Source organism: Enterobacter sp. RHBSTW-00175 (assembly GCF_013927005.1).
Lineage (GTDB): Bacteria > Pseudomonadota > Gammaproteobacteria > Enterobacterales > Enterobacteriaceae > Enterobacter.
Genome location: NZ_CP055930.1, coordinates 2469475 through 2930847 on the forward strand (window position 1 = coordinate 2469475; position 461373 = coordinate 2930847).

General features: G+C 53.9%; 432 protein-coding genes, 8 tRNA genes, 14 pseudogenes and 1 other annotated feature (2 of these 455 cut by a window edge). Of the genes and pseudogenes, 258 read left to right on the forward strand and 196 right to left on the reverse strand.

Annotation, left to right across the window (positions count from 1 at the left end; translation table 11 throughout):
- Window positions 1-746 carry the 3' end of a Na+/H+ antiporter gene (locus HV107_RS11685; RefSeq protein WP_182063311.1) on the forward strand. Its footprint begins 901 nt before the window's first position, so 746 of the gene's 1647 nt are visible here — the last part of the coding sequence; the start codon falls outside the window, past its left edge; it ends in the stop codon at window positions 744-746.
- An 81-nt stretch (window positions 747-827) separates the two neighbouring features.
- Here the strand turns inward: HV107_RS11685 and HV107_RS11690 are convergent, their stop codons facing one another.
- Entirely contained in the window at window positions 828-1715 is an 888-nt protein-coding gene (locus HV107_RS11690) for a LysR family transcriptional regulator (protein WP_182063312.1), read from the reverse strand.
- A 102-nt stretch (window positions 1716-1817) separates the two neighbouring features.
- On the opposite strand from HV107_RS11690, the gene HV107_RS11695 reads away from it, so the two are divergent.
- Together HV107_RS11695 and HV107_RS11700 are read left to right on the forward strand one after the other, a co-directional pair.
- Complete coding sequence (locus tag HV107_RS11695) at window positions 1818-2228, forward strand: CidA/LrgA family protein (RefSeq protein ID WP_182063313.1); 411 nt, start codon at window positions 1818-1820, stop codon at window positions 2226-2228.
- Window positions 2221-2910, forward strand: a complete 690-nt coding sequence (locus HV107_RS11700) for an LrgB family protein (protein ID WP_014830302.1) — start codon at window positions 2221-2223, stop codon at window positions 2908-2910. Before HV107_RS11695 ends, HV107_RS11700 begins: the two co-directional genes overlap by 8 nt.
- Before the next feature lie 34 nt (window positions 2911-2944).
- Here the strand turns inward: HV107_RS11700 and actP are convergent, their stop codons facing one another.
- The 3 genes from actP to acs all read right to left on the reverse strand — a co-directional run bounded on the left by actP (window position 2945) and on the right by acs (window position 7055).
- Window positions 2945-4594: a cation/acetate symporter ActP gene (gene actP / locus HV107_RS11705; RefSeq protein WP_182063314.1), complete on the reverse strand. Its 1650-nt coding sequence runs from the start codon at window positions 4592-4594 to the stop codon at window positions 2945-2947.
- Window positions 4591-4905, reverse strand: a complete 315-nt coding sequence (locus HV107_RS11710) for a DUF485 domain-containing protein (RefSeq protein ID WP_182063315.1) — start codon at window positions 4903-4905, stop codon at window positions 4591-4593. Before HV107_RS11710 ends, actP begins: the two co-directional genes overlap by 4 nt.
- 191 nt (window positions 4906-5096) lie before the next feature.
- Window positions 5097-7055: an acetate--CoA ligase gene (acs, locus tag HV107_RS11715; RefSeq protein ID WP_182063316.1), complete on the reverse strand. Its 1959-nt coding sequence runs from the start codon at window positions 7053-7055 to the stop codon at window positions 5097-5099.
- Between the two features lie 423 nt (window positions 7056-7478).
- Here acs and gltP point away from each other — a divergent pair, with 423 nt between their 5' ends.
- Window positions 7479-8792: a glutamate/aspartate:proton symporter GltP gene (gene gltP / locus HV107_RS11720; RefSeq protein WP_182063317.1), complete on the forward strand. Its 1314-nt coding sequence runs from the start codon at window positions 7479-7481 to the stop codon at window positions 8790-8792.
- Window positions 8793-8846: 54 nt separating this feature from the next.
- Here gltP and HV107_RS11725 read toward each other — a convergent pair whose 3' ends face one another.
- The 4 genes and pseudogenes from HV107_RS11725 to fdhF form a co-directional block, all read right to left on the reverse strand.
- A complete protein-coding gene (locus tag HV107_RS11725; RefSeq protein WP_182063318.1) occupies window positions 8847-9521 on the reverse strand; it encodes a tetratricopeptide repeat protein in 675 nt (224 codons plus the stop codon).
- A gap of 124 nt (window positions 9522-9645) precedes the next feature.
- Window positions 9646-9795: pseudogene (locus HV107_RS11730) on the reverse strand (Hok/Gef family protein); the annotation flags it as partial.
- A gap of 387 nt (window positions 9796-10182) precedes the next feature.
- A protein-coding gene (locus tag HV107_RS11735; RefSeq protein WP_095033700.1) for an IS1-like element IS1B family transposase occupies window positions 10183-10880 on the reverse strand; the annotation gives its coding sequence in 2 pieces (ribosomal slippage) (window positions 10183-10631 and window positions 10631-10880; 699 coding nt in all).
- A gap of 28 nt (window positions 10881-10908) precedes the next feature.
- Window positions 10909-13041 (reverse strand): formate dehydrogenase subunit alpha, encoded by a 2133-nt coding sequence (gene fdhF, locus HV107_RS11740; protein WP_182063320.1) that lies wholly within the window; start codon window positions 13039-13041, stop codon window positions 10909-10911.
- A 257-nt stretch (window positions 13042-13298) separates the two neighbouring features.
- On the opposite strand from fdhF, the gene HV107_RS11745 reads away from it, so the two are divergent.
- The gene (locus HV107_RS11745; RefSeq protein WP_182063321.1) at window positions 13299-14030 is read left to right on the forward strand and encodes a response regulator; all 732 of its coding nucleotides are present in this window, start codon (window positions 13299-13301) and stop codon (window positions 14028-14030) included.
- Here HV107_RS11745 and HV107_RS11750 read toward each other — a convergent pair.
- From HV107_RS11750 to HV107_RS11775, 6 genes are all read right to left on the reverse strand, one after another.
- Window positions 14027-15034: a carbohydrate kinase family protein gene (locus tag HV107_RS11750; protein ID WP_182063512.1), complete on the reverse strand. Its 1008-nt coding sequence runs from the start codon at window positions 15032-15034 to the stop codon at window positions 14027-14029. The genes HV107_RS11745 and HV107_RS11750 overlap by 4 nt on opposite strands.
- Window positions 15031-15891: a ketose 1,6-bisphosphate aldolase gene (locus HV107_RS11755; RefSeq protein ID WP_182063513.1), complete on the reverse strand. Its 861-nt coding sequence runs from the start codon at window positions 15889-15891 to the stop codon at window positions 15031-15033. Before HV107_RS11755 ends, HV107_RS11750 begins: the two co-directional genes overlap by 4 nt.
- A 10-nt stretch (window positions 15892-15901) precedes the next feature.
- Window positions 15902-16588: a D-lyxose/D-mannose family sugar isomerase gene (locus HV107_RS11760; protein ID WP_182063322.1), complete on the reverse strand. Its 687-nt coding sequence runs from the start codon at window positions 16586-16588 to the stop codon at window positions 15902-15904.
- 72 nt (window positions 16589-16660) lie between these two features.
- The gene (locus HV107_RS11765) at window positions 16661-17602 is read right to left on the reverse strand and encodes an ABC transporter substrate-binding protein (protein WP_166718280.1); all 942 of its coding nucleotides are present in this window, start codon (window positions 17600-17602) and stop codon (window positions 16661-16663) included.
- Between the two features lie 30 nt (window positions 17603-17632).
- A complete protein-coding gene (locus HV107_RS11770; protein WP_182063323.1) occupies window positions 17633-18628 on the reverse strand; it encodes an ABC transporter permease subunit in 996 nt (331 codons plus the stop codon).
- A gap of 2 nt (window positions 18629-18630) precedes the next feature.
- Window positions 18631-20145: a sugar ABC transporter ATP-binding protein gene (locus HV107_RS11775; RefSeq protein ID WP_182063324.1), complete on the reverse strand. Its 1515-nt coding sequence runs from the start codon at window positions 20143-20145 to the stop codon at window positions 18631-18633.
- Between the two features lie 181 nt (window positions 20146-20326).
- Here HV107_RS11775 and HV107_RS11780 point away from each other — a divergent pair, with 181 nt between their 5' ends.
- Together HV107_RS11780 and yjdP are read left to right on the forward strand one after the other, a co-directional pair.
- Window positions 20327-22606: an ATP-binding protein gene (locus tag HV107_RS11780; protein ID WP_182063325.1), complete on the forward strand. Its 2280-nt coding sequence runs from the start codon at window positions 20327-20329 to the stop codon at window positions 22604-22606.
- Between the two features lie 83 nt (window positions 22607-22689).
- Window positions 22690-23022 carry a DDRRRQL repeat protein YjdP gene (yjdP, locus tag HV107_RS11785; RefSeq protein ID WP_182063326.1) on the forward strand — a complete coding sequence of 111 codons (333 nt, stop codon included), beginning with the start codon at window positions 22690-22692 and terminating at the stop codon, window positions 23020-23022.
- 52 nt (window positions 23023-23074) lie between these two features.
- Here yjdP and phnP read toward each other — a convergent pair whose 3' ends face one another.
- From phnP to HV107_RS11865, 16 genes are all read right to left on the reverse strand, one after another.
- Window positions 23075-23833, reverse strand: coding sequence for a phosphonate metabolism protein PhnP (gene phnP, locus HV107_RS11790; RefSeq protein WP_182063327.1), 759 nt, complete (start codon window positions 23831-23833; stop codon window positions 23075-23077).
- 9 nt (window positions 23834-23842) lie between these two features.
- A complete protein-coding gene (gene phnO / locus HV107_RS11795; protein ID WP_182063328.1) occupies window positions 23843-24277 on the reverse strand; it encodes an aminoalkylphosphonate N-acetyltransferase in 435 nt (144 codons plus the stop codon).
- Entirely contained in the window at window positions 24270-24821 is a 552-nt protein-coding gene (phnN, locus tag HV107_RS11800; protein ID WP_182063514.1) for a ribose 1,5-bisphosphokinase, read from the reverse strand. The genes phnO and phnN overlap by 8 nt, the downstream gene beginning before the upstream one ends.
- Entirely contained in the window at window positions 24818-25954 is a 1137-nt protein-coding gene (phnM, locus tag HV107_RS11805) for an alpha-D-ribose 1-methylphosphonate 5-triphosphate diphosphatase (protein WP_182063329.1), read from the reverse strand. The genes phnN and phnM overlap by 4 nt, the downstream gene beginning before the upstream one ends.
- The gene (phnL, locus tag HV107_RS11810; RefSeq protein ID WP_182063515.1) at window positions 25951-26631 is read right to left on the reverse strand and encodes a phosphonate C-P lyase system protein PhnL; all 681 of its coding nucleotides are present in this window, start codon (window positions 26629-26631) and stop codon (window positions 25951-25953) included. Before phnL ends, phnM begins: the two co-directional genes overlap by 4 nt.
- Before the next feature lie 107 nt (window positions 26632-26738).
- Window positions 26739-27494 carry a phosphonate C-P lyase system protein PhnK gene (phnK, locus tag HV107_RS11815; protein WP_182063330.1) on the reverse strand — a complete coding sequence of 252 codons (756 nt, stop codon included), beginning with the start codon at window positions 27492-27494 and terminating at the stop codon, window positions 26739-26741.
- The gene (phnJ, locus tag HV107_RS11820) at window positions 27491-28336 is read right to left on the reverse strand and encodes an alpha-D-ribose 1-methylphosphonate 5-phosphate C-P-lyase PhnJ (RefSeq protein WP_182063331.1); all 846 of its coding nucleotides are present in this window, start codon (window positions 28334-28336) and stop codon (window positions 27491-27493) included. The genes phnK and phnJ overlap by 4 nt, the downstream gene beginning before the upstream one ends.
- Complete coding sequence (locus tag HV107_RS11825) at window positions 28329-29393, reverse strand: carbon-phosphorus lyase complex subunit PhnI (protein WP_182063332.1); 1065 nt, start codon at window positions 29391-29393, stop codon at window positions 28329-28331. The genes phnJ and HV107_RS11825 overlap by 8 nt, the downstream gene beginning before the upstream one ends.
- Window positions 29393-29977, reverse strand: coding sequence for a phosphonate C-P lyase system protein PhnH (gene phnH / locus HV107_RS11830; RefSeq protein ID WP_182063333.1), 585 nt, complete (start codon window positions 29975-29977; stop codon window positions 29393-29395). The genes HV107_RS11825 and phnH overlap by 1 nt, the downstream gene beginning before the upstream one ends.
- Window positions 29974-30426, reverse strand: a complete 453-nt coding sequence (gene phnG, locus HV107_RS11835; RefSeq protein WP_182063334.1) for a phosphonate C-P lyase system protein PhnG — start codon at window positions 30424-30426, stop codon at window positions 29974-29976. The genes phnH and phnG overlap by 4 nt, the downstream gene beginning before the upstream one ends.
- Complete coding sequence (gene phnF, locus HV107_RS11840; RefSeq protein ID WP_182063335.1) at window positions 30427-31152, reverse strand: phosphonate metabolism transcriptional regulator PhnF; 726 nt, start codon at window positions 31150-31152, stop codon at window positions 30427-30429.
- 20 nt (window positions 31153-31172) lie between these two features.
- On the reverse strand, window positions 31173-31952 hold the full coding sequence (gene phnE, locus HV107_RS11845) for a phosphonate ABC transporter, permease protein PhnE (protein WP_182063336.1): 780 nt from the start codon (window positions 31950-31952) through the stop codon (window positions 31173-31175).
- Between the two features lie 51 nt (window positions 31953-32003).
- Entirely contained in the window at window positions 32004-33020 is a 1017-nt protein-coding gene (phnD, locus tag HV107_RS11850; RefSeq protein WP_182063337.1) for a phosphonate ABC transporter substrate-binding protein, read from the reverse strand.
- 24 nt (window positions 33021-33044) lie between these two features.
- On the reverse strand, window positions 33045-33833 hold the full coding sequence (phnC, locus tag HV107_RS11855; RefSeq protein ID WP_014068573.1) for a phosphonate ABC transporter ATP-binding protein: 789 nt from the start codon (window positions 33831-33833) through the stop codon (window positions 33045-33047).
- 171 nt (window positions 33834-34004) lie between these two features.
- Window positions 34005-34448: a VOC family metalloprotein YjdN gene (gene yjdN, locus HV107_RS11860; RefSeq protein ID WP_182063338.1), complete on the reverse strand. Its 444-nt coding sequence runs from the start codon at window positions 34446-34448 to the stop codon at window positions 34005-34007.
- Between the two features lie 135 nt (window positions 34449-34583).
- A complete protein-coding gene (locus HV107_RS11865; RefSeq protein WP_182063339.1) occupies window positions 34584-34919 on the reverse strand; it encodes a zinc ribbon domain-containing protein YjdM in 336 nt (111 codons plus the stop codon).
- Between the two features lie 598 nt (window positions 34920-35517).
- On the opposite strand from HV107_RS11865, the gene crfC reads away from it, so the two are divergent.
- Both crfC and HV107_RS11875 read left to right on the forward strand, forming a co-directional pair.
- The gene (gene crfC, locus HV107_RS11870; protein WP_182063340.1) at window positions 35518-37872 is read left to right on the forward strand and encodes a clamp-binding protein CrfC; all 2355 of its coding nucleotides are present in this window, start codon (window positions 35518-35520) and stop codon (window positions 37870-37872) included.
- A complete protein-coding gene (locus HV107_RS11875) occupies window positions 37869-38744 on the forward strand; it encodes a diguanylate cyclase regulator RdcB family protein (protein ID WP_182063341.1) in 876 nt (291 codons plus the stop codon). The genes crfC and HV107_RS11875 overlap by 4 nt, the downstream gene beginning before the upstream one ends.
- A 55-nt stretch (window positions 38745-38799) precedes the next feature.
- On the opposite strand, the gene kdgT is transcribed toward HV107_RS11875, so the two are convergent.
- Complete coding sequence (gene kdgT / locus HV107_RS11880) at window positions 38800-39792, reverse strand: 2-keto-3-deoxygluconate transporter (protein WP_182063342.1); 993 nt, start codon at window positions 39790-39792, stop codon at window positions 38800-38802.
- 651 nt (window positions 39793-40443) lie between these two features.
- Between kdgT and proP the strand changes: the two genes are divergently transcribed.
- Entirely contained in the window at window positions 40444-41946 is a 1503-nt protein-coding gene (gene proP, locus HV107_RS11885; RefSeq protein ID WP_182063343.1) for a glycine betaine/L-proline transporter ProP, read from the forward strand.
- A 31-nt stretch (window positions 41947-41977) separates the two neighbouring features.
- Here proP and HV107_RS11890 read toward each other — a convergent pair whose 3' ends face one another.
- A complete protein-coding gene (locus HV107_RS11890) occupies window positions 41978-43315 on the reverse strand; it encodes an IS4 family transposase (RefSeq protein WP_182063344.1) in 1338 nt (445 codons plus the stop codon).
- Between the two features lie 112 nt (window positions 43316-43427).
- A complete protein-coding gene (locus HV107_RS11895) occupies window positions 43428-44381 on the reverse strand; it encodes a nickel/cobalt transporter (RefSeq protein WP_182063345.1) in 954 nt (317 codons plus the stop codon).
- Window positions 44382-44630: 249 nt separating this feature from the next.
- Between HV107_RS11895 and HV107_RS11900 the strand changes: the two genes are divergently transcribed.
- The 7 genes from HV107_RS11900 (at window position 44631) to HV107_RS11930 (ending at window position 51449) form a co-directional block, all read left to right on the forward strand.
- On the forward strand, window positions 44631-45506 hold the full coding sequence (locus HV107_RS11900; RefSeq protein WP_016807981.1) for a ParA family protein: 876 nt from the start codon (window positions 44631-44633) through the stop codon (window positions 45504-45506).
- A complete protein-coding gene (dnaB-PI, locus tag HV107_RS11905) occupies window positions 45499-46869 on the forward strand; it encodes an SPI-7-type island replicative DNA helicase (RefSeq protein ID WP_004115579.1) in 1371 nt (456 codons plus the stop codon). The genes HV107_RS11900 and dnaB-PI overlap by 8 nt, the downstream gene beginning before the upstream one ends.
- Window positions 46866-48566, forward strand: coding sequence for a ParB family protein (locus tag HV107_RS11910; protein ID WP_016807980.1), 1701 nt, complete (start codon window positions 46866-46868; stop codon window positions 48564-48566). Before dnaB-PI ends, HV107_RS11910 begins: the two co-directional genes overlap by 4 nt.
- Entirely contained in the window at window positions 48559-49269 is a 711-nt protein-coding gene (locus HV107_RS11915; protein ID WP_016807979.1) for a DUF2786 domain-containing protein, read from the forward strand. Before HV107_RS11910 ends, HV107_RS11915 begins: the two co-directional genes overlap by 8 nt.
- Before the next feature lie 6 nt (window positions 49270-49275).
- The gene (locus HV107_RS11920) at window positions 49276-49866 is read left to right on the forward strand and encodes a DUF2857 domain-containing protein (RefSeq protein ID WP_006777722.1); all 591 of its coding nucleotides are present in this window, start codon (window positions 49276-49278) and stop codon (window positions 49864-49866) included.
- Window positions 49863-50111, forward strand: a complete 249-nt coding sequence (locus HV107_RS11925; RefSeq protein ID WP_004115572.1) for a hypothetical protein — start codon at window positions 49863-49865, stop codon at window positions 50109-50111. Before HV107_RS11920 ends, HV107_RS11925 begins: the two co-directional genes overlap by 4 nt.
- Window positions 50112-50210: 99 nt before the next feature.
- Window positions 50211-51449 carry an STY4528 family pathogenicity island replication protein gene (locus HV107_RS11930; RefSeq protein ID WP_016807978.1) on the forward strand — a complete coding sequence of 413 codons (1239 nt, stop codon included), beginning with the start codon at window positions 50211-50213 and terminating at the stop codon, window positions 51447-51449.
- Here HV107_RS11930 and HV107_RS11935 read toward each other — a convergent pair.
- Complete coding sequence (locus tag HV107_RS11935) at window positions 51436-51672, reverse strand: hypothetical protein (RefSeq protein ID WP_134892789.1); 237 nt, start codon at window positions 51670-51672, stop codon at window positions 51436-51438. The two genes, HV107_RS11930 and HV107_RS11935, sit on opposite strands and share 14 nt — an antisense overlap.
- Window positions 51673-51740: 68 nt before the next feature.
- Here HV107_RS11935 and HV107_RS11940 point away from each other — a divergent pair, with 68 nt between their 5' ends.
- From HV107_RS11940 to HV107_RS12015, 16 genes are all read left to right on the forward strand, one after another.
- The gene (locus HV107_RS11940; protein ID WP_016807977.1) at window positions 51741-52466 is read left to right on the forward strand and encodes a PFL_4669 family integrating conjugative element protein; all 726 of its coding nucleotides are present in this window, start codon (window positions 51741-51743) and stop codon (window positions 52464-52466) included.
- A 1-nt stretch (window position 52467) separates the two neighbouring features.
- Complete coding sequence (locus HV107_RS11945; RefSeq protein WP_016807976.1) at window positions 52468-53022, forward strand: hypothetical protein; 555 nt, start codon at window positions 52468-52470, stop codon at window positions 53020-53022.
- 15 nt (window positions 53023-53037) lie between these two features.
- Window positions 53038-55047: a DNA topoisomerase III gene (locus HV107_RS11950; RefSeq protein WP_016807975.1), complete on the forward strand. Its 2010-nt coding sequence runs from the start codon at window positions 53038-53040 to the stop codon at window positions 55045-55047.
- A gap of 635 nt (window positions 55048-55682) precedes the next feature.
- Complete coding sequence (locus HV107_RS11955; protein ID WP_016807974.1) at window positions 55683-56153, forward strand: STY4534 family ICE replication protein; 471 nt, start codon at window positions 55683-55685, stop codon at window positions 56151-56153.
- Window positions 56154-56213: 60 nt separating this feature from the next.
- Window positions 56214-56750: a single-stranded DNA-binding protein gene (locus HV107_RS11960; RefSeq protein ID WP_016807973.1), complete on the forward strand. Its 537-nt coding sequence runs from the start codon at window positions 56214-56216 to the stop codon at window positions 56748-56750.
- Between the two features lie 64 nt (window positions 56751-56814).
- A complete protein-coding gene (locus tag HV107_RS11965) occupies window positions 56815-57057 on the forward strand; it encodes a DUF4160 domain-containing protein (protein ID WP_016807972.1) in 243 nt (80 codons plus the stop codon).
- Window positions 57041-57289 carry a DUF2442 domain-containing protein gene (locus tag HV107_RS11970; protein ID WP_004115558.1) on the forward strand — a complete coding sequence of 83 codons (249 nt, stop codon included), beginning with the start codon at window positions 57041-57043 and terminating at the stop codon, window positions 57287-57289. The genes HV107_RS11965 and HV107_RS11970 overlap by 17 nt, the downstream gene beginning before the upstream one ends.
- 136 nt (window positions 57290-57425) lie before the next feature.
- Complete coding sequence (locus tag HV107_RS11975; RefSeq protein ID WP_016807971.1) at window positions 57426-58091, forward strand: PilL N-terminal domain-containing protein; 666 nt, start codon at window positions 57426-57428, stop codon at window positions 58089-58091.
- Window positions 58088-58846 carry a hypothetical protein gene (locus tag HV107_RS11980; RefSeq protein ID WP_016807970.1) on the forward strand — a complete coding sequence of 253 codons (759 nt, stop codon included), beginning with the start codon at window positions 58088-58090 and terminating at the stop codon, window positions 58844-58846. The genes HV107_RS11975 and HV107_RS11980 overlap by 4 nt, the downstream gene beginning before the upstream one ends.
- An 11-nt stretch (window positions 58847-58857) precedes the next feature.
- Window positions 58858-59580, forward strand: a complete 723-nt coding sequence (locus HV107_RS11985; RefSeq protein ID WP_016807969.1) for a TIGR03759 family integrating conjugative element protein — start codon at window positions 58858-58860, stop codon at window positions 59578-59580.
- Window positions 59559-60194, forward strand: coding sequence for a transglycosylase SLT domain-containing protein (locus HV107_RS11990; RefSeq protein ID WP_088221852.1), 636 nt, complete (start codon window positions 59559-59561; stop codon window positions 60192-60194). The genes HV107_RS11985 and HV107_RS11990 overlap by 22 nt, the downstream gene beginning before the upstream one ends.
- A gap of 5 nt (window positions 60195-60199) precedes the next feature.
- Entirely contained in the window at window positions 60200-60733 is a 534-nt protein-coding gene (locus tag HV107_RS11995) for an integrating conjugative element protein (RefSeq protein ID WP_016807967.1), read from the forward strand.
- On the forward strand, window positions 60733-61305 hold the full coding sequence (locus tag HV107_RS12000; protein ID WP_017145109.1) for a restriction endonuclease: 573 nt from the start codon (window positions 60733-60735) through the stop codon (window positions 61303-61305). The genes HV107_RS11995 and HV107_RS12000 overlap by 1 nt, the downstream gene beginning before the upstream one ends.
- 10 nt (window positions 61306-61315) lie before the next feature.
- A complete protein-coding gene (locus tag HV107_RS12005; RefSeq protein WP_016808264.1) occupies window positions 61316-61804 on the forward strand; it encodes a hypothetical protein in 489 nt (162 codons plus the stop codon).
- A complete protein-coding gene (traD, locus tag HV107_RS12010) occupies window positions 61797-63896 on the forward strand; it encodes a type IV conjugative transfer system coupling protein TraD (protein WP_016808263.1) in 2100 nt (699 codons plus the stop codon). The genes HV107_RS12005 and traD overlap by 8 nt, the downstream gene beginning before the upstream one ends.
- Window positions 63889-64647, forward strand: coding sequence for a TIGR03747 family integrating conjugative element membrane protein (locus HV107_RS12015; RefSeq protein WP_006785966.1), 759 nt, complete (start codon window positions 63889-63891; stop codon window positions 64645-64647). Before traD ends, HV107_RS12015 begins: the two co-directional genes overlap by 8 nt.
- Before the next feature lie 90 nt (window positions 64648-64737).
- Here HV107_RS12015 and HV107_RS12020 read toward each other — a convergent pair whose 3' ends face one another.
- Window positions 64738-65085 (reverse strand): FxLYD domain-containing protein, encoded by a 348-nt coding sequence (locus tag HV107_RS12020; protein WP_016808262.1) that lies wholly within the window; start codon window positions 65083-65085, stop codon window positions 64738-64740.
- A gap of 184 nt (window positions 65086-65269) precedes the next feature.
- Between HV107_RS12020 and HV107_RS12025 the strand changes: the two genes are divergently transcribed.
- The 22 genes from HV107_RS12025 to HV107_RS12130 all read left to right on the forward strand — a co-directional run bounded on the left by HV107_RS12025 (window position 65270) and on the right by HV107_RS12130 (window position 86457).
- Entirely contained in the window at window positions 65270-65617 is a 348-nt protein-coding gene (locus HV107_RS12025) for an RAQPRD family integrative conjugative element protein (protein WP_016808261.1), read from the forward strand.
- Window positions 65617-65859, forward strand: a complete 243-nt coding sequence (locus tag HV107_RS12030) for a TIGR03758 family integrating conjugative element protein (protein ID WP_003029734.1) — start codon at window positions 65617-65619, stop codon at window positions 65857-65859. The genes HV107_RS12025 and HV107_RS12030 overlap by 1 nt, the downstream gene beginning before the upstream one ends.
- A 34-nt stretch (window positions 65860-65893) precedes the next feature.
- Window positions 65894-66280, forward strand: coding sequence for a TIGR03745 family integrating conjugative element membrane protein (locus tag HV107_RS12035; protein ID WP_016808260.1), 387 nt, complete (start codon window positions 65894-65896; stop codon window positions 66278-66280).
- 12 nt (window positions 66281-66292) lie between these two features.
- The gene (locus tag HV107_RS12040) at window positions 66293-66649 is read left to right on the forward strand and encodes a TIGR03750 family conjugal transfer protein (protein WP_004115534.1); all 357 of its coding nucleotides are present in this window, start codon (window positions 66293-66295) and stop codon (window positions 66647-66649) included.
- Window positions 66646-67305: a PFL_4703 family integrating conjugative element protein gene (locus tag HV107_RS12045; RefSeq protein WP_016808259.1), complete on the forward strand. Its 660-nt coding sequence runs from the start codon at window positions 66646-66648 to the stop codon at window positions 67303-67305. The genes HV107_RS12040 and HV107_RS12045 overlap by 4 nt, the downstream gene beginning before the upstream one ends.
- Entirely contained in the window at window positions 67305-68255 is a 951-nt protein-coding gene (locus tag HV107_RS12050) for a TIGR03749 family integrating conjugative element protein (RefSeq protein WP_016808258.1), read from the forward strand. Before HV107_RS12045 ends, HV107_RS12050 begins: the two co-directional genes overlap by 1 nt.
- Window positions 68245-69747: a TIGR03752 family integrating conjugative element protein gene (locus HV107_RS12055; protein WP_016808257.1), complete on the forward strand. Its 1503-nt coding sequence runs from the start codon at window positions 68245-68247 to the stop codon at window positions 69745-69747. The genes HV107_RS12050 and HV107_RS12055 overlap by 11 nt, the downstream gene beginning before the upstream one ends.
- Window positions 69725-70126: a hypothetical protein gene (locus HV107_RS12060; protein ID WP_223479954.1), complete on the forward strand. Its 402-nt coding sequence runs from the start codon at window positions 69725-69727 to the stop codon at window positions 70124-70126. Before HV107_RS12055 ends, HV107_RS12060 begins: the two co-directional genes overlap by 23 nt.
- Window positions 70126-70536 (forward strand): TIGR03751 family conjugal transfer lipoprotein, encoded by a 411-nt coding sequence (locus HV107_RS12065; protein ID WP_016808256.1) that lies wholly within the window; start codon window positions 70126-70128, stop codon window positions 70534-70536. The genes HV107_RS12060 and HV107_RS12065 overlap by 1 nt, the downstream gene beginning before the upstream one ends.
- Window positions 70536-73394, forward strand: coding sequence for a conjugative transfer ATPase (locus HV107_RS12070; protein WP_016808255.1), 2859 nt, complete (start codon window positions 70536-70538; stop codon window positions 73392-73394). The genes HV107_RS12065 and HV107_RS12070 overlap by 1 nt, the downstream gene beginning before the upstream one ends.
- Window positions 73391-73768: a hypothetical protein gene (locus HV107_RS12075; protein WP_016808254.1), complete on the forward strand. Its 378-nt coding sequence runs from the start codon at window positions 73391-73393 to the stop codon at window positions 73766-73768. Before HV107_RS12070 ends, HV107_RS12075 begins: the two co-directional genes overlap by 4 nt.
- Window positions 73769-74223: 455 nt before the next feature.
- Window positions 74224-74463: a hypothetical protein gene (locus tag HV107_RS12080; RefSeq protein ID WP_016808253.1), complete on the forward strand. Its 240-nt coding sequence runs from the start codon at window positions 74224-74226 to the stop codon at window positions 74461-74463.
- Window positions 74460-75554 carry a DNA adenine methylase gene (locus HV107_RS12085; protein ID WP_016808252.1) on the forward strand — a complete coding sequence of 365 codons (1095 nt, stop codon included), beginning with the start codon at window positions 74460-74462 and terminating at the stop codon, window positions 75552-75554. Before HV107_RS12080 ends, HV107_RS12085 begins: the two co-directional genes overlap by 4 nt.
- Window positions 75551-77770 carry an Eco57I restriction-modification methylase domain-containing protein gene (locus HV107_RS12090; RefSeq protein ID WP_016808251.1) on the forward strand — a complete coding sequence of 740 codons (2220 nt, stop codon included), beginning with the start codon at window positions 75551-75553 and terminating at the stop codon, window positions 77768-77770. The genes HV107_RS12085 and HV107_RS12090 overlap by 4 nt, the downstream gene beginning before the upstream one ends.
- The gene (locus tag HV107_RS12095) at window positions 77763-78335 is read left to right on the forward strand and encodes a hypothetical protein (RefSeq protein ID WP_016808250.1); all 573 of its coding nucleotides are present in this window, start codon (window positions 77763-77765) and stop codon (window positions 78333-78335) included. The genes HV107_RS12090 and HV107_RS12095 overlap by 8 nt, the downstream gene beginning before the upstream one ends.
- The gene (locus tag HV107_RS12100; RefSeq protein WP_016808249.1) at window positions 78325-79464 is read left to right on the forward strand and encodes an AAA family ATPase; all 1140 of its coding nucleotides are present in this window, start codon (window positions 78325-78327) and stop codon (window positions 79462-79464) included. Before HV107_RS12095 ends, HV107_RS12100 begins: the two co-directional genes overlap by 11 nt.
- A gap of 3 nt (window positions 79465-79467) precedes the next feature.
- A complete protein-coding gene (locus HV107_RS12105; RefSeq protein ID WP_016808248.1) occupies window positions 79468-80772 on the forward strand; it encodes a 5-methylcytosine restriction system specificity protein McrC in 1305 nt (434 codons plus the stop codon).
- A gap of 962 nt (window positions 80773-81734) precedes the next feature.
- Window positions 81735-82133: a TIGR03757 family integrating conjugative element protein gene (locus tag HV107_RS12110; protein ID WP_016808247.1), complete on the forward strand. Its 399-nt coding sequence runs from the start codon at window positions 81735-81737 to the stop codon at window positions 82131-82133.
- Window positions 82130-83122 (forward strand): TIGR03756 family integrating conjugative element protein, encoded by a 993-nt coding sequence (locus HV107_RS12115; RefSeq protein ID WP_016808246.1) that lies wholly within the window; start codon window positions 82130-82132, stop codon window positions 83120-83122. The genes HV107_RS12110 and HV107_RS12115 overlap by 4 nt, the downstream gene beginning before the upstream one ends.
- Window positions 83122-84597, forward strand: a complete 1476-nt coding sequence (locus HV107_RS12120; RefSeq protein WP_016808245.1) for an integrating conjugative element protein — start codon at window positions 83122-83124, stop codon at window positions 84595-84597. The genes HV107_RS12115 and HV107_RS12120 overlap by 1 nt, the downstream gene beginning before the upstream one ends.
- A gap of 10 nt (window positions 84598-84607) precedes the next feature.
- Complete coding sequence (locus HV107_RS12125) at window positions 84608-84946, forward strand: hypothetical protein (protein ID WP_016808244.1); 339 nt, start codon at window positions 84608-84610, stop codon at window positions 84944-84946.
- Between the two features lie 2 nt (window positions 84947-84948).
- A complete protein-coding gene (locus HV107_RS12130; RefSeq protein ID WP_016808243.1) occupies window positions 84949-86457 on the forward strand; it encodes a conjugal transfer protein TraG N-terminal domain-containing protein in 1509 nt (502 codons plus the stop codon).
- A 31-nt stretch (window positions 86458-86488) separates the two neighbouring features.
- Here HV107_RS12130 and HV107_RS12135 read toward each other — a convergent pair whose 3' ends face one another.
- Window positions 86489-86866, reverse strand: coding sequence for a hypothetical protein (locus HV107_RS12135; protein ID WP_016808242.1), 378 nt, complete (start codon window positions 86864-86866; stop codon window positions 86489-86491).
- A gap of 351 nt (window positions 86867-87217) precedes the next feature.
- Window positions 87218-88326, reverse strand: a protein-coding gene (locus HV107_RS12140; RefSeq protein WP_100214960.1) for an IS3 family transposase whose coding sequence is annotated in 2 segments (ribosomal slippage) — window positions 87218-88065 and window positions 88065-88326 — 1110 coding nt in all. Because the reading frame shifts where the segments join, the coding sequence is not laid out codon by codon here.
- Between the two features lie 53 nt (window positions 88327-88379).
- Here HV107_RS12140 and HV107_RS27255 point away from each other — a divergent pair.
- The 3 genes from HV107_RS27255 to HV107_RS12150 all read left to right on the forward strand — a co-directional run bounded on the left by HV107_RS27255 (window position 88380) and on the right by HV107_RS12150 (window position 89960).
- On the forward strand, window positions 88380-88922 hold the full coding sequence (locus tag HV107_RS27255; RefSeq protein ID WP_050547113.1) for a hypothetical protein: 543 nt from the start codon (window positions 88380-88382) through the stop codon (window positions 88920-88922).
- Between the two features lie 38 nt (window positions 88923-88960).
- Window positions 88961-89200, forward strand: a complete 240-nt coding sequence (locus tag HV107_RS27515; RefSeq protein WP_326928816.1) for a DUF4113 domain-containing protein — start codon at window positions 88961-88963, stop codon at window positions 89198-89200.
- Window positions 89201-89411: 211 nt separating this feature from the next.
- Window positions 89412-89960, forward strand: coding sequence for a hypothetical protein (locus tag HV107_RS12150; protein WP_221891797.1), 549 nt, complete (start codon window positions 89412-89414; stop codon window positions 89958-89960).
- Window positions 89961-90010: 50 nt separating this feature from the next.
- Here the strand turns inward: HV107_RS12150 and HV107_RS12155 are convergent.
- Window positions 90011-90688, reverse strand: a pseudogene (locus HV107_RS12155) (IS630-like element ISEc33 family transposase); the annotation flags it as partial.
- Between the two features lie 1195 nt (window positions 90689-91883).
- Between HV107_RS12155 and HV107_RS12160 the strand changes: the two are divergent.
- A complete protein-coding gene (locus HV107_RS12160) occupies window positions 91884-92783 on the forward strand; it encodes an integrase domain-containing protein (protein ID WP_026056053.1) in 900 nt (299 codons plus the stop codon).
- 509 nt (window positions 92784-93292) lie between these two features.
- On the opposite strand, the gene HV107_RS12170 is transcribed toward HV107_RS12160, so the two are convergent.
- Window positions 93293-93499 (reverse strand): DUF1471 domain-containing protein, encoded by a 207-nt coding sequence (locus HV107_RS12170; protein ID WP_016809494.1) that lies wholly within the window; start codon window positions 93497-93499, stop codon window positions 93293-93295.
- A gap of 293 nt (window positions 93500-93792) precedes the next feature.
- Here HV107_RS12170 and lacI point away from each other — a divergent pair, with 293 nt between their 5' ends.
- The 4 genes and pseudogenes from lacI to HV107_RS12190 all read left to right on the forward strand — a co-directional run.
- A complete protein-coding gene (lacI, locus tag HV107_RS12175) occupies window positions 93793-94875 on the forward strand; it encodes a DNA-binding transcriptional repressor LacI (protein ID WP_024193489.1) in 1083 nt (360 codons plus the stop codon).
- Window positions 94876-94997: 122 nt separating this feature from the next.
- Complete coding sequence (gene lacZ / locus HV107_RS12180; protein WP_181250253.1) at window positions 94998-98072, forward strand: beta-galactosidase; 3075 nt, start codon at window positions 94998-95000, stop codon at window positions 98070-98072.
- A gap of 51 nt (window positions 98073-98123) precedes the next feature.
- The gene (gene lacY, locus HV107_RS12185) at window positions 98124-99359 is read left to right on the forward strand and encodes a lactose permease (RefSeq protein WP_064146656.1); all 1236 of its coding nucleotides are present in this window, start codon (window positions 98124-98126) and stop codon (window positions 99357-99359) included.
- Window positions 99360-99442: 83 nt separating this feature from the next.
- Window positions 99443-99583, forward strand: a pseudogene (locus HV107_RS12190) (maltose acetyltransferase domain-containing protein); the annotation flags it as partial.
- Between the two features lie 14 nt (window positions 99584-99597).
- Here the strand turns inward: HV107_RS12190 and HV107_RS27265 are convergent.
- From HV107_RS27265 to HV107_RS12205, 4 genes and pseudogenes are all read right to left on the reverse strand, one after another.
- Window positions 99598-100099, reverse strand: a pseudogene (locus tag HV107_RS27265) (IS1 family transposase).
- Window positions 100018-100293 (reverse strand): IS1-like element transposase, encoded by a 276-nt coding sequence (locus tag HV107_RS27270; protein WP_000179213.1) that lies wholly within the window; start codon window positions 100291-100293, stop codon window positions 100018-100020. Before HV107_RS27270 ends, HV107_RS27265 begins: the two are co-directional and overlap by 82 nt.
- 78 nt (window positions 100294-100371) lie before the next feature.
- Window positions 100372-101080: pseudogene (locus tag HV107_RS12200) on the reverse strand (IS1 family transposase).
- A gap of 28 nt (window positions 101081-101108) precedes the next feature.
- Complete coding sequence (locus HV107_RS12205; RefSeq protein WP_016807936.1) at window positions 101109-101411, reverse strand: PIN domain-containing protein; 303 nt, start codon at window positions 101409-101411, stop codon at window positions 101109-101111.
- 403 nt (window positions 101412-101814) lie between these two features.
- Between HV107_RS12205 and HV107_RS12210 the strand changes: the two genes are divergently transcribed.
- From HV107_RS12210 to HV107_RS12270, 13 genes are all read left to right on the forward strand, one after another.
- The gene (locus tag HV107_RS12210; RefSeq protein ID WP_045282254.1) at window positions 101815-102183 is read left to right on the forward strand and encodes a hypothetical protein; all 369 of its coding nucleotides are present in this window, start codon (window positions 101815-101817) and stop codon (window positions 102181-102183) included.
- On the forward strand, window positions 102176-102550 hold the full coding sequence (locus tag HV107_RS12215; protein WP_016807934.1) for a hypothetical protein: 375 nt from the start codon (window positions 102176-102178) through the stop codon (window positions 102548-102550). The genes HV107_RS12210 and HV107_RS12215 overlap by 8 nt, the downstream gene beginning before the upstream one ends.
- A gap of 78 nt (window positions 102551-102628) precedes the next feature.
- Window positions 102629-102994, forward strand: coding sequence for a hypothetical protein (locus HV107_RS12220; protein WP_016807933.1), 366 nt, complete (start codon window positions 102629-102631; stop codon window positions 102992-102994).
- Window positions 102995-103078: 84 nt separating this feature from the next.
- Window positions 103079-103726, forward strand: a complete 648-nt coding sequence (locus HV107_RS12225; protein WP_016807932.1) for a hypothetical protein — start codon at window positions 103079-103081, stop codon at window positions 103724-103726.
- Window positions 103727-103801: 75 nt separating this feature from the next.
- Entirely contained in the window at window positions 103802-104404 is a 603-nt protein-coding gene (locus HV107_RS12230; RefSeq protein WP_016807931.1) for a DUF3085 domain-containing protein, read from the forward strand.
- 67 nt (window positions 104405-104471) lie between these two features.
- On the forward strand, window positions 104472-104819 hold the full coding sequence (locus HV107_RS12235; protein WP_016807930.1) for a hypothetical protein: 348 nt from the start codon (window positions 104472-104474) through the stop codon (window positions 104817-104819).
- An 81-nt stretch (window positions 104820-104900) separates the two neighbouring features.
- A complete protein-coding gene (locus HV107_RS12240; protein WP_016807929.1) occupies window positions 104901-105887 on the forward strand; it encodes an ArdC family protein in 987 nt (328 codons plus the stop codon).
- A 105-nt stretch (window positions 105888-105992) separates the two neighbouring features.
- Window positions 105993-106925, forward strand: coding sequence for a DUF1281 domain-containing protein (locus HV107_RS12245; protein WP_016807928.1), 933 nt, complete (start codon window positions 105993-105995; stop codon window positions 106923-106925).
- Between the two features lie 338 nt (window positions 106926-107263).
- Window positions 107264-109822: an AAA family ATPase gene (locus HV107_RS12250; protein WP_016807927.1), complete on the forward strand. Its 2559-nt coding sequence runs from the start codon at window positions 107264-107266 to the stop codon at window positions 109820-109822.
- An 11-nt stretch (window positions 109823-109833) separates the two neighbouring features.
- Window positions 109834-111690: a DUF2357 domain-containing protein gene (locus tag HV107_RS12255; RefSeq protein ID WP_029591439.1), complete on the forward strand. Its 1857-nt coding sequence runs from the start codon at window positions 109834-109836 to the stop codon at window positions 111688-111690.
- 310 nt (window positions 111691-112000) lie between these two features.
- Window positions 112001-113509: a UvrD-helicase domain-containing protein gene (locus tag HV107_RS12260; protein ID WP_029591438.1), complete on the forward strand. Its 1509-nt coding sequence runs from the start codon at window positions 112001-112003 to the stop codon at window positions 113507-113509.
- A gap of 66 nt (window positions 113510-113575) precedes the next feature.
- On the forward strand, window positions 113576-115195 hold the full coding sequence (locus tag HV107_RS12265) for a TraI domain-containing protein (RefSeq protein WP_016807924.1): 1620 nt from the start codon (window positions 113576-113578) through the stop codon (window positions 115193-115195).
- A 60-nt stretch (window positions 115196-115255) separates the two neighbouring features.
- Window positions 115256-116287, forward strand: coding sequence for a site-specific integrase (locus HV107_RS12270; RefSeq protein WP_016807923.1), 1032 nt, complete (start codon window positions 115256-115258; stop codon window positions 116285-116287).
- Window positions 116288-116482: 195 nt separating this feature from the next.
- Here the strand turns inward: HV107_RS12270 and HV107_RS12275 are convergent.
- Window positions 116483-116558: transfer RNA gene (locus HV107_RS12275), tRNA-Phe, on the reverse strand.
- Window positions 116559-116727: 169 nt separating this feature from the next.
- Between HV107_RS12275 and HV107_RS12280 the strand changes: the two genes are divergently transcribed.
- Entirely contained in the window at window positions 116728-117573 is an 846-nt protein-coding gene (locus tag HV107_RS12280) for an AraC family transcriptional regulator (protein ID WP_182063346.1), read from the forward strand.
- A 36-nt stretch (window positions 117574-117609) separates the two neighbouring features.
- On the forward strand, window positions 117610-118200 hold the full coding sequence (locus tag HV107_RS12285) for a LysE family translocator (protein WP_182063347.1): 591 nt from the start codon (window positions 117610-117612) through the stop codon (window positions 118198-118200).
- Here the strand turns inward: HV107_RS12285 and HV107_RS12290 are convergent.
- From HV107_RS12290 to aspA, 5 genes are all read right to left on the reverse strand, one after another.
- Complete coding sequence (locus HV107_RS12290; protein WP_182063348.1) at window positions 118197-118772, reverse strand: transcriptional regulator; 576 nt, start codon at window positions 118770-118772, stop codon at window positions 118197-118199. The two genes, HV107_RS12285 and HV107_RS12290, sit on opposite strands and share 4 nt — an antisense overlap.
- Window positions 118773-118821: 49 nt before the next feature.
- Entirely contained in the window at window positions 118822-120519 is a 1698-nt protein-coding gene (locus HV107_RS12295; RefSeq protein ID WP_182063349.1) for a protein-disulfide reductase DsbD, read from the reverse strand.
- Window positions 120495-120818 (reverse strand): divalent cation tolerance protein CutA, encoded by a 324-nt coding sequence (gene cutA, locus HV107_RS12300; protein WP_014068585.1) that lies wholly within the window; start codon window positions 120816-120818, stop codon window positions 120495-120497. The genes HV107_RS12295 and cutA overlap by 25 nt, the downstream gene beginning before the upstream one ends.
- Before the next feature lie 113 nt (window positions 120819-120931).
- Window positions 120932-122233 (reverse strand): anaerobic C4-dicarboxylate transporter, encoded by a 1302-nt coding sequence (locus HV107_RS12305; RefSeq protein WP_182063350.1) that lies wholly within the window; start codon window positions 122231-122233, stop codon window positions 120932-120934.
- 117 nt (window positions 122234-122350) lie between these two features.
- Window positions 122351-123787 carry an aspartate ammonia-lyase gene (aspA, locus tag HV107_RS12310; RefSeq protein WP_182063351.1) on the reverse strand — a complete coding sequence of 479 codons (1437 nt, stop codon included), beginning with the start codon at window positions 123785-123787 and terminating at the stop codon, window positions 122351-122353.
- 334 nt (window positions 123788-124121) lie between these two features.
- On the opposite strand from aspA, the gene HV107_RS12315 reads away from it, so the two are divergent.
- Window positions 124122-124586 carry an FxsA family protein gene (locus HV107_RS12315; RefSeq protein WP_182063352.1) on the forward strand — a complete coding sequence of 155 codons (465 nt, stop codon included), beginning with the start codon at window positions 124122-124124 and terminating at the stop codon, window positions 124584-124586.
- 36 nt (window positions 124587-124622) lie between these two features.
- Here the strand turns inward: HV107_RS12315 and yjeH are convergent, their stop codons facing one another.
- Window positions 124623-125861, reverse strand: coding sequence for an L-methionine/branched-chain amino acid transporter (gene yjeH / locus HV107_RS12320; RefSeq protein WP_182063353.1), 1239 nt, complete (start codon window positions 125859-125861; stop codon window positions 124623-124625).
- Window positions 125862-126039: 178 nt separating this feature from the next.
- Between yjeH and HV107_RS12325 the strand changes: the two genes are divergently transcribed.
- The 3 genes from HV107_RS12325 to HV107_RS12335 all read left to right on the forward strand — a co-directional run bounded on the left by HV107_RS12325 (window position 126040) and on the right by HV107_RS12335 (window position 128495).
- The gene (locus tag HV107_RS12325; protein WP_003855929.1) at window positions 126040-126333 is read left to right on the forward strand and encodes a co-chaperone GroES; all 294 of its coding nucleotides are present in this window, start codon (window positions 126040-126042) and stop codon (window positions 126331-126333) included.
- Window positions 126334-126363: 30 nt separating this feature from the next.
- A complete protein-coding gene (gene groL, locus HV107_RS12330) occupies window positions 126364-128007 on the forward strand; it encodes a chaperonin GroEL (protein ID WP_182063354.1) in 1644 nt (547 codons plus the stop codon).
- A gap of 134 nt (window positions 128008-128141) precedes the next feature.
- Entirely contained in the window at window positions 128142-128495 is a 354-nt protein-coding gene (locus HV107_RS12335) for a DUF4156 domain-containing protein (RefSeq protein ID WP_182063355.1), read from the forward strand.
- Between the two features lie 36 nt (window positions 128496-128531).
- Here the strand turns inward: HV107_RS12335 and epmB are convergent, their stop codons facing one another.
- Window positions 128532-129560: an EF-P beta-lysylation protein EpmB gene (epmB, locus tag HV107_RS12340; protein ID WP_182063356.1), complete on the reverse strand. Its 1029-nt coding sequence runs from the start codon at window positions 129558-129560 to the stop codon at window positions 128532-128534.
- 40 nt (window positions 129561-129600) lie between these two features.
- Between epmB and efp the strand changes: the two genes are divergently transcribed.
- The 3 genes from efp (at window position 129601) to ecnB (ending at window position 130612) form a co-directional block, all read left to right on the forward strand.
- Window positions 129601-130167: an elongation factor P gene (efp, locus tag HV107_RS12345; RefSeq protein WP_182063357.1), complete on the forward strand. Its 567-nt coding sequence runs from the start codon at window positions 129601-129603 to the stop codon at window positions 130165-130167.
- Window positions 130168-130225: 58 nt separating this feature from the next.
- On the forward strand, window positions 130226-130357 hold the full coding sequence (locus HV107_RS12350; protein WP_041161986.1) for an entericidin A/B family lipoprotein: 132 nt from the start codon (window positions 130226-130228) through the stop codon (window positions 130355-130357).
- 108 nt (window positions 130358-130465) lie between these two features.
- Window positions 130466-130612, forward strand: coding sequence for a lipoprotein toxin entericidin B (gene ecnB, locus HV107_RS12355; RefSeq protein WP_014068593.1), 147 nt, complete (start codon window positions 130466-130468; stop codon window positions 130610-130612).
- Window positions 130613-130652: 40 nt separating this feature from the next.
- Here ecnB and HV107_RS12360 read toward each other — a convergent pair whose 3' ends face one another.
- The gene (locus HV107_RS12360) at window positions 130653-131252 is read right to left on the reverse strand and encodes a LuxR C-terminal-related transcriptional regulator (RefSeq protein WP_182063358.1); all 600 of its coding nucleotides are present in this window, start codon (window positions 131250-131252) and stop codon (window positions 130653-130655) included.
- Window positions 131253-131515: 263 nt separating this feature from the next.
- Between HV107_RS12360 and sugE the strand changes: the two genes are divergently transcribed.
- A complete protein-coding gene (gene sugE / locus HV107_RS12365; RefSeq protein ID WP_014068595.1) occupies window positions 131516-131833 on the forward strand; it encodes a quaternary ammonium compound efflux SMR transporter SugE in 318 nt (105 codons plus the stop codon).
- Here the strand turns inward: sugE and HV107_RS12370 are convergent.
- Together HV107_RS12370 and ampC are read right to left on the reverse strand one after the other, a co-directional pair.
- A complete protein-coding gene (locus HV107_RS12370) occupies window positions 131830-132360 on the reverse strand; it encodes a lipocalin family protein (RefSeq protein WP_182063359.1) in 531 nt (176 codons plus the stop codon). The two genes, sugE and HV107_RS12370, sit on opposite strands and share 4 nt — an antisense overlap.
- Before the next feature lie 106 nt (window positions 132361-132466).
- On the reverse strand, window positions 132467-133609 hold the full coding sequence (gene ampC, locus HV107_RS12375) for a CMY2/MIR/ACT/EC family class C beta-lactamase (RefSeq protein ID WP_409050278.1): 1143 nt from the start codon (window positions 133607-133609) through the stop codon (window positions 132467-132469).
- A gap of 132 nt (window positions 133610-133741) precedes the next feature.
- Between ampC and ampR the strand changes: the two genes are divergently transcribed.
- Window positions 133742-134617, forward strand: a complete 876-nt coding sequence (ampR, locus tag HV107_RS12380; RefSeq protein WP_182063361.1) for a LysR family transcriptional regulator AmpR — start codon at window positions 133742-133744, stop codon at window positions 134615-134617.
- 30 nt (window positions 134618-134647) lie between these two features.
- Here the strand turns inward: ampR and frdD are convergent, their stop codons facing one another.
- The 4 genes from frdD to frdA are packed head-to-tail and all read right to left on the reverse strand — an operon-like array spanning window position 134648 to window position 137941.
- Window positions 134648-135007 (reverse strand): fumarate reductase subunit FrdD, encoded by a 360-nt coding sequence (gene frdD, locus HV107_RS12385; RefSeq protein WP_182063362.1) that lies wholly within the window; start codon window positions 135005-135007, stop codon window positions 134648-134650.
- Between the two features lie 10 nt (window positions 135008-135017).
- Complete coding sequence (frdC, locus tag HV107_RS12390; protein ID WP_182063363.1) at window positions 135018-135413, reverse strand: fumarate reductase subunit FrdC; 396 nt, start codon at window positions 135411-135413, stop codon at window positions 135018-135020.
- Window positions 135414-135423: 10 nt separating this feature from the next.
- Entirely contained in the window at window positions 135424-136158 is a 735-nt protein-coding gene (locus tag HV107_RS12395) for a succinate dehydrogenase/fumarate reductase iron-sulfur subunit (protein ID WP_182063364.1), read from the reverse strand.
- Window positions 136151-137941, reverse strand: a complete 1791-nt coding sequence (gene frdA, locus HV107_RS12400) for a fumarate reductase (quinol) flavoprotein subunit (RefSeq protein WP_182063365.1) — start codon at window positions 137939-137941, stop codon at window positions 136151-136153. Before frdA ends, HV107_RS12395 begins: the two co-directional genes overlap by 8 nt.
- 310 nt (window positions 137942-138251) lie before the next feature.
- Between frdA and epmA the strand changes: the two genes are divergently transcribed.
- On the forward strand, window positions 138252-139229 hold the full coding sequence (gene epmA, locus HV107_RS12405) for an elongation factor P--(R)-beta-lysine ligase (protein WP_182063366.1): 978 nt from the start codon (window positions 138252-138254) through the stop codon (window positions 139227-139229).
- A gap of 44 nt (window positions 139230-139273) precedes the next feature.
- On the opposite strand, the gene mscM is transcribed toward epmA, so the two are convergent.
- The 3 genes from mscM to rsgA form a co-directional block, all read right to left on the reverse strand.
- Window positions 139274-142597 (reverse strand): miniconductance mechanosensitive channel MscM, encoded by a 3324-nt coding sequence (gene mscM, locus HV107_RS12410; protein ID WP_182063367.1) that lies wholly within the window; start codon window positions 142595-142597, stop codon window positions 139274-139276.
- A gap of 19 nt (window positions 142598-142616) precedes the next feature.
- Complete coding sequence (asd, locus tag HV107_RS12415; protein ID WP_182063368.1) at window positions 142617-143585, reverse strand: archaetidylserine decarboxylase; 969 nt, start codon at window positions 143583-143585, stop codon at window positions 142617-142619.
- 97 nt (window positions 143586-143682) lie between these two features.
- Complete coding sequence (gene rsgA / locus HV107_RS12420; RefSeq protein ID WP_182063369.1) at window positions 143683-144735, reverse strand: small ribosomal subunit biogenesis GTPase RsgA; 1053 nt, start codon at window positions 144733-144735, stop codon at window positions 143683-143685.
- 107 nt (window positions 144736-144842) lie between these two features.
- Between rsgA and orn the strand changes: the two genes are divergently transcribed.
- The 4 genes from orn to HV107_RS12440 all read left to right on the forward strand — a co-directional run bounded on the left by orn (window position 144843) and on the right by HV107_RS12440 (window position 145903).
- Window positions 144843-145388, forward strand: coding sequence for an oligoribonuclease (orn, locus tag HV107_RS12425; RefSeq protein WP_182063370.1), 546 nt, complete (start codon window positions 144843-144845; stop codon window positions 145386-145388).
- Window positions 145389-145586: 198 nt separating this feature from the next.
- Window positions 145587-145662, forward strand: a tRNA-Gly gene (locus HV107_RS12430).
- A gap of 44 nt (window positions 145663-145706) precedes the next feature.
- Window positions 145707-145782, forward strand: a tRNA-Gly gene (locus HV107_RS12435).
- Window positions 145783-145827: 45 nt separating this feature from the next.
- Window positions 145828-145903: transfer RNA gene (locus HV107_RS12440), tRNA-Gly, on the forward strand.
- A gap of 270 nt (window positions 145904-146173) precedes the next feature.
- On the opposite strand, the gene queG is transcribed toward HV107_RS12440, so the two are convergent.
- Window positions 146174-147313, reverse strand: a complete 1140-nt coding sequence (gene queG / locus HV107_RS12445) for a tRNA epoxyqueuosine(34) reductase QueG (RefSeq protein ID WP_182063371.1) — start codon at window positions 147311-147313, stop codon at window positions 146174-146176.
- Between queG and nnr the strand changes: the two genes are divergently transcribed.
- The 14 genes from nnr to rlmB all read left to right on the forward strand — a co-directional run bounded on the left by nnr (window position 147312) and on the right by rlmB (window position 163087).
- On the forward strand, window positions 147312-148835 hold the full coding sequence (nnr, locus tag HV107_RS12450) for a bifunctional ADP-dependent NAD(P)H-hydrate dehydratase/NAD(P)H-hydrate epimerase (RefSeq protein ID WP_182063372.1): 1524 nt from the start codon (window positions 147312-147314) through the stop codon (window positions 148833-148835). The two genes, queG and nnr, sit on opposite strands and share 2 nt — an antisense overlap.
- The gene (gene tsaE / locus HV107_RS12455) at window positions 148828-149289 is read left to right on the forward strand and encodes a tRNA (adenosine(37)-N6)-threonylcarbamoyltransferase complex ATPase subunit type 1 TsaE (RefSeq protein WP_014068611.1); all 462 of its coding nucleotides are present in this window, start codon (window positions 148828-148830) and stop codon (window positions 149287-149289) included. The genes nnr and tsaE overlap by 8 nt, the downstream gene beginning before the upstream one ends.
- 16 nt (window positions 149290-149305) lie before the next feature.
- On the forward strand, window positions 149306-150640 hold the full coding sequence (gene amiB / locus HV107_RS12460) for an N-acetylmuramoyl-L-alanine amidase AmiB (RefSeq protein WP_182063373.1): 1335 nt from the start codon (window positions 149306-149308) through the stop codon (window positions 150638-150640).
- Window positions 150641-150649: 9 nt separating this feature from the next.
- Window positions 150650-152494 carry a DNA mismatch repair endonuclease MutL gene (gene mutL, locus HV107_RS12465; protein ID WP_182063374.1) on the forward strand — a complete coding sequence of 615 codons (1845 nt, stop codon included), beginning with the start codon at window positions 150650-150652 and terminating at the stop codon, window positions 152492-152494.
- On the forward strand, window positions 152487-153437 hold the full coding sequence (gene miaA / locus HV107_RS12470) for a tRNA (adenosine(37)-N6)-dimethylallyltransferase MiaA (protein ID WP_182063375.1): 951 nt from the start codon (window positions 152487-152489) through the stop codon (window positions 153435-153437). Before mutL ends, miaA begins: the two co-directional genes overlap by 8 nt.
- Before the next feature lie 85 nt (window positions 153438-153522).
- A complete protein-coding gene (gene hfq / locus HV107_RS12475; protein WP_003855990.1) occupies window positions 153523-153834 on the forward strand; it encodes an RNA chaperone Hfq in 312 nt (103 codons plus the stop codon).
- A gap of 73 nt (window positions 153835-153907) precedes the next feature.
- Window positions 153908-155188: a ribosome rescue GTPase HflX gene (gene hflX / locus HV107_RS12480; RefSeq protein WP_023310136.1), complete on the forward strand. Its 1281-nt coding sequence runs from the start codon at window positions 153908-153910 to the stop codon at window positions 155186-155188.
- 56 nt (window positions 155189-155244) lie between these two features.
- On the forward strand, window positions 155245-156510 hold the full coding sequence (hflK, locus tag HV107_RS12485) for an FtsH protease activity modulator HflK (RefSeq protein WP_014068617.1): 1266 nt from the start codon (window positions 155245-155247) through the stop codon (window positions 156508-156510).
- 2 nt (window positions 156511-156512) lie between these two features.
- Entirely contained in the window at window positions 156513-157517 is a 1005-nt protein-coding gene (gene hflC, locus HV107_RS12490; RefSeq protein ID WP_182063376.1) for a protease modulator HflC, read from the forward strand.
- Window positions 157518-157588: 71 nt separating this feature from the next.
- The gene (locus HV107_RS12495; RefSeq protein ID WP_003855996.1) at window positions 157589-157786 is read left to right on the forward strand and encodes a DUF2065 domain-containing protein; all 198 of its coding nucleotides are present in this window, start codon (window positions 157589-157591) and stop codon (window positions 157784-157786) included.
- Between the two features lie 103 nt (window positions 157787-157889).
- Window positions 157890-159188 (forward strand): adenylosuccinate synthase, encoded by a 1299-nt coding sequence (locus tag HV107_RS12500; protein WP_182063377.1) that lies wholly within the window; start codon window positions 157890-157892, stop codon window positions 159186-159188.
- Window positions 159189-159381: 193 nt separating this feature from the next.
- Window positions 159382-159807, forward strand: a complete 426-nt coding sequence (nsrR, locus tag HV107_RS12505) for a nitric oxide-sensing transcriptional repressor NsrR (RefSeq protein ID WP_182063378.1) — start codon at window positions 159382-159384, stop codon at window positions 159805-159807.
- A 38-nt stretch (window positions 159808-159845) separates the two neighbouring features.
- Window positions 159846-162287: a ribonuclease R gene (rnr, locus tag HV107_RS12510; protein WP_182063379.1), complete on the forward strand. Its 2442-nt coding sequence runs from the start codon at window positions 159846-159848 to the stop codon at window positions 162285-162287.
- 68 nt (window positions 162288-162355) lie between these two features.
- On the forward strand, window positions 162356-163087 hold the full coding sequence (gene rlmB / locus HV107_RS12515; RefSeq protein ID WP_023334255.1) for a 23S rRNA (guanosine(2251)-2'-O)-methyltransferase RlmB: 732 nt from the start codon (window positions 162356-162358) through the stop codon (window positions 163085-163087).
- A gap of 91 nt (window positions 163088-163178) precedes the next feature.
- Here the strand turns inward: rlmB and HV107_RS12520 are convergent, their stop codons facing one another.
- Window positions 163179-164468: an MFS transporter gene (locus HV107_RS12520; protein ID WP_182063380.1), complete on the reverse strand. Its 1290-nt coding sequence runs from the start codon at window positions 164466-164468 to the stop codon at window positions 163179-163181.
- A 192-nt stretch (window positions 164469-164660) separates the two neighbouring features.
- On the opposite strand from HV107_RS12520, the gene HV107_RS12525 reads away from it, so the two are divergent.
- Window positions 164661-166283 carry an isovaleryl-CoA dehydrogenase gene (locus HV107_RS12525; protein ID WP_182063381.1) on the forward strand — a complete coding sequence of 541 codons (1623 nt, stop codon included), beginning with the start codon at window positions 164661-164663 and terminating at the stop codon, window positions 166281-166283.
- On the opposite strand, the gene HV107_RS12530 is transcribed toward HV107_RS12525, so the two are convergent.
- From HV107_RS12530 to bsmA, 3 genes are all read right to left on the reverse strand, one after another.
- Window positions 166280-168211 (reverse strand): methyl-accepting chemotaxis protein, encoded by a 1932-nt coding sequence (locus HV107_RS12530; protein ID WP_182063382.1) that lies wholly within the window; start codon window positions 168209-168211, stop codon window positions 166280-166282. The genes HV107_RS12525 and HV107_RS12530 overlap by 4 nt on opposite strands.
- A gap of 170 nt (window positions 168212-168381) precedes the next feature.
- Complete coding sequence (gene yjfN, locus HV107_RS12535) at window positions 168382-168669, reverse strand: DUF1471 family protease activator YjfN (protein WP_014068625.1); 288 nt, start codon at window positions 168667-168669, stop codon at window positions 168382-168384.
- A gap of 136 nt (window positions 168670-168805) precedes the next feature.
- The gene (gene bsmA, locus HV107_RS12540; protein WP_182063383.1) at window positions 168806-169135 is read right to left on the reverse strand and encodes a biofilm peroxide resistance protein BsmA; all 330 of its coding nucleotides are present in this window, start codon (window positions 169133-169135) and stop codon (window positions 168806-168808) included.
- Window positions 169136-169272: 137 nt separating this feature from the next.
- On the opposite strand from bsmA, the gene yjfP reads away from it, so the two are divergent.
- Complete coding sequence (yjfP, locus tag HV107_RS12545; protein ID WP_182063384.1) at window positions 169273-170004, forward strand: esterase; 732 nt, start codon at window positions 169273-169275, stop codon at window positions 170002-170004.
- Here yjfP and ulaR read toward each other — a convergent pair.
- Entirely contained in the window at window positions 170001-170756 is a 756-nt protein-coding gene (ulaR, locus tag HV107_RS12550; RefSeq protein ID WP_182063385.1) for an HTH-type transcriptional regulator UlaR, read from the reverse strand. The two genes, yjfP and ulaR, sit on opposite strands and share 4 nt — an antisense overlap.
- 111 nt (window positions 170757-170867) lie before the next feature.
- Window positions 170868-171932 (reverse strand): L-ascorbate 6-phosphate lactonase, encoded by a 1065-nt coding sequence (gene ulaG, locus HV107_RS12555; RefSeq protein WP_182063386.1) that lies wholly within the window; start codon window positions 171930-171932, stop codon window positions 170868-170870.
- Between the two features lie 358 nt (window positions 171933-172290).
- Between ulaG and ulaA the strand changes: the two genes are divergently transcribed.
- The 6 genes from ulaA to HV107_RS12585 are packed head-to-tail and all read left to right on the forward strand — an operon-like array spanning window position 172291 to window position 176698.
- On the forward strand, window positions 172291-173691 hold the full coding sequence (gene ulaA, locus HV107_RS12560; RefSeq protein ID WP_182063387.1) for a PTS ascorbate transporter subunit IIC: 1401 nt from the start codon (window positions 172291-172293) through the stop codon (window positions 173689-173691).
- A 12-nt stretch (window positions 173692-173703) separates the two neighbouring features.
- Window positions 173704-174009, forward strand: coding sequence for a PTS ascorbate transporter subunit IIB (gene ulaB, locus HV107_RS12565; protein ID WP_182063388.1), 306 nt, complete (start codon window positions 173704-173706; stop codon window positions 174007-174009).
- A 9-nt stretch (window positions 174010-174018) separates the two neighbouring features.
- Complete coding sequence (gene ulaC / locus HV107_RS12570; RefSeq protein ID WP_182063389.1) at window positions 174019-174486, forward strand: PTS ascorbate transporter subunit IIA; 468 nt, start codon at window positions 174019-174021, stop codon at window positions 174484-174486.
- 12 nt (window positions 174487-174498) lie between these two features.
- On the forward strand, window positions 174499-175149 hold the full coding sequence (gene ulaD, locus HV107_RS12575; RefSeq protein ID WP_008502901.1) for a 3-keto-L-gulonate-6-phosphate decarboxylase UlaD: 651 nt from the start codon (window positions 174499-174501) through the stop codon (window positions 175147-175149).
- A gap of 9 nt (window positions 175150-175158) precedes the next feature.
- Complete coding sequence (locus HV107_RS12580) at window positions 175159-176025, forward strand: L-ribulose-5-phosphate 3-epimerase (RefSeq protein ID WP_182063390.1); 867 nt, start codon at window positions 175159-175161, stop codon at window positions 176023-176025.
- On the forward strand, window positions 176012-176698 hold the full coding sequence (locus tag HV107_RS12585; RefSeq protein WP_182063391.1) for an L-ribulose-5-phosphate 4-epimerase: 687 nt from the start codon (window positions 176012-176014) through the stop codon (window positions 176696-176698). Before HV107_RS12580 ends, HV107_RS12585 begins: the two co-directional genes overlap by 14 nt.
- Before the next feature lie 139 nt (window positions 176699-176837).
- On the opposite strand, the gene yjfY is transcribed toward HV107_RS12585, so the two are convergent.
- Window positions 176838-177113, reverse strand: coding sequence for a DUF1471 family protein YjfY (gene yjfY, locus HV107_RS12590; protein ID WP_182063392.1), 276 nt, complete (start codon window positions 177111-177113; stop codon window positions 176838-176840).
- Window positions 177114-177456: 343 nt separating this feature from the next.
- Here yjfY and rpsF point away from each other — a divergent pair, with 343 nt between their 5' ends.
- From rpsF to HV107_RS12615, 5 genes are all read left to right on the forward strand, one after another.
- Window positions 177457-177852, forward strand: a complete 396-nt coding sequence (gene rpsF / locus HV107_RS12595; protein WP_182063393.1) for a 30S ribosomal protein S6 — start codon at window positions 177457-177459, stop codon at window positions 177850-177852.
- A gap of 6 nt (window positions 177853-177858) precedes the next feature.
- The gene (priB, locus tag HV107_RS12600; protein ID WP_014068638.1) at window positions 177859-178173 is read left to right on the forward strand and encodes a primosomal replication protein N; all 315 of its coding nucleotides are present in this window, start codon (window positions 177859-177861) and stop codon (window positions 178171-178173) included.
- Between the two features lie 4 nt (window positions 178174-178177).
- Window positions 178178-178405 carry a 30S ribosomal protein S18 gene (gene rpsR, locus HV107_RS12605; RefSeq protein WP_000135199.1) on the forward strand — a complete coding sequence of 76 codons (228 nt, stop codon included), beginning with the start codon at window positions 178178-178180 and terminating at the stop codon, window positions 178403-178405.
- Window positions 178406-178446: 41 nt separating this feature from the next.
- Complete coding sequence (gene rplI / locus HV107_RS12610) at window positions 178447-178896, forward strand: 50S ribosomal protein L9 (RefSeq protein WP_182063394.1); 450 nt, start codon at window positions 178447-178449, stop codon at window positions 178894-178896.
- A 151-nt stretch (window positions 178897-179047) separates the two neighbouring features.
- Complete coding sequence (locus HV107_RS12615) at window positions 179048-179977, forward strand: DMT family transporter (protein WP_182063395.1); 930 nt, start codon at window positions 179048-179050, stop codon at window positions 179975-179977.
- 44 nt (window positions 179978-180021) lie between these two features.
- On the opposite strand, the gene HV107_RS12620 is transcribed toward HV107_RS12615, so the two are convergent.
- A complete protein-coding gene (locus HV107_RS12620; RefSeq protein WP_182063396.1) occupies window positions 180022-180672 on the reverse strand; it encodes an OapA family protein in 651 nt (216 codons plus the stop codon).
- A 233-nt stretch (window positions 180673-180905) separates the two neighbouring features.
- Between HV107_RS12620 and fklB the strand changes: the two genes are divergently transcribed.
- Entirely contained in the window at window positions 180906-181526 is a 621-nt protein-coding gene (gene fklB / locus HV107_RS12625) for an FKBP-type peptidyl-prolyl cis-trans isomerase (protein ID WP_182063397.1), read from the forward strand.
- Window positions 181527-181839: 313 nt separating this feature from the next.
- A complete protein-coding gene (gene cycA, locus HV107_RS12630; protein WP_182063398.1) occupies window positions 181840-183249 on the forward strand; it encodes a D-serine/D-alanine/glycine transporter in 1410 nt (469 codons plus the stop codon).
- A 96-nt stretch (window positions 183250-183345) separates the two neighbouring features.
- Here the strand turns inward: cycA and ytfE are convergent, their stop codons facing one another.
- On the reverse strand, window positions 183346-184008 hold the full coding sequence (gene ytfE / locus HV107_RS12635; RefSeq protein WP_182063399.1) for an iron-sulfur cluster repair protein YtfE: 663 nt from the start codon (window positions 184006-184008) through the stop codon (window positions 183346-183348).
- Between the two features lie 247 nt (window positions 184009-184255).
- On the opposite strand from ytfE, the gene HV107_RS12640 reads away from it, so the two are divergent.
- Window positions 184256-185905, forward strand: coding sequence for a methyl-accepting chemotaxis protein (locus tag HV107_RS12640; protein ID WP_182063400.1), 1650 nt, complete (start codon window positions 184256-184258; stop codon window positions 185903-185905).
- 46 nt (window positions 185906-185951) lie between these two features.
- On the opposite strand, the gene HV107_RS12645 is transcribed toward HV107_RS12640, so the two are convergent.
- The 3 genes from HV107_RS12645 to HV107_RS12655 all read right to left on the reverse strand — a co-directional run bounded on the left by HV107_RS12645 (window position 185952) and on the right by HV107_RS12655 (window position 188747).
- The gene (locus HV107_RS12645) at window positions 185952-186917 is read right to left on the reverse strand and encodes a DMT family transporter (RefSeq protein WP_182063516.1); all 966 of its coding nucleotides are present in this window, start codon (window positions 186915-186917) and stop codon (window positions 185952-185954) included.
- 75 nt (window positions 186918-186992) lie between these two features.
- Window positions 186993-187817: an AraC family transcriptional regulator gene (locus HV107_RS12650; protein WP_182063401.1), complete on the reverse strand. Its 825-nt coding sequence runs from the start codon at window positions 187815-187817 to the stop codon at window positions 186993-186995.
- A gap of 81 nt (window positions 187818-187898) precedes the next feature.
- The gene (locus HV107_RS12655) at window positions 187899-188747 is read right to left on the reverse strand and encodes an SDR family oxidoreductase (RefSeq protein WP_182063402.1); all 849 of its coding nucleotides are present in this window, start codon (window positions 188745-188747) and stop codon (window positions 187899-187901) included.
- An 84-nt stretch (window positions 188748-188831) separates the two neighbouring features.
- On the opposite strand from HV107_RS12655, the gene HV107_RS12660 reads away from it, so the two are divergent.
- A complete protein-coding gene (locus HV107_RS12660; RefSeq protein ID WP_182063403.1) occupies window positions 188832-189215 on the forward strand; it encodes a helix-turn-helix domain-containing protein in 384 nt (127 codons plus the stop codon).
- Window positions 189216-189277: 62 nt separating this feature from the next.
- Here the strand turns inward: HV107_RS12660 and HV107_RS12665 are convergent, their stop codons facing one another.
- A complete protein-coding gene (locus HV107_RS12665) occupies window positions 189278-191221 on the reverse strand; it encodes a bifunctional 2',3'-cyclic-nucleotide 2'-phosphodiesterase/3'-nucleotidase (RefSeq protein ID WP_182063404.1) in 1944 nt (647 codons plus the stop codon).
- A 190-nt stretch (window positions 191222-191411) separates the two neighbouring features.
- Between HV107_RS12665 and cysQ the strand changes: the two genes are divergently transcribed.
- The gene (gene cysQ, locus HV107_RS12670; protein ID WP_182063405.1) at window positions 191412-192152 is read left to right on the forward strand and encodes a 3'(2'),5'-bisphosphate nucleotidase CysQ; all 741 of its coding nucleotides are present in this window, start codon (window positions 191412-191414) and stop codon (window positions 192150-192152) included.
- Here the strand turns inward: cysQ and HV107_RS12675 are convergent.
- Window positions 192146-192703 (reverse strand): YtfJ family protein, encoded by a 558-nt coding sequence (locus tag HV107_RS12675; RefSeq protein WP_182063406.1) that lies wholly within the window; start codon window positions 192701-192703, stop codon window positions 192146-192148. The two genes, cysQ and HV107_RS12675, sit on opposite strands and share 7 nt — an antisense overlap.
- Window positions 192704-193027: 324 nt before the next feature.
- On the opposite strand from HV107_RS12675, the gene HV107_RS12680 reads away from it, so the two are divergent.
- Window positions 193028-193234 carry a DUF1107 domain-containing protein gene (locus tag HV107_RS12680; protein WP_182063407.1) on the forward strand — a complete coding sequence of 69 codons (207 nt, stop codon included), beginning with the start codon at window positions 193028-193030 and terminating at the stop codon, window positions 193232-193234.
- A 70-nt stretch (window positions 193235-193304) separates the two neighbouring features.
- Here HV107_RS12680 and HV107_RS12685 read toward each other — a convergent pair whose 3' ends face one another.
- From HV107_RS12685 to HV107_RS12715, 7 genes are all read right to left on the reverse strand, one after another.
- On the reverse strand, window positions 193305-194642 hold the full coding sequence (locus HV107_RS12685; protein ID WP_182063408.1) for a hemolysin family protein: 1338 nt from the start codon (window positions 194640-194642) through the stop codon (window positions 193305-193307).
- A gap of 208 nt (window positions 194643-194850) precedes the next feature.
- Window positions 194851-195918, reverse strand: a complete 1068-nt coding sequence (locus HV107_RS12690) for a 1,4-beta-xylanase (protein ID WP_182063409.1) — start codon at window positions 195916-195918, stop codon at window positions 194851-194853.
- A gap of 9 nt (window positions 195919-195927) precedes the next feature.
- Window positions 195928-197475 carry an MFS transporter gene (locus tag HV107_RS12695; RefSeq protein ID WP_182063410.1) on the reverse strand — a complete coding sequence of 516 codons (1548 nt, stop codon included), beginning with the start codon at window positions 197473-197475 and terminating at the stop codon, window positions 195928-195930.
- 81 nt (window positions 197476-197556) lie between these two features.
- Window positions 197557-198579: a Gfo/Idh/MocA family protein gene (locus HV107_RS12700; protein ID WP_182063411.1), complete on the reverse strand. Its 1023-nt coding sequence runs from the start codon at window positions 198577-198579 to the stop codon at window positions 197557-197559.
- A gap of 12 nt (window positions 198580-198591) precedes the next feature.
- Window positions 198592-199659 carry a Gfo/Idh/MocA family protein gene (locus HV107_RS12705; RefSeq protein ID WP_182063412.1) on the reverse strand — a complete coding sequence of 356 codons (1068 nt, stop codon included), beginning with the start codon at window positions 199657-199659 and terminating at the stop codon, window positions 198592-198594.
- A gap of 2 nt (window positions 199660-199661) precedes the next feature.
- Window positions 199662-200840, reverse strand: coding sequence for a Gfo/Idh/MocA family protein (locus HV107_RS12710; protein WP_182063413.1), 1179 nt, complete (start codon window positions 200838-200840; stop codon window positions 199662-199664).
- Between the two features lie 16 nt (window positions 200841-200856).
- On the reverse strand, window positions 200857-202011 hold the full coding sequence (locus HV107_RS12715; RefSeq protein ID WP_182063414.1) for a Gfo/Idh/MocA family protein: 1155 nt from the start codon (window positions 202009-202011) through the stop codon (window positions 200857-200859).
- A gap of 192 nt (window positions 202012-202203) precedes the next feature.
- Between HV107_RS12715 and HV107_RS12720 the strand changes: the two genes are divergently transcribed.
- Window positions 202204-203262, forward strand: a complete 1059-nt coding sequence (locus HV107_RS12720; protein ID WP_182063415.1) for a LacI family DNA-binding transcriptional regulator — start codon at window positions 202204-202206, stop codon at window positions 203260-203262.
- Here HV107_RS12720 and msrA read toward each other — a convergent pair whose 3' ends face one another.
- Window positions 203263-203904 (reverse strand): peptide-methionine (S)-S-oxide reductase MsrA, encoded by a 642-nt coding sequence (gene msrA, locus HV107_RS12725; RefSeq protein ID WP_182063416.1) that lies wholly within the window; start codon window positions 203902-203904, stop codon window positions 203263-203265.
- Between the two features lie 224 nt (window positions 203905-204128).
- On the opposite strand from msrA, the gene tamA reads away from it, so the two are divergent.
- The 5 genes from tamA (at window position 204129) to HV107_RS12750 (ending at window position 210785) form a co-directional block, all read left to right on the forward strand.
- Window positions 204129-205862: an autotransporter assembly complex protein TamA gene (tamA, locus tag HV107_RS12730; protein WP_182063417.1), complete on the forward strand. Its 1734-nt coding sequence runs from the start codon at window positions 204129-204131 to the stop codon at window positions 205860-205862.
- Window positions 205859-209635 carry an autotransporter assembly complex protein TamB gene (tamB, locus tag HV107_RS12735; protein ID WP_182063418.1) on the forward strand — a complete coding sequence of 1259 codons (3777 nt, stop codon included), beginning with the start codon at window positions 205859-205861 and terminating at the stop codon, window positions 209633-209635. The genes tamA and tamB overlap by 4 nt, the downstream gene beginning before the upstream one ends.
- Window positions 209636-209637: 2 nt before the next feature.
- On the forward strand, window positions 209638-209982 hold the full coding sequence (locus HV107_RS12740) for a gamma-glutamylcyclotransferase (protein ID WP_119935791.1): 345 nt from the start codon (window positions 209638-209640) through the stop codon (window positions 209980-209982).
- A gap of 207 nt (window positions 209983-210189) precedes the next feature.
- Window positions 210190-210441, forward strand: a complete 252-nt coding sequence (locus tag HV107_RS12745; protein WP_182063419.1) for an AbrB/MazE/SpoVT family DNA-binding domain-containing protein — start codon at window positions 210190-210192, stop codon at window positions 210439-210441.
- Window positions 210435-210785, forward strand: coding sequence for a type II toxin-antitoxin system ChpB family toxin (locus HV107_RS12750; RefSeq protein ID WP_182063420.1), 351 nt, complete (start codon window positions 210435-210437; stop codon window positions 210783-210785). Before HV107_RS12745 ends, HV107_RS12750 begins: the two co-directional genes overlap by 7 nt.
- Before the next feature lie 61 nt (window positions 210786-210846).
- Here HV107_RS12750 and ppa read toward each other — a convergent pair whose 3' ends face one another.
- Entirely contained in the window at window positions 210847-211377 is a 531-nt protein-coding gene (ppa, locus tag HV107_RS12755) for an inorganic diphosphatase (RefSeq protein WP_010427397.1), read from the reverse strand.
- Window positions 211378-211686: 309 nt separating this feature from the next.
- On the opposite strand from ppa, the gene ytfQ reads away from it, so the two are divergent.
- The 6 genes from ytfQ to HV107_RS12785 all read left to right on the forward strand — a co-directional run bounded on the left by ytfQ (window position 211687) and on the right by HV107_RS12785 (window position 218868).
- Complete coding sequence (ytfQ, locus tag HV107_RS12760) at window positions 211687-212643, forward strand: galactofuranose ABC transporter substrate-binding protein YtfQ (protein ID WP_182063421.1); 957 nt, start codon at window positions 211687-211689, stop codon at window positions 212641-212643.
- 102 nt (window positions 212644-212745) lie between these two features.
- Window positions 212746-214248 (forward strand): galactofuranose ABC transporter, ATP-binding protein YtfR, encoded by a 1503-nt coding sequence (gene ytfR / locus HV107_RS12765; protein WP_182063422.1) that lies wholly within the window; start codon window positions 212746-212748, stop codon window positions 214246-214248.
- A 10-nt stretch (window positions 214249-214258) separates the two neighbouring features.
- Window positions 214259-215284 carry a galactofuranose ABC transporter, ATP-binding protein YtfT gene (gene ytfT / locus HV107_RS12770; protein WP_182063423.1) on the forward strand — a complete coding sequence of 342 codons (1026 nt, stop codon included), beginning with the start codon at window positions 214259-214261 and terminating at the stop codon, window positions 215282-215284.
- The gene (yjfF, locus tag HV107_RS12775; protein ID WP_182063424.1) at window positions 215271-216269 is read left to right on the forward strand and encodes a galactofuranose ABC transporter, permease protein YjfF; all 999 of its coding nucleotides are present in this window, start codon (window positions 215271-215273) and stop codon (window positions 216267-216269) included. Before ytfT ends, yjfF begins: the two co-directional genes overlap by 14 nt.
- A gap of 221 nt (window positions 216270-216490) precedes the next feature.
- Window positions 216491-218062, forward strand: a complete 1572-nt coding sequence (locus HV107_RS12780; protein ID WP_182063425.1) for a methyl-accepting chemotaxis protein — start codon at window positions 216491-216493, stop codon at window positions 218060-218062.
- A 108-nt stretch (window positions 218063-218170) separates the two neighbouring features.
- Window positions 218171-218868 (forward strand): IS1-like element IS1B family transposase gene (locus HV107_RS12785; protein ID WP_095033700.1). Its coding sequence is split into 2 segments (ribosomal slippage): window positions 218171-218420 and window positions 218420-218868, totalling 699 coding nucleotides; the frame shifts between segments, so codons are not numbered across the junction.
- A 10-nt stretch (window positions 218869-218878) separates the two neighbouring features.
- Here HV107_RS12785 and HV107_RS12790 read toward each other — a convergent pair.
- Window positions 218879-219163 carry a LysR family transcriptional regulator gene (locus tag HV107_RS12790; protein ID WP_182063426.1) on the reverse strand — a complete coding sequence of 95 codons (285 nt, stop codon included), beginning with the start codon at window positions 219161-219163 and terminating at the stop codon, window positions 218879-218881.
- 150 nt (window positions 219164-219313) lie between these two features.
- A complete protein-coding gene (fbp, locus tag HV107_RS12795) occupies window positions 219314-220312 on the reverse strand; it encodes a class 1 fructose-bisphosphatase (protein ID WP_182063427.1) in 999 nt (332 codons plus the stop codon).
- Between the two features lie 198 nt (window positions 220313-220510).
- On the opposite strand from fbp, the gene mpl reads away from it, so the two are divergent.
- From mpl to HV107_RS12845, 9 genes and pseudogenes are all read left to right on the forward strand, one after another.
- Window positions 220511-221878: a UDP-N-acetylmuramate:L-alanyl-gamma-D-glutamyl-meso-diaminopimelate ligase gene (mpl, locus tag HV107_RS12800; protein ID WP_182063428.1), complete on the forward strand. Its 1368-nt coding sequence runs from the start codon at window positions 220511-220513 to the stop codon at window positions 221876-221878.
- Between the two features lie 274 nt (window positions 221879-222152).
- Window positions 222153-222977 carry a hypothetical protein gene (locus HV107_RS27520; protein WP_182063605.1) on the forward strand — a complete coding sequence of 275 codons (825 nt, stop codon included), beginning with the start codon at window positions 222153-222155 and terminating at the stop codon, window positions 222975-222977.
- A 54-nt stretch (window positions 222978-223031) separates the two neighbouring features.
- Window positions 223032-224429, forward strand: a complete 1398-nt coding sequence (locus tag HV107_RS12810; protein ID WP_220458408.1) for a MotA/TolQ/ExbB proton channel family protein — start codon at window positions 223032-223034, stop codon at window positions 224427-224429.
- The gene (locus HV107_RS12815; RefSeq protein WP_182059369.1) at window positions 224426-225766 is read left to right on the forward strand and encodes a TolC family protein; all 1341 of its coding nucleotides are present in this window, start codon (window positions 224426-224428) and stop codon (window positions 225764-225766) included. Before HV107_RS12810 ends, HV107_RS12815 begins: the two co-directional genes overlap by 4 nt.
- Complete coding sequence (locus HV107_RS12820; protein WP_182059370.1) at window positions 225763-227031, forward strand: HlyD family type I secretion periplasmic adaptor subunit; 1269 nt, start codon at window positions 225763-225765, stop codon at window positions 227029-227031. The genes HV107_RS12815 and HV107_RS12820 overlap by 4 nt, the downstream gene beginning before the upstream one ends.
- Before the next feature lie 406 nt (window positions 227032-227437).
- Window positions 227438-239752: pseudogene (locus tag HV107_RS27280) on the forward strand (Ig-like domain-containing protein).
- A complete protein-coding gene (locus HV107_RS12835; RefSeq protein WP_259349706.1) occupies window positions 239753-241129 on the forward strand; it encodes an Ig-like domain-containing protein in 1377 nt (458 codons plus the stop codon). It abuts the pseudogene before it with no gap.
- A gap of 21 nt (window positions 241130-241150) precedes the next feature.
- Window positions 241151-243625 carry an Ig-like domain-containing protein gene (locus HV107_RS12840; protein ID WP_182059374.1) on the forward strand — a complete coding sequence of 825 codons (2475 nt, stop codon included), beginning with the start codon at window positions 241151-241153 and terminating at the stop codon, window positions 243623-243625.
- A gap of 49 nt (window positions 243626-243674) precedes the next feature.
- Complete coding sequence (locus tag HV107_RS12845; protein ID WP_182059375.1) at window positions 243675-245801, forward strand: peptidase domain-containing ABC transporter; 2127 nt, start codon at window positions 243675-243677, stop codon at window positions 245799-245801.
- Between the two features lie 40 nt (window positions 245802-245841).
- Here HV107_RS12845 and yjgA read toward each other — a convergent pair whose 3' ends face one another.
- Window positions 245842-246393, reverse strand: a complete 552-nt coding sequence (yjgA, locus tag HV107_RS12850; RefSeq protein ID WP_023334300.1) for a ribosome biogenesis factor YjgA — start codon at window positions 246391-246393, stop codon at window positions 245842-245844.
- A 95-nt stretch (window positions 246394-246488) separates the two neighbouring features.
- Here yjgA and pmbA point away from each other — a divergent pair, with 95 nt between their 5' ends.
- The 12 genes from pmbA to HV107_RS12910 all read left to right on the forward strand — a co-directional run bounded on the left by pmbA (window position 246489) and on the right by HV107_RS12910 (window position 257237).
- Complete coding sequence (gene pmbA / locus HV107_RS12855; RefSeq protein ID WP_182059376.1) at window positions 246489-247841, forward strand: metalloprotease PmbA; 1353 nt, start codon at window positions 246489-246491, stop codon at window positions 247839-247841.
- A gap of 41 nt (window positions 247842-247882) precedes the next feature.
- Window positions 247883-248269 (forward strand): cytochrome b562, encoded by a 387-nt coding sequence (gene cybC, locus HV107_RS12860; RefSeq protein ID WP_182059377.1) that lies wholly within the window; start codon window positions 247883-247885, stop codon window positions 248267-248269.
- 320 nt (window positions 248270-248589) lie between these two features.
- Window positions 248590-248928: a glycine dehydrogenase gene (locus HV107_RS12865; protein ID WP_182059378.1), complete on the forward strand. Its 339-nt coding sequence runs from the start codon at window positions 248590-248592 to the stop codon at window positions 248926-248928.
- A 10-nt stretch (window positions 248929-248938) separates the two neighbouring features.
- Window positions 248939-249301, forward strand: a complete 363-nt coding sequence (locus tag HV107_RS12870; protein WP_014068671.1) for an SFCGS family glycine-rich protein — start codon at window positions 248939-248941, stop codon at window positions 249299-249301.
- Window positions 249302-249303: 2 nt separating this feature from the next.
- Window positions 249304-249603, forward strand: a complete 300-nt coding sequence (locus HV107_RS12875) for a DUF4312 family protein (protein WP_006810338.1) — start codon at window positions 249304-249306, stop codon at window positions 249601-249603.
- Window positions 249604-249625: 22 nt separating this feature from the next.
- Window positions 249626-250402 (forward strand): DUF4311 domain-containing protein, encoded by a 777-nt coding sequence (locus HV107_RS12880; protein ID WP_182059379.1) that lies wholly within the window; start codon window positions 249626-249628, stop codon window positions 250400-250402.
- Between the two features lie 13 nt (window positions 250403-250415).
- Window positions 250416-251057, forward strand: coding sequence for a DUF4310 family protein (locus tag HV107_RS12885; protein WP_014068673.1), 642 nt, complete (start codon window positions 250416-250418; stop codon window positions 251055-251057).
- A 42-nt stretch (window positions 251058-251099) separates the two neighbouring features.
- Complete coding sequence (locus HV107_RS12890) at window positions 251100-252233, forward strand: amidohydrolase/deacetylase family metallohydrolase (RefSeq protein ID WP_182059380.1); 1134 nt, start codon at window positions 251100-251102, stop codon at window positions 252231-252233.
- Window positions 252217-253335: a DgaE family pyridoxal phosphate-dependent ammonia lyase gene (locus HV107_RS12895; RefSeq protein WP_182059381.1), complete on the forward strand. Its 1119-nt coding sequence runs from the start codon at window positions 252217-252219 to the stop codon at window positions 253333-253335. Before HV107_RS12890 ends, HV107_RS12895 begins: the two co-directional genes overlap by 17 nt.
- Window positions 253332-254072 (forward strand): 2-dehydro-3-deoxy-phosphogluconate aldolase, encoded by a 741-nt coding sequence (gene dagF, locus HV107_RS12900; RefSeq protein WP_166717730.1) that lies wholly within the window; start codon window positions 253332-253334, stop codon window positions 254070-254072. The genes HV107_RS12895 and dagF overlap by 4 nt, the downstream gene beginning before the upstream one ends.
- 92 nt (window positions 254073-254164) lie before the next feature.
- A complete protein-coding gene (locus tag HV107_RS12905) occupies window positions 254165-255307 on the forward strand; it encodes a lactonase family protein (protein ID WP_182059382.1) in 1143 nt (380 codons plus the stop codon).
- A gap of 19 nt (window positions 255308-255326) precedes the next feature.
- Entirely contained in the window at window positions 255327-257237 is a 1911-nt protein-coding gene (locus HV107_RS12910) for a transcription antiterminator (RefSeq protein ID WP_182059383.1), read from the forward strand.
- A gap of 32 nt (window positions 257238-257269) precedes the next feature.
- On the opposite strand, the gene nrdG is transcribed toward HV107_RS12910, so the two are convergent.
- From nrdG to treR, 5 genes are all read right to left on the reverse strand, one after another.
- Window positions 257270-257734, reverse strand: coding sequence for an anaerobic ribonucleoside-triphosphate reductase-activating protein (gene nrdG / locus HV107_RS12915; RefSeq protein WP_182059384.1), 465 nt, complete (start codon window positions 257732-257734; stop codon window positions 257270-257272).
- Window positions 257735-257875: 141 nt separating this feature from the next.
- Window positions 257876-260014, reverse strand: coding sequence for an anaerobic ribonucleoside-triphosphate reductase (gene nrdD / locus HV107_RS12920; RefSeq protein WP_182059385.1), 2139 nt, complete (start codon window positions 260012-260014; stop codon window positions 257876-257878).
- Window positions 260015-260388: 374 nt separating this feature from the next.
- Entirely contained in the window at window positions 260389-262047 is a 1659-nt protein-coding gene (gene treC / locus HV107_RS12925; RefSeq protein ID WP_182059386.1) for an alpha,alpha-phosphotrehalase, read from the reverse strand.
- A gap of 51 nt (window positions 262048-262098) precedes the next feature.
- A complete protein-coding gene (treB, locus tag HV107_RS12930) occupies window positions 262099-263517 on the reverse strand; it encodes a PTS trehalose transporter subunit IIBC (protein ID WP_182063517.1) in 1419 nt (472 codons plus the stop codon).
- A gap of 127 nt (window positions 263518-263644) precedes the next feature.
- Window positions 263645-264592 (reverse strand): trehalose operon repressor TreR, encoded by a 948-nt coding sequence (treR, locus tag HV107_RS12935; RefSeq protein ID WP_182059387.1) that lies wholly within the window; start codon window positions 264590-264592, stop codon window positions 263645-263647.
- Window positions 264593-264982: 390 nt separating this feature from the next.
- On the opposite strand from treR, the gene mgtA reads away from it, so the two are divergent.
- The 3 genes from mgtA (at window position 264983) to HV107_RS12950 (ending at window position 271540) form a co-directional block, all read left to right on the forward strand.
- Window positions 264983-267691, forward strand: coding sequence for a magnesium-translocating P-type ATPase (gene mgtA / locus HV107_RS12940; RefSeq protein ID WP_182059388.1), 2709 nt, complete (start codon window positions 264983-264985; stop codon window positions 267689-267691).
- A 198-nt stretch (window positions 267692-267889) separates the two neighbouring features.
- Window positions 267890-270274, forward strand: coding sequence for a beta-N-acetylhexosaminidase (locus HV107_RS12945; RefSeq protein WP_182059389.1), 2385 nt, complete (start codon window positions 267890-267892; stop codon window positions 270272-270274).
- Window positions 270275-270385: 111 nt separating this feature from the next.
- Entirely contained in the window at window positions 270386-271540 is a 1155-nt protein-coding gene (locus tag HV107_RS12950; protein WP_182059390.1) for an IS481 family transposase, read from the forward strand.
- An 87-nt stretch (window positions 271541-271627) separates the two neighbouring features.
- Here HV107_RS12950 and gbpA read toward each other — a convergent pair whose 3' ends face one another.
- The 5 genes from gbpA to HV107_RS12975 form a co-directional block, all read right to left on the reverse strand.
- Entirely contained in the window at window positions 271628-273079 is a 1452-nt protein-coding gene (gene gbpA / locus HV107_RS12955) for an N-acetylglucosamine-binding protein GbpA (RefSeq protein WP_182059391.1), read from the reverse strand.
- Window positions 273080-273209: 130 nt separating this feature from the next.
- Complete coding sequence (ridA, locus tag HV107_RS12960; protein WP_014068687.1) at window positions 273210-273596, reverse strand: 2-iminobutanoate/2-iminopropanoate deaminase; 387 nt, start codon at window positions 273594-273596, stop codon at window positions 273210-273212.
- 73 nt (window positions 273597-273669) lie between these two features.
- Complete coding sequence (gene pyrI, locus HV107_RS12965; RefSeq protein WP_182059392.1) at window positions 273670-274131, reverse strand: aspartate carbamoyltransferase regulatory subunit; 462 nt, start codon at window positions 274129-274131, stop codon at window positions 273670-273672.
- A 12-nt stretch (window positions 274132-274143) separates the two neighbouring features.
- Window positions 274144-275076, reverse strand: a complete 933-nt coding sequence (gene pyrB, locus HV107_RS12970; RefSeq protein WP_014068689.1) for an aspartate carbamoyltransferase — start codon at window positions 275074-275076, stop codon at window positions 274144-274146.
- Between the two features lie 34 nt (window positions 275077-275110).
- Window positions 275111-275215 carry a pyrBI operon leader peptide gene (locus HV107_RS12975; RefSeq protein WP_022646880.1) on the reverse strand — a complete coding sequence of 35 codons (105 nt, stop codon included), beginning with the start codon at window positions 275213-275215 and terminating at the stop codon, window positions 275111-275113.
- Here HV107_RS12975 and HV107_RS12980 point away from each other — a divergent pair.
- A pseudogene (locus HV107_RS12980) lies at window positions 275195-275312 on the forward strand (hypothetical protein). The gene HV107_RS12975 and the pseudogene HV107_RS12980 overlap by 21 nt on opposite strands.
- A gap of 3 nt (window positions 275313-275315) precedes the next feature.
- On the opposite strand, the gene HV107_RS12985 reads toward HV107_RS12980, so the two are convergent.
- From HV107_RS12985 to arcA (HV107_RS13005), 5 genes are all read right to left on the reverse strand, one after another.
- Entirely contained in the window at window positions 275316-275795 is a 480-nt protein-coding gene (locus HV107_RS12985) for an arginine repressor (protein ID WP_014068690.1), read from the reverse strand.
- A gap of 75 nt (window positions 275796-275870) precedes the next feature.
- Window positions 275871-277274 carry a YfcC family protein gene (locus HV107_RS12990; protein ID WP_182059393.1) on the reverse strand — a complete coding sequence of 468 codons (1404 nt, stop codon included), beginning with the start codon at window positions 277272-277274 and terminating at the stop codon, window positions 275871-275873.
- 47 nt (window positions 277275-277321) lie between these two features.
- On the reverse strand, window positions 277322-278326 hold the full coding sequence (gene argF, locus HV107_RS12995) for an ornithine carbamoyltransferase (RefSeq protein ID WP_182059394.1): 1005 nt from the start codon (window positions 278324-278326) through the stop codon (window positions 277322-277324).
- Between the two features lie 123 nt (window positions 278327-278449).
- Window positions 278450-279361: a carbamate kinase gene (locus tag HV107_RS13000; protein WP_182059395.1), complete on the reverse strand. Its 912-nt coding sequence runs from the start codon at window positions 279359-279361 to the stop codon at window positions 278450-278452.
- Window positions 279362-279371: 10 nt separating this feature from the next.
- Complete coding sequence (gene arcA, locus HV107_RS13005; protein WP_182059396.1) at window positions 279372-280592, reverse strand: arginine deiminase; 1221 nt, start codon at window positions 280590-280592, stop codon at window positions 279372-279374.
- Window positions 280593-281261: 669 nt separating this feature from the next.
- Here arcA (HV107_RS13005) and HV107_RS13010 point away from each other — a divergent pair.
- On the forward strand, window positions 281262-281714 hold the full coding sequence (locus tag HV107_RS13010; RefSeq protein ID WP_182059397.1) for a YhcH/YjgK/YiaL family protein: 453 nt from the start codon (window positions 281262-281264) through the stop codon (window positions 281712-281714).
- 188 nt (window positions 281715-281902) lie between these two features.
- Here HV107_RS13010 and argF (HV107_RS13015) read toward each other — a convergent pair whose 3' ends face one another.
- Entirely contained in the window at window positions 281903-282907 is a 1005-nt protein-coding gene (gene argF / locus HV107_RS13015; protein ID WP_182059398.1) for an ornithine carbamoyltransferase, read from the reverse strand.
- Window positions 282877-282972: a putative translational regulatory protein ArgL gene (argL, locus tag HV107_RS27110; protein WP_217188093.1), complete on the reverse strand. Its 96-nt coding sequence runs from the start codon at window positions 282970-282972 to the stop codon at window positions 282877-282879. Before argL ends, argF (HV107_RS13015) begins: the two co-directional genes overlap by 31 nt.
- Window positions 282973-283071: 99 nt before the next feature.
- Between argL and rraB the strand changes: the two genes are divergently transcribed.
- The 5 genes from rraB to HV107_RS13040 all read left to right on the forward strand — a co-directional run bounded on the left by rraB (window position 283072) and on the right by HV107_RS13040 (window position 287233).
- Window positions 283072-283494 (forward strand): ribonuclease E inhibitor RraB, encoded by a 423-nt coding sequence (gene rraB / locus HV107_RS13020; protein ID WP_182059399.1) that lies wholly within the window; start codon window positions 283072-283074, stop codon window positions 283492-283494.
- Window positions 283495-283536: 42 nt separating this feature from the next.
- On the forward strand, window positions 283537-284295 hold the full coding sequence (gene miaE / locus HV107_RS13025) for a tRNA isopentenyl-2-thiomethyl-A-37 hydroxylase MiaE (protein ID WP_182059400.1): 759 nt from the start codon (window positions 283537-283539) through the stop codon (window positions 284293-284295).
- A 30-nt stretch (window positions 284296-284325) separates the two neighbouring features.
- Window positions 284326-285057: a topoisomerase II gene (locus HV107_RS13030; protein ID WP_182059401.1), complete on the forward strand. Its 732-nt coding sequence runs from the start codon at window positions 284326-284328 to the stop codon at window positions 285055-285057.
- 105 nt (window positions 285058-285162) lie between these two features.
- A tRNA-Leu gene (locus HV107_RS13035) sits at window positions 285163-285247 on the forward strand.
- Between the two features lie 90 nt (window positions 285248-285337).
- Window positions 285338-287233 carry a site-specific integrase gene (locus HV107_RS13040; protein WP_182059402.1) on the forward strand — a complete coding sequence of 632 codons (1896 nt, stop codon included), beginning with the start codon at window positions 285338-285340 and terminating at the stop codon, window positions 287231-287233.
- Window positions 287234-287365: 132 nt separating this feature from the next.
- Here the strand turns inward: HV107_RS13040 and HV107_RS13045 are convergent, their stop codons facing one another.
- Window positions 287366-287650: an NIPSNAP family protein gene (locus HV107_RS13045; protein WP_085013932.1), complete on the reverse strand. Its 285-nt coding sequence runs from the start codon at window positions 287648-287650 to the stop codon at window positions 287366-287368.
- Between the two features lie 90 nt (window positions 287651-287740).
- Here HV107_RS13045 and HV107_RS13050 point away from each other — a divergent pair, with 90 nt between their 5' ends.
- Entirely contained in the window at window positions 287741-288271 is a 531-nt protein-coding gene (locus tag HV107_RS13050; RefSeq protein ID WP_047747920.1) for a hypothetical protein, read from the forward strand.
- A gap of 256 nt (window positions 288272-288527) precedes the next feature.
- Here the strand turns inward: HV107_RS13050 and HV107_RS13055 are convergent, their stop codons facing one another.
- From HV107_RS13055 to HV107_RS27290, 3 genes and pseudogenes are all read right to left on the reverse strand, one after another.
- Window positions 288528-289079 carry a DUF4468 domain-containing protein gene (locus tag HV107_RS13055; protein ID WP_050569043.1) on the reverse strand — a complete coding sequence of 184 codons (552 nt, stop codon included), beginning with the start codon at window positions 289077-289079 and terminating at the stop codon, window positions 288528-288530.
- Between the two features lie 102 nt (window positions 289080-289181).
- Window positions 289182-289754, reverse strand: coding sequence for a hypothetical protein (locus HV107_RS13060; RefSeq protein ID WP_038877467.1), 573 nt, complete (start codon window positions 289752-289754; stop codon window positions 289182-289184).
- 776 nt (window positions 289755-290530) lie between these two features.
- A pseudogene (locus HV107_RS27290) lies at window positions 290531-290616 on the reverse strand (hypothetical protein); the annotation flags it as partial.
- Window positions 290617-290812: 196 nt separating this feature from the next.
- Here HV107_RS27290 and HV107_RS13065 point away from each other — a divergent pair.
- The 4 genes from HV107_RS13065 to HV107_RS13080 all read left to right on the forward strand — a co-directional run bounded on the left by HV107_RS13065 (window position 290813) and on the right by HV107_RS13080 (window position 295119).
- The gene (locus tag HV107_RS13065) at window positions 290813-291313 is read left to right on the forward strand and encodes a hypothetical protein (RefSeq protein WP_038877464.1); all 501 of its coding nucleotides are present in this window, start codon (window positions 290813-290815) and stop codon (window positions 291311-291313) included.
- Window positions 291314-291522: 209 nt separating this feature from the next.
- A complete protein-coding gene (locus tag HV107_RS13070; RefSeq protein WP_000964075.1) occupies window positions 291523-292080 on the forward strand; it encodes a recombinase family protein in 558 nt (185 codons plus the stop codon).
- 42 nt (window positions 292081-292122) lie between these two features.
- The gene (locus HV107_RS27525; RefSeq protein WP_225627637.1) at window positions 292123-292326 is read left to right on the forward strand and encodes a recombinase family protein; all 204 of its coding nucleotides are present in this window, start codon (window positions 292123-292125) and stop codon (window positions 292324-292326) included.
- 276 nt (window positions 292327-292602) lie between these two features.
- Window positions 292603-295119, forward strand: a complete 2517-nt coding sequence (locus HV107_RS13080; RefSeq protein ID WP_259349624.1) for an AAA family ATPase — start codon at window positions 292603-292605, stop codon at window positions 295117-295119.
- 40 nt (window positions 295120-295159) lie between these two features.
- Here the strand turns inward: HV107_RS13080 and HV107_RS13085 are convergent, their stop codons facing one another.
- Entirely contained in the window at window positions 295160-295657 is a 498-nt protein-coding gene (locus HV107_RS13085; RefSeq protein WP_046883075.1) for a membrane protein, read from the reverse strand.
- A 240-nt stretch (window positions 295658-295897) separates the two neighbouring features.
- On the opposite strand from HV107_RS13085, the gene HV107_RS13090 reads away from it, so the two are divergent.
- The 3 genes from HV107_RS13090 (at window position 295898) to HV107_RS13100 (ending at window position 299219) form a co-directional block, all read left to right on the forward strand.
- On the forward strand, window positions 295898-296362 hold the full coding sequence (locus HV107_RS13090; RefSeq protein ID WP_024175294.1) for a helix-turn-helix domain-containing protein: 465 nt from the start codon (window positions 295898-295900) through the stop codon (window positions 296360-296362).
- A gap of 710 nt (window positions 296363-297072) precedes the next feature.
- A complete protein-coding gene (locus HV107_RS13095) occupies window positions 297073-298332 on the forward strand; it encodes an integrase arm-type DNA-binding domain-containing protein (protein WP_182059404.1) in 1260 nt (419 codons plus the stop codon).
- Between the two features lie 125 nt (window positions 298333-298457).
- Window positions 298458-299219 carry a hypothetical protein gene (locus tag HV107_RS13100; protein ID WP_045345930.1) on the forward strand — a complete coding sequence of 254 codons (762 nt, stop codon included), beginning with the start codon at window positions 298458-298460 and terminating at the stop codon, window positions 299217-299219.
- A gap of 194 nt (window positions 299220-299413) precedes the next feature.
- On the opposite strand, the gene HV107_RS13105 is transcribed toward HV107_RS13100, so the two are convergent.
- The 6 genes and pseudogenes from HV107_RS13105 to HV107_RS13125 form a co-directional block, all read right to left on the reverse strand.
- A protein-coding gene (locus HV107_RS13105) for an IS3 family transposase (protein ID WP_172747731.1) occupies window positions 299414-300561 on the reverse strand; the annotation gives its coding sequence in 2 pieces (ribosomal slippage) (window positions 299414-300324 and window positions 300324-300561; 1149 coding nt in all).
- Between the two features lie 975 nt (window positions 300562-301536).
- Window positions 301537-301761: a hypothetical protein gene (locus HV107_RS27295; RefSeq protein ID WP_259349625.1), complete on the reverse strand. Its 225-nt coding sequence runs from the start codon at window positions 301759-301761 to the stop codon at window positions 301537-301539.
- A 58-nt stretch (window positions 301762-301819) separates the two neighbouring features.
- Window positions 301820-302251 (reverse strand): annotated as a pseudogene (locus HV107_RS13115) (putative zinc ribbon protein).
- Window positions 302239-302659: pseudogene (locus tag HV107_RS27300) on the reverse strand (putative zinc ribbon protein). The pseudogenes HV107_RS13115 and HV107_RS27300 overlap by 13 nt, the downstream one beginning before the upstream one ends.
- Window positions 302660-302851: 192 nt before the next feature.
- The gene (locus HV107_RS13120) at window positions 302852-303019 is read right to left on the reverse strand and encodes an AlpA family transcriptional regulator (RefSeq protein ID WP_182059405.1); all 168 of its coding nucleotides are present in this window, start codon (window positions 303017-303019) and stop codon (window positions 302852-302854) included.
- A gap of 243 nt (window positions 303020-303262) precedes the next feature.
- Window positions 303263-303601, reverse strand: a pseudogene (locus HV107_RS13125) (hypothetical protein); the annotation flags it as partial.
- On the opposite strand from HV107_RS13125, the pseudogene HV107_RS13130 reads away from it, so the two are divergent.
- From HV107_RS13130 to HV107_RS13140, 3 genes and pseudogenes are all read left to right on the forward strand, one after another.
- A pseudogene (locus HV107_RS13130) lies at window positions 303588-304082 on the forward strand (tyrosine-type recombinase/integrase); the annotation flags it as partial. The pseudogenes HV107_RS13125 and HV107_RS13130 overlap by 14 nt on opposite strands.
- 94 nt (window positions 304083-304176) lie before the next feature.
- Complete coding sequence (locus tag HV107_RS13135; RefSeq protein ID WP_182059406.1) at window positions 304177-304620, forward strand: restriction endonuclease; 444 nt, start codon at window positions 304177-304179, stop codon at window positions 304618-304620.
- Between the two features lie 36 nt (window positions 304621-304656).
- Entirely contained in the window at window positions 304657-306888 is a 2232-nt protein-coding gene (locus HV107_RS13140) for an NACHT domain-containing NTPase (protein WP_182059407.1), read from the forward strand.
- 253 nt (window positions 306889-307141) lie between these two features.
- Here the strand turns inward: HV107_RS13140 and HV107_RS13145 are convergent.
- The 4 genes and pseudogenes from HV107_RS13145 to HV107_RS13160 all read right to left on the reverse strand — a co-directional run.
- Window positions 307142-307504 (reverse strand): annotated as a pseudogene (locus HV107_RS13145) (phage polarity suppression protein); the annotation flags it as partial.
- Window positions 307485-308213, reverse strand: coding sequence for a hypothetical protein (locus tag HV107_RS13150; protein WP_182059408.1), 729 nt, complete (start codon window positions 308211-308213; stop codon window positions 307485-307487). The gene HV107_RS13150 and the pseudogene HV107_RS13145, both read right to left, overlap by 20 nt.
- 200 nt (window positions 308214-308413) lie before the next feature.
- A complete protein-coding gene (locus HV107_RS13155) occupies window positions 308414-309001 on the reverse strand; it encodes a bifunctional 2-polyprenyl-6-hydroxyphenol methylase/3-demethylubiquinol 3-O-methyltransferase UbiG (RefSeq protein ID WP_182059409.1) in 588 nt (195 codons plus the stop codon).
- Entirely contained in the window at window positions 309001-310014 is a 1014-nt protein-coding gene (locus tag HV107_RS13160; protein WP_182059410.1) for an HNH endonuclease, read from the reverse strand. Before HV107_RS13160 ends, HV107_RS13155 begins: the two co-directional genes overlap by 1 nt.
- Window positions 310015-310452: 438 nt before the next feature.
- Here HV107_RS13160 and HV107_RS13165 point away from each other — a divergent pair, with 438 nt between their 5' ends.
- The gene (locus tag HV107_RS13165; RefSeq protein ID WP_182059411.1) at window positions 310453-310908 is read left to right on the forward strand and encodes a SymE family type I addiction module toxin; all 456 of its coding nucleotides are present in this window, start codon (window positions 310453-310455) and stop codon (window positions 310906-310908) included.
- Window positions 310909-310957: 49 nt separating this feature from the next.
- Here the strand turns inward: HV107_RS13165 and trpS are convergent, their stop codons facing one another.
- Window positions 310958-311956, reverse strand: coding sequence for a tryptophan--tRNA ligase (trpS, locus tag HV107_RS13170; RefSeq protein ID WP_182059412.1), 999 nt, complete (start codon window positions 311954-311956; stop codon window positions 310958-310960).
- Window positions 311957-312155: 199 nt separating this feature from the next.
- Here trpS and fosA point away from each other — a divergent pair, with 199 nt between their 5' ends.
- Complete coding sequence (gene fosA / locus HV107_RS13175) at window positions 312156-312578, forward strand: FosA/FosA2 family fosfomycin resistance glutathione transferase (RefSeq protein ID WP_182059413.1); 423 nt, start codon at window positions 312156-312158, stop codon at window positions 312576-312578.
- Here the strand turns inward: fosA and HV107_RS13180 are convergent.
- The 4 genes from HV107_RS13180 to HV107_RS13200 form a co-directional block, all read right to left on the reverse strand.
- A complete protein-coding gene (locus tag HV107_RS13180) occupies window positions 312575-313384 on the reverse strand; it encodes a GNAT family N-acetyltransferase (protein ID WP_182059414.1) in 810 nt (269 codons plus the stop codon). The two genes, fosA and HV107_RS13180, sit on opposite strands and share 4 nt — an antisense overlap.
- Window positions 313385-313442: 58 nt before the next feature.
- The gene (locus HV107_RS13185; protein ID WP_182059415.1) at window positions 313443-314312 is read right to left on the reverse strand and encodes a hypothetical protein; all 870 of its coding nucleotides are present in this window, start codon (window positions 314310-314312) and stop codon (window positions 313443-313445) included.
- A gap of 57 nt (window positions 314313-314369) precedes the next feature.
- The gene (locus HV107_RS13190; RefSeq protein WP_220458409.1) at window positions 314370-315071 is read right to left on the reverse strand and encodes a hypothetical protein; all 702 of its coding nucleotides are present in this window, start codon (window positions 315069-315071) and stop codon (window positions 314370-314372) included.
- 422 nt (window positions 315072-315493) lie between these two features.
- Window positions 315494-315673 (reverse strand): hypothetical protein, encoded by a 180-nt coding sequence (locus tag HV107_RS13200; protein WP_182059417.1) that lies wholly within the window; start codon window positions 315671-315673, stop codon window positions 315494-315496.
- Between the two features lie 96 nt (window positions 315674-315769).
- Here HV107_RS13200 and HV107_RS13205 point away from each other — a divergent pair, with 96 nt between their 5' ends.
- Both HV107_RS13205 and HV107_RS13210 read left to right on the forward strand, forming a co-directional pair.
- A complete protein-coding gene (locus tag HV107_RS13205) occupies window positions 315770-316540 on the forward strand; it encodes a DeoR/GlpR family DNA-binding transcription regulator (RefSeq protein WP_182059418.1) in 771 nt (256 codons plus the stop codon).
- 63 nt (window positions 316541-316603) lie between these two features.
- Window positions 316604-317209 (forward strand): ATP-dependent Clp protease proteolytic subunit, encoded by a 606-nt coding sequence (locus tag HV107_RS13210; protein ID WP_182059419.1) that lies wholly within the window; start codon window positions 316604-316606, stop codon window positions 317207-317209.
- A gap of 27 nt (window positions 317210-317236) precedes the next feature.
- On the opposite strand, the gene HV107_RS13215 is transcribed toward HV107_RS13210, so the two are convergent.
- Window positions 317237-317533 carry an SH3 domain-containing protein gene (locus tag HV107_RS13215; RefSeq protein WP_182059420.1) on the reverse strand — a complete coding sequence of 99 codons (297 nt, stop codon included), beginning with the start codon at window positions 317531-317533 and terminating at the stop codon, window positions 317237-317239.
- A 203-nt stretch (window positions 317534-317736) separates the two neighbouring features.
- On the opposite strand from HV107_RS13215, the gene HV107_RS13220 reads away from it, so the two are divergent.
- Window positions 317737-318858 carry a cupin domain-containing protein gene (locus tag HV107_RS13220; RefSeq protein ID WP_182059421.1) on the forward strand — a complete coding sequence of 374 codons (1122 nt, stop codon included), beginning with the start codon at window positions 317737-317739 and terminating at the stop codon, window positions 318856-318858.
- 90 nt (window positions 318859-318948) lie between these two features.
- Here HV107_RS13220 and HV107_RS13225 read toward each other — a convergent pair whose 3' ends face one another.
- Window positions 318949-320364, reverse strand: a complete 1416-nt coding sequence (locus HV107_RS13225; RefSeq protein ID WP_182059422.1) for a PLP-dependent aminotransferase family protein — start codon at window positions 320362-320364, stop codon at window positions 318949-318951.
- A 176-nt stretch (window positions 320365-320540) separates the two neighbouring features.
- On the opposite strand from HV107_RS13225, the gene HV107_RS13230 reads away from it, so the two are divergent.
- Window positions 320541-320702 (forward strand): DUF1127 domain-containing protein, encoded by a 162-nt coding sequence (locus HV107_RS13230; protein ID WP_182059423.1) that lies wholly within the window; start codon window positions 320541-320543, stop codon window positions 320700-320702.
- Between the two features lie 40 nt (window positions 320703-320742).
- Here HV107_RS13230 and HV107_RS13235 read toward each other — a convergent pair whose 3' ends face one another.
- Window positions 320743-322131: a PLP-dependent aminotransferase family protein gene (locus HV107_RS13235; RefSeq protein WP_182059424.1), complete on the reverse strand. Its 1389-nt coding sequence runs from the start codon at window positions 322129-322131 to the stop codon at window positions 320743-320745.
- 102 nt (window positions 322132-322233) lie between these two features.
- On the opposite strand from HV107_RS13235, the gene HV107_RS13240 reads away from it, so the two are divergent.
- A complete protein-coding gene (locus HV107_RS13240; protein ID WP_182059425.1) occupies window positions 322234-322713 on the forward strand; it encodes a carboxymuconolactone decarboxylase family protein in 480 nt (159 codons plus the stop codon).
- Here the strand turns inward: HV107_RS13240 and HV107_RS13245 are convergent.
- On the reverse strand, window positions 322700-323602 hold the full coding sequence (locus tag HV107_RS13245; protein ID WP_182059426.1) for a LysR family transcriptional regulator: 903 nt from the start codon (window positions 323600-323602) through the stop codon (window positions 322700-322702). The genes HV107_RS13240 and HV107_RS13245 overlap by 14 nt on opposite strands.
- Before the next feature lie 99 nt (window positions 323603-323701).
- On the opposite strand from HV107_RS13245, the gene HV107_RS13250 reads away from it, so the two are divergent.
- The 4 genes from HV107_RS13250 (at window position 323702) to HV107_RS13265 (ending at window position 326631) form a co-directional block, all read left to right on the forward strand.
- Complete coding sequence (locus HV107_RS13250; RefSeq protein WP_182059427.1) at window positions 323702-325117, forward strand: aldehyde dehydrogenase family protein; 1416 nt, start codon at window positions 323702-323704, stop codon at window positions 325115-325117.
- A gap of 132 nt (window positions 325118-325249) precedes the next feature.
- Entirely contained in the window at window positions 325250-325573 is a 324-nt protein-coding gene (locus tag HV107_RS13255) for an antibiotic biosynthesis monooxygenase (protein ID WP_182059428.1), read from the forward strand.
- Window positions 325566-325964, forward strand: coding sequence for an amino acid-binding protein (locus HV107_RS13260; protein ID WP_182059429.1), 399 nt, complete (start codon window positions 325566-325568; stop codon window positions 325962-325964). Before HV107_RS13255 ends, HV107_RS13260 begins: the two co-directional genes overlap by 8 nt.
- Window positions 325936-326631, forward strand: coding sequence for a helix-turn-helix transcriptional regulator (locus HV107_RS13265; RefSeq protein WP_182059430.1), 696 nt, complete (start codon window positions 325936-325938; stop codon window positions 326629-326631). Before HV107_RS13260 ends, HV107_RS13265 begins: the two co-directional genes overlap by 29 nt.
- A gap of 36 nt (window positions 326632-326667) precedes the next feature.
- Here HV107_RS13265 and HV107_RS13270 read toward each other — a convergent pair whose 3' ends face one another.
- Genes HV107_RS13270 through tssD form a run of 3 tightly spaced genes read right to left on the reverse strand, consistent with a single transcriptional unit; the run spans window position 326668 to window position 330022 of the window.
- A complete protein-coding gene (locus tag HV107_RS13270) occupies window positions 326668-327351 on the reverse strand; it encodes a DUF2931 family protein (RefSeq protein WP_182059431.1) in 684 nt (227 codons plus the stop codon).
- Between the two features lie 5 nt (window positions 327352-327356).
- The gene (locus tag HV107_RS13275; RefSeq protein WP_182059432.1) at window positions 327357-328040 is read right to left on the reverse strand and encodes a DUF2931 family protein; all 684 of its coding nucleotides are present in this window, start codon (window positions 328038-328040) and stop codon (window positions 327357-327359) included.
- Window positions 328037-330022 (reverse strand): type VI secretion system tube protein TssD, encoded by a 1986-nt coding sequence (tssD, locus tag HV107_RS13280; RefSeq protein ID WP_182059433.1) that lies wholly within the window; start codon window positions 330020-330022, stop codon window positions 328037-328039. The genes HV107_RS13275 and tssD overlap by 4 nt, the downstream gene beginning before the upstream one ends.
- Window positions 330023-330293: 271 nt before the next feature.
- Between tssD and HV107_RS13285 the strand changes: the two genes are divergently transcribed.
- From HV107_RS13285 to HV107_RS13310, 6 genes are all read left to right on the forward strand, one after another.
- On the forward strand, window positions 330294-330761 hold the full coding sequence (locus HV107_RS13285) for a MarR family winged helix-turn-helix transcriptional regulator (RefSeq protein ID WP_182059434.1): 468 nt from the start codon (window positions 330294-330296) through the stop codon (window positions 330759-330761).
- 2 nt (window positions 330762-330763) lie between these two features.
- Window positions 330764-331828, forward strand: coding sequence for an HlyD family secretion protein (locus HV107_RS13290; RefSeq protein WP_182059435.1), 1065 nt, complete (start codon window positions 330764-330766; stop codon window positions 331826-331828).
- Window positions 331818-332885: a DUF2955 domain-containing protein gene (locus HV107_RS13295; protein ID WP_182059436.1), complete on the forward strand. Its 1068-nt coding sequence runs from the start codon at window positions 331818-331820 to the stop codon at window positions 332883-332885. Before HV107_RS13290 ends, HV107_RS13295 begins: the two co-directional genes overlap by 11 nt.
- Window positions 332886-332954: 69 nt before the next feature.
- On the forward strand, window positions 332955-334628 hold the full coding sequence (locus tag HV107_RS13300; RefSeq protein WP_182059437.1) for a hypothetical protein: 1674 nt from the start codon (window positions 332955-332957) through the stop codon (window positions 334626-334628).
- Window positions 334629-334865: 237 nt separating this feature from the next.
- Window positions 334866-335873: a hypothetical protein gene (locus tag HV107_RS13305; protein ID WP_182059438.1), complete on the forward strand. Its 1008-nt coding sequence runs from the start codon at window positions 334866-334868 to the stop codon at window positions 335871-335873.
- On the forward strand, window positions 335870-336958 hold the full coding sequence (locus tag HV107_RS13310; RefSeq protein ID WP_182059439.1) for a glycoside hydrolase family 105 protein: 1089 nt from the start codon (window positions 335870-335872) through the stop codon (window positions 336956-336958). Before HV107_RS13305 ends, HV107_RS13310 begins: the two co-directional genes overlap by 4 nt.
- An 11-nt stretch (window positions 336959-336969) precedes the next feature.
- On the opposite strand, the gene HV107_RS13315 is transcribed toward HV107_RS13310, so the two are convergent.
- Window positions 336970-338241, reverse strand: coding sequence for a DUF445 domain-containing protein (locus HV107_RS13315; RefSeq protein ID WP_182059440.1), 1272 nt, complete (start codon window positions 338239-338241; stop codon window positions 336970-336972).
- A gap of 231 nt (window positions 338242-338472) precedes the next feature.
- Between HV107_RS13315 and HV107_RS13320 the strand changes: the two genes are divergently transcribed.
- Together HV107_RS13320 and HV107_RS13325 are read left to right on the forward strand one after the other, a co-directional pair.
- Complete coding sequence (locus tag HV107_RS13320) at window positions 338473-338700, forward strand: BrnT family toxin (RefSeq protein WP_259349707.1); 228 nt, start codon at window positions 338473-338475, stop codon at window positions 338698-338700.
- Window positions 338687-338989 carry a BrnA antitoxin family protein gene (locus tag HV107_RS13325; RefSeq protein ID WP_166717775.1) on the forward strand — a complete coding sequence of 101 codons (303 nt, stop codon included), beginning with the start codon at window positions 338687-338689 and terminating at the stop codon, window positions 338987-338989. The genes HV107_RS13320 and HV107_RS13325 overlap by 14 nt, the downstream gene beginning before the upstream one ends.
- A gap of 35 nt (window positions 338990-339024) precedes the next feature.
- Here HV107_RS13325 and HV107_RS13330 read toward each other — a convergent pair whose 3' ends face one another.
- From HV107_RS13330 to hpaG, 17 genes are all read right to left on the reverse strand, one after another.
- Window positions 339025-339663, reverse strand: a complete 639-nt coding sequence (locus HV107_RS13330; protein ID WP_182059441.1) for a LysE family translocator — start codon at window positions 339661-339663, stop codon at window positions 339025-339027.
- Between the two features lie 47 nt (window positions 339664-339710).
- Window positions 339711-340454, reverse strand: coding sequence for an AraC family transcriptional regulator (locus tag HV107_RS13335; RefSeq protein ID WP_182059442.1), 744 nt, complete (start codon window positions 340452-340454; stop codon window positions 339711-339713).
- Between the two features lie 179 nt (window positions 340455-340633).
- Window positions 340634-341179, reverse strand: a complete 546-nt coding sequence (locus tag HV107_RS13340) for a YfaZ family outer membrane protein (protein ID WP_182059443.1) — start codon at window positions 341177-341179, stop codon at window positions 340634-340636.
- Window positions 341180-341567: 388 nt separating this feature from the next.
- A complete protein-coding gene (gene yjiA / locus HV107_RS13345) occupies window positions 341568-342521 on the reverse strand; it encodes a GTPase (RefSeq protein ID WP_182059444.1) in 954 nt (317 codons plus the stop codon).
- A gap of 10 nt (window positions 342522-342531) precedes the next feature.
- Window positions 342532-342735 carry a YbdD/YjiX family protein gene (locus HV107_RS13350; protein WP_003856610.1) on the reverse strand — a complete coding sequence of 68 codons (204 nt, stop codon included), beginning with the start codon at window positions 342733-342735 and terminating at the stop codon, window positions 342532-342534.
- Window positions 342736-342833: 98 nt separating this feature from the next.
- Window positions 342834-344987, reverse strand: a complete 2154-nt coding sequence (locus tag HV107_RS13355) for a carbon starvation CstA family protein (protein WP_182059445.1) — start codon at window positions 344985-344987, stop codon at window positions 342834-342836.
- Between the two features lie 207 nt (window positions 344988-345194).
- Window positions 345195-346094, reverse strand: coding sequence for a YafY family protein (locus HV107_RS13360; protein ID WP_182059446.1), 900 nt, complete (start codon window positions 346092-346094; stop codon window positions 345195-345197).
- Between the two features lie 181 nt (window positions 346095-346275).
- Window positions 346276-346788, reverse strand: a complete 513-nt coding sequence (locus HV107_RS13365; protein ID WP_182059447.1) for a 4-hydroxyphenylacetate 3-monooxygenase reductase subunit — start codon at window positions 346786-346788, stop codon at window positions 346276-346278.
- A gap of 17 nt (window positions 346789-346805) precedes the next feature.
- Window positions 346806-348368, reverse strand: a complete 1563-nt coding sequence (gene hpaB, locus HV107_RS13370; protein ID WP_182059448.1) for a 4-hydroxyphenylacetate 3-monooxygenase, oxygenase component — start codon at window positions 348366-348368, stop codon at window positions 346806-346808.
- Between the two features lie 178 nt (window positions 348369-348546).
- On the reverse strand, window positions 348547-349479 hold the full coding sequence (gene hpaA, locus HV107_RS13375; protein ID WP_182059449.1) for a 4-hydroxyphenylacetate catabolism regulatory protein HpaA: 933 nt from the start codon (window positions 349477-349479) through the stop codon (window positions 348547-348549).
- Window positions 349480-349488: 9 nt separating this feature from the next.
- Window positions 349489-350835, reverse strand: a complete 1347-nt coding sequence (gene hpaX, locus HV107_RS13380; protein ID WP_182059450.1) for a 4-hydroxyphenylacetate permease — start codon at window positions 350833-350835, stop codon at window positions 349489-349491.
- A 21-nt stretch (window positions 350836-350856) separates the two neighbouring features.
- Window positions 350857-351654 (reverse strand): 4-hydroxy-2-oxoheptanedioate aldolase, encoded by a 798-nt coding sequence (gene hpaI, locus HV107_RS13385; RefSeq protein ID WP_182059451.1) that lies wholly within the window; start codon window positions 351652-351654, stop codon window positions 350857-350859.
- A 9-nt stretch (window positions 351655-351663) separates the two neighbouring features.
- Complete coding sequence (hpaH, locus tag HV107_RS13390) at window positions 351664-352467, reverse strand: 2-oxo-hept-4-ene-1,7-dioate hydratase (RefSeq protein WP_108089514.1); 804 nt, start codon at window positions 352465-352467, stop codon at window positions 351664-351666.
- Window positions 352468-352475: 8 nt separating this feature from the next.
- The gene (locus HV107_RS13395; RefSeq protein ID WP_182059452.1) at window positions 352476-352856 is read right to left on the reverse strand and encodes a 5-carboxymethyl-2-hydroxymuconate Delta-isomerase; all 381 of its coding nucleotides are present in this window, start codon (window positions 352854-352856) and stop codon (window positions 352476-352478) included.
- 9 nt (window positions 352857-352865) lie between these two features.
- Window positions 352866-353717 (reverse strand): 3,4-dihydroxyphenylacetate 2,3-dioxygenase, encoded by an 852-nt coding sequence (hpaD, locus tag HV107_RS13400; RefSeq protein ID WP_182059453.1) that lies wholly within the window; start codon window positions 353715-353717, stop codon window positions 352866-352868.
- Between the two features lies 1 nt (window position 353718).
- Complete coding sequence (gene hpaE, locus HV107_RS13405; protein WP_182059454.1) at window positions 353719-355185, reverse strand: 5-carboxymethyl-2-hydroxymuconate semialdehyde dehydrogenase; 1467 nt, start codon at window positions 355183-355185, stop codon at window positions 353719-353721.
- Entirely contained in the window at window positions 355182-356459 is a 1278-nt protein-coding gene (gene hpaG, locus HV107_RS13410; RefSeq protein WP_182059455.1) for a 4-hydroxyphenylacetate degradation bifunctional isomerase/decarboxylase, read from the reverse strand. The genes hpaE and hpaG overlap by 4 nt, the downstream gene beginning before the upstream one ends.
- Before the next feature lie 268 nt (window positions 356460-356727).
- Here hpaG and hpaR point away from each other — a divergent pair, with 268 nt between their 5' ends.
- Window positions 356728-357171 carry a homoprotocatechuate degradation operon regulator HpaR gene (gene hpaR / locus HV107_RS13415; protein ID WP_182059456.1) on the forward strand — a complete coding sequence of 148 codons (444 nt, stop codon included), beginning with the start codon at window positions 356728-356730 and terminating at the stop codon, window positions 357169-357171.
- Window position 357172: 1 nt separating this feature from the next.
- Here the strand turns inward: hpaR and HV107_RS13420 are convergent, their stop codons facing one another.
- From HV107_RS13420 to HV107_RS13435, 4 genes are read right to left on the reverse strand one after another with little or no spacing between them, the layout of a single operon-like run.
- Entirely contained in the window at window positions 357173-358429 is a 1257-nt protein-coding gene (locus HV107_RS13420) for an FAD/NAD(P)-binding oxidoreductase (protein WP_182059457.1), read from the reverse strand.
- Window positions 358416-358670 (reverse strand): (2Fe-2S)-binding protein, encoded by a 255-nt coding sequence (locus HV107_RS13425; protein WP_182059458.1) that lies wholly within the window; start codon window positions 358668-358670, stop codon window positions 358416-358418. The genes HV107_RS13420 and HV107_RS13425 overlap by 14 nt, the downstream gene beginning before the upstream one ends.
- Window positions 358667-359770 carry an FAD-binding oxidoreductase gene (locus HV107_RS13430; protein WP_182059459.1) on the reverse strand — a complete coding sequence of 368 codons (1104 nt, stop codon included), beginning with the start codon at window positions 359768-359770 and terminating at the stop codon, window positions 358667-358669. The genes HV107_RS13425 and HV107_RS13430 overlap by 4 nt, the downstream gene beginning before the upstream one ends.
- Complete coding sequence (locus HV107_RS13435) at window positions 359767-360708, reverse strand: 4-hydroxyproline epimerase (protein ID WP_182059460.1); 942 nt, start codon at window positions 360706-360708, stop codon at window positions 359767-359769. The genes HV107_RS13430 and HV107_RS13435 overlap by 4 nt, the downstream gene beginning before the upstream one ends.
- Before the next feature lie 308 nt (window positions 360709-361016).
- Here HV107_RS13435 and HV107_RS13440 point away from each other — a divergent pair, with 308 nt between their 5' ends.
- The 6 genes from HV107_RS13440 to tsr all read left to right on the forward strand — a co-directional run bounded on the left by HV107_RS13440 (window position 361017) and on the right by tsr (window position 368930).
- Complete coding sequence (locus tag HV107_RS13440) at window positions 361017-361832, forward strand: AraC family transcriptional regulator (RefSeq protein WP_182059461.1); 816 nt, start codon at window positions 361017-361019, stop codon at window positions 361830-361832.
- Window positions 361833-361970: 138 nt separating this feature from the next.
- Complete coding sequence (locus HV107_RS13445) at window positions 361971-362891, forward strand: dihydrodipicolinate synthase family protein (protein ID WP_182059462.1); 921 nt, start codon at window positions 361971-361973, stop codon at window positions 362889-362891.
- Window positions 362892-362905: 14 nt separating this feature from the next.
- A complete protein-coding gene (locus tag HV107_RS13450) occupies window positions 362906-364513 on the forward strand; it encodes an aldehyde dehydrogenase (NADP(+)) (protein WP_182059463.1) in 1608 nt (535 codons plus the stop codon).
- An 11-nt stretch (window positions 364514-364524) separates the two neighbouring features.
- Entirely contained in the window at window positions 364525-366126 is a 1602-nt protein-coding gene (locus tag HV107_RS13455) for an APC family permease (protein ID WP_182063519.1), read from the forward strand.
- Between the two features lie 11 nt (window positions 366127-366137).
- The gene (locus HV107_RS13460; RefSeq protein WP_182059464.1) at window positions 366138-367148 is read left to right on the forward strand and encodes an Ldh family oxidoreductase; all 1011 of its coding nucleotides are present in this window, start codon (window positions 366138-366140) and stop codon (window positions 367146-367148) included.
- A 117-nt stretch (window positions 367149-367265) separates the two neighbouring features.
- Window positions 367266-368930, forward strand: coding sequence for a methyl-accepting chemotaxis protein (gene tsr, locus HV107_RS13465; protein WP_182059465.1), 1665 nt, complete (start codon window positions 367266-367268; stop codon window positions 368928-368930).
- A gap of 66 nt (window positions 368931-368996) precedes the next feature.
- Here the strand turns inward: tsr and HV107_RS13470 are convergent, their stop codons facing one another.
- From HV107_RS13470 to HV107_RS13480, 3 genes are all read right to left on the reverse strand, one after another.
- The gene (locus tag HV107_RS13470; RefSeq protein WP_182059466.1) at window positions 368997-369506 is read right to left on the reverse strand and encodes a GNAT family N-acetyltransferase; all 510 of its coding nucleotides are present in this window, start codon (window positions 369504-369506) and stop codon (window positions 368997-368999) included.
- A gap of 30 nt (window positions 369507-369536) precedes the next feature.
- A complete protein-coding gene (locus HV107_RS13475) occupies window positions 369537-370898 on the reverse strand; it encodes an MFS transporter (protein ID WP_182059467.1) in 1362 nt (453 codons plus the stop codon).
- A 217-nt stretch (window positions 370899-371115) separates the two neighbouring features.
- Window positions 371116-372030 carry a GntR family transcriptional regulator gene (locus tag HV107_RS13480; protein ID WP_182059468.1) on the reverse strand — a complete coding sequence of 305 codons (915 nt, stop codon included), beginning with the start codon at window positions 372028-372030 and terminating at the stop codon, window positions 371116-371118.
- A gap of 139 nt (window positions 372031-372169) precedes the next feature.
- On the opposite strand from HV107_RS13480, the gene HV107_RS13485 reads away from it, so the two are divergent.
- Complete coding sequence (locus HV107_RS13485) at window positions 372170-373192, forward strand: zinc-binding alcohol dehydrogenase family protein (protein WP_182059469.1); 1023 nt, start codon at window positions 372170-372172, stop codon at window positions 373190-373192.
- Between the two features lie 63 nt (window positions 373193-373255).
- Here the strand turns inward: HV107_RS13485 and HV107_RS13490 are convergent, their stop codons facing one another.
- The 14 genes from HV107_RS13490 to HV107_RS13555 form a co-directional block, all read right to left on the reverse strand.
- Window positions 373256-373729, reverse strand: coding sequence for a hypothetical protein (locus tag HV107_RS13490; RefSeq protein WP_182059470.1), 474 nt, complete (start codon window positions 373727-373729; stop codon window positions 373256-373258).
- Between the two features lie 2 nt (window positions 373730-373731).
- Window positions 373732-374472, reverse strand: coding sequence for a helix-turn-helix domain-containing protein (locus tag HV107_RS13495; RefSeq protein WP_182059471.1), 741 nt, complete (start codon window positions 374470-374472; stop codon window positions 373732-373734).
- Window positions 374473-374724: 252 nt separating this feature from the next.
- Window positions 374725-375003, reverse strand: coding sequence for a spore coat protein U domain-containing protein (locus HV107_RS13500; RefSeq protein ID WP_259349627.1), 279 nt, complete (start codon window positions 375001-375003; stop codon window positions 374725-374727).
- Between the two features lie 12 nt (window positions 375004-375015).
- Entirely contained in the window at window positions 375016-375567 is a 552-nt protein-coding gene (locus HV107_RS13505; RefSeq protein WP_182059472.1) for a LuxR C-terminal-related transcriptional regulator, read from the reverse strand.
- A complete protein-coding gene (locus HV107_RS13510) occupies window positions 375568-375948 on the reverse strand; it encodes a hypothetical protein (RefSeq protein WP_182059473.1) in 381 nt (126 codons plus the stop codon).
- A 183-nt stretch (window positions 375949-376131) separates the two neighbouring features.
- Window positions 376132-378423: a phosphatidylglycerol--membrane-oligosaccharide glycerophosphotransferase gene (opgB, locus tag HV107_RS13515; RefSeq protein WP_182059474.1), complete on the reverse strand. Its 2292-nt coding sequence runs from the start codon at window positions 378421-378423 to the stop codon at window positions 376132-376134.
- A gap of 269 nt (window positions 378424-378692) precedes the next feature.
- Complete coding sequence (locus HV107_RS13520; RefSeq protein WP_182059475.1) at window positions 378693-379175, reverse strand: DUF2501 domain-containing protein; 483 nt, start codon at window positions 379173-379175, stop codon at window positions 378693-378695.
- Between the two features lie 86 nt (window positions 379176-379261).
- On the reverse strand, window positions 379262-379999 hold the full coding sequence (dnaC, locus tag HV107_RS13525) for a DNA replication protein DnaC (RefSeq protein WP_014068778.1): 738 nt from the start codon (window positions 379997-379999) through the stop codon (window positions 379262-379264).
- A complete protein-coding gene (dnaT, locus tag HV107_RS13530; RefSeq protein ID WP_182059476.1) occupies window positions 379996-380541 on the reverse strand; it encodes a primosomal protein DnaT in 546 nt (181 codons plus the stop codon). Before dnaT ends, dnaC begins: the two co-directional genes overlap by 4 nt.
- A 123-nt stretch (window positions 380542-380664) precedes the next feature.
- A complete protein-coding gene (locus HV107_RS13535; RefSeq protein ID WP_014068780.1) occupies window positions 380665-381093 on the reverse strand; it encodes an organic hydroperoxide resistance protein in 429 nt (142 codons plus the stop codon).
- Between the two features lie 84 nt (window positions 381094-381177).
- Window positions 381178-381630: a MarR family winged helix-turn-helix transcriptional regulator gene (locus HV107_RS13540; protein ID WP_182059477.1), complete on the reverse strand. Its 453-nt coding sequence runs from the start codon at window positions 381628-381630 to the stop codon at window positions 381178-381180.
- Window positions 381631-381671: 41 nt separating this feature from the next.
- Entirely contained in the window at window positions 381672-382310 is a 639-nt protein-coding gene (locus HV107_RS13545) for a TetR family transcriptional regulator (RefSeq protein ID WP_182059478.1), read from the reverse strand.
- A 65-nt stretch (window positions 382311-382375) separates the two neighbouring features.
- The gene (locus HV107_RS13550; protein ID WP_182059479.1) at window positions 382376-382849 is read right to left on the reverse strand and encodes a threonine/serine exporter; all 474 of its coding nucleotides are present in this window, start codon (window positions 382847-382849) and stop codon (window positions 382376-382378) included.
- Window positions 382840-383616, reverse strand: coding sequence for a threonine/serine exporter ThrE family protein (locus tag HV107_RS13555; RefSeq protein ID WP_182059480.1), 777 nt, complete (start codon window positions 383614-383616; stop codon window positions 382840-382842). Before HV107_RS13555 ends, HV107_RS13550 begins: the two co-directional genes overlap by 10 nt.
- 408 nt (window positions 383617-384024) lie before the next feature.
- Here HV107_RS13555 and HV107_RS13560 point away from each other — a divergent pair, with 408 nt between their 5' ends.
- On the forward strand, window positions 384025-384762 hold the full coding sequence (locus HV107_RS13560; RefSeq protein WP_182059481.1) for a LuxR C-terminal-related transcriptional regulator: 738 nt from the start codon (window positions 384025-384027) through the stop codon (window positions 384760-384762).
- On the forward strand, window positions 384759-385394 hold the full coding sequence (gene bglJ, locus HV107_RS13565) for a DNA-binding transcriptional activator BglJ (protein ID WP_182063520.1): 636 nt from the start codon (window positions 384759-384761) through the stop codon (window positions 385392-385394). Before HV107_RS13560 ends, bglJ begins: the two co-directional genes overlap by 4 nt.
- A gap of 37 nt (window positions 385395-385431) precedes the next feature.
- Here the strand turns inward: bglJ and HV107_RS13570 are convergent, their stop codons facing one another.
- Complete coding sequence (locus HV107_RS13570) at window positions 385432-385890, reverse strand: YbaK/EbsC family protein (RefSeq protein WP_182059482.1); 459 nt, start codon at window positions 385888-385890, stop codon at window positions 385432-385434.
- 328 nt (window positions 385891-386218) lie between these two features.
- Here HV107_RS13570 and HV107_RS13575 point away from each other — a divergent pair, with 328 nt between their 5' ends.
- The 3 genes from HV107_RS13575 to HV107_RS13585 all read left to right on the forward strand — a co-directional run bounded on the left by HV107_RS13575 (window position 386219) and on the right by HV107_RS13585 (window position 389234).
- Window positions 386219-387565 carry a PTS sugar transporter subunit IIC gene (locus HV107_RS13575; RefSeq protein WP_182059483.1) on the forward strand — a complete coding sequence of 449 codons (1347 nt, stop codon included), beginning with the start codon at window positions 386219-386221 and terminating at the stop codon, window positions 387563-387565.
- 139 nt (window positions 387566-387704) lie between these two features.
- A complete protein-coding gene (locus tag HV107_RS13580) occupies window positions 387705-387950 on the forward strand; it encodes a hypothetical protein (RefSeq protein WP_182059484.1) in 246 nt (81 codons plus the stop codon).
- Between the two features lie 129 nt (window positions 387951-388079).
- Entirely contained in the window at window positions 388080-389234 is a 1155-nt protein-coding gene (locus HV107_RS13585) for an IS481 family transposase (protein ID WP_182059485.1), read from the forward strand.
- 195 nt (window positions 389235-389429) lie between these two features.
- On the opposite strand, the gene fhuF is transcribed toward HV107_RS13585, so the two are convergent.
- Both fhuF and HV107_RS13595 read right to left on the reverse strand, forming a co-directional pair.
- A complete protein-coding gene (gene fhuF, locus HV107_RS13590; RefSeq protein ID WP_182059486.1) occupies window positions 389430-390218 on the reverse strand; it encodes a siderophore-iron reductase FhuF in 789 nt (262 codons plus the stop codon).
- Window positions 390219-390313: 95 nt separating this feature from the next.
- A complete protein-coding gene (locus tag HV107_RS13595; RefSeq protein ID WP_182059487.1) occupies window positions 390314-391378 on the reverse strand; it encodes a GGDEF domain-containing protein in 1065 nt (354 codons plus the stop codon).
- Window positions 391379-391593: 215 nt separating this feature from the next.
- Here HV107_RS13595 and HV107_RS13600 point away from each other — a divergent pair, with 215 nt between their 5' ends.
- On the forward strand, window positions 391594-391863 hold the full coding sequence (locus tag HV107_RS13600; protein ID WP_182063521.1) for a DUF1435 domain-containing protein: 270 nt from the start codon (window positions 391594-391596) through the stop codon (window positions 391861-391863).
- Between the two features lie 37 nt (window positions 391864-391900).
- Here HV107_RS13600 and HV107_RS13605 read toward each other — a convergent pair.
- The 4 genes from HV107_RS13605 to rsmC form a co-directional block, all read right to left on the reverse strand.
- Window positions 391901-391986 (reverse strand) — tRNA-Leu (locus HV107_RS13605).
- A 34-nt stretch (window positions 391987-392020) separates the two neighbouring features.
- Window positions 392021-392106, reverse strand: a tRNA-Leu gene (locus HV107_RS13610).
- A 28-nt stretch (window positions 392107-392134) separates the two neighbouring features.
- Window positions 392135-392220: transfer RNA gene (locus HV107_RS13615), tRNA-Leu, on the reverse strand.
- 172 nt (window positions 392221-392392) lie between these two features.
- Window positions 392393-393421 (reverse strand): 16S rRNA (guanine(1207)-N(2))-methyltransferase RsmC, encoded by a 1029-nt coding sequence (gene rsmC, locus HV107_RS13620; protein WP_182059488.1) that lies wholly within the window; start codon window positions 393419-393421, stop codon window positions 392393-392395.
- 102 nt (window positions 393422-393523) lie between these two features.
- On the opposite strand from rsmC, the gene HV107_RS13625 reads away from it, so the two are divergent.
- The 8 genes from HV107_RS13625 (at window position 393524) to HV107_RS13660 (ending at window position 399883) form a co-directional block, all read left to right on the forward strand.
- Entirely contained in the window at window positions 393524-393937 is a 414-nt protein-coding gene (locus HV107_RS13625; protein WP_014068793.1) for a DNA polymerase III subunit psi, read from the forward strand.
- Complete coding sequence (rimI, locus tag HV107_RS13630; RefSeq protein ID WP_014068794.1) at window positions 393906-394349, forward strand: ribosomal protein S18-alanine N-acetyltransferase; 444 nt, start codon at window positions 393906-393908, stop codon at window positions 394347-394349. The genes HV107_RS13625 and rimI overlap by 32 nt, the downstream gene beginning before the upstream one ends.
- A 19-nt stretch (window positions 394350-394368) precedes the next feature.
- Complete coding sequence (yjjG, locus tag HV107_RS13635; RefSeq protein WP_182059489.1) at window positions 394369-395046, forward strand: pyrimidine 5'-nucleotidase; 678 nt, start codon at window positions 394369-394371, stop codon at window positions 395044-395046.
- Between the two features lie 91 nt (window positions 395047-395137).
- Window positions 395138-396727, forward strand: coding sequence for a peptide chain release factor 3 (gene prfC, locus HV107_RS13640; RefSeq protein ID WP_182059490.1), 1590 nt, complete (start codon window positions 395138-395140; stop codon window positions 396725-396727).
- Window positions 396728-397031: 304 nt separating this feature from the next.
- Complete coding sequence (gene osmY, locus HV107_RS13645) at window positions 397032-397649, forward strand: molecular chaperone OsmY (protein ID WP_182059491.1); 618 nt, start codon at window positions 397032-397034, stop codon at window positions 397647-397649.
- 120 nt (window positions 397650-397769) lie between these two features.
- The gene (locus tag HV107_RS13650) at window positions 397770-397931 is read left to right on the forward strand and encodes a DUF1328 domain-containing protein (protein WP_002887716.1); all 162 of its coding nucleotides are present in this window, start codon (window positions 397770-397772) and stop codon (window positions 397929-397931) included.
- Window positions 397932-398051: 120 nt separating this feature from the next.
- Window positions 398052-399104, forward strand: a complete 1053-nt coding sequence (locus tag HV107_RS13655; protein WP_182059492.1) for a patatin family protein — start codon at window positions 398052-398054, stop codon at window positions 399102-399104.
- A complete protein-coding gene (locus tag HV107_RS13660) occupies window positions 399101-399883 on the forward strand; it encodes a TatD family hydrolase (protein ID WP_182059493.1) in 783 nt (260 codons plus the stop codon). The genes HV107_RS13655 and HV107_RS13660 overlap by 4 nt, the downstream gene beginning before the upstream one ends.
- On the opposite strand, the gene HV107_RS13665 is transcribed toward HV107_RS13660, so the two are convergent.
- Complete coding sequence (locus tag HV107_RS13665) at window positions 399878-400738, reverse strand: YjjW family glycine radical enzyme activase (RefSeq protein WP_182059494.1); 861 nt, start codon at window positions 400736-400738, stop codon at window positions 399878-399880. The genes HV107_RS13660 and HV107_RS13665 overlap by 6 nt on opposite strands.
- The gene (locus tag HV107_RS13670; RefSeq protein WP_182059495.1) at window positions 400713-402260 is read right to left on the reverse strand and encodes a YjjI family glycine radical enzyme; all 1548 of its coding nucleotides are present in this window, start codon (window positions 402258-402260) and stop codon (window positions 400713-400715) included. The genes HV107_RS13665 and HV107_RS13670 overlap by 26 nt, the downstream gene beginning before the upstream one ends.
- 263 nt (window positions 402261-402523) lie before the next feature.
- Between HV107_RS13670 and deoC the strand changes: the two genes are divergently transcribed.
- The 4 genes from deoC to deoD all read left to right on the forward strand — a co-directional run bounded on the left by deoC (window position 402524) and on the right by deoD (window position 406763).
- A complete protein-coding gene (deoC, locus tag HV107_RS13675) occupies window positions 402524-403303 on the forward strand; it encodes a deoxyribose-phosphate aldolase (protein ID WP_220458410.1) in 780 nt (259 codons plus the stop codon).
- Window positions 403304-403357: 54 nt separating this feature from the next.
- The gene (deoA, locus tag HV107_RS13680; RefSeq protein WP_182059497.1) at window positions 403358-404680 is read left to right on the forward strand and encodes a thymidine phosphorylase; all 1323 of its coding nucleotides are present in this window, start codon (window positions 403358-403360) and stop codon (window positions 404678-404680) included.
- Between the two features lie 53 nt (window positions 404681-404733).
- Entirely contained in the window at window positions 404734-405957 is a 1224-nt protein-coding gene (gene deoB, locus HV107_RS13685) for a phosphopentomutase (protein WP_182059498.1), read from the forward strand.
- Between the two features lie 83 nt (window positions 405958-406040).
- A complete protein-coding gene (deoD, locus tag HV107_RS13690; protein WP_014068806.1) occupies window positions 406041-406763 on the forward strand; it encodes a purine-nucleoside phosphorylase in 723 nt (240 codons plus the stop codon).
- A gap of 84 nt (window positions 406764-406847) precedes the next feature.
- Here the strand turns inward: deoD and lplA are convergent, their stop codons facing one another.
- Window positions 406848-407864 (reverse strand): lipoate--protein ligase LplA, encoded by a 1017-nt coding sequence (gene lplA, locus HV107_RS13695; protein ID WP_182059499.1) that lies wholly within the window; start codon window positions 407862-407864, stop codon window positions 406848-406850.
- 39 nt (window positions 407865-407903) lie between these two features.
- The gene (locus HV107_RS13700; protein ID WP_182059500.1) at window positions 407904-408548 is read right to left on the reverse strand and encodes a YtjB family periplasmic protein; all 645 of its coding nucleotides are present in this window, start codon (window positions 408546-408548) and stop codon (window positions 407904-407906) included.
- Window positions 408549-408665: 117 nt separating this feature from the next.
- Between HV107_RS13700 and serB the strand changes: the two genes are divergently transcribed.
- The 3 genes from serB (at window position 408666) to nadR (ending at window position 412424) form a co-directional block, all read left to right on the forward strand.
- Window positions 408666-409634, forward strand: a complete 969-nt coding sequence (gene serB, locus HV107_RS13705) for a phosphoserine phosphatase (RefSeq protein ID WP_182059501.1) — start codon at window positions 408666-408668, stop codon at window positions 409632-409634.
- A gap of 11 nt (window positions 409635-409645) precedes the next feature.
- Window positions 409646-411031 carry a DNA repair protein RadA gene (gene radA / locus HV107_RS13710; protein WP_182059502.1) on the forward strand — a complete coding sequence of 462 codons (1386 nt, stop codon included), beginning with the start codon at window positions 409646-409648 and terminating at the stop codon, window positions 411029-411031.
- 160 nt (window positions 411032-411191) lie between these two features.
- The gene (gene nadR / locus HV107_RS13715; RefSeq protein ID WP_182059503.1) at window positions 411192-412424 is read left to right on the forward strand and encodes a multifunctional transcriptional regulator/nicotinamide-nucleotide adenylyltransferase/ribosylnicotinamide kinase NadR; all 1233 of its coding nucleotides are present in this window, start codon (window positions 411192-411194) and stop codon (window positions 412422-412424) included.
- Between the two features lie 111 nt (window positions 412425-412535).
- Here the strand turns inward: nadR and HV107_RS13720 are convergent, their stop codons facing one another.
- Window positions 412536-413537 carry a zinc-binding alcohol dehydrogenase family protein gene (locus tag HV107_RS13720; RefSeq protein ID WP_182059504.1) on the reverse strand — a complete coding sequence of 334 codons (1002 nt, stop codon included), beginning with the start codon at window positions 413535-413537 and terminating at the stop codon, window positions 412536-412538.
- A 108-nt stretch (window positions 413538-413645) separates the two neighbouring features.
- Here HV107_RS13720 and HV107_RS13725 point away from each other — a divergent pair, with 108 nt between their 5' ends.
- On the forward strand, window positions 413646-414545 hold the full coding sequence (locus tag HV107_RS13725; protein ID WP_182059505.1) for a LysR family transcriptional regulator: 900 nt from the start codon (window positions 413646-413648) through the stop codon (window positions 414543-414545).
- A 91-nt stretch (window positions 414546-414636) separates the two neighbouring features.
- Here HV107_RS13725 and HV107_RS13730 read toward each other — a convergent pair whose 3' ends face one another.
- Window positions 414637-415791 (reverse strand): IS481 family transposase, encoded by a 1155-nt coding sequence (locus HV107_RS13730; protein WP_182059485.1) that lies wholly within the window; start codon window positions 415789-415791, stop codon window positions 414637-414639.
- A 134-nt stretch (window positions 415792-415925) separates the two neighbouring features.
- Window positions 415926-417593, reverse strand: coding sequence for an energy-dependent translational throttle protein EttA (gene ettA, locus HV107_RS13735; RefSeq protein WP_014068814.1), 1668 nt, complete (start codon window positions 417591-417593; stop codon window positions 415926-415928).
- Window positions 417594-417820: 227 nt separating this feature from the next.
- Between ettA and sltY the strand changes: the two genes are divergently transcribed.
- Both sltY and trpR read left to right on the forward strand, forming a co-directional pair.
- Complete coding sequence (sltY, locus tag HV107_RS13740; protein ID WP_182059506.1) at window positions 417821-419758, forward strand: murein transglycosylase; 1938 nt, start codon at window positions 417821-417823, stop codon at window positions 419756-419758.
- Between the two features lie 55 nt (window positions 419759-419813).
- Entirely contained in the window at window positions 419814-420143 is a 330-nt protein-coding gene (trpR, locus tag HV107_RS13745; protein WP_182059507.1) for a trp operon repressor, read from the forward strand.
- A gap of 25 nt (window positions 420144-420168) precedes the next feature.
- Here trpR and yjjX read toward each other — a convergent pair whose 3' ends face one another.
- Window positions 420169-420684 (reverse strand): inosine/xanthosine triphosphatase, encoded by a 516-nt coding sequence (gene yjjX, locus HV107_RS13750; protein WP_182059508.1) that lies wholly within the window; start codon window positions 420682-420684, stop codon window positions 420169-420171.
- A 49-nt stretch (window positions 420685-420733) separates the two neighbouring features.
- On the opposite strand from yjjX, the gene gpmB reads away from it, so the two are divergent.
- A complete protein-coding gene (gene gpmB, locus HV107_RS13755; protein ID WP_182059509.1) occupies window positions 420734-421381 on the forward strand; it encodes a 2,3-diphosphoglycerate-dependent phosphoglycerate mutase GpmB in 648 nt (215 codons plus the stop codon).
- On the opposite strand, the gene robA is transcribed toward gpmB, so the two are convergent.
- The gene (gene robA / locus HV107_RS13760; protein ID WP_182059510.1) at window positions 421378-422247 is read right to left on the reverse strand and encodes an MDR efflux pump AcrAB transcriptional activator RobA; all 870 of its coding nucleotides are present in this window, start codon (window positions 422245-422247) and stop codon (window positions 421378-421380) included. The genes gpmB and robA overlap by 4 nt on opposite strands.
- A 211-nt stretch (window positions 422248-422458) precedes the next feature.
- Here robA and creA point away from each other — a divergent pair, with 211 nt between their 5' ends.
- The 4 genes from creA to creD are packed head-to-tail and all read left to right on the forward strand — an operon-like array spanning window position 422459 to window position 426466.
- Window positions 422459-422929 carry a protein CreA gene (gene creA / locus HV107_RS13765; RefSeq protein WP_014068820.1) on the forward strand — a complete coding sequence of 157 codons (471 nt, stop codon included), beginning with the start codon at window positions 422459-422461 and terminating at the stop codon, window positions 422927-422929.
- A gap of 14 nt (window positions 422930-422943) precedes the next feature.
- Window positions 422944-423633: a two-component system response regulator CreB gene (gene creB / locus HV107_RS13770; protein WP_182059511.1), complete on the forward strand. Its 690-nt coding sequence runs from the start codon at window positions 422944-422946 to the stop codon at window positions 423631-423633.
- Complete coding sequence (creC, locus tag HV107_RS13775) at window positions 423633-425057, forward strand: two-component system sensor histidine kinase CreC (RefSeq protein ID WP_182059512.1); 1425 nt, start codon at window positions 423633-423635, stop codon at window positions 425055-425057. The genes creB and creC overlap by 1 nt, the downstream gene beginning before the upstream one ends.
- 56 nt (window positions 425058-425113) lie before the next feature.
- Entirely contained in the window at window positions 425114-426466 is a 1353-nt protein-coding gene (gene creD, locus HV107_RS13780) for a cell envelope integrity protein CreD (RefSeq protein ID WP_182059513.1), read from the forward strand.
- A 47-nt stretch (window positions 426467-426513) separates the two neighbouring features.
- Here the strand turns inward: creD and arcA (HV107_RS13785) are convergent, their stop codons facing one another.
- Window positions 426514-427230, reverse strand: a complete 717-nt coding sequence (gene arcA / locus HV107_RS13785) for a two-component system response regulator ArcA (protein ID WP_003856501.1) — start codon at window positions 427228-427230, stop codon at window positions 426514-426516.
- 95 nt (window positions 427231-427325) lie between these two features.
- On the opposite strand from arcA (HV107_RS13785), the gene yjjY reads away from it, so the two are divergent.
- The 7 genes from yjjY (at window position 427326) to HV107_RS13820 (ending at window position 434204) form a co-directional block, all read left to right on the forward strand.
- Entirely contained in the window at window positions 427326-427466 is a 141-nt protein-coding gene (gene yjjY, locus HV107_RS13790; RefSeq protein WP_001541509.1) for a protein YjjY, read from the forward strand.
- A gap of 399 nt (window positions 427467-427865) precedes the next feature.
- Window positions 427866-428552 (forward strand): tRNA/rRNA methyltransferase, encoded by a 687-nt coding sequence (locus HV107_RS13795; protein WP_182059514.1) that lies wholly within the window; start codon window positions 427866-427868, stop codon window positions 428550-428552.
- A gap of 211 nt (window positions 428553-428763) precedes the next feature.
- The gene (gene thrL, locus HV107_RS13800) at window positions 428764-428832 is read left to right on the forward strand and encodes a thr operon leader peptide (RefSeq protein WP_015572623.1); all 69 of its coding nucleotides are present in this window, start codon (window positions 428764-428766) and stop codon (window positions 428830-428832) included.
- Window positions 428771-428888: a sequence feature (Thr leader region), on the forward strand. (Overlaps the previous gene by 62 nt.)
- Window positions 428889-428912: 24 nt before the next feature.
- Window positions 428913-431375, forward strand: coding sequence for a bifunctional aspartate kinase/homoserine dehydrogenase I (gene thrA / locus HV107_RS13805; protein WP_182059515.1), 2463 nt, complete (start codon window positions 428913-428915; stop codon window positions 431373-431375).
- Between the two features lies 1 nt (window position 431376).
- Window positions 431377-432306, forward strand: coding sequence for a homoserine kinase (thrB, locus tag HV107_RS13810; protein ID WP_182059516.1), 930 nt, complete (start codon window positions 431377-431379; stop codon window positions 432304-432306).
- A 3-nt stretch (window positions 432307-432309) separates the two neighbouring features.
- Window positions 432310-433596: a threonine synthase gene (gene thrC, locus HV107_RS13815; RefSeq protein WP_182059517.1), complete on the forward strand. Its 1287-nt coding sequence runs from the start codon at window positions 432310-432312 to the stop codon at window positions 433594-433596.
- A 293-nt stretch (window positions 433597-433889) separates the two neighbouring features.
- On the forward strand, window positions 433890-434204 hold the full coding sequence (locus HV107_RS13820; RefSeq protein WP_182059518.1) for a DUF2502 domain-containing protein: 315 nt from the start codon (window positions 433890-433892) through the stop codon (window positions 434202-434204).
- A 34-nt stretch (window positions 434205-434238) separates the two neighbouring features.
- Here HV107_RS13820 and yaaA read toward each other — a convergent pair whose 3' ends face one another.
- Window positions 434239-435012: a peroxide stress protein YaaA gene (gene yaaA / locus HV107_RS13825; protein WP_182059519.1), complete on the reverse strand. Its 774-nt coding sequence runs from the start codon at window positions 435010-435012 to the stop codon at window positions 434239-434241.
- A gap of 66 nt (window positions 435013-435078) precedes the next feature.
- Window positions 435079-436509 (reverse strand): sodium:alanine symporter family protein, encoded by a 1431-nt coding sequence (locus HV107_RS13830; protein WP_182059520.1) that lies wholly within the window; start codon window positions 436507-436509, stop codon window positions 435079-435081.
- A 263-nt stretch (window positions 436510-436772) separates the two neighbouring features.
- Here HV107_RS13830 and tal point away from each other — a divergent pair, with 263 nt between their 5' ends.
- The 3 genes from tal (at window position 436773) to HV107_RS13845 (ending at window position 439848) form a co-directional block, all read left to right on the forward strand.
- The gene (gene tal / locus HV107_RS13835) at window positions 436773-437726 is read left to right on the forward strand and encodes a transaldolase (protein WP_182059521.1); all 954 of its coding nucleotides are present in this window, start codon (window positions 436773-436775) and stop codon (window positions 437724-437726) included.
- A gap of 110 nt (window positions 437727-437836) precedes the next feature.
- A complete protein-coding gene (gene mog / locus HV107_RS13840; RefSeq protein WP_182059522.1) occupies window positions 437837-438424 on the forward strand; it encodes a molybdopterin adenylyltransferase in 588 nt (195 codons plus the stop codon).
- Window positions 438425-438546: 122 nt separating this feature from the next.
- Window positions 438547-439848 (forward strand): MFS transporter, encoded by a 1302-nt coding sequence (locus HV107_RS13845; RefSeq protein ID WP_182059523.1) that lies wholly within the window; start codon window positions 438547-438549, stop codon window positions 439846-439848.
- On the opposite strand, the gene HV107_RS13850 is transcribed toward HV107_RS13845, so the two are convergent.
- The 5 genes from HV107_RS13850 to satP form a co-directional block, all read right to left on the reverse strand.
- Window positions 439835-440968, reverse strand: a complete 1134-nt coding sequence (locus HV107_RS13850) for an ABC transporter substrate-binding protein (protein WP_182059524.1) — start codon at window positions 440966-440968, stop codon at window positions 439835-439837. The two genes, HV107_RS13845 and HV107_RS13850, sit on opposite strands and share 14 nt — an antisense overlap.
- A 22-nt stretch (window positions 440969-440990) precedes the next feature.
- On the reverse strand, window positions 440991-441767 hold the full coding sequence (locus tag HV107_RS13855) for an ABC transporter ATP-binding protein (protein WP_182059525.1): 777 nt from the start codon (window positions 441765-441767) through the stop codon (window positions 440991-440993).
- Entirely contained in the window at window positions 441764-442837 is a 1074-nt protein-coding gene (locus HV107_RS13860; protein ID WP_182059526.1) for an iron ABC transporter permease, read from the reverse strand. Before HV107_RS13860 ends, HV107_RS13855 begins: the two co-directional genes overlap by 4 nt.
- A 181-nt stretch (window positions 442838-443018) precedes the next feature.
- Window positions 443019-444278: a chloride channel protein gene (locus HV107_RS13865; RefSeq protein WP_182059527.1), complete on the reverse strand. Its 1260-nt coding sequence runs from the start codon at window positions 444276-444278 to the stop codon at window positions 443019-443021.
- A 110-nt stretch (window positions 444279-444388) separates the two neighbouring features.
- Window positions 444389-444955, reverse strand: coding sequence for an acetate uptake transporter (satP, locus tag HV107_RS13870; protein WP_166717845.1), 567 nt, complete (start codon window positions 444953-444955; stop codon window positions 444389-444391).
- Window positions 444956-445251: 296 nt separating this feature from the next.
- On the opposite strand from satP, the gene dnaK reads away from it, so the two are divergent.
- From dnaK to nhaR, 4 genes are all read left to right on the forward strand, one after another.
- The gene (gene dnaK, locus HV107_RS13875; protein ID WP_182059528.1) at window positions 445252-447165 is read left to right on the forward strand and encodes a molecular chaperone DnaK; all 1914 of its coding nucleotides are present in this window, start codon (window positions 445252-445254) and stop codon (window positions 447163-447165) included.
- 85 nt (window positions 447166-447250) lie between these two features.
- Entirely contained in the window at window positions 447251-448396 is a 1146-nt protein-coding gene (gene dnaJ, locus HV107_RS13880) for a molecular chaperone DnaJ (protein WP_014068842.1), read from the forward strand.
- Window positions 448397-448570: 174 nt separating this feature from the next.
- The gene (gene nhaA / locus HV107_RS13885) at window positions 448571-449746 is read left to right on the forward strand and encodes a Na+/H+ antiporter NhaA (RefSeq protein ID WP_182059529.1); all 1176 of its coding nucleotides are present in this window, start codon (window positions 448571-448573) and stop codon (window positions 449744-449746) included.
- A gap of 58 nt (window positions 449747-449804) precedes the next feature.
- Window positions 449805-450704 carry a transcriptional activator NhaR gene (gene nhaR / locus HV107_RS13890; protein WP_182059530.1) on the forward strand — a complete coding sequence of 300 codons (900 nt, stop codon included), beginning with the start codon at window positions 449805-449807 and terminating at the stop codon, window positions 450702-450704.
- Window positions 450705-450761: 57 nt separating this feature from the next.
- On the opposite strand, the gene rpsT is transcribed toward nhaR, so the two are convergent.
- The gene (gene rpsT / locus HV107_RS13895; protein ID WP_003856458.1) at window positions 450762-451025 is read right to left on the reverse strand and encodes a 30S ribosomal protein S20; all 264 of its coding nucleotides are present in this window, start codon (window positions 451023-451025) and stop codon (window positions 450762-450764) included.
- A gap of 101 nt (window positions 451026-451126) precedes the next feature.
- Here rpsT and HV107_RS27310 point away from each other — a divergent pair.
- The 9 genes and pseudogenes from HV107_RS27310 to carB form a co-directional block, all read left to right on the forward strand.
- Window positions 451127-451345: pseudogene (locus tag HV107_RS27310) on the forward strand (DUF2575 domain-containing protein).
- A gap of 7 nt (window positions 451346-451352) precedes the next feature.
- Window positions 451353-452279: a bifunctional riboflavin kinase/FAD synthetase gene (gene ribF / locus HV107_RS13900; RefSeq protein ID WP_182059531.1), complete on the forward strand. Its 927-nt coding sequence runs from the start codon at window positions 451353-451355 to the stop codon at window positions 452277-452279.
- A gap of 45 nt (window positions 452280-452324) precedes the next feature.
- On the forward strand, window positions 452325-455141 hold the full coding sequence (ileS, locus tag HV107_RS13905; RefSeq protein ID WP_182059532.1) for an isoleucine--tRNA ligase: 2817 nt from the start codon (window positions 452325-452327) through the stop codon (window positions 455139-455141).
- Complete coding sequence (gene lspA, locus HV107_RS13910) at window positions 455141-455641, forward strand: signal peptidase II (protein ID WP_182059533.1); 501 nt, start codon at window positions 455141-455143, stop codon at window positions 455639-455641. Before ileS ends, lspA begins: the two co-directional genes overlap by 1 nt.
- 103 nt (window positions 455642-455744) lie before the next feature.
- A complete protein-coding gene (gene fkpB / locus HV107_RS13915) occupies window positions 455745-456194 on the forward strand; it encodes an FKBP-type peptidyl-prolyl cis-trans isomerase (protein WP_014068848.1) in 450 nt (149 codons plus the stop codon).
- Between the two features lies 1 nt (window position 456195).
- Window positions 456196-457146 (forward strand): 4-hydroxy-3-methylbut-2-enyl diphosphate reductase, encoded by a 951-nt coding sequence (gene ispH, locus HV107_RS13920; RefSeq protein WP_182059534.1) that lies wholly within the window; start codon window positions 456196-456198, stop codon window positions 457144-457146.
- Window positions 457147-457351: 205 nt separating this feature from the next.
- Window positions 457352-458173: a 4-hydroxy-tetrahydrodipicolinate reductase gene (gene dapB / locus HV107_RS13925; RefSeq protein ID WP_166717850.1), complete on the forward strand. Its 822-nt coding sequence runs from the start codon at window positions 457352-457354 to the stop codon at window positions 458171-458173.
- A gap of 454 nt (window positions 458174-458627) precedes the next feature.
- Window positions 458628-459776 carry a glutamine-hydrolyzing carbamoyl-phosphate synthase small subunit gene (carA, locus tag HV107_RS13930; RefSeq protein WP_182059535.1) on the forward strand — a complete coding sequence of 383 codons (1149 nt, stop codon included), beginning with the start codon at window positions 458628-458630 and terminating at the stop codon, window positions 459774-459776.
- An 18-nt stretch (window positions 459777-459794) separates the two neighbouring features.
- Window positions 459795-461373, forward strand: partial view of a carbamoyl-phosphate synthase large subunit gene (gene carB, locus HV107_RS13935; RefSeq protein ID WP_182059536.1) — the beginning only. The gene runs 1646 nt beyond the window's last position; only the first 1579 of its 3225 coding nucleotides appear in the window; it begins with the start codon at window positions 459795-459797; its stop codon lies beyond the right edge, outside the window.

Consider the following 461373-nt stretch of genomic DNA (forward strand, 5'->3'; position numbering starts at 1 on the left):
CACTGGTGGCGGCAGAAGCCGATCCCAACGTCGAAACCTGGATGCTGTTCACTGATATCGTGCTTATCTACCTTGCGCTGATGCTGGTCCGTTTTGGCTGGCTATGGACGATGAAGAAATTCAGCGTGCGCTTCCTGACGAAAAAACCGATGGAGTTCGGGTCGTGGACCACGCGTGAGCTGCTGATTGCCTCATTCGCCGGGGTGCGCGGGGCGATAACCCTTGCTGGTGTGCTCTCCATTCCGCTGTTGTTGCCGACTGGCGATGTCTTCCCGGCCCGTTACGAGCTGGTGTTCCTGTCGGCGGGCGTGATCCTGTTCTCGCTGTTTGTCGGCGTGGTCATGCTACCGATCCTGCTCCAGCATATCGACACGGGGGATTCGACTCAGCAGCATAAAGAGGAGCGTATTGCCCGCGCAGCAACGGCAGAAGTGGCGATTGTCGCGATCCAGAAAATGGAAGAACGACTGGCATCAGATGCCGAAGAGAACATCGACAACCAGCTGCTGACGGAAGTGAGTTCACGCGTTATCGGGAACCTGCGCCGCCGTGCCGACGGGCGAAATGATGTGGAAAGTTCGCTACAGGAAGAGAACCTGGAGCGCCGCTTCCGACTGGCGGCGTTGCGTTCAGAGCGTGCCGAACTTTATCACCTGCGCGCCACGCGTCAGATCAGTAATGAGACGCTGCAAAAACTGCTGCACGATCTGGATCTGCTGGAAGCGCTGTTGATAGAGAATCAGTAGCGCTGTTTTGCCGGGTGGCGGCTTCGCCTTACCGGGCCTACGGTTCGAACGTAGGCCCGGTAAGCGCAGCGCCACCGGGCACTATTCAGACCGCACCCAAAACCCCTCGCAGCACTTCAGCCACGCCTGCGCGCTGTGCGACAAATAGACCCCTTCGCGCCAAATCATTCCTAGCTGCCAGTGCAAATCACTTTCCAGCGGGATCCAGCGCAGGGTGTTTTTATCCAGCCGCTCGCAGATAGGCTGCGGCAAAATCGCAATCCCCACGCCTGCCTGAACCATTGCTGCCAGAAAGTCCCACTGACCGCTACGCACCGCAATACGCGGTTTCACATTGTGCTGGTTAAACAGCGCCATCAGCTGACGGCTTAGGGCAAAATCTTCGTTGTAAATAAGCAGCGGGTGCTCGCCCAACAGTTCGGGTTTTACCGAGTCTATCTTCAGCCAGTCGCCGGAGCGCGGCACCAGCACGCACAGTGGGTGGCTAAAGAGCGGCAGGGTTGCCAGTCCGCTCTCTTCTTCGACGGGGAGCGCGGTCATCGCCACGTCCAGTTCACCGTTGGTGACGGCCTGCTGCACGGTTAAACCGCCGAATTCGGAAATTTTCAGCTCCACGCCCGGGTAGCGCTGGCGGAACAGGCTGATCGGCCCGGCCATCATCATCCCCACCATGGGCGGGATGCCCAGACGCAGCAGACCGCTCGTCAGATGGTTGATATCACCAAGCTCCGCTTCCAGTTGGCGAAACTCCGCCAGGATAGCCAGCCCGCGCTCAAACACCACGCGTCCGGTATCGGTCAGCAGCAGCTTGCGGCCGTCGCGAATAAGCAGCGTACAATTCAGTTCATCTTCGAGGTTTTTCAGCATCTTGCTGATGGTAGGTTGGGTGACAAATAACTTCTCCGCTGCGCGGGTAAAACTTTGCTGACGAACCACTTCGACAAAATAGCGCAGCGTTCTTATGTCCATGATTATTCCTCGAAACTATACATTTGATGATTTTAATTCATTTCAGTCCATTACGTGTGGTCACTATACTGGCGCTTCATCTCATTTTTGAGGAAATCACCCATGGCCGTGGCGTTAAGTCGTGTTACGCCTGCCGTTGTGCAACGACTTCAGGTACCGGTTCAGGTACTGCTCTATGCCGCACTGTTTGTTTTCGCGGAATATCTTGTCGGCTGGCTGCATCTGCCGCTGCCTGCCAATCTGGTCGGTATGGTGCTGATGCTGACGCTCATTCTTTGCCGCGTTGTTCCCCTTAACTGGGTCCGCGCTGGCGCACGCTGGCTGCTGGCGGAAATGCTGCTGTTCTTTGTCCCGGCGGTAGTGGCGGTGGTGAACTACGCGCAACTGCTGATGGTTGACGGCTGGCGTATTTTTGCTGTTATCGCCCTGAGCACGTTGATGGTGCTGGGTGCGACGGCCTGGGTAGTGGATAAAGTCTATCGGTTTGAAATCAGCAGGCAGAAGCATGACTAACTTTCAGATAAGCGTGCTGTGCCTGATTGCCACCCTGGTTATCTACTTTGCCAACAAGCGTCTGTATCGGCGTTTTCACGCCCTGCCGCTGATGCCACTGGTGTTCACGCCGATCCTGCTGGTGCTCATGCTGGTGTTCGGGCACATCTCCTGGCAGAACTACATTGGTGAATCCCACTGGCTGCTGTGGCTGCTCGGCCCGGCGACTATCGCTTTTGCGGTGCCGGTGTACGACAACCTGGCGATCATCAAACGCCACTGGATGTCGCTGAGTGCGGGTGTGATTACCGCCACGGTGGTGGCGGTGTGCAGTTCGGTCTGGCTGGCGCGGCTGTTTACCCTGCCGGATGAAATTCAGCGCAGCCTGGCCGTGCGTTCGGTAACCACACCCTTTGCGCTGGCGGCAGCCAAACCGCTCGGTGGGCAGCCGGATCTGGTGGCGTTGTTTGTTGTCGTCACCGGGGTCTTCGGCATGGCGGTAGGCGATATGCTGTTTCTGCGCTTGTCTATCCGCGAAGGGATGGCAAAAGGGGCCGGGTTTGGCGCGGCTTCGCACGGTGCGGGAACGGCGCGTTCTTACGAACTCGGTCAGCAGGAGGGCGTGGTCGCAAGCCTGGTGATGATGCTTTCGGGTGTGGTGATGGTGCTGATTGCGCCGCTGGTGGCATGGGTGATGTTCTGACATCCCCGGCCAGATGGCCGGGGAAGAGAGCAGGTTAGTGCGCGCGGCCTTGTTCGACGCCCAGGCCGGTTTGGGAACGGATAAACTGGGCGCGGAATTTCTCGCGCTCCAGGTTGCCTTCCGGTGAATTATCGGTTGCGGAGAAGGCCCAGATACCGATAAACGCCACGGCGATAGAGAACAACGCCGGGTACTCATACGGGAAGATAGCTTTCTCGTGACCGAGGATCTGCACCCAAATCGTCGGGCCGAGGATCATCAGGATCACCGCCGTCAGCAGGCCCAGCCAGCCGCCAATCATCGCTCCACGGGTGGTCAGTTTTGACCAATACATAGAGAGCAGGATAATTGGGAAGTTGCAGCTTGCCGCAATCGAGAAGGCCAGCCCCACCATAAAGGCGATGTTCTGTTTCTCGAACAGAATGCCCAGCAGGATAGCCACCACGCCCAGTACCAGCACGGTAATTTTGGAGACTTTCAGTTCATCTCGCTCACTGGCCCCTCTACGGAACACGTTGGCATACAGGTCATGCGATACCGCCGAAGCACCTGCCAGCGTCAGCCCTGCAACTACCGCGAGGATGGTGGCAAAGGCCACGGCTGAGATAAAGCCGAGGAACAGGTTACCGCCTACCGCATCCGCCAGATGTACCGCTGCCATGTTGTTACCACCAATCAGCGCGCCCGCAGCATCTTTAAACGCCGGATTTGCCCCCACCAGCATGATGGCGCCAAAACCAATGATAAAGGTCAGAATGTAGAAATAACCCATAAAACCGGTGGCATAGAAGACACTCTTACGCGCTTCGCGGGCATCTGACACCGTGAAGAAACGCATCAGGATATGCGGCAAGCCCGCGGTACCAAACATCAGACCCAGACCGAGAGAGAGCGCCGATATCGGGTCTTTCACCAGCCCACCCGGGCTCATGATCGCTTCCCCTTTCGGGTGTACCGCCATCGCTTCTTTAAACAGGTTATTGAAGCTGAAACCGACGTGCTTCATGACCATAAAGGCCATAAAGCTTGCGCCGAACAGTAACAACACGGCTTTGATGATTTGTACCCAGGTGGTCGCGAGCATTCCGCCGAACAGCACATACATCACCATCAGCACGCCGACCAGCACCACCGCAACGTGGTAGTTCAGGCCGAACAACAGTTCGATAAGCTTGCCTGCACCCACCATCTGGGCAATCAGATACAGCGCTACAACCACCAGCGATCCGCAGGCAGAAAGGATACGAATCGGGCCTTGTTTCAGGCGATACGATGCCACATCAGCAAAGGTGAAACGTCCGAGGTTACGTAAGCGTTCGGCAATCAGGAACAGAATGATTGGCCAGCCCACGAGGAAGCCGAGGGAATAAATCAGACCGTCATAACCAGAGGTGTAAACCAGCGCCGAGATCCCAAGGAACGATGCGGCAGACATAAAGTCCCCGGCAATCGCCAGCCCGTTCTGGAAGCCTGTAATGTTGCCGCCCGCGGTGTAGTAATCATTACGGGAGCGTACGCGTTTTGACGCCCAGTAAGTGATATAGAGCGTCAACAGCACGAAAATCAGGAACATGATTATCGCCTGCCAGTTGGTCGGCTGGCGTTGTACTTCGCCGGTAATGGCATCGGCTGCGTTTGCCGCAAAGGGAAGTGTGGTGGCAAGCGCCGTCAGGACTCGCTTCATGATGCTTTTACCTCACGCAGTACTGCTTTATTAAGTCGATCAAACTCGCCGTTCGCGCGCCAGACGTACACGCCGGTCAGCACAAACGAAATCACAATCACGCCAATGCCAATAGGGATCCCGCGGGTGACGCTGGTACCCTCATGTAGCGGGGTGCCGAGCCAGTGCGGGGCAAAGGCGATAAGCAGAATAAAGCCGACGTAAATAATCAGCATGATGAGGGAAAGAAAGAAGGCAAACCGTTGCCGTTTATCGACGAGCTCCCTGTAGTGCGCACTATTCTCTATCTGCTGACAAATATCGTTATTCATCACAGAGTCTCCAGAGGTTCCCCTTCGTCTTTCACGCTGCAGGTGCGTTGGCCGCACTCGACCACCCCAGTCACATAGTGAACTATGCTCCTGGGGATGTTCTCGCTTGCCGCCTTCCTGCAACGCGAAATCCTTTGGGGAGGGTTGTTTTAATTCCCTCTCCCCTATGGGGAGAGGGCTAGGGTGAGGGGTTACGATGGCATTGCGATGGCCTGCTTCTCTTCGAGCAGTTTTTCCACCACGCCTGGATCGGCGAGCGTTGAAGTATCACCGAGGTTACTGGTGTCACCTGCCGCGATTTTGCGCAGAATACGGCGCATAATTTTGCCGGAGCGGGTTTTCGGCAGCGAGTCCGTCCAGTGCAGTACATCCGGTGTGGCAAGCGGGCCAATCTCTTTACGTACCCAGTTTCGCACCTCGGCATACAGCTCTGGCGACGGCTCTTCACCGTGGTTCAGCGTAACGTATGCGTAAATCGCCTGGCCTTTAATGTTATGTGGGATACCCACCACGGCGGCTTCGGCAATCTTCGGATGTGACACCAGCGCAGATTCAATCTCCGCCGTACCCAGACGGTGGCCGGAAACGTTCAGCACATCGTCCACGCGTCCGGTTATCCAGTAGTAACCATCTTCATCACGACGTGCGCCGTCGCCGCTGAAATACATGTTTTTAAAGGTGGAGAAATAGGTCTGCTCGAAGCGCTCGTGATCGCCGAACAAGGTACGTGCCTGACCAGGCCAGGAGTCGGTGATGACCAGGTTACCTTCGGTTGCTCCTTCAAGCGGATGGCCTTCGTTATCCACCAGCGCAGGTTGTACGCCGAAGAATGGGTTGGTTGCCGAACCCGCTTTCAACTGGGTCGCACCCGGCATCGGGGTGATCATGAAGCCGCCCGTTTCGGTCTGCCACCAGGTGTCCATCACCGGGCATTTCTCGTTACCGATTTTCTTCCAGTACCATTCCCAGGCTTCCGGGTTGATGGGCTCACCCACGGAACCGAGAATGCGCAGGGAAGAGCGGTCAGTACCTTCGATGGCTTTGTCGCCTTCCGCCATCAGCGCGCGGATCGCCGTTGGCGCGGTATAGAGGATGTTGACCTTGTGTTTGTCGACCACCTGGCACATACGCGCCGGGGTTGGCCAGTTCGGTACGCCTTCAAACATCAGGGTCGTGGCGCCGCAGGCCAGCGGGCCGTACAGCAGGTAGCTGTGCCCGGTGACCCAGCCCACATCAGCGGTACACCAGTAAATGTCACCCGGGTGGTAATCGAACACATATTTGAAGGTGGTTGCTGCATAAACCAGATAGCCGCCAGTGGTATGCAGCACGCCTTTTGGTTTACCGGTAGAGCCAGAGGTATAAAGGATAAACAGCGGGTCTTCCGCGTTCATCTCTTCTGGCTGGTGCTGGTCGCTCGCGTTTTCAATCAGATCGCTCCACCACAGGTCGCGACCCTCTTTCCAGTCGATCTTACCGCCGGTACGCTTAAGCACCACAACGTTGCTGACGCTTTTCACGTTAGGGTTTTTCAGCGCTTCGTCGACGTTTTTCTTCAGCGGAATACTGCGACCGGCGCGCACGCCTTCATCGGCAGTGATCACCAGTTTAGAATTTGAATCGACAATGCGACCGGCAACCGCTTCTGGCGAGAAGCCGCCGAAGATAACGGAGTGAATGGCACCGATGCGCGCACATGCCAGCATGGCCACCGCCGCTTCCGGCACCATCGGCATATAAATAGCCACGACGTCGCCTTTTTTAATGCCCTGCTCCAGCAGCACGTTAGCAAAGCGGCACACGTCGCGGTGCAACTCTTTATAAGTAATGTGTTTGCTCTGAGAGGCGTCATCGCCTTCCCAGATGATGGCCGTCTCGTTCCCACGTTCGGCCAGGTGGCGATCCAGACAGTTCGCCGCCAGGTTCAGCGTGCCATCTTCATACCATTTAATTGAGACATTACCTGGCGCAAAGGAGGTGTTTTTCACCTTCTGATAAGGTTTGATCCAGTCAAGGATATGACCCTGTTCACCCCAGAAGAGATCAGGGCTGGAGACGGATTGCTGATACTTCTCGTGGTACTGCTCCGGGGTGATCAGGCATCGGTCCGCAATGTTTGCGGGAATGTCGTGTTTATGTATTTGGCTCATGGCTTTTTTTCTCCTTGTAAGATGTTAATAATATGTCTCAAAAACGTTAATTGTAGGGGCTTTACAAGCTTTGTTTATTATTTGGGCGGCAGATCACGCATTGTTTGAATAGTGTGAAAAATGAGCGAATGAAACTTTGAAGGGAAATAATTTAGTTGAAGGATTATTCACATTTGTGCAGAAAAAAGCGTTTTTATAACAAAAGGTTATTTATAAGAATTATTACAAATTAGCGTCATAGCCCTTTTTTGTAGTGAAAAGCCTCGTTCTTTAAGGCTTGCGCAGGATGCCGTACAAATGATACTCATACGCCGCGTTAAAAAATCCCATAAACCAACGCAACACAATTCATACCCTTTCAGTATGTCTCCATATTCATGCAGTTTTGGTGAACTGGATGCTTCATTGAGGAAGTCTGTTTCTATGAAAAACGTTAAAGTCAGCCTGGCCTGGCAAATCTTGCTAGCCCTTGTGCTGGGTATCCTGCTGGGTAGTTACCTCCATTATCATAGCGAGAGCCGCGAGTGGCTGATTGCGAACCTGCTCTCTCCGGCAGGCGATATCTTTATTCATCTGATCAAGATGATTGTTGTACCTATTGTTATCTCTACGCTGGTAGTTGGCATTGCGGGCGTGGGCGATGCAAAACAGTTAGGCCGCATCGGCGCGAAAACCATCCTTTATTTCGAAGTGATCACGACGATAGCCATTATCCTGGGTATCACCATGGCGAATGTCTTCCAGCCGGGCTCCGGGATCGACATGTCGCAACTGGCGACCGTGGATATTTCGAAATACCAAAGTACGACCGCGGATGTGCAAAGCCATGCCCACGGGCTGATGGGGACTATCCTGTCGCTGGTGCCGACCAACATTGTGGCATCGATGGCGAAAGGTGAAATGCTGCCGATCATCTTCTTCTCTGTGCTGTTTGGGCTGGGGCTCTCTTCCCTGCCAGCGACGCACCGTGAACCGCTAGTGACGGTATTCCGCTCTATCTCTGAAACCATGTTCAAAGTCACCCACATGGTGATGCGCTATGCGCCGGTAGGGGTGTTCGCGCTCATCGCCGTCACGGTAGCGAACTTCGGTTTTGCATCACTGTGGCCGCTGGCGAAGCTGGTTATCCTGGTACACTTCGCGATCCTGTTCTTCGCGCTGGTGGTGCTCGGGATTGTGGCGCGTATCTGCGGGCTGAGTATCTGGATCCTGATCCGTATTCTGAAGGATGAGCTGATTCTGGCATACTCCACCGCCAGCTCTGAAAGCGTGCTGCCGCGTATTATCGAGAAGATGGAGGCTTACGGTGCGCCAGCTTCTATTACCAGCTTCGTGGTGCCGACCGGTTACTCCTTTAACCTGGATGGCTCAACGCTGTACCAGAGTATTGCCGCCATCTTTATTGCACAGCTGTACGGTATCGATCTCTCGCTGTGGCAGGAAATCGTACTGGTGCTGACCCTGATGGTGACCTCAAAAGGTATCGCAGGCGTGCCGGGTGTTTCATTTGTGGTGCTGCTGGCAACGCTGGGGAGCGTTGGTATTCCGCTGGAAGGCCTGGCGTTTATCGCCGGTGTTGACCGTATCCTCGACATGGCGCGTACGGCGCTGAATGTGGTGGGTAACGCGCTGGCGGTACTGGTTATTGCCAAGTGGGAACACAAATTCGACCGCAAAAAAGCGCTGGCGTATGAACGCGAGGTGCTGGGTCGTTTTGATAAGACGGCTGACCAGTAATATAACGTATTCTTCCCTCTCCCCTTTGGGGAGAGGGTTAGGGTGAGGGGAAAATTACTCCCCGCTCAACGCGTCAAACTCTTCACACCCCGTATCAAACCCTTCGGTACAGCTCAGGTTTAACCAGTAAAGCGCCTTCTGTTTATTCGGTGTGATAAAGCCTTTTTCGCCCTGCTGGAACAGCATTCCCGCCCAGTATTCGGCATAACCGGTGCGCGACAATGATGAACTGCGTTTGAACCAGGAGGCCGCTTTTACATCGTCCTGAGCCACTTCAACGCCGTTGGCATAAATCAGCCCCAGCAGCAGTTGGGCGTCGACTGCGGAGTCGTTATCAATATCTTCGGTGGCTGTTTGCAGCAATTTGATGGCCTGCGGGTAATCGGTTTTGCCCGCCTGGGTGTTCACCAGCACGCGCGCCAGCATAATTGCACCGCGCTTACTGCCCGCAATGGTGGCCTGCTGGGCCAGCGCTTTGGCATGCGCGTAATCGCCCTGGGTAAACTGGATTTGGGACAGTAACGCCATCGCATCGATATCCCCGCCTTTTGCCGCTTTCTCTGCCCAGAACGTGGCCTGCTTGCTATCGCCAGAACTGAAGTAAGTATCGGCCAGATAATACTGGGCATGGGCATCACCGGCCTCGGCTTGCTCTTTGTATTGGCTGCCAATTTCATCTGCGTAAGCGAATGACGTAATAAGGAACAACAACAGAAAAAGTGGTTTCATGGATCGTTATCATCTGGGTACATGGCGCGCAGTATAATCGTGCGCACAAAATAAAAAAACGGGTGCATTAAGACCTCAGCATCCGACAAGCCGGGCGGAGCAGATGTTCCGCCCGATGAGGCCTGCCTGCGAGGCAGGCTAATTTCGCCGCCACCTCCTGATGTTCACTCTTTATTGTCAGCTCGCACAACCTGCCGCGATTAATAAAGGTAAAAATCACTATGGTCAGGCAGATAATAAAGACAATGCCTAACACAGTTTTTAATGGCGTCATGCCTTTTACTCCTTGTGTAAAAAAGAATAAGAGGCTACTCTCAACCTGTTGGTTGTTGAGGGGTAGCCTCGGGTGAATGAAAATTTCCCGGGGCTTTCCACTTTCTGTCCCTCAACAATGCTCAAGACAGAAAGTCTTAAGCACCCGCCGCACATCTTATCTCTCTGAATCAAAATGCAAAGATGTAATTCTTTTTCGCGGAAATTACATTATTTCTGCGAAACGTATTCCGTAATGAATATTGATAAAATAAATATTTCTATTTGAAATAAAAAAGGGGTGAATAGATCACCCCTTTTATTCACCGATTAATTAACGGCTTCACCCCATAGCACTTTCACGCAGACGGGCTTTCAGCTTGTTATATTCGTCGGTAATGACTCCAACTTATTGATAGTGTTTTATGTTCAGATAATGCCCGATGACTTTGTCATGCAGCTCCACCGATTTTGAGAACGACAGCGACTTCCGTCCCAGCCGTGCCAGGTGCTGCCTCAGATTCAGGTTATGCCGCTCAATTCGCTGCGTATATCGCTTGCTGATTACGTGCAGCTTTCCCTTCAGGCGGGATTCATACAGCGGCCAGCCATCCGTCATCCATATCACCACGTCAAAGGGTGACAGCAGGCTCATAAGACGCCCCAGCGTCGCCATAGTGCGTTCACCGAATACGTGCGCAACAACCGTCTTCCGGAGCCTGTCATACGCGTAAAACAGCCAGCGCTGGCGCGATTTAGCCCCGACGTATCCCCACTGTTCGTCCATTTCCGCGCAGACGATGACGTCACTGCCCGGCTGTATGCGCGAGGTTACCGACTGCGGCCTGAGTTTTTTAAATGGCGGAAAATCGTGTTGAGGCCAACGCCCATAATGCGGGCGGTTGCCCGGCATCCAACGCCATTCATGGCCATATCAATGATTTTCTGGTGCGTACCGGGTTGAGAAGCGGTGTAAGTGAACTGCAGTTGCCATGTTTTACGGCAGTGAGAGCAGAGATAGCGCTGATGTCCGGCGGTGCTTTTGCCGTTACGCACCACCCCGTCAGTAGCTGAACAGGAGGGACAGCTGATAGAAACAGAAGCCACTGGAGCACCTCAAAAACACCATCATACACTAAATCAGTAAGTTGGCAGCATCACCATATTCGTCGATGACATACTGTTCGGCAGCATGTTGATCGACAATCGGCTCTACGCGTACGGCGCAGTATTTATACTCCGGCGTTTTGGTTATCGGACTTAAGTTTTCCGTCACCAGTTCGTTACAGGCACCGATCCACCACTGGTAGGTCATATAGACCGCCCCTTTGTTGGGTCGATCGCTGACCTGCGCGCGGGTGATGATGCGGCCTTTGCGTGAGTTCACCCACACCAGCGCTTCATCCTGAATGCCAAGACGTTCAGCGTCGGCGGTGTTGATCTGCGCATAGCCAGGTTCATCCGCCAGGGCGGCCAGAGCAGCACAGTTGCCGGTCATCGAACGACAGGAGTAGTGGCCCACTTCACGCACGGTGGAGAGCACCATCGGATACTCATCAGTGAGTTTATCGATTGGCGCGACCCAGTCGCAGGTGAAGAACTGTGCCAGCCCGTTCGGGGTATCGAATTTCTCCTGGAAGAGATACGACGTACCCTGATCGGCTTCTGACTCATCGCGGCATGGCCACTGGATATACCCCAGTTCACCCATTTTTTCATAGGTGGCCCCGTAGAAGTCCGGGCACAGATGACGCAACTCGTCCCAGATTTCCTGGGTGTTGTTGTAGTGCATCGGATACCCCATCCGGGTGGCGATTTCGCTGATAATCTGCCAGTCGGTTTTCAGGTCCCACTTCGGCTCTACCGCTTTAAAGAAGCGCTGGAAGCCACGGTCTGCCGCCGTATAGACACCTTCATGCTCGCCCCACGACGTAGACGGTAAAATCACATCCGCCGCCGCCGCGGTTTTGGTCATAAAGATATCCTGGACAATCACAAGCTCCAGATCCTCAAACCCTTTACGTACCGCAGACAGCTCGGCGTCGGTCTGGAGTGGATCTTCACCCATGATGTAGGCTGCACGCACTTCGCCATGCGCCGCACGGTGCGGCAGCTCGCTGATGCGATAGCCAGTGTGTTCAGGCAGGCTTTCCACACCCCAGGCCTTCGCAAACTTGGCGCGGTTTTCCGGGAACTTCACGTACTGATATCCCGGATAGGTATCCGGCAGCGCGCCCATATCACACGCACCCTGCACGTTATTCTGGCCACGCACCGGGTTCACGCCGACATGCGGCTTGCCAAGGTTGCCGGTCAGCATGGCGAGGCTCGTCAGGGAACGCACGGTTTCCACGCCCTGATAGAACTGGGTCACGCCCATTCCCCACAGAATGGCGGCGGTTTTTGCTGCCGCGTACATCCGTGCTGCCTGGCGGATCTCCTGCGCGCTGACGCCGGTTATCGCTTCGACCGACTCTGGCGTATAGCCTTCGACAATTTTACGATACTCTTCAAAGCCTTCCGTACGGTTGGCGACAAACGCCTTGTCGTACAGATTCTCCTCAATAATGACGTGGCCCATCGCATTCAACAGCGCGATATTCGAGCCGTTTTTCAGTGCGATGTGCATATCCGCAATGCGCGCAGTTTCAATTTTGCGCGGATCGCAGACGATGATTTTCGCCCCGTTGCGTTTCGCGTTAATCACGTGGTTCGCGACGATAGGGTGAGAATCCGCCGGGTTGTAGCCAAAAATAAACACCAGATCGGTGTTATCTATCTCGTTAATCGCATTACTCATTGCGCCGTTACCGACCGACTGGTGCAGACCTGCAACCGATGGGCCGTGTCAGACGCGAGCGCAGCAGTCGACGTTATTGGTACCAATAACGGCGCGCGCGAATTTTTGCATTACATAGTTGGTTTCATTACCGGTCCCGCGTGATGAGCCGGTAGTCTGAATCGCATCCGGGCCATACTTGGCTTTGATGGCGCTCAGGCGCGTGGCGACGTAATCCAGCGCTTCGCTCCAGGAGACGGATTCCAGCTTGCCACCGCGTTCGCGGCGGATCATCGGGGTTTTAAGGCGCGGGGTCAGGATCTGGGTATCGTTAATAAAATCCCAGCCGTAGTAGCCTTTCAGGCACAGCGTGCCCTGGTTGGTTTTCCCCTGTGCCGCCTCCGCCCGTACGATTTTACCGTTATCGACCACCAGGTGGATCTTGCAACCTGAGGCACAATAAGGGCAAACCGTGACGACTTTTTTCATCGCTTTTGCTCCAGTTAAACAGTTCTTTTGCACCTATTATGCAGCTTCTATGCCATGTTTTTATTGTGGGTATCCCCAGACTTTACGGCCTATTTCTGGACAAAACGCTGACGAAAAACAGGCAATCGTCAAAATTGACGTGTCGAAGGGGCGGGGGATGTGACCTGGATTGAAATTCCATCACGAAAAAATAGATTTGGCTGGAGCCGATTGCAGAATGGATCAGACTTAACTCTACACCTCTGATGGATGATGCGATGAAACCGGCGATTCTGGTGGTTGATGACGATACCGCAGTGTGCGAACTGCTACAGGACGTGCTTAACGAGCACGTCTTTACGGTGTTGGTTTGTCATAACGGCCAGGACGCCCTGAGCCTGGCGCAGCTTGAACCCAACATTGCGCTGGTATTGCTGGATATGATGTTGCCGGATATCAACGGCTTGCAGGTGTTATTGCAGCTACAGAAATTGCGCCCGGAGCTACCCGTCATCATGCTGACGGGGCTTGGCAGTGAATCCGATGTCGTGGTTGGCCTGGAGATGGGCGCTGACGATTACATCGGTAAGCCGTTTAATCCACGTGTGGTGGTTGCGCGCGTTAAAGCCGTGCTGCGCCGTACTGGCGTGTTGGCAACCGAAGCCGCCGCCCCGCGCGCGCCGGGGATCGCCTTTAATGGCTGGACGCTGGATACCACCCGTTGTGAGCTGAGCGATCCGCAACGCAATACCGTGTCGTTAACGCAGGGTGAGTATGGTCTGCTGCTGGCGCTGACGCAAAACGCCCGCCGGGTACTGAGCCGCGAACAACTTCTTGAGCTTACCCACAGCGAAAGTGCCGAGGTGTTTGACCGCACTATCGATGTGTTGATTATGCGTCTGCGGCGCAAAATCGAGGCCAACCCGCACCAGCCTGCGCTGATTAAAACTATTCGCGGGCTGGGATATGTCTTTGCCACCGATGTTTCTCACAACGAAAAAGCCGCTTAACGGTTCTCTTTAATAAACACCTGCAACTCTGTCAGCGTCTTTGCGCCATCAATGGCGTTGGCGGCCATCAGGCTTGCCCGCGCGCAGGCGTGGGCCAGATAAATACTCTCAGCCAGCGGCAGTGATTCATGGCAGCCGTATAAAAAGCCCGCGCAAAACGCATCGCCTGCACCCACGCTGCCAATAATCTCCTCTTGTTCCAGCATCCATGACGGGATCCAGCGACCCGCTTCACCCGGTACTTCTCCCCAGGCGCCTTCCGGGCAGTGGATCACCACGCGCTGCCTGACGCCAGCCGCCAGTAATTGCGCAGCCGCTTCGGCGATGTGGGCGATATCCGGGGCATCGTTGCTGTCGCGCATCTCCAGGCCACTAAACTCGCCGGCTTCAAGTTCGTTAATCACCAGATAGTCGAGATGGCGCAGGGCAGGGAGCACCAGAGGCTGATAGCGCGGGTCGCCCTTACGGGAGACGAGGTCGAGCGAGGTTTCATATCCCTGGTCGCGCATCTGTGCCAGCAGGCGTGCGCTGCGCGTGCCAAATTCATCGTCCGGCATATCCAGGCTGTCGAGCAGCAGCAGATACCCCAGATGGAAGATTTTCATCGTGCCATCAAGCCGGTCGAAAGCGGGGAGATCCAACAGACGGTTTGCCCCTGGCGAGTGAAAGAAGGTGCGCTGCCCGCTGGGGTCGGTCATCACCTGCGACATCGAGGTGGGGGCAAAAGTGGTGCGTTGTACGCGCTGGCGGTTGACATGATACTGGTCGAGCATCGCCAGAATATAATCCCCGTCGCCATCTTCGCCAATCAACCCCACCGCCTGTAAAGGCAGGCCGACATGCATTTTCGCCAGCGTCAGTAGAACGTTCAGCGGCGCGCCGCCGGTTGAGCGCTCGCTGTGGGTGATTTCCGCCAGCCAGCCGCGCTCCGGCCATTGCACTATCTGGTGAACATGATCCACCAGCATATTACCTGCGGCGATGATCCCTTTGCGTTCCATTATGCCTGCCCCGCGCTGCCGAAGATGCGCATCTGTTCGGCCACCGTGTCGGTTATCGCCTCTTCAATGCCCAGCAGCAGCTCGGCAAACTCGTCGTACAGCGGCTGACGGTGCGACATCCGGTGTTCCACCGACGCCAGTGCTGCCTGTGACATGCCGGTATAGAAATTGATTTTGTGGATCCCCAGTTCGATGGCGCGGCGGAAGTCGGCATCGCTAATGCCAGAGCCGCCGTGCAGTACCAGCGGCAGACCGGTTTGCTGGCGAATGGCATCCAGACGGGGAAAATCGAGTTTGGGCTCGCCTTTGTATTTGCCGTGCGCATTGCCAATAGCCACCGCCAGCGCGTCGATGCCGGTCAAATCGACAAATTCGCGCGCCAGGTGCGGATCGGTAAAGAAGGCTTCATCCGCATGGCCATACAAAGCTCCGCCTTCATCGCCCCCCACGGCACCCAGCTCCGCTTCAACGGAGACCCCCACCGCATGACACATCTTCACCACTTCCCGGGTCTGGCGGATGTTTTCTTCGTAGCTCAGCGTGGAGCCATCGAACATCACCGAGCTGAATCCTAAGCGCAGCGCACGCACTACTGCCTCATAATGCAGCCCGTGATCGAGGTTAAGCACCACGGGGATATCGTGTCTGGCGGCCTCGAATTTGACCGCTTCAACAAGCGAATCCAAAGACACATATTTAAAATGCACTTCCGCGATGTTGATGATAAAAGGCGACCGCTCCTGTTTTGCTGCGGCAAACAGCGCGCGCAGGAAGTGGGAGTCGAGAACGTTAAACGCACCCAGCGCGTAATGGTGTTCCCTGGCGTGCTCAAGACCGTCGGCAAGAGAAATTAATGGCATCATTCACTCCTTAAATCCGAAACAGGTTGTATTCGTTGCACAGCACCAGCACCGCCGGTTCGTCTTCTTCGATATTGTTGTAGCGGGCGACTGGCTGTAAAAAGTGATTGTCGTGTTCATCGTCATTGACCGACGACACTTCGCCGACCAGCACATCACCAAAGCCGCGCTCGCCCCAGAAACTGTGGTACAGGCCGGGCGTCAGGCAGATGCTCTCCCCTGGTGCCAGGCGCAGCTGGCTGCCGGGTGCGTGGGTCTGAAGGCAGCCATCGATTGTCACGGTAACGTCGGTGTTTTCCGTTTCTTCATGCGCGCCGGCGTTCCATAACTCAATAATCAGATTGCCACCGCCGCGATTAATGATGTCCTCGCGTTTACGCCAGTGAAAATGCATGGGTGTAACCTGGCCGTCGCGTACGTGCATGATTTTTTCGGCATAGCATTTTTCATACGGCACGCTGTTGGGGGAGCCGTTGCGCAGCGTAAACAGCGTTAACCCCTGAGCGGCAAAGTTGTTACCGCCAAACGCGGTTACATCCCAGCCGAGCTTGAGGTCGAACACTTCACGCCATGCGCCCTGGTCGAGCTGTTGCCATTGCGTTGGTGGGAAGCTGGCAAAGGGTGGCAGGTGAACATCGTGCATGGAAAAGAACTGCCGCGTATGGCCGAGGATTTCGTTGATTTCGGAGCGTTTCATGAGGACTCCTTGAAAACAGTTCCCTCTCCCGGTGGGAGAGGGTTAGGGTGAGGGCATCAGGCCGCACAACCGTTACTTAACTGTCCATCCCTTATACGTACCGACGTTCTTTTTATCGATCATCGTCACCGGGATCAGCACAGGCTCTTTCGGCGCAGGTTTGCCCTGTAGAATGTCATAGCCGATTTCTACCGCTTTTGCCGCCATCACCTGCGGATCTTGTGCCGGGGTCGCCACAAACAGGGAATTTTCCCGTTTCAGCGCCTCTTCACCATCTGGCGAGCCGTCCACGCCGACGATAAAGAACTCACTGCGTTGCGCCTGTTTCGCTGCCAGATCGGCCCCGATCGCCGTAGGATCGTTAATCGCGAACACGCCGTCGATCTTCGGATTGGCGGCCAGCAGGGAAGTCATTACCTCCAGCCCGCCTTCACGGCTGCCTTTGGCGTTCTGGTTGTCTGACAGCACTTTGATATCCGGGTGGCGCTTAAACTCGGTCTGGCAGCCTTCCACACGGTTTTGTACCGCAGAAACCGGTGGTCCGTTGATGATAACCACATTGCCTTTGCCTTTGAGGCGATCGGTGATGTACTTACAGGCCATTTCCCCCGCCTGGGTGTTATCGGAGGTGATCGTTGCATCTGCCCCTTCCGCCGCCACGTCAACCGCCACCACGACGATCCCGGCATCTTTCGCGCGTTTTACCGCCGGGCCGATCCCTTTAGAATCCGCCGCATTGAGGATGATCATGTCGACTTTTGCAGCGATAAAGTTATCAATCTGCGCCACCTGCTGACCCAGATCGTAACCGCTGGAAACCAGCGTCACTTTCACGTTATCACCTGCCAGTTTGCGCGCTTCCAGCTCGGCACCTTTGGTTATCTGCACGAAGAACGGGTTAGCCAGGTCACCCACCGTTACGCCGATGGATTTCAGGTCTTTTGCCTGCGCAAATGGAGCTGCGGCAAGCAGTGCGCCAGCACAGAGCGCGGTCACTAAGGGCTTCAATCTCATGCTGTATTCCTCACTCGTAGGGTTTTGTTGTTATGCACTTTGATGGTGTCGGGTACGGTATTTGTCGATCAGCACCGCAATGATGATCACCGCCCCTTTGATCACCAGTTGCCAGAAATAGGAGACGCCCATCAGCGTCATGCCGTTGTTAAGCGTCGCGATGATCAATGCGCCCACCAGCGTGCCGGTGATCGTACCGATCCCGCCGACAAAACTGGTGCCGCCGAGGATCACCGCGGCAATCGCGTCCAGCTCATAGCCCATGCCTAAGTTGCCGTTGGCGCTGTAGAGTCGCGATGCGCTCATCACCCCGCCTAAGCCCGAAAGCAGCCCGCTCATGCCATACACAAACAGCAGCACCATCCACACCTTGATACCGGTTAAGCGTGCCGCCTGCATGTTGCCGCCCACCGCGTAGATATGAACGCCCAGCGTGGTCCGGCGCAGGATGAACCAGCAAATCGCGATGACAGCCAGCGCGATCACCACCAGCCACGGCACGGGGCCGAGATAGTTATTGCCGATCCACTCAAAGCTGATGTTCGAGTTGATAACCGTTGTACCGTCTGCCAGCAGATAGGCTGCGCCGCGCAGGGCCGTGTAGGTTCCTAGAGTGACGATAAACGGCGGTAGCCCGGCAAAGGCCACCAGCGCACCGTTGAATAACCCAAGCACCATACCCAGCATCAGCGCCGCCGGAATCGACAGCATCGCGAACTCAGGGATAAGCGACACCACCATGGCCGCCACCGCCGTGGTGCCCAGAATCGACCCCACGGAGAGGTCAATCCCGCCGGTTAAAATGATGAAAGTCATCCCCGCCGCCAGCACAATGTTGATAGACGCCTGACGGGTAATGTTGAGCAGGTTACTTTCGGTGAAGAAGTTAGGCGCGATAACGCCAAATACCGCCACAATCAGAATTAATATCGGCAAAATACCGATCGTTTGCATCAGATCGCTCATCAGCATTTTTTTGGCGGAGGCGGATTTCGCCACCTGTTGCGGATTGGTTGAGTTGGTCATGATTACACCGCCTGATGATGAGAGTCGTTCACGCCGGTAGCCAGCGTCATAATATTTTCCTGGGTGATGTCGTGCCCGTGAAGCTCGCCTGCAATGCTGCCTTCGCGCATCACATAGACCCGGTCACTCATGCCCACCACTTCCGGCAGCTCGCTGGAGATCATCAAAATGGCCACCCCCTTGCGCGCCATCTGGTTCATGATGCGGTAGATTTCGCTTTTAGCGCCCACGTCCACGCCGCGCGTTGGCTCATCCAGAATCAGAATGCGTGGGCCAATCGCCACCCAGCGCGAGATCAGCAGCTTTTGCTGATTCCCGCCGGACAACCCTCCCGCCCGCACCTGGGAGTGGGGAACGCGAATATTGAGCAGGGCAATGGCGTCATCGGAGATGGACTGGGCTTTTTTACGATTCAACATGCCGAAGGTGGCGTCGCGTTCAAGCGTCGCCATGGTGATGTTCTCTTGCGCTGCCAGCTCCAGGAACAGCCCTTGCTCCTTGCGGTTTTCGGTCAGAAAACCGATGCCGTTATCAATGGCGACGCGCGGGGAGTGGATCACCACCGGTTCGCCGTCCACTTCGATCATCCCGCCTGTGGCTTTGCGCACGCCAAAAATCAGCTGCGCCAGCTCGGAACGCCCGGCGCCCACCAACCCGGCCAGGCCGACAATTTCGCCGGAACGGACCTGCACGCTACAGGGCTGCACTTTTTTGCCGTCGGTCAGGTGGTGCACGTTAAGGCGCGGGCTGCCGAGCGGGATGTCGCGTTCTTTGTTGAACAGATCGCTTAACGGGCGGCCGACCATCATCCTGACCAGCTCAGAGGCGTTGAGTTTGTCGCGCGTCAGGCTGCCGACGTACTGCCCGTCGCGCAGAACGCTGACGCGGTCGGAGAGTTCGTACACTTCCGCCATCCGGTGACTGATATAGATAATCGCCATCCCTTCATCACGCAGGCGCAAAATCAGCTCAAACAGACGATGGGTTTCGCGCGAGGAGAGGGCGGCGGTGGGTTCATCCATCACCAGAATGCGGCTTTTACGATGCAGCGCACGGGCGATCTCCACCTGCTGCTGTTCGGCGATGGTGAGTCTCATCACCAGGTCAGTCGCTTTAAAGTGCGCACCCAGGCGGTCAATGACGGCCTGAGCCTGGGCGGCCATCTCTTTACGCTGCACCAACCCGCCGCGCGACAGCTCGCTGCCAAGGAAGATGTTTTCGGCAACGGTCAGGTTGGGTGCGAGCTGCATCTCCTGATAAATCAGGGTAATGCCTGCGGCCAGCGCATCTTTTGGGCCTTTGATATGGAACGGCTGGCCGTCGATCAGGATCTCGCCGCTGGTGGCGGTATAAGCCCCGGCGAGGATCTTCATCAGTGTGCTTTTACCGGCGCCGTTTTCACCCATTAACGCGTGGATCTCACCGGGGAAAACCGTCAAATCCACACCCTTGAGCGCGTGGAAATTGCCAAACGTCTTGGCAATATTGCGCATCTCTAATACCGGGGTTCTGCTCATGGCGGATCTCCTGCAAATGTCGATATCCGCACTTCATCACAGGTTCGTAAATGCAAAATGTCAGAAGCTGTTCATATTTGTCATAGTTATGAATAGCTAATCGCCGTCACATTTTTCTTTTCCCTCTCCCCGTGGGAGAGGGCCAGGGTGAGGGCATCAGACCGCAAAGGAGCCTAAACAGATGCCATCACGCCGTCCTCCGTTCTTCGCCAGTGCCCGCGGACGCCTGCTGATTTTTAATCTGCTGGTGGTGGCGGTGACGTTAATGGTCAGCGGGGTGGCGGTGCTTGGCTTCCGTCATGCCAGCCAGATCCAGGAGCAGGTGCAGCAGCAAACGCTGGATGACATGACCGGCAGCATGAACCTTGCGCGCGATACGGCGAATGTGGCCACGGCGGCGGTGCGACTCTCTCAGGTGGTGGGGGCGCTGGAATACAAAGGGGAAGCCGACAGGCTGAAGCAAACGCAAATGGCGTTGCGTCATTCGCTGGAGCAACTTGCCGATGCGCCACTGGCCCAGCAGGAGCCAGCGCTGGTGGCGCGAATTATTCGCCGGAGTAATGAATTACAGCAGAGCGTGACGGGGATGCTGGAGCGTGGGCAGCGCCGACATCTTGAGCGTAACGCGCTGCTTAGCTCGCTCTACCAGAGCCAAAGTTATCTGCGCCATTTGCAGGACATTAATCGCCGCTTCGGCAGCAATGTGCCGGATGCGCAGCAGCTTACGGAAATGGACCGGCTTATCATCGCCGCCATCGACACGCCTTCGCCCCGCGCCACGGTTCAACAGCTGGATGCGGTGACGGCCACCTTGCCCCGCAGCGCCACGCAGTCGGTGGTGAACATGGTGCTGCCCGACTTTGACAATGAACTGCGCAAGCTTGCCCCGCTATCTAACCAGCTGGAAGAGAGCGATTTGTCTATCAGCTGGTATATGTTTCATATCAAGGCGCTGGTGGCTATTTTAAACAGCGACATCAATCAGTACGTTGAGCAGGTCGCGCAAGCCTCTACCCTGCGTACTGCCCAGAGCCATCAGGAGCTGCGCTCCATCAGCGTCTTTATCAGCGTGTTTGCTCTGCTGGCGCTGATTATCACCGGCTGCGCCTGCTGGTATATCTACCGCAATCTCGGGACTAACCTGACGGCGATTTCCAGAGCGATGTCGCGCCTTGCCCACGGGGAGCAGGATGTCTCGGTTCCCGCACTGCAACGGCGCGATGAGCTGGGTGAGCTGGCGCGCGCGTTTAGCGTTTTTGCCCGCAACACTGCGTCGCTTGAGCACACTACCCGGCTGCTGAAACAAAAAACCTCGCAGATGGAGATAGACCGCATAGAGCGTCAGGGGCTGGAAGAGGCGCTGCTGCACAGCCAGAAGATGAAGGCTGTCGGGCAGCTGACGGGCGGGCTGGCGCATGACTTTAACAACCTGCTGGCGGTGATTATCGGCAGCCTGGAATTAACCGACCCCGCCTCGCCGGATGCGCTGCGCATCAACCGGGCGCGCAAGGCGGCCGAGCGCGGGGCGCTGCTGACCCAGCGTTTGCTGGCATTTTCCCGCAAACAGTCCCTGAATCCACACGCGGTAGAGATGAAACCGCTGCTGGAAAACCTCGGCGAACTGATGTGCCACTCGCTGCCTGCCACCATCACGCTGGACATCGAAGCGCAGTCCCCGGCCTGGCCTGCGTGGATTGACGTTAGCCAGCTGGAAAACGCCATTATCAACCTGGTGATGAACGCCCGTGATGCCATGGAAGGGCAAACTGGGGTGATTAAGGTCCGCACCTGGAACCAGCGTGTCACCCGCAGTGACGGGCGCAGGCAGGACATGGTGGCGCTGGAGGTGATTGATCATGGCAGCGGGATGTCGCAGGAGGTGAAATCCCAGGTCTTCGAGCCGTTTTTCACCACCAAACAGACCGGTAGCGGCAGCGGACTGGGGCTGTCGATGGTTTACGGATTTGTGCGCCAGTCCGGGGGGCGCGTGGAGATAGAAAGTGCGCCAGGGCAGGGAACCACGGTGCGGCTACAGCTTCCGCGTTCAACGCTTGCGCCCGTTCCCCGGGATGAAACGCTGGCTGCTACCACCACGGCAGACAGCGATCGGCTGGTGCTGGTGCTGGAAGACGAGAGTGATGTTCGCCAGACCCTGTGCGAGCAACTTCACCAGCTAGGTTACCTGACGCTTGAAGCCGAAAGCGGCGAGCAGGCGCTGAAAATGCTGAATGCTTCGCCGGATATTGGATTGTTTATCAGTGACTTAATGTTACCGGGTGGCTTAAGTGGCGCAGAGGTGATTAACCAGGTGCGAACCCAGTTCCCGCAGCTATCGGTGTTGCTGATGAGCGGTCAGGATCTCCGTCCGGCGCATAACCCACAGTTGCCGGACGTGGCGTTATTACGCAAACCTTTTACCCGTGTACAGCTGGCGCAGGCGTTACGTAAGGTGACGGCATGAGCTACAAAATTTGAGATTCCTCCGCTACCTCATGTCCCGGCCGTTCAATACAGTAAAGCCAGCCCCCCTGCGAGACTGGCTTTATGAAACGTTACTCTACCGCTTTGTTATTGGGTTTGCTGTCCCTGACCAGCCAACTGGCACATGCCGATATCGTTGATGATGCCATTGGCAACATTCAGAAGGCGATTAATGACGCCTATAACCCCAGCAGCAGTAGCAGCGATCGCAGCAGTGATGACGACGATCGTTATGACACCAGTCGTTCCACGGACAGCCGTCAGTATGACGACCGTCGCAGGCAGCTCGAGGACCGACGTCGCCGTCTGGATGAACGTCAGCGCCAGCTTGATGATGACAGACGTCGTCTCGAAGATGATGAGCGGCGGTTAGAGGAAGATTACGATCGCGGATAAGTGCGGTCTGTTGCCCTCACCTTAACCCTCTCCCACGGGAGAGGGAGAAAGCCTAATCCAGCACCAAAACCATTCCGTCATACCCTGCTTCAATCCCCTCCGGCAGTGGGTTATCCATCATCCACACGTCAAACTGGTGGCTGATATGCGTCAGTATCACCTGCGGGCAGCCAATGACCTCGTTCAGGGCAATAACTGCGTTTAAATCGCTGTGATTACGTGGCGTCTCTTCACGCGGCGCGTGGCTACAGTCGATGATGATGACCTGCGGCTGGTTGTTGAGCAGAAACTTCACCGTTTTATCCGGCAACCCGGCGGTATCCGACAGCCACGCCACGCGGCTGTGCGCGCTTTCCAGCAGATAGCCGAAGGTCAGTTTTGAGTGATTGAGCGGCAGCGGCGTAACCCGTAATCCCTGAAGCTCAAACACCACGAACGGTGCCACGGTGTGATTAAAATCGAGCAGCCCCGGATGTTTGAAAAGATCGTCGCATCCTTCTTCATCCGGCGGGCCGTACACCGGAATGGTGGCTCCCACACCCCAGCGCAGCGGGAACAAGCCCTGGACGTGATCCATATGATAGTGGGTGAGTAAAAACTGCTGGAAGCTACCTGCCGGCCAGTCGTCCATCAGGTGCGGTATCCCCGCGTCCAGCAGCGTTACCGCATCATTGAATTTGACCACCGCGCTACAGGGGCGGCGGCGGTGTTCATCCTGCAAACGCGCCCGGCGACAGGCCGCGCAGTCACAACCAAACACCGGCACCAGCTGTGCCCCACCTGTTCCCGTCAGCGTGATCGTCAGACTCATAACGCACCTCTACAGCGGTTTAGTGAACCGGAAATGGCTCTGGGTATACCCTTCACGAACGTAAAAGCGGTGCGCACTGGTGCGCTTCACGCTGGTGGACAACTCGGTTAACTCGGCGCCCGCATGGCGAGCATAATCTTCCGCCCACGCCAGGAGCTGGCTGCCTATCCCCAGGCTTCGCGCCTGTGGCATCACCACCAGCTCCTGGATCTCACCAATCCATCTGGCGTGGTGCAGATGAAACTGCATATGCAGCCCAATCATGCCGATAATTGTTCCGTCGAGCACTGCCAGCTGATAGTGCATATTGCGGTCCTGAAGATTGGCGAGAAACCCGGCGTGAAACGCCTGATGATCGAACTCGCTTTGTTTCAGCTCGCAAATCAGGCTATAAACGGCGGAAGCATCATCAGGCGTGGCAGGGCGAAGCTGGCAGTCAGGCATGTTGTTTTTCCTTTTGGCGGATAAGTGAGAGGAAATTATTCACTGACTGTAACAAACTTCCATCGTTGTTGAGGATATGACATTGCGAAGGGGTATACCGTGCCGCACGCTCCAGCCGCAGGTCTATCTCCCGCGCGTTTTCACGCCCACGGCTTTGCAGCCGGTTTCGCAGAATATCTGGCGATACCTGTAAGCACACCGGAAGCAGCGCGGATTCGTATCTGTCGCGGGCCTGGGTCAGATGTGCGCGTGAACCGTTCACCAGCACGTCAAACCCCGCGTGAAGCCACAAATCTATCTCCACGCCAACGCCATAGTAAAAGCCGTTAGCATGCCAGCTCAGCGCCAGTAAATTCTTCCCGGCGCGGGTAAAAAACTCCTGCTCGCTCAGCGAGATATGATTCTCACTTCCGGCGTTTGCCGCGCGGGTAATGTAACGATGCGCGACCAGCAGTTGTGAATGCTCCCGCTGGCGTAACGCCGTCAGCAGGCTGTCTTTACCGGAGCCCGAAGGCCCCATTAACCAGATTAATCTTCCCATCAGAACACCCGTTTTCCCTGACGCCATACATGGTCGATATGGATGTGCTCGCCCTTACGATGCGCCAGCACCAGATCCGCTCGTTTACCTTCACCAATCACACCGCGATCCTGAAGGTGCAGCGCGTTGGCCGGGTTTTTCGTCACCAGACGGATCGCCTGCGGCAGGGTGAAGGTGTTGCTTTCGTCATCCGCCACCCGGAACGCCGCATCCAGCAGGCTGGCGGGGTAGTAATCAGAAGAGAGGATATCCAGCAGCCCGAGCGAAGCCAGTTTACTGGCGGCTACGTTGCCGGAGTGGGAGCCGCCGCGCACGATGTTTGGCGCGCCCATCAACACGTTCATGCCGTGCCTGCGCGAGGCCTCTGCGGCATCGAATGTGGTCGGGAATTCGGCGATCACACTGCCAAGCTGATGAGACTCAACCACATGCTCATGCGTGGCGTCGTCGTGGCTGGCAAGCGCGATATTACGGTCACGGCACATGGCCGCGATGGAGAGGCGGTTAGGCTGCGACCAGCGGGCAGCCAGGGCGAGTTGCTCTTCCTCGTAGCGCGCCATCTCGTCATTAGTAAGGGAGTATTTTCCCTGGTAGTACTCGCGATATTTTTCGATATTGGCAAACTGGCGCTGCCCCGGCGAGTGATCCATCAGCGACACCAGGGTGACGGGCTCGCGCCCGACCAGCTTCTCAAACAGCGGCAGCGTGGTGTGATGCGGCAGCTCGCAGCGCAGATGCAGACGATGCTCGGCACGGTTGAGGCCGCGTTTTTGCGTCTCTTCTACGGCGTTGATCATCTTTTCCAGATTCTCAAGGCGATCGCCGCCGTCGCGCACGTCACCAATTGCCACCGCGTCCAGTACGGTCGTGATCCCGCTGGCCACCATCAGCGCATCGTGACTGCTCATCGCCGAATGGGCGGGCCAGTCGACTTTTGGCCGTGGGGTAAAAAATTTGTCCAGATTATCGGTATGCAGTTCGATAAGCCCCGGCAGCAGCCAGCCGCCTTCGCCGTCCATCGCTTCAGGCGCGCGGCTTTGGGTTTCGGCAAACGCGCGGATCACCCCGTCCTGGATCTCAATCGAGCCGCCAACCACTTCATTTTCCAGCACCAGCTTTACGTTATTAACGATCATGCGTGGGTCCCCATCGGGTGCAATCTGTCAGCCACGCGCGAACGCACGGTTTCATCGTGGAAGATCCCCACGATCGCCGCGCCGCGTGCTTTGGCCTGTTCGATCAGCTCAACCACGGCTGTACAGTTTTTGCTGTCCAGCGAGGCGGTAGGTTCATCGAGCAGTAAAATCGGGTAATCGACGATAAACCCACGCGCAATGTTCACGCGCTGCTGTTCACCACCAGAAAACGTGGAAGGGGCGAGATGCCACAGGCGTTCCGGCACGTTGAGGCGCGTCAGCAGGCCTGCGGCTTTGGCGGCGCAGGTTTCACGCTGCACGCCCAGATCCAGCAGCGGCTGCATCACCACGTCCAGCGCGGAGATCCTGGGGATCACCCGCAGAAACTGGCTCACCCAGCCGATCGTTGACCGGCGGACTTCCAGCACCTTGCGTGCCGGGGCCTGCACCAGATCCACCCACTCGCCATTGTGGCGGATGTGAATGTGGCCTTCGTCCGGCAGATAGTTGGCATAAAGCGAGCGCAGCAGGGTGGATTTACCGCTGCCAGAATGGCCATGCAGCACCACACATTCGCCCTTGCTGACCTCAAGCGAGGCATTTTGCAGCACCGGCAGGCGCACGCCGTTTTGCTGGTGGAGCACAAAAGTCTTACTGACATTTTCAACGTGGATCATTTTGGCCTCGTGGCGTTTTCTTGCCGGGTGGCGGCTTCGCCTTACCCGGCCTACAGGTGCGGTGTTCGTAGGCCGGGTAAGCGCAGCGCCACCCGGCAACAGCAACATCAGTTCTGCAAAACAGACGACACCAGCAGCTGAGTGTACGGATGGTGCGGATCGTCCAGCACGCGGTCGGTTAAACCACTTTCCACCACCTGGCCCTGCTTCATCACCAACAGGCGGTCGGCCAGCAGGCGCGCAACACCCAGATCGTGGGTGACAATCACCACGGCAAGGTTCAGCTCTACCACCAGGCCGCGCAGCAGGTCGAGCAGGCGAGCCTGTACAGAAACGTCCAGCCCCCCGGTTGGCTCATCCATAAACACCAGCTTCGGGTGCGTGACCAGGTTGCGGGCGATTTGCAGACGTTGCTGCATCCCGCCGGAAAATGTCGTTGGCAGGTCGTCGATACGCGAGGCCGGGATTTCAACCTCTTCCAGCCAGTGTTGCGCAGTGGCGCGGATATGGCCGTAGTGGCGTGCACCGGTCGCCATCAGCCGCTCGCCGATATTTCCACCCGCCGATACCTGGCGGCGCAGGCCGTCCATTGGGTGTTGATGCACCACCCCCCATTCGGTGCGCAGCAGGCGACGGCGTTCGGCTTCGCTCATCCCGTACAGCGATTGGCCTTCATATAAAATGTCGCCATTTTGCGGCGTCAGGCGCGCAGAAATGGACTTCAGCAGAGTGGTTTTGCCCGAGCCGGACTCGCCGACAATCCCGAGCACTTCCCCCGGCCATAGCTCAAAGGAGACATCGCTGAAGCCTTTGCCAGGCGCATAAAGGTGGGTCAGATTGTTGACCGAAAGCAGCGGTTTCATTGGCCTTTCGCCTCGCTCTGTTGGCGGCAGAAATCGGTGTCGGAACAGACAAACATCCGTTTGCCGGTGTCATCCAGCACCACTTCATCCAGGTAGCTGTGTTTCGAGCCGCAGATGGCACATGGCTCATCCCACTCCTGCACCGTAAATGGGTGATCGTCGAAATCGAGGCTTTCCACACGGGTGTAAGGTGGCACAGCGTAAATACGCTTCTCGCGCCCTGCGCCGAATAGCTGGAGCGCAGGCATCATGTCCATTTTCGGGTTATCGAATTTTGGGATGGGCGACGGGTCCATCACGTAGCGCCCGTTGACCTTCACCGGGTAGGCGTAGGTGGTGGCAATATGGCCGAAGCGGGCGATATCTTCATACAGTTTCACCTGCATGATGCCGTACTCTTCCAGAGCGTGCATGGTGCGGGTTTCCGTTTCGCGCGGCTCGATAAAGCGCAGCGGCTCCGGGATAGGGACCTGGAAAATCAGGATCTGATCTTCAGTGAGCGGTGTTTCGGGAATGCGGTGGCGGGTCTGGATAAGCGTTGCGTCTTCCGTGCGCTCGGTGGTGTTTACGCCCGTTACGCGCTTAAAGAAGTTGCGAATCGACACGGCGTTGGTGGTGTCGTCCGCGCCCTGGTCGATGACTTTCAGCACGTCGGCTTCACCGATCACGCTGGCCGTGAGCTGAATACCGCCAGTGCCCCAGCCATAGGGCATCGGCATTTCCCGGCCGCCGAACGGCACCTGATACCCCGGGATCGCCACGGCTTTTAAAATGGCGCGGCGGATCATGCGTTTGGTTTGCTCATCCAGATAAGCGAAGTTGTAGCCGTTTAAGTTAGCCATGTGATCGCTCCCGTTGCAGGCGTTTCAGCAGTTCCAGTTCGGCCTGGAAATCAACGTAGTGCGGCAGCTTGAGGTGCGAGACAAAGCCTGCTGCTTCCACGTTATCGGCATGAGCCAGCACAAATTCCTCGTCCTGTGCCGGGCCGGAGATATGTTCACCGTAGTCGGGTGCCTGCAACGCGCGGTCGACCAGCGCCATGGCCATTGCCTTGCGTTCGCTCATGCCATACGCCAGGCCGTAACCGCGCGTGAAGTGCGGATCTTCGTCTTCCGGCGCCACAAAACCGTTGACCATTTCACACTCGGTCATCAGCAGTTCGCCGACGTTAACCGCAAAACCCAGCTCTTCTGGCACAATTTCTACATCGATATAGCCACTGCGAATTTCTGCGGCGAATGGGTGGTTACGCCCGTAACCGCGCTGCGTAGAGTAGGCGAGCGCCAGCAGATAACCTTCGTCGCCGCGCATCAGCTGTTGCAGGCGCGATGAGCGTGAGCAAGGGTAAACCGGGGGCGTGCGGGTGATGTCGTCCGGCGTGCTTCCGGTATCTTCTTCGGCTTTTGCCAGCCCCTGATGCGCCAACAGGCTAAACACGTGCGGGGAGGTATCTTGCTGCGGCCCGGCCGTACTCAGGGAGGGCGTTTCACCGTTTGCCAGCAGCGTGAAATCCAGCAGACGGTGGGTGTAATCGTAGGTCGGGCCAAGCAGCTGGCCGCCGGGGATATCTTTGTACACCGCCGATATTCGGCGCTCTAAGCGCATCTCAGCTGAATTAATCGGCTCGCTTACCGCCAGTCTGGCAAGGGTGGTGCGGTAGGCGCGCAGCAGGAAAATGGCTTCGATGTTATCACCGCTGGCCTGCTTGAGTGCCAGCGCGGCCAGCTCGCGATCGGCAATGCCGCCTTCGGTCATCACCCGGTCGACGGCCAGATTCAGCTGTTGTTCTATCTGGGCAACGCTCAGCTCGGGAAGCTGCTCATCACCCCGTCGTCTGTGCTCCTGCAACGAATGGGCGGCGGCAATCGCCTTTTCGCCCCCTTTAACGGCGACGTACATCAGCACACCTCCACATGAGTGGTTCGCGGTATCGCCAGCAGGCGTTCGCCGCAGGTCAGGATCAGGTCGATACCCAGCGGGAACGGGTGCGGGCGCTCGGTGAGTTCATGGATGATGCACTCCGGCAGCTGTGGCGCGATCATGCGCTCGTCGGCGATCCCCGCCCCGGTGAGGCGTAACATGCGCCCGCCACTCAGGCTGGATACCTGCAAAATCAGCGTGGCGCTGGTTTCCGGGGCCACGGCGCTGCCTTCGCTCAGGGCGTTGAGCTGTTCGTGGCTTATCTGCTCATCCGCCACCGCAAATATCGCCTGATGTGGCTGCTCTACCAGCGGGGCATTGGTGTGAAAACGCAGGTTCTGGCAGGCGATGTCGTTCGACATCCGGCCAGAAAGCCACACCGGGGTGTCGTTATCGGCAAGGGTCAGCAGCACGCTGGTGGTAGCCAGGTTTAGTGGCAGCCAGCCTTGTGAAAGCTGATGCAGCGATACAATAACGCCCGGCTCGCTCATGGCTTTCAGCAGGCGACGAAAACTGTGTTGGGCATCCTGGACGGCCAGGGTAAAAGCGGGTTGAAGCGTCATGCGTTGTCTCCGCGAACGAGCGTAAAGAAGTCGACCCGGCTGGTGTTTACTTCGGCCTGACGCGCGGCAAGGCGTGCGGCGCGGTCAGCTTCCAGCGGGGCAATGAGGGTTTCCATTAATGACTGGAAATGAGGTTGTTCCTGCAACAGGGCGTCGATGACCGCGCAGCGCTCTGCGTGCGCTTTATCGCGCCCTATCACGTAGCTATAGCCAAGCGTGCCGCTGTTCAGGCGAATGACGGCGCGGGTGAGCGTGGCATCTCCGGCAAAGAAGCGCTCGCCGGTTCCGCCCATGCGCGCCTGGATCTGCACCAGGCCAATCTCCGGCGTACGGATGGCTTCGTAATCTGGCGTCAGGCTGAGCGCATTCATGCGGCCATGCAGCGCGGCAGGCTGGCTATGAGCCAGCACACGCATCCAGCGCTGGCGGGTGGAGGTATCAAAGTGCATTCAATGCTCCATTGTGAATTCAATCATGTCGGCGCGGGTCAGGCTGACGGAGTATTCCGTTGCGTTGATCTCACCGTCACGGTGGTTAAGGGTGCGCACGCAGAGCAGCGGAGCCATGTTGGGGATCTCCAGCACTTTGCTCTCTTTGGCCTGCGCGCGGCGGGCGCTGATACGGGTCTGGGTGCGTTTGAGCGCAATACCTGTGGCATCACGCATGAAGTCGTGCAGCGACCCGCTGGAAAAGTTTTGCAGTACCGGCCAGAGGCCCAGGTCTGCGAAGTAGTGGTCTATCTGGCAGACCGCCACGCCGTTGACCCGGCGCAGCGTGCGCAGGTGCACCACGTTATCGCCCTCCTGAATGCCCAGTGCGTCAGCTACGTGGCTGGAGGCCGGACGCAGTACCGACAGCAGCTTTTCGCTGGTGGGGTGGCTACCCTGATCGAGCAGATTCTGGCTAAAGCGGGCCTGCGCGTTGAGCGGGTAGTCGAACGGGCGCTTCCGCACTAGCACGCCCACGCCCTGACGACGCTGTACCCATCCGCGCTCGACCAGCTGATCGATGGCGCGGCGCAAGGTATGACGATTCACTTCATAACGGTCGGCAAGCTGTTGTTCGGCAGGCAGGTAGTCTCCGCAGCGGTAGTGCGTGCGCAGTTCCACTTCAAGCTTTGCCGCGATCTCTTGCCAGCGGGTAGGGTAACTGGTCGGATGTCTGGATAAGTGCATATAAATCAAAGCCTCGCTTCTCAGATGAAGTGCTTACGCAAACGTTGAGAGAGGAAATCCAGCAGGCTGACGGTGATGATGATAAGCACCATCAGGGCGCAGGTTTGCTGGAACTGGAAACCGCGAATGGCTTCCCATAGCGTCACACCAATGCCGCCTGCACCCACCATGCCGACCACGGTGGCGGAACGGACGTTGGACTCGAAGCGGTACAGGGAGTAGGAGATGAGCAGCGGCATCACCTGCGGCAGCACGCCGTACAGAATTTCTTCGATTTTATTGGCACCGGTCGCGCGGATGCCTTCAACCGGGCCGGGCTCAATGGCTTCAACCGCTTCCGAAAGCAGCTTGGAGAGCACGCCGGTGGTGTGAATGAACAGCGCCATTACCCCGGCAAACGGGCCAAGTCCCACGGCGACCACGAAAAGCATCGCGAAGACCATTTCGTTGATGGCGCGGCAGGCGTCCATCAGGCGACGCATCGGCTGGTATACCCACCACGGCACGATGTTTTCGGCGCTCATCAGGCCAAACGGAATGGAGAGAATGACGGCAAGGGCGGTACCCCAGACGGCAATTTGCAGGGTGGTGGCCATCTCGCCGAGGTAATCCTGCCACTGGCTGAAGTCCGGCGGGAAGAAGTCGGCGGCGAAGGTTGCCATGTTGCCGGAGTCTTTGAAGAGCAGCAGCGGATCCATTTCCGCGCCCTTCCAGGAGATAACAAGCACCGCCAGCAGAATGGCCCAGCTAAATAGCGAGAACCAGCTGCGCTTTGGTGGCGGGACGGTGATGGTTTGCATGTGTGCTCCTTTATCTGTTCTCCCTCTCCCTCAAGGGAGAGGGGACTTGAGTTACTGAACCACTTTATTCACGCTGGTCATTGCGCTCAGCGCCGCAGTCAGGCGGTCAAGGTCTTCAAGCTGCGCCTGAAGCTCAGAGACTTTGCTGGTCTTCTCTTCATCCTTCAGACCTTTGTTGTCCTTCACGCCCTGCATCTGCTTAAACAGCGCCAACTGGCGAATCGGCACCAGTTGCAGGTCGCTTGAGGCACGGAACGGCGCCCAGCCCAGACGTTCCAGCACGGTTTTCTCTTCCGGCGTTTTGCCGTAGTTCATGAAGAAGTCGTACACCTTGTCCTTGGTGCTTTCGGAGAGGTTTTTGCGCCACACGATTGGGTCACCCGGGATCAACGGGGACTTCCAGATAACCTTCAGCTCTTTCAGCTTGTCCGGCGCGGAGGTCTTCAACTTGTCGAGGTTTTCGGTGTTGTTGGTGGCAACATCTACCTGCTTGTTCGCCACGGCCAGCGCGTTGGTTTCGTGGCTGGCGTTGACGGTGCGCTTAAAGTCACTGGCAGACGCATTGTTCTTGGCGAAGACGTAGTAGCCCGGGACCAGGAAGCCAGAGGTAGAGTTCGGGTCGCCGTTACCAAAGGTCAGATCTTTGCGTTTGGCGAGCATGTCGTTGAGGTTATTGATCGGGCTGTCTTTATTGACGATCAACACGCTCCAGTAACCCGGGGAGCCATCTGCCGCAACGGTCTGGGCAAAGACCTGGCCGTTCGCGCGATCGACCGCTTCCATCGCAGAGAGGTTGCCGTACCAGGCGATGTCCACTTTGTTAAAGCGCATTCCCTGGATGATGCCCGCGTAATCCGGAGCGAAGAAGGCGTTCACTTTGATCCCCAGTTTGGTTTCCATATCTTTCAGGAACGGTTCCCACTGAGGTTTGAGATTCTGCTGTGATTCCGTCGAAATAATGCCGAAGTTCAGTGCTTTTTCCTGCTCTTCCGCGTACGCAGGGCTTAACAGGGTGCTGATGCTGAACATGCTGGTGAAGGCCAGCGCGGCAACGGCTTTGTAGCTCATGTACTTTCCTCGGATCGGGTTGAGTTATGCAGCCTGCGCGTTCTCATCGACGCGATTAATGCTGCGGTAGAGATGGTCAAAACGGTCGTTATCAAACTGATGGCTTGCGCCATCAAAGAACACATGCCCCTGACGCAGCGCGACAATGCGTTCGCAGTAGCGCAGGGCGTAATCCACCTGATGCAGCGTCACCACCACGGTGATGCCGTCGTTCTGGTTAATGTCGCGCAGGGTTTCCATCACGATGCGGGCAGATTCCGGGTCGAGCGAGGCAATCGGCTCATCGGCCAGGATCACTTTGGCTTTTTGCATCAGCGCACGGGCAATCGCCACGCGCTGCTGCTGGCCACCGGACAGGGTGGACACGCGCTGGTGAGCAAAATGGGCCATGCCGACGCGGGTCAGCGCCTGCAACGCTTGTTGTTTCTGTGAAGGAGAGAACCAACGCAGGCAGGTACGCCAGAACGGGGTGCTGCCGAGTGCGCCAATCAGAACGTTCTCCAGCACCGTCAGGCGATTCACCAGGTTGAACTGCTGGAAGATGTAGCCTGTTTGCGCGCGGCTTTTGCGGATATCACGCGCCAGACGGCCCGCGCGTTGCACGGTGTTACCCAATAGCTCAACGTGGCTTTCGGGCGTTTTATCGCAGGTGATAAGCCCGCTCAAATGACGCAGAAGGGTGGATTTACCTGAACCGGAGGGGCCCAGCAGTGCCACCATTTCGCCCTGCTGGACGGTCAGATCAACGGCATGAAGAGCCTTATTGTGATGAAAGGTCTTGCTCAGTTTCTCGACGCGGATGACAGTTTGCATGTGCACAGGCCTCAGAATAAATGTGGCCTCATGCTGGCGCATCAATGTGACATTTGGGTTAAGTCCTGGTTGCGGGAATTTGAAGAGTTGAGGGGAAAACGATGACAATCACGGCAAGCCCGCCAACAGCGCCCGGTTGCACTGTTGGCGGATGCGTTGCGCTTATCCGGTCTACGACGTTTGTTGCTGTTTAACGACGTTAATCATCCACGGCACACCGTATTTGTCGGTGACTTTACCGAAACCGTGCGCCCAGAAGGTCTCCTGCCAGGCCATTTCAATGCTGCCGCCAGCGGCCAGATTATCGAACCAGCGTTTACCTTCCACTACGTCCTGGGTGTCGAGGACCAGGGTAAACCCGGCGTACTGTGCTTTAGTGCCGGGCGGTAACCCATCGCTCATCATGATATCGCTGCCCGCGATGCGGACATTCGAGTGAGCAATAGCGGAATCCGGGAATTTCATACCTGACGGACAGCCTTCTTCACTGTTGTCGTCTTTTGGCATTTCGCCGAAGGTGATTTTGTAGAGAACGTCTGCGCCGACGGCCTGCTGGTAGAAGGCGCTGGCCTCTGCACAGTTGCCGGCGAAAGAGATGTAGGGACTTAATGGCATAATCTTTACCTCAGGTAAAAGAAGCCCAATAAGTGTAGTTCTGTTTTTGTAGGCTGGATAAGCGCAGCGCATCCGGTAAAAGCGCCTGGCGGCGCTTCGTTTACCGGGCCTGCATGAGAGATAAAGGCAGGTAAATCAGTTCTTTTTCACGAATTCAGATTTCAACTTCATTGGGCCAAAACCGTCAATTTTGCAGTCAATATTATGGTCGCCTTCAACCAGACGGATATTCTTCACTTTGGTGCCAATCTTCAGCATTGAAGAGCTGCCTTTCACTTTCAGGTCTTTAACGACGGTAACACTGTCGCCATCGGCCAGCAGATTACCGTTAGCATCTTTAACGATCAGCGTATCGCTATCCGCAGAAGGTTCTGCATTGTTCCATTCGTGGGCGCATTCCGGGCAGATGAACATGCCATTATCTTCGTAAGTGTATTCAGAATTGCATTTCGGGCAGTGTGGGAGTTGCATGTCGGTATCCTCAAAAAAGTGCTTAACGGGCTGGAAAGTGCCAGCTAAATGACGGCATGGTGCCGAAAAAGGCGGCAAGTATAGCGCAAATCCACAACCTTGTCGGTGATATTACATAATAAAAAAAGTGCAAAATTTCTGCCGGGAATGACACTTCCTGTCAGTCAGATAAGCGATTCTTACAGCATTAAGACCGTGGAAAACGTTGATGTTAAATATATCGATTATTTTATTACATCAAATTGCTACGCTCCTTCATTTCGGATAAGGTTAAGCAGTAAGTTGTTATTTATCCACAGTCTCTACCGCCATGCAGCAAATGGCGGCGGTGAATTACCTCTCTTTTTAGGTGGGTAAATAATGATGATATATCCTGAAATTTCCTAAAAATGCGCTACGCTTTTTATCTTTTGGTTATCTGACCAAGGGGGGAGTTTTACACGCAATACAATGATAAGAATATAATTCTGATTATCATCAATCAGTTATATTTAAGTGACCATGTTTTCCACACGTGATCATATAAGCCAAAACAGCATAATTAAAACGAAGTGGCTTAATAAAAGTAATAAATTTGCGTTAAGGAAAGGCTTTTATCATGCACACACAGACCATTTTTGAATTAAGCCAGGAAGCGGAACGTTTGCTCCAGCTTGCTTTGCAGAATCTTGATACGTTGAAATCAATGCCAGTTGCGATGCTGGATAGTACGACTGCCGCTATATCTGGTGAAAATAACAACGTTTTACCTTTGCATTTCAGCGCGCGTGGCGTCGAATCTCAGCAAGCGATGCTGAATAATGAATTACGGAAAATAACCCGTCTTGAAATGGTATTGGCAATTGTTGGAACCATGAAAGCGGGTAAATCGACAACCATTAATGCAATTGTGGGCACGGAGGTCTTACCGAACCGCAACCGCCCAATGACAGCGCTGCCCACGCTTATCCGCCATACCCCTGGTCAGAAAGAGCCTGTGCTGCATTTCTCACATGTTTCGCCTATTGATGCCTTGATCCAGCAGCTTCAGCAAAAGCTGTGTAACTCTGACCGCGGCAAACTGACGCGTCGTCTTGAAATTGATAAAGATATGAATGCGCTACTGGAGCGTATCGAAAAAGGCGAAGCATTTGAAAAACACCATCTTGGTGCGCAACCTATATTTAATTGTTTGAAAAACCTGAACGATCTGGTGAGGTTATCTCAGGCGCTGGGTGTCGATTTTCCGTTTACAGAATATGTGTCCATTGAACATATTCCGGTAATTGAAGTGGAGTTTGTGCATCTTGCCGGAATGGATGCCCATCTTGGGCAATTGACCCTGCTGGACACCCCGGGGCCGAATGAGGCCGGGCAGCCACATCTGCAAAAAATGCTCAGTGAGCAACTGGCGCGCGCATCGGCGGTGCTGGCGGTGATGGATTACACCCAGCTTAAATCGATTTCCGATCAGGAGGTGCGCCAGGCGATTTCAGCCGTTGGGAAATCGGTGCCACTGTACGCCCTGGTTAATAAGTTCGATCAGAAAGACCGCAATAGCGATGATGAAGAACAAGTCAGGGCAATGATTTCCGGCACACTGATGAAAGGGAATATTTCGCCGGGGCAGATTTACCCGGTTTCTTCAATGTGGGCCTACCTTGCAAATCGTGCGCGTTTTGAGATGACAGTAAACGGCCGCCTGCCTAATCATCAGGAGCAGCGTTGGGTGCAGGATTTTGCCGAAGCGGCGCTTGGACGGCGCTGGCGTACGGCTGATTTGGACAATGTTGAACATCTTCGCCATGCGGCGGATCTGTTGTGGGAAGACTCGTTGTTTGAGCAGCCAATCCGTAAACTGATTTATGCCGCTTATGCTAACGCTTCACTCTTTGCCCTGCGCTCGGCCTCACATAAGTTGCTGAACTATGCGCAAAACGCCAGGGAGTACCTCGAGTTTCGCTATCAGGGTTTGACGGTTGCTTTTGAGGCGCTTGAACTTAACATTGCGCGCCTCGAAGAGGATATGGCGTTACTCCAGACCCGCCAGAATGCGGTAAGCGATGAAGTGGAACATGAGGTGGCACAGGCGCTGAGTACCACAGATTACGTTATTGCCCAGCAAAAACTCTGGCTGCAATCGTCGATTGAACATGTCTTCAGTAACGACAATATTCTTGATTTGGCTGGGATTGATTCGCGGGATTTACGCCACAACGCCCTGGAAGAGCTGCAACAGTTAGTGCTGGAAGATGAAGGCCAGGCCCAGATTGTCCTGAGCAAGATCCGCTCTTCCTGTGAACTGATTATGCTGGATGTGCAGAGTAAAATCAGCCGGGAGCTGGCGCTGCGCTTTGATCAGCTGGAGGTCACGCTGGCGCGTTCGCTCAATGAGGCGATGCGCCCTATCGAAACGCGTATTAAAGAACAACTGAGCCACGCCGGGTTCCGCGCGCGGATCAGCTTCCCGGCGTTTCAGGCAAATCAGCTGAATTTCAACACCCGCGCGCTGTTTAACGATGCGATCGCGATGGATAACCGCCCTACGGGGCAGCCTTCATGCGCGGGGAGCGTGCGCGAAACGGTTTCCCGCTGGCTGAACAATCCGGGTTGGGGCTGGGAAGATTACGTCGAGACACGCACACGATATGTTATTGATGTTGGCCAGCTTCATGACAAGTTTAAGCAACATATTGATCAGTTTTGTGAACAAATCCGTAAAGCTTTGGCCGCGCAGGTCGATGTCTCTGTTACGGCGGGTATGGCAACCTTCTTTGCAGAATTTTCGTTATGCCTGACCGGGTTACAGGAAAGCTTGCGTGATAGCCTCGCAGTACGGCAGCAAAATGAGCATTCGACCCGAGCGCTCAGTCAGCTGTTGAAGCACAGTATCACTACTGCGACGTGGATTCAGGAAGATACCCGACTGTTACGCGATGATATTCAAACTCTATTCGCGGCAGAGCAACCATGACAACACAACTACTGGACGGTCCCGGGCGGACGCTGGAGTGTATTCATCCTAAATTTATGGTCGATCTGGTTCAGGGGGTGGACGCTGTGCGTCATTCCCCTTTGGGGCCGCAACAGCTGCAATTTCGTGAGCGTTTGACTCAAGAGATCATGACGCACACCCGGCTGCGGCCCTGGGCAATGGCGGGAATGCTCAACGAAAATGCGGCATTGCGTCTGGGCCTGGCCGAGAAACTGGCGGGGATGCTCGACCCGGGGCACCTGGCGTTGACGCGGATGACGGAAAAACTGACCGCACTGCGCCAGCAGGCTAACCCGCGCGCGCCGCAGTCGCCGGCGCTAATGCAGCAATACGACGAACTTTCATCCCATTTTCAGCAGCGCGCAAACTATAAAGAAAAAGCGTTAACACAACGCGGCCTGACGGTGCAGGCGGGCGAGCACAGCGAACAGATTTTTACCCGCTGGCGGGCCGGGCATTACGACGGCTGGTCACTCGCCGGGCGGTGCTACATCGTGCTGGAGGAGCTGCGCTGGGGGCCGTTTGGCGATGCATGTCGGCTGGCAAATGAAGATGTGGCGGAGATGCTCAAAGATAACCTGCGCAGCATGGCAGCGAATTATCTTGCGCAGGGAATCAATGCATCCCCCGCGACCCGGCATTTTTATCATCAATGGCTGACGACGCCTGCCTCTCCGAGGCTGGTTGATCACAAAGATATGCTGGGCTGGCTTGGCGACTGGTGTCAGGCAGATAAACACCCGGTGAGCTGGTCGGTAACGCAGAACTGGCAAACCGTCGCCTTAGGGATGCCGAGACTCTGTTCAGCGAAACGGCTGGTGGATGCCATGGTAGAAGAGATTTTTGGCTGACGTTCTTGTTACGAACCCTCCCCACACAAGGAGAGGGTATCGTTAGCACGGCGTATTAGTGATGCAACTCTACCGCTTTTTGTTCCACTTTCTGAGCCGCTACACTCCCGAAGCGTTTGGCGTACAGCGCGGTAATGATCGGCACCAGAATGGCCGTCACAATCACGCTGGCTGCAACCAGCGCAGTCGCTGAGGCGGCAACAGGTTCGAAGGCCGGGTTAATCTGGGCAATAATGACCGGGTTTGCCACGGCGGCCCCCGCGGCTGACGAGGCGGCAACACCTGCGGTTCCGTTTCCTCCCCCAATCACACGGTCGGCAATAATCAGCGGGATCCCGGTGATGATGATAACCGCCACACCCAGCACAATACCCAGCAGGCCAGTATCGAGGATAACGTTCAGGTTAATGGTATTCCCGAGCGCAAAACCAAAGAACGGGATCAGCACCGGTGTTGCTTTGCTGAAGAAATCACGCAGATCGTGGTCCAGGTTACCCAGCGCAAACCCGATCAGGAATGGCAGGACTGCGCCAACAAAGTGATGCGGTTCAAACGTTGCCAGACCCGCAGAGCCGAGGATCAGCATGGTCATGAGTGGGCCGGATTCCAGAGACATCAGGACGAAGGCGCCGGATTCTTCTTTTGTGCCGTACTGGTTCATCAGGCTGGCATATAACCCGCCGTTGGTCATATCCATCGCCGAGACAATAGCCAGAACGGATAATCCGGCAAAGAAACCGGTCTGTACGCCATTCTCAGGAATAAACAGGGCACAGACCATTGCGACTACCCAGGCTACAGCGATTTTGGTGATAACCAGCGTCCCGGATTTACGCAATACCGTCCCTGTCGCGCGTAAATTAATAGAGGCACCAATACAAAAGAACCATACCGCCAGAATCGGGACTGTACCGGTGATCATCCCTTTCGTGAAACCGCCAAAATAAGCCCCGGTATTCGGTGCCAGAGTATTCAGGATCGCACCAAGCACTAGCGGGACCAGCATCATACCGCCAGGAATGCGTTCTATCGTGGCTTTAATTTTCATGTTTAACCCTCACATCTCACCCCGCGTGGTTGGCGAAAAAGGCGAAAAAAAATAATTCAATTAATTCAACGAATTGATGGTTTGTGACAGCCGTTAATTCGTTATCCATGCAATAAATTTAAATAAGTGACTTCCGCTTAACGTTCGAAGGAAGCACTCAAGGTGTGGTGTTCGGATTTATGATGCGATAATCGGAATGATGATTCAATGAAAATAAAACAGTGTTTTAGTTATCCAAATCACATATTTTGTGTAAACATTCGCATTGCCGGTTGATAATTAAAAATTCTGTAAATTTGATGTGAAAAAATGTGGATTGTTTTTTGTTAGGGGAAAAATAATAACGCCCGCAAGGATATTTATGGGGAGCCACTCTGAAAGAGTACGGAGGAGGGATAATTGACAAATCCTGAAGGCAGCTGACGAACAGGGCAAATATGTGTGAAGTTGATCACAAATATAAACGCTGGTAGGGTAAAGAAGTCATTAACTGCCCAGACAGGCGTCAACAGGTTCGGTTGTATAGGCGTAAAACGTCAATGTAAGTAAACCTGCTACGCTTGAAGAGGACATGCGCAAGAGGCGCTCACCTGGTCCACAGACCGCAGGAATTTCTGTGGTGCGGACAGGGCCAACTCTACGAGGATAGCAATGCTTAAAAGGAAAAAGGTAAAACCCATCACCCTTCGCGATGTCACCATTATTGATGACGCGAAACTGCGTAAAGCGATCACTGCCGCCTCGCTCGGTAATGCGATGGAATGGTTCGATTTCGGTGTCTACGGCTTTGTCGCCTATGCGTTAGGCAAAGTGTTCTTTCCGGGTGCCGACCCCAGCTTACAGATGATAGCCGCGCTGGGTACGTTCTCCGTGCCCTTCCTGATCCGCCCGCTTGGCGGTTTGTTCTTCGGGATGCTCGGCGATAAATACGGGCGTCAGAAAATACTCGCCATCACCATTGTGATTATGTCGATCAGTACGTTCTGTATCGGCTTGATACCGTCTTACGCCTCCATCGGCATCTGGGCACCTGTGCTGCTGCTGCTCTGTAAGATGGCGCAGGGCTTCTCTGTGGGCGGTGAATACACCGGTGCGTCAATCTTCGTTGCGGAGTACTCCCCGGACAGAAAACGCGGCTTTATGGGAAGCTGGCTGGATTTCGGCTCGATTGCCGGCTTTGTGATGGGTGCGGGGGTTGTTGTTCTGATCTCTACCGTCGTGGGCGAAGATAACTTCCTGGACTGGGGCTGGCGTATTCCTTTCTTCCTGGCGCTGCCTCTGGGGATTATCGGTCTGTACCTGCGTCATGCTCTTGAAGAGACGCCAGCGTTCCAGCAGCACGTCGAAAAGCTGGAACAGGGCGATCGTGAAAGCCTTCAGGAAGGCCCGAAAGTCTCGTTCAAAGAGATTGCGACCAAACACTGGCGCAGCCTGCTGGTCTGTATCGGGATGGTGATTTCCACCAACGTTACTTACTACATGCTGCTGACCTACATGCCGAGTTACCTGTCGCATAACCTGCACTACTCGGAAGATCACGGTGTACTGATTATCATCGCCATCATGGTGGGGATGCTGTTTGTTCAGCCGATTATGGGGCTGATGAGCGACCGTTTTGGCCGTCGACCTTTTATCATTCTGGGCAGTATTGCGCTGTTCCTGCTGGCGATCCCGGCCTTTATCCTGATTAACAGCGATGTGCTGGGGCTGATTTTTGCCGGGCTGCTGATGCTGGCCGTGATCCTCAACTGTTTCATCGGGGTGATGGCCTCTACGTTGCCTGCTATGTTCCCGACGCATATTCGCTACAGTGCACTGGCCGCTGCGTTTAACATTTCGGTGCTGATTGCCGGTCTGACGCCAACGCTTGCCGCTTCGCTGGTGGAAAGCACGCAGAACCTGATGATGCCTGCTTATTATCTGATGGTTATTGCGGTAATCGGCCTGATTACCGGCTTAACAATGAAAGAAACGGCGAATCTGCCGCTGAAAGGGGCTACGCCTGCGGCGTCTGACCTCCAGGAAGCGAAAGAGATCCTGCGCGAGCATCACGATAATATCGAGCAGAAGATTGAAGATATCGATGCCGAGATTGAGGCATTGCAGGCGAAGCGTTCGCGCCTGGTGGATCAGCATCCACGCATCAACGAGTAAGACAAAAAACCCGCCACTGGCGCAATGCCGTTCACTTAAGCGGAGCGGCACGGGAGTTCACCGGATAGCGGGTTTTTGACATCTTTACCGCCCTCGGCCCTGATGGTCGGGGGCGTTTTGTTATGAACACCGCGTCCAGATTTCCCCGCAGATGTTCCAGCCGTTTCGGGATAGTCCCCGGCGAGACCGTGTTCCCCAGCACTATCATTTCCGTGGCGATAAACTGGAACGCGAACTTAAAACTTATTTCTGAGGGCGCTTTTTTGTGTTTCTCCGCAGCCCTGGTCGCCTCGCGCCGTATCAGGTTATACGCCAGCAACATCCCCCAGACCTCCTGCTCCAGCAGCTCTGTCTTACGGCTTCTCAGCACCAGAGCATTATCCAGCAGGCTGCTCTTGAGGTTCCTGAACCCGACCTCGATTTCCCTCCGGGAGTGGTAAAGCTCCGCCACCTCTTTCGCTTTATAGCGGTCTGCCGGAAGTGACGTCAGGACCGTTTTTTCCACGCCGTTCACCTCGTAAGTGACCGCCCGGGCATACCAGAACTCCGGCAATGCAGGATTCTTTTTCCGCGCCTGCGGCGATACTTTCAGTTTCAGCAGCCTGTCGCCCGAACCGTAACTTTCTTCTGTTTCCGCCATCATATTCTTACGGGCCGGCAGCAGCCAGTGCCGGTTATTCCCCTGCTGATTCAGCGTCAGCAGCAGGTCTGCGCTATAAAACAGTTTGTCGAACAGTGTGACGGAGTTGTCCGGGATGGATGCCGTCAGCGACTGTGCCAGCAGGATTTCACTCCGCCGGTAGGGGGCTGTCACCGCATCCAGCAGAACATGACTGCCCAGGTTCATTAAGGCCACCAGACGCATAACCGGGTATGCACTCTGTCGCATGGTGGACGTGTTGGCTGAGCCGTAGTACTCGCGAAGTTCAGGTTCGTCGGGCGTGCGGAACTGGGCCCCGTCAACGGCAAAAAGCTGCAGACCCTGCCAGTCATCTTTACGGTAGCGTTCGGTTCCCCATGTCTGCGCAGTCTGGCGAAAGAGCCATTCAACCGGGGCCGCACCCACCCGCTGGCGGGCCTGGGTGACAGCGCTGCGGGCCAGCAGATTCATGCCCGCTTCGCCATCAGTACTCAGGTTCAGACGGCGGACCACATCGGTAATCGGCTCGTTGCGGAAAAAGGCCATCGCCACCACCATCCAGATAACCATATCACCCGGCAGACGGCGACGGCGAACAGTCGCGTGCTCAGAAAGGGTCAGGCAATGCTGTATCCACTCCGTGGGAAGATGCTCGGCAAACATCTGTGCCGAAGGCGGTGGCATAAGAGGATGGTCGCTGAAATCGAGCAGGTCATTGAGAAGTGGCATAAGAAAACGGCTCCCTGTAGTGGAAGCCGTTATAGTGCCGCAGTTTAAGGATCGGTCAACCGATCCTTAACTGATCGGCATTGCCGCCGAAGCGGGGTTTTTCTTTATGGGGTTAGCATCCTGCTGCGATGTAATCGCCATTGGCGCTGATGGGGATAACCGTCAGGAACAGAACCGTTGCAAACAGGATCAGTACAACCCCGCCGGTAATTTTAACCACCGGAACCAGCCAGCTCAGAGACGAATTCCCGCCAAAGTACGCGACCGTGCGCTCACGCGCATAACGCACCGCCAGTGACAGACCCATGATCGACAGTGCAGTGCCTAGCGCCATGGTCATTACCGCTGCAATTCCCCAGGTCACAATCCCCAGCGCATTAGAGAACATTAAAATCATAATGGCCCCGCTGCACGGGCGCGCGCCAATCGCCAGAATCACACCCAGGCGCGTTTTCCAGTCGCCCTGAGTCAGGTCTGCGCCTACACCGTGGTGGCCGCAGCCGCAATGTTCATCGTGCTGGTGCAGGGGCCTGAAGGCATTGATGGTCATTTTTCGCGGACGCAGGCTTTTCAGCGCCTGGTAAATGACAAAGGCGCCGAATGCGCCAATCAGCACCGCGCTGATTTTCTCCACATACCAGCGGCTGGTACTGAGATCGCCGGACGCCAGGTTAAACCCGACGGCGAGAATAAAGACAAACAGGATTGCGCTAACGCCCTGCATCAGGCTGCCGAGGAAGGGCACTATCCGTGCGGCAAGCTGGCTCTCTTTGTTGGTGCTGAGATAGGTAGTGACGATAAATTTGCCGTGCCCCGGGCCAATCGCGTGCAGCACGCCGTAAAAAAACGCCCCCGTGAGCAGCCATAACCCACCGCTGTACTGGTGGTTATTGAGTTGCAGCAGATACATAACAAGGTAGCGATGCAGCGTGATTTGTGTGGCGAGACACCACTGAATAAAGGCATTCCAGTGGGAATGCAGGGTAAAACCTGCGACCAGGAGAGCCAGCAACATCAACCCTGCGGTCGGGATGCGCCAGTCGTAGCTAAGGCGTTGAGTGGTCATGAGTTGGCCTGCAACGGGAGTGGACTCTGCGGGAAGTATAGCAAGTTAAGTGTGGGCAATCTCTGATGGAAGGTATCTGGGGTAGCGATTGCCAGAATTCCAAAAGCAAAAAACCCGCCATAGGCGGGTTCTTCTAAATAGTGGTGCCCGGACTCGGAATCGAACCAAGGACACGGGGATTTTCAATCCCTGAGTCAAAGTTAATAGTTTGTAAACAGGCGTATTTGCATACTGTAAAGAGTGTGCAAAATGAAAATACTTCCCGTTATCTCTCCCAAAGGTGGAGAAGGCAAATCCACGTTTGCTGCTTACCTTGCCGGTTTTCTTGCCGATGCCGGCCTGAACACCCTTCTTGTGGATGCAGACTATTCCCAGCCCACAGCCAGCAGTATCTTCGCGCTGGAGCATGAATCCCCTTTCGGTCTCTATGAATTGCTGATGCAGATGGTCAGTGACCATACGCAATGCATTTCGCAGACCGCCATAAAAAATCTCGATGTCATCTACTCTAACGACCCGGACGAACTGTTGCCGACCGCGATGCTCCACGCTGCAGACGGCCGTCTGCGCCTGCGTAACATACTTCAGCATCCTTTCTTTAACCGTTATGACGTCATTATTGTGGATTCGAAAGGCGCAACAGGCGTCATGACCGAGCTTTCCCTCCTTTCCTCTACCGGTAATGTGATGGGCGTTGTTAAACCCATCCTTCCGGATGTCCGTGAATTTATCCGCGGCTCCCTTCATATGCTTACCCGCCTGAAAACCTATGAAAATTACGGTATCCGCCTTCCTGATATTTCCATTCTCGTCAACTGTATCGAAAACACTCTGCTTGACCGTGAAGCAATGGACGGTCTTGCCGCCATCATTAACGAAAAACATTACGACGCCTCTGCGCTGGGCAACCGTGACGTTTATCGTTTACTCGATACCCGTATCGAGGCGCTGGATATTTTCAAACTGGGGCACGTCAAGCAGCAGCCCGTGCATCGTCTGGAATACAAAACACGCCGCAAAGGTCCGGCCGCAGCCGTCACCATGCACGACCTCGCGTCTGAACTGTTCCCCGAGTGGCAGAGCCATTTCAGTGACGTTCTGACCCGGGAGGTGCGTCATGTCTGAGATGATGATGCCCTGCTCTTATGAGGCTGAGCAGGCCGTACTGGGCGGACTGATGCTTGATAACGACCGGTGGGATGAGGTGATACTGCAAATCTCCCCGGAAGATTTGTTTTCCCGGCCGCACCGTATGGTCTTTCGCGTGATGGCCGAGCTGGCCGGAGAAGGGCTACCGCTCGATCTCATCACTATTACGGAACGGCTGGAGAACAGAGGCGACCTTGAACAGTGTGGCGGCTTTGCTTATCTGGCTGAAATGAGTAAAAACACGCCGTCTGCAGCCAATATCCTGGCATACGCCGGGGTGGTGGCGGAGAAAAGCCGCCTGCGGCAGCTGATGACTGTGGGTAACAGTCTTCTTTCCGATGTGCAAGCCCCGAAAGCCAGCTCGGCGGGCATTCTTGAGTCGGCCGAAGGTAAGTTGTTTAACATTGCCGAACAGGGAGCCATGCAGCTCAACAGTGAGACCGGTGTTAACGAGGCGCTGGATAAACTGCTGACGCAGCTGGAAAGCATGTCCGCCAGTGACGGCCTCACCGGGACACCGACAGGGTTCAGTGAACTGGACGCGATGACCTGTGGTCTCCAGCCCGGCGATCTGGCCCTGCTGGCCGCCCGTCCTTCCATGGGGAAAACGTCGCTGGCCATGGCCGCCTGCACAGCGGCCGTGAGCGCAAAACCTGACGATCACGTCTTTGTGTTCAGTCTTGAAATGCCCTCAGAGCAGCTGATGATGCGCCTGCTGGCGATGGAAGGCCGGGTGGAACTGTCCCGGCTTCGCAGCGGCAACATGGATGATGAAGACTGGGCTCGCGTGTCCGAGGCAACCGGTCGCATTATTGAGTGGAAAAACCGTCTGATCATTGATGATACCAGTTACCAGACCCCGGCCACACTGCGCGCCCGCGCCCGTCGCTATGTCCGCAAATACGGCAGACCCTCTCTCATCATGCTGGACTATCTGCAGCTTGTCCGCTCCCCCGAGCAGGAAAACCGCACGCAGGAAATAGCGGAAATTTCCCGCTCGCTTAAGGCGCTCGGTAAAGAGCTGGGCTGTCCGGTACTGGCGCTTTCCCAGCTCAACCGCCTGGTGGAGCAGCGGGCCGATAAACGCCCCAATAATGGTGACCTGCGTGACTCCGGTGCGCTGGAGCAGGATGCGGACCTCATCATGTTTATTTACCGGGATGAGGTTTATAACCCCGGCACCCCTGATGCCGGGGTGGCTGAGATCATTGTCGGCAAGCAGCGGCAGGGGCCAACCGGCACGGTAAAAGTCAAATTTGACGGGCGTTACACCCTCTTTTCGGAGTTTCAGGAAGGCAGCTATGACTTCGGTTACCGCAGCGGGAGGAAACAGGCATGAGCCGTAAAAGTTCTAATGTGGGGGCTGCCATGCTGCAGCCCGGACGCCAGTCGCAGGCGGCCGGCAATATCAGCGTCATGCCGGCGGCTGAAATGCCCATGGTCCTGACGCTCGACCAGTTAAGCCCGAATCCTGATAATCCGCGAACATCACGCAATCCGCGTTATGACGATATCAAGGCTTCCATCCGTTCGCGCGGGCTGGACACCGTGCCCAAAGTCACCCGTGACCCGGATGGTGAGCCCGATATGTACATCTTCAGCGACGGGGGTAATACACGTTATCAGATCCTGTCAGAACTGTGGCAGGAAACCGGAGAAGACCGGTTTTTCCGCGTCCATGTGTTGTTCAAGCCGTGGCCGGGACGGCTGCAGTGTGTTATTGGCCATCTGGCAGAGAATGAAGTGCGCGGGGAGCTGAGTTTTATTGAAAAAGCGCAGGGGATCCACAAAGCCCGCTCTATATATGAAGAGCAGATGGGAAAGACGGTTTCGTTGCGTCAGTTGTCAGAGCTACTGACCCGTGAAGGTTTGCCAGTCCATTACTCAACAGTCAGCCGTATGGAAGATGCGCTGAAATATCTTTATCCGTGGATCCCAGACCTGCTTGAGTCCGGGCTTGGCAGGCCACAAATAACGTCACTGCTGGCGCTCCGGCATGATGCGGAACGCGTGTGGGATGAGTTTTGCCTGATTTCAGACACAGGCGATAAATCCTTCAGCGACGTTTTTGGCCAGTGTTGTGGCCGTTTCAACTCCCCGGAACTGTGGTCTCTGGAGATGTTTCGCGATGAATTTATTGGTGATTTACTGCAGGCGTTACCCCATCCGGAACTGGACTATGACCGCTGGATGATGGAACTCGATCCTAAAGAACGCAACCGCAGACATCACTTTGGCGAGCCGGAGACGGTTGCCTTTCCCGCCGCAAACAAGTCTGTTAATGCTGATCACGCCCTGCATACCACAGGCTCAGATGAGAGTGAAGGCGTCCCGCTACCTGTCTCCAGTTCACGTCCTGAGGTCTCAGGAGGGGCTGTAACGCCCGTTCCGGGTAATGCGTCTTCTCCTTCTGAAACACCGATTAATGAGCCCCCTCGGCATGAGGTTCAGCCAGATATGTACGGTGCCGCGCCGGTTATTTCAGGTGAGAGTGGGGATGTTAGCGGGCTGGTTACCCTCTCCGATGGGTACGGAGAAGAGAATGGTGGAGAAGAGGACAATGGGGAGGATGGCCTGCTTTCTCTTTTAACACCAGAACCTGAAGTTGTCCTGCAGGATGACGCGCCGGTGAGTAATGACAGCATCTGGCATGTGCCGGCCCATCAGGACGATATCGAACACCTGCAGAATACCGCTTTTCGTCTGGCATGGGAGCTGGGTGAGGTCCTTGGCTGCGAAGATGAAATTCTTCCTCAACGCGACAAGGACATGTCTGCCGGTTACGTCGGGGCAGGTGAGGTGTGTTCTGAAGCCGCCGCATTTCTGCTGGGCCTGACCGGCGAAGCGCCTGTGCTGCATCCGGCGGCAGGGGTGTGTGGTCTGCCGGAGCTTTTCACCGGCGGCCCGGGTGAGGGGGAAGCACCTGCCCTGACAGATGAAGATGCTCTGAAACTGCTCCGCCTGATGCGCGTTATGCGCCGTCTCCGGGAGCTGCAACGCGGTCTGAAGTACGGGGAGGATAACAGTGATGAATAACTCACAGCGACAGTTGCGACTGCTGAATCTTGTCAGGAAACTGCTGAAGCTGGGCCGCAGCAACAGTAATGCCCATGAGGCAGGACTGGCCCTGCAGCGTGCCCAGAAGCTGATGGCCAGATACGGTATCAGCGAGCTTGATGCCGGCCTTACATCCGTGCGCGAAGCGTCTTCCCGCACGGCCCCTTCGGATGCTGAAAAAGTTCCGGAATGGATGGTGACCCTTGTCCGGGGCGTCTGTCATGCCTTTGGCTGCCAGGCTTATTACTCATGGCGTCAGACCTCTGCCGGGTATCGCCGTTCGGTAACCTTTTACGGATTCAGTGAAAAACCTGAGATAGCAGCCTATGCCTTTGATGTGCTGACGCGCCAGCTGAAAGATGCCACAAATTCTTATCTCAAAACCCAGAGTAAGCGGCTGAAACTGGCCACACGCCGGGCGAGAGCGGAGCAGTTCCGTGACGGCTGGGTATGTGGGGTGCGTGAGGTGATATCGGCAACTGACATCAGCAGCGAGGAGCAGCAGGTGATGAGTCACTGGCTGGAAAGCCGCAGTATGAAAACAGTCACAACCCGTGAACTGAAAGCCTGCCGCGGGGCGGATACAGCACGTTATCAGGGGTATGAAGCCGGACAAAATGCCCGTCTTCATCAGGGTGTCAGCGGCCGGGGTCCGGCAGCCATTGGTTACCGTCAGGATTAAGGGGGAATGATGAACAGTTTATCTCAGGCTGCAAACGGATTATTGATGCAGCTGGTTATGGATCTCAGAAGTGGCTATCTCCGCCGCTGCGAATCGCTGGGACTGAACCGCGAGGAAATGCAGATGCTGCAGGGGCTCTCGCTCGAAGAGCTTCACTACCTTTCCGGCAGTGAGGTGTCGATCATCAGTGTGGGCATCAATCACGGCAATCTGGTGCGCATGCTACAGCAGGCCCGGACGGAACAGAAACGACTCCAGCGTATCGATCGGGCGCTGGCGCTGGGCGGCTCCATTGAACTGATGGCCAATTACTTCGGGCTCTCCAGTACGGACGTGGCGGCCCGCCGTCGCATTGCCGGTATCGATGTCCGGCCGGGGCGCGGTAACGCACTGGGTGATGAGGAAAACGCCGCCCTGTGGCGTCAGTGGCAAAAGTCCGGCGTTGAAGACGCGGAAAGTGCTGACGGGCTGGACGTAATGATGCTGGCTGCAGAACAGATGAACGTCTCGCTGACGTCGGTCTGGCATGCCGTCCGCGGCTGGCACAAGACCCGGCAGCCTTCTCCGGCCCGAACGCCGGTAAGGAAGACGGCATGAAATACAGAATGGTTGCGCCGGGCCTGCGGGCTCCCCATGGTACGCCGCCGCAATGCTGTCAAAAGGCGTTACGTCAGGTTCGCCGTTTCCGGCAGGGGGCGCGTAATTACACCCGGCTCGATGAGAAAGGCTGCGGTTACTACAAAATCGATCTCGGCCCGTTCTGGCGTCTGCTGAGTCGCAACGAAGGCCGGACATGGCTTCTTCTCAGCCACGAACGCTATAACAGCGCCATACGGAAATAGCAGCATGACAGCCTGTTTACCCTGCACCCGTACGCGGGTGCAGTACTAAGCATACTGACAGTTCAGAACGGCCGTGATGGCGGCCGAAAAGGAAAAATAATGAGTCTGCCTGCAGAAAGCCTGATTGCTTATACGCTGGATAAAATGAATGCCCGCCTTGCGGCCAGTCCCCGGCGGGATGATGGCAGGATACGTAACGGCCTGCTGTTTACTGGAAATGTGCATGATTCCATTCCCCGCCGGCTGTTGCTCGACACGCGGTTGTCACCACTGGACAAGATGGGCTGGATGATGATCCGGCTGTATGCACAAAATAATGAGGGGGCGGTTTTCCCCAGCTATGACGAACTGCAGCTGCAGCTTGCCTCACCCGGAAAGGGGAAAGCCTCAAGGGAAACGGTAAGCCGCGTCCTGCTTATGCTGCGAATAACCGGCTGGCTCAGCCTCTGTAAACGCGTGCGGGATGATAAAGGGCGGGTGCGGGGGAATATCTATGCTCAGCACGATGAGCCCCTGACGTTCAGCGATGCGGAAATGCTCGACCCCCGCTTCCTTGATACGGTGGCGGATGCCTGCCTGAGTAAAAACCGGACTATCAGCCAGACCGCCCGCGAAGTGCTCGACGATATAAAAAACGACCCCACCATGCGCCATTATCGCAGCCATCTTGCGCTGATCGAATCGCGTCTGGACCGCCCACAGACGCCCAGCCAGATGGCGAAACATCATCACCGAATACCCTGTCCCGCACCGGGTTCGGAAACCGAACTCAGTCATAAACGGCCAGGAATCGCCGCTAAAAAACAGGGTTCGGATACCGAACTCAGTCCAGAAAGGCATAACAACTCACTAAGTTCGGAATCCGTACTGCCAGTAAAAACAGTCAGTTATGGCCGGGTTCGGAAACCGAACCATTACGTACGTAGTATCACACACAGTGTGAATAAAAATACGTACGTACCGGGTAAACCTGTGCTTCCCGACAGTCTGCATGAACTTGTTCCGGCAGAAGATATTGCCATGCTGACCGCACAGCTGCAGGCGTTGCCTGAGGAGCAGGCACAACTTGTGCTGCTCAGCCTGCAAAAGGTGATGGCACGCCAGCAGCTCAGCAACCCGGTAGGCTGGTTGCTGGCCGTGATGAAGAAAGCGCGTGAGGGCAGGTTATACGCGCCCCGTCAGGGTGGCGATATATCTGACAGTGTCGGGCAAAAAACAGTTCAGCGTCCCGAACAGCAACAATGGAAACCCGAACCACGCGCCTCTGCCCGCCCGGTATCGGAGGAAAATATCAGGGATCTGGTGAAGAAAATTCGGGAAAAAATCATAAATTCATGAGATTGCAGATTTTTACAGGCAGCGGCGCATGAAGTCTTGCACTTTTGTCAGCAAAAATGCTGGCTAAAAAGTGAGCGCTGTTGCCAGTGGCAACACTGACTAAAAAGTAAGCACTGTTGCCAGTGGCAACAGTGCTTAAAAGCCAGGCAATATTTCTTCGCCATAAAAGAGATGAAGGTCCTGCAAATTTGTAATGGTGACGATCTGATTTTAAGTTGTTCATATACCCCTCTCGCCCGGACTATCTCAAGCGTGTCAAAACTCATTACCCACTAAAGAGAGGCGTTAGACATGTCTGATGGTAAAACAAAGGGCGGAACGACCGCTTCACGAGCGGGGGCCCTACAGTCCTCTGTTAATATCCTGCTCCATACACATTATGCAATCCGGCTTTGGGAGGGCAGGAAACGTGATGCTCCGGACGATACAGGGGTGAAAAAAAAGAGGCCTGAAATAATCAGCATGCCGCAAGCCATTGCGCGAGCTGGTAATGCTTCCCGAGACTCAGCGGCAGATAATCCCTATGCCGATATGGCTCTGGTACGGCTCGAAGAAGCCCTGCAACGAGCAACACTTAAAATTAATGAAAACTTCAGTTCACTGGATGCCATATTGTCAGCCGTACCCAAAGGGGTAACGCTCTCGGAAGTTGAATCAGCCGATCCGTTAAATGTCAGCGTTTTCAGCCGTTCACCGTTAGGATACCGGTGCGTATGGCTTCTGGTTGGATATGATCAGTTAGCAATGAAAGCTTTCCAGGCTTTTCATTACGGGCTGATTTCGCGTTCGCAACGTGACACTATCCTGGACAATGGTGGCCATGCTGTTCGTCAGGTCTATGGCGTGATTCAGCCTTACCGAACACTTGCAGTGACTCGCCGTGATATTGCAGAAAAAACCACGCAAGGGCTTGTTGCCATTGAGCGAAATGGCGAACCTGATCCGGATGTGTTAAGCGGTAAAAAACGCTCTTCGTTCTCACCTCCGCTTAAAAACAACATAGCAGAGGAGGAATAATATGATTCGTCCTGTGTTCCTCCTCACCTCCTTCTTTTTACTGAGCGGATGCGCAACAACGGACTGGGCTGCGATTAATAAACAGGTCAGTGACACAGCCGCAAACCTGACAAAAACGTTGGGCGGCAACAGCAGCGGAGAAAGTGGCGGGATGCCGCTGATGAGCCCGGCAGGGCAACAGGCCATGCAGTCCGTCGATAAAACGTTCTCCGTGCCGGTCGATGTGGATACGGCAGCGGCCCGCTTAAAGCGGCACTATAAATTCATTTCCACGCAGGAGCTTGAGTCCATGCGCCAGGCAGCAAATGACGGGGACTGGAAAGCGGCGGCTGAAGATGATGCGCATCCCGTCTGGGACGCCATGCCGGGCAGCTACTACAAAATGGGCTCCGACTGGAACGGACGTGATCACCTGGATATCGAAATCGAAAAAAACGGGTCCGGCAGCAGGCTCTATGTTGTCTATCGCTCATCATCATCACAGCGCCTGGCCCGGTCCGGCGTCACGAAACTGATGAATGATGTCCGCGCTGTTGCGGCGGGTGAAAAAAGCTGATGCGGGAGGCAACACATGCAACTCTTTCTGTGTGAAAAACCCTCCCAGGCAAAGGATATTGCCCGCGTGCTGGGCATCAGCAAGCGTGAGCAGGGATTTATCAGCGGCGGTAACATCGTTGTGACCTGGGCGGTCGGCCATTTACTCGAAACTGCCAGCCCTGAAGCCTATGGCGAGCAGTATGGCAGGCCGTGGCGTGCCGATGTTCTGCCTGTGCTGCCTGAGGCCTGGAAAATGGTCGTCAAGGAGCAGACAAAATCGCAGTTCACTGTTATCAGTAAGCTGCTCAAAAAGGCCTCTGAGGTGGTCATCGCCACCGATGCCGACCGCGAGGGCGAGGTGATCGCGCGTGAGCTGCTGGAATACTGCCGCTACAGTGGCGCGGTACGCCGGCTCTGGTTGTCAGCCCTGGATGAGGCCAGTGTGAAGGAAGCACTGGGCAATATTCTTCCCGGAGAAAAAACAGCCCTGCTGTACGATGCCGGCAAGGGCCGGAGCCAGGCTGACTGGCTCATCGGTATGAACCTGACCCGCCTTTATACTCTCAAGGCCCGTGACTCAGGGGTGTCAGAAGTGCTGTCCGTCGGGCGGGTACAGACGCCGACGCTTGCCATGGTGGTTAACCGGGATAATGAAATTACGTCCTTCGTGCCAAAGCCCTGGTGGCAGGTACATGCGCTTATTGAAAAAGAGGGCGTCCGGTTCCGGGCTGGCTGGGTGCCCGTTGAGCAGTACTGTGATGAGGAAAAGCGTTGCATCAATCCTCAGGCTGCCCGGGCGGTGGGACAGCTGTGTCAGCAGCAGGGCAGGGCTGCGGTACTGGAGGTGACACAGAAGCGGGAGAAAACGGCGGCACCCCTCTGTTTTGACCTGGGCACCCTTCAGCAGGTCTGTTCCCGAAAATTCGGCATGGGCGCAAATGATGTGCTCGCCATTGCTCAGTCACTTTACGAAACCCACAAAGCGACCACCTACCCCCGTACAGACTGCGGTTTTCTGCCAACTTCCATGCAGCAGGAAATATCCGACGTGCTGGCGGCAGTGGCGAAATCCGATCCGGCTGTGGCCCCGGTACTGAATCAGCTGGACAGGCAGTTTGTCTCGCGTGTCTGGAATGACAAAAAAATCACCGCGCACCATGCCATCATTCCCACCCGACAGGCATTTGATTTGTCACGCCTCAGCGCCGATGAGCTGAAGGTCTACCAGCTGATTCGCCAGCATTATTTCGCCCAGTTCCTTCCGCTGCAGGAATCTGACGTGACGGAGGCCTCTTTCAATATCGGTGGACAGCTGTTCCGTACACGCGGGAAAGTCGGTGTGGTGACGGGCTGGAAGTCATTGTTCCTGGCTGAAAAAGATGACGATGAAGAGGACGTCGACGGTGACAGTATGGCGCTGCCGGCGCTGGCAAAAGGGGATATTTGCGCTGTCACCGGTTCTGAGGTTAAGGATATGAAAACCAGTCCGCCCAAACCGTTCACGGAGGGGACGCTGATTGCTGCCATGAAGAACGCGGCCAGTTTCGTCAGTGACCCGAAGCTGAAGAAAGTGCTGCGTGATAACGCCGGTCTGGGCACAGAGGCGACGCGTGCGGCCGTGCTTGAAACCCTCTTCAAACGACACTATCTGGAGAAAAAAGGGAAGCACATCCACTCAACGCAGATGGCCCGGGAGCTGATTGCGGCCCTGCCGGAAACGCTGACGAGCCCGGGCATGACCGCATTATGGGAGCAGGCACTGGATGATATTTCGCAGGGGAAAATGTCGCTTGCGGTCTTTATGCAAAAGCAGCTGCAGTGGACCCGTCACCTTGTCGAAAAAGGCCGCCAGGACAGTGTGAAAATTACTGCTCCCGTCACGCCTCCCTGCCCGTTATGCAAAGGACCCCCGCGTAAACGTAAAGGTAAAAATGGTGATTTTGGGGGGTGCATACGCTATCCGGACTGTGAGGGAATTATCAGTACAGGTAAGAAGAAAGCAGCGAAGCGTAAAAAAACATCGGTTAAGGCTAAAACAGAATAATCCGCGCAGTATTGAACTATTTCACTGTACAACCCCGGGCCGGGTTCTGCTATTGTTGCCAGGCTTTGATGCATAGGTGCCCCGCTGGCCACGGTGCTGTAAGGTAAACTTTAACGGGATTTACCCCCAGCAGGCCTGGCAGGAAGTTATTGCACACTAACTGACCTGTAAGACGCATGCACTCCGTGAAAACCGCGTCGGGATTATTCCCCGGAGACAGATGAGACGACCGCAGGTTAAGGCACTGACCCCAGGGCACCGGAAACGGTGCCCTTTTATTTTTACGGATCACGTTTTCCATTTTGACCGTTGACATTCAGGGAGGACGGTTTAATTATAAAAGTGCTAAACCGTCGTTCATACGACCACCAATGATTCAGTAGCCTGTGAGAATCGCCTTCGGGTGGCTACAGCGAAAGCTCCTGTAACCTGAAAGGGAGCAAACTTTGGTACATCTGCGCACCTTTGAAAGCAGATATCGCCTGTACAAGCGCATTACGACGCGGCGATGAAGGTTCCTTCAACATACCAGACTCTCAGGATTCAACCGATCCTGACCCCCGACGGGAAACCACTCCCGTCAGGGCAGATGGTTTCTCCGTCGTACCTATTTTTACCTCCATGGAGAAAACATCATGTCTGCAAACAATACTTCTGCATCTGCAAAATCTGAGTACTTCAACCTGACTATTAAAGGCATCGGGTATCTCAGCAACATCCGCCAGGTTAACCATCAGAATGGCTCGTTCCTCAGCTGCGTAATCAATGCACTGAGCGGTCCGACTGACAATCCGGCCTACGTCCGTTTTGACATTTCTGTCGCAGGTAAAGAGGCTACCAGCCTTATCGCCCGCTGCCAGAAAGCCGTCGATGAAGACAAAAAAGTCCTGCTGGGCTTTAACCTGAGTAATCCGTCCACGGACATATTTACGCTGAACAAGGGCGAGCATGCCGGCGAACAGCGTGTCAGTCTGAAAGCCCGCCTGATAAAGGTGGACTGGATCAAAATAGGCCAGGACATGGTCTACAAGACTGAAAAATCTGACTCCGTGCCGCCGCAGAATGGCTCTGCCGCACAACAAAACTACGCAGAAAACTCATTCTGATGCGCACCTGACACACCCCGTTCGCGGGGTGTTTCTTTATTCTTTACAGGAGAAATGATTATGTCCTCACGCGGCGTTAACAAGGTGATTCTTGTCGGTAATCTCGGCCAGGATCCTGAAGTGCGTTATATTCCCAATGGCAGTGCAGTTGCCACCCTTTCTCTGGCCACGTCTGAGAGCTGGCGTGATAAGCAGTCCGGTGAACAGAAAGAAGTGACCGAATGGCACCGGGTGGTTATTTTCGGCAAGCTGGCAGAAATTGCGGGTGAATATCTGCGCAAAGGCTCCCAGGTTTACATCGAGGGCCAGCTGCGCACACGCAAATGGACCGATCAGTCTGGCCAGGAGAAATACATCACAGAGGTGGTGGTAAACATTGGTGGCACCATGCAGATGCTTGGCGGTCGCCAGTCCGGCAGCGGTCAGAATACGTCTTCCCGGAATGACTGGGGCCAGCCTCAGCAACCTTCCGGACCGACTCACAGTGGCCAGGCTTCCGGCAGCAGTGCCGGTGCGCCACCGATGGACTTCGATGACGATATACCGTTCATTGGATTCGGGTATGGAGTACCAAAATCGGCAATCCATGCACTCTGAACAGCCTTTATGGCAGTTGCTCTGAACTTACACATAATCCGGTCAGCATTTAAGGATAACTGACATGCCTGTTATACTGAGGATCAACGGTTTCCGGTTCTTTTTTTATTCTAATGAAGGTAACCCGCTCGAACCTGCACACATTCACGTAATGAAAGCAGGTAGTGAAGCCAAATTCTGGTTAACGCCATCAGTGGCTCTGGCCAGTAACGATGGGTTTAATTCACGGGTATTAAAAGAACTGACGGGGATCGTTGAAGATAACCAAGCATTGTTTCTGGAGGCCTGGAATGACTATTTCAGCTAAACGGGTCAGCTTCGATGAGGCCACGATGTGGGTTGAACTCAACGACGCCCGTACCATCGGTGTGCCGCTGGCATGGTTTCCACGCCTGTTGCATGCTTCAACTGAACAGCTTAACAGCTATGAACTGAGTCCCCGTGGTATCCACTGGGACGCGCTGGACGAAGACATTTCTATTGCGGGGTTGCTTGAAGGCCGCGGCGATGTGACCCATCGTCCCCATAAAGTAGCCTGACAGCGCGCTATTAGTGAAAAACGCTGGCTTTTGCCGGCGTTTTTTTTCATCAACGGAAAATCAGTTGTTAATTGAGTGAAACCGGACTGATTCCGCACAGTGAGGGCTGTTTTATCACTGTACAGGAAAATTCCGGATGAAACGTAACACCTCTCACAACATATTTTCACCAGGCAGGCTTGCCACTGTTCTTCCCCTGCTGCTCCTTGCGGGCTGTGTTTCCCAGCCGCAAAAGTTGCAGCAACGTGAGCCTGCGGACCCGACACCCGGCACCACCGTCACCCGCAACGTTCAGCCGGTCTCTCCGGACGAGTATGCGCGGACGCCGGAAGTGGTGCGCTACGATCGTTATCTGCTGGTCAGTACCGATCCGCAGGCGGCCCAGCGTGACCCTCTCTCGCAAATTATTGATATTCGCATCCCGTCATCCCTGCATCCTACTGTGGCGGATGCGCTGCGTTACGCCCTGCGCCAGTCCGGTTATTCCCTGTGCGCGACCGGCTCCGCCAACGGCGTGCTTTACCGCCAGGCATTGCCGGCCGTCCAGTACCAGCTGGGCCCGATGCGCCTGCGTACTGCCCTGCAGGTCCTGGCCGGTCCGGCCTGGCAGCTTGAGGTGGATGATGTACAGCGTGTGGTCTGCCACAGCCTGCGCGACGGCTACCAGCTGCCGGTCTCCCAGCTTCCGCCGCCGGTCAGCACCTGGTCCACGCCTGCGCCGTCCGCCGTGTCACAACCGGCCATCAGCGCCCCTCAGTCAGTACCCGTTAAACCTGTCAGCGGAGGGTTTCTGAGAAAATGAGCGAACAGCAACCATTCCATACTGACCCCGCTCCGGCCCGTAAAAGATTCAGCTGGCGTCCCCGCCGCCGCCTCATCTGGGGCGCTGCCAGCGGTGTGGCGCTGGCCGGCATTCTGGCGCTGGGCTACACCGCCTTCAGTCTGGGCATATCGAACCTTGATGAACGCCTTGCACGCCTTGAATCTCAGGGCAGTACAGCGGCCACTGTTGAGACAGTCGCGGCCCTGCAGTCAGATGTGACCACGCTCAAAACCGGCCTGCAGGATACCCGGAAAAAACTTGGCGAGATGCAGCAGGAGCTGAGCGCAGCAGCGAAACAGGCCGGCAGCGACGACGCCGTGCGTCAGTCATTGCGAACCCTTCAGGACGCCCAGCAGGGGCTGGAAACCCGCCTGAGTGCGCTGACTGAGCAGCTGACAGCGCTGAAATCACAGCCGGCACCCGCACCCGCCGCACCTGTCGCCTCACCGGTAAAAAAAAACGAGCCTGCTGCAAAAAAGCCCCGTCCCGCTGACACACGTCGTTCTGCTCCATCCCTTCGCGTGGCCCGCACTGCGCCTTTTGTGCTGACGGGAGTGGAGAAGCGGGGGGCAGAGTCCTGGGCTGCCATCGCGCCCCGGGGCTACAGCAACCTGTCGCAGGTGGCCCTGGTCGGAGAGGGTGAAACCGTGTCCGGCTGGACGCTGGTCAGTGCCGGTTATGGTGAGGCGACGTTTCGGGTTAACGGCCGCCAGACCGTGCTCAGAGCAGAATAACGGAGCGAATGATGAAACTGAAACATACCTTTTTAGCCGCCATGCTGCTGAGTCCCCTGACCCTGGCCGCGACCACATCAGGACAGATGGATGTCAGCCGACAGGAATCAACACAACGGGCGGACTCCGCACAGCAAAACCTGCAGCAGCAGGCCGGTCAGTGGGGACTCAGTGCCGACGATTATCAGCGTTATCAGCAGCTGATGAAGGGACCCCGGGGTACCCAGTCGCCGGGTCTCGATCCGCTTTCCACCCTCGGTATCGAGGCGCAGACGCCGGCAGAGCGCCGTAAGTTTGCTGAAAAGTGGGTGAAGGAAGAGTTTGCCCGCACCCAGAAAGAGCTTGATTTCCAGCGTGAGGTGAACGCGGCCTGGCAGCGCCTGTATCCGGGCACACTGCCGGTCAATATGGGGAACGCCTCCGGCGTGGCGCACGACAGTGGCGGCCGGCTGGCGCTGTTCGTCAGGTCAAAAGACTGCGCAACCTGCGACGCGAAACTGTCTGCCGTGCTGGCTGACAACCGGCCGGTGGACATCTATCTGGTCGACAGCCAGGGCAGTGATGATGCGCTTCGCAGCTGGGCGCGGGACCATCACATTCCCGTGGAAAAGGTCCGCAAGCGCCAGATCACGCTTAACCACGACGGCGGCCGGTGGATGCGCTTTGGTAACGGCCTGATGCCGGTTTTACTGCAGCAGGCGGGAGACGGTAAATGGGCAATCGCAGCATTCTGACCGGCGCACTGGCGCTGGGCTTACTGATGGCGGCCGTCCCTGACGGCCATGCTGACCAGACGGTGCCGGAGGGTTACGTCCGCGTGGCCATGGCGCACGGCGTGCCCCCCGAAGCGCTTTACTCGGTATCACTGAGCGAGTCTTCGCGCAAACTTCCCCGCGGAATACGGCCATGGCCCTGGACCATCAATGTGGCAGGCAAAGGGTATCGCTATGAGACGCGCCTGCAGGCCTGGCAGGCGCTGCAGGTCTTTATGAAGAGTCACCCGCTTAAGCGCATCGATGTCGGTATTGCCCAGGTCAATCTGGGCTGGAACGGTCATCATTTTGCCTCGACGTGGGATGCGTTTGACCCTTACACCAACCTGAACGCCGCCGCCACCATTCTGCGTGAGTGCTGGGCGCGTAAGCCAGGCAGCTGGCTGGATGCGGCCGGCTGCTACCACCATCCCGCAGGTGGTCAGCCTGCTGCACGTTACCGCGCCATTGTGAGAGGGCATCTGGCAAAAATCAGCCCTGCACCCCGCATTTCTGCGCCGGCAGCTGAAGCGCCCCGCTCGGTTGCTGCGCTCACCCCCGATCCAGGCTTCGTCTGGACTGAACCCGGGAGATAACCCTGATGAAAACGCTGTCCTTACTGCTGTTTACCCTCCTTCCCCTGACCGGCCATGCTGAACTGAATGTGATTGCTGATCTGGGCGGTGAAGATGCTGCGCCGTATTTTGAGGCCGTTAATAAACAGCCCGGCATGCCCGGCGTCAGTGACGTACAGCCTTCACGCCAGCCGGACCACGGTGTTCCGCTGGCTGACGGGATGGCGGGTATGTTACCCGTTAACACACCTGAACTGAGCCCGGGGAATACAGCAGACCGGCCGCTGCAGTTGCCCGGCATCGGGGCGTTGTTTCTGATCGGGGATGATGCTCTGTCCCGTGAATGGCTGAAAGCCAATGCCGGCGCGCTGGCTGAACAGCATGCGGCCGGGATGATAGTCAACGTCACAGACATGGATACCGTGCGCGAGCTGCGCGAACTGGCACCCGGTGTCAGCCTGGCCCCGGCTTCCGGCAGCGAGCTGGCCCGTCGCCTGCAGATTGAGCATTATCCGGTACTCATCACCGATACCGGCCTGACGCAGCAGTTTAAGCCGTAATGAGCACGCCAGATATCAACGGTCTGCTGATGGCACACCCTTATGGGGCGGTCATACTGATAGTCCTTTTCCTGGTGGTGATGGCCTTTCTGAACCTGCGCTGGCGTGAGAAAGCCAGCACCCGCCGTCACCGGCGATACCGGGCAACGGCGGGGCGGGTACTGAATAAACTGACCCTCCTGCCGGGAGACGGGCAGCGTCTGACCTATCTGCGCAAAATCAGCCCCTATGTCTTTGAAGAGCTGTTGCTGTCTGCCTTTGAACGTCAGGGGCTAACCGTGGTGCGCAATGCCTCCTACAGCGGTGACGGCGGCCTTGATGGCCAGGTCATCATCGACGGCGAGCACTGGCTTATCCAGGCCAAACGGTACAGTCGTGCTGTTTCCCCCGCACATGTTGAGGACTTCGACCGACTTCTCCTGCACTCCGGCCGCCGGGGGCTCTTTATCCACACGGGCCGTACCGGAAAAATGAGCCGCACCCTTCATATGGCGTCACCGCGCCTGCGCATCATCAGCGGGCAACGCCTGCTGGCCATTCTCGCCGGGCAGGACGTCCGGCAGTATCTCTGAGGAATCTTTTATGCACATCATCCTGAACAGCCTGCGCTACGCTTTGTGGCTTGTGTTCTGTTTATTCCGTCATGCCGTTTTCGTGCCTGCCGCTTTCGGCGGTGTCTGCCTGCTCGCCTGGCTTGTTTTCGGCCATCCGGTCAGTGACCTGAACGACCAGTTGCAGAAGGAGGCAACGGCATGGCGCACCGCGCCGCCCGGACATTACATGTGGGAGGAATGCCCGGTGCCTGATAATGCGGCTCCGCCTGAGGCAAAGCCGGCAGCCTGTACCGTCACTGCCGTCTCCACAGAAACCGCGGCGAACAATTACCTGCTGTCATTGCGGGCCGTATGGATCATTTTTTTCATCCTGTCGAATGTTCTGTATGTGCTCTGGCGCTTACTGGCGGATGCCCTGCGTTACCACTCCCTTTCCTGCAGGGAAGCCGGTGCCGGGAGGGGAACGTATATCCGTATGGCCGACGGTAAAATTATAAAGGAGGCAGACGATGAGTAACCGTTACGTCATTGAGGCCCTGCTGCGTCCGGCCGTTGAGCTGAATACCGCCGTGGTATCGGGCATGGCGGCGTATGTCTGTGTGCAGGCACCCTGGGCTGTCGCTCTGGCTCCGACTGTCAGCTATGTCACCGCAGCCGGGTTTGCGGCGCTGGCCGTCACCCGCACGCATCAGGGGATGAAGATTATTCGCTACCGCCGGAATCTCCGCCGCCTGACGCGCTATGTCATGAGTACTAAACAGATCCCCGTCAGTCATCGTCGCCTGTTTCTAGGCCGGGGGTTCCGCTGGACGCAAAAACACACCCAGCGGCTGCAGGATACGCTGCGCCCTGAAGTGGCCCGTTACCTGCAGCCAAACCGCTTTTACCTGGGGGCGCGTCAGCTCGAAATGATGACAGAGCACCGTCTGCCCTGGCTGGGTAAGCTGCTGAGTGCCGATACGCCGCTGAACCCGGTGCGGCCGTTACCACCGGTGGGCGGCAATCCGGCGCTGCACGGCATCGAGCCCGACGAAAAAGACGTCACCCTGGCTCTGGGGGAGCGCGTTGGCCATACGGTGGTGTACGGCACCACGCGCGTCGGGAAGACCCGGCTGGCAGAGCTGCTAGTCACCCAGGATATCCGGCGGGGTGAAGTCACCATCGTGTTTGATCCGAAAGGCGACGCAGACCTGATGAAACGCGTCTGGGCAGAGGCCCACCGGGCCGGACGCGGGGACGAGCTGTATATTTTTCATCTTGGCTGGCCTGAAATTTCAGCCCGTTATAATGCCGTCGGGCGTTTTGGTCGCGTGTCAGAGGTGGCGTCCCGCGTGGCCGGTCAGCTGTCGGGTGAGGGGAACAGCGCGGCATTCCGCGAATTTGCCTGGCGGTTCGTCAACATCATCGCCCGTGCGCTGGTCGCCCTGGGTGAGCGCCCTGACTACACGCTGATCATGCGCTACGTGAACAATATCGCCGATCTCTATATCCGCTATGCGGAAAAAATCATCCAGGCGCAGCTGCCGGCTCTGCAGACGCAGATTGAGAATAATCAGCAGGTGCTGGGAGAGGACGACGTGCCCCGTAACATGCAGGGTCAGCCGGATGCCTTACGTATCTGGGCCATTGAGGTTGCCCTGAGTTCAGAAGAGGGTAAAAAACTCTATGATCCCATCCTTGACGGGCTGCGGTCAGCGGTACGTTATGACCGTACTTACTTTGACAAAATCGTGGCGTCGCTGCTGCCGCTGCTGGAAAAACTGACCACCGGCAAGACCGCCGAGCTGCTGTCGCCGGATTATCAGGACATTGACGACACGCGGCCGATTTTTGACTGGGAACAGATCATCCGTAAAAAAGCCGTGGTGTATGTGGGGCTCGATGCGCTCAGTGACAGTGAAGTGGCGAGCGCGGTCGGTAACTCCATGTTCGCCGATCTGGTGAGTGTGGCCGGGCACATTTATAAACACGGTATCAATGCTGGCCTGCCGGGCGGGAAAGAAGGGAAGTCCCTGATTAACCTGCACTGCGATGAGTTTAACGAGCTGATGGGGGATGAGTTTATTCCTCTCATCAACAAAGGGGGCGGTGCCGGCATGCAGGTGACAGCCTATACCCAGACGTCTTCTGATATTGAGGCACGCATCGGGAATGCGGCCAAGACGGCCCAGGTACAGGGTAACTTTAACAACCTGATTATGCTGCGCGTCAGGGAGAACCGCACCGCCGAGCTGCTGACCACGCAGCTGCCGCAGGTGGAGATTTACACCAAAACGCTGGTCTCCGGGCACCAGGACACGGCGGATGTCAATGCAGACCAGGACTTCACCTCAAGCACCCAGGACCGCGTCGGGACGGTAAAAGTCCCGCTGCTGGAGCCGGCCGATATCGTGACGCTGCCAAAAGGGCAGGCGTTTGCCCTGCTGGAAGGCGGGCAACTGTGGAAAATCCGCATGCCGCTGCCTGCCGGGGATGCTGATGATGTGCTGATGCCGGAAAGTATTGAGAAAATAGCGGAGGAGATGCGGCGCAGCTATCACAGCGGCGAATCCTGGTGGCGGGACGGTCCGGCCCTGAACGTGCCGGTCACAGGAGGGGCGAATGGCTGAGGTAAAACGTCCCCCACAGCAGCAGACGCTGCCGGAACGCAAGCACGGCATTCTGTATAATCTGCTCTGGGGCTGGCCATGGGCCCTGGTGGGCGTGGTGCTGTCCTCGCTGCTGCTGAGCCTGCTGATTGAATATATCGGCATCGCCTTCTTCTGGCCGGAAGCCGGGGCGGCGCACAGTGAAGCGGTCATGAACACCGAGCTGGGGTGGCTGTCCACAGAGTTCACCCGCAGCCTGCTGCTGTCTGAACCATCGGTGACGGTTGTGCGCTGGGTGAGCACCGCCTATCAGTGGGCCTTTGTGGACAGTGGCTTCCTGGACTGGGTCCGGCAGCAGTATGCACACCAGATGCACAGTGACAATGCCGTCACCCGGGAAATCAACAGCTGGAGCGGCTGGCTTGCCGGCTACCTGCGTGAATACCTGCTGGCCACGGTATGGATCAGCATTATCACCCTGGTACGCGTCACCATCCTGGTGCTGTCCGTGCCGTTGTTTGTGCTGGTCGTGGTGGTGGCGCTGGTTGAGGGGCTGGGGCGGCGTGATCTGCGGCGGTACGGCGCGGGGTATGAAAGTTCGTTTGTCTATCATCATGCCAAGAAGCTGGTCAAACCGGCCGCTGTGGTGCCCGCCATGCTGTACCTTTCCTGGCCCACGGCAGTCTACCCCAATCTGCTGTTGTTGCCGGCGGCTGTTCTGCTGGGGATCGCCGTAACGGTGACCACTGCGTCGTTCAAGAAGTATCTTTAAATCAGGGCTGGACGGAGGCGTGCAAAACTTGTTTTGCGCGCCTGCCGTCAGCAGACAAGCCATGAAACGACCGTTACTGGCGCGTCAGTGTCAGTTATTAAATACCGTCAGTTCTGTCACTTTGAAGCTGTCTGGCTTGTTGGTTATGCTGTCGTAGGGGGCCTGTAGCTTCCATTGCTGACCCGGCTCCAGATTTTCAGCCATCGCTGCCGTATTTCCTATTACTGCCCCATTCTGAAGCAAGTTGAATTTGACAATTACAGTCTTCACAGGCCCACCTGACACGTTTGTTCCCGTGCCTTCAATTTGCTGCAAACCATTTGCTGCTGTGGCGAAATGCAGGTCTGAAAGTTGGACTTTGCCAGTACCGTCGGCCGCAAGAACAGGGCCGGTAATCAGTGCAGTGATTAACGTGGCCTTCAGAACAGTCTTCATCATTTTCATTTTCCCTCTGTTTACCGTTGAGTTTTCTTAATATCACAATGAACCTTTATTTACAGCTAAACCTGCCACCGGCACAGACCTGCAATTAATTTTGAAATTCCTGTTTAGGGTTTATCGCTGACCCGACGCTCCCTCTTCCGCATCCTGTCCGCACCCCTTAATCCTTCTGGAGGTGCGTATGAACTCACATCGTCCGGCCATGCGGCGCAACCGTCGTGTCCCGGGCATCACTGGCCTGGTATTGCTGACCTTTCTGGCATCAGCTGCTGCACAGGCATCCGAGAAAGACGAGCTTGCGTCTGTTCAGCGTCAGCTGGACCAGGTTCAGGCGTCGCTTGAACGGGCCCGCGTGGCGGTTGCACAGGCCGACCCGGCTGACCGTGGCCGCTTTTTCTTTGATTACCGTCAGGCCACATCCGATCTCAACACCATCCGCAGCGGCATTGACCGCTATCTGGAGCCCTCCCGCGCGCAACCGCGTGACCCGTCTTTTGTGGCCGGTAATTACCGGCGGGAGCGGCCCTGATGCCCATGACATCCGAACAAACGAACGCGTTTAAAGCCGGCTCCGGCAGTCTTGATGTGAACATCCTTCATCTGCTCTGCATCGGGGCACTGCTGGCGTTTCTTTTTTTATGGGCCGCGTGGGCGCTGTCGGATGTCTGGACCGGCTGGAGTAACACCAAAGTGCGTGACGCGGCCCTGGGGCGTTTTGCCGTCCGCACCGTGCTGCTGTTGCTTGTGTGTATCTGGATGTTTGCCAGTTAACTCATTCAAAACGTTAAGTCAGGAGATGAATCCCATGCACCATTCTGAGTCTGTTGTTGCCCGCCTGCGCCGTTTCGGCAGTCGTACGCTGACCCGCGCCGGTACGCTTGCCCTGCTGGGCTGGCTCACCTGCAAACCGGCCTTTGCGGATTTGCCAAGCGTTGAAGCGCCTGAGTCCGGAGGCGGAAGCGGGCTGTCGGGACAAATCAAGGGCTACCTGCAGGACGGCATTGTTATCGGGGGGCTGGTCGTGGCGGCCGTTGCCTTTATCAACGTTGCCATTGCCGCCCTGCACACCTTCACCGAAGTCCGCAATGAGAAAGCCACCTGGACCAAATTCGGGGCCATTGTGGTGGTGGGTGTGGTGCTGCTGGTTGCCGTTATCTGGCTGCTCGGCAAGTCTGCCGACATTCTGTTGTAGGAGCCTGCGACGATGCAGACCATTCGTTTTTTACCTGACCGTCTCAACAGTGAGCCCGTGGTGTTTCGCGGGTTTACCACCCATGAGATGGGGCTGGCAGCCCTTGCCGGCGCGGGTGCGGGTCTGCTCCTGTCACTGCCGTTTATCCCGCTTGCCGGCTGGGTTGTTGTTCCCACCGGCCTGCTGGTCATGCCGCTGCTGCTCGTCTGGTTCGGCGGCCGCTGGATGGCCAGGCTCAAGCGCGGTAAGCCTGAGAACTGGCTCTGGCAGCGACTGGAGACGAAAAAACGCCGGCTGGGGATGGGCAATCCGAAACTGATAGTGGATGCCCGGGGCTGGTCAGTGAAACGTAACAGGAGAGCCTCATGAGCCGTTTTCGCCATGCGGTAAAAGACCGCGACCAGCATATTCAGACGCTGCGCATCGCCTGCGCCGTGCTCGCCTTTTTCCTTTTATTCACCTGTGCCGGCTGGATGCTGGCGCCCAGCAAGCTGACCGTGCATAACCCGCCGGATTTACGTACCGGCAGCACGCGGCCCTGGTGGGAAGTGCCACCCCCGACGGTCTACTCCTTTGCGTTCTACATTTTTCAGCAGCTCAATGCCTGGCCGAAAAACGGCGAGGTGGATTATTCCGGCAAAATCAATGCGCTGTCGCCGTATCTGACGCCGTCCTGTCAGGATTTCCTGAAAGCGGATGCAAAGAAACGCGGTGACGCCGGGGAGCTCACCGACCGCGTGCGCGTGGTGTATGAAGTGCCCGGTCGCGGTTACCAGTCACAGAGCGTGACCGTACAGGATCGCGATCACTGGATTGCCCGCCTGGACGTGGTGGCCGACGAATATTTCCATGCCGAGCCGGTCAAACGCGCCCTGGTACGTTACCCGCTTAAAGTGGTGCGCTGGGAAGGTGATGCGGAGCGCAACCCGTTCGGTCTGGCGCTGGACTGTTATGCCGGTGTGCCCCAGCGTCTGGAGGCGGCACCGCCTGCACCTAAACCGGAGAAGTCAGGAGTGTTTCAGTGATGAGTAAAAACCCCCACTACCGCGCCGGGCTGATGGCGCTGTCCTTCGCCCTGCTGCCCCTGGCAATGCTGGTATCACGTCCTGCCGGCGCAGATGAGCTGATGAAATGGGAGCGTATTCCGCTGCAGATCCCCCTGAAGGTGGGGCAGGAGCGGGTGGTCTTTGTGGACAAAAACGTCCGCGTCGGTTTTCCGCCGGCGCTTAACGGTAAACTCCGGGTGCAGAGCACCGGGGGAGCCGTCTACCTGAAAGCCGACAGCGCCTTTCCGCAGACGCGGGTGCAGCTGCAGGATGTGGAAAGCGGCGAGGTTCTGCTGTTTGATATCGCCGCCGGTGAAAAAGGGCCGACTGAGCCGGTGCGGCTGGTCTACAGCGGTGATGTCAGCACGCTGAGTCACGCCGGCGATGCGGCCGGTCAGCCAGGTGGTGCAGACCGGGCTGCTTCCGGATCAGGCTCATCTGCTCCCACCGGCAGCGATGATGGTACTCAGGCAAAGCGTAAAAAAATCCGCTACAGCGCCCCCATCCCGGTGCTGCTGACCCGCTATGCCGCTCAGAGCCTTTATGCTCCGGCACGTACGGTCGAGGCGGTCCCGGGTATTCATCCGGTCAATCCTCATCTGCCCCGACGTGTCAGCACGCTGTATCCCTCTGAACCATTAACGGTCACGCCGCTGGCTGGCTGGGGTGTGGCAAACCGCAGCGTGGTGGCACTCAGGCTCACGAACACCGGCAGCCGTAAGGTCGTTCTGGATCCACGCTCGCTGCAGGGACAGTTTGTGTCCGCCACCTTCCAGCACCGCTGGGTCGGTCCTGCCGGCACGCCGGAAGACACCACCACGGTGTATGTGGTGACCGCCGGTCGTCCGGAGAGCGCATTTATTGCTGAGCCGTCTGCGCTGCGTAAAGCGGCCCGCACGGTAAAACAGGAGGCCCGCCATGCAGATTAAATCTAATGCCCTGGTGAAAATTATCGTGCCGGCCGTGGTGATTGCCGGGCTGGCCGTGGGGCTCAAAAGCTGCAAAAACGAACCGGCAGAACAATCTCAGGCAAAACAAAGCGGCGGCCCCCTGCATAATCTCTCGCCGGATGAACTGAAGGCGCTGGGTGTGGAAGGCGACACGCCGGAGGACACCCTGCGCACGCTTATCGGCCGGCTGAACGATGTGCGTGACCGCCAGAAAACGCTGGATAAGCAGAACGCGGATTTGGTGAAAGAAAACGAGCGGTTGCGCCGACGCAATCAGGACGTTTCAGGACAGGTGAATGAGGCCGTTAATGGTCTGCGCGAGCAGTACGACAAGCGGCAGGCGCAGCTTCAGAACGAACAACTGAGCCTGACGGCGAAAATCCAGGAGCTGACCGACAAACTCAAAAAGCCTGACACCGAGAAAAAAACGGCGGACAGCGATATCCCGCTGGGGCTGGGCCTGGACGGCATGGGCAGCAGTACCGGGGGGGCGGCTTCTCAGGGCAGCGACGGCATGATGTGGGTCGCGCCGACGGACCAGAAAGAGACGGACCCGCGGGACGCGGCCAGCGGCAAGGCATCTCCTCAGTTCCCGACTTCTTTTCTGGGTGAAAATGAGCTGACCCGACAGAAAGCGGCCTATGAGGAGAAAGTGAAGGGACGTACGAATGAAAAAGGGGCGGAAGAGAGCGCAGAGCCGGTTTACACGCTGCCGGAAAATTCCACGCTGGTCGGCAGCCGCGCCATGACGGCACTGCTTGGCCGTGTGCCCATCAACGGCACCGTGACCGATCCTTATCCGTTTAAGGTGCTTATCGGTAAGGATAACCTGACGGCGAACGGCATCGAGTTACCGGACGTCGAAGGGGCGATTGTTTCCGGGACGGCCAGCGGAGACTGGACACTGTCCTGTGTGCGCGGGCAGGTTAACAGCGTCACCTTTGTCTTTTCCGACGGTACGGTACGCACCCTCCCCAGACCCGACGCCAGTAACAACGCCAGCGGGCAAAATAATAACGCTCAGGCTAAACAGGATACCGGCACCAGTGGCGGTATCGGCTGGATTTCGGATGAAAACGGGATCCCGTGCATTGGCGGCGAACGTAAGTCCAATGCCTCCACCTATCTGCCCACCATTTTTGGCCTGTCGGCTGCCGGTGCGGCGGGTGAAGCGATGAGCCAGGGGCAGTACACCACACAGAATAACGTGAATGGCATTTCCGCCACCATGACCGGCGACGCCGGACAGGCGGCGCTGGGGAAAGCCATTTCCGGCGGCATGTCTGAAACCACCGACTGGATCAAACAGCGTTACGGGATGACGTTTGATGCCATTTATGTGCCGCCTGGTGCCCGTCTCGCCGTGCATATCACCCGTCAGCTGGCCATTGATTATGAAGATAAGGGCCGTAAGGTGCGCTACGACTTCACCCTGCCGGGTGGCATCAGTGACAACGGCGGACTGGACTGAGTACACGGCCATGGCGGGACAGATAACGTTTTTCCCTCTTTCATCCGTGTGCTGGACGTTCAGCGACGGGGCAGGCTGGCATATTGACGTGATCCCTGCGTCTTCTGCGGTTCTGTTGCTGCGACCCGTAGCGCTGTTGCCTGCCGGCGCACCTTTACTGCGCTGGCGCGATGGCCAGCTTTTACTGGATATCGGCAGGTTCTCCCTGCCGCTCAGTGCCCGGGAGTGTGCCGTTTCGTGGCGCAGCCCGAAAATCCCGCGCCGGCTTTACTGCCCGCGTATGACATTACGGGAGCTGGGGCACCTGCTGAATGTCAGTGCGTTCGTTTTTATCTGCGGCGGTTACGATCCGGCCGCCTCACAAAGGAGATACCGGTAATGTACAGAACGGTTTTCATTCTGGCCCTGAGCTGTGTGATGCTCAGCGGCTGCTCAACCTCCAAAGAGGAAATGCTGCCGGCGGGCGATAACACCATGCTGGAACTGTGGAACGGGGCGGACGGTGGCGGCAGTACTTCCCGCCAGTCTGCGGCGGTCCGCGACACGCTGCGACGCCCGCTGACTGGCAGCGAAACGCAGGCGGACGCGCAGGCCGACCGCAGCTACAGCCGTACTCAGGAAAGCGAAATCACCCAGCAGTTTCCCCGGCTGCCCAACCCCGACATGGTGATGTACCTGTATCCCCATCTGGCAGACGGTAACACGCCGGTGCCGGGTTACAGCACTGTGTTCCCGTTCTACAGCCAGACGCAGTATGCCATGCCTGGCGAGCGCACGGAGGCCCTGTAATGCTTTCACTGTTTACGCGTAATAAATCCACCGACCGGCAGACGCCGGTTGATGACGGCCAGTCCGTTCAGGCAGATGAAACCCTGACCGCGGCCGTGAAGGGCCGGCAACCTCTGAAGCGCCCCGGGAAAATGACGCGCCAGGATGAGGAGAAGGTTTATCACGCCAATCCGTCCATCATTGACTTTTTGCCCTGGGCAGAATTTCTCGATGAAGAGCAGTGTCTCCTGCTCGATGACGGCGTGTCGGTGGGGGCCGTTTATGATGTGACACCGGTGGCGACCGAAGGGCGAACCGAAGAGCGCCTGGAACAGATCCGGGACTCGGTTGAGGATGCACTTCAGGACAGCTTTGATGAACATGACGTGAATCCCTGGGTCGTGCAGTTCTTCTGCCAGGACGAGGACGACACTGACGCGTACCTGGACAGGCTGCGCGGGTATGTCAAACCACATGCACAGCGCACGGCGTTTACCGACGCCTGGCTGGGTGAAATGGAGCGCCATATCCGCAGTATCTCCCGGCCTGAGGGACTTTTTACTGACTCGCTGATTACCGGCCAGCCGTGGCGCGGGCAGCAGCGCCGCACCCGGATGGTTGTTTATCGCTGGCTTGGTAAAAGCCGGGATCCGATGCCGCCGGTGGCGATGCTCAATCAGGTGTGCGACCGGGTCGTTAATGCCCTGGGCGGGGCGGGGATCCGCTGCACCCGGCAGAACGGCCTGCAGGTGCATGGCTGGCTGCTGCGGCTGTTCAATCCGTCACCGGACTGGGTGGAGAAAACCACGCTCTATCGGCAGGCTGCTTACGCAGACCCGCGCGAGACACCTGAAGGCACCGTGCCGGTCAGCAATGATTTTGCCGAAACCCTGTGGTTCACGCCGCCGGTTTCAGACCCGGAAAACGGCGTGTGGTGGATTGACAACAAGCCGCACTGCGCGGTGGCGGTGGAAAAACTGCGTACACCGCCGGAGCCGGGCACCCTGACCGGCGAGAAAAGCCGGGGTGAAAAGAAAATTAATGCCCTGATGGATATGTTTCCGGAAGGGACCATGGTGTGCATGACCGTGGTGGTACAGCCCCAGGACCGGCTTGAAGAGCAGTTTAACCGGCTGTCGAAAAATGCGGTCGGTGAGAATACCGAGTCGGGCCGCGTCCGCCAGGATGTGAAGACGGTCAAAGAGTATCTGGGCAACCGGCACAAGCTGTACCGGGCGGGGATCACCTTCCTGCTGCGCGGCGACGACATGACCAGCCTGAAGCGCAAGCGGCTGGAGCTGTCCACCGTATTGCTCGGGGCCGGTCTGCAGCCGGTACGGCCGGAGTTTGAAGAAGGTCCGCTGAACAGCTGGCTGCGGGCGCTGCCGATGTGCTTTAACCCGGACAGCGACAGAAAACACTGGTATACCCGTCTGACATGGGTTCAGCACCTGGCAGGACTTTTGCCGGTAACCGGGCGGGAAACCGGCACGGGGCACCCCGGCTTCAGCTTTTTCAACCGCGGCGGGGATACCCTGACATTCGATCCGCTCAACAAGCTCGACCGCACCCAGAACGCGCATCTGCTGTTGTTCGGCCCGACCGGGGCGGGCAAGTCGGCCACGCTGTGTGCCGCGCTCTCCCAGCTGATGGCCGTCCATCGTCCGCGGCTGTTTATTGCGGAGGCCGGGAATTCGTTCGGCCTGCTGGCCGACTTCTTTGACAGCCTCGGGCTGACGGTGAATAAAATCAGCGTCAAACCCGGGAGCGGCGTCAGTCTGCCGCCGTTTGCTGATGCTCACAAACTGGTGGAAGAAGGCCTGGCCGCCCAGGCCGTTGATGAGAGCGACCTGCCGGATATCGACACGGACGACGATGGCGAGGATGACAAGCGTGACGTTCTCGGTGAAATGGAAATCTCCGCGCGCATGATGATCACCGGCGGTGACCCGAAAGAAGAGGCTGACCTTAAGCGTGCCGACAGGGCGATGATACGTGAGGCGCTGCTGATGGCGGCACATGCCACGTATAAGGAAGGGCGGCAGATGCTGCCGTCTGACCTGCAGAAGGCGCTGTACGACATTGCCTCTGACAACGATGAGGGCGTCATCAATGTCCGCAATGCCCAGCGCAAGGCGAAAGCGGCGGAAATGGCGGAATCCCTGGGCATGTTCACTCAGGCCGGGAGCTTTGAAGCGGAGCTGTTCAACCGTGAAGGGGAGCTGTGGCCGGAAGCGGACGTGACGCTGGTCGACCTGGGGCATCTGGCGCGTGAGGGCTACGAGGCGCAGATGGCCCTGACCATGGTCTCGATGACCAACATGATTAACAACATCGCGGAGCGTGACCAGTTCCTGGGCCGGGATATTGTCTTCACGGTGGATGAGGCGCATATCGTGACGGTTAATCCGCTGCTGTCGCCGTACATGACCAAGGTGGTCAAGATGTGGCGTAAGCTCGGGGCCTGGTTGTGGCTGGCCACCCAGAATCTTAAGGATTACCCAGACATTGCCGAAAAGATGCTTAACATGGCGGAATGGTGGATTTGTCTGACCATGCCTCCGGAAGAGGTCAAAGATATCAGCCGTTTTCGCGCGCTCACGCCGGAGCAGGAATCGGTGCTGCTTTCCGCCAGTAAACTGTCGGGGTGTTATACGGAAGGCGTGGTGCTGGCGAAACGGATCGAAGCGCTGTTTCGTGCCGTGCCGCCCAGTCTCTTCCTGGCACTGGGCATGACGGAAAAAGAAGAGAAAGCCGAACGCCGGGCGCTGATGAATGAATTTCACTGCAGCGAACTGGAGGCGGCAAAACGCGTCGCGCAGAATCTGGACCGTCTGCGCGGTCTGACGGAAAAACAACAGGAGCCTGCCACGGTATGATGACACTGAAGTACCCTGAACCCACTATTCATGAGCACAGTGGCTCAGCCCTGTTCACCCTGTCGCCTCAGGGGGAGCCCGGTGTGCTCCCGGCGACCCATCAGCACCTGGTGAGGCTGCGGGCAATGCTCAGGCAGCGCCTGACCGGTCCGGTCAGAATGACCTGTCACCCGCACCGGGTGGGACTCAGCAGCAGCGTGGCCATCTATCTTGAGGGAAAGCTGAAGCAGGCGGTGAACATCCTTATCACCGTGACGGGACAGACGAGCTGGCCGCAGGAAGAGGAGTATGCGCATCCGCGCTGGTATATCACGGTGCCGGATTCGGCCGACCTGGCGTATCTGATGCTGTGGATTAACGGGCTGGACGTTTAAAACGAAAACTTGTCTTCACCAGGAGCATGATAACAAAAAGAACAGAATGCTTTTTTGATGCCGGCCGCTGGGGCCGGTTTTTTTATGACTGGCGAGTTTTAGTAAAACGGTAACGCGCGAGGTGTGGGATGAAAATAAAGTTTCCTCCTTGAAAATAGAGTTTCACCCTAAGCCAACGTGCGCTATGTTGATGATATCAACTAGGACGTTGGCTTTGTTATGGCTGGCACATTAAGACTCGAGATACGTCGAAAATTGGATAAATGTATTGCTAAGCAGTCAGGATTCCCTATAGCTCGCCTTCGGAGTAGGAGAAACCATGAAGGATGCCGTCTGGTCCGCGAGTGAAAAGTGCTGCATTGTACGTAAGGTTAAGAATCGCTGTCATAGTGTATCTATTCAGTATGTGTGCATATACAATAACGCAATTGCACAGACATATGCGGGGCGTTTTCATGCGATTCACTGACCTCAAAAGTGAGACCTTAAATCTAAGAGTTTCCAGAAAGTTCAAACAGGCCTTAAAGAAGGCAGCGGAGCATGAGCAGCGGAGCATGGTGAATATGCTTGAGGTACTCCTTTGTGACTATTGCGACCACAAAGGCATTGTGTTGCAAAGCCCAGAAGCCAGCCAAGAACTTGGTCAGGGTCGAGCAGTAACTGGCCGTAAAAAAAACGTAGGGGTTTCTATATGACTTTTCGCTATATTGGCTCCAAATCTAGACTCGTCGACAAGATAGCATCCCACATTGGGCCGCCTAGAAAGGGCGCGTTTTTTGTGGATGCTTTTTGTGGAACTGGAGCTGTAGCTGAGGCTGCTGCGGAGCATGGTTGGAATGTGCGGATTAATGATAGCTTGCACTCAGCTGTTATCTCTGCTGGGGCACGTCTTATCAGCCATGATCAGGTGACCTTCAAAAAACTTGGTGGGTACTCTGGTGCTGTTAGCAAGCTAAACGCAGTTAAGCCATTGCATGATTTTATGTGGCGCACTTATAGCCCCGCTTCGATCGATACGTGTGGAATTGAGCGTAGGTACTTCACCGAAGAAAATGCAGCTAAGATAGACGCTATGCGCTGCTTGATTGTTGAGTGGAAAGGTGCCGGATATATTGACGAAATTGAGGAGAGGCTATTGATTGCCGATCTCTTTAGTGCACTGAACCGCGTTGCCAACATTGCGGGCACTTTTGGCTGCTTCCTCTCCAAATGGACAAGCCAATCTCAAAACAAGATTGCCATGCGTTGCCGTGATCTCAAAGAAACTGGAGTGTGTGTTGAGGCTAGCGTGGGTGATGTGTTCGACGTTCCGAATGTTGCACACGACCTCGTGTATTTGGACCCCCCGTACACCAAGCGTCAATACGCGAGCTATTACCACATCCTTGAAACGGTGGCTCTTGGCGATGAGCCTGTGGTGGAGGGGGTTGCGGGACTTCGTCCATGGAAGGCCTTGGCTTCTGACTTTTGCTACAAGAGCCGTGCTCTCAAAACACTCTCGCGTCTGGTTCATGGCTTGAAGGCTCAAAGGGTACTGCTCTCGTACAGTAGTGAAGGGCACATCTGCATGCAGGACATGAAGGCTGAGCTTTCTAAGATCGGCTCGTCCACAATGTACCCTTTGGGCGCCATTGGTCGATACCGGCCAAACAAGGCAGCCAGTAGCTCGGCGTCCGATGTGAATGAGTTTTTGGTGGTCGTGAAACGGTCCATGGCACAGCTTCCCCAAGCCCAGTCAAAAACAGTTAAAGCTATCAAACCCGTTCTCGTGAGGAGCTATGCATGAGTTCTCCTCGGCCTGTTGAATCAGAGTACCTGGCCCCAGCAGAAGCGGCACTCACTCAGGCTGTGGGAGGGGAAACCAGCTTTGAGCTTCGGCTTCAAGTTTTGGAGGCAGCATCAGCGCGTTTTGGCGGGTTTGACCTAACGGCGTTTCATGAGGCTTTTGGAGTCAAGAGCAAGCGCGCAGCATCAGATCTTTTGGAGCTTGCGGTACCTGTAGCAAGTGCCATCGAGCGTTCACCTATTCACCCTGCTTTGGCACTGAGTGTCTTGGCGCGTGAGGTCTTGCATGAGCAGGATCGAAAAAGCACGGGCGCCTACCATACGGATTTTCGCCTGGCTACACGACTGGCGCAGCTCGCAGCCCCCAAGCTCACACACAAGAGCAAGGTGATTGATCCTGCCTGCGGTGCAGGAATTTTGCTAGCAGCGCTGACTCACGCAGTGTGTGGTATGGATAGAGCCAAGACGGCGCATTGGTTGGCTCACGGTGTGTATGCAGCGGATCTTTCTGGCAACTCTTTGCGTGCGGCACTGCTTGCGCTTGCTTCGTTCACTGATGATGTATCGACTCTTAAGGCTATGCGTGCCCGTTGGTACTGTGGCGATAGCTTGATGGCTGATCGCAAGGTTTGGACTGCCATGGTCCCTGAGGGGTTTGATGCGGTGATCGGCAATCCACCATGGGAAAAGGTCAAGCTCTCACGGCACGAATTCTTGAAGTCCTCAGGCACCAAGCGCCACTACGGGGCCCAAATTCATGGGCTTGATGAGGATCTGTTTGCCCAGCAGCGCAATGAGGTAGCGAACTACTCTCGTCGCCTGTTGGCTCGCTATCCCGATTTGGGTAATGGAGAGCCAGACCTATACATTGCTTTCACGGACCTCTTTTTTGAACTCTGCAAAAAGCAGGGTGTGGTGGTTGCACTAATTCCGGGTGGGCTCATTCGCTCGCAAGGTACCCGCGCCATGCGGCAGAAAATCTTTGATGCGAGCCAAAGCGTGTCCATGTCGATCATCGATAACCGTGCACGGTTCTTTACGATCGACACACGCTTTAAGTTCCTGGCCGTGGCTCTCACTAAGGCTGGCTCTGAAAAGAGCAAGCGTGAGCCCATCACTCTCATGCATGAGCGGGGCACCCCTACGGGATTGGAGATTACGGGAACTGCCACTATTGGGCGTGCAGCACTTGCGGGTGTTCGGGGCGATTTGAGCCTGCCCGAGGTTCGTAACGTGTCTGAGTGGAAGCTCTTCTCAAAGATCGGAGAAGCAGGTGTTTCGTGGGAAGAGCCTGGTTATGGCTGGACCCCGAAGTTTTGCCGTGAAGTTGATATGACCAAGGAGCGTCCTAAGTTCCTGGGGCGTGCCACGCCTGGCGCTTTGCCACTGGTGGAAGGTCGAATGGTGCAGGCGCATCGCTTTGGTGTAAAAGGCCACGTGTCAGGCACTGGTCGCCGTGCGTTGTGGGAGGCTTATGCCATCGGAGACTCACGCCTTGCCCCCCAGTTTTGGATTCGTCTCTCCGACATGCCCAGTGCTAACCAGCACCGTGCGGACGTGCTGCGTGTGGGCTTTTGCGACATTGCGGGTCAGACCAATGAGCGTTCGCTCATGGCCTCGTTAATTCCTGCTGGGGTGGTCTGTGGCAATAAGGTGCCCACGATCCTTTTCCCTGAAGACCCATCAGAAGAACGGCTGCTGGTGTGGGTGTCCATCGCTAACAGTTTTGCCTTTGACTGGATGCTTCGGCGTGTGCTCACTACGACGGTGAATTACTTCCTGCTGCAAAGCGTGCCCATGCCAAAACTCGCCAAAGATGGTTTGCCATGGAAGAGGCTGGTGAGTGCTGCACGCGAATTGCGCACACTTGACAGTGCGGGGGCTACTCGTGAAACCTACGAGCGCATGGCGCAGCTTCGTGGGGAGATTGATGCGGAAGTGGCCGTGGCCTATGGGCTCGATTTGAAGGACATGGAGTTAGTGCTCCAAGACTTCCCGCTTTTGGATCGGGGCCAAGTGGGCTTGCCAGGTGAGGCCAAGTCCACAATTACCCGAGATAATGTTTTGGCTGCAATGGCAAAACGCACAGGAAGTCTGTCTACAGTTTGGTCGCACCGTGCGATGCAGGCACGCGCGCTGGGGGCGATTGCTTATGTACCCTCTGAGTTCGCTCTGGGGGGCGAAGAAATAGAAGAAGGATCCAAAATTCATGGCTAATGGAGCGGGACAGGTTGCTCGAATTCTGTACAAGGAGATTGTTGAGGGAGATCGACGGAAAGCTGATGCGGAGTCTAATGACTCTGATTCTGGAGGGGGGGCAAGAGACTTTCGATTTCCCTACGAGGCGGTGTTGCCAGCTGTTGAGTTGATATTTCCCAATAAAATTCTCCGGGGTGGAAAGGCAGTACATCAAGGTACCTTCTTTTGGAACGAGCCGGACTCAACACAGGTTGTATCAAGAGCAGCTGAGTTTATGTCACCCACAAAGTCTCGGCCGAGAGAGGGATGGATTTCTCAGGTGCCGAAATTTTCATGTTTTGATTCGGACCGAATGCCATCAGGGGGAATTGGGAATCGCGTTTTGTTGCTTCTGATTCAGCTTCATGACCAGTCGGTTTGGCCGCACTTCGCGGAAGAAGCAACTCTTCGTGTTAAAGGCGTTTGGGATCCTTCAGTTGCTCAAGAGCTATTGAGTTGTTTGGATGCACAGCGGGCTGCTAATCGAGCCGTAATTGGCTATATCGACTTCACGAACATGCGTAGGTTCTGTAATGGTAAGTGAAAACTGCAAACAGGTGTTAAAGCTACTCGCACGTTCGCGCAACGTGCTGGTGTCTGGTGCACCTGGCACGGGCAAGTCCAAGCTCTTGGCCGAAGTTGCTTTGGCCTTTGAAACAGCCTTTGGTCTTGCTCCTGCAGGTGGCCCACCGCAGCTCAATCCCATGGGCGGCATCCCTATTCCCCCTGCTGCTGGGGTTGTTAAAGACATTCCTGCACCCACCAAGATGGACCGCAAAGTCTTTCGGACGGTCTTCCACCAAAACTCCAAGTACCGCGATTTCTTATCGGGCATCACGCCTGCGGTCAACAAGACAGCAGGAGACCCAGACTTCACCATCGTGAAGGGGACTCTGTACCGTGCCAGTGAGCATGCGAAGGGTGCCAATGGGGCTGCACTGTTGATCATTGATGAGATCAACCGAGGTCCTGCGGTGCAGGTGTTCGGTGGTGCCATTGTGGCCATTGAGTCCGATAAACGCTTGGCCTCTGATGGGGCCAAACTTGCTGAAACGCAGTTCTTTGAAATGCTCGATCCCGTCTCTGGTGATGTGATCGAATACGCACTGCCCCATGACCTCTATATCCTGGCTGCGATGAATCAGGCCGATGCGTCTGTGGAGCCCTTGGATGTCGCGTTCTTGCGTCGTTGGGAACCTATGCGCCTAGAGCCCGATGAGGCGGCTTTGCGGACGTTTTACGGTTTGGGTGCCAAGGGTGTCAATGCATTGCCTGATGTACCTGCCAGCGTGAACGATGCCTTGGAGGCTTCGGTGAGTGCCTGGATTGCTGTAAACGCGCAAATTGCTCTGGGCCGTGGTCCCGAGTTTCAGATCGGGCATGGTGTACTGATGTCGGATGTGAAGCCGCAAACATTGGGCCTTAATGAAGCTTTGGGCACGCTGTGTGTAGGGTGGGCGAAGGTGCGGGCACACGTGGAAGAGGTATTCTTCGGGGACACACGAGGAATTGCAGCGGCTCTTAATGCGCTGGATGGGCCAGCCTTTAATCCGTTCAAGCTCACCGAGACAACTTTTGCGGATGATTTACGCTTTCGTTTTGAAGGGCCCACGAATTTTGCTGAGAACAATATCTACGCAGCTCTCAGGGCATTTGCCAATCCGAGGGGGTAGCACGTGGTGAACCCCCGAACACGGCTGTCCCTTATTGAGTACGGTACACCCGTTGACCTGAGCCGTGCGATTGCTGAAGCGATTGGGGTGGATCGCACGAAGGCCAACAGCCTTTTATTGGAGGCTGGGAGCCGGATTGCGTCGAGCTTAAGGCTTAGCTACAACCCTATCAGTGTGGATGCCAAGGGCACACGTGCCATCGATTTTGCGGGCCTCATTCGCCTGGCACCTTCACTGGAACTGGAAGTTGCTCCCAAGTTTTTGGGACTCGACGACACAGATGCAGCGTGGCGCGAAGATTTCTTTTTCCTCTCCACGCTTTCACGTCATGGGCGGCTCTTGGCTTCCGAACGCTTATCGGCATCAGGTGGTACCCCAAGGGATTTGTCTACGCTAGTAGCTCGTTCCATCACGAGCATGTACGAGGCCCGTAAACGTCGGCCACTGCGCAGTTATCGTAGTGTGCGTGAAGCAGACTTCTTCATCGATGGGGATCCTGATCCGGTGGATCTCATCTTTCCTTCACCTGATGGCTTTGAGCAAGAGCTCATTCGCTTTGATCGCAAGAACGGTTGGAACGGGGATATCGTGGCAGCGGCCAGGGAGTTACTCCCTGAAGTAAGTGACCCTTCAGCCGCAAGTTCGCTGGTGCGTTTGATTGAGGACCTTTCGCCTCAGAACGTTGCTGCTAACCGTCGAAACCCCATTCCTGCACGGCACCGAGCGTGGAAGCCACTGCATGAGCTGTCTATCGATGTGCTCGGAGGCCTGGGGCTTAACTACAAGCAGGGACAGGCCCATGCACCTGGTTACTTAGTGAATACCTGGCGCGTGTGGGAAGATCTGTTAACGGTGGCCGCACGATTGGGCTTTGGTCGCAGTGCCGTAGTGCCCCAACAGGGCTATCCCTTAGGCACTAAGATCAGGATGATTACCGGTGCTGTGAGCAAGCTTTCAGTGTACCCAGACTGTGTAATTGAGCTCGATGGAACAAGGCCCAGGATGCTGCTGGATGCCAAGTACAAGGGCCACGTGGAGAAGGGACAGCTTCGCATCAGTGAAGCTGACATCTACGAAGCCCTGGCCTTCTCCAAGGCTACTGGATGCAACCTAGTGGCACTAGCCTATCCTGCACAACCAAGCGATGCCCCGCAGCCCGTAGGGACGTGCACTGTCTTTGAAAAGGCTGTGGTGGATGCCGTGCAAATCGTGGGCATTCAGATCGAGAGCCGCCTGATTTCTAGGGCGGGAGCTCTCAGATTATTTGCCGCAAACATGGCTGCTGGGGTTACAGCAGCCTTTGTGTGATTGATTCAAGGGCTTCTTCCTAACAGATTTAGCGATGGTTGATTTTACATTTAGGGGCGGTCTGAAAACGTTTAACATTGTCGGCAGCCAGGAGCTTGACTGCGCCATAACAGCAGGTTAAGTAGTTCCAAGCGTTGGCGTACCAGTATGCCTTTAAGGCTTTCTAATCGCTAAGTATGAAACTTTATTTCTACGGATCCGACCGGCAGGTGCGCCCGGCCTCTGGTTTAGGATGATAACCCCTCCTTTTTCGAACAAAAAAACACCGATCCAGGCGGCTTTTGCCGTTAGTTAGTATTAAACTTTATTTTCATCCCGCACGAGGCGCGGACATTTCATAAATGATTTGATGGGTATTACTTCACCGGGATTACGATCCTCTATCAGGTTAAACATATTATCCCTGCCATGAACTCTGCATCAGCCATCTGGTGTATGCTGCGTAAGTCAAAAAGGATGAATCGCCACGGGTTTAACAGTCACCTGGAAGGCGTCAGTCCGGAGGCCTTCGAAAAGGCCTCACCGTGAGGACAGATACTGTCTGCGGAAGCGGGGGCATTCCAAAGTGCCTGCTGCTGATCATCAAAACTTCAGCCACTGCCCGGTTTAGTCCGCCCCCGGATCCTCCTCAGACCGAGCCGTCAGTCCGACTGCGCTATGGGCCCTAACCCAAAACTGAAGTTCGCGCACCTACGCAAAATCTGTAATTACTCGACTGTTTAGCTGAGCCAAATTTTACGTATGAGCGTAGTTTTCAGCCCCGTTTTTCTCAGATTAAGCGACCAAAACAGTTTTCACACGGCTTGGGCACGCAGCGGTCAGTCAGAACAGGTAAAGCAGTGGGAAAGGAAAATTCTAAACTTGCAGATTAATTTTTGAGTTCTGAAAATGAGTTTATTGCGGCTTTTATGAACGGCCGCGGGCACGCTGACAGACGATTCAGTCTGACGGAGTCCCGATTCATGAAACTGACCCCTCTTGTTTTCCTGCCGGCTCTGCTGCCGGCATTCGCACTGGCCGGCACGGTCTTCTTCACCGACAGTCAACATCTGCCGACAAATCTGCCGCCGGACGTGCCGGTGGTCCTTCTTGATGGTCCTGACCGGCTGCAGGCCGACATGTTCGGGGAATTGCCTGCAGACCCGCAGCAGGCCGAAGCACAGGTCAGGCAGATTATGACGTCTCCTGCCTGGCAACAAAAACAGCTGCAACTAAACGATTCTTATCGGCAGGTGGTCCGGGCCTGGGAGCTGGGCATCAAAAAAGTGCCGGCTGTGGTATTTGATGACCGCGATGTGGTGTACGGCACCACGGATGTGGCCGTGGCCACTTCCCTGCGTAACCGGGGAGGTGGTCAGTGAATACAAAACCTTCCCGCATCAGAACCACGGTGTGCTCGCTGGCGGTTGCCACGGTACTGGGTACGGCAACCGCGCCGGCAGCTATTGCAGCACTTAACACCGCGCAGATTATTGCCAGCGCCGTGTCGCAAAACTGTATCAGCTGGCGTGTGAGTGGCATCTGTTACTGGCTGTTCTGCACCCCCTTTGGCTGCAAGGTGCGCACATCGGTCAAAGTCACCCACTTCATTCCTCAGACAGTCGTTTCGACCTATGTCGCTCCGGGCGGCAACCCGTGGCAGGAAATGGCGTTTGTCAGCCAGACCGCCGGCGGGTTAGAGAGTGCTGTGACCAGCGGGCTTTCCGGTGTTTCTGCCGGAGGAGCCAATCCGGCCGACATGAAAAATCCCGGCCAGCGCAAGTCTGCCGTCCGTTTCAAATATGCCGATGCGATTGGCCACCCGGCCACCTCCCTGATTGGCGGCAGTATTCCGGGCTATTCCTGTGATACCGCAGCCACCCCGTTAATGCCTTACTTCCTGAGTACGCTGGATTCGGCGGCCTGGCGCACGGGCGTGCCGGAGTCCCTCTATCCGGAGGCGCTTGTGCCCGGCCAGCGGGAAATCGGCAGTCAGGCCGCAGCAAATATGTGGGGCAACGTCTATCCCCGTTCGGGGTTTGTCAGCCAGACCGATGATGATAAAGCCTCTGCCGTGGTGGCACAGCGTGTCGCAGACATTATCACCCGCGCCGGGCAGCCGCATGTGTATCAGGTGCTCAAAGGCAACCGTCATGACGGGTACTGGCCACCGGGCGAGGTTAAGGAAAACACCGGCACACGCAATCACAAATGGCAGCGGCTGGCCCCCCACATGACACAGTCATGTGCCGTCTTCCCGGACGGGAGCCACACCGCCGCGAGCGACAACAACGAAGCCTTTGCGTTCTGGCAGCCCTACAGCTGCTGCAAACGACGCGGGCAGACATTTCTGGGCAGCACTGATATCTGATGAGGAAAACCGTGAAAAAAACACCTTCATTTTCAGCCGCTCGCGTAAGCCTGCTGCTGACCGGCTCCCTGCTGAACGTCCTCCCGGCCGCGCACGCAGCCGATGATGACAATACCATCCTGGGCATGTCCCTGCCGCAGGTGAACAACAGCGCCATCGGTTACGGCAAGTCCGTGGATGGGGCGGTGTCAGACAAACTGTTCTACACCCTCGGCGGCGGCTCGGTCATTTCCCAGCCGGCCACGCGCGGCAATATGCAGAAGCTGGGGCTGAATACCGGCTGGAGCAGTGACCTGATGTGCGGCAATTTTGACCTGAAAACCACCGTCGGCAACCAGCTCAACGGCGTCACATCAGGCTTTAAAAACCTGATGGGCGACGTGATTCAGGGGGCCACCGGCGCGGTGGCCAGTCTGCCGGCGATGGTCATTCAGCGGGCCAACCCCGGTCTGTATGACATGCTCACAAACGGCGTGCTTCAGGCCAATGTGTCATTCGACAAGGCGCAGCTCAACTGCCAGAACATGGCGAAAAAGATGATGGACTTCAGCGACAGCAGTAACTGGACGCAGCAGGCCATGATGGATGAATACAAGTCTGTTGTGAACAGCGGAGACACTGACGCGGTTCGTGCAGATGAGGCGGGGCGGAAAGTCACCGGCACGTCGGGCAATAACTGGATTGGCGGTCAGAAACGTGGGGGGGCGGGGCAGCCCGCCATCCGTGTCACCCATGACCTTGTTGCTGCCGGCTACAACATGATGAACGGTCTGCCTGTCACCGCTAATTCGACTGTCGGCGAAAGCAGCTGTAACGGTGGCGCATGCTCTAAATTCGGCAGCGCGGAAGAGGCGGCGGCCATGACCGTGAAGGTGCTGGGCGATCGTTCGATGCGCACCTGTGCCAACGCGAGCGAATGTACCAGCGGTGATGCGGATGACCAGCCCGGTACGACCGTTGCCGGCACCGGCTTTGCCCCACTGCTGGAAGAGGCAACCAAAGCCAACGCTGAGCAGCTGGTCAGGCTCGTCAACGGTACGGAAAAGCCCACGGCCGCGAATCTGGCGAAGCTGAAAACAGGCGGACTGCCGGTGACGGCCGGCGTGATTAAAGCCCTGCAGCGTGATCCGGATAACGCGGCCCTGACCGCCCGCCTTGCAGGCGAGCTGGCCATGTCTGACACGGTGGAAACGGCGCTGCTGATGCGTCGCATGATGGTTACCGGTATGTCGGAGCCGAATGCTGCCGCTCAGCCAAAGGCCATTGATACCGCCGGCCAGCGTATTGAGGCGCTGGATCGGGAAATCGCGGCGCTGAAAAACGAGATGGAGATGAAGCGTGAACTGTCACGTAATTCGGTGCTGACCATTATCGACAGGGAGAACCAGCGCGTCGAAACCAACCCGCAGACCCAGTCTGATGACAATACCGACAGTCGCTTCAACCAGATGGCAGCGCCGCAGTCGGCTGAATGAGGGAATAAGGATGCGTAAAAAAACGACTGTCAGGAAAGTCCTGACCCGTGCCGGCATTTTCCTCGCCTGCATGGCGCTGTTCATGGTGGTCTCACTGATGGTGGCTGACACCGCCATGAAACATCCGACTGAAGCTGCTGCATTCCGGAGCTGGATGCAGTCGACGCGCTACGGCTGGCTGATATGGCGACTGGCGCTGTATGCGCTGGTTGCGTGGGGCCTCTTGAAAATCCGGCATGCGCCGGGTTTGCAAGAGTCGTACAGGCGACCACTGCTGCGCATCAGTGTGGTCAGTGTACTTTTTATCGCGTTATGTGAGTACGCGATGTTTACCGGTCCGGGAGCCTGAAGATGACGACAAACAGCTATCTTGAGTATTTTCTCACGCTGCTCGGCTGGGTGATCAATAACGGCCTGTGGAATGTCCTGCTGAGTACCGGGCTTTTTGTCCTGCCGCTGGCGTTTAAGGTGGTGGGGGTTTGGCTCAGGGTCCGCGAAGAGGGGGAGGATGAAGGCAACAAGGGGATGCTGTCGTTGCCCCGTATCGAGAACGCGCTGTATGCCGGTTTCCTGGTGATGATTGCCTGCTGCGTACCGCTGATTAATGTCAGCCTCAGTACGATGCAGTACGACACAACCCGGGCAAAGAGCTGTGGTGTGTGGACGCCAAAAGCGCCGGATGAAAGCGGCTATGCCGGCGTGGTCACCAGTCTCAACGGCCAGACGGCTGCAGCACCGGTATGGTGGGTGCTGATTCATAAACTCTCAAAAGGGGTAACCCAGGCAGCCGTGGCGACCATTCCCTGCCGCCCTGACATGCGCCAGATCCGCTTTGAAGTGCAGCATACGCGTATCGACAACAAAGCGCTGGCGCAGGAACTGCAGGACTTCACCAACGACTGCTATTCGGTTGCGTTGTATCTGTGGAAGCAACAGGATCAGGGCCAGACAAAGGACAAAACCACGCTGCGTGATATCGAATGGATTGGCAGCAGTACATTCCTGAGCCGGTATTATCCTTCGTTGCAGTCCAAACTGCCCCGGGCTGCGTTCCCGTGGACCGACAGCCGGGACAGCGGCCGGCCCAATACAGGAAGAGGAGGCTATCCCACCTGCAGCGAGTGGTGGAGCAGTACGGACACCGGACTGAAAGCACGGGTGAAGGACCAGGCCGACCCCGATATGTGGCTGCGTATCTCGGCCGCAATGAAAATGTCAGGCTTTAACGACAGTGACTATCAGGAAGCCGTCATCCGTCGTCTGGTCAGCCCGGAAAGCCTGACGGTCTCACAGAATGGTCACGTGTATGCCGGCTATGGCGGCAACGCCGATTTTACCCTGGATAATGCCGCGGCGCGCGTGGCCTCCATTGGCGGTACGGCCCTCGGCAGTCTGGCCGCGTTCCCGGCGTTCGATGCGATGCGGCAGGCGCTGCCAATGGTGCAGGCCATCCTGCTGATGGCAATATATGTCATGCTGCCGCTGATCCTGGCATTTGCGGCCTACGAATTCAAAACCGTTATTACGCTGACCTTTGTGATATTTGCTCTTAACTTCCTGACATTCTGGTGGGAACTGGCGCGCTGGCTCGACAGCTGGTTGTTAACCGCGTTGTACAGTTCAGACACTCACAGCCGCTTTAATATGGCAGGGCTGCAGAACAGTACCGATGACCTTATTATGAATCTGGTTATGGGAGCGATGTTTATTGTACTGCCTGCCGTTTGGTTAGGAGCATTATCTTGGGCGGGAGTAAGAATAGGCGATGTAATCTCTGGGGCACTTAAAACTGGGGTTGCTAAACCTCAAGAAACCGGGGGAGCAGCTGTAGATTCAGTTAAAAAAAGTGTTCGTTTATAATGGCATATTAAGCGAGGCGTGAATGCCTCGCTTAATCTAGTTTCTCAGACGTAATGTCATCAGAACCCGTATAATAACCATATCCATCTTTACCATATCTGTAACCGGGGCCTGTGCTTGAATCATCATCGTCAGGAGCTGACGAGCTGACATTTTTTGCAATGAAGGTGATACATAAAAGAAAGATCAGGCATGCGGAGATCACAAAACCCACTGTCAAAAGCCCTGCTAGAGTGCCGGCAAAAACCAGAATCAAGGGTATATGGCCAATCCATGTAGGTATTCTATTTTTCTTTGCCAATGTTACGCAAATTTTATCAAGATTCAGGAGATTAACTTTCATTTGCTTATAAAGGATTGCAAGTCTTGCTCCACGATTCCAAGCTCGATTTTTTTGAGATTGAGGCATTACATTCCTCCATACTAGGTAAGCCTTAAAGACCACTATAGCCATAGCCGATTTTTTGTGCAATTAACAAGGGCTATTAGTATCCTGTAATAGCCCCCGTTTAAACCGGACACTTCACCAGTAAGACATAGGCATAGAGCTATGTTTAAGGAGTGTCCTGTGCAAAGAATCGAAGTGATCACTGGCGAGCAAAAGCGCCGCCGTTATACTCCCGAAGAGAAAGCCCGTTTTGTAGCGCTCGCCATGCAGCCCTGACCTGCTCCCCGTTGATTAATACACCGTGATGTTAGTAATGTCTTCATATGACCCTGACCCCGAATATGCTCCAGTCATAATCAGGAATAACCGGCTTCATGTTGGCTGCATATTCAGGCAACCGGCAGACTTTTCAGCAAATTCAGATGGCGTCATCCAGCCCAGCGCAGAATGGGGACGTCTCTGGTTATAGTGTATGCGCCAGGCCTCGATTTTGCACCGTGCATCCTCCAGGGACATGAACCAGTTTTCGTTCAGGCATTCCTGCCGTAACCTGCCGTTGAAGGACTCCACCGTCGCATTGTCCGTCGGTGTTCCCGGGCGTGAGAAGTCGATTCTGATGCCTCTTTCGTACACCCATCTGTCCAGCATTTTACCTGCAAATTCAGAACCATTATCGGTTTTCAGCAACTGAGGTAAAGGACGTCTGAGCGCTATGCTGTTCAGCATTTCTGCCACTTCTGTTGAACGCAAATTCTGCCCCACGCAGATCCCCAGGCATTCGCGGGTGTACAGGTCGATAACCGTCAGCAGGCGCAGTCGTCGCCCGTCAAACAACGCATCAGAGACAAAATCCATGCCCCAGACGTGATTCGGATACAGACCCTGAGGCTGCGGTTGTCGGCGCTGGGCCGATTTATTGCGGCGTGGCCGTTTGAGACGCAGTGACAGCCCCTGTTCGCTGTAAAGCCGGTAGATCCGTTTGTGATTATCGCGCCAGCCTTCCCGCCTGAGCATCACGTGTACCCGGCGGTACCCGTAATGAACCCGGGTTTCGGTTATCTCACGGATGCGTAGCCGCAGTGCGCTGTCGTCGGCGGCCACAGAACGATATCGAAACGAGCTGCGGCTGACCCGCAGCGCAAAACAGACCTGTCTCTCACTGGCCCCGTAGCGGGCTTGCAAATCCCTGACCCATTCGCGCAGGTGTGCCAGCGTCAGCTCTTTTTTGCCAGCACGTCCTGCAGCATCGCCTTGTCGAGGCTCAGATCGGCAACCAGCCTCTTCAGCCGCAGATTTTCCTCTTCCAGTTGCCGCATATGCTTCAGCTCCGAAGGAGAAATACCACCGTATTTTTTACGCCACGTATAGAAAGTGGCATCCGAAATGCCCAGCTTGCGACAGACGTCCGGCACTGACGTACCCAGTTCAGCCTGCTTCAGGGCAAAAACAATCTGCTCTTCGGTGAATCGTGACTTTTTCATCGGCACCACCTCCGTTCAGGGGAGTGTTTATCATGCCGGAATTCTGTTTCTGAATGGAACAGGATTTTGGGTCAGGGTCAGTGGGGATAGGCCCAACGAAAACTCTGGTTAAACTGGCCCAATATGCAAGTAAACGCTGGCCAGCTACGCGAGGAGTAGTTGACCTGAGCAATATAGGGCGACAGCGAAAGTTAATGGCCTTGGTGCCAGTCGAAGAGGTCTGGGGTATTGGCCGTCGGCTCGGTAAAAAATTGCAGTTGATGGGGATTAACAATGCACTCCAGCTGTCTGAGCTGTCTCCTTCATTTATTCGTAAGCAATTTTCAGTGGTTGTTGAACGAACAGTAAGAGAACTCAACGGCATGCCCTGCCTGGGCCTTGAAGAGTTTACAGCTCCAAAGGAGCAAATCATATGCTCCCGCTCCTTTGGAGAAAAACCTACAGATGAATTCAGCATCCATCAGGCCGTCTGCGCTCATGCCGAACGTGCAGCGGAAAAGTTACGCGCAGAGCGCCAGTTTTGTAAACGAGTAGCGGTGTTCATCAGTACCAGTCCCTTTGCAGAGAATGAGTCGTTCTTTAAAATCAGGCTGTAACGGAGCTTGCTGTTCCGGCCCGTGATTCCCGGGATATCATCAAGGCGGCTGTAAGAGCTCTTGAAACAATATTCATCCCGGGGCATCGTTATCAACGCGCAGGTGTAATTCTCACCGATTTTCGCAGCGCGGCAGTATTACAACTTACCCTGTTCGATGACCTTCAGCCTCATCGTAATAGCGATGAATTAATGACACTCATAGACAGCATTAACAGCTCTGGTAAGGGTTCAGTCTGGTTTGCAGGGCAGGGCATTAAAAGTGATGCCACAGGCTGAAAGATGCGAATAGAAAGACTTTCGCCCGCTTTTACAAACAGATTGGATGATATTGTCAGAGTAAGGTAATCTTTTTTATATTTGCTCAAAACCGCACCATTGACATTACAAACTCTATACGGCAGGGTTTACAGTCTGTTACATGGTGAATAAGTCAAGCGTACTTTTCATTGACCGCTTTTTTAGTAAATATGTTTGGAGGATATGGATCGTGAGGAGTCTTACCGCCATTTTAATAATTCCTGCTCTTGTCACAGCCTGTAGCATGCAGGAAATAGCAGATACAAATAATAAAATCAGTCATGGTGCTTCAGGTATAATGAACTCTTTGAGGGGAAACTCTAACCCATCAACTGATGTTACGACACCAATGCATTTACCTCAGTCATTAAAAAAAGAATCCAAGTCTAAAAATTATACTGTAGCTGTTGATGTAGATACTGCTGCTGCCAGAATAAAAAGACATTACAAGTTTATGTCAAGTCAGGAGCTGGATAGTTTACGGAATAGCTCTAATGACGGGGCATGGAAAGCGGCCGCTGAAGATGATGCACATCCAGTTTGGGAGGCAATACCTGGTAGCTATTATAAAATGGGCTCTGACTGGAATGATAACGATCATTTAGATGTAGAAATTGAAAAAAACGGGAGTGGAAGTAAACTCTATATAACATATTCATCGGCATCTGCAGAAAGGCTATCGGGATCTGGCGTACAGAAGTTGATGAAGGAAATTCATTCCGTGGCTATAGGTGAGTGATATTTTATCGGGAAAAGGTAGTTATCATTATGTGTTAATGATAACTACCTGACTTTACCCGTGCCACTGTGCAGTGCGCCGGCCAGATAGTATTTTTCGTTCTGCCCCGGCGTCACTACCCGTTTCTGCTGTCCGCGCAACTGCCAGTCCGCACCGATTTTAGGATTAAGGTGGATATCCACTTCATCTTCATAAAATACCGGATGCTCTGCGCTGCATTCATCCAGCGCTTTGTGGATTACCGCCATCTTTTCATCTTTATGTGGGTCACGGATACGCAGAGTTGGCGCGGCCCTGCGCCATACAAGCCCCGCAGATGGCAACCAGCGGCGAACGGTTCCTGCATGTAACTGGCAACCGGTTATCTCATTGATTTTTAATGCCAGTAATTCGGTGCTCCAGCGTGAACGTTGATAACCAAAATCGCCGGGAGAATGCTTTATCAGCTCACGTAACAGGGTGCAGATATGTTCAAAAGGCCAGCGTCGGGAGCGCCCTGCGGGTAAGGATTTCAGGCCTTCAATACCTGAGTGCGTAAACCAGTTAATCCAGCGACCAACGGATGAACGGGCACAACAGAGAGTTCTGGCAACATCGCTGACCCGTTCACCCCGATGAAGCATCAGCATGGCCGTGAGTCTGCGGGCATGATTTTTATCGCGCGTTTTATGAATAGCTTTCTGCATCAGGCGTCGTTCGCCACGGGGTATTGGTGCTATGATCGGCATCGCTCAGTCCGGTTGGTGGTTTTGGTTGGTTTGGCGATTGATCAGATCGCACAATCCGGGCTGAGTTCCCTTTCAGTGATCTACTATTCCGCGCATCTATTTAGTCATTAAGAATATATTTAGATCAATAGAGGTTAATAATAAATAAAAGAATAAAAAGTTAGATAATCCGAAAATCAGAATCATAAGGCGTTGTTTTAAAATATCCATATCAACCACTTTCATCGGAGAAAACTACATATTACTCACCCAAAAAACGATGTCTACATCCATTTGACGTCGTATTTCCCTGTTGGTACTATCAAACTGTTGTACTGTCGCACTGGCGACCACCAATGCTCTTGTAGCCTGTGATGAGCGCCTTTGGGTGGCTACAGTCGCACTTAAGCTGCGACCACCAATGTTCCGGCAGTCTGTGAGGAGCGCCTTCGGGTGACTGCACAATAAAACTCTCTAAGCCTGAAAGGGAGTACATGAAAAATGTGGCAAATCTGCTCACCTTTGAAAGCAGATATCGTCTATGAAGGCGCACTATGACGCGGCGATGAAGGTTTACTGTGTAGCAAATCTGCCAGTTTCAATTCACTTCCGTTCTGTGAACGGCATCAGTTCAACGTCTTCTCATTTGCAGTGATACGCCCTGAGTTTCGTACGACTTTTGCATCGACGGATAAGGCCATTTGGTACATTTGGCCGCTTACGGAGTTGCATTAGGAGCACGAAGCTGCGCGGCGTCACTTGTGAAGTGGCGAAGACACTACCAAGTGACGCGCGCAGCGCATAACGTCTCAACCCACGTAAGACGTGGTTTTCAACGTTTTACTACCATCTGACCAACATGTAGCCCGTGTCAGTGCGGTTTTAAAATCACTTTCACATCAACGTAAGCACGACGGGAGGCCGTCTGAACGTTCAACTATCAGTAAGGAGGAAATCGACTCGGTATCGATGGCGACACTACGAGCAGTAGTGTTGGAGGCAGCTTGACGTAAGTCAGCTCTGCATAAGCAGCAAACAGATCAGAGATCTGGGGTGCCTCGCAAGAACTCAACAATTCGCCGCCCCGATGCACAGATACCAGTCGAGACGCAGGAAGCGCAACAGCAACCGTGTCGTCGGGGAATGAATTGCTGGTCTACAGATCCGTCTGCTTCTTTACAAGCAGAGGGACGTGTATGCCTTTGGAGAGAGTGAAATGTCCAGATTCAGTAAACAGCTGTGCAAACAACTCGTCACGCTTGCCCGTCAGGGGCGGGGAAGTTATAAAACGGTGGCTGACCGTTCAAGAATCGCAGAACGTTTTTCTGAACGACTGTCTGAACTGAATATTCAGATCAGGGACGTAAAACATATCAAAACTTCCCATATTGAAAAGTATATTGAGAGCAGGAAGGCAGATAGTTTATCTCTCAGGACGTTACAGAATGAGATGTCTGCTATCCGTTCTGTTTTATTATCAGCAGGAAGAAATAAACTGGCCGATCCCAGTCACATTAACCTGAGTAATCAGGCGCTCGGGATTTCTGGTGCTAACCGGGATGGAACTAAACTTCCCATTACAGACGAAAAACTTAATGCTGTGGTCAGTTTTGCCCAAAGAAAAGACGAGGGCGTTGCTCTTGCTGTGCAACTTTCCCGATATCTTGGATTGAGAACAGAAGAAACCGTTCAGTCTGCAAAGTCTTTAAAGACATGGAGGCAGGCACTGATTAATAATCATGAGCGTGTCCGTGTTGTTTTCGGGACTAAAGGCGGACGTCCAAGGGAAACGACAGTTTTTAATCGCGAAAAAGTTTTATCAATTCTTGACAAGGCAATTAGTTATGTCAGTGAACATAACGGAAAACTGATTGATAAACCCTCTCTGCATACCGCTATTGATCGCTACCGTAATATTGTAAGAGAGGCCGGAATGAATGGTAAAAATGCGCCGCACAGTTTACGTTACGCTTACTCCCGCGATGCTGTAAATCACCATATTAAAAATGGAATGAGTCGCGATGAATCCGAGGCATTAGTTTCAATGGACCTGGGCCATGGAGATGGTCGGGGGCGTTATATTAAACAAGTTTATTTTCGTAAGGAAAAAGAATAGATTGTATCGCTACTGAATTTTCAGGATGTACAGCCACAGCTCATGCAGGGCTGTGGCTTCTTTAAATTATCAATCAGTAAATTTACATGTTCGAATAGCTTTAATGCTTGATGCGCCAGCAAGTCTTACTGTTTCATTTATTGACTTTCCGTTTCTGAAAGGATTGATTGTCTCTTTTTTACTTGTTGGATTTATTTTTAATCTGATAATTGTTTTGACATGCAAAAAATATCGTTTCTTTATTCCGGGTGTGTGAGTCATTCGCATTTTTCTTGACAAGATATCCGCAAGTACTGCTGCCAGTGGGGAGTCTGGAGTTGCTGTACATGATGATGGGTGAGTTTTACCCGACATGTACGGGTAACTCGCAGTTCCCCACCCATGATAGTTTATAAAGTTATTAATGAATCAAAAATAAAAACCTTCAGCATGTAATATTGATATTAATATCTTTGACCGCGTCAATATCCATACCTGTAAAATCAGGGGGCAGTATTACCCCGAACTATTTATTTCGGCAGGATTTCTGCTGTGATATGTACTTTATTTCCCATGCGGGCTTCGGTAATATTATAATACCTGTCACCCTGCTTGTCAGCCTGCTGGCGAATTTTTTCTTCCGTCTGCTCCAGTGTATCGCCTGTTGCCGTCACGGTTTGAGCACAGACTGAAAAAGGCAGGATTATAGAGAGGAATAACGTCATGATATTTTTCATTGATAATCCCTTGATTAATAATTAAATGGATGACTTAAGCCAGGCTGCGATATTCTGGGTAATGCTGTCAACCTGTTGATGACTATTTTAATCTGTAGTCATTCAATCCTTGTAACATCAGGATGATCCTGGTGTCAGTGAAAATACGAAATCAACACGTTGGTATCATTACCCACCTGTGAACTGACGTCGGCATTTTGAATCTCACTTCGGCGTGCCCCCTCCGAATGGCGCAAAACATTTCGTGGTATGGCATGATAGCACCCGAAGAGAGTCAATTCAGGGTGGTAAATGTGAAACCAGTAACGCTATACGATGTCGCAGAGTATGCCGGTGTCTCTTATCAGACCGTTTCCCGCGTGATGAACCAGGCCAGCCACGTCTCTGCGAAAACGCGGGAAAAGGTGGAAGCGGCGATGGCGCAGCTGAACTACATTCCCAACCGCGTGGCACAACAACTGGCGGGCAAACAGTCGTTGCTGATTGGCGTTGCTACCTCCAGTCTGGCCCTGCACGCGCCGTCGCAAATTGTCGCGGCGATTAAATCTCGCGCCGATCAACTGGGTGCCAGCGTGGTGGTGTCGATGGTAGAACGAAGCGGCGTCGAAGCCTGTAAAGCGGCGGTGCACAATCTTCTCGCGCAACGCGTCAGTGGGCTGATCATTAACTATCCGCTGGATGACCAGGATGCCATTGCTGTGGAAGCTGCCTGCGCTAATGTTCCGGCGTTATTTCTTGATGTCTCTGACCAGACTCCCATCAACAGTATTATTTTCTCCCATGAAGACGGTACGCGACTGGGCGTGGAGCATCTGGTCGCATTGGGTCACCAGCAAATCGCGCTGTTAGCGGGCCCATTAAGTTCTGTCTCGGCGCGTCTGCGTCTGGCGGGCTGGCATAAATATCTCACTCGCAATCAAATTCAGCCGATAGCGGAACGGGAAGGCGACTGGAGTGCCATGTCCGGTTTTCAACAAACCATGCAAATGCTAAATGAGGGCATCGTTCCCACTGCGATGCTGGTTGCCAACGATCAGATGGCGCTGGGCGCAATGCGCGCCATTACCGAGTCCGGGTTGCGCGTTGGTGCGGATATCTCGGTAGTGGGATACGACGATACCGAAGACAGCTCGTGTTATATCCCGCCGTTAACCACCATCAAACAGGATTTTCGCCTGCTGGGGCAAACCAGCGTGGACCGCTTGCTGCAACTCTCTCAGGGCCAGGCGGTGAAGGGCAATCAGCTTTTGCCCGTCTCTCTGGTGAAAAGAAAAACCACCCTGGCGCCCAAGACGCAAACCGCCTCTCCCCGCGCGTTGGCCGATTCATTAATGCAGCTGGCACGACAAGTTTCCCGACTGGAAAGCGGGCAGTGAGCGCAACGCAATTAATGTGAGTCAGCTCACTCATTAGGCACCCCAGGCTTTACACTTTATGCGTCCGACTCGTATGTTGTGTGAAATTGTTAGCGGATAACAATTTCACACAGGATACAGCTATGACTATGATTACGGATTCACTGGCCGTCGTATTACAACGTCGTGACTGGGAAAACCCTGGCGTTACCCAACTTAATCGCCTTGCAGCACATCCCCCTTTCGCCAGCTGGCGTAATAGCGAAGAGGCCCGCACCAATCTCCCTTCCCAACAGTTGCGCAGCCTGAATGGTGAGTGGCAATTTGTCTGGTTTCCGGCACCAGAAGCGGTTCCGGAAAGCTGGCTGGAGTGCGATCTTCCTGTCGCCGATACTGTCGTCGTCCCCTCAAACTGGCAGATGCACGGTTACGACGCGCCCATCTACACCAACGTGACCTATCCCATTACGGTCAATCCGCCATTTGTTCCCACGGAGAATCCGACTGGTTGTTACTCGCTCACATTTAATGTTGATGAAAGCTGGCTACAGGAAGGCCAGACGCGAATTATTTTTGATGGCGTTAACTCGGCGTTTCATCTGTGGTGCAACGGGCGCTGGGTCGGTTACGGCCAGGACAGCCGTTTGCCGTCTGAATTTGACCTGAGCACATTTTTACGCGCCGGAGAAAACCGCCTCGCGGTGATGGTGCTGCGCTGGAGTGACGGCAGTTATCTGGAAGATCAGGATATGTGGCGGATGAGCGGCATTTTCCGTGACGTCTCGTTGCTGCATAAACCGAGCACGCAAATCAGCGATTTCCATGTAGCCACTCACTTTAATGATGATTTCAGCCGCGCTGTACTGGAGGCAGACGTTCAGATGTACGGCGAGCTGCGCGATGAGCTGCGGGTGACGGTTTCTTTGTGGCAGGGTGAAACGCAGGTCGCCAGCGGCACCGCGCCTTTCGGCGGTGAAATTATCGATGAGCGTGGTGGTTATGCCGATCACGTCACCCTACGTCTGAACGTCGAAAACCCGAAACTGTGGAGCGCCGAAATCCCGAATCTCTATCGTGCGGTGGTTGAACTGCACACCGCCGACGGCACGCTGATTGAAGCAGAAGCCTGCGATGTCGGTTTCCGCGAGGTGCGGATTGAAAATGGTCTGCTGCTGCTGAACGGCAAGCCGTTGCTGATTCGCGGCGTTAACCGTCACGAGCATCATCCTCTGCATGGTCAGGTCATGGATGAGCAGACGATGGTGCAGGATATCCTGCTGATGAAGCAGAACAACTTTAACGCCGTGCGCTGTTCGCATTATCCGAACCATCCGCTGTGGTACACGCTGTGCGACCACTACGGCCTGTATGTGGTGGATGAAGCCAACATTGAAACCCACGGCATGGTGCCAATGAATCGTCTGACCGATGATCCGCGCTGGCTACCCGCGATGAGCGAACGCGTAACGCGAATGGTGCAGCGCGATCGTAATCACCCGAGTGTGATCATCTGGTCGCTGGGGAATGAATCAGGCCACGGCGCTAATCACGACGCACTCTATCGCTGGATCAAATCTGTCGATCCTTCCCGCCCGGTACAGTATGAAGGCGGCGGAGCCGACACCTTCGCAACCGATATTATTTGCCCGATGTACGCGCGCGTGGATGAAGACCAGCCCTTCCCGGCTGTGCCGAAATGGTCCATCAAAAAATGGCTTTCGTTGCCTGGAGAGACGCGCCCGCTGATCCTTTGCGAATACGCCCACGCGATGGGTAACAGTCTTGGCGGCTTCGCTAAATACTGGCAGGCGTTTCGTCAGTACCCCCGTTTACAGGGCGGCTTCGTCTGGGACTGGGTGGATCAGTCGCTGATTAAATATGATGAAAATGGCAATCCGTGGTCGGCTTACGGCGGTGATTTTGGCGATACGCCGAATGATCGCCAGTTCTGCATGAACGGTCTGGTCTTTGCCGACCGCACGCCGCATCCGGCGCTGACGGAAGCAAAACACCAGCAGCAGTTTTTCCAGTTCAGTTTATCCGGGCGAACCATCGAAGTGACCAGCGAATACCTGTTCCGTCATAGCGATAACGAGCTCCTGCACTGGATGGTAGCGCTGGATGGCAAGCCGCTGGCAAGCGGTGAAGTGCCTCTGGATGTCGCTCCACAAGGTAAACAGTTGATTGAACTGCCTGGACTACCGCAGCCGAAGAGCGCCGGACAACTCTGGCTAACGGTTCACGTAGTGCAACCGAACGCGACCACATGGTCAGCAGCCGGACACATCAGCGCCTGGCAGCAGTGGCGTCTGGCGGAAAACCTCAGCGTGACACTCCCCTCCGCGCCCCACGCCATCCCGCAACTGACCACCAGCGAAACGGATTTTTGCATCGAGCTGGATAATAAGCGTTGGCAATTTAACCGCCAGTCAGGCTTTCTTTCACAGATGTGGATTGGCGATAAAAAACAACTGCTGACGCCGCTGCGCGATCAGTTCACCCGCGCACCGCTGGATAACGACATTGGCGTAAGTGAAGCGACCCGCATTGACCCTAACGCCTGGGTCGAACGCTGGAAGGCGGCGGGCCATTACCAGGCCGAAGCAGCGTTGTTGCAGTGCACGGCAGATACGCTTGCCGACGCGGTGCTGATTACCACGGTCCACGCGTGGCAGCATCAGGGGAAAACCTTATTTATCAGCCGGAAAACCTACCGGATTGATGGAAGTGGTCAAATGGTGATTACCGTTGATGTTGAAGTGGCGAGCAATACGCCACATCCGGCGCGGATTGGCCTGACCTGCCAGCTGGCGCAGGTAGCAGAGCGGGTAAACTGGCTCGGATTAGGGCCGCAAGAAAACTATCCCGACCGCCTTACTGCGGCCTGTTTTGACCGCTGGGATCTGCCATTGTCAGACATGTATACCCCGTACGTCTTCCCGAGCGAAAACGGTCTGCGCTGCGGGACGCGCGAATTGAGTTATGGCCCACACCAGTGGCGCGGCGACTTCCAGTTCAACATCAGCCGCTACAGTCAACAGCAACTGATGGAAACCAGCCATCGCCATCTGCTGCACGCGGAAGAAGGCACATGGCTGAATATCGACGGTTTCCATATGGGGATTGGTGGCGACGACTCCTGGAGCCCGTCAGTGTCGGCGGAATTCCAGCTTAGCGCCGGTAGCTACCATTACCAGTTGCTCTGGTGTCAAAAATAATAATAACCGGGCAGGCCATGTCTGCCCGTATTTCGCGTAAGGAAATCCATTATGTACTATTTAAAAAACACAAACTTTTGGATGTTCGGTTTATTCTTTTTCTTTTACTTTTTTATCATGGGAGCCTACTTCCCGTTTTTCCCGATTTGGCTACATGACATCAACCATATCAGCAAAAGTGATACGGGTATTATTTTTGCCGCTATTTCTCTGTTCTCGCTATTATTCCAACCGCTGTTTGGTCTGCTTTCTGACAAACTCGGGCTGCGCAAATACCTGCTGTGGATTATTACCGGTATGTTAGTGATGTTTGCGCCGTTCTTTATTTTTATCTTCGGGCCACTGTTACAATACAACATTTTAGTAGGATCGATTGTTGGTGGTATTTATCTAGGCTTTTGTTTTAACGCCGGTGCGCCAGCAGTAGAGGCATTTATCGAGAAAGTCAGCCGTCGCAGTAATTTCGAATTTGGTCGCGCGCGGATGTTTGGCTGTGTTGGCTGGGCGCTGTGTGCCTCGATTGTCGGCATCATGTTCACCATCAATAATCAGTTTGTTTTCTGGCTGGGTTCTGGCTGTGCATTCATCCTCGCCGTTTTGCTCTTTTTCGCCAAAACAGATGCGCCCTCTTCTGCCACGGTTGCCAATGCGGTAGGTGCCAACCATTCGGCATTTAGCCTTAAGCTGGCGCTGGAACTGTTCAGACAGCCAAAACTGTGGTTTTTGTCACTGTATGTTATTGGCGTTTCCTGCACCTACGATGTTTTTGACCAACAGTTTGCTAATTTCTTTACTTCGTTCTTTGCTACCGGTGAACAGGGTACGCGGGTATTTGGCTACGTAACGACAATGGGCGAATTACTTAACGCCTCGATTATGTTTTTTGCGCCACTGATCATTAATCGCATCGGTGGGAAAAACGCCCTGCTGCTGGCTGGCACTATTATGTCAGTACGTATTATTGGCTCATCGTTCGCTACCTCAGCACTGGAAGTGGTTATTCTGAAAACGCTGCATATGTTTGAAGTACCGTTCCTGCTGGTGGGCAGCTTTAAATATATTACCAGCCAGTTTGAAGTGCGTTTTTCAGCGACGATTTATCTGGTCTGTTTCTGCTTCTTTAAGCAACTGGCGATGATTTTTATGTCTATTCTGGCGGGCAATATGTATGAAAGCATCGGTTTCCAGGGCGCTTACCTGGTGCTGGGTCTGGTGGCGCTGGGCTTCACCTTAATTTCCGTGTTCACGCTTAGCGGCCCCGGCCCACTTTCCCTGCTGCGTCGCTAGGTGAATGAAGTCGCTTAAGAAATTAATGTCGGATACGGCGCGAGCGCCTTATCCGACCAACTTATCAGGACGGAATGTTAAAAATGAACATGTCGATGACAGAAAAAATAAAAGCAGGCAAGCTATTTACCGATATGTGCGAAGGCTTACCTGAAAAAAGACTTCGTGGGAAAACATTAATGTATGAGTTCAATCACTCGCATCCATCAGAAGTTGAAAAAAGGGTAATGACTCCAACTTATTGATAGTGTTTTATGTTCAGATAATGCCCGATGACTTTGTCATGCAGCTCCACCGATTTTGAGAGCGACAGCGACTTCCGTCCCAGCCGTGCCAGGTGCTGCCTCAGATTCAGGTTATGCCGCTCAATTCGCTGCGTATATCGCTTGCTGATTACGTGCAGCTTTCCCTTCAGGCGGGATTCATACAGCGGCCAGCCATCCGTCATCCATATCACCACGTCAAAGGGTGACAGCAGGCTCATAAGACGCCCCAGCGTCGCCATAGTGCGTTCACCGAATACGTGCGCAAACCGTCTTCCGGAGCCTGTCATACGCGTAAAACAGCCAGCGCTGGCGCGATTTAGCCCCGACATAGCCCCACTGTTCGTCCATTTCCGCGCAGACGATGACGTCACTGCCCGGCTGTATGCGCGAGGTTACCGACTGCGGCCTGAGTTTTTTAAGTGACGTAAAATCGTGTTGAGGCCAACGCCCATAATGCGGGCGGTTGCCCGGCATCCAACACCATTCATGGCCATATCAATGATTTTCTGGTGCGTACCGGGTTGAGAAGCGGTGTAAGTGAACTGCAGTTGCCATGTTTTACGGCAGTGAGAGCAGAGATAGCGCTGATGTCCGGCAGTGCTTTTGCCGTTACGCACCACCCCGTCAGTAGCTGAACAGGAGGGACAGCTGATAGAAACAGAAGCCACTGGAGCACCTCAAAAACACCATCATACACTAAATCAGTAAGTTGGCAGCATCACCGTGCATCGGGTAATGACTCCAACTTACTGATAGTGTTTTATGTTCAGATAATGCCCGATGACCTTGTCATGCAGCTCCACCGATTTTGAGAACGACAGTGACTTCCGTCCCAGCCTTGCCAGATGTTGTCTCAGATTCAGGTTATGTCGCTCAATGCGCTGAGTGTAACGCTTGCTGATAACGTGCAGCTTTCCCTTCAGGCGGGATTCATACAGCGGCCAGCCATCCGTCAGCCATCCGTCATCCATACCACGACCTCAAAGGCCGACAGCAGGCTCAGAAGACGCTCCAGTGTGGCCAGAGTGCGTTCACCGAAGACGTGCGCCACAACCGTCCTCCGTATCCTGTCATACGCGTAAAACAGCCAGCGCTGACGTGATTTAGCACCGACGTAGCCCCACTGTTCGTCCATTTCAGCGCAGACAATCACATCACTGCCCGGTTGTATGCGCGAGGTTACCGACTGCGGCCTGAGTTTTTTAAGTGACGTAAAACCGTGTTGAGGCCAACGCCCATAATGCGTGCACTGGCGCGACATCCGACGCCATTCATGGCCATATCAATGATTTTCTGGTGCGTACCGGGCTGAGAGGCGGTGTAAGTGAACTGTAGTTGCCATGTTTTACGGCAATGAGAGCAGAGATAGCGCTGATGTCCGGCAGTGCTTTTGCCGTTACGCACCACGCCTTCAGTAACGGAGCAGGAAGGACATCTGATGGAAATGGAAGCCACGCAAGCACCTTAAAATCACCATCATACACTAAATCAGTAAGTTGGCAGCATTACCTGGTTTTACGAATATCTCTGTTGGTACATGCGCCGGAGTAGTTCTCAGTATCGGGGCATACGTTTTCTGAAATTTATTAAGTTCTTTTAAGGCTTCCTCAGCGTTTTTACGAATATGTAATTCAATTTCTCTGCGTGTGATGTCAGTAACAAGGATACGCACTTTATCATGTGATGCAAAATTCTCCAGTTTTTCAAGAATGTATAAGCCAAACTGAAAATGCTTTCGTTCATAGGCAGATGTATCGATATAAACAAGGCGGGTAATGAGTTCCATGATCATCTTCCTGAGATGGTTGGGGGGATGGTTCAGTATAAGTCTCATCCAATACTTGTTGTATGATTCAGTACACAAGGTTATCTGCGGCTTGACAGATCTGCGTTTTGTTTTGAAAATGAACAGGCTTATACGTTGCTTTTGCAACCACCAATGATTCAGTAGCCTGTGAGAATCGCCTTCGGGTGGCTACAACAAAAGCTCCTGTAACCTGAAAAGGGGCAAAAAATTGGTAAATCTGCACACCTTTGAGAGCAGATATCGTCAATTTAAGCGCACTATGACGCGACGATAAAGGTTCCTTCTGTACTAACCAGACAGTCAGAATGTTGTTTTTTCTGACTCCCCGACGGGAAACACTTCCCGCTCGGGCAGGTGTTTCCTTTTTTTATGGAGAAACACAATGTCTGTCATCTCTTCTGCGATTTTCCCTGAACATATCCTTACTCAGCTTCAGCAGTCTGCTGACGCAGCTGTCCGGAAATTGAAATCTTTCATTTATCTGCATCGCAACAGCAACTGGTATGTCAACGGCTCGGGCAATTATGCCGTCCGTGCTCATATCTCTTCTGTCAAAGACCAGGGCGTTAACGTCTTTCTTACCGTTCGTACAGGCTGCCACCGCGCCGAGTATGTTTTTCACCGCCTGCCGGTTTCCTTTCCTGAGGGAATAACAGGTCGTCGAAACGCATACCGCCATGCCTGCCGCCAGGCACAGCATCTGGCACACCTGCGCTACCGTTTTCTTTCCGGAGGGCATTCTCATGACTGAAGCACTGCACGACGTCACTTTTCGTATTCTGTCGATGTCTGAGACGCGACGGGATGTATGTCCCGCTCAGTATGGCCCCGTAAGTGGCGTTTTCATCAGGGGCGAAATCCTCAGAGATAACGTCTCCTGTGGCGAACAGGTTTTTGTCGCACCGCTCGGTGATTGTGATCCGGCTGACCCCGAACTTTGCGTCTGGTGTCAGTATTACGGATATTCTTCCCGGGTTAAGGCCGGCGACATACTGGATGGTGTGGCCGTTTCTGGCATAAATTTCGCTGATCCACTGTCGTTAGCTGTGCTGCAACGCCTCCGCTTTAATCCTGAATATGTGTATCAGGAGCAATCTGATTCATATGCACTGCACTGATCGGCTGATGAAGGCCGTGACCGTGAAATGTTGTGGACCCTGACGGGGATATCCCGTTATTTACCTGAGGATATACCCATGCACACAGACGTTTATACGCTTAAAACTCCACTGGACACGCTCAGCTGGCTTTGCCTGCTTGAGAGTGAACTCCTGAGCATCAGGGCATTTCAGCGTCTCGATCTTCATACGGACCGGGATGAAACGAATGAACTGACGTTTCTGGAAGATTCCATCATTGGGACCGGCACAGCTTATGGCTGGTTTGTCTTTTTACTCGGGGAAGGCGATATTCCGCCTTTGCCTGATACGTCTAAAAATCTGCTCTTCACGCTGGACGAGCTGGGAAAAGAAATTAACCGGCCCTTCTGGGAGAAGGCCGTGGATGAAGGTATCCAGGATGCCCGGTGTGATCGGGCTATAGCGGCTCTCGAACGGATGTAATCAGCAGACAGAACACACCCTGACGGGGATTTACTCCCGTCCGGGGGATAAATCCCCCCTTTTTTATTCGCGGAGGATTTATCGATGAAAAACCAGTTTTCTTCGCCGGCTTCCATGTCGGTTGTCTACACCATCGAGCATGTCAGCACGGTTCCGTTGCGACACTGGCATGCTTTCGTTCTGGCCGTCACAGAAACTTTCTGGCAACTGCCGGTGCGTCTGCGTCCGGGGAATACGTATCTGCCGTCGCTTAATCGCGCGGCTGACCTGTTTCCGGTTGCTGATGTCATGGCGTTTCGTGGCGACACAGGCGGCAGTGTCTGGCCGGTCAACATGACTATAGAGCGGGAGCGCAACCGCAATACGCTGAGTATCCAGGAGCTGGATTTTCAGCATCAGCCCTGCGATTTCTTTGCACGTATTGTGATGGTCCTGCTGCATAACCTGTGTCCGGACAGCTTCCGGATACATTCTTCAGACGAGGGTCGCAGCTGGGCGTTACCGTTACGCTGGATTGAACAACATCTCGGTCTGCCTGAGCAGCCGACGCTGACCGCGCCTCAGTCGGTACTGAAAACACCGGTAGGCGAGGGCGCGTTTGATTCCCTGCTGCTGCAGCTGCTCTCCGGTGGTGAGCGGGTGCTGAGCAATGAGGACTGGAATGCCTTCGTGCTGGCGGAATTCCATCTGTACGAACTGAAGCGGGTCGCGGAAAAATCTGACTCGTTTTAAACAGTACTGACTTTAACCCCGTCGGGAGAGATGACTCCGGACGGAGCGGCTCTCCCGTTTTTACAGGAGAGCCCCATGCTTTTTTTCGACAATAAAGACCTGACTAACGTCCTGCTAACCGCCCGTATGCAGGGAGGCCAGCTTCACCTGGCAAAGGATGAGGGTGTTTATCTTATGCCGGCCACCGGTGCCTGGCAGGGCAACGATCCGGTGCCGCGTATTGCGTATGCCGCAGGGTGTCACCCTCAGAAAAATGAGGACTGGTACGACACGGCACGCCTGCTTGCCGGCGGCGATGATTTCATTGAATCACTGTCGATAAGCGACGCGGTAGCCACCTCTGTACTGTCCGGCAGGACGGACCTGAGGCTCCTGATTACCGACACACAGATACAGGTGCTCACCGCTGCGACTGACCGGGTGAAAGTGGCGCAGTATCGCCAGAAGGCCGATCAGCTTTTGGCGAGTGCAGTCTGTCACTTCAGTGCCTGTGTCGGGCCTGATGAACTCTGCCGCTGGCGTGAAAACGCCGTGCGTCTGCTGACGCAGGCGGCCTTCATCAGCTGTAAGCGGGCGAAGCCTGAAGATCATCAAACTTTTCTGAACGCCTGTGGCAGGCTGCAGGCCAGGTTATCGCAGGTGACCCCGCAGGGGGCGCTGCGAATAACCGGACGTTAATTCACCCCGGCAGGGACTTTTCCTGCCGGAAAGATTCCTGCCTCTTTCTGAACCGAAGGAGGCCCGTATGGGACTGGATATTTTTCTCTACAGCCAGCACCGGCAGATCGTCGCAGTACCGGCACCGTATCATCCGGTGTGTGAACTGAGCCGCGATTTTTCACTGATTACCTGGCTGGATAAGCACGTCGGTGAGGTGGAAAACGCGACCTGTCTGGAACTGTCACGCGAGCATATTCAGCAACTGAAAGAGAGGCTGGACTGTGCGATTGCGACATTTACAGAGGGGAATGAGGATAATCCGCTTCTTCAGCGCCGGCTGCAGTACGTTTTCACCCTGCGTGACAGGCTGGAAAGCCTGCTCAGTGATTTTGACTTTGAACATGAATACCTGTGGTTTTATGCCGCATGGTAACTGACCTCTGAATTTCCCGTCGACGGGCGTATCTCTGCGCTCGCCGGCGCAGGGGTATGCCTCTGATTAAAGGTATATCTCATGAAAAAAACGACTTCACGCAAGGCGGCTCGCCGTCCGGCAAAACCGACTGACCTTTATCGCCAGATCACCGACCGCATTGTTGTCGCGCTGGAAAACGGCGTAGCGCCCTGGCGTAAGCCGTGGCGCGCGGCTGCCGGCAGCGGTCTGGCCGGTCTGCCCCTGAATGCCACAACCGGACGTCACTACAGCGGCGTGAATGTCCTGCTTCTCTGGATGTCAGCGGAAGAGCAGGGTTTTCGCAATAACCGCTGGATGACTTACCGGCAGGCGCAGCAGGCTGGCGGGCAGGTGCGTAAGGGTGAGAAAGCCACCCTGGCGGTGGTTTATAAGGACTGGACGAAGCAGGCAGAGGATCGCGAAGGCAACCGCCTTTATGACAGTGACGGTAAACCGCTGATGGAAACCGTGCCGATGCTCAAACCCCTGCAGCTGTTCAACGCTGAGCAGTGTGAGGGGTTGCCGGCAGAGGTTGCGGCTTCACCTGAGCAACCACCGACGGTGGATGAGGACGGCATACTCTGTCCGGACGTGATGAACAGGGTGATCCGGATGTTTAACGCCACTGGGGTTAAAAACCGGATGCTGCCTCAGAACCGGGCATATTACCGCCCGCTGACGGATGAAATTGTGATGCCGATGGCTGAGCAGTTTTTTACGGAAGCGGACTGCTGGTCCACGCTGTTGCATGAGCTTGTACACAGTACCGGTCATGCGAAGCGACTTAACCGGGAGGGGATAACCTCCTCATCCCGGCAGTTCGGGGACCCGGTGTATGCCTTTGAGGAGCTCATCGCCGAAATGGGCAGCGCGTTTTTGTGTGCTCAGCTCGGCGTGTTCGGTGAGGTTCAGCACGACAGCTATGTGGACCACTGGCTGAAGGTGCTGAAATCTGACAAAAAGGCCCTGTTCCGCGCCTGCCGGCATGCCCGGGAAGCGTCGGAATATCTGCTGGCACTGCCTGAAAGTCAGGCTGTGGCGGCGTAATTAACTTATCCGGTGACGGTTATTCCGTAACTGTCGCCGTCCCGTGAGGACACCGCTCCTCACGGGGCTGTGTCCTCTTTTTTTTATGAAAGAGGAGTATTCACTATGTCCGAATGGTGTCATAACCGCCTGGAAATCACCGGTAAATCAGTCTGCATCGATGTCATGCTGCAGTGGATAAACGGCACTGACGTACCGCGTCACCGCCACGCAGTGCAGCAGAGCATACAGCTGTTTCTGGCTGGCGCGGCGGGGATACTCAAGCCGGTGCGGACCACGTCGTATCCGCCCTGTCAGGGGCTGGTCCGTGCAGGCACCGGGCTTTCCACTGCGGCCAATCAGGCGTTTGAAAGCTGGCTGGCGCTCCTGCTGAAGGATGCCATCCTCGATGCGGAAACCATCAGAGCCGTGGACCGGCTTTATCACCAGTCAGGTCTGGGCGCGCTGAAATGGGAGAATATTCCCGACCCGGCACGTGAGGTTATGGCGGAGCTGATTGCCAGACAGTATACCGACTGGTTTGGTCTGGTCAGCGCCGGCGATGAGTCTCATGCTGCAACTGCCTGGGAGCGGCTCAGCCAGTATCCTGAACGCTCCCAGCCCTGCGATATGCTGGCCGTCATACCTACGCGGCTGGCAGCAGAGCTGAACGGCTCCGGGGGGCTGATGTCCGGTGTGTCGACCACAACCAGCCTCTACTGCCGGCAGTACGGCATGGAGTGGCCGGCCGGGCACAACGTCAACTGGCAGCGCCATACGCCTAACAGTCTTACGCTGCAGATGGATATGCCCTGGCTCCCGCCGTCAGGTGAGGTTGTCGGGGAAATCTCAGCGGTGTTTGACTGCGAGGTGCGTCACAGCTACAGCGAGCCCGTGAGCGGGCTCAGCGGTTACGACTGCTATGACGGCGGTGAGCATGTTGACGGACACAAAGGCGCGTCCGGCGCGCCTCAACCCGGACAGGTGCTTTATCTCGTCAGCGATGAGCCCGCTTCACCGGCTCAGGAACCTGCATCATATCGTGAGGTCCGGGGGTAAAAGCCTGTTCCTCCGTTGACTCAGCCACGGCTCTGCCGTGGCATTTTTTTCTCAGCCGACGGCCAGTTGACCAGGATATGTATTCCTTTTTATTGTGGCTTCAAACGGAATAATTAACCATTTGAATTTAATGATAATTCTTTTTGGCGAGCTAAGGAGTTCAAATCAATACCTGCCACTTACCAAAAACAAGAAGTTTTCAACTACCATCCATTGCTAAATGTTTCAAGTCGTTCTATAAGGAATGCTCATAATTAAGCTAATTCTTAATAATGATTTCAACATGTTAATAGTAGCATATTAATATTAACGTTTCTTATGGTTTCGAATGAGGTTCTATGAACAGGTTATTGGTTATAAAGGAAGAAAATCATACAGTTAACCCTGATATGGGGCTTGTGATTCCTGTTGCTTATCTTGATGAAAATGGAAATTATGAAAAAATTGATCCTAGCGATTTTCCTAATGGAGGAATATTTATTTCCAAAGGATTTTTGAATATAAGCCAGCAGTTTGGATATGATGAATTATTTATTCTTAATGAATATTACGAAAGCAATGATGATGACTGGAAAATTAATACAAGACATCAAAAGCATTTTGGACTTGGAAGTAAAGTAGAAAGGCTCGATAAAAGCTACTTTATTCCAATTATAAAATCTGCTCTCCCCGATATAAAAACAGGTTTCCTTGGTCATGATATTGACGCCCCTAGCGCTCAATTCTTTATTGAGAATGAGGGCTATGTATATGGACCGTTTAAAGCCTCCAAACAAGATAACAATTGGCAATTATCTCCTTTATCTACACCGTCACCCTTACAGCTTAAACAAGACCATATAGCAAGGTTTGATTTAAAGGAAATTATAGCTAATGATTTTTCTTATGAGTTAATTATTAAAGGTGAAGTTAGAAAATATATTAAAAATTTGAAAGACCTCTCCAGTTTATTGTTTGAGCAAAAAGATTACATTTCAGATACAAGGCTTGTTTCTTACTTCACCAAAAATGGATTTGGAAATGGATTTTCGAAAAATAAATCTCCTTTAGGAAAAAGTGAAGCGCAAAAGTTGTCGCAAGGGATTGATGAGTATGTTAAGAAGAATAAAGTATTAGAGAATAGCGAGCGTCTTAAAAGACTTAAGGAGCTACTTGGAGAATTTTTAGATTCAAGTCCATTCGGCCAAGAGATTGTTCAAGAGTTTTTAGCAGAAAGTAGGGATGGCAGGCTTTATTTAGATGATTATTTCAGCAAAAATAAAGACCTGCTGGTTAAGCAAAAGTCTAAAGAACTAGAGGAAGTTACTCGAGTACAGAAGAGTAAATTAAATAAAGAGATAAGTGATTTAGAAAGGCTAATAACAAATAAAAAAGCAGAATTAGATTCTGAATTAAAAAATGTTGAATATGAAAAGGTCAGGGCTAGAGAAGAACTTGAGAGAATAAAAAAACAGTCTGCTGAAGATGCTCATGACCTTCTCCTTCAAAAACAGCAGGCTTTGACGGAAAAAAATGCTGAGTTAGAAGAAAACATTAAAAATGCAAGCATTAAGCTTGAACAATTCTACTCAATGGAGTCTAGGGTAAATGATTATAATTCTCTGAATGAAGAAATAAATTATCTGAAAAGGCTTAAAGAGGATATTGAAAAAGACAAAGAATCAGCTGAGAAAGCACTTAAACTTAAAAAAGCAACTTTGAACTCTCCACAGCTTCTGGAAAAAACTGTAGAGATACAAACAATACAAAACCTCAAAACTCTCTTGAATGGTGGCAGGGCAAGAGAAAGCACGCCGAAAATATATAAAACAAAGATAAATCCATCAACTATCGAACTGAATAAAGAAAACAGAAAAGAATACATTAATTACTTAGTTGATTCATTTAGCAACGATAATGGAAGGAATTTTTCATTTGATGAAATGGCGAATTTAATTATATGCTTGAATCAATCATTCATGACAATTTTATCAGGCCCTCCGGGAACAGGAAAAACCTCCACGGCTATTAGATTAGCTCAAAATATGGGCTTGACTAATGGTGAGAATACATACAATACTAGTAACTTTATTAATATTCCAGTCGGAAGAGCTTGGGTATCAAGCCGAGACATCTTAGGATTTTATAATTCCTTAAAAGACGTTTACCAGCCAGCCCGTACAGGTCTTTATGAGTTTTTGAAGAGTGATCATAATCCAGATTATTTGAAAATAATTCTACTTGATGAGGCCAACCTGTCTAGCGTCGAACACTATTGGTCAGACTTTCTAGGTATGTGTGATCCCGAAGGAAGAAATAGAAAAATTGATTCTGGCATTCCATCTGAAGACGAAAGATATATTACCGTGGCTGATGGTGTGCGTTTTATAGCAACTATTAACAATGATGCGTCAACTGAACGTTTATCGCCAAGGTTAATCGACCGGGTACCCGTAATAGGTTTAAATCACAACGCAGAATTTAAATCGAACGTTATAAGATCTTTAGCATTTGAAGGCGCTGTGAAAAACGAATGGTTGGAAAGTTGTTTTGATGTGAGCTTATATGAGTCTTCTTTTACGACGGAAGAGGAGAACTTACTTGATGAAATAATAGAAATATTAAAAGCTCCTCTTACCAGAACTACTTCTGTTAGAGTCAGTCAAAGAAAATATAATGCAATGAAGAGGTATTGCTATATTGCTAATGAAATCGAAGGGTTACAAGTTCAGCCTCTAGATTTTGCAATAAATCAGCACGTTTTGCCATTGATTGAGGGGTACGGTGCAGGTTTCAAAGAAAGATTGCACAATCTTGAGCAAAAGCTTGTGGAGTTTGATCTTCATATTTCTAAAGCAACACTTAGAAATATAATAAATAATGGTGATATTTATAGCGAATCTTACTCTTATTTTTAGGATTGTTGATTATGAAAATTAAGGTTTCAATTTTAGGGGGGAAGCGTCAGGGAGATGCTTTTGAACTGAAGTTAATCGATGAAAAAATCAACTCATCATTATTCATTCTTGAAGATGAAGCTATAGAAATAGCCTTTACGAGTGAAAACTATTACGAAAAGATTTCTTTGTTATTATACGAAAATGAAGTGGAACCTACTTTAATCGAACGTGTAGGCGAGCTTTGGACTTACAGATGGCTTCCCAAAAGGCTAGGGCGTTTTTCATATGAATGTTTTTTCCATAATTACTATGGAATAGCCGAATTAGTACTTGAAGCTCAATACGGTGAAAGGACTGAACTTTTTAGTTTTCAATCGATAGAAGTTCTGGCAAAAAAGTTAAATGCAGAGCGAGTTGATAAGATGCTGAACTATATAGCAAAAATCGATAGTAATGCTCTTTGTGCTTTTTTCAGAGTAACTCGGCGGAAAGCAGGTTTCAAAAATGGGGATACTCCTGCTGAAATTTTACTAGAACAAATTGAAAGCATTGTCGAAATAACGACAACCCTGATAAGAAAAATAATACAAAGACCTATTTCTAAATTAACAAGTCGGGAGAAATATGTTTATCCGAGTGACAACACAAATATTGATGATTTGACGCTGTCATGGCTATGTAGCAACACTGATGAGCTATTTGAAACAGATTCATATGAAAGTGCAATTTTGGAGTTTAACGATGAGCTTTATGGGGCGAGAAAGCTTATTGAGCACCAGGCAGTAGAAGATTCTGACGTTTATGAAAATCAAGTTTTGCATGGTTTTGTTATGACTTTAATTCAAACCACTTCTTCTCTTCTTTCAGGCTTCAAAAACCCTGATAAGTATCCAAATAGAATAAATGGAAGCCCTTTAGGGTATGTTAGTTTTTTCTCTCAAATACAAAAATTTCAGAAGAGTATTAATGGGCGAAAAATTTTAAAATGCAAATCAATATTATCAGATTTACATTCTCTTAAAAGGATAATGGCAGAGGTGATGCCTGCAAAAAAACATATAATCGGAGTGCCCACGTTTACAATGAAAGCCAAAAAGGATCCTTTATACCTTTCTGTTTTCAAAAAGATCGTTGACTGGTACCGATTTGGGAAACCTGATTGGAGTGTTCAAGAAGAGTTATTATCCATACAAAGCATTCCAAAATTGTTTGAATACTATTCTCTTTTCTATATAAGAGAGATATTAGGACAGCATATAGGCTCTAAATCCGCGCCCGAACCAGTTAATGAATCAATATCATTTGTTTTTAATCTTAGAAAAGGGGCTACTCTAAAATTACTATATGAGCCAAAATATTGGATGGCCACCCATCCCATGGCAGACCTAAGAGGTTTGGTTAACAGTGAAGGATGGACAACTTACAATGGTATGGTGACTCATCGTTCTTCCTCAGGGAGATTTTCTAATCGATCTCCCGACTTTGTAATACATATTAGCAATGGGAATGGTATTGACAAGTATCTCATTCTTGATGCGAAGTATACTTCTACTGATAAAGCCTTTTTACATTATTTACCTGAGTTAACGCTTAAATATCTTCATGGACTTCATTCTATTTCAGATGCAAATAGTTCCATCATTGGTTTGATTATTTTAAATCCTGATGAGAAACTACTCATTAGAGATTTCCATAATTCATCATTTGATATTTATTCGGATAGGCCAGCTATGCCATTTTTATTATGCGCTACCATTTCTCCTGGGGAAGAGTATATAAGTAATAATTGTTTCCAACATTCTCTTTTAAAGATGGTAACTCTTATGGAGCAACGTGTTAACACAGAAGGTCAAGGTCGCTACTTAATGAACGTTTTAAGTGCTTAGGGGGATTGTAAAGTTTTACATTAAATATCTCCTGAAGAATTCTATAGATAAAAATAGTGCGTGAATAGCGGAGAGAGTGAATGAAAGACCAATTAAGATAATTGATAGCGATTATTGTTAACGTCAGCGCAAGTTTGTGGATGTTGCTAACTTGTCATGTATACGTAGTATAAAAAAATAAGATCATCATTTTTACGCTCCCGCTCGGGGGCGTTTTTTATCTTTGAAAAAAGGGATCTGGTTTTTTCTCGAAGTGCACGCTTCCCGCTGTCAGGCTGTTTTTTTACATCTGCTGCTGCGGGAGAACACAGTGACCTGGAAAACAACAGCCGAACAAAACGCCATCATCGAGTGGAAGGGCAATCATCTCGTGGTGAATGCCTTTGCCGGTACAGGTAAAACCTCCACTTTAGTGAGTTACGCTGAAGCCAACCCGGAAAGTAAAATGCTTTACCTCGCCTATAATCGCGCTGTGCGGGATGAGGCTGAACGCAAATTCCCCTATAACGTAGAGTGTAAAACGTCGCATCAGCTTGCATGGGCCCGTTTCGGCAAACATTTCCGTGACCGGCTGACAGCCAGTCTGCGCATTACGGATGTGGCCAGAAAGCTCAATACCCGCCACTGGGCGCTGGCGCGGCTGGCGCTCAGCGGGCTGAACATGTTCCTCTGCAGTGCTGACCCCGAGCCGGGGCTGATACATCTGCCGTCTGAGGATGATCGCCACGGTCTCGATGCCGGTAAAATTCTGGGGGCAATACAAATCCTCTGGTATGAAATGAGCCGTACTGATTCAGTCTTTCCCGTCACGCACGACACCTACCTTAAACTGTTCCAGCTCTCTCATCCTGACCTGTCAAAACGCTGGGACACCATCCTCTTCGACGAGGCACAGGACGCCAATCCGGTGACCAGTGCATTTGTACTGAATCAGCCCTGCCGGGTCATTCTGGTCGGCGACCGTTACCAGCAGATATACCGGTTTCGGGGGGCAGATAATGCACTGAGAGCCCCGCAGCTGGTGCAGGCAGACCGGTTGTGGCTGACAGCGAGTTTTCGGTTTGGCCCTGAGGTCGCGCGGATGGCCAACATCCTGCTTGAACGTGCCGGAGAGGAAAAGCGCGTGACAGGTAACGGGGGGCAGGATGCTGTCGTCAGCAGCCTTCCGGCAGGGGCTGAGCATATTGCTGTACTGAGCCGGACGGTATCCGGCGTGATCGGCAGTGCCCTGACGGCGAGCCTTATGGAGAAAAATGTCTTCTGGGTCGGGGGGATTGAAGGCTACAAAACAGAGGAGCTGGAAAACCTGTACTGGTTCTCCGCCGATATGCCTGAAAAGATGCAGTCCCCGCGCCTCAGCCGGGACTACCGGGATTTTGATGAATACTGCTCAATAGCAAAAGCCACACAGGACGTGGAGATGAACCAGGCCATTCGTCTTCTCGATGACTTTTTCCCACTACCGCAAAAGCTGGCCATCATGCGCCGTCAGGTGGTAACCCATGAGAAAGACGCTCAGGTCACGGTTTCAACCGCACACCGCAGCAAAGGGCTGGAATGGCCGGTGGTAATGCTGAGTGAGGATTTTACTGACATTACCGACCCGCTTCTTTCGCAGGATGAGCGGCAGGATGAGACTAACCTGCTGTACGTGGCTGTCACCCGGGCCAGAAGAACGCTTGTGCTTAACGAACTGATGCGCTGGCTGAGTGATGAAGGCGGGAAAAACCGCGAGACGACGCACGAAACCGTACCGTCCGGAAATGGAGAGAGCGCCGACAGGCACGAAGAAACGGGAAAAACTTCTGAGAGTGAGTAACTGGTTTTTTATGGTGAAGCGCGGGGAGTGTCACAACACTGGGCAGCCCTATACCAGGAGAAAATCATGCGCGACAGAATCAGGACCCTTAGGTTTCTGTTTTCAAAAGGTGAACCGGAACCAGCACATCATGTATCCGCTGTCACACCTGCCGGCTACCACACTCCGCGTACGGTCGATACGCTGTGCTGTAGTCCGTTGAGAAAAACCTGCCTGCAACAAATATGGGAAAACAGCTCACTTCCGGCGGATGTTTATCACCGGTTTTATATAACGCCACTGCATGGCTTACTGGCCAGGGTACAGAATGTGCCGGCAACACAGCAGGGAAGGTGGTCGCAGTCAGACGGCTTCGGGGACCTTACGCTGCAGTTCACAACCTGTGCGGTCAGACTGGCCAAAGGATACATGTTTCCACCCGGAGCTGCGCCAGAAGAGCAGGCAGAGCAAAACGTGATGTGGAATGCAGTCATTTTCTGGTCTGCACTGTTCTGGCATTTGCCGCTCCTGGCGTCTCTGGAGGGTGAGCTGCTTGATGGTAAAAGCTGGCTTCCGGGAATAACCGTTCCGGACTCACCTTATCGATTTCGCTTCCGGGAAGCTGACAACTCCTCAGCTTTTGCAGCGCTGGCAGCAGGACAACTTGTGCCAGCAGAGGCGACAGGATGGCTGGCAGAAAATCCCGAAGCTCTGGGCAATCTTACCGGGGCCTTATGGAACCAGCATCCGGCGATGCCACTTATTAGAAGCTTAATGAAGCAAGCTGCTGAAAAGGTGGAATCGCCTTCGCTGGAGGTATCCGGGGCAAATGAGAAAGTTAACACCCTCATAGAGCCGGCCCTTTCAGTTACGCAAACGCCGTCTGATCAAGAGATTGAATCAGAACCGTCAGTAGAAGCAAAACTTAAAACTGCATCGCCAGAAGTTCCAGATTTGCAGGGTATTCAACTCGCATCTTCTATTGCACCGGTGCCGATGGCTGATGACAGCAATCTCGTCAGCAATGAAAAGGCAGGCGAGATTACGGAATGTGATCCAAACGAAACAGAGAAGGCTGATACAGAGATGCTGCTAAGTCTGTTCAGTGCAATTGCAGAGCCTGATATGACCGGGACTGAAGCATGTGATGAAGAGCCTTCAATCAGTACGAGAGCAGAAAGTGTGCCAGAATTTTCCCCCCTTAATGAACTAAGTCCCGAAGCTGATAAGCCTGAGATAAATCAGACAGTAGCAGAAGACTCTTTCCCTGAACGCGCTGTAGAGGATAACATCCCTTTACACAGCATTAACATTGACGCACAAAAAACAGTGATAAAAAAACAGACTGGCACTGAATTTGTCAGGTGGCTTTCTGAAGGACTTAAGAGCAAGCGAATTGATATTAATCAGCCTGATTCGAGGGCGCATGCAGTTGCAGGGTTCATCTTTCTCAGGGTTCCGGACATATTTTATCTTTACATCAGAGAAAGCGGAGCAGAGCTAAGCAGGGATTCCATACAAATTGAATTTGAGAAGCTGCATATTCACAGGGTGCGCAGGGGAGAGCGTTTTATTAAAGCAAAACTGTACCACTCGCCTGGCAAAGAAGGCACGTTTAAACCTGTAAGTGGATATCTTGTCAAGACTACACACCTTTTCAGAGGGGCGTCTTCCCCTGAAGACAGCGGACTTCTGTCTTTCCTGTGAAGGAGGGGCAGTCCATGAGGGCCCTTAAGGGCAGCTTGATTTAGAAAAAGGAAATGCTGTATGTCTGACAAAAACCATTATACGACATGGGAAGAATTGCTTGAGGAGTACTTCTTCGCCCGAAACCTGCGAGCTGCAACAGAATGGAGCTACGCAAAGGTTGTAAAGGGATTCCTGAAATTTACGGGGGCAGACATAACCCCATCAATGGTTACACATCATGAAGTACTCAGATGGCGGCGACATGTACTCAGAGAAAAGCAACAATCGGCGCAGACCTGGAACAATAAAATTGCACATCTCAGGGCCCTCTATAACTATGCTATGGAAAGTGGTTTATTGCCTGCGGGCAAAAACCCTTTTAACAATTGCACTGTACAGCGGGACAGAAAGAAAAAGCGGACTTTAAACCGCTCTCAGCTAACCCGCCTTTATCTGATAATGCAGCAGGCTGAAATTGAATCCAACCGGAAAATTTTCGCACGTGGCGGTCGGAGTGCGCTTTACCCGGCCTGGTTCTGGATAACCGTCCTGGATACGCTCAGATATACGGGAATGAGGCAAAATCAACTGCTGCATATTCAGCTCAGGGACGTCAATCTGACAGAAGGTTATATAGATCTGCGCCTTGAGGGGAGTAAAACGCACAGGGAATGGCGCGTTCCCGTTGTTAAGCAGCTGCGTTTGCGGCTACAGCTTCTTCTTACACGGGCAACGGAGGCTGGAGCCGGGCCAAAAGATAACCTCTTCGATGTCAGTTTTTACATTGCCGGGAAAAAGGCAAAATTTGATAGGAATGATGTGACAGTGATGCATCAAAAGATCCGCTCCTTTTTTCGCCGTCTGTCAAAGGAATGTGGTTTTGCCGTTTCGCCGCACCGTTTCAGACATACCCTGGCTACAGAACTGATGAAAGCACCGGAAAGGAATCTTCAGTTGGTTAAAGATTTACTGGGTCATCGTAGCGTAAGCACAACAATGGAATATGTGGAACTCAATATGGACATTGTGGGAAAAACACTGGAAGAAGAATTGTCGCTGCACACAGATCTCTGTGTAGAAAGGGAATTACAACTATTGACACAAAACTGATTGACTGGGATTATTGCCAGTGATCGAGAACAGGGAGCCTGCGGACACAGGCTCCCTGACTTGAGGGACTGATTCAGAAACGTTAACCAGTGCAGATACGCCTACACCGGAGGACATTCCGTAATGACCGGCCCCTGTATTAACCGCCCGTTAAGGTTCTCATCTCTTAACCAGCGTGCTTTGATGCAAAATTAGTGGTGCCCGGACTCGGAATCGAACCAAGGACACGGGGATTTTCAATCCCCTGCTCTACCGACTGAGCTATCCGGGCAACGGGGCGCATTAAACCGCAATCACGCACGGTCGTCAACACTATTTCGGGAAAAGCTGTTCAACTGCTTAACTTTGCGGCAGTCTGTCGGTTTGCGCGGCGAAATTGCACAAATCTTCCAGACAGGTTTGGCGCAGTGTGACAATGCTGATGAGAAGAGGAGGGCAGTATGGCGAACGACTGGCTTGAGCTGCGTCAGCATTCAGACACGGGCATTGAAACGATTAAAGCGCACTTTGAAGGTCATGCGTTTGATCCGCACTGGCACGATAGCTACCTGGTTGGAATTACCCTTGCCGGTACTCAGCAGTTTCACTGCCGACGAGAGCGCCATCGTAGCCGTCCCGGCGATGCATTTTTACTGGAGCCTGGTGAGATCCACGACGGGGATGCGCCGATAGAAGGCGGGTTTACCTATCTGACGTTTTATCTGGACGAACAGTGGCTGACGAACACGCTGCATGGGCTGTATGACACCGTACCTGGCAGCTATTCGCTGCACTTTGCTCAAACGCTGACGCGAGAGCCGCAGCTGGTGCGTTCGATTGGCGAGACGTTTACCGCGCTTCACAGCGATGAGATGAAAATTGTTCAACAGAGCACGATGGACGGTTTGCTGGCGCAAATTACCTCACACTGCCACTGGCGTAAAAGATTGCCCTCGCAGCTACAGAGCGCGGCGGTGGCCCATCGTGCACGCGACTACCTGTACGCCCATATTGGCGATAACATCGGGCTGTCCGACCTTGCGCGTGAAACCGGGACGGACAGGTTTACCCTGACGCGCTGTTTTAAACGCGAATTTCACCTTGCCCCGCACGCCTGGCTTATCCAGCTGCGGCTGGCAAAAGCACGACAGTGTCTGGCGCGCGGAGAACAGCCAGTCGACGTTGCCGCAGCTCTGGGTTTCGCGGACCAAAGCCACCTGGGGCGCTGGTTCCAGCGGGCATACCGTATTTCGCCAGCCCATTACCGTCGGTTGTGCACAAATCTTCCAGACGTTTCCAGAAAATAGCGTCACATTCATGGCTCTTATAATAAGGAGCCACCTGTGAGTCTGATCCCCTTCCTGCTGTTTGCTTTTGTTGCCTCGATAACGCCGGGGCCAACCAATATTCTGGTGCTGACCAACAGCCAGCATTTTGGTGTGAAAAATACTGTGCCTGCCATTCTGGGCGGCTGTATTGCCGCGAGTGCCATTGTGTTGATTTCAGGGGCGGGCGCAGGGGAAGTGTTGCGTCAGTATCCGTTGATCCGTCAGGTAATGAGCTGGGCGGGTGTGCTGTGGTTAAGCTGGATGAGCTGGCAGTTGTTTAGCGCGCCCGCGGCGAATCTGTCGTCGAAAAGCCCTAACCGCTTTACCGCCCAGGCAGCGGCGCTGTTGCAGGTTGTTAACCCGAAAACCTGGATGATGGCGCTGGCGGTTGTCAGCCTGTTTTCCCCGGCAAGCGATAATGCACTGCGGGATATTGCTCTGATGGCGCTGTGGTTTTTGATTATCTCGATTGCGTGTCTGTTGTGCTGGGCATGGCTTGGCAAGGCGGTGAACAGAATTTTTCGCACCACCGTGGCGATGGTGCGTTTTCAGCGGCTGATGGCGGTGTGCCTGTTTGTTTCCGCCTGGGCCGGGATACTGGCTTAGGTTAACGCACCACCTGAGCGGCACTGGGCAAAACGCAGAATATCTTCTGCAAGACGGTGCGCCGTATCCACGTCGACCTGGCTACGGTTCACCAGCATTCGGCTCAGACACCCTTCGAGTACCAGCTCCATCTGCCTGGCGACCATGGCAGGATCGTCCACTTCAAGCGTGGTGAGCAGCTCGTGGGTAAAGTCATGCGCCGCCCGTTTTTGCTGATTGGCCAACTGGTGAATCGGATGCTCAGGGTCGGGATAGAACGTACAGGCAGCGATAAACAGGCAGCCAGGGTAACGGTTGTTGCTCACGCATTCGGTCAGTGCGGTATAGCGCGCCAGCAATTTTTGTTCGGCCGTCAGCTCTTCATTTAACATGAGCTGCCGACGCCAGATATCGACCTGCTGGCTCAGATAGCGCAGGGCGTCATAATGCAGCGCCTCTTTGTCGGGCCAGAAACGCTTAAGTTCATCCAGAGGGTAATCGATACGGTCGGCTACCATCTCAAGCGTGGTGCTGGCTATCCCTTGAATCTCAAGCAATTGCAGGGCTTGTCCCAGTACGTCTTCGCGTTGCACGGTTTTCTCCTCCGTTTTTCCCAACGGTTTGTTCCGTCTAAAGTGTCGTTTACGGTTGGCGATCGCGCAAATGTGCGCTAAATGCCGCGGCATTCATAAACCCGGTCACGCGAGCCGCGGGCTGCTCCTCGCCCTGTTTATTGAAAAACAGGATGGTGGGCAGGCCGAGCACGTTAAGCTGTTTCAGTAACGCCTTATCCTGCGCGTTGTTCGCGGTGACATTCACCTGAAGCAGCACGGTTTCTTTCAGCGCGCTTTGCACCTGCGGGTCGCTAAAGGTGTATTTCTCGAACTCTTTGCAGGCTACACACCAGTCGGCATACAGATCAAGCATAACGGGCCGGCCATTCGCCTGGGCCAGGGCAGTGTTCAGTTCATCAACGTTCTTAATCTGCGTGAAGTTCAGGTGCGCCTGCGTTTGTGCTGCGGGGGTGCCAAATGCCCAGTCCTGCAATGGACGTACGCTTATCAGTGCGGCGGCCAGCAACAGGATCTGCACCAGGCGCATCCAGGGCTTTGTCGCGCCCAGGCTGGTAATAAACGCCCAGCCAAAGAAAGCCACGCCCAGCATTGCCCACAGGCGCAGGCCCCAAATGTCACCGATGATGCGTTCCAGCAGGAACACCGGCAGCGCCAGGATCACAAAACCAAACGCTGTTTTTACGGTTTCCATCCACGGGCCGCTCTTCGGCAGCAGTCGGTTGCCGAACACCGTCACCAGGATCAGCGGTAAACCCATGCCGAGTGCGTACAGGTAAAGCGTGCCGCCACCCAGCCACAAATTGCCGCTCTGCGCGATGTACAGCAGGATAGCGCTCAGTGGTGCCGTGGTACACGGAGAACAAATCAGCCCGGCAATCGCCCCCATCGCAAACACGCCGCCTGCGGAGCCGCCCTGCTGACGGTTGCTCATCAGCGTTAAGCGGGTTTGCAGCGATGACGGCAGTTGCAGCGTAAACAGGCCAAACATCGACAGTGCCAGCAGGGTAAAGACAACCGACAAGCCGATGAGCACATATGGATGTTGCAGCGCCGCCTGGAACTGGAGCCCGGCGGCGGCGACCACAAGGCCGAGCGCAGTGTAGGTGAGCGCCATTCCCTGCACGTAGATAAAGGCCAGCAGCAGCGCCCGGGCGGTGGACAGACGTTGTTTACCGCCCAGTACAATGCCGGAAATCAGCGGGTACATCGGCAGCACACACGGCGTGAAGGCAATGCCGATACCAATCAGTAAGGCCCAGAGTGCGGAGAACGGAAGCGCAGACCCCGGTTCACTCCCGACGCTCTTCCCGGAAGGTTGAGGAGGAGTGTCTGCGGCCATTTTGACTTCGCTCAGCGGAACGACTTTTGTTTCCGGCGGATAGCAGAAACCGGCGTCCGCGCAGCCCTGATAAGTGACGGTCAATGTGGCGCCTTTATCGGCCTGGTTCACCGTCACCGGCACACTCAGGCGCTGGCGATAAATTTCACTTTTGCCGTAAAACTCGTCTTCGTGCCACTCGCCTTTAGGTAACTGAAGCTGGCCAACGTTCGCCTGTGCAGGGGTAATGCTGACCTGCTTGCGATAGAGGTAATAACCGTCCTTGACCTGCCAGGTCAGATTCAGGTCGTGTTGGTTTTGCTGGAAATCGAAGACGAACGCCTGATCGGCGGGAATAAAGTTAGAGCGGCCGGGTGCATCAAATAACCCGGCAAAAGCTGATGTGCTGCACAGCAGCAGGATCAGCGTAAGGACGCGTTGAGCCATGAGAGATAATCGTTATCGCCGTGTACCACCGGGAGTACCAGCAGTTCCGGGGTTTGGTAAGGATGATGAGACTTGAGACAATCGAGGAGCGCCTGCTGATTCACCGTGTTGGTTTTCAGCAGCATTTGTACTTCGTACTCCTGTTCCAGTTTACCTTCCCAGTAATACAGGGAGGTGGCGCCGGGGAGGAGGGTGACGCAGGCTGCCAGTTTTTCTGCCAGCACTTTGGCGGCAAGATCCTGGGCAGAAGCTTCATCTGGAGCGGTACAAAGCACAACAACAGCGTCTGGTGTATTCACAGGTCGACCTCGTTATCGCGAAAAAAAACACTATACCATGCGAGGGCGCTGCTCATTAATGAATCGGGCCGCATAGCGACCCGATTTTAACTATTTTTACAACCACAATGGGTTTACAGCACGATACCGCCGATGATAAAGCCGAGGATGACGCAAAGCGAAATCGCGACTACGCCCGGGATCAGGAACGCGTGGTTAAACACATATTTACCGATACGGGTAGAGCCGGTGTCGTCCATTTCAACCGCCGCCAGCAGGGTTGGGTAAGTCGGCAGTACGAACAGCGCAGACACCGCCGCAAAAGAGGCAATTGCCGTCAGCGGGGTTACGCCAAGCATCAGTGCCGCCGGCATCAGCGCTTTGGTAGTCGCCGCCTGGGAGTACAGCAGCGTTGCAGCGAAGAACAGCACCACAGCCAGCAGCCACGGGTAGTTATGCAGCAGGTCACCGGCAACGGTCTGGATATCCGAGATATGCGCTTTCACGAAAGTATCACCAAGCCAGGCGACGCCCAGTACGCACACACAGGCGCTCATACCGGACTTAAAGGTGCTGGCGTTCAGCACTTCGCTAGTGTCGATTTTACAGGTGATGCTAATCAGTGCGGCGATGGTCAACATGAACACCACAATCGCTTCGTTACGTGGCAGAACTGGGTTTTGAATCAGCCCTACGGTATCGCTGATGGCGGTAGCGTAGAACATGACTGCCACAATGCCGATCAGGAACAGCAGCACAGAGCGTTTCGCGTGGGGTTTCAGCTCGAAGACCTGGCTGCCGCGCAGTTTCACTTCTCCTTTTGCCAGCCGCTCCTGGTAGACCGGATCGTCTTTCAGGTCAGCACCGAGGAAGTTACACAGCACGGCGGTGATCATCACCGCAATCAGCGTGACCGGAATACAGATCCCCAGCAGTGTCAGGTAGCTCACGCCCATTGGCTCCAGGATGCCCGCAAAGAAGACCACGGCAGCGGAAATCGGTGAAGCGGTGATGGCAATCTGGGACGCCACCACAGCGATGGAGAGCGGACGAGACGGGCGAATGCCTTGCTCTTTCGCCACTTCAGTAATGACCGGCAGCGTGGAGAACGCCGTGTGGCCAGTCCCGGCGAGAATGGTCATAAACCATGTCACCAGTGGTGCAAGGAAGGTAATGTATTTTGGATGGCGGCGCAGCATACGCTCCGCCAGGCTCACCAGGTAGTCCATACCACCCGCCACCTGCATGGCAGCGATAGCGGCAATAACGGCCATGATGATTTCGATAACGTCAAAAGGGATTGCGCCGGGTTTGATCTGAAAGATAAGGGTAAGAACGAGCACCCCGAGACCACCGGCAAAACCGATGCCGATACCCCCGAGTCGTGCGCCCAAATAAATCGCCAACAAGACGATAACGAGTTCTGCTCCAAACATAAGTGCCTTCCTTGTTTATTAACAAGTTGATATTAAATTGTTGTGTAATTGGTAACGCTTAAAAAGAAAAAAGGCACGTCACAAGTGACGTGCCTTTCGCAAGCTTAGCCTGAACTGCTACTGTTCGCTTTCATCGGTATAACGTTTCGCTTTATACGCTGGGTGCATCAGGTTTTGCGCAGAGAAAATGTCGTCCAGCTCCGCTTCGGTCAACAGACCGCGCTCCAGCACAACTTCACGCACGCTCTTACCGGTTTCAGCACAAATCTTACCGACGATGTCGCCGTTATGGTGGCCGATGAACGGGTTGAGGTAGGTGACGATGCCGATGGAGTTATACACATAGCCTTCACACACTTCTTTATTCGCGGTGATACCGTTAATGCATTTTTCCAGCAGGTTGTAGCATGCGTTGGTCAGGATGTGGATGGATTCAAACATCGCCTGGCCAATCACCGGCTCCATCACGTTCAGCTGCAACTGACCCGCTTCAGAGGCCATGGTCACGGTGGTGTCGTTACCAATGACTTTGAAGCAGACCTGGTTCACCACTTCTGGCACCACCGGGTTGACTTTGGCTGGCATGATAGAGGAACCCGCCTGGAGTTCCGGCAGGTTGATTTCATTCAGGCCAGCGCGCGGGCCGGAAGAGAGCAGGCGCAGGTCGTTACAGATTTTGGACAGTTTCACTGCCAGACGTTTCAGCGCGCTGTGTACCATCACATATGCGCCGCAGTCGGAGGTGGCTTCAATCAGGTCTTCAGCCGGGACAACCGGCAGGTTAGATACTTCGGCCAGTTTCTGCACCGCCAGCTGCTGATAGCCGTCCGGGGTGTTCAGACGTGTACCGATGGCGGTTGCGCCCAGGTTCACTTCCAGCAGCAGTTCAGAGGTGCGCAGCAGGTTTTTGGTTTCTTCATTCAGCAGCACGTTAAACGCGTGGAATTCCTGACCGAGGGTCATTGGAACCGCGTCCTGCAACTGGGTACGCCCCATTTTCAGGATGTCCTGGAACTCAACGGCTTTACGCTGGAAGCCATCTCCCAACTGGTTGATAGCGTCGACCAGTTTCACCACGGAGGCATACACTGCGATGCGGAAACCGGTAGGGTAGGCATCGTTGGTGGACTGGCATTTATTCACGTGGTCGTTAGGGTTGAGGTACTGGTATTCACCTTTTTGATGACCCATCAGCTCCAGGGCGATGTTTGCCAGCACTTCGTTGGTATTCATGTTGACGGAGGTACCCGCGCCGCCCTGATAGACGTCAACCGGGAACTGATCCATGCATTTGCCGTTGTTCAGCACTTCATCGCACGCGGCGATTATCGCATTTGCAGCGCTTTTCGGAATGGTTTGCAGCTCTTTGTTTGCCAGTGCTGCGGCTTTCTTTACCATCACCATGCCACGCACAAACTCAGGGATGTCGCTGATTTTGCTGTTGCTGATGTAGAAGTTTTCAATCGCTCTCAGAGTGTGAACACCGTAGTAGGCATCCGCTGGAACTTCCCTGGTACCCAACAAATCTTCTTCGATACGAATGTTGTTTAACATGTGAACCTTCTTTTCAAGCTGCCGATGGATTGTACTAAACACACAGTATTTATGTGGTTTTGAATATTTTATGACCGACGATTATTCCCTCAATCGGCCACATGCTCGAGATCATATGCTGATAATAGCGAATTGCCGTAATCTGGATCACTTATTATCGACCCGATAACATGATAATTATTAATCTGTGAAATGAGTCACCGCTTTAATATTTCCAAAAAAAATATCCGTGCAAACTGATTGAATTTTGGCTAACCGCCTCCATCTGTTCTACACGCGAGTTGCGAACACATTCAGACAGAGGCCAGGCGCCTCTGCCACACAGGAGATGCCAGTGCGCTGGATACCGTTTATTGCTTTTTTTCTCTATGTTTACATTGAGATTTCGATTTTTATCCAGGTCGCCCATGTGCTTGGCGTCCTGCTGACGTTGATCCTGGTTATCTTCACGTCGGTGATTGGGATGTCGCTGGTGCGTAATCAGGGTTTCAAAAATTTCCTGTTAATGCAGCAGAAGATGGCCGCAGGTGAAAGCCCGGCCGCTGAGATGATCAAAAGCGTGTCGCTGATTATTGCGGGCTTGATGCTGATCCTGCCGGGGTTCTTTACCGACTTCCTGGGGCTGTTGTTGCTGTTACCGCCGGTGCAAAAGCACCTGACCATGAAGTTAATGCCCCACCTGAGCTTTGGCCGAATGCCGGGCGGTGGTTTCAGTGCCGGACCTGGCAATACGTTTGATGGCGAATACCAGCGTAAAGACGAGCAGCACGACCGGTTAGATAATAAAGACGATCGTTGATGTCATGCCCGGTGGTTTAGCGCCACCGGGCGTTATTCAGAGTGAACTTCGCGTCGGCAAAAACAGCCAAAGCCCCGCCAGCATTACAATGGCGTACAAACTCTTCCAGCCCACCATCGCCAGCAGCAGCAAACAGAGCACCCCACCGATAATGGCCAGCGCTTTAAAGCGACCTTTCAGCAGTCGACAACCCGCCAGCATACACAGCAGATAAATCATGATGAAAATGCCGTTGGCATAGACGATCAACGCATCAAGATTGATATTCAGCCAGTAAATACCCAGGGTACTCAGCACGCAGCAACCCAGTACCGTGTTCAGCGCATTCAGTGGAAGCTGGCGTTTTGACAGCTGCGCGAGGCGGCTTTCCGGCTTGTACAGCGCTTGCGACCACACCAGACGGGCGAAGCTCTGTATGTAAATATTGAGGCTAGCGAAGCAGGCGAGATAACCAATCACGCAGGCCACCCACAGGGCTTTGACGCCGAAAAGTGTCACCACAATACCAGGCAGCGACGCCGCTGCGGCTTTATCTTCACCAAAGGCATTAAAGTGCAGTACCAGCACGGTACAGGCCCAGTAGACAGTGCCTGCCAGCAGCAGACCAATCATCAGCGCGCGCGGGAAATCGCGCTCGGGTTGTTTAAATTCCGATGCCAGATGCGCGAACGCCTCAAGACCCACGAAACACCAGAACATTACCGAAAGTGCAGCGAAAAGCTGTGAATGGTCGACATCGCTCACCACCGGGAAGGGGATTTCCGCCACGGTGATGTTGCCTGCCCACCAGATAGCGGCAATCAGGGCGACAATAAGCACCGCGACCAGCGTTTGCAGATTGGCGCTGGAGCTGGCCCCACGCGAGCCGACCCACCAGACAATCGCCAGCGTACCCAGCTCGGCAAACAGCAGCTGTTCGTCATGCCAGCCAAACAGCGCCTGCCCGAAGCCCGTAGCGATATGCAGCGCGGCAGGTAGCCCAACAGGGATCACCGATAGAAAAAGCCAGCCAGTCACACGCTCCAGGCGTGGGCCAAAGGCCATACCGACAAAGTGAGCGACACCGCCTGCGCTGGGAAAGTGCCGCCCGAGTACAGCAAAGACAATCGCTACCGGAAAAACCAGCACAATCAATACCGGCCACGCCCACAGGCTGTTATTCCCGGCGACCAGCGCCGCGAGCGCGGGAACAGCGAAAACCCCCGTGCCTAACAAGGAAGTTGAGAGTAAGCCCACGCCCTGCGCGAGTCCCAACTCCTGTTTCAGTCCACTCATTTACATCGTCCTGCCACCATCCAAAGAGAGGCGATGGTAACACTTTCGCAAATTTTTTTTCGACTACCCCTTGAAGGGGTAAAAAGCTATCCCCATCTCTCAGGGCACTAGCCGGAAAACCGTGTACGGACCGGCGTCATCCATAACTGATAATGACTTTCTCAAAGGAGAGCTATCAATGAGTATTCGTCCGTTACATGATCGTGTGATCGTCAAACGTAAAGAAGTTGAAACCAAATCTGCTGGCGGCATCGTTCTGACCGGTTCCGCAGCGGCAAAATCAACGCGTGGCGAAATCATCGCTGTCGGTAAGGGCCGCATCCTGGAAAACGGAACTGTGCAGCCACTGGACGTTAAAGTTGGTGACATCGTAATTTTCAACGATGGCTACGGCGTGAAATCCGAGAAGATCGACAATGAAGAAGTGTTGATCATGTCCGAAAGCGACATTCTGGCAATTGTTGAAGCGTAATTACGCACGAGAATTTGAGGAACTAAGAACATGGCAGCTAAAGACGTAAAATTCGGTAATGACGCTCGTGTAAAAATGCTGCGCGGCGTGAACGTACTGGCAGATGCAGTTAAAGTGACCCTGGGCCCGAAAGGCCGTAACGTAGTGCTGGACAAATCCTTCGGCGCGCCAACCATCACTAAAGATGGTGTTTCTGTAGCACGTGAAATCGAGCTGGAAGACAAGTTCGAAAACATGGGCGCGCAGATGGTGAAAGAAGTTGCCTCTAAAGCGAACGACGCAGCAGGCGACGGTACTACCACTGCAACCGTACTGGCACAGGCAATCATCGCAGAAGGCCTGAAAGCCGTTGCTGCGGGCATGAACCCAATGGATCTGAAACGTGGTATCGACAAAGCTGTCGCTGCTGCCGTTGAAGAGCTGAAAGCGCTGTCCGTACCGTGCTCTGACTCTAAAGCCATTGCTCAGGTTGGTACTATCTCCGCTAACTCCGACGAAACCGTAGGTAAACTGATCGCTGAAGCGATGGATAAAGTCGGTAAAGAAGGCGTGATCACCGTTGAAGACGGTACCGGTCTGGAAGACGAACTGGACGTGGTTGAAGGTATGCAGTTCGACCGCGGTTACCTGTCCCCATACTTCATCAACAAACCAGAAACGGGTGCTGTTGAGCTGGAAAGCCCATTCATTCTGCTGGCTGACAAAAAAATCTCCAACATCCGCGAAATGCTGCCAGTTCTGGAAGCCGTTGCGAAAGCAGGCAAACCACTGGTTATCATCGCTGAAGATGTTGAAGGCGAAGCGCTGGCGACTCTGGTGGTTAACACCATGCGTGGCATCGTGAAAGTGGCCGCGGTTAAAGCACCTGGCTTCGGCGATCGTCGTAAAGCTATGTTGCAGGACATCGCAACCCTGACTGGCGGTACTGTTATCTCTGAAGAGATCGGTATGGAGCTGGAAAAAGCGACCCTGGAAGACCTGGGCCAGGCTAAACGCGTTGTGATCAACAAAGACACCACCACCATCATCGATGGCGTGGGCGACGAAGCTGTTATTCAGGGCCGCGTTGGTCAGATCCGTAAGCAAATTGAAGAAGCAACTTCTGATTACGACCGTGAAAAACTGCAGGAGCGCGTAGCGAAACTGGCAGGCGGCGTGGCAGTTATCAAAGTTGGTGCTGCAACTGAAGTTGAAATGAAAGAGAAAAAAGCACGCGTTGACGACGCTCTGCACGCGACCCGTGCAGCAGTAGAAGAAGGCGTGGTTGCGGGTGGTGGTGTTGCGCTGGTGCGCGTTGCCGCTAAACTGGTTAACCTGACTGCGCAGAACGAAGATCAGAACGTGGGTATCAAAGTTGCGCTGCGCGCAATGGAAGCACCACTGCGTCAGATCGTGTCCAACGCCGGTGAAGAACCCTCTGTTGTGGCAAACAACGTGAAAGCGGGCGAAGGTAACTACGGTTACAACGCAGCCACTGAAGAATACGGCAACATGATCGACTTCGGTATCCTCGACCCAACTAAAGTGACCCGTTCTGCATTGCAGTACGCGGCATCTGTTGCTGGCCTGATGATCACCACCGAGTGCATGGTGACCGATATGCCTAAAGGCGATGCGCCTGACTTAGGTGCTGCTGGTATGGGCGGCATGGGCGGTATGGGCGGCATGATGTAATCGTGCGCTATACAGCTTAGATTGTGAAAAACCCCCGGGCAGAAATGCTCGGGGGTTTTTCTTTTGGTCATCTTTTTAGTATAAGGTTTAGACACGGACAACTACTGTCCAGCTTATTGAAAACGAGGAATAACATGCGCGTAAAAGTCTGTGCAGGGATCGTGGGAGCAGCATTGCTGCTGGCAGGTTGTAGTTCCAGCAATGAGCTGTCAGCAGCGGGCCAGGGTGTTCGCTTTGTGGAAGATAAGCCGGGTAGCGAGTGCCAGTTATTAGGTACGGCAAGCGGTGAGCAAAGCAACTGGATGTCGGGCCAGCATGGTGAAGAAGGCGGCTCTATGCGTGGTGCGGCGAATGCCCTGCGTAACCAGGCTGCGGCGATGGGCGGTAACGTGATTTATGGCGTGAGCAGCCCGTCGCAGGGGATGTTGTCGAGCTTTGTGCCGACAGCCAGCCAGATGAATGGCCAGGTTTATAAGTGCCCGAACTGATTGCCTTTTTCCCTCTCCCTTGAGGGAGAGGGGAAACTAGCTCTGCCGTAGCTGCAAATCCAGTGGCGTCTTGCTTGGTTCGCCGCCAATCTCACGCGCCAGTTTAGGTACCATATAGCCTGATACCAGTGTCAGCAATTCACGCATAATCGCTCTTGCTTCCTCATCTGACACCATGAAATGTGCAGCGCCCTGGACTTTATCCAGCACGTGAATGTAGTAGGGCATTACCCCTGCATCAAATAGCGCATTGCTCAGATTCGCCAGCGCGCGGGCATTATCGTTTACTCCACGCAGTAGCACGCTCTGGTTCAGCAGTGTGACGCCAGCCTTGCGCAATCTCGCCATCGCCATACGAAAATCCTGATCTATTTCGTTGGCATGGTTAATGTGATTCACCAGCAGAATTTGCAGGGAAGAGCGCTCAAACCGGGCGGCCAGTTCGTCCGTAATGCGGGTCGGGATAACAATCGGCAAACGGCTATGGATCCGCAGACGTTTGATATGAGGAATACTCTCGAGCTGGGTTATCAGCCAGTCCAGCTCATGATCTTTTGCCATCAGCGGATCGCCACCGGAAAAGATAATCTCATCCAGCTCAGGATGCGCGGCAATGTAGTCCAGCGCGACCTGCCAGTTACGCTTGTTCCCTTGATTTTCGGCATACGGGAAGTGTCGGCGGAAGCAATAGCGACAATTTACGGCGCAGCCGCCTTTTACCAGCAGTAATGCGCGGTTCAAATACTTATGCAGCAAACCGGGCACAACGCTGTTCTGTTCTTCCAGTGGATCGGTACTGAAACCCGGCGCCGTCACAAACTCATCCTGAACAGTAAGCGTCTGTTTTAGCAGTGGATCGTCAGGATTGCCTTTCTCCATGCGCGCCACAAATGCGCGAGGAACACGCAGGGGAAATAGGCGTTTGGCCTCACGGCCGGCGAGCAAGTTCTCATGGGTTTCCAGGTCTAAAAGACGCAGTAATTCATCAGGACTGGTGATTACATCGGCAAGTTGCGATAACCAATCTTCTCTGGACGGGGTGTTTAGGGTTACAATATGCGCCATTTTGTGGCTTAGCTACCAGTTAACAAATTTAGAGGGCCTTATGGCAACGTACTATAGCAACGATTTTCGTGCTGGTCTTAAAATCATGATGGACGGCGAACCGTATGCGGTTGAAGCCAGCGAATTCGTTAAACCAGGTAAAGGCCAGGCATTTGCGCGTGTTAAGCTGCGCCGCCTGCTGACCGGTACCCGTGTAGAAAAAACCTTCAAGTCTACTGACTCTGCTGAAGGTGCCGATGTTGTCGATATGAACCTGACTTACCTCTACAACGACGGTGAGTTCTATCACTTCATGAACAACTCTACTTTCGAACAGCTGTCTGCTGACGAGAAAGCAGTAGGTGACAGCGCTAAATGGCTGCTGGATCAGGCTGAGTGCATCGTGACCCTGTGGAACGGCCAGCCTATCTCTGTGACCCCACCAAACTTCGTAGAGCTGGAAATCGTTGAAACCGATCCAGGTCTGAAGGGTGACACCGCAGGTACTGGCGGCAAGCCAGCTAAACTGTCTACTGGTGCAGTGGTTAAAGTTCCACTGTTCGTACAGACTGGCGAAGTGATCAAAGTGGATACCCGCTCCGGCGAATACGTATCCCGCGTGAAGTAATTCATGTAAATGATTAATGGCGCAGCGCCCGCTGCGCCTGTTTTTGCAGGCAGGGATGATGAAACGTACCGTTAAAATTCTGCTTCTGTTGGCGCTGTCCGGCGCGTTCCTTTCCGGGTGTAATACTGCACGCGGTGTCGGCGAAGATATCAAAGATCTTGGCCATGTGATTTCTCACGCAGCCAGCTAATTTCGTCTAATTCTCCTAAAATCGCTTCCCGGGCCGTCAAATGACGGGATCTTGTCTATCCTTAAGTTGCTATCAACAAAATAACTTTGGCTATAAAAGGAAGATATTATGGTTAAGAAGACAATTGCAGCGATCTTTTCTGTCCTGGTACTTTCTTCAGTTTTAACCGCCTGTAATACCACGCGTGGCGTCGGTCAGGATATTTCTGAAGGTGGTAGCGCAATTTCTGGTGCAGCAACAAAAGCGCAGAACTAATGATATTAAGACGGTACGTCGTGTAGATCTCCTCGTACCGTCAATTCTCCACTTCTTGCAGGGATAAAAACGGCGAAAAACGTGTATCCATATGCAGTTTCATACGGATGTTGCGTTTGTAGGTATAAACCGTTTTCCCGTTGATACTCAAATGGCTGGCAATCTTCTGATTGCTTGCGCCATCCATCCACAGCGTAAGCACTTTCTCTTCCTGGCGGGTTAACAACGGTGCTGCGATTTGCGGTATTTCAATGCTGGCGCAGGATGTCAGTGCATCGTTAATCACCGTGGCCAGCTGTTCGAGTCCGGCATTTTTCAACAGACAGGACCAGACCGGGAACTGCTCCAGGTAATTTGCCATCTCTTGTTCTTCGCCCGACTGCAACAAAATAAAGGGCAGCGTTTCGCAGGATTTCAGCAAAGAAGAGAGCTGCTGGAAATGGTGAATATCCTGTTTGAAGCCGTGTAAATCAGCAATCACCAACGTTGGCTTCCACTGTAGGATGTGCTCCCGGGCCAGGAAAAGATTATTCAAACCGGTCACAACATAGTTGCCCGGGAACAGGCCAGAATGATTGAGCCATGCTTCAAACCCAGCGCGGGTGAAGTGACAACGGTCAATCAAAAGAATTTTGAACATATTTTTTTCGCAGTCGGCTAGTGGTTTGGCTTCCTGCCATCAGAAAGCACATCATCATAGAGAAGTCGGATGAGTGATAAATGCCTGAACTACGCGCCATACTGCGGCTATTTCTTGCCTTAACAAGTTCAGCATAAATGGATTGAAAAAAAATCGGTCGTTAACCAAAATATACCGCCTAATCTCTGCCTTGCGGGACGACCCGTAAGCGCATCTGTTCATCGGGGACGGCCCCAACTTGCATTTAAGTTAAGGAGCCAGATATGTCCTGGATTATTCTTGTCATTGCCGGTTTGCTTGAGGTTGTTTGGGCAATCGGTCTGAAGTACACCCACGGCTTTACCCGTCTGATGCCCAGCCTGATTACCGTTACTGCGATGGTTGTCAGTATTGCGCTGCTGTCGTGGGCGATGCGCACGCTGCCGGTAGGCACGGCTTATGCCGTCTGGACGGGGATTGGCGCTGTCGGGGCGGCAATTACGGGGATTTTGCTGCTGGGTGAATCGGCGAGTCTGGCACGTATCGCCAGCCTCGCCTTGATTGTCGCCGGAATTATTGGTTTAAAACTCAGCGCACATTAATGGGGTTGTTCCACCCAGATTAATTTCGTCACATCAAATCCCTGCCGGGTCGCGACGTCCAGCATCTGCTGTTTCATTTCACTTGAGATGGTTGGCGTGCGGGAGAGTATCCAGAGGTAGTCGCGATCCGGCCCACAGACCAGCGCATGACGGTATTCTCTGTCCAGGGCTATCACGTTATACCCGCCATAGAAGGGACCAAAGAAAGAGACTTTAAGCGCCGCCCGATTTGGGCTGCCGGTAAAGTAGGCTTGTCCAATCGCCTGTTGCCACATGCCGCGGTCAGGGTTATAGCCGCGATTAATCACCTGAATCCCGCCATCATCCATCGAGCTGTAGTTCGCGGTGACTTTCTGCAAACCCCGCTCAAAACGGTGATCAAAACGGGCAATTTCATACCACGTTCCGAGGAATCGCTGTGCATCGAAATTGTTGACGACGGTGACACCCGCTGGTGGGGTCGGAGAGCTACAGGCAACCACTAAAAACGCGGCTGTCACTGCGGCGATAACAGGCAGAATGCGCATAAGTGTTTCCTTACCGGTTTTTTGTTAAGTGTAGATGAGGGCAAGGAAAATGTGGGTTTACCGTGGTGTGTTTTGCCGGGTAGCGCTAACGCCACCCGGCACTGTTTTACTGTAGCGCGCTCAAAATACGGTACGCTGTCTCTACCCTTGCAGGATTCGGATAGCTTTTGTTCGCCAGCATCACGATGCCGAGTTGCTGTTCAGGAATAAACGCAACGTAACCGCCAAAACCACCGGTTGACCCCGTTTTATGCACCCAGGAGGCTTTTACCGGTGGCGCTGGCGGAGTGACTTCTGCCGCAGGTAAGGGTGCCAGTGCAATCTTGTTATCACTGCCATCCACTACCGTTTTAGCGTCCACGGGCCAGTTCAGCATTTCCCAGCCCAGCCCCTGATACATTGAGCCAACCCGCCAGTAGCGAGACTGCGCAAGGGCAATACCTTGCTTAAGATACGCATCAGCGACGGTATCTGGCGCCATGTTGGCCATCACCCAGCGGGACATATCCTGGATATTCGTCTTCACGCCATAGGCTTGCGCATCCAGCATTCCAGGCGAAACATGAACCGGTTTGCCGTCACGATAGCCCCATGCGTAATGTTTCTCTTCCGATTTCGGAACCGTAATCCAGGTATGTGTTAGCTTCAGCGGCTGAAACACACGCGTGGTCATGGCCTGCTCAAAACTCATACCGGAAGGTTTAACCGCCAGCACGCCGAAAAGGCCAATACTGGCGTTCGCATAAAGGCGCGTTGTCCCGGGTTTCCACTGTGGCTGCCAGTGCTGGTAGAAATTCAGCAGCGAAGCGTTGTCAGTGACCTTATCCGGAACTTGTAACGGCAGGCCACCGGCGGTGTAGGTTGCCAGATCCAGCAGACGGATCCCCTGCCACTGTTTGCCTGTCAGTTCAGGCCAGTATTGTGTTGCCGGGTCGCTCAGTGAAATTTCATGGCGGGCAACGGCATCGCCTCCCAGCACGCCGGTGAAGGTTTTACTGATGGAGCCCAGCTCGAATAATGTCTGTTGTGTGACGGGCACGCGAGCCGCGACATCGACTTCCCCGAAGGTGAAATAGTGCGGTTTGCCCTGATAAATAACCGCCACCGCCATACCGGGGATGGCCTGCGCTTTCATCAGGGGAGTCACGGCGCGTTCAACCACATTAGCCAACTGTTTTTCTGACATCGTCCCGGCAAGGGCTGAACAGGAGGCGGTGAGCAGCAGAGCGCAGCAAAGTGATTTTTTCATGAGATATCTTCCGTAATAGCGAGTCAAGGGAATGTCCGGGCCCATCAGACGAGCGTAGTCTGTTGGATTTGACTGTGCATGACAAACGGTTAAATTTAGCAGGAGCTGTTAATTTTTCTAACGGACAAGACCATGACGCGCAGCTATATTCCCCTTAATTCGCTTCGTGCATTCGAAGCCGCCGCCAGGCACCTCAGCTTTACTCATGCGGCGATTGAGCTGAATGTCACCCATTCCGCCATTAGCCAGCAGGTGAAAGCACTGGAGCAGCACCTTAACTGCCAGCTGTTCGTGCGCGTCTCTCGTGGCCTGATGCTGACCACGGAAGGTGAGAATTTATTGCCGGTGCTGAACGACTCTTTTGATCGCATTGCCGGAATGCTGGACCGCTTTAGCCGTCATCGGGCGCAGGAAAAACTCAAAATTGGCGTTGTCGGGACCTTCGCTACCGGTTGTTTATTTCCGCTGCTTGAGGATTTTCGCCGCAGTTACCCGCATATTGACCTCCAGCTTTCCACGCATAACAACCGGGTCGATCCGGCCGCCGAAGGGCTGGATTACACGATCCGCTACGGTGGAGGTGCATGGCATGGCACTGAGGCCATTTTTCTTTGCGCAGCGCCGCTGGCTCCTCTTTGCTCGCCGGAGTTCGCCGACAGGCTGCACGCGCCCGCTGATATTCTGAAATTTACCCTTCTGCGTTCCTATCGACGTGATGAATGGTCGGCATGGATGCAGGCCGCAGGTGAACCACCACCTTCACCGACACATCGGGTTATGGTGTTTGATTCATCCGTTACCATGCTGGAAGCCGCGCAGGCGGGCGTGGGGATTGCCATCGCACCGGTCGACATGTTTGCCCATCTGCTGAATAGCGAGCGTATCGTGCAGCCGTTTGCCACGCAGATCGATCTTGGCAGTTACTGGCTAACGCGATTGCAGTCACGGACTGAAACCCCTGCAATGCACGAGTTTGCGCTGTGGCTGGTGGGGAAGATGCAGAAATAAAAAGGCCCGCCGGATGGCGGGCCTTTTCAGTCAGATGGTGACCACGGCAATCAGCGTGACCACGGTCAGAATGGTTGCCAGACCGTAGAATACCCATTTGCCGCTCGGGACATGGATTTTCAGGTCATGCATCGCATGGTGAATACGATGCAGACCACACCACAGCGGCAGGACAATCATCAGGAAGATGAATACGCGGCCAATAAAGCTGCCCGCAAACGCCAGCACGCGATCGTAGCCAAGCGCATCGCCCGGGAACAGCCCCAGCGGCAGCATAATGCCAACCAGCAGGATGATAACCGGCGCGATGATGGCGCTCCACATGCCGCCTGCGCCAAACAGACCCCAGAAGACCGGCTCGTCTGAACGTTTTGGATTTGGATTGATCACAGTAGTCTCCTTACCAGAACAGTGCGACAAACAGAATGACCACAGTGACTATCGCCGTCACTGCCCACAGCCCTTTAATGACCGGCTCTGGCCCCATTTTCTCGCCTTTTACGATGATATTCGCCGCTTTTGGTGCCAGTTCAAACCAGGTTTTAGTATGAAGCAGCGCCGCTGCAAGCACGAGAAGGTTCAGGATCACCACAATCGGGTTTTGCAGGAAGCCCACAAAATTCGCCCAGGTTTCCGGGCCATGTTTGAGGGCAAACACTCCGTACATCAGTTCAATGCTAAACCAGACCGCCGGTACAGCCGTGCCTTCACGCAGCATATAGAAGCGATAAAACGGCAGATTTTTCCACCAGGTGGACGGCATTGGCCGCACGTAGGCTTTGCGTTTAGTCGTCATCATGCACTCCTTAGCGTGGTTTCAGGGTAGCGATAAGAAAGTCTTTCGAGCTTTCAACTTTACCCTGCTGAATGGCGGCGGCCGGATCGACATGCTTCGGACAGACTTCGGAGCAGTAACCGACAAAAGTACAGCTCCAGACGCCGTTCTGGCTGTTAAGCTGCGCCATACGTTCTTTTTTACCGTGGTCGCGGCTGTCTTCGTTATAGCGATGCGCCAGGGTAATGGCCGCCGGGCCGATGAACTCTTTATTCAGACCGAACTGCGGACAGGCGGCATAGCACAGGCCGCAGTTGATGCAGCCGGAGAACTGATGGTATTTCGCCATCTGCGCCGGGGTCTGGGTGTTTGGCCCCTGATCCGGTGTGCGCGGGTTGCCGATGATGTACGGCTTAATTGCTTCCAGGCTTTCGATAAAGTGGGTCATATCGACCACCAGATCGCGCTCGATCGGGAAGTTGCCCAGCGCTTCAACCTTGATACCTTTGGTGTATTCGCGCAGGAAGGTCTTACAAGCCAGCTTTGGCACCTTGTTGACCATCATGCCGCAGGAGCCGCAAATTGCCATACGGCAGGACCAGCGGTAGCTCAGGTCTGGTGCCAGGTTGTCTTTAATGTAGCCGAGCGCATCCAGCAGGGAGGTTTGCTCGTCGTAAGGCACTTCGTAGAAAGCGCTGTGCGGGGCGGAGTCCACTTCCGGGTTGTAGCGCACCACTTCAACTTTCAGTTTTTGCATCTCAGCCATTCGCCTTCTCCTTCTTCTCGGCGGCTTCTGCTTCTGCACCGTAAACGCGTTTCGCCGGCGGCAATGTGGTGATCTTCACGTCGCTGTAGTCCAGACGCGTGGTCCCATCCGCATCGCGCCAGGCGAGGGTGTGTTTCAGGAAGTTGACATCGTCACGTTCGGTGCAGCCTTCATCCAGACGCTGATGGGCGCCGCGTGACTCTTTACGGGCCAGCGCAGAGTGCGCCATACATTCGGCCACGTTCAGGCCGTGTCCCAGTTCAATGGTGTACAGCAGGTCGGTATTGAACACGCTGGAGGTATCGGTGATACGCACACGCTTGAAGCGCTCCTGCAACTCCGCCAGCTTATCGACGGTTTTTTGCATCAGCTCTGGCGTACGGTAAATACCACAGCCTTCTTCCATCGACAGGCCCATTTCATCGCGGATTTTCGACCAGTTTTCATTACCTTCCTGGTTGACGAGGTCTTTCAGGCGTTTTTCAACGTCTGCAACCTGTGCATCCAGTGCGGCGCTGTTGGCTTCGCCCGCTGTGGCGGCACGCTCCATCGCGCGCTCGCCCGCCATGCGACCAAAGACGACCAGCTCTGCCAGTGAGTTCGATCCCAGACGGTTGGCGCCATGCAGGCCCACGGAGGAGCACTCGCCCACGGCGAACAGGCCTTTGATACGGGTTTCACACTGCTGATCGGTTTCGATGCCGCCCATGGTGTAGTGCGCGGTTGGACGCACCGGAATCGGCTCTTTCACCGGATCGACGCCCACATAGGCTTTTGACAGTTCACAGATGAACGGCAGACGTTCCAGTAATTTCTTCTCGCCCAGGTGACGCAGGTCGAGGTAGACCACATCGCCGCGCGGGGTAGGGATGGTGTTGCCTTTACGCCACTCGTGCCAGAAAGCCTGGGACACTTTGTCGCGTGGGCCAAGCTCCATATATTTGTTCTTCGGCTCGCCGAGCGGGGTTTCCGGGCCCATGCCGTAATCCTGCAAATAGCGGTAGCCGTTTTTGTTGACCAGAATCCCGCCTTCACCACGGCAACCTTCCGTCATCAGAATGCCAGAACCCGGCAGGCCAGTTGGGTGATACTGGACAAACTCCATATCACGCAGTGGTACGCCGTGGCTGAGCGCCATACCCATCCCGTCGCCGGTGACGATCCCGCCGTTGGTGTTGTAGCGGTAAACACGGCCAGCGCCGCCGGTTGCCATCACCACGGCTTTCGCGCGGATTTGTACCAGTGTGCCTTCCATCATGTTCATCGCCACCAGACCGCGCGCTTCGCCGTCATCCACGAGGATGTCGAGAACGAAATGTTCATCAAAGCGCTGAATTTGTGGGAACTGAAGGGAGGTCTGGAACAGGGTATGTAGCATGTGGAAGCCGGTTTTATCGGCGGCGAACCAGGTGCGTTCGATTTTCATCCCGCCGAAGCGGCGAACGTTCACGCTGCCATCCGGGCGGCGACTCCACGGGCATCCCCACTGTTCGAGCTGGGTCATTTCCGTTGGACAATGGTGCACGAAGTAGTCGACGACATCCTGTTCGCAAAGCCAGTCACCCCCTGCAACCGTGTCGTGGAAATGGTATTCGAAGCTATCATGATCCTGCGCGACGGCGGCGGATCCCCCTTCAGCGGCAACCGTGTGGCTGCGCATAGGGTAGACTTTTGAAATCAGTGCGATTTTAGCGTTTGGATTAGCCTGAGCTGCTGCAATTGCAGCACGTAATCCAGCACCGCCAGCGCCTATAACGGCAAGATCGGCTTGAAAAGTTTGCACGACATTCCTCCAGGTTTTTGTTATTTCGCAATGCGATGAACTAAAGGTAGCTCACCTGCCCGGGCGGGCTATCGCGAAAGCGTTTCCACTGCTCCTTTATGGGTAAAACAGTATAACCGTGTGGATGTGAGGGAAATTTGACGTGTTCGATTTTTTTGCTGTTATGTGCAATGATTTATCATTGTGATTGATGAATTACGTCACGAAATAACAGCCTTCAATGAAATCCGCTAATTTACTGCGCAAAATTTGTCTCTGTCTCCGCTAACGAGTAGACTTCGTGCCCTTGTGTGAAATCGGAGAAGAACTCATGAGCGAAACGGCCACCTGGCAGCCGAGCGCGTCCATCCCTAATTTGTTAAAACGCGCAGCAATTATGGCGGAGATCCGCCGTTTCTTTGCCGATCGCGGTGTACTTGAGGTGGAAACGCCGTGCATGAGTCAGGCAACGGTTACCGATATTCATTTGGTCCCGTTCGAAACCCGTTTTGTTGGTCCTGGCCATTCACAGGGCATGAATCTGTATCTGATGACCAGCCCGGAATACCACATGAAGCGCCTGCTGGCTGCGGGCTGTGGCCCGGTGTATCAGCTGTGCCGCAGCTTCCGCAATGAAGAGATGGGACGTCACCATAACCCGGAATTCACCATGCTGGAGTGGTATCGCCCGCATTATGATATGTACCGCCTGATGAATGAGGTGGACGATCTGCTGCAACAGGTACTGGATTGCGCGGAAGCCGAAACGCTCTCCTATCAACAGGCGTTCCAGCGCTATCTGGAAATTGATCCGCTGTCAGCCGACAAAACGCAGTTGCGTGAAGTGGCGGCTAAGCTTGATTTAAGCAACGTGGCGGATACTGAAGAAGACCGCGATACGCTGCTGCAACTGCTGTTCACCTTTGGCGTTGAGCCGCAGATTGGCAAAGACCGGCCTGCTTTTGTTTACCACTTCCCGGCAAGCCAGGCTTCTCTGGCGCAGATCAGCACCGAAGATCACCGCGTGGCGGAACGCTTTGAGGTTTACTACAAAGGCATTGAGCTGGCGAACGGGTTCCACGAACTGACCGATGCTCGCGAACAGCAGCAGCGCTTTGAGCAGGACAACCGCAAGCGTAATGCGCGTGGCCTGCCGCAGCAGCCGATTGATACCAATCTGCTGGAGGCCCTGAAAGCCGGTCTGCCAGATTGCTCCGGCGTGGCGCTGGGTGTTGACCGCCTGGTGATGCTGGCGCTGGGGGCCGAGCAGTTGGGTGATGTGATTGCCTTTACGGTTGATCGCGCCTGATAGCACTTCACGGTGTGCGGCCAACAGGCCGCACACCGCTTACACTACAAACTTCCCGCCGGGCGCTTACGCGCCGCTGATGTCACCGTTCTTGCTGTCTTACGACCATCCAGACTTTCCAGACGCATCTGGAATGGAGGGAACGGCATATCGATACCGTGTTCGCGGAAGCCAGCCAGAATCAGCTGGTGGATCTCGTGGCGCAGCGGCATTCGGTGGCCCATTTCAGCCGCATAAATTCGCAGCTCAAAAATCTGGATCCCCTGCTGTAAATCGACCAGGAAAACTTCCGGTGCCGGGTTGTCTATCACCAGCGAGCAGCGCTCTGCGGCGGTGTACAGGATCTGCGTCACCTCTTCGCTGTTCGCATCGGATGGCGCAGGCACAGTCAGCACCACACGCGTAACGGAGTCTGACAGCGACCAGTTGATAAACTGCTCGGTGATAAACGCCTTATTTGGCACGATGATCTCTTTACGGTCCCAGTCGCTGATCGTTGTCGCACGGGTGTTGATCCTGGTGACGCTGCCGGTTAAATCGCGGATCGTCACCGTATCGCCAATGCGGATCGGTTTTTCAAACAGGATGATCAGGCCGGAAACAAAGTTGGCAAAAATCTCCTGCAAGCCAAAGCCCAGGCCAACGGTCAGTGCGGCAACCAGCCACTGTAGCTTCGACCACTCAATACCAATCATCGAGAAGCCAACCAGCCCACCAAACAGCATGATCAGATATTTGGTGATGGTGGTAATGGCATATCCCGTACCTGGCGCTAAATCCAGGTGTTGCAGCAGCGCCAGCTCCAGCAGAGCAGGGAAGTTACGGATAAGCTGCGTGGTGATGATCAGCACCAGAATCGCAATCAGCACCGCGCCCAGGGTGATAGGTTCGAGGCTTTCGACGCCCTGTACCGTCGAGGTGACATCCCACAGCGAAATGTTTTCGAGGAAACCAAACGCAGAGTGGATCTCAGACCACAGGAAAATCACCGAGAGCAGGGCAATCAGCATCAGGATCGAGCGTACCAGTCGCAGGGACTGGGTACTGATAGCATCAAGATCCAGTTCAACATCATCCGCGTCGGTGTTTCCTTCCGTGCTGTTGGTATGGTGCGATTCCTCTTCACCCCGCGCACGCTGCGCGAGGATCTCCGCGCGGCGGTGCTTGGCACGATCGAACGCCAGCCTGCGGCGCTGGATAAGCATCCATCGGCGGATGACGTGGTAGACCACCAGGAGCAGGAACCAGATGGCGACTGACGTTTCCAGTCGCGCCAGCAGCGCCTGCGCCGTGGCCAGATACCCGACAGCTGCCGCCAGGATCGCCGCCAGCGGGGCGCTGAGCAGCAGGTTCCACAGCAGGCGGTTAAACATGTTTTCGCCGCTGCCGGTTTTGTCGAGATACAGCGGAATACCAGCGCGCTTAAGGCTTAACGTCACCATCGCCAGCGCGCCACAAATCAACATGAAGCACAGGCGGCCCAGCGAGCCGGAGAATTCACGGTCATTGAGATTATCGAACATGATAAGCGCCATGATCAGTGGCACGATAAGCCCGATGCTCATCAGGTAGTAACGCATGGCTCGCGCCACGCGATTACGTGGCCAGCCAAAGTGGGCAATGAACAGACCGTTCGGACGGGCGAATGTGGCGCAAATCATCACTACCCACAGCAGCGGAACAGTGGCGGTCACACCATCACCAATGGCCACCGCCAGCGGATAAGGCCAGGCTTCCCGCAGGCCGTAACCGAGCGTCATCCACAGCACAGGCAGCGGCGAGGCAACGAGAATCGACCAGAATACCGTGCGTAGCGTTAGCCAGAAGTGATCCTGGGTCACCTTACCGACGCGCGCACTGGAGCGTTCCAGGAAGCGAGTGAAGTGCCTGCGCGAGTAAATACTACAACCCACCAGAATCAATGCTCCCAGCAGCGGGAAGATAGTCTCTTTGCTGGTGAGCATCATCACGCTGGCCTGGCCCAGTTGGCTGAAGGTATCCATCGAGATGAGGCGGCGCAGATCCTGCACGATTTCAATCGGCCAGGAGAAGGTCATTGGGCGGACGTCAGAGGTCCAGAACAGGTAGCGGTGCGTTGCCTCGTTCACTTCTTTCAGCGCATCTTCAAGCTGGCTGTTAGAGACTTTCAGCTTGGTGAGTTCGAGGATAAGCGTATCGCCACCCTGAAGCAGTGAATTCAGCAGCTCGCGCTGGGTGCGCATTTGTGCGTCAAGAATTCGGTTTTGCTCACTGGTCAGCGGCTGCCCGTCGGCCTGACGGATCTGGCGGATTTGCGGCTGTTTGTTAAGGAGATCTTCAAAATGCAGGCGCTGGACGCGCAGTTGCGCCATTTCAGTATCAAGCTGTTGTGGCTTTGGCATTTCCGGCAAGCGGGCAACCTGCGCACGTAGCGCTTCGCCCAGCAGGTTTGAGGAGCCGAGCCACTGGGATTGCTCGCGCAGGGTATTCAGCGCCTGGCGTACCTGCAAGGTTTGGTTAGTGGCCTGACGCTGTTGCGATGCCACCAGATCCATACGCTGTGCTTGCTGGTTCAGGGCGGCCGAAAGCTCGCGGTTGACCTTAAACTGATCGACAATCCCGACGGGCAGGTTATCGCTGTTTTCGGCAAGTAATTCAGTGCTTTCCAGCGCCCGTTCGGCTTCACGCTGGCGCTGGCTGTTTAACTGGTTACGCAAGGCCTGTAACCAGGCATCCAGCTGCTGGCTCTGTTTTTGCGCCAGCTCAGAACGCATCCGCGACAGCTCCTGGCGGTTGTTGGCAGAAAGCTGCGCCAGCTCCAGCTCATCCACCAGGGCTTTGAGTCTGGCGGATTCAGCCTGAATCCCCAGATTCTGCGCCTGGTTTAGCGGGGTATTACCGGTCTGTGTTCCGACACGTCGCTCGACTTCACTGAGCTGGCGGCGGGCATCGGTTTGCTGTTGTGGAAGCTGGTTGAGCGAGTCGGCAATTTCACGTGCACGCTCCTGCTCCTGCTGAGCCATGCGACTCTTTTCCAGAAGCTGGCTGCTGACTTGCAGGATCTCCTGGTTAAGCGCGTCGGAGGTCATGCCCTCAGGCACCACGCGTGGTTCATCGCGCAGATTATTAAGCTGCGTGCGCAGCGTTTGCGAAAGTTTGGGGAAGTTATCGATAACCTGCTGATATTGCTGAGCGCGCTCAAGGGAACCTTTGCGTTCCTCAAGCGCGTTCAGCGCGGCCTGGAGGGCTTCGACGGTTTCAGGCTGTGCGGGTTTTGCCGCTTTTGCCTGCTCCAGCTCCTGGGTTATCTGTTTGGCGTCGGGGGCTGTCGCTGCGTACGCCCCCATGCTGAGGCACCAGGCCATCAGTAGTACGATAATCGGGCGCACGTCAGCGGTCCTTCTGTTGTTAGCCTTCGTCTTTTTTGTCGTCAACCAGTGGGCTGGCGTCGTGCTCTGCTGTTACCTCTTCTTCTGCCAGCGGAGCAGGCTCTGCGTCCGGCGTGGCGAAGGTTTCAGTAGAAACGGCCAGCGGCTGACCCAGTTTCGTTACTGACAGGCTTTCCAGCTGCTCTGCAAGGTTAACTTTACCCGGTGCAAACAGGTTGATAACCGTAGAGCCCAGCTTGAAGCGGCCCATTTCCTGGCCTTTCAGCAGTGCCACGGAGCCTTCTGCTTCGCCCGCAGGCCATGTCCAGCGCTTGATAACACCTTCACGTGGCGGGGTGATGGTGCCCGCCCATACGGTTTCAATGCTGCCTACAATGGTAGCACCCACCAGAATCTGCGCCATTGGGCCAAATTCAGTATCAAACAGGCAGATGACGCGTTCGTTACGGGCGAACAGGTTCGGGACGTTCTGCGCGGTCAGGTGGTTCACAGAGAACAGGTCACCTGGCACATAGATCATTTCACGCAGGATGCCGTTGCATGGCATATGCACGCGGTGATAGTCGCGCGGCGAAAGATAGGTGGTAGCGAATGACCCATTGCGGAACAGGTCAGCCATCAGGTAATTACCCGCCAGCAGCGCTTCCAGGCTGTAGTTGTGGCCTTTCGCCTGCAAAATTTTGTCGTCTTCGATTTTACCGAGCTGGCTGATGACGCCGTCAGCAGGCATGACCAGCACGTTAGGATCGGTGTTTACCGGGCGAACGTCTTCGCGCAGGGGACGGACGAAGAACTCGTTGAAAGTGCGGTAGCTGGCTGTGTCCGGCTTCTGCGCCTCTTTCATATCGACCTTGTAGTATTTCACGAACAGGTCGATGACCAGTTTGGTCAGCCAGCCAGCTCGTTTGCTCGCGCCCCAGCCCGCCAGGCGAGTGAGCCACAGTTTTGGCAGAATGTATTGAAGCGAAAGTTTAAATGAGTTTAACAAGGTAGCCTCCAGGCCATTGTTTTGTCGTTCCTGATCCGGCATTACGCTGCCGGAACCTGAAAAAAGGGGACGATTTTAGCGATGCTTAGCTTAGTTGTCAGTTATCAGAATCAGAAAAGTTTTTACGCGTTTTTACGTCTTCCATGCTCTCAAGAATGCGGTGATAGTTTTCAAAGCGGGTTTCCGCAATTTCACCGTTCTCTACCGCTTCGCGGATAGCGCAACCCGGATCGTTATCGTGTTTGCAGTCGCGATATTTGCAAGCGCCTAAATAATCATGGAATTCGACAAAACCGTTGAAGATTTGTTCCGGCTCGAGGTGCCAGAGGCCGAATTCACGCACGCCCGGGGAGTCGATCACGTCGCCGCCATGGGGGAAGTGATACAGCCGCGAGGCGGTGGTGGTGTGCTGGCCCAGACCCGAGACATTGGACACATCGTTAGTCAGGATCTCTTGCTGGAGGCCAAGCAGGTTATTCAGCAGGCTGGATTTACCCACGCCGGATTGACCTGCAAAGATGCTGATCCGATCGGTCAGCGCTTCTTCTAACGGTTTCAGCCCATCTTTGGTGTGGCTGGAGACCATCAGCACGCGATAACCAATCTTGCGGTAGATATCCATCTGCTCGTTAACAAAGGCCATGCCGTCGTCATCCAGCAGATCGATTTTGTTCAACACGATGATCGGTTCAACCTGAAGCGTTTCGCAAGCAACGAGGTAGCGGTCGATGATATTGAGCGAAAGCTCCGGCAAAATCGCCGAAACGATGACGATCTGGTCAATGTTGGCAGCAATCGGTTTTACGCCATCATAGAAATCAGGGCGGGTCAGTACCGACGTGCGTTCATGCACGGCTTCAACGATACCTTTCACCGTCACGCCTTCCGCGGCTTCTTTGCCTGGACGCCAGACCACGCGGTCACCGGTAACCAGTGAACGGATGGTGCGACGGATATTACAACGGTGGATATCCCCGCCGGCGGATTCGACATCGGCATGCATACCAAAACGGCTAATCACGACACCTTCTGTCGCTTCGCCAAACAGGTTGTCGTCGTAATCCGGCTTCTCCGAAGTGGTTTTAAGACGGCGCTGGTGATTGGCGTTGACGCGGCGCTGCTGCCCTTTGGAGAGTTTATTTTTACTCAATCGCACTGGCTCCTGGTCGCCCGTGATGGGCAAAACCTCTATGATACACTCTAATTAATACTAGTTAACCTGCTACTGCCGGTTATGCGAGAAGGGTGGAAAATAACATGAGCGCAGATGAAAACAACCTGATTTGGATTGATCTTGAAATGACAGGGCTGGATCCCGAGCGCGATCGCATTATTGAGATTGCCACGCTGGTCACCGATGCAAACCTCAATATTCTGGCCGAAGGGCCAACCATTGCCGTTCACCAGTCTGATGAACAACTTGCGCTGATGGATGACTGGAACGTGCGTACCCACACCGGCAGCGGGCTGGTGGAGCGTGTGAAAGCCAGTACGCAGGGCGATCGTGAGGCGGAGCTTGCGACCATTGAGTTTCTGAAACAGTGGGTTCCGGAAGGGAAATCACCTATCTGCGGTAACAGCATTGGCCAGGATCGCCGTTTCCTGTTTAAGTACATGCCGGAACTGGAAGCTTACTTCCACTACCGTTATCTGGATGTCAGCACCCTGAAAGAGCTGGCGCGTCGCTGGAAACCTGAAATTCTGGACGGCTTTAAAAAACAGGGCACCCATCAGGCGATGGACGATATCCGTGAGTCTGTAGCGGAACTGGCTTACTACCGCGAGAATTTCATTAAGCTGTGATTTTTGAGGCCCGGCACCCTTGCGCTGCCGGGTTTTTGTCGCTAAATTGTGCAGCTTGCTGATTAATTAATCATTTGAACAAGATTTCGAAAAAATCGCGTTCAGGGGGGTTGCAGCTAAAAGGATTTCTCGTATAATGCGCCTCCCGTAACGACAGAGAATTACACGTTACGACAGCAACAAAAGCAGTACAGATTTGCGGGAATAGCTCAGTTGGTAGAGCACGACCTTGCCAAGGTCGGGGTCGCGAGTTCGAGTCTCGTTTCCCGCTCCAAAATTTGAAAGTATCGCAAGATACGCCAGCACCAGAACACCCAAGCGGGAATAGCTCAGTTGGTAGAGCACGACCTTGCCAAGGTCGGGGTCGCGAGTTCGAGTCTCGTTTCCCGCTCCAAAATTTGAAAGTATCGCAAGATACGCACAGCACCAGAACACCCAAGCGGGAATAGCTCAGTTGGTAGAGCACGACCTTGCCAAGGTCGGGGTCGCGAGTTCGAGTCTCGTTTCCCGCTCCAAATTCTTCTTCTTCTCTAAAAAATCCACAGCGGAATAGTTCGTTGGGGACGTTTTCTATTGCATCTGAAATACTACTATAAACAGAGTTATCCACAGAACCTGTCGTTTACCTCACTGGGGTAAAAACTTCGCAGGGTGAATAGTATCGCTTTAATGTGTTGAATTTTATTAAGAAAATTTGATTTCAAAATGTTAAAGAGATCACTTGACCTGTTTGCAAAGCCCGATGGCGCCTGAGTTCTTATTTTTATACACAGGCTGTGAATAGTTCAGGCGTCCCGTGTAAGCCCTTTTTCAATCACCCTCACCAGACGCTGTTTTTGCGGTAACTGCACTTCGACCACGCAGGCATTTCGCTTCTCGATTTGCTGCGCAATCGCCCACTCTATGTGCTCGTCGAGAAGTGGGTGCTCACCTCTACGACTTTCCAGTGCCTGAATGTTGGCTTCATCCCAGGGAGCATTGCCCAGGGCAACAGCCACATTTCGGAGCCAGCGTAAATGCCCGATACGGCGGATAGCTGAACCTTCAGTGACTTTCAGGAACCAGGCCTCGGTCCAGGCGAACAGTTCAATAAGCGGCGGAGCGTGCAGTGCCTTGCGCGGGCTAAAGTCTTCTTCATCGGTAAGCTGTGAATAGCGGTTCCACGGGCAAATTAGCTGGCAGTCGTCGCAACCGTAAATCCGGTTGCCAATGAGCGGACGGAACTCTTCCGGGATGGCGCCTTCCAGCTCGATAGTGAGATAAGATATGCAGCGGCGAGCGTCAACGGTGTAGGGCTCAACGATAGCACCCGTCGGGCAGATGGTCATACAGGCCACACACCGCCCGCAACCTTCTTCCACCGGCCCGTCTACCGGCAGCGGCAAATCGATGAGTAGCTCGCCCAGAAAGAAGAATGACCCGGCATCACGGCTAAGGATAAGTGAGTGCTTACCTGTCCAGCCAAGCCCGGCTTTTTCGGCAATTGGACGCTCAAGAATAGGCGCAGAATCGACAAAGGGTCTAAAATTCAGCGAAACACAGTGTTGCTGAATAGTTTCCCCGAGTTTTTTTAAGCGGTTACGCAGAAGCTTATGGTAATCACGCCCCAGGGCGTAACGGCTGACGTAACCCAATGAGGGATTTTTTAGCGTGCGGGCAAACGCCGCGTTGGCCGGCAGATAGTTCATACGCACGCTAATGACACGTAACGTGCCCGGCAAAAGCTCGTGTGGACGCGCACGCATCATGCCATGACGCGCCATCCACTCCATCTCGCCGTGGTATTGTTTGTCCAGCCAGGCCTGAAGTTTAGGCTCGCTGGCGGAAAGGTCTGTATCCGTAATACCGACCTTCTGGAAGCCAAGCTCAGCGCCCCACTGTTTAATTTTTTGCGCTAACTGATTGAGATCGAGGGGCTGTGACATGACGGACCATACGGTGAAGAAAAACCCCGCAAGTATACCACATTCCATCTGGGATGCGGATGCCCTGCGCCGCGCTGAAAAAGAGGCGGCAGACAGTCTCGGCCTTACCCTTTATGAACTTATGCAACGCGCAGGCGAGGCGGCATTTACCGTTTCCCGCACCCTTTATCCTCAGTCGACACACTGGCTCATTTTATGCGGACACGGCAATAACGGCGGGGATGGCTATGTGGTTGCCCGGCTGGCCGTGGCAGCGGGCATTCGTGTGACATTACTGGCGCTGGAGAGCAATAAACCGCTGCCGGAAGAAGCCAGCGCGGCGCGTGAAGCCTGGCTAAACGCGGGTGGTGTTATTCATGCGTCTGATATCGTCTGGCCGGATGATATCGATGTGATAATTGATGGTCTGCTGGGCACCGGGTTGCGCAGTGCGCCGCGCGAAGGTGCCGCGGCATTGATAGAGCAAGCTAATGCCCACTCTGCACCAGTGGTTGCGCTGGACATTCCATCCGGGTTAATCGCGCAAACCGGGGCCACACCCGGCGCGGTTATCAAGGCTTGCCACACGGTGACGTTTATCGCCCTCAAACCCGGTTTGCTGACCGGCAAAGCGCGTGATGTGGTGGGTGTACTGCACCATAACGCGCTGGGGCTGGATAATTGGCTTGCCGGGCAGGAAACACCTATCGCCCGCTTTGATGCCTCAAAGCTTGCGCAGTGGTTGCCACCGCGACGCCCGACATCCCATAAGGGCGATCATGGCAGGCTGGTGATTATTGGCGGGGATTATGGAACCGCAGGTGCCATTCGCATGGCAGGTGAGGCCGCAGTGCGCAGTGGTGCGGGATTAGTGCGAGTACTTACTCGCATCGAAAATATCGCCCCCATTATAACCGCACGCCCGGAACTGATGGTGCATGAGCTTACGCCTCAGACGCTGGAAGAGACCCTGGAATGGGCGGATGTCGTGGTCATTGGCCCTGGGCTTGGACAGCAGGCGTGGGGTAAGCAGGCGCTACAAAAAACCGAGAATTTTCGTAAACCGATGCTGTGGGATGCCGACGCGCTGAACCTTCTGGCAATCAATCCTGATAAGCGTCACAATCGCATCCTGACACCACACCCCGGTGAAGCCGCGCGATTACTCAATTGCAGCGTTGCAGAAATTGAAAACGATCGCTTACTTTCTGCACAGCGTCTGGTAAAACGTTACGGGGGTGTTGCCGTTTTAAAAGGGGCGGGAACCGTTGTCGCCTGTGACAATGCGCGGGGCATTATCGATGCCGGTAACGCGGGAATGGCGAGCGGCGGTATGGGCGATGTGCTCTCTGGCATCATAGGTGCGTTGCTCGGACAGAAACTTCCCCTATATGATGCAGCCTGTGCGGGCTGCGTGGCACACGGTGCAGCCGCAGACAAGCTTGCGGCGCAATATGGTACACGCGGAATGCTGGCCACCGATCTTTTTTGCACGCTAAGGCGTGTTGTTAACCCGGATGTGATTGACGTAGAAAATGACTAATCGAGCGATTCCTTTACCTGACGAACAGGCAACTTTAGATCTCGGCAAGCGTGTGGCGCAGGCCTGTCAGGGTGCAACCGTCATTTATCTGTATGGTGATTTAGGCGCGGGTAAAACAACCTTCAGCCGTGGCTTTTTACAGGCGTTAGGCCATAACGGAAATGTGAAAAGCCCAACGTATACGCTGGTCGAGCCTTATACGCTTGAAAACCTGATGGTGTATCACTTCGACTTATACCGTCTTGCGGACCCTGAGGAGCTGGAGTTTATGGGGATCCGCGATTACTTTGCCAACGATGCCATCTGCCTGGTGGAGTGGCCGCAACAAGGTGCGGGTGTGTTACCTGACCCGGATGTCGAAATTCACTTAGATTACCAGGCACAAGGGCGTGAGGCACGCATCAGTGCTGTTTCCTCATCAGGTAATTCCTTACTGGCTCGTTTAGCCGGTTGAGCTTAGGGATAACGGGATGATTAATCGCGTTAAAGGTTGGTTGTTGGCTGCAACGGTGCTGCTGTGCGCACACGCCGGGGCGGCCAGTCTCTCGGATATTCAGGTATCGAATGGTGAAAGCCAGGCTCGGATTACGTTCAGCTTTATGGGCGATCCTGAGTATGCGTTTTCCCAAATCGATAGTCACAGCGTGGCGCTGGATATCAAGCAAACGGGTGTGGTCCAAGGGTTGCCGCTGCAATTTAGCGGAAATAACCTGGTAAAACGTATTCGTTCTGGCACGCCAAAAGACGATCAGTCGTTACGGCTGGTGGTCGATTTGACCGAAAAGGGCAAAACGCAGGCGGTGAAGCAGCAAAATGGCGCGACCTATACGGTGGTCTTTACCATCAATGCTGACGCGCCACCACCGCCACCACCACCGCCAGTGGTCGTAAAACGTGTGGAAGAACCGGTATATACGCCGCGGACGTCCACGCCGGCGCGTAATCCGTTTAAAACTGACAATGACCGTATCACTAGCGTGACCAGCAGCAATACGGTGACACGCCCTGCGGCCCGCGCGCGCGCGGTGAGCGGCGATAAAGTGATTATCGCTATCGACGCCGGGCATGGCGGGCAAGACCCTGGCGCCATCGGGCCTGGCGGCACGCAGGAAAAAAATGTCACTATCGCGATTGCCCGTAAGTTACGTGCGTTGCTCAATGATGACCCGATGTTTAAAGGCGTGCTGACCCGTGACGGCGATTACTTTATCTCCGTGATGGGGCGTTCGGATGTGGCGCGTAAGCAGAATGCGAACTTCCTGGTGTCGATTCATGCGGACGCCGCGCCAAATCGTGATGCTACCGGGGCGTCTGTCTGGGTGCTTTCCAACCGTCGTGCTAACAGCGAAATGGCAGGCTGGCTGGAACAACATGAGAAGCAGTCCGAACTGTTAGGCGGCGCGGGAGATGTGCTGGCAAACAGCCAGTCTGATCCGTACCTCAGCCAGGCGGTCCTGGATTTACAATTCGGCCATTCGCAGCGCGTCGGGTATGATGTGGCGACTAACGTATTGAGCCAGTTGCAAAGTGTGGGTGTGTTGCATAAACGTCGCCCGGAACATGCAAGCCTGGGCGTGTTACGTTCGCCAGATATTCCATCCATCCTCGTCGAGACGGGTTTCATCAGCAATAACGGTGAAGAGCGCTTGCTGGGGAGCGATAGCTATCAGCAGCAGATCGCGGATGCGATTTATAATGGTCTGCGTAAGTACTTTGATGCGCATCCGTTGCAGTCCGCACCACAGGGTGGTGCAGGGCAGACGGCCAGTGCGGCTTTGCCAGGTGAGATGACCGCTACAAATTAAGGAGCATTCATGCCGATTCAGGTTCTACCGCCGCAGCTTGCGAACCAAATCGCCGCCGGTGAGGTGGTGGAACGACCTGCGTCGGTAGTGAAAGAGCTGGTGGAAAACAGCCTTGATGCGGGGGCAACCCGCATTGATATTGATATCGAGCGCGGCGGTGCAAAGCTTATCCGCATTCGTGACAACGGCTGTGGCATCAAAAAAGACGAGCTGGCGCTGGCGCTGGCGCGTCATGCCACCAGTAAAATTGCCTCGCTTGACGATCTGGAAGCCATCATTAGCCTCGGCTTTCGCGGCGAGGCGCTGGCCAGTATCAGCTCCGTTTCCCGTCTGACACTCACCTCCCGCACGGCCGAACAGCAAGAAGCCTGGCAAGCCTACGCCGAAGGGCGCGACATGGATGTGACGGTCAAGCCTGCTGCTCATCCTGTCGGGACCACACTGGAAGTGTTGGATCTGTTCTACAACACGCCTGCCCGCCGCAAATTCATGCGCACCGAAAAGACCGAATTTGGCCATATTGACGAAATTATCCGTCGTATCGCGCTGGCACGATTTGACGTCACCATTAACCTCAGCCATAACGGCAAGGTGATGCGCCAGTACCGTGCCGTGGCGGAAGGGGGACAGAAAGAGCGCCGCCTGGGTGCCATTTGCGGGACGCCTTTTCTGGAGCAGGCGCTGGCGATCGAATGGCAGCATGGCGATCTGGCCCTGCACGGTTGGGTGGCTGATCCTAAGACATCCAGCGCGGCATTCGCGGAGATTCAGTATTGCTATGTGAATGGCCGTATGATGCGCGACCGCCTGATTAACCACGCCATTCGCCAGGCGTGTGAAGACAAACTCGGGGCCGATCAGCAGCCCGCGTTTGTGCTGTATCTGGAGATTGACCCGCATCAGGTCGACGTGAACGTGCATCCTGCCAAGCATGAAGTGCGTTTCCACCAGTCGCGTCTGGTACATGATTTTATCTACCAGGGCGTGCTGAGCGTATTGCAGCAACAGGCCGAACCCGCGCTACCGCTGCAAAATGAAGAACCTGTACCGCGCTCTCTGCCGGAAAACCGTGTGGCCGCGGGGCGCAACCATTTTGCAGAACCTGCGGTTGCGCGTGAACCAGCGGCGCCGCGTTTCTCGTCAGCGGGGAACACTTCGCGCCCGACCGGCGCTAACTATCCAAACGCCCAGCCCGGCTACCAAAAGCAGCAGGGGGCGTTGTACCGTAAATTGCTCGACACCCCAGCCGTGGAACGTAAAGAGCACATTGAGGTACCGGCGCCTTCACTGGAAGGGCATAGCCAGAGCTTTGGCCGGGTACTGACGATTATCACCCCGGATATGGCGTTGCTTGAGCGTGAGGGCAAGCTGGCGCTACTGGCGCTGCCGGTTGCTGAGCGTTGGCTTAAGCAAGCGCAACTGACGCCTGGGGCGAACGCAGCGTGCGCTCAACCACTGTTGATCCCGGTGCGTTTAAAGATATCCCCACAAGAGCTGGCGGTATTACAGCGTGCGACAGAGCAACTTGCAGAGATGGGCATTGAATTTGTGTTAGAAGCACAGCATGTGACAATTCGTGCAGTGCCTTTACCCTTACGCCAACAAAATTTACAAAACTTGATTCCTGAACTGATAGGCTACCTGGCGCAGCAAACAACGTTTGTTGCCGCCAATACCGCGCAGTGGATAGCCCGCCATCTGGCGAGTGAACACAATCCGTGGAGTATGGCGCAGGCGATTACCGTGCTGGCAGAGGTTGAGCGCCTTTGTCCGCAGCTAGTGAAAACGCCGCCGGGTGGTTTATTGCAACCTGTTGATTTAAAAACGGCGATGACCGCCCTGAAACATGATTGATGTAAGCAAGGCGAGCCTGCCTAAGGCACTATTTTTGATGGGGCCAACGGCCTCCGGCAAAACGGCATTAGCTATTGAGTTACGTAAAGTTTTGCCCGTAGAGTTGATTAGCGTTGATTCTGCCCTCATCTATCGAGGGATGGATATCGGCACGGCAAAGCCGAACGCAGATGAACTGCGCGCGGCACCGCACCGGTTACTGGATATTCTCGACCCGTCGCAAGCGTATTCCGCAGCAGATTTTCGCCGGGATGCGCTGGAGCAGATGGCCGAGATAACCGCTGCGGGACGAATCCCGCTGCTGGTTGGCGGGACTATGCTCTACTTTAAGGCGCTGCTGGAAGGGTTATCTCCTTTGCCATCAGCGGATCCTGACGTAAGAGCGAAGATTGAGCAGCAGGCGGCAGAGCAAGGATGGGACGTTTTGCATAAGCAACTGGAGGAGATTGACCCGGTTGCCGCAGCACGGATTCATCCAAATGATCCGCAAAGGCTTTCCCGGGCACTGGAAGTTTTTTTCATTTCGGGTAAAACTTTAACGGAACTGACGCAAACGTCAGGAGAAGCTCTGCCGTATCAGGTGCATCAGTTCGCCATCGCCCCGGCGAGCCGTGAACTGCTCCATCAGCGAATTGAGCAGCGTTTTCATCAGATGTTAGCTTCAGATTTTGAAGCAGAAGTGCGGGCGCTCTTTGCCCGTGGAGATTTGCATACGGACATGCCTTCCATTCGTTGTGTGGGATACCGCCAGATGTGGTCGTATCTTGAAGGTGAGATTTCATACGATGAAATGGTTTATAGAGGTGTTTGCGCCACGAGACAGTTAGCGAAGCGCCAGATAACCTGGTTACGCGGTTGGGAGGGTGTTCACTGGTTAGACAGTGAAAAACCACAACAAGCGCTAAACAAGGTGATTGAGGTTGTTGGTGATATCGCTCACTGAATGTGTACAATTGAGACGTATCGTGCGCAATTTTTCAGAATCGCAAGGTTCTAAGTACAAAACAAGCATATAAGGAAAAGATAGAATGGCTAAGGGGCAATCTTTACAAGATCCGTTCCTGAACGCATTGCGTCGGGAACGTGTTCCAGTTTCTATTTATTTGGTGAATGGTATTAAGCTGCAAGGTCAGATTGAGTCTTTCGATCAGTTCGTGATCCTGTTGAAAAACACGGTCAGTCAGATGGTCTACAAGCACGCTATCTCTACTGTTGTTCCGTCCCGTCCGGTCTCCCATCACAGCAATAACGCTGGCGGCGGCACAGGCAGTAACTACCATCATGGCAGCAACGCGCAGGGTTCTTCAACGCCTGCGCAGGACAGCGAAGAGACCGAGTAAGGTTTCTGCTGTTATCCACACGGGGAGCCAGCGATCCTGCGTTCCCCGCTGATCTTTTTAGAGGGTTATACGCTTGTTTGACCGTTATGATGCCGGTGAGCAGGCGGTGCTGGTACACATCTATTTTTCGCAAGACAAAGATATGGAAGACCTCCAGGAGTTTGAATCTCTGGTCTCTTCCGCCGGTGTCGAAGCAATGCAGGTGATTACCGGTAGCCGTAAAGCGCCGCACCCAAAGTATTTTGTTGGTGAAGGTAAAGCAGTTGAAATTGCGGATGCCGTAAAAGCAACCGGCGCCTCAGTCGTGTTGTTTGATCATGCGCTGTCTCCAGCCCAGGAACGCAACCTGGAAGCCCTTTGCGAATGCCGTGTTATCGATCGCACGGGTTTGATTTTAGATATTTTTGCTCAGCGTGCGCGTACCCACGAAGGTAAGTTGCAGGTTGAGCTGGCGCAGCTGCGCCATCTGGCGACGCGACTTGTGCGTGGCTGGACCCACCTTGAAAGACAAAAAGGCGGGATTGGTTTGCGCGGTCCGGGGGAAACCCAGCTCGAAACCGACCGCCGTCTGTTGCGTGGCCGTATTACCCAGATCCTCTCGCGGCTGGAAAGAGTTGAGAAGCAGCGTGAGCAGGGGCGTCGGGCGCGAACAAAAGCCGACATCCCGACGGTGTCGCTGGTGGGGTATACCAACGCCGGTAAATCCACCCTGTTTAACCAGATTACTGAGGCCCAGGTTTATGCCGCAGACCAACTGTTTGCGACCCTGGACCCTACGCTGCGCCGTATTGACGTGGCAGACGTAGGTGAAACAGTTCTGGCGGATACCGTTGGGTTTATCCGCCATCTGCCGCATGACCTGGTGGCGGCATTTAAGGCCACATTGCAGGAAACGCGACAGGCGACTCTGCTGTTGCACGTCATTGACGCAGCAGACGTTCGTGTGCAGGAAAATATTGATGCAGTTAACGTGGTGCTGGAAGAGATTGACGCCCACGAAATCCCAACGCTGTTGGTGATGAACAAGATCGATATGCTGGACGATTTTGAACCGCGTATTGATCGAGATGAAGAGAACAAACCGATTCGGGTCTGGCTTTCCGCTCAGACCGGTATTGGTGTGCCACTGCTTTTCCAGGCTTTGACAGAACGTCTTTCCGGTGAGGTAGCACAGCACACGCTGCGATTGCCGCCACAGGAAGGCAGGCTGCGCAGCCGGTTTTATCAGCTTCAGGCGATAGAAAAAGAGTGGATGGAGGATGACGGCAGCGTGGGGATGCAGGTGCGTATGCCGATCGTTGACTGGCGTCGCCTCTGTAAACAAGAACCTGCGCTGGTCGACTATATCGTCTGACCAGAAAGGGGATGCCTGAATAATTCGCCCTTGCATAACAAATATGGAGCATATACATGGCGTGGAATCAGCCCGGTAATAACGGACAAGACCGCGACCCGTGGGGAAGCAGCAATAATCAAGGCGGCAACTCTGGGGGAAATGGCAACAAAGGTGGTCGCGAGCAGGGGCCGCCGGATCTGGATGATATCTTCCGCAAACTAAGCAAGAAGCTTGGTGGCCTTGGCGGAGGTAAAGGTTCTGGCTCGGGTGGAAATGCTCCACAGGGGCCGCGCCCGCAAATGGGTGGCCGCATAGTGGGCATTGCTGCCGCTGCTGTGGTGATCATCTGGGCTGCCAGCGGATTCTACACCATTAAAGAAGCAGAACGCGGCGTAGTCACCCGTTTCGGTAAGTTCAGCCATCTGGTTGAACCGGGCCTGAACTGGAAGCCAACGTTCATTGACGACGTGACCGCGGTAAACGTGGAGTCCGTGCGTGAACTGGCTGCATCTGGCGTGATGCTGACGTCTGACGAAAACGTAGTGCGCGTTGAGATGAACGTGCAGTACCGCGTGACCGATCCTGAACGTTATCTGTTTAGCGTGACCAGTGCTGATGACAGCCTGCGTCAGGCCACTGACAGCGCGCTGCGTGGTGTTATCGGTAAATACACCATGGATCGCATCCTGACCGAAGGTCGTACCGTTATTCGTAGCGATACCCAGCGTGAGCTGGAAGAAACCATTCGCCCGTACAACATGGGTATCACCCTGCTGGACGTTAACTTCCAGGCTGCTCGTCCGCCGGAAGAGGTGAAAGCGGCGTTTGACGATGCAATTGCTGCACGTGAAAACGAACAGCAGTACATCCGTGAAGCGGAAGCCTACACCAACGAAGTTCAGCCGCGTGCTAACGGTCAGGCGCAGCGTATTCTTGAAGAAGCGCGTGCGTACAAGACTCAGACCATCCTGGAAGCTCAGGGTGAAGTGGCTCGTTTCGCGAAGATCCTGCCTGAATATAAAGCGGCTCCGGAAATTACCCGTGAACGTCTGTATATCGAGACCATGGAAAAAGTGCTGAGCCATACGCGTAAAGTGCTGGTTAACGACAGCAAAGGTGGAAACCTGATGGTGCTGCCGTTGGATCAGATGCTGAAAGGCGGTTCTGCACCTGCGGCGAAGTCGTCAGACAACAGCGGTGCTAACAACCTGCTGCGTCTGCCGCCAGCCTCATCAGGCAGCTCCAGTGCGACCACAACGCCTTCTTCGAACGATGGTGACATCATGGACCAACGCCGTGCTAACGCGCAGCGTAACGACTACCAGCGTCAGGGGGAATAAGGATGCGTAAGTCAGTTATTGCGATCATCATCATCGTACTGGTCGTGCTTTATACCTCTATTTTCGTTGTGAAAGAGGGCGAACGTGGGATCACCCTGCGTTTTGGTAAAGTTCTGCGTGATAGCGAGAACAAACCTCTGGTTTACGCACCAGGCCTGCATTTTAAAATTCCAATGATTGAATCGGTGAAAACGCTCGACGCCCGTATCCAGACTATGGATAACCAGGCCGATCGTTTCGTGACCAAAGAGAAGAAAGACCTGATCGTTGATTCGTACATCAAATGGCGTATCAGTGATTTCAGCCGCTACTACCTGGCAACGGGCGGTGGTGACGTTTCTCAGGCAGAAGTGCTGCTGAAACGTAAGTTCTCTGACCGTCTGCGTTCTGAAATTGGCCGTCTGGATGTGAAAGACATCGTGACCGATTCCCGTGGTCGTCTGACGCTGGAAGTACGCGATGCGCTGAACTCCGGTTCTGCGGGTACAGAAGACGAAGTCTCTACCCCGGCCGCGGATGACGCGATTGCCAAAGCAGCTGAGCGCGTTCAGGCTGAAACCAATGGCAAAGTACCGGTGATCAACCCGAACAGTATGGCTGCACTGGGTATCGAAGTGGTTGACGTGCGAATCAAGCAGATCAACCTGCCTGCGGAAGTGTCCGATGCGATCTACAACCGTATGCGCGCCGAGCGTGAAGCGGTAGCCCGTCGTCACCGTTCACAGGGTCAGGAAGAGGCTGAGAAGCTGCGTGCAGCCGCGGACTACGAAGTGACCAAGACGCTTGCTGAGTCTGAACGTCAGGGTCGTATCTTGCGTGGTGAAGGTGATGCCGAAGCGGCGAAACTGTTCGCTGATGCATTCAGCCAGGATCCAGACTTCTATGCCTTTATCCGTAGCTTGCGTGCTTACGAGAATAGCTTCCAGAGTAACCAGGATGTGATGGTGCTCAGCCCGGACAGCGATTTCTTCCGTTATATGAAGACGCCAGCTAACGCGACGCGATAAACTCAGGCTCGTTTGAGTTTTCAAACCACCGCTCTTAATGGAGCGGTGGTTTTCTTTTATAAGGAACCAAAATGAATTCAACGATCTGGCTGGCGCTGGCGCTTGTTTTAGTCCTGGAAGGATTGGGTCCAATGCTTTATCCGCGTGCCTGGCGTCGTATGATCGCCACAATGAGCCAGCTTCCGGATAATATTTTGCGCCGATTTGGCGGTGGTCTTGTGGTTGCTGGCATCGTTATCTACTACATGTTGAGGAAAACGATTGGCTGATCAAAAAGTGGTCGGATTTGGCATGGTTGGGGGTCAAAAAGTGCTGTATATCTGAAAAAGCGATGGTAGAATCCATTTTTAAGCAAACGGTGATTTTGAAAAAATGGGTAACAACGTCGTCGTACTGGGCACCCAATGGGGTGACGAAGGTAAAGGGAAGATTGTTGATCTTCTGACTGAACGGGCTAAATATGTTGTACGCTACCAGGGCGGTCACAACGCAGGCCATACTCTCGTAATCAACGGTGAAAAAACCGTCCTCCATCTTATTCCATCAGGTATTCTTCGCGAAAACGTCACCAGCATCATCGGTAACGGCGTTGTGCTGTCTCCAGCTGCGCTGATGAAAGAGATGAAAGGTCTGGAAGACCGTGGTATCCCTGTTCGTGAGCGTCTGCTGCTCTCTGAAGCGTGCCCGCTGATCCTGGATTATCATGTGGCGCTGGACGTAGCGCGTGAAAAAGCGCGTGGCGCGAAAGCTATCGGCACTACTGGCCGTGGTATCGGGCCGGCTTACGAAGACAAAGTTGCACGTCGCGGTCTGCGCGTAGGCGACCTCTTCGACAAAGCAACCTTCGCTGACAAACTGAAAGAAGTGATGGAATATCACAACTTCCAGCTGGTGAACTTCTACAAAACTGACGCTGTTGACTACCAGAAAGTGCTGGATGACGTCATGGCGATTGCTGACATCCTGACCGGTATGGTTGTTGATGTGTCCGATCTGCTGGACCAGGCGCGCAAGCGTGGCGATTTCGTCATGTTCGAAGGTGCGCAGGGTACGCTGCTGGATATCGACCACGGTACCTATCCGTACGTAACCTCCTCTAACACCACTGCGGGTGGCGTGGCGACGGGTTCTGGCCTGGGTCCACGTTATGTGGATTACGTTCTGGGCATCATCAAAGCTTACTCCACTCGCGTGGGTGCAGGTCCATTCCCGACTGAGCTGTTTGATGATATCGGCGAGTTCCTGTGCAAGCAGGGTAACGAGTTTGGCGCCACTACTGGTCGTCGTCGTCGTACCGGCTGGCTGGATGCGGTTGCAGTGCGCCGCGCAGTACAGATCAACTCCCTGTCTGGCTTCTGCCTGACTAAGCTGGACGTTCTGGACGGCCTGAAAGAAGTGAAAATCTGTGTGGGCTACCGGATGCCAGATGGCCGCGAAGTGACTACCACTCCGCTGGCAGCTGACGACTGGGAAGGAATCGAGCCAATCTACGAAACCATGCCGGGCTGGTCTGAAACCACCTTCGGTGTGAAAGAGCGTAGTGGCCTGCCACAGGCAGCGCTGGATTACATCAAGCGTATTGAAGAACTGACCGAAGTGCCGATTGATATTATTTCTACCGGCCCGGATCGTACTGAAACGATGATTCTGCGCGACCCGTTCGACGCATAATCTTTGTTGCTGCTGGCCTGCGGGGAAACCCGTAGGTCAGATAAAGCGTAGCGCCATCCGGCTAACGCTCTTAGATCCCCGCTTTTTCGCCCCGTCTGTCAAATAAATTAGCCGCCAACTATCTGGCTGGTTTATCATCATTAATGAATATCTCTGCGGTTTGACCGCGTTTTCCCTTTTTCCTGAGGTTGATGTGCAGTTAACAAGTTTCACCGATTACGGCTTACGCGCGCTGATTTACATGGCGTCGTTACCCGATGGGAAAATGACCAGTATCTCTGAAGTGACAGAGGTCTACGGTGTGTCCCGTAATCATATGGTCAAAATAATCAATCAACTTAGTCGTGCCGGATATGTTGCTGCCGTCCGCGGGAAGAATGGCGGGATCCGCCTTGGGAAACCGGCGCAGAGTATCCGGGTTGGGGATGTGGTACGTGAACTGGAGCCATTGTCTCTGGTGAATTGCAGCAGCGAGTTCTGCCACATTACGCCCGCTTGCCGTCTGAAACAGGCACTTTCTAAGGCCGTGCAAAGTTTTCTCAAGGAACTGGATGACTACACGCTGGCCGATTTGGTTGAAGAGAATCAACCGCTTTATAAATTATTGCTGGTGGAATGAAGAAAATGTCCACCGGAGCTGACAACGGAGGAACCGATATGTCACATGATCCTTTCCAGGAACGCGAAGCCGAAAAATACGCGAATCCAATCCCAAGCCGCGAGTTCATCATTGAACACTTAACAAAACGCGAAAAACCCGCCAATCGTGAAGAACTTGCCGCTGAATTAAACATTGAAGGTGAAGAGCAAATTGAAGCCCTTCGCCGCCGCCTGCGCGCCATGGAGCGCGATGGGCAGTTGGTCTTTACCCGCCGCCAGTGCTACGCCCTGCCGGAACGCCTTGATCTACTGAAAGGGATCGTCATTGGTCACCGTGATGGCTACGGCTTCCTGCGCGTGGAAGGACGTAAAGATGACCTGTACCTGTCATCCGAACAGATGAAAATGTGTATTCATGGCGATCAAATCCTTGCTCAGCCGCTGGGTGCCGACCGTAAAGGCCGTCGCGAAGCGCGCGTTGTGCGCATTCTTGTGCCGAAGACCAGCCAGATTGTTGGCCGCTATTTTACCGATGCGGGCGTGGGTTTTGTGGTGCCGGATGATAGCCGCCTCAGTTTCGATATCCTGATCCCACCGGAAGAGGTAATGGGCGCGCGGATGGGCTTTGTGGTGGTGGTCGAACTGACCCAGCGCCCGACTCGTCGCACCAAAGCGGTCGGTAAAATTGTTGAAGTACTTGGCGATAACATGGGTACGGGCATGGCGGTCGATATGGCGCTGCGCACTCATGAAATCCCGTACGTTTGGCCAAAAGCCGTTGAAGAGCAGATTGTCGGCCTGAAAGAAGTTGTGCCGGAAGAGTCAAAAGCAGGCCGAGTGGACCTGCGCTCCCTGCCGCTGGTCACGATTGATGGCGAAGATGCGCGTGACTTCGATGATGCCGTGTACTGCGAGAAAAAACGCGGTGGCGGCTGGCGCTTGTGGGTGGCTATCGCCGACGTAAGCTATTACGTTCGCCCGCATACCCCGCTGGATAATGAAGCCCGCAGCCGTGGTACATCAGTTTACTTCCCGTCTCAGGTTGTTCCGATGCTGCCGGAAGTGCTGTCTAACGGTCTGTGCTCCCTGAACCCGCAGGTTGATCGTCTGTGTATGGTGTGTGAGATGACCATCTCCACCAAAGGCCGCTTAACGGGTTATAAGTTCTACGAAGCGGTGATGAGCTCTCATGCGCGTCTGACCTATACCAAGGTCTGGCATATGCTTCAGGGCGATCAGGATCTGCGTGAACAATACGCGCCGCTGGTTAAACATATCGAAGAGCTGCACAACCTGTATAAAACATTGGATCAGGCGCGTGAAGAGCGCGGCGGGATCTCGTTCGAAAGCGAAGAGGCGAAGTTTATCTTCAACGCTGAACGCCGTATCGAGCGTATTGAGCAGACGCAGCGTAACGATGCACACAAGCTGATTGAAGAGTGCATGATTCTGGCGAACATCTCTGCGGCGCGTTTCGTTGAAAAAGCCAAAGAGCCGGCACTGTTCCGTATCCACGATAAACCAAGCACCGAAGCGATTACCGCATTCCGTACTGTTCTGGCCGAGTTAGGTCTTGAACTGCCGGGCGGCAACAAACCGGAGCCGCGTGATTACGCTGAACTGCTGGAGTCCATCGGCGATCGCCCGGACCATGAAATGCTGCAAACCATGCTGCTGCGTTCCATGAAGCAGGCAATTTACGATCCAGAAAACCGGGGTCACTTTGGTCTGGCGTTGCAGTCTTATGCGCACTTCACGTCGCCTATCCGTCGTTACCCGGATCTCTCCTTGCACCGTGCGATTAAGTATCTGCTGGCGCAAGAGCAAGGACATAAGGGCAACACCACGGAAACGGGTGGTTATCACTACTCGATGGAAGAGATGTTGCAACTGGGTCAGCACTGCTCCATGACCGAACGCCGCGCTGATGAAGCCACGCGTGAAGTTTCAGACTGGCTGAAGTGCGACTTTATGCTGGATCAGGTCGGTAATGTCTTCAAGGGCGTGATTGCCAGCGTGACAGGCTTTGGTTTCTTTGTTCGTCTCGACGATCTGTTTATCGATGGTCTGGTGCATGTGTCCAGTCTGGATAACGACTACTACCGCTTTGACCAGGTCGGCCAGCGTCTGATTGGCGAGTCTGGTGGCCAGACTTATCGCCTGGGCGATCGCGTGGAAGTGAAAGTCGAAGCCGTTAACATGGACGAGCGTAAAATCGACTTCAGCCTGATTTCCAGCGAGCGTGGCCCACGTAATGTTGGCAAAACCGCGCGTGAGAAAGCAAAAAAAGGCGGAAACGGTAACCCGAACGGCAAGCGCCGTCAGGCCGGTAAAAAGGTAAACTTTGAGCCGGACAGCGCCTTCCGTGGCGAGAAGAAACAGAAGCCGAAGGCAGCGAAGAAAGAAGCTCGTTCAGCGAAAAAACCTTCCGCTAAGACCCAGAAAATTGCCGCCGCCGCCAAAGCGAAGCGCGCGGCGAAGAAAAAGCAGGCGGAGTAATTCCGCCCCTCACCCTGACCCTCTCCCCACGGGGAGAGGGAAAAGTATCGTCATAATGAGAACCATCAATGAGTGAAATGATTTACGGCATCCACGCGGTGCAAGCCCTGCTGGAGCGCGCGCCGGAGCGTTTTCAGGAAGTTTTTATTCTGAAAGGGCGTGAAGATAAACGTCTGATGCCGCTTATCCACGCGCTTGAAGCTCAGGGCGTGGTGATCCAGCTGGCGAACCGTCAGTTCCTGGATGAGAAAAGCGAAGGCGCGGTTCACCAGGGTATTATTGCGCGCGTGAAGCCGGGCCGTCAGTACCAGGAAAACGATCTGCCGGATCTGATTGCCGAACTGGATAACCCTTTCTTCCTGATCCTGGACGGCGTTACCGATCCGCACAACCTGGGCGCGTGTCTGCGTAGTGCTGATGCTGCCGGTGTGCACGCGGTTATCGTGCCAAAAGATCGCTCAGCACAGCTGAACGCCACGGCCAAGAAAGTGGCCTGCGGCGCGGCAGAGAACGTTCCGCTGATCCGTGTTACCAACCTGGCACGCACCATGCGTCTGCTTCAGGAAGAGAACATCTGGATCGTGGGTACCGCGGGTGAAGCCGACCATACTCTGTATCAGAGCAAAATGACCGGTCGTCTGGCACTGGTGATGGGTGCAGAAGGTGAAGGGATGCGTCGCCTGACGCGCGAACACTGTGATGAACTGATCAGCATCCCGATGGCGGGGAGCGTATCGTCTCTGAACGTGTCTGTGGCAACAGGTATTTGCCTGTTTGAAGCGGTGCGTCAGCGCGGGTAGCCTGTTGTGCCGGGTGGCGGCTTCGTCTTACCCGGCCTACAAAAGCACGGTACCATAGGCCCGGTAAGCGCAGCGCCACCGGGCAAAACAATTACTCCTCTAAAGACCGCAAATGGTCATCCTTCCTGAGCGTCATCAGTGCCACAATACTCACCACTGCCGTTGCCATGACGTAATACGCCGGAATATCCAGGTTACCTGTCTCTTTAATCAGCCCGGTGATAATCAAACCCGCGCAGCCAGAGAAAATTGCGTTCGACAGTGAATAGGCCAGCCCAAGCCCGGTATAACGCACACGGGTCGGGAACATCTCTGAGAGCATGGCAGGCCCTGGCCCTGCCAGCATTCCTACCAGGCCGCCCGCAACCAGCACCACTATTGCTTTTATTGCCAGCGTGCTGGACTCAGCCTGGAGGATTTTAAGCAGCGGCAAGGCGAGGATAAGAAGCAACCCGGTGGCAATGAGCATCACGGTACGTCGGCCGATCCGGTCGCTCAGGATCCCCGATGGAATGATGGTCAGCGCAAAGCCGATATTGGAAATCACCGCAATCAACAGTGCCTGATTAAACCCGGTATGCAGCGCCGATTGTAAATAGGTGGGCATAATCACCAGGTAGGTATATCCCGCCGCCGACCACACCATTACCCGGCCAATCCCTATCACGATGGCTTTCAGCGTCGCCGCCGTGTGAGCCTGAGCGACAACCGGCTTTTCTTGCTGCTGGACGAAGCTTGGCGTCTCTTCCATGCTGACGCGCAGCCAGAGGGCAACCACGCCCATTGGCAGGGCCAGGAAGAACGGAATGCGCCAGCACCAGTCGTGTAGTGCTTCCGGGGTAAGCAGCGCAGAGAGGAGGGCGACAATACCCGCGCCCGCCAGCAGCCCCAGCGCCACGGTGAAAGATTGCCATGCGCCGTACAGGCCACGCTTGCCGCGTGGCGCAAACTCGGTCATTAGAGAGACAGCGCCACCGTATTCACCTTCGGCGAACAACCCCTGCAATATGCGAAGCAACGTAATCATCAGCGGTGCGGCAATCCCGATGCTTGCATACACCGGCACAATGCCAATCGCAGCGGTGGCGAGCGTCATCAGCACCAGGACAATAATCAGCGTGGGTTTGCGGCCAATCCGGTCACCCATCCGGCCAAACACAACCGCCCCCAGCGGGCGAAAGAAGAAGGCGATAGCAAACGAGGCGTAGGTGAGGATCAGGCTAGTCAGCCCCGCATCCCCTTCCAGCTGGAAGAAGTTCTTCGCAATCACGGTCGCCAGAAAACCGTAGACCGCAAATTCATACCATTCGATAAAATTACCAATAGAGCCGGCAATTAACGCGCGCTTGTGCGCATCCGGCGCAAAGTGTGAAGGTTGCATAAGGAGCCTCACTGGAAAGATAGGAATAAATTATTCAACAAATAATCGGTCATGAAATAGTTTATTCTTATGTTATGTGAGCTATTTCACGAATGATTTCAGTGGGATTGCCAGCCTGTGACCCCACTCCCATGCAGCGTTAGCCCAGGGTGTCCATACTTACCTTCATTGCCACTGAAGGAGGGACACAACATGACCTGGCAAACGCACACGGTTTTTAATCAGCCTGCGCCGCTTTCCAACAGCAATCTTTTCCTCTCGGATTGCGCATTGCGTGAAGCGGTAAACCGCGAAGGAGCTGAGTGGGACATAGACCTCCTCGCCAGCATTGGCCAACAGTTGGGTACGGCGGAATCCCTGGAACTTGGCAGGCTGGCTAACGTCAATCCGCCGGAACTTCTGCGCTATGACGCCACGGGCGAACGGCTGGATGATGTGCGTTTTCACCCGGCCTGGCATTTACTGATGCAGGGGTTATGCGCCAACCGGGTTCACAACCTGGCGTGGGAAGAGGACGCGCGCAAAGGTTCGTTCGTCGCCAGGGCGGCGCGCTTTATCCTCCATGCTCAGGTAGAAGCGGGTACACTTTGCCCCGTCACCATGACCTTTGCCGCCACACCGTTGCTTCAGCAGGCGCTGCCCAAAATTTTTCGTGACTGGCTCACGCCTTTGCACAGCGATCGCTATGATCCGCATCTCGCACCTGGTGGACAAAAGCGTGGGGTGTTGATTGGTATGGGGATGACCGAAAAACAGGGTGGATCGGATGTTCTCAGCAATACCACCAAAGCGGAGAAAAGCAGTGACGGGAGTTACCGGTTGGTGGGCCACAAATGGTTTTTCTCGGTGCCACAAAGTGACGCGCACCTGGTGCTGGCTCAGGCGAAAGGGGGACTATCCTGCTTTTTTGTTCCGCGCTTTTTACCTGACGGGCAGCGCAACGCCGTACGTCTGGAGCGGCTGAAAGATAAGCTGGGCAACCGTTCCAACGCCAGCTGCGAAGTAGAGTTTCTTGACGCCGCTGGCTGGCTTTTGGGTGAGGAGGGCGAAGGAATTCGACAAATCCTCAGAATGGGCGGTATGACGCGCCTCGACTGTGCGCTTGGCAGCCATGGCCTGATGCGTCGGGCGTTATCTGTGGCGCTATACCATGCCCATCAGCGACAGACATTTGGTAAGAATCTTATCGATCAGCCTTTAATGCGCGATGTACTGAGCCGGATGGCGCTGGTGCTTGAGGGGCAAACCGCGTTGCTTCTTCGCCTTGCACGTGCCTGGGATTTGCGGGAAGACGTACAGGAGGCCGCCTGGGCACGGCTTTTCACCCCAGCGGCAAAATATGGCGTGTGCAAAGCCGGTATCCCGTTTGTCGCAGAGGCGATGGAAGCGCTGGGCGGTATTGGCTATTGCGAAGAGAGTGAACTCCCACGCCTGTACCGGGAAATGCCGGTGAACAGCATCTGGGAAGGCTCGGGCAATATCATGTGCCTGGATGTTCTGCGCGTACTGACAAAGCAGCCCGGCATACTCGAGCTGCTCACCGATGATTTTGCTCAGGTAAAAGGGCAGGATCGGCATTTTGATCGTAGCTGGCGTCAGCTCCAGCAAAAACTGCGTAAACCTCAGGAGGCGCAGGGCAGGGAGATCACGCAACAGCTCTTTTGGCTGGGGGCCGGAAGTCAGATGCTGCGGCACGCATCGCCGCCGGTCGCGCAGGCGTGGTGCCGCATGATGCTCGATACCCGTGGCGGGTCACTTCTGAGCGAACAGGTACAAAATGACCTGCTGCTGCGCGCCACGGGCAGGGTAGGTTAATCTTTTAACTGGAACAGGCTGACCAGTTGGGTGAGGTGCGAGCCTTTCTCATGTAGCGTTTGTGCGGTTTGCTCGCTGCGTGAAACGCGGTCGGCGTTGATATGCGAGGCCTCGCCAATGTGCGTCATGGCAAGGTTAACCTGACGTATCCCCGCCGATTGCTCGTGGGAAGCGTGGTTAATCTCCGTGACCAACTGGCTGATGTTATCGATATGAACGATGATGGCATCCATCGCCAGACGCGTCTGTTCAGACAGCGCATGGCCTTCGCTCACTTTATTCAGCGTGTCGCCAATCAGCTGCTCAATCTCTTTCACCGCATTGGCGCTACGTGCCGCCAGGGCGCGAACTTCTTGCGCCACCACGGCGAAACCTTTGCCATGTTCCCCAGCGCGAGCCGCCTCAACAGCCGCATTGAGTGCCAGAATATTGGTCTGAAATGCAATTGACTCAATCACACGCGTGATGTATTCGATACGTTTCGATGCGTCGCGAATATCATCCATGGTGGCTACCGCGTGGGTGACCGTCTTGCCACCCTGATGCACGGCCTGTGAGGTTTCGCCCACCAGTTGCTGTGTTTGCTCCATGTTGGCGGCATTTTGCTGCACGGTAGCGGCCAGTTGCTCCATGCTGGCAGAAGTCTCTTCCACGCTGCTGGCCTGTTTGTTGATCTGCTCTGAGATCTCCCCGCTATCAGATGCCAGTGCGTTAGTACCCACGTGGATCTCGCCAGCGGCTTCACGAACCTGAAGGACGATTTTTTGTAATCCAGCGCCGATCCCGTTAATGGCGGTGATCAACTGGCCCACTTCATCACGACGGGTGACGGGCAGATTGGCGCGGAGGTCACCGGCGGCATATTGACGCGCCAGGTGGATAACGTCACGCAGAGGCCTCGTCAGCAACCTGCGAATGATAAGTACAAACAGACCCGCGAAGAGCGCGGATAGCACCACACCCGCCACCAGGAAGCGGTCACGTAACGTGGTAACGCTTGCGAGAAGTACCGATTTATCCACTTCACCTACAATAGTCCAGTTCCAGCCAGGCATCGGCGTCCAGGCCATTTTTAAGGTGCGGCCATCATCGCTTTCGCGCTCCAGCGTGCCGGATTTATCGCTCAGCAACTGCTGCTGGATTGCGTTGCTCCACTTAGGTAACTGGCCCTCCTCGCTGGAATGGAACAGGAATTGCCCGTGCGTTTTTCCGCTGCTGCGATCCAGAACAAAGAAATGGCCGCTCTCACCCAGACGGCGGTTGAGGATTTTCTCGCGCATCGCGTTCCAGGAGTGGGTGATATCCACGCCGACGAACATGATGGCAATCACCTGGCCATCGCTGTTTTTAACGGGCTGATATTGGGTGATGTAACGTTTGCCAAACAACAATGCCAGGCCGCGATACACTTCCCCCTTGCTCACGGAGGCAAAGGCCGGGCTTGCCGTATCCAGTACGGTGCCAATGGCCCGATCGCCGTTCTCCTTGCGCAGTGAGGTGGCTACGCGGACAAAGTCGTTACCGCTGCGTACAAACAGGGTTGAGATAGCGCCTGTACGGCTCAGGAAGTCGTCAGAAAGGCTATTATTTTCATGAAGCTCTGTTTCGCCACCTTTCAGCAGGGGGACGTTCATCCCATTGATTGTGCGACTCTGGCTGTTATCAATATTGAGGGGCTGAGGTAAAAAGGTGCTGAACAGCCGGGTATAGTTTTCGACCTCTTCGCTCAGGCTGGTGTTAAACATCTGAACCATATCAACCATGCCGGTGGACTGGTTGTGCAGGTCTTCGACTGCAAGGGCTTCAAGCTGCTGGCTGGTTTTATGGCTAAGCAGAAAAGTGAAAAACAGGAAAAGAATAGCGACACTCACGCCCGTAAGCAGCGATAGCTTAGTGCCCAGACCCGCACGGCGGAAAAAACTGATCATAAATTGCTCATTATTGAAAAGGTATGGCTCTTCAACGGCAGGGTAGAGATAACATTTATCTTCTTAATGTAACAAAATGTTATTTAATTGTTTTTGAATGGTTTATTAAAGGATAAAAGATTTGCAAAAACGAAAAGCCACTAAAAATAAGTGGCTTTTATCTGGAGGTATTACACGTAGAGAATGGCCTGTACCCGCCACTGATCGACATGGTTATCTTCCTGCATCTGGATGATGCGATACCAGGAAGCACCCTGTTCATCTGCTTTTAATGCAACTACACGTTCAACGTCTTGCGGGCTCCCCGAAATGTTATTCACGGAGATCTGGCCAATTTCATTGAGGCCAGTAACACAATCAGCACTGGCGAATTCAGCTGACTGCGCAGTCGTGCTCACAAGGCCTGCTGAGAGCAACAGAGAGGTCAAAGCAAGAGTTCGTTTCATCGTCAGCTCCATTTCACATGTCTCCGGTATCCGCCGGGCAATCCTTCGCGAATAAACTCACTTCCATTGTTGCGGGCATGGAGTTTATTGTGGACAGGAAAATGTCTATGGACGAAAAGCAGTGTAAATGTCGTTCAAATGAAGCCCATTATTTACGGTACAAAATCGCCTGTGAGTACCACTGTCCCGTAATGATGGTTTCATCAACCATGATGATGACGTAATAATCTGCTTTTGCAGCGACGGCCTGTGCTTTTATTGCGGCTTGCGCATCATCCGGGGAGCCGCGAACAAGCGCGGAAACAGTACCCATTCGTTGTAATCCTTCCGTCTGATTACGACGAATTTCCTGCGGGTGATCGGCAACCGGGGGAGCGGGTTGTGGCGTGCCTTGCAGCGCGCTACAGCCACTGAGCAGTGACACCAGCAATAAAGCAGCTAACCTGCGCATAACCATATCTCGTTTCCTGATAGCCATAGTGTAGTTGTCTGTAAATTTAGTTTTGGGGGAATGTTCCCGAAGTGTTATCTGGGGCGTAAATTTCGAATGAAAATGTCGTGAAAGCGTAACCCAGTTCTCAACATTATGAATCATTCAATTGCAAAGGATCGACAATGATAGAACTTGAAACACAACGACTCGGTGACCACGAAATTCTACATGCTTTTCCGGCTGGGAAAGGTCAGCAACCGTTGCCCGTTGTGGTTTTTTATCATGGGTTTACTTCATCTAAGCTGGTTTACAGCTACTTTGCAGTCGCGTTGGCACAGGCGGGTTTTCGTGTGGTAATGCCGGATGCCCCCGATCACGGCGCACGTTATACGGGTGATGAACAGGCCCGTCTTGGGCAGTTCTGGCAAATCCTTCACGGCAGCCTTACCGAGTTCGCCGCGCTGCGCGATGCATTGCACCAGGCGGGGCTGGTGGCGGATAACCGCCTGGCGGTGGCAGGGGCATCAATGGGGGGAATGACGGCTCTTGGGATCATGACCCGTCATCCAGAGGTGAAATCTGTGGCCTGCCTGATGGGATCAGGATATTTCACTTCCCTCTCGCAGACGCTGTTTCCGCCCCGAGAGCAGGATGATGTTGAGGCTGTGATGGCGCCACTGGCGAAATGGGAGGTAACCCATGCATTGCCACAACTGGCTAACAGGCCGTTATTCTTGTGGCACGGCGAAGCAGACGACATTGTGCCTGCCGTTGAAACCTTCCGCTTACAGCAGGCACTCAACAGTGAAGGGCTGGACGGGAATTTAACCTGTCAGTGGGAAGCCGGTGTGCGGCACCGCATCACACCAGCCGCGCTGGATGCCACGGTCGCGTTTTTCCGTAAACACCTTTAAACGCGCAGGATTGTGACGCCCTGATCTTCCAGCTTCTGGAGGATCACGGGATCGGCATTTTTCCCGGTGATCACCATGTCTATCTGCTCTGCCCGGCTGAACAGCATTCCGGCGCGCTCACCTACTTTGCTGCTGTCGACCAGCACAACAAGCTTGCCCACCACGTTAAGCATGTTTTGTTCGGCCATCGCCGTCAGCATATCGGTTTTGTACAGGCCTTCAGCGGTAAGACCCTTGCCGCTGGTAAACATCCAGTGTCCGGCGTAGAGGCTGTTTTCGCTGTCCTGCGGGCTTAGCGTAATGGACTGGCTCTTGTTGTACTGACCGCCCATGATCACCACGCTCTCATGCTCCTGGTCGATAAGATAGTTGGCCAGAGGCAGATAATTAGTAATGATCTGTACCGGTTTTCCACACATCTCCCGCCCCAGCAGAAACGCCGTCGAGCCACAGTTGATCACCACGCTCTCGCCGGGATTCACCAGCTGCGAAGCCGCTCTGGCGATGCGCACTTTTTCATCGTGGTTCAGCGCCTGATGGATGTTCATCGGCGTCCAGCGCGGGCGCTGCTGACTAATGGCTTCCGCACCGTTGCGGACTTTTTTCAGCTTGCCGTTTTCATCGAGCTTGTTGATATCGCGGCGTGCGGTGGCCGGAGAAATGCCCAGGCGTTCAATCACTTGTTCTACGGTGACAAAACCTGTTTGCGCTAATAGTTCCAGTAAAATTTGATGCCGTTGCGCTTCCGTCATGAGCTATTCCGATAAGAATTGATTTTAAAAGATAATATTTGAAATAGCCTGAAATTACTAAGCAAAATATAACATCGCCAGACACAGGGGTCTGGCGATTGGGCGCCACAATTACAGGAACGACTTAAACGGCAGGTCTGGCTCAATGGTGAAGCAATCATCAAAGCCACGCGGATAGTGGTATTCAAGATTGTCTTTATCCAGTGGCCAGGTGAACTTGCCACCGACCTGCCAGATGAACGGTTTGAAGCCGTATTTCAGCCGGTCTTTTTTCATCTCCCACAGTACGCGGATTTCCTGGGGATCGGCCTGGAAGTTTGACCAGATATCGTGGTGGAACGGGATCACCACTTTGGTGTTCAGCGCTTCCGCCATGCGCAGCATATCGGCGCTGGTCATTTTGTCGGTGATACCGCGCGGGTTTTCACCGTAGGAACCCAGCGCGACATCGATGTGGTGCTCGTTGCCGTGCTTCGCGTAGTAGTTGGAGTAGTGGGAATCACCGCTGTGATAGAGGGAGCCACCAGGGGTTTTAAACAGGTAGTTCACCGCGCGTTCGTCCATGCCATCCGGCAGCACACCCGCTGCTTTTTGATCGGCTGGCAGCGTAATTAACGCGGTACGATCAAAGGCATCCAGCGCATGAATTTCAACGTCTTTGATTTTTACCACATCGCCTGGTTTCATCACGATGCAGCGCTCTTTCGGCACACCCCAGCCCACCCATAAATCAACGCAGGTTTGCGGGCCAATGAACGGGACATCATCGGCACAGTTTTGCATCACCGCTGCCGCCACGTTGACGTCGATATGATCGTTGTGATCGTGGGTAGACAGAACCGCATCAATCTGACGAATAGCGAACGGATCGAGCACAAAAGGTGTGGTACGCAGGTTTGGCTGAAGCTTTTCTACCCCTGCCATACGCTGCATCTGATGGCCTTTTTTCATCAGTGGATTGCCGTGACTCTGTTTGCCTGTTCCGCACCAGAAATCCACGCAAATATTCGCACCACCCTCTGATTTCAGCCAGATCCCGGTACAGCCAAGCCACCACATCGCAAAGGTACCCGGTGCAACCTGCTCTTGCTCAATCTCTTCGTTCAGCCAACTGCCCCACTCCGGGAAGGTGCTCAGAATCCATGATTCGCGGGTGATGGTGTTCACTTTACTCATCGTTATGCTCCCTATTTAAATCAAATTTAATCACATTATAATTGGTTGTGATTTATGTTGTCACCATTAAATCAGCATTGCAATGCCATTTTTTCACTTTTACGCCGCTGGAAGGGGCGGGTAAGTTTTAAGGTGTTACGGTAAATAGAATGTCTTAAGGTGATTAATTGTATGAATTTTAATGATTAATTAATGATTTTAATATCGTAATGAAAATCAATATTAAGTATATGGAAATAATTTGCGTGATGGCTCACAAATAATCAGATTCAATCTTGTGGTGATTATTTGTGATTAATAGAGTGTTGGCACCAACCGCATGAGGGTGACCTCGTGCTCCAACTTTCTGGAGAGTGTTATGGAAATCCTCTACAGCGTCTTTACCGTTTTCTTTAACCAGGTAATGACCAATGCTCCGCTCTTGCTGGGGATCGTGACGTGTCTGGGCTATATCCTGTTACGCAAAAGCGTGAGCGTCATTATCAAAGGCACCATTAAAACCATTATCGGTTTTATGTTGTTACAGGCGGGGTCTGGCATTTTAACGGGCACTTTTAAGCCCGTGGTCGCCAAAATGTCGGAAGTGTATGGCATCAATGGCGCCATCTCTGACACTTACGCGTCAATGATGGCAACGATCGATCGTATGGGCGATGCGTATAGCTGGGTAGGGTACGCCGTCCTGCTCGCGCTGGCGCTGAACATTATCTACGTTCTGCTGCGGCGTATAACGGGTATCCGCACCATCATGCTGACCGGCCATATCATGTTCCAGCAGGCCGGGCTGATTGCCGTATCCCTTTATATCTTCGGTTATCCGATGTGGACAACGATCATCTGCACAGCGGTTCTGGTTTCGCTGTATTGGGGGATCACCTCCAATATGATGTACAAGCCAACGCAAGAAGTGACCGATGGGTGTGGTTTCTCAATTGGTCACCAGCAGCAGTTCGCCTCCTGGATTGCCTATAAAGTCGCGCCATTCCTGGGGAAAAAAGAAGAGAGCGTTGAAGACCTGAAGCTCCCTGGTTGGCTGAATATTTTCCATGACAACATCGTCTCTACCGCGATTGTGATGACCATTTTCTTCGGCGCGATCCTGCTCTCTTTCGGCATCGACGTCGTCCAGGCGATGGCGGGCAAAACGCACTGGACGGTCTACATCCTGCAAACCGGTTTCTCGTTCGCGGTGGCGATTTTTATCATCACCCAGGGCGTGCGTATGTTCGTGGCTGAACTATCAGAAGCCTTCAACGGTATCTCCCAACGCCTGATCCCTGGTGCCGTACTGGCGATTGACTGCGCCGCTATCTATAGCTTCGCGCCAAATGCCGTCGTCTGGGGCTTTATGTGGGGCACCATCGGTCAGCTGATTGCCGTCGGCATTCTGGTGGGCTGCGGTTCTTCTATTCTCATCATTCCTGGCTTTATCCCGATGTTCTTCTCCAACGCCACTATCGGCGTCTTTGCTAACCACTTTGGCGGCTGGCGCGCGGCGCTCAAGATTTGTCTGGTGATGGGCATGATCGAAATCTTCGGCTGCGTGTGGGCGGTCAAACTCACGGGGATGAGTGCCTGGATGGGCATGGCGGACTGGTCAATTCTGGCACCGCCGATGATGCAAGGCTTCGCCTCTGTCGGGCTGGTATTTATGGCCGTCATCATCCTGATCGCCCTTGCTTATATGTTCTTCGCTGGCCGCTCGCTGCGGGCTGAAGAAGATGCGGAAAAACAAACAGCAGAAGTTTCTGCTCACTAAGGAGTTTCGATTATGACCGTACGTATCCTGGCTGTGTGTGGCAATGGGCAAGGTAGCTCCATGATCATGAAGATGAAAGTGGACCAATTTTTAACCCAGTCAAACATCGACCACACGGTAAACAGCTGCGCGGTGGGGGAATACAAAAGTGAACTGAACGGCGCGGACATCATCATCGCCTCTACCCATATTGCCGGGGAGATTACTGTTTCAGGCAATAAACATGTGGTGGGTGTGCGCAATATGCTGTCTCCCGCAGATTTTGGTCCAAAGCTGCTGGAAGTGATCAACGCGCACTTCCCGCAAGACGTGAAGTAAGGACGCCACATGAAACTACGTGATTCGCTGGCAGACAATAACTCCATCCTTTTACAGGCTGAGGCCAGTACCTGGCAGGAAGCGGTAAAGCTGAGTGTGGATCTGCTGGTTAAGGCCGACGTTGTCGAGCCGCGGTATTACCAGGCCATTCTTGATGGCGTGGCGCAGCACGGCCCGTATTTCGTCATTGCGCCAGGGCTGGCGATGCCGCACGGTCGCCCAGAAGAGGGCGTCAAAAAAACAGGTTTCGCGCTGGTGACATTAAAAGAGCCGCTGGTGTTCAACCATGAAGATAACGATCCGGTCGATATTCTGATCACCATGGCGGCCGTTGATGCCAACACCCATCAGGAAGTCGGCATCATGCAGATCGTCAATCTGTTTGATGATGAAGCCAATTTTGACCGTTTACGCGCCTGTCGTACCGGGCAGGAAGTGCTGGATTTAATTGATAACGCCACTGCGGCGGCTGTTTAAGAGGGATTTGAAATGTCATTACCAATGTTGCAGGTTGCGCTGGATAACCAGACGTTGTCTCACGCTTATGAAACCACCCGCCTGATTGCGGAAGAGGTGGATATCATCGAAGTCGGCACTATTCTGTGCGTGGGTGAAGGCGTTCGCGCGGTTCGCGACCTGAAAGCACTCTATCCGCATAAAATCGTACTGGCGGACGCGAAAATCGCCGATGCGGGAAAAATCCTCTCCCGCATGTGTTTTGAAGCCAACGCAGACTGGGTCACCGTTATCTGCTGTGCGGATATCAACACCGCCAAAGGTGCGCTGGACGTCGCAAAAGAGTTTAACGGCGACGTGCAGATTGAACTGACCGGCTTCTGGACCTGGGAGCAGGCGCAGGAGTGGCGCGATGCGGGCATTCAGCAGGTGGTGTATCACCGTAGTCGCGATGCGCAGGCGGCGGGTGTGGCCTGGGGCGAAGCGGATATCAGTGCCATCAAACGCCTGGCGGATATGGGCTTCAAAGTCACCGTGACCGGCGGCCTGGCGCTGGAAGATTTGCCGCTGTTTAAAGGTATTCCGATCCATGTCTTTATTGCCGGTCGTAGCATTCGCGATGCGGCCTCTCCGGTGGAAGCCGCACGCCAATTCAAACGCTCAATTGCTCAGCTGTGGGGCTAAGGAGTGGGTATGTTGTCAAAACAGGTCCCGCTTGGCATTTATGAAAAGGCGCTCCCCGCGGGGGAGTGCTGGTCAGAACGATTGCAGCTTGCAAAGCAGCTGGGATTCGATTTTGTCGAAATGTCAGTAGATGAAACAGACGTGCGTCTCTCCCGGCTGGACTGGAGCCGCGAGCAGCGTCTGGCGCTGGTGAATGCAGTGGCTGAAACCGGCGTGCGTGTACCGTCTATGTGCCTGAGCGCTCACCGTCGTTTTCCACTGGGAAGTGAAGACGATGCGGTGCGTGCTCAAGGCCTGGACATCATGCGTAAAGCTATTCAGTTTGCCCAGGATGTGGGGATCCGCGTCATCCAGCTCGCCGGATACGATGTCTATTATCAGCAAGCCAACGATGAAACGCGCCGCCGTTTCCGCGATGGGTTGAAAGAGAGCGTCGAAATGGCCAGCCGTGCCCAGGTGACGCTGGCGATGGAAATCATGGACTATCCGCTGATGAACTCCATCAGCAAGGCTCTGGGCTACGCACACTACCTGAATAACCCCTGGTTCCAGCTTTATCCCGATATCGGCAACTTGTCGGCGTGGGATAACGATGTACAGATGGAGTTGCAGGCGGGGATGGGGCATATCGTGGCGGTACATGTCAAAGATACACGTCCGGGTGTGTTCAAAAATGTTCCGTTCGGCACCGGGGTGGTGGATTTCGAACGGTGCTTCCAGACCCTCAAGCAGACTGGCTATTGCGGACCCTATCTGATTGAGATGTGGAGTGAAACATCGGACGATCCGGCTGGTGAAGTGGCAAAAGCCCGAGACTGGGTGCGCGAGCGTATGGTGCGGGCAGGATTACTGGAGGCCGGGCATGAAGCAGCTTAAACAGCAGGTCTTTGAAGCCAATATGGATCTCCCGCGTTATGGCCTGGTGACGTTCACCTGGGGTAACGTCAGCGCTATCGATCGTGAGCAGGGGCTTGTGGTGATTAAGCCAAGCGGTGTGGCGTATGACACCATGAAAGCTGACGATATGGTGGTCGTTGATCTCGAAGGAAATGTCGTCGAGGGCAGATGGCGACCGTCATCGGATACCGCTACCCATCTGGCGCTTTATCAGCGATATCCGTCGCTGGGTGGTATCGTGCATACCCACTCAACACATGCTACCGCCTGGGCACAAGCAGGGTTGGCCATTCCGGCGCTGGGCACCACCCATGCAGACTATTTCTTCGGCGATATTCCTTGCACGCGAGCGCTTACTCAGGCGGAAGTGGAAGGGCAGTATGAGCTCAACACCGGGCAGGTGATCATTGAAACACTCGGTGAGCGCGAGCCGTTGCATACGCCTGGCATAGTGGTCTATCAGCACGGCCCATTTGCATGGGGAAAAGATGCCCATGACGCTGTTCATAACGCGGTGGTGATGGAAGAAGTAGCCAGAATGGCCTGGATTGCCCGCGGTATTAACCCACAGCTTCAGGCTATTGATAATTATCTGATGAACAAGCACTTCATGCGTAAGCATGGTCCGGATGCCTATTACGGGCAGAAGTAAACACGTGCTCTGGAATACCAAAATCGTTGTAACCGGTGGTATTTCAGAGCCATCTGCAAAAAAAAGCCCCCGGGCAGGGGGCAAGTCAAACTATGGCTATGTTGTCTTTGTTGGCTTTCCTGGTGCTAGCGTTAAAGCGTTATCGGTAAATATCTGCACTTGCGTGCATGTTGCCGTTGCTGCCGGGCTCACGCATCAGAATGACGTGATAGTATTTTGCGCCCTGGGCATCGGTTTCTTCATTAATTGCCTGATCTGCTTCACTTTCAGTGGCGAAATTATGATTGATGTAGATTACGCCTAAGCTTTGCACATCATCCATGTTTCTGGCCTGCCGGCCGTCTATCTTGATGGCTGCCATCGCGTTTGCACTAAGCAAAAGCGCAGCCAGTACGGCGATTGCGATTTTTTTCATGATATGCGCTCCACGACTGCGTGCTGTGTGACGGTTTAAACATCTCCTTCTGCCTTTGGATGAACTCTGATTAAAGTGTAATCGCTTCTCTGGAGGGGATTGGTGACCATTTCTGATGCTGTTGTTCAAAAAAACAACGCTTCCAGATGTGATTAATTTTAAATCATCCACTTAGTCTGGCTTTGCGCTTTGTGCGAATTTTTTGCGCAATCAGCTTGAGTTTTCGGGAGCTCGCAAGTATTATGACGCGTCAATTTTTCAGCCGACCTTTAACACGTTCCTTGCCTCCCCGGGCCTCGGCTGACCCAGACAGGAGGCTGAATAATCCGTAAGGAGCAATTCGATGCGTCATTACGAAATCGTTTTTATGGTCCATCCTGACCAGAGCGAACAGGTTCCGGGTATGATCGAGCGCTACACTGGTGCAATCACTGCAGCAGCGGGCACGATCCACCGTCTGGAAGACTGGGGCCGCCGTCAGCTGGCTTACCCGATCAACAAACTGCACAAAGCTCACTACGTTCTGCTGAACGTTGAAGCTCCGCAGGAAGTGATCGATGAGCTGGAAACTAACTTCCGCTTCAACGATGCCGTTATCCGCAGCATGGTTATGCGTACTAAAAACGCAGTTACCGAAGCATCTCCGATGGTTAAAGCGAAAGACGAGCGCCGTGAGCGTCGCGATGATTTCGCAAACGAAACCGCAGATGATTCTGATGCTGGGGATTCTGAAGAGTAATTTCTGATGACCAACCGTCTGGTGTTGTCAGGCACTGTGTGCAGGACCCCCCTTCGAAAGGTCAGTCCATCAGGAATTCCGCATTGCCAGTTCGTGCTTGAGCATCGTTCTGTGCAAGAGGAAGCCGGGTTTCACCGGCAGGCGTGGTGCCAAATGCCCGTTATTATTAGCGGACACGAAAACCAGGCCATTACTCACAGTATAACGGTCGGTAGTGCAGTAATCGTTCAGGGGTTCATTTCTTGCCACAAGGCAAAGAACGGTCTGAGCAAAATGGTTCTGCATGCCGAGCAGATTGATTTGATAGATTCTGGAGACTAGCCATATGGCACGTTATTTCCGTCGTCGCAAGTTCTGCCGTTTCACCGCGGAAGGCGTTCAAGAGATCGACTATAAAGATATCGCAACGCTGAAAAACTACATCACCGAAAGCGGTAAGATTGTCCCAAGCCGTATCACCGGTACTCGTGCAAAATACCAGCGCCAGCTGGCTCGCGCTATCAAACGCGCTCGCTACCTGTCCCTGCTGCCGTACACTGATCGTCATCAGTAATCGGGCACGGTCCATTAATACGACTTTAAGAGGATAAGGTAATGCAAGTTATTCTGCTTGATAAAGTAGCAAACCTGGGCAGCCTGGGTGATCAGGTAAACGTTAAAGCGGGCTACGCTCGTAACTTCCTGGTTCCACAGGGTAAAGCTGTTCCAGCTACCAAGAAAAACGTAGAGTTTTTCGAAGCACGTCGCGCTGAACTGGAAGCCAAACTGGCTGACGTTCTGGCGGCTGCTAACGCTCGCGCTGAGTCAATCAACGCACTGGGCACCGTTACCATCGCTTCCAAATCTGGCGACGAAGGTAAACTGTTCGGTTCCATCGGTACCCGCGATATCGCTGATGCAGTAACTGCTGCTGGCGTTAAAGTGGCTAAGAGCGAAGTTCGTCTGCCGAACGGCGTTCTGCGTACCACTGGTGAGCACGAAGTTGACTTCCAGGTTCATAGCGAAGTGTTCGCTAAACTGGTTGTTAGCGTTGTAGCTGAGTAATTTTTTACTCTGCTCACGTTGAAGCGCCGGCCTTGTGCCGGCGTTTTGCGTTTTAGGCTTCCAGAAATCTTCTTTTCTTCTTGTATGGTAGTTATTCCTGTCGCATTCTCAGATAATAAAATGAAACGCAATTTTATCTTTGGGATTTGCTATGGACACCCCCTTATCCGTACCGATTTTCGCCCGTAAAAATGTCGCTTATGCCTGCGCCACCCTGTGCTGTTTGCTCTGGGGAAGCTCTTACCCGGCAATAAAAAGTGGTTATGAACTCTTTAGTATCGCGACTGATGATGTTCCGTCAAAAGTCGTCTTTGCCGGATACCGTTTTCTTTTCGCGGGGCTGATCCTGTTGCTGTTCGCACTGGCTCAGCGCAAGCCTATCGCCCGGCTGACAACAAAACAGTTCGGCCAGCTCACCCTCCTTGGGCTGACCCAGACATCGATTCAGTACACCTTCTTCTATATAGGGCTGGCCTACACGACTGGCGTCAACGGCTCGATCATGAATGCCACTGGCACTTTCTTTAGCGTGTTGCTGGCGCATTTCATCTATCACAACGACAAGCTCAGCTATAACAAGACATTGGGCTGTATTTTGGGGTTTGCCGGGGTCATGCTCGTGAACTTCCACAGTGGGTTAAGTGAATTCCGCTTTGTCTGGAATGGCGACGGCTTCGTGGTGCTGGCGGCCTTTATTCTCTCTGCCGCTACGCTATACGGGAAACGCATCTCCCAGACGGTCGATCCTACAGTAATGACGGGCTGGCAGCTTGCTATCGGTGGCGCGGTACTGGTGGCTGGCGGCTACGCAACGGGCGGTACGCTGGAAGTGCATAGCCTGAAGGCGTTGGCGGTGCTCGGCTATCTGACGTTGCTTTCCTCGGTGGCCTTCGCGCTGTGGAGCGTGTTATTGAAGGTGAACCGCGTCAGTATGATCGCACCGTTCAACTTTGTTGTGCCGGTGGCTGGGACGGTGCTTTCCGCGATTTTCCTTGGTGAGAATATCCTGGATATCAAATACGCGGTGGCGCTGGTGCTGGTTTGCTCAGGGATTTGGTGGGTGAATAAGCGCAGTGCCTGAGACGAACATGGCCGGGTGCGGTTTCGCCTTACCCGGCCTGTGAATTAACGTGCTCTGATAAAACTGCCATCGGGCTGGCGCGTAAACAGCACCTGCTGACCATTCCCGGTATCAATCGTTAACCCGGTCACGACCCCGCTGGCATTCTGGCGGATCTGCACCATCTGGCCATTCTGCAAATTGCTGAGCGGTTTACCCGCCCCTTCAACCTGTGCCATGGCATAGACATCTGTTGGCGGCAGGTTATGGTCACGGAACAGCTGTGCAAGCGTTTTACCCGGCTCTACACGATACGAACGCCATTGTTGCTCAATACCTGTCGGCTGCTGAGTCTGGGCTTGGGGTTGCTCAGGAGCAGATGCCTGATCCTGCGGTTGTTCGTCCTGTACTGGCTCTGGCTCAACGGGAGCAACCTGGCCCGGATCGTTAGAGGGGGTGACCAGCTGAGTCTGCATTGGCTGAGGATCGGGCTGCGGCCGCGCCTGAGACTGGATATCCAGCTGAGCATTGCGGGCGGCTGGCGCGGTATCGCTGTTATCGCCACCAGAAGGTAGCAGGAAGCCCAGAATGACCAGCAGCGCCCCAATGATGATGCCTTTGCGATGCAAAGACGGCAGCGGGTCCATGATGCGAAAATTATCTGGTGCTTGCCAGATTTTCGCCAGGGTAGGTTTCAGTTCAAATCGCCCGGGCATGGCTTTCCTCCTGCTCCGCGTCTTTTTTATCCTGTCCTGAGAAGTGTAGTTTGCTAACTGCCTGACGGGCGTAACAAAGTCGGCTTCCGTGACACATATTTAGGAAATATCCTGACGGGCTCTATTGTTTCTGTTTCCCCGCAATTTGTCATCTTAACTTAAGACAAAGTTTTACCCGATGGGGTGTGACTGTTATGCTGCCCGCTACTTTAAATGTGATGGAAGGAAAACCCATGACCACCCCGACTTTTGACACTATCGAAGCGCAGGCAAGCTACGGTATCGGCTTGCAGGTAGGACAGCAACTGAGCGAATCCGGCCTGGAAGGACTGTTACCGGAAGCGCTGGTGGCGGGTATCGCTGACGCGCTGGAAGGCAAACATCCTGCTGTTCCTGTAGATGTTGTGCACCGTGCGCTGCGCGAAATCCACGAACGTGCTGACGCCGTACGTCGCTCGCGTTTCGAAGAGATGGCAGCAGAAGGTGTTAAATTCCTGGAAGAGAACCGCGAGCGTGAAGGCGTTAACAGCACCGAATCTGGCCTCCAGTTCCGTGTGATCAACCAGGGCGATGGCGTAATCCCGGCTCGCACTGACCACGTCCGTGTACATTACACCGGTAAGCTTATCGACGGTACTGTGTTTGACAGCTCTGTTGCGCGCGGTGAACCGGCTGAGTTCCCGGTAAATGGCGTAATCGCTGGCTGGATTGAAGCTCTGACCCTGATGCCAGTCGGTTCCAAATGGGAACTGACTATCCCGCAAAACCTGGCCTACGGCGAGCGCGGCGCTGGCGCGTCTATCCCACCATTCAGCACCCTGGTGTTTGAAGTCGAGCTGCTGGAAATCCTGTAATCGGCTTTGCTTATTTCCTCTCTCCGCCCGGGGAGAGGAAAATAGTGATAAAACCTATAGTTACGACGGAATCAACATTTTATCTTGCAAATGAAACTGTTGCGTGTATTTTTGTGAGCTGTTTCGCGCTGTATGAGTGATATGACACTCACTTTCAACATATTATTAACATAATATCCAATTCATAGTATTCATCCCGCCGATTCTTACCTAATATCGATTAGCCCTTACATAGGGAACGTCATTTTTTTGACGCATTTAAAGGCCAGAAGAGCCTTAACAACACAGACAGGCATAAACAGGAAAATATCACATGGTAGATCAGGTCAAAGTCGTCGCTGAAGAAGAAGCGCCGTCTGAACAGTCGCTACGGCGCAATCTCACAAACCGTCATATTCAGCTTATTGCCATCGGGGGTGCCATCGGTACCGGGCTGTTTATGGGGTCGGGCAAAACCATCAGTCTTGCCGGGCCGTCGATCATCTTCGTTTATATGATCATCGGTTTTATGCTCTTTTTCGTGATGCGCGCAATGGGTGAATTGCTGCTCTCGAATCTCGAATACAAATCCTTTAGCGACTTCGCATCCGACCTGTTAGGGCCGTGGGCAGGTTATTTTACAGGCTGGACGTACTGGTTCTGCTGGGTTGTCACAGGGATGGCCGACGTAGTTGCCATTACCGCATACGCCCAGTTCTGGTTCCCCGGCCTTTCTGACTGGGTGGCATCGCTGGCGGTTATTGTCCTGCTGCTGAGCCTCAACCTGGCTACCGTGAAAATGTTCGGTGAAATGGAGTTCTGGTTTGCGATGATCAAAATCGTCGCCATCGTGGGACTGATTATTGTCGGGCTGGTCATGGTTCTCACGCACTTCCAGTCGCCAACGGGTGTTCAGGCTTCCTTTACCCACCTGTGGAATGACGGTGGCTGGTTCCCGAAAGGGCTGAGCGGGTTCTTTGCCGGCTTCCAGATTGCGGTGTTTGCGTTTGTGGGTATTGAGCTGGTGGGCACCACCGCCGCAGAAACCAAAGATCCGGAGAAATCCCTGCCACGCGCCATCAACTCCATTCCGGTGCGTATCATTATGTTCTACGTGTTTGCACTGGTCATCATCATGTCGGTCACGCCGTGGAGCTCTGTTGTGCCAACCAAGAGCCCATTTGTGGAGCTGTTTGTGCTGGTGGGGCTGCCGGCTGCGGCAAGCCTGATTAACTTCGTGGTGCTGACTTCTGCGGCTTCTTCGGCAAACAGCGGCGTGTTCTCTACCAGCCGTATGCTGTTTGGCCTGGCGCAGGAAGGCGTTGCGCCGAGCGCGTTCGCGAAATTGTCTAAGCGTGCGGTACCGGCGAAAGGGCTGACCTTCTCCTGTATGTGTCTGCTGGGTGGTGTGGTTATGCTCTACATTAACCCAAGCGTGATTGGCGCGTTCACCATGATCACCACGGTGTCTGCGATCCTGTTCATGTTTGTCTGGACCATCATCCTGTGTTCATACCTGGTGTACCGCAAACAGCGTCCGCACCTGCATGAAAAATCGATCTACAAGATGCCGCTGGGCAAGGTGATGTGCTGGGTGTGCATGGCGTTCTTCGCGTTCGTTATCGTGCTGCTGACGCTGGAAGATGATACCCGTCAGGCACTGATTGTTACGCCGCTGTGGTTCATCGCACTGGGGCTGGGCTGGCTGTTTATCGGTAAGAAACGAATGGCTGGTGTAAGGTAAAAGCAAAACGGCAACTTCGGTTGCCGTTTTTGGTTTTTGCACCCTCTCCCTGTGGGAGAGGGTTGAGGTGAGGGCATCAGGCCTCAGCGGGCTTTTTTATTCACCCGCTAATGCACGCGGGAACAGAACGTTATTTTCAAGACTGATGTGCTCCATCAGGTCGTCGATCATTTCGTTAATGCCGTTGTACATCGCTTTCCAGGTGGTACAGGCTTCTGGCGGCGGTGTGACGTTGTTGGTGGTGTGTTTGATCACTTCCAGCAGTTCGCCTGCATCGTCGTGCTCGCTTTCCATCACGCTGATTGGCCCCATCGCCTGGCTGCCCATTCCCTGTTTAATCATCGGGAAGAGGATCTGCTCTTCTTTCATCATGTGGCTGGAAAGTTCTTCATGCAGCAGGGTCAGGTATTTCGCCAGGCCGCGTGGAACTGAAGGTTTGTCAGCATGAACACGTTCAACTTTGGTTGCCTGTAAAATCAGTTCAGGCAGCTGTTCACGGTGACGGTCGTGGTAACGCACGATAATGTGGTCGATGATCGCTGCAAGCTCAACCATGCGCCAGTCTTTCTCAACAGGCTGCTCGGCCAGTTTTGCCAGCTCCGCTTCGATGGTCTCTACATCCAGCTCTTTGCGCGAAGCCGCGCGCGCCAGCGTTTGCTTACCGCCGCAGCAGTAATCCATGTCGTATTTACGAAACAGCGCAGAAGCGCGAGGGATGGAGAGCGCTAGCTCGCCGAGTGGTTGGTCGCGGAAGGCCATAGCAGTTACCTCATCATCAATAATATAAGATGTATTTTAAATGCATCTTTATGGCGATGCTATAACCCTTTAGTGGCACGCGCGAAAATGTGAGAAGGGTCACAAAAATTTCTTATGTTTTAAGCTTCTGAATGAATTAAAAAAACTCCAGGTAAGGGGGTTTTGAAACTGAAGAAACATTAAACAACACGGCCCGCCTGCCGATAGTTACACGTCAGACAATATCCTGCATATAAAAAGGCGACGCATGTTTAAACGTATAAAAGTGATTACCCTCCTGGTCTCGGTGCTGCTTGTGCTCGGCATCATGCAACTGATCTCCGCCGGCATTTTTATTAATGCGCTAAATAACGACAAAGATAACTTCACCGTCTCTCAGGTGGCGAGCCAAAACGTCGCGGAGTTCACCGATGCGTGGATCAGCCTTAACCAGGCGCGTGTCACCCTGAACCGCGGGATGTTGCGTCTGCAAAGCAGCGTGGCGACCCAGATTAACGGCGGTCAGTTGAATGAGCTGGTAGAGACGGCAAAAAATCTGCTGGCTGATGCACAGGCGCATTTCGATAAATACTACGCACTGCCAAATACCCCGGGGCTGGGTGAAGAGTTACCCAAGCAGCTGGAAGAGCAGTACCGTATTTACTCTTCCACGTTGACGCAAATGAACGTACTGCTGGCGCAGGGCAATCTGGACGACATGTTCAAGCAGAATGCCGAGCAGAAGCAGAATGCGATGCAGAAGGTCTATCACGAGTGGCGTACTGTCCAGGCAAAGCTCACCAGCAAAGGGATCAAGGATAATGAAAGTGACTATAAGCGCATCATGTGGGCGCTCTCGGTCATTATGCTGATCGTTGTGGGTGTGATTATCGCCAGCTGGATTGCAATGCGTCGTGTTCTGCTGTTGCCGTTGCAGGATGTCATCGGCCATATCCGTGCCATTGCCGCCGGTGATTTGACTCAGCCAGTCGAAGCCAGTGGTAAAAATGAGATGGCCCTGCTGGCGCACAACGTCCAGCAGATGCAAAAAGCGCTGGCCAACACGGTCGGTGTGGTGCGCCAGGGCGCAGATACCATCTACACCGGGGCGGGTGAAATTTCCGCGGGCAGCAATGATCTTTCTTCCCGTACCGAACAGCAGGCCGCTTCTCTGGAAGAAACCGCAGCCAGTATGGAACAGTTGACGGCGACCGTTAAGCAAAACGCCGACAATGCACGTCAGGCTTCTCGCCTGGCGCTGGATGCCTCTTCAACCGCGAAGAAAGGCGGCAGCGTAGTGGAAGGCGTGGTACGTACCATGGACGAAATCGCCACCAGCTCCAGCAAAATTGCCCAGATCACAAACGTTATCGACGGTATCGCTTTCCAGACCAACATCCTGGCGCTGAACGCAGCGGTTGAAGCGGCGCGTGCAGGTGAGCAGGGGCGTGGATTTGCGGTGGTTGCGGGTGAAGTCCGTACCCTGGCACAACGCAGCGCCCAGGCAGCGAAAGAGATCAAAGCGCTGATCGATGATTCCGGCGAACGTGTTAACGCAGGTTCTCAGCTGGTGAACGAAGCGGGTGCCACGATGGCGGAAATCGTTAATGCCGTGACCCGTGTAACGGACATTATGGGTGAGATCGCCTCTGCGTCTGACGAGCAGAGCCGTGGTATCGACCAGGTCGGTCAGGCTGTTGCAGAGATGGATCGCGTGACTCAGCAAAACGCCTCGCTGGTGGAAGAGTCTGCAGCGGCGGCGGCGGCGCTGGAAGATCAGGCTGCACGTCTGAACGAAGCGGTTGCGGTGTTTAAAATTGCGCACGGCCAGGCAGTGAAAGCGGCTCCTGTAAAAACCTATGTGCCAAAAGCGCAGCCAGTAGCGGCGGCGACGGAAGCTAACTGGGAAACCTTCTAAAACCACGCCTCGTAGGCCGGGTAAGCGTCAGCGCCACCCGGCAAAATCACATCTCTGAAGCCGGAACCACCATGGGTTTTTCCGGCTTTGCCCTCACAGCAATCACCACGCCAACCACCAGCAGTGCTATTCCACAGGCTGTCAGCAGCGGCGGCATGCTCTGGCGCATCAGGAAGGTGTAAAGCAGCCCGGCAAGGGTTTCAAAGACAATCAGCGGCCCTAAGATCACCGTTGGTAACTTCTGGCTGGCGATGTTCCAGCAAAGCGCGCCGACCCAGGAGCAGAGCACTGCGATAGCGACCATTAACCCGACAAACACCCACGGACGTGGCCCGAAGGGCAGGGCGAATTCAGGCTGTTGCACACCTAACCACGCGCAGGCTCCCACGTAGCCCACCAGCGAGAGGGGCAGCGTAACCAGCGCCTGCGCCGTGGCCCACATCATCGGATGTTTGTCCGGGTTCTCCCGCAGCCAGCGCGCGTTGCGCAGGGCATACCACGCCCAACACACCACGGAAATAAAGGCCAGCATGATGCCGGAACCGTAACGCAACAGGTCGACGTCATCCAGCCCGTGGCTCAGCTCGGCAACGTTCACACACACTAACCCGGCGGTGATGCAGACCAGTGCAGGCACCATTTTTGACCACGCCAGCTTGCCATCGCGATGGCTGTATAGCAGGTTGGCAAAAACCGGGATCACCACCGGCAGCGTGCCGATAATCATGGTGGAAACCGGCGCGCCCGTGCGCTGAATGGCACTGGCGAGACACACGTAATAGATGAGGTTCCCCATCATGGTTAATGCCAGCGCGGTTCCCCAGTCCTTGCGGCTAAGCTGGCGTAACCGCCCGCGACCGAACCAGGCCAGAGGAAGGGCAATCAGCCCAAGCGCCAGATAGCGTCCGGTGGACTGCAAAATTGCCGGGTATTCCGGCACGATCACCGGGCCTACAAAAATCAGCCCCCACATTAAACCTGCAAGCAGGGCATACAACACGCCGCTAATCATTTTTCCATCCACATTCATTCATTCTGTCATCAGTGTAGAAAGGGAAATTACCGCCGTATTGTATGAGATTGCGCTTTAGCGCTTAACGACCTGCTTCTGGTAGCGTACCGGCGTAATGCCGTAGCGACGGGTAAACGCGCGGGTTAAATGGGACTGATCGGTCAGGCCAGTAGCGGCTGCGACTTCAGCGGCGGGCATTCCGTGAGTCAGAAACGCTTTGGCGCGCCAGAGGCGGATAGCCATCAGCATCTGATGCGGGGTGACATGGAAATGGGCTTTGAACTGGCGCTGAAAATGGTACGGGCTTAGCGATATCACGTTCGCCAGCTCATCTAATGTGAGCGGGTGCATATAGTTGTCGTGCAGATAGTCACGCACGCGTTCGAACCGGAGTGCGCCTTCCTGAATTACGGGCGCGTGGCGGGCGAGCGGCTGGAATGTGTCAATCAGCTCCAGCAACATCCCTTTTTGCGCCAGCGGATCGTCCGTGTGCCACAGGCCGTATATCAGCTGCCCGATTTGCTGCGAGCGAAGGGGATCGTGGCGTGTCACATCGCTAAACCACCAGTGGCGAATGCCGGTTACCTCTTCGAGAAGCTGGGGGTCAAGATAGACCATCCGGTAGCGCCAGCCATCGTCCGTGGCGGACTCGCCGGTGTGGATCTCGTCCGGGTTCATGGTGACAACAGATTGCGCAGGGGCAAGATACTGAGTCCCGCGATAACGAAAGCGCTCGGCACCGGTTTCTATTGTGCCGATACCAAAGGCTTCGTGGGTGTGAGGCTCAAAAGCGTAGTCTGAAATATGTGCATGATACAGTTCGATGCCCGGCACCTGCGGCAGATGGCGAAAACGCGCGCTGTCTCTCTCATAAATGAACTGTTCTGGGACGCCTTGCACGGTGAACCTCCTCGTGGGTCATCTCTCCATTATCAGAGATGACCCGAGGGGATACCACAAAAAATAACCAGTTTGTAACAATTACAGGATGGCTTTGACGCTTTCAGCCAGTGGCGTCGTCGGGCGGCCAATCAGCTTGCTCAGAGTATGGCTGTCGTCGAACAGACCACCTTTAGACGCGCCGGTGTCGGAGTCGGCAAGCATATCGGCCAGCCCGGCGGGCAAACCAACGCTTTTCAGCGCGGCAGCAAAATCAGCTTCGCTCAGGTTCTGATACGCCACGTTTTTACCGCTCTGTTTGCTCAGCTCCGCAGCCAGTTCGCTCAGCGTCCATGCGTTGTCGCCCGCCAGTTCATACACCTTACCCGCATGACCATCCTGGGAGATAACCGTTGCGGCGGCAGCGGCATAGTCTGCGCGGGTCGCGGAGGCAATTTTGCCCTCACCGGCGGCACCAATGAATACGCCGTGTTCCAGCGCAGGCGGCGCACTCGCCAGATAGTTTTCGGTGTACCAACCGTTGCGCAGCAGGGCGTAAGGCACGCCAGACTCCGCCAGTGCTTTCTCGGTGGCGACATGCTCAACGTGCAGCCCCAGCGGGGATGTATCGGCATGCAGCAGGCTGGTATAAGCGATGAATTTCACGCCCGCAGCTTTAGCGGCGTTAATGACGTTCTGGTGCTGTGTTGCGCGTTGACCCACTTCGCTGGAAGAGATCAGCAGGAGTTTATCCACGCCGTTCAGCGCCGTGGTGAACGCTGCCTGGTCGGTATAATCCGCCTGACGCACAACGATACTTTGCTGGCTCAGCGCCCCGGCTTTTGCCGGATTACGCACAATGGCTAAAATCTGACTGGCCGGAACGGTTTTCAGCAGGTGTTCAATAACCAGCTGGCCAAGCTGGCCGGTAGCACCGGTAATTGCGATCATGAGGGAACTCCTTCGTGTTTGTCTTGTGTTGTGGCACACTATCACCAACACTTACTTTTAGTAAGTACGCACAAAAAGGTAAGTATGAAAACGACGCCAACGCTCAGTGAACAATTACGAGACGGAAACCTGTTTGCCGAACAGTGCCCATCGCGTGAAGTGTTAAAGCATGTCACCAGCCGCTGGGGCGTGCTGATCCTGGTGGCGTTACGTGATGGCACGCATCGCTTTAGCGATCTGCGCCGCAAAATGGGCGGCGTGAGCGAGAAGATGCTGGCCCAGTCGCTTCAGGCGCTAGAGCAGGACGGGTTTATCGATCGCGTTTCGTATCCGGTCGTGCCGCCGCATGTAGAGTATAGCCTGACGCCGTTAGGGGGTGAGGTAAGCGAGAAAGTGGCCGCACTGGCGGACTGGATTGAAGTGAATACGCCTCAGGTACTGGCAAACCGGGACGATCGTGCGGCCTGATGCCCTCACCCTGGCCCTCTCCCTGTGGGAGAGGGAACAGATGCAGCGTTGCCGTTTGGCTTTTACTTGCTCAAATCTACCTGATAAACCGCAAACCCGATATCGTCTGTCCCGACCTTATTCATCGGGTACTGCGCCTTATCCTTAATGAATGTCGCCGCCTTATCAGATGGTGACGTTTCAATGCGGATATCCAGTTTCGTGTCACTGTGAACAGGTGCCAGACGCCAGTTGTTATCCACCGCCGGATGAATTTCACCCGCCTTTTTCGACTCTGCGCTGATCCAGGCCGCCAGCACGGAGCGATTCTCGTCTGGTGAGGCAAAGGCGATGTGGCTATCACCCGTTCCGGCAAACTTACCGCCGTAGGCCCGGTAGTTATTGGTCACGACCAGGAAGGTCGCACCCGGATCAAGTGGTTTGCCGTTGAAGGTCAGGTGTTTGATACGTTCTGCCTGCGGATTGATTGTCTGACACTCACCGTCATATTTCGCAGGCTGGGTAACATCAATCTGATAATCCACACCGTCGATCACGTCGAAATTATAGGTACGGAACCCGTCCCAGTTAATCAGCGACTGCGGTTTACTGCTGTTCGGATCGATCTGATTAAACTGCCCGGCAGAGCACTCAAGCCAGTCTTTCACCTCTTTACCCGTTGCTTTTACTACCACCAGCGTGTTTGGGTAGAGATAGAGATCGGCGGCATTACGGAAGGTAAGCTGGCCCTTTTCAACTTCAACATAGCTTGCCGGATCATTCTTACGCCCGCCCACTTTGAACGGTGCAGCGGCAGAAAGCACCGGCAGTTTTGCCAGGTCCGGGTCGCCCTGAATAAAGTGTTCCGCGTAGGCTTTCTGCGCCATGTTGACCACCTGTACCGTTGGATCATCCTGTACAAGTGCCAGGTAGCTGTACATGTTGTCGGCGGATTTACCGATCGGTTTGCTGACGAATTCACGCGTGGCGTCATGGTCGTGCTTCAGCACGTCGACCAGTTTTTTATCTTCAGCGGCCAGTGATTTTTTGGCGGCGGCATCATAAATCGGGCGCGCTTCGGCTTTCGACTGGGTAACCTTCCAGCTGCCGCTGTCGTTATTCAGCACCAGATCCACCACCCCAAGATGATCGCCCCACATGCCAGGCATCACTGACGGCACGCCGTTCAGTGTCCCTTTTTCAACATCTGCACCTTTGATGCTGGCGAAATCTTTACCCGGGAAGACGGCATGAGCGTGGCCAAACAGAATGGCATCCACCCCCGGCACTTCACTCAGATAGTAAACCGAGTTTTCCGCCATCACCTGATATGGGTCGGCTGAAAGCCCCGAATGGGCGACCACCACTACCAGGTCTGCCCCTTTCTCACGCATCTCCGGCACATATTTGCGGGCGGTTTCGGTGATGTCGTTAACGGTGACTTTGCCGCTGAGGTTGGCTTTATCCCACGTCATTATCTGTGGCGGTACAAAGCCGATATAACCGATTTTCAGCGACTGCTTTTTACCGTCTTTATCGACGACCTCAGTCTCTTTAATCAGGTAAGGGGTAAATAAGGGTTTTTGGGTCTTAACGTCGATGATATTGGCGTTAACGTACGGGAACTTTGCGCCAGCCAGCGCATCGTGAAGGTACTTCAGGCCGTAGTTAAACTCGTGGTTGCCCAGGTTGCCAACGGTATAATCCAGGGTGTTCAACGCCTTATACACCGGATGGATCTCGCCTTTTTTCAGTCCCTTCGCGGCCATATAGTCGCCCAGTGGACTACCCTGAATAAGATCCCCGTTATCGACCAGCACGCTGTTTTTCACTTCACTGCGGGCAGCGTTGATCAAACTTGCCGTGCGTACCAGCCCGAATTTTTCCGTTGGCGTGTCTTTGTAGTAATCGAAGTCCATCATGTTGCTGTGCAGATCGGTGGTTTCCAGAATGCGGAGATCCACCGTTGCCGCCTGTACACTTGCTGCGATCAGCGTTGCCAGGAGCGTTGCGCTAAACTTAATCATCAGAGGAGTCCTTTTTTCGATCCAGGCCACAAAAGAATATGTATGTATATTTTGTTGCTTACAGAATTGTGAATCCTGCCAGAAAAAAGCATTTTGAAATCAGTATTGCCTCACAGATAGCGGAATTGTTCACATTACGATATAAATAAAACAACGAGTTAAGCCTACTGCGTTAACGAAGAGGTGGAGAATGTTAGATAAGATTTGTCAGCTCGCACGGGATGCGGGTGATGCCATTATGCAAGTGTATGATGGTGCAAAACCGATGGACGTTGTGAGTAAAGCGGATGATTCCCCGGTCACCGCGGCAGATATCGCGGCGCACGACGTGATCCTGAAAGGGTTACAGGCGCTGACGCCTGATATTCCCGTACTCTCAGAAGAAGCGCCGCAAGGCTGGGACGAACGCAAGCACTGGCAGCGCTACTGGCTGGTCGACCCACTGGATGGCACCAAAGAATTCATTAAGCGTAACGGTGAGTTCACCGTCAATATCGCGTTGATTGAAAAGGGGAAAGCGATACTTGGCGTAGTGTACGCGCCGGTCATGAAGGTGATGTACAGCGCTGCGGAAGGTAAAGCCTGGAAAGAAGAGTGCGGTGTGCGTAAGCAGATTCTGGTGCGCGATGCGCGTCCGCCGCTGGTGGTGATCAGCCGTTCGCACAGCGACAACGAACTGAAAGAGTACCTGCAACAGCTGGGTGAGCACCAGACAACGTCGATTGGCTCATCGCTAAAATTCTGCCTGGTGGCAGAGGGTCATGCGCAGCTTTATCCTCGTTTCGGGCCAACCAACGTCTGGGATACGGCCGCAGGACATGCCGTGGCCGTCGCAGCCGGCGCGCATGTTCATGACTGGCAGGGTAAGCCGCTTGACTACACCCCGCGCGAGTCGTTTTTAAACCCAGGCTTCCGGGTATCTATCTACTGAGCCAGCAGTTTGTGCAGCAGGGCAACCACCTGCTGCACCTCTTCCTGTGTCAGAGCGCCGTCTTTGGCCCACTGTACGCGGCCCTCTTTATCCAGCACCACAATCGCAGAACTCTCTTCTTCCAGCTGCCAGGCCTTACGCGTCACACCGTTACTGTCGACAATAAACTGCGACCACGGGTAGAGCTTTTTATTGCTCTCCAGGCTTGAACGCACGAACATCCCGGAGCCCGGGATGGCATCGTCGGTGTTAACAATAGTGGAAGTCTGGTAGCGGTCATGAGGGAATTTTGCGGCCTTGATCGCTTCTACCAGGGCGGCGTTTTTTTCTTTTGCAGATGTACGACCGGCAATATGTTGTACAACTCTCACTTTGCCCGCGAGCTGCGCGCTATTCCAGGGTTTGTAGCTAAACTTATCATTGTCGAGAATCAATTCTCCCCGGTCAGCAATACCGACTGGCGGCACACGTTGTCCGTTTTCAAAGTTGTGTGCGCAGGCCCACAGCGGCAGAAGCAGAAATGCTGCTGCCAGGATGTTACGTAGGGTCATGGTGTTTCCTTATTTTTAGCAGGTGATCCGACCACTTGGTCATACGCTTTTAAGCATAAGTGCGATCAAGAGGGTTTTCCCGCAATCCCAATGCCAGATTGCGGGCGAACGCACATATCCGCGAAAAAACGACGGCTTATACTGCCCTTAGTCACAGTTTGCAAAGAATATTCTGATTAATTGTAATCAAACGGTAAATAAACTTATGCACACTGGGTATCAACGGTAGTTCTGGTCTATAGTCATTGGGCAATAAATTTGCGCTCAGGACAGTCGGGCCGATTGTGGCACCGCAAGAGCGTATGATTCGCAGGAGATACAAGAATGAAAATTTTCCAACGCTACAACCCGCTTCAGGTGGCGAAGTACGTGAAGATCCTGTTCCGTGGACGGTTGTATATCAAGGATGTTGGCGCTTTCGAGTTCGATAAGGGCAAGATCCTTATCCCGAAAGTGAAGGATAAGCAGCACTGGTCTGTGATGTCCGAAGTCAACCGTCAGGTTATGCGTCTGCAAACTGAGATGGCTTAATCAACGTGCTATGCAGTAGTTAAAAAAACGGCTCCCGCGGGAGCCGTTGATGTTTTTACCCTAAGTAACCTTAAGCAGAAACCTGCTCCTCCGCGTCTGGCAGCTTCGGCACCAGCACGGTTGGTTTGTTGTCGATACGCGTCACCAGCAGCTGATCGATGCGGTAGTTATCAATATCCACCACTTCAAACTTATAGCCAGAGAACTTCACCGAGTCGGTACGTTTCGGGATTTTACGCAGCATAAACATCATAAAGCCGCCGATCGTCTCATAGTTGCCGGACTGCGGGAATTCGTCGATATCCAGCACGCGCATCACGTCTTCAATCGGCGTGCCGCCATCAATCAGCCATGAGTTCTCATCACGCTGAACAATTTGCTCTTCCATGCCCTGGCCAACCAGGTCGCCCATCAGCGTGGTCATCACGTCATTCAGTGTGATAATACCCACCACCAGCGCGTATTCGTTCATGATAACTGCGAAGTCTTCACCGGCGGTTTTGAAACTTTCCAGCGCTTCAGAGAGTGTCAGGGTGTCTGGCACAATCAGCGTGTTACGGATCTGTACGCCGCTGTTCAGCGCCAGGCTCTGATTCGCCAGCACGCGGTTCAGCAGGTCTTTGGAGTCCACATAACCGATGATGTGGTCGATATCTTCGTTACAGACCAGGAACTTAGAGTGCGGATGTTCTGCAACTTTGTTCTTCAGGCTCTGTTCGTCTTCGCGCAAATCGAACCAGATAACACTTTCACGGCCCGTCATTGACGACGGCACGGTACGGGATTCCAGTTCAAAAACGTTCTCGATTAACTCATGCTCTTGTTTACGCAGAACACCGGCCAGCGCGCCGGCTTCCACCACCGCATAAATATCGTCGGAGGTGATGTCATCTTTACGCACCATTGGCAGCTTAAAGACGCGGAAAATCATGTTCGCCAGGCCATTGAAGAACCACACCAGCGGGCGGAACACGAACAGGCAGAAGCGCATCGGGTTGATGATACGCAAAGCCACAGCTTCTGGCGCAATCATACCGATGCGTTTCGGGGTCAGGTCGGCGATCAGAATGAACAGACCTGTCACCAGCGAGAAAGAGAGAATAAAGCTCAGTTGCTCGGCAAGCTCTGCGGACATGTACTGAATAAAGAGGCTGTGGAACGCCGGAGAAAACGCCGCATCGCCCACGATACCGCCCAGAATGGCGACCGCGTTCAGGCCAATTTGCACCACGGTGAAAAACATTCCCGGGTTTTCCTGCATTTTCAGGATGCGTGCTGCGTTGATGTTGCCTTCGTCGGCAAGCAGCTTAAGTTTTATTTTTCGGGACGCAGCCAGCGAGATCTCAGAGATTGAGAAAAACGCACTGACGGCAATAAGACAAAGTATTACTAAAATACTGTTTAACATAGTTTATCCGGCTTCTCGCCAGATCCTCGGAAGGGAAGTTAGTCACGTTTGTGTGAAAACACTATTGAACACCAGCTCGTAGCGTTGAGCCGATTATTTCAGCGGGTAGTATAGCGTAAAGGAGTGTAAACCTGCCAGAGGTCACATTTTGAGTAGTTTTATGCAGGAAATGCCCGGGTAAACAGACCGCTTACCCGGTGTGAAAGGCTTACTCTTTGCTGAGCGTTTGCACCAGTGCCATCTCCTCCCGGTGATAAGCCCGCCCATCAGCCATTAGCACATCGTGAAACCACAGCCCGGCACTTTTCGTGTGATGCGGAATGTCCGGCCACGGCAGCCAGGTCTGGGTTTTTCCCTGCACCAGTCCCCAGTGGTAGCAAGAAACATTCTGTTCTTTAAAAAGAGGGAGCGTATCGGCCATGTTGCTCCCGATATGGCGCGCCAGCCACTCAGTACAAAGCAACGGGCGCTGGAAGGCCGCCAGCCGGGATAAAATTTGCCGCTGTTCCTGGGCATCCACATAGGCGTGAAAACTTGTTACATCCGACAAATGCAATGCGGCGACATCAACCGGGTGTGTGAAGGCTCCCCGGCAGTCACTGCGGTCGGGAACATGCCATGCGGCCACTGTCAGCGGCTGCTCGGGTGAGACTTCCCGTGCCCATGTAAATACGTTCACCATCAACGACAACGCATAAAACTCAAGCCGGGTGTCGTACGCCATCCCTTTTGGGACCCCGACAAACACGCCGCTGTTACCCGGTTCGTTGTACAAATCCCATATCTGGATCCGCGGGTCGTGACGAAAATGGCCAACGATATCTTTCACATAAGCTTCAATTTGCGGCCAGCATTCAGGGCTGAGCACTTTCGCCCGACCCGGGCTTCCAGCGCCCTGGCTGTTATGTACGCCCGGTACGGGGGGCTTCTGCTGGCCGATAAACGGCTCGTCGCCCGAAAATGCGCAGTCATCAAGCAGGGTGAGCATCACCGCCAGCCCATTGCTGCTGGCAATCGACAGGAAATGGTCGATACGGCTTATCAGGCCGTCTCGATCGTGTTCCCAGACCGTAAACGGCAGGTTGGTACGCAGGGCGTTGTAGCCATATTCTTGCGCCCATTTCAGCTCTTGCTGAAGGGTGGTGCTATCGAATGTCTCTTCCTGCCACATCTCCAGCCAGTTGACTGCCGTTCGGGGCAGGTAGTTAAATCCGCAGCCCCATTTCTGCTGCATCCACCAGCTTTGCGCGCGCTCGGGTGTCCATTGTTGATACATATGCGCTCCTTATTCAGCACCCGACAGGCTGACGTTAGCCCCGGAGTGCGGCGTTGCATTGCCGCCCCAGACCTGGTCGTACTCGTAGCCCGTCAGCTGCTTGATGACGATGCGGGTGCTTTCGTCACAGTCGCGATAGTCCCCACCCAGCTTGCGGCGGGCTATCTCTTTCAGCAGCAGTTTGTGTGTCTCGCGGGTGAGTTTGAATTTGTAAGTGGTAAAGAAACTCACCGCCAGCAGCGCCGCCGTGGCGAACACCATCAGGCCGATAATGGCATGAAGGGCGTTTTCAGGCTGCGCGCCACTGCCTTTCACAAAGCCAGATCCTTGCAGAACGAGGCCGATAATCATGATGGCAATCGCCACTGTGCTTTTACGGGTTAACACCATGACACCGGCAAAGATGCCTTCGCGGCGCTGCCGGGTGACGATTTCATCAATATCAGGAATAAAGCTGTAGATATTCCAGGGAATGTAATACAGGCCAGAGCGCGCCGCCCCAAGCAAAATGAAGACCGCAGAGAACAGCACCGCGGGAACCTGCGTCCGGGTGATATAGATGCTGAACAGGAAGGCGAGTACGCAGAAAATACAGCCGTAAGAGAGACGCAGCGCGGCAGACGGTGTGACATTTAAGCGATTTAACAACAGCATAAATCCGTAAGTGCCTGGCACCGAAGCAAAAGCGGCAAGACTCAGCCAGCCGGAAACGGCCGCAGCATCCTGGCTCAGACAATAGACAACGTAGTAGGTAAAGACCGAGCCGAAAACATCCATCGCCGTAAACGAGAAGATATAAATAATAATGTGTAAGCGGAAAGCCCGGATCCGAAATGAAGAGAACAGATCCAGCACCAGATATTTCAGATGATTGAGTATTCCGCCGCTGCGTTGATTCTCCAGTTTGAAATCCGATTCCTGATGAACATCTTTGGCTTCCCAGGTGCAACGCCAGGTAATAAAAACGGCGATGCAAAAGACACAAGAAAAAAGTAATCCGGTCAGGGTGTAGGTAAACGGATTATCTTTTCCGGTGAATTGCATAATGACACCAGGAACAGAGACCGCAAGAAATCCGCCTAGCTGAGAGCAAATCATGCGCACGCCCGACAGGTGGCTGCGCTCCTCATAACGGTTGGTCATCTCTGCCGCCAGTGTTTCCCACGGCACCAGTACCATCGCTGACAACAGCTCAATAGAGAGGTAAGTGCCCAGGTAATACCAGTAGCCCATATCGGTCAGCCACAGCAGGGCATACAGGAACATTAACGGTGAGCTGATTAATAAGAAGAAGCGGCGGCGACCAAATTTACGCCCAAGCCAGGTATTGCCAAAGTTGTCGGTGATATACCCCATTATTGGGCTTAATAACGCATCAATAATACGCGCCACCGCAAAGATAGAACCGGCTTCCAGCACGGTTAGCCCGCAGTAGGTGGTGTAAAAAAATAAAAGCCAGGTGCCGATAATCGCAAATGCGCCACCGCCAAACAGGTCGGTTATGCCGTAGCCAAGCGCCACGCCATAGCCAACTCTACGTTCAGTTGGTTTGACCATAATATTTTCTTCCAGGTGTAGGGTAGCTATTAACCCGTTTTCGGGTCGTTTTTTATTTACTGCTGGAATACAAATTACGTTCTAATTACTTATATCAATCCATTGCCGTATCTGAGATGAACGATAAATAGCCTCCACAAGGTTGAGTGATTTTCCGGCGGTGCGGATATCAATGTAATCCGCATTTTCCGGGTGATGAATGGCATGATAAAAGCGGCGGATAGCCTGCTGGTGGCCCACTCCCCAGTAACTTTTGCTGGAGCCATCCGGCGAGGCATCGTTCGCCAGCGCTATCCGTTCCCCCTGGCTTAAGCGCCAGAGCGTATTGTCGTTAAGCTGTAGCGTGCCATGTTCGCAGTGGATCTCCAGCAGCAACGGGGAATCAGTGGTATGGCAATTGCTGGCATAAAACAAGCCGCGAGCGCCATTGGCAAAATGCAGCGTCGCCATTGCGCTGTCTTCACCTTCCGTGACGTCGGCCAGTTCGCCTCTGTCTACTACCCCTTTCAGCCGCGTGACTCCGCCTCCGAACCACTGCATCAAATCGAGCGTATGGATCGCCTGATTGATCAGCAGGCTACCCCCTTCCGTTGCCAGCCGGCCGCGCCACGGGCTTTCGGTGTAGTAACGTCCTGAACGCGACCAGGTGAGCACCGCTTTAATGCTGAGCATCCTGCCGAGCGAGCCTTCTGTCAGCGTCTCCATAATGGACTGGCTGGTGGGGTTTAGCCGGTTCTGGTAGCAGACGCCGAGCAACCCCGGCGCATGGTTAACTGCCTGCGTTATCTCGCGGATTTCTCTGCCGTTCATGGCGACCGGTTTTTCGCAGAACACATGTTTTCCGGCGGCAAGCGCCGCCAGAATCATCTCCTTATGTTCGAAGTGGGGCGTGCAGATGTGCACCACGTCGATGTGTTCATCCAGCAGCATTTCCCGGTGATCCTGATAAAAGCGGCACTGATAATCCTTTGCCAGTTTCAGTCCTTTTACACTGTCAGTGTCGACTAACGCCCGCAGCGTCACGTCGGGGATTTGGCGCAGCGCGTTCACATGGCAACCGTGGATAGCGCCGCCGCCGATAATGGCCGAGTTCAGGACTTTCATCTGCGTCTCCCGTTATCCCGCCGCGTTAGCCAGCATTTGCGCCTTCACGCACAGCTCGGCCGCTTTAAAGGCGTGGGCCTGGCTCATGGCGTTTTCAGTGCGATGCAGGCAGTCGAGGATCAGTTCACCAAAGAACGGGAAGCCGACCAGGCCTGCCACCGGGTAGCGGAACTCGCCCTCTTTATTGACGAGGTACACCACATCCTGCTCGCCGTGGGTTAAATCGACATACTTGCGGATCTCAATGTATCCCTCAGTACCCAGTAGCGTGAGGCGGCCATCACCCCAGGTGGAAAGCCCATCTGGCGTGAACCAGTCGCAGCGGAAGTAGCCACTGGCCCCGTTTTCCCCTTTGAGCATCGCGTCGCCGAAATCTTCAAACGCGGGATACTGCGGATGGCTGGTGTTACGTGCCTGGCTGGCGATCACGGTCGCATTGTGGTTTCCGGTGTAAAACAGGAATTGTTCAATCTGGTGGCTGCCGATGTCACACAGAATTCCGCCGAAGTAACGACGATCGTAAAACCAGTCTGGCCTGCCTTGTCCTTCCCGGTGCGGGCCGGTGCCGAGCGTGTGGATAACGCGGCCAATCGCACCCTGTTGCACCAGTTGCCCGGCAAATACCGCGCTTTCAACGTGCAGGCGCTCGCTGTAGTAAACCGCGTATTTCTTGCCAGTCTTCCCGACCATCGCTTTGGCATCAGCCAGTTGTTCAAGCGTGGTGAGCGGTGCTTTGTCGGTGAAGTAGTCCTTACCCGCAGCCATCGTTTTCAGCCCCAGCGCGCAGCGCTCAGAGGGGATGGCGGCACCAGCAACAAGATGCACTGCGCTATCGGCAAGGATCACCTCCAGCGAATCCGCGACCCGGGCCTGCGGGTACTGCTGCACAAATTTATCCACTTTCGCCGGGTCCGGGTCGTAAACCCATTTCAGCGTTGCGCCCGCTTCAATGAGCCCGTTGCACATCCCGTAAATATGGCCATGGTCGAGCGCGGCAGCGGCAAAGACGAATTCGCCTTGCCGGACAACAGGTTGAGGTTTGCCAACCGGTGCGTAATTCATTCCGTCATTCTTATTCATGTTCAGACTCCTCGATCCAGATCTTTGCCCAGAGGGATCGCGCCCACTTCGTTGAAGTTGGCAACGCTTGCGGATTTTTCATAAAAACGGGGGGCGAGGGTGTTTGTCCCGCCAGTACGGTAAAACGGGTCATCCTGGTGAATGGGCAGCGACACCACTGCCCGGGTGATCGCGGATTTATAAATTGCGGTAATCAGCTCCAGCGAGCGCTTACCCTGCTGGCCATCGACGAGCGGGGCAGCACCTTTTTCGATGCTCTGGAGCAGGTCGTGGATCTGCCCGGTGTGCAGCGTCCACCTGAGCGGCGGAGTGTCCTGAAAAACGGCGTTGAGCTGTGCTTCGCGCTGCGTGTCAGGGGTATCCTGGGGGAAACCGTTATCAGCACTCACGCTGGCTATGGCCTGCCAGGGTGCAGAGATGCGGGCTTTTTCCCCCTGGATGATGATTTTCTGATCCTCACCGTGATGCACTACCGAAGCGGTAAGCTGGGTAAGCGCGCCGTTGGGGTATTTGAAGATAGCGGCACTCAGGTCTTCCACTTCGGCGTTGTCATGTGCCACGTTGGTCATCATCGCCACCACGTCCGACGGGAAGCCGAGCATCCATTGAATAGCGTCGATGTGATGTACTGCGTGGTTGAGCGTACAGCCCCCGCCCTCTTTTTCCCATGTACCGCGCCACCACAGGTCGTAGTAGCAGTGTCCACGCCACCAGAAGGAGTCCACCTGCGCGTGGCAAATCTTACCCGCGAGGCCAGAATCAATCGCCGCCTTTAAGCGCCAGAAGGCATCGGTAAAACGGTTTTGCGCAATCACAGAGAGGGTTTTCCCGCTCGCCTGCTGGGCGGCGATCATTGCATCGCACTCTTCAAGCGACGCAGCCATCGGCTTTTCGCACAGCACGTGGCAACCGGCATTGAGCGCATCAATACTGATTTGCGCATGAACGTAAGGTGGCGTACAGACATCGACGATATCGAGATGGGGCTCGCACGCCAGCATCTGCTCGTGGCTTTCGTACACGCGGGCATCCGTCAGGCCGTAGCGTGTTTTTTTCTCTTGTGCTTTTTCCGGGTAGATATCCACCAGCGCGACAATCCGGCAGCGCTGACCAAACTGCAAATAGCCCTGAATATGGTTATGCGAGATATTCCCTGTTCCCACGATGGCGACATTTAACATCGTTTTTTCTCCGGTGTTACCAGCTTCCTGATGCGTCCAGCGTTCGGCTGACGTTCTCTTTTTCTACCGAGGTGGTGATGCGCTGCTGAAGCAGGCGCAGATACTGTTTTTCGTTCAGCGGCAGATCGACCCAGTCATCAGTCCAGGTGGAGAGGTGCATGGCGTTGGAGAGCGTCAGCCCGCGAATACCTTCAAGACCCGGGGCAATCAGCGGCTCGCCGCGCAGGACGGCCGCACAGAAGTTGGCGGTGATGACATGATGCTCGCTGCACTCAGGCGCAACCGGGAGTGTGACTTCCCAGCATTCAGGCTCACCAAAGCCGTTCTGCCAGCGGGCATTAAATGCGGTTTCTGATTCGCGCAGTCGCCAGTAGCGCAGTGTGCCGTCCTCAACCACCACTTTGCCGCGATCGCCGGTGATTTCCAGGCGGTTGGTACCAGGCGTTTCCGCCACGGTGGTGATGAAGACGCCGGTCGCGCCATTGGCGTATTCCGCATAGGCGGTCACCTCATCTTCAACCTCGATGTCACGATGTTTGCCAAACTGGCAAAACGCGCGCAGGCGCACCGGCATTCCCGCCAGCCACTGCCAGAGGTCGAGCTGATGCGGGTCCTGATTGAGCAGGACGCCACCGCCTTCGCCTTTCCAGGTGGCGCGCCAGCCGCCAGAGTTGTAATAGCTCTGAGAGCGATACCAGTTGGTGATAATCCAGTTGGAGCGGCGGATCTCGCCCAGCTCGCCGCTGTCGATGAGATCTTTCACTTTCTGATAGAGCGGGTTGGGGCGTTGGTTATACATGATGCCGAACACCACATCACACTCACGTGCGCAGTCGTTCATCTCCTGCACTTGTGCGGTATACACACCCGCCGGTTTCTCACACAAGGTGTGGATGCCGTTACGCATGGCCAGAATGGACAGGCGAGGGTGATCGTAGTGCGGTGTCGCCACAATCACGGCGTCGATAAGGCCACTCTGGAGCATTTCTTGTGCGTCACTGAACAGTGGGACGCCATCACCCACCAGCTGGCGGATGGCAGGATGTTTTTCCGCCGCATTGTCGCAAACAGCCGCCAGACACGCGTCTTTAACGGTCCCGGCCAGTAAATAGCGCGCGTGAACCGTACCGATATTACCTATACCAATAATGCCAAAACGTACCTTCTCCATGTCGCACCTTAATTTCAGTCGAAAAGAGTGATGACCGGAAAATAGGAAAGGCGAACCGCGGCGACAACGTTATTTTGTGAGAATACTCGCAAGGTGTTTAAGTAAACCCCAACGTTTTTGAAATTTGGTTTTAAAATCAACAAGCTGTTTCTGCAAATATTTGCAAAAACTGATTGAGAGCGAGGTCACACTATGCCGGGCAGGTTAAAAATGGAGGAGATCGCATCCCTGGCAGGCTATTCCGTCAGCACGGTGTCCAGGGTCTTAAGCGGCAAATCCTATACCAGCGACAAGGCCCGGGATGCCATTGTACGGACCGCGCGGGAATTGGGTGTGCTTGAGTCCATGGCGAGTGGTCGGCTGCTGATTAATGGCATTGCGGTATTTGCGCCTGAAAGAACCTTTCAGGGACGTGGTGACATTTTTTATCTGGAAGTGACCAAAGGTATCGCAGAAGCCAGCGCCCCGCATAATGTGTGGATCACTTACAGTGGATTAGAAGAACAACATGCCGATGTAAAATTATTCCTCGAAAAAGCCAGCCATAAGAACATCAATGCGATCATTATTATCGGCACGGATGATGCCACCATATTTAAGCTTGCCAGCACCCTCAATAAGCCCTGTGTATTAATCAATTCAGTCGACAGGGATAACGTTCTCGATTCTGTTTCGCCCGATCATCGCGCCATTGGATTTACTACGATGCGTTACCTCTTTGAGCAGGGGCATCGCCGGGTGCTGACGCTCACCTGCCTGCGGCGGGAGACGCTCTATGCGCGCCTGGATGGCATTAAAGAGGCGTACCGGCATTTTCATGTCGCTTTTGAGCCTCAGCGGGATTTGCTGGTGACGGAGTGGTTTACCGCTGATGAAGCCGAGCGTGCCCTTGATGAGTGGCTGTTAAGCCACGACAGGCAGCAGTGGCCCGAGGTTATTTTCCCTAACAGCACCAGCATGACGGAAGGGGTGTTCAGGGCGCTGCGACGACACGGGCTGCGTGTTCCTGAGGATATCTCCATCATCACCACCGATTTTGCCTGGAATTTAGCAAATCGACTGGAAAAACCGGTCACAGGGATCACCGTGCCCTGTCGCGATCTTGGCATTGAGGCAGTACATTTGTTGCAAACGCGGCTGAACAGACCGCAGGCACCGGTGTATAACCTGCTGTTGCAGGGGAAGGTGGTGGATTACGGCTCGGTAAGTAATGCAACGCGCCACGCGGCTCGCGTGGCGCTATACAAGTGATCAGGCCAGCTGTGGCGGCAGGCACACGCCGATGCCACCAATGCCGCAGTAGCCATACGGATTTTTATGCAGGTACTGCTGGTGATCGTCTTCGGCATAGTAGAACGGTTTTGCGGAAGCGATTTCCGTCGTGACCTGGCGGTCATCCCCGGCATCACGCATGGCGCTCTGGAAGCGTTCCAGGCTGGCGTGCGCGGCGGTATCCTGCTCAGGGGTCAGCGGGTAGATGGCAGAACGGTACTGAGTGCCGTGGTCATTGCCCTGACGCATCCCCTGGGCCGGATCATGGTTTTCCCAGAACACCTGGAGCAGTTGCTCGTAGCTAATAACGGCCGGGTCATAGACCACACGAACCGCTTCGGCGTGTCCGGTTTCGCCTGAGCACACTTCGCGGTAGGTTGGGTTCGGTGTGTAACCGCCGGTATAACCGACTGCGGTACTGTAAACACCAGGCAGTTGCCAGAACAAGCGTTCCACACCCCAGAAGCAGCCCATGGCGAACAGGGCGATTTCCATGCCTTCCGGGACGTGAGTCATTGAATGATCGTTTACGGCGTGTAAAGTCGCTACAGGCATTGGGGTGTTCCGTCCCGGTAATGCATCTGATTGAGAAACAAGATGCTTTTTGTCGAATAAACTCACGGTTGGGCCTCCCGGGCAGCGATGTTTCGGTTAAGGTTGTCATGAAGCGTTTAATTGAACACAATAAATACGCTGAATGAGTCTAGATTTAATCATAAGAAATATTTGGGTGTTTAACCCTTTTTCAACCCGAGAATTGGGTTTTGGGCTGTAAAGCCGTATGGAGCCGCGGAGCGGCACTTCATTTGCTTCCAGGGTGGAAACAAGGATATTCAGGAGAGAACGTGCCAAAGATCCGCCAGTTATGTTTGGTCAGTGTATTGCTGACAAGCGGAGTCGCCAGCGCGGCGAATGTCCGTTTGCAGGTTGAGGGGTTGTCCGGGGCGCTGGAAAAGAACGTGCGTGCACAGTTGTCTACGATTCAGGGAGACGAAGTGACGCCGGACCGGCGTTTTCGCGCACGTGTTGATGACGCGATCCGCGAAGGATTAAAAGCGCTCGGCTATTACGAGCCGACCATCGATTTCGATTTACGTCCGCCACCGGCCAAAGGCCGGCAGGTATTGATCGCCCGCGTATCGCCGGGCGAGCCGGTACTGATTGGTGGCACTGATGTGGTACTGCGCGGCGGTGCGCGTACCGACAGGGATTATCTGGATCTGCTCGGCACGCGTCCGAAAATCGGTACGGTGCTGGATCATAGCGATTACGACCATTTCAAAAAAGAACTCACCTCGGTTTCGCTGCGTAAGGGCTATTTCGACAGCCAGTTCAATAAAAGCCAGTTGGGGATCTCGCTGGAAAGACGCCAGGCTTTCTGGGATATCGACTTTGACAGCGGCGAACGCTACCGCTTCGGCGATGTGACCTTTGAAGGCTCGCAAATCCGCGAAGAGTATCTGCAAAACCTGATCCCGTTTAAGAAGGGTGATTACTATCAGTCGAAGGATTTGGCGGAGTTAAACCGTCGTTTGTCGGCGACTGGATGGTTTAACTCGGTTGTTGTCGCCCCTGAGTTTGATAAATCCCGCAAGACCAAGGTGTTGCCGCTGCATGGCGTTGTGTCGCCGCGCACCGAGAACACCATTGAGACGGGGTTAGGCTATTCGACGGACGTGGGCCCGCGCGTGAAAGCCACGTGGAAAAAACCGTGGATGAACTCCTACGGCCACAGCCTGACGACCAGCGCCAGTATCTCTTCGCCAGAGCAACAGCTGGATTTCAGCTATAAAATGCCGCTGCTGAAAAACCCGCTTGAACAGTACTACCTGGTGCAGGGCGGTTTTAAGCGAACCGACCTGAACGATACCGAATCAGATTCCACCACGCTTGCGCTGTCGCGCTTCTGGGATCTTTCGAGCGGCTGGCAGCGCGCCATTAACCTGCGCTGGAGCCTCGACCACTTTACCCAGGCGAATGTGACGAACACCACCATGCTGCTTTATCCCGGCGTGATGATAAGCCGTACCCGTTCCCGTGGTGGCCTGATGCCTGACTGGGGCGATTCCCAGCGTTACTCCATCGATTACTCCAATACGCTGTGGGGCTCTGACGTCGACTTCACAGTGGTGCAGGCGCAAAACGTCTGGATCCGCACCCTGTACGACAAACACCGCTTCGTGATGCGCGGCAATCTTGGCTGGATTGAAACCGGCGACTTCGACAAAGTCCCGCCCGACCTGCGTTTCTTCGCCGGTGGCGATCGCAGTATTCGTGGGTATAAGTACAAATCCATCGCGCCAAAAGATGACAGCGGCAAGCTGATTGGTGCGTCCAAGCTGGCGACGGGCTCGCTGGAATACCAGTACAACGTCAGCGGAAAATGGTGGGGTGCCATGTTTGTGGATAGCGGTGAAGCCGTGAGTGATATTCGCCGCAGCGATTTCAAAACCGGCGCGGGCGTGGGCGTGCGCTGGCAGTCTCCCGTTGGGCCTATCAAGCTCGATTTTGCCGTGCCTGTGGGTGACAAAGACGAACACGGTTTACAGTTTTACATCGGTCTGGGGCCTGAATTATGAGTTTATGGAAGAAGATAAGCCTCGGGGTGCTGATTTTTATCGTGCTGTTGCTCGGTACGGTTGCGTTCCTGGTGGGGACCACCACCGGCCTGCATCTGCTGTTTAACGCCGCTAACCGCTGGGTCCCGGGGCTGGAGATTGGCCAGGTGACGGGCGGCTGGCGCGATCTGCGTCTGAAGAATATTCGCTATCAACAGCCCGGCGTCGCGGTTAACGCGGGCGAATTCCATCTGGCGGTCAAGCTCGGTTGTTTACGCGACAGCAAACTGTGCGTGAACGATCTGTCGCTAAAAGATGTGAACGTGGCGATAGATTCGAAAAAAATGCCGAAGTCTGCGCCGGTAGAAGAACAGGATACCGGCCCGCTTAATCTCTCCACGCCGTATCCCATTGCGCTCTACCGGGTGGCGCTGAATAACGTCAATATCAAAATCGACGACACCACCGTGTCGGTGATGGACTTCACTTCTGGCCTGCGCTGGCAGGAAAAAAATCTCACCCTGACGCCAACCTCACTGCAAGGGCTGCTGATTGCCCTGCCGAAAGTGGCAAAAGTGGCGCAGGAAGAGATAGTTGAACCGAAGATCCAGAACCCGCAGCCGGAAGAGAAACCGCTTGGTGAAACGCTGACCGCGCTTTTCGCAAAACCGGTGCTGCCGGAAATGACCGACGTGCACTTGCCGTTGAACCTCAATATTGAAGAGTTCAAAGGCGCACAGCTGCGTCTGACGGGTGACACCGACCTGACGGTCTACAACATGTTGCTTAAAGTCAGCAGTATCGACGGCACTATGAAGCTCGATACGATGGATATCGACACAAATCAGGGATCGGTAAATGCAAGCGGGAATGCGCTGCTGCGCGACAACTGGCCGGTGGATATCACGCTTAACAGCGCGCTGAACATTGATCCGCTCAAAGGCGAGAAGGTGAAGCTGAAAATAGGTGGGGCGCTACGCGAGAAACTGGAGTTTGGCGTTAACCTGTCTGGCCCGGTGGATATGGTTCTGCGCGGGCAAACACAGCTGGCAGAAGCGGGTTTGCCGCTGAATCTGGAGATTGTCAGCCAGCAGCTTTACTGGCCGTTTACCGGCGAAAAACAGTTCCAGGCCGATGATCTGAAGCTCAAGCTCAGCGGCAAAATGACTGATTACACGCTGTCGTTCCGCACCGATGTGAAGGGGCAGGGTGTACCGCCAGCCGCCATTACGCTTGATGCGAAAGGTAACGAACGGCAGGTTAATCTCGACAAGCTGACCGTCGCGGCGCTGGAAGGGAAAACGGAGCTGACGGCGCTGCTCGACTGGCAGCAGGCGATCAGCTGGCGCGGTGAACTCAAGCTGACGGGCATCAATACGGCCAAAGAAGTGCCGGACTGGCCGTCAAAACTGGATGGCTTAATCAAAACGCGTGGCAGCCTTTATGGCGGCAGCTGGCAGATGGACGTGCCGGAAATCAAACTCACCGGCAATGTGAAGCAAAACAAGGTTAACGTTGACGGTTCGGTGAAGGGCAACAGCTATCTGCAATGGGTGATCCCGGGGTTGCATGTGGCGCTGGGGCGTAATACGGCGGACATCAAAGGTGAACTTGGCGTTAAAGATCTCAATCTGGATGCCACCATCGATGCGCCGAATCTGGATAACGCCCTGCCGGGTCTTGGCGGTACGGCGAAAGGTCTCGTTAAGGTTCGCGGTACGGTGGATGCACCGCAGCTGCTGGCCGATATCACCGCGAACGCCCTGCGCTGGCAGGAGCTGACCATTGCCCGGGTACGTGTGGAAGGGGATGTAAAATCCACCGACCAGATTGGCGGGAACCTGAGCCTGCGCGTCGAGCGTATTACCCAGCCGGATGTGAACATCAATCTGGTGACGCTGGCCGCGAAAGGCAACGAGAAACAGCATGACCTCCAGCTGAACGTGCAGGGTGAGCCGGTTTCCGGGCAACTGCACCTGACGGGCAGTTTCGACCGCAAGGAAGAACGCTGGAAGGGAACGCTTGATAACACCCGTTTCAACACGCCGGTTGGCCCTCTGGCGCTGTCACGCTCCATCGCGCTGGATTACCGCAATGCCGAACAAAAAATCAGTATTGGGCCGCACTGCTGGATCAACCCGAATGCTGAACTCTGTGTGCCACAGACCATTGATGCAGGCGCGGAAGGGCGCGCGCAAATAAACCTTAACCGGTTTGATCTGGCGATGCTGAAACCCTTTATGCCCGACACCACCCAGGCGAGCGGTGTCTTTAGCGGCAAAGCGGATGTGGCGTGGGACACCACCAAAGAGGGGCTGCCGCAGGGAAGTGTGACCCTCTCCGGGCGCAACGTGAAGGTAACGCAGGAAGTGAACGATGCGCCGCTGCCGGTAGCATTCGACACCCTCAACCTGAGCGCCGATCTGCATAACAACCGTGCTGAGCTGGGGTGGCTTATCCGCCTGACCAACAACGGCCAGTTCGACGGGCAAGTGCAGATAACCGATCCGCAAGGGCGGCGTAATCTGGGCGGTAACGTCAATATCCGCAACTTCAACCTGGCAATGGCGAACGCTATTTTCTCGCGCGGTGAAAAAGCCGCTGGGATGCTGAATGCCAATCTGCGGCTGGCGGGGACGGCGCAAAGCCCGCAGCTGTTCGGGCAGATGCAGCTGAACGGTGTGGATATCGACGGTAACTTTATGCCGTTTGATATGCAGCCAAGCCAGATTGCGATGAACTTTAACGGCATGAGCTCCACGCTTGCCGGGGTGGTTCGCACTCAACAAGGGCAAATCAACCTGAGCGGTGATGCAGACTGGAGCCAGCTTGATAACTGGCGTGCGCGCATTGCGGCAAAAGGCAGCAAAGTGCGCATTACCGTACCGCCGATGGTACGTCTGGATGTGTCGCCGGATGTGGTGTTTGAAGCCACGCCGAGCCTCTTTACTCTGGATGGCCGCGTGGACGTGCCGTGGGCGCGTATCGTGGTTCACGACGTGCCGGAAAGCGCGGTCGGGGTATCCAGTGATGAAGTGATGCTCGATAAAAATCTGAAACCGGTGGAACAGAAGAGCGCTGGTATCCCGATCAACAGTAATCTTATTGTTCACGTCGGGAACAACGTGCGCCTCGAAGCGTTTGGTCTGAAAGCGAGGCTGACGGGCGACCTGAAAGTGGCCCAGGATAAGCAAGGGCTTGGCCTGAATGGGCAAATCAACATTCCTGACGGGCGTTTCCATGCTTATGGCCAGGATCTGATTGTGCGTAAAGGTGAGCTGTTGTTCTCGGGGCCACCTGATCAGCCGCTTCTGAATATCGAAGCCATTCGTAACCCGGAAGCCACCGAAAACGACGTGATTGCTGGCGTGCGCGTAACGGGTACGGCCGATGAGCCAAAAGCGGAAATCTTCTCGGACCCGGCAATGTCGCAGCAAGAAGCGCTCTCTTATCTGCTGCGCGGGCAGGGTCTGGAAAGCGGCCAAAGCGATAGTGCAGCAATGACGTCAATGTTAGTGGGCCTGGGGGTTGCACAAAGTGGGCAGGTTGTGGGTAAAATCGGCGAGACGTTCGGCGTAAGCAATCTGGCACTGGACACCCAGGGCGTTGGTGACTCTTCGCAGGTGGTGGTCAGCGGCTATGTACTGCCGGGTCTACAGGTAAAATATGGTGTCGGGATCTTTGACTCACTCGCTACACTCACGTTACGCTATCGTCTGATGCCAAAGCTATATCTGGAAGCAGTGTCCGGCGTAGATCAGGCACTGGATTTGCTCTATCAGTTTGAGTTCTAGCAATGCGAATATTTGTCTACGGTAGTTTACGAACTAAGCAGGGCAACAGTCACTGGATGACGAACGCCCAGTTGATGGGTAATTACAATATTGAGAACTACCAGCTGTACAGCCTGGGCCACTATCCAGGCGCGGTTCCTGGTGAAGGAACGGTACAGGGTGAGGTTTATCGTATTGATAATGCCACGCTTGCCGAACTGGATGCCTTGCGCACCAGGGGCGGTGAGTACGCTCGCCAGTTGATCCAGACGCCATACGGGAGTGCATGGATGTATGTGTACCAGCGTTCGGTCGAAGGGTTAACGCGGATTGAAAGCGGTAACTGGTTAGACAGAGACCAGTACTGATAAACAACAACGCCACCGTAAGGTGGCGTTGTTGTTTGTGCGGTTGCTCGCAGTCTGGTATGCAATTTCTCCCTTCATGACTTTTTCCTTCGAGCCTTTTTCCTGATTTGTTCATCGTGCCCATATCCCGCTCGCATTTGCATGTGTCGAGGTGTACAACAACATCACACTGCATGAGTTATACTATGTATAACTCTGGAGGTGTCGATGCGTATAACCATTAAGAAATGGGGAAACAGTGCCGGTATGGTCATTCCTGGTGTGGTAATGAAAGAGCTCGGCCTGAAACCGGGTCAGAGTATGGAGGCTCATGTGACGAATAATCAGTTAGTGCTCACACCTGTGAGTAAACAGTATTCTCTTGAAGCGTTGCTGGCTCAGTGCGATATGTCTGCACCTGAAATCAGCGAGCAGGAGGTCTGGGGCTCATCTAAACCGGCGGGCGATGAAGTATGGTAAAGCGGCCTTGTTTTGAACGAGGCGACATTGTTCTGGTTGGTTTCGATCCTGCCAGCGGGCATGAACAAAAGGGCGCTGGCAGACCAGCCCTGGTGCTTTCCGTTAGCGTCTTTAACCAACTGGGTATGACGCTTGTTGCACCTGTGACACAGGGTGGGAATTTTGCCCGTTACGCCGGTTTTAGCGTGCCACTGTTGTGCGAAGAAGGGGATATTCAGGGGGTTATTCTGGTGAACCTGGTCCGTATGATGGATTTAGGCGCACGCCAGGCAACGCGAATTGGCGTGGCGTCGGATGAAACCGTTGAGGATGCGCTGCTCCGGCTACAGGCGGTCGTGAGTTAACCTCCGAGAGACAGGCACAAAAAAGCCCCGACATTGCGGGGCTTAGCATCAGCGATAAGAATTACTTCTTAGCTGCACGCTCGAAGGACGCGATGATTTCAGCTTTTGCCGCTTCTGCGTTGTCCCAGCCGTCAACTTTAACCCACTTGCCTTTTTCGAGGTCTTTGTAGTGCTCGAAGAAGTGAGTGATCTGCGCTTTCAGCAGTTCTGGCAGGTCGTTCACATCTTTAATGTGATCGTACTCTTTGCTCAGTTTGGTGTGCGGTACTGCAACCAGTTTCGCATCTTCACCAGATTCGTCGGTCATTTTCAGCACGCCAACTGGACGGCAGCGGATGACTGAGCCTGGCTCCAGTGGGTATGGCGTTGGGACCAGCACGTCAACCGGGTCACCGTCCAGAGACAGGGTGTGGTTGATGTAACCGTAGTTGCATGGGTAGAACATTGCGGTAGACATGAAACGGTCAACGAACAGTGCGCCGCTCTCTTTGTCCACTTCGTATTTGATAGGATCTGCGTTAGCCGGGATTTCGATAACAACGTAGATGTCTTCTGGCAGTTCTTTACCCGCAGGGACGTTGAGTAAGCTCATGTCTGTATCCTTTAAAATGTATGGTAAACAAGTGGCGAGTATTATAGCCAACTGGCGCTGAATGTCTTCGCTTGTTTTCGCCATCTCCCGCTGTTGTTTGCCATTTTCAGACCTCTTCCATGACAGAAAAATCCATAAACTCAGCCGCATTTTTCATGACGAAATGAAAGCGATTACAAACTTGTGATTAACGTTTTATTCACTTTTCTGAAGTGTGATGTAACGCAATTCGTTACATATTTCATGGGCTATAGTCATTCCGCAGAACATCTTTTAACCAACAATAACTCACCCTACGAGGACGTTCATATGTGGAAGCGCTTACTCCTGGTCACAGCAGTTTCGGCAGCCATGTCGTCTATGGCGATGGCTGCACCCTTAACCGTAGGATTTTCGCAAGTTGGCTCTGAATCTGGCTGGCGTGCGGCAGAAACCAACGTTGCGAAAAGCGAAGCCCAAAAACGCGGTATCACGTTGAAAATCGCCGATGGTCAGCAAAAGCAAGAGAACCAGATCAAAGCCGTTCGTTCTTTTATTGCGCAGGGCGTTGACGCCATCTTCATTGCCCCTGTGGTTGCAACGGGTTGGGAGCCGGTTCTGAAAGAAGCGAAAGACGCGAATATTCCGGTCTTCCTGCTCGACCGTTCCATTGATGTAAAAGACAAATCTCTCTATATGACTACCGTTACCGCCAACAACATTCTTGAAGGTCAGCTGATCGGTGACTGGCTGGTTAAACAGGTAGATGGCAAGCCGTGTAACGTGGTTGAACTGCAGGGCACAGTGGGTGCGAGCGTGGCAATCGACCGTAAGAAAGGTTTTGCTGAAGCCATTGCCAAAGCGCCAAACATCAAGATTATCCGTTCTCAGTCCGGCGACTTTACCCGCAGCAAGGGGAAAGAAGTTATGGAAAGCTTTATCAAGGCTGAAAACAACGGCAAGAACATCTGCATGGTTTACGCCCATAACGATGACATGGTGATTGGTGCCATCCAGGCCATTAAAGAAGCGGGCCTGAAACCGGGCAAAGATATCCTCACCGGCTCTATCGACGGCGTACCTGATATCTACAAAGCGATGATGGACGGCGAGGCCAACGCCAGTGTTGAGCTGACGCCAAACATGGCTGGCCCGGCGTTTGACGCGCTGGAGAAATTCAAGAAAGACGGCACCATGCCTGAGAAGCTGACCATCACCAAATCCACTCTCTACCTGCCTGACACCGCGAAGGAAGAGTTAGAGAAGAAGAAAAATATGGGCTACTGATCCAGTGAAATTGCCGGATGGCGCTGCGCTTGCCCGGCCTACGATACGCTCTTTTGTAGGCCGGGTAAGCGTAGCGTCATCCGGCTTGATGCAGGGGGAATCATGACCACTGAACAATACCAGGAAATCCTCCGCACAGAAGGATTAAGCAAATTCTTCCCTGGCGTAAAAGCGCTGGATAACGTCGACTTCAGCCTGCGTCGCGGCGAGATAATGGCGTTACTGGGGGAAAACGGCGCAGGAAAATCGACGCTGATCAAAGCCCTGACCGGTGTATATCATGCCGATCGCGGCACCATCTGGCTGGAAGGCAATGCCATTTCGCCAAAAAACACCGCCCATGCCCAACAACTGGGGATCGGGACGGTCTATCAGGAAGTGAACCTGCTGCCGAATATGTCGGTGGCCGACAACCTGTTTATTGGTCGTGAGCCAAAACGCTTTGGTCTGTTGCGCCGCAAGGAGATGGAAGCGCGGGCGACAAAGCTGATGGAGTCTTACGGCTTCTCCCTCGATGTGCGTGAACCGCTGAACCGCTTTTCCGTGGCGATGCAGCAAATTGTGGCTATCTGTCGGGCAATCGATCTCTCGGCGAAAGTGTTGATCCTCGATGAGCCCACCGCCAGTCTCGACACCCAGGAAGTTGAAATGCTCTTTACTCTGATGCGCCAGTTGCGCGATCAGGGGGTGAGCCTGATCTTCGTGACCCACTTCCTCGATCAGGTGTATGAGGTGAGCGATCGCATTACGGTGCTGCGCAACGGCAGTTTTGTTGGCTGCCGCGAAACCCGCGAGCTCCCGCAGATTGAGCTGGTCAAAATGATGCTCGGGCGCGAGCTGGACACGCACGCGCTACAGCGTGCCGGGCGCACGTTGCTGAGTGATAAGCCGGTCGCCGCTTTCAGCGATTTCGGCAAAAAAGGCACGATTTCGCCTTTCAATCTTGAGGTTCGCCCCGGTGAAATTGTCGGGCTGGCGGGGTTGTTAGGATCCGGGCGTACAGAAACCGCCGAAGTGATCTTCGGGATCAAACCGGCTGACAGCGGTACTGCGCTTATCAAAGGTAAACCACAGACGTTGCGATCGCCGCATCAGGCATCCTGCCTGGGCGTGGGGTTCTGCCCGGAAGACCGGAAAACGGACGGAATTATTGCCGCGGCATCGGTGCGGGAAAACATCATTCTGGCGTTGCAGGCGCAGCGTGGGTGGTTACGCCCGATCCCGCGTAAGGAACAGAATGCCATTGCCGAACGTTTTATCCGCCAGTTGGGTATCCGTACCCCGAGCGCGGAACAGCCCATTGAATTTCTTTCCGGGGGGAACCAGCAGAAGGTGCTGCTTTCGCGCTGGCTACTGACCAAACCCCAGTTCCTGATCCTCGATGAGCCGACACGCGGTATTGACGTGGGGGCGCACGCCGAAATTATCCGGCTTATCGAAACCCTCTGTGCAGACGGACTAGCGCTGTTGGTTATTTCATCTGAACTGGAGGAACTGGTGGGGTATGCCGATCGCGTCATCATCATGCGCGATCGCAAGCAGGTGGCAGAAATCCCGCTGGATAAACTGTCTGTTCCGGCGATCATGAATGCCATTGCGGCATAAGGAGTTAACCGTGATGCCTCGTTCTCTTTCGCAAACCGGGGAGTCGAAGCGCCGCTTCAACTGGCCAACTGGCACGCCGCAAATCATCGCGTTGTTGCTGGTGCTGGTGGTTGATAGCCTGGTCGCTCCGCACTTCTTCCAGATTATCGTTCAGGATGGCCGCCTGTTTGGCAGCCCGATTGATATTTTGAACCGCGCCGCACCGGTGGCGCTGCTGGCGATTGGTATGACGCTGGTCATTGCCACGGGTGGGATAGATCTTTCCGTCGGCGCGGTGATGGCGATTGCCGGTGCCACGGCTGCCTCCATGACTGTCGCCGGGCACAGCCTGCCCGTGGTGCTGCTTGCCGCCTTAGGCACAGGCGTCCTCGCCGGGCTGTGGAACGGCATTCTGGTGGCGATACTCAAAATCCAGCCATTTGTTGCCACCCTGATTTTAATGGTCGCCGGGCGTGGCGTGGCGCAGCTTATCACCTCCGGGCAGATAGTGACCTTCGATTCGCCGAGCCTGGCGTGGATCGGTAGCGGCAAGCTGCTGTTCTTCCCGACGCCGGTCATCATTGCGCTGGTGACATTAATCGTGTTCTGGCTTTTCACCCGTAAAACAGCGCTCGGTATGTTTATTGAAGCAGTGGGGATTAACATTCGCGCGGCGAGAAATGCCGGGGTGAACACCCGGCTGATGGTGATGCTGACCTATGTGCTGAGCGGCGTGTGTGCCGCCATTGCGGGGGTGATTGTCACAGCGGATATCCGTGGAGCAGATGCCAACAACGCCGGACTGTGGCTGGAGCTGGATGCCATTCTGGCCGTGGTGATTGGTGGCGGCTCGCTGATGGGCGGGCGCTTTAACCTGCTGCTGTCGGTGATTGGTGCGCTTATTATTCAGGGGATGAATACCGGCATTTTGCTTTCGGGCTTCCAGCCGGAGCTGAATCAGGTGGTTAAAGCGGTGGTGGTGCTCTGTGTGCTCGTCGTTCAGTCACCGCGCTTTATCAGTCTCATTAAGGGGATCCGCGGTCATGATAAAACGTAATTTGCCATTAATGATCACGCTAGGGGTATTCGTGCTGGGCTACCTCTACTGCCTGACGCAGTTCCCTGGCTTCGCCTCTACGCGCGTGATTTGCAACATTCTGACGGATAACGCCTTTTTAGGCATTATCGCCGTGGGGATGACCTTTGTGATCCTTTCCGGCGGGATCGACCTCTCTGTGGGCTCAGTGATCGCCTTTACCGGGGTCTTCCTGGCGAAAGCGATCGGCTTCTGGGGCATTTCACCGCTGCTGGCCTTCCCGCTGGTGCTGGTGATGGGTTGTGCGTTTGGCGCCTTTATGGGGCTGCTTATCGACGCGCTGAAAATCCCGGCGTTTATCATTACCCTCGCGGGGATGTTTTTCCTGCGCGGCGTGAGTTATCTGGTTTCGGAAGAGTCGATTCCGATTAACCACCCGGTGTATGACACGCTCTCAAGCCTGGCGTGGAAAATCCCCGGCGGGGGGCGTCTGAGCGCGATGGGCTTGCTGATGCTCGGCGTGGTGGTGATAGGTATCTTCCTGGCCCACCGTACCCGGTTTGGGAATCAGGTGTACGCTATTGGCGGCAGCGCGACCTCGGCAAACCTGATGGGGATCTCGACCCGCAGCACCACAGTTCGCATTTATATGCTCTCTACCGGGCTTGCCACACTTGCGGGCATTGTGTTCTCGATTTATACCCAGGCGGGCTACGCGCTGGCGGGTGTCGGGGTGGAACTGGATGCGATCGCGTCGGTGGTGATTGGCGGCACACTGCTTAGCGGGGGCGTCGGAACGGTGCTCGGCACGCTGTTTGGTGTGGCCATTCAGGGGCTCATTCAGACGTATATTAACTTCGACGGCACACTCAGCTCCTGGTGGACGAAAATCGCCATCGGTATTCTGTTGTTCATCTTTATTGCGCTCCAGCGCGGCCTGACGGTGCTGTGGGAAAACCGCCAGAGCTCGCCTGTTACCCGAGTGAGTCCATCAGCAACAAAGTGATAACACACTGAATTTGCTTAAAGTCTATACACAAAATTATTCACGTTGCATCAAGGCGGCAAGCCTGAGAATCCCCAGGAGCTTACTCAAGTAAGTGACTGGGGTGAGCAGACTCAGCCAACGCAGAGACAACTTGAAGGATGATGTGTATAAACATTTTCCGGTAGAGGCCGATACTCTTCTTTTATGCCCAGAAATATCTCGCTACCGGAAATAACATCATGCTTAAAACGCTATCGATTCGTACCGGCTTGCTTTCGTTACTGGCCGTTATGACCCTTCTGCTGCTGATTGTCAGCGGTATTGGCATTTATGCCCTCACACAGAGTTCGACATCTCTCCAGCGCATCAACCACCTTCAGGGTGAGCAGATGGTGCAGCTTAATTCTGGCTATACGCTGATTTTACGTGCGCGCAACGAAGCCGGTCAGGCCGTCCGCATGATGGAGATCGGGATGCTGGACGATGCGGCGAAATCGGTGAAAACCATTAACCAGGAAGTCGCCCAGGCGCAAAAAACGCTGAAAGGCGTGATTGACGGTGGCGTGGCGGATAAACAGGGGCAGCAGCTTCTGGATAAGGTCGCAGCCAGCCTTGACGCCTATAACCAGCAGGGGATCACCCCAATGCTGAAAGCCCTGAACGAACAAAGCGCCGACAGCTATTATGATTTGCTGGAGAACAAGCTCATCCCGGTGGCGAAGCAGTTTGATAACGACATGCAGGCGTTCCAGGTATGGAGCGAATCGCGCGGCAGGGCGGAAGTCGGCACTGTGCAGTCGAGCAAAAACCGGGTGCTGGTCCTGATTATCGTCGCGGCGCTGCTGACGGCGGGCATTATTGTGCTGGCGTGGCTGGCGCTGCGCCATATGTTGCTCAAGCCGCTCTCAGCCTCTATTGCCCAGCTTGAAAACGTGGCATCGGGCGATTTAACGCACAACCTGAATACATCCGCGAGCCAGGAATTTAACCGCCTTAACGCCGCCATTGAAGAGATGCGCCAGTCGCTGATGGGCTCGGTTCTGCGCGTGCGTGACGCCAGCTCGCAAATTGACACCGGCAGCCGCGAGTTAACGGCGGGGAACATGAACCTTGCCCAGCGCACCGAATCTACTGCAACGTCGCTTGAGCAGACGGCCGCCAGTATGGAAGAGATCACCGCCACGGTGAAACAAAACGCCGATAACGCCGAACAGGCGCATCAGATGGCGAAGTCGGTGTCTGATACCGCCGATCATGGCAGCGAAATGGTTTGCTATGTGATTGAGAAAATGCGCGATATCTCAGGCAGTTCAGCCCGAATTGCGGATATTCTGAGTGTGATCGATGGCATTGCGTTCCAGACCAATATCCTGGCGCTGAACGCTTCCGTTGAAGCGGCACGCGCTGGCGAACAGGGACGTGGCTTTGCGGTAGTGGCCGGTGAAGTACGCAACCTCGCCAGCCGCAGTGCCGACGCAGCGAAAGAGATCCGCACGCTTATCAGCGATTCGCAGACGCATGTGCACGAGGGAAGCGAACTGGCGCAGCAGGCAGGCGAAACCATGGATGAGATCGCAACAGAAGTGCTACGCATGACCAAACTGATGCGCGAGATTGCCAATGCCTCCCTGGAGCAGAGCCATGGCATTGAGCAGGTTAATATCGCGGTGAATCAGATGGACGAAACCGCGCAGCAAAATGCGGCGCTGGTACAGCAATCATCCGCGGCGACACGCTCGCTGGAAGAGCAGTCGCGCGAACTGATGGAAGCGATGTCATCATTCAAACTGACGACTCAGCCTGCGGCATAATAATATCCTGCCCTGGTGCATTCTGTGCCAGGGTTTTATTTGATACATTTATCGGTGATGCTGCCAACTTACTGATTTAGTGTATGATGGTGTTTTTGAGGTGCTCCAGTGGCTTCTGTTTCTATCAGCTGTCCCTCCTGTTCAGCTACTGACGGGGTGGTGCGTAACGGCAAAAGCACCGCCGGACATCAGCGCTATCTCTGCTCTCACTGCCGTAAAACATGGCAACTGCAGTTCACTTACACCGCTTCTCAACCCGGTACGCACCAGAAAATCATTGATATGGCCATGAATGGCGTTGGATGCCGGGCAACCGCCCGCATTATGGGCGTTGGCCTCAACACGATTTTCCGCCATTTAAAAAACTCAGGCCGCAGTCGGTAACCTCGCGCATACAGCCGGGCAGTGACGTCATCGTCTGCGCGGAAATGGACGAACAGTGGGGATACGTCGGGGCTAAATCGCGCCAGCGCTGGCTGTTTTACGCGTATGACAGGCTCCGGAAGACGGTTGTTGCGCACGTATTCGGTGAACGCACTATGGCGACGCTGGGGCGTCTTATGAGCCTGCTGTCACCCTTTGACGTGGTGATATGGATGACGGATGGCTGGCCGCTGTATGAATCCCGCCTGAAGGGAAAGCTGCACGTAATCAGCAAGCGATATACGCAGCGAATTGAGCGGCATAACCTGAATCTGAGGCAGCACCTGGCACGGCTGGGACGGAAGTCGCTGTCGTTCTCAAAATCGGTGGAGCTGCATGACAAAGTCATCGGGCATTATCTGAACATAAAACACTATCAATAAGTTGGAGTCATTACCCATTTATCGCGGCAATATTATCGTGAATATCACCCATTAATATTTCCAGTGAGCTGGTTAAGGCTAATGCTTTTTCGGTGGGTTCCAGATACAAACCTTTACGGAAAAATAATGGCTCATTAAACAGTTGATTAAAACGCTTCAATGCCAGGCTCACCGCCGGGCGAGACATATCAAGGCGTATGGATGCTTTCGCCATGCTGCCACAACGAACAATTTCAATAAAAACAGGAATAAGATTTAAATCAATGCCGGTATTGGCACGAGAAAAGTTTTTCATCTTAATTATGCTCCAGGGAATATTTGTCAAACTGTTATGGAAATAATGCAGGAGCAGCGCTGAATATTAAAGCGTCATTTTTATATTCATTTATACGGTAAAATATATAAATGAGAAGGGGAGCCTGACTGGCTCCCCTGGAGAGAGGTGTTACGCGTCCGGGAATTCGCGGATGAAGCGTTCTACGTCTTCCACCATGTGGTTGTTGCCGACGAAGAACGAACGGCGCTGGTGCAGGCTTTCTGGCACGATATCCAGAATACGCTCTTTACCATCGCTCGCTTTGCCGCCGGCCTGTTCGGCCAGGAACGCCATTGGGTTGCATTCGTACAGCAGACGCAGCTTCCCGTCCGGGTGGCTGGCGGTGCTTGGGTAAAGATAAATGCCGCCTTTCAGCAGGTTGCGGTGGAAGTCCGCCACCAGTGAGCCGATATAACGAGAGGTATATGGGCGCTGGGTGTTCTGATCCTCTTCCTGGCAGAATTTGATGTACTTCTTCACGCCAGTCGGGAATCGGATGTAGTTGCCTTCGTTAATGGAGTAGGTGTTGCCTTTCTCCGGGAAGCGCATACGCTCCTGGCTCAGGCAGAACACACCCAGTGACGGATCGTAGGTGAAGGCGTGAACACCGCAGCCGGTGGTGTACACCAGCATGGTGGATGAACCGTAGACAACGTACCCCGCCGCAACCTGGTTGCTGCCCGGTTGCAGGAAGTCTTCTTCAGTCACCGGCGTGCCAACAGGCGTGACGCGGCGATAAATGGAGAAAATAGTGCCGACAGAAACGTTAACGTCGATGTTGGATGAGCCGTCCAGCGGATCCATCAGTACAACGTATTTTGCGTGCTCGCACCCTTCAAAAACGACAATTTCATCTTCTTCTTCAGAGGCGATACCCGCAACGATGTCGCGTGCGCGCAGTGCAGCTTTCAGTTTTTCATTCGCGAACAGGTCGAGTTTCTGCTGAACCTCGCCCTGCACGTTTTCGGCACCGCTGGCACCCAGGATATCGACCAGACCGGCCTTGTTGATATCACGGTGGATGATCTTAGCGCCAAGCTTTATCGCCGACAGCAAAGCAGTGAGTTCACCCGTAGCATGAGAAAACTCGTGCTGCTTTTCGACAATAAATTCACCTAACGTTTTCATAACACTTTCCCTGCATCTTATGTGAGTAGAGCGATTGTATGTTCACTAAAACGACTAAAGCCCAACAATCTTAACAAACATTCAAATATTAGCGCAGAGGTGAATCGCGCCAGCAGGATACGGATTTTCCTGAAATGCATTTCACAGCCGCTGACATGTGAGTAAAATGTGCTCCACATTGAAGAAGGATAGTGACGTATGCGCATTCATATATTGGGGATTTGTGGCACTTTCATGGGCGGGCTGGCAATGCTGGCGCGCTCGCTGGGCCATGAAGTAACAGGTTCGGACGCCAATGTGTATCCGCCGATGAGCACGCTTCTGGAGAATCAGGGCATCGACCTCATTCAGGGTTACGATGCCAGCCAGCTAGACCCGCAGCCGGATCTGGTCATCATTGGCAATGCCATGACTCGTGGCAATCCGTGTGTTGAAGCGGTGCTGGAACGCAATATTCCATACATGTCTGGCCCGCAGTGGCTGCACGATTTCGTTCTGCGCGATCGCTGGGTTGTGGCCGTTGCCGGTACGCACGGCAAAACCACGACTGCCGGGATGGCGACCTGGATCCTCGAAGCCTGTGGTTACAAGCCAGGTTTTGTGATCGGCGGCGTGCCGGGCAACTTCGACGTCTCTGCGCGTCTGGGTGAAAGCCCGTTCTTTGTGATTGAGGCCGATGAGTACGACTGTGCGTTCTTCGATAAACGTTCCAAGTTCGTACACTACTGCCCGCGCACGCTGATCCTCAATAACCTTGAGTTCGATCACGCGGACATCTTTGACGATCTGAAAGCTATCCAGAAACAGTTCCACCATCTGGTGCGTATCGTCCCGGGCCAGGGTCGTATCATCCTGCCGGAAAACGACGTCAACCTGAAACAGACGATGGCAATGGGCTGCTGGAGCGAGCAAGAGCTGGTGGGCGAGCAAGGCCACTGGCAGGCGAAAAAACTCAATGCCGATGCCTCTGAGTGGGAAGTGTTGCTCGATGGCGAAAAAGTGGGTGAGGTGAAGTGGGGCCTGGTGGGCGAGCACAACATGCACAACGGTCTGATGGCGATTGCTGCGGCACGTCATGTGGGCGTTCTGCCTGTGGACGCGGCCAATGCGCTGGGTTCATTCGTGAATGCCCGTCGTCGCCTGGAGCTGCGCGGTGAAGCCTACGGCGTCACGGTATATGACGACTTCGCACACCACCCAACCGCCATTCTGGCGACGCTTGCTGCCCTGCGCGGTAAAGTCGGCGGAACGGCACGTATCCTGGCTGTGCTGGAACCCCGTTCAAACACCATGAAGATGGGCGTCTGTAAAGACGATCTGGCGCCGTCTTTAGGACGTGCGGATGAAGTGTTCCTGCTGCAACCTCAGCATATTCCATGGCAGGTGGCGGAAGTTGCGGATGCCTGCATTCAGCCAGCCCACTGGCATGCCGATGTGGATACTCTGGCAGAGATGGTAGTGAAAGTGGCCCAGCCCGGTGACCATATCCTGGTGATGAGTAACGGCGGTTTTGGTGGGATCCATCAGAAGTTACTGGATCGCCTGGCAAGTAAAACGTTCGCGTAACGTTTATCGCTTGTATTATTAGCGACACTTGAATATATTTTTCGTGGAAGTTTAGATTAAGTTAAATCATCTTAATTGCGATATTTCCTGGGGGAGAAATTCCCCGGGAGGTATTGCTATTCATTTCTCCAATCAATGATGATCAAAAATCAATAAATAATATTGTTTTATTCTGAAAAGAGTAATTTCACGCTCAATTCGCCTTGAGAGTATACACATGGTTTATGGATAATAGCCTCTCATCCATTAATATTTTTCTCAGAGGTTAGTTTTTATGGAAGAAAGCAACCCGTGGCCAACGTTTGTTGATGCCTTCTCTACGGTATTGTGTATCTTTATATTTCTGATGCTGGTCTTCGTGCTTAATAGTATGTTGATTATGTATGAAAGCTCGAAAAAAAGCTATGAAGCTCCTGCGCTGATTGAGCAAATTGCTAAATCATCATCTTCTACCGTTGCGAAGAGTGGCGGTGCGACACCTGACCAGCAAAATCTTAAGGATACGAGTGACGCAGCGCCAAGCCCTGCAACCGCCAGCAACAGTCAGTCTGAGTCCGCTCAGGCCCAACAACAACCGGCAGCATTGCTCTCTGAATCTGAAATGATGGCCTCCGCCTCATCCGCTGAAGCCAGCCAGGCAAACGTGGAGGGCAGTGCATCGGATGGTGAAAAGACGATGCAGGCGAACGCCGATGAGAACAAAAAGGGTGAGGTGATCAGACTGGCTGATAACCAGACTGCCGCATCGATCAAAGGTCAGAACAGTGGGCGGTTTGATTCGCAGGACACCCCCCCGGTCTGGGGGATCAAAGGTAACCAGTTTGTTATTCACTTTAAAGGTCTGGAACAGGGATATCCGGCCGAAGCTATTGAAGAAGTGAATAAGTGGTTGGGGGTAAATAAACCTTTGGTTATTACTGTTTATGCTCATCCAACAGAATCGATTGCTGTATCAGATGCTATGCGTTTGGCGTATGAGCGTGGGGTTATTCTTTTGAAAATCCTCAAAGGCAAATACCCACATGATGAAATATCTATTTCAGTTGTAAATGAATCAACAATGTTAAGTAACAGCGCTGTTATAACCCGGAGTGAATAATTTTTTATGAATTTTTTTAAAAGATACCATGCATTTATTCTGGCGCTGGTTTTTATGTTTTTACCTGCCGCAATATTATGCATACCTGCAATTTACGACTATGTGATTGATACATGGCACGTTGCTGCCTTTTACAGCTCAATTATTATAGTGCTCTATTTAACAGGTTGCGGAACTGTTATTTTCTCGTTCATTGAAATTGCGAAATGTGTCAGCGTCCTGCGAAAGAAAAATGCCGAAAAGCACTCTTATCTGCTTGGCGACGCGAATAAGATCGTTTTCTCTCCTGCCCATGGTCTGGATGACGACACCATTGCCTCGCTTTACGAGAGCATGGATAACAGCGTTAACCGCAAGCAGAACCAAAGCCTGGCGGGGGTGATGACCTGTGCAAACCTGTCAACCATGATTGGCCTGCTGGGAACGTTTGCTGGACTGTCGATGACAATCGCTTCGGTTATCACGCTGCTTGAGAAATCTCAAATAACCGGCGGTAACGAGGCGGATATGCTGAGCATTATCGTCAACGTGGTTTCCTCGCTTTCTGAACCGCTGAAAGGGATGAACACCGCGTTTGTCTCCTCTATTTACGGGGTGGTTAGCGCCATTCTGCTTAACGTTGTGTGTTCATTCTTGCGCGGTGAATTCGTCCGTTTATCGATCGATCTCCGTAATGCTCGCCTGGACTTTGTGCGTGAGTGCCGCGGGCGTAAAAAGCCTGTGGTTGAAAAGACAAAAACGCTGCGGATCATCACCGATCTTGATGATGTCATTAAGGAATTCAAAGAGGGCATGTTTGCGTGGCAGGAACGTTTGTCTGGTGCCTTTAGCGAAAGTAATCGCAGTCTGAAGTCGCTGCTCGATACCAGTACTGAAGCGTCACGTAACAACGGGATGTTTTATGAACGTATTGTGAATGCCGTTCAGGAACAGACTGAGAGCATGGAAAAAATTGATCGTGGTATTTCGCTTAGTTATGCCACGCTGGGCTCTATTGAGCAGGGTATTCAGGAGAGTACTCAGTTCCTCAAAGGTCAGCATGAACAACTGGAAGCGATTGGCCTGAATCAAAATGCGATTTATTCAGGTCAGCAACAGCTTCAGAGTCAACTGGCGGAACAGACAGAAGCCGTTAGTACGGTGATTAGCCAGCAGGAAACGTTGCAGGAAGCCGTACACAGCGCCAGTGAAAGCATCAGCCATGTTGAGGCGACAGTCGGAGAGATGTCTGCCGTGGCCGATCGCCATTTTACCGCTCAGTCAGTGCAGATGCAGGATATGAGTGACACCGTTAAGGGGATGGAACAGGCCAACGCGCATCGTCATGTTGAAACGCTGGCCACGCTTGAAAGCCAATCTCAGACATTTGAACCACTGCTTGGGCAAATTGCAGGGATGCACAGAAGTTTGCAAAAGGAAATCAATGTCATTAAAGGGCAGGAAAATAAATGAATATGCGATTAATTGCACTGCTGTTTTCAGCAGGGCTTTTACCTGTTTCGCTGAGCGTAAAGGCAGACACGACGGCAGGTACGTTGCCGCTTCGTACTTTAATTATTCATGCGTTGAATACGCAGCCTTCCGTGGCGATGGCGTCCTGGGAAACAGAGATGCGTCACCAGGAAACCAACATGAGCAAGGCGTCACTCTATCCAACGCTGGATGCTTCCTCTGAAGCGATGCGTAAAAAGACGGACGAGCATGACAATGAACAGAACATTGAGAACAAGCTCGCCCTGAGCTATCGCGTTGCCGATTTTGGTGTCAGAAGTAGCAATATAGAGAAGGCAGAGCACAAGGAAGCCGCCAGCCAGTTCGATTTTCAACAAGAGTTGTTGAGCGTTGCACAGAAAACGTCAGATGCCTACCTGGCAGTTGAAAAGACCCGCCAGATTCTGACCGTCATCGACGGTGAGAAATTATTCTATAAAAAAATGCTCAGTGATTTCTCAGAGTTAATCAGCGCTGGCGCTGCGATGCAGTCTGATATTCGCAAGGTACAGGTCTCTATTGATTCACTGAGCACTCAGGAGCTGAACTACCGTGCTCAGCTGGATACGCAGCTCATGATGCTGCGTAACATGACCGGTGATTACGTCACCGCTGATAATCTTGGGAAACTGCCTGAGTTTTTCAATAAGTACATTTTCAATGTACACAAAGACGACATCATGAAGGAAATCATGAAAGATAACCCTACTTATCTTTCATTAAATAAGGCCGTGTCTGCCGCATCTGCAGATTACTCCGCTGCAAAATCCGCCAATTATCCTGTCGTTGATTTTAACGCCGGTTATACCGATAACTCGCCGTCGAAAGATGCCCAGCAAGATGATTACCAGGATGAATTTAAGGTTGGTATTAAAGTTGGAATCAATATCTTTAACGGCTTTAAAAATCAATCTGAAGCGGCAAAGTTTAGCGCCAAATACACGCAGGCAAAACTGGGGCTGGATGATTTCTTAATTCGTTCGCGTAATAGCGTTGATGCCTCTGTTTCAAAATACCAGACGGGAGCTGATTCATTAGTGATCTCAACGCGCTCGTATGATAACGCCGGTAAATTGATAGAGTTGTATAAAGAGGAGTTTAAGCTCGGGCAAAAATCATTACTCGATTTTATCTCCAGTAGAAATGAGCACTACCAGGCGCATCTGACAATGATTGAATCACAATTTGCAATCTATCAGGCGAAGCTGGATCAGATGACACAGTTAGCAAAATTGCTACCTGAACTTTATCTGACACCTGGAGAAATACAGCCCCAGAGTGGCTCATTAATACAATGAACAGAAAACAAAGTGACCATCTTATGATGGTCATCATCGTTATGACGTTGTTGATTTTAACACTCTTTGCTTTTATCAAAATCAACTCGGTGGTTCATGGTAACGGTGTGATCATCACCAAGGACAATACCCAGGTCGTTTCTCTTTCGAAGGGAGGAACGATCGATGCTATTCATGTTGCGGAAGGGGATTTTGTGACGAAGGGACAAATTCTCGCCGAAACAACGAACTTTGATATTCAGAAAGAATATGAGCATGTGAAAGCGCAAAGCGAATACCTGACCATCTATATCAAAGAGCTTAACAGCGTATTAGCCCGGAAAGGTGATTTTAGAGACTTTGATACGACGGTGCTGACGAATCAGGATCTCATCGGCAACATTCAGCTGCTGAATAGCCAGGAGCGGACAAAAGAGAGCAAGGTCAATAGTTTAAACTCTGATATTGAGCAGCTCGGCGTGGCGCGGGTCAGTAAGAACAGCGAACTTTCGCTGGTGCAGGAAGAGGTCAATCTTCTTTCGCCACTGGTAAAAAAAGGGATCAGTTCTTACACCACGTTTCTGGGTAAGAAACAGGCTGCCGTCCGTCTGAAGAGTGAGATTATTGAGCTTGAGCGTCAGATGATTGCCAAAAAAGAAGAGATTAAGGTTACCCGTGGGGAAATGGATGATGGTTATTATGCTATTCGTAATACATTATCGAAAAACCTTGTCGATGCGCAACGCGAAGCCTCACTGAATAAATCGGCTATGACGGTACTGACAAAGCAGATGAATGATTCCAGCGTGCACTCACCGGTTGATGGGGTGATTTATAAAATTAACAAAAATGCGTTTACTAAAGGTGGGGTTATTCAGGCCGCCGATGCGCTTTTTGAAATAAAACCCATGTCAACCAGGATGATTGCTGAAGTTAAAATTCAGCCAAAAGATCGTGACCAGATATTTGTCGGCGGTGAGGCGAATGTGAAAATATTGTCTTTTATCCTTTCCAGTACCAAGCCCTATAAAGGCGAGGTTGAACAAATTAGTCCGGATTCTTATGAGGAATCAATAAACGGGAATATAGTTAGATACTATAAAGCCATTGTCGTATTCGATATCGCTGATAAAGACCGTGAATCTATTAAGCCGGGCATGGCCGTTGACGCTTATGTAATTACTGGCAACCATAGTATCTTAAAATATCTCGCCTCGCCATTGCTGCGTGGCGCGCAACAAGTTTTCAGTGAGCCGGTCCTTACTGATACAAAGGTAACTCATTAATCATGGTAATAATATGAGCAATACTATCTTCGTAAATAATGATTCTGTTGTTGATTTACAACAGTACGGTAAAATGGAAAATGCCAAAGTTGTCATTAGCGGGACCGACTTTAAATTTATTTTCCCAGGCAATAAAGAAATTAACGTTGTTAACGGCGCACTCTTTTCGAGCCTTGATAAAAATAGTGTAATCTTTAAGTTTCAGGGGAAAACCATTTCTGGCCAGGACCTCCTGAAATCGGTTGACCTGAGCAATCTCGAACTGGAAAGACTCGACTCGGCATTGTCTGACCAGCGTCAGGAACATGTCCTTAAAGATAATATTGGTAAGCTGAGTGATGTTGACGCCAAAAGCCTTGAAGACGCGAAAAAAGAGGCCGCAGAGCTCAAGCAGGAAGCGGAGAAAATGCGTGCGGAAGCGGAAGAAGCACGAAAAGCATCAGAGGATGTTGAGCGACAGCTTGAAGAGTTTCTCAATGACAAAGCCCAAAATAACACGCAGAACGGGGCTACACCTCAGTCCGACATTGAAGGGCAGGAAGGGGGAAATCTCTATAAAAAGAAATATGTTGATGAGTCCGTAGCGGAAGCCAGCCGCTTACAATTCTCAGATTATTCATCCAGTTCATCGAGTTCGTCCAGTTCGAAGTCCTCCGATTCGACGCCTGTTGATCAAAAGCCCATCGATATTTCGTTGAAACTGGATGAGGCGAGTGACTCCGGCACCAAAAATGACAATATCACGAATATCACCACTCCACTCTTTGTGGGTTCCACTGAACCGGGTTTAACGGTCTCTTTGCGTATTGACGGTATTGTCGTTGCCGTTACGGTGGCCGATGCCATGGGGAATTTCTCTTTCACCTCCTCATTTTTGCCGGATGGCGAACACTCTGTTCAGGTTGATGTCTCCGATGGCAAAGGCGGCTCCGGTAGCGCCAAAATTCTGGTGACCATTGATACCACTATTGAGGCTCCAACCTTCGAGCTTGACGAGCAATATGCCATTCCTGAGGCGGACAGGATTGAGGGCGAGAATCTAACCCGATTTAATAATGCGAAAATCGTCGGGGAAGCTGAAGCTGATTCGCAGGTGAGTATCTACGCGAATGGTCATTTACTGGCTACGGTCACGGTAGATTCGAAGGGACAATGGTCTTATCAGTTCAGCGGCTCAGAGCTCAGCGAAGGTATCAACAACATTGACATCGTCGCAACCGATAAAGCGGGTAATAGCGCGACGACCAGCGGCATGATTACGCTGGATACCATCCCGCCGGAAACGCCGGTCATTCTTCTTGATGAAGCCAGCGATACCGGTATGTCGCAGGATGACCACCTGACCTATGATAAAACACCTTCATTACAGGGTAATGCTGAACCTGATTCAAAGCTTGAGCTCTATCTGAACGGGTATAAAGTCGCGGATATTCAGGTTGATTCGGCTGGTCACTGGGAATATACCCTTCCGGACAATAAAATTACGTCTGATGGTGTTTATACCTTCGAAGTTGTGGCGTCCGACCGTGCAGGTAATACCTCCTCCGCCAGCATGGATATCACCGTTGACACAAATATCGATGCTTTTTCGATGTCAATGAACAGCAGCTCGGATAGCGGTATCGCAGGGGATAATTACACCAACAATACCTCCCCGTCATTTAGCGGGAAAATGGATCCCTCAAGCCATATTGTGGTGACTAACCTGATGACCGGGGAAGTCGTTGAAATTGATGCTTCACAAAGTGGATATTTCAGCTTTACGTTGGCTATGGCCTCCATTGAAGGGATTAACGAACTGTCGATATCCGTCACCGATTATGCGGGTAACGAGCAGACCTTTAGCTATGAATATACCATCGATACCGTTGCGCCGGTTGCGCCTGATCTTTCACTGGATCAGTACGTTATCTCTCTTTCCGGCGATGTTCTGACCAACGATGCCACACCGTTATTCACCGGAACGGCCGAGGCGGGTAGTACCGTTATCCTGTATATCGACGGTAAACAATATGGCACGACGACCGCTGACAGAGAGGGTCACTGGTCCTTTAACATCCCGGCGAATCTGGCTGAGGGTAGCCATACGGCGGTGGCATATGCCGAGGATCTGGCTGGAAACATCTCTCCTCCCTCTGCAGACTACACCTTCAGTGTAGACACCGGTACCCTCGCTCCTACCGCTGCGTTGCTTGCAGAAGATGATACGGGTAGCAGTCAGACTGACTGGATCACTCGTCAGAACGACAATCTTTCTTTGATCGGGACCGCGGAAAAGTACGCCACTATTACGCTGAAAGTGGATGGGAAAATCATTGGTACCACCCAGGCCGATGAAAATGGGAACTGGCAGTTTGAATACGACCCAAATCCTGCCCTGTCTGACGGTGACTTTACGATCTCTGTTGAAGCGCGCGATGAGGTAGGGAATACGGCGAGCAGCACCTACGAACTGGTCATCGATACAATGACCATCACCCCGTCAGTTCGTCTGGATGCCGCTTCAGATACCGGTTCTGACGACAATGATAACATCACGAAAGAGACCCACCCGCTGCTGACCGGCACGGCAGAAGCGAATGCCACCATCGAGATCTATATTGATGGAAAACTGGCGGGCCAGGCGGTTACTGACAAAAATGGCGTCTGGAATTACCGACTGACAGACGACCAGACGTTAACTGACGGCAATCATACCGTGATGGTTAAATCGACGGATATTGCAGGTAACAGTGCAAATTCAACACCAATGACGATAACCGTCGACAGTGTGATTGAGACGCCAACGATACACCTGGATAGCGATAGCGGCACGAGTAATTCGGATCTGATCACAAATAATACCTTCCCTGTATTTTCCGGTACTGCTGAAGCTTACTCCAGCGTGGTGGTCTATCAGGATGGTAAGGCGATTGGCAAAGCCACTGCCGATGCGAGTGGGCACTGGAGCTACAGCTATACGTCATCCCAGTCGCTCGAAGATGGGAGTTACATATTTTACGTCACCGCCACGGATGTGGCCGGTAACTCCGCCTCTTCAGAAAAAATCCAGGTTCAGATCGATACCTGGGTCTCTGTGCCTACGGTAGATCTGGCAGATGCGTCTGATAGCGGCAGCAGCGTCACCGATAACGTCACCAATGACACCACCCCGACCTTCACGTTTGGCAATATCGACGCGGATGTTGTTGAGGCGAAAGTGTCGATTAACGGTACGCTCTATGATGCTAAACAGGTGGGGGGAATATGGCAGTTTACCGCGCCGACCCTGGCCGATGGGAACTACACTATTATCGTTACCGTGACGGACAAAGCGGGAAATAGCCAGTCTTCCGGAACGCTGGCCTTTACCGTGGATACGGTGACTGCCGCGCCAGTGATTACCCTTACCGACGACACCGGCGTGCAAGGCGACAACCAGACTAACGACAGCACCCCGGGCTTTGCTATTACCACTGATACCGATGCGGTGACTGTAATGGTCAGCATCGACGGTGGTGCGGCGGTGGCCGCAACCAAAGACGCGGACGGACAGTGGCATATCACCAGCGGCACGCTGACCGACGGTGACCACAGCATCAGCGTGACGGTGACGGATCTGGCGGGCAACACCTCCAGCGCTTCGCTGACCTTTAATATCGACACCACCCTGTCCGTTCCGACGATCGATCTGGCGGATGCGTCCGACAGCGGCAGCAGCAATACCGACAACGTCACCAACGACAGCACGCCGGCCTTTACGCTGGGCAATATCGACGCCGACGTGACCGACGTGCAGGTGCTGATTAACGGCACGGCGTACAGCGCGCAACTGGTGGACGGCACCTGGCAGTTCACCGCCCCGGCTCTGGCGGACGGTGACTATACCGTGACCGTGCAGGTGACCGACGACGCGGGCAACACGAAAACCTCTGCTGCGCTGGATGTGACCATCGATACCGTGACGGCAGTCCCGGTGATTACCCTTACCGACGACACTGGCGTGCAGGGCGACAGCCAGACGAACGACACGACGCCGGGCTTCGCCATTGCCACCGACACCGACGCGGTGAGCGTGATGGTCAGCATTGACGGCGGCGCGGCGGTGGCCGCGACCAAAGACGCGGACGGACAGTGGCATATCACCAGCGGCGAACTGGCCGACGGCGACCACAGCATCAGCGTGACGGTGACGGATCTGGCGGGCAACACCTCCAGCGCTTCGCTGACCTTTAATGTCGACACCACCCTGTCCGTTCCGACGGTCGATCTGGTGGATGCGTCCGACAGCGGTGGCAGCAGCACTGACAACGTCACCAACGACAGCACGCCGGCCTTTACGCTGGGCAATATCGACGCGGATGTGACCGACGTGCAGGTGCTGATTAACGGCACGGCGTACAGCGCGCAGCTGGTGGACGGCACCTGGCAGTTCACCGCCCCGGCTCTGGCGGACGGTGACTATACCGTGACCGTGCAGGTGACCGACGACGCGGGCAACACGAAAACCTCTGCTGCGCTGGATGTGACCATCGATACCGTGACGGCAGTCCCGGTGATTACCCTTACCGACGACACCGGCGTGCAGGGCGACAGCCAGACTAACGACACGACGCCGGGCTTCGCCATTGCCACCGACACCGATGCAGTGAGCGTGATGGTCAGCATTGACGGCGGCGCGGCGGTGGCCGCGACCAAAGACGCGGACGGACAGTGGCATATCACCAGCGGCGAACTGGCCGACGGCGACCACAGCATCAGCGTGACGGTGACGGATCTGGCGGGTAACACCTCCAGCGCTTCGCTGACCTTTAATGTCGACACCACCCTGTCTGTTCCGACGATCGATCTGGCGGATGCGTCCGACAGCGGTGGCAGCAGCACTGACAACGTCACCAACGACAGCACGCCGGCCTTTATGCTGGGCAATATTGACGCGGATGTGACCGACGTGTAGGTGCTGATTAACGGCACGGCCTACAGCGCACAGCTTGTGGACGGCAAATGGCAGTTCACCGCCCCTGAGCTGGCGGACGGGGACTACACGGTGACCGTGCAGGTGACCGACGATGCGGGCAATATCCAGCGCTCCGCCGCGCTGGATATGACGATTGATACCGTGACGGCAGTCCCGGTGATTACCCTTACCGACGACACCGGCGTGCAGGGTGACAGCCAGACGAACGACACCACTCCGGTCTTTGCCATTACCACCGACAACGATGCGGCCTCCGTAATGGTGAGCATCGATGGCGGCCTGGCGGTGGCCGCAATCAAAGATGCGGACGGGAAGTGGCACTTCACCAGCGGCGCACTGGCCGACGGCGACCACAGCATCAGCGTGACGGTCACCGATCTGGCGGGCAACACCTCCAGCGCTTCCCTGACCTTTACGGTGGACACCACCCTGTCCGTTCCGACGATCGATCTGGCGGATGCGTCCGACAGCGGCAGCAGCAGTACGGATAACATCACCAACGACAGTACGCCGACCTTTACGCTGGGCAATATCGACGCCGACGTGACCGACGTGCAGGTGCTGATCAACGGTACCGCTTATACCGTTCAGCAGGTTGGCGGGGTTTGGCAATTCACTGCCCCGGTGCTGACGGACGGTGACTATAGCGTGATTGTTAAGGTTACTGATGACGCGGGCAATACCCGGCAGTCGCCACCGTTATCCATTACGGTGGATACGGTCGTTGTCGCCCCGGTGATCACGCTCAGTGATGATACTGGCGTTTTAGGTGATAACCAGACTAACGTCGATACCCCGACCTTTGCGATCCGTACCGATGTGGATGTCGTGAGCGTGATGGTCAGCATTGACGGCGGGGCGGCGGTGCCTGCAACCTTGGACAGCGCCGGTCAATGGCGTATTACCTCGAGTAAACTGGTTGAAGGTAATCACAGTATCAGCGTGATGGTGACCGACAATGCGGGCAATACCTCATCCTCTTCGTTGACGTTTAATATCGATACCACCCTGTCGACGCCGACGGTTGATCTGGCTGACACGTCGGACAGCGGGATCAGCAACACTGACAACATTACCAATGACAATACGCCGTCCTTTAAGCTGGGGAATATCGATCCTGATGTCACTGACGTTCAGGTTATCCTCAACGGCACAGTCTACGATGCTCAACTGATGGACGGGGTGTGGATCTTTAATGCCCCAGTGCTGGCAGATGGTGATTACACGGTAGTGGTGAAAGCGATTGATGATGCCGGGAATGAGAGAAGTTCTTCTCCTATGACCGTCACTATCGATACCGACGTACAACCTGTCACGATTGCGCTTGATAAAAACTCTGATACGGGCTCCAGCGCAACGGACAATTACACGTCTGATACCACACCAACCTTTAATTTCAGCAACATCCCCGCAGATGTGGCGGGCATTACGCTGACGATTAACGGTAAACAGTACGCTATCGATCTAAGCAACGGCACCTCATTTACCCTTCCGGATGCCCTGCCGGATGGCAACTGGACGGCGACGGTCACCGTCGTGGATATTGCTGGTAACCAGGCGAGCAGCCAGCTCAACTTTACGATTGATACGGAGGTGGCTAAACCCACCATCGATCTGGTGGCCGGGTCTGATTCTGGAGACAGCCAGACGGACGATTTGACCAATACCGCTAAACCTCAGTTCCGGTTAGGTGGTGTGGATGTTGATGACTGTGATTTCGTGACGATAGTTATCAGCAGCACCGACGGTAAATATCGGGAGAGCTGGACTGTTTCGGCGAAAGACTATGGAGAAGGGCTCTGGAACTGTCCGGTAAGCCTGAGTGATAGTAGCTATCAAATCACGGTGACCACCTCGGACCTTGCAGGTAATAAGCAGAGCTCCGATGCGCTGAATTTTGAGATCGACACCGTAACGTCAATTAACAGCGTTGTGCTGCTGGATGATACTGGCTCAAGCACAACGGATAACCTGACCAACGTTAACACGCCAGAATTCGCCATTTCCGCGCCGGATGATGTCACTCATGTGTCCATTCTGATTGACGGTAAAGTGGCAGGTTCTGCCATTAAACAGGCCGACGGTAAATGGCACTTTACGGCGGGCGGGCTGGCCGATGGGGCACACACGCTCTCGGTGACGGTCACCGACAAGGCGGGTAACATCAGCCAGCAGGAACTTGCGTTTACGGTTGATACAACGCTTTCTACTCCAACGTTGACGCTCACCGGGGAGAGTGATTCCGGCTACAGTAATTCCGATCACATCACTAACGATGTGCGTCCGACGTTCATTATTGGCAATGTTGACAGCGACGTAGTGAGTGTCACTCTGAATATCAACGGTCAGTCCTGGCCCGTCACGATTAAGGATGGCATTGGCGAATTTACCGTACCGGTGGATTTAGCCGATGGCGTCTGGCAGGCGGAGCTGATCGTCGTTGATAACGCGGGTAACACTCGTTCGAGCACCATGTCGATCACCATCGACACCGTCACCAGCGTGGATGCGATTGTTCTGCAGAGCGATACCGGCGTGCAGAATGACTGGATGACAAATGAGACGAAGCCGACCTTTGCGATAACGGCGCCTTCAGATGCCCAGACCGTTGTAGTGACCGTTGGATCCATGACGCAAAATGCGGTCTATCAGGACGGAAAATGGGTCATAACCTTACCTTCTGCGCTAAGCGATGGTGAGTATACTCTGCATGTAATGGTGACTGACAAAGCAGGCAACACCGCCGATCGCACGCAGAACTTCACCATTGATACGACGCTTGAACCGCTGACTGTGCAACTGACGGATGAAGACGATAGCGGAATTGTTGACGACAATATTACTAACGTCACAACGCCATCTTTCATCATGGGGAATATCCCAGAGGATGTGTATAGCATTGAGGTGATCCTGAATGGCGTCAAAACCACGTTAACGCCTCAGTCCGATGGTCGCTGGCTTTATACGCCGGATAGCGCGCTGGCGGAAGGGAATTACACCCTGCAGGCGGTGGTGACGGATAATGCCGGTAACCAAAGAACCACCTCATATGCCTTTACTGTTGATACCACCGTTGAGATCAGCAGTATCACCCTGACGACAGATACGGGGGATTCCTCGACAGACGATGTGACCAATGCCAGCCAGCCGGTATTCCGCGTCACGACCTCAGACGATGTGATAAGCGTCGTGGCGACCCTCAATGGCGTGCCGTGCACTGTTGTGAAAAATAGCGACGGTGAATGGACGGTGACCTCGTCGGTGCTGAGAACATCCGGTGAGTACACGCTAAATGTCACCGTACAGGACGTTGCCGGAAACGAAACCAGCAGCACCAAAACCATTACCTTTGATAATTCGCTCTCAATGCCCGTTGTGGCGTTTGCCGCAGGGGACGATACCGGATATGACGATGGCGATCATCTGACGGCAGACAATAAGCCCTCGTTTGTCATCACCAATGTCGATAGCGATGTCACGCATATCAGCGTTACGCTGAACGGCCGCACCACGCCATTAACCCAGGATGCAAAAGGTAACTGGATCTTTACGCCATCATCGACGCTGAGCGATGGGGACTACACCCTGACGGTTGATGTGCAGGATCTGGCGGGCAACACCCGACAGCAGAACTTTAGCTTTACGATCGATACCACGTTATCGACGCCGACCATTGATATGAATACGGCGTCTGATACCGGGGATCTGACGGATGATAATCTGACCTCCAATACCCGTCCGCAGTTTACGATTGGCAACGTGGATAGCGATATCTATTCGGTCGTGGTCACGCTGAATAATGTGGATTACACATTAACCAAAAACACGCAGGGGCAGTGGGCATTCCAGGCACCGACGCTCACTGATGGTATCTATACCCTGGAGGTGACGGTAACGGACAAAGCCGGAAACGTACGCTCGTCCAGCCTGGATTTTGAGGTTGATACGATCACCGCGATTGACAGCATCATTATGTCTGAAGATACCGGTTATTCCAGCGTCGACCATCTGACGAAAGATACGCAGCCGTCTTTCGAAATCAATGTACCGGACGATGTTTCTCACGTCACGGTCACGCTGGATAACGGTACGGCGGTTGAGCTTGTTAAGAGCAACGGTAAATGGGTTTATTCCGTTGAGGGTGTCTTAGAGGATGGTTCGCACCAGCTGGTCGTTGAGGTGGTGGATAAAGCCGGTAACAAGGCGTCCGATACCTTTACCTTCGAGGTGGATACCACGCTTCATCCGGTGACGATAGATTTAGCCACAGCGGATGACTCCGGCTCCAGCCCGATGGACAACTACACCAATGTGACTCAGCCAACCTTTACCTTTGGCTCCATTGATAGCGACGCTTACAGCCTGGTTGTGACCCTTAACGGTAAGACTTACAACGTTGATTTGAGCAGCAAGCCAGTCAGCTTCACGCCGCCTGATGTGCTGGCTGACGGCACCTACACGATGTCAGCCGTCATTACAGATAAAGCGGGTAACGCGCAAGAGACGACGCTGTCGTTTACGATTGATACCCATACCTCAGTGGATGTGGACTTTGTGGTGGGTGACGATACGGGTTACTCCGATAGCGACAACATCACCAACAACAATGCGCCGAATTTTGAGGTGATCGTGCCTTCAGACGTTGAGTCGGTGACGGTTGTGCTGAATGGCGTCACGACTATCCTGACCCAGAATGAAACCGGGCGCTGGTTATACCAAACACCGTCACTGGTGGATGGTCACTATGACTTGCAAATCAACGTGGTGGATAAGGCCGGGAATTCGGCATCAAAAACGCTCTCCTTTGAGGTCGATACCACGCTTAACACGCCGACTATCGATCTGGCGGACGTGAGCGATACTGGTACGTCGTCAAACGATAGCCTCACCAAAGACAACACACCGTATTTTGTCATTGGCAATATCGACAGCGACGCGCATAGCGTCACCGTCAGTATCAACAATAAAACCTATAACGCGAGCCTTAAAGACGGCGTCTGGGGGCTCCAGATCCCTGAGGCGGATGCCCTAGTTGACAGCGTATACACCGCGACTGTCCGGGTCGAGGACAACGCGGGTAACGTTAAAACCGCCTCCACAACCATCACCGTTGATACCTTCTGTCCGGCTCCGATCGTCGAGCTGGATGATGCGACCAACAGCGGCAGCACCGACGATAACATCACCAATATTACCCAGCCGGTGATCAACATCAGCGGTGAGCCGGCCGATATTGCCAGCGTTACGGTATCGATTGGTTCTCAGAGCTGGACCCTGGCGCCGGGAACCACGCAATGGATGGTCCCGGACGCGCTGCCAGATGGCTCTTACAATATCGTGGTTGCCTTTACGGATAATGCCGGTAACAAAGGAACAACGACCTATAACGTGGTTGTTGATACCGTTATTACGTCGCCGACCGTCGTGTTGCTTGATGACACGGGTAGCGATGCCCACGACAATCTGACCAATGTTGCAGCGCCGCGCTTCCAGATTTACGCGGCGGAAGATCTGGCGGCGGTCAGCGTCACCCTGAATGGACGCACAACGTCACTGGTGCAAAACGATAAAGGCCAATGGATTTATACGGCGGATACGCTGGCTGACGGCACCTGGACGTTAACCGTTGATATGTACGATCTGGCGGGGAACTACCACTCCGATACGCTGACGTTTACGATTGATACGCAGATCCCACAGCCGACGATAGATCTGGACAGCGCCAGCGATTCAGGCTCCAGCGATAGCGACAACCTGACGAACATCACCCAGCCGAAATTCATCATTTCTGGCATACCGGACGATGTGGATAGCGTGTCTGTCCAGATTGGCGGAGTGAAATATGCCGCAATCCAGGATGGAAACGGTGAATGGTCCGTGACCCCAGCGAAGCTGGCGGACGGGGATTATACGGCGACGGTAACGGTGACCGATAAAGCGGGGAATACATCCTCAAATGCGATTGATTTCACTATCGATACCAAAATTGCGCTGTCGGTTGATATGCGAGCCACCTCCGATACCGGTGATTCGCAAACCGACAGGCTGACACACGATACCTCTCCGACCTTTGGCGGCGTGACCGATAAAGATGCGAAGCTCACTATTTCTGTGACCAATGACAAAGGCGAGGTGATTCAGACGATGGACGTCATGCCAGTGGCAGATGGCACCTGGTCCGTGACGCTGGGCGATCTGGTGGACGGCAGCTATACCATTACGGTAACAGCAGTGGATCGCGCCGGAAACCAGGCGACCGCCAGCCAGAACTTTGAAATTGATACTATCGTCAGTGCGCCGGTTGTCGCACTCAGCGCCTCAGATCCGGAAAACTATCATGAGGCATTGAGCCTAACGCCAGAGTTCAGCGGTACTGCAGAGCCGGGATCGACGCTGAAAATTATGATTGATGGCGTAAGCGTAGGTAGCGTAACGACTGACAGCAATGGCTCTTGGGCATGGACCCCGCCGAGCGCGATGACCGCTGGCGATCATATTATTGGCGTCATTGCTACCGATAAAGCGGGCAACATCTCTGACAGAACCGATTTCACCTTTATCATTCCGTTGATTGACGTTGATCCACCGACGTTACAACTGCAGACCGACTCAGACAGCGGCGCAATTGGCGACTTCATCACGAACGATACCACGCCAACGCTGACCGGGATCTCACTGCCGGGGAATACGGTCACTATCTATATTGACGGTAAAGTCGCAGGCACTGCGCCGACGGATTCCACGGGGCGCTATAACTTCAACCTCCCGGAGATGGCTGAGGGAACCTATAGCATCGTGGTCAGTATTGTTAACCCGAACAATGGCGAAGAGGTGAAATCAAGTCCTGCCAGCCTGGTGGTTGATACGCATGTCGAACCGCTGACGTGGGATATCGCCGGGATGAACGAGGCGGGATATATTAATACCAGCTCCCCGACTGTTCACGGCACGTCTGAAGCAGGTGCGCGTATAGTGGTGATGGTTGATGGCAACGTTGTGGTGGAAACCGTGGCAGCCAGCGACGGGACCTGGCTTGCCTCAATGCCGAACGTTGGAAGTGACGGTGAACATGAACTCAGCTTTACCGTTACCGACGTCGCCGGTAACGCCACAGATTTTGGTCCTCAAACCTTTATCGTGGATACCTATATCACCCCGATAACGGTCGATCTGCGTGATGCGGATGATACGGGGTCAAGTGCGACGGACAACATTACCCGAAACACCCTCGTTCATCTCGACGGTAGCGCCGAGGCCAATGCGATCATCACCATCGCTAACGCGAAAGGCGAGATTCTGGCCACGGTAACCGCCGATGATAATGGCAACTGGAGCAGTGAAATCGCCCTGCAGGAAGGAAACCAAACCTTCATCGTGACGGAAACGGATATCGCGGGCAATACGGCGTCAAAGAGTATCGATATCACCTGCGATACGCAGAACAGTATTTCAGCCGTTGTGCTGAGCCGGGATTCCAACAGTGCGGATACCAATGATTCCATCACCAATGTGAATACACCAACGCTGACGGCGGCCACCGACCCGATGTCCAGCGTGGATATTTATGTCAATGGCGTTCTGATGGCGACGGTCACGGCGGATGCCGCTGGCTCAGTATCATGGACCATGCCGGAAAGTGCTGATGGCACCTATGCCGTTAAAATGGTGTCGACCGATACCGCCGGTAATATTGCCACCAGTGATACCGCAGTTGTGGTGATTGATACCGTTATCGACAGCTTTAGCGTTGATGCGCTGCCGTAACTGACCAATAAAACCGGTTTGAATGTCTCGGGAACCGGGGAGGTCGGCGCAACGGTCATGCTGTATCTGGATGGCGTTGCGGTAGGGCAAGGCACCGTCAACGCGGACGGAATCTGGGATATTCAGGTGATTCTCAGCAAAGATGGGGACTACACACTGACCACAACCATTACGGATGCGGCAGGCAATACCCTTAGCAGCGATCCGTTCCTCTTTACGCTGGACAGTAAAACGGACTACCCGACGATCAAGCTGGATGACGCCTCTAACTCAGGAAGCCTGAGCGATACCATCACCAATGATAATACCCCGTCTTTCCACGGCACGGCGGAAGCGGGTGCGACAGTGTCTATCCTGGTGAATGAGGTCGTTGTCGCCACGGTGACTGCGGATGCGCAGGGCCAGTGGACATGGCAATATCCTGCCACCTTTGCTGACGGTGAGTACTCTATCCGCGTGATCGCGGAAGATGCCGCAGGCAACACGGCGGACTCCGCGCGTATGCTGCTGACAGTGGATACCAGTACCTGGATTGAGGTGGATAAAATGACCACCGACTCAGGTTTTTATAATAACGACTATTATACGTCCAAAGTGATTCCAACGTTTCAGATTAACGGAGAAACGGGTCAACCCGTCGACGTGTACATTGACGGCAAATATGTTGAAACCATTACCATTACCGGGCGAAATTATCTATACACCGTCCCTGAAGCGCTTGGTGATGGTAAGCATACCATCCGCTTTGATATCAGCGACGCAGCGGGTAACACAGCTTCGACCGGGGAGCGGACATTCACGATCGATACGGTCAACAATACCGCTGTAACGCTGGATACAATCAACGGAGAAAGCATTGCGGACCATACTGTAAACGATACGATCTATATCAACGATCTCTCTGCGGGCGTTAAATTTAGCGGGACCGCTGAGGAAAATAGCTATGTCACTGTAACGATCAACGGAATGACAGTGAGTCAGGTCTGGGCAAACGACCAGGGGGGCTGGAGCGTGAACATTAACTCGCTGCTTCTCTCCGACAGTAACTGGAACGTCAAGGTGACATCACAGGATAAGGCCGGGAACTCCACTTCCTCAACGTTCTCGATTGTGGTCGATACGTCAATCAGCCAGTTCACCGCGAATGTGCAGGATGATAAAGATAGCTCTATTGATAAATGGACCGTCAATAGCCGAACGCCAACTTTCAACGGCGTGGGTGAAGCGGGCGCTACCGTTACCTTACTGGTAGCCGGAATGGTCGTGGCGACAACCACGGTGGCCGCCGACGGCACCTGGAGCATCACCACAGATCAACTGTCCGAAGGCAATAATGCGTTAACGTTCAAAATTGAGGATCCGGCAGGCAACACCTAGGAGATCCAGCACGACCTGCTGGTGGATAGCGTTGTGCCAACCGTGCCAACGATAGAGATTTCAACATGGAACAGTGAAGGTAGCCTGTGGATCCTTTCAGGTCATGCTGAAGCCGGTACCACGGTGGTGATCAAGGACGAAGCGGGCAATATCCTCAACACGGTGACCGTAAGCAGCTCTGGTTCCTGGAGTACGGCAATAAGCTACCCGGATGGTGGTAAGATCACCGTTCAGGCGCAGGATAGCGCGACCAATATCAGCGATCCGGTGGCGCTGGACGTGATGTTCACTACCCCTGTCATTGCCCTTGATACCGCTTCGGATAGTGGTCTGGTGGGTGACAGTCTGACGAATGACTCGACGCCGACCTTTGTTCTGAGCAACGTTGAGAAAGATGTGGTTTCTCTCAGCGTGACCATCAATGGCAAGACGGTGCAGGCGACTCAGGTTTCGACAGGCGTCTGGTCTGTCACCTGGACAGAACCTCTGGTTGACGGTCTGACAAACGTGCAGATTAAGGCAACGGATGGCGCCGGAAACACCGCGAGCCAGTCCTGGAGCTTTACCGTAGATACTTTCATCAGTGCGGCAACGATCGTGCTCAATGCTGACAGCGATACCGGTGTGGTGGGTGACAATATTACTCAAAACCCTACGCCGGGCTTTACCTTGGGAAATATCGACGCTGACGTAACGAAGGTCGAAGTCACGCTTAATGGCGTAACGTCTGTTGTGGTCAAAGATGAGGAGGGCAACTGGATTTATACCCCAGATTCTGCGCTGACAGACGGCAAGTGGACGTTGGATGTGAAGGTTACCGATGCGGCGGGCAACACCGCCCACTCTTCCCTGGACTTCACGATCGATACGGGCATCAACACCCCTGTGGTGACGCTGGATGCGCAGAGCGATACTGGTGTGACAGGGGATAACCTCTCTTCTAACCCGCAGCCGGGATTTGTCTTCACCAATATCGACGCCGATGTGGTGAGCGTGCAGGTCACGTTGAACGGTAAAACCTATAACGCGGTGAAAGGAGACACCGGCAGCTGGACGTTCACGCCAGATACGGCGCTGCCGGACGGTAAGTGGACGCTGGATGTGAACGTCACCGATACGGCGGGCAATACCGCCAGTTCATCGCTGGACTTTACCATCGACACCACCATCAGTACGCCAGTGGTGTCGATGGATGCGGGAAGCGACACCGGTGTGGCAGGGGATAACATCACCTCCAACGCGCAGCCAGCGTTTATTCTCAGCAACATTGATGCCGATGCTACCCAGGTACAGGTCACCGTGAACGGCAAAACCTACGATGCGGAGAAAGGCGAGTCGGGCGACTGGACGTTCACCCCGGAAACGGCAATGCCTGACGGCCAGTGGACGCTGGATGTGAAAGTCACCGATGCGGCGGGCAACACCGCCCACTCTTCACTGGACTTCACCATCGACACCACCATCAGTACGCCGGTAGTGACGATGGATGCGGGAAGCGACACCGGTGTGGCGGGGGATAACATCACCTCCAACACGCAGCCAGCGTTTATTCTCAGCGACATTGATGCCGACGTCACCCGGGTGCAGGTTACCCTGGATGGTAATACGTACGATGCGGTGAAAGATGAGTCGGGCAACTGGACGTTTACCCCGGATTCGCCGCTGGCGGAAGGTCACTGGACGCTGGAGGTGAACGTCACCGATACGGCAGGTAATACGGCCAGCCAGTCGGTTGATTTTACCGTCGATAATCACATCGAAACCTTCGATGTCACTTTCGCCAGTAATAGTGGTCAGGAAGAGAGCTGGATCAGCGATGATTCCACACTATCGTTTACCGGTCATGGCGAAGCAGGAGCGGATATTACCGTCAAGCTGGATAACGGTGATGAAGTCACGACCCGGGTGAACCAGGAGGGGAACTGGAACATTGACATTGAGAATGTCGACAAGGGAACCCATGAGCTGGTCTTTACCATTACCGACCAGGCAGGCAATACCAGTTCGTATGCCCATAGTGTTGATGTGGAGACGGATACGCCAGCCCTGTTGCAGAGCGTTCGCTATACCGAAGCGCAGGATCCGGCACCGATCGAGGTGGAATCATCCCATCCGGTGTTCGAATTCAGCCTTGATGCGGATGTCACACATGCCAGCGTCGAGCTGGACGGTACGGTCTATTCGCTGACGCCGGCAGATTCCGGTCCAACGGTGTTTGAGGTACCGGTCGCGCTGGAGGAGGGCCCACACACCCTGGTGCTGCATACCAAAGACAGCGCGGGGAATAGTGAGCGTCAGGAGGTGCCGTTTACGGTGGATACCAGTTCTGGCAGCGTTATCGCCAGTATGGATGAGCAGAGCGAGAACCACGATGACTCGCCACAATCCGCTGCTGACGCCGAAACCTCGCATCAGGCTGCCAGCTTCGCTGCAGAGGTGATGAGCATCACGCCTTCGGTTGAAGAGCAGCACGACGATCAGTCTCAGCATCAATAATCAACGTCCCCCCGGTCGGCAACGATCGGGGGGGTGAGTAAAGATATCCATGAATGATTTCACGTTATATGATTTAGGCCTTGCGGGCGTGATGCGCTATATTGCAAAAAATCATGATTCCCGCATTGAGATAGACGAAAAGAAGATCCCAGTAAACCTCTCTCGTTATGATAAAAACGAGCCTGCGCACGAAGTGCAGATCAAAAACTATTTTCTGTCGTTAGGTCTGGTGATCCACGAAGTGAAATTCTCCCGACCCGAGGATCTGCTTAACGAGAATATGCCGTTGATCATGCTGACATCAGCTATGCAATGGATGGTGTGTGTCGGCTGCCAGGAAGGTGGATTGCAGCTGGTTTCGCGCAACAATGAGTTTGGCGTCATTGAGTGCGAATCCGATCATTTGAATGAAATTTCCGTTTTTCTTATTCAGCCGCTGAGCGGTATGAGTGAGTCTATTCGTATTGGCGAAATACTGAAAACAGGGCTGCGAAATAATAAAATTTTTTACAGTAAATATTTTTTCACTTCGCTGTTTATGGCACTTTTTGCGCTGACGATCCCAGTATTCAGTAACCTGTATTACGATAAGCTGGTGCCTGGTTCGTCTGCAGCCTCATTGTTCGGTGTCACTGCAATTGTCGTGGTCTTTATTATCTTTGAATTTTTACTCCGTTCATCAAAAGATATTTACCAGTCCATTGTTTCAAGGCAGGAGGATGTTAACGTTGATGTTTCCTTTGTCGAGTCGTTGATTTATAACACCACCAAAACAAGTTCAATGTCCTCAGTCTTCATTCTCTGGACCGAGTTTCAAAAGATTAAGCCGGTACTGTTGAACTCCGTTTTCCAGCGTCTGTCTGATATTCCCGTTTTTATTATTTTCAGCATTATTATTTATGTGAACCTCGGTATGCTGGTGCTGATCCCGGTGACGCTAATGGCGCTATCGCTGGTACTCGCCTGGGCGAACTATAAATATACTGAAATCCTTATGGATAAAATGAAGGAGAGTCAGTCTAACCGTAACGTGTTCATTACGGAACTGCTGTACTCATTGAGAACAATCCACACGCTGAATAACAGAAACTTAATGCTGGACTGGGTCAATAGCAGTAACAACCAGTCATGGCTCAGTCTGAAAATTCGTAAAGCGAGCGTCTATTACCAGTCAGCGCTTGGTGCAATGTCGAATTTGAACCAAATTCTGCTGATGGTGTTTGCTTTCTTCCTGGTGATTAAAGGCGAAATCACCACCGGAGCAATCATCTCCTCAGTCATCGTATCCGGACGTATGTCCGGGATTATTTCCGGGCTGGCTTCAACCCTTTCAACGATTTTCACCACCAATAAAAGCATCTCCGATTTAATGAAGATGTTTGTGTCAGAGCAGCAGGAACAAAAACTTCTGCAGTCCGTCGTAAATCTGCAGGGAGATATAGCCTTGCGGGCGGTGAATTATCAGTACGATCCGCAGTTGCCAAAAGCGCTCGACAATATCAGCCTGGATATTCCTAAAGGGCAGAGGGTGGCGATCGTTGGCGAATGCGGTTCGGGCAAAAGTTCTCTGGTTTCGCTGCTTTCTGGCTACTGCCCCCCGACGGAGGGTAGCATAATGTATGACGGTTATAACTCTCGCCACCTGGCGCAGAATTTTTTTAGCCGTTTCATTAGTATGGTGACCAACCAGGACACGCTTTTTACGGGCAGTATTGAAAGCAATTTTTCCTTAAAAGAGTGCAATAACCGCAAGCGGGTGATTGAGTCGCTTCAGGTGACCAACTGTGGATTCGTTTTGCAGCATCCGATGGGGCTGCGTTATCCGGTGAGTTTTATGGCGCGAAACCTCTCTTCCGGACAAAACCAGCAGCTACTGCTTGCCAGAAGCCTGAGCAGCGAGGCGGAAATTTACCTCTGGGATGAACCCACCTCCAGTATGGACGAAGTGACGGAGCAACGTATTTTTGAACATCTCGATCATTTCATCCAGAACAAAACATTGATTATGGTGACGCATCGTCGCTATCTGCTGAAATATTTCGACCGGGTGCTGGTGATGAAAGGGGGGAAAATCATCCGTGATTGCGCGCCAGATAAATTACCGGGAATGGCAAAACCTGAACAGCCCGCGAAGGCTGTTCGGGTGACCGTCGGTGGTACTGCGGCGGCGAGTTAAACCGCCCCAGGGGAACGCGCAAAGGTCATTTGCGCGTGCCTTACTCTTCGTTCTCAGACAGCTCGCGCAGATACTGGAAAATCAGGCGCGCAGACTTCGGCGGCTTATTCCCTTCTTTCTCTTTCTTCGCATTGCGGATCAAAGAACGCAGTTGCTGGCGGTCGGCGTCTGGCCACAGATTTAAGACTTCCGGTACCGCGTCATCGCCCTGTTCAATCAGGCGGTCGCGGATCTGCTCAAGCTTATGGAAAAACGCAACCTGCTGGTTATGGCGGTTCTTGAGCTTGTCCAGAGCCTGGCGAATCGGATCAACGTCACGCTGACGCAACATTTTACCGATAAGCTGAAGCTGGCGGCGACGGCCTTCTTTTTTGATTTTCTGTGCCAGTTCAATGGCATCGCGCAGATCCTGGTCGAGCGGGATCTTATCCAGCGCGTTTTTACCCAGTTCTACCATTTCCGCGCCAAGCTGTTTTAACTCTTCGGCGTCGCGTTTAATTTCACTTTTACTGACCCAGATGATCTCATCATCTTCGTCTTCGATGTCATCACCGGGAACGTCGTCGAGCCAGTCTTCGGGCTGCTTAGTCATGTCAGGCTCCTTAAAAAAAGAGGCTAATGTTACCAGTTAAGACGCGCACTGAAAAACGGTTCTCTGATAGACTTCACTTAACTCTCTCTTACAGTATGGCATTTGCGATGAAAGTAACCTCACAAGTTGAAGCGCAGCGTAAGATTCTGGAAGAAGCAGTCTCCACAGCGCTGGCGCTGGCTTCAGGTAAATCAGATGGCGCCGAAGTGGCGGTAAGCAAAACCACCGGCATTAGCGTAAGTACTCGCTATGGCGAAGTGGAAAATGTTGAATTTAACAGCGATGGCGCACTGGGGATCACGGTTTATCACCAGAATCGCAAAGGTAGCGCGTCATCGACCGACCTCAGCCCGGATGCCATTGCCCGTACGGTGCAGGCCGCGCTGGACATTGCGCGTTATACCTCGCCCGATCCTTACGCAGGCGTTGCTGATAAAGAGCTGCTGGCGTTCGACGCACCGGATCTGGACCTGTTCCACCCGGCGGAAGTCACCCCGGATGAGGCCATCGAACTGGCTGCACGTGCAGAACAGGCGTCTCTGCAAGCAGATAAACGCATCACTAATACCGAAGGCGGCAGCTTTAACAGCCACTACGGCATCAAAGTTTTCGGCAACAGCCACGGCATGTTGCAGGGCTATTGCTCAACCCGCCATTCGCTCTCAAGCTGTGTCATTGCCGAAGAGAACGGCGATATGGAGCGTGATTACGCTTACACCATTGGCCGCGCGCTCGGTGATTTACAGTCTCCTGAGTGGGTCGGTGCCGAGTGTGCGCAGCGTACTTTGTCGCGTCTGTCTCCGCGTAAACTCTCCACCATGAAAGCGCCGGTTATTTTTGCCAACGAAGTGGCTACCGGTCTGTTTGGTCACCTGGTGGGGGCAATTGCGGGCGGTTCGGTTTACCGTAAGTCCACGTTCCTGCTGGATTCACTCGGCAAACAGATCCTGCCGGAATGGCTGACCATTGAAGAGCATCCGCATCTGCTGAAAGGACTGGCCTCCACGCCGTTCGACAGTGAAGGTGTGCGCACTGAACGTCGCGATATCATCAAAGACGGCGTGCTGACCCAGTGGCTGCTGACCAACTACTCTGCGCGCAAGCTGGGGCTGAAAAGCACCGGTCACGCGGGCGGCATCCACAACTGGCGCATTGCTGGACAGGGCCTGAACTTTGAGCAGATGCTGAAAGAGATGGGTACAGGTCTGGTGGTCACCGAGCTGATGGGGCAGGGCGTGAGCGGCATCACCGGGGATTACTCTCGCGGTGCGGCAGGCTTCTGGGTTGAAAACGGTGAAATTCAGTATCCGGTGAGCGAAATTACCATCGCCGGCAACCTGAAGGATATGTGGCGCAATATTGTTACTGTCGGTAACGATATTGAAACACGTAGCAATATACAGTGTGGTTCAGTGCTTCTGCCGGAAATGAAAATCGCCGGTCAGTAATACCCGTAAAGGCGTTTTAATAATAAAAAAGGAAGTGAGCAATGCGTAAACATCTGTTGGCGATCGTCGCGGCTTCAACGTTGGTTCTTGGCTCAACTGCGTTTGCTGCCGATCTTGAAGAAGATATGGGCATCCTCGGTACCAATCTGAAAGTGGTGCAGAAAACCGATAATGCGTCCGAAATGAAAGATGCATTAACCAAAATGCGTGAAGCGGCTCTGGATGCGCAGAAAGCGACGCCAGCGAAGCTGGAAAGCAAAGCGGCAGACAGCGCAGAAATGAAAGATTACCGCCACGGTTTTGATATCCTGGTCGGCCAGATTGACGGTGCGCTGAAACTGGCGAACGAAGGTAAAGTGAAAGAGGCGAAGGCGGCGGCTGAGCAGTTCGTGACGACCCGCAACACTTATCACAAAAAATACCGCTAACAGACTCAGCATCTGACGCAACAGCAAGGCGAGGGCGTACTGCTCTCGCTTTTTTTATGCATCGTAATAAGTAAACCCTATCTCTGTCACATTTCTGCGACTCCCCCACCCGTTGTTTTCGTGTTCTGCCCTGCCGTTTTGTTGATTGGTTATGTGATGTTCCTCACGTAAAACCAGCGAATTGTCATCATTCAGCGCATTTATGTGGCACAGATCACTGCCGCCGCCCGCCTTTCCACTTCGAAGTGGAAAACAACTCGCTACAAACAATTAACGGCCAACGTTAGTTTTATCTCAGAGACATTAACGGGGTAAGACGAGTGATTAACGGAGCGGTAATGAACGACGTTGGAGACCAGGCGGTACAAACAGAGCAGCTCGCGACCACCATGCTTGAGCAGGTTTATGCCCTGTTGGCCCGGCACAACATCATCCCCAATGCAGTACAGGAACAGATGCTGACTTCACACGTTCGCGCCATGGCGCACCGGTCTGTGACCGGCGAGCCGCTGCCGGAAGTCGAAGCGGAATTGTTCGACGAAATTTCACCCGATTCAATGCGACTTGCCCGCGAAGTGGTGGCGCAGTTTGGCAACCTTCCTGATGAAGAAGCCTGGCTGCTCTCCGTTCACTTTGAAGTCGCAAAAGACAACCTTTAAGGAGCAACACATGGAACAAATTACAGTCGTGATTGGCGATCGCCTGGGTAAAGGTCAGAAAGTGGCGGCCGGTATCGAAAAAGCAGGTGGACGTGCGGTGGTTGTGCCGGGTATGGCAGCGGATATGAAGCTGGGTGACGTGATGAAAGCGGAAAACGCCACCTTCGGCATCTCCTTCTGCGGCAGCGGTGGCGCGGGCGCAATTACCGCCCAAACCAAATATGGCTACAAAGCAAAATACGGTATGCGTTCAGTGGAAGAGGGCGTAACCGCCATCAATGAAGGCTGCAATGTACTCGGCTTTGGCTTTATGGATAAAGAAGAGCTGGGCGAGCGTCTGGTACAGGCGTGGCAGAAGAAGCACGGCGCGTAAGCATGAAAGAACAATTCACAACCACGGTGAGAGTGAAGGGAAAAGGCGATGCCAAAGCGCGCGCCTTTGCCGATGCACTTAACCACGTTCAGGCCGCGGTGATGAAAGCCTCACCGCATATCTTACTGCGTATTGAGCCACAGGATGTGCAGGTCGTTCAGGCGCAAGAAGCGGTGCGAAAAGAGGCATTTCTGTTCTTCTTTTTGCGCCGGGAAAGACGCACCTACAGCGTGGAGCTGGATGTGACTGTCAACGTGACCGCCATCAATCTCGACCAGGTGGATTTCGTCACGCAACGCTGATTATTCATAAAAGGGCAGACTGATGTTCTTAATTATATTAATAAAATCGCTCATTATTGGCGGCCTGGTTGGCGTCGGTGTGGGGGCCGGGGCTGCACGCATGTTTCATGCGCCTACCACTCAGGGTATGGGCGCGTTTCGTACGTTGGGGGAACTGAACTCCTGTGAAGGGGATCCGGCTTCTCACTTCTCCTTTGGGTTAGGCTTCTTCTTTAACGCCTGGGCCTCTTCCGTGGCCGCAGGTGCATTCACTCAGGACGTTGACCACCGCATTATCCCGAACTGGGGCGCGGCGGCGCTGATGATCAAAAACCGTAATGTCGGTGAAACACTCCACGACCCACGCAAAATGGCGATTGCCTGCGGCGTGATCGGCATGATCGTCGTGACCTTCCTTAACCTTACCGCCTCTTCCGTTCCGGCTGCGCTCCAGGTGACCGCCGTTAAGGTGCTGGTACCGGCAGCCAACCTGCTGGTGAACACCGTGATGCCGGTGATTTTCTGGCTGGCGGCTATCGATGCGGGCAAAAAATCTGGCTTCTGGGCTACCGTGTTTGGCGGCGCAGCGCAGCTGATTATGGGGAACGCCGTGCCGGGTCTGGTGCTGGGTATCCTGATTGGTAAAGGCGTTGAAGAGAGCGGCTGGAACCACGTCACCAAAGTGATGATGGTCGCCATCGTGGCGCTGTTTGTCCTGAGCGGCTTCTTCCGCGGCTTCGACATGAAGATGATCGAATCCTTCCATCTGACCGTGCCGAACTGGCTCGACATGATCCACAACTCGCTCAGCGGTAAATAACAGGAGCCTCTACATGGAACAGAATAAAGGTTTTTGGTATGCCGACTGGTCGTTCCCGATTTTCGTTGGCCTGCTCTCTTCCGGCGTGTTCGCCGGGACGCACATGTACTACCTGTATGGCATTGGCGCGTTTAACGAAGTGGCCTTCGTGGCGATGCTGAAAGCGGGTATCGATACCGGCGTGTACGGCGCGGTGGCGGCGTTTGGCGCAAGCTTCCTGTTCGCGCGCATCATCGAAGGGTCTCTGGTCGGTATTCTCGATATCGGCGGTGCCATCCAGACCGGCGTGGGCCTTGGTGTGCCCGCGCTGCTGCTGGGTGCGGGCATTATGTTCCCGGTGACCAACTTTATTGCCGCGCTGATTACTGGCCTGGTGATTGGTCTGGCTATTGGTTACGTCATCATCCTGGCGCGTAAATTCACCATCAATCAGAGCAACTCCACCTACGGGGCTGACGTGATGATGGGCGCAGGTAACGCTTCCGGCCGCTTCCTCGGGCCGTTGATTATCCTTAGCGCCATGACCGCCTCCATTCCAATCGGTGTCGGTTCACTGCTGGGCGCGCTGCTGTTCTATATCTGGCAGAAGCCAATCACCGGCGGTGCAATCCTCGGTGCAATGCTGTTGGGCTGGCTGTTCCCGGTCGCCCTTTAATACCTGCGGGCGCTCCGGCGCCCGTCTTATCAGGAGAACCCCATGTTTGATTTACTCCTGCGCCGTGCGCGCCTTACCGACGATACCCTGACCGATATCGCCATTCAGGACGGGAAAATTGCGGCGCTTGGCGAGATTGACGCCCCCGCCCGTAAAACGGTTGAGCTTAATGGCGAAGTGTTCGTCAGCGCAGGCTGGATTGACTCCCACGTACACTGCTACCCGAATTCCCCGATTTACCACGACGAGCCGGACAGCGTCGGCATCGCTACCGGCGTGACCTCCGTGGTGGATGCGGGCAGTACCGGCGCGGATGACGTGGACGATTTTTACGCCATCACCCGCAAAGCCTCAACCGAGGTCTTTGCCCTGCTGAATATCTCCCGCGTGGGGCTGATTGCCCAAAACGAGCTGGCCAATATGGCCAATATTGACGCGGATGCCGTGAAGCAGGCCGTTAAACGCCATCCTGATTTTATCGTCGGCCTGAAAGCGCGCATGAGCAGCAGCGTGGTCGGTGAAAATGGCATCACCCCGCTGGAGCGTGCCAAAGCTATCCAGAAAGAGAACGGCGACCTGCCGCTGATGGTGCACATTGGCAACAACCCGCCAAATCTCGACGAAATCGCTGAGCTGCTGAGTTCCGGCGACATCATTACCCACTGCTACAACGGCAAACCGAACCGCATTCTGACCCCATCCGGCGAGCTGCGCGCGTCCATCACCAGCGCCCTGAAACGCGGCGTACGTCTGGACGTGGGCCACGGTACGGCGAGCTTCAGCTTTGAGGTGGCGAAACGCGCCATCGCGATGGGCATTCTGCCGCACACCATCAGCTCGGATATTTACTGCCGCAACCGCATTAATGGCCCGGTCGGCTCGCTGGCGAGCGTGATGTCGAAATTCCTCGCTATCGGTATGTCGCTGCCGCAGGTGATTGAGTGCGTGACCGCAAATGCTGCCGACGGCCTGCGCCTGACGCGCAAAGGGCGTATTGAGCCTGGTCTCGACGCTGACCTGACGCTGTTCACCATTAAGCGCCAGCCAACGGTATTAACCGATGCCGAAAACGACAGCCTTCAGGCTGAACACATTCTGGTGCCGCTTGCCGCGATCCGCGCGGGCAAGGGCTACATGACCGAACAAGGGAGCACGGAACATGCCTTCGATTTATGAGAAGTACAATTTAAAACAGGTCATCAACACCTCTGGCCGCATGACGGCGCTGGGTGTTTCAACGCCACGCCCGGAAGTGGTGCAGGCGGCGATGGACGGGATGAACCAGTACTTCGAAATGAAAGATCTGGTGAACAAAACCGGTGAATACATTGCGGATCTGCTGGATGTGGAAGGGGCGACCGTTGTCTCTTGCGCTTCAGCGGGCATTGCCCAGTCCGTGGCGGCGGTGCTGGTGAAAGACAGCGACTGGCTGCTGGAAAACCTGCACGTCACCCCGATTGAGAACAACGAAATCGTGCTGCCGAAAGGCCACAACGTTAACTTTGGCGCGCCGGTCGGCACCATGGTGGTGCTGGGCGGCGGCAAGCTGGTGGAAGCGGGTTATGCCAACGAATGTTCTGCCGATCAGCTGGCGGCAGCCATCACTCCGCGCACGGCGGCGATCCTGTACATCAAGTCTCACCACTGCGTGCAGAAAAGTATGCTCAGCGTAGAGCAGGCGGCAGTGGTGGCGCGTAAACACGGCCTGCCGCTGATTGTGGATGCGGCAGCGGAAGAAGATCTGCACGTTTACTACCGTTCCGGCGCAGACCTGGTTATTTACAGCGGTGCGAAGGCGATCGAAGGGCCAACCAGCGGTCTGGTGATCGGCAAAACACAGTATGTTGAGTGGGTGAAACGACAGACGGCGGGCATTGGCCGTGCGATGAAGGTGGGTAAAGAGGGCATTCTTGGCCTGACCTGCGCCATCGAACACTACCTGACCGCGACCAAAGAAAGCGGTGCCGGGATGGTGGCCAAGATGACGCCGTTTATCGACGCGCTGAACACCCTTAACGGCGTCACCGCTCGCGTGGTCTGGGACAGCGCCGGTCGAGATATCGCGCGCGCTGAAATCAAGTTTGACGAAGCCACCACCGGTATGGGCACCGGCGAGCTGGCGAACCGCCTGAAGCAGGGCGAATATGCGATTTATTTCCGTGGCTACAAAGCCAACGAAGGGATTATCGAAGCGGACGTGCGCAGCGTGAATGCAGAGCAGCTGAACATTGTGTACCGCCGCATTAGCGAAGTATTAGGACAGGAGAAACACGCATGAAACTGACCCCCAACTTTTACCGTGACCGTGTCTGCCTGAACGTGCTGGCGGGTTCAAAAGCTAATGCCAGCGCCATTTACGAAGCGGCAGAAGGCCATGTGCTGGTGGGCGTGCTCTCCAAAAATTACCCGGACGTGGCAAGCGCGGTGGCCGATATGCGTGAATACGCGCAGCTGATTGATAACGCGCTCTCTGTTGGCCTGGGCGCGGGCGATCCGAACCAGTCGGCGATGGTGAGCGAGATCTCCCGTCAGGTACAACCGCAGCACGTGAACCAGGTCTTTACCGGCGTGGCGACCAGCCGCGCGCTGTTGGGGCAAAATGAATCTGTGGTCAACGGGCTGGTCTCTCCAACCGGGACTGTTGGCATGGTCAAAATCTCCACCGGCCCGCTGAGCAGCGCGGCACCGGACGGTATCGTGCCGGTAGAAACGGCGATTGCCCTGCTGAAAGATTTTGGCGGCAGCTCCATTAAGTATTTCCCGATGGGCGGCCTGAAGTGCCGTGATGAGTACAAAGCGGTAGCGGAAGCCTGTGCCCGCCACGACTTCTGGCTGGAGCCAACCGGCGGTATCGATCTGGAAAATTATGAGGAGATTTTGCAGATTGCGCTGGACGCGGGCGTGAGCAAAATCATCCCGCATATCTACAGCTCTATTATCGACAAAGCCAGCGGCGACACGCGCCCGGAAGATGTGCGAACGCTGCTTGAGATGACGAAAAAACTGGTTAAGTAATCCCAGCCCCTCCCCCAACGTTTTACTCCCTCTCCCTTTGGGAGAGGGCTGGGGTGAGGGGAAACACACCATACAAACCCGAAGGAGCCACCATGCACACCCGTAGCCTGCTTGTCGCTTCACTCTCAATGCTCGCCACCGCCGCCATCGCCCAGCCGCAATACGCCTGGGTGGGAACCTACAACCCCAACGGCGAAGGGCTATACCGCTTTACCGTTGACCCGCAAACCGGGGCGCTCGCCAACAAAACGCTGGTCAGCAAACTGCCCAATGCAGCGCAACTCACCGTCTCGCACGATGGCAAAACGCTGTACGTGGCAAGCGAAGTGGAGCAGGGCGTGGTGCAGGCATTACGCGTGGGGGATAACGGTGCGGTAAGCGAATTAAATCAGGTGGCTTCCGGTGGGGCTGGCCCGGTTTATCTCTCTTTAACGCCCAATGGCCGTCATCTGCTGGTGGCAAACTATGTGAGTGGCTCCATCGCCGTGTTGCCCGTGAAAGCGGATGGCAGCCTGGGCGACGCATCGGACACCCATCAGGATCAGGGTGAGCCAGGGGCGGCAAAACCGGAAGCCGCTGCGGAGGGGAGTTTTGCGGTAAGCGATCATAATGGCCCACATGCGCACATGATCGCCGCCGATCCTCGCGGGAAGTATGTCTTTTCCACCGATCTGGGGCTGGATCGTATCTACCAGTACCGTTTTGACGATCAAAGCGGAAAGCTGACGCCGAACGATCCACCGTTTATCAGCGCCTCCTCAAAAGGTGCCGGGCCGCGCCACTTCGTCTTTACGCCAAAAGGTGATGCCCTGTGGCTGATTAACGAAGAGGCGTCTACGCTGACCCATTATGTCGTGAATGCAAATGGCACCCTGAAAGAGGGCAAAACGCTTTCGGCGTTGCCCGCAGGCTATAAAGGCACCAGTTTTGCTGCCGGGCTGGTGTTAAGCGCAGACGGTAAACAGCTGTATGTGGCTAACCGTTTGCATAACAGCATCGGGCACTTTACCGTAACAGCTGATGGCACGCTGACGCATCAGGACGATGTCTGGACGCGTGGTGATTACCCGCGCTCGCTGACGCTGGATAAACAAGGGCGCTGGCTATACGTCATGAATCAGCGCAGCGACAACATCACCCGATTCCGCGTAGCGGAAGGCGGCAAACTCAGCTTCGAACCGGACTATACGCCGGTTGGCAGCCCATCCCAGATGGTTATTTCACCTTCTCCCTGAGCCGTAAGAGGACAACGACGTGCGATTCCCGAACCAACGTTTAGCGCAACTTTTCGAACTGTTGCAAAACGAAACGCTGCCACAGGACGAGCTGGCGCAGCGGCTGTCGGTGTCCACGCGTACCGTCCGTGCTGATATCACAGCCCTGAATGCGCTGCTGGCGAGCCACGGCGCACAGTTTATTCTGAGCCGGGGTAATGGTTACCAGCTCAAAATAGACGATGCGGCGCGCTATCAGCAGCTACAGGATTCTCATCCGCGTGCGCTGCGTATTCCCCGTACGGGGCCGGAGCGGGTGCACTATCTGGTGGTGCGTTTTCTGACGTCGGCCTTTTCGCTCAAGCTTGAAGATCTGGCAGACGAGTGGTTTGTCAGCCGCGCCACACTGCAAAGCGACATGGTGGAAGTGCGCGAGTGGTTCCACCGCTACAACCTGACCCTGGAAACCCGCCCGCGCCATGGCATGAAGCTGTTTGGCAGCGAGATGGCGACCCGCGCCTGTCTGACCGACCTGCTCTGGGAGCTGGCACAGCAGGACAGCCTGAACCCGCTGGTCACCGAAGTGGCGCTGAATGCGGGCGTTCCTGAACAGATGGTCACGGTGCTGCATGATGTGCTAACCCGCCACCACATCCGCCTGACGGACGAAGGCGAACTGTTCCTGCGCCTGTATTGCGCGGTGTCGGTTCGCCGTATCAGTGAAGGCTATCCACTGCCTGAATTCCACGCGGAAGATGTGGAAGAGAACGTGCGGGAAGCAGCGAAAGACATCGCGGTGACCATTCAACAGCTGGCGGGTAAGGCGCTTGCCCCCTCGGAAGAGAGCTGGCTTTGCGTGCACATTGCCGCGCGCCAGATCCAGGAGATCGCCCCAAGTGCCATCAACGCCGACGATGATGAAGCGCTGGTCAATTACATCCTGCGCTACATCAACACCCACTATAACTACAACCTGCTCAGTGATGAGCAGCTGCACGCAGACTTACTCACGCACATTAAAACCATGATCACCCGCGTGCGGTATCAAATTATGATCCCCAATCCGCTGCTGGATAACATCAAACAGCACTACCCGATGGCCTGGGACATGACCCTGGCGGCGGTATCAAGCTGGGGCAAATACACGCCGTATGTGATCAGCGAAAACGAGATTGGCTTCCTGGTGCTGCATATCGGCGTGGGGCTTGAGCGCCACTACAACATTGGCTACCAGCGCCAGCCCCGTGTGCTGCTGGTGTGCGATGCGGGCAACGCGATGGTGAGAATGATTGAAGCGGTGCTCCAGCGTAAATATCCGCAGATTGAGGTGACGCGCACCCTCACACTGCGTGAGTACGAGCAGGCAGAAAGCCTCAGCGAAGATTTTGTTATCTCCACCGCCCGTATCAGCGAAAAGGCGAAACCGGTGGTGATGATCGCCCCGTTCCCGACCGACTACCAGCTGGAGCAAATCGGCAAGCTGGTGCTGGTGGACCGCACTCGCCCGTGGATGCTGGATAAATACTTCGACGCCGCTCATTTCCGCATTATCGATAAACCCATCGACCAGCAGACGCTGTTCCGTGAACTGTGTGGGCAGCTTGAAAGCGAAGGCTTTGTTGGCGCGGAGTTTCTCGATTCCGTTGTCGAGCGTGAGGCTATCGTCAGCACCATGCTCGGTGAAGGAATTGCGTTGCCGCACTCCCTGGGCCTGCTGGCGCAGAAAACCGTGGTCTATACGGTGCTGGCGCCGCACGGCATCCCGTGGGGCGATGAAACCGCGCATGTGATTTTCCTGCTCGCTATAAGCAAAAGCGAGTATGAAGAGGCAATGGCGATCTACGATATTTTTGTCACCTTCCTGCGCGAACGGGCAATGACGCGGCTTTGCGGCTGTAAGGATTTCGCCGGGTTTAAGGCGGTGGCGATGGAGAGTTTGAGCCGGTTTTGAGATGAAGGCGGATAGAGGATATCCGCCTTCAGTCACCGCAAGTGATGCACAACCTGGTTACTGCTGCCGCGCCAGATAAGCGCCGGGTCTTTTAAATCCTGCACGAATTTGCCATCGACCAGCACGTTAATCAGATCCACCACCTCCATTTGGGCGGTGTTCAGTTCATCCAGCTTATAGCCCGTCCATACCCAGATATCTTTTCCCGCGCATTCGCGGCGAATGCGTTTAACCAGCTTCAGGATCTCCGGTACATTTTGCGGATGCAGCGGATCGCCTCCCGACAGCGAAATGCCCTGGCGGTGAATGCGCGTGTCGTTCAGGTCGTTGATGATCCGGTCTTCCATCTCCTGGGTGAATGGCATCCCGGAATTTACACGCCAGGTGCTTTTGTTGTAGCAGCCATGGCATTCGTGAACGCACCCTGAAACGAACAGGGTGCAGCGGGTGCCGGGGCCGTTGACGATGTCGACGGGGTAGTACTGGTGATAGTTCATAACGTTAACCTGATGCCCTCACCCCGGCCCTCTCCCACAGGGAGAGGGAGAAAACCGGAGTCAGGCTCAACAATGTACTCGATCGGTTCCCTCTCCCTTGAGGGAGAGGGTTAGGGTGAGGGGGAAAATCCGGCGAAAAACTTAACCTAACTGCCCATTCCCTAAATGTTTCACGCGGCGTTTCACCTCTTCCTGCTTACCGGCGTTAAACGGACGTGCATCCGGGCTGCCAAGATAACCGCATACGCGGCGGGTGACGGAAACACGGGCCGCATCGTGGTTACCGCATTTCGGACAGGTGAAGCCTTTGCTGGTGCACTCAAACTCACCGGTGAAGCCGCACTCGTAGCACTCGTCGATTGGCGTGTTCGTGCCGTAATATGGCACGTGCTGGTAGCTGTAATCCCACACGTCTTCCAGCGCTTTCAGGTTGTGCTGGATGTTCGGGTACTCGCCATAACAGATGAAACCACCGCTGGCGATTGGTGGGTAAGCCGCTTCGAAGTCGATCTTGTCGTACGGGTTTACCTTTTTCTCAACGTCCAGGTGGAAGCTGTTGGTGTAGTAACCTTTGTCGGTTACCCCTTCCACAATGCCGAACTCCGCGGTGTCGAGGCGGCAGAAACGGTCGCACAGGTTTTCACTTGGTGTGCTGTACAGACTGAAACCGTAGCCCGTCTCATCTTTCCACTGGTCAACCGCATCGCGCAGACGCTGGACGATAGCGACGCCTTTCTCACGCAGGGCGTTGCTGTCGTACATATGCGTGTCGCCACACAGCGCGTTAATGGTTTCGTGAATGCCGATGTAACCCAGCGAAATTGACGCCCGGCCGTTTTTGAAGATTTCTGATACGTCATCGTCCGCTTTCAGACGCACGCCGCAGGCCCCTTCCATATAGAGGATGGGCGCGACGCGGGCTTTCACCCCTTCCAGGCGCGCAATACGGGTCATCAGTGCTTTACGGGCCAGTTGCAGACGCTCATCCAGCAGTGTCCAGAAAGCGGCTTCATTGCCTTTGGCTTCCAGCGCGATACGCGGCAGGTTAAGGCTGATCACGCCCAGGTTGTTACGCCCGTCGTGGATCTGCTCGCCGTTTTCATCTTCATACACGCCGAGGAAGCTGCGGCAGCCCATTGGCGTTTTGAACGAACCCGTGACTTTCACTACCTGGTCATAGTTCAGGATGTCCGGGTACATACGCTTGCTCGCGCATTCCAGCGCCAGCTGTTTGATGTCGTAGTTCGGATCGCCAAACTTATGATTCAGACCGTCGCGGATAGCGAACACCAGTTTCGGGAACACGGCGGTTTTGCGGTTTTTGCCGAGGCCAGAAATACGGTTGCGCAGAATGGACTGCTGGATCAGGCGCGATTCCCAGCTGGTACCCAGGCCAAAGCCAAAGGTCACAAACGGGGTCTGGCCGTTTGCGGTATGCAGCGTGTTTACTTCATATTCGAGCGACTGGAATGCGTCGTAGCACTCTTTTTCAGTGCGTGAATGCGCATAGCCGTCCGCGTCCGGGATCTGCCACTCTTCGGCGGTTTTACGGTGTTTGTTGAAGCTCGCCGTGACAAACGGGGCCAGCACTTCATCAATACGGTTAATGGTGGTGCCGCCGTAAATGTGGCTGGCAACCTGCGCGATAATCTGGGCGGTCACCGCCGTGGCAGTGGAGATCGATTTTGGCGGTTCAATCTCGGCGTTACCCATTTTAAAGCCGTGAGTCAGCATGCCTTTCAGATCGATCAACATACAGTTGAACATCGGGAAGAACGGCGAATAGTCGAGATCGTGGTAGTGGATCTCACCGCGTTCGTGCGCGGAAACCACATCGCGTGGCAGCAGGTGCTGGCGCGCATAGTGTTTGGCAACAATACCGGCCAGCAAATCGCGCTGGGTAGGAATGACTTTACTGTCTTTGTTGGCGTTTTCGTTGAGCAGCGCAGAGTTGGTTTGCTCCACCAGGCCGCGAATATCCTGGTTCAGTCGGCCACGTTTTTCGCGCTGGACGTCACGGTCGTGACGGTATTCGATGTAAGCGCGGGCCAGCTGCTTATACGGGCCCGCCATCAGCTGGTTCTCAACAGCAGTCTGGATCTCGCTGATATCCACCTGGCTACGTTCGTTCATCTGGCTGCTAACGACTTCTGCGACGGTGGCGCAGTAATCTGCGTCATCGACTCCCGCTGCTTTAGCTGCACGCAGAATGGCTTCTTTGATGCGCTCTGATTTAAACGGCACTTTACAGCCATCACGTTTCATCACATGCGGTGTCATGATCACTCCATTTTAAAAACAGGTTATCCACAGAGGTGGAGAAGACTGCACCGGGCTGATGTATTGATAGCCCAGTCACTTCCCTCGTTCCCGACAGTTGTTATCCACAATTCCGGAGAGCTGAGTCGCCGTCTTGTTGTTGGAATAGTAGACGATAAATACAAGATGTTGGGTCGGCGTGCATTTTAAGTGCTACATATAGTGATTTGCATCAAACATGTTTGCGATTTATTTGATTCAGAACAAAGTAAAAAGACGAGAGTACAAATGACGGGCGCTACAGCGTTTGTAAATTGTGGCAGGAAAAATCTGATTAATAATTCAACAAAAACAGTAAGGTAAACCGGGCATATTGCTACGCCCGGCGATGAGAATTATGGCTGAAGCCACCAGACGGCTTCAAACGGACGCAGGGTCATGGCCTGCGTTGCGTTGGCTGCTTCTGCATAGTTGCTCATGACCACCTGCCATTCGCCGCTCTGTGCGTCTGGCTGCCATTGCTGGCATGCATTGCTGAGGTTTGCCGCCACGATCAGGGTTTGCCCCTGCCACTGACGACGGTAGCACCACAGGGCTGGGTGCTCAGGCAGCAGATCCTGATAATCCCCCCACGTCAGTACCGGCAGTGTTTTACGCAGCGCAATCAATGACTGATAGGTATAGAACACCGAATCCGGGTCGCTCAGTGCCGCGCAGGCGTTAATGCTCTGGTAGTTATCGCAGACCGCAATCCACGGTTCACCCGCTGTAAAACCGGCGTTTGGTGAGGCATCCCATTGCATTGGCGTCCGGCCATTATCACGGGATTTACTGGCGAGGATCTCCAGCAGCTCATCCGCTTCACGCCCTGCGGCGCGCAGCTCGGTGAACATATTCAGGCTTTCCACATCGCGATAATCCGTGATCTGGCGGAAGTGCGGGTTGGTCATGCCCAGCTCTTCACCCTGGTAGATATACGGCGTGCCCTGCATTCCATGCAGCACCATCGCCAGCATTTTCGCGGCAGGGACGCGATGCTCGCCCTCATCGCCAAAACGCGACGCGATGCGCGGTTGATCGTGGTTACACCAGAAGAGGGCGTTCCAGGCCACGTTGTGCATTCCCTGCTGCCAGTGGCTGAACAGGGTTTTCAGCGCCACGTAATCGGGCTGCGCTTTCGTCCATTTTTCACCGTCAGGGTAGTCCACTTTCAGGTGATGGAAGTTAAAGGTCATCGACAGTTCGCGCCCGTCCAGGGAGGCGTACTGCTGGCAGTTTTCTAACGAGGTGGAAGACATCTCGCCCACCGTCATCAGGTTGCGCGGGGCGAAGACGTCGCGGCTCATCTCCTGCAAATATTCATGAACGCGCGGCCCGTCGGTGTAAAAGCGGCGGCCATCGCCGTGCTCGTCATTCGGGAATGCCTGATCTTTGGAGATAAGGTTAATGACGTCGAGACGTAAACCGTCCACGCCGCGATCGGCCCAGAATTCGCACACTTTTTTCAGCTCGGTACGCACTGCCGGGTTTTCCCAGTTCAGGTCCGCCTGTTCCGGGGCAAACAGGTGCAGATAGTACTGCTCGCTGCCCGCGTGCCAGCGCCAGGCATTACCGCCAAATTTAGAGCGCCAGTTATTCGGCAGCAGGCCATCCGGCGTGCCGTCGCGCCAGATATAGAACTGGCGATACGGGCTCTCTTTGTTCAATGATTCGCGAAACCACGCGTGCTGGGTCGAGGTGTGATTAAGCACCATATCAAGCACAATGCGGATGCCGCGGGAATGGGCCTGCGCGACCAGCTCGTCAAAGTCATCCAGCGTGCCGTATGCCGGGTCGATAGCGGTATAATTCGCCACGTCATAGCCGTTATCAATCTGCGGAGAGATATAGAACGGGGTCAGCCAGATGGCATCAATACCGAGATTTTTCAGGTAGTCGAGGCGCTGCGTTACGCCGCGTAAATCCCCGGTACCGCATCCGGTTGTGTCCTGAAAACTCTTTGGGTAAATCTGATAGATGACACCGTTTTGCCACCACTGAGGAAGGGTATTCATAGTTCGTTCCTGCAAATGCGAAGGGGCGCAATTGCGCCCCGAAAGATGAAGTTAAACAATCTGCAACGTGCCCTGACGGTACTTACGCTGATAAACGAAGGTGGTCAGTGCCAGCGGGACAATAATCGCGATAGCCATGGCCAGCGCAAACACTTGCCAGAAGGCTGGCTGAATGGAGAGGATGCCCGGCAGGCCACCCACGCCAATCCCGTTTGCCATCACGCCGTTCAGGCCACACACCAGGCCCGCCAGGCCAGAGCCAATCATGGCGCACAGCATCGGGAAGCGGTATTTCAGGTTGATCCCGTACATCGCCGGTTCGGTCACGCCGAGGTAGGCAGAGATAGCCGCCGGAACGGAAATCTCACGCTCGTTATGCTTACGGCTGACGATAATGATGCCGGTTACCGCAGACGCCTGAGCAATGTTAGACAGCGCAATGATTGGCCAGACTGGCGTGCCGCCCATGCTCTGAATCATCTGCATATCAATGGCAAGCGTGGTCTGGTGCACACCGGTAATAACCAGCGGCGCATACAGGAAGCCAAACAGCGCAGCACCAATCGGTGCGAAGCTACCGGTCATCAGATGACGTACGGCAAAGGCCACGCCGTCGCCGATCATGCGGCCAAACGGGCCGATAAAGGCGTGGGCAAGGAACACGGCGATAATCAGTGAACAGACCGGAACCACCACCAGATAAAGGTAATCCGGGACGATGCGTTTTAAGCGAGTCTCAATAAAGCCCAGCGCCAGACCTGCCAGTAACGCCGGGATAACCTGCGCCTGATAGCCCACTTTCGCGATAGTGAACAGACCGAAGTTCCAGACTTCCGGCACCTGCTGACCCAGTAAGTAAGCGTTCATTAACTGCGGAGACACCAGCGTGACGCCAAGGACAATCCCCAGGATTGGCGTGCCGCCCATCTTACGCACCGCCGACCAGCAAATCCCGACAGGCAGATAGAAGAAGATGGCTTCGCCAATCAGCCACAGGAAATCGTAAACGGTCTTCAGTGACGGGTAGATTTGCGCCAGGGTTTTGCCGTCGCTCATCGGCACATCGCCGATCACGTTACGGAAACCTAAGATCAAGCCCCCGCTGATCAGCGCCGGCAGCAGCGGGAAGAAGATCTCCGCAAAGTGCGAGATCAGCTGCTCGTGCCATTTCATATTTTGACGCGCGGCCTGCTTCGCCTGCTCTTTATCAGCAGATGAGTGGCCAGTGGTGGCCAGCAGAGCCTGATAGTAATCGCCCACTTCTGTGCCGATAACCACCTGGAACTGCCCGGCGTTGGTAAAGCAGCCTTTCACCATCGAAAGCTCTTCAATGGCTTTCGGATTGGCTTTGGCCGGATCGTTCAGCACAAAGCGCAGGCGGGTAATGCAATGGCTGACGGTTGCGATGTTATCGCGACCGCCAACCAGGACGATCAACTGGTCGATATCAGCTTGTTTGACTTTGCTCATCATGAAACCTCATGACAGATGGATAAGGGTGTAATGACCTGAAAGCAAGCCTACTCGTTAAGCGTTCCGGGGAAAATGGGAACGTTCCCGAAATCAGGCGAAGATCACAATAATCCGTTAATGTGGCTTAAGAGATATGCGCGGGGATCACTATCTGACGCGGTTCAGCACGGCCGTTGATCTGCTCGATCAACTGGCTCGCCGCCTGGCGTCCTGCTTCGGCGTAGCCGGGGTCGACGGTGACTATTTCGGGGTGCAAAAACTTCATCAGCGGCGTGCTGCCAACACTTGCGAGTTGCAGATTATCGATCCGTTGTTCTTGCAGATATTTGCTGGCACCCAGCGCCAGGGTATCGGTGGCGCACACCAGCGCAGTGGTTTGCGGCGTCAGGACGTCTGCCACTTTTTCGTAGCCTTGCTTCATGGCCAGACCCGGCAGGGCAGCCACGGCAGGAAGTGCGTATTTTTTGCAGAATGCCAGATAGGCTTCATGACGGCGTTTGCCGGTGGTGACGTCCGCATGGGGCACGCCGAGGAAGCTGATATGGCGATGGCCTTGATCGTATAAGCGCTGCATCAACGTGTAGATAGCGCCTTCATCGTCATAACAGACAGAGGCAAAACCACTGGCATCGCGCGCCAGCAGCACCAGCGATGGCTGCCAGGGTTTAAGCATCTCTTCTTTAATGCCGGTAAAGCCAAACAGCACCACGCCATCGATGTTGCGGCGTTGCAGCATTCCCAGGTGCTCTTCCACCAGCTGTGGCGAAAACTGGCTTTCCATCATAATCGGGTCGTAACCCTGTTCGTAGAAGGCAGGCAGCATGGTCTGAACGGCCAGGTTTTCAGACAGGGAATCGAGGCGCGACACAATAATGGCGACCACTTTGTCACTTTGCCCGCGCATGGCGCGCGCGGAGCGGGAAGGGGAAAAACCGTGCTGATTCATAACCGCCTCGACGCGCTCGCGCGTGCGCTCGCTGACACCACTTTCGTTGTTCAGCACCCGCGACACGGTGGATTTCCCCACGCCGCTTAAACGTGCGATGTCTTTAATGGTAAGGCGATTTTGCATCCTCTATTCCCTGTAACAGCGACGGCGGTCGTCAATTGAGCGTAATGGTATAGCGTGATTTTGCTATGGGCAAAGTCTGGTTTACGTACGGTTTACTTGCGCGGGGTTATAATACCGCCCGAATCGTCACAAGCGGTACGGTTAATTCCCTGTATTGCGCGGCGAAATTCCGATTTTACTTACCGGAGGTTACATGGATCCCGATCCCACGCCTCTCCTGAACGGGAGTGCGTTTTCTTTTCGGTAAGCCAGCCTTTTGCTGTCTCACCGGTGATGTGAGGCAGCAACGTTCCCAACGTTTCTGCTAATAATTAAAGTGCCGCCAGGTACGGATTTACCGTGTCTGCCAGCAAATCTGCGTTCGCCGCTGCGCGCGCAGGAGAGCTTATTATGCTGAAAAATATCACCCGGCAGCTGCTTGATCAGCTGAGCCGCCACCTGCCACGCCGTCTTATCCAGCGTGACCCAATGCCAAACGCCAAAAATCTGGCGGGTGCGGCTATTCCTTCTTCCCTGACCGAGCGCTGCCTGAACGTGGCGGCGATGGACGAAAATGAAGTCTGGCGCGCCTTTGGTGGTCACCCGGAAGGGCTGAATGCAGCCGAAGTCGATAAAACCCGCGCCGAGCATGGCGACAATCAAATCCCGGCGCAAAAACCATCGCCCTGGTGGGTGCACCTGTGGGTTTGCTACCGCAACCCGTTCAATCTGCTGCTGACGGTACTTGGCATTATCTCGTATGCCACCGAAGACCTGTTTGCCGCAGGCGTTATTGCCCTGATGGTGGGGATTTCCACGCTGCTGAACTTCATTCAGGAAGCCCGCTCCACCAAAGCGGCCGATGCCCTGAAAGCGATGGTCAGCAACACCGCCACCGTTTCGCGCGTGATTAACGAACTGGGCGAAAACGCCTGGCTTGAACTGCCTATCGATCAGCTGGTTCCGGGCGATCTGGTGAAACTTGCCGCCGGCGATATGATCCCGGCAGATTTGCGCATCATTCAGGCGCGCGATCTGTTTGTCGCTCAGGCCTCGTTAACCGGCGAATCACTACCGGTGGAGAAAGTGGCACGTACCCGCGATCCGCAGCAGATGAACCCGCTGGAATGCGACACGCTGTGCTTTATGGGCACCACGGTGGTCAGCGGAACCGCGCAGGCCATTGTGACCGCAACGGGCGGTAACACCTGGTTTGGCCAACTTGCCGGGCGTGTAACAGAGCAGGAAAGCGAACCTAACGCCTTCCAGAAGGGGATTGGCCGCGTCAGTATGCTGCTGATCCGCTTTATGATGGTGATGACGCCGATTGTGTTGCTGATTAACGGCTACACCAAAGGCGACTGGTGGGAAGCGGCGCTGTTTGCGCTCTCTGTTGCCGTGGGCTTAACGCCAGAAATGCTGCCGATGATTGTCACCTCCACGCTGGCGCGCGGGGCGGTGAAACTCTCTAAGCAAAAAGTCATTGTTAAACACCTCGACGCTATCCAGAACTTTGGCGCGATGGACATCCTCTGCACCGATAAAACCGGGACGCTGACCCAGGATAAAATCGTGCTGGAGAACCATACCGATATCTCAGGCAAGACCAGCGAACGCGTGCTGCACAGCGCCTGGCTTAACAGCCACTACCAGACCGGGCTGAAAAACCTGCTCGACGTTGCGGTGCTGGAAGGCGTGGGTGAAGAGTCTGCCCGCGCGCTGTCTGGCCGCTGGCAGAAAGTGGATGAGATCCCGTTTGATTTTGAGCGCCGCCGTATGTCGGTGGTGGTGAGTGAACAGCAGGATGTGCATCAGCTGATCTGCAAAGGGGCGTTGCAGGAGATCCTTAATGTGTGCACCCAGGTACGGCACAACGGTGATATCGTCCCATTGGACGACATCATGCTGCGCCGTATCAAACGCGTGACCGACAACCTGAACCGTCAGGGGCTGCGCGTGGTGGCGGTGGCCAGCAAATTCCTGCCAGCGCGCGTTGGGGATTATCAGCGCATTGATGAATCAGACCTGATCCTTGAAGGCTACATCGCGTTTCTCGATCCGCCAAAAGAGACGACGGCTCCGGCGCTGAAAGCCCTGAAGGCGAGCGGTATCACCGTGAAAATCCTCACCGGCGACAGCGAGCTGGTGGCGGCAAAAGTGTGTCACGAAGTGGGGCTGGATGCCGGCGACGTGGTGGTGGGAAGCGAGATAGAACATCTTTCTAACGATGAGCTGGCCCGGCTTGCCCAGCGCACCACGCTGTTTGCCCGACTGACGCCGATGCATAAAGAGCGCATTGTTACGCTGCTGCGCCGCGAAGGGCATGTGGTGGGCTTTATGGGCGATGGCATCAACGATGCTCCGGCGCTGCGTGCGGCAGATATTGGTATTTCTGTTGACGGTGCCGTGGATATTGCCCGTGAAGCGGCGGATATCATTTTGCTGGAAAAAAGCCTGATGGTACTGGAAGAGGGGGTTATCGAAGGCCGCCGTACCTTTGCCAACATGCTGAAGTACATCAAAATGACCGCCAGCTCGAACTTCGGTAACGTCTTCAGCGTGCTGGTGGCGAGTGCGTTTTTGCCCTTCCTGCCAATGCTGCCGCTGCACCTGCTGATCCAGAACCTGATGTACGATGTCTCTCAGGTGGCGATCCCGTTTGATAACGTGGACGATGAGCAGATCCAGAAGCCACAGCGCTGGAACCCGTCCGATCTTGGCCGCTTTATGCTGTTCTTTGGGCCGATCAGCTCCATTTTTGACATTCTGACCTTCTGCCTGATGTGGTTTGTGTTCCATGCCAACACGCCTGAACATCAGACCCTGTTCCAGTCTGGCTGGTTCGTGGTGGGGCTGCTGTCGCAAACGCTGATTGTGCATATGATCCGTACCCGCCGTATTCCGTTTATTCAGAGCCGTGCCGCATGGCCGCTGATTGTGATGACGGGGATTGTGATGGTGCTGGGTATCGCGCTGCCGTTCTCTCCGCTGGCGAGTTATCTGCAATTGCAGGCGCTACCGCTGAGCTACTTCCCATGGCTGGTGGCGATCCTCGCGGGCTATATGGTGCTGACCCAGATGGTGAAAGGGTTCTATGCGCGCCGGTATGGGTGGCAGTAAAAAAATGCCCGGTGGCGCTGCGCTTACCGGGCCTACGATCCGAATGTAGGCCGGGTAAGGCGAAGCCGCCACCCGGCAACTGGCTTTCCTCCCAAATTCGACAACCTGTGATCTCTGTTGCGTCATTCTCTTGACGACAAATTGAGCGCATGTTAACAGAATGTTTTGCTTTTTTGGCCCGTCAAATAAGGAACATTCATGTTACGGTACAGTCTCTTAACCGCCGGGCTTATGCTCGGCGCTTCTGCGTTTGCCGCTCCGGCAGGTGACCTTCCTCTGATGCCCTGGCCTGCAAAGGTTGAACGCCCGACAACTCAGGGCGCGCTGGTGCTTAGCGATAATATCTCTGTAAGCGTCAGCGGTGATGACCTGGGTGACGCGGTCAACCGCCTGCGCCAGCGCATTGCGCTGCAAACCGGCTGGACGCTGCGACCGCAGGCCGAAAAGCCAGACAAACCCACCATCCACATCGACATCGCTAAAAAAGTGAAGCCGCAACCGCTGCCCGACAGTGATGAGAGCTACACGCTTAAGGTTGACGCAAACGGCGTGAATATCTCGGCCAACACCCGCTTTGGCGCACTGCGCGGGATGGAAACGCTGCTCCAGCTTATCCAGAACGGACCAGAAAATACCGCGATACCCTGGGTCACCATTGAGGATGCGCCGCGTTTCCCGTGGCGTGGGTTGCTGCTTGATTCCGCCCGCCACTTTATCCCGCTGAACGACATCAAACGCCAGATTGACGGGATGGCGGCGGCAAAACTGAACGTGCTGCACTGGCATCTGACCGACGATCAGGGCTGGCGCTTTACCTCGAAGCGCTATCCAAAGCTCACGCAGCTTGCCAGCGACGGGCAGTTTTACACCCCGGACCAGATGCGTGAGATCGTGCGTTACGCCACCGACCGTGGCATTCGCGTGGTCCCGGAAATCGACATGCCGGGCCATGCGTCGGCAATTGCTGTTGCCTACCCCGAGCTGATGAGTGCGCCAGGGCCTTATGAGATGGAACGCCACTGGGGGGGGCTGAAGCCGGTGCTGGATCCGACCAAAGAGGCAACTTACAGCTTTGCAGAGGCAATGGTCAGCGAACTGGCGGCGATCTTCCCCGATCCGTATCTGCATATCGGTGGCGATGAGGTGGACGACACGCAGTGGAAAGAAAACGCCGCCATTCAGAAATTCATGCGTGATAACAAGCTGGCAGACAGCCACGCATTACAGGCGTATTTCAACCGCAAGCTGGAAACGCTTCTTGAAAAACATCACCGGCAGATGGTGGGCTGGGACGAGATCTTCCATCCCGACCTGCCAAAAAGCATTCTGATCCAGTCCTGGCAAGGGCAGGATGCACTGGGGCAGGTGGCCGATAAGGGCTACAAAGGCATTCTCTCGACCGGTTTTTATCTCGACCAGCCACAGTCGACGGCCTATCACTACCGTAATGAGATCGTGCCGCAGGGCTTAAACAATGTGGATGTGATCGGCGATAACGACAGCCCACAGAGCTGGGCATTCACCCTGCCGCGCCTGAAAGGCAAGCCAGTAGAAGGGAGCTTTACCCTGGTGAAAGGCGATTCCGGCTGGCGAGGATTTATCGATTTTGCCGGCAAGTCGCGCCGCGCGGTTCAGAACATCGAATGGCGTAGCGATGACCAGGTGACGTTTACCGTTGATACCTGGATGGGCGAAACGCGCCCGGTGGTGACGGTGGGTACGGATACGCTGAGTGGCTATTTCCTGCTGGGCAACGCCCGTTACCCGGTCAGCGGCAAGCTGCTGGATGAGGTGCCAAAAGGTATCGCTCCGGTCGTGCCAGATGCTGCCCAACAGGCCAATCTGCTGGGTGGCGAAGCCGCGCTTTGGGCCGAAAACGTGGTTGCACCTGTGCTGGATATTAAACTCTGGCCGCGCACCTTTGCCGTGGCGGAACGCTTGTGGTCGGCGCAGGATGTGAACGATACCGACAACATGTACACCCGTTTGCAGGCGATGGATAGCTGGTCGACGGTGTCGGTGGGGCTTCAGCAGCACAGCCAGCAGCAGGCGTACTTCACCCGCCTGGCGAACAATGGCGACAGCCTGCCGCTGCTGATCCTCGCGCAGGCAGTGGAACCGGCCCAGTATTACACCCGCCAGCATCTGAAGTTCCAGGCCGGGAATTATCATCAGTTTGAGCCGCTCAACCGTTTTGCTGATGCGCTTAGCGCTGAAAGCGCCACCGTGCGTCAGATGAATAAATGGGTCGACAGGCTGGTCAGCGATGCAGAAGACACGGAAAGTGCGGATGCGCTGCGCCACGTGTTTAACCGCTGGCAAAGCAATACCAGCGATGCGCTGGCGCTGAGCGGAAACAACTATCAGCTCAGGGCGATTAAACCGGTGATTCAGGAAGTGGACAAGCTGGCCTCGATTGGCCTGCGCTTAACCGATCTGGTGGCGCGTCAGGGGACGCTGGATGACAAAGAAATTGCGTCGATTCAGGCTGAGCTGGATAACGCGGCGAAAATTCAGGATGAGGTGGTGATTGCGGCGGTTTACCCGCTGGAGACGCTGCTCAGAGCCACGCGGAATCAGTAGTAAAGAACCCTCACCCTAACCCTCTCCCTGTGGGTGTACGGTCCGGGGACATAGTGAACACTTGTTCGGGGACATGGTAGACACTTACAACTAAGGCATAAGAACCCGTTTATGGAGTCGCTTATGTCCTGGGATGCGAGAGATACCATGTCATTACGTACCGAGTTTGTTTTGTTCGCCTCGCAGGACGGGGCGAACATCCGTTCCCTCTGCCGTCGCTTCGGCATTTCACCTGCCACCGGCTATAAGTGGCTTCGCCGCTGGGCGGAGGAAGGGGCCTCCGGCCTTCAGGACCGCCCGCGCATACCGCACCATTCCCCGAACCGCTCATCTGACGACATCACTGCCCTGCTGCGTATAGCGCATGACCGCCATGAACGCTGGGGCGCACGCAAGATAAAGCGCTGGCTGGAAGACCAGGGGCACACCATGCCCGCCTTCAGCACCGTCCATAACCTCATGGCCCGTCACGGTCTGCTGCCGGGCACTTCACCGGGCATTCCCGCCACGGGACGGTTCGAACATGACGCGCCGAACCGCCTCTGGCAGATGGATTTTAAGGGCCACTTTCCCTTTGGAGGCGGCCGCTGCCATCCGCTCACCCTGCTGGACGACCACTCCCGATTTTCCCTGTGCCTGGCGCACTGTACCGATGAACGGCGCGAGACCGTGCAGCAGCAGCTGGTCAGCGTGTTTGAGCGCTACGGCCTGCCGGACCGGATGACGATGGACAACGGTTCTCCGTGGGGAGACACCACCGGCACCTGGACGGCGCTGGAGCTGTGGCTGATGCGTCTGGGTATCCGGGTGGGGCACTCCCGGCCGTATCATCCGCAGACGCAGGGTAAGCTGGAGCGTTTTCACCGGAGCCTGAAGGCAGAAGTGCTGCAGGGGAAGTGGTTCGCGAGCGGGGGCGAACTGCAGCGCGCCTTCGACCACTGGCGGACAGTCTATAACCTTGAACGCCCGCATGAGGCGCTGGATATGGCGGTACCGGGGTCGCGGTATAAGCCGTCAGAGCGGCAGTACAGCGGCAACACCACGCCCCCGGAATACGACGAGGGCGTGATGGTCAGGAAAGTGGATATCAGCGGAAAGCTGAGCGTGAAAGGGGTAAGTCTGAGCGCAGGCAAGGCGTTCAGGGGAGAACGGGTCGGGCTGAAGGAGATGCAGGAAGACGGCAGCTACGAGGTGTGGTGGTACAGCACGAAAGTGGGGGTGATCGACCTGAAGAAAAAGTCGATCACCATGGGTAAAGGATGTTAAAAAGTGTTCACCATGTCCCCGAACACCTGTCTACCATGTCCCCGGAACGTACAGTGGGAGAGGGCCGGGGTGAGGGGATCAGACGACTCAGTGCTTAAGAACCCACGCCTCTTTCCAGTGTGAACCTACGCCAGGCTCATACTGATTCGCATACTGACTCCACTGCACGCAGTAGCCGCTGTACGGGAATGGCTTACACTCATAGGTCTTACCGTCTTTTGGCTGCAACACTACCGTGCCCGCTTTATAGGCGGCGATGTTCGCCGGGAAACTAAAGTCGTAATGGCCCGTATTTCCGGTTGCTGCATCCTCTTCCAGCATCAGGTTCAGGACATCCTGCGCAAACAGGGTGCCGTCCTGATTAGTTGCGTAGTATTTCAGCATGTGGTGGCCCGGCTCAACGTTGGTCAGGGTCATGGTAACGTCCTGATTCACGTTGTTCATCTCCTGTTTCAGATAGCCTTTCTCCGCGCCGTTATGATTCATCACATGGGCTTCAAAATCCACGTTACCGTGGGTGTTCAGATGGAAGGAGACCGTGGCATTACCCTGCTCGATTTTGCTGTACTGAAGGCCTGATACCGCAATGGTTTCATTAACCTGCGCTTTCTGTTCTTCGTAGGAAATCGCTACCGATTTTAACGTGCTCCCCTCTTTGACGAAGATGCTGTTGGCTCCATGGATCGGGCTGATTTCACCGGAGGCATCTTTTACCCCTACGCGAATCGCGCTCTGCGCGGTGTTAAGCTTCTGCGCCAGATCGTAAGACCACTGGTTCGCGTCACCCTGTTCGGCAGAGGCGATGGTCATCTCTGTGCGCATGGCGGTCACTTCACCGTGAGCGTCAAAGAAGCGAGCAATCACTTTGTCGCCAGCATTCAGGTTATTCCCCGTGATCTGGCCGCTCAGCGTGGTGCTCCATTCGGAAACTACAGCTGGTGTTTCGTCGGGTTTGACCGTACCGTCATTACCGAAATCAACGTCAATAGCCTGATAGAAACTGTTTGTTGTATCAGCAATTTCCCATACGCCATAAATAACCTGGTAACCGGTACGTTCAGGTACATTACAATTCATACTCTGACGTGCAGCCGGTGCCTGGTTATTACCGTTGATAGTACAGAATGGGGTTGATTCAAATTGATCGCGAGTCAGCGGCTTATTTGGATCCCAATTCTGTTTGGTCATATAATAACGCCAGTTGGTGGTTTTGTGCGGCGCGGTGTGATACCAGACAAACTCATGCGGGCCTGCGGTCATCGGCGTTTTAGTCCAGGCATTCAGGCTCTGTTTATCAAGCTGTGAGTAGTTGGCAATGCCGGCGCTGGCGAGCTGTCCGTCTGGCGGCAATGCGCCCGCAGGGAAGCCGGAGGTTTTTTCCACGCTCTGCGGTTCATATTGCACGGAGCCACAATCAATATTTTGACCGAGCTTACACATATAGGCGCGGCTGGCCGGGGATTCAATATAACCGTGAGCGAAAGCGGATGAGGCAATGGTCAGTGTCGCCACCGCCAACGCAATTTTTGAAGGTTTCATTTTTAGTCCATTAATAATAGATAAGCATCTGATGTTATTAATGGGAGGAGGGGGATGTCATGCTGCGGCGAGAGGAAAAATATCCAAAAAAAATGGACAGCCGGAGCCGCCCATTATTAATTGAAATAAATTAACGACGTACTGCAATCGCTTCGATTTCAATTTTCACGTCTTTCGGCAGACGCGCCACTTCAACGCAAGAGCGCGCCGGGAATGTGGCATTGTGTTCGGTGAAGAATGCTTCGTAGGTCGCGTTTACGGTCGCGAAATCGTTCAGGTCTTTCACGAATACCGTGGTTTTCACGATATCGCCCACTTTCAGACCTGCGGATTCAACGATAGCCTGCACGTTTTCCAGTGACTGACGTGCCTGCGCGGCAACGTCTTCCGGCACGGCGCCGGTTTTCGGGTTAACCGGGATCTGGCCTGAGGTAATAATCATGCTACCCAGATCAACGCCCTGAACGTATGGGCCGATAGCCGCTGGTGCATTTTCCGTCGCGAGTACTTTGGTCATGATTTCTCCAGAATAACAGCTGATTTAAGAGTCCCGGCCATTATAACAGCCGGGATTTCATTACCAACCTCAATTAGTTGGCCAGCACCACATAATGAGAAAACTCCTTTTCGCAGTATTTGCATTTGAGTGCGATGTCATCAGCGCGTTTTTTCACTGTAAAACTGGAAGAAACAGGCTCAGCATGGCTGATGCAGTTGCTGTTCGGGCAGACCAGCACGCTTTCGATACGATCCGGCAGGCTTGGGCGTGATTTACCCACTACGTCATAATCGTCGATACGGTTTACGGTGGCGTCCGGTGCGTACAGCGACAGCTGGTTTACCTGCTCGTCGGTCAGGAACGTATTCTCAATTTTGATCAGATCTTTGCGGCCCATTTCGCCAGACGGCAGGTTCAGACCGATGGTGATGCGCTGGTCGGTTTCGGTCAGTTTGAACAGGGTCAGCAGCTTAAAGCCCACCTGCGCAGGGATGTGGTCAATCACGGTGCCACGTTTGATGGCTTCAACCTGAAGTTTGTTATCGTGTGTCATTGTCATTTCCCCTTACAGAGCTAATTCGCGATTCAGAACCAGTGCCAGTAACGCCTGGCGAGCGAAGATGCCGTTCCCGGCCTGCTGGAAGTACCAGGCGTGTGGCGTCTTATCAACGTCTGTTGTGATCTCATCGATACGCGGCAGCGGATGCAGCACCTTCATGTTGTCGCGCGCGCCCTCGAGGTCGCTGGCGCGCAGCACAAACTGCGCCTTCACGTTGGCGTATTCGGAGGGATCCAGGCGCTCTTTCTGCACGCGGGTCATATACAGAATATCCACGCTGTTCATCACCTCTTCGATGCTGGCGTGCAGGCTCCACTGGATGCCTTTTTCGTCCAGCATATCGAGGATGTACTGCGGCATCGCCAGCGCGTCCGGGGCGATAAAGTAGAAGCGGTTACCGTTAAATTTCGCCAGCGCCTGGGTCAGGGAGTGGACGGTACGGCCATATTTCAGGTCACCGACCATGGCGATGTTCAGGTTTTCCAGGCTGCCCTGGGTTTCCTGAATGGTGAACAGATCCAGCAGCGTTTGCGTCGGGTGCTGATTCGCGCCGTCCCCGGCATTCAGTACCGGAATGCCACCGGAAAACTCGGTCGCCAGACGGGCGGCGCCTTCCTGCGGATGACGCATCACGATGGCGTCAACGTAGGTGCTGATAACTGAAATCGTGTCCGCCAGCGTTTCGCCTTTTTTACCCAGCGACGTGTTGCTGCTGTCTGAGAAGCCCACCACGCTTGCGCCCAGGCGGTGCATGGAGGTTTCAAAGGAGAGGCGCGTACGGGTAGAGGCTTCGAAGAAGCAGCTCGCAATGACTTTGTGTTTAAGCAGCTCCGGTTGCGGATTCGCCTTCAGTTTTGCCGCGGTTTCCAGAACCAGTTCCAGCTCTTCGCGGCTGAGGTCGTTTATGGAAATGATGTGTTTTTGATAAAGCGGATTCATGTTTATCTCCTGACGCCGGGCAAAAAAAAGCCCCTCAAATGAGGGGCTCTGGGAATAGGTTTAGCAACGGGAAGAAAAACGGCAGGCCAGCGTCTGATTTCAGACGCGGTAAGACGTTATGTCGTACACGCTTGACCATGCTTCCTCCCGGCAAATTGTCGGGCATTATACGCACCCCGATTTTCGGATCAAGCGATTTAATGCACACTTTACTCAATGCAAACGGTTCTTTGTGAATATTAATTCGTTCTAAGTAAATAATTAATTTGTTTGTGCACCAGGGCAGTGCGCTTTACCACGCGTGGCGCAACCCAGACAATACTGCTTCCGGCAACCACGCCTAAAATTTCCGGTAACTGGTGATAATCCAGAATACGCGCCACCGCGCGGCCATATCCGGCAACGGTGTGGATAAGGATAAATTCGCTATTATGCTCCACGCTGACCACCATTTCGGAAACCGTACGAGCGGCATCGGGCGCCGGGCGTAACTGGTGATTCAACGAATAAATCTTTAGCCCTTTGGCATTTCGAATTTTTATGACACCGAGCAACTTGAGCAGACGTGAAACGGTGGACTGACTGATGCTGTCGAACCCCCGCTCCTGTAAGTCGCGGCGAATTTCTTCCTGGGAGAGATAACTCTTTTCGGTAATCAGACGCTGACACACTGTCAGCTGTAGCTGTTCCTTTGGAGAGTAATCACCATATTCCGTCATAACTTAATCCCATGTAATTGGCTGAAACAAAACGCCCGGTGGCGTTACGCTTACCGGGCCTACAACGTCAAAAGATCACAACAACGCCCCGAGGCTCAACGCCACCATAATCACCACCGTCAGGATCGCCAGCAAAGGGGCAACCCACTTCAGGTAACGCACGTAGGGGACGCGGGCGATCGCCAGCCCGCCCATCACGACGGCAGAGGTCGGCGTGACCAGGTTAACGATGCCGGAAGCCGACTGATAAGCCGTCACTACCAGGTCGCGGTTGACGTTAGCGAAATCGGCAAGCGGTGCCATGATCGGCATCGTCAGAACGGCAAGGCCGGATGAAGAAGGCACAAGAAACGACAACACCACCTCCAGCCAGTACATCACGTTGATAAATGCGACGGTCGGCAAACCGCTCACCAGCCCTTCAGCGCTGTGCAAAATGGTGTGGGTAATCATGCCCTTATCCATTATCACTACGATACCGCGCGCAATACCGATAATCAGCGCGACACCCAGCAAATCCCGCGCGCCGTTGATAAAGGTTGAGGTAAGTTCTTCTTCGCTCATGCGGGCGATAAGCCCGACGATGATCGCGCTGGCGAGGAACACCGCGGAGATCTCCGCCATCCACCAGCCAAGCACCGCCACGCCGTAAATCATCACCGCGAAGGCGAGGGCGAAAATCACGAGGATGATTTTGCGCACCGGGGTAAATTCCAGCGACTGTTCGCCTTTGTTGCCGAGGAAATGGGCGAGGTTTTCTTCCTGCTTGTCTGCAACGATAGAGAGAGACGGATCCTTGCGCACTTTACGGGCGTAACGCATTACCCACGCCACGCAGATGACCCAGCCAATCACCAGTAGCGCCACGCGCAGGGCGATACCGTTGGTAAAGGGGATCCCGGCGGCGTTGGCGGCGATCACCGTGGCAAACGGGTTGATGGTGGAGCCGAGCGTGCCGATCCCGGCGCCAAGCAGCACGGTAGACGCCGCCACCACCGGATCAAAACGGGCAGCCAGCATCACCGGCACCAGCAGCGTGTAGAACGGCAGGGACTCCTCGGCCATACCGTAAATCGTGCCACCTGCGGCAAACAGCGCCATCAGGATCGGGATCATCCACTCTTCGCGACCCCTCAGGCGGGTGGTGACACGCTCGATCCCGGCATCAATGGCCCCGGTTTTGGTGACGATCCCCAGAAACCCCCCGATGATCAGAATGAACAATGCCACGTCGATCGCACCCGCCTGACCAGACTCGGGATCGTACAGCCCGGCGATAGGAGCCATCAGCACCGAAATAATGCCCTGCGGATGTGCGGCAACGTGGGCGTAAGTTCCGGCAATGGGCACTTCTTTGCCGAGGGCCGCGTTCATTGCCATCTGGTACTGACCGGCCGGAACAACCCAGCTCAGCGCGGCCACAACGGCAATCAGAAAGAAGAGAATGGTGTAAGCAGAGGGAAACCTGAATTTGCCCATGATGTTCTCCTGAAACCCGGCGCGCCCCGTGGCACGCCGGGCGGTGATTAGTCGCCGAGTGTCGCCACCATGACCGCTTTAATGGTGTGCATCCGGTTTTCGGCTTCGTCGAAGACGATAGAGTTCGGTGATTCAAAGACCTCTTCCGTCACTTCCAGCCCTTTCAGGCCGTAGGCCATTTCGATTTCGCGACCCACTTTGGTGTGCTCGTTATGGAACGCAGGCAGGCAGTGCATGAACTTGACGTTCGGGTTGCCGGTGGCTTTCATCACCCTTGCGTTGATCTGGTACGGCGTCATCAGGCTGACGCGCTCGGCCCAGGCTTCCTTCGGCTCGCCCATCGATACCCACACGTCGGTGTAGAGGAAATCGGTGCCGTGAACGCCTTCTTCTACGTCGTCTGTCAGGGTGATGCGTGCGCCCGTTTCTTTGGCGATGGCGCGGCACTGCTCAACCAGCCCGGCTTCTGGCCAGAAGGATTTCGGCGCCACAAGACGGATATCCATGCCCATTTTGGCGGCGCCCACCATCAGTGAATTGCCCATGTTGTTGCGTGCATCGCCCAGGTAGGCAAAGCTCAGCTCCGGCAGGGTTTTGCCCGGCGCGTGCTCGAGCATGGTCATCAGGTCGGCAAGAATTTGGGTCGGGTGGAATTCATCGGTCAGGCCGTTCCAGACCGGCACGCCCGCATACTCGCCAAGCTCCTCAACAATCGCCTGGCCGTAGCCGCGATACTCGATGCCGTCGTACATGCGGCCCAGCACGCGGGCGGTGTCTTTCATCGACTCTTTATGCCCAATTTGTGAGCCGCTTGGGCCGAGATAGGTCACCTGCGCGCCCTGGTCGAACGCGCCCACTTCAAAGGCGCAGCGCGTGCGGGTGGAGGTTTTTTCAAAAATCAGCGCGATGTTTTTGCCGACCAGGGTTTGCTTTTCGCGTCCGGCTTTTTTGGCGGCTTTCAGGTCAATGGCGAGGTCGATCAGGTACTGGATCTCTGCCGGGGTGTAGTCCAGCAGTTTGAGGAAATTGCGGTTTTTCAGGTTGATGGTCATGGGTAAATCCTTTTTAAATCGTTAGCTGTCTGATGCCCTCACCCCGGCCCTCTCCCACGGGGAGAGGGGGGCTTACATTCCCTCTCCCTCCGGGAGAGGGTTAGGGTGAGGGGAAACGGGTGCTCAATTACGAATCAACGTGCCTTTTTCGCCCGCCAGGATCTCCGCGCCATCGGCCAGTGCGCCGATCCCGGCAATGCCGTTGCAGGTTTCAACAAATTCGCGGCAGGCGGCCACTTTCGGCCCCATCGAGCCGGCGTCGAACTGCATCTCTCTGAGCAGTTCCGGCGTGACCTGTGCCAGCGGTCGCTGGGTGGGTTTGCCCCAGTCGAGATACACCGCATCGGCATCGGTCAGGATCAGCAGGGCATCGGCCTCTATCTGGCGTGCCAGCAGCGCAGCGGACAGATCTTTGTCGATAACCGCTTCAATGCCGTGGTAGCCGTTGGCGTTTTCCACCACCGGAACCCCGCCGCCACCGTTACAAATCACCAGGTGATCGCGCTGGATAAGCGCGGTAATGGCATCGCTCTCGACAATGCGTTTCGGCTGCGGGGAAGGCACCACGCGGCGGAAGTAGCGGCCATCGGCCTTAAACACCCAGCCTTTTTCCGCTGCCAGCGCGCTGGCTTGTTCTTCGCTGTAGACCGGGCCGATGTACTTGGTCGGGTGAGTAAATGCCGGGTCGGCAGCATCCACTTCCACCTGGGTGAGCAGCACGCTTACTTCACGCTGGGGCAGATTGTTTTTCAGCGCTTGCTGGAGCATGTAGCCGATCATCCCCTGGCTTTCGGCTCCGAGGATGTCGAGCGGGTAGGGCGTGACCTTGTCATACGCGCTGTTTTGCAACGCCAGCAGCCCGACCTGAGGCCCGTTGCCGTGTACCAGCACCACGCGCCACTGCTCGGTAAGCCCGGCGATGGTGCGGGCCGCCAGCTCGATGTTCTGGCGCTGGATCTCCGCTTCCAGTGGTTCACCGCGTTTGAGCAACGCGTTACCGCCAAGTGCGACGACCAGAGTGGGTTTTCTTTCCATGATGGCTCCTTTAAATTCCGTCGCGTTCCAGCGGGCAGCTCATGCAGCGCGCGCCGCCACGGCCACGCCCCAGTTCGTCGCCAGGGATTGGCAACACGGTGATCCCGGCCTTGTCGTACTTCTCGTTGGTCCAGATGTTGCGCTCGTAGCCAATCACCACGCCCGGGCGGATGGTCAGCACGTTGTTGGCGTCGTTCCACTGTTCGCGTTCGGCTTCAAAGGCATCGCCACCGGTGGTGATCAGGCGCACGTGGTTAATGCCGAGCGCTTTTTTGATGGCGTGGAGCAGGTCGGTTTCCTGGGTGCGCAGCAGGCCGCCGCGTCCATCCGGCGTGAGCGTCCAGCACTGGGCGTCTTTGCGCACCACTTCCGGGTAGACGGAGAAGGTGTCGACATCGATGTGGGTCATCACCGTGTCGAGGTGCATACAGGAGCGGTGTTTTGGCAGCTCAACGGCGATCACGCGTTCGGCCTGGCGGTGTTTGAACAGACTGTTGGCAAGGAACTCCACGCCCTGCGGGGTGGTGCGTTCAGACATACCGATTAATACCGCGCCACGGCCAATCACTAATACATCGCCGCCCTCTAATGTTGCGTGGTCGTAATTAATATTGTCGTCACCGAAGTACTTAATAAAATCACCGTCGGCAAAAGCAGGATGCCAGCGATATATAGCACGCAGGTTATTGGTTTCACGCTGGCGGGCGGGTTTGGCCATTGGGTTAATGGACACGCCGTTATATATCCAGCAGGAGGTATCGCGGGTAAATAAATGGTTTGGCAGCGGCTTCATAATAAAATCGTTTGCCGTGTGGGTATCGACGACCATATTTTTAATTGCCGCCGGAATTTCACCGTAGGTTAATCCGCCGCTTAACCGGCGTGCCAGCTCGCGATGCGGCATATCGGCCAGCCAGCCGCGGACATCGCCTGCAAAGGTTGGCCCCAGGCGATAGTCAGAGATTTGGGTTTCCAGCAGCCAGGCTTTGGCGTCTGCAATATCAAGGGTTTGTGTCAGAAGGTCGGTTAACAGCAGGACTTCCACACCCTGCTCGCGCAGCGTGTTTGCGAATATGTCATGTTCTTCACCCGCACGTTCAACGGATAACACATCATCGAATAATAATTCCTGGCAATTCGAAGGGGTTAAGCGTTTTAAACTTAAATTAGGGCGATGCAGCATAACACTGCGCAATTGACCAATTTCAGAACCGACGTAATGCTTTTCCATAATTATTCCTTTAACTGTTTTTCAGAATAAAAAGGGCTGGGCCATGCAGTTATTTACATGGCGGATAAGCTCAATTGATTTCACGGCTCATACTAGGCGACTTGTTATTTCATATTGTGATGTTGCTCACGCTGAATGGGGTATTTATGCGTTTGTTTTTATTTGCATGATGCGTATCAGATAATGACTAAATAGACATTATCCAGAGATGAATAACTACGCGATATTCTTCGGTCTTATTTGTATTTGTTATTAACTTGTAGAATTTAACGCTTTGAAATATCTGGTTATCACGTTGATTTAAAAGCATTAAATTTTCATGATGGAATGGCTATGCAAAAACACGCATTAATTATTTTTGACTTAAGGAAAATCAATAAATATTTATTTGTTGATTCTGCAAATTATCAAAATGGTGAAATGTGAGGCAGGAATGGTTTTTGTTATTAGGTTTTCGTAATCAACAGGTTGGGTTTATGCACGTAAAGCCCTTGTTCTGAGGTTATGCATAACGACTGCATATTTTCCTGTGGCCGGTTAACAGGCAATTAACAGATTTCCCGATAAACATGCGTTCTCGCAAATCTCTTCTAAAAAGTGGTGGTATGGCAGTGGTAATTCTCGTATAAAAGATAAAATGAAACGATGTTTTATATTAAGGGTTAGATCATGATTGTTGGCAACATCCACCATTTACAGTCCTGGCTGCCGCAAGAACTGCGTCAGGCCATTGAACACATCAAAGCGCATGTCACCGATGCCACCCCGCTCGGCAAGCACGATATTAACGGTAACAACCTGTTTTACCTGGTATCTGAAGACATGACTCAGCCGTTTGCTGAGCGCCGCGCGGAGTATCACGCGCGCTGTCTGGATATCCAGATAATCATGAAAGGCCAGGAAGGGATGACCTTCAGCACCCTGCCGCACGGCACGCCGGATACCGACTGGCTGGCGGATAAAGACATCGCGTTCCTGCCAGAAGGCGAGCAGGAGAAAACCGTGGTGTTAAGCGAAGGGGATTTTGTGGTGTTTTACCCGGGAGAAGTGCACAAGCCGCTGTGCGCAGTGGGCAAGCCTGCGCAGGTGCGCAAGGTCGTGGTGAAGATGCTGATTAACTGAAACGGGTTTGCTCCCTCTCCCCGTGCAAGGTAAAAGCAAAAACGACAACGCTGTTGTCGTTTTTTAATGTTTGCTCCCTCTCCCCGTGCAAGGTAAAAACAAAAACGACAACGTTGTTGTCGTTTTTTAATGTTTGCTCCCTCTCCCCGTGGGAGAGGGCTGGGGTGAGGGCACCAGCCCGCAGAGGATCACACCCCAAGCGTCGCCACCATCACCGCCTTAATGGTATGCATCCGGTTTTCTGCCTGGTCGAACACAATACTCGCCGCCGACTCAAACACCTCGTCCGTCACTTCCATCCCACCGTGCAGGTCGAACTCTTTCGCCATCTGCTTGCCGAGCGTGGTCTGGTCGTCATGGAATGCAGGCAGACAGTGCAGGAACTTCACGTCCGGGTTGCCGGTCAGCGCCATCATCTGGCTGTTCACCTGATAGCTGCGCAGCAGCGCAATACGCTCCGCCCACTTCTCTTTTGCCTCGCCCATCGACACCCACACGTCGGTATAGATGAAGTCAGCGCCTTTCACGCCTGCCGCCACATCTTCCGTCAGGGTGATTTTCCCGCCGTTCTTCGCGGCCAGCGCGCTGCACTCTGCCACCAGGCTCTCTTCCGGCCAGCAGGCTTTTGGCGCCACCAGGCGCAGATCCAGCCCGGTCAACGCGGCGGCTTCAAGCATGGAATTGCCCATGTTGTTACGCGCATCGCCCGCATACACCAGCGTCATCTCGTTAAACGCTTTGTCTGGCAGATGCTCCTGCATGGTCAGCAGGTCGGCTAACAGCTGAGTTGGGTGGAACTCGTTGGTCAGCCCGTTCCACACTGGCACGCCAGCATACTGCGCCAGGGTTTCAACCACTTCCTGACCGTGGCCACGGTACTGAATGCCATCGTACATGCGGCCCAGCACGCGCGCGGTATCTTTAATTGATTCTTTATGCCCAATCTGGCTGCCGCTCGGCCCTAAATACGTGACGCGCGCGCCCTGGTCAAATGCGGCAACTTCGAAAGAGCATCGTGTACGGGTTGAGTCTTTTTCGAAGATGAGCGCGATGTTTTTACCGGTAAGCTTCTGTACTTCCTTGCCATTTTTTTTATCAGCTTTGAGCTGTGCGGCAAGTGTCAGCAGAGAGGTGAATTGTGCAGGGGTAAAGTCGAGCAATTTCAGAAAGTGTTTCTTATACAGATCAGACATTTTATCCTCACATGGCGAACGCCACTTATTGAATTAAAATTCACTTTATATGTATGAATATTCATTTGCAACCCCGTTTCACAAATCTTTCTTACAAAGGTGGAGGCAAACACGTCCGTGTGTGAAAATAGAAGTATCTGCCGCACTTTAAAGAGGAATGAGCCATGGCAAACCCGGAACTACTGGAAGAGCAACGCGAAGAGACGCGTCTGATTATTGAGGAACTGCTGGAAGACGGCAGCGATCCGGACGCGCTGTACACCATCGAGCACCATTTCTCTGCTGACGATTTCGAAGCGCTGGAAAAGCTGGCGGTTGAAGCCTTCAAACTGGGTTACGAAGTGACCGAGCCAGAAGAGCTGGAAGTGGAAGAGGGCGACACCGTGATCTGCTGCGATATCCTGAGCGAAGGCGCGCTGAAAGCAGAGCTTATTGATGCGCAGGTAGAACAGCTGATGAACCTGGCCGAGAAGTTTGAAGTGGAATACGACGGCTGGGGAACCTACTTCGAAGATCCGAACGGTGAAGACGGCGACGAAGATGACGAAGATTTCATCGACGAAGACGACGATGGCGTGCGCCACTGATTGTATTTTGCGGCAGCTTCGGCTGCCGCTTCAGGAACCCTAATGGATTACCCGCAGATACTCGCCCCCGTACTCAACTTCCTCCAGTGCCCGACCCCGCAAGCATGGATTGATAAAGCCCGCGACCCGGCCAACCTGCCGCTGCTGCTGACCGACCACATGGTGTGTGAACTCAAAGCCGCACAGACTGCGCTCCTGCTGGTGCGTAAATATGTCGCCGATGAAAGCGGTGCCGACGCGCTGCTCGACTGGCTTAAACCCTACGAAGTCTTTACCTTCCGCGACGGCCCGGAGCCAGACTTCATCGCCCTGCACAAGCAGATTGGCAAAAGCGTGATGCCCAAAACTGACGATCCGTGGGGCCAGTTGCTTATCGACAGCATGGTGCTGCTGATAAAGGAAGAGCTGCACCACTTCTGGCAGGTGCGCGAGGCGATGCTGGCGCGTGATATTCCGTACGTCAAAATCACCGCCAGCCGCTACGCCAAAGGGATGCTGAAAGAAGTGCGCACTCACGAACCGCTGACGCTTATCGACAAGCTGATTTGCGGGGCCTATATCGAAGCCCGCTCCTGCGAGCGCTTTGCCGCACTGGCGCCGTTCCTCGACGACGATTTGCAGAAGTTCTACCTGTCGCTGCTGCGCTCGGAAGCACGCCATTATCAGGACTATCTGACCCTTGCCCAGCAGGTGAGCGACAACGATATCTCACCCCGGGTACAGCTTTTTGGTGAAATTGAAGCCACACTTATCTCGACACCGGACAACGAGTTCCGCTTCCATAGTGGCGTGCCGGTGTAAACCGACACTGCAAAAGGATGCGAGATCGAGATGAAAAAAACGTGGATGCGTATTGTCGTGGTGGCCGTAGTGGCGGCCGCTGTGGCGTTCTGGGTCTATTATGATAAGCAGCGCTTGCAGCAAGATCCTGAACAACAGCTTGATACCACCCTGAACGCCATGCCCGCCTGGCAGGTGCTGAAAGAACAAGAGCCGGCGCTGCAAAAGCGCATCCGCGAGCAGATCCTCACCATGCAGAAGGCGGGCGAATCTGAACAGCACATCATCGATGTGATCCAACCGCAAATCCTCAACCTGCAAATGTCGCGCCTGCAATACGCCCCGGATGCCAACGTGGTGGAGTATATGAAGGCCAATATGGAGCAGACCGCCTCCATCCAGAAGGTGAGTGACGATGCCTGCTTCCGGTTCTTGTATCCCGGCGTGAAGGGCGGCGTGAACCCGATGCGGGTGCTCGATAAGCCGATGATGCAGCGTCGAATGCAGGCCGATGCCGACATGATGCGCGCCGCCTACGGGAAAAACCGCCACACCGTAACACCCGAGGAGCGCGCCGCCGCCGTAGCCGATGTGCGACCCATAATGAAGGAACTTGCCGACAAATACGGCGAGGCCATCCAGCTGCTGCAAACTCCTGAGAAAGCGGTGGGCAAGGAGAAGCTCTCGTGCGATATGGTGCAGGATATGTGGGCGAAGGTGCTGAAGCTGCCAGAGCCGAAGGCAGCAGGCGTGATTCGACTGGCGGTTTCCGAGCTGGATTGATGAGTGTGCTGATTTTTTGGGCACTTAGCGTGGGTTTAGCGCGTCGCTGCTTGCATGGCGGCGCGCGACAGGTATAATCCACAACGTTTCCGCATCCCCTTCAGTGCCGAAGTGGCGAAATCGGTAGACGCAGTTGATTCAAAATCAACCGTAGAAATACGTGCCGGTTCGAGTCCGGCCTTCGGCACCAAGTCTCATGTAAGTCATTGTTTTAAGACAATTTAATCCATAATCTTGCTTGAAATCGCGTAACCCCTCTTACAAAAGGGTATACGAGGCGATGTCTCAGCGATATAAACTCTATCGTCGAACCAGCGGCATTTATGTTGTCCGCATTAGCGTTCCCCAACGTTTTCGTCGATACGCAGGACAGTGTGAGATTCACACTTCAACAGGCACTCACGATCTTCATGAAGCAAAGCAGAAGTCCGCGCTCCTGTTGGCGGTCTGGTATCAGACCTTACAAGAGTATGAACAATTGGATTATCGAACTTTAAGTGACTGCGCCCCGCTGCTTGCTGGTGAGGGTATGATCTCGCTTTCTAACTTTGCGGAGTCAATCGAGTTGCCTGTATCGCAGTTGATTCAGGCGGTGATGAATCGCAATCTCCCGGTATTCTGGCTGGCAACGGGGCAGGCTGGATTTTATGTTGAGTCTCTCTCTGAGGCCGAGTTAGATCCTCTTGATGGCAGCTACGTGCTGAACTATGGCGAAGAGCAGGGTATTGAGGGAGTTGCCAAAGGTTATCTGCAACTCACCGCGCAGCCAGCGCATTTGCGTAACATCATCAGCGACAGTTATTCAGAGGTTTCGGTATTTAAAACTGCCGGAAGCGAAGCTAAAGGCGGGTGGTTTTTCACTTCCTGTTGTCCAGTAATTAAGCCCGATAATCTGTTAATCAATAAAATCCACGCAGAAAGCCTACGGCTTGCCTGGCTGGCTAAGACAACACCACCAGCCACGATTGCTTCTGCTATCGTTTTACCTGCTACTGCCAATGAGCATGTTAACCGTAAGAATTATAGTAACAATCTCTCGTGGTTACGTGATAAATATCTAACATACAGACGCGACCATAAAGCTGCTGAAACGGTGCTCAATGCTCACCGAGACTTCTTTGATTTAATGATTGAAGTTATGGGGGATATCCGGCTTGAATATTTCGATCGGGATTTCCTACGTGCTTATGAAAGCAAGCTCCGCACCATCCCTGCCAATCGTAATTTAATGAAGATTAAATACGGCGTTAAAACGCTGGATGAACTCATAGTTAAGTCGGCAGAGCATGGTGATAAGCTGATGACAGGTGAGTCAGTCAGGAAGTATATAAACGGTCTCTACGGTTCGATGAAGTGGGCTGTAGCTGAGGGAATACTTCTAAAGTCTCCATGTGTTGACTTCTTCCCTCCTGAAGATAAAACCGAGAGAGAGCAAGATAAAGTTGATGTTTTTGAACCGCATGAACTACAAGCCATATTCTCGTTACCGCAATATGTTTCAGGAACTGGTAAGAGAAATAAACATGGGCGTTTTCATCAATATCAGCCTTATTACTATTGGATGCCTTTGCTTGCATTATTTACGGGGGCTAGAGTTAACGAATTAGCTCAGCTAAGGCTTGATGACATTCAGGAAGATGACGGTATTTACTTTTTCAACCTTGATGTTGATGGAGAAACTGATAAAAAACTGAAGAATGCCAACGCGCGTCGTGAGATTCCTATTCACTCAATGCTGATTAAATTGGGGCTTATCGAATATGTAAAAGCATTGAGGGGTGCCGGCTATGAACATCTATTCCCTGAAATTACACCGAATACAGTTAAGGGGCATGGTAAAGCCGTCTCCGGATGGTTCAATGAATCGGTTCTTAAGAATAAATTGAAACTTGAAAGGGATAGAACCAAGTCTTTTCATTCTTTTCGCCATTCAGTATCAACATACCTCAAAGAGAAAGGGGTCAATTCGGAACTACGTGCCCAGTTAGCAGGACATGTGCGCGGAAAAACGGAAACAGAAGTTCGCTATAGTAAAGATCTCAAGCCGATTCACATGGTTGAGATCGTAGAGAAGATTGACTTTTCGTTGCCTGAGATCGCTAGGTTCAACATACCCGATGGTTTGGATGCTGTCAGAGATGCGCTGCGAAGAAAGCGTGGTAAACAAACAGGCTGAGTCAGTTACTACTCAGTTGAGTGATGCTTGAATGCGCTGGGACGCTTCCTGGCGCGTTTTTTATTAAGGGTAGTGGATTTCATAGTGCCAAATTTTGAGGCGCTTAAAATGCGTCTGGTGAATCCATTTAACCTACGATTGCACCCGCAGCCCTTCCACGTTTTTAGTTGGTAGATTCATCACTGTTTTAATGCTGGTCCCTATGCTGCCAACGATGTTTTCGCGTGGACCGCTGTGCCAGTCATCGCTTGCGTAAAAAGCACTGAGAGCCGCAGCCATTTTTTCAGCGCTGTCAAAGGCGCGAATGAGGTAGTAGCAATCCGGGTCATGAAGCGAGTTGCCAAACGAAACAACATCGATCCCATGGCGGCGGTATAAAGTGTCTGCTGAACTGACCGATAAACTAGTTACACGGATTGTTACGACCTGACATTGTAACCTTTCATGCATGGTGCTCGGGTCAATAAAACACATCTTACTGGGTTCGCTTGATCAGGATTTTTTGCCATGAATAAAAAGGTTATTTTTTTGTTGCTGTCCATTATCTCCTCTCCAGGTTTCGCCGTTAGCATACCTGACCCGGTTCCTTCAGATGCTTGCCATTTTCTTTCAGGAATGCCATTCATTAAAACTCCGTCAACCTATAAACCATATGCTGAAGGCAGCGAAGACTATACGTGCGGAACACCCTATTTTGAGATAGAAACGCCGAATAGTGGCGACACTATGAACAATAACATCGCTTACTACGTATCAGGTAATCAGGACAAAACAAAGAAATTGATGCTCATGCTTAATATGAATAATCAAGATCCAAATGCCGTCAAAATTGCCCGAGGTTATTTTATAAACGGTTCATTTGAAATAATGAAAAAGATGTTTCCTCATTCTCCCGGAAAAGTTGCCGACATTGTTGGTTTACTCAGTGATGGGAAAGAAGGTGAATGGAGCGTCGATGGGTGGAAAGTCTCTTCAGTAAAAAAAGTCTGGCCTACTGGTAGAGGTTATGAACTTCGTTTCATCGTGACATCTGGCTGATGGTATAGGTGATGACATGCGCATTTAACCCGCCAGGAAGCTCTCTGGCGAGTTTTTTAAAGAAGGTAGTGGAAATGATGGCGCGAAATTTGCGGCGCTCTCATAGAGTTGCTAGCGTAGCCAAGTGAAACAGGTTGCTTTCGAATGGAATAAAAATGCCGTGTGATAACCTGTCATAACTATATTATGTGGCCACACATAATCCCGGCTATAAAAGCTCAAAAACTTCTCTGACAAGTTTTTGAGCTGATGGCTATTACCAATCTTTTGCAGCAGAGCTACTTTCAGTCACGATCTCACGTTTGTATTGCTCCACAATATCATTCAACGCTTTTTTGGCTTTTGTTTGCCCACCAACAGTCATGTTTGGCGAATCTATGGCAGGGAACGCAATTCCGCTGGTTACATGAGCCGGACGATAAATGTGGATATCATCAAAGGTGATGCGAGCTTTATCATCCTTTGTGTCGATTTTCATAGTGAATTTATATCGAACATCTTCATTAGCCAGACAATCATTAAAACCGTCGCATGGGTATTTAACATTCCCTTTACCAACAATCGAACCTTCTTCTTTATCTGCATATTGAATTACGCTGTTAGAATCAGTGAAGGCCTTTGCAACCCAAATTTTGGAACTGCTGTAAAGTGCATCCTTTTTAACCCCGGGAACGTTAACAACACTGACTATACTACCCAGCGGTTGTTTAGCTGCTTCCATATCTGGTGAGGTAACACAACCTGTCAACACTGTAATACTGGATACAACCAAACTTGCTAAAACAGTTTTCATCATTACTTTGTTCATTCGATTTGTCCTTAGCGCATTTTTATTAAGTGCAGTATGTAAATATGGCGCGGAATGAAGTTGGTTTCTCAAAGCCGCAGGAAAGGTCTCGCTTTTCTATTGTCAGCCATAGTGGATATAGGCCATAACTGCGACAGCAACGAGTGCGCCAAAACGTAATAACCCTTTACGATGCTTGGTTAACCATTTCCGCTCGTAACGCAACGGCGTGTAGAAAGGTGTTACCCATTTAAGAAACTCTGCATTGAGGTTGTCCAAAGACTCTTTGGGCTCTTTAAGGTTGCTGCCGACAATGTATTGGCGTCGTAGTAAATCGACCCGGCAGTTACCGATGCGTTCTCTTTCAGTTGTAAGCTCAGACTCATCAACGAAATCAAACGACTCTACAACAACCTGGTGTGCTGCCTGCAAATTTTTGTGGGTGACAAAAGCATCACAGGTGATCAGGTTGCCTTGCGAGGTGAATGTCTGGAGGTCGATACCGTGAGTTGCCTGTAAATTATCAATGAGTTGCTGTCTGGTGACTCTATCAAATGGTCGGATGTAACCCCATTTGGGATCGATATCTCGACCACACTCCACATAGCTGAAAAACTCGCCTTCTATGGAATTGCCATGCCAATCAAAGCGCACATAACCATCCGGTTGGGCTTGGTAATAACTGGATACGGGCATAAGCTTCCTTGAGAAAGACGATCAGAAAATTCCTAAGTAGTTAATTGAACTATGTGGGAGAGAATTTTTCAACAATGTTTGTCTGCAAGTATAAGGATGATTTTGCCACCGCCGAAGTTTTTGAACGCAATGCCTGAGAGGTCGGCTGGCAAACCTAGGACATCCACTTTTTCGCGCCCAGCTTATCTGGCTGCATTTGCACCGCGAACACGTTGAAGGTTAGCTGCTTCTGGTTCGGGTTTGGTTGTTAGGCAGGTGAGGTAAAAACGGCAGGTTTACTTTTGACGGGAACGCTTTAAGACACCAAACAGCAGAGAAGTGTAATTGTTAAAAATGTTAAAACACAAATTGTTCTTTAAGATGTAAACCCTTCCTCGGGGGGGGAAGCCGGACATATCAACCCTAAGGCCATCTGAGAAGATAGCCTGTAGGTTTGCTCGGTTCCCCTTGCCAGATGAAGATCAAGTCTTCCTCGTGGTGTGACGACCTTTCTTGAAAGATGCATTATGCGCAAAAGTGCTACTCAAGAATCCGCCGATAGCTACTTTCACCCTCTGCTTGGCTGCATCAAACGCTTGCGCGCCCTACCTACCACAATCAACGTTACGCAGAGTTCCCATCCTGACGTCTTCCGCTAAACAGCGGTGATCTCCACCTACCCGGACCGGTTTACCGCATGAGGTAGGTGTCAGGAGAGAAGCTAGCACACCATCATTTTAAAGAAAAGTCATATATTTCATATGGCTGCGTTCATATTCTGAACGCAGTTATCGATGTTAACCTAAAGGTATGAGAACACTGTCATTTTTCATATAGGGTGCTTCGGCTCACCTGAAGCGTTTAAGACGAAGCACATAGTGTTGCAGATGCGGTGATATGCGCATCCAACGCGCTGGAAAGCCCTGCGGCGCGTTTTTTATCAGGGGGGGTGGATTTATTGGTTTGAAATTTGTGGCACTATCTCAGGGCGTTTGGATAAGTCTGTCGAGATGAGCAAACTTAGCCGCGTATTCTTCACCAGCGTAGAAACATAATGTCAGGCAGGCATTGGGGGGCGCATGAAGCGTAGGCACTGGATAAGCATCGAAACACACAAGAAGTTCTATAGGGCTCGCAGTGAGTTTGCGGACTGGACGGACAGGGAGTGGAAACACCCGGTTTCCTGCTTTCTTTTGCAGGTCTGGGGATTCTTGATGTTTGTTATTCTTGGACTGGCCTCTCTGCTTTTGGGTGTTGGTTCACATAAAAATGCCTTCCCGGAATTATATCAGAACGATGAAAAGCGCAGACCAATTCGCTTTAAGTATTCCTTGACCTCATTCGTAGAGGGTAAGGGCTGGATTTTGTTTGTAGTGTTCGCACTTTTGTTCGTCTCAGTCGCCGATGTATTCAACCCATTCTATTTAACATCGTCATTTATTTATTACGTAATCAATGGGGTAGCACTATTTGCTGGGTGGTGGGGTGGGGTATTTGTTTATTTAAGGTTAGTTAGTTGGATGAGAGAACGCACCATTTGGCTATCAGAATGGCAGCGTAGATGCCCTGATGACAAGTAGCTCAACTGTTTGGGGTTATTAGTATTGCCATTATCTCGCACTCAGGGTAAATATTTTCGATCCTATAAAAAGTTGCTGCCAACAAACGACCGTTTTCCAGCACCCCTTCGCAGGTATCTTCCGGGATGTTGAAAAATTAGCCTTGGCAATTGTTGGCAGTCGTCCTATTGTTGACACCGTTTTCTGACAGGTATTGAGAGGTGTTGAGAATGGCGATTTTTGGCTACGGGCGTGTCTCTACCGCTCAGCAAGATACGGAGAACCAGAGGTTGGAGCTTGAGCAAGCTGGTTGGACGTTTGACTTTTGGTTTGCCGATATTGTTAGCGGGAAAGCTCAGGCAATTCAGCGTAAGGCGTTTGCTGAAATGCTTGGCAAAATTCGAACCGGTGAAACGCTGGTAGTGGCAAAACTCGACCGTTTGGGGCGTGATGCTATCGACGTGCTCCAGACAGTCCGATTGTTATCTGATCGCGGCATCAAGGTGATCGTCCACCAGCTTGGAACAACTGACCTCACTTCTGCTGCCGGTAAGCTTCTATTGTCGATGTTGGCAGCGGTTGCGGAGATGGAGCGTGATCTACTGATTGAACGCACTCAGGCGGGTTTGTCGCGAGCAAAAGCCGAAGGCAAGAAATTGGGTAGACCTTCTAAAATCGCACCAGAAGCCCGTAGAGCGATTATAGAGAAAAAGAGTAGCGGAATCAGTGTCAGTGCGTTAGCGCGTGAATACGGCGTTTCCAGAGCAACTATAGCCGCGTTGCTTTAAACGTTTATTGCTTCTCGAAGCTCTTGGGCGACAACTCGTTGTATAGCGGTTCTAACTTTCAGACCGCAGGGCTTATCTCAGAGAAAGATTGCCAATGCACTTAATCATTTGGGCATAACTACGCCTCATGGTGGAACTTGGCGATTGTCTCAGGTTCATGGAATAATCAGTAGGTTAGAAGAAAATGTGAAAGAAGAGACTCAGTTTAAAATGCTTTCGGTTGCGTTAAATGAATTCTTCACTTAAAACATAACGGTGTCGCATATGTCGATGTTTATGAGAGAGTTAAGTTAAATTGAAGAGCGTGTTCTTCTTTGTTCCAATGTCTTCGGTGGATGCGATACAGTCTAACCTTATGAATTGCTTATGAAATCTTCTATCAACGCTATTATATGAAAGATAGGAGGCAATTCTTATCTATAAAAATAACTGTTAGAGGCTATCATGGATGTCTTACAGGAAATATTGAAATGGTCTAGTTCCGAGCTACCCCTCTGGGCAAGAGACTGCTTAAGGAGACAATTGGCTTCTCCCTCATTGGAGGATAGTGATTATGAAGAATTATTGGAATTGATAAAGATTGAAAATAAAATATTGCCCTCCGATAAATTAGAATCTCTCCCCTTAAATAAGGATCATATTCCGGTTTCAGCGGTTAATGATCAAGTCATTAAGATTAAAGAACTAAGTAGTCTTGTTCACGTGAACAGGATTGCGCCTGACCAAAAAATTGCATTCTGTGATAATGGGATTACCATCATTTATGGTATGAATGGTGCGGGAAAATCAGGATACGGGCGAGTTCTCAAGCATGCATGTAGAGCACGAGATAAAGGTGGTGCGATACTCCCTAATGTAAACCTGCCTGGCTATTCATCCAATATACCTAACGGGAAATTTAAAATTTCTCTGAATGGGAAAGAACACGATTTACAATGGTCTTATAATTCATCATCCCCAGAATTGTTGTCCTCAATTAGTGTTTTTGATACTCTTTGTGCATCATCATATCTGAAAGAAGGCGAGGCTGCTTATTTACCTCGCGGTCTCGATATTCTTGAAGAATTTGCAAATATAATAATTCCTAAATTAGCAGGGAAAGTTTTAGCCGAAGCTAAGGCTATAGATGTGAATAAAGAGATAACTCAAATTTTTACAGATGGCACTAGTGTATCTGATATATGTAAAGTATTGGACCATAAAACAGATGTCGTAAAATTAAGAGATTTAGCCACTTTAAGTGATTCCGAGCTAAGTAGAGATAAAGAGCTAGATAGAGTTCTGGCAGAAAAAAATCCTGAGGAAAAGTATAAAGAATTACTAAGAAGTGTATCGCACATAAAAGAGCTTTGCGTTAGGATCAATAATCAAAGTAAGTTTATAAATAACGCGGCCATGACAAAGCTTAAGTCGTTGATCGAAGGCGTTACTAATGCAGAAAAGGCATTAAATGAGTCAGCGCAAAAACTTGCGGCCGGAGATGATTTATTGCCTAACACTGGTGAAGGTATCTGGAGAGATTTGTTTCTGTCTGCCAAAAAATACTCGCTCAGTTGTGCTTACCCAGGCCATGATTTTCCCTCCGTTGGTCGTGATGCAAAATGCGTTTTATGCCAGCAACCTATATCCGAAGCAACTGACAGAATGTTACGCTTCAATGAGTTTATTAATGATGATATATCTAAATTATTAGATGAAAGGAAATCTTCTCTAAAAACAGCTAGAGAAAAAATATATACTGCTACCCTTGATTTTAGTTTTAATGCTGCAATACATATTGAAATTGGCAATGAGCATAGCGAATTAATTGAAAGAGTTAATAAGTATCAAGAAGATATTATCAATACAAAGATTGCGATGCTTTCAATGATTGATAGTAAGAACTTCGCGAATATCGAATTTGATTATAATCCAATTTCAGAGCTAAGACTTCTGGCTGCTAGCAAGTTACGTGAAGCAAGGTTATATAAGCAAGCATCCAAAAAAAGAAAGATTGACGCTCTAATAAAGGAAAGTAAAGAACTCAAAGCACGAATTATGCTTGCGGAAAAATTAGAAGGCTTAATTTCTTTAGTTGGTAGGTTGAAATTATATAACACTCTTAACTCAATTAGCTTTTCAGCATTATCAAAAAAAGTATCAGATAAATCTAAGTTGTTTGCAAATTCAATAATAAGTAATGCTTTAAAAAAAGATTTGGATGAAGAATTTTCTAAATTGGGTGTTTCTCATATAAAAACAGTTCTCAAACCAAGAGTTTCTAAGGGGAAGGTTTTTTATAGTTTGCTTTTGGATATACCTGTCTCAAATAAGGTGGATTTAATTTTGAGTGAAGGGGAACAGAGGGCTGTATCGTTAGCATCTTTTTTAGCTGAATTAAAACTTGCCAACCATTCATGTGGGATCATTTTTGATGATCCAGTATCTTCTCTTGATCATCATAGAAGAAGACGGGTAGCAACAAGATTGGTTGAAGAAGCAAAAAATCGGCAGGTAATAATCCTCACGCATGATATCGCTTTTTTGAGCGAGTTAATATTTGCTACCGAGAAAAATAATGTCGATAGCTTAATACATCACCTGCAATGGACTGGGGATTTTTCAGGCTGCGTTTATGATGGTTTACCTTGGGACAAGGTCAGCTATAAAACCAGAGTTGAAAAGTTAAAACAAGAATCTCGGCAATTAGATCCTTGGCCTGTATATCCCAGTGCTGAGCAAGACAACTCGATGCGAAGATTATATAGCCGTATGAGATCAACGGTTGAGAAAATGGTTGAAGATGTGATATTCGCTGGGATTGTGGTTAGATTCAGTGAAATTATAGGCGTTGGCAATTTACATAAATTAAGTGGGCTTGAGCGAGAATGTTGTATTGCGATTTCTGAACTCTGGTCAAAATGCCATCGTATTACTGATGCTCATGATCAACCTGCATACAAACAGACAGCGTTACCAAGCCCTGATGAATTTCGGGCAGATTTAGAGCTTATTTTAGATTTAGCAAAAAAAGCAGCAGCGACTCAGATTAAAAAATAGTTAATCTTTAAGCATTCAGGGAAGAATTCCCTGAATGCTTTCATTCAAATGAAGCCGCGATGACTTCCCCAGTGTTGGCGTTAAAAACACAAAAGTATTGCAATGGTATCAGCATATTCATGCTGTTAATGGCCTTAGCCTGTTGTCCAAATGCTTGAATCGTTTTCTTTTGCTCGTTGTGCCAAAGGTAAGTGTCGAAAACTGGCCGCGCTTCACTTTCCTGCCACACATGGCGAAACGCTGCTTTCTTGTCCATTACCTGCTTGCACTCTTTGACGGGGTTGTGGTGCGCTTTTGCATAGCATTCCGGGGCGCTACCTAAGCACAAGGTCTTGTGTTTCGCTGCCGGGTGTTCTGCGCTTACAGCGGAAAATGCACATACGCCTAGCACCAATGAGAGGGTTCCAAGAATTCCCCATGAAACTGCGCGTAGCGTGCTGATCTGATGTTTTGAAACAATGCGAGCAACAAATCCATAGCTGACGCAACTAAGCGCGACACCCGCCACCATTGGTAATAAAAAACCTGATCCCGCCATGATTCCCTCATTTTCAAAAACACATCACGCCTACTAGCGAATGTTGGGGACGACCAACCGATGACGATCATAATACTTTGTGGATTTAAAATGTCACTATTGATGTTCTTTCTGAATCATTAAGGGTTGTCATGAGGCAGGCGGCTAATGCGAGTGACTCAGCCTGCTGAAGTTAGGATTGATTCAAAATGTCTCATGTAGAGCGTGGCCTTACAGTGGTCAAAACTGCACATTCAGTGCATGAAAAAGACCTTGAGAATACAGTTTGGCGAGCGGGTAAAAGAACTCCGCATAGCCACCGGATTGAGCCAGGAAGCCTTCGCTGATCGGTGTGGGTTTGCACGTAGCTATATGAGCAGAATTGAACGTGGTGGCTCTAATGCGTCTCTGGACGCGATTGAGGTGCTGGCTAACGCTTTGAGCGTTGAGCCGTGGCAGTTATTAGCGTCTGGCTCATCTGAAGATAACGACCCGGAACTGTTGGTTCCATACGCGGCCGATGGTTCCTGTTTTCACCCCGGTTTGGCGAGCACCCGTGATGGTTCGTTTGGTGTAGGTGATAAAGCGGCTCAGAAGCGTTTTGGCACCTTTTCCGAAGCGCTTGAGTATCTCCGTAGTATGGAGACGGCAAAATGGCGTAGGCCCAATGCCAGTGGCAACTGGGGCATTGTTTCGGCAGTGCGGTGGGACAAACTCAGAAAGTAGTTCAAATGTAAGTTTATGAATTTTTATGCTGTATGGATGAACAGCATTCATTAAATGCTGATAGTCTTATGTTTCATCAGCCCTTTGTTTCTATAAGAGTGAATAAAACAGCAAAATGCGGGTGCGTTACGTAGGCGTTGCGGTGGCGTTTCAATTTGACGCTGAATGGATTAATTCATATCAATAACATTGAGTTAAATGGTTTTTATGAACAAGGCCCGCCGGGTTTAGCTTGTTTCAAAATCCGAACGCAGTGGCGTTTTCTTAACGCCCACTTAGCTGACAAACGTTCTTTCCTCCCGACCCGGCAGACCTCCATAAACATCAAAAGGCAGGTATGGCACGTTGATGTTTTGTGCCCTCACGAACACTCGGTTTAATTCCGTCCACCGGATCAAACTTAAGATGTAGCCCCTAGAACAAAAAGGTCCTACGATTGTTCTTTTAAAGGCTAAAGGGAACGTGATTACAGCAGGTTATGGAGACTTAGGTTCGAGTCCGGCCTTCGCACCATCGGAACATCAATAGACGTCAACGGACGTCTTTTTTTGTGCCTGAAATCCAGTATCCACAAGGCTTTCCTCGCTTTTCCACTCAACCTAAGTCAACCTGATTCAATCTACATCAACTTACTGATGCGGGTACAACTGCGGGTATATCCCGGTTCGATAATGTTTGTACCCACACAGAACCCTTGAAAGGATACTCATATGGCTCTGAGTGATGTGAAGGTTCGTTCGGCTAAGCCTGAAGCAAAAGCCTATAAGCTGACTGACGGCGACGGCATGGTTTTGCTGGTTCACCCTAACGGCTCAAAATACTGGCGGCTTCGTTATCGCTTTGGCGGTAAAGAGAAGATGCTGGCGCTGGGGAAATACCCAGAAGTGTCATTGGCGGATGCCCGGGCACGCCGGGATGAGGCCCGTAAGCTATTAGCGAATGGTGTCGATCCCAGTGAAAACAAGAAAGCCGTTAAGGTAGAGCAGGAACAAGAGGTGATAACGTTTGAAGTGGTAGCCAGAGACTGGCACGCCAGCAATCAGAAGTGGTCGGCATCGCATAGTGCTCGTGTATTGAAAAGCCTGGAAGATAATCTCTTTGCTGCTATCGGTAAGCGGAACATTGCAGAGCTTAAGACTCGGGATCTTCTTGTACCCATTAAAGCGGTGGAGTCATCCGGGCGTCTTGAAGTCGCCGCCCGTTTACAACAGCGAACTACCGCGATTATGCGCTTTGCTGTGCAGAGCGGTTTAATCGACTACAATCCTGCGCAAGAAATTGCCGGTGCGGTTGCTACGGCGAAAAGAAAGCACCGTGCGGCTCTGGATCTTGAACGTATTCCCGAATTACTTCACCGCATAGACCACTATTCTGGCAGACCCTTAACTCGATTGACTGTTGAACTCACTTTGTTGGTCTTCATCCGTTCAAGTGAGCTGCGTTTTGCCCGTTGGTCAGAAGTAGACTTTGAAACGGCCATGTGGACGATCCCCGGTGAGCGTGAGCCACTGGAAGGAGTCAAGCATTCTCAGCGCGGTTCGAAGATGCGGACCCCACATCTTGTTCCCTTGTCGCGGCAAGCCTTAACTATCCTGGAAAAGATTAAAAGCATGAATGGGAATCGAGAGCTGATCTTTGTTGGTGATCATGATCCGCGTAAACCCATGAGTGAGAACACGGTGAACAAGGCTTTGCGAGTGATGGGCTATGATACGAAAACGGAAGTCTGTGGGCATGGTTTCAGGACCATGGCTTGCAGTTCTCTGATTGAGTCAGGATTGTGGTCGAGGGATGCAGTGGAACGGCAGATGAGCCATCAGGAGCGTAGTTCTGTGCGTGCGGCATATATTCATAAAGCGGAACATCTTGGGGAGCGAAGGTTGATGTTACAGTGGTGGGCGGATTATCTGGATAGAAATCGTGAAAGTAGGGTTAGCCCATTCGACTTTGGTAACCATTTATTCAGTTAAATCAAGATAGTTGCAGATAATGGCTTTACATGTTTACGAACAATATACTTGAGTGCTAAAGCAGAACGAAAGCAGTTTTTTTATCAAAAATGGCTTTTAGTACTCGGATTTGAGGAGGTATCCTGATGAACCATGAGCAGTTAGTTCAGTATGGATTCAAGTTTGGAAAAAATGGACCTCATGCAGCGCGTTGCATGATGATCGAAGAATTGAAGATATTGCTCCAGGCACGGCCTGAGAACACCTTACAAGAAGAATATAGGGTAAGCATTGTGGATGACAATATTCTTCATAAACCCAGTTCTAGTGCCAGGAAACTAACTTATCGGCACATGGTTGGTCTTTATGGGATGTCTCCGCACATACCTTTGTTCAAATTTTTTCGTCAACTTTGGGAGCTATCTGAAGAAGCTCAGCCTCTACTCGCACTGCAATTGGCTATTGCAAGAGATCCACTACTTCGAGAATCTGTTGGGGTCATTACGGCACTTAAGCCTGGGCAAATCTTACCCAGAAGCGTTATGGAAGAACACCTAGCAAAAGACGATCCAGATCGATTTAGTCAGGCATCACTTCAGTCATTTGCTCGTAACATTAGTGGCACATGGACTCAATCAGGTTATCTTTCGGGTAAGGTTAAAAAACAACGTACTGACCCAAAAGTAACGTATGTGAACGTGGTTTTTGCTCTACTTCTTGGGCACTTCCAGGGGCTTTCAGGTAAACGTTTGTTTGATAGCTTTTGGATGAAACTATTACCAGTTGATGAAACAACTTTGTACGAGCTTGCATATAGAGCAACTTTGCGCGGCCTGATTAATTTCAAACAAGCCAGTGAGGTCGTTGAAGTGTCTTTTGCACCTCTGAATCTCCTAGTTAAGGAATAACGTGATGTCTGACAGATTGTCAAAATTACTGAAAAGTTTTTCCAGTCACATCAGTGTGCCATGGGGTAACAATATCTCAGCTGAAGAGAAAGCTATCTTTGTCGTATATGACAAAGAGGATGAGCTTAAGCTTCGTGCTCGCATGACTGAATTTGAGCATGCATGCATCGAAAGCGTGAATCGCCACGGAAAATCTAGACACTTCCGAGCCGTTGATAATACTGGTTTTCATATTCTGTCGGTGACATCTGATCGCTAGAACCATGCCGACGCTTACTGTTATAAAACATTTCGATGTAATCAAAAATATCGCTGCGGGCTTCTTCCCGCGTTCCGTAGATCTTTTTCTTTATCCGTTCGCGTTTCAACAACTGGAAAAAGCTTTCTGCAACCGCATTATCATGGCAGTTACCGCGACGGCTCATGCTGCCCTCCAGGCCGTGTGATTTCAGGAACGACTGCCACTCATGGCTTGTGTACTGACTGCCCTGATCCGAATGAACCAGCACCTGTTTTTGGGGATTACGCCGCCATACAGCCATCAGCAGTGCGTTCAGGACAATGTCCTTTGTCATCCGGGATTGCATGGACCAGCCGATAATTTTGCGTGAGAACAGATCAACAACAACGGCAAGATACAGCCAGCCTTCGTGGGTCCTGATGTAGGTTATGTCCGTTACCCAACGCTCATCCGGAGCATCCGGATTGAACTGTCGCTGGAGCCTGTTGGGCGACACGATACTGGCCTCGCCTTTACGTGCCCGCGGGCTCCGGTATCCGACCTGAGCCTTTATCCCGACACGTTTCATCAGTCGCCAGACCCGGTTCACTCCGCACTGTTGCCCGCTGTCCCGCAGATCCAGATGGATTTTGCGATAACCATAGACGCATCCCGATTCCAGCCAGAACTGTTTAATCTGTCCTGTCAGTCTCAGGTCTGCCTGATGGCGTTGTGAATGCGGCTGCTGAAGCCAGGCGTAAAAACCACTAGGATGAACATCCAGCACCCGACAGAGCAGGCGAACAGGCCAGCAACAGGAGTTGTCACGGATAAAGGCGTACCTCAGTCGGACAGCTTTGCGAAGTACGCCGCGGCTTTTTTTAATATGTCCCGTTCGTCGGTAACCCGTTTCAGCTCTTTCTGGAGACGGCGGATCTCGGCCTGAGCATCTGACTGTTCTTTATTAGTGGAAGAATCCGGACCGTACTTCTTTATCCAGGCGTAAAGGCTGTGGGTGGTGATATCGAGACGTGTTGCAACGCTGGCAACAGAATAACCGCGATCAACAACCTGTTTGACTGCTTCAGTTTTAAACTCTTCGGGATAACGCTTACCGCTCATGGGCACCTCTCTTTAAGCCATCTTAAATGACTCTGAGGTGTCTGTTAAACCCATGGCGATTCAACATCCTGATTTTGTTTACGTTATTAATATTCGTAAGTGGTGTTTAGTTATCATGCGATAGAGTTCTATGTAACCAAACACTACGCAGATGCAAATGTTGACAGCTCTACACACCGACTTTCCTGAATAAAGTTTGGTCTGGAAGCTTAGGGAACAGGTTTTTTGTTCTTATGGATGCCATTATGAGCGTTTTTTCTAGCTATTAAAGTGTAATATCTTCGTTTTGTTAAGCCTGTTGATGACCCACGCAACAGCGTGATTGTTTGATTCGTCGATCTGCCCCTCCCTCCTAACATGCATAGCTGAGCTTTATGCATAAAGTGATGTGGTGGACGCCCCTCCCTAAGGTTGTCACTGGCTGCAAACCCTGCAAGCGCAGGCGGTATCACCAAAGCCCAAATGGGCCGTCATAAAAGTTACAGTAGGGAGTACAAAGTGGTGCTAGAAAATGCTGCTGGCGGTATACTTGCGGCCCAGGCGCTACCATACCTGACCGCACTTCTTTGATGCTTGTGCAAAATCATTTGAACGTCCTGATTATAGTTCCCAGTAGAGTCCCCCGCACAAGTTAACGGGAATGCGTTAATGTGTTAGCCCGTCCCCGTTTTTGCTATCGCTACGGGTTGACACATCGCCTGAACCTGTTTTTGTAACTGGTTAAATGGCGCAATATAAACGTCTTTACCCGGTCGATTAACGATAATCGGCGTTATGTTCGTGATCAGTACCCGTCACAGTCAGCCATGCGTCACGTATGATCTCGCTTATTGCCTGCTGAGTATTCTCAATATGTTGAACGTTGCTTATAGCCCCCAGTGTATCAAGATTCATCAACAGCAGCATTTTGCGTTCTGGTGCACTGACAGACTCCCACAACCAGTGTAGTACTGTGGGAGGCGAATGACGGCGTGCCTACTTACACGAGCGCGAATATTCGCCGGTGAGCTGCCAGAACTCAGTATGAAAACGCAGAATTAATGACTGGTATTCACTCATGACTTCACGATACGGAAATTTCAGCGTAAAGCTGAATGCCGCCAGTCGCGGGTAATGGTCAACAGCCTGTTGCAGAAATGCACGCGTGCTGACGGCATCCGTGCTGATAGCATCAGAATCCCGTGTGTAAGAATGATTCACAATGCAAGCCTCTTCGGGTTAAATCAGGGGGGACACCGCCTCTACGGCAGTATCTTGTTCATAAGAATGAGGAACTATCTGGTACTGCAGCAGTAGTTTCTCTGCCAGTTAGCTTCTTCGATGCTGTAGATACCGGTCTGGCACCGGTAACATTGCTTCCCCCCTGATAATGGTCACCGCACCACACACAGTACGAGGACAGCGTCATTACCGTAGCATCCAGTCCGTTGAGCATATTGCGCAGCTTCCTCTGCCGGGCCCCAGCTTTCACTTCCGGGGCAAGATGGGCACAGTTCATCAGCACATCCCAAGCCACGGCCCGCGTATCGTGTTCAAACCACGCCGGGTCGCTGAAAGTGCCGGCATGCAGCACCAGACGACATCAGCAGGAGGCACAACTCCATATCTGCCCCGGTACACTCATGGCCTCACCGGCGGTCACAAAGTGACCTTCACGGTCATTTGCTGGGTAACATTTCAGTAGGCGCATACCGTTACCTCAAGAATCTTACGTTGAGCATCAGAGCACACCCGACTGTACTCACCAGTCCGGTAGGTCAGGCAGTAGCGTTCTCCGTGGTAATCGCTGTCGCAGTCGTAACAGTGCCAAACAGCCACGGAAACCAACGGCTACCCTATACATAATGTTGCATTTGCCGGATATGACTGGTCTCCGTCACACCGGGCTTTACATATGGGCAGTACTGCTCGCCGTAGCTCTTCGTGAGATCTTCTGCACCGTATTCAAACCACGGCCGTTTTGTGTCGTATTAAAGATTGAATTGCAGCGCACTGCCACACAGGTACCGCTGTAATGGCCATACGGATACTGCTGTGTCGTTCTTGCACCGGTCAGGCGACAATTACCGTCGAGTACGATAGAAGATTTGGCAAACATATTTGGGCCCCTTACCGCCAGACGATGCGTAGACGTCAGCCATCCCAGTTCGGGTAGTCTGGCAGGTTTATCAAGTTAGGTCGTTTGAAGGGGAGCTACTGGTAATAGCTGGTGACTTCAGGTGAGCTGCGTCAGGGAAAACAGGTAAGCGAAGGGGCTTACTACAATAAAATTCAGAGGGAGTTGAGCGTATCAACCGCTTCGTGAGTCCGCAATACGTTGCAGTAGCCAGTCTTCGACTTCACTCTGTCGCCAGCGGGAACTGCGACCCAGCTTAATTGGCTTCGGGAATAGGCCATCTTTTATCAGTTTGTAGAACCACTTATCCGTCAGCCCCGTGAATCGCCACAAATATCTCATAGATAATCAATATTCACTCAATGCGTTTTTCCTCGCAAGTGAGATGCCTGGGTTGTTCTGGCACCAATAATTATCATTGGGAGCGATAAAGGTCAGCAAGAATAATCAGATGCCAGTAGAACGGCGTTAGCCATCCCCAAAAGGGCAGGCTGACGCCATCCGGTTCAATAGTTTAAAGGGATTAAGAAGGGGATTGCTATATAGTTATCACTCTATGAGATGTTTGAGTAAAAACTGTGATACTCAGAAATCAATTCTGCGTGGACGCCCGGATGCTGGGCGCCCGGGGACTTCATTGCAGCCGTACAGCAGCAGGCCATGTTTCTGCTGAATTTTGGTCATATACGCCAGTACCTGTCGGATTTTGGTGATACTGTCCAGATCGCTGTAACGTACCGGAATGTTGATGTTGGCCTCGTAATGCTCTTTAAACTCACACCGGTGATACCAGCCATCTCGGTCAGTGATATCACTCCAGTACAAACCGACCTGCTGCGCCCAGGGATAGGTATTCTGAGTTTTACTACCATCCAGCCAGAACACGACATGGGCATGATAGTGGTGATCTTCTGTCCATTCGATACCTGCAAAACGAGAAGAGATTAAAGGCGTGCGTTACTCGTACCGTGGCATGAAGATGAAAGAGGAGCATATCGTTCCGCTTAGTCGGCAGGCGATGATTTTGTTAGAGCAGCTTAAGCAGATTAGTGGTGATAAAGAGTTACTTTTTCCGGGGGATCATGACGCAACTAAGGTTATGAGTGAAAACACGGTGAATAGCGCTTTACGTGCAATGGGATATGACACGAAAACCGAAGTCTGCGGGTATGGGTTCAGGACGATGGCGCGTGGTGCATTGGGTGAGTCAGGTTTGTGGAGTGATGACGCGATAGAACGTCAGTTAAGTCATTCTGAAAGAAATAATGTCAGAGCAGCATACATTCACACCTCTGAACACTTAGAGGAAAGGCGGCTAATGGTGCAATGGTGGGCAGATTATTTATATTATAATAACACGAACCATATAACTCCGTTTGAATTTGCGAGAAAGCATCAAGTTTGAATTTTTAGAGCTTGTGTTTCTTTCATAACTATGGTTCATTATTTTTTATGGGCTCTTAAAATATGTTGCTTTCCAAATGCCGAAGGAAAATATAATGGATAATAACAATGATGTTTATTTGAGTGCATTGCAATCGTTGAAGGAAGATGATTTATCACAGCGAGTAATTAAACCGCTTTTTGAATCAATGGGATGTTATCGTGTTGATTTTCATGGCGGTGCATATGAAGGTGGTAAAGACATTATTGCCTACACAAAAGCTCCTTTAGGTGACCATATTAGTGTTGTTCAAACTAAAAAAATAGGTGATGGTAAAGCGACTGGTGATAAAAATATTATTGGGAATCTTATATTTCAATTGCAACAGTGTTATTTAAAAGACATTCCATTGCACAATGGTAAAACTAAAAAGCCTGATAGCGTAATTTTAGCAACGCCATATAAAGTAGGTTCGCGGTTATTAGCAGAAATACACGGTCATCTGAATGGGATGAAAAATGAAGTCAAATTACTTGATGGACCCTATCTACTAGAGTAAATTAAAGAAAATAATCCTTCCCTTCTTAACTCGATTATGGGTTTAGAGCGCAAGATTTTGGTTCAAGATACTTTTCAGTTACAAAATATTGAGTTAATGAAAGCACTCAATATGGATTACTCAATTGAGAAAATAAATTGTTATAATGACTTAGCTTTTTTTATGGGCAGTATTGATAGTCATCACCTACTTAAATCGCAAATAAAAATATCACCATCCAAAATGTCTCTTAATCGGGAAGGGTGGGACATACTTAAGAGAAAATATTTAGTAGATTTGGAACGATATCTTGGATTCACGCCATTACTTGATGAAATACAGAGTGTTGAACTGAATTTTGAAATGCAATTGAAAAAGCACCTTGAAGAAAACAATAAAAAGCATTACGAGAAGATAAAAGCAGCAAGATTCGAAATTTCATTACTTGAAAACACCCTGGCCAGTATTAGGTCAGAGCTTAACACTTTTAGAAATCAAAGTGATAATTTCGAAGGTGATGAGGTCGTCAGAAATGTAATGGGTGTTTGGTGGCCTATCATTAGTGGTGCAAGTAAAACACAAGATTATATAAGCATATTCTATGAATACAATGATTTGTTGAAACAATACTCAGAGGTGAAAAAAACACCTACTGCATATAAAATCAATTTTTCAGATTATTTGTCAACTCTTGCATCGCTCTCCACTCAAGTTGAATATCTAAAAGAATTGGAGTCTCAATACATTCAATATCCCCTTTATGAATATCAGTTTAATGCATCGGGTATTGAAAGTTGGTTGCGCTCTCATTGTGATTTTTATGCCGAAGGTGTTTGTAAAATCAATGATGGAAAATTTGAGGGGAATAAAGAATATCTTAAAGCTTTTTTATCAAGCACTCAAAAAGTTCTTATTGTATTAGAAATACTTCAGGAACTATCTGTAGAAACGAATAGTGTTGTTAATTTCACTTCTTCAACGGTAGTGATGAAGGATGGGATTTCTATTTCGCCATTTACTCTTTTTGATACAGGCCATGACATAGCTGTTTATGGTGGAGCTGGCGCGGGTAAAACAACAACGCTGCAAATGTATGTTGAAGATATAATAGATAAAGGTTTAAATAACGTAATATATCTCCCTTTGAATAGGCTAATAAATAAAAAGAGCGTTTACTTTTCTGTAGAAGCAGAGTCTGCATTTAGTTATAAACAAATACTGTCGTTAATTTTACTTTCAAAAAACATTGATGATACTGACGATAGTATGAATGATATGGAAATTGCGCTACGTGATACAGACTCATTGAGACTGGTTATAGATGGGTTGGACGAGGCATACAATAAAGTTCCGTTTATTTTGGATTCTATAAACGAATTTAAAGATAAGTACCCCTTCATTCAATTGATAGTTTCTAGTAGGGATTGTGTCAGTTTCATTTCAAAAATAAATTTCTTAGGTGTTACGTTACTACCATTCACTACCGAGCAATTGTATCATTTTATAAAATCATGGTTTGCTGAAGATGTTGAAGAAGCACAAGGCCTTATCATGGATATTGATTGTGGTGATTTGAAAGAAATAGTTAAAACTCCATTGTTAGCAACTTTACTTTGTATATTGAAAAAAAGAGGAATAGATACCCCTTCAACGGAGATGGAAATATTCACTAGAAGGCTTAAGCTTCTTTGTGGTGAATATGATAATTATAAGACTATTAAACGTAGTCGTTCGGACAGCATGCAGCTTGAAAAGGCCGCTATGAAACTGGCATATCATTTGCATAGTAGAAATAAAAGATCTGATAGTATTGAATCAATGGTGACATATTTGGCATATGATAATACTTTTGGGTATCCAGAGGATGTTTGCTTGTTGCTAGTCGAAGAGTTAATTAATCCATGCAACATACTACATTTAGATCCTTTAACTAAAAATTATTCGTTTGGTCATTTGCGCTTTCAGGAACATCTTGCTGCATTAGAACTAAAAGAAAATCGTGGAAGAGATATATTGCCTCTTCTTAATAAGGATTGGTGGAGCGGTACTTTATGCTTATATGCACAAGCCTGTGATTTTAGCGGGCTAATTGAAGATTATTATAGATATTATGGAGAGGTTAACTCCGCATTAAAGATCTTTAAAGAAATGGTATCGCATAGGCCGCTTAGGGCTCGCTCTAACCTTCTGTTATTAATACAGCAATATGAACGAACAGAGCGACTTGAAGGGTATACAGTTGAGGAGGAAGATTATTTTGATGACTCCTGGCGCTATCCTCCTGTGTAATATAATCATATTAGTGTTCTGGCGCGCAATGCTCTCCCCGCCACGCCTGCCCGCTTAATGGGGCGCTTTTAATGCAGGTGCATGACCGGCCTCAGGGTGCGCCAGTGCTGGCGCTGGTGGGGGATTCAGTGTCGGTAAAACGCATGCAAAACCATGCACCTTATGAATGCATGGCTTTTATACGTAAGAATGGATGGATTTTCGGGGATTTTTAAGCGGACTACTGCACGGCCAGTTCTGCACGGCGGCGGGTTTAATTCAGGTTCTGTGCAGGCGTGAATTTTTCACGACTATCATCGCTCGAAGCCGCGTCAGGCCTGAATCCGATGGTCGATAAAATGTCATTATTCTGCGCCGAATAATAAGTTTTTTCACCGTTGGCCAGCCAGACTTGCAGCGCCTCACGCAGATAGTCGACCGAGTGCTGCATTGCGTAGCGCTGAACGGCGGAATGTTGCCCGGAATAATTCTTCAGCTCGTTGGAAAGGGCGGCGGCCAGCTCCGCGCCGTGCGCCTGCATAAAATCATTCAGACAGCTACGTATGCTGATGCGATGCACCTCTTCATGCGAACGGATATAGCGACCAATACCCTGATTAACTTCCCTGATTTTTACCTTGCGGTCCTTGGTCTTCAGATGAAGTTGTTACAGAAGTATCTTTGATAGCATCGTTATCCGGAGGATTGTTTGAAAGCCAAGCTTCGAATATATAACCGAATTTAGAACCAAGATAGATATCTTCAGTTTGGGATATAATATATCCTACAACAGCAATAATGGCGGATGCGTAGATAATTAAAAATAATAAAAACAAGCCTATTTCCTTGCTTTCCCAGAAAGATGATATAGAGTCCCATCCTGCATAAACAAATATAGCAACTGAAAATAAGCCGAATAAAATGGATATCAAATAGGACCTGCGTACTACCTTATTGTTTACACTAAAACCTTTTTTCGGATAATTCCCAATGGTTGTGTTTTTAAGAAAGCCTCGTAGACGTACATCCAATGAGCTAATATTTTCATAAGCCATAAATGAAACTAGCTGATGGCAATGCCATACAGGTAAATAGATTCCAAGTTGTTCATATAAAAGTTTCATCTGAACAAGGGTATGTGGTGTACATACTTTTTCCTTTAAGGTGTCTATCTGCGATAGGAATTCAACTTTTTTATCAGCAGGGATTTTATCAAATTGATACTTTCGCTTAGGTTGAGGAGGTCCAAGTATTTTGCCTGCCCAGTCCATGATTTTTTTAATCAAATACAGTGCTACCGGTATGATTAATCCCTTTATAATATCACCATCAGATGCCAAAGACATTATTAAACTCCTTGAAAATTTAGATTACCAATTAAGTTTCTCGCTCAATATATAGGGTTATAAATCCAAATGAATTATCAGTGGATTAAAAGTACCTTGTACTCGTTCTTGATCATTTAATGTTGGTCCTATAACTGTTAACCTTCCCATTGATAAAAATAGGCCGATGTAGTTTCATTATTGCCGCTTCCATGGCAACTTCATAAAGAGGCATATTTAATTAATATCCCATTCAGCCATGTCTCATTCCTGTCCGGGCGGTTATCCTGAGTCGCCCACAGCGAAGCGATCTCCATCCCCGAAACAGCCTTCAGCAACCTCCGCAATCCCTCTTCATCCAGATCCGTAAACCGTCTTTCTCCCTGCACGCGCTCCCCACTCCCATACTTAAACGACACGTACCAAACGCCGCCAGGCTTAAGCGCATCCGCAAGTTTCTGCATCACTGCAGGTAGCTCAGAAGAGGGGACATGCAATAAAGAGGCGCAACACCAAATCCCATCGTATTGCGCTTTACCGTCGATCTCTGAAAAGCTCATCAGCTGCACGGGTAGCCCGGTATGTTGCCGTGCCAGCTCCACCATAGCGGAAGAGGCATCAAAAGCATCAACCTGATAACCCATCTCATGAAACGCTTTTGCATCACGGCCTGAACCGCAGCCTGCATCCAGAACTCGGGCACCAGGAGCCAGATGTCGGGTGAAAGCCTCGTAAAGCGGGGTCATATTGACATTTACAGTGCCATCGAAAAAATCCTGTGCGTGGTTTTGATAGTAGTGAAGTGTCATTAAAATGTTGCCTCGCCTTCAGCTTTGGGTTCCCAGGTATGGAGAAGTTTATCCCTTGCGGTCTGCCAGTTACGTTGAAGGAAACTTATCCGTGCAGCTGGGTTTTCCCCCGTTTGTTGAACAATCGTCTCATGTAATGGCAGTTTGCTCTGAATAAAATACTCGTTTCTGGTATGTAAGCGCTCCAGGAGCCTGACTTTCGGAATACGGGCAGACTTGCCCTCGACACCGCGGTTACAACACTGACACGCCAGCACTAAATTCCAGACGCCATTAATGTTGCCAACCTCGTTGCGTGCAGCCCACGGAATAAAGTGGTCAACGTCCGCCAGTTCAGGATCGCCCGGCACCAGGCTGATTGGCCTGAAACAGTAAAAACAGCGTCCTTTCTGGTATCCGTTCAGGCTGTCGCGGCAACTGGTGATATCCACGCGGCGCGCGTTCACCTTTGTGAACAGCAGCTGATTCTCTTCGTCGAACTCGACGCCCACAAGATTACGGGAAACCCCCATCGCCCAGGCCTGTTCTACCAGGTTCCAGCGCGCATGGGTTTCAAATGCCAGGTTTTTATATTGCAGGCGTTCACCCAGCGAAAAGAAGTTATCCGTCAGGCGTATTCCATTACTGGTTTTGCGCTCGTCGATGAAAAAGCGTTTCTCGATCTCGCCCTGATTCACATTATGGAAAGCATCAATCACATTGTTAAAGCCAAGCCGTACTGTCGCTTCAATCAGTTGGGCATGGGTGATTTCGCCATTGTTGAATTTAAGGCAGGTTTCCAGAAACTGACTGCTGCGGGAGGTGATCTGCTTTGGCGCATGTTTCAGATGCTCGCAAAGGTGTCGGCTAAAGGGGGCGGCAAGTTCGTCCAGGGTGATCAGATCGCTGCCCGTCTTATCCACTTCATACAACGCTGACGCCAGCGCAAATTTGTAAGATGCGACGTTCCTTCCAAAGAGGATCACACCACGCCAGTAGTTCTCAAGCGTAGGATCGGCCTGGTAAAATTCCATCGATGAAGTCCTGTTACGGTTGGCTGGATGAGGCGTTTCTTAAGCCTGTAACGGGATCACATAACAAAATCAGGGGGATGTAAATCGTAAATCTATAGATTTGATGAATTTTTGTGGGATCTGAGAAGAAGGGCTGGATGCGACGGATTTGTCGTTAAAGGTAATTTAGCGAATGAACAGACGAAAATAAGACTGAGTTTCAAGCCAGCGATTTGCCAGTATCCCCCAAATCCTATTTCCTGAATCCTCCTCGCATTTCCCAAATTTACCCATCCCAAAACCGCTGTATTTATATTCAGCTCTGTATAATAGGCAGCAGTAATTACGCCAGTCGGCAAAGGAAGTATCAAAGGGAAATAAACGAAGGATTTCGCGATATGAAGGTGCAGCAACACCCTCATACCGCTAACCACAAACAACTATCTACAGGAGTTGAAAATGGCTGCGACGAATTTTAAGCCAGAGTTTACTGTTTGCAAAACAGAATCAGACGCTTTTACCGGCGTGATTGAAAACCACGAGCTGGTACGCAAAAATAGCGCCCGCCGTCTTCACGGCAACCAGACCCGTACCTCGCCCGTCCATCCACGGGCGGAGACGCCGCAAGCGAGTTCGGCCTGCTGCGAACTCTATTCACGGGTGGACAATAATTATCTTCCTCTGGAGGGGGAGTGGTTATCCCGGGCGGGTTTTATTAACGGGATGCCGGTCAAAATCCGGGTGATGAAAGACTGCATTGTGATTACGCCACAACATACAAGAGAATTATGGGGATGCCTGGATGGTATGAGTGTGGTGAATATAAATAAACAGAAAGTCGCGCAGTGGTTAAAAACATTTCCGGGAGTTTTAAATGATACCGGCGATATTCCGATAATTAAGCGTAACGCCTGATAAATATCCCGGCCTGGTGCCGGGATTATTTTTTAGATGCCGGTTTCCTTCAAAATACCGGCACCCCCAGCCCAACCTTCACCTCCCTCAACGTCCCCTGCGTCACTCCCTGCGCCCGTTCCGTTCCGCGTTTCAGCATCGCCATCAATTCCCCCTTGTCCTGCATATACATCGCCCGCCGTTCGCGCATCGGGGCTATCAGCTCCTGCAGGCACGCTTCCAGTTCGTTCTTACACACCCGGTCACCCAGCCCGCCCGCCTGATAGTGCGCCTTCATCGCCGCCACCTTGTCTTTGTCCGGATGAAACGCGTCGAGGTAGGTAAACACCACATTCCCCTCAATCTGCCCCGGATCGTTCACTTTCAGGTGGTTTGGGTCGGTGTACATCGCGCTCACCGCACGGTGAATCGTCTCTTCGCTGGCGGAAAGGTGCAGCGTGTTGCCGAGCGATTTCGACATCTTGGCGCTGCCGTCGATGCCGGGCAGGCGGCTGGTGTCGCTCAGCATCGCCTTGCAGTGGCGCAGCACCGGGGCGGGCAGCAGGCTGTTCATCTTGTGCACAATCTCGTTAGTCTGTTCAATCATCGGCAGCTGGTCGTCGCCAACGGGCACGCATTCGGCCTTAAACGCGGTGATGTCCGCCGCCTGGCTGATGGGGTAGGCCATAAACCCGACCGGCAGCGAGCGGGCAAACCCTTTCTGCGCAATCTCATTTTTCACCGTCGGGTTACGCTCCACGCGGGCAACGGTGACGATGTTCATATACAGCATCGTCAGCTCGGCAAGGGCGGGCAGGGCGGATTGCAGGCAGATAGTGGTCAGGTTCGGGTCGATGCCCGCGGCCAGATAATCGGCCAGCACTTCGGGGATGTTATCGCGGATCTTCTGCGGGTTGCTGCCGTTGTCGGTCAGCCCCTGCAAATCGGCAATCAGCACAAACTGGTTGTGCGTCTGTTGCAGCGCCACGCGCTGGCGCAGTGAACCGACATAGTGACCAAGGTGCAGCGGGCCGGTCGGGCGATCGCCGGTAAGAATAGTGGTGCTCATAAAAACTCCTTAACGTATCAATGCCGAAAGGGGTCTTTAAAACACAATAGCCGCCTTTCGGCGGCTATCTGGAAATGGGTAAAACAACTCCGGGCCGCCTTTAAGAAGGCTGCCACCAACGGTTTACGGTGAGCACGGCGTGGTTTATGTTCATCCGGTTACCGTACCATGTCTCACACAAAAAACAACAGGGCACATCATGCTGCAATCGCTCAACCACCTGACCCTTGCGGTCAGCGACCTGCAAAAAAGTCTGACCTTCTGGCACGATGTACTGGGTTTAACGCTCCATGCCCGCTGGGATACCGGGGCGTATCTCACCTGCGGCGATCTGTGGCTCTGCCTCTCTTACGACGAGGCGCGCCGTGTCGTGCTGCCGCAGGAAAGTGACTATACCCATTACGCGTTTAGCGTCGCGGAACAGGATTTTGCACCGTTCTCGCACAAGCTTGAACAGGCGGGCGTCACCGTCTGGAAGCAGAATAAAAGCGAGGGAGCGTCGTTCTATTTTCTCGACCCGGACGGGCACAAGCTGGAGCTGCATGTGGGCAACCTCGCCGCGCGGCTGGCGGCGTGTCGGGAAAAACCCTACGCAGGAATGACGTTCTATCCGCAGGGTTAGCCCTGCGTCATCTCAAACTGGGTGATCGCCAGCGGCTGATACCCGGCCGAGGTAAACAGCGGGGCAAACCGCTCAGGTACGGCAACGGGTGTGCAGATACCAGGATACAGGGCACTGAGATTTTGCAGCATCCGGCGCGCGTGGCCCTGACCACGTGAACCTGGCTCCACAAACAAGAACCGCAGCAGCGGTTTCGTGCCAGGCGTGGTAATGGCGGCCCAGGCTCCGGTGCCATCGCTGATTATTTCACAGGGGATCAGGGGCAATGAAAGCGGATCAAGCTGCCACGGCATGTGTTCACCGGGGGCGGACCACACCGCCCGCAGCAGGTCATGAAGTGTGGCCTCACGAAGCTCCCCGTTCATCGGCACATTTGCTGTTCCGCCTTTAAAGCCCCACAGGCCCTGAGAAACGCGAAAACCCAGCGCTTCATACAACGCGATCGCGGCGGTATTTTCGTGGATAACTTCCAGATAAAACGGGCTGATGCCTTTGGCTTTCAGCGCTGCGAACAGCGGCGTTAGCATCCCTCGCGCCAGCCCTTTGCCACGGTATTCCGGGAGGATAGCAAACGCACCCAGCCGGGCTGCACCCGCGCGGCGCGTGATAAGGGCGATGGCGACTGGCTCGTCGCCACGCAGCCAGACGCACGAGTCTTCATAACTTAACCCTTCAGAGCCAAAGCGCTGGGCAAAGGCTTCGGGCGTCAGCGAAAACGGAACGAAATAGTCCTGAAAGCAACGCTCCAGAATGTCGGTAAGAATGGCGGCACTAAAGTGAAGTGCGCTCACGGCGGTCAGTTCCATTACCATTGCCCTGTGTCGTGGGTAGACCATCAGTGTAGTGGAACACCCGCTTTCTTTCTCACTGAACTTCCAGCGTTTTTAGCTCATTAGTGATGGCGGTATTGCGTGATTTAAGCGATTCGCACATTTCCGTATCCGTCGTTTTTCTACCACTACAGTAAATGTTCATCTGCGCGTTGTTCAGCAACATACGGTTGTTGAGGGTGTTGATTTTGTTTTCGGTCGGGTTCTGTGTGCCATTCGCCAGCGCCAGGCGTAACCCTTCCAAAAACGAGCAGCTGTTGTGATAGGCCATAAAGTCGTTAAGGGCACGGCTAAGCGGGTAATCTTTCATTGTGTCGGTCTTTATATGCTGGACGATGGCCACCGCTTTGGTGTCGCGGGTTTGCTGGATTTTGGTATCCACGGCGGTGACGATCATCTGTTTATAGACCACTTCATTGACCAGCGATCGTTCTGAGTTAGAGAACATCGCCAGCGCCGAGAAAATGGATTTACTGACGGTTGGCGTCACCACGGTGGCAACGCCAGCGAACAGGCTGGTGAGTGTGCCAGTGGAGATATTAAACATCGCGTCATTGCCATAAATGCTCCGGCGATGGAGCAGACAAACCTGCTCCGAGCCGGTCATCAGGATGTAAATGGCATCGTTGCGCTGGGCCTGGCATGTCTTTTCATGGTCGACAGCGGTCCCTGCATTGGCACAGGTTTTTGAGACAATGGGATCCCGATAACTGACGTCAGCGGTCTTTGTCGTGCCTTCCGGTGCCGCAGGCGGGCTGAGCAGGATCTGCATCAGCATGTCTGGCGTTGTCGTGATGGCGCTATCCACGTCAGGGCTGGAAAACCCCCGATACAGGGGGTTGTCCTGAGCGCAGCCCGCCAGGAGCAGGCTGGAGAAGAAAACTAACCCGATGTGCTTCATCATGATAGCCCCGGACTGACGTTAGAAAGCAGGAAGTTTCAGGCTACGGTTAAGGCTGCGTTAACCTCCGGCTACTGGCGGAGCAGGGGGGGCCGGTTGATTTGAACGAGGGGATTCACCGTGCGGCGCAGCTTTATAGGCAAGGTATCCCGCATGGCTAATGCCCAGCAGCCAGGACATGCCGTCGGAGACATTGGGTAATGCGTTAAGCCAGGTAGTCTTATTATCTGGCATTACCTGGGAAAAAAATTGCCAAAGCGACATGCCATACACCGCTAACAAAATAAAAGTGATAACGAACTGCTGTATTTTCCCCAGGTCAGCCGAACCGGCATTGGTATTCTCCTCGCCACGAAAAAGATCCAGCCAACTGGCCAGCTCAGCGCTAGAGAAAGAAAAGATTTTACCGGCAGGAATAATGTCTTCTACCGGTTTATTGATTGCCTGAGAAACCTGCTGTGCGGCCTGAGCGGTGACATTATTATCTGCTTTGGCATTTAGAATAGCGGGCGCAGCCGCAAGTGAGGCCAGCGATATCCCCATAATGGTGAGTAAAGGCGTATTCAGCGTTATTTCCAGAGGGTCAGTTATTTCATTCTCGATTCTCAGCAATGCCGCGGTATATAACGCGGACAAAATCAGCATGGACCAGCAAAGCGCCTGCAGTTTAGACAGGCTCAGGCGGTTGCGGTAATCAATAAAAATCCCGTTGAGGCGGCCATTGATGGCATATCCAACGCTCATAGAAAAAATAATCATCATGACGAGCGTCAGGAGCCAGGCATACCGCGGGTGGGAAGAGTTAATGACAGGTGCAACAATAAATAAAATCAGGCTGCCGAGGATCCAAAATAACGTGCCAGAAGATGGTTTAGGCATACACCGTACCTTTTTCATAACAGGCGATGTTAATACCCTAATCGGAAGGCATTTTTCCGGCTGTAACAAGAAAGCATGAAAAAAATGGTTTTTTTCATGCTTAAGGTTGAAATGGTATTACGGACCTCTGCGTTTACGCACCCACCAGCTCAATTCGGTTGCCGTCCGGGTCTGCGATGACAACTTCGTAGAAGCCATCCCCCGTCATACGCGGCGAGCTCAGCAATGTCCCGCTAATCGTGCCTACTCCGCCATGCTATCGACCTTCGCTTTGTTACCCACATTCAGCGCGAAATGTGCAATTTTCATAGTAATCCTCGTTGTTTGTGTTGCGTGGCTGGCATGTCATCGACAAGGTGGGCGGGCAACTCTTCGTGCAGCACCTTTTCCCGGCACCGTTCGCGATGAACGACAGGCTCAAAACAGAAACCGTCGTAAGGCTTACTCGCCAGAACCTGATCCTGATGGCGATCGTTACTCTTCATCGTAAGGCTCCGCGCTGATCCGCCAGATTGACAGAGGGAGTGGCTATGCAACATTATGCGCATTGGTGCTCGATTTAGATTTTAAAAGGATTCTTCATGCTCGATTATGCTGCTTTTCCTGGGCAACGACAAGACCTGATCCGCCAGATCCTTCAGGAGAATGGCAGGGTGGTTTGCACAGAGCTGGCCACCCGAATGAACGTGTCAGAGCACACAATTCGCCGTGATTTACATGAGCTTAGCAAAGAAGGCTTTTGTAAAAAGGTCTATGGCGGCGCGGTGCTTCAGCTCCCGGATGCCGGGAATTTTTTCACGCGCGAGCAAAAAGACAGTGCAAAAAAGGACGCAATCGCGCAGAAAGCGGCAACCCTGATCAAAGCGGGCGGCTGTATTTTTATTGATACGGGAACAACCAATCTGGCGCTGGCGAAGGCGCTGCCTGCTGATCTCAGTATTACTGTTGTCACCAACTCTCCGGCAATCGCGGCTGAGCTGCTGCGTCATCCGCTGTGCGAGGTGATCATGACTGGCGGGCAGATCCAGCGAGCGTCCGGCGGGGCGGTTGGGGCCACTGCGGCAAACCAGATCCAGGGGATTATCTTCGATCAGGCCTTTATCGGCGGCTGTGCGATGGATCCTGATATGGGGCTGACCGGCTTTGACTTTGCCGACTGCGAGTTCAAAAAAGCGGTGATCGCCCAGAGTAATCAAAGCATTGTGGTGCTCACCATCGACAAGCTGCCTGGCGTGGCGCGTTTTGTGGTGGCGAAGAGCCGCGATATCGATGTGCTGGTGGTGGAAGAGGGCATGGACAAAGACGTGCTCGATGCATTCACGGCTCAGGATGTTCGCATTGTGTGCGCCTGAGGACTTTGACATATAAAACAGGCTACACTCTGCTTTTGAGCGCTAAATGCTGAGGAAATAACAATGCACTACACCATGAAAGAAAGCGACAACAAAGATAAAGCGGAAGGGACACACGGCGCGGGCGCTTTACAGCAGAAGTTGCTGGATTCCCGTTCGATTGTTATCTCCGGCGAGATTGACCAGGCGCTGGCCGAGAAAGTGATCACTCAGCTGATCCTGCTGCAAAGCATCAGCAATGATCCTATTAAGCTGTACATCAACAGCCAGGGCGGCCACGTTGAAGCGGGCGATACCATCCACGACTTCATCAAGTTCATTCGCCCGGAAGTGCACGTGATCGGCACCGGCTGGGTCGCCAGCGCCGGGATCACCATCTTCCTGGCAGCGAAAAAAGAGCACCGTTATTCACTGCCAAATACCCGTTTCATGATCCATCAGCCGCTGGGCGGCGTGCGTGGTCAGGCGACGGATATTGAAATCGAAGCCCGCGAAATCATCCGGATGCTGGATCGCGTGAACAAGCTGATTGCTGACGCGACCGGCCAGCCGCTGGAAAAAGTGAAAAAAGATACCGACCGCAACTTCTGGATGTCTCCGGCAGAAGCGCTGGATTACGGCATTGTGGGTAAAATGATCACCCATTATGACGATCTGAAGCTCGATTAAGCCTCACTCTGCGCCCGGCAACGGGCGCTATCGCACTTCAAATACGACTGCCATCCAGTTCACCCTGTTGTTTTCCGGAAACGCCGGATAGGGATCGAGCCGCGTGCAGGCCCCCGCCCAGATAAACGTATTCTCTTCAATGCGATACCAGTGCGTATTGCCTTCAACGGCATCGCCCACCACCGCCCCCAGAACCGTGACGCGGCTTCCCGCGGGCAGTTCACAGGCGACAGGCGAGAACACGGATGGATTATCCCTGCGCGTATAGACCCCTGTAGTGGTCTTCACGTTGCCCGTTGCCGGGAATTCAATGAAATCGCTCATCTCAGGCCTCATGACACGCTCTCTTAAGGTAACGATATAAGTCGCTGTAAATCTGGCGCTAACGATAAAGCGTGAAACTGCCAGGCTATGTCATACGAAGGACTGAATGCGGCGACTTTTTACCCCCCTTTGACCCACGACAAGGCAACCCGGCTTCGGCTTGCGCATAATCGCACCTGTTTACCTTTTCACTGGTGCTAACCATGGCGAATCAACTGAACCTGAACTGGCCGGAATTTCTTGAAAAATACTGGCAAAAACAACCCGTTGTGCTGAAAAATGCCTTCCCGAATTTTGTCGACCCGATTACGCCTGACGAGCTTGCAGGCCTGGCGATGGAGCCGGAAGTCGATAGCCGTCTGGTCACCCATTTCAACGGTAAATGGCAGGCCAGCAATGGCCCGTTTGAGCATTTCGATAATCTGGGCGAAACCGGCTGGTCACTGCTGGCGCAGGCGGTGAACCACTGGCATATGCCGGCGGCTGAGCTGGTGCGTCCGTTCCGCGTATTGCCGGACTGGCGTCTTGATGACCTGATGATCTCCTTCTCTGTACCGGGCGGTGGCGTTGGTCCGCATATCGATCAGTACGATGTGTTTATCATTCAGGGGATGGGTAGCCGCCGCTGGCGCGTGGGGGATAAGCTGCCAATGCGTCAGTTCTGCCCGCATCCGGCGCTGCTGCACGTTGATCCTTTTGAGCCGATCATCGACGAAGATCTGGCTCCGGGCGATATCCTCTACATTCCACCTGGATTCCCGCATGACGGATTCACTCATGAAACCGCGCTGAACTACTCCGTGGGCTTCCGTGGGCCAAATGGCCGCGATCTGATCAGCAGCTTTGCCGATTACGCCCTGGAAAACGATCTGGGCGGCGAGCACTACAGCGACCCGGATCTGACCTGCCGTGAACACCCAGGCCGCGTGGAACAGTACGAGCTTGATCGTATTCGCCAGATGATGATCGACATGATCAGCAAACCTGAAGATTTCACGAAATGGTTCGGCAGCTTTGTCTCTACGCCGCGCCACGAGCTGGATGTTGCCGCTGCGGAACCGCCATACACGCCAGAAGAGGTGCTTGATGCGCTTCAGGGCGACGAAACCCTCACCCGCCTGAGCGGGCTGCGTGTGCTGAATATTGGTGGCAGCTTCTTCATCAACAGCGAACAGCTGGAAACGGTGGATGCAAAAGCCGCTGATGCGCTGTGCCGCTTCACCGAGTTTGGGCAGGCTGAACTCGGCGAAGCATTGCAAAATCCGGCGTTTGTGGAAGAATTGACTGACCTGATTAATCAGGGTTACTGGTACTTCGAGGAGTAAGCCTGACTGTGCCGGGTGGCGCTGCGCTTACCGGGCCTACGAGCGTGCATTGAGTAGGCCGGGTAAGGCGAAGCCGCCACCCGGCAATAACTACTCCTCCATCGCAATATGGATAGCCTCGCCCATTTTTTTCAGCGCATCGCGGTTTTTATCGTTGGGTGGCAACGCCACGTTGATCCGCAGGCAGTTGCGATATTTCCCGGATGCGGAAAACAATGACCCGGCTGCGGCCTGGATTTTCAGGCGGCACAGCTGCTTACTCACGCAGACCATGTCCACTTTCTCCGGTAGCTCCACCCACAGTAAAAAACTTCCCTGCGGGCGCGTCACGCAAATCTCCGTCGGGAAAAACTGCCGCACCCAGCAGGTGTAGGTTTCCATATTCTGCTGATAAATCTGGCGCATCCGCCGCACATGCCGATGGTAATGCCCGTCACGAATAAACGCCGCTACCGCCATCTGCGTGCCCGGCACGTTAAACCCGCCTGCGGCGTACTTCATGTGCATCACCCGGTCGTAATAGCGTCCCGGCACAATCCAGCCCACGCGCAGCCCCGGGGCCACTGTTTTGGTAAACGAGCTGCACAGCAACACGCGGCCATCTATATCTAACGAATGGATCGTTCGCGGACGCGGGTATTCTGCCGCCAGCTCGCCGTAAATATCATCCTCAACAATCACGATATCGTGGCGCTGAGCCAGCGCCAGCACCTGACGTTTACGCGCTTCCGGCATAATGAATCCAAGCGGATTATTGCAGTTGGGCACCAGGATCACCGCCTTGATTGGCCACTGCTCAAGCGCCATCTCAAGGGCTTCAATGCTGATCCCCGTTTCAGGATCGGTCGGGATTTCAATGGCCTTGATGTCATACCCGCGCAGCATCTGCATGGTGCCGTGAAACGACGGGGACTCCACCGCCACGATATCTCCCGGTTTGCACACCGAGAGCAGCGCAATCGACAGTGCGCCGTGGCAGCCGTTGGTGATCACAATCTCGTTGGGGGCAACGGTTGAACCGCCGTCCAGCATCAGGCGGGCAATCTGCTCGCGCAGTTCATATCGACCGTCCAGCACGTCGTAGCTCAGTACATCGGTAGGGTTGTGCTGCGCAATGCGGCTCATTTCCCGCCACAGCGGTTTCAGGCTCGGCTGGTTCAGGTCCGGCGAGCCGCCGCCAAAAGAGATAATCTCTTTGTCGGCACGCGCATCCAGCAACATCATCACTTCATCCCACTGGGTGACATCCACCGGGCGCTGCACCGGGCGCGTCATGGCCGGAACAGGCGGCTGAGCTTTGCGCTGAGAAACAAAATAGCCGGAGCGTGGCTGCGGGGTAATGAGATGAAGATTTTCGAGGATCTGATAAGCCTGCTGTATGGTGCTGATACTGACGCCGTGTTCCTGGCTCAGGGCGCGCACGGATGGCAAACGTTCGCCGCTGCGATACAGCCCTTGTTCAATGCGTTCGGCCAGAATATTGGCCAGATGTTGATAGCGCGTCATGCTGTATCCTCTATTTACACCATACAGATAATCAAACCAGTACAGATCGCCGCAAAAAACGACATGCAGATTCTGTTTTAGCGGATCTGTATGTTAAATAAAAGTTGTTTTTGAGTCTGTATTGCATACACCGATTTCCGGGATGATAACCCCACTGGCACAGTGAGGAGAGCATCATGGAATTTCACGAGAATCGTTCAAAACGTCCGTATATTGCGTTTGTCTGGATCTGGAAAACGGTGAAGAACTGGTATCGCATCAACCGTACTCGCCGCATTTTGAGCGCCATGAGTGATGAACAGCTCAAGGATGTTGGGTTGTCGCGGTTTGATGTGTAGATCGTAGGCCGGGTAAGGCGCAGCCGCCACCCGGCGATTTTCAGCCCAGCAGTTCAAGCGTCTGCTGTTTCGGCCCTTCAAGCAAATTCAGCGCTTCCTGATACGTCCGCACATTGTTATAGCCCATCACCAGCCCGTAGCGTTTGCCCGACCCGCGATACCACTCGGAAAGCGCATTCACCTGAAGCTGGTGCTGTTGCCAGCAGCGTGCCACTTCACGGTCGCCGCTGCCTCTGGATAAAAACGCCACGATGTGCATCCCTCCGTCGTTCTGCTCGGTGAAAAACAGATCGCCGTACACCTCCTGCAAGGCGGCGATCATCCAGTCGCGGCGGGTCTGATACAGCGCACGCATCTTTTTGAGATGGCGGAAAAAATGCCCCTCATTCAGGAATGCGGTCAGGATTTTTTGCGTGAGCACCGGCTGGCCGCTGGTCACGATGTCGGCGCAGTCGGTAAACGCCGCCACGGTGCTGGCGGGCATCACCACGTAGCCCATACGCAACGACGGCATAATGGTTTTACTGAAGGTGCCCATAAAGATCACCCGGTCGTGCTGGTCGAGACTTTTCAGCGATGGCAACACCTTGCGGGTGTAGTGAAATTCACCGTCGTAATCATCTTCGATGATCCACGCCTCGTTCTGGCTTGCCCAGTCAAGAAGCTGCTGTTTACGCGGCAGGGAGAGAGTGACCGCCAGCGGGCTCTGGTGCGATGGCGTGACAATGGCAAAACGGGCATCGTGATGGTGGTGCAGCAGGTATCCGGTATCCATACCTGAACGATCGACCGGCACGGTGTGCAGGCGCGGGACGATGCGCTTGAGCAGTTGCTGCCCCATAAAATAGCCAGGGTCTTCAAACACCACTTTGTCGCTGCGGCTGGCAAGCGTATCGAGGATCAGGCGCAGGCTGCCGCTATAACCACTGGTGATCAGCACCTGCTCGGCGGTGCAGGACAGCCCGCGCGAGATATTCAGGTAACGGGCAATGGCCTGGCGCAGCGGATACCAGCCCAGGACCGGCGGGTTGAGCATCTCCTCCTGGCGCATGGAGCGGGTGGCCTGGCCTGCGAGCAGCAGCCATTTTTTGTACGGAAAGCTGTCGAGCGCCGGAATGCCCGGGCGTAAAAATCCACTGCGTTCACGCTGGTTAATCAGTGATTCCGGGAGTGTGCCGGTGGCCTGTTCCGCAGGCGCGTTTTGCCCGGGCAACAGCAGGTCGGGATTTACCCGCGTGCCACGCGCGCCCTGGCTGACCAGATACCCTTCTCCAATGAGAATGGCATATGCCGTTTCAACCGTTTTGCGCGCCACTTTTAGCTCTTCGGCCAGCACGCGGATCGCGGGCACTTTGTCGCCGGGTTTTAGCACGCCGCGCGTAATGTTGTCGCGATAGCGGGTATAGATATCGTGATAACCCGGCTTCATGTCCTACCTCATTTTATGGTTTTTGTATCTTTTTACTATGTCATGATCGGCGTAAATTTACCTCATCGCATTGCATATACCGCACACAAAAGAGGAAAGACTATGAGCACTCGCGTTAACCACCATAAAGTCACACCTGCACTCGCAAAAGCGCTGTCCGACCTGAGTATGGAAGTGGCGAAAACCTCCATCGACCCGGCGCTGAAACACCTGATTGATATTCGTGTTTCTCAGCTGAACGGCTGTACTTTCTGCCTGGACATGCACTCGAAAGAGGCCAAAATTGCCGGTGAGCGTGAGCTGCGCCTGTACCATCTGGCCGCGTGGCGCGAATCACCGCTGTTCAGCGCTCGTGAAAAAGCCGCCCTGGCGTTTACCGAAGCGCTGACCCAGATTGGTGTTCACGGCGTGAGTGATGCCCTGTACCGCAGCGTGGCGGAGCATTTCTCCGATGTCGAAATTTCAGAGCTGAATTTTGCAATTGTGGCCATCAACGCCTGGAACCGTCTGGGGATCACGTCCCGCATGGCACCTGGCTCGCTGGATGTGGCGTATGGCCTGAATAAGGCTAACCTGGAGTAATTCCGCGCTCGCGCACCAGGGCGACGAAAGCCCGCAGCCCGGGCGGGACATGGCGATGCCCGGGGTAGTAAAGGCGCAGTCCGGCAAAGGGCTGCGTCCAGTCTTCCAGCACGCTCACCAGTTCCCCGCTTTCCAGCTCTTGCCGGATATAGAGTTCCGGCAAAAAACCCACCCCCAGACCGGCCTTTACGGCGCTTATTGATGCAAACAGATCGGATGTGGAAAAGCGTGGCGGAACCGTCAGGGCATACTGCTCACCACGGCGCTCCAGCTCCCAGCGATACAGCCCGCCATGGGACATCCTCATGCCAATCCCCTGATGGTGCAACAGATCGTCGGGCGTTTGCGGTATTCCGTAACGGGCAAAGTGGTCAGGCGTGGCGACGATCAACTGGCGGATATCTGGCGTGAGTGCCACCGCCACCATGTCCTGCGGCACCGATTCCGCCAGGCGGATCCCGGCGTCGTACCCTTCGGCCACGATGTCGATCATCCGTGCCTCGCTGACCGTTTCGACGCGCATTTTCGGGTAACGCTGCATATACGCAATCAGCAGATTGTCCAGAAACAGTGGGCCAATATTATTGGGAACGTTCAGACGCAGCGTACCGGCAGGGTCGTCGTTATCACTGTGGATCTCTTCGCTGGCCTGGCGGATCTCCTGAAGCGCAGGCCCCACGCGCGCCACAAACCGCTGCCCGGCATCGGTGAGCGCCACGCTACGGGTGGTGCGGTTAAACAGGCGTGTTTGCAGGCGGCTTTCCAGCCCGGCCACTGCATTGCTTACCGCCGTGGCCGACATGCCCAGCTCCTGAGCAGCAGCGCGAAAGCCTCCGCGGCGTACCACGGCCAGTACCACTTCCAGCTCTGTGAGTCCTGAACGATGCATAGATTGTCCTGATAATCGAAACAACCCTTGCAGCATAGCGTGGATTATCGAAACGAAAAAGGCGTGCCAGACTGTGTTTACACAGCCTGAGGAGGCCTTATGCGTCATATCGAACAGATCTTTATCAACGGTGAATTTGTCACCCCGCACGGCACTGAACGTTTTGATTTGTACAATCCGGCCACGGCACAGGTGATTGGCCAGGTGCGTCTGGCGGATGAAGTCGATGCTGAGCGTGCAATAGCAGCCGCCAAAGCGGCGTTCCCGGCGTGGGCAAACACCACCCGACAGGAACGTATTGCCGCGCTGAAGCGGATGCACGCGGCGGTCGTTGCCCGCCATGACGCGCTGCTGGAGGCCATTATCGAGGAGTACGGCGCGCCGTCGTCGCGTTCGGCGTGGATGGCCAGCTATCCGGCAGAGGTTATCGCCCAGGCTATCGACGCGCTGGAGTCATTTGCATTTACCCTCACGGCAGGTGCAGCCAGGGTGCAGATGACGCCGCTTGGCGTCGCCGGGCTGATCACTCCGTGGAACAGTGATGCAGGCTTTATCTGCGGCAAACTGGCGGCCGCACTGGCGGCGGGCTGCACCGCGGTTATCAAACCCAGCGAGATGAGCGCCCTGCAAACCCAGATTATCACTGAGGCACTGCGTGATGCCGGATTGCCGCCAGGGGTGTTTAACATTGTGACCGGGCGCGGCGACACGGTGGGCGAGACAATCAGCCGCCACCCGGATGTGGCGAAAATCTCCTTTACCGGTTCCACTCACACCGGAAAAGCCATTCTGCGTAATGCCGCGGAAAGTTTTAAGCGTGTGACGCTGGAGTTAGGTGGTAAATCGCCGACGATCATGCTGGATGATGTCGATTTAGTGCAGGCGGTGCCGCTGGTGATTCAGGCGGGTTTTATGAACAGCGGGCAGGCCTGCGTGGCCGGAACCCGTATTCTGGTGCCGCAGTCGCGTAAAGCGGAGATGGAACAGGCTCTGGCGCAGGCTGTTGCGGCGGTGCGGTCTGGCGACCCGCGTGATAGCGCCACTGAGGTGGGGCCGATGGTCAGCGAAAAGCAGTGGCAGCGTGTTCAGGGATACATCCGCAAAGGGACAGAAGAGGGCGCGCGCCTGCTGGCGGGTGGTGAAGGGCGTCCGGAGGGTACGCAGGATGGCTGGTTTGTCCGTCCAACGCTGTTTGCCGATGTTCATAATCAGATGGCGATTGCCCGCGAAGAGATCTTCGGCCCGGTGCTGTGCGTGATCCCCTATCGCGATGAAGCAGAGGCGATCGCCATTGCGAACGATACCGACTATGGCCTGAGCGCGCTGGTGCTGGGCAACGATGCCGGGCGTGCGCAGCGCGTGGCGCAGCAGATCCAGTCTGGCCGGGTGCTGGTCAACACGCTCGCCCATGAGCCAAAAGCTCCGTTCGGTGGGTTTAAACATTCCGGCGTGGGCCGCGAGATGGGGACATGGGGGATCAGCGCGTTTATGGAGCCGAAATCGATCCTGAGCTAAACCTCCCGGTGGCGCTGTGCTTACCAGGCCTACAGGAGCCAGCGCCCTCCGGCAACAATACTTCGCCATCCACCGAAGCATCCCGTGCTTCTTCCCTGCATTCTCTCCTTAACATCACACGGAGAGACCATCATGATCGCAGTCCTTTTCGAAGCCAAAGCGGAGCCGGCACACCAGGCGCGCTACCTGCAACTCGCGGCTGAACTCAAACCCCTGCTGGCCGATATCGACGGATTTATCGATATCGAACGTTTCCAGAGCCTGACCACCGACGGCAAAATCCTCTCCCTTTCCTGGTGGCGGGATGAAAAGGCCATCCGCAACTGGAAGCACAACGAGTTGCATCTGGCCGCACAGGCAGAGGGGCGGGCGTCTATTTTTGCCTTCTACCGCATTCGCGTGGCGCAGGTGGTGCGGGAATATTCCTCAGAAACCGGAGGACACGCAGATGTATGACATTCACGTGATTTTCGAGAATGCCCCCGGTGAACTGGCGCGGTTCGGGCAACTGCTCGGGCGTAATGGCGTGGGGCTGGAGGGCGGCGGGGTATTTGGCGTTGACGCACATTTTCTGGTGGAAGAGGGGGAAAAAGCCCGGCGCTTGTTGCTGGCTGCCGGGTTCAGGGTGCAGGCGGTAACAAAACCGTTAATCCGTAAGTTAAAACAGGAGCGCCCGGGGGAACTGGGCGAGATTGCCTCCGCGCTGGCAGTGCAGGGTGTGTCTATCCTTACCCAGTACAGTGACCACGCGAATCACCTCATTCTGCTGACGGATAATGATAAGCTGGCCGCAGAGATAACCGAACCCTGGGCTGCCTATGTTAAAGACCCAATTACCCCCCGATAACAGCGCTGCACTGGAGCAAGCCATTGTGGCCGTGGCGGCGGCAATGGCCGATCCGTCGAGGGTAAAAATGCTCTGTGCACTGATGGACGGGCGGGCGTGGACGGCCACCGAACTGAGCACGGTGGCAGATGTTGCCCCGTCGACCGCCAGCGGGCACCTCGCCCGGCTGGTGGAAGGAAGGCTGATTACCTGCTTGTCTCAGGGCAGGCATCGCTATTATCGCCTTGCCGGGCACAACGTGGCAGCGCTGGTCGAGCAGATGATGGGGCTTTCCTGGAGCCGCATTACGCCGCCGGAAACCACCGCGCCAAAAGCCATGCGCGAAGCCCGCACCTGTTACGACCATCTTGCCGGAACGGTGGCGGTACAGATCTATGATTTTATGCAGGCAGAAGGCTGGCTGGAGGCAGACAGTTCAGCGCTCACGCTGCATGGCCGGGAGCAGTTCCTGAAACTCGGCATTCTGTTAAGTGCTCATCCCCGTCGCAAGGCCTGCTGCGCCTGTCTGGACTGGAGCGAGCGGCGGTTTCATCTGGGCGGAGAAGCCGGCGCGGCACTACTTACGCATCTGGAAAGCAAAGGCTGGATCCAGCGGGTGGCGGGGTATCGGGAGGTGGTGGTGACGGTAGCGGGCAGGCAAGCTGTTAAGCGGCATTTTAGTCGCTAAAATGCCCGCTGGCGCACGGCTTACCTGCCTGCCTTATTAATCCCAGTTGCCATAGGGATAGGTTTTGCCTTTGATAAACGCCTGCGTTTCAGGGAGGAAGGTGAAGCTCCCCCCCGGGACGACATAGTCCTTGCAGAGGGTCAGGTCCTTGCCGGAGCGGGTCGTCAGTTTCAGTGGTTTAACAGGCAGGCTGGGGCGTCCGGCAACGTCTGAAAGCCAGATTTTGACTTTGCCGCCGGGAGAGAGGCCAAACACCATTCTGTTGTACCAGACAGGTGCGCCAGATGGACGGGTATGATCGGCAGGGGTTTTCATCCGCAGCCAGGTGTCCGGTCCGAACACGGCGCTGGTTTCATAGGCCTGCTGGTCAATATAGGAATCCCAGCAGAAGACAATGTACTGCGGGGGCTTGTTGACTTTGTTGAACTGATCGCCAAAGCCATGTGCGCTTTCTGCCCATTTATCGACGGAATCCGGGGCGGGGGAGGCCTGGTCAAGCGTATTAAAGGTATACAGGTAACCATCCGTGTCGATCACCCTGGCGTGCTGTACGCCTGAGGGCAATTCACTGGGTGTGATAAAAGCGAAAATCCACTTGCCATAAGGCAGCGTCCAGTCACCGCTGGCGGCCTGTTTTGACTGCAACGGGTGGGAATTATGTGGACTACAACCTGTAGCGACCAACAGCAATGTAAGTGCCATCATTTTTTTCATTTTCATGCCTGTTAATCCCAGTTGCCATAGGGATAGGTTTTGCCTTTGATAAACGCCTGCGTTTCAGGGAGGAAGGTGAAGCTGCCCCCCGGGACGACATAGTCCTTGCAGAGGGTCAGGTCCTTGCCGGAGCGGGTCGTCAGTTTCAGTGGTTTAACAGGCAGGCTGGGGCGTCCGGCGACATCAGAAAACCAGATTTTGACTTTGCCGCCGGGAGAGAGGCCAAACACCATTCTGTTGTACCAGACAGGTGCGCCAGATGGACGGGTATGATCGGCAGGGGTTTTCATCCGCATCCAGGTGTCCGGCCCAAACACGGCGCTGGTTTCGTAGGTTTGCTGGTCAATATAGGAATCCCAGCAGAAAACAATGTACTGCGGGGGTTTTTTGACATTGTTAAACTGACCACCGAAGCCATGTGCATTCTCAGGCCATCTGTCAACAGAGCCAGGATCCCAGGACGTTGAATCAAGAGTATTGAACGTATACAGGTAACCATCCGTATCGATGACTCTTGCGTGGTTTACCATAGACGGTAATTCTCTGGGCGTGATGAATAAAAAAAACCACTTATCATAAGGCAGCGTCCAGTCACCACTGGCGGCCTGTATTGACTGTAAAGGGTGGGATTGGTGTGGGCTACAGCTTGCGGTCGTCAGTATCAAGGCAAGCATCAGTGCATTGCGTTTTTTCATCGTTTCTGTCCGTCCATGTTGTAAATCGTTCTGCTCCAGTTCTCGTCCGGCCGGTTAACAAAACCGACGATTTCTGATGCTGACGTGCCACCCTGCAATTCACCGGACGGTTTTAGCTCAACGGCGTTCCAGTGGGCTGAGCAGTGGATGTATCGCCCGGCAATCCAGTTCACCTCTTCCGGCGTAAAACCGTTTACGTTTCTGTGCTGACGCGCCGCTCTGCCCATTTCCCGGGCGCGGTCGGATAACGGCTTTAGCTCTTCAGGCAGGGCGTGTCTTTGAGTTTTATCAACGTCAGCCAGCAATGCCCCGGCTTCAGCAGCCGCATCGGCCATGACCCGCAGCGCCACCTTCGACCAGTCAAAAAAGACCGTCCGATGGCGCAGCGTCAGGGCGGCAAAGGTGCGTTTCTGTGGCTGGCTGTACCGGTCAGGCGGGGCGAAATCGTCCTCCCAGACGTCCGGGGTGATAGCACTGGTACGAATGATGGGCCTGATGGCCGGTGAGTCCTCCAGCACGTGCAGCTGTGCCATTGTTTGCTGGTAAACATGAGACTGTGCGCCGGGTTGATTGTGAGGCAGGGTTTCCACCAGCGGACGGGTGAGAAAGAGATCTTCCCGCAGTTGAGGCAGATAACCGCCGCCGATATCGGAATGGGCGCCGGGGAGAGTCAGCTCCGGCCAGGCGGGGGCCACGCTGTTAAGGGCGAAGTTATAGCGACATTCGTGCTGGGCGGTGATGTGAAACACCTTCTGCGCCACGCCGGGACGCAGGCGGATGTCGACGTTGCCGGTATCGGCGCTGTGCGGATTGAGGCCATTTGCTACCGTGCCGACGGCCGCTACGGTGTCCATAATGCCGAGGAAGCGGGTTTTGGCTGCTGGCGCACCGCGATAATTATATTCCTTCATCCCGGTTGAGATTGCGTCGATGATAGAGCGATCCTCTGACTGCACGCGATCGGCAAAGTGACGCGCCGCTGCCGCGCCGCGACTGAAGCCGAAGATATCAAACAGCAGCGTATCGACGACAAACTTCCCTTTCAGTAAACCAAGTGCGGCATCTATAGCCGCAGCAAGTTGCGCCACCGCGTCGTCAGTTTTAGCAATGATACCGGTCTCTGCCGTGCCCAGCCCAAGCCCTACTGGATTATCGGGTTCCCCAGCCCGAGTCCCTATACCTTCGACATAGACATTATTTTGAATGTAGCTACTCTCTGGGGGGAAGGTTATTTCATACAACTCATGCAACCAGTGAATATTCGTGTAATACCCCAGATAGCTGCCCGCTCCGATCCCACGAATCCCCATCTTCTCTGATACATTTCTGGCGAGAATGGTTTCTGCATCCAGACTATTAATATCAAAGTGCTGTGCCGTCAGGGTTTCGAGCATGTTCCGGGTGTTCACCGCGTTATTGCCAGTGCCGTCGAAGAATATTCCCAGCACCAGCGTCACTTTGCGCTCTGGCAGCTCTTCGTGGAGTAGGGTCTTCTGCACCACCAGAAAAAGACGGCTGTAATTTTCCGGTGTCAGCAGGTAATCAAACTCCGTGCCGGCGATAAGATGGCGGCTTAGAATATAATCGTAATCCACCGATATATATTCATAGTCCATATTGTTCATCTTCGAATGTAGCTGTATGGAACGTATTGTCGCGCCGCGAAGTTCAATAAGATAATATTTCTCCATATGACCGTATCGATTGATACGATAAATAGTAAATGTCATTTTAAGACGCTCATTATTATTAATGGCATTGCTGAGTAATGGAGAGCTTTTATCCAGGAGCTTGTAAAACTGCAGACCGCGATGATGAAGGCGGCCTCCGACACCGCCCGCCTCCTGCGCCAGGCTGAAGACGAAGATTTCATCTTCATGGCCCGGTTGATAGCGGTTACCGACAGAGGCCTGCGAACTACAACCTGAGGAAATTTGCCCCTGAATATCACCCTCAAGCGTTAGATAAATTAGATGGCTCATTTTTTGTTTCGGTTTTTTATTTTGGAGAATAAGCGTAACGATAAAAAAAGAGAATAAAACTGTTGCTTGTCAAAATATGAGGTTTTTACGCATTATTATTTTAACGTTACGCGAACCCTTAATTTTGAAAATAGTATTATTCAGATAGTCACCGTTTTTATAAATTTATCCAGACTTCTCGCTTTCGCAATTCTTGCTCTTTCGCTTGCTGTTTCTTGATACTTACCCTGATAACTATTATCTTGCTCCGGTGAGATGAGAGGACTCCCCTATGAGTGAAGACGATCTGTTTAGCCGCCGGCCCATGGGCATGAGAATGGCAATGATCGTGCGTCAGTGGCGCGCAGTGATTGACGATGCCATCCTCGATACCGGGTTAACCCAGTCGAGCTGGACGGTGATGATGCAGCTTCAGCAACTGGGGGATAATGTCTCTGTCAGCGAGCTGGCGGAAGTGCAGGGCATTGAACTGCCGCCGCTGATGCGCACGCTCACACAGCTGGAAAAGCGGGGCTATCTGCTGCGCACCACATCGCCTTATGACAAACGCATCCGGCTGTTGACGCTGACACCTGAGGGCAAGGCTATCCTGAAAACACTCACTCAGGTGATAGAAACCTTTCAGGCCCGCGTCTCACAAAACATCGCACCTGAACATATCGAGATTTTCAGCACTACTTTGAATCAAATCGCCTGCAATTTGCGGACAATCCGCGAAGAAGATAACAAGACTGAATAACCATGACTCCTGAACAGAAATTTGCCCGCTGGGTAAGGGTGAGTATTGCCTCTTTCCTGCTGATGTTTGTCTATTTTATCGTCGCGGATATCTGGATCCCGCTGACGCCAGACTCCACCGTAATGCGCGTGGTCACGCCCGTGTCGGCGCGTGTTTCCGGCTATGTGGCGGCGGTACATGTGCATAACAACAGTCAGGTGAAGAAAGGCGATCTGCTGTTTGAACTTGATGACACGCCGTTTCGTAACAAGGTTGAAGCGGCGCAAATCGCCCTGGAGCAGGCGCGTCTGTCTAACGACCAGCTGGATGCCCAAATCAGCGCCGCGCAGGCCAGCCTGAAAACGGCAGATCTGACCGCCCGCAACGATAAAGTGACGTTTGAGCGCTATCAGAAACTCAGCACCTTACAAAACGTCTCCCGGTCCGATCTGGATAAAGTGCGGACTACCTGGCAGAGCAGCGAGCAGTCCGTCAGCTCGTTGAATGCCAATATCCGCAACCTGCGTATTCAGCGCGGTGAGCGGGATGAGCACCGCAACGTTACGTTGCAAAAATACCGTAATGCGCTGGATGAAGCCGAGCTGAACCTTGGCTGGACGAAGGTATACGCCGAAGCGGACGGCACGGTAAGTAACCTCCAGCTCAGCCCGGGGTTTTATGCCTCGTCGGGCTCTGCCGCACTGGCGCTGGTGAACAACCAAACCGATATCGTGGCGGATTTCCGGGAAAAAAGCCTGCGTCATACCCATCAGGGAACGGACGCTGCCGTGGTGTTCGATGCCTTCCCGGGGCAGGTGTTCCGCGCCCACGTAGTCAGCAGCGATGCGGGGATCTTAGCGGGGCAGGAAGCGGTAAACGGCGAACTCTCTGAACCAGAAACCTCTAACCGCTGGGTACGTGATGCCCAGAGGATGCGTATTCACGTGGCGCTGGATGAGACGCTGCCGAAGCATCTGCCCACCGGCGCGCGTGCCACCGTACAGCTCTATAATAGCGAAGGCCCGTTTGCGCGCTTCTTCTCCGGGATGCAGATCCACCTTGTGAGCCTGCTTCACTATGTCTATTAATACTCTGGCGAGGGTCTTTACCCCGCACGGCAACATCGTCTACACGGCAAACGACTTTCGCCAGACACTGCGCATCGTCTTTGCCGGGATGGTTGCGCTCAGCATCTCAAGTTTTTACAACACCAGCTACGGCGTGTTTTTTGTGGTTTATCCCATCATGCTGTTGTCGCTGGTGCCGGTGTTTAACCGCCACGTCGCGAAGCAGTTTATCTTCAGTGCGTCGCTAAACTGCATCGAAATGGTGATTATCATCGGCTATTTGTCGCAATGGCCGCTGATCATGACTCTGGTGGTATTTGCCCTGTACGTGATGCGTTTTCGCTTTATGAGTAAAGGGCCGCTGTTCCTGTTCGGCTCGATGGGCGTGGTGTGCCAGAGCGTAATGCTCAATTTTATGAGCTACCCGACAACCAACTGGCATACGTTGATCTTTTCCAACATCGAAGCCAGCGTGATGGCAGTGTGTCTGAGTGCGCTGATGAACTATCTGCTGCCGGACGTTGAACCCCGCAAGCCGCCACCGCTGATTGAGAAAGACGATGCCCGCGTGCGTCACGAATCGCTGCTCTCCGGCACCGTGGCTACGCTTATCTTCGTGGTGTTTCAGATTAGCGACCTGAGTGACTCCCTGTCGGCGCTGATGGCCGGGATTTTGATCCTGTTCCCGATGCACTATCGCGGCTCGGTTATGAGCTCTATCTGGCGTGTGGCAGGCGTGGTGCTGGGTTGTCTCTATATTCTGGTGGTGCAGCTCATCCTTTACGATCACAGCAGCCACATGTTGCTGATGATGCCGCTTATCGGCCTCGGGCTGGCGTTTGGCGCGCGTTTGCATGTGATGGAGAAAGTGGGGGCCGGGGTGGGCTTTGCCAGTATCACCACCATCGGCATTATGTTCGGGCAGAACATGCACCCGGACAGCGACCTGGTGTTTAGCGACCTGTATCGCATCACCTCCGTGACCTTTTCGCTGGTCGCCACGCTGACGCTGGTTTTTCTGGTGCATTTGATACTTAACTGTTTTGCACCAACGCGATACGTGATCCGCAATACCTGACACACATATTTATTTCGTTCTGTGCTATCACTGTCGGCCGGATAATCTGGCGACAAAAGGAACGGATGAATGTTGCAGACGCGAGCGCTTGAGCTAAATAATCAGGCTTACTGGAACTGGGAAAAGGCCTGCGAGCTGGTCGACTACGCCGTCGCACATGAGTTCAATACCGTGATTGTCGGGCAGGTCGACCTGTTCGACAAACTGGTTTCCCCCAAAGGTTACACCCCGCACCATTACAACGATCGTCTCTCAAGCCAGCAGCGCGCCCGCTGCGTGTATCTCAACCGCCTTGGGCTGTTGTGCCAGCAGAAAGGTCTGCGATTTTACCTTCAGGCGAAGGAGTTTAACTTCCCGACCGATCTGCTGCTGGCACACCCGCATCTGTTCGGGGCGGGCCAGGGCGTGCGCTTTGATGTCGATTTCTGGTGCGCTTATCTTTCTGAAAAAGTCTCCCTGATTTGCCAGCGCATTCCCTCGCTGAACGGCCTGCTGGTGGCAATCTCCAATACCGACGGGCTGTTGCCGATTTCACGCCCAAACTGGGAACTGTCGGCGCAGGATGATGAAAACCGCGCGAAACGCGACGATGAGCGCAGCTGTTCGCTCTACAGCCGCTGTTTCAATGCGCTATCCCGGGCGATGCAAAACGAGAATAAACATCTGGTGCTGCGCGTGTTCCCGGCCGGGAATCACGATCTCGGTAACGTGCTGGAGGCCATCCGTCCGCTGCCGGAAAGCGTGAGCGTGTCCATCAAGCTGACCCCGGAACGGTTCTGGCCGTCATTCCCCAATAACCCGGCGCTGCTGGCAGTGCGCGAACGCGAAGTCTGGGCGGAAATCGATCTGGTAGGCGAAGAGGTGGGCTGGGGCATCTTCCCGTTCCCGCGTATTGACGAACTCCAGGGGCGGTTGCTTTGGTGTCGCAGTAACCCGGCTATCCGCGGCGCGGTATGCAAAACCAGCTGGGAAGGGGTCGATAACCACTGGATTATCGGCACCCTCAGCGAGTGCAACCTGGTGGCCTGTAGTCAGATGCTGATGAGTGACGGCGCACACCAGACCCAGGCGCAGCTGCTGACGCACTGGCTGGACGAATGCTACGGATGGCGGCCAGACGAGCAGACTCTCGGTACTTTCCAGTCCTTACTTGAGCAGGCCGGTCAGGTGCTTTATCAGGCCATCTATGTGCGTGACCACGTTTTTCATCGCCACAGTCAGGTGCCTGAAAGCTACGGCCAGGCGGTGTGGAGCCTGTTTGGGCAGCTAAACCGCAACCACTGGCTGCCCGGCTCTGAGCGCGATGTCTTCTTTAGCGCCAGCGATGTTGAGGCTTCTGCGGCCTCCCTTTCACGTATCGCGAAAGAGAAAGACGATGCGGGGGCGGCGTCTGCCGCTCTGCGTGAGGAGGCGCTGCGTTTTGCTGAAACCGCCGCGTTCCCGTGGTCGCTTAAACAGCGCTGGCTGGAAGAGTGGCAAGGACTGGCGCTTTACTGCCACCTGTTTTTACACGCCCAGAAGGCTTTCTTCACCCTGCGCTTTGCCCGTGAGGTGGAGAACAGCTGGAGCATGAGAGAGATTTGCCAAATCAATATTCAGGAACTGTATCGCTGTGCCTCCGAAATGGAAGACTACTGTGCGAAACACGCGGAGGCTTCCCCGGGGTTGCATGTGCTTTTCGATGCCTCCCGGGTGCGCGCCCTGGCCGACAGCCTTGGCGATGAGCTTAAAGAGCTGAAGTAGTTTGACGCGCGTCACATAAAAATCCCGACCGGATATTTTTGTGTGACGCTTATCGCATCACCCCTTTCCCTGCCCGCGAATAGCGTGACGCATATCACGCGACATTCCTGACCTCTTCCCGCTTTGTGAGTGACCAGGCAGATCCCGACAATCTGCGCGAATGGCCTCTCGCGACACTTATCAAACTCGCTGATGATACCTGCGTAATGTATTGATTCTGCGTGATATGAGGAAGCTATGTTTCAGGGTGAAGGGCGGTTGGCTCAGGGTGATGCAATAACGCATTTTCGTGTCAGCATCGCCAGAGAAGAGCGTTTTGCTGAGTTTTATACGGGAGAAGGGGCTGACGGGCGTTTGCATCATGCCAGCGGGCAGCCTGGAGAGTCGTTTTGTCGGCAGATTTTCTGCCAGACCCATGCCCGGCGCGGTGTGGATCCCTCACAGGCAATGCCTCTGAATCACATCGCTGAAAGCGGCGACAGCGGTATTGTCTCTTTCTCTGGTTTTCGCACCCTGCCTTTTCACGTGCAGTGCTGGCTGGGCGTCGATATTGTCGCGCCGCGTGATGGTGAATATGCCTTTCGGCTTGGCACCTGCGGCGGCGTGCGGGTGTGGCGTTCGGGCGAACAGCTTGCCTGTTTTACGCCGTTTACCCGCAATCAGATGCAGTACGTGCTCGTTCGGCTGGCGCTGCGTGAGGGCAAAAACAGCCTGCTTATCCATCTTGATGAGCTGTTTGAGCGTGACACCGATTTTTCGTTGCACATGGTCTATCTTGATGAGCCCGCGCTCGGTATCGTGCCGGTGACGGGAAACCCGCTGCCGGCAAACCCCGTACCGCCTGCGCCTGACGGCAATCGCCTGCTTGCACTGATAGCGCAACGCGAGTACGGCCCCGAAGCCGATGCGCTGCTGTATCGTCTGCTAAAACAGGTGAGCGCGCGGGAAGAGGGGTCGGTATTTTCCCTGCTCACGCTTTTACAGCTGTGGAAAAACGCACGGCAGGAGGATTTCCCGGAGCCGCTGTGGCGAAGGGTGAAATCAACCATTCTGGGTTATCGCTACTGGCACGATGAACGCGGTTGCGATGCGATGGATTTCTGGGGTGAAAACGCGCCTGTGTTTCACGCGGCCCAGATGCAGGCCGGGGCGCTTTTCCCTGACGAACGCTTTATTGCCTCTTCACGCTTTGGCCATCAACAGCAGCGGCTGGGTGGAATGCGCCTGAAAGGAGTCAACGCATGAATAAAGAACAGTTAATGAGCACCCTGGAGCGCGTGGTGCGTGGTTTTTGTCGCCTGAAAAATCTTGATGAAGTGGGCGTGAGTGACGGCTTTGCAATCCATTTTGAAGAGTGGGAGTGGGAAGTTGGCGTGGGGCTGTACGGTTTCTGGCGCTTTGCCGATTTCCAGAACGACGCAGCCCTGCAACAGTCGATCCTCGAATGGTATGAAACCCAAATCGGCAAGGGCCTGCCGGAGATGCAGATCAATACCACGGCACCGATGATTGCCCTGGCGCTGGTGGCCGGGCATCATCAGCGCCAGGATCTGCTGGCAACGGTCAATGACTGGGCGGATGCCCTGCTGCGCGACCTGCCCAGAACCGAAGAGGGTGGTTTTCAGCATGTAGTGAAGGAACAATCCAACACCGGGCAGCTGTGGGACGACACGCTGTTTATGACCTGCCTGTTTCTCGGCGTGGCGGGCATTGTGCTCAAAAGACGTGACTTGATCGACGAAGCGGGATACCAGTTTTTGCTGCACACGCGATATCTCAGCGATCCGGTGACAGGGCTCTGGTATCACGGCTGGACGTTTGTGGATAAACACCACTTCGCGGGCGCATTCTGGGCACGTGGCAACGCGTGGATAACCGTTGCCATCCCGGAATTTATTGCCCTGATGGGCGAGCATCTTGATGCCAGCGTGCGCCGGTATTTGTCGCAGGTGGTGGCGCGGCAGGTACGCACGCTTTGCGCGTTGCAGGCTGATAACGGCATGTGGCACACGGTGCTGGACGATCCGCTTTCCCCGCAGGAGTCGTCCGCGACTGCGGGGATCGCCTACGGGATGCTGCGCGCGGTGCGCATGGGGATCCTCGATGAGTCCGTTAGCGGTTCTGCCCTGCGGGCGTTTGAGGCGGTGATCGCGCGGATTGACGACGATGGGCTGGTGCTCGAAGCCTCACGCGGTACGATGCTCGGCTGGGATATTCAGTACTACTGCGATATCGCGATGGCGCCGGTGCCTTACGCGCAGGCGCTCACGATGCTGCTGTTGCTGGAGATGGAGCAGGGCGGCTGGCTGGAAGAGAAAACCGGGGCGTAATGCCCCGCTTTTTACAGATGCAGTACCGTCGGGATTTGCGGGAGCAAAAACAGAATCAAACCAATGGTCCCGCCTACCAGCGTGCCGTTGACGCGGATGAACTGCAAATCTTTGCCGATATTCAGCTCTATCTGGCGTGACATATCTTCGGCGTCCCAGCTTTTTACCGTGTCGCTGATGTGGCGGGTGAGAAACGCGGCAAAGTCCGGCGCAACACGGTGTGCCGCCTGTTCCAGATGCTCGTTAAGCGAAGCCTGTAAGCTGGCATCCGCCATCAGCGTTTCGCCAAACCACAGCCCGGCGTTGGCGATGCGTTGCTTCACGCGTGAGTCTTCGCTTTGCATATCTGTCTTCAGCCACTGGCGCAGGTCGGCCCACATCTCCCCAAGATAACGGTTAAACGCCTCGTCATTTTTCAGGTAATGCTTGATGTTACCGGCTCTGGCGGCCATCTCCGGATCGTTTTTCAGGTTGTCGATAAGCTTTAGCGTGGCCCTGTCGAACGCCTGGCGGATCTGGTGGGTACGATCGTGGCTGATATCGTCCAGCAGGGTATTCACCGCGTTAGAGATCATCTCTGCGCTCTGCTCCCCCAGCCATTCGGTTGGCAACACCATCGCTTTGCGCGGGTGTTCCGTCTCAAGCCAGTGAACAACCTGTGTGGCGATAAATTCCCGTGAACTTTCACGCTGAATCAGCGTAATCAGTCGATTGATGATGGCATCCAGCAGCACCTGATGGCGGTTGTTTCTGGTCATGCTCTCGAGGATGACGGCGCTGGTTTCGGTGAAATCCACCTTATCGATGGCCTTATGTACGGCGCGCTTTAGCAGGCGCTGGATGCGTCCGTCGTCGGTGAGTTCGAGGAACCCGCTCATCACCTGAATCAGATGCTGCCCCACGCGCCTGGCGTTGTCGGGCTGGCTGAACCAGCCGCCAATCATTTTGGCCGGTTCATAGCGGCGGATCAGCGCCACCAGGGACTGCGTATCGAGAAACTTCTCCTGTACGAACAGGCCGAGATTGTCGCCGATCCGGTCTTTATTACGCGGGATAATCGCCGTATGGCGCGAAATAAACGGGACCGGCACGCGGCGAAACAGGGCGACCACCGCAAACCAGTCCGCCAGCGCGCCAACCATTGCCGCCTCGGCAATGGCCTTCACACCCCGCACCCAGAAGGTCTGAGGCAGGAAGAGCGTCGCGATAAATGCTGCGCCGGCAATCAGCAGCAGCGACAGCGCCAGCAGCTTGGCGCGCTTGAGTTCAGTCTGTTTTTCCATGGGGTAAGGATAGAGGCAAGCGGGGGGAAGATGCAAAGTGGGTGAAACATCATCTTATTTGCGATTCTGGAATACGGCTTCAGGAACGGGAGTGTACCGAGGGAAGTTTCGTTTAATTTTCCATCGTTTTGTATATTCTTTTTTGTATATACAATCAGGGAAGGTTACACTATGCCTACGGAGTTTGAATGGAATAGCAGCAAGGCGAAAAGCAACCTGTAAAAGCACGGGATCCGTTTTGAAGAGGCGGTTTTGGTTTTTGACGATCCCTGCCATTTGTCTTTGCAGGAGCGTTATGAGAACGGCGAGTTTCGCTGGCAAACAATCGGACTTGTGCATGGCATCATTGTTATTCTGGTTGCGCACACGATCCGTTTTGAAAGCGGGAATGAAATCATTCGTATCATCAGCGCACGTAAGGCAGACCGTAAAGAAAGGAGCCGTTATGAGCATTGTTAAACATAAACGCGGTAGTGCTGCTGAAGTTAGCGTTCATCGCGAGGCCGAACTTCACGCGTTAGCGGAAAAACCCGACACGGAAATTGACTATAGCGATATTCCGGCAACGGATGGGGCGCTGTGGAACGACGCGGTGCGCGGCAAGTTCTATCGACCGTTAAAAACCCAGGCGTCTGTGCGTATCGATGCAGATGTTATGGAATGGCTTAAACGCCCGGGAAAAGGGTATCAGACGCGACTCAACGCTATTTTACGCGAGGCGATGCTGCGCGATCAGAACAAAAAATAGCGCTTAACGGGCAGCGCCAATGGCTGCCCATTCGCTCAGAAGGTGCTTCCCAGTAATCGCCATAGCACCCATCCGCCAAATACCATCAGCACTCCACCCGCGACACGCTCGATAATCCAGACCGAGTGGCTTAACCTCTCCTGCACGGCGGGAAGCCCGATCAGTGACACCACGGCTAAGTCCCACACCAGCACAACCATCACCATCCAGATGCCGCTCACCGATTGCTGTAGCAAAGTTACGTCCGGCCCCAGCAACGCCGTCATTAAGGCCAGGTAAAACAGGGCATTTTTCGGGTTCAGCAAGGCGGAGCCAAGCCCGAGTAGGATCTGTTTGCGCCATGTGGGGATGTGCGGGTTTGTTTCTGTTAGCGAAAGCGGCTGCGATGTGCTGCGCACCAGCTGCGCACCTATCCACAGCAGGTAGAGCGCTCCGCAAAGCTCGATAAGCGTAAACAGCCACGTAAACTGGCGCAGCGCGCTCCAGCCGATAATCACCAGCAGGATGTACACCCCGTTGCCTGCGGCGATGCCGAGGCACAGTCCAGAGCTGCCGCGCAGGCGGTAGCGTGCGGCGTAGCCTACCAGCAGGAAAAAATCCGGCCCCGGGCTTAACAGGGCGACAAAATGTGCCAGCGCCAGGGCGAGAAATGCGGAGGGGAAGAACAGCTCCATAGTGACCTCATCATAAAAACAGAGGTCAGGTTACGGCTACCCAGAACCTATTTCTTGTCTGATATTGATCGGCCCGTTGCGTACTGGCGAGGTGTGGCCGCCGTATAGCTCACGAAGGTTTTGTGGAAATGGCTCTGATCGGCAAAACCGCTCTGGTAGCCAACGTCCGCAATATCATCTCCGGCACGCAGCCTCGCTTTGGCGTACTCCACGCGTGAGATGTTGAGAAAACTGCCAGGCGTTAAGCCAGTATCTTGCTTAAAAGAGCGGATCAATGTCTCTTTACGCAAGGAAAATTGCTGCGCCAGTACGTCCAGCGAGGGCGGGGTGGCAAGGTCAGACAGCAACGCCTGCTGGAGTAACTGGCTGGTGGGTCGCAGTACGTGTTTGTCTTCGTCGCACCGGGGGAGAGCAGAAAGCAGTGCATTAAGCGCAGAGGGCGTCATATTTTCAACAATATCAAGATAATGCGCAAACAGTGATTCATCGCGGATAACCTGCAGCGCGAGAGGCAAATCGGTGTCGATATAGAGCATATGGTAGCTGCGCGGTTGATCTGCCACTGGGTTACAGCTGTGTGGTACGTAGGCCGGGATCACCACGATGTCGCCAGCCTCCAGAAGGTACTCTTGTCCATTACATACGCAGTGCGTCTTCCCTTCCACAATGGCGCCGACTGAGAGCTGAACATGGCTGTGGCGTTTATATGCCTGCCTACTGTGCCATGTGCTGCGCAGCTCTACACCCGGTTGCCGGGAAAAGGTCTGGTGAATATGGCGCGGTGTTGTCATTGGTCTGTCCTGACTTCGTTTTATTTTTTATAGCACAGCTGAATGCAGAGTCGGAGATCAGGATGGCGAGAAAGCGATTTGTTTTATGTCACTTTTAACATTAATCGTATCAATAATTGGCTGGACGAGCGTTAATAAAAAACCTGCCATCTGGCAGGTTTTTTTGAACTCAAGAAGACTTAGAAGCTCACGCCGCCGCCAACATAGGCACCGTCGATCAGGGTGTGGTTTGGGCGACCGTCTTTGCCATCAACGCTCACATGGCGGTAACCGACTTTCAGCGTCACGGGTTTGATCGGCGTCCAGCTTACGCCGCCGTTTGCTTCCACGTAGTTTTTCACGCTGTTGTTCAGGCCGTCTGGTGCCACATAGCCTTCACCAAACACATTAATGCTGTCGGTCAGGGCAACGCTCACGCCACCACCGATAGGGAAGGCCACGCCGTTATCGCCTTTTTTCGGGCCAACGTAGAGGGCTTTCGCACCTGCGTTCAGCATCACCGGGCCAACTTCGAAATTGTAACCTGCACCCACGCCACCGGTCGTGGTGCCGTCATCGGTATTTTTCAGCCAACTGCCTTCGGTGTACAGACCAGAGGTCGATTTGCCCATTTCAACATTCAGGTTAGTGAAGTTTTTACCCTGCTCAATACTCCCGCCCATTGCCAGTGCGGAACCCGACACAACAGTCAGAGCAGAAAGGATAAGAACGTTAAGCTTTTTCATGAGTGTTTCCTCGTCATCAAATTAATCTGAGGACACCTTAACAAGCGATGTTTATGACTGCAAATGTGAGGCGGTTCGCAATTTTATGCTTATTTTGTTAATGGATTTATCTTTTAGTGTTGGTTAAAGGTTGGTTTACCGCGGCGTCAATACGTATTGTTTTGGAGTTTAGAAAAAGTTTAATTTTCTATCTAAACAGACGTTGAACAGGCAAGGGATATTGGTTTGGTATGAATTAATTGCGCTTCTTATAATTTCCAATAATGTTTCTGTCGTTATGGATGAATACCTAAATTTACATTTTAATGTTTAATTTATACGCAGTTCGGCGCTTATAGACGCTCCCGTTAACCCTTTTCTTCGAGGAGAGGATTAACGGGATGGGGCGCTACTTACGTAACCCCGCAAACGCCGCCCGGATCTCATCTTCCGGCAGCGCCAGGCCAATAAACACCATCACGCTCCGTGGTGCTTCATCACCCCAGGGTCTGTCCCAGTCGGCGCTGTACAGGCGCTGCACGCCCTGGAACAGCAGGCGGTTTGGCTCGCCGTCTATCCACAACATCCCTTTGTAGCGCAGCAGCTTGTCGGCGAACGACAACAGCAGGTTTTCCATTACGCGGGACACGTCGCTGATATCCACCGGGTAATCCAGCTCGACCACAATCGACGACACATCGTTTTGCTTGTCGGCCATAAAGTGAAAGCGCGGCTTCGAGGTGACGTTCTCTTCCAGCATAAAACCGTTGGTGTTGAACAGCTGAGACAGGTCGATATCGCCGTGGGTCACGGTATAAACCGGTGCGCGTGAGTTAATGCGTGCCAGGCGTTCGCGCAGCTTTTCGCTGTCGCCCGCCACATCGGTTTTGGTCAGCAGGATGCGGTCGGCGTAGCCCACCTGAGACTGGGCGATGGTGAACTGGTTCATCTGTTCGTCGGCGTGTACCGCATCAACCAGCGCAATCACGCCGTCCAGCAGGTAGCGCTGGCAGAGGATTTCATGAGAGAAAAAGGTCTGAATAATCGGGCCGGGATCGGCCATGCCGGTGCATTCAATCACCAGGCGGTCGAAGTCGATCTCCCCGCGATCTCGGCTGTCGAGCAGATCGAGAAGAGCGTCTTCTAATTCATTAGAGCGGGTACAGCAGATGCAGCCGTTGGTCAGGGTTTTGATCTGCGTGGCGCGATCGCCAATCAGCTGGTCGTCTACCGAGACTTCGCCGAATTCGTTTTCGATAACGGCGATTTTGAAGCCGTGCTGTTCGTTCAGAATATGGCGCAGCAGGGTGGTTTTACCTGCGCCGAGAAAACCGGTCAGCAGGGTGACGGCAATCGGGGTCATGGTCTCTCCTTTAGCAGCAGCGTACGCCGCCTTCTCCACTTCCGCCGTAGCGTGCTTCCTGACGCTCGCGGAAGAATTCGGTGTAGGTCATGTACGGCTTATCCGGGTGATTGGTCTTCATATGCTCAACGTAGTTGTCATAGTCCGGGATGCCAATCAGCATTTTCGCCGCCTGACCAAGGTATTTTTTCGCTTCGCCTAAGTTACCAAACATTGTGGTTTCCAGATAGAAAAAGCCCGACGAGGGGGCCGCCGGGCCTTGTTTCCCCTCACCCCAACCCTCTCCTAAAGGGAGAGGGGGAGGATTGCGGATTAATGGTGTGAAGAAGTCTTCACGCCACCTTCAGGAACCGGTACATACGGGGTTTCTTTATCCGTACGACCACTCGCGTTACGCACATTCATCCAGGTTTTGATGCCGTAGAAGATGATGCTGTACACCACCACCAGGAACAGAATGCTCAGGCCTGCGTTGGTGTAGTTATTCACCACGATATGGTTCATGTTGGCAATCTGCTGCGCGGTCAGGTCCGCGCCGCCTGCGGCAATCTTCGCTTTGTACTGGTTAGCCATGAAGAAGAAGCCTTCCAGCTGCGGGTTGGCGCTGAACAGTTTCAGGCCAAGCGCCCAGGTGGTGCAGAGCAGCAGCCACAGCGCAGGTACCACGGTCACCCAGATGTATTTGGTGCGTTTCATTTTCACCAGGACAACGGTACCCAGCACCAGGGCAACAGCCGCCAGCATCTGGTTAGAGATACCGAACAGCGGCCACAGGCTCTTCACGCCGCCCAGCGGGTCGACAACGCCCTGATACAGCAGGTAACCCCACAGACCAACACAGCCCGCAGTACCCAGCACGCCTGCCACCAGAGAGTCGGTTTTCTTCAGGAAAGGCACGAAGTTGCCGAGCAGGTCTTGCAGCATAAAGCGGCCAGCACGGGTACCGGCGTCCAGCGCGGTCAGGATGAACAGCGCTTCAAACAGAATACCGAAGTGGTACCAGAAGCCCATGTCCGCCCACGGCAGCACTTTGTGGAACACGTGGGCGATACCCACAGCCAGCGTCGGTGCGCCACCCGCACGGTTCAGAACCGACGGTTCGCCGATGTCCTTCGCCGTCTGCATGATCTGCTCAGGTGAAATCACAAAGCCCCAGGAGCTGACGGTTGCCGCAGCGTGTGCGCTCGCATCTTTCAGCTGCGCCATGATCAGCGCCGCGTTGTCACCGCCCATCTCGTGCAGGTTTGGCATGGTGATGCCCAGACCGGCTGGTGGGGTGTTCATCGCGAAGTACAGACCTGGCTCAATAATGGACGCTGCCACCAGAGCCATGATCGCCACGAAGGATTCCATCAACATGGCACCGTAACCAATCAGACGCGCGTCTTTCTCGTTCGCCAGCAGCTTCGGTGTGGTACCGGAGGCAATCAGCGCGTGGAAGCCAGATACAGCGCCACAGGCGATGGTGATGAACAGGAACGGGAACAGTGCGCCTTTCCACAGTGGGCCAGTACCGTCGATGTACTGCGTTACTGCTGGCATTTTCAGATCCGGGTTAATCACCAGGATACCGATCGCCAGACCGACGATCACGCCGATTTTCAGGAAGGTCGCCAGGTAGTCACGCGGTGCCAGAATCAACCAGACCGGCAGCAGGGCTGAGACGAACGCATAACCGATCAGCGCGAAGGTGATGGTGGTGTCCTTGAAGGTCAGCGCCGGGCCCCAGTACGGGTCGTGTGCAATCACGCCACCGAAGTAGATGGACGCCACCAACAGCACAATACCAATCACCGACACTTCGCCCACACGTCCTGGGCGCAGGAAGCGCATGTAGATACCCATGAACAGCGCAATCGGCACGGTAGAGCAGACGGTGAAGACACCCCACGGGCTTTCGGCCAGTGCTTTCACCACGATTAACGCCAGCACCGCAAGGATGATGATCATAATCAGGAAGCAGCCGAACAGGGCGATAGTCCCCGGCACGCGGCCCATCTCTTCTTTGACCATCTCACCCAGAGAGGCACCGTTACGGCGAGAAGAGATAAACAGCACCATAAAGTCCTGCACTGCACCCGCCAGCACCACGCCTGCGAGCAGCCACAGGGTACCTGGCAGGTAACCCATCTGTGCCGCCAGTACCGGGCCGACCAGCGGACCTGCACCCGCAATCGCGGCAAAGTGGTGGCCAAACAGCACGTAGCGGTTGGTTGGCACGTAGTTCAGGCCGTCATTGTTGATGACCGCCGGCGTGGAACGCGTCGGGTCAAGCTTCATGACCTTTTGCGCGATATAAAGACTGTAGTAGCGATAAGCCACAAGGTAGACGGAAACAGACGCGACCACGATCCACAGGGCGCTTACGTGTTCGCCCCGGCGTAATGCGACAACCGCCAGACAGAAAGCGCCGAGGATCCCGAGTAAGGCCCAGGGCACGTGCTTCAGTAGTTTTTTAGTATCCATAATAGACCTGGTTTTTTATGTAAAGAAAAAAGGGTCAGGGTTCGTTGTGTGGAGGTATTGATTAATGCTGGTGGGATCGTGCCAGATCGTTACACATGTAAAGGAAGGTAAATGGGCGAGTGGTTGTAAGTCGTGGGTAAGCGGTCAAAGATGCGGGCGAGTGGTTCAGACTCGCCGCAGGCGGTAAAAATTATGTGATTCAGATCACTACGTTAGCGTCTCTGGCTCCTGGGTCAGGTAGCCTTCCAGCGTATCCAGAAGCTTATCTTTCAGCCATTGCGGCTCCAGAACCCGAATATCGGGCAGCCAGTAGAAAATCAGCGGCAGGATCTGATTCTCGTGCGCAGCCTTGCAACGAAGCGTTGTGCCGCTGTGTTGTTCGGCAATCAGCTCCTGTTCTGGCAGTAAATTCCGGCGTCTGAAGTAGTGTGAAATATTATTGTTTATGAATATTTTCACCTCGAAAGTATTTTCCGATACCCAGGGGCCAGGGTTTTTTTCCAGCAGTGCAAGGGTGCTTTCTTCAGGGGTAAATGTGACGTTCTGAATATCAAACCAGCTTATCTGGCTTAGCGAAAAGGATTTCAGTCGGCTATTTTCGGTGGCTTGTAAATACCATATATTCTTTTTGTTAATGAGTTTGTAGGGGTTAATTTGACGTGTTTTACCTTTATAAACGATCTGGCAAACATTACAATTTTTAATCGATTTCTCAATATTGGGTAAATGGCGACGAATATCCGTTTGCACGGTATGTTCTGCATTGTTGCCCAAAATGAGAATATGATTGTCATCCACGCGGGTTTCGAGCTGTTGCCAAAAATCAGCATTTCGCTCAGGAAAAAAATTATCAGCATTCAGGAAGTTAGCAATGGTGTGGTGCAGCCCCTGCCCGGAGGGCGCTTGCGGGGAGTGGATCAGTCGATATTGCCCATTACCGGTGTGCTCAACAATGGGTGAGAGTGCATTCAAATCACGATACACGGTGCGCTCAGTAATTTTAAATTTATCCATCAGCGCACTTCGGTTTACCACACCGTTTAAATGTAGCTCTACCAGAATATCGACCAGACGTTCAGCCGAGCGGCTCCGCGTCGCATTAGCCATAAGGTATTCCTGTTAATTTAATGGATTTACGCTGAATTATGCGGACGGCACTGACACGGGATGTCAGTATTCAGGCGCAGTAAATTTCTCTTATGGTTATATAACGGCGTGATTTAGCGGAAACCTTAATATTTTTTGCGGGAAGCCGCGCTGGCCGGGGGATAGCCAGCGCGTAGAGGGGTCAGATGACAGCGTCCATCTCCGTCATTACCGGGTGGAAACGACGTTTAAAATAGATCAGGCCGTGGCCCTCCTGGCTAAGGGTGATATTTTTAATTTCAACCAGATAGACCAGATGTGTACCAATGGTCTGCACCTGGCTTATCTCTCCTTCAAGGCTTGCCAGCGCACCTTTAAGCACTGGCTGTGCCAGCGGGCCTTTCTGCCAGCAGGAAAGATTAAAACGCTCTTCCATCACCATGCCGGTCATTCCGGCGAAGTGGCGAGCCATGATCTCCTGCTCGTGGTTCAGCACGTTAACGCACAGTCTGCCGTTGCCCTGAAAAACCGGATTCATGGCGCTGTTGGCGTTGATGCATACCATCAACGACGGTGGTGTGTCCGTGACGGAACAGACGGCGGTAGCGGTAATGCCGCAGCGGCCGGCATCGCCTTCGGTGGTGACAATATTGACCGCGGCCGACAGGCTGGCCATTGCGTCGCGAAAACGCAGGCGTTGTTCATCTGATTGCATTGAAACCTCCCGCTGCGTTATTTCAGCAGCTTGTCCAGCATGTTGATATCGGTGTTGTTGTGCAGGTGCGGTACCGTCCAGCCGTGCTGGTCATACTCAGACATACAGCGGTCGACCATCGCCATCATTTTGTCCATGTTGCCGGAGCTTTGCGCCTGACGCAGGCATTGCAGGCGAATTTCATCCTGGCTGCCGGAGTAGTTGATCTCATACAGCTCATGACGGCCGCCAAACTCGCTGCCGATGGCATCCCACATCAGTTTTAAAATCTTGATGCGTTCAACGTGATCCATACCGTTGGAGCCACGCACGTACTTCGCCAGATACTTGTCGATTTGCGGGTTGTTCAGGTCGCGGGCGCTGGAGGGCAGATAGATAAGCCCGCTGGTAACGTTACGCTCGATGATGTTTTTGATCTTCGCATAGGCCATTGGCGCCATGACGCGATAGGTTTGCAGCGCGGCATGATCCGGCAGATACGCGCCGTTCACCCACGGTGTCGCTTCTGAACACATGGAGTCGCTCAGTGCCCAGAACATATTACGCCAGGCCACCACTTCGCCCAGGTCTGCCTGCACGCCGCGGAACTCCAGCGTCCCGGTGCACTCCAGCGATTTCTTCAGCAGAGCAGTGATAAAGTCGAGTTTCACCGCCAGACGTACGCAGGCTTGCAGCGGATACATGCGGGCAAAACCGCCTTCCATGGTCCAGCGACGGCAACGGTCGAAATCGCGATAGATGAGCACGTTTTCCCACGGGATCAGCACATTGTCCATCACCAGAATGGCGTCGTTCTCGTCGAAACGGCTGGAGAGCGGGTAATCGTAAGGGGAGCCGGTGGCCCCGGCCACCATCTCGTAAGAGGCGCGCGAGATAAGCTTCACGCCTTCGGCATCCATCGGGGCGACGAACATCAGCGCGAAGTCCGGGTTTTCCCCCATCACCTGCGCAGAGCCAAAGCCAATCATGTTGTAGTGGGTCAGCGCCGAGTTGGTTGCCACCACTTTCGCGCCGCTGACGATGATCCCGGCGTCGGTCTCTTTCTCCAGCTTGATGTAGACGTCTTTCACTTCGTCCGCCGGTTTGTGGCGATCGATAGGCGGGTTAACAATCGCATGGTTGAAGTACAGGCCAGTTTCCTGAATGCGGGTGTACCAGTTGCGGGCGTTCTGTTCGAACTGGCCGTAGAAGGCCGGGTTAGCGCCAAGCGCGCAGCCAAACGCGGCTTTGTAATCCGGTGTGCGTCCCATCCAGCCGTAGCTCAGGCGTGACCACTCGGCAATGGCGTCGCGTTGCTGGCGCAGGTCGTCGGCGCTTTTCGCCACGCGGAAGAACTTATGGGTATAGCCGCCGCTGCCGGTGTCGGTGCCCCAGCAAAGGGTGTCCTGCATGTCAGGTTTGTGCAGGGCGTCGTACATCTGCGCGATGGATGCCGCCGCATTACGAAACGCCGGATGGGTGGTGACGTCTTTGACGCGTTCGCCGTAGATATAAATCTCACGGCCGTCCTGGAGGCTTTTTAAATACTCTTCGCCGGTTAATGGACGTTTGGCATCAGCGCGGAAATCTTCAGGCTTCATAGGGACCTCGTATCGGAATAGGGATTGTTAAATTTGTGTTTTGTTTTTGTTGTTTAATTGAAGCCTGAGAGGGGCGGAACGTGAAGGGACGTTTGGGACAACGGCGGGTACTTTTCGCGAGAGATCGCAGAGTGTGATTTCCCTCACCCTAACCCTCTCCCAAAGGGAGAGGGGACGGTTACTCCCTCTCCCTTTGGGAGAGGGCAGGGATGAGGGGAACAGGGGAAACCGGTACTTTCTGCGCCCGATAGCTGCTGGGTGAGCATCCCACTAAGCGATTAAAAAATCGGGCGAAATAGGCCGGATCTTTAAACCCCAGCTGCCAGGCAATCTCGTTCACCGCGTTATCGGAAAAAAGCAGCAGCCGTTTGGCTTCGCGCAGTTGCCGGTCGAAGATCAGCCGTTTCGGCGGGCGGTTGGCGAAGCGGCGGCAGATATCGGTCAGGCGGGATTCGGTGAGATGCAGTTCGCAGGCGTAGTCCGGCACCGTCCAGTGCTGGTGGTAGTGGGTGTCGATCATCTGGTTAAAACGCTGGAACAGCTTCAGCTCGCCGCGCATCCCGCTGGCCGCGTGGTCGTCGAGCTTCGCGTTGCGCAGCAGCAGAGTGAACACCGCCTGGGCTAAAAGTACCAGCGTATGTTCGCGTCCGGGCAGTTGTTCCGTGGATTCGCGTTCGATCAGCCGCCAGTAGTGTTTCAGCGCCGCCAGCTCGTCCGGTTTGTCGGCCAGGGACAGGCAGATCCCCGGCAGGCCGAACGCTTCCCGCGTGCCGGGGTAGAGCACTTCAAGCAGGGGCCAGACCAGATCTTCGCGTACCGTCAGCACATGCCCGTCGCTGTCGGATTCAGTGATAAACGCGTGCGGCACCGACGGTGGCGTGAGCACAAACAGCGGAGCCTGCACCGAATAGCGATGATCGTCGAGCTGAAGCTCAATCTGCCCGGTATCGAGAAAGTGCATCTGAAAGAACTGGTCGTGGCGATGCGCCTGCATATCGCGGCCAAAAAAGGCCGCCATGCGGGCAAACGACTGATAGTGCACATCGTCGGTGCCCAGACTTTCGTCGTACTCTTTGCTGATATCGATATTCGCTATCGGGCTTTGGCACATAACCGCTCCTTAGTGGATCTTCTGCGCCGCCATGCCTGGCACATTTTCACGGCTTTCCCGCTGGGTCATCGGGATACGCGTCAGCACCAGCGCGCCCACCACCAGCAGCCCGGCCACAAACCACAGCCCTGAGCTAAAGCTGCCGGTTGTATCGCGCAAGATGCCGATCAACAGCGGGCTGACGGCCGAACCCACATTCCCGATGGCGTTGATCACCGCCAGTGCCACCGCGCGGGATTGCAGGCTAATAACCTGATCCGGTGTGGTCCAGAATATCGCCATAGCGGTAAAGGATCCGGTTGAGGCCATGATGATGCCAAGCAGCTGGATCAGGCTGTGGTCGGTCGCCGAGGCCAGCATCCATCCCGCCGCCGCGAACAGATACGGCAGGATGGTGTGCTTTTTTCGCTCTTTCAGCCTGTCGGAGCGTCGGCTCCACCAGATCATCCCAAGGATGGTACAAAACTGCGGGATCGCCGCCAGCAGGCCAATCACGATATTGCTGCTGTGGCTGTTAAAGCTTTGCAGGATCTGCGGCGTCCAGATGTTGATCGCACTCAGTGTGTTGGTCAGGCAGAAATAGGCCAGCGTGTAGAGCAGTACCGCCGGGGTCAGCACTTCACGCAGCGTCGAGCGCGGGGTGGTGGCGTTTGCAATCGCGTGCTCCTGCTCGCGGGCAATCATCGATTTCAGCGTCTGTTTTTCTTCATCATCAAGCCAGGTGGCCTGATCTGGCGTGTCGTTAAGGAAAAACCAGGTCACGACGCCGAGCACCACTGACGGCAACCCTTCCAGAAGGAACAGCCACTGCCAGCCTTTCAGGTTCCACAGGCCGTCCAGCGCCAGAATATAACCCGAGAGGATCGAGCCGAGCATCATGGTCACCGGCATGGCAATCATAAATAGCGCGTTGGCGCGGGCGCGGTGATAGGCGGGGAACCACCAGGTGAGATACACCAGGATCCCCGGCAGGAAACCGGCTTCGGCAATGCCGACCAGCATTCGCAGTACGTAGAGCGTTTGCGGGCTGGTGGCGAACATCGTACAGGTAGACGCAATGCCCCACACCACCATGATCCCGGCGATCCAGCGGCGCGCGCCGATCCTCGCCAGCATGATGTTGCTTGGGATCCCGCACAGCACGTAGGTGACGTAAAACAGCGTTGCCGCCAGGCCAAACATGGTGGAGGTCAGGCCCAGATCTTTGCCCATCGTCAGCCCGGCAAAGCCAATGTTAATGCGGTCAAGAAACGAGAAGACAAACAGGATAAAGAGAAACACGATCAAACGACGGAACAGCTTGTTAATCACGCGATGTTCTACAGCTTTATTATCTTGCAGGGTAGAGGTCGTCATGGTGCGCTCCACATCGTCCGTTCAGTAGACGGATTTATTGTTATTGACTGATGTAACCGGTTTTTCGATAAAACGGGCTGCCAGCGCTTCGGCGCTACGGGCCAGCAGGGTGGTATCCACACCCACGGCGACAAACAGCGCACCGAGTTCGAGATAGCGTTTTGCCAGCGTTTCGTTAGCCATCAGGATACCGGGCGCTTTACCTGCGCTCAGGATCTGCCCGATGGCCTGTTCGATGGCGGCCTGCACATCCGGGTGCTGCGGATTACCGGCAAAACCCATGTCGGCGCTGAGATCCGCCGGGCCAATAAACACCCCGTCGACCCCTTCGACATCCAGGATCTGCGGCAGGTTTTTCAGCGCTCTTAGGGTTTCTATCTGCACCAGCACGCACATGGCATCGTTCGCCTGCTGCAGGTAATCAGGAATACGGTTCCAGCGCGACGCGCGGGCCAGCGCACTGCCAACCCCGCGGATCCCCGCAGGGGGATAACGGGTGGCGCTCACCGCCAGACGGGCTTCGTCGGCATTTTGTACCATTGGCACCAGCAGGGTTTGCGCGCCCACATCCAGCAGCTGTTTGATCTGCACCGGATCGTTCCAGGACGGGCGCACCACCGGCTGGCTGGCGTAAGGCGCAATCGCCTGTAACTGTGTTAAGACGGTTTGCACGTTGTTTGGCGCGTGTTCGCCGTCGATCAGCAGCCAGTCGAAACCCGCGCCTGCCAGCAGCTCTGCGCTGTAGCTGCTGGTCAGCCCCAGCCACAGGCCGATTTGCGGCTTTCCGGCTTTCAGCGCGGTTTTAAATGCGTTTTGCATGGTGAACTCCTACACAAAGCGGCAGCTAATCGAGCCCATGTTGCCGTAGTCCACGTGGAAGGTGTCGCCCTTGCTGGCGGCCACCGGGCGGGTAAACGAACCGCCGAGGATGATTTGCCCCGGTTCAAGCTGCACGTCGTACGGCGCCAGTTTGTTTGCCAGCCACGCCACGCCGTTCGCCGGGTGGTTGAGTACGCCTGCGGCGACGCCGGTTTCTTCGATCACGCCGTTGCGATAGAGCAGGGCGGAGATCCAGCGCAGATCCAGCTCGTCGGGTTTAATCGGCCGTCCGCCGAGGATCACACCGGCGTTGGCGGCGTTATCGGAAATGGTGTCGAACACTTTGCGCGGGCGCTGGGTGTCGGGATCGATGTTGTGGCAGCGGGCGTCGATCAGCTCCAGCGCCGGGATCACATAGTCTGTGGCGTTGTAGACATCGAAAATCGTGCAGTTAGGGCCGCGCAGCGGTTTGGCCAGCACGAACGCCAGCTCCACTTCAATACGCGGGACGATAAACCGATCGACGGGAATGTCGCTGCCGTCGTGGAAGAACATGTCGTCCAGCAGCGCGCCGTAGTCCGGTTCGCTTATCTGCGAGCTGGCCTGCATGGCTTTGGAGGTGAGGCCGATTTTATGGCCTTTCAGCACGCGGCCTTCGGCGATTTTCAGGCTTACCCATTCGCGCTGTACGGCGTAGGCGTCGTCGATGGTGATCGTCGGGTAATCCAGCGAGATCTGGCGGATCTGTTCGCGGGATTGCTCCGCCTGGTGCAGACGATGTGCGATCAGGGTATGGGTGTGTTTATCGAGCATAAAAGACCTCAGCGAAACAGTGCGTGCACATTGTTTTGTTTGTAATTGAGCGTCGGGTGCAGTTCGTCGAGCTCAAACGACAGCGCCAGATAGCGGCTTTCCATCAGCTCTGCAAAATGCGTTTTGATAAGCCCAAACAGCATCTCTCCCACCGCCTCGCGGCTTTCCAGGCTGCGCCCGGCGCCTATTTTCAGTGTCATATGCACAAACGCGTAATCGTGCTTACCGTCGGCCATCTGCCAGGTATCCAGCCAGTGTGCGCGGCTACGGATACCGCCGAGCGGGAAAATGCCCGTGGCGGCGAGCGCCTCGTTCACTTTGGCAAACAGACCCGGTAGGTCGGCCTGCTCGCGGATATTGTCGGTACATTCAGCAATAAAATGCGGCATGGTGGCTCCTTACGCGGGCAGCGGGAAAACAGCGTTAACCTGGCCGGTGCCGGAGCTGGCGAACAGCTCGGTGAGAAACTCCACCTTGCCGTCGTATTTGTCCCATCCGAGCATCCCCAGCAGCATTACCGTGTCGTGCATATTGCCCTCGCCGTAGCAGTAGTCGGCGTACTCCGGCAACATGTCGCAAAACGCCTTGAACTGGCCTTCGCGCCACAGCTTTACCACGCGCTCGTCCATCTGGCGGTCGAACTCGCGGGTGTAGCTGTTCATCCCTTCTTCCGCACGCTGGTCGTCGATAAAACGGTGCGACAGGGAACCGCTGGCCAGCACGGCGACCGTGCCGTCGTATTGCGCAATCGCGCTGACGATAGCTTCACCGAGTCTGCGGCTGTCGGCGAAGTCGTGCACGGTGCAGAACGCCGAAATCGAGATCACTTTGAAGTGCTTGTCACTGTTCATGTAGCGCATCGGCACCAGCGTGCCGTACTCCAGCTTCAGGCTCGGGATGTTATGCGCTTTGGCCCGCACGCCGAGCTTCACCGCTTCGTCGGCAATCAACTGGCCGAGTTCTGGATTGCCGTCGTAGTCATAGGTCATGTCACGGATAAAGTGCGGCAGCTCGTTGCTGGTGTAGAGGCCAGAAAAATGATCCGCACAGTTAATGTGATACGCGCTGTTCACCAGCCAGTGGGTGTCGAAAACGATAATGGTATCGACGCCCAGCTCGCGGCAGCGCTTGCTGATCTCTTTGTGTCCGTCGATGGCCGACTGACGGCAGCCGTGGTTTTTCCCCGGCAGCTCAGAAAGATACATCGACGGGACGTGGGTGATTTTTGCCGCTAACGCTAACGTACCCATATCAGACCCCCCATTTTGGAATCGGATGGTTGCCCATAGAGATACAGACGTTTTTCATTTCGGCGAACACTTCAAAGCTGTACTCGCCACCTTCGCGCCCGGTGCCGGAGGCCTTCACGCCGCCAAACGGCTGGCGCAGGTCGCGCACGTTCTGGGTGTTCACAAACACCATGCCGGCTTCGATATTGCGTGCCAGACGCAGCACTTTGCTCACATCCTGGGTCCAGATATAGGACGCCAGACCGTACTCCACGTCGTTGGCCAGGCGCAGACCTTCCGCTTCGTCTTTAAACGGCAGCAGGCACGCCACCGGCCCGAAGATCTCTTCCTGGGCCACGCGCATCCGGTTGTTCACATCGGCCAGCACGGTCGGGCGCAGGAAGTTACCGCCTTTCAGGTGCGCAGGCAGGTCAGTGGGTTTGTCCGGCCCGCCCGCCAGCAGGGTGGCACCCTCTTCAATACCAAGGCGGATATAACCCGAGACTTTTTCCCAGTGTTGCTGGCTAATCAGCGCACCGACCTGCGTGTTCGGATCGGTTGGGTCGCCCACGCGCAGGCGGTTGGCGCGCTCGGCGAAACGTTTGACGAATTCCGGGTAGATGCTCTGCTGAATGAAAATGCGCGAGCCCGCGGTGCAACGCTCGCCGTTGATAGAGAAGATGGTGAACAGGGCGGCATCCAGCGCGCGCTCGATATCGGCATCTTCAAAAATCAGTACCGGTGATTTGCCGCCGAGCTCCATCGAGTACTTTTTCAGCCCGGCATTTTTCATGATGTTGCGACCAGTGGCGGTACCACCGGTGAATGACACGGCGCGCACGTCGTGGTGACGCACCAGCGCATCACCCGCTGTCGCGCCATAGCCCTGCACCACGTTCAGCACGCCCGCCGGAATACCGGCTTCCAGCGCCAGCTCGCCCAGACGGTCGGCAGTCAGCGGGGAAAGCTCAGACATCTTCAGTACCGCGGTATTGCCCAGCGCCAGACACGGCGCGACTTTCCAGGTGGCGGTCATAAACGGCACGTTCCACGGCGATACCAGCGCACACACGCCCACCGGCTGCACCAGGGTGTAGTTCAGCATGGTGTCATCGACCGGGTAGGTTTTGCCGTTCATCTGCTGGCACACTTCGGCGAAGAACTCGAAGTTGTGCGAGGCGCGCGGGATCAGCACGTTTTTGGTCTGGTGGATGGGCAGACCGGTGTCGGCGGTTTCCATCGCAGCGATCTCAGGCACGTTCTGGTCAATCAGATCGCCCAGGCGGCGCATCAGGCGCGCGCGCTCTTTCATCGGCAGGTTGGCCCATTTCGGGAACGCCTCTTTGGCGGCGGCAACGGCCTGATTTACCTCGGCTTCACCGCCGGAGGCCACTTCTGCCAGCACTTCGCCAGAGGCTGGATTAGTGGTGTGGAAGTAGTCACTTCCCGCCACGTTTTTGCCGTTGATCCAATGGTTTATCTTTTTCATTTTGTCGTCTCCTCACTGACAATTCGGTTCACCAGGCGGCCCACGCCTTCCACTTCCACCACCACTTCGTCGCGAGGCACCACGTCGGAAAGCCCTTTCGGCGTGCCGGTGGCAATCATGTCCCCCGGTTGCAGGGTCATAAATTCGCTCAGGTACGCAATCAGGAACGGGATGCTGAAGATCAGGTCTGCCGTGGTGCCTTGCTGGCGTAATTCGCCGTTAACGAAGGTGCGCAAGGCCAGGTTGTGCGGGTCGGGAATGGCTGCTTTCGGCACGATGTTGGGGGAAATCGGCGTCAGCCCGTCACGGCTTTTCACCCGCAGATTCGGGCGATAGTAGTTTTCGAGGTAGTCGCGGATGGCGTAGTCGTTACAGACCGTATAGCCCGCGACATAGTCCATCGCCTCGGCTTCACTCACCTTGTGCGCGGTTTTGCCAATGACCACCACCAGCTCCGCTTCGTAGTGCATATATTCAACGTTGTCCGGGCGGACTGACGTCTGGTTATCACCGTTAAAGGTGTTCGGGGCTTTGATAAACACCAGCGGCTCGGTGGGTGGTTTGAAGTCCAGCTCGCTGGCGTGATCGGCGTAGTTCAGCCCCAGGGCAAACAGCGTGGGGTGTGAATGTGGGCCTTGCGCAGGGGCGATATCGCGTTCGTTGACGACCGGGTTTTCCAGCGCCGGGAAACCTTCGGCCAGAATGCGCACCCGATCGCCCGGACGCAGCGCCACGCGGGCCTGCGGTGTGCCGAGCAAAATGGCATCGCCAGGGTTCAGGGTGGCAAATTCGCTCAGGGCGCTGAGCAGTTCGGCGGCGCTGCGCTGTAAATTTGCGGTGTTCCAGTGGTCTGCTTCGCGGCCATTGATTTCGGTAATGATGGTCAGGTTATCGACGTTATCAACCGCGACAAGCTCACCCAGAGGGCAGAAGCCATCACGGCATTTGGCTTTGATGGCCGGGCGGTAGAAGCTCTCTTCCGGCAGGCTCACTTCGTTGGCGAGTGCGTATCCGGCGATGTACTCCGCCGCGTCTTCAGCCTGCACCTTGCGGGCGGTTTTCCCCACCACCAGCGCGACCGTGGCCCCGCTTAACACCGTTTCACCTTGCGGGAACGGGATGGGGTCGCCGGCACGAATAACGGTGTTGCCCGGTTTAATAAACCAGACGGCGGTTTTCGGCGGGGTGTTATAGGGGGCTTTTTCAAACGCTTCACGCCAGGCTTCACGCTGGCTTTGATGATTCAGCGCGACGGCAAAAACAGTACCTTTCATTGACTACTCCTCAGGCCGGAGGTCCGGATTATGATTTCATTAATATGTTAATGATCTGGTTTTATGCTTTTGCTGTTTGTTTCGCAATCAGAAGTGAAAATTTTGTGATAGGAATAACAATAAATTTACATATATAATTAAAATGATATGTTTATCAGTGTGTTAATAAAAATCCGTTGTTTCTGTTAGACTTTTTGCCAGAAAACGTGTTGTTTATAAAAACAGCTTTTTTGAATTGTTTACTTGTTAATGATTTCTGGGAGTGGCTATGCATGACTCATTAACCATCGCGTTATTACAGGCGCGGGAAGCGGCGATGTCTTACTTCCGCCCGATTGTGAAGCGGCATAACCTGACCGAACAGCAGTGGCGGATTGTGCGCGTGCTGGCCGAACATCCGTCGATGGATTTTCACGATCTGGCGTTTCGGACCTGCATTCTGCGCCCGAGCCTGACGGGCATTCTCACGCGCATGGAGCGCGACGGGCTGGTGCTACGCTTAAAGCCGGTGAACGACCAGCGCAAGCTGTACGTGTCACTGACCAAAGAGGGTAACGCGCTGTATGAACACGCCCAGGCGCAGGTGGAAGAGGCTTATCAGCAGATTGAGGCGGAATACACGCCGGAGAAAATGCAGCAGCTGACGGCGCTGCTGGAAGAGTTTATCGCGCTCGGCAACCGCCATATCGCCGAACGCGGGGAAGACGAGTAACTCAGCCCTCCGGCTTTGCCAGATGGATAAGCGTGTCGATTCGCGCGGGGGAAAGTGGCTCGCGCGGGTGCGGCAGCGGCCAGCCGTACAGCCAGCGGGCGCTGGTGGCGCAGGTTTTCCCCTGACAGGCGCCCATGCCACAGCGCGAGGCGAGCTTCGCCGCCTGCCAGCTTTCGGCATTTTGCACATCGCCACAGCGTACATCTTCGCAGCGGCAGAGCAGGGTGTCGGCAGTGGTAACGTCTTTTAGCGATTCCGGTAAGGCGAATGTGGCATGGAGCGCCCGGGCAAAACGCTGCCAGCGTGTACGGGCGGCGAGGGCTTTTTCTGCCTTCCCGGGGTTATCCGCCGCGATATAGCCCGCAATTTCCCCTTCGGCCAGTGCCAGCTCACTGCCGCCAAAGCCGGTGCATTCTCCCGCAGCATAGATATCCTCCACGCTGGTGCGTTGAGAAGCATCGACCCGGATAGCCTGATTTTCGGTTGCGCAGCCGAAGATAAGCCCCGGCTCGAGATTGGGCACCAGTCCGTAGCCGATAGCCAGCCTGTCACAGGCTATCTCCTGATTTTTCCCGCCGTGGCGTACGGTCACGGACTGAAGATGTGCCTCTCCCCGGGCACGGATAACCTGGCTTGCCGGGCGATAGTGGGCCGGAAAAAGCTCGCCGAGCTGGAACAGTTTTTCTGGCCAGCGCCAGAGCCCTGCCGCGAACCGGGCCAGCGCGCTCACCGGCGCTTGTTCGATGATGGCAACGATATTCCCGCCTGCACGTTTCACCGTACTGGCAACCGCCAGCAGCAGCGGCCCGCTACCGGCGATGACCACCCGCTCGCCGTTGAGCGGCAGGCCGTGTTTAATCTGCGCCTGTAACCCACCGGCCCCCGTTACGCCAGGAAGCGTCCAGCCAGGAAACGGCAGGGAGAGTTCCCGTGCGCCGCAGCATAAAATCAGCCGCTGCCAGCGGCTCGCGCCGCAACTGTCTGCGGTTTCAAACACCACGGAATGCGGTTCAGGGCGGGCAATCAGCCGGGCACCGTTAAGCAACGTAATGGCTGGCTGTTCCGCCACCGCCTGACGCAGACGTAAGGCGCGCGGAGGCAGCGAAACCTGCGGGCCATCGCGCCAGATTTGTCCGCCAGGACGCGGGTTGTCGTCCAGGACGATAACCGATTTTCCGCAGCGTGCGGCGGCCAGTGCCGCAGACAGCCCGGCTGGCCCTGCGCCGAGGACAAGGATCTCGCAATCAAACGTGCGCATGTTGGCTCCTCTCAATCACCATATCGGGCTGGCATTCCGTCTGGCAGGCCAGCACCCGCAGTCCATTCACCGTGACGCGACACTCCTGGCAAATGCCCATGCCGCAGAAGGGGGCGCGCGGCTCACCGCTGACCGAACGGCGCGTTACGCTATCGCCCGTCAGTGCCAGCGCCGCCGCGATGCTGATGCCTGCAGGAACGTCACAGGGTTCACCTTCGATAATCAGGTTCAGGGTTGTCATGCGATGGCCTCATGTTTGTGCAGCCGCGCGGGGAGCCAGGCATCCGGGAAAACGGGCGGACGTTCGCCGAGGATCTGTGCGCAGAGCAGTTCGGCGGTTGCGGGGGCGGTGGTGACGCCCAGCCCTTCGTGCCCCAGCGCCAGCCAGACTCCCGGGCGCGTGGGATGCGGGCCGATGAGCGGGTTGCCGTCTGCCGATGCGGCACGAAAACCGCTCCAGCAGCGGATGATATTCAGACTCTCCAGCGAGGGTAAAAAATGACGCGCGCGCGCCAGCATGGTTGCCAGAAGGGGCAGATCTATCTCGCGGTCGGTGTTGTCGAACTGGCGGGAAGAGCCAATCAGCAGTTGCCCGGTCGGGCGCGGCTGGATATTAAACGCCACCGACGTGCCACCCGAATGAGCGCTGGCACCGTACCCCAACTCGACCAGCTGATGGCTGAGCAACGGGCCGTAGCGATCGGTGATCGCCAGCTGGCCTTTTTTCGCCCGCAGCCAGTTTTCATCCAGCAGCCTGTTGGCACCCAGCCCGCAGGCAATGACGATGGTGCCCGCCCGCAGGCGTTTGCCGCTATGCAGGGTGACGTAAGGGGCATCGACTGCACGGGCGCGGTCACGAAGATGCGTGATATCAGCATCCTCAATAAACCAGCGGGCGACGTTCGGCGCGTAAACAATTCCGTCTCCGGGTACCCACAGCCCGCCGCTGAGCCGGGAGGTGAGCAGGGGTTCACGTGTGGCAAGCTGGTCGCGGGTCTGCATGTCGCTGGCAACCTGGTATTGCGCCATCCGCTGTTGCTTTTCCTCTGCCAGCTCAAGCTCCTGCGGCGTTTCCGCCAGCCACAGCGTGCCGCACCCGCGCCAGGCGCAGCTTTCCGGCATGTGGGGCGTCAGTTCCCGCCAGCGCGCCAGTGACCAGGCTGAGAGGGTCAGTTCGGCGGGATCGTCATCCATACACACCAGATGACCCATTCCTGCCGCCGTTGCACCCGCGTTGCCGTCGTCTACCAGCGTGACCCGCTGCCCGCGCTTTGCCAGTTGCCAGGCGCAGGCGGCGCCGATGATCCCGGCACCGATGACAATGACGTCACTTTCGGTCACAACGTGATCCCCCAGCGGAACGGATCGTCAGGATTGAGGATCAACCGGTTATCGCCGCAGACCCACGCCTCTCCGCGGATCGTCGGGATGATTTTGCTGCCCTGCGGCACGAAATGGGCGGTAAATTCGCTGCCGATAATGCTCGCCTGCCGCCAGCTTTCCCCGGGCCTGAGTTTGCCGTCCCCGGCCAGACAGGCCAGCTTGGCGCTGGTGCCGGTGCCGCAGGGGGAGCGATCCCAGGCTTTACCCGGGCAGAGCACAAAGCTGCGGCTGTTTGCCCGGTCATCTTCTGCGAAGAGTTCAATATGGTCGATAATGCCGTCATGTTCGCCACGAATGCCCGCACGTTCTAACCCTTCCCGGATTGCCCAGGCATACTCCGTTAACTGCGGGATCTGGTCCGGTATCACGGCGAACGGATGATCGTTGACGAGGAAGAACCAGTTCCCGCCCCAGGCGATATCGCCCGTTACCGTGCCGTGTGTGGTTTCAACCTGCACCTGTTTGCGCCAGCGATACGCCGGGACGTTCTCTACCGAAACGCTGCCATCCGCGTGCAGCGTGGCGGTCACATCACCCACCGGGGTTTCAATCAGATGTTTACCGGGCTGAATGCGGCCAAGCCAGGCCAGCGAGGCGATAAGGCCGATCGTGCCGTGGCCGCACATGTTCAGAAAACCGCTGTTGTTGAAGAAGATTACCCCCGCCGTGGCCTGCGGTGACATGGGCTCGCAGAGCAGGGCACCGACCAGGACATCGTTACCGCGCGGCTCAAGGATGATGGCTTTGCGCCAGTCGTCATAGTCGCGGGCGAAGCGATCCCGGCGCTCGGCCATATTTCCTGTGCCCAGATCCGGAAAACCGTCGATCACCAGGCGGGTTGGTTCGCCGCCGGTGTGGGAGTCAATTACTCTCAGTTCGCTGTGCTGCGCTGTCATGGGATCTCCGGAAAGTTAATACCTTGTTGCTAAATGCTGGCGTAAGGCTGGCATTCCTGCTTGATCGCTTTCGCCACCAGAAATGACGAAATCAGCACAGTGACCGGTTTCATTCTTAAGTGAAATTCATATTTATTTCTTATTAATCATTCTGTTGATGGTGTGGTAAACCAAAAAAGGCAACAGCGCCAGTGGATGAAACAGGGTAAATCATAAACCTGTGGCAGGATCGCAAAACGCGGTTAGGGCGCTTGATGAGTTAACGAAAAGTTAATAAAGATCCAGCTCACTAATCGGGAGGAAGCGTTATGTCCTGTGTTATTGATGATGTGCTGGCACCCTCGCCAGCGCTGGAAGTGGCTGAACTGAGCCAGATCTGTGAAGGGCTGGCGCGTCAGCGTCCGGACAATATTCAGACGTTGCTTCATGCAATGGCGTTGATTGCGCCGCTGCTGAATGCCATTCCTAATGTGGTGTTTTTTGTTAAAGACGTGCAGGCGCGCTATCTGATGGTCAATATGACCCTGGCCAGGCGCTGCGGGTTTAAGACGGTGGTTTCTCTGCTGGGGAAAACCTCTGCCGATGTTTTCCCTTCCGCGCTGGGGCAGGGCTATACCGAGCAGGATATGCGGGTGCTGCGCGAAGGCGTGACGCTGCGCGATCAGCTGGAGATGCATCTCTACAATGGCCGCGAGCGCGGCTGGTGTCTGACCCAGAAGCTGGCGCTGCGGGATGCCCAGGGTCAGGTGATCGGCATGGCGGGCATTTCGCACGACCTTCAGGAAGCGCAGGCGCGCCACCCGGCGTGGCAGCGGCTGGCGATCGTCGACGAGCATATTCGCAATCATTATCACCGGCCGATCGCGATGGAGGAGCTCACCGCGCTGAGCGGCATGTCGGTGGCGCAAATCGAACGCTACTGTAAGCGTATTTTTCACCTCACCCCGCGTCAGATGATCCACAAAGTCCGGCTGGAAAAAGCGACCGAATTGCTGGCGGGCGATACGCCGATTACCGATATTGCCCTGCAATGTGGCTATACCGATCACAGCGCTTTTAGCCGCCAGTTCAAGGCCATGACCGGCTCCACACCGCGTGATTTTCGCGTCACGCTGGCCGGGTAAGAGAAACGCACTGTGCTAATTTCGTCATCAAAGGGGAGGAAAACCACCAAGCCGTCGGCCGCCTGAAACGTCAATCTGTCAGTGAATATTCACCATTCATTCACTTTGATTTAACAAATTGACGACAAGGAACCGAACATGAGCAAGAAAGCCATTCACTGGAGCGGTGTATTCCCGGCAGTCAGTACCCAGTTTCGTCGCGACTACTCTGTCGATCTGGATGCCACCCATGCGGTGATGAAAAACCTGGTCAAGGATGGTGTTTCCGGCCTGGTGGTGTGCGGCAGCGTGGGCGAGAACACCTCTCTGACCACGCAGGAAAAGCTGCAAATTATCGAAGTAGCGAAAGACGCTGCGGGTGGCCAGATCCCGGTTATTGCCGGTGTCGCCGAATTTACCACCGCCTTTGCGCAGAAGATGGCGAAAGAGGCCGAGCGTGTGGGTGTGGACGGCATTATGGTGATGCCCGCGCTGGTTTACTCTTCAAAACCGCATGAAACTGCGGCCCACTTCCGCAGCGTGGCAACCGCCACTGACCTGCCAATCATGGTCTACAACAACCCGCCAATCTACAAAAACGACGTGACGCCGGATATCCTGGCGACACTCACCGACTGCGACAACATCGTTTGCTTTAAAGACTCTTCCGGTGATACCAGCCGTTTTATCGACCTGCGTAATTCCGTTGGCGACCGCTTTGTGCTGTTCGCCGGGCTGGATGACGTGGTGGTTGAGAGCATCGCCGTGGGGGCGGAAGGCTGGATCTCCGGGATGTCGAACGCGTTCCCGCGCGAAGGGGAAACGTTATTCCGCCTGGCAAAACAGCAGCGCTATGAAGAAGCGATGGCGCTTTACCGCTGGTTTATGCCGCTGCTGCATCTGGATGCGCGCCCGGATCTGGTGCAGTGCATCAAACTCTGCGAGGAGCTGCTGGGCCGTGGTAGCGAGATTACCCGTCCGCCGCGCCTGGCGCTGGAAGGGGACACCCGTGCAGAAGTGGTAGCGATTGTCGAGAAGGCGCTGGCGACTCGCCCACAGCTGCCAGACGTCGGCCTTTAAGGAAAGGAGTGACGATGACTTTACCTCTCTGTGTAACAGGCCAGCAGTTTATCGCCGGACGCCGCGTGGCAAGCGGTGAGGCGACGCTGCCGGGCCTGCGTGCCGCTGACGGTGAACCCACCGGATACCGCTTTTACCCGGCCTCCCGCGAGGAGGCCGCCGCTGCGGCACTGGCGGCCGAACAGGCGTTCCCTGTTTATTCTCAGACCTCGCCTGAGGCGCGCGCCCGCTTTCTCGATACCCTCGCCGACGAGCTGGATTTACTCGGCGAGGACTTTTTTACCATCGCGCACCAGGAGACGGCGCTGCCGTTGCCACGCTTGCAGGGAGAGCGCGCCAGGACCAGTAATCAGCTACGCCTGTTCGCCGGCGTGCTGCGCCGCGGGGATACCTTCGGCGTACGTATCGATACCGCTCTGCCTGCGCGCCAGCCGCTGCCGCGCCCGGATCTGCGCCAGTACCTGACGGCGCTGGGCCCGGTGGCGGTCTTCGGTGCCAGCAATTTCCCGCTGGCGTTTTCCACCGCGGGGGGCGATACCGCCTCCGCGCTGGCGGCGGGCTGTCCGGTGGTGGTGAAAGCCCATCCGGGGCATATGGCGACGGCGGAGCTCACCGCCCAGGCCATTGTGCGTGCGGTGGAAAAAGCCGCACTGCCTGCGGGCGTGTTTAACATGATTTTCGGCACCGACATTGGCGCGGAGCTGGTGCGTCATCCGGCGATCCAGGCGGTCGGGTTTACCGGCTCGCTGAGCGGGGGTAAGGCGCTCTGGCAGCTTGCGCAGCAGCGTCCGCAGCCGATCCCGGTCTTTGCGGAAATGTCGGCCATTAACCCACTGATTATTCTGCCGCAGGCGTTAGCCAGCCGGGCAGAGGGGCTGGCGAAGGCGCTGGTGGCCTCTTTTACTCTCGGCTGCGGCCAGTTTTGTACCAAGCCCGGGCTGATCCTCGTCTTGCGGGGTGAAGGTATGAGCCGCTTCACGCATACGCTGAAAGAGGAGGTGGATCAGGCTCCGGCGCAGACCATGCTCAATGCCCCGACGCTTGCCCATTATCAAGATGGCGTCAGCGCGTTTGAGGCACATCCCGACATGCAACGGCTGGCGGGCAACGATGAGGCGGTTCGCGGGCAGGCACAGGCGCGCCTGTATCAGGCCCCGGTCTCGCTGCTGCTGACGCAGGAACCTCTGTTGCAGCACGAGGTGTTTGGCCCGCTGGCGGTGCTGGTAGAGGTGGCCGACGAGGCTGAAATGCAGGCAGTTCTGCGCGCCATTCAGGGCCAACTGACCGCAACGGTTCACGCGGAATCTGACGACGGCCCGCTGGCACAACGCCTGCTGCCTGCCCTGAGCGAAAAAGCCGGACGCGTGCTGTTCAACGGTTACCCGACCGGCGTGGAAGTGTGCGATGCGATGGTGCATGGCGGCCCGTGGCCTGCCACCACCGATTCACGCGGGACCTCCGTTGGAAGTAAATCCATCGAACGTTTTTTGCGTCCGGTGTGCCTGCAAAATGTGCCCGCCGCACTGCTGCCGCCTGCTGTCCAGGATGCTAACCCTCTGAACCTGCTGCGCCTGATTAACGGGCAGTGGACCCGGGAAGCCATTTCCCCCTCTGTTGACTGAAGGGCATGACCATGACGATTCACTCTACGCATCAAACATCGTCCCGCGTTGTTGAGTCAGGGAAATTTAAAAAGCAGCTGACGTTAACCGACCTGACGTTTATTGGTCTTGGGGCGATCTTCGGCTCCGGCTGGCTGTTTGCCGCAAGCCATGTGGCCTCTATTGCCGGACCCGCAGGGATCGCCTCGTGGGTTATCGGCGGGATTGCCGTACTGCTGCTGGGGATTGTCTATTGCGAACTGGGGGCGGCGCTGCCGCGCGCCGGGGGAATTATCCGCTATCCGGTGTTTTCCCACGGCGAGTTGATGGGGTATCTGCTGGGCTTTATTACGCTGATTGCGTTCTCAAGCCTGATCTCCATTGAGATTGTTGCCGCGCGTCAGTATGCGGCAGCCTGGTTCCCGATGCTGACGCAGCCTGGCTCTAGCGCCCCGACGCTGCTGGGCTGGGTGGTACAGTTTTTACTGCTCTGTTTCTTCTTCGGCCTGAACTACTACAGCGTCAAAACGTTCGCCCGCTCTAACAACATCATCAGTATTCTGAAGTTTCTGGTGCCGCTGGCGGTTGTCGTCACTCTGTTTACCTTTTTCAAGCCTAAAAATCTGCACGTGCAGGGAGTTGCACCGTTTGGTATGTCCGGCGTTGAGGCGGCGATCAGCGCCGGGGGGATTATTTTTGCCTACCTGGGGCTGACGCCGATTATCTCGGTGGCGAGCGAAGTGCAAAACCCACAGCGGACAATCCCGGTGGCGCTGATTTTATCGGTGGTGCTGTCGACGATTATCTACGTGCTGCTGCAACTGGCGTTTCTTGGCAGTATCCCAACAGAAATGCTTGGCAGCGGCTGGGCGGAAATCAGCAAACAGTTCTCGCTGCCGTACCGCGATATCGCCATTACGCTCGGTATGGGCTGGCTGGCATTTATGGTGGTGTGTGACGCGATTGTCTCCCCAAGCGGCACCGGCAATATCTATATGAACGCCACCCCGCGCGTGATTTATGGCTGGGCGAAAGCAGGGACCTTCTTTAAGGCGTTCACCCATATTGATAAAGAGTCGGGTATTCCGCGTCCGGCGCTGTGGCTGACCTTCGCCCTGTCTATCTTCTGGACGCTGCCGTTCCCGTCCTGGGAGCAACTGATTAGCGTGGTGTCGGCCGCGCTGGTGCTGAGCTATGCCATTGCCCCGGTCACGGCGGCAGGGCTGCGCCGTAATGCGCCGGATCTGCCACGTCCGTTCCGGGTGCGTGCCTTTGGGATTATCGGCCCGGTGTCGTTTGTGATTTCAGCGCTGATTGTCTTCTGGTCTGGCTGGGGTACGCTGTCATGGTTGCTGGGATTGCAGATTGTGATGTTTGTGGTCTACGTGCTGTGTAAATCAAAAGTGCCTGTCCACACCGTGAGCCTGGCGCAGCAGGTGAAATCGTCCCTGTGGCTAATCGCGTTCTACGCGCTGATTATGCTTTTCTCCTGGCTTGGCAGTTTTGGCGGTACAGGAGTGATTGGTCATCCGTGGGATACGGTGCTGGTGGCGGTGATGTCGCTGGGAATTTACTACTGGGGCGAGCGAACCTGCCTGCCACAGGCTAACTTTACCGGAGACGAAGAAGAGTAGAGGAGTCGGTCATGGAGATGGTAAACCTCTCATTAACAGAGGCTTATGCGCTGGCATATGACGTGCTGCGCGGGAACGGATTCAGCGAGGCGCACGCCGCCGCGGTGGCGAAAAACGTCACCCACGGCGAGCGCGATGGCTGCGCTTCGCACGGTTTGTGGCGGTTGCTGGGCATTGTTGAAACGCTGCGCAAAGGAAAGGTGTCGCCAGACGTGGAGCCGGTTATCACCGATACCGCGCCCGCCATTGTGAAAGCGGACGCTGGCGGGGCATTTTCCCTGCTGGCGTTCGAACGTGCGCTGCCGCTGCTGATGGAAAAGGCGCGGCACAGCGGGATTGCCGCGCTGGCAATAAACCGCTGCGTGCACTTTTCCGCCCTGTTTGCGGACGTCGAACCGCTGACGGAGGCAGGTCTGGTGGCGTTGGCGACCACCCCGAGCCATGCGTGGGTGGCTCCTGCGGGCGGCACGCAGCCGCTGTTTGGCACCAACCCGATTGCCTTTGGCTGGCCGCGCGGCGACAAACCGCCGTTTATTTTTGATATGGCCACCAGTGCGGCGGCGCGTGGTGAGATCCAGCTGCATCAGCGTGCGGGTAAGGCTGTGCCTGAAGGGTGGGGGATCGATGCCCAGGGCAACCCGACCACCGATGCTAAGGCTATTCTCGACGGCGCGATGCTGACCTTCGGCGGGCATAAAGGCTCGGCGCTGGCGGCGATGGTGGAACTGCTTGCCGGGCCGCTGATCGGCGATATGACCAGTACGGAATCGCTGGCGTGGGATAACGGGGCAGGCGGCCTGCCTTACGGCGGTGAGCTGATCCTGGCACTCGACCCGGCGCGTTTTCTGGGGGATGACGCCGCAACCCATCTGGCCCGTGCCGAAACGCTCTTTAGCGGAATGCAGCAGCAGGGTGCGCGATTGCCGGGAGAGCGTCGCTACCATTCCCGCGAGCGTGCAAATCGCGACGGCGTGGAGATAACCCATTCACTTTTCAGGGATATATCTGCGCTGCTGAAATAATCATCGGGTTCATCAACATAACAAGGGGGATTTTGTCCCTCTTGTTAGTACGTTTTTCGTAAAGTTTTCCTTTTCCAGGCCGAAAATTCTGTTATCTGACTGATGGAAAGAGAAAACATGTTAAACCGTATCAAGATTGTCACCAGTTTATTGCTGGTCTTAGCTATTTTTGGCCTCTTACAACTCACCTCCGGTGGTCTTTTCTTCAATGCCCTGAAGCATGACAAAGAGAACTTCACCGTCCTGCAAACTATTCGCCAGCAACAATCCACGCTGAACGGCAGCTGGGTGGCGTTGCTGCAAACCCGTAACACCCTGAACCGCGCGGGCATCCGCTACATGATGGATCAGAGCAATATCGGCAGCGGCGCGACCGTTTCTGATTTAATGCAGATTGCCTCTGCGTCCCTGAAACAGGCGGAAAAAAACTGGGCGGATTACGAAGCCCTGCCACGCGACCCGCGTCAAAGCGATGTGGCGGCGATGGAAATCAAACGTAATTACGATATTTATCACGGTGCGCTGGCTGAGCTGATCCAGCTGCTGGGCGCAGGTAAAATCAACGCCTTCTTCGACCAGCCGACTCAGAGCTTCCAGGACGGTTTTGAGAAGCAGTACGTCAACTACCTGCAACAGAACGACCAGCTGTACAAGACTGCCGTTGAGGACAGCAACAGCTCTTACGCGCAGGCTATCTGGGTGCTGATTAGCGTGCTGATCGCCGTGCTGGTGGTGATTGTTGCCGTCTGGCTGGGTATCAAGCAGGCGCTGATCTCCCCACTGAACCGTCTGATCGACAGCATTCGCCATATCGCCAGCGGCGACCTGGTGAAGCGCATTGACGTGGAAGGCTCTAACGAGATGGGCGAGCTGGCTGATTCTCTGCGCCATATGCAGGGTGAGCTGGTGCGTACCGTGGGCGATGTGCGTAACGGCGCGAATGCCATTTACAGCGGCGCGAGCGAGATCTCAATGGGCAACAACGATCTCTCTTCCCGTACTGAGCAGCAGGCGGCTTCCCTGGAAGAAACGGCTGCCAGCATGGAACAGCTGACCGCAACCGTTAAGCAGAACGCCGAGAACGCCCGTCAGGCGAGCAACCTGGCGCTGAGCGCGTCTGAAACCGCGCAGAAAGGCGGTAAAGTGGTGGATAACGTGGTGCAAACCATGCGTGACATCGCGGGCAGTTCGCAGAAAATTGCTGACATCATCAGCGTGATCGACGGTATTGCGTTCCAGACCAACATCCTGGCACTGAACGCCGCAGTAGAAGCCGCGCGTGCGGGCGAACAGGGCCGTGGGTTTGCGGTTGTTGCGGGTGAAGTACGTAACCTGGCACAGCGTAGCGCCCAGGCCGCTCGTGAAATTAAGAGCCTGATTGAAGACTCTGTTGGCCGTGTGGAAGTGGGTTCTACCCTGGTAGAAAGCGCCGGTGAAACCATGGGCGAGATCGTTAATGCGGTCACTCGCGTCACCGACATCATGGGTGAAATTGCCTCTGCGTCTGACGAGCAGAGCCGTGGTATCGACCAGGTTGGCCTGGCGGTGGCAGAGATGGATCGCGTAACCCAGCAGAACGCCTCGCTGGTGGAAGAGTCTGCTGCGGCCGCTGCGGCGCTGGAAGAGCAGGCGAGCCGTCTGACTCAGGCTGTTGCGGTGTTCCGCATTCAGCAAGAGCAGATGAAAGCGCGCGAGTTCGGCTCGGCAAAAACCGTTGCGACCCCGGTGATGGCGCGTAAAGCCGCGACCGCCGATGCGGGCGATAACTGGGAAACGTTCTAACTCCGTGTTTTTTTGCCGGGTGGCGGCTGCGCCTTACCCGGCCTACGGTTCGGGGATTCGTTATAATTAACTAAGAGGCAGCCGCATCGCGCAGCGAGAGTCATACGCGAAACCGTGCGCGGCCTCTTCCTCTCTTTTCTGCCGCAGTTCAGGCGTTAACGCATCCACCCTTTCAAACCCCAGCTGTGCATAAAACGGGGCATTCCACGGCACGTCACGAAATGTCGTCAATGTCAGAGACGTCAGCCCCAGCGTGCGGGCATGTTCTCCTGCACAGGCAATGAGCTGCCGACCCACTCCCTTTCCCTGCCACGCCAGATGCACCGATAGTTCCACAATAAACAGCGAGGAGGGATGTTCTTGTGCAAGGAGAAAGCCCACAGGCTGCTCGTTTGCCAGCGCCAGCAGGCTCAGCCCGCGTTCGGCAAAGCCGAGATGCTGCTCAACGGAAATACCGTCACTGTCAGCAAGCCAGGCGAGTTCTGGGTAATCACGAAAACGCTGGCCCGCCGCGCGCTCGATGGCGGGCAGGCAGGCAACGTCATTCTTTGTGGTAGGGCGGAATGTCATTTTCATGGCGGCAAGTATAGCGGGATTTGCCAGCGCTTAACTTTTTCCCGGGTCGCTAATGGGCTGGCGCACAAGGAAGATGTAAGCAAGCGCACCGATGGCCGTGACGCATCCGCAGATGATCAGCGCCAGGCGGAATGAATGCGTGGTATCCACGATAAAACCGGTTACGACAGGGGCGAACGACGCGCAGATAAAGCTCGCGAAGTTCTGAATACTTCCGACGGACGCCGTCATGCGCGACGCAACGGCAACGTGGATAAGGCCCCAGCAGGAAGTCCCGGCAAAGTGGATACAAAACAGCGCCATACCAATCAGCAGTACCGCTCCCATAGAGGTTGTGGCATTTGGCACGACAAAGGTAAAAGCAGCCGAACACAGCATTCCGGTGATGATACAGATTTTACGGCTCCTGACGGGGGCCATACCGCCTTTTACCAGCCAGTCGGTGACAAAACCGTTTATCAACATTCCGGCTGCGCCAAACAGGAACGGGATGGCTGCCATAATGCCGGTGCTTTTTAAATCCAGGTTATAGGCGGTTTGCAGGTAGCCCGGCAGCCAGGCCAGATACAGCCATGCGGTGTAGTTGATGCCGCTGAAGCCCAGCATCATCCCCCACATGGTGCGATTGCGAAACAGGCTGCGCCATTCGGCAAAACTCAGCGGATCGCGGCGGGTATTCACACTACCGGCATTAAGGTAAGCCTGCTCAACGCCAGTCAGATCGATTTGCTCACGGTTACGGTAGAGCATGTACCAGCCAATTGCGAGAAAGATGCCCAGCACACCGATGGTGATAAACATGCCACGCCAGCCCATCACCAGCATCATCGCCGCCAGGATAGGCGGGCTGATTGCCACGCCAATGGTGGATGCCGCATTGAACAGGCCCATCGGGCGACCACGCTCTTTGATGTTAAACCAGTCGTTGATCACCTTGACGCCGCACGGGTTCATCGGCGCTTCACCGATGCCCATCCCGATACGCACCAGCACAAACTGCGTAAAGCTGTGCACCATGCCGGAACAGGCCTGAAACAGCGACCAGAAGAACATCCCGAGGCCGAGCATAATCCGCGGGCCTTTGCGATCCAGCAGAGGGCCACAGGGCAACTGGGCTATCCCATAGGCCAGCGAGAAAACGGATAGCAGCACGCCGATTTGCGTTGCGCTGAGCCCGAGTTCATCACGAATGGTTAAATTCGCCACCGACAGCGAACTGCGATCGAGATAATTTATGACCGCCGCAAAAAATAACAGGAACATGGCGGTTGTCTGAATGCGTTTTATTCTGCTACTGCGCTGAACCATTCCCTCTGGCGGGACAGGAATATCGCTTTGTGAGGCCGCATCAAACGACGACCGTGGATCCAGGGTAATATTGTTTTTTTCCACGCCGGACTCCTGAATGTTATATTTTTATTGTCCGGGCAATCTGTTGTTGCCCGAAATGGATTTCTAAAATCAGTAGTGAAATAACCTTCACCACCGCTCACGAAATGTTTTTAAATTCAGTCGACTGTTCGTGAGCATAGGTAATGGATATTTACCCGGCGTTTTAAATTTGATGAAACCGTGCGGTTGATAGACATTTGCTGTTTTTAATCTGTTCTTAATGCGCACTGGCACTGCTCTGGTTGATCGACCGAATCATCGATTGTTTGGCTGAATTCAAATGGTTACACAGCGCCAGGGTGGCATCGAGGTCGCTGCGGCAGATCAGGGCACTGAGAATGGTCATGTGCTCATCTATCGCGATGATGTTGCGCTGTTTGAGATCGCTTTCGTCCCACTGATAGTGGAAATGGAAGATCACCGAAATTATCTCAAGCGACTGATTGAAAAAGATATTACCGGCAGCGGAAAGCAACAGGGCGTGAAAGTCGCGGTCGAGCTGGGAAAACATGCGAAAACTGCTGCCGATGCTGTCGCGCAGCATCCGGTGGCGTTCCAGCAGGGTTTTGGCTTCGAGCCAGCGTGGGTCATCATCGGGCAAATTGAGAAAGTGCTGCAAGGCATGGGTTTCGAGCATTTCCCGCAGCTCAAACAGCTGTTCTGCGTAGGCCTGATCAAACTGCTTCATGCTCCACTGACCGCGTTTTTCACTCTGGATGAGATTGTAACGTCCGAATTTTAAAAGATACTCTCTCACTACCACCGGGCTGACGCCTGCGGCTCTGGCCAGCTGTAACTCCGAGAATGTCTCGCCTGCCCGCAGCTGACGCTGATTGATCATGGTGAAAAAAGCCTGCTCAAACAGCCGGGTCTGTTCGGTGAGTGACTGGCTGGTGCAGGCAAAGCCATCGTCATGATCGGGTTTGCGGGTAATGACATAGTCGCTGCCCACCTGAGTCAGCACACCGCATTCATGCAGATGGCTCAGGATGTGGCGCACCGTGGTGCGGCTGATGTTGTACATTTCTGCCAGCGCGCTCTGGGATGGCAACGGCGAGGGGATATGGCCGCGGGCCATATCGTCAATCACCTGGTTAATCACATTGTGGCGTAAATTTTGTGAACGACTCATGCTGGCCTCCGTTTTTGGGTATTAAAACCCGATTTAAAACATTTTTATGAGTGGCTTTTCACAATTTATGTTTTCGGTTTCTCCTGCCCTTTATTTTTCATCGATATCTGAGTCAACAGAAAAACGGGAGAGAAAAACCATGTCCACAATGAATGTGCTGATTTGTCATGAGCCAAAAAAATTAATCTGGAAAGAAAGAGAAATTCCAGCGCCCGGCAACGGCGAGGCATTAATTAAAATAAAAACAGTAGGCATTTGTGGCACGGATATACATGCCTGGGGCGGTAATCAACCTTTTTTCAGCTATCCTCGGGTGCTTGGCCATGAAATATGTGGTGAGGTTGTAGCGCTGGGAGGAAATATAAAAAAAGTGAAACCCGGGCAGCAGGTTGCGGTTATTCCCTACGTTGCCTGTCAGCAGTGTCCGGCCTGCCTTAGCGGACGGACCAACTGCTGTGAGAAGATTTCAGTGATTGGCGTCCACCAGGATGGTGGTTTCAGTGAGTATTTGTCTGTGCCGGTTGATAATTTATTGGTTGCGGAAGGCATTGATCCGCAGGCCGCAGCACTGATTGAACCCTATGCCATCAGTGCTCATGCGGTACGTCGGGCCGCTATTGCCGCAGGAGAGCAGGTTCTGGTGGTCGGTGCCGGGCCGATTGGCCTGGGCGCGGCGGCAATTGCCAAAGCCGATGGCGCGCAGGTGGTGGTGGCAGATACCAGCCCGGCAAGGCGGGAACATGTTATTGCCCGGCTGGGCGTGCCGGTTATTGACCCGTCCGCCGATGATTTTGATGCCGTGCTGCGCGCGCAGTTTGGCGGTTCGCTGGCGCAAAAAGTCATTGATGCCACGGGCAACGCTCGCGCGATGAATAATACCGTGAACCTGATCCGCCACGGTGGAAGCATTGTTTTTGTCGGCCTGTTTAAAGGCGACTTACAGTTTTCTGACCCTGAGTTCCATAAGAAAGAAACCACCATGATGGGCAGCCGTAACGCCACGCCGGAAGATTTTGCCAAAGTGGGGCGGCTGATGGCTGAAGGCAAACTGACCGCTGAGATGATGCTGACCCACCGTTATCCGTTTGCCACCCTTGCTGAACATTATGAGAACGATGTGATTAACAATCGCGAGCTTATAAAAGGGGTGATTACCTTCTAGTTGCCATGCAGCGCCCGGGGGTAGGTTGGGCGCTGTTTTTTTCTTTTTGCCGCTCTGCGCGGCTTAGTCTGCGCAGATCAGCAGTGGCGAGTAGAAGTTACTGATCACCATCGCATCTTCTGGCGTGCGCTCCAGCGTTATCAGCCGTTTCTTGCCCAGCGTTAAACCTGCAATGTACTTCTCAAAAATGCCCGCTGGCAGTTCATCGTGACCAAACTTTTCAATCTTCAGCATGGTGATTTCGTAGACCGAGTTTTGCATTTGCTGCCAGCTAAATGTTTCCTGGCGGGAAACCTGCCACTGATGCTGGTCATTGATGACGTCTCCGTTGAGGGTGAAATACCCGGTGCCGTCGGGATGAAAACGCAGGGTGACGCCGCCTTCAAAGCGGAATGGGCTGTTCACACGCAGGTCGGAAAAGGTCAGATTCCCCTGGCAGACCAGGGAAAACCGCGGGGTGTGGCGATACCAGAGTAGCGCCACAACGGCCAGGATCAGGTTGAAGGCGATAATCAGCGCCATTTTTTTGCGCGTCATGGTTACCCCTCGTAAGAATATAGCGTGCGGCAGGTGCTGGCTTTACCCTGCGTCAGGGAGCATTGAGAAAGTACTAACCGCCCTTCGTCACCATAGAAAAGCGTATTTTGAATGTGCAGGTAAAAGAGGGAGTTCTTCAGGCAGGGAAGGTTGCCTTCGCGCTGGATCCTCTGAGCAAGCGTGATTGCTTTGCTGTGAAACACATCTGCCAGCGGGGCAAAGGTGTAGACCGGGCATTCCCCGATGTGAGTCAGCAGGTGCATTTTCGCGTGATCCTGATTTTGCTTTATCACGAATGACCAGATGCACAGCGCCAGTACGCAGAGCGTCAGCGCGCTGCAAAACAGCAGTTCGTATCGCCAGCGAAGCGGTGTTTTAACTGGCAGGCTCTGCGTTTCGGCACGGTGTAGCGGGGTGACCGGAATTTCCGCACTCAGCATAAAACCCATTTTGGGCACGGTGACGATAAACCCGGTATCGGGGACAAAGCTTGCCAGTATTTTGCGCAGAATGCTGATGTACTGGTTGAGCGAATTATTCGAGCCCTGAAGACCGCGTTCGTCCCAGACATCGCGCAAAAAACCTTCGCGCTCAATGACATTACCGTGGCGGGCAACCAGCAGTTTCATGATGGCGTTCGCCGTGCCGGTGAGCATCTGAGGCTCTTCTTCTGGCGCACCGATAAGAGAAAACGATCCGTCTTCGTCGTTATAGACGAGGACATCAGCAAGCAGGTATTTCATAGATAATGGCAAAACAGGCAGAGGGAACGGAATACAAACGGTGAGTGTTGAACGCACAGTTCATCAGGTCAGGTTGTTATTTTAACTGACTTGTTACCGATAACATTGATCCACGCTGGTTTTTGTTCAGATTAATAAGTGAGCGTTACCACCACGTCATCACTGAACTCCCCTGTGCCGGTCAGAGGTTGCGCGGGGACCACCCCGTAGCGCAGGCACTGTCCTGCGTTGTTACAGACCTGGCGCTGGTTGCTACTGGCGTGGGCGCCAGTGCTCAGTCCAGGCGAAAAGGCTGTTCCCGCCGGGCAGCGTGCCGTTGGTGCAGGTGACGTTGAGTTGCGTGCTGGCCTGAATTTCAGCGGTTTCATCAGAACGATGACGCGAAAAATTCAGGTCGCTGGCGTTAATGGTGCAGGATTTCACGACTTCGAGCGTGACGTGCATGGTCGCCGTTGCGGTGGTATCCGCAGACATCACCCTGGCCGGAAGCAAAAGCGTGGCGCAGCAGAACAGTGCGGGGGCAAGTTTCATGGTCTTTATCCGTTAAAAATAGAGTGACTGCTGTTCCAGCAGGCAGATTTTGCGGTGAAACTCCGCCAGGGTGTGGCAGTGGAATTTCGTCATCGCATTACGCTTATGGGTGTAGATGGTTTTGGGTGATTTATTCAGCAGTTGCGCGATACGCACCAGGCTAATCCCTTTGCTGATCAGCGTGCAAACCCGCAGCTCAGAACGGGTCAGGGTGGCATTGGGCACGCTTGCGTTGGTGAAATTTTCAGTGCTTAAGCGCAGGATCAGTTGCGAAACGGACAGGTTGGTCGGCATCACTTTCACCCGATCAGAAGGCAAGTAGATTTGGATGTCATTGACGCGGGACGCTTCGGTAAAGACCAGGCTGTGTTTATGGGGCGAACTTTTCATGACCTGTTCGCGCATTCGCAGAATACTTTCCGGGCTTACGCCATTGCTCCAGAAAATATCTGGTCGGGGAGCCATCATTGTCGAAATGAGTGCTTTAAGGCCGAACCACAGGAAATAGTTGTCGCTCAGAATGATGATTTGATAATCGGCGCGTGTGGTGTGAGACAGGTTCATTTACTTATTCCACAGGTAACCCTGGCCGTAATCCGCCGCGCTGGCGCGGGCAAGCGCGAAGTCGGCAAAGGTTTCAATGCCTTCAATCAGCACTTTGCTGGCCAGTTTTTCCGGGCGCGGAGTTTCCAGAATCAGGCGGGTGTAGAACTCCTCTTCCAGCAGCAGTTCGGAGGTGGCGTTCAGATAATATTTCCTCCGCGCGTTGCAACTCATGGCGTGGCGAAGCTGCGCAAAAAAATGCTGTTTACGCTGTGCAAAGGACATCGTTCTGAAGTAGTGCTCAAGATTGACGTGCGGTTTTGCCGTGGACAACATTTCCCAGGCAATGACATGTTCAGTATGTAATGTCCGGATGGATTCGAATTTGTAGCCAGTTAACATGATAGGGTTGCGTGAGTTCTCGTCGTGAATTGATGAGTTACGCAGTGTAGGGAGAGGGGGACTTTCAGGATATTTATAAATAGATTTGCCTTATATAAAGAGCTTTAATCTAATTTATAAATATTTTATAGGATTTTGAATGGTCGTTTGTGCGCCCGACAGGATGCCGGGCGCGGAGTGTGATTAGCCTTCGTTGCTTACAATTTTAATTTCTACCATCCCGATTCCCAGCTTACGCGGCGAGTGGCCAAGGATATTGCCTTCGTTGGTGGACTGCGGGTCTGGCGGCGCAATCACCAGGGTATTGCTGCGCGACGGGTTGTCGAAATGCAGCGTGGTGGTGGTGACATCATTGCCGAGCGTCAGCGCCTGAACGGTATCACCTACCCGCACCGGGATCGGGTGATTGGCGTTAGGGCCAAATGCCTTCGCGGTGATCACCAGATCGAATTTTTCCGGTAGCGGATGGGCGTATTCGATTTTCACTTCATCACCCAACTGGGCATTGGACCAGCGGCCCCAGGACTCAGGGCGCGAGATCCCGCTGAACTGCTTCACCTCTTCCGGCGCACCGGCCACGTTAAAGATAAAGCTGTCGGCTTTGTAACGAATATCGTTATCGACGATTTTCAGCATATCGACGTTGCGCTGGTAGCGGGTTGTGTCGATGACCGTATCTTTAAAGGCGGTTTTACCTTTCCACTGGGCTTTATCGACGTGCTGAACGATCTGTTCCCCGCCAAGCTGCCCCTGGGAGACGCACCAGTCGGTTGAGAGCGACAGCGGCTGCGACCAGAGCTGACCCATTTTGTAGCATTGATCTACCCAGACGAAGTTATCGCGCGGGGCGAAATCGGCCAGCTGGTAACGCAGTGGCGCTGAGTATTCACTTTCCGGTAGCGGCTCTACACGGTTATCCGACACGCGAAGCAGCAACGGCAGGCGGAAATGGCTGCCCGAGAAGGCAATCATGCCTTTCTGCTGATCGATGGTGAAGTCTTTCATTTCTTTCGGGAAGTTCCACAGGCGAATGATATCAGGCTTCCACGCGAGGATTTTTTCCTTCATGTTGAGGAACACTTCCGACAGCGACTGTCCTGACAGGGTGCTACGACCCAGACCAATAAAGTTATCACCGCCCAGGATATCCAGCACGGTGGCGCCGTTATCCATCGAGTTACGCTTGGTGGCAATTACATCCTGCTGCGGCTGGTCGCCACGCAGAATGAAGAACAGATTGCTGCGGTCCTGTTTGTTGAGCTCATCCCATGCGCTGTTTTTCATCGCCAGATGGTCAGAAGAGACAACAATCACCGTGTTTTTAAAATAGGGTGAGGCTTTAATTTTTTCGACCAGCGCGGCGATATGTTCCTGGCTGCACGTCACGGCGCTAAAGGACTTATTGTTTTTACCGTTGATATTGTAGCTTTTGCGCTGACAGGTGCGGGACACAAATCCGTCAGGATGGTGTGTGTCCACCGTCAGGGCGAACAGCGAGAAGCGCTGGCCTGAGCGGGACAGTTCTTCGAATTTCTTCCAGGTTTCATCCAGTACAGTGTCGTCGTAGAAGCCCCAGTCGTTACGATAGGCAGGGTCGGCTACCGTGGTTTTTAACTCTTCTGCGCCGTAAAGATGATCAAAACCGTGTGATTTCAGGAACACGTCTTTCCCGGCAAAGCGCAGGTTAGCTCCCTGCACAAAATAGTTTTCGTAGCCGGAGTTTTTCAGGATATCGCCAAGACAGATATTCTGCGGGAAGAAGCTCGACATGGACGCAGACGCGTTGCCTTCAAACGGGGCAAATAGCGGAATACCACACTGGGAAGCGACCATACCGGCGATGGTGTAATCGGTGCCGGGTAACTGCATGGTGTGGCTGAAATCAAGGCCTTCGTCTTTCAGCGGGCCAAGATCGGGAGTCAGGTTCGGGAACGCGTCATTATCAAAGTAGGTACGCTCCAGGCTTTCACCGTAGATGTAGACCAGATTGAGCTTCGGGCTGGCGATTTTCTTCGACGGCTCTTTGTAGTACGCAGCAAAATCAGGATCACCATCGCGCGACTGGGATTTGACCAGCTCGGTGATTTGGTGGAAGGCCGGGCTGGCATCCACTGAGGCCAGTGCCAGAAATAGCGCCAGCAGGCTGTAGCCAAAATGGTGGGGAAGATGCCGACGACGACGCAGTACCCAGGCGAGCGCGCTGAAAATAGCAACCAGCGATACCACGATGCCCAGGCCTGGAAGTATGTACTTACCAACACCTGCGCCGGTCAGGCTGTTCGTCAGAGTATAAAGTACCGCGTCATTAATGCCGTCGCCTGTAAAGTAATCGCTCGCATACAAGGTAATGTTGAGAACAATAAAAATGCCAAGCACCACCAGCGTGGCGATAAACCACCAGGTGTTGCGACCGGCTTTCCAGGCGTAAACGCCCACAGAGGCAAGAAAAAGGGTTAGGGACATTAACTCTGACAACAGCATATCCTCATGACGCCAGACGCTTAGCTGGCTAACTGGTTATTTTTTGGTATTACAATGTAATTGCGATGTCGCTTAGCTGCAATTTTAGTGTCACTAAAATGTGCTGTTGTTAGGATTTGGTTTAGAAAACCATTTTTTTGAAGGCGGTCGCATCCTGACTGGCGGACGCTGAGACTGTGGCAGGTGGTGAAAACGCTCATTTGACGCCGCGTTATAAGACTAACGTATTAAACGCGGCGTGTTGTGGCAGAAAATGGGGTCGATCAGGAGATGAAATTCATCCCCTGCTTCAGCACCAGATCGCAGGCTTTGGTTTTCACTTCTTTCGCCAGCGAAGAGTTGCCGAGGGTGCTCAGGTTAAGCTGTTGGCCGTTTTGCGCATTCAGCAGGCCCTGAATACCGTCCATGTAGTTGGTATCTTGTTTCTGTTCTTGCGTATCCAGACCCAGTTTGCCAAGCACCTGGTTTTTAATGTTCTGGGTGTCGGTCATGGAAGCCAGCTTTTGCTTCGCACAATATTCCAGAATACCTGCCGCGTTGTTCATGGTGCCCGCGCTCAGGCTCTGAGTGCTGCTACCTAACAGGCTGGTGAGGGAAGAGGCGGACAGGCCACCCTGAGAGCTGCTGCTCTCTTTGGTCAGCTCGTTCGCGGCGCTGGAGAGTGAATCTTGCCATGATGCGGCCTGAGCAACGCCGGATACCATCAGCGCGCCTAATACTGTGCTGAGAAGAACGTGTTTTTTCATAATTGCTTACTCGAACAAAGCCCGTTTTGGGCCGAAAGTGGAGCCAGTATATACCTCTTGTCGCGCCGGTATTTCCTGGAAATTTCCTAATACTCTTTGCCGGTAACGCGGCTGCGATAACTATCCCAGTCAAAGATGACATACAGGCTGTTACCGAGCTTCATACGATCCATGACGCGTTCACCCAGCAGACGGGTCATTTCGTCGATATTGTGGTTAGTCAGCATTCCGGTTGGGCGTTTTGACGAGGAACGGCGGTCGACAATCTGGTTAATGATCACCTTTTCATAGCGGGATTCGGTCTGAACGCCAATCTCATCAATGACCAGTAAATCGACGTTACTCAGGTCGTTAAGCAGCTGTTCTTCGCTGGTTTCGCGATTGCTGAAAGTGTCTTTCATGGCGGACATGATATCGGCCACGGTGATAATCAGCACCGATTTACCGCGCAGCAGTAGCTCGTTACAGATGGCAGCGGCAAGATGATTTTTCCCGGTGCCGGGCTTACCGCTAAAAATAAAGCTGGCAATGTTACCGTCGAATTCGTCTACATACTGGCGTGCGGCGGCCAGAGCGTTCATCTGCCCCTGCGACTCCACTTTGTAGTTATCAAACGAGCAGTTCTGGTGCAGCGGACGGATGCCAGAGCGGTTGAACGTGCGCTGCATTTTCATGGCCCGGTTTTCGCGGGCGAGGGCGGCGGCGCGGATCTCTCCTTGCTCTTTCTGCCATGCCAGCAGTTCTTCACCGGTCGTAAACGCGGGTTTGACGTTGGCAGGCATCATTTTTTGCAGACGTTTCATCAGGTCGCCGACGTTTTTCATTTAGCACCTCGGAATCCATTGGGGATCTGTTTGTCAGGTTCTGAAAAGGCGTTGATATCGCGCTTTGACTGACCGCCGTTACTGGCGCGGCTCATCTGAATGCTGCGCGCAAGTTTTTGCTGCCACTGAACATGGTGGAACACTTTGCCTTCTGCCTGCCAGTAGGCGGTGAATGCCGCCAGCTCTTCGGGGGTGACTGTTTGCGCGAGAGCAATCCCCCATAACGCGGCCTGACGCTGGAAATCGGCGTCAGGTTGCCATCCGCCGTACATGGCAAATTTCCCCATCGGCACGGCGACCGGGGCGCTTCCTGGCTCTTCAAAGAACTGAGTATCCAGCGTCACATCGCTCACCGGGCGCGACAGGCGCGCTTCGAGATCCAACAGCTGTGCCAGACGTTCAGGCGTGATCGCATAAAACGCCGGTGCGTTATCAGCGAATACCGCGAGCGTGCCGTTTTCGGCGTTGGTCAGTACACCACGGGGATCGTGCATAAATGCATCGATACCCGCAATGCTGGTGGTCAGGATTCTGGAAGACATAACACTTTCTCTACTGATTACTACGGGCGTGATATGGGCTTATGGTAGCACAGAGAGGAAGAGGGGATGGAGGGGGAAAGTATAGGTCACCCTCTCCCGGCAGGGAGAGGGAATCGGTCGGGATTACGCGATGATATTCAACGTCACGTCGATATTGCCGCGAGTGGCGTTAGAGTACGGGCAAACAATGTGTGCAGCATCGACCAGTTTTTTCGCTTCGGCTGCATCCATACCTTCAACGTGAATGTTGAGTTTCGCTTCGATACCAAAACCGGTTGGCAGCGGGCCAATACCTACTTCGCCTTCGATAAACGCGTCTTTCGGCAGGGAGAATTTATCGCGGGCAGCAACGAACTTCATTGCACCCAGGAAGCAGGCAGAATAGCCGGCTGCGAAAAGTTGTTCCGGGTTGGTGACTTCGCCACCCATGCCGCCCATCTCTTTTGGCACGCCCAGTTTTACATCCAGTACGCCGTCGGAGGAGGTTGCACGGCCATCGCGGCCTCCGGTTGCTTTTGCTTTGGCAGTGTAGACAACTTTTTCTAAAGACATGGCAGGTTCCTCATCTTGCATTTATATGTGCTATTAAATAGCGTGCGATATATATGTGTAAATAAATACGCGTAAAGTATAGCCTTACGCGCGCTGTAGCTGTTGGCGGAAAAGTTCAAGCTGTTCCTTAAGCCCTGCCAGGGTGGCGGTATCACATTGCACCGCACAACCTACCGCCTGCGGAATACCCACAGCTTGCTGTTGCAGGCTGCTTCCCGCGTCGCTCAGGGTGAGCACAACCTGACGCTCATCTTTACGGGAGCGATGGCGGTTGATTAGCCCGGCGCTTTCCAGACGTTTCAGCAAAGGCGTTAGTGTGGCTGAGTCAAGAAACAGACGCTCGCCAATCTCCGACACCGTAATGTTATCCTGCTCCCACAGCACCAGCATCACCAGGTATTGCGGGTAGGTCAGGTTAAGCGGTGCCAGCAGTTGCCGGTACAGCTTATTCAGCGCCAGGTTTGCCGAGTAGAGGGCAAAACAGAGCTGGTTATCCAGCAGCAGCGCGGGGGTGGCGTCGTTCGTTTTCGCGTTCATGAATTGAATATAGATAGTGTGCGATATAATTGCAAGCTATTTTATGGGCAAGTATAGCGAAGCGCCACCTGAACCGCCATTTTACGATAGTGCTGGCGTTGCGCCTGCTCGTCTGCGCCATCTTCAAACAGCAGCGTAAAGGTGTAGCTGTTGGCAACGTAGTGGAAGCTAAAACTGCTGATAAGACGGTGAAGATCGCGCGCGTCGACTGTCTGATTGAACAGCTGCTTTTCTTTTCCTCGTTGCAGGATCCCGGCGAGAAGTTCCAGCGCGCTGCGGTTCACCTGACGCAGGTAGCTCGACTGCTGCATAAAGCGGCCGCGCTGCATATTTTCCATGCAGATAATACGGATGTAGTCCGGGTGGTCGGCATGATAATCAAAGGTGGACTCGACCAGATGCACCAGCGCTTCAACAGGCGGCATTCCGGCCAGGCTCAGCTGTTTTTCACTGGCGCGGATTTGCGTATAAACGTGCTCCAGCGCCAGAAGATAGAGGTTTTCTTTGTTTTTGAAGTGGTACACCACCATGCGTTTTGTGGTGCCTGCCTTTTCCGCAATTTGCTCCATGCGGGCGCCGTTCAGCCCATACTCGGCAAAAAGCTCGATAGCGCTGTGAAAAATTTTATCCTTCAGGCTGCCTTCATTGTGGTCGGGGAATTCGCTGCCAGGGTTAGCCACTTCATTTCCTTATCGTCACCAAACGGAATGTTGGGATTATCACCACGGCAGCGCGAGAACACAAATCAAACGCGTGGGCGCTTGCGATACAGCCATAATCCGGGGATAGACAGCCCGATGGAGAGCGCGCCAACAATGGAAGAAGCTTTAAGGAAATTACTGAGCAGCAGGATCATTTGCGGCTCGCTATAGCCGAAGTGGCTGATTTTCACCGCCGAAATCATCGCCGTATAGGCGGAAATGCCGGGGAACATGGGAATAACTGCCGCCACGGTGAAGACCTTTGGATGCGCCAGATACCAGCGCGACCACTGAATGCCAATGCAGCCGACTAACATCGAGGCCATAAAGGTCGACCATTCGATGTTAAAGCCTGATGTCATCATGACCATACGCGAACCGTGGCCGATAGCACCCAGCAGTGCGCACCAGCGCAGCGCGCGGCGCGGCACATTGAATACCATGGCAAAGCCAACGGCAGGAATAGCTGCCAGAACCATGTCCTGGACCAGCGCTAACAGAAAATCAATCACGCCCATCCCCGTAACCCCCACAATGTCATTGCCATCACCACGCCGATACAGGTTGCCAGGGTCAGCAGACTGGCGATCGCCCATCGTGCGAGGCCGGTATTGATGTGCCCTTTAAACATATCGGCAACAGCGTTAATCAACGGGAACCCCGGAACCAGCAGCAATACACTGGCAGCCATCGCAATGGTGGGCGTGCTGGCGAACGTGGGCAGGCGCAGCAGCAAACCTGACACGGTTGTCGCGACAAAGGCCGTGATGCAGAAGTTAATTTGCGGGTGCAACTGCCGGTGTGTCAGAAGCTGTCTGACATACATGGCAATGCTGCTGGCGAAAAAGGTTATGACCGCGCCATCCCAGCCACCTTTGTTGAGCTTACAAAAACAGGCGCAGGAGAGCCCAACCATCAGCACAACCACCCAACGAGGGTAACGTAACGGTTTGATTTGGTTGAATCGTTTTTCTATCTCGTCCAAATCCAGCAGCTTGTGCTCTGCGAGTATGACAATGTGCTGCACCTCGGTGACGACGTGCATATTAATGCCGCGATCGTGGTTTTTGCGGGTTGAGGTTAGGCATTGACCATTTTTAATCGTGGTCAGCACAATGGCGTTTGATGAGATGGAGCTTTCAACGCTGTCCATCCCTAACGCCAGCCCAAGACGAGTAGAGAGTTCTTCCACCAGGGCACTTTCCGCCCCGTGTTGTAATAGAAAAAGCCCACACTGAATACATAGCCGCGTTACGGCACGTTGCGTTGACTGATCTGCCTGCATGTTTACCCTGAAGAAAAGAAGGATTGCTTGCCTGATGGCCCGGAATGTTTACTTTTAGCACAAAGTGCGGGATCGCTTGCTCTGGGTCAGATCAAGATTTGTGCAAAGAGTTGCAGAGGTCATGCGCCGGGACCTTGGTGAATGATCATTCGTGGTTTGAATGTTTAATTCAGAAATATAAAAAATATATATTTAGTTTTGCTAATTTTATATTTTCAATATTATAACGGTTGTGTAATTAAAATTAATTTCTATTTGTGAGATATTAAACCTGTTTGGGGCAATTCTTATACCATCAAGCTTTATCTTAATTTTTGTCAGTAAAACTCGTCCTTCATTCAGGAATGAATCAACATTTATCTGAATGCATTTAACATTATTTAGTAAAAGAAAGGATTCGGAGGAGCTATGTTGCCATTGAATGGTAAACACGGAGTAGTAATCAGCAAGATACCCGTAATGCAGTCTGGTCTGGGCGGAGTAATGGCACGTCATTTTCCCGACTATGAACTGAACTATTGCTGTTCGTTACAAGAACTCACGTTGCTTCAGTTACGCAGGGCCGACGTTATTATTGCTGATATTTCTGGCGATTACAGAAACCCGCGCGGAACCCTTGAGCAATATTATGGATTGTTAAATCAATACCGGGGGATTCACTGGATATTCCTGGTTTCTCGCCCTCTTTATGCAAGCGCGGTTGAGTTGCTCATGCGCCCTGAAACAACGTTATTGTCCGATATGGAACCGATAGATGGCGTGATTAGTGCGATTCGTGCCGGTAGAGAACGTGCCGAGCGAATAAGCCAGACGTTACTCACGCCGGATTCCCAGGAGTTCGGTGAAAAGAGTGAATCGCTTATCGCGCTAACTCACTCAGAACGTAAGGTGCTGCGCCTGCTGGGTAAAGGTTGGGGAATTAATCAAATTGCTACATTGCTCAAGAAGAGCAATAAAACGATCAGTGCTCAAAAAAACAGTGCCATGCGGCGGTTGTCATTGCGCAGTAATGCAGATATGTACGCATGGATCAGCAGTGTACAGGGAATGAGAGAGCTGAGTCTAATGTCAGCCTATGGGGAGTTTGAGGAATGGAAAAGACCACTGCAACAAGACATATCGCCCTCATCGAAAATTGCACAATGAGTGCGATTGGGCTGACGCATCTCTTCGCTATGCCACCACTCAGTGATTATAAGCTGCATCTGTTTACACGTGCCGACAGTTTAAAAGTCGCATTATCCAGGACTTCCTTTTTCTCGGTGATCTATTCACTCTCAGATGCGCGCGAAGAACGCCGGAATTGTCTTTCCTGTATGCGCGAGCTTGCACTGAATCACAACGATATACAGCGAATTGTATTGGCATCTGGTGAGATGGAGGCGAAGCTGGTCAGCCACCTTTTTCCATCCCGTCTTCACGGCATTATCAACAAAGCGGTTCCGCTGATTGAGCTGCTGGATGAACTTTCGGCATTACTCAAAGAAACCGGGCGTGTGAATGACAATATGCTCAATCACTGGTACGTGAGCCATAACCGGATGTTGAGTCCGACTGAGCGGGCGATTTTGCGTTATATGTCTTTTGGGTACTCCATCCCAGAAATCGCGACCCAGCTTGAACGCAATATTAAAACGATTCGGGCGCATAAGTTTAATGCCATGGTGAAGCTGGGGGTAAATTCTGATGTAGGGTTGTTGGATGCAGCCGATCTTCTTACACATCTTCCCGCTGGGGAAGGTCGCCGAACCGCATTAACCATTCCGGCGTTCTCGTAATGTGTTATCCCGTGCCAGATGCGCTCTGGCGCGGCGATTAAATGCAAACATCTACCCATTTTGCCGAGGTAAGCTCAGCCATTCTTTCCGGTGAAATTCGCACTGCGCTGTGAATGGCTCCCGCAGCAGGTAGCACTTCCGGGTATTGCTTTAAAGAGATATCGCAATAGACCGAGAGGGGATTTTCCAGCCCAAATGGGCAGACGCCACCTACAGGATGGCCAGTGACGGTAACCACTTCATCACTGCTGAGCATCCGCGCTTTTGCGCCAAATGTGTCCTTCAGTTTTTTGTTATCCAGGCGCGCATCTCCTTTCGCAACAACCAGGATCACCTCGTTTTTCACTTTTAACGATAGCGTTTTGGCAATTTGCCCTGGTTCAACGTGATGAGCGGCAGCAGCCAGCGCAACGGTTGCAGTGCTTTGGCTAAGCTCAATGACTTCTATCTCGGGTGCGTTGTCGGCAAAAAACTGCTGTACAGACTGCAAACTCATTGTTTCCTCCTGACAAATATCCTGCGTAATCTGTCATAAGAAATTATGCTCTGTAAATATCTCTTAAGTAACAAATATCCCATATGGCTGATTTCTGGATCGCCTTCACATTCACGGAAACCGGTTACAGTAACCGGTTGCAGAGCGTGAATGAGAGATTAATACTGATTACGTAACGTCCCCTGTATCCAATAATAAGAGCAAATTATGAAACCATTCCGTTTGAGCTGTGCTGCTGGTAAACGACCCAGCAAGGTTGTGAAGCTGATGTATGGAACAACGTGTGGCGTGAATGCGCCCGATACGAACGTCTGACAGGAGATCTGCTATGTCTGCCAACCATGCTGCGTTTAATCTGATATTCCGTTTCGTTGAGAATTATGTCAGCCCAATTGCCGGGCGGATCTCCTCCCAGCGTCATGTGATGGCTATCCGTGACGGGTTTATCTCCGCCATGCCATTCATGATCGTGGGCTCATTCTTATTAGTGTTTGCTTACCCACCTTTCTCGCCGGATACCACCTGGGGCTTTGCCCGCGCCTGGCTGGATATGGCGAAGCAATTTGAAGGCCAGATCCTGACGCCGTTTGATATGACGATGGGCATTATGTCCATTTATATCTGTGCGGCCATTGCCTATAACCTGGGCAAACATTACGTTAAGTCGCATCAGCTTGATCCGTTCATGTGTGCCATGCTGTCGCTGATGGCATTTCTGCTGGTTGCTGCGCCGAAAACCAAAGGCACGTTGCCGGTAGAAAGCCTGGGCGGAACGGGGATCTTTACCGCCATTCTGGTCGCTGTTTACTGCGTGGAATTGATGCGTTTCCTTAAAGCGCACAACATCGGTATCCGCCTGCCGGATCAGGTGCCGCCGATGATTAAAAACTCGTTCGATCTGCTGATCCCGGTCCTGGTGGTAGTGTTGACGCTTTATCCTCTGAGCCTGCTGATCCAGTCCCAGTTTGGGATGCTGATCCCACAGGCCATTATGTCTGTCTTTAAACCGCTGGTTTCTGCGGCGGACTCCTTACCGGCGATCCTGCTTGCCGTGTTGATTGGCCACCTGCTGTGGTTTGCGGGTATCCACGGGGCGGCGATTGTCTCAGGGATGCTGCAAATGTTCTGGCTGACCAACCTCGGAGCAAACCAGACTGCACTGGCAGCCAGCCAGCCGCTGCCACATATCTTTATGGAAGCGTTCTGGACATTCTTTATCGTTATCGGGGGGTCGGGTGCCACGATGGGGTTGGTTATCTGCTACCTGCGTAGCCGCTCCGCACACCTGCGTTCGATTGGTCGTCTGAGCGTGGTGCCAAGTTTCTTTAACATCAACGAACCCGTTATTTTCGGTACGCCAATTGTGATGAATCCGGTGTTCTTTATTCCTTTCCTGTTAGCACCGATGGTTAACGCCGTGCTGGCGTGGGCGGCAATGAAGCTGGATCTGATTGGACGTGTGATTTCAGTTGTCCCATGGACGGCGCCTGCACCTGTCGGCGCGGCCTGGGCACTTGGCTGGGACTTCCGTGCTGCGGTGCTGGTGATTCTGCTGGCGCTGGTTTCTGCCATCATTTACTTCCCGTTCTTCAAAGTGTACGAGAAGCAACTGCTGGAGCAGGAAGCAGAAGAAGCACAGCGTAATGCTGATGAGGACAACCAGCAGGTTGCCTAGGAAAAAGCAAAACGGCAATCTCGGTTGCCGTTTTTGATGTTTGTACCCTCTCCCGGTGGGTTGAGGGTTCCCCAGTAATTTTTGTCTTTAATTCAGCGATGATATTACGCCATTGAATTAAGGGACTTACAGCGGTGTCATGGTCCGGCTGAAAATCGCCGAAGCGTTTACGGAAGGTCGGGGCGACGCGCATGGATGCGCGGCGAGGGCGGCTTTACAGGGACGTTTCATCCGCCCGTCCCCGATTAGCCTGGAGCAAACGCTGAGGGCATCGCGAAGCGACGATTTTCTTGCCGGGAGCCCTGGTCGCCAGGGTAGCGGCGGTGAGCTACCCTGGCACGTTCACCGGTATTGTGGTGACAGAGTAGCAAGGAACGTAAAGTGAACGGAATGACCACCTGAGCCGTATGTTCCCCCTCACCCCAGCCCTCTCCCCATGTACGGTCCGGGGACATAGTGAACACTTGTTCGGGGACATGGTAGACACTTACAACTAAGGCATAAGAACCCGTTTATGGAGTCGCTTATGTCCTGGGATGCGAGAGATACCATGTCATTACGTACCGAGTTTGTTTTGTTCGCCTCGCAGGACGGGGCGAACATCCGTTCCCTCTGCCGTCGCTTCGGCATTTCACCTGCCACTGGCTATAAGTGGCTTCGCCGCTGGGCGGAGGAAGGGGCCTCTGGCCTTCAGGACCGCCCGCGCATACCGCACCATTCCCCGAACCGCTCATCTGACGACATCACTGCCCTGCTGCGTATGGCGCATGACCGCCATGAACGCTGGGGCGCACGCAAGATAAAGCGCTGGCTGGAAGACCAGGGGCACACCATGCCCGCCTTCAGCACCGTCCATAACCTCATGGCCCGTCACGGTCTGCTGCCGGGCACTTCACCGGGCATTCCCGCCACGGGACGGTTCGAACATGACGCGCCGAACCGCCTCTGGCAGATGGATTTTAAGGGCCACTTTCCCTTTGGAGGCGGCCGCTGCCATCCGCTCACCCTGCTGGACGACCACTCCCGATTTTCCCTGTGCCTGGCGCACTGTACCGATGAACGGCGCGAGACCGTGCAGCAGCAGCTGGTCAGCGTGTTTGAGCGCTACGGCCTGCCGGACCGGATGACGATGGACAACGGTTCTCCGTGGGGAGACACCACCGGCACCTGGACGGCGCTGGAGCTGTGGCTGATGCGTCTGGGTATCCGGGTGGGGCACTCCCGGCCGTATCATCCGCAGACGCAGGGTAAGCTGGAGCGTTTTCACCGGAGCCTGAAGGCAGAAGTGCTGCAGGGGAAGTGGTTCGCGAGCGGGGGCGAACTGCAGCGCGCCTTCGACCACTGGCGGACAGTCTATAACCTTGAACGCCCGCATGAGGCGCTGGATATGGCGGTACCGGGGTCGCGGTATAAGCCGTCAGAGCGGCAGTACAGCGGCAACACCACGCCCCCGGAATACGACGAGGGCGTGATGGTCAGGAAAGTGGATATCAGCGGAAAGCTGAGCGTGAAAGGGGTAAGTCTGAGCGCAGGCAAGGCGTTCAGGGGAGAACGGGTCGGGCTGAAGGAGATGCAGGAAGACGGCAGCTACGAGGTGTGGTGGTACAGCACGAAAGTGGGGGTGATCGACCTGAAGAAAAAGTCGATCACCATGGGTAAAGGATGTTAAAAAGTGTTCACCATGTCCCCGAACACCTGTCTACCATGTCCCCGGACCGTACACCCCAAAAAGGAGAGGGAGCCGTCCGTGCTCGTATTTTTGTGGGGATTCCTCAACCCGGTGGGAGAGGGTCAGGGGGAGGGCATCAGACCGCACCGTAGTGTAGGCCGGGTAAGCGTTAGCGCCACCCGGCAAACCACACCATTACTTCAGCGTACAATCCCCACATTGCTGCACATCCGGCAAGCGATAGCGCTGACAGCAGGTACGGCGAACCAGAAGTCCGTCACGTGGCACAACGGTGCGGAACAGCGGGTTATCGCGCCCATCAGAAAGTTGTTTGGCAAAGAAACACGACTGGCGTAGGGCATCGACTTTCTCATCGCCGAGCAGCGGTTTCATCTCCGTCAAATACCAGTGAATTAAATAACCGGTATTACTCCAGATAAGCTTCCCGTTAATTTCACCCGTCTCTTCCAGTGCATCGATAACCGGGATCAACGCGCGAGTGACAAGGCTCTCCATTCGCTCCTGAGCAGAAAGATGCCCCGCGTGCTTATCTTCATGGAGATCAATCCAGAAGCAGGCCGCTCTCCCGGTTTCGTGGAATTCTACGTGGAAGAATTCCGGGGAGAGATCCAGCATGACGTCCTGGGTTAACAGGGCCAGCATCACAGGGGGAACCATCAACCCGATATACCACTGCGCCCAGAGGGAGAGCAGTGGTTTGTTTTCCCGCGCCATGGTGGGCTGGTTACGATAGATATGGTCTGAATAAGCGGCAAATAAGGATTGCCACTCTACCGGATTACGCCACTGAGCCAGCGTCATGGCGTGATGTGGATGCGGTTCATCCAGCTTAATGAAATCCAGCAGATGCGCGCGCGTTTCGGCTATTTTCTCGCGAATGGCGTCCGCAAGCGTAACACTCCCCGTGGAGAGACTGGCTCGCCAGAGTATAGGTTCAACGGCTTGTGCGGTACGAGTGGTCATAGCTTTGGATGGAAATCTAAATGATAATGATTGCCAATCCTAACTATAGATAATGCCGATCGCAAGACTTTTGTCCGGGATGTGCGACAGCGGGCTTAAGACGTTTGCAGCTCTTCGCTGTACAGGATGTTGTTGCGTCCCATATGCTTGGCTTCATATAGCGCTTTATCCGCTTTTCCCAGCGCCCCTTCGACGTCTTCACCCTCAAAAATGGCAATACCAATACTGATGGTGACATTGGTTGCCACGCTTTCATTGAACATATGCGGGATTTTTAAATCGTACACTTTTTGGCGGATCCGCTCAGCCGTCAGGCGAGCATTTTCAAGTGAGATGTTGGTCAGCAGTACCATAAACTCTTCGCCTCCAAAGCGCGCAACGATGTCGCGCGAGCGCACCGCATCACGGATCGCCGCAGAGACGCGGATCAGCGCCTGATCGCCCATCATATGACCGTAGTGGTCGTTGTAAGCCTTGAAGTGGTCGATATCCAGCAGCAGAACAAAATGTTCACCATTATCCACCGTTGGCAGGTTATCCAGCCTGGTTTGCAGTCCACGTCGGTTATACAGGCCGGTGAGCGGGTCCACCATGGTGAGATCGGTAAGGGTTTCTCGCTCTTCCAGCAAGCGGGTAAGCAACTCCTGGGCGAAATTGTCATTACGTCTTTGTAAAACGTGATGAATACCAATAGCCACCATCGGCAGGGCAAAGGAGTAGGCCATACGCAGCCAGCTGTCATGATTGCTTAACCACAGGCAGACGACAAAAGTTGGTAACGAGTGCAATGTAAATGCTTTGATATTACTGACAAATGCCAGCGAACCAATAAAGAGCACCGTTAATAATGCCATGACCAGATAGGTGCCCTGATCGTGCGTAAGCAACGAAAATTTAGCGGTGATTTGCCAGGCCCATAAAAGACCAAAGATCGCTGAAACAACAGGAATATTTACTTTTCGTTTTTTATTTTTCCAGTGCCAGGCAAGTAAACCGACGCTTAACGCAAAAATAGCGATCAAGGGGATGGAGAACAGGCGCACGGAATAGAGTGGGTTTGTTACCGAGAACAGTGCAGACGCAGCATTCAAAGATAAAAACAAACGTAAAGATAATTGATATTTCTTGTTGACCAAAGAACGCCAGGATTGTGATGTCATATTAGTGCGTTTATTAAAATTATTTAATTAAAACAAGCGAATAGGTGTTGGTTTGGAATTTTGAATGCAAAAATTTCGAATTGTAATTATTAGAAAACGGTAAAGACAGTTAACAGGTGAGCAATTTATCACCTTAGACATTTCCTGTCATTATGGGAAAGGTAAAGGTCGATGAATTCTTATTCCGCGCACTGACAAATGATAATTACTATCATATGATATTGGTTATCATTATTGGTGTGAGAGAACTAACCATGTTGAGTAAAGCGCTGGGAAGTGCCTGGGGTGTGTTGTTGCCTGGGATGATCATTGGCGGTCTGATGTTTGCCGATCTCTCTGTCGACATCTGGAAACTGATTATTGTGTCAGGGTTACTGATGACATCGGCGATGATCTGGCATAAGCAATTGCGGCACTATGTGTTGTTGCCATCGTGCGTTGCATTGGTCAGTGGAATATTGGTAATACTGATGAGTTTGAAATAAAAAAACGGAAGGAACATCAGAGGGATAATAAGATAATTGGTGCGAGGGGGGGGACTCGAACCCCCACATCCTAAGGACACTAACACCTGAAGCTAGCGCGTCTACCAATTCCGCCACCTTCGCACAGTCATCTTACTTTTTTTTGATATCGCCTCGTTGGTGCGAGGGGGGGGACTCGAACCCCCACATCCTAAGGACACTAACACCTGAAGCTAGCGCGTCTACCAATTCCGCCACCTTCGCCCAGTGCGAGCAATATCAATGTGATTTATGGTGCGAGGGGGGGGACTCGAACCCCCACATCCTAAGGACACTAACACCTGAAGCTAGCGCGTCTACCAATTCCGCCACCTTCGCATACCATCGATACTATAAAAGTATCGTAACCACGGAGGCGCATTCTAGATGTTTTCAGCTTTTCGTCAACAGAAAAGTGCGCGCTATACCTTGATTGATGTAAAAATGGTCGGAACAGAGACGTCTGTTTGCCGGAAGGCGCTGACGCTTATCCGGCAAACAGATTCGGGAATTACTTTTTAGCCTGACGCGTCATCACGGTGCGGTACACCTTAAAGCGCCCGGTCTGGGCAATCACTTCGTGGAAGCCGAAGGTTTCATCCAGCACTTTCGGATACGCCAGGAAGGCGTTGGCGACGATACGCAGTTCACCGCCGCTGTTAAGGTGACGTACTGCACCGCGGATCAGGGTTTGCGCCGCTTCAAGGCTGGTTTCCATCCCGTCGTGGAACGGCGGGTTAGAGATAATCATGTCAAAGCGACCGGTCACGTCAGAGAAGACGTTGCTGGCGATCACTTCACCTTCAAAACCGTTTGCGGCAAGCGTTGCGCGGCTAGCTTCAACCGCTGGCGCGCTGACATCACATAAGGTTAAGCGTACTTTTGGTGAATGACTGGCAAGCACTGTTGCCAGCACGCCCGCGCCACAGCCCACATCGAGCACTTTGCCTTTGGTATGCGGTGTCAGGGTGGAGAGCAGCAGTTTGCTGCCTACGTCCAGATAGTCGCGGCTGAAAACGCCAGGCAGGGTTTTGATGGTCAAATCATCAAGCTGATATTCGCCCCAGAATTTATCTGCATCAAACGATGGCTGTTTTTCCAGGCGACCGTGGTACAGGCCACAGCGACGGGCGCTGTCGATTTTGTTCAGCGGCGCGTACTCTTCCAGCATCTGTTCGGCACTGCGAACGCCGCTACGGTTTTCACCCACCACGAAGATATCGCATCCCACCGGCAGCAGGGAGAGCAGGTTCATCAGCTGGAATTGCGCTTCAGGTTTGTTTTTCGGCCAGTAGTAAATCAGCGTGTCGCAATCGGCAACGTCGCTTTGCTCTGCCACCAGGCTAAAGCGCGCGCGCTCGCCCATCTGGCGGCTCAGCACCTGCCAGTGGTGGTAATACTGGGTGTGGGCACGGCTTTCAGCACAGTCGAAACGCGCAGGCAGGTCATCCTGCATATCTCCGGCAAAAAGAATACGGCTTTCTTCGAAATCATCACTGTGACGCAGCAAGACTTCACTTGCCGGGGTAAATGCAGACATGAATTGTTCCTCAATAAACTCAGGCGGGGATTATAGTAGGTAGATGGCGCACTTTCGACACATTTGCTATATTTGCGCGCCTGAGAGACAGGAGCTTTCCCTATGACATCCCGACGAGACTGGCAGTTGCAGCAGCTGGGTATTACCCAGTGGGCCTTGCGTCGCCCGACGGCGTTGCAGGGTGAAATTGCCATTGCCATTCCTGCGCATGTTCGCCTGGTGATGGTGGCGGAGGCGCTGCCTGCCCTGAATGAAGCCCTTATTGGCGATGTCCTTCTTAGCCTGAAGCTCACGCCCGATCAGGTATTACAGCTGACGCCAGAACGGGTCGCGATGCTGCCTCCTGATAGCCGCTGTAACAGCTGGCGGATGGGAGAGGTGGACGAACTCGCCCTTGAGGGAAGCCAGATAAGCTCTCCCGTGCTGGAAGAGCTAAAAGCAAACCCAAAAGCGCGCAGCGCGCTGTGGCAACAAATCTGCAAATATGAACACGATTTCTTCCCTCACGACGCCTGATCTGACGACAGCGTTCGCGATTGAAACACGCGCCCATGCGTTTCCGTGGAGCGAAAAAACATTCGCCAGCAATCAGGGCGACCGCTATCTGAACTACCGCCTGGATGTCGATGGCACGATGGCGGCATTCGCCATCACTCAGGTCGTGCTGGATGAAGCAACGCTGTTTAACATCGCGGTCGACCCGGCGTTTCAGCGCCGAGGCCTGGGAAGGGAGCTGCTGGAGTATTTAATTCGCGAGCTTGAAACCCGTGACGTTTTCACCCTGTGGCTGGAAGTACGCGCATCAAATGTCGCCGCCATCGCACTCTACGAAAGCTTAGGCTTTAACGAGGCGACAATCCGCCGTAACTACTACCCCACCGCAGAGGGACGTGAAGACGCCATCATCATGGCTCTGCCGCTTGGATAACGAAAATAAGGTTGTAACGATGAAATGGGACTGGATTTTCTTTGATGCCGACGAAACGCTGTTTACGTTTGACTCGTTCGGTGGCCTACAGCGGATGTTTCTGGATTATAGCGTTACCTTCACCGCTGAAGATTTTCAGGACTATCAGGCGGTTAATAAACCGCTGTGGGTGGATTACCAGAACGGTACTATCACCGCGTTGCAGCTGCAACATCAGCGCTTTGATGTGTGGGCAGAGCGCCTGAAGGTGAGTCCTGGCTCGCTGAATGATGCCTTCCTGAATGCGATGGCCGATATCTGCGCGCCGCTGCCGGGTGCGGTTTCCCTGCTGGACTCCCTGAAAGGTAAGGCGAAACTGGGTATTATTACCAACGGATTTACCGCCTTACAGCAGATCCGTCTTGAACGTACCGGCCTGCGCGATCATTTCGATGCGCTGGTGATTTCCGAAGAAGTGGGCGTACCAAAACCCGATCCGCGTATTTTCGATTACGCGCTGGCGCAGGCAGGCAATCCTGAGCGCGAACGCGTGCTGATGGTAGGGGACACCGCCGAGTCGGATATTCTGGGTGGCATGAACTCGGGCTTGTCGACCGTCTGGCTGAATGCGCACGGTCGCGTGCAGCCTGAAGGTATCCAACCGACCTGGACCGTCTCGTCATTGAACGAACTGGAGCAACTCCTGTGTAAACAATGATTGCCTGCCCCCTATTGATGGGTAAAATAGCCGCAATTTTGTATTCCATGATGCGTGGCGTGCTGCCGCGCTTATAAAAGAAGATTTGATTATGACGTTGTCTCCTTATCTGCAAGAGGTGGCCAAGCGCCGCACTTTTGCCATTATCTCTCACCCGGATGCCGGTAAAACGACCATCACCGAAAAGGTGCTGCTGTTCGGACAGGCTATTCAGACTGCCGGTACGGTTAAAGGCCGTGGCTCCAGCCAGCATGCAAAATCTGACTGGATGGAGATGGAAAAGCAGCGTGGTATTTCGATTACCACCTCCGTGATGCAGTTCCCGTATCACGATTGCCTGGTGAACCTGCTGGACACCCCGGGCCACGAAGACTTCTCCGAAGATACCTATCGTACGCTGACGGCGGTTGACTGCTGTCTGATGGTTATCGATGCCGCAAAAGGTGTAGAAGACCGTACCCGTAAGCTGATGGAAGTTACCCGTCTGCGCGATACGCCGATCCTCACCTTTATGAACAAACTCGACCGTGACATCCGCGATCCGATGGAAGTGATGGATGAAGTGGAAAGCGAGCTGAAGATCGCCTGTGCACCAATTACCTGGCCAATCGGCTGCGGTAAGCTGTTTAAAGGTGTTTACCATCTCTATAAAGATGAGACTTACCTGTATCAGACCGGTAAGGGTCACACCATTCAGGAAGTGCGCGTTGTGAAAGGCCTGGACAACCCAGAGCTGGACGTAGCGGTAGGTGAAGAGCTGGCCGCGCAGTTGCGCGACGAGCTGGAGCTGGTGAAAGGCGCCTCCCACGAGTTCGATAAAGAGCTGTTCCTGGCAGGCGAAATTACCCCGGTCTTCTTCGGTACCGCGCTGGGTAACTTCGGTGTTGATCATATGCTCGACGGTCTGGTGGAGTGGGCGCCGCGTCCGATGCCGCGTAAAACCGACACCCGTGAAGTCGAAGCAAAAGAAGAGAAATTCACCGGCTTCGTCTTTAAAATTCAGGCCAATATGGACCCAAAACACCGCGACCGCGTGGCCTTTATGCGTGTGGTGTCCGGTAAATATGAAAAGGGCATGAAGCTTCGCCAGGTGCGTATCGGTAAAGACGTGGTGATCTCCGACGCGCTGACCTTTATGGCGGGCGACCGTTCTCACGTTGAAGAAGCGTATCCGGGTGACATCATCGGCCTGCATAACCACGGCACGATCCAGATCGGTGATACCTTCACCCAGGGCGAGATGATGAAGTTCACCGGCATCCCGAACTTTGCGCCGGAGCTGTTCCGTCGTATTCGTCTGCGCGATCCGCTGAAGCAAAAACAGCTGCTGAAAGGCCTGGTACAGCTTTCCGAAGAGGGTGCGGTACAGGTATTCCGCCCAATTGCGAACAACGATCTGATCGTTGGTGCGGTCGGTGTGTTGCAGTTTGACGTGGTAGTTGCGCGTCTTAAGAGCGAATACAACGTTGAAGCGATTTACGAATCCGTAAACGTGGCGACTGCGCGCTGGGTTGAGTGTTCTGACGTGAAGAAATTCGAAGAATTTAAGCGTAAGAATGAGATCCAGCTGGCGCTCGATGGCGGCGATAACCTGACATACATCGCCCCAACCATGGTTAACCTGAACCTGACGCAGGAACGCTATCCTGACGTTCAGTTCCGCAAAACGCGCGAACACTAATCCCCTCTCAGAGCACGGTTTTCGCCGTGCTCTTCTTAATTCCCTGCCTTATTAGACCCTTGCGGAATGTTCTTAAATCATCCCGTTCGGCGTTGGTTTGCCTGTTTTTTGACCGATTCTGAATGCGGCACCGCGAGACTGTTCTATATTTAACTCAGTGTTTAACCTCGTCGGTGGGTGAATTGACTGTTTTATTACCTGAAAATGATTTCCCTTACTGACTGTTGGTTTATTCACAGCATTTACAACTAACGAAAAGGAACGTTAGCCGCTCAAATAGCGAGCAAACTACAGGAACACATCGATGAATATGACAAGACCTAAGATTTCAAAATCTCTGCTGGCCGTAGCCCTGGGGTGCATCGTGACAAGCGGTTCTGCTTTTGCAGAAAACACCACGATGGATAAAGCCCAGTCCGTGGCGACAAGCACGGGGGAAAAAATCGATAGCTCGATGAATAAAGTCGGTAACTTCATGGATGACAGCGCTATCACCGCTAAAGTGAAAGCCGCGCTGGTGGACGATAAAAACATCAAGAGCACCGACATCTCCGTCAAAACAGAGGGCAGCGTCGTTACGCTGAGCGGCTTTGTGGAGAGCCAGACCCAGGCTGAACAGGCTGTTGCGGTTGCTAAGGGGGTAGAAGGTGTGACCTCCGTCAGCGACAAATTGCATGTCCGCGACAGTAAAAATGGCTCTATGCAGGGTTATGCCGGTGATGCTGCAACCACCAGTGAAATCAAAGCCAAGCTTCTGGCTGATGACGTTGTACCGTCACGAAAAGTGAAAGTAGAAACTACCGATGGTGTGGTTCAGTTGTCCGGTACCGTCGATTCTCAGGCGCAAATTGAACGCGCCGAAGCCATTGCGAAAGCGGTTGATGGCGTCAAAAGCGTCAAAAATGACCTGAAATCGAAGTAACACATCGCAATTCGTTCTTCTGACTGAGGCCGGAAGACGGAATAAGAATTACACCTGGAATCATCAGCAGTGAACGCTCGCGACTTGCGGTCGACATTAACTATGGTAAAGGAGAGTCTTATGTTTCGATGGGGCATTATTTTTCTGGTTATCGCGTTAATTGCCGCCGCGCTGGGCTTTGGTGGTCTGGCGGGTACAGCGGCAGGGGCAGCGAAAATTGTCTTCGTTGTCGGTATTATTCTGTTCCTGGTCAGCCTGTTTACCGGACGACGCCGTCCGTAGCGACACACACTCTGACAGCAACATCAAAGCCAGTCTCCCGACTGGCTTTTTCTGGTTTGAGCCTGGCGTAAGGTGTAGGTTACTGTGTATTCACAAAACAAATAACGCAGGAAAGCAGAGGTGGGGCAACGAATTCCCGTTACGCTCGGCAATATTACGCCGCTGGCGCTTAAGCCGTTTCGTCCGGGCCAGCTTGCACTGGTGTGCGAGGGCGGCGGGCAGCGCGGTATCTTCACGTCTGGCGTGCTGGATGAGTTTATGCGTGCGCAATTCAACCCATTCGACCTGTTTTTAGGCACCTCGGCGGGGGCGCAAAACCTCTCCGCCTATGTGTGTAACCAGCCGGGCTATGCTCGCAAAGTGATCATGCGTTACACCACCTCGCGGGATTTTTTTAACCCGGTGCGCTTTGTTCGCGGGGGGAATTTAATCGATCTCGACTGGTTGTTAGATTCCACCGCCAGCCAGATGCCGCTGGCGATGGACACGGCATCGCGCCTGTTCGATACCGGAAAAGAATTCTGGATGTGCGCCAGCCGGGGCGATGACTACACGCCGGGGTATTTTTCACCGCAGAAAGAGAACTGGCTCGATATCATTCGTGCCTCCAGCGCCATTCCGGGGTTCTATCGCACTGGCGCAATGCTTGACGGTGTGAGCTACCTTGACGGCGGTATCAGCGATGCGGTGCCGGTACAGGAAGCCGCGCGCAGAGGGGCAAAAACCATTGTGGTGATCCGCACTGTGCCTTCGCAAATGTACTACACCCCACAATGGTTCAAGCGCATGGAGCGCTGGCTGGGTGATAGCAGCCTGCAACCGCTGGTGAATATCGCCCAGCGACATGAAGCGAGTTACGGCGCAATGCAGCGCTTTATCGAAAAACCGCCGGGTAAGTTGCGGATCTTTGAGATCTATCCGCCGAAACCACTATTGAGTATGGCGCTGGGCAGCCGTTTACCTGCACTGCGTGATGACTATAAAACGGGGCGGCTTTGCGGGCGCTATTTCCTGGCAACGGTAGGTAAACTGCTGGCCGAGCACCCGCCTTTCCATCGACATAAACGGATCATAACGCCGCCTGCCATTGTGGCCAATGACGCACTGGCGATGCCGCGAGTCGACATTGCGCAGGCGAATGATACAACATTTGATAATGAGGATTTGGCGTGACGTACCGCTTTGTCGACACCCATTGCCACTTTGATTTTCCGCCCTTTACCGGTAATGAAGAACAAAGCATTGATAGCGCCGCGCAGGCGGGCGTTCAGGCGATCATCGTGCCTGCCATTGAAGCCGCTCACTTCGACCGTGTGCAGGATCTCGCCCGGCGACATGATGCACTGTATGCCGCACTCGGCCTGCATCCGATCGTTATTGAGCGCCATCTGGACGAACATATCGACAGGCTGGACGAAATATTACGCACGCCCGAGAAGAAGCGGGTGGCTATTGGTGAGATTGGCCTGGATCTCTATCGCGAGGATCCGCATTTTGAACGCCAGCAGACTCTCCTCGACGCGCAGCTCCGGCTGGCAAAGCAGCACGATCTGCCGGTGATCCTCCACTCGCGCCGCACTCACGACAAACTGGCTCTGCACCTGAAACGCATAAATTTACCCCGTACCGGCGTGGTGCACGGATTTTCCGGCAGTTTGCAGCAGGCTGAACGCTTTATCGGGCTGGGCTATCGCATTGGTGTTGGCGGGACGATTACCTACGCACGAGCCAGCAAGACCCGGGATGTGATGGCACAGCTACCGCTCACGGCGTTATTGCTGGAAACCGACGCACCCGACATGCCGCTAAACGGTTTTCAGGGGCAACCTAATCGCCCGGAACAGGCGGCGCGCGTTTTCGACACGCTATGTGAACTGCGCAGAGAGCCTGCGGATGTGATTGCGGATGCCTTGCTGAGCAACACCCGCTCGCTGTTTGGCATTGCGCTATAGATAGAGCGCCGGGCGGATCACGGCGATCTTCTCTTTTTCCAGCGCCAGTGCCAGTGGCTCAATATCGGCAGGCGTTGCGCTACGCCAGCTGGCCGCCTCACCGTAAACCCCTTGTGCATGAAACGCGTTGATCCTCACCGGGATATTGCCCAGCGAGTGAATAAACACGATTAGCGCTTTGATATGCTCCAGATAATCGCACTTCTCAGGGATAACCAGTAACCGCAGCTCGGTCAGCCGGTTATGCTGCGCCAGCAAGCGGATGCTCTGCTTTATCTGCGGGTTTTCACGTCCGGTCAGGTAGCGGTGATGTTCGTTTCCCCAGGCTTTGAGATCCAGCATTGCACCATCGAGAACCGGCAATAACTTCTGCCAGCCGGTTTCCCCGAGCAGGCCGTTACTGTCGACCAGACGGGTCAAATGATGAAGGGTTGGCTCTGTTTTCATCGCTGTGAACAGTGCCACCAGAAACGGCAGTTGCGTTGTGGCCTCACCGCCACTCACGGTGATGCCATCGATAAACGGCGCGACTTTGCGAATGTGCGCGAGGATATCGTTTACGCTAAAGCGTTGCGCCATCGGTGTGGCCTGCTGCTGGCAAAGGTGCAGGCAGGTGTCACACTGTTTGCAGTCGCTTTCCTGCCACCAGACCCGCCCGGCCTGAATATTCAGCGCGTCGTGCGGACAATGGGGAACGCAGTCGCCGCAGTCGTTGCAGCGGCCGATGGTCCACGGGTTGTGGCAGGATTTACAGCGCAGGTTACAGCCCTGGAGGAACAGCGCCAGGCGGCTGCCTGGACCGTCCACGCAGGAGAAGGGGATAATCTGACTAACTAAAGCGCATCTGTTGTTCATGGCTTACCACCCGTGGCTGGCGATCCAGGATACGTGTATTGCGCGCGGCTTCTTCTCCAAGCCAGGTGGTTTGGGTGCGCGACCCTTCCTCACGGTATTTTTGCAGGTCTGATAATCGCACCATGTATCCGGTCACGCGGACCAAATCGTTACCCGCCACGTTGGCCGTAAACTCGCGCATCCCGGCTTTAAAGGCCCCCAGACACAGCTGCACTACTGCCTGCGGATTACGTTTTACCGTCTCTTCCAGGGTCAGAATATCGCTGATACCTGAAGGGTAATGCTGGTGATGTGGAGCAACCGCGAGCAGATGGCTAATCGGATCGGGTTCATCGCCGTACGGCAGGCGTGCGCCTGGCGTTGTCCCGATGTCCGAGCTTATCCCGGACTGCGCGTGCAGCAGGGCATGGTGATTCCAGCCATGCTTCACCGGCGTGTTTTCGACAAAAGCGGCGAGCTGCGCGCTGATGCGATAACCCAGCGCGTTGGCCTGTTCATCTTTACCGTAACGCCCGTCCATCCCGGCTTTTTCACATAGGGTGTTAACCGCCTCAGCAAGGCCATACATGCCAAACATCGGTACAAAACGATCGGCATCTATCAGCCCCTCTTTCACCAGGAAGCTATTCTCAAAGAAGCCCGATTTTTCATACAGGAAGTTGCAGCGCGCGTTGATGATGGCGATTTGCTGCTGGCAGTAGTGCGGAAGCGTGCGGGTGAAGAAATCATCAGGCGAATCGCTCTGTTCAGCAATGGCTTTCAGGTTGAGGCGTACCAGCGTGCTACCACCACCCGCCAGCGGCAGAGAATTGTAACAACTGACCACACCATAACGGCCTTTTGTGAAAATTTTATCATTTATCGGGCCGTTAGAAATATGAGGTTTGCTGCACTCACAAATATTTTTCGCCACCTCAAGCAGCAAATCATCAGGTGTAATTTCGGGATCATAAATGAAGGTTAAATTCGGTGCGACCTGCTTCAGCTCTGCATCAGCCCGTAAAATTGCCCGCGTAACAGGTGTATCCGCCGGGCCGATGTTTGCGTGCATAAAAGCATCTGGCAGTGTCCTGTCGAGATAGCGCCAGAAACGTTTTATGCGGCTATCGATTTCTTCTTGTGTTAGAATTCTAACATACGGTTGCAGTAGCGCATCAAGCTGGCCCAGATACACGGGCATGGATGTGACTGATGGAACATGGTGGTAAAGGATGGTTAACAGTGAGAGAGCATCATCAAGGTCTTTCGCACCTTCCAGCTCCAGCCATGCTGAACCGTTAGCCAGGAATTTTGCGTAATCCGGCAGAACGTAACGGGGTTTGAAAGGCGCATGGCCTTCGAACATGTCGCAGATAAAACCCGCGTCCAGCGCCGCTCTGGCGGCCTGTGGCAAAGCAGGATAGGGAAGGGCGTTTTCCGCCTCCAGCGCCAGAAAATGACGTTTTTGCTCAGGTGTGAGTACCGGGCTTGTCACAATGTGCTGGCAACGTTGTTGCAGGGCGTCAGGGCTGGAGTGGGACATATTCACTTCCTTTATTGTTCTGCGATTGATGAGCGGATTGTAGGAAGTCACCCCACGGAGGCTTTTGATCCGACAGGGGTAATCGCTGCTTTAGTCAGCAGTTTGAGCAAGAAAATTTGAAGTTGATCTCATTACAGCAATGCAAATTTGTACGAAGTTTTCATTAACTGTGATGAATGTCGAAGTGTGTATGCGAGTGGATGTTAGAATACTAACAGAGCCGCAAGGTGAAATTTTATACGGCGATGCCGTTGGAGAATGTTATGACCGATTTAACTGCAAGCAGCCTGCGTGCGTTGAAACTAATGGACCTGACCACCCTGAACGATGACGACACCAATGAGAAAGTCATCGCTCTGTGCCATCAGGCGAAAACGCCTGTCGGTAACACCGCAGCCATCTGTATCTACCCGCGCTTTATCCCAATTGCACGTAAGACTCTGAACGAGCAGGGCACCCCGGATGTGCGTATTGCAACCGTGACTAACTTCCCGCACGGCAACGACGATATCGACATTGCGCTGGCAGAAACCCGTGCGGCGATTGCTTACGGCGCTGATGAAGTTGACGTGGTGTTCCCATACCGCGCGCTGATCGCGGGCAACGAACAGGTTGGTTTTGACCTGGTGAAAGCCTGTAAAGACGCCTGTGCGGCGGCAAACGTGCTGCTTAAAGTGATCATCGAAACCGGTGAGCTGAAAGAAGAGCGCCTTATCCGTAAAGCATCTGAGATCGCTATCAAAGCCGGTGCAGATTTCATCAAAACCTCTACCGGTAAAGTGCCGGTCAACGCGACCCCGGAAAGCGCGCGCATCATGATGGAAGTCATTCGCGATATGGGCGTGTCCAAAACCGTTGGTTTCAAACCTGCGGGCGGCGTGCGTACCGCGGAAGACGCGCAGCAGTTCCTGGCGATTGCCGACGAGCTGTTCGGCGCTGACTGGGCGGATTCCCGTCACTACCGCTTCGGCGCATCCAGCCTGCTGGCAAGCCTGCTCAAAGCGCTGGGTCACGGCGACGGTAAGAGCGCAAGCAGCTACTAATTTTTGAATGACCGGGTGGCGCATAGCGCTCCCGGCCTACTTCGGGAGGTTACCGTGTTTCTCGCACAAGAAATTATTCGTAAAAAACGTGATGGTCACGCATTAAGCGACGAAGAGATCCGCTTCTTTATCAACGGCATTCGCGATAACACCGTCTCTGAAGGGCAAATTGCTGCTCTGGCGATGACCATCTTTTTCCACGATATGTCGATGCCTGAACGTGTCTCGTTGACCATGGCGATGCGAGATTCAGGGACCGTTCTGGACTGGAAAAGCCTCAACCTTAATGGCCCTATTGTCGACAAACACTCTACCGGCGGTGTGGGTGATGTTACCTCACTGATGCTTGGCCCAATGGTTGCGGCCTGCGGTGGTTATATTCCGATGATCTCCGGGCGTGGCCTGGGTCACACCGGCGGCACGCTGGATAAACTGGAAGCCATTCCGGGCTTCGACATCTTCCCGGATGACAATCGCTTCCGCGAAATTATTAAAGACGTTGGTGTGGCGATTATCGGCCAGACCAGCTCTCTTGCACCGGCGGACAAGCGTTTCTACGCCACCCGCGACATTACCGCGACTGTTGACTCCATCCCGCTGATCACCGCTTCGATCCTCGCCAAAAAACTGGCGGAAGGCCTGGATGCGCTGGTGATGGACGTGAAAGTGGGCAGCGGCGCGTTTATGCCAACCTATGAACTTTCCGCCCAGCTTGCTGAAGCGATTGTTGGCGTTTCCAACGGTGCTGGCGTGCGCACCACCGCGCTGCTGACGGACATGAATCAGGTGCTGGCATCCAGCGCAGGTAACGCCGTTGAAGTGCGCGAAGCTGTGCAGTTCCTGACGGGTGAATACCGTAACCCACGTCTGTTCGACGTCACCATGGCGCTGTGCGTTGAGATGCTTATCTCCGGCAAGCTTGCCAAAGATGATGCCGAAGCTCGGGCGAAATTGCAGGCTGTGCTGGATAACGGCAAAGCGGCAGAGATCTTCGGTCGTATGGTGGCCGCGCAGAAAGGCCCAACCGATTTCGTGGAAAACTACGCGAAATACCTGCCAACGGCGACGCTCAGCAAAGCGGTCTATGCCGATACCGAAGGCTTTATTTCCGCAATGGATACCCGTGAGCTCGGTATGGCGGTGGTGTCGATGGGTGGCGGTCGTCGTCAGGCATCTGACACGATTGATTACAGCGTTGGCTTTACCGACATGGTTCGTCTGGGCGACAGCGTCGACGGCCAACGTCCGCTGGCGGTTATCCACGCGAAAGACGAAGCCAGCTGGCAGGATGCGGCGAGAGCGGTGAAAGCGGCAATCACGCTTGATGATAAAGCACCAGAAAGCACACCGACTGTCTATCGCCGTATCACTGAATAACTGTATACTGATCTGATCGCTATTTTTTGAAGCACTAAGTACGGAGAACAATTATGAAACGTGCATTTATTATGGTGCTGGACTCATTCGGCATCGGCGCAACCGAAGATGCAGAACGTTTTGGTGACGTGGGTTCCGATACCATGGGTCACATCGCTGAAGCCTGCGCCAAAGGTGAAGCGGACAACGGTCGTAAAGGCCCTCTGACTCTGCCAAACCTGACCAGCCTCGGCCTGGTGAAAGCGCATGAAGGTTCCACCGGCAAAATCGCAGCCGGTATGGACGGTAACGCAGAAGTGGTGGGCGCATACGCCTGGGCGCACGAGCTCTCTTCCGGTAAAGATACCCCGTCTGGCCACTGGGAAATCGCCGGTGTTCCGGTTCTGTTCGAATGGGGCTATTTCTCCGATCACCAGAACAGCTTCCCGCAGGAGTTGTTGGATAAACTGGTGAAGCGTGCAAACCTGCCGGGTTATCTCGGTAACTGCCACTCCTCCGGTACCGTTATCCTGGATGAGCTCGGTGAAGAACATATGAAAACCGGCAAACCGATTTTCTATACCTCTGCTGACTCCGTGTTCCAGATTGCCTGCCACGAAGAGACCTACGGCCTGGATAAGCTGTATGAGCTGTGCGAAATCGCCCGTGAAGAGCTGACCGAAGGCGGCTACAACATTGGCCGTGTTATCGCGCGTCCGTTTATCGGCGACAAAGCGGGTAACTTCCAGCGTACCGGTAACCGTCATGACCTGGCTGTTGAGCCGCCAGCACCGACTGTGCTGCAAAAACTGGTTGAAGAGAAAGACGGCCACGTGGTTTCCGTTGGTAAAATCGCGGACATCTATGCCAACTGCGGTATCACCAAAAAAGTGAAAGCCACCGGTCTGGATGCGCTGTTCGATGCCACCATCAAAGAGATGAAAGAAGCGGGAGACAAGACCATTGTCTTTACCAACTTCGTGGACTTCGACTCCTCCTGGGGACACCGTCGCGATATCGCCGGTTATGCTGCCGGTCTGGAGCTGTTCGACCGCCGTCTGCCAGAGCTGATGGAGCTGCTGGGTGAAGATGACATTCTGATCCTGACCGCTGACCACGGCTGTGACCCAAGCTGGACCGGTACTGACCACACCCGTGAGCACATTCCGGTGCTGGTGTATGGTCCAAAAGTGAAACCTGGTTCTCTGGGCCACCGTGAAACCTTCGCGGATATTGGCCAGACAATTGCAAAATACTTTGGTACGTCCGACATGGAATATGGCAAAGCCATGTTCTGAGGCACATTGGGTGCGGCCTGATGCCCTCACCCCAACCCTCTCCCACAGGGAGAGGGAGAATTTAAAATGAAAAGGAACTGAAGATGGCAACTCCACACATTAACGCAGAAATGGGCGATTTCGCTGACGTTGTTCTGATGCCAGGCGACCCGCTGCGTGCGAAGCACATCGCTGAAACCTTCCTGGAAGATGTGCGTGAAGTGAACAACGTGCGTGGCATGTTGGGCTTCACCGGGACTTACAAAGGCCGCAAGATCTCTGTCATGGGGCACGGTATGGGTATCCCATCCTGCTCGATCTACACCAAAGAGCTGATCACCGATTTCGGCGTGAAGAAAATCATTCGTGTAGGCTCCTGCGGCGCGGTTCGTATGGACGTGAAACTGCGTGATATCGTTATCGGCATGGGTGCATGCACCGATTCCAAAGTGAACCGTATGCGTTTCAAAGATCATGACTTTGCTGCGATTGCAGACTTCGGCATGGTACGTGACGCGGTTGACGCGGCAAAAGCGCTGGGCGTTGACGCTCGCGTGGGCAACATCTTCTCTGCTGATCTGTTCTATGCACCAGACGGCGGTGAAATGTTCGACGTGATGGAAAAATACGGCATCCTGGGCGTGGAAATGGAAGCGGCAGGTATCTACGGCGTAGCGGCTGAGTTTGGTGCAAAAGCACTGACCATCTGCACCGTGTCTGACCACATCCGTACGCACGAGCAGACGACTGCTGCTGAGCGTCAGACCACCTTCAACGACATGATCAAAATCGCGCTGGAATCCGTTCTGCTGGGCGATAAAGAGTAAGACCTGTTGTGCCGGGTGGCGGCTTCGCCTGACCCGGCCTACGGTGTTGTAGGCCCGCTAAGCGTAGCGCCAGCGGGCTTTGTTTTAGCGAACAGCCCGTGCAATCCACGCCGACAATTCACGCAGTTCTTTTTCCTGTTCCGGGAAATCCACCAACAATGCATCGCACTCCTGTTGAAGCACGTCCGGATGATAAAGACAGCCCTGCAAACGTGCCGCCAGCGCTTCTAACGGGGCCGGATTAAGGCTATCGGTAAAGACCTGTGTCCGGGTGATATGACCTTTATCAACGTCAAAATGCAGCTCTACGCCGCCCCAGGTAAAGCGCTCATCCAGCAGGTGAGAGAACGCCGGTGCCTGCCCAAAGTTCCACTCCCAACTGCTCTGGCGGGCGAAGGTTTCCGCGAAGTTCGGCAGATCGGGGGTCTTGTCGGGTGAAATCACTTCTGCTTCGACGCCTTCACCGTAATGGGCAAAGAACGCCTCGCGGATAGCCTCGCAAATCTGTTCGTGCGTGACGCCAGGCAGCAGCTCAACCAGATTCGCGACGCGGCCGCGTACGGAAGTGATGCCTTTAGCCTGAAGCTTTTTCTTGTCCGGGTTAAGGTAGTTGGCCAGACGGCTGAGATCGGCGTTGAGCAGCAGTGTGCCGTGATGGAAACCGCGATCTTTGGTTTCGCGATACGCCGAGCCGGAAACCTTGCGATCGCCTTCCTCTGTACTGACCACCAGATCATTGCGCCCGGACGCTTCAGCCTGAACGCCAAGCGCGTTCAGGGCATTGAGCACGATGGCCGTGGAGATGGTTTTATCGTACTCCGGTTTACCCGCCATAAAGGTAAAGCAGGTGTTGCCCAGATCGTGAAACACCGCGCCGCCCCCGCTGCTCCGGCGTGCCAGACGGACGTTATCCTCTTCCATACGCCGAGTGTTGCACTCTTTCCATGGGTTTTGCGCCCGGCCAATGACCACGGTATCGGCGTTACGCCACAGGAAGAGTACGCGTTGGGTGGCGGGCATCTGGCGGAAGATGCACTCTTCCACCGCGAGGTTAAACCAGGGATCGTAAGAGTCAGAGATAAGCAGGCGTAATGTCGTCATGGCAAAGTTCCTTTTCCGAATCATCCGCCCACTTTATCACTAATCTTTCTTCTCGCTCTCTTCGTCTTCAGGAATAGACTTGCTGGCGGTCAACAGGAAGGGGGACTGCTGCCAGCGTGTGCGTTTTCCCTGCAACAGGGTACGCGCCAGCACCACGCCAATGGCCAGCGAAAGCAGCAACATCAGGCGCAGAATATTGGTGGTGTTATCCACCTGTTTGGCTTCGGTAGGCAGCGTGTGGGTGTCGAGCGTCAGGCGCAAATATCCCAGCGGGCCATTTTTCCCCTGAATAGGTTCGACGATTTGCTGGTTGAAGTAGCCCCCGGCTTTTTTACCGTCCAGCGCCAGCCTGTCGCGCACGTCGACGTGCTCACCCGCACGGGCGATCAGGTCGCCCTGTTCGTCATAGACTCCGGCATCCAGAATACGGCTGTTCTCCGTAAGCTGGCGTAATACCTGGCTTATTCGCTTGTCATCCGGCGTTTCAGTACGCATAGATGGTGCAACGTTAAGGGTCACCTGACGCGCCAGCGTGCGGGCCAACTCTTCAAGTTGCGGATTGCGTTGCCGTTGATGATTCTGGCTAAACCATGATGCCCCTTGCATCAGCGCCACCAGGAGCGCCAGACAGATAAGGACAATCACGGCACGATGAAGCCGGAATTTCAGTTTTGCGCGAGCCATATTCCACCTGCTGAAAATTTACGGCTTAATGTTGCCAGAAGTGATGGTTACAGGGTAGCCTCATGCGTTATTTTCCCTCTGGAACCTTCCGGCGCGAACGAAATTACAGGAGCTTCAATGCCGAACATTACCTGGTGCGACCTGCCAACGGATGTCTCTTTATGGCCAGGATTGCCGCTCTCTTTAAGTGGTGATGAGGTGATGCCTCTGGATTACCACGCCGGTCGTAGCGGCTGGCTGCTGTACGGACGCGGCCTCGATAAGCAGCGCCTGACGCAATATCAAACCAAACTGGGTGCTGCGATGGTGATCGTTGCAGCCTGGTGCGTGGAGGATTACCAGGTTATTCGCCTGGCCGGTTCCCTGACGCAGCGCGCCACGCGCCTGGCACACGATGCCGGGCTGGACGTGGCCCCGCTGGGCAAAATCCCGCATCTGAAAACGCCTGGTTTACTGGTCATGGATATGGACTCTACCGCCATCCAGATCGAGTGCATCGACGAAATAGCCAAACTGGCCGGCAGCGGTGAGCTGGTGGCAGAAGTGACGGAACGCGCGATGCGTGGCGAGCTGGACTTTACCGCAAGCCTCAGACAACGCGTGGCAACCCTGAAAGGGGCCGATGCCAATATTCTACGTCAGGTGCGTGATGAGCTGCCGCTGATGCCTGGGCTGACGCAATTAGTGCTGAAGATGGAAACGCTGGGCTGGAAAGTGGCAATTGCTTCTGGTGGTTTCACTTTCTTCGCCGATTACCTGCGTGACAAGCTGCGCCTGACCACCGTGGTGGCGAACGAGCTGGAGATCATGGACGGTAAACTGACCGGTCATGTGATTGGCGACATTGTGGACGCGCAGTACAAAGCGAACACGCTGACCCGTCTGGCTGAAAAATATGAAATTCCTGTCGTACAAACCGTGGCGATTGGTGATGGTGCTAACGATCTGCCGATGATCAAAGCAGCGGGTCTTGGCATTGCCTACCATGCCAAGCCAAAAGTGAATGAAAAGACGGAAGTGACCATCCGTCATGCTGACCTGATGGGGGTGTTCTGCATTCTCTCTGGCAGCATTAATCAGAAATAACGAGGTAAACCGTGGCGAAAGCTCCAAAACGCGCATTTGTCTGTAATGAATGTGGCGCGGATTATCCGCGCTGGCAGGGGCAATGCAGTGCCTGTCATGCCTGGAACACCATTACCGAAGTGCGTGGTGTGGCGGCTTCGCCGAGCGTGGCCCGCAATGAGCGCCTCAGCGGCTATGCGGGGAATGCCGGTGTGGCGAAAGTCCAGAAGCTCTCGGACATCAGCCTGGAAGAGTTGCCACGTTTCTCTACCGGATTCAAAGAGTTCGACCGTGTGCTTGGCGGTGGGGTAGTGCCGGGTAGCGCCATTCTTATCGGCGGTAACCCGGGGGCCGGTAAATCGACGCTGCTGCTGCAAACCCTGTGCAAACTCGCCGAGCAGATGAAAACCCTGTACGTCACGGGGGAAGAGTCATTGCAGCAGGTGGCGATGCGTGCGCACCGTCTTGGTCTGCCGACCAGCAACCTGAACATGCTCTCGGAAACCAGCATTGAACAGATTTGCATGATTGCTGAAGAAGAGCAGCCGAAGCTGATGGTTATCGATTCCATCCAGGTGATGCACATGGCGGATATCCAGTCTTCGCCAGGCAGTGTGGCTCAGGTGCGCGAAACCGCAGCCTATCTGACACGCTTTGCCAAAACGCGCGGCGTGGCGATTGTGATGGTTGGCCACGTAACCAAAGATGGCTCGCTTGCCGGGCCGAAAGTGCTCGAACACTGTATCGACTGCTCGGTGATGCTCGACGGCGATGCGGACTCCCGTTTCCGTACGCTGCGCAGCCATAAAAACCGCTTTGGCGCGGTGAATGAGCTGGGCGTCTTTGCCATGACCGAACAGGGGCTGCGTGAAGTCAGTAATCCGTCAGCCATCTTCCTCAGCCGTGGTGATGAAGTCACCTCCGGCAGTTCGGTGATGGTGCTCTGGGAAGGTACGCGCCCGCTGCTGGTGGAAATCCAGGCGCTGGTGGATGTCTCGATGATGGGCAACCCGCGGCGTGTGGCGGTTGGCCTGGAGCAGAACCGGTTAGCTATCCTGCTGGCCGTGTTGCACCGTCACGGCGGCCTGCAAATGGCGGATCAGGACGTCTTTGTTAACGTGGTGGGCGGCGTTAAAGTCACCGAAACCAGTGCTGACCTCGCATTGCTGCTGGCGATGGTGTCCAGCCTGCGCGACAGGCCGCTACCGCAGGATCTGGTGGTCTTTGGCGAAGTAGGTCTTGCCGGGGAAATTCGCCCGGTGCCGAGCGGCCAGGAGCGTATCTCTGAGGCGGCCAAACACGGGTTCCGTCGGGCCATTGTGCCAGCGGCGAACGTGCCGAAAAAAATCCCTGAAGGGATGCAGGTTTTCGGCGTGAAGAAACTCGCAGATGCATTAAGTGTTTTTGACGACTTATAATTATACCCGTCATACTTCAAGTTGCATGTGCGTTGGCTGCGTTCGCTTACCCCGGTCACTTACCTTTAGTAAGCTCCGGGGATGCGCTTCCTTGCCGCCTTCCTGCAACTCGAATTATTTAGGGTATGTGTATTCGATGTTGCAGGAGGCACCGTAATTAATGTCATCATTTGACTATCTCAAGACCGCAATTCGCCAGAAAGGCTGCACCTTGCAGCAGGTGGCGGATGCCAGCGGTATGACCAAAGGCTATCTGAGCCAACTGCTGAATGCCAAAATCAAAAGCCCCAGTGCGCAAAAGCTGGAAGCATTGCATCGCTTCCTGGGGCTAGAATTTCCGCGTATGCAAAAGAACATCGGTGTGGTTTTTGGCAAGTTTTACCCGCTGCATACCGGGCATATCTATCTGATCCAGCGCGCCTGTAGCCAGGTTGATGAGTTGCACATCATCATGGGCTACGACGAAAAACGTGACCGCGAGTTGTTCGAAGACAGCGCTATGTCGCAACAGCCGACGGTGCCGGATCGCCTGCGCTGGCTGCTCCAGACCTTTAAGTACCAGAAAAATATTCGTATTCATGCGTTCAATGAAGAGGGCATGGAGCCGTATCCGCACGGCTGGGACGTGTGGAGCAATGGCGTGAAAGCCTTTATGGAAGAGAAGGGGATCGCGCCTAACTGGATCTACACCTCTGAAGAGCTAGATGCCCCGCAGTTCCGCGAGCATCTGGGTACGGAAACGGTGCTTATCGACCCAAAACGCACCTTTATGAGCATCAGCGGGGCGCAGATCCGTGAAAACCCGTTCCGCTACTGGGATTACATTCCGACTGAAGTGAAACCGTTCTTTGTGCGTACGGTAGCCATTCTGGGCGGTGAGTCGAGCGGTAAGTCGACGCTGGTCAACAAGCTGGCGAACATCTTTAACACCACCAGTGCCTGGGAGTACGGGCGTGATTATGTCTTCTCCCATCTGGGCGGCGATGAGATGGCGCTCCAGTATTCCGACTACGATAAGATTGCGCTTGGACACGCGCAGTACATTGATTTTGCAGTGAAGTACGCCAACAAGGTGGCGTTTATCGATACGGATTTCGTCACCACGCAGGCGTTCTGTAAAAAGTACGAAGGCCGCGAACACCCGTTCGTCCAGGTGCTGATTGACGAATACCGCTTCGACCTGGTGATCCTGCTGGAAAACAACACCCCGTGGGTTGCTGATGGGATGCGCAGCCTTGGCAGCTCGGTAGACAGAAAAGAGTTCCAGACCATGCTGGTGGATATGCTGCACGAGAACAACGTGGAGTTTGTGCATGTCGAAGAATCAGACTACGACAACCGCTTCCTGCGCTGTGTGGAGCTGGTGAAAGAGATGATGGGGGAGCAGGGGTAAAACACTTACCCCTCACCCTAACCCTCTCCCCATAGGGGAGAGGGGATCGCACGGAGCTGTCTTTACCCTCTCCCCTGTGGGGAGAGGGCAGGGTGAGTGGGAACAACCCACTCAGTACTCAACCACGACTTTCCCCCGCATATGTCCGTCCAGCACTTTACGGTGTGCCTCACTGATGCTTTCCACGCTCAATCCGTGCAGTGTTTCACTGAGCGAGCTTTCCACCACGCCATTATCTACCAGCTTCGCCACCTCGTTTAAGATCTCACCCTGGCGTGCCATATCTGCGGTCTGGTACATGCTGCGGGTGTACATAAACTCCCAGTGCAGCGCGGCGGATTTGGATTTGAGTTTGTTCTGATCCAGCGGATGTTCGTTCTCGACGATTGTACAAATATGCCCCTGAGGTGCGATCAGGTCGCTCACGGCATCCCAGTGGCCGTCGGTATCATTGAGGATGAAAATATAATCCACAAAGTTGAGTCCCTGTTTTGCCAGTTCGCCTTTCAGATCGCGGTAGTTCACTACCATGTCTGCACCGCGATCCCGACACCACTTAGCTGAATCTTCCCGCGAGGCGGTGGCGATCACTTTTACCTTGCTGTTGTGCTTCGCAAACGGGATTGCAAGCGATCCCACACCGCCCGCTCCACCAATGATCAGCAGTGTTTTATCCTGCCCGGCATCCTGAATGTTCAGCCGCTCAAACAGCCCTTCCCACGCCGTCAGGGCGGTCAGTGGCAATGCAGCCGCAGCGGCCCAGCCCAGGCTTGCAGGCTTGCGCCCGACGATACGGGCATCAATCAGCTGATGCGTGGTGTTGCTACCCGGGCGGGTGATGTCACCTGCGTACCACACTTCATCGCCCGGTTTGAATCCGGTCACGCTTGCCCCAACGGCTTTAACGATGCCGCTGGCATCCCAGCCAAGAATTCGTGGGTCTTTCAGGCCATTTTTGGCAATACCTGCGTGTACTTTGGTATCGACCGGATTAATGGAAACGGCTTTCACCTCGACCAGCAGGTCGTGTTCGCCGGGCTGTGGCATCGGTTGGGAAATTTCAATAAAAGCAGCAGGATTTTCTGGGTTAACGGCAATAGCTTTGACTGACATGGTGAGCTCCTCAATGGAATGCGTTTTGTTGAGGCTAGTCTATTAAGTGGTCAGTTGCGTGATAAGATGGACAATCGAGAACGAAGTGTTCGCACAGGATGAACAATCATGTTTAAGCAGCTTCAGGATATGGCGCTGTTCGCGCTGGTGGCAGAAATGGGCAGTTTTACTGCGGCAGCGCAAAAGGCCGGGCTGCCAAAATCCAGCGTGAGCCAGCGGATCAGCCAGCTTGAACAACAGGTGGGGATCAGGCTGCTGAACCGCACTACGCGTAAGCTCAACCTGACCTTTGCGGGCGAGCATTATCTGGTGCATTGTCGGGAGATGCTGGCGGCCAGCGAGCGTGCCGAGTACGCCATTCAGCGGCTGCGGGAAAACCCCAGCGGGCGACTGCGGATCACCTGTCCGGCAGGGATTGGCGCGACGCTGCTGGCGCATATGAATGCCGAGTTTCAACTGCGCTACCCGGATGTCTCGCTGGATGTCTCTATCTCTGACGATGTGCTGGACCTGGTGGCGTCCGGGTTCGACGTGGCGCTGCGTACCGGTAAGCCGCAGGATTCATCGCTGATTGGCCGCATGATTGGGCACTGCCCGCGTTATATGCTGGCCTCGCCGGGCTACCTGGCACAGAGGGAGCCGCTTAGCCATCCCCGTCAGTTGGTGGAACATCGCTGTATTACCCATAAGTCGTGGTCAGAATGGCTGTTACAAAGTGAGAGCGAGGATTACCGCTATCTGCCGGATAACGCCCATATGACGGATAACCTGGTGTACGCCCGGGAATGTGCCATCGCAGGCGCCGGCATTACGCTGCTGCCTGCTTTTCTGCTGGAAGATAAGGTGGAGAAGGGGGCGTTGGTCAACGTGCTGCCAGAGTGGAATGTCGAAGGGAATGACCTGTGGCTGGCCTATCCGAGCCGCAAGCTGAATTCGCCGGCACTGATGAGCTATATCGACTTTGCGATGCAGTTTGATGAGGTGAAGCGGTTTTACGTGGGGCGGTGAAACTGTGCGGCCTGATGCCCTCACCCTGACCCTCTCCCTGTACGGTCCGGGGACATGGTAGACAGGTGTTCGGGGACATGGTGAACACTTTTTAACATCCTTTACCCATGGTGATCGACTTTTTCTTCAGGTCGATCACCCCCACTTTCGTGCTGTACCACCACACCTCGTAGCTGCCGTCTTCCTGCATCTCCTTCAGCCCGACCCGTTCTCCCCTGAACGCCTTGCCTGCGCTCAGACTTACCCCTTTCACGCTCAGCTTTCCGCTGATATCCACTTTCCTGACCATCACGCCCTCGTCGTATTCCGGGGGCGTGGTGTTGCCGCTGTACTGCCGCTCTGACGGCTTATACCGCGACCCCGGTACCGCCATATCCAGCGCCTCATGCGGGCGTTCAAGGTTATAGACTGTCCGCCAGTGGTCGAAGGCGCGCTGCAGTTCGCCCCCGCTCGCGAACCACTTCCCCTGCAGCACTTCTGCCTTCAGGCTCCGGTGAAAACGCTCCAGCTTACCCTGCGTCTGCGGATGATACGGCCGGGAGTGCCCCACCCGGATACCCAGACGCATCAGCCACAGCTCCAGCGCCGTCCAGGTGCCGGTGGTGTCTCCCCACGGAGAACCGTTGTCCATCGTCATCCGGTCCGGCAGGCCGTAGCGCTCAAACACGCTGACCAGCTGCTGCTGCACGGTCTCGCGCCGTTCATCGGTACAGTGCGCCAGGCACAGGGAAAATCGGGAGTGGTCGTCCAGCAGGGTGAGCGGATGGCAGCGGCCGCCTCCAAAGGGAAAGTGGCCCTTAAAATCCATCTGCCAGAGGCGGTTCGGCGCGTCATGTTCGAACCGTCCCGTGGCGGGAATGCCCGGTGAAGTGCCCGGCAGCAGACCGTGACGGGCCATGAGGTTATGGACGGTGCTGAAGGCGGGCATGGTGTGCCCCTGGTCTTCCAGCCAGCGCTTTATCTTGCGTGCGCCCCAGCGTTCATGGCGGTCATGCGCCATACGCAGCAGGGCAGTGATGTCGTCAGATGAGCGGTTCGGGGAATGGTGCGGTATGCGCGGGCGGTCCTGAAGGCCAGAGGCCCCTTCCTCCGCCCAGCGGCGAAGCCACTTATAGCCAGTGGCAGGTGAAATGCCGAAGCGACGGCAGAGGGAACGGATGTTCGCCCCGTCCTGCGAGGCGAACAAAACAAACTCGGTACGTAATGACATGGTATCTCTCGCATCCCAGGACATAAGCGACTCCATAAACGGGTTCTTATGCCTTAGTTGTAAGTGTCTACCATGTCCCCGAACAAGTGTTCACTATGTCCCCGGACCGTACATCCCAAAGGGAGAGGGAACAAACATAAAAAACGGCAACCGAGGTTGCCGTTTTGCTTTTATTTTGCAATACGCTTGTACTTGATACGCTTCGGCTCCAGCGCGTCTGCGCCCAGCGTGCGTTTCTTGTACTCTTCGTATTCGGTGAAGTTACCTTCAAAGAACTCCACTTTACCTTCATCCTGGTAATCCAGAATGTGGGTCGCAATACGGTCAAGGAACCAACGGTCGTGCGAGATAACCATGGCACAACCCGGGAACTCCAGCAGGGCGTTTTCCAGCGCGCGCAGGGTTTCGATGTCGAGGTCGTTGGTTGGTTCATCGAGCAGCAGAACGTTGCCGCCAACCTGCAACAGTTTTGCCAGATGCAGACGACCACGCTCACCACCGGACAGCTCACCTACGCGTTTACCCTGGTCGGTGCCTTTGAAGTTAAAGCGGCCAACATAGGCGCGGCTTGGCATCTCGGTGTTACCGATACGCATGATATCCAGACCGCCGGACACTTCTTCCCACACGGTTTTGCTGTTATCCATCGCGTCGCGGAACTGGTCAACAGAGGCCAGCTTCACGGTATCACCCAGGGTGATAGAACCGCTGTCTGGCTGTTCCTGACCCGACATCATGCGGAACAGGGTGGATTTACCCGCGCCGTTCGGACCGATAATGCCCACGATAGCGCCTTTCGGTACGGAGAAGGTCAGGTCATCAATCAGCAGGCGGTCGCCGTAAGACTTACGCAGGTTGCTGACTTCAACCACTTTATCCCCCAGACGTGCTCCAGGCGGAATAAACAGTTCGTTGGTTTCGTTACGTTTCTGGTATTCGGTGTTGTTCAGCTCTTCGAAGCGTGCCAGACGGGCTTTGCCCTTAGACTGACGGCCTTTTGCGCCCTGACGAACCCATTCCAGCTCTTTCTCGATAGACTTGCGACGCGCCGCTTCAGCCGAAGCTTCCTGCGCCAGACGCTGATCTTTCTGCTCCAGCCAGGAAGAGTAGTTACCTTCCCACGGAATACCTTCACCGCGGTCCAGCTCCAGGATCCAGCCTGCCACGTTGTCGAGGAAGTAACGGTCGTGGGTAATCGCCACAACGGTGCCTTCGAAGTCGTGCAGGAAGCGTTCCAGCCATGCCACGGATTCTGCATCCAGGTGGTTGGTAGGTTCGTCGAGCAGCAGCATGTCTGGTTTTTCCAGCAGCAGGCGGCACAGCGCCACGCGGCGGCGTTCACCACCGGACAGGTTCGCGATTTTCGCATCCCAGTCTGGCAGACGCAGCGCATCCGCGGCACGTTCCAGCTGCACGTTCAGGTTGTGGCCGTCGTGCGCCTGGATAATCTCTTCAAACTTACCTTGCTGTGCGGCCAGCTTATCGAAATCTGCATCCGGTTCAGCGTATTTAGCGTACACCTCGTCCAGACCTTTCAGTGCGTTAACCACTTCGGATACCGCTTCTTCAACGGATTCACGGACAGTGTGTTCCGTGTTCAGCTGAGGTTCCTGCGGCAGGTAGCCGATTTTGATGCCAGGCTGCGGACGGGCTTCACCTTCGATGTCTGTATCGATGCCGGCCATGATGCGCAGCAGGGTGGACTTACCGGCACCGTTGAGACCCAGAACACCGATTTTTGCGCCCGGGAAGAAGCTCAGCGAGATATTTTTAAGAATATGACGTTTCGGCGGGACAACTTTGCCGACACGATGCATGGTATAAACGAATTGAGCCACGTTGGACTTCGCCTCTTTTATCGTAATGAAAATAGGTTTCAGCTGCGAAGTGTAGCCTTTTTCCCGGTCTAATCACAGCCAGGAACGTCAGGAGTGTTAAAACGCGCAAGAAAGGTAAAAAAGTGTCCATGACGTGGCGCGTTGCCGGATGCCTGGTTAGCATAAGTTGATTAGACTTTGACGTGGCAAGACGCTGCAATTGACGAAAAAACAATGAGGAAGAGCTTGTGGAAAAAGCCAAACAGGTGGTCTGGCGTCTGCTGGCTGCCAGCGTATGCGTGATGGCGGTAAGCCAGGCGGTACATGCCGATTCACTGGATGAACAACGTAACCGCTACGCGCAAATCAAGCAGGCGTGGGACAACAAGCAGATGGATACTGTGCAGGCCCTGATGCCAACACTCAAAGATTATCCGCTGTATCCGTATCTGGAGTATCGCCAGATTACGGACGATCTCATGAATCAACCGACGGTTGCCGTGAATAACTTTATTCAGGCGAACCCAACATTGCCGCCGGCGCGCACCTTGCAGTCTCGTTTTGTGAACGAACTCGCGCGCCGTGAAGACTGGCGCGGGTTGTTAGCATTCAGCCCGGAAAAACCGAATACCACAGAAGCGCAGTGTAACTTCTACTACGCAAAATGGGCCATAGGGCAGCAGGATGAAGCCTGGGCAGGGGCAAAAGATCTGTGGCTGACCGGGAAAAACCAGCCTAATGCCTGTGATTCCCTCTTTGGCGCCTGGCGCGCATCCGGCAAACAAGATCCGCTGGCCTATCTTGAACGTATTCGTCTGGCGATGAAGGCCGGTAACACGCGTCTGGTCACGACGCTTGCCGGGCAAATGCCGTCGGACTACCAGACCATCTCTTCTGCGGTTATCGGTCTTGCGAACAATCCTAATTCGGTAATGACCTTTGCCCGTACCACCGGTGCTACCAATTTTACCCGCGAGATGGCGGAAGAGGCCTTTACCAGCGTGGCGCGTGACGATGTGGAAAACGCGCGGCTGATGATCCCACAGCTGGTGCAGGCGCAGCAGCTTAATGAAGAGCAAAACCAGGCGCTGCGCGATATCGTGGCGTGGCGATTGATGGGGACGGATGTCACTGACGATCAGGCGCGTTGGCGTGATGACGCGGTGATGCGCTCGAACTCAACCTCGCTGGTGGAGCGCCGCGTGCGGATGGCGTTGGGTAGCGGCGACCGCCGCGGGCTAAATACCTGGCTTGCCCGTCTGCCAATGGATGCAAAAGAGAAAGATGAATGGCGCTACTGGCAAGCTGACCTGCTGCTGGAGCGTGGGCGTGATGATGAAGCAAAAGAGATCCTCCACTCTCTGATGCAGCAGCGCGGCTTCTACCCGATGGCTGCGGCACAGCGTCTGGGCGAAGAGTACACCTTCCGTATCGACAAAGCGCCGGGTAATCCCAGTGCGACGCTGATTCAGGGGCCAGAAATGGCACGCGTACGTGAGCTGATGTACTGGAATATGGATAACACCGCGCGCAGCGAGTGGGCGAACCTGGTCACCAGCCGCACGACGGACGAGAAAGCGCAACTGGCCCGCTATGCCTTTGATAATCACTGGTGGGATCTGAGCGTGCAGGCGACGATCGCCGGTAAACTGTGGGATCATCTCGAAGAGCGTTTCCCGCTGGCTTATAAAGATCTGTTCGATCGCTATACCAGCGGCAAAGATATCCCGCAAAGCTACGCCATGGCGATTGCACGTCAGGAGAGCGCCTGGAACCCGAAAGTGCGCTCCCCGGTTGGGGCAAGTGGGCTAATGCAAATTATGCCGGGCACGGCCGCGCACACCGTGAAGATGTTCAATATTCCAGGTTACAGCAATCCTGCACAACTGCTTGACCCGGATACCAACATCAATATCGGTACCAGCTATTTGCAGTATGTTTATCAGCAGTTTGGTAACAACCGTATCTTCTCTTCAGCGGCGTATAACGCCGGGCCTGGGCGTGTGCGTACCTGGCTTGGTAACAGCGCTGGTCGTATTGATGCCGTGGCGTTTGTCGAGAGTATTCCGTTCTCTGAAACTCGCGGATATGTGAAGAACGTCCTGGCTTATGATGCCTACTATCGTTACTTCATGGGACAGAAAGATACCTTGATGAGCGACGCTGAGTGGCAGAGACGTTACTGATCGGCATGGGTTGTGTTATGCTGTACTCGTTAATGAGTACAACAGGCGGCATAACATGACCCAGCATTCCCCTTATTCATCGGCGATGGCCGAACAACGCAACCAGGAGTGGCTTCGTTTTGTGGAGTTGCTCCGGCAGTCTTATGTAGAGGATCTGCACTTACCGTTGTTACAGCTGATGCTGACGCCCGACGAGCGTGAAGCTCTGGGCACGCGCGTACGCATTATCGAAGAGTTACTGCGGGGCGAAATGAGCCAGCGCGAACTGAAAAACGAGCTGGGCGCAGGTATCGCGACGATCACTCGCGGCTCAAACAGCCTGAAGTCTGCGCCGGTTGAACTGCGTCAGTGGCTTGAAGCAGTATTGTTGAAAAACGCCGGATGATGGCTTCGCCATCCGGCCTACAAATTCAACGATATATCGCGTTATGAAACGGGCTTAACGCCAGGATCACTGCCTGATGGTACACGCTTGAACGCGTCAGGGTGCCAGCGGTAAAGACGCCAATTGCCCCTTCCTTACGACCAATCTCATCGATGCCGGTGTACTGTGACATCACCGGCCCGAGCGCTTCACCCGCGCGCACTTTATCCAGAATAATGGCCGGTAATGGCAGCGTGGCCGAGCGCGCTTCGCCACTCAATTCCCGGTTTTCGATAACAACCCAGCTGAATGTTGCGCCTTCGTCGATGCCCGCTTCAATCGCGACCCAAAAGTCTGCCTCAGGGCAAGCTGTCTTTGCATTGGCAACACGATTTCGTGCGCCAGCGCGCGTTTCCTCGCTTCCAAACGGTTGTTCAGGTACAGCACTCTCGACGGATACGGCGTCAATATGGCAGGATCCTTCGCCGAAGATCTCTTCAAATGCCCTTAGAATTGCCTGAATTTTGGCAGGATTAGTGGTAGCAGAGACAACATGGTGCATAATTAAGCTCGATTCAAAAAAACTCATCGCAGTATAACGGAAAAAAAGCATGTTACAGGTATACCTTGTTCGCCACGGTGAAACGCAGTGGAACGCCGAGCGACGTATTCAAGGCCAGTCAGACAGTCCTCTCACCGAAAAGGGTGTGCAACAGGCGTGGCAGGTAGCGGAACGCGCCAAAACGCTGGGCATTACTCACGTTATCGCAAGCGACTTAGGTCGCACGCAACAGACCGCGCGTATTATCGCTGATGCCTGCGGCTGCGACGTTGCCCTCGAGCCGCGCCTGCGTGAGCTGAATATGGGCGTGCTGGAAAAGCGCCATATCGATTCTCTGACTGAAAAAGAGGAAGGCTGGCGTCGTACGCTTGTTAACGGTACTGAAGACGGTCGAATTCCTGATGGTGAATCGATGCAGGAGCTGAGCGTGCGTATTCATGCCGCGCTGGCTGAGTGTCTGAAGCTCCCTGCCGGAAGCCGTCCGTTGCTGGTAAGCCACGGTATCGCGCTGGGCTGCCTGGTGAGTACGATTCTGGGCTTGCCTGCTTATGCAGAGCGCCGTTTGCGCCTGCGTAACTGCTCTATTTCCCGTATCGATTATCAGGAAAGTCAGTGGCTGGCGTCTGGCTGGATTGTGGAGATGGCAGGGGATATTTCGCATCTCGATGCCCCTGCGCTGGATGAATTACAGCGTTAGTGCCTGATAGGGATTAAGAATTCCATCCGCAGATTGATTGGGCGTTCTTCCGGTTTCACATCACTTGCCGGGTAGTAACGCTCAATGTCCTGACCTTTACGACGATTCAGATTCAGCATTGGCATACAGGTGCCGTAAACGGTCAGGATAAATTCCTGAACGCCCGTCCCCAGACCTTCATACGTGAACATAACGTACTCGCCACCTTCCAGCACCACGGGTTTAGAGCCCTGGATGTAGCCATTGGCCATATCCGGCGTTAACGCTGTGGTGTAGAACACTTCCTGCTCGTCGTCTTTTTCCAGGCTTGGATGCGTTTCGTTCAGGCCATACAGCAGTGGAGGAATGGCGGGCGCATGGCTCAGGAAATCGCGCCAGAACTGTACGCGCATCTGGTGACGGAACTCGGAAATCTGCTCCAGCGAACATGAATAGCTTTGCGTCGTCCCAATCAGATGGGTTTCCGGTAGCGTAATGATTTCATATTTAGGCATGGCGAACTCGCCCAGACGCAGCGGCGGACGCATACCAAAAGAGCTCCAGTCAGGCGAGCGGCGATAGAGCGCTGGCGTTAACGAGAACTGCTTTTTAAAGGCGCGGGTGAAGGTTTGCTGTGAATCAAAGCGATATTGCAGTGCAATATCCAGAATCGGCCGCGCGGTAAGACGCAGTGCGACAGCAGACTTTGACAGACGACGTGCGCGAATATAAGCACCGATAGCATGACCGGTGACATCCTTGAACATCCTTTGCAGATGCCACTTGGAATAGCCTGCTTTTGCCGCCACATTATCCAGTGACAAAGGCTGGTCGAGATGACCTTCCAGCCAGGTAAGCAGATCGCGAATAATTCCAGCCTGATCCATATACTATCCTCATCCTTAAAACAGCAGGTGCCTGATAACAGGTTAGCGGATAATAGCATTTTTTGATGTTTTAGCATTCAGTGTTTTTTTTGCTCATTAATGCTTTTTGCCGCACATTATGGGCGAATATATTCTAATCCTGTGATCTTGCTGCATTTTTATCTAACCTGTTGAATAATCGCTCAGCGTAATTTTAAAGAATGGTAACAATATGAAATACAAGACATTGATCTTAACCGCCGCCTTGCTGATGGTGGGCCGTGTGGCCCAGGCAGAACAGATTGGTTCTGTCGATACGGTGTTCAAAATGTTCGGTCCTGACCACAAAATCGTGGTTGAAGCCTTCGATGATCCTGACGTGAAAAACGTCACCTGCTATATCAGTCGGGCGAAAACGGGCGGTATCAAAGGTGGCCTGGGGCTGGCTGAAGATACTTCTGATGCGGCTATTTCGTGTCAGCAGGTTGGCCCGGTCGAGCTGAGTGATAAAATCAAAAACGGCAAAGCGCAGGGGGATGTGGTGTTCCAGAAACGCACGTCTCTGGTGTTCAAAAAGCTGCAAGTCGTGCGTTTTTATGATGCCAAACGCAACACGCTGGCGTACCTGGCGTACTCCGACAAAGTGGTGGAAGGGTCGCCGAAAAATGCGCTGAGCGCAGTGCCGATTATGCCGTGGCACTAATTCAGGGATGAATCATGCAACAACCTGTGGTCTGGCTGGTTGAAGACGAAATCAGCATCGCCGATACGCTTATCTACATGCTCCAGCAGGAAGGATTCATGGTGAAAGCGTTTGAGCGCGGTTTACCGGTGCTGGAAGAGGCGCGGCGGCAGGTTCCCGCGCTGGCTATTCTGGACGTCGGTCTGCCGGATATCAGCGGCTTTGAACTGTGTCGCCAGCTACTGGCGCTGCATCCGTCGCTGCCGGTGCTGTTTCTGACGGCACGCAGTGATGAAGTGGACAAACTGCTCGGCCTGGAAATGGGCGCGGATGACTACGTTGCTAAACCGTTCTCGCCGCGTGAAGTCTGCGCCCGGGTAAGGACTATCCTGCGACGGATGCAAAAATCCGCCGTACCCTCTGAAATCGTCCGAATCGGGCAGTTCGAGCTGAACGAGCCTGCGGCCCAAATCACCTGGTGCGGAGAGCCTTTGCTGCTGACCCGCTATGAATTCCTGCTGCTCAAAACGCTGTTGCAGGCACCGGGACGCGTGTTTTCGCGCCAACAGCTCATGGATAAAGTCTGGGGTGATGACGGCGACAGTTTTGATCGTACCGTAGACACCCACATCAAAACCCTGCGTGCCAAGCTGCGGGCGGTGAATGACGCGCTTTCGCCCATCAGCACCCATCGCGGAATGGGCTACAGTCTGGGGCTTTATTGATGCGTATTGGAATGCGACTGCTGCTTGGGTATTTCCTGATCGTCGCCATCGCCGCATGGTTCGTGCTGTCGATCTTCGTCCAGGAAGTGAAGCCCGGCGTGCGCAGGGCAACGGAAGGCACTCTGATCGATACCGCGACGCTGCTGGCCGAAGTTGGGCGGGATGATTTGCTCTCGGGTGATGCGCAGCAGGGAAAACTGGCGCAGGCGTTTTCACAGCTGCATCAGCGGCCTTTTCGGGCCAACATTGGCGGCATTCACAAAGTCCGCAACGAATATCATGTCTACATGACCGACGCGCAGGGCAGGGTGGTGTTTGATTCCGCCGGTCTGGCCGTAGGGCAAGATTATTCCCGCTGGAACGACGTCTGGCTGACACTTCGTGGCGAATACGGAGCGCGCAGTACCCAGAGTCACCCAGACGACCCGGAGAGTACGGTGATGTACGTTGCCGCACCGGTCAGGGATCAGGGTAAAATTATCGGCGTGCTCTCGGTCGGGAAACCGAATATGGCAATGGCTCCCGTGATCCACCGTAGTGAACGGCGGATACTGTGGGCGGGTGGTGCGCTGCTCGGCATTGCGTTGCTGATTGGTCTGGCGGTGGCATGGTGGATTAACCGTTCGATCGGCACCTTGTCACGCTATGCTGACTCGGTGACCACCGATGCGCCGCTGCCGTTACCCAATCCGGGCAGCAGTGAACTGCGCAAGCTGGCGCAGGCGCTGGAAAATATGCGCATTCGTCTGGAGGGGAAAAACTACATTGAACACTATGTCCATGCGCTTACTCACGAGCTGAAAAGCCCGATTGCCGCCATTCGTGGGGCGGCAGAAATTCTCGCAGAGCAACCGCCGCCACAGGTGGTCGCGCGGTTTATTGATAATATCCTGGTGCAAAACGCGCGTATGCAGTCGCTGGTTGAAAAGCTGCTCACGCAGGCGCGGCTTGAAAACCGGGTGGAGATTGTGCCGGTGAGTGTCAGTGTCGATACGCTGTTTATACGCCTGGCTGACACGCGCACTGCACTGCTGGCGGCGAAAAATATTACGCTTATCTGTGACAACACTTCCCTCAGTGTCGCGGGCGAACCGGATTTGCTCGAACAGGCGCTGGGCAATTTACTGGATAACGCTATCGATTTTACACCGCCGGGTGGCGTCATTAGTCTTATTGCGCGCGAAGCACAAAAGCAGGTGCAGCTCATCGTGACCGATAGCGGGAACGGGATCCCGGACTATGCGCTGGCGCGCGTTTTTGAACGCTTCTATTCACTGCCGCGTGACAACGGGCTGAAGAGTAGCGGGCTGGGGCTGGCATTTGTTCAGGAGGTGGCTCGTCTGCATCAGGGAGAGATAACGTTGCACAATCGGGAAGAGGGAGGCGCTATCGCAACGCTGACACTTCACCCTCACTTCACATAGCTTCAAACTGGCCCCACATAACCTCGTTACGCTCTCTTCATCACAAAGGAGACGTAATGATGAAATCCCCCCTGTTCTGGAAAGTAAGCACCCTGCTGGGGTGCATCCTGCTGCTGTTAGTTCCGCTGTTTATGGTCAGCAACCTGATTTCGGAGCGCGAGAGCTACCGCAATGACGTTGAAAATACCCTTCGCCAAAGCACCAGCGGACCACAAAAACTGGTTGGCCCGCTGATTGCCATTCCGGTAACGGAGGTTTTTTACAAGATAGAAGATGAGAAGCGGGTTGAATACAAGAAAAGTTATCAGCATTTCATTTTGCCGGAGTCCCTGCTTGTTGAAGGCAATCAGCACGTTGAGTCCCGGAGCATTGGCATTTATGACGGGCAGATCTGGAATACGGATCTGAAAATCAAAGCGCAATTCTCAACAGAAAAAATGGCGCAGCTGAAAGGGGAAACCATGACCCTCGGACAGCCATTTATCGTGGTCGGGGTTGGCGATTCTCGCGGAATTGGTACGGTGAGTGTGTCAAAAATTAACGGTGAGACGCTGAGCGTCGAGCCGGGTTCGGGCGCTTACGGGGCACTTTCCGGTATCCATATACCACTGACGGATAAAGCGCTGGAAGCGAAAACCTTTACGCTGGAGATGTCGCTGAATCTGGCAGGCACCGGCAGTTTTGCCGTGGTACCGGTAGGTCGTAACAGTGAATTGACGCTCAACAGCAACTGGCCGCATCCGGGATTTATGGGTGATTACCTGCCGGTTAAGCACAAGATTAGCGAAACGGGTTTCCAGGCGAACTGGCAGAGCAGCTGGTTTGCAAACAATATGGAGAGCTGGTTTAGCGGACAACCGTCACCAGAATGGCGCGACATTCCGGCCTTCAGCGTCACGGTTGCCACGCCTGCGGATCAATACCAATTGACCGACCGCGCCGTGAAGTACGCTATTTTACTGATTGTGCTGACGTTTATGGCCTTCTTTGTCTTCGAAACCTTAACCGGTCTGCGTCTGCATCCGATGCAGTACCTGCTGGTGGGGCTCTCACTGGTGCTGTTCTATCTGGTGCTGCTTGCATTGTCTGAGCATGTTGGGTTTGCCCCCGCATGGATTATTGCAAGCCTGGTTGGTGCGGCGATGAACGGGATGTATTTGCAGGCGGTACTGAAAAGCTGGCAGAGAAGTGGCATGTTTGTCCTGGCATTGCTGGGGCTGGATATGGTGATGTGGTTCCTGCTGCGTTCAGAGGACAGCGCGCTGCTGCTGGGGTCTGCGGTTCTGGCGCTCGCGCTGTTTGCAGTGATGTACCTGACGCGCCACTTCGACTGGTACTCGCTCTCTCAGCCTAAGCGTCCAAAGTCGCCCGTAGAGCCGGATGATGAAGAAATGCGAATCTGGAAATAAAAAAAACGGCGCGTTAAGCGCCGTTTTTTAATGCGTTATGTACAGGATCACTCCTGCAAGTCACCGCAGAAGCGATAGCCTTCGCCATGGATGGTGGCGATGATTTCCGGTGTATCTGGCGTTGATTCGAAGTGTTTACGAATACGACGGATAGTCACATCGACGGTACGGTCATGAGGCTTCAGCTCGCGACCAGTCATTTTCTTCAGCAGCTCAGCACGGGACTGGATCTTGCCTGGGTTTTCGCAGAAGTGCAGCATGGCGCGGAATTCACTGCGCGGCAGCTTGTACTGCTCACCGTTCGGGCTAATCAGTGAACGGCTGTTGATATCGAGTTCCCAGCCATTAAATTTGTAGCTGTCTACGCTACGACGCTCTTCACTGACCGTACCCAGGTTCATGGTGCGGGACAGCAGGTTGCGTGCACGAATGGTTAACTCGCGAGGATTAAACGGTTTGGTGATATAGTCATCCGCACCGATTTCCAGGCCAAGAATTTTATCAACTTCGTTGTCACGGCCTGTCAGGAACATCAACGCAACGTTCGCCTGTTCACGCAGTTCGCGCGCCAGAAGAAGGCCGTTTTTGCCCGGCAGGTTGATATCCATAATGACCAGATTGATATCATTTTCAGAAAGGATCTGATGCATCTCTGCGCCATCGGTCGCTTCAAAGACATCGTAGCCTTCTGCTTCGAAAATGCTCTTTAACGTGTTGCGTGTTACCAACTCGTCTTCAACGATAAGAATGTGCGGGGTCTGCATGTTTGCTACCTAAATTGCCAACTAAATCGAAACAGGAAGTACAAAAGTCCCTGACCTGCCTGATGCATGTCGCAAATTAACATGACCGGCCTAACGTGACTAAAGTACGTAATTGCGTTCTTGATGCACTTTCCATCAACGTCAACAACATCATTAGCTTGGTCGTGGGTACTTTCCCTTTGGACCCGACAGTGTCAAAAACGGCTGTCATCCTAACCATTTTAACAGCAACATAACAGGCTAAGTGACACCGGACACCCAATAAAACTACGCTTCGTTGACATATATCAAGTTCAATTGTAGCACGTTAACAGTTTGATGAAATCATCGTATCTGAATGCTAGCCTTTGTCACAATTTTTCAATAAACCAACTAGTTGCGGACATTGATTGATAAACAACACGAATCCAATCATTAAAGGGTATTCACACGGCCATTATCATTACAAAACATAAGGATAAGAGGGTTCTGTTAACATTCTAACTGATTGTTCAGTCACAAAATAGTTTAGCGATTTTAATTTGTTAAGAAACGCTATTTCGGTGATTTGTGTTGCAAATTTGTAAATTCGTGCTGCGTAATATGTTGAAGTGCATCACATTTTTACCCGCTAACTGATTAAAAAGAGAGCATAAATGCATCTTTCGATTGTGCTGGTAGCTCCAGCAAGAGCTGAAAATATAGGCGCTGCGGCGCGTGCCATGAAGACCATGGGTTTTACCGATTTGCGTATCGTGGACAGCACGGCGTACCTGGAACCCGCAACGCGCTGGGTCGCACATGGTTCAGGCGATATCATCGATAATATAACGACTTACGACACGCTGGCGGATGCGCTGCACGATATTTCCTTTACCGTTGCGACCACCGCGCGCAGCCGGGCGAAGTTCCATTACTACGCGACACCTGCCGAACTGGTGCCATTACTGGCTGAAAAAAGCGAATGGCTGACGAAAGCGGCGCTGGTATTTGGCCGTGAAGATTCGGGCTTAACCAACGAAGAGCTGGAGCTGGCCGATGTCCTGACCGGTGTTCCTATGGTTGCCGATTATCCATCGTTGAATTTAGGGCAGGCGGTGATGGTCTACTGCTATCAATTAGCATCCTTAATGCAAACCACTCCTGCTCAGATAACGGGCACAGATGAAAATCAGCTGGTGGCGTTACGCGCCCGTTTGCAGAATTTGTTAACGGCGCTGAACGTGGCTGACGATCAAAAAATGGCTGACTGGTTGCATCAGCGCCTGGGGCGTCTTGAGCAGCGAGACACGGCAATGTTGCACCGATTACTGCACGACATTGAAAAAAAATTGACCGAATAAAATACCGCCATAAGTTTTTAATATGGCGAAATTGACTAATATCATGGGTTGTGTTTGGGTGATTCGGATGAAAATAAATCTGCAAGCAGCGGGAGATGAGAGTGTCCCGAATTGTGATCAAATTAAAAATTCATTGACTTAAGGTGCCCGATCCTTTAACCCTAAAAGAATACAGCACAGACAGATAATAATTACAGAGTACACAACATCCATGAAACGCATCAGCATCACTACTATTACCACAACCATCATCATTACCACAGGTAACGATGCGGGCTGACGCGTACAGGAAAAACAGAAAAAAGCCCGCACCTAAACAGTGCGGGCTTTTTTTTCGGCTAAAGATCATGAGGTAATTCCATGCGAGTGTTGAAGTTCGGCGGTACATCAGTGGCAAATGCAGAACGTTTTCTGCGTGTTGCCGATATCCTGGAAAGCAACGCCAGGCAGGGGCAGGTAGCAACCGTGCTCTCTGCCCCGGCGAAAATCACGAATCACCTGGTGGCGATGATTGAAAAAACCATCGGTGGCCAGGATGCACTCCCGAACATAAGTGACGCAGAGCGGATCTTCGCCGAGCTGCTTCAGGGGTTGGCAGATGCTCAGCCTGGCTTCCCGCTCGCGCAGCTGAAAGCCTTTGTCGAACATGAATTTGCCCAGATCAAACACGTCCTGCACGGTATCAGCCTGCTGGGTCAGTGCCCGGATGGCATCAATGCGGCGTTAATCTGCCGCGGTGAGAAGCTCTCCATCGCCATCATGGCGGGCCTGCTGGAAGCGCGCGGTCATAACGTCACCGTTATCGACCCGGTCGAAAAACTGCTGGCAGTAGGTCATTACCTCGAATCGACTGTTGATATTGCCGAATCTACCCGCCGTATTGCCGCGAGCAAAATTCCGTCTGACCACATGATCCTGATGGCCGGCTTCACCGCCGGGAACGAGAAGGGCGAGCTGGTGGTTCTGGGACGTAACGGCTCGGACTACTCTGCTGCCGTGCTGGCAGCCTGTTTACGCGCCGACTGTTGCGAAATCTGGACTGACGTCGACGGCGTGTATACCTGCGACCCGCGCCAGGTCCCTGATGCCAGGTTGTTGAAATCGATGTCGTATCAGGAAGCCATGGAGCTGTCTTACTTCGGTGCTAAAGTGCTTCACCCACGTACCATCTCTCCGATTGCCCAGTTCCAGATCCCTTGCCTGATTAAAAATACCGGTAATCCGCAAGCGCCAGGCACACTGATTGGCGCCAGCACTGATGAAGACGGCCTGCCGGTGAAAGGCATTTCTAATCTGAATAACATGGCGATGTTTAGCGTGTCTGGCCCGGGCATGAAAGGCATGGTTGGCATGGCGGCCCGTGTGTTCGCGGCAATGTCCCGCAATGGCATTTCCGTTGTGCTGATCACCCAATCCTCTTCCGAGTACAGCATCAGCTTCTGCGTACCTCAGGGCGACTGCCTGCGCGCTCGTCGTGCGCTGGAAGACGAATTCTATCTGGAGCTGAAAGAAGAGTTGCTGGAGCCGCTGTCCATTCAGGAGCGTCTGGCGATCATCTCTGTGGTGGGTGACGGGATGCGCACCCTGCGCGGTATTTCTGCCAAATTCTTTGCGGCGCTGGCGCGCGCCAATATCAACATCGTGGCGATTGCCCAGGGCTCGTCCGAGCGTTCCATCTCCGTGGTGGTTGATAATGATGACGCTACCACCGGCGTTCGCGTTGTCCACCAGATGCTGTTCAACACCGACCAGGTGATTGAGCTGTTCCTGATTGGCGTGGGCGGTGTCGGCGGCGCGCTGCTGGAGCAGGTAAAGCGCCAGCAGGCATGGCTAAAGAAGAAGCATATTGATTTGCGCGTGTGCGGTATCGCGAACTCGAAAGCGCTGCTGACCAACGTCCACGGCCTGAATCTGGAAAACTGGCAGGGGGAGCTGAGTGATGCGAAAGAGCCTTTCAACCTGGGGCGGCTTATCCGTCTGGTGAAAGAGTATCACCTGTTAAACCCGGTGATTGTTGACTGTACCTCTAACCAGGCCGTAGCGGATCAATACGCTGACTTCCTGCGAGAAGGGTTCCACGTGGTAACGCCGAACAAAAAGGCCAACACCTCGTCAATGAATTATTACCATCAGCTGCGTCTGGCGGCGAGCAAATCACGCCGCAAGTTCCTTTACGACACCAACGTTGGCGCAGGGCTGCCGGTTATCGAGAACCTGCAAAACTTGCTGAACGCCGGTGATGAACTGCAACGTTTCTCTGGCATTCTTTCTGGCTCGTTGTCGTTTATCTTCGGTAAGCTGGATGAAGGGATGAGCTTGTCGGAAGCGACGCGTGCGGCACGTGAGCTGGGCTACACCGAGCCGGATCCACGCGATGATCTTTCCGGGATGGACGTGGCGCGTAAGCTGCTGATCCTGGCGCGTGAAACCGGACGCGAGCTGGAACTTTCGGATATCGTGATTGAACCGGTTTTGCCGGCAGAGTTTGATGACAGCGGCGATGTCAGCACCTTTATGGCCCGTCTGCCGCAGCTTGACGATGCATTTGCTGCACGTGTTGCGAAAGCCCGTGATGAAGGTAAGGTATTGCGCTATGTTGGTAACATTGAGGATGACGGCGTTTGCCGTGTGAAGATTGCTGAAGTGGATGGCAACGATCCGCTGTTCAAAGTCAAAAACGGCGAGAACGCCCTGGCGTTTTACAGCCACTATTATCAGCCATTACCGTTGGTGCTTCGCGGTTATGGCGCGGGGAACGATGTCACAGCTGCGGGTGTATTTGCCGACCTGCTTCGTACCCTGTCATGGAAGTTAGGAGTTTAACATGGTGAAAGTTTATGCCCCGGCTTCCAGCGCCAATATGAGCGTCGGATTTGATGTGCTGGGTGCGGCGGTAACGCCGGTTGATGGCTCGCTGCTGGGCGATACGGTGACGGTTGAAACGGCTGACAGTTTTAGCCTGAATAACGTGGGCCGCTTTGCCAGCAAGCTTCCGGCCGACCCGCGTGAAAACATCGTTTATCAGTGCTGGGAAAGATTCTGTCAGGAGATCGGCAAAAACGTGCCGGTCGCCATGACGCTGGAAAAAAGTATGCCGATTGGCTCCGGGCTGGGCTCGAGCGCGTGCTCGGTGGTGGCAGCGCTGGTGGCCATGAATGAACACTGCGGCAAGCCGCTGAACAATAATCGCCTGCTGGGGTTAATGGGCGAGCTGGAAGGGCGTATTTCCGGCAGCATCCATTATGATAACGTCGCGCCGTGTTTCCTTGGTGGAATGCAGCTGATGATTGAAGAAAATGGCATCATCAGTCAGCAGGTGCCAGGGTTTGATGAATGGCTGTGGGTACTGGCTTATCCGGGGATTAAAGTCTCGACCGCAGAAGCACGCGCGATCCTGCCGGCACAGTATCGTCGTCAGGACTGTATCGCTCACGGGCGTCATCTGGCGGGCTTTATTCATGCCTGCTACACCCGTCAGCCACAGCTTGCGGCAAAATTGATGAAAGATGTGATCGCCGAACCGTATCGCACCAAACTGCTGCCTGGCTTTAACGAAGCGCGCCAGGCATCGCTGGATATCGGCGCGCAGGCGTGCGGTATTTCCGGCTCTGGCCCGACGCTGTTCGCATTATGCGATAACCCAGACACCGCGCAGCGCGTGGCGGACTGGCTCTCTAAACACTACCTGCAAAATCAGGAAGGCTTTGTTCATATTTGCCGTCTGGACACGGCTGGCGCACGAGTACTGGGATAAATAATGAAACTCTACAACCTTAAAGATCATAACGAGCAGGTCAGCTTCGCGCAGGCGGTAACGCAGGGGCTGGGCAAAAACCAGGGGCTGTTTTTCCCCCACGACCTGCCTGAATTTCCTTTGACTGATATCGATGAACTGCTGAAACAAGATTTTGTCACCCGCAGCGCCAAAATTCTGTCTGCGTTTATCGGCGACGAAATCCCACAAGAATTGCTGGAAGAACGCGTGCGTGCGGCGTTCGCCTTCCCGGCACCGGTCAATCACGTTGAGCCTGACGTGGGCTGCCTTGAGCTGTTCCACGGCCCGACCCTGGCCTTTAAAGACTTCGGCGGTCGTTTTATGGCGCAGATGCTGACTCACATCAGCGGTGACAAACCGGTGACCATTCTGACCGCGACCTCTGGCGATACGGGCGCTGCTGTGGCCCATGCGTTCTATGGCCTAAAAAATGTCCGCGTCGTCATCCTTTATCCGAAGGGCAAAATCAGCCCGCTTCAGGAAAAACTGTTCTGTACCCTTGGCGGTAACATTGAAACGGTGGCGATTGACGGTGATTTTGATGCCTGTCAGGCGCTGGTTAAACAAGCCTTCGATGATGAAGAGCTGAAAGTGGCGCTGGGTCTGAACTCGGCGAACTCCATCAACATCAGCCGCCTGCTGGCGCAGATTTGTTACTACTTTGAAGCCGTCGCGCAACTGCCGCAGGAAGCCCGTAACCAGCTGGTTATCTCTGTCCCAAGCGGTAACTTCGGTGACCTGACAGCCGGCCTGCTGGCGAAATCTCTGGGCCTGCCGGTGAAGCGCTTTATCGCTGCGACCAACGCGAACGACACCGTACCGCGCTTCCTGAAAGACGGGAAATGGGCACCAAACGCGACCCAGGCTACGCTTTCTAACGCCATGGACGTTAGCCAGCCAAACAACTGGCCGCGTGTTGAAGAGCTGTTCCGCCGTAAAGTGTGGCGTCTTGGCGATCTCGGCTATGCCGCGGTGACGGATGAAACCACCAAAGACACCATGCGTGAGCTGAAAGCGGTGGGGTATATCTCTGAGCCGCACGCTGCCATCGCTTACCGTGCGCTGCGCGACCAGCTGAACCCGGGCGAATATGGCCTGTTCCTGGGCACGGCGCATCCGGCGAAGTTTAAAGTGAGCGTGGAAGCGATTCTGGGTGAAACACTGCCGCTGCCAAAAGAGCTGGCAGATCGCGCCGATTTGCCGCTGCTGTCTCACGAGCTGCCGGCAGATTTTGCTGCGCTGCGTAAGTTGATGATGACCTGCGCATGATTGTGTTGCCCGGTGGCGGCTACGCCTTACCGGGCCTACAACGGCTCTGAACGTAGGCCGGGTAAGCGCAGCGCCACCCGGCAACAGCAGCACTGAATCGAGGCCGGGTGAGCTAAGCCTCCACCCGGTTTTTTTATGGAGAAATTAAGGAGAAAATAAGCAGTAATAATGCAGGAATTCCCACTAAATGCGGTCGCTCAGAGATTAGGATTGCAGAGAATAACAACCCCGGTTCCCCTCACGTAGTCTCCTTACATCGGCCCACGTTGGGCAAGAATAATAAGGAGTCACCTATGTCTAAACTGAAACCTGCACTCATCGCGCTTTCACTGATGCTGGTTGCTCCCATGGCAGTACAGGCAGCTGAAATCACACTCGTGCCTGCGGTAAAACTGCAAATTGGCGATCAGGATAACAACGGACAATACTGGGATGGCGGCCATTGGCGCGACCATGACTGGTGGAGAGCGCACTACGACTGGCGTGATAACCACTGGCGTCCGCATGATGAGCATCGCAGTCATGATGATCACCGCGACCGTCACGACGATCGTCATGACGACCGCCACGACGATCGCGGCCCAGGGCCAGAGTGGAAGCACCACTAATTAAAAACCCCCGCCATCTGGCGGGGGTTTTGCGTCACTGCTCGTGGCGTTTAAACACTATCTCGCCTTTCCCCGATGCCTCTTCGTCAAAGAAATAACCTTCGCTGTTAAACCCGGTGAGTTGTTCAGGTTTTGTCAGGCGGTTTTGAATGATAAAGCGGCTCATCAACCCGCGCGCTTTCTTGGCGTAGAAGCTGATCACTTTAAACTTACCGTTTTTCTCATCCAGGAAGACAGGCTTGATGATTTGGGCATCCAGCTTTTTCGGTTTCACCGATTTGTAGTACTCATCGGAGGCCAGGTTGATAACGATGTTATCGCCCTGTGCGTGTAACGCTGCATTCAGTTTGTCGGTAATGATATCGCCCCAGAAATGGTACAGGTCTTTACCTTTGGCATTTCCCAGGCGGATACCCATCTCCAGGCGATACGGCTGCATCAGATCCAGCGGGCGCAGTACGCCATACAGGCCAGAGAGCATACGCAGGTGCTGCTGGGCAAAATCGAAATCGGCTTCGCTAAACTCTTCCGCCTGTAAACCGGTATAGACATCACCCTTGAAGGCCAGAAGCGCCTGGCGCGCATTTGTCGGGGTGAAATCCGGGTGCCATTCGTGAAAACGCGTGGCGTTCAGATCGGCGAGTTTGTCGCTGATGCTCATCAGCGTGGCAATTTGTGGCGCAGAGAGTTTACGCGCCTCATGAATCAGCTGTTGCGAATAGTCCAGCAGTTCGGGCTGGGTATAACGCTCGGTGGCAAGAGGGCTCTGGTAATCGAGCGTTTTTGCAGGTGAAATCAGAATCAGCATATCCAGTCCTTGCAGGAAATTTAGAGCGACTTTAGCAAAAAATCGCCCTGAATTGATCGATAGCTGTTATTGCCGGGGCAAATCATCCCAACTGCCGGGGGCGATTTGCGCTTCAATTTCGGGGTAGCGCGAGGCATCAAACACCGGCTGAATGCCAAGTTTGCGCTGGCGAAGGTAATCGCGGGCGATAAGGGTAACCACCGGAGAGAGCAGCAAAATGGCCGTCAGGTTAGTGATAGCCATCAGTGCCATAATGACATCGGCCAGTTGCCAGACCAGCGGCAGGCTGAGCAAAGAGCCCGCCATCACCATCAGCACCACACTGATACGCAGCAACCACAGGGTGCGCCGCGAGTCATGCCCGAGGAATATGAGGTTGTTCTCTGCATAGAGGTAATTGACGACTATCGAGCTGAAGGCGAACAGGGTCACGATAACCGAGACAAAACCCGCTCCCCAACTGCCAGAAAGATTCACCAGCGCCTGCTGAACCAGCTGAATGCCCGCCGTCCCGGGAGTGTGCAGCATTGGGCCTGACAGCAGTACAATCATGGCGCTGGCAGAGCAAATAATAATGGTATCCGTAAGCACGCCAATCATCTGCACGATACCTTGCGCAGCGGGGTGAGGAGGCCAGGACGCTGCGGCGGCGGCGGCATTCGGCGTTGAACCCATACCGGCTTCGTTCGAGAACATCCCTCGCTGAAAACCTGCCGTCAGTGCCTGGCTGATGGTATAGCCCAGAGCGCCAGAGGCCGCTTCCCGCCAGCCGAAGGCACTCTGGAAAATAGTCGTAATCACTTTTGGCACTATGCTGATGTGCGTGGCCGTCACGAACAGGCTTGCCGCTACCCACAGAAGCGCCATTATCGGCACCAGCCATTGCATCAGACGCGCAACACCCTTCAGGCCGGTGACGGTGGCCAGCAAAATGAAAATCGCCAGTGTCGCGCCGGTTAGCCATTCGGGGCACTGGAAGGCGTAACGTAGCGCATGGGCCACAGAGTTAGCCTGCACGGTGTTGAAAATCAGCCCGTAGGCGATGAGTAAAAAGACAGAAAACAGAACGCCCATCCAGCGCATTCCCAGTCCACGGGCCATATACCACGCCGGGCCGCCACGAAACTGGCCGCTTTTGTCCTTCTCTTTGTAGAGTTGGGCGAGGGAGCATTCGGCAAAAGAGGTCGCCATTCCGATAATCGCCGTGACCCACATCCAGAACACCGCGCCGGGGCCGCCTGCGCTAATCGCCAGCGCCACACCCGCCAGGTTGCCGCTGCCAACCCGAGCCGCAAGGCTTGTACATAGCGCCTGGAACGACGTTAATCCCCCCGGTTGCGGGGTAATACTGTTTTTCAGACTTTTGCCAAACTTGCGAATATAGCGAAACTGGATAAAACCGCTGCGCAGCGTGAACCATATACCTGCTCCCAGAAGCAGATATATCATTATTGAACCCCAGAGGACTTCGTTGATAAATGACAGGAAATCAGGCATTAACGTCCCTCTTGTTGATGCCAATGTGAATATGTAAGCGCTACCACTGATTGACCATGCTGTTACTTAGCACGCTGTTAATATTCAGAGTTTATCATACTATGGCTAAGCGCACTGTCTGCGGTTGCGCTACCTTTCCACCGTGTTATCATCAGAGGCAGACCGGTTACATCCCCCTAACAAGTAAACCTGTCATTTTTCCGCTGCTGGCAAGCTGTCGGTAGTGTGAATTATCCAGGGCACGTTAAAAGAGAAACACTATCATGACGGATAAATTGACCTCCCTTCGTCAGTTCACTACTGTCGTAGCTGACACCGGAGATATCGCGGCAATGAAGTTGTACCAGCCGCAGGATGCCACAACCAACCCTTCTCTGATCCTTAACGCCGCGCAGATCCCTGAGTATCGCAAACTGATCGACGACGCTGTGACCTGGGCGAAAGGCCAGAGCAACGATCGCGCGCAGCAGGTTGTGGATGCAACTGACAAACTGGCTGTAAACATCGGTCTGGAAATTCTGAAACTGGTTCCGGGTCGTATCTCTACTGAAGTTGATGCGCGTCTGTCCTACGACACCGAAGCGTCAATCGCAAAAGCAAAACGCCTGATCAAAATGTACAACGATGCTGGCATCAGCAACGACCGTATCCTGATCAAACTGGCTTCTACCTGGCAGGGCATCCGCGCTGCTGAGCAGCTGGAAAAAGAAGGCATCAACTGTAACCTGACGCTGCTGTTCTCCTTCGCGCAGGCTCGTGCATGTGCTGAAGCGGGCGTGTACCTGATTTCTCCGTTCGTGGGCCGTATTCTGGACTGGTACAAAGCCAACACCGACAAGAAAGAGTACGCACCAGCTGAAGATCCAGGCGTGGTTTCCGTGACTGAAATCTACGAATACTACAAACAGCACGGCTATGAGACTGTTGTTATGGGCGCAAGCTTCCGTAACGTCGGTGAAATCATTGAGCTGGCTGGCTGTGACCGCCTGACTATCGCACCTGCGCTGCTGAAAGAGCTGGCAGAGAGCGAAGGCGCACTGGAACGTAAACTGTCCTACACCGGTGAAGTGAAAGCACGCCCAGAGCGCATCACTGAATCCGAGTTCCTGTGGCAGCACAACCAGGATCCAATGGCGGTAGACAAACTGGCGGACGGTATCCGTAAGTTTGCTGTTGACCAGGGTAAACTGGAAAAAATGATCGGCGACCTGCTGTAATCATTCCGCGTGGCCGGGCTCCCGGTCACGCTACTTCTTTCGTACGCTGTCTGAAATTCCCCTCTGCGTGTATCATTCCCTTTAATCAGTACTTTTTGAATGGAATGGCTATGAATACCTTACGCATCGGCTTAGTGTCGATTTCTGACCGCGCCTCCAGCGGTGTTTATCAGGACAAAGGCATCCCCGCTCTGGAAGAGTGGCTGGGCAGTGCGCTGACTACCCCGTTTGAAACCCAGACCCGTTTGATCCCTGACGAACAGGCGATCATTGAGCAGACGCTGTGCGAGCTGGTGGATGAGATGAGCTGCCACCTGGTTCTGACCACAGGCGGTACAGGCCCTGCGCGCCGTGACGTTACCCCGGATGCCACTCTGGCGATTGCCGACCGTGAAATGCCGGGCTTCGGTGAGCAAATGCGCCAGATAAGCCTGCACTTTGTGCCAACGGCGATCCTTTCGCGCCAGGTGGGGGTGATCCGCAAACAGGCGTTGATCCTGAACCTGCCGGGCCAGCCGAAGTCGATCAAAGAGACGCTGGAAGGGGTAAAAGCAGAAGATGGCAGCGTGGTCGTGCATGGGATCTTTGCAAGTGTACCGTATTGTATACAGCTACTGGATGGCCCTTATGTGGAAACGGATGCCAAAGTTGTAGCAGCATTTCGCCCTAAAAGCGCACGTCGCGAAACAATCTCCTGAAATTAACAAATATGTGACATTAGCTACAGCCAGGATAGCGTGCAGATTGATTTACGGTATAGTAATTTTTTCTTTACGATCGCCGTAAATATAAATCCACTACTCTGAATACATGGCGCGCTATGTCACATTACACCCGACCTCTGAATCGACAGGATTATAAAACGCTCACCCTTGCTGCACTTGGCGGGGCGCTGGAGTTTTATGATTTCATCATCTTTGTCTTCTTCGCCGCCGTGGTGGGGGAGCTGTTCTTCCCGGCAGATATTCCGGAATGGCTGCGCCAGGTGCAAACCTTTGGCATTTTTGCGGCCGGGTATCTTGCACGTCCGTTGGGCGGCATTGTGATGGCACACTTTGGCGATCTGGTCGGACGTAAGAAGATGTTTACGCTCAGCATTCTGCTGATGGCCGTACCTACGCTTGCCATCGGCCTGCTGCCAACTTATGCCTCTATGGGCCTCGTTGCCCCTCTGCTGCTGTTGCTGATGCGTATTCTTCAGGGTGCCGCAATTGGCGGTGAAGTGCCTGGCGCGTGGGTGTTTGTGGCAGAGCATGTTCCGGCGCGTCGTATCGGTATTGCCTGCGGGACGTTAACCGCAGGGTTGACCGTAGGGATACTGCTGGGTTCGGTTGTCGCGACGATTATCAACACCAGCATGACGCAGCAGTCCGTTCACGACTGGGGCTGGCGTATTCCGTTCCTGCTGGGCGGGGCCTTTGGTCTGGTGGCGATGTATCTGCGCCGCTGGTTGCAGGAAACTCCTATCTTCCTCGAAATGCAGCAGCGTAAAACGCTGGCGCAGGAGCTGCCGGTGAAAGCGGTGGTGGTGCGTCATAAGAAAGCGGTTGTGGTGTCGATGCTGCTGACCTGGCTGCTGTCGGCGGGCATTGTGGTGGTGATTTTGATGTCTCCGGTCTGGCTGCAAAAACAGTACGGCTTTGCGCCTGCGGTAACGCTTCAGGCGAACAGTATCGCCACCATTATGCTCTGTTTCGGCTGTCTCGCTGCCGGGCTTGCCGTTGACCGTATGGGTGCCAGCCTGACCTTTATCGTTGGTAGTCTGCTGCTGGCCGCGTCAAGCTGGGCGTTCTACCATCTTGCGGGAAGCCATCCTGAGCAGCTGTTCCTGCTGTACGGCGTGGTGGGCTTATGTGTTGGCGTGGTCGGTGCCGTGCCGTACGTGATGGTGCGCGCCTTCCCGCCGGAAGTGCGCTTCACCGGCATTTCATTCTCGTATAACGTTTCTTATGCCATCTTCGGCGGGTTGACACCCATTGCCGTGACGGTGCTGATGGGTGTCTCGCCGATGGCACCTGCCTGGTATGTGCTGGCGCTGTCGCTGCTGGGGCTGGGAATTGGATTCTGGTTACGCGGCGGGCGCCATCCGCTGATGGCGCATACGCCTGTTAACGAGGGCTAACGCTCAGGATGATGTTGTCATCTGGAATATGGGTGAAGTTGTAAATCAGGGCGTGGTAATCCGCCAGCGGATCCACGTCTGCAAATCGCGTGGGATAGAACATCTTACTCAAAATTTCGAGCGCGATGATGTTATAGGGGTTGTTGTAAAAGTGATGATACAACGCCCCGGTATGCCCCTCGACTACGGCGGGAATGCTGTTTACCCCCTGGCGGGAAAGCAATGCGTTGAACGCGGTTTGTACTGCATTTTGATCCACGTTGTAGCCAAACGGGATAATCGCGGTGCCTTTACCCGGACGTTTAGAGCCGGTCATCAGGTAGTAATCCGGGTTCAGGGAGATAATTTTTTCCACGGAGATATTACCGGTAGCCCCTGGCAACAGCTGCGAGCCAATGTTCGTGCCGCCAGCGGCTTCAACCAGCCCACCCCAGCCGTTGCGCGCATGAGTGAAGCAGCAGCCATTATCCAGGCCACCGACACCGGCAATTGGCTCGATAAACACCAGCGGTTTTTTGCTGACGTCGGCCAGACGCTGGTGGATCGTATCCAGGCGCTGCTGATAGAAATCGATATACGCCTGCGCGCGGTCAGTCTGGCCCATGACCTTGCCCAGTAAGGCAATGCTTGGCAGGGTGTTCTGTACCGGATGCAGTTCATAGTCGACGAAGACCACCGGGATATGCAGTGCCTCAAGTTTGGCCAGCACACCGGTTTGCACCAGCGACGGTTTAGCACGAAGCTGGGCGATCATCAGGTCAGGCTGACGGGAGATCACCGTTTCCAGATCCACATTTCCCTGGTCGGAAAACTTCATGTCGAGGATCTTTTCTGCTTGTGGCCATTTACGCTTCAGCACGTTCCAGGTTTCGGTGTCCTGTTTTTTCGGCAGGTTGTTCCACGCCACCACTTTGGCGAACGGGTTGTCGCGCTCCAGCAGGGCAAGGGTGAAGATATCGCGGCCATCCTGCAAAATGATGCGCTGCGGCTCGTGCTCAATGGTCACTGAGCGGTTATCAAGATCCTTTACCGTCACCGGCCAGTTCTGCGCCTGGGCGAGCAGTGGCGAAAGCAAAAGTGCCAGACCACCTGCGGCAGCGATAATTTTTTTTAGCGTCATGTTTTCCCCGTCTTCTTTTTTCTTATGGCGTTAATCCGTCGACCACCACATGCGGTAGCCCACGGGAACAGTATTCAACCCGGCCATCCACGCCATACACGCGTGCCAGGCTGGCAGGCGTGACCACGTCGCCAGGCACGCCACTGGCAATCAGCTCGCCGCTTTTGAGCATCAGGGCGTATTCGGCGTGGCGCAGCGCAATATTGATGTCGTGGATAACCACAACCGTGACGATATTGCGTTGCCGCGTTTCCCGGGCAACGATATCCATCACATGAAACTGGTAGTTAAGGTCCAGCGCACTTAAGGGTTCATCCAGCAACAGTAAATCCGGCTCGCGGATCAATGACTGGGCCAGGCCAATCAGCTGTTTTTGCCCGCCGGAAAGCTGGTCAAGAAAGCTCATTGCCAGATGTGCGACACCCAGCTTGTCGAGAATGGAATAGGCTTCCTGCTCAACCTTATGGTCCGCGCTATTACCGCTTGCCCGTTTCGCCACTATCACCGACTCCAGGGCGTGAAGATGCACGCCCTGAGGTAAAGACTGCGGCAGGTAAACCACCTTTTGCGCCCGCTTTGCCGATGGCAGCGTCATCAAATCTTCGCCGTTGAGCAGCAGTTTCCCCTGGGCGGGGTTTAAGTCTGCCAGTGCGCGCAGCAGCGTTGACTTTCCTGAGCCGTTTGGCCCCAGCAGGGCGGTGATTTTTCCGCGAGGCAGTAGCGGAGTCGTTAACCCCTCAATGATCTTTTTCTTGCGATAACCCGTGTGCAGGTCGAGTACGCGAAGGCCGTCGGTCATACGTTCCCCCGGTTACGAATAATGATGCTAAGGAAGAACGGCACGCCAACCAGTGAGGTCACAATGCCTACAGGGATGATGACGCCGGGAACGATGTTCTTGGAAAATACTGACGCCAGAGAGAGCACCAGCGCGCCAATCAGCATACTGCCGGGCAGGTAAAACCGGTGATCTTCACCAAACATCATGCGCGAGATATGCGGTGCAACCAGGCCGATAAAACCGACAGGCCCCACGAAGGCTACTGTTAAGGCAGAGATAATGCTGATGCGTAATAACGTTGCCATGCGCAACTTTTTCACGTTGATACCGAAGCTGACAGCGCGATCTTCACCCAGACGCAGGGCGGTAAGTTTCCAGGCATTTTTCAGCGACAACGGCACAATAATCACCAGCGCCACGCCGAGAATTGCGAGCTTATCCCAGGAGGCGCGGGCCAGGCTGCCCATCGTCCAGAAGACCAGCCCTTGCAGGGTGTCTTCGCTGGCCACAAATTGCAGGATCGAAATCAGGGCGTTAAACGTAAACACCAGCGCGATGCCAAACAACACCACGCCGGAGGTCGCCACCCGCGTCCAGCGGCTGATGCCATCGAGAATAAAACAGGCAAGCAGCGCAAAGACAAAGGCATTGGCGGGAATAAACCACTTATCGGCAATGCCCGGAATACCCAGACCCAGCACAATCGCCAGCGCGGCACCAAATGACGCGGCAGAAGAGACGCCAAGCGTAAACGGGCTGGCGAGTGGGTTATTCAGGATGGTTTGCATTTCCGCCCCCGCAAGCCCGAGCGCCATGCCCACCGCGATAGCCATCAGGGCAAACGGCAGGCGAATGTCCCAGACGATGACGCGTGTGCCGGCATCGGCGGCGGCGGAATTGACCAGCGTGTGCCAGAGCGTAGAAACGGAGATGCCAGACGGCCCGATGGTGAAATCAAGGAGCAGCGAGCAAACAATGAGGGCGAACAGAACGCCTGCCAGCGCGAAGCGTCTGACGAGAATTTTACGGTAATGTAACGCGACAGTAGTTTCGCCAGACTGATTGCTGGCGGTAAGGCTGGAATTCATCAGATAACCTTATGCAACACAACAGAATCGTTTTATCCCTCTAACGTTCCTTTCGGGTGCTGCCTGATATCCAATATCCGGGATCTGCCAGGCAACACTAATCGCAATGATAATGCTTATCAATTAAATGAAACGGTTATTCGAATTCCGTTTAATAATCGTTTCTTTTGTGATTAAAAAATCAACCCTTTTGCCAGCGCTCAAGTTGCCTGCTGGTCATGTATGCGCCTGTTACACAGAGCGCGAGCGGAACTAAAAAACTATGATCCATCCGGGTAAACTCCATCATTAGCGTAATGGCCGTTACGGGCATTTGCATGGAGGCAGACAGGAACCCTGCCGCGCCGGTCAGCGCAAAACCGGCCATATCACTGCCCGGAAACAGCCCGCCCAACACAATAAACAGCAGCGAACTGAGTAGGGCGCCAATCGTCAGGCCAGGCGTCAGTAACCCCCCTTCGGCACCGCCACGTAATACCGCCCAGATAACAAATATTTTGATGCACACAATCGCCAGCGCCAGTTGCAGCGTAACGCTGCCATCGAGGGTTAACTGCGTCGGGCCTTTTCCGTTGCCGGGCAACTGCGGGAACCAGATTGATAATGCGCCCAGTGCAGCAAAGGCGACCAGGCTGAAAACGGGCATTTGCCAGTTACTGCGCACTTTGCTGCGCGCCCGCTGTGTGAGGCGGCGGAAAAGAAAGGCCGCAGCCCCCATGACCGGGCCGGACAGTGCGCCCCAGAAAACCAGCGAGGTCGCGGCAAGTTCAGTGGTGAAGCGATACTGATGTTCATCGCCAAGCCCAAGGGTGGCAATCCAGGCCGCCAGGGCTGATGTGACTAATGCCGCGATCGCGGTGTCCCAGCTAAAGTTCACCAGCAGGACTTCAAGGGTAAATACGGCGCCCGCCAGCGGGACATTGTACACCGCTGCAAGCCCGGCTCCGGCACCGCAGGCAATCATCAGCTGAATATCGGTGGCGGTGAGACGCAGATAACGTGCCACGCCGCCCGCAAAGAGTGAACCCACTTCGCGTGGCGCAACTTCTCGTCCAAGCGGGGAGCCCATCGCTACGGTGATGATTTGCAGCAGGGCGTGAATTAAGGTGGTGATGCCAGGCATGGGTTTACCGGGATCTTTTACCGCGGCACTGATGCTCACACGTTTTTGGCCATAGCGACCAAGCAACCACCACCCGCACCCGGCAACAATGCCTGCGCTCAGAATTACAATAAACCGGCGGCGGGCGCTGGCATCGGTCACGCCCTGTAAAAAGGTCTGTGGGCCAGTCAGGCTGTCGCGGCTGTAGCCGTAGGCCAGGTGTTGAATTTCGTGAAGCAGCAGAGCGAGCAGCATCCCGCCAAGACCTGCCAGGACGCCAGTGAGAACAAGAGCGGTCCAGCGTTGCAGCCAGTAAGTTCGGGTTGGAAGGGTTGTCATGATGCGTTGTCTTTATGAAAGGCGGTAAGCCCATCATTTCACAACGTACTTTAACGGAAAATCAATCGGAGCGGGGATTTCGTGCCCGCAGGGCGGGCACGAAAGGGGGATCAGTGTTTTTCACCAATCGGCAGAACGGTACGACCAAACTGTTCGTTCAGTACTTCGCCCATTGCCAGGTAGATAGCGCTTGCGCCACACACCAGGCCAATCCAGCCAGCAACGTGAACGATGCCTTCGTTGTCCACCAGGTGACCAATCGCCAGCAGGGCGAACAGCACGGTCAGGCTCAGGAAGACGAACTGGAGCGCGCGGTTAGCCTTCAGGGTGCCGAAGAACATGAACAGGGTGAAGACGCCCCACAGGCCCAGATAGACGCCCAGGAAGTGTGCGTTAGCGGCATCTGCCAGGCCCATTTTAGGCATCAGCAGAATGGCGACCAGGGTCAGCCAGAAAGAACCGTAAGAGGTAAAGGCGGTTAAACCGAAGGTATTGCCTTTTTTATATTCCAGCAGGCCCGCGAAGATTTGTGCGATACCGCCGTAGAAAATGCCCATCGCCAGGATAATGCCATCCATCGGGAACATCCCGATGTTGTGCAGGTTCAGCAGGATGGTGGTCATGCCAAAACCCATCAGGCCCAGCGGAGCCGGATTAGCCAACTTAGTGTTGCCCATAAGTCCTCAAAAAAATCATCATTAATATGGTGAAATGGTTAAACCCGCGTCAATTCTCCCAGACGGGGCGCGGCATCATAATGGGCGCAATCGATGCCGTCTATGATCTAATCAGGGTGAAATTAAAAATTTTTTTATCCTTCCCCCTTGATGGATGCCGTTGCGACCCCATCTTGTAAGCAACCGCAGTGTGTGGACCTGAAAAAAATCAAATCTGGGCAGTTGAAAAAGCACGTTCTGCCCTTATTACAGGTACACAACCACATGTTGACTGAATTTTTAGTGGAGACGTTTAGATGGGTAAAATTATTGGTATCGACCTGGGTACTACCAACTCTTGTGTAGCGATTATGGATGGCACTACTGCACGCGTGCTGGAGAACGCCGAGGGCGATCGCACCACGCCTTCTATTATTGCTTATACCCAGGATGGTGAAACTCTGGTTGGTCAGCCGGCTAAACGTCAGGCAGTGACAAACCCGCAAAACACCCTGTTTGCGATTAAACGCCTGATTGGCCGCCGCTTCCAGGACGAAGAAGTACAGCGTGATGAAGCCATCATGCCGTACAAAATCATCGGTGCTGACAACGGTGATGCATGGATTGATGTTAAAGGTCAGAAAATGGCACCACCGCAGATCTCTGCTGAAGTGCTGAAAAAAATGAAGAAAACCGCGGAAGATTACCTGGGTGAGCCGGTAACTGAAGCTGTTATTACCGTTCCTGCATACTTCAACGATGCTCAGCGTCAGGCAACCAAAGATGCTGGCCGTATCGCAGGTCTGGAAGTAAAACGTATCATCAACGAACCAACCGCAGCGGCACTGGCCTACGGTCTGGATAAAGAAGTTGGCAACCGTACTATCGCGGTTTACGACCTGGGTGGTGGTACCTTCGATATCTCTATTATCGAAATCGACGAAGTTGACGGCGAAAAAACCTTTGAAGTTCTGGCAACCAATGGTGATACCCACCTGGGTGGTGAAGACTTCGATAGCCGTATGATCAACTACCTCGTTGACGAGTTTAAGAAAGATCAGGGTATTGACCTGCGTAACGATCCGCTGGCAATGCAGCGCCTGAAAGAAGCCGCTGAGAAAGCGAAGATTGAACTCTCTTCCGCTCAGCAGACCGACGTAAACCTGCCGTACATCACTGCAGATGCGTCAGGTCCAAAACACATGAACATCAAAGTGACCCGTGCGAAACTGGAAAGCCTGGTAGAAGACCTGGTGAACCGTTCTATCGAGCCACTGAAAGTTGCACTGCAAGATGCTGGCCTGTCTGTGTCCGACATCCAGGACGTTATCCTGGTAGGTGGTCAGACGCGTATGCCAATGGTTCAGAAGAAAGTGGCTGAGTTCTTTGGTAAAGAGCCACGTAAAGACGTTAACCCGGACGAAGCTGTTGCTATCGGTGCAGCGGTTCAGGGCGGCGTGCTGACCGGTGAAGTTAAAGACGTACTGCTGCTGGACGTTACCCCGCTGTCTCTGGGTATCGAAACCATGGGCGGTGTGATGACTGCGCTCATCAACAAAAACACCACCATCCCAACGAAACACAGCCAGGTGTTCTCTACCGCTGAAGACAACCAGTCTGCGGTAACCATCCATGTGATTCAGGGTGAGCGTAAGCGTGCGTCTGATAACAAGTCTCTGGGTCAGTTCAACCTGGATGGTATCAGCCCGGCACCACGCGGAATGCCGCAGATCGAAGTTACCTTTGATATCGATGCCGACGGTATCCTGCACGTGTCTGCAAAAGACAAAAACAGCGGTAAAGAGCAGAAGATCACCATCAAGGCATCTTCTGGCCTGAACGAAGCAGAAATCGAAAAAATGGTTCGCGATGCTGAAGCTAATGCTGAATCCGACCGTAAATTCGAAGAGCTGGTTCAGACCCGTAACCAGGGTGACCATCTGCTGCACAGCACCCGTAAGCAGGTTGAAGAAGCAGGCGATAAACTGCCAGCTGAAGACAAAACGGCTATCGAAGCTGCACTGAGTGCGCTGGAAACTTCTCTGAAAGGCGAAGACAAAGCGGACATCGAAGCGAAGATGCAAGAGCTGGCACAGGCTTCTCAGAAGCTGATGGAAATCGCACAGCAGCAGCACGCGCAACAGCAGGCGGGTAGCGATGCTTCTGCGAACAATGCGAAAGACGACGACGTTGTCGATGCGGAGTTCGAAGAAGTGAAAGACAAAAAATAATCGCCCTTTGAACGGGTAATTACTGGCACGGGCGAAGAGGTTTCCTCTCCGCCCGTGCACGCATGTTAGGGGCAGATAAATAAAGATGGCAAAGCAAGACTATTACGAGATTTTAGGCGTTTCCAAAACAGCGGAAGAGCGTGAAATCAAAAAGGCGTATAAGCGTCTGGCCATGAAATATCACCCGGATCGCAATCAGGGTGATAAAGAGGCTGAAGCCAAATTTAAAGAGATCAAAGAAGCCTACGAAATCCTGACCGATGCACAAAAACGTGCGGCCTACGATCAGTACGGTCACGCAGCCTTTGAGCAGGGCGGCATGGGCGGCGGTGGATTCGGTGGCGGCGGCTTTGGCGGCGGCGCTGATTTCAGCGATATCTTCGGCGACGTATTCGGCGACATCTTTGGCGGTGGCCGTGGTCGTCAACGCGCGGCCCGTGGTGCGGATCTGCGCTACAACATGGATCTGACGCTGGAAGAAGCCGTTCGCGGTGTGACCAAAGAGATCCGTATCCCGACGCTGGAAGAGTGTGACATTTGCCACGGCAGCGGCGCGAAGGCGGGAACTCAGCCACAGACCTGTCCAACCTGTCACGGCTCCGGCCAGGTGCAGATGCGTCAGGGCTTCTTCGCGGTACAGCAGGCCTGTCCACATTGTCATGGTCGCGGTACGCTGATTAAAGATCCGTGCAACAAATGTCATGGTCACGGTCGCGTAGAGAAAACCAAAACCCTGTCCGTTAAAATCCCGGCCGGTGTTGATACAGGCGACCGTATTCGTCTGACCGGTGAAGGCGAAGCGGGCGAGCACGGTGCACCAGCAGGCGATCTGTACGTTCAGGTTCAGGTGAAACAGCACGCTATCTTTGAGCGTGAAGGGAACAACCTGTACTGTGAAGTGCCGATCAACTTTGCGATGGCAGCACTCGGTGGTGAAATCGAAGTGCCTACGCTGGATGGTCGTGTAAACCTGAAAGTGCCTGGTGAGACGCAGACCGGCAAACTGTTCCGGATGCGCGGTAAGGGCGTTAAATCGGTTCGCGGTGGTGCTCAGGGCGACCTGCTGTGCCGCGTGGTGGTAGAAACACCGGTCGGGCTGAACGACAAGCAGAAACAGTTGCTGAAAGAGTTGCAGGAAAGCTTTGGCGGCCCAACGGGCGAGAAAAACAGCCCACGCTCCAAAAGCTTCTTCGATGGCGTCAAAAAATTCTTCGATGATTTGACCCGCTAACACTCGACAGTAACGCGACATTCTAAAAAGCCTGGAAGCGATTCCGGGCTTTTTCTATTTGTGGGTATGTTTCGGAAAAAACGAATTAATACTCAACATTAATCTGTTTTTGCCGAGTTGTTAGGCTTGGTATTATGGTTTTATCGAGGTATTGTCGTAAAAGAGAGAACTTAAGTGAAATTACTACACCGTTTCTTTAGCAATGAGGCGTCTGGCGGCATCATTTTGATTATTGCCGCTGTGGCGGCCATGGTGTTGGCCAACCTGGGGGCAACACGCGAGCTCTATCATGCATTTCTGGAAACACCGGTCGAGTTACGGGTCGGCGTGCTGGAAATTAATAAAAACATGCTGCTGTGGATCAATGATGCGCTGATGGCGGTGTTTTTCCTGCTGGTAGGGTTAGAGGTTAAACGTGAGATGGTGCTTGGCTCGCTTGCCAGTCGTCAGCGCGCGGCGTTTCCGGTGATTGCCGCGCTTGGTGGCATGGTTGTTCCGGCGCTGCTCTTCCTGGCGTTTACCTGGCAAGATCCGATGGCGCGACACGGATGGGCTATTCCGGCAGCAACGGATATCGCCTTTGCGCTTGGGGTGCTGGCGCTGCTGGGTAGCCGCGTTCCCGTGGCACTGAAAATATTCCTGATGGCGCTGGCGATTATTGATGACCTCGGTGCCATCGTGATTATCGCGCTGTTCTACACCAGCGAACTGTCAATTCTGTCGCTGAGTGTGGCCGCAGGGGCCATTGCGGTACTGGCGTTGCTGAATATCTGCAACGTGCGCCGTATCGGCATCTATGTGCTGGTGGGGATAGTGCTCTGGACGGCGGTGCTAAAATCCGGCGTGCACGCCACACTGGCAGGGGTGATCGTCGGCTTCCTGGTGCCACTGAAGCCGCAGGATGGCAAATCACCGGCAAAACAGCTGGAGCATGTGCTTCACCCGTGGGTCGCCTTTATGATCCTGCCGCTGTTTGCCTTTGCTAACGCTGGCGTTTCTCTGGAAGGGGTCACGATGGATGGATTGACCTCTATGCTGCCACTCGGGGTAATTGCCGGGCTGTTTGTTGGTAAGCCACTGGGGATCAGCCTGTTCTGTTGGCTGGCACTGAAACTGAAGCTGGCATCATTACCGCAGGGTACGACGTTTAAGCAGATCATGGCGGTGGGTGTGCTGTGCGGAATCGGCTTTACGATGTCTATCTTTATCTCGACGCTGGCCTTTGGCACACATGCGCCTGAGCTTATCATCTGGGCAAAACTGGGCATCCTGATTGGGTCATTACTGGCTGCGGTTATCGGTTATACCTTGTTGAAGGTGAAATTGCCCGGACAGGTTGTTCAGGCATAACAGGAAACCGGGAGAAGGGCAGCCTTCTCCCGATACACAATCAGGGAGAGAAGACGCGATGTCTCATATCAATTACAACCATCTTTACTATTTCTGGCACGTCTACAAAGAGGGCTCGGTGGTCGGCGCGGCAGAGGCGCTGTATCTGACGCCACAAACCATTACCGGGCAGATAAAAGCACTGGAAGAGCGTTTACAGGGCAAGCTGTTTAAGCGTAAAGGTCGCGGTATCGAGCCAAGTGAACTGGGCGAGCTGGTTTTCCGCTACGCCGACAAGATGTTCACCTTAAGCCAGGAGATGCTGGATATCGTCAACTACCGCAAAGAGTCGAACTTGCTCTTTGATGTGGGAGTGGCGGATGCCCTGTCAAAACGGCTGGTGAGTGGTGTGCTGGATGCTGCGGTGGTGGAAGATGAACAGATCCACCTGCGCTGCTTTGAATCCACCCACGAGATGCTGCTGGAGCAGCTGAGCCAGCATAAGCTGGATATGATTATTTCGGACTGCCCGATTGATTCAACGCAGCAGGAAGGGTTGTTCTCGGTGAAGATTGGCGAATGTGGTGTGAGCTTCTGGTGCATCAACCCGCCGCCGGAAAAACCGTTCCCGGCCTGTCTGGAAGAGCGTCGTTTGCTGGTACCAGGCAGACGTTCCATGCTCGGACGTAAGCTGCAAAACTGGTTTAACTCCCAGGGGCTGAATGTGGAGATCCTCGGTGAGTTTGATGATGCCGCACTGATGAAAGCCTTTGGCGAAGCGCATAACGCTATCTTTGTTGCGCCAACGCTTTATGCGCACGATCTCTACTCGGATAACAAGATTACGGAGATTGGTCGAGTGGATAATGTGATGGAAGAGTATCACGCGATCTTTGCCGAAAGGATGATCCAGCATCCGGCGGTGCAGCGCATTTGTAATCGGGACTACTCGGCATTGTTCATGCCACCGGCAATCTGAAGACATAAAAAAACCCGCGTTAAGCGGGTTCTTTAAACAAGCAACAACAAGCGGCGATTAAGCCAGTTTGTTGATCTGCGCGGTCAGGTTTGCTTTATGACGCGCTGCTTTGTTTTTGTGGATCAGACCTTTAGCAGCCTGACGATCCACGATTGGTTGCATTTCGTTAAATGCGTTCTGCGCTGCAGCTTTGTCGCCAGCTTCGATAGCTGCGTATACTTTCTTGATGAAAGTACGCATCATAGAGCGACGGCTTGCGTTGTGCTTACGAGCCTTTTCAGACTGTACAGCACGTTTCTTAGCTGATTTGATATTAGCCAAGTCCAACTCCCAAATATGATCTATGTGGACAATTCAAAGGCCGAGGAATATGCCCTCTTTGCCTTCTTTTGTCAATGGATTTGTGCAAATAAGCGCCGTTTATGAGCGACGCTACGTTACGTAGTGATGGCGCAGGATTCTACCAGCTTGTCTGTCGTGAATACAGCTTTTCGGCACAAAAATCGCAGTTCGCGGGCAGATTTTTTCACTCCGAAAGGTCAGCATGATGAAATCATTACGGCTTTCTGTTTTGCGTGAACAATCGCCGGTTAACCTTAACCGCTGTACAAGGTATACTTTGGCGATTTTCACTGTCTTGAGCCAGTCATGAAGCTGATACGCGGCATACATAATCTTAGTAAAGCCCCGCACGGGTGCGTTCTGACCATTGGTAATTTCGACGGCGTGCATCGTGGGCATCAGGCGCTGTTACAAGGATTGCGTAAAGAGGGGGAGGCGCGTGGCCTGCCCGTTGTGGTCATGATTTTTGAGCCACAGCCGCTGGAGCTGTTTGCGGGCGAGAAGTCGCCTGCGCGCCTTACCCGGCTACGCGAGAAATTGCGCTACCTTGCCGAGTGCGGTGTGGACTACGTGCTGTGTGTACGATTCGATCGTCGCTTTGCAGCGCTGACAGCACAAAATTTTGTCGGTGAGCTGTTAGTTAAGCGTCTTGGCGTACAGTTTCTCGCAGTAGGTGATGATTTCCGCTTTGGCGCTGGTCGTCAGGGCGATTTCTTGTTATTACAGAAGGCTGGCCTGGAGTACGGTTTTGACGTCACCAGCGCCATGACCTTCTGCGAGGGCGGCGTTCGGGTCAGCAGCACGGCGGTGCGCCAGGCACTGGCGGATGATGATCTGAACACGGCGGAAAACCTGCTTGGACACCCTTTCACCATTTCCGGGCGCGTGGTACATGGCGATGCCCTGGGCCGCACTATTGGTTTCCCGACGGCGAATATCCCGCTGCGTCGTCAGGTTTCCCCGGTAAAAGGGGTCTACGCGGTGGAAGTGGCCGGACTGGGCGAAAAGCCGTATTTCGGTGTGGCCAACATTGGCACGCGTCCAACGGTTGCCGGCGTGCGACAGCAGCTTGAAGTGCACCTGTTGGACGTTGTAATGGACCTCTACGGTCGCCATATAGATGTAATACTGCGTAAAAAAATACGCAATGAGCAGCGATTTGCTTCGCTGGACGAACTTAAGGCGCAAATAGCGCGAGATGAATTAACGGCCCGCGAGTTTTTTGGGCTTTGAACCCGGCTTAAATGCCTACGTGATAAATACGGAACCGAGAATCTGATGAGTGACTATAAATCAACCCTGAATTTGCCGGAAACAGGGTTCCCGATGCGCGGCGATCTCGCCAAGCGTGAACCGGGAATGCTGGCGCGTTGGACCGATGATGACCTGTACGGCATCATTCGTGCAGCCAAAAAAGGCAAAAAAACCTTCATTCTGCATGATGGCCCTCCATATGCGAATGGCAGCATTCATATTGGTCACTCTGTAAACAAGATTCTGAAAGACATTATCGTGAAGTCCAAAGGCCTCACGGGTTTTGACTCGCCTTACGTTCCGGGCTGGGATTGCCACGGTCTGCCAATCGAGCTGAAAGTGGAGCAGGAATTCGGTAAGCCGGGCGAGAAGTTCACCGCCGCAGAATTCCGCGCGAAATGCCGCGAATACGCTGCCACTCAGGTTGACGGCCAGCGTGCTGACTTCATCCGTCTGGGCGTGCTGGGCGACTGGTCGCACCCGTATCTGACCATGGACTTCAAAACCGAAGCCAACATCATCCGCGCGCTGGGCAAAATCATCGGCAACGGCCACCTGCACAAAGGCGCGAAGCCGGTGCACTGGTGCGTTGACTGCCGTTCTGCGCTGGCAGAAGCGGAAGTTGAGTATTACGACAAAACCTCTCCGTCTATCGACGTGGCGTTCCATGCCGTCGATCAGGAAGCGGTGAAAGCCAAATTTGGCGTGACTTCTGTAAACGGCCCAGTATCGCTGGTTATCTGGACTACCACCCCGTGGACCCTGCCTGCCAACCGTGCGATCTCCCTGTCTGGCGAGTTCGAGTATGCGCTGGTGCAGGTTGAAGGTCAGGCGGTTATCCTGGCGAAAGATCTGGTTGAAAGCGTGCTGAAACGCGCGCACATCACCGACTACACCGTGCTGGGCACCGTGAAAGGCGACGCGCTGGAACTGATGCGCTTCAAACATCCGTTCCTCGACTTCGACGTTCCGGCTATCCTGGGCGACCACGTCACGCTGGAAGCGGGTACCGGTGCGGTGCATACCGCCGGTGGCCACGGCCCGGACGATTACAATATCAGCCTGAAATACGGTCTTGAAATCGCTAACCCGGTTGGCCCGGACGGCTCATACCTGCCTGGCACCTACCCGGCGCTGGACGGTATTAACGTCTTCAAAGCGAACGACATCATCGTTGATATGCTGCGTGACCGCGGCGCGCTGCTGCACGTAGAGAAAATGCAGCACAGCTATCCATGCTGCTGGCGTCACAAGTCACCAATCATCTTCCGTGCGACCCCACAGTGGTTCGTCAGCATGGATCAGAAAGGCCTGCGTGCGCAGTCCCTGCAAGAGATCAAAGGCGTGCAGTGGATCCCGGACTGGGGTCAGGCGCGTATCGAATCCATGGTGGCTAACCGTCCTGACTGGTGTATCTCCCGTCAGCGTACCTGGGGCGTGCCGATGTCTCTGTTCGTGCATAAAGAGACGCAAGAGCTGCACCCGAACACTCTGGAACTGATGGAAGAAGTGGCGAAGCGTGTTGAAGCTGACGGCATTCAGGCGTGGTGGGATCTCGACTCCCGCGACATCCTGGGCGCAGACGCTGACAACTACGAGAAAGTGCCAGATACCCTGGACGTGTGGTTCGACTCCGGTTCTACCCACTCTTCCGTCGTTGACGTGCGCCCGGAATTTACCGGTCACGCTGCCGACATGTATCTGGAAGGTTCTGACCAGCACCGTGGCTGGTTCATGTCATCTCTGATGATCTCCACCGCCATGAAAGGCAAAGCGCCATACCGTCAGGTACTGACCCACGGCTTCACCGTGGATGGTCAGGGACGCAAGATGTCCAAATCTATCGGTAACACCGTTTCTCCTCAGGATGTGATGAACAAACTGGGTGCGGACATTCTGCGTCTGTGGGTGGCATCTACCGATTACACCGGCGAAATGGCGGTGTCTGACGAGATCCTCAAACGCGCAGCCGACAGCTATCGTCGTATCCGTAACACCGCGCGCTTCCTGCTGGCGAACCTGAATGGTTTTGATCCAGTGAAAGACATGGTGAAACCGGAAGAGATGGTCGTTCTGGATCGCTGGGCGGTAGGCTGCGCGAAAGCGGCACAGGACGATATCCTGAAAGCCTATGAGTCTTACGACTTCCACGAAGTGGTGCAGCGCCTGATGCGTTTCTGCTCCATCGAAATGGGCTCGTTCTACCTCGACATCATCAAAGACCGTCAGTACACCGCGAAAGCAGACAGCGTTGCGCGTCGTAGCTGCCAGACTGCGCTGTATCACATCGCAGAAGCGCTGGTGCGCTGGATGGCGCCGATCATGTCCTTCACCGCAGATGAAATCTGGGGCTACCTGCCAGGCGACCGTGAGAAGTATGTCTTCACCGGCGAGTGGTACGAAGGTCTGTTCGATCTCTCCGCTACTGAAGCAATGAACGATGCCTTCTGGGACGAGCTGCTGAAAGTGCGTGGCGAAGTGAACAAGGTTATCGAGCAGGCGCGTGCTGACAAGAAAGTCGGTGGCTCTCTGGAAGCAGCAGTGACCCTGTACGCAGAACCTGAGCTGGCGGCGAAACTGACGGCGCTGGGCGATGAATTGCGATTTGTCCTGTTGACCTCGGGTGCGAAAGTTGCGGATTATGCCGACGCTTCTGCTGATGCCCAGCAGAGCGAACTGCTCAAAGGGCTGAAAGTCGCACTGAGCAAAGCCGAAGGTGATAAATGCCCGCGTTGCTGGCATTACACCACTGATGTCGGCCAGGTGGCGGAACACGCAGAGATCTGCGGACGCTGTGTAAGCAACGTCGCCGGTGACGGCGAGAAACGTAAGTTTGCCTGATGAGTAAATCTCTCTGTTCAACAGGACTGCGCTGGCTGTGGCTGGTTGTGGTCGTGCTGATTATTGATCTGGGCAGCAAGTTCCTGATCCTCCAGAACTTTGCTCTGGGGGATACGGTGTCGCTGTTCCCGTCCCTTAATCTGCATTACGCGCGTAACTACGGCGCGGCGTTTAGTTTCCTTGCTGACAGCGGTGGCTGGCAGCGCTGGTTCTTCGCGGGTATCGCTATCGGTATCTGCGTGATTCTGGCGGTGCTGATGTACCGTTCGAAGGCAACGCAAAAACTGAATAACATCGCCTACGCGCTGATCATTGGTGGCGCGTTAGGTAACCTGTTTGATCGCCTGTGGCACGGCTTTGTGGTCGATATGATCGACTTCTACGTCGGCGACTGGCACTTCGCAACCTTTAATCTGGCCGATAGCGCAATTTGTATCGGTGCGGCGTTAATCGTGCTGGAAGGCTTCTTGCCGAACGCAGCCGCGAAGAAGCAGGCTTAAACCCCGCCGGGCGGCGCTTCGCTTGCACCGGCCTACGGTAATGTAGGCCCGGTAAGCGCAGCGCCACCGGGCAACAGGCACCAAAAACAAGCGAGCAATTTGCATGTCTAAATCCGTACAGAGCAACAGCGCAGTCCTCGTTCACTTCACGCTGAAACTGGATGATGGTTCCACGGCTGAATCCACCCGCAACAATGGTAAACCAGCCCTGTTCCGTCTGGGTGATACCACACTCTCCGAAGGTCTTGAACAACAGCTTCTGGGTCTGAAAGAGGGCGAGAAAAAGGCGTTTGCGCTGGAGCCAGATGCGGCGTTTGGTGTGCCAAGCCCGGACCTGATTCAGTATTTCTCGCGTCGTGAGTTCATGGATGCGGGTGAGCCTGAGATCGGGGCGATTATGCTCTTTACCGCTATGGATGGCAGCGAAATGCCTGGCGTGATCCGCGAAATTAACGGCGACTCCATCACCGTAGATTTCAACCATCCGCTTGCCGGGCGTACCGTCCATTTTGATATTGAAGTGCTGGAGATTGATCCGGCACTGGAGGCCTGAAATGCAGATCCTGTTGGCTAACCCGCGCGGCTTTTGCGCCGGTGTAGACCGCGCTATCAGCATTGTTGAAAACGCGCTGGAAATCTACGGCGCGCCAATTTATGTGCGTCATGAAGTGGTGCACAACCGTTACGTGGTGGATAGCCTGCGCGAGCGTGGCGCTATCTTTATTGAACAGATCAGTGAAGTGCCGGACGGCGCGATCCTGATTTTCTCTGCGCATGGGGTGTCTCAGGCGGTACGTAACGAAGCGAAAAGCCGTGATTTAACCGTCTTCGATGCCACTTGTCCGTTAGTGACGAAAGTGCATATGGAAGTGGCACGCGCCAGCCGTCGCGGTGAAGAGTCGATCCTGATTGGCCATGCAGGCCATCCGGAAGTCGAAGGCACCATGGGGCAGTACAGCAACCCGGAAGGGGGCATGTACCTGGTCGAATCACCGGAAGATGTGTTTACCCTGGATGTGAAAAACGAAGCCCGTCTATCGTTTATGACCCAGACTACGCTCTCTGTGGATGACACCTCTGATGTGATTGATGCGCTTCGTCAGCGTTTCCCGAAAATCGTTGGGCCGCGTAAAGATGATATCTGCTACGCCACCACTAACCGTCAGGAAGCCGTACGCGCCCTGGCTGAACAGGCGGATGTAGTGCTGGTTGTTGGCTCGAAGAACTCTTCTAACTCCAACCGTCTGGCTGAGCTTGCGCAGCGTATGGGGAAAGCGGCATTCCTGATTGATGATGCAACGGACATTCAGGAAGCGTGGGTTAAAAGCGCCGCCTGCGTCGGCGTCACTGCCGGGGCATCTGCACCGGATATTCTGGTTCAGAACGTGATTGCCCGCTTGCAGGAGCTGGGTGGTGGCGAAGCGATACCGCTGGAAGGACGCGAAGAGAACATCGTTTTCGAAGTCCCGAAAGAACTGCGTATCGATGCACGCGAAGTGGAATAATCCCTTTTCAGATAAAAGGCCAGCACCTCCTGTGCTGGCCTTTTTTTTTGCCAATCTTTTATCGTGATGACTTAATCATGTCTTTTACTGATATTTAAGTCGGTTTCACGTTAAATTCTAATTATCGGTGTTTTCAGTTGGCAGCCTTCACTCAGGCTGGTTAATCTGAAAACGGTTTACATCATTTTAACGTAAGAGAATAACTATGCATGATGCACAGATCCGTGTCGCTATTGCGGGCGCGGGTGGACGTATGGGTCGCCAGCTGATTCAGGCGGCACTACAGATGGATGGCGTGGCACTTGGCGCGGCGCTGGAGCGTGAAGGTTCATCGCTTCTGGGAACCGATGCCGGTGAGCTGGCAGGCGCAGGCAAGACGGGCGTTAGCGTACAGAGCAGCCTGGATGCCGTAAAAGATGACTTTGATGTGTTCATCGATTTCACGCGCCCGGAAGGGACGCTGAACCACCTGGCGTTTTGCCGCCAGCACGGTAAAGGCATGGTGATTGGTACCACCGGTTTTGATGATGCCGGTAAACAGGCCATCCAGGATGCGTCAAATGAGATTGCGATTGTCTTCGCCGCTAACTTCAGCGTGGGCGTAAACGTCATGCTGAAGCTGCTGGAGAAGGCCGCGAAAGTGATGGGTGACTACACCGACATTGAGATTGTCGAAGCTCACCACCGCTATAAAGTCGATGCGCCATCGGGCACGGCGCTGGCGATGGGCGAAGCGATTGCTCATGCACTGGATAAAGATTTGAAAGACTGCGCGGTGTATACCCGCGAAGGTCACACCGGCGAACGTGTTCCGGGCACGATTGGTTTTGCAACCGTCCGTGCAGGCGACATCGTCGGCGAACATACAGCGATGTTCGCCGATATTGGCGAACGTGTGGAGATTACGCATAAAGCCTCCAGCCGTATGACCTTTGCAAATGGTGCCGTGCGTTCTGCTTTGTGGTTAAAAGGCAAGGATAATGGTCTTTTTGATATGAGAGATGTGCTCGATCTTAACAATTTGTAAGATTTATTACCCATCGTGATGTGGTTATTGCAGTCGTAATGTATTGATTGCATAGGGCAATAATTTATTGCCCTTTTATTTTATCTATCTTTCATGTTTTTACTGTCAAAGCGCTTAAATATTGCAGTCTTCCTCTGGTTTTGTGTTGCGGTAATGTAAATTTTGACCATCCGGTCTACTTTTTATTGTGTCAGGACGCAGATTTCCATTAAACTTGCCGCGCAAGCGTTTTCCGATGTGATTTACTTGATCTTTTTGTCGCTTAAAGCACATTCCCGCCACCAGGCTTGCAAAAGAATAAACAAAATATCCGTTTTAAGTTGACTTTCACCCTCTGAATACCCAAAATGCCGCCGTTTGCCAAAAATCCGCTGGCAACACATTTGCATTGCTTCATGACGTGGTTATGAATTAATATGCAAATAAAGTGAGTGAATATTCTCTGGAGGGTGTTTTGATTAAGTCAGCGCTATTGGTTCTGGAAGACGGAACCCAGTTTATCGGTCGGGCCATAGGGGCAACGGGTTCGGCGGTTGGGGAAGTCGTTTTCAATACTTCAATGACCGGTTATCAAGAAATCCTCACTGATCCTTCCTATTCTCGCCAAATCGTTACTCTTACTTATCCTCATATCGGCAATGTCGGCACCAATGCTGCTGACGAAGAATCCTCTCAGGTACATGCGCAAGGCCTGGTCATTCGTGACCTGCCGCTGATTGCCAGCAACTTCCGCAATACTGAAGACCTCTCTTCTTACCTGAAACGCCATAACATCGTGGCGATTGCCGATATCGATACCCGTAAGTTAACGCGTCTGCTGCGCGAGAAGGGTGCACAGAACGGCTGCATCATCGCAGGTGATAACCTGGATGCGGTACTGGCGCTTGAAAAAGCGAAAGCCTTCCCGGGTCTGAACGGTATGGACCTGGCGAAAGAAGTGACGACAGCCGAAGCCTACAGCTGGACGCAGGGGAGCTGGATGCTGGAAGGCGACCTGCCGGAAGCGAAATCAGAAAGCGAGCTGCCGTTCCACGTTGTTGCATACGATTTCGGTGCCAAGCGCAATATCCTGCGCATGTTGGTTGACCGTGGCTGCCGCCTGACCGTGGTTCCGGCGAAAACCTCGGCTGAAGACGTGTTGAAGATGAACCCGGACGGCATCTTCCTCTCAAACGGCCCAGGTGATCCGGCGCCGTGCGATTACGCTATCGACGCGATTAAGTCCTTCCTGGAAACCGATATCCCGGTCTTCGGCATCTGCCTCGGCCATCAGCTGCTGGCACTGGCGAGCGGTGCGAACACCGTTAAGATGAAGTTCGGTCACCACGGTGGTAACCACCCGGTGAAAGATATCGACAACAACACCGTAATGATTACGGCGCAGAATCACGGCTTCGCGGTGGATGAGGCTTCCATGCCTGCCAGCCTTCGCGTAACGCACAAATCGCTGTTCGATGGCACCCTGCAAGGTATCCACCGTACCGATAAGCCTGCGTTTAGCTTCCAGGGTCACCCGGAAGCCAGCCCTGGCCCGCACGATGCTGCGCCGCTGTTCGATCACTTCATCGAACTTATTGAGCTTTACCGTAAGACCGCTAAATAATCAGGAGCCGAGAAGACAATGCCAAAACGTACAGACATAAAAAGCATCCTGATCCTTGGCGCTGGCCCGATCGTTATCGGCCAGGCCTGTGAATTCGACTACTCCGGTGCGCAGGCGTGTAAAGCGCTGCGTGAAGAGGGCTACCGCGTCATTCTGGTGAACTCTAACCCGGCAACCATCATGACCGACCCGGAAATGGCTGATGCAACTTACATCGAGCCGATTCACTGGGAAGTGGTTCGCAAAATCATCGAAAAAGAGCGCCCGGATGCGGTGCTGCCAACGATGGGCGGCCAGACTGCACTGAACTGTGCGCTGGAGCTTGAGCGTCAGGGCGTGCTGGCAGAGTTTGGTGTGACCATGATTGGTGCCACCGCCGATGCGATTGATAAAGCAGAAGACCGTCGTCGCTTCGACGTGGCGATGAAAAAAATCGGCCTCGACACCGCGCGTTCCGGTATTGCACACAATATGGAAGAAGCGCTGGCTGTTGCGGCCGACGTAGGTTATCCGTGCATCATCCGTCCTTCCTTCACCATGGGCGGCACCGGCGGCGGTATCGCTTACAACCGTGAAGAGTTCGAAGAGATTTGCGAACGTGGTCTGGACCTCTCCCCAACCAAAGAGCTGCTGATTGATGAATCGCTGATTGGCTGGAAAGAGTACGAGATGGAAGTGGTGCGTGATAAAAACGACAACTGCATCATCGTCTGCTCCATCGAAAACTTCGATGCGATGGGTATTCACACCGGTGACTCTATCACCGTAGCGCCAGCCCAGACGCTGACCGATAAAGAGTATCAAATCATGCGTAACGCCTCGATGGCGGTACTGCGTGAAATCGGCGTTGAAACCGGTGGTTCTAACGTTCAGTTCTCGGTGAACCCGAAAACCGGCCGCCTGATTGTTATCGAAATGAACCCGCGTGTATCCCGTTCCTCAGCGCTGGCTTCAAAAGCAACCGGCTTCCCGATTGCCAAAATCGCCGCGAAACTGGCGGTGGGTTACACCCTCGACGAGCTGATGAACGACATCACCGGCGGCCGCACCCCTGCGTCCTTCGAACCGTCTATCGACTACGTTGTGACGAAAATCCCTCGCTTCAACTTCGAGAAATTTGCTGGCGCAAACGACCGTCTGACAACTCAGATGAAATCCGTGGGCGAAGTGATGGCAATTGGCCGCACCCAGCAGGAATCCATGCAGAAAGCGCTGCGTGGCCTGGAAGTGGGCGCGACCGGTTTTGACCCGAAAGTGAGCCTGGATGACCCGGAAGCGCTGACCAAAATTCGCCGCGAGCTGAAAGATGCAGGCGCAGAGCGTATCTGGTACATCGCCGATGCCTTCCGTGCTGGTCTGTCCGTAGATGGCGTGTTCAACCTGACCAACATCGACCGCTGGTTCCTGGTGCAGATTGAAGAGCTGGTTCGTCTGGAAGAGCAAGTGGCGGAGCTGGGCATCACCGGCCTTGACGCTGATTTCCTGCGCGTGCTGAAGCGTAAAGGTTTTGCCGATGCGCGTCTGGCAAAACTGGCGGGCGTACGCGAAGCGGAAATCCGCAAGCTGCGTGACCAGTACAACCTGCACCCGGTTTACA

Excerpts from the sequence above, each read along its gene's own strand:
- fhuF (WP_182059486.1), bottom strand. The coding sequence starts at position 390,218 with ATGACCACTCGTACCGCACAAGCCGTTGAACCTATACTCTGGCGAGCC.
- ulaD (WP_008502901.1), top strand. The coding sequence starts at position 174,499 with ATGTCATTACCAATGTTGCAGGTTGCGCTGGATAACCAGACGTTGTCT.
- HV107_RS11955 (WP_016807974.1), top strand. The coding sequence starts at position 55,683 with ATGTCTGCAAACAATACTTCTGCATCTGCAAAATCTGAGTACTTCAAC.
- phnG (WP_182063334.1), bottom strand. The coding sequence starts at position 30,426 with ATGCACTTTGATACCTCCACCCGCCAGCGCTGGATGCGTGTGCTGGCT.
- HV107_RS13240 (WP_182059425.1), top strand. The coding sequence starts at position 322,234 with ATGAGCACTCGCGTTAACCACCATAAAGTCACACCTGCACTCGCAAAA.
- yjfF (WP_182063424.1), top strand. The coding sequence starts at position 215,271 with ATGATAAAACGTAATTTGCCATTAATGATCACGCTAGGGGTATTCGTG.
- phnE (WP_182063336.1), bottom strand. The coding sequence starts at position 31,952 with ATGCAAACCATCACCGTCCCGCCACCAAAGCGCAGCTGGTTCTCGCTA.
- HV107_RS13500 (WP_259349627.1), bottom strand. The coding sequence starts at position 375,003 with ATGAAACTTGCCCCCGCACTGTTCTGCTGCGCCACGCTTTTGCTTCCG.
- nnr (WP_182063372.1), top strand. The coding sequence starts at position 147,312 with ATGACGGACCATACGGTGAAGAAAAACCCCGCAAGTATACCACATTCC.
- serB (WP_182059501.1), top strand. The coding sequence starts at position 408,666 with ATGCCGAACATTACCTGGTGCGACCTGCCAACGGATGTCTCTTTATGG.
- HV107_RS13275 (WP_182059432.1), bottom strand. The coding sequence starts at position 328,040 with ATGAAAAAACGCAATGCACTGATGCTTGCCTTGATACTGACGACCGCA.
- HV107_RS13250 (WP_182059427.1), top strand. The coding sequence starts at position 323,702 with ATGCGTCATATCGAACAGATCTTTATCAACGGTGAATTTGTCACCCCG.
- phnD (WP_182063337.1), bottom strand. The coding sequence starts at position 33,020 with ATGAGCTACAAAGCCGTTGCCGCGCTGGCCTTCACCAGCATGTTCAGC.
- phnK (WP_182063330.1), bottom strand. The coding sequence starts at position 27,494 with ATGAAACCGCTGCTTTCGGTCAACAATCTGACCCACCTTTATGCGCCT.
- HV107_RS13355 (WP_182059445.1), bottom strand. The coding sequence starts at position 344,987 with ATGGATACTAAAAAACTACTGAAGCACGTGCCCTGGGCCTTACTCGGG.
- HV107_RS27520 (WP_182063605.1), top strand. The coding sequence starts at position 222,153 with ATGGAAGAAAGCAACCCGTGGCCAACGTTTGTTGATGCCTTCTCTACG.
- bsmA (WP_182063383.1), bottom strand. The coding sequence starts at position 169,135 with ATGGCTATCAGGAAACGAGATATGGTTATGCGCAGGTTAGCTGCTTTA.
- HV107_RS12880 (WP_182059379.1), top strand. The coding sequence starts at position 249,626 with ATGTTCTTAATTATATTAATAAAATCGCTCATTATTGGCGGCCTGGTT.
- gbpA (WP_182059391.1), bottom strand. The coding sequence starts at position 273,079 with ATGAAACCTTCAAAAATTGCGTTGGCGGTGGCGACACTGACCATTGCC.
- HV107_RS13850 (WP_182059524.1), bottom strand. The coding sequence starts at position 440,968 with ATGACGCTAAAAAAAATTATCGCTGCCGCAGGTGGTCTGGCACTTTTG.
- dnaT (WP_182059476.1), bottom strand. The coding sequence starts at position 380,541 with ATGTCTTCCAGAATCCTGACCACCAGCATTGCGGGTATCGATGCATTT.
- HV107_RS13150 (WP_182059408.1), bottom strand. The coding sequence starts at position 308,213 with ATGTCTTTGGCATCTGATGGTGATATTATAAAGGGATTAATCATACCG.
- HV107_RS13485 (WP_182059469.1), top strand. The coding sequence starts at position 372,170 with ATGTCCACAATGAATGTGCTGATTTGTCATGAGCCAAAAAAATTAATC.
- rplI (WP_182063394.1), top strand. The coding sequence starts at position 178,447 with ATGCAAGTTATTCTGCTTGATAAAGTAGCAAACCTGGGCAGCCTGGGT.
- HV107_RS11945 (WP_016807976.1), top strand. The coding sequence starts at position 52,468 with ATGATTCGTCCTGTGTTCCTCCTCACCTCCTTCTTTTTACTGAGCGGA.
- hpaG (WP_182059455.1), bottom strand. The coding sequence starts at position 356,459 with ATGAAAGGTACTGTTTTTGCCGTCGCGCTGAATCATCAAAGCCAGCGT.
- HV107_RS13270 (WP_182059431.1), bottom strand. The coding sequence starts at position 327,351 with ATGAAAATGAAAAAAATGATGGCACTTACATTGCTGTTGGTCGCTACA.
- cycA (WP_182063398.1), top strand. The coding sequence starts at position 181,840 with ATGGTAGATCAGGTCAAAGTCGTCGCTGAAGAAGAAGCGCCGTCTGAA.
- phnP (WP_182063327.1), bottom strand. The coding sequence starts at position 23,833 with ATGAGTCTGACGATCACGCTGACGGGAACAGGTGGGGCACAGCTGGTG.
- HV107_RS12700 (WP_182063411.1), bottom strand. The coding sequence starts at position 198,579 with ATGAAAGTCCTGAACTCGGCCATTATCGGCGGCGGCGCTATCCACGGT.
- satP (WP_166717845.1), bottom strand. The coding sequence starts at position 444,955 with ATGGGCAACACTAAGTTGGCTAATCCGGCTCCGCTGGGCCTGATGGGT.
- actP (WP_182063314.1), bottom strand. The coding sequence starts at position 4,594 with ATGAAGCGAGTCCTGACGGCGCTTGCCACCACACTTCCCTTTGCGGCA.
- HV107_RS12655 (WP_182063402.1), bottom strand. The coding sequence starts at position 188,747 with ATGATCGCAATTACCGGTGCTACCGGCCAGCTTGGCCAGCTGGTTATT.
- HV107_RS13200 (WP_182059417.1), bottom strand. The coding sequence starts at position 315,673 with ATGAAGAGTAACGATCGCCATCAGGATCAGGTTCTGGCGAGTAAGCCT.
- HV107_RS13540 (WP_182059477.1), bottom strand. The coding sequence starts at position 381,630 with ATGAACGCGAAAACGAACGACGCCACCCCCGCGCTGCTGCTGGATAAC.
- HV107_RS13395 (WP_182059452.1), bottom strand. The coding sequence starts at position 352,856 with ATGCCGCATTTTATTGCTGAATGTACCGACAATATCCGCGAGCAGGCC.
- HV107_RS13520 (WP_182059475.1), bottom strand. The coding sequence starts at position 379,175 with ATGAAAAAACACGTTCTTCTCAGCACAGTATTAGGCGCGCTGATGGTA.
- HV107_RS11970 (WP_004115558.1), top strand. The coding sequence starts at position 57,041 with ATGACTATTTCAGCTAAACGGGTCAGCTTCGATGAGGCCACGATGTGG.
- HV107_RS12875 (WP_006810338.1), top strand. The coding sequence starts at position 249,304 with ATGAAAGAACAATTCACAACCACGGTGAGAGTGAAGGGAAAAGGCGAT.
- yjjG (WP_182059489.1), top strand. The coding sequence starts at position 394,369 with ATGAAATGGGACTGGATTTTCTTTGATGCCGACGAAACGCTGTTTACG.
- HV107_RS12255 (WP_029591439.1), top strand. The coding sequence starts at position 109,834 with ATGAAAATTAAGGTTTCAATTTTAGGGGGGAAGCGTCAGGGAGATGCT.
- HV107_RS12120 (WP_016808245.1), top strand. The coding sequence starts at position 83,122 with ATGAGGAAAACCGTGAAAAAAACACCTTCATTTTCAGCCGCTCGCGTA.
- HV107_RS13140 (WP_182059407.1), top strand. The coding sequence starts at position 304,657 with ATGGGTTTAGAGCGCAAGATTTTGGTTCAAGATACTTTTCAGTTACAA.
- HV107_RS13730 (WP_182059485.1), bottom strand. The coding sequence starts at position 415,791 with ATGGAGTCGCTTATGTCCTGGGATGCGAGAGATACCATGTCATTACGT.
- HV107_RS13505 (WP_182059472.1), bottom strand. The coding sequence starts at position 375,567 with ATGAACCTGTCTCACACCACACGCGCCGATTATCAAATCATCATTCTG.
- HV107_RS12280 (WP_182063346.1), top strand. The coding sequence starts at position 116,728 with ATGGCGAACGACTGGCTTGAGCTGCGTCAGCATTCAGACACGGGCATT.
- HV107_RS12220 (WP_016807933.1), top strand. The coding sequence starts at position 102,629 with ATGCACACAGACGTTTATACGCTTAAAACTCCACTGGACACGCTCAGC.
- HV107_RS13300 (WP_182059437.1), top strand. The coding sequence starts at position 332,955 with ATGTTGCAGACGCGAGCGCTTGAGCTAAATAATCAGGCTTACTGGAAC.
- hpaB (WP_182059448.1), bottom strand. The coding sequence starts at position 348,368 with ATGAAGCCTGAAGATTTCCGCGCTGATGCCAAACGTCCATTAACCGGC.
- HV107_RS13120 (WP_182059405.1), bottom strand. The coding sequence starts at position 303,019 with ATGAGATATTTGTGGCGATTCACGGGGCTGACGGATAAGTGGTTCTAC.
- HV107_RS12645 (WP_182063516.1), bottom strand. The coding sequence starts at position 186,917 with ATGATTAGCGGCGTGTTGTATGCCCTGCTTGCAGGTTTAATGTGGGGG.
- HV107_RS11995 (WP_016807967.1), top strand. The coding sequence starts at position 60,200 with ATGAAAACGCTGTCCTTACTGCTGTTTACCCTCCTTCCCCTGACCGGC.
- mog (WP_182059522.1), top strand. The coding sequence starts at position 437,837 with ATGAATACCTTACGCATCGGCTTAGTGTCGATTTCTGACCGCGCCTCC.
- yaaA (WP_182059519.1), bottom strand. The coding sequence starts at position 435,012 with ATGCTGATTCTGATTTCACCTGCAAAAACGCTCGATTACCAGAGCCCT.
- HV107_RS13420 (WP_182059457.1), bottom strand. The coding sequence starts at position 358,429 with ATGCGCACGTTTGATTGCGAGATCCTTGTCCTCGGCGCAGGGCCAGCC.
- phnF (WP_182063335.1), bottom strand. The coding sequence starts at position 31,152 with ATGCACTTATCCAGACATCCGACCAGTTACCCTACCCGCTGGCAAGAG.
- creB (WP_182059511.1), top strand. The coding sequence starts at position 422,944 with ATGCAACAACCTGTGGTCTGGCTGGTTGAAGACGAAATCAGCATCGCC.
- HV107_RS11950 (WP_016807975.1), top strand. The coding sequence starts at position 53,038 with ATGCAACTCTTTCTGTGTGAAAAACCCTCCCAGGCAAAGGATATTGCC.
- HV107_RS11755 (WP_182063513.1), bottom strand. The coding sequence starts at position 15,891 with ATGCCATTAATTTCTCTTGCCGACGGTCTTGAGCACGCCAGGGAACAC.
- HV107_RS12665 (WP_182063404.1), bottom strand. The coding sequence starts at position 191,221 with ATGATTAAGTTTAGCGCAACGCTCCTGGCAACGCTGATCGCAGCAAGT.
- HV107_RS11770 (WP_182063323.1), bottom strand. The coding sequence starts at position 18,628 with ATGACCAACTCAACCAATCCGCAACAGGTGGCGAAATCCGCCTCCGCC.
- HV107_RS13495 (WP_182059471.1), bottom strand. The coding sequence starts at position 374,472 with ATGAAATACCTGCTTGCTGATGTCCTCGTCTATAACGACGAAGACGGA.
- HV107_RS11960 (WP_016807973.1), top strand. The coding sequence starts at position 56,214 with ATGTCCTCACGCGGCGTTAACAAGGTGATTCTTGTCGGTAATCTCGGC.
- pmbA (WP_182059376.1), top strand. The coding sequence starts at position 246,489 with ATGGCATTTGCGATGAAAGTAACCTCACAAGTTGAAGCGCAGCGTAAG.
- ribF (WP_182059531.1), top strand. The coding sequence starts at position 451,353 with ATGAAGCTGATACGCGGCATACATAATCTTAGTAAAGCCCCGCACGGG.
- HV107_RS12235 (WP_016807930.1), top strand. The coding sequence starts at position 104,472 with ATGGGACTGGATATTTTTCTCTACAGCCAGCACCGGCAGATCGTCGCA.
- HV107_RS12500 (WP_182063377.1), top strand. The coding sequence starts at position 157,890 with ATGGGTAACAACGTCGTCGTACTGGGCACCCAATGGGGTGACGAAGGT.
- HV107_RS12050 (WP_016808258.1), top strand. The coding sequence starts at position 67,305 with ATGAGTAAAAACCCCCACTACCGCGCCGGGCTGATGGCGCTGTCCTTC.
- HV107_RS12215 (WP_016807934.1), top strand. The coding sequence starts at position 102,176 with ATGACTGAAGCACTGCACGACGTCACTTTTCGTATTCTGTCGATGTCT.
- rimI (WP_014068794.1), top strand. The coding sequence starts at position 393,906 with ATGAACACGATTTCTTCCCTCACGACGCCTGATCTGACGACAGCGTTC.
- priB (WP_014068638.1), top strand. The coding sequence starts at position 177,859 with ATGACCAACCGTCTGGTGTTGTCAGGCACTGTGTGCAGGACCCCCCTT.
- HV107_RS11910 (WP_016807980.1), top strand. The coding sequence starts at position 46,866 with ATGAGCCGTAAAAGTTCTAATGTGGGGGCTGCCATGCTGCAGCCCGGA.
- HV107_RS13670 (WP_182059495.1), bottom strand. The coding sequence starts at position 402,260 with ATGTCCCACTCCAGCCCTGACGCCCTGCAACAACGTTGCCAGCACATT.
- HV107_RS12085 (WP_016808252.1), top strand. The coding sequence starts at position 74,460 with ATGACTTTTCGCTATATTGGCTCCAAATCTAGACTCGTCGACAAGATA.
- lplA (WP_182059499.1), bottom strand. The coding sequence starts at position 407,864 with ATGACGACATTACGCCTGCTTATCTCTGACTCTTACGATCCCTGGTTT.
- HV107_RS13600 (WP_182063521.1), top strand. The coding sequence starts at position 391,594 with ATGATATTGGTTATCATTATTGGTGTGAGAGAACTAACCATGTTGAGT.
- HV107_RS12810 (WP_220458408.1), top strand. The coding sequence starts at position 223,032 with ATGTTTTTACCTGCCGCAATATTATGCATACCTGCAATTTACGACTAT.
- HV107_RS13065 (WP_038877464.1), top strand. The coding sequence starts at position 290,813 with ATGAAGCGTAGGCACTGGATAAGCATCGAAACACACAAGAAGTTCTAT.
- HV107_RS13265 (WP_182059430.1), top strand. The coding sequence starts at position 325,936 with ATGTTAAAGACCCAATTACCCCCCGATAACAGCGCTGCACTGGAGCAA.
- ulaB (WP_182063388.1), top strand. The coding sequence starts at position 173,704 with ATGACCGTACGTATCCTGGCTGTGTGTGGCAATGGGCAAGGTAGCTCC.
- HV107_RS13165 (WP_182059411.1), top strand. The coding sequence starts at position 310,453 with ATGGCTGCGACGAATTTTAAGCCAGAGTTTACTGTTTGCAAAACAGAA.
- ulaA (WP_182063387.1), top strand. The coding sequence starts at position 172,291 with ATGGAAATCCTCTACAGCGTCTTTACCGTTTTCTTTAACCAGGTAATG.
- hpaD (WP_182059453.1), bottom strand. The coding sequence starts at position 353,717 with ATGGGTACGTTAGCGTTAGCGGCAAAAATCACCCACGTCCCGTCGATG.
- HV107_RS12020 (WP_016808262.1), bottom strand. The coding sequence starts at position 65,085 with ATGATGAAGACTGTTCTGAAGGCCACGTTAATCACTGCACTGATTACC.
- HV107_RS12905 (WP_182059382.1), top strand. The coding sequence starts at position 254,165 with ATGCACACCCGTAGCCTGCTTGTCGCTTCACTCTCAATGCTCGCCACC.
- HV107_RS11780 (WP_182063325.1), top strand. The coding sequence starts at position 20,327 with ATGCCATCACGCCGTCCTCCGTTCTTCGCCAGTGCCCGCGGACGCCTG.
- HV107_RS13095 (WP_182059404.1), top strand. The coding sequence starts at position 297,073 with ATGGCTCTGAGTGATGTGAAGGTTCGTTCGGCTAAGCCTGAAGCAAAA.
- HV107_RS12780 (WP_182063425.1), top strand. The coding sequence starts at position 216,491 with ATGCTTAAAACGCTATCGATTCGTACCGGCTTGCTTTCGTTACTGGCC.
- groL (WP_182063354.1), top strand. The coding sequence starts at position 126,364 with ATGGCAGCTAAAGACGTAAAATTCGGTAATGACGCTCGTGTAAAAATG.
- hpaH (WP_108089514.1), bottom strand. The coding sequence starts at position 352,467 with ATGCTCGATAAACACACCCATACCCTGATCGCACATCGTCTGCACCAG.
- mpl (WP_182063428.1), top strand. The coding sequence starts at position 220,511 with ATGCGCATTCATATATTGGGGATTTGTGGCACTTTCATGGGCGGGCTG.
- HV107_RS12240 (WP_016807929.1), top strand. The coding sequence starts at position 104,901 with ATGAAAAAAACGACTTCACGCAAGGCGGCTCGCCGTCCGGCAAAACCG.
- HV107_RS12000 (WP_017145109.1), top strand. The coding sequence starts at position 60,733 with ATGAGCACGCCAGATATCAACGGTCTGCTGATGGCACACCCTTATGGG.
- HV107_RS13085 (WP_046883075.1), bottom strand. The coding sequence starts at position 295,657 with ATGGCGGGATCAGGTTTTTTATTACCAATGGTGGCGGGTGTCGCGCTT.
- argL (WP_217188093.1), bottom strand. The coding sequence starts at position 282,972 with ATGAATATTCATACATATAAAGTGAATTTTAATTCAATAAGTGGCGTT.
- HV107_RS13305 (WP_182059438.1), top strand. The coding sequence starts at position 334,866 with ATGTTTCAGGGTGAAGGGCGGTTGGCTCAGGGTGATGCAATAACGCAT.
- bglJ (WP_182063520.1), top strand. The coding sequence starts at position 384,759 with ATGAGTGCGATTGGGCTGACGCATCTCTTCGCTATGCCACCACTCAGT.
- HV107_RS13435 (WP_182059460.1), bottom strand. The coding sequence starts at position 360,708 with ATGACAGCGCAGCACAGCGAACTGAGAGTAATTGACTCCCACACCGGC.
- HV107_RS12750 (WP_182063420.1), top strand. The coding sequence starts at position 210,435 with ATGGTAAAGCGGCCTTGTTTTGAACGAGGCGACATTGTTCTGGTTGGT.
- HV107_RS12350 (WP_041161986.1), top strand. The coding sequence starts at position 130,226 with ATGAAACGTACCGTTAAAATTCTGCTTCTGTTGGCGCTGTCCGGCGCG.
- frdC (WP_182063363.1), bottom strand. The coding sequence starts at position 135,413 with ATGACGACTAAACGCAAAGCCTACGTGCGGCCAATGCCGTCCACCTGG.
- HV107_RS13210 (WP_182059419.1), top strand. The coding sequence starts at position 316,604 with ATGCACTACACCATGAAAGAAAGCGACAACAAAGATAAAGCGGAAGGG.
- hflC (WP_182063376.1), top strand. The coding sequence starts at position 156,513 with ATGCGTAAGTCAGTTATTGCGATCATCATCATCGTACTGGTCGTGCTT.
- HV107_RS12335 (WP_182063355.1), top strand. The coding sequence starts at position 128,142 with ATGCGCGTAAAAGTCTGTGCAGGGATCGTGGGAGCAGCATTGCTGCTG.
- yjiA (WP_182059444.1), bottom strand. The coding sequence starts at position 342,521 with ATGACCCCGATTGCCGTCACCCTGCTGACCGGTTTTCTCGGCGCAGGT.
- HV107_RS11985 (WP_016807969.1), top strand. The coding sequence starts at position 58,858 with ATGAAACTGAAACATACCTTTTTAGCCGCCATGCTGCTGAGTCCCCTG.
- HV107_RS11825 (WP_182063332.1), bottom strand. The coding sequence starts at position 29,393 with ATGTACGTCGCCGTTAAAGGGGGCGAAAAGGCGATTGCCGCCGCCCAT.
- HV107_RS13295 (WP_182059436.1), top strand. The coding sequence starts at position 331,818 with ATGTCTATTAATACTCTGGCGAGGGTCTTTACCCCGCACGGCAACATC.
- HV107_RS13845 (WP_182059523.1), top strand. The coding sequence starts at position 438,547 with ATGTCACATTACACCCGACCTCTGAATCGACAGGATTATAAAACGCTC.
- lspA (WP_182059533.1), top strand. The coding sequence starts at position 455,141 with ATGAGTAAATCTCTCTGTTCAACAGGACTGCGCTGGCTGTGGCTGGTT.
- HV107_RS12100 (WP_016808249.1), top strand. The coding sequence starts at position 78,325 with ATGGTAAGTGAAAACTGCAAACAGGTGTTAAAGCTACTCGCACGTTCG.
- HV107_RS12820 (WP_182059370.1), top strand. The coding sequence starts at position 225,763 with ATGAACAGAAAACAAAGTGACCATCTTATGATGGTCATCATCGTTATG.
- traD (WP_016808263.1), top strand. The coding sequence starts at position 61,797 with ATGAGTAACCGTTACGTCATTGAGGCCCTGCTGCGTCCGGCCGTTGAG.
- HV107_RS12640 (WP_182063400.1), top strand. The coding sequence starts at position 184,256 with ATGTTTAAACGTATAAAAGTGATTACCCTCCTGGTCTCGGTGCTGCTT.
- fosA (WP_182059413.1), top strand. The coding sequence starts at position 312,156 with ATGCTGCAATCGCTCAACCACCTGACCCTTGCGGTCAGCGACCTGCAA.
- HV107_RS12530 (WP_182063382.1), bottom strand. The coding sequence starts at position 168,211 with ATGATCAGTTTTTTCCGCCGTGCGGGTCTGGGCACTAAGCTATCGCTG.
- HV107_RS12990 (WP_182059393.1), bottom strand. The coding sequence starts at position 277,274 with ATGGGCAAATTCAGGTTTCCCTCTGCTTACACCATTCTCTTCTTTCTG.
- hpaR (WP_182059456.1), top strand. The coding sequence starts at position 356,728 with ATGCATGACTCATTAACCATCGCGTTATTACAGGCGCGGGAAGCGGCG.
- HV107_RS11875 (WP_182063341.1), top strand. The coding sequence starts at position 37,869 with ATGACAACACAACTACTGGACGGTCCCGGGCGGACGCTGGAGTGTATT.
- creA (WP_014068820.1), top strand. The coding sequence starts at position 422,459 with ATGAAATACAAGACATTGATCTTAACCGCCGCCTTGCTGATGGTGGGC.
- HV107_RS12075 (WP_016808254.1), top strand. The coding sequence starts at position 73,391 with ATGATGACACTGAAGTACCCTGAACCCACTATTCATGAGCACAGTGGC.
- yjgA (WP_023334300.1), bottom strand. The coding sequence starts at position 246,393 with ATGACTAAGCAGCCCGAAGACTGGCTCGACGACGTTCCCGGTGATGAC.
- yjdN (WP_182063338.1), bottom strand. The coding sequence starts at position 34,448 with ATGCCATTAAGTCCCTACATCTCTTTCGCCGGCAACTGTGCAGAGGCC.
- arcA (WP_182059396.1), bottom strand. The coding sequence starts at position 280,592 with ATGGAAAAGCATTACGTCGGTTCTGAAATTGGTCAATTGCGCAGTGTT.
- HV107_RS12040 (WP_004115534.1), top strand. The coding sequence starts at position 66,293 with ATGCAGACCATTCGTTTTTTACCTGACCGTCTCAACAGTGAGCCCGTG.
- ytfR (WP_182063422.1), top strand. The coding sequence starts at position 212,746 with ATGACCACTGAACAATACCAGGAAATCCTCCGCACAGAAGGATTAAGC.
- HV107_RS13050 (WP_047747920.1), top strand. The coding sequence starts at position 287,741 with ATGAATAAAAAGGTTATTTTTTTGTTGCTGTCCATTATCTCCTCTCCA.
- HV107_RS13350 (WP_003856610.1), bottom strand. The coding sequence starts at position 342,735 with ATGTTTGGTAACTTAGGCGAAGCGAAAAAATACCTTGGTCAGGCGGCG.
- HV107_RS11865 (WP_182063339.1), bottom strand. The coding sequence starts at position 34,919 with ATGCAACTCCCACACTGCCCGAAATGCAATTCTGAATACACTTACGAA.
- ulaR (WP_182063385.1), bottom strand. The coding sequence starts at position 170,756 with ATGACGGAAGCGCAACGGCATCAAATTTTACTGGAACTATTAGCGCAA.
- osmY (WP_182059491.1), top strand. The coding sequence starts at position 397,032 with ATGAATATGACAAGACCTAAGATTTCAAAATCTCTGCTGGCCGTAGCC.
- HV107_RS12005 (WP_016808264.1), top strand. The coding sequence starts at position 61,316 with ATGCACATCATCCTGAACAGCCTGCGCTACGCTTTGTGGCTTGTGTTC.
- HV107_RS13190 (WP_220458409.1), bottom strand. The coding sequence starts at position 315,071 with ATGATGATTATTTTTTCTATGAGCGTTGGATATGCCATCAATGGCCGC.
- HV107_RS13455 (WP_182063519.1), top strand. The coding sequence starts at position 364,525 with ATGACGATTCACTCTACGCATCAAACATCGTCCCGCGTTGTTGAGTCA.
- ppa (WP_010427397.1), bottom strand. The coding sequence starts at position 211,377 with ATGAGCTTACTCAACGTCCCTGCGGGTAAAGAACTGCCAGAAGACATC.
- HV107_RS13135 (WP_182059406.1), top strand. The coding sequence starts at position 304,177 with ATGGATAATAACAATGATGTTTATTTGAGTGCATTGCAATCGTTGAAG.
- cysQ (WP_182063405.1), top strand. The coding sequence starts at position 191,412 with ATGTTAGATAAGATTTGTCAGCTCGCACGGGATGCGGGTGATGCCATT.
- HV107_RS13445 (WP_182059462.1), top strand. The coding sequence starts at position 361,971 with ATGAGCAAGAAAGCCATTCACTGGAGCGGTGTATTCCCGGCAGTCAGT.
- tssD (WP_182059433.1), bottom strand. The coding sequence starts at position 330,022 with ATGAGCCATCTAATTTATCTAACGCTTGAGGGTGATATTCAGGGGCAA.
- HV107_RS13490 (WP_182059470.1), bottom strand. The coding sequence starts at position 373,729 with ATGACGCGCAAAAAAATGGCGCTGATTATCGCCTTCAACCTGATCCTG.
- HV107_RS13460 (WP_182059464.1), top strand. The coding sequence starts at position 366,138 with ATGGAGATGGTAAACCTCTCATTAACAGAGGCTTATGCGCTGGCATAT.
- yjfP (WP_182063384.1), top strand. The coding sequence starts at position 169,273 with ATGATAGAACTTGAAACACAACGACTCGGTGACCACGAAATTCTACAT.
- HV107_RS13725 (WP_182059505.1), top strand. The coding sequence starts at position 413,646 with ATGTTTAAGCAGCTTCAGGATATGGCGCTGTTCGCGCTGGTGGCAGAA.
- HV107_RS11895 (WP_182063345.1), bottom strand. The coding sequence starts at position 44,381 with ATGACCACTCAACGCCTTAGCTACGACTGGCGCATCCCGACCGCAGGG.
- thrC (WP_182059517.1), top strand. The coding sequence starts at position 432,310 with ATGAAACTCTACAACCTTAAAGATCATAACGAGCAGGTCAGCTTCGCG.
- fklB (WP_182063397.1), top strand. The coding sequence starts at position 180,906 with ATGACCACCCCGACTTTTGACACTATCGAAGCGCAGGCAAGCTACGGT.
- HV107_RS13325 (WP_166717775.1), top strand. The coding sequence starts at position 338,687 with ATGAGCATTGTTAAACATAAACGCGGTAGTGCTGCTGAAGTTAGCGTT.
- HV107_RS13575 (WP_182059483.1), top strand. The coding sequence starts at position 386,219 with ATGTCTGCCAACCATGCTGCGTTTAATCTGATATTCCGTTTCGTTGAG.
- gpmB (WP_182059509.1), top strand. The coding sequence starts at position 420,734 with ATGTTACAGGTATACCTTGTTCGCCACGGTGAAACGCAGTGGAACGCC.
- fkpB (WP_014068848.1), top strand. The coding sequence starts at position 455,745 with ATGTCTAAATCCGTACAGAGCAACAGCGCAGTCCTCGTTCACTTCACG.
- HV107_RS12695 (WP_182063410.1), bottom strand. The coding sequence starts at position 197,475 with ATGGTCAAACCAACTGAACGTAGAGTTGGCTATGGCGTGGCGCTTGGC.
- HV107_RS12370 (WP_182063359.1), bottom strand. The coding sequence starts at position 132,360 with ATGCGCATTCTGCCTGTTATCGCCGCAGTGACAGCCGCGTTTTTAGTG.
- HV107_RS12870 (WP_014068671.1), top strand. The coding sequence starts at position 248,939 with ATGGAACAAATTACAGTCGTGATTGGCGATCGCCTGGGTAAAGGTCAG.
- HV107_RS11935 (WP_134892789.1), bottom strand. The coding sequence starts at position 51,672 with ATGAACAACTTAAAATCAGATCGTCACCATTACAAATTTGCAGGACCT.
- HV107_RS13285 (WP_182059434.1), top strand. The coding sequence starts at position 330,294 with ATGAGTGAAGACGATCTGTTTAGCCGCCGGCCCATGGGCATGAGAATG.
- acs (WP_182063316.1), bottom strand. The coding sequence starts at position 7,055 with ATGAGCCAAATACATAAACACGACATTCCCGCAAACATTGCGGACCGA.
- HV107_RS12080 (WP_016808253.1), top strand. The coding sequence starts at position 74,224 with ATGCGATTCACTGACCTCAAAAGTGAGACCTTAAATCTAAGAGTTTCC.
- HV107_RS12685 (WP_182063408.1), bottom strand. The coding sequence starts at position 194,642 with ATGTTAAACAGTATTTTAGTAATACTTTGTCTTATTGCCGTCAGTGCG.
- HV107_RS13365 (WP_182059447.1), bottom strand. The coding sequence starts at position 346,788 with ATGCAATCAGATGAACAACGCCTGCGTTTTCGCGACGCAATGGCCAGC.
- argF (WP_182059394.1), bottom strand. The coding sequence starts at position 278,326 with ATGACCATCAACCTGAAAAACCGCAATTTCCTCAAACTGCTGGACTAC.
- lacY (WP_064146656.1), top strand. The coding sequence starts at position 98,124 with ATGTACTATTTAAAAAACACAAACTTTTGGATGTTCGGTTTATTCTTT.
- thrB (WP_182059516.1), top strand. The coding sequence starts at position 431,377 with ATGGTGAAAGTTTATGCCCCGGCTTCCAGCGCCAATATGAGCGTCGGA.
- HV107_RS12615 (WP_182063395.1), top strand. The coding sequence starts at position 179,048 with ATGGACACCCCCTTATCCGTACCGATTTTCGCCCGTAAAAATGTCGCT.
- HV107_RS13070 (WP_000964075.1), top strand. The coding sequence starts at position 291,523 with ATGGCGATTTTTGGCTACGGGCGTGTCTCTACCGCTCAGCAAGATACG.
- HV107_RS13360 (WP_182059446.1), bottom strand. The coding sequence starts at position 346,094 with ATGGCTAATGCGACGCGGAGCCGCTCGGCTGAACGTCTGGTCGATATT.
- HV107_RS13055 (WP_050569043.1), bottom strand. The coding sequence starts at position 289,079 with ATGAACAAAGTAATGATGAAAACTGTTTTAGCAAGTTTGGTTGTATCC.
- treB (WP_182063517.1), bottom strand. The coding sequence starts at position 263,517 with ATGAGCAAAGTCAAACAAGCTGATATCGACCAGTTGATCGTCCTGGTT.
- HV107_RS13060 (WP_038877467.1), bottom strand. The coding sequence starts at position 289,754 with ATGCCCGTATCCAGTTATTACCAAGCCCAACCGGATGGTTATGTGCGC.
- HV107_RS12710 (WP_182063413.1), bottom strand. The coding sequence starts at position 200,840 with ATGTTAAATGTCGCCATCGTGGGAACAGGGAATATCTCGCATAACCAT.
- HV107_RS13650 (WP_002887716.1), top strand. The coding sequence starts at position 397,770 with ATGTTTCGATGGGGCATTATTTTTCTGGTTATCGCGTTAATTGCCGCC.
- HV107_RS12890 (WP_182059380.1), top strand. The coding sequence starts at position 251,100 with ATGTTTGATTTACTCCTGCGCCGTGCGCGCCTTACCGACGATACCCTG.
- HV107_RS11940 (WP_016807977.1), top strand. The coding sequence starts at position 51,741 with ATGTCTGATGGTAAAACAAAGGGCGGAACGACCGCTTCACGAGCGGGG.
- rpsR (WP_000135199.1), top strand. The coding sequence starts at position 178,178 with ATGGCACGTTATTTCCGTCGTCGCAAGTTCTGCCGTTTCACCGCGGAA.
- fbp (WP_182063427.1), bottom strand. The coding sequence starts at position 220,312 with ATGAAAACGTTAGGTGAATTTATTGTCGAAAAGCAGCACGAGTTTTCT.
- HV107_RS12580 (WP_182063390.1), top strand. The coding sequence starts at position 175,159 with ATGTTGTCAAAACAGGTCCCGCTTGGCATTTATGAAAAGGCGCTCCCC.
- HV107_RS12945 (WP_182059389.1), top strand. The coding sequence starts at position 267,890 with ATGTTACGGTACAGTCTCTTAACCGCCGGGCTTATGCTCGGCGCTTCT.
- hflK (WP_014068617.1), top strand. The coding sequence starts at position 155,245 with ATGGCGTGGAATCAGCCCGGTAATAACGGACAAGACCGCGACCCGTGG.
- HV107_RS11915 (WP_016807979.1), top strand. The coding sequence starts at position 48,559 with ATGAATAACTCACAGCGACAGTTGCGACTGCTGAATCTTGTCAGGAAA.
- nrdG (WP_182059384.1), bottom strand. The coding sequence starts at position 257,734 with ATGAACTATCACCAGTACTACCCCGTCGACATCGTCAACGGCCCCGGC.
- hpaI (WP_182059451.1), bottom strand. The coding sequence starts at position 351,654 with ATGCAAAACGCATTTAAAACCGCGCTGAAAGCCGGAAAGCCGCAAATC.
- HV107_RS11710 (WP_182063315.1), bottom strand. The coding sequence starts at position 4,905 with ATGAATAACGATATTTGTCAGCAGATAGAGAATAGTGCGCACTACAGG.
- HV107_RS13180 (WP_182059414.1), bottom strand. The coding sequence starts at position 313,384 with ATGGAACTGACCGCCGTGAGCGCACTTCACTTTAGTGCCGCCATTCTT.
- epmB (WP_182063356.1), bottom strand. The coding sequence starts at position 129,560 with ATGGCGCATATTGTAACCCTAAACACCCCGTCCAGAGAAGATTGGTTA.
- treR (WP_182059387.1), bottom strand. The coding sequence starts at position 264,592 with ATGCAAAATCGCCTTACCATTAAAGACATCGCACGTTTAAGCGGCGTG.
- phnC (WP_014068573.1), bottom strand. The coding sequence starts at position 33,833 with ATGCAAACTGTCATCCGCGTCGAGAAACTGAGCAAGACCTTTCATCAC.
- HV107_RS13450 (WP_182059463.1), top strand. The coding sequence starts at position 362,906 with ATGACTTTACCTCTCTGTGTAACAGGCCAGCAGTTTATCGCCGGACGC.
- HV107_RS13000 (WP_182059395.1), bottom strand. The coding sequence starts at position 279,361 with ATGGAAAGAAAACCCACTCTGGTCGTCGCACTTGGCGGTAACGCGTTG.
- cybC (WP_182059377.1), top strand. The coding sequence starts at position 247,883 with ATGCGTAAACATCTGTTGGCGATCGTCGCGGCTTCAACGTTGGTTCTT.
- HV107_RS12360 (WP_182063358.1), bottom strand. The coding sequence starts at position 131,252 with ATGTTCAAAATTCTTTTGATTGACCGTTGTCACTTCACCCGCGCTGGG.
- HV107_RS13860 (WP_182059526.1), bottom strand. The coding sequence starts at position 442,837 with ATGAATTCCAGCCTTACCGCCAGCAATCAGTCTGGCGAAACTACTGTC.
- rsmC (WP_182059488.1), bottom strand. The coding sequence starts at position 393,421 with ATGTCTGCATTTACCCCGGCAAGTGAAGTCTTGCTGCGTCACAGTGAT.
- dnaK (WP_182059528.1), top strand. The coding sequence starts at position 445,252 with ATGGGTAAAATTATTGGTATCGACCTGGGTACTACCAACTCTTGTGTA.
- HV107_RS12230 (WP_016807931.1), top strand. The coding sequence starts at position 103,802 with ATGCTTTTTTTCGACAATAAAGACCTGACTAACGTCCTGCTAACCGCC.
- arcA (WP_003856501.1), bottom strand. The coding sequence starts at position 427,230 with ATGCAGACCCCGCACATTCTTATCGTTGAAGACGAGTTGGTAACACGC.
- HV107_RS12675 (WP_182063406.1), bottom strand. The coding sequence starts at position 192,703 with ATGACCCTACGTAACATCCTGGCAGCAGCATTTCTGCTTCTGCCGCTG.
- nadR (WP_182059503.1), top strand. The coding sequence starts at position 411,192 with ATGTCATCATTTGACTATCTCAAGACCGCAATTCGCCAGAAAGGCTGC.
- HV107_RS13830 (WP_182059520.1), bottom strand. The coding sequence starts at position 436,509 with ATGCCTGATTTCCTGTCATTTATCAACGAAGTCCTCTGGGGTTCAATA.
- rraB (WP_182059399.1), top strand. The coding sequence starts at position 283,072 with ATGGCAAACCCGGAACTACTGGAAGAGCAACGCGAAGAGACGCGTCTG.
- HV107_RS12090 (WP_016808251.1), top strand. The coding sequence starts at position 75,551 with ATGAGTTCTCCTCGGCCTGTTGAATCAGAGTACCTGGCCCCAGCAGAA.
- HV107_RS13040 (WP_182059402.1), top strand. The coding sequence starts at position 285,338 with ATGTCTCAGCGATATAAACTCTATCGTCGAACCAGCGGCATTTATGTT.
- HV107_RS13245 (WP_182059426.1), bottom strand. The coding sequence starts at position 323,602 with ATGCATCGTTCAGGACTCACAGAGCTGGAAGTGGTACTGGCCGTGGTA.
- HV107_RS13290 (WP_182059435.1), top strand. The coding sequence starts at position 330,764 with ATGACTCCTGAACAGAAATTTGCCCGCTGGGTAAGGGTGAGTATTGCC.
- HV107_RS13480 (WP_182059468.1), bottom strand. The coding sequence starts at position 372,030 with ATGAGTCGTTCACAAAATTTACGCCACAATGTGATTAACCAGGTGATT.
- HV107_RS13440 (WP_182059461.1), top strand. The coding sequence starts at position 361,017 with ATGTCCTGTGTTATTGATGATGTGCTGGCACCCTCGCCAGCGCTGGAA.
- proP (WP_182063343.1), top strand. The coding sequence starts at position 40,444 with ATGCTTAAAAGGAAAAAGGTAAAACCCATCACCCTTCGCGATGTCACC.
- yjdP (WP_182063326.1), top strand. The coding sequence starts at position 22,690 with ATGAAACGTTACTCTACCGCTTTGTTATTGGGTTTGCTGTCCCTGACC.
- HV107_RS12130 (WP_016808243.1), top strand. The coding sequence starts at position 84,949 with ATGACGACAAACAGCTATCTTGAGTATTTTCTCACGCTGCTCGGCTGG.
- prfC (WP_182059490.1), top strand. The coding sequence starts at position 395,138 with ATGACGTTGTCTCCTTATCTGCAAGAGGTGGCCAAGCGCCGCACTTTT.
- HV107_RS13160 (WP_182059410.1), bottom strand. The coding sequence starts at position 310,014 with ATGGAATTTTACCAGGCCGATCCTACGCTTGAGAACTACTGGCGTGGT.
- dagF (WP_166717730.1), top strand. The coding sequence starts at position 253,332 with ATGAAACTGACCCCCAACTTTTACCGTGACCGTGTCTGCCTGAACGTG.
- HV107_RS13225 (WP_182059422.1), bottom strand. The coding sequence starts at position 320,364 with ATGACGCGCTATCAACATCTGGCCAATATTCTGGCCGAACGCATTGAA.
- HV107_RS11700 (WP_014830302.1), top strand. The coding sequence starts at position 2,221 with ATGACTAACTTTCAGATAAGCGTGCTGTGCCTGATTGCCACCCTGGTT.
- HV107_RS11890 (WP_182063344.1), bottom strand. The coding sequence starts at position 43,315 with ATGCCACTTCTCAATGACCTGCTCGATTTCAGCGACCATCCTCTTATG.
- HV107_RS12110 (WP_016808247.1), top strand. The coding sequence starts at position 81,735 with ATGAAACTGACCCCTCTTGTTTTCCTGCCGGCTCTGCTGCCGGCATTC.
- HV107_RS12975 (WP_022646880.1), bottom strand. The coding sequence starts at position 275,215 with ATGGTCAAGCGTGTACGACATAACGTCTTACCGCGTCTGAAATCAGAC.
- creD (WP_182059513.1), top strand. The coding sequence starts at position 425,114 with ATGATGAAATCCCCCCTGTTCTGGAAAGTAAGCACCCTGCTGGGGTGC.
- HV107_RS12985 (WP_014068690.1), bottom strand. The coding sequence starts at position 275,795 with ATGACGGAATATGGTGATTACTCTCCAAAGGAACAGCTACAGCTGACA.
- argF (WP_182059398.1), bottom strand. The coding sequence starts at position 282,907 with ATGTCTGATCTGTATAAGAAACACTTTCTGAAATTGCTCGACTTTACC.
- tal (WP_182059521.1), top strand. The coding sequence starts at position 436,773 with ATGACGGATAAATTGACCTCCCTTCGTCAGTTCACTACTGTCGTAGCT.
- dapB (WP_166717850.1), top strand. The coding sequence starts at position 457,352 with ATGCATGATGCACAGATCCGTGTCGCTATTGCGGGCGCGGGTGGACGT.
- HV107_RS11930 (WP_016807978.1), top strand. The coding sequence starts at position 50,211 with ATGAGTCTGCCTGCAGAAAGCCTGATTGCTTATACGCTGGATAAAATG.
- HV107_RS12885 (WP_014068673.1), top strand. The coding sequence starts at position 250,416 with ATGGAACAGAATAAAGGTTTTTGGTATGCCGACTGGTCGTTCCCGATT.
- dnaJ (WP_014068842.1), top strand. The coding sequence starts at position 447,251 with ATGGCAAAGCAAGACTATTACGAGATTTTAGGCGTTTCCAAAACAGCG.
- HV107_RS11725 (WP_182063318.1), bottom strand. The coding sequence starts at position 9,521 with ATGAAACCACTTTTTCTGTTGTTGTTCCTTATTACGTCATTCGCTTAC.
- HV107_RS13310 (WP_182059439.1), top strand. The coding sequence starts at position 335,870 with ATGAATAAAGAACAGTTAATGAGCACCCTGGAGCGCGTGGTGCGTGGT.
- miaE (WP_182059400.1), top strand. The coding sequence starts at position 283,537 with ATGGATTACCCGCAGATACTCGCCCCCGTACTCAACTTCCTCCAGTGC.
- ytfQ (WP_182063421.1), top strand. The coding sequence starts at position 211,687 with ATGTGGAAGCGCTTACTCCTGGTCACAGCAGTTTCGGCAGCCATGTCG.
- HV107_RS13625 (WP_014068793.1), top strand. The coding sequence starts at position 393,524 with ATGACATCCCGACGAGACTGGCAGTTGCAGCAGCTGGGTATTACCCAG.
- HV107_RS13215 (WP_182059420.1), bottom strand. The coding sequence starts at position 317,533 with ATGAGCGATTTCATTGAATTCCCGGCAACGGGCAACGTGAAGACCACT.
- HV107_RS12210 (WP_045282254.1), top strand. The coding sequence starts at position 101,815 with ATGTCTGTCATCTCTTCTGCGATTTTCCCTGAACATATCCTTACTCAG.
- HV107_RS13665 (WP_182059494.1), bottom strand. The coding sequence starts at position 400,738 with ATGAACAACAGATGCGCTTTAGTTAGTCAGATTATCCCCTTCTCCTGC.
- ileS (WP_182059532.1), top strand. The coding sequence starts at position 452,325 with ATGAGTGACTATAAATCAACCCTGAATTTGCCGGAAACAGGGTTCCCG.
- HV107_RS11760 (WP_182063322.1), bottom strand. The coding sequence starts at position 16,588 with ATGAAACGCTCCGAAATCAACGAAATCCTCGGCCATACGCGGCAGTTC.
- HV107_RS13510 (WP_182059473.1), bottom strand. The coding sequence starts at position 375,948 with ATGTTAACTGGCTACAAATTCGAATCCATCCGGACATTACATACTGAA.
- HV107_RS12030 (WP_003029734.1), top strand. The coding sequence starts at position 65,617 with ATGCCCATGACATCCGAACAAACGAACGCGTTTAAAGCCGGCTCCGGC.
- HV107_RS12070 (WP_016808255.1), top strand. The coding sequence starts at position 70,536 with ATGCTTTCACTGTTTACGCGTAATAAATCCACCGACCGGCAGACGCCG.
- nhaR (WP_182059530.1), top strand. The coding sequence starts at position 449,805 with ATGTCTCATATCAATTACAACCATCTTTACTATTTCTGGCACGTCTAC.
- trpR (WP_182059507.1), top strand. The coding sequence starts at position 419,814 with ATGACCCAGCATTCCCCTTATTCATCGGCGATGGCCGAACAACGCAAC.
- HV107_RS13820 (WP_182059518.1), top strand. The coding sequence starts at position 433,890 with ATGTCTAAACTGAAACCTGCACTCATCGCGCTTTCACTGATGCTGGTT.
- HV107_RS13340 (WP_182059443.1), bottom strand. The coding sequence starts at position 341,179 with ATGAAAAAGCTTAACGTTCTTATCCTTTCTGCTCTGACTGTTGTGTCG.
- HV107_RS11980 (WP_016807970.1), top strand. The coding sequence starts at position 58,088 with ATGAGCGAACAGCAACCATTCCATACTGACCCCGCTCCGGCCCGTAAA.
- HV107_RS11975 (WP_016807971.1), top strand. The coding sequence starts at position 57,426 with ATGAAACGTAACACCTCTCACAACATATTTTCACCAGGCAGGCTTGCC.
- nrdD (WP_182059385.1), bottom strand. The coding sequence starts at position 260,014 with ATGACACCGCATGTGATGAAACGTGATGGCTGTAAAGTGCCGTTTAAA.
- HV107_RS11990 (WP_088221852.1), top strand. The coding sequence starts at position 59,559 with ATGGGCAATCGCAGCATTCTGACCGGCGCACTGGCGCTGGGCTTACTG.
- tsaE (WP_014068611.1), top strand. The coding sequence starts at position 148,828 with ATGACTAATCGAGCGATTCCTTTACCTGACGAACAGGCAACTTTAGAT.
- HV107_RS13560 (WP_182059481.1), top strand. The coding sequence starts at position 384,025 with ATGTTGCCATTGAATGGTAAACACGGAGTAGTAATCAGCAAGATACCC.
- HV107_RS13535 (WP_014068780.1), bottom strand. The coding sequence starts at position 381,093 with ATGTCTTTAGAAAAAGTTGTCTACACTGCCAAAGCAAAAGCAACCGGA.
- phnL (WP_182063515.1), bottom strand. The coding sequence starts at position 26,631 with ATGATCCACGTTGAAAATGTCAGTAAGACTTTTGTGCTCCACCAGCAA.
- HV107_RS12125 (WP_016808244.1), top strand. The coding sequence starts at position 84,608 with ATGCGTAAAAAAACGACTGTCAGGAAAGTCCTGACCCGTGCCGGCATT.
- rlmB (WP_023334255.1), top strand. The coding sequence starts at position 162,356 with ATGAGTGAAATGATTTACGGCATCCACGCGGTGCAAGCCCTGCTGGAG.
- HV107_RS13580 (WP_182059484.1), top strand. The coding sequence starts at position 387,705 with ATGGTCCGGCTGAAAATCGCCGAAGCGTTTACGGAAGGTCGGGGCGAC.
- HV107_RS11745 (WP_182063321.1), top strand. The coding sequence starts at position 13,299 with ATGAAACCGGCGATTCTGGTGGTTGATGACGATACCGCAGTGTGCGAA.
- HV107_RS11690 (WP_182063312.1), bottom strand. The coding sequence starts at position 1,715 with ATGGACATAAGAACGCTGCGCTATTTTGTCGAAGTGGTTCGTCAGCAA.
- HV107_RS12690 (WP_182063409.1), bottom strand. The coding sequence starts at position 195,918 with ATGTATCAACAATGGACACCCGAGCGCGCGCAAAGCTGGTGGATGCAG.
- HV107_RS13260 (WP_182059429.1), top strand. The coding sequence starts at position 325,566 with ATGTATGACATTCACGTGATTTTCGAGAATGCCCCCGGTGAACTGGCG.
- miaA (WP_182063375.1), top strand. The coding sequence starts at position 152,487 with ATGATTGATGTAAGCAAGGCGAGCCTGCCTAAGGCACTATTTTTGATG.
- HV107_RS13230 (WP_182059423.1), top strand. The coding sequence starts at position 320,541 with ATGGAATTTCACGAGAATCGTTCAAAACGTCCGTATATTGCGTTTGTC.
- ulaC (WP_182063389.1), top strand. The coding sequence starts at position 174,019 with ATGAAACTACGTGATTCGCTGGCAGACAATAACTCCATCCTTTTACAG.
- queG (WP_182063371.1), bottom strand. The coding sequence starts at position 147,313 with ATGTCACAGCCCCTCGATCTCAATCAGTTAGCGCAAAAAATTAAACAG.
- HV107_RS11900 (WP_016807981.1), top strand. The coding sequence starts at position 44,631 with ATGAAAATACTTCCCGTTATCTCTCCCAAAGGTGGAGAAGGCAAATCC.
- HV107_RS13470 (WP_182059466.1), bottom strand. The coding sequence starts at position 369,506 with ATGAAAATGACATTCCGCCCTACCACAAAGAATGACGTTGCCTGCCTG.
- HV107_RS12745 (WP_182063419.1), top strand. The coding sequence starts at position 210,190 with ATGCGTATAACCATTAAGAAATGGGGAAACAGTGCCGGTATGGTCATT.
- phnH (WP_182063333.1), bottom strand. The coding sequence starts at position 29,977 with ATGACGCTTCAACCCGCTTTTACCCTGGCCGTCCAGGATGCCCAACAC.
- HV107_RS13205 (WP_182059418.1), top strand. The coding sequence starts at position 315,770 with ATGCTCGATTATGCTGCTTTTCCTGGGCAACGACAAGACCTGATCCGC.
- HV107_RS13315 (WP_182059440.1), bottom strand. The coding sequence starts at position 338,241 with ATGGAAAAACAGACTGAACTCAAGCGCGCCAAGCTGCTGGCGCTGTCG.
- deoD (WP_014068806.1), top strand. The coding sequence starts at position 406,041 with ATGGCAACTCCACACATTAACGCAGAAATGGGCGATTTCGCTGACGTT.
- amiB (WP_182063373.1), top strand. The coding sequence starts at position 149,306 with ATGATTAATCGCGTTAAAGGTTGGTTGTTGGCTGCAACGGTGCTGCTG.
- HV107_RS12025 (WP_016808261.1), top strand. The coding sequence starts at position 65,270 with ATGAACTCACATCGTCCGGCCATGCGGCGCAACCGTCGTGTCCCGGGC.
- yjeH (WP_182063353.1), bottom strand. The coding sequence starts at position 125,861 with ATGAGTGGACTGAAACAGGAGTTGGGACTCGCGCAGGGCGTGGGCTTA.
- HV107_RS12245 (WP_016807928.1), top strand. The coding sequence starts at position 105,993 with ATGTCCGAATGGTGTCATAACCGCCTGGAAATCACCGGTAAATCAGTC.
- ispH (WP_182059534.1), top strand. The coding sequence starts at position 456,196 with ATGCAGATCCTGTTGGCTAACCCGCGCGGCTTTTGCGCCGGTGTAGAC.
- phnM (WP_182063329.1), bottom strand. The coding sequence starts at position 25,954 with ATGATCGTTAATAACGTAAAGCTGGTGCTGGAAAATGAAGTGGTTGGC.
- HV107_RS12845 (WP_182059375.1), top strand. The coding sequence starts at position 243,675 with ATGAATGATTTCACGTTATATGATTTAGGCCTTGCGGGCGTGATGCGC.
- HV107_RS27255 (WP_050547113.1), top strand. The coding sequence starts at position 88,380 with ATGGAACAGGATTTTGGGTCAGGGTCAGTGGGGATAGGCCCAACGAAA.
- HV107_RS13550 (WP_182059479.1), bottom strand. The coding sequence starts at position 382,849 with ATGGGCGTGATTGATTTTCTGTTAGCGCTGGTCCAGGACATGGTTCTG.
- rpsF (WP_182063393.1), top strand. The coding sequence starts at position 177,457 with ATGCGTCATTACGAAATCGTTTTTATGGTCCATCCTGACCAGAGCGAA.
- HV107_RS13255 (WP_182059428.1), top strand. The coding sequence starts at position 325,250 with ATGATCGCAGTCCTTTTCGAAGCCAAAGCGGAGCCGGCACACCAGGCG.
- ulaG (WP_182063386.1), bottom strand. The coding sequence starts at position 171,932 with ATGAGTAAAGTGAACACCATCACCCGCGAATCATGGATTCTGAGCACC.
- phnJ (WP_182063331.1), bottom strand. The coding sequence starts at position 28,336 with ATGGCTAACTTAAACGGCTACAACTTCGCTTATCTGGATGAGCAAACC.
- HV107_RS13570 (WP_182059482.1), bottom strand. The coding sequence starts at position 385,890 with ATGAGTTTGCAGTCTGTACAGCAGTTTTTTGCCGACAACGCACCCGAG.
- HV107_RS13555 (WP_182059480.1), bottom strand. The coding sequence starts at position 383,616 with ATGCAGGCAGATCAGTCAACGCAACGTGCCGTAACGCGGCTATGTATT.
- sugE (WP_014068595.1), top strand. The coding sequence starts at position 131,516 with ATGTCCTGGATTATTCTTGTCATTGCCGGTTTGCTTGAGGTTGTTTGG.
- HV107_RS12620 (WP_182063396.1), bottom strand. The coding sequence starts at position 180,672 with ATGCCCGGGCGATTTGAACTGAAACCTACCCTGGCGAAAATCTGGCAA.
- kdgT (WP_182063342.1), bottom strand. The coding sequence starts at position 39,792 with ATGAAAATTAAAGCCACGATAGAACGCATTCCTGGCGGTATGATGCTG.
- HV107_RS12950 (WP_182059390.1), top strand. The coding sequence starts at position 270,386 with ATGGAGTCGCTTATGTCCTGGGATGCGAGAGATACCATGTCATTACGT.
- yjfN (WP_014068625.1), bottom strand. The coding sequence starts at position 168,669 with ATGGAGCTGACGATGAAACGAACTCTTGCTTTGACCTCTCTGTTGCTC.
- HV107_RS13010 (WP_182059397.1), top strand. The coding sequence starts at position 281,262 with ATGATTGTTGGCAACATCCACCATTTACAGTCCTGGCTGCCGCAAGAA.
- HV107_RS13425 (WP_182059458.1), bottom strand. The coding sequence starts at position 358,670 with ATGACAACCCTGAACCTGATTATCGAAGGTGAACCCTGTGACGTTCCT.
- HV107_RS13855 (WP_182059525.1), bottom strand. The coding sequence starts at position 441,767 with ATGACCGACGGCCTTCGCGTACTCGACCTGCACACGGGTTATCGCAAG.
- HV107_RS12495 (WP_003855996.1), top strand. The coding sequence starts at position 157,589 with ATGAATTCAACGATCTGGCTGGCGCTGGCGCTTGTTTTAGTCCTGGAA.
- hpaA (WP_182059449.1), bottom strand. The coding sequence starts at position 349,479 with ATGTGCCAAAGCCCGATAGCGAATATCGATATCAGCAAAGAGTACGAC.
- deoC (WP_220458410.1), top strand. The coding sequence starts at position 402,524 with ATGACCGATTTAACTGCAAGCAGCCTGCGTGCGTTGAAACTAATGGAC.
- hpaE (WP_182059454.1), bottom strand. The coding sequence starts at position 355,185 with ATGAAAAAGATAAACCATTGGATCAACGGCAAAAACGTGGCGGGAAGT.
- ampC (WP_409050278.1), bottom strand. The coding sequence starts at position 133,609 with ATGAAAAAATCACTTTGCTGCGCTCTGCTGCTCACCGCCTCCTGTTCA.
- HV107_RS12055 (WP_016808257.1), top strand. The coding sequence starts at position 68,245 with ATGCAGATTAAATCTAATGCCCTGGTGAAAATTATCGTGCCGGCCGTG.
- HV107_RS13155 (WP_182059409.1), bottom strand. The coding sequence starts at position 309,001 with ATGACACTTCACTACTATCAAAACCACGCACAGGATTTTTTCGATGGC.
- HV107_RS12585 (WP_182063391.1), top strand. The coding sequence starts at position 176,012 with ATGAAGCAGCTTAAACAGCAGGTCTTTGAAGCCAATATGGATCTCCCG.
- yjjX (WP_182059508.1), bottom strand. The coding sequence starts at position 420,684 with ATGCACCATGTTGTCTCTGCTACCACTAATCCTGCCAAAATTCAGGCA.
- ytfE (WP_182063399.1), bottom strand. The coding sequence starts at position 184,008 with ATGGCCTTCCGCGACCAACCACTCGGCGAGCTAGCGCTCTCCATCCCT.
- trpS (WP_182059412.1), bottom strand. The coding sequence starts at position 311,956 with ATGAGCACCACTATTCTTACCGGCGATCGCCCGACCGGCCCGCTGCAC.
- dnaB-PI (WP_004115579.1), top strand. The coding sequence starts at position 45,499 with ATGTCTGAGATGATGATGCCCTGCTCTTATGAGGCTGAGCAGGCCGTA.
- HV107_RS12790 (WP_182063426.1), bottom strand. The coding sequence starts at position 219,163 with ATGAAAAACTTTTCTCGTGCCAATACCGGCATTGATTTAAATCTTATT.
- phnO (WP_182063328.1), bottom strand. The coding sequence starts at position 24,277 with ATGCCTGACTGCCAGCTTCGCCCTGCCACGCCTGATGATGCTTCCGCC.
- gltP (WP_182063317.1), top strand. The coding sequence starts at position 7,479 with ATGAAAAACGTTAAAGTCAGCCTGGCCTGGCAAATCTTGCTAGCCCTT.
- HV107_RS13865 (WP_182059527.1), bottom strand. The coding sequence starts at position 444,278 with ATGACAACCCTTCCAACCCGAACTTACTGGCTGCAACGCTGGACCGCT.
- aspA (WP_182063351.1), bottom strand. The coding sequence starts at position 123,787 with ATGTTAAACAACATTCGTATCGAAGAAGATTTGTTGGGTACCAGGGAA.
- HV107_RS13330 (WP_182059441.1), bottom strand. The coding sequence starts at position 339,663 with ATGGAGCTGTTCTTCCCCTCCGCATTTCTCGCCCTGGCGCTGGCACAT.
- HV107_RS13100 (WP_045345930.1), top strand. The coding sequence starts at position 298,458 with ATGAACCATGAGCAGTTAGTTCAGTATGGATTCAAGTTTGGAAAAAAT.
- HV107_RS12095 (WP_016808250.1), top strand. The coding sequence starts at position 77,763 with ATGGCTAATGGAGCGGGACAGGTTGCTCGAATTCTGTACAAGGAGATT.
- mutL (WP_182063374.1), top strand. The coding sequence starts at position 150,650 with ATGCCGATTCAGGTTCTACCGCCGCAGCTTGCGAACCAAATCGCCGCC.
- HV107_RS12305 (WP_182063350.1), bottom strand. The coding sequence starts at position 122,233 with ATGTTTGGAGCAGAACTCGTTATCGTCTTGTTGGCGATTTATTTGGGC.
- HV107_RS13090 (WP_024175294.1), top strand. The coding sequence starts at position 295,898 with ATGAAAAAGACCTTGAGAATACAGTTTGGCGAGCGGGTAAAAGAACTC.
- creC (WP_182059512.1), top strand. The coding sequence starts at position 423,633 with ATGCGTATTGGAATGCGACTGCTGCTTGGGTATTTCCTGATCGTCGCC.
- HV107_RS12815 (WP_182059369.1), top strand. The coding sequence starts at position 224,426 with ATGAATATGCGATTAATTGCACTGCTGTTTTCAGCAGGGCTTTTACCT.
- HV107_RS13585 (WP_182059485.1), top strand. The coding sequence starts at position 388,080 with ATGGAGTCGCTTATGTCCTGGGATGCGAGAGATACCATGTCATTACGT.
- HV107_RS13235 (WP_182059424.1), bottom strand. The coding sequence starts at position 322,131 with ATGAAGCCGGGTTATCACGATATCTATACCCGCTATCGCGACAACATT.
- HV107_RS12160 (WP_026056053.1), top strand. The coding sequence starts at position 91,884 with ATGTCCAGATTCAGTAAACAGCTGTGCAAACAACTCGTCACGCTTGCC.
- hfq (WP_003855990.1), top strand. The coding sequence starts at position 153,523 with ATGGCTAAGGGGCAATCTTTACAAGATCCGTTCCTGAACGCATTGCGT.
- deoB (WP_182059498.1), top strand. The coding sequence starts at position 404,734 with ATGAAACGTGCATTTATTATGGTGCTGGACTCATTCGGCATCGGCGCA.
- thrA (WP_182059515.1), top strand. The coding sequence starts at position 428,913 with ATGCGAGTGTTGAAGTTCGGCGGTACATCAGTGGCAAATGCAGAACGT.
- HV107_RS11765 (WP_166718280.1), bottom strand. The coding sequence starts at position 17,602 with ATGAGATTGAAGCCCTTAGTGACCGCGCTCTGTGCTGGCGCACTGCTT.
- HV107_RS12205 (WP_016807936.1), bottom strand. The coding sequence starts at position 101,411 with ATGGAACTCATTACCCGCCTTGTTTATATCGATACATCTGCCTATGAA.
- HV107_RS12715 (WP_182063414.1), bottom strand. The coding sequence starts at position 202,011 with ATGGAGAAGGTACGTTTTGGCATTATTGGTATAGGTAATATCGGTACG.
- HV107_RS13030 (WP_182059401.1), top strand. The coding sequence starts at position 284,326 with ATGAAAAAAACGTGGATGCGTATTGTCGTGGTGGCCGTAGTGGCGGCC.
- hpaX (WP_182059450.1), bottom strand. The coding sequence starts at position 350,835 with ATGACGACCTCTACCCTGCAAGATAATAAAGCTGTAGAACATCGCGTG.
- HV107_RS11965 (WP_016807972.1), top strand. The coding sequence starts at position 56,815 with ATGCCTGTTATACTGAGGATCAACGGTTTCCGGTTCTTTTTTTATTCT.
- HV107_RS12035 (WP_016808260.1), top strand. The coding sequence starts at position 65,894 with ATGCACCATTCTGAGTCTGTTGTTGCCCGCCTGCGCCGTTTCGGCAGT.
- HV107_RS12250 (WP_016807927.1), top strand. The coding sequence starts at position 107,264 with ATGAACAGGTTATTGGTTATAAAGGAAGAAAATCATACAGTTAACCCT.
- yjfY (WP_182063392.1), bottom strand. The coding sequence starts at position 177,113 with ATGAAAAAAATCGCAATCGCCGTACTGGCTGCGCTTTTGCTTAGTGCA.
- tsr (WP_182059465.1), top strand. The coding sequence starts at position 367,266 with ATGTTAAACCGTATCAAGATTGTCACCAGTTTATTGCTGGTCTTAGCT.
- ampR (WP_182063361.1), top strand. The coding sequence starts at position 133,742 with ATGACGCGCAGCTATATTCCCCTTAATTCGCTTCGTGCATTCGAAGCC.
- dnaC (WP_014068778.1), bottom strand. The coding sequence starts at position 379,999 with ATGAAAAACGTCGGCGACCTGATGAAACGTCTGCAAAAAATGATGCCT.
- HV107_RS13595 (WP_182059487.1), bottom strand. The coding sequence starts at position 391,378 with ATGACATCACAATCCTGGCGTTCTTTGGTCAACAAGAAATATCAATTA.
- HV107_RS12295 (WP_182063349.1), bottom strand. The coding sequence starts at position 120,519 with ATGGCTCAACGCGTCCTTACGCTGATCCTGCTGCTGTGCAGCACATCA.
- HV107_RS11920 (WP_006777722.1), top strand. The coding sequence starts at position 49,276 with ATGATGAACAGTTTATCTCAGGCTGCAAACGGATTATTGATGCAGCTG.
- mgtA (WP_182059388.1), top strand. The coding sequence starts at position 264,983 with ATGCTGAAAAATATCACCCGGCAGCTGCTTGATCAGCTGAGCCGCCAC.
- HV107_RS13220 (WP_182059421.1), top strand. The coding sequence starts at position 317,737 with ATGGCGAATCAACTGAACCTGAACTGGCCGGAATTTCTTGAAAAATAC.
- HV107_RS12525 (WP_182063381.1), top strand. The coding sequence starts at position 164,661 with ATGACCTGGCAAACGCACACGGTTTTTAATCAGCCTGCGCCGCTTTCC.
- orn (WP_182063370.1), top strand. The coding sequence starts at position 144,843 with ATGAGCGCAGATGAAAACAACCTGATTTGGATTGATCTTGAAATGACA.
- HV107_RS12015 (WP_006785966.1), top strand. The coding sequence starts at position 63,889 with ATGGCTGAGGTAAAACGTCCCCCACAGCAGCAGACGCTGCCGGAACGC.
- HV107_RS12660 (WP_182063403.1), top strand. The coding sequence starts at position 188,832 with ATGAAAACGACGCCAACGCTCAGTGAACAATTACGAGACGGAAACCTG.
- ecnB (WP_014068593.1), top strand. The coding sequence starts at position 130,466 with ATGGTTAAGAAGACAATTGCAGCGATCTTTTCTGTCCTGGTACTTTCT.
- HV107_RS12720 (WP_182063415.1), top strand. The coding sequence starts at position 202,204 with ATGCCGGGCAGGTTAAAAATGGAGGAGATCGCATCCCTGGCAGGCTAT.
- HV107_RS11775 (WP_182063324.1), bottom strand. The coding sequence starts at position 20,145 with ATGAGCAGAACCCCGGTATTAGAGATGCGCAATATTGCCAAGACGTTT.
- efp (WP_182063357.1), top strand. The coding sequence starts at position 129,601 with ATGGCAACGTACTATAGCAACGATTTTCGTGCTGGTCTTAAAATCATG.
- HV107_RS13795 (WP_182059514.1), top strand. The coding sequence starts at position 427,866 with ATGCATCTTTCGATTGTGCTGGTAGCTCCAGCAAGAGCTGAAAATATA.
- HV107_RS13720 (WP_182059504.1), bottom strand. The coding sequence starts at position 413,537 with ATGTCAGTCAAAGCTATTGCCGTTAACCCAGAAAATCCTGCTGCTTTT.
- treC (WP_182059386.1), bottom strand. The coding sequence starts at position 262,047 with ATGAATACCCTTCCTCAGTGGTGGCAAAACGGTGTCATCTATCAGATT.
- HV107_RS11695 (WP_182063313.1), top strand. The coding sequence starts at position 1,818 with ATGGCCGTGGCGTTAAGTCGTGTTACGCCTGCCGTTGTGCAACGACTT.
- HV107_RS12895 (WP_182059381.1), top strand. The coding sequence starts at position 252,217 with ATGCCTTCGATTTATGAGAAGTACAATTTAAAACAGGTCATCAACACC.
- HV107_RS12395 (WP_182063364.1), bottom strand. The coding sequence starts at position 136,158 with ATGGCTGAGATGCAAAAACTGAAAGTTGAAGTGGTGCGCTACAACCCG.
- HV107_RS12135 (WP_016808242.1), bottom strand. The coding sequence starts at position 86,866 with ATGCCTCAATCTCAAAAAAATCGAGCTTGGAATCGTGGAGCAAGACTT.
- pyrI (WP_182059392.1), bottom strand. The coding sequence starts at position 274,131 with ATGACACACGATAACAAACTTCAGGTTGAAGCCATCAAACGTGGCACC.
- HV107_RS12065 (WP_016808256.1), top strand. The coding sequence starts at position 70,126 with ATGTACAGAACGGTTTTCATTCTGGCCCTGAGCTGTGTGATGCTCAGC.
- tamB (WP_182063418.1), top strand. The coding sequence starts at position 205,859 with ATGAGTTTATGGAAGAAGATAAGCCTCGGGGTGCTGATTTTTATCGTG.
- HV107_RS12680 (WP_182063407.1), top strand. The coding sequence starts at position 193,028 with ATGAAAATTTTCCAACGCTACAACCCGCTTCAGGTGGCGAAGTACGTG.
- HV107_RS12270 (WP_016807923.1), top strand. The coding sequence starts at position 115,256 with ATGTCTGACAAAAACCATTATACGACATGGGAAGAATTGCTTGAGGAG.
- HV107_RS13185 (WP_182059415.1), bottom strand. The coding sequence starts at position 314,312 with ATGATGAAGCACATCGGGTTAGTTTTCTTCTCCAGCCTGCTCCTGGCG.
- HV107_RS13700 (WP_182059500.1), bottom strand. The coding sequence starts at position 408,548 with ATGGCTCGCGCAAAACTGAAATTCCGGCTTCATCGTGCCGTGATTGTC.
- HV107_RS11925 (WP_004115572.1), top strand. The coding sequence starts at position 49,863 with ATGAAATACAGAATGGTTGCGCCGGGCCTGCGGGCTCCCCATGGTACG.
- robA (WP_182059510.1), bottom strand. The coding sequence starts at position 422,247 with ATGGATCAGGCTGGAATTATTCGCGATCTGCTTACCTGGCTGGAAGGT.
- HV107_RS12225 (WP_016807932.1), top strand. The coding sequence starts at position 103,079 with ATGAAAAACCAGTTTTCTTCGCCGGCTTCCATGTCGGTTGTCTACACC.
- epmA (WP_182063366.1), top strand. The coding sequence starts at position 138,252 with ATGAGCGAAACGGCCACCTGGCAGCCGAGCGCGTCCATCCCTAATTTG.
- HV107_RS12705 (WP_182063412.1), bottom strand. The coding sequence starts at position 199,659 with ATGAATAAGAATGACGGAATGAATTACGCACCGGTTGGCAAACCTCAA.
- HV107_RS12045 (WP_016808259.1), top strand. The coding sequence starts at position 66,646 with ATGAGCCGTTTTCGCCATGCGGTAAAAGACCGCGACCAGCATATTCAG.
- HV107_RS12740 (WP_119935791.1), top strand. The coding sequence starts at position 209,638 with ATGCGAATATTTGTCTACGGTAGTTTACGAACTAAGCAGGGCAACAGT.
- HV107_RS12265 (WP_016807924.1), top strand. The coding sequence starts at position 113,576 with ATGCGCGACAGAATCAGGACCCTTAGGTTTCTGTTTTCAAAAGGTGAA.
- HV107_RS12325 (WP_003855929.1), top strand. The coding sequence starts at position 126,040 with ATGAGTATTCGTCCGTTACATGATCGTGTGATCGTCAAACGTAAAGAA.
- ridA (WP_014068687.1), bottom strand. The coding sequence starts at position 273,596 with ATGACCAAAGTACTCGCGACGGAAAATGCACCAGCGGCTATCGGCCCA.
- rnr (WP_182063379.1), top strand. The coding sequence starts at position 159,846 with ATGTCACATGATCCTTTCCAGGAACGCGAAGCCGAAAAATACGCGAAT.
- HV107_RS13335 (WP_182059442.1), bottom strand. The coding sequence starts at position 340,454 with ATGACAACACCGCGCCATATTCACCAGACCTTTTCCCGGCAACCGGGT.
- pyrB (WP_014068689.1), bottom strand. The coding sequence starts at position 275,076 with ATGAATCCGCTTTATCAAAAACACATCATTTCCATAAACGACCTCAGC.
- HV107_RS12520 (WP_182063380.1), bottom strand. The coding sequence starts at position 164,468 with ATGCAACCTTCACACTTTGCGCCGGATGCGCACAAGCGCGCGTTAATT.
- lacZ (WP_181250253.1), top strand. The coding sequence starts at position 94,998 with ATGACTATGATTACGGATTCACTGGCCGTCGTATTACAACGTCGTGAC.
- crfC (WP_182063340.1), top strand. The coding sequence starts at position 35,518 with ATGCACACACAGACCATTTTTGAATTAAGCCAGGAAGCGGAACGTTTG.
- HV107_RS12170 (WP_016809494.1), bottom strand. The coding sequence starts at position 93,499 with ATGAAAAATATCATGACGTTATTCCTCTCTATAATCCTGCCTTTTTCA.